The sequence below is a fragment of the Zobellella maritima genome (genome assembly GCF_003075035.1).
GTDB classification, from domain to species: domain Bacteria; phylum Pseudomonadota; class Gammaproteobacteria; order Enterobacterales; family Aeromonadaceae; genus Oceanimonas; species Oceanimonas maritima.
Map to the genome: position 1 here is coordinate 2,031,849 of NZ_QCZE01000001.1, position 461,373 is coordinate 2,493,221.

The window sequence follows — 461,373 nt, forward strand, 5'->3', positions numbered from 1 at the left end:
ACCATGAAGCTGGATGAGATCCGTACCCAAATCAGCCGCCTGGACCAGGAGTTGTTAACCCTGCTGGCAAAGCGCAAGGCATTGAGCTTAGATGTCGCACGCTCCAAACTGGAAAATCCCAAGCCGATCCGCGATCAGGAGCGGGAACAGACACTGTTGGTGGCCTTGATCAACCAGGGGCGGCAACTGGGCCTTGATGCCCATTATGTCACCCAGATCTACCACACCATTATCGAGGACTCGGTGCTTTCCCAGCAGGCTCTGTTGCAGAGCCTGCTCAATCCACGGGACAGTACACCGGCAGTCAGCGTGGCGTTTCTGGGCCTGAGGGGCTCCTATTCCAACCTGGCGGCCCGTAAATATCTGTCCCGCTTCCAGGCCAACCTGATCGAACATAACTGCGAAACCTTCCAGCAGATCATCGATACCGTCGAATCCGGCCAGGCCCAGTACGGGGTCTTGCCCATCGAGAACACCAGCTCCGGCGCCATCAATGATGTTTTTGATTTGATGCAGCATACCAGCCTGTCGATTGTCGGCGAGCTGACCCAACCGATTGAACATTGCCTGCTGGTTGCGGTAGACACGGACGTGTCGCAACTGAAAACCCTCTATACCCATCCCCAGGTATATCAGCAGTGTTCCCAGTACTTAAAGACCCTGCCCGAGGTCAAGGTCGAGTTCTGTGCTGCGTCTTCCAATGCCATGGAGCTGGTCGCCGGCCTGCAGCGGCCGGACGTCGGCGCCATGGGCAGTGCCGATGGCGGCGAGCTTCACGGGCTGCGCCCCCTGGTACAGGGGCTAGCCAACCAGAAGCAAAATATGACCCGCTTTATCGTGGTGGCACGCAAGCCCATTGAAGTCGCCGAACAGATCCCCGCCAAGACCACCTTCATCATGTCCACCGGACAGCAGAGCGGTGCCCTGGTCGAGGCCCTGCTGGTACTGCGCAACCACGACATCAACATGACCAAGCTGGAGTCCAGGCCCATCATCGGCAACCCCTGGGAAGAAATGTTCTATGTTGATGTCATTGCCAACGTCAACAGTGAGACCATGCAGTCGGCCCTCAAGGAGCTTGGTCGTATCACCCGCTTTATCAAGGTATTGGGCTGCTATCCCAGCGCCGAGATCAGCCCGACCCAGATCCCGCCCAAGGCCTTGAGTCAGCGTGGACAGGACAGCAATGGCAAGGTGCCGGCAGCAGCCCGTCACAGTCGAAGCTACAAGGAGACGGCAACCCAACTACAGCTGGGACGCTTCTATCTGGGTGGCGATGAACCCATGCTGCTGGCCGAGCTGGGCCGGTGGCCGGGCAAGGAAGCATTGGTGGAGATAGCCCGCCAGGTGAAGGAAGCCGGAAGCCAGGTCCTGGCCGTATCCTGCTTTGAGAGCGGCGATATGGAGCAGAATATGGATTGCCTGCGCCAGCTTCGTCAGGTGGCGGATCAATTCGATCTGGCCATCCTGACCCGAGTCAGCCAGCCTGAAGCGCTGAACCGGGCGGCCGAGCTGGCCGACGCCCTGCTGATCTGCGCTCAGGACGCCCACAATGCCGACTTGCTGAGCGCCGCCGGGCGCTGCACCCGTCCGATACTGCTGGAACAACCGGTGGGTACCGATGTCGATGCCTGGCTGGTCAGAGCCGAGCAGATCCTGGCCCAGGGTAACCAACAAGTCGCCCTGCTCGACCGCCAGCAACTGCCCTTGCCCCAGCTGCTGACCCTGCAGCAAAGTACCCACCTGCCCCTGATCTCAGTGCTGCAGGCTGGCGAACTGCTGCCGGCCATGGCCAGCGCCCTGAAAGGTGCCGGCGTGCAGGGATTCTGCCTGCCGCTGACTGCGGATTCTGAGGAAATACAATCGGACTGGCAGCCGCTGCAGCAGCTCGCCCATCAGCTGTATCAGGAATAAAGTGAGGCAAGGGCAGAAGTAACAGGAAAAGAAATTATCACTGGCTGTGGGAGGCCCACCCTCGGTGGCGATAAATATATAGCGGCTGCAAGGCCGCTTCACCGCGGGGTCGCGCCTCCCACAAAATCCTAACGCCGATGGTCAGCCTTGTGGCTCCTCGCCATGGTGACGGCTGTCGTTGGCCTGAGCCAGTAACATGCGGCTTTCTTTAAGGAAAGTCTCGGCATTATCGCCAAAATAATCGCTTACCGTACGGAACTGTTCGACAAACGCTTCCCGCTTGCCGTTTTCCAGCTGGGCCAGCAGCTCGCCGAAACGGCGATGATAGCGGCGGATCATCTCGATGTTCTTGGGCGAAGACAGGATGATATCCGCATACAGGGCCGGGTCCTGGGCGAACAGGCGTCCCACCATGGCCAGCTCCAACCGATAGATAGGCGAACTTAACCGCAGTAGCTGGGCAATATCCGCCTGTTCTGCACACAGGTGCGCGCCATAGGCGAAACTGGTAAAGTGGCGCAAGGCCTGTACCAGGCTCATCGCCTCATCGTGTTCTTCCGCCGATACTGGCTGCAACCGGGCTCCCCAGATGCGCATCTGAGACAGCAGCCATTCATACTGTTCGGCCCCCCGGCCGGCACAATAAATAATCACCTGTTTGGCCAGGCTGGATACATCCGGCCCAAACATGGGATGCAGACCCAGCACGGGGCCGGCATGGACCTCCATCATGGCCGCCAAGGGCTCACTCTTGACACTGGTCAGATCCACCAGCAGGCAGTCATCGGCCAGTTTGGGCAGCTGTTTGATCACCGCCACCGTCTGATCGATAGGCACCGCCAGCACCACCAATCCGGCACCGGCCAACAGCGTTTCGGCCTGCTGCCAGTCGTCTTTCTCGAGTATTTCCACCCGGTAGCCGGACAGCTGCAGTTGATGGGCGAACAAGCCGCCCAGCAGCCCGGCACCGCCAACAATCACCGCCTTGCTGAGGGCTGGGTTGATACACTTGAAGCCGGTCTCTTTTTCACTGGCATAAGACTCGCGCATCAGGCGACGCAAGACATCTTCAATCAAGTCCGGTGGTACGCCGCGGGCCTCGGCTTCGGCACGGCGACGGGCCAGCATGGCGGCTTCCCGATCCGGCGCATAGATGGGCACACCGTGGCGGTGCTTGACCTCCCCCACACCGGCAACCAGTTTCAGCCGACGTGCAAACAGTTCGACCAGCTGCTGGTCTACATCATCAATCTGGTCCCTCAGGACATTCAATTCATCTACCATGGGTCTAGTTCCAATAAAAAGGCACCGGCTCGTCCCGAGCCGATGCCTATTATGCCTGCGAGCCGTTGCCGGTGACAACGTCCGCACATACGCTCGTTTCCGTTTCAGGCCGATGCCTATGTTGCCTGCGAGCCGTTGCCGGTGACAACGTCCGCACATACGCTCGTTTCCGTTTCAGGCCTATGCCTATGTTGCCCGCGAGCCGTTGCCGGTGACAACGTCCGCACATACGCTCGTTTCCGTTTCAGGCCGATGCCTATGAGGTCTGCTGTTTATTTGTTACGTCGAGCCTTGAGCGGCTCGGCCAATTGTTGCCGGCAACTGGCTAGCAGCTCATCGGTTGTTTGCCAGTCAATACAGGCATCGGTGATGGATACCCCGTACTTCATTTGTTCCTTCGGCTGTTCGCTCGACTGATTACCGGCATGCAGGTGTGACTCCAGCATGATGCCGATGATGGAATCATTGCCTTCCTGGATCTGGTGGATGACGTTTTCAGCTACCAACGGCTGCAGGCTGTAGTCCTTATTGGAGTTGCCATGGCTGCAGTCCACCACCAGGCTGGGAGCGAGCCCCGCCGATGCCATGGCCTTCGCGGCCAGGGATACGTTCACTGAGTCATAATTGGGCTGTTTGCCACCACGCAGTATCACATGGCCATCCGGGTTGCCCTGGGTGGTGAGCAGGGCAACCTGCCCTTCCTGGCTGATGCCCATAAAGGCATGAGATTCGGCGGCCGCCTTGGTGGCATTGATGGCGGTACCCAGGTTACCGTCGGTGCCGTTCTTGAAACCAACCGGCATCGACAGCCCGGAAGCCATTTCTCTGTGAGTCTGGGACTCAGTGGTACGGGCCCCGATCGCCGACCAGGAAAACAGCTCGGCCAGATATTGCGGGCTGATGGGGTCCAGGGCTTCGGTTGCCAGGGGCAGCTCCAGCTCGGCCAGCCAGCACAGCAACTCACGCGCCTTGTGCAGGCCCAGCTCGATATCAAAGGTGCCGTCCAGGTGAGGATCGTTGATAAAGCCTTTCCAACCGACGGTGGTGCGCGGCTTCTCAAAATAGACGCGCATTACGATATAAAGGCTATCACGGTAGTCATCATGCAGTTTTTTGAGGCGGGTTGCGTACTCCTTGGCTGCATCCAGATCGTGAATCGAGCAGGGACCACAGATCACCAACAGGCGGTGATCCTTGCGATGAATAATATTCGAAATGGTCTGGCGGGCCTCACCAACAAACTGCAAGGCCTTGGGTGATATCGGCAGCTTGGCTTTCAGCTCGGCCGGGGTGATCATGACCTGTTCCGATTGGATATGAATATTATTCAATGTGTCTTTCTGCATGATGACATCCTCACTTGTAAACAAAAAATTACACTTACCAAGAAAGAAAAATTGCCGTTTATTTGACATATGGCAACTTCTCTTTTACGCAACCACATTCACCTTACCAAGGCTGACCTGGGTTGCAAAGGGCTGATGTCGGGCGAAAACGATTTATTTTGGCAACTGAGTGTCAAACGACGATAAAAGAGTCAAATCAGACGATATACTGAGATGAGAGGAGGAGTGCCGATGGATCAAGAGTTTCAACAACTGGTGACCAGCTTCCGGCGTATTCTGGATCATTATGCCATCGATTATAAAACCAGCCCCATGTCCTATAACAATGACACCCTCTACGATCACCAGTGCCGCCTGATCATCGAGGAAATCGGCCGGTATTGGCTCAGCCATTATGGCCACAAACCCAGCGCAGCCACCCTGCAAAAAGCCCTGTTTGCCGCCGAGCAGAGCCGCCGTTTTTCCCCGCCCTGGTATCGCAGGCTGCTGCGCCGCTGGCGTTGAGCCGGGGTTGCGTCCCCAGCTGTCCCAGCGCCCTTCATGGGAGATGCAATCTCGCCTCCGGGCTGTCATGATGACACCTCGCCTCATTCCGGAACTCGATCGCCCGATGCAACAACTGATTCGCTTTTTCTTCCAGGGGCTGCTGATCCTGCTGCCCTTTATTCTGACCATTTACCTGGTGTACCTGATCTTCGCCGCCCTGGATGAAACCCTGTTTTCCGCCCTCGGCGCCCTGCTGCGGCTGGCGTTTCCGGCCTTGCAGGCAGGCTGGATCTCAAGCCTGGCCGCGGGCCTGGTCACCCTGGTACTAATTATCCTGACCGGTATGCTCGCCTCCAATTTCCTGGGCCGCTTTCTGCTGTCGATCTTTCACGGCGTGCTGACCAGAATCCCCCTGGTGAAAATGCTGTATAACTCCCTGAGCGATCTGTTCAATGCCCTGCTGGGAGACAACAAGCGCTTCGATAAACCGGTGCTGGTCAACCTGATGGGGGGAGAAGTGCAACTGATGGGCTTTATTACCCAGGAAGATCTGGATGGATTCAAGCTCAAAGACAAGGTGGCCGTATATCTGCCCCAGTCCTACAACTTTGCCGGCAACCTGATCATCGTCGACCGGGACAGGGTCACCCCAATGGATGCCCCCGCCGGCGCTGTGACCAGCTTTGTGGTCAGCGGCGGGGTGACCGGCAAGCCCAATGGCAAAGCCAAGGGAGGCAAGGAACGCGCACCCGACAAACAAGGCTGAGTCATCGACAAGGGCGAGTAGTGGCTGTGGGGGCGGCGGCCTCGCCGCGATAATATCCGAAGGTTATTTAATGACCTGAGCCCATTGCCCCGGGTCGGGCCTGCTGCAACTACCTCTTTATGGCCTGGCGGCCATATCGCCCCGAGGTCGGGCCTCCCACAAGGGCATCTGCAGAATGTGAGCCTGCTGTAGGAGGGGCGACCCGCCGTGATGGCATCTGCAGAGATGTGATAGCCTGCAGCCAATTGCACCGGGGGCGGGCCTCCCCCAAAGACAGGGCTTGGTTTTGGCCCTGCGACCCTTATCCCTCGCCCCTTGTTTAGCCGTCGATCTCGTCCATAAACTCGGAAAGATCCTCTTCGTCTCCGGCCGGTATTTCCTTGCCGATTTTGGCAGCCTGATATTGCAGATAGAAATCCTTGACCAGCCCGTAAGGGTCAAGCGAGTTGTCGATCACCGGCTCCTGATCGATCACCTGACTGCGGTCATACAAGCCCATGGCGACAAACTTGCCGGCACGCATGGCGAAGGTCATCAGATCGTAGGGGAAATAGAGGGTATCTACCACGTCACCCGACAGCTGACGCAGGGTAGTCGGCCCCAGCACAGGGATCATCAGGTAGGGGCCGTCGGTGATACCGATCTGCCCCATCACCTGGCTGAAGTCCTTGGGCGCAGGCATCAGCTCGATATTGTCTGCCACATCGAAGAAACCGAGCACGCCGACCGTGCTGTTCAGGGTAAATCGTGCCAGGTTGGTGCCTGCCCCCGGCAGATCACCGGTGATCAGGTGATTGACCATGCTTGCCGGTTCTTCCAGGTTGAGCATCATATTCTGCACCCCTGTCTTGGCCGGCTCGGGGACATAGTCCGCATAGGCATGTACTACAGGGCGCACCGCATAGGGCTCCAGAATATCATAGTTGAGCACCCAGGATGCCCGGTTGACCGGTTCGAAGGGATCCCGCGGATCATCCGCTACCGCCGGGCCATAATTGACCCCGGACGTTGCGGACGATTCCCCGGCCTGTTCGCCCTCCACCTCTTGTTGGGCGGCACAGCCGCTCAGCATGATGCCGGCAGTCAGCAGCAGACCTCGCCACATAGTCAGTTCCTTATTATTGTTATCGTCTCGCTCTAGTGTATTGACTCATGCCCACTCTGACCAGCCCGAACCCCGTAATGTCAGGGAACTCTCCAGCTCATGGAGCCATTCACCAGGAGCATGCCCCATCCGCTAGAGCGGCGTATCAATCATGATTTCCACCGCGCTGTCCTCTGCCGTGCTCAGCACCGGCGAGCGGCCCTCCCAGGCGTCGGTTTTGTCCATCACATTGCCGCTGGGGGCGATACGCGCTTTCAATACCACAGCGTCCCGCTGGCTCATATTATTGTCCGGTACCATGGCATCGGCATTGGACAGGGTGATGGTGAGGGGAAAGCCGGGATTCTCTATGCGCCTTGCTACCAGCGGCATCTCGCCGCCCGCCGCGTCCACCGCATAGACAAACAGCACAGCACCCGGATGGTAGGGAACCGCCGTGGCTGTGGTGACCTGCACCTGATAGCGAGGACCGGTCACCGGGGCAAGCTGTTGTGCCGACATCCGCTGCTCGACAAAGGCAATGGAACGTTCGACCATGGCATAGCGGGGGTGGTCCTCGTTCATCCGGCTCAGCATCTGCTGCCAGCGGGCCTTGGCGGTAATGAAGTCATCCTGCTGCAGGGCCATAAACGCATAGACGGACCAGGCTTCAAGGTTATCCGGATCCTGTGCCAGCAGCTGCTCGAGCATGCCTTCGGCACGCAGGGTTTCCCCCATCATCGCCAGTGCTTCCGCATAGGGGACCAGTACCATACGCTTGTCATCGGCCATGGTGAAGGCCCGTTCCAGCGCATCCCGGGCGGTTTCGCCGTCGCGCAGCTCCAGAGCCAGCCGGCCCAACAACAACCAGCCTCGATAGTCGTCCCCCTCTCTATGCAGGCGGGTGCGCAACGCCAGCACCAGCTCCCGCAGCTCCTGCTCGGTCACCGTCTGGTCCTGCTCGACCAGGACCCGCTGCGACAACTCGCCCAGCCGGCTACTGGCCTGCTGCCATGCCTGTACTTCCCGATGGGCGCCCAGCTGGAAATAGCCGCCGTAGGCCACCGCCAGGATCAACGCCACCGCCGGCAACCAGAGCCAGGAGGCCCGCCTGCTCGGGGCGGCCTGCTCTTGCACTACATCGTCCAGCAGGCTTTTCTGCAGTTCCAGGCGGGCGCTTTCCTCGTCTTCCAGCAGGCCCTGATCCTTGTCCTGGGCCAGTTCGCGCAGCCGCTGCCGGTAGAGGCGGGTGTTCAGTTCATTACGGCTCTGGCTGGACTCAGCCCGGCCGGCCAGCAAGGGGAAAACCACCACCAGTGCCAGGGCTGCGGTCAGCAGGGCACCGAGGATCCAGAATAGGGTCATATCAGCTCTCTTTGTCTTTGTTCAGCAGATCTGCCAGCCGCTGTTTTTCGGCATCGTCCAGACCCGCTTGCCCGACCTTGGTCGGGGCCTTCCGGGTGCGCAGGATAACCAAGGCCAGGCCGATCAGTATCACCAGCACGGGGCCAAGCCAGAGGATCAGGGTGGAAGCCATCAGTGGCGGCCGGTAGAGGATGAAGTTGCCGTAGCGGGCCACCATATAGTCCTTTACTTCCTGCTTGCTATGGCCCTCGCTCACCATCTGATAGGTCTTGTCACGCAGATCCCGGGCCAGTTCCGCATTGGAGTCGGCAATATCCTGGTTCTGGCACTTGGGACAGCGCAACTCCCGGGTCAGCTCGCGAAACAGGGTTTCCTGTTGCGGCGAGTCAAATTCATAGACGTCGATGGCAGCCTGTGCCGGCTGGGCCAACCAGAGGAGTGGGAGCAACAGCAATAAACGGGATAACAGCATGCCTTACTCCATCTGCTCGAATATGGGCTTGAGGGTATTGTTCCACACGGTGGCGTTGACATCCCCCACATGGCGATAGCGGATCACCCCCCGGCTGTCGATCAGGAAGGTCTCAGGCGCCCCATAGACTCCCAGATCCAGGCCCAGCATGCCCTTGGGATCGTAGAGATCGATGGCATAGGGGTTGCCCAGGTTGGTAAGCCAGTCCAGCGCCTTGTTCCGCTCGTCCTTGTAGTTCATACCGACGATATAGATCCCCTCGGTCGTCTTCAGCTCGTTGAGGTATTCATGTTCGGCGTAGCAGGTTGGGCACCAGGTGGCCCAGACATTCAACAACATGGGCCGGCCGGTGAAGATCTCCCGGCTGTGCTGCTTATCCAGTTGATGTAGATCCTGCAGTTCGAATTCGGGGATCGGCTGGTTGATCAGCACCGATTCCAACTTGGTCGGATCCGAAAACAGCCCCTTGTACAGGAACACAGAGCCACCCAGGAACAGTGCCAGAGGCAGCAACAGGATCAGGATACGACGGTTCATTCAGCCTCCTTTGACTGGCCCTTGTTGCGGCCGAAACGATAACGCCTGTCGGCCATGGAGATCAGGCCACCGATGGCCATCAACACGGCCCCGAACCAGATCCAGCGTACAAAGGGTTTGTAGTACAGACGAACCGCCCAGGCCCCGTCATTCAGTTGCTCACCCAGGGCGGCATACAGATCCCGGGTCAGGCCGGCGTCGATGGCCGCTTCGGTCATCGGCATACGCTGCACGATATAGAGGCGCTTCTCCGGCTCCAGGGTGGTCAGCGGACGGCCGTTTTTCGCCACCTGGATGATGCCCTTGTGGCCCTCGTAGTTGGCGCCATCGTGGCGCCGGCTGCCTTCGAAGGTAAAGGTGTAGCCGGCAAAGGTGACGCTGTCACCGGTCGCCATGCGCACATCCCGCTCTATGCTGTAGATCTGGGTACTGGCAACACCGATGATGGACACCGCCAGGCCGATATGGCCGAAGATCATCGCCCAGTGGCTGTTGCCAAGCTTGCGGACGCCAACCCCGAAACTGTGTCTGTGGGTCGCACGGGCCCAGGTTTCCTGCAGGCTGGTGACGACGATATAGACCCCCAGCCCAACGCCGGTCGCCGCCCAGAAATCAAAGCGTTCGGCAAACAACCAGGGCAGGCCGCCCCCCAACAGCACACTCACTGCCAAGGCAAACAGCAGCTTACCGTTGATTTCACTCATCTGCTGACGGCGCCAGCGGAACAGGGGACCGGCGCCCAGCAACAGCGCAAAGGGAATGATCAGCCAGGCATAGAGGCTGTTAAAGAAGGGCGCACCAATAGAGATGCTACCCATGCCCAGCTCCTTGTGCACCAGCGGCAGCAGGGTGCCGATAAAGACCACCAGCAGGCCGGCCATCAGGATAATGTTGTTGCCGAGCAACAGGCTTTCCCGGCTGGCCAGCTCATGCTTGCCGTGGCTTCTTACCTCTGCGCCCTTGATGGCGTAGAGCAGCAAAGACGAGCCCACCACCAGCATCAGGAACACCAGGATAAAGAGCCCGCGGGTCGGGTCCGAGGCAAAGGCATGCACCGACACCAGTATGCCCGAACGCACCAGGAAGGTCCCCAGCAGGCTGAGCGAAAAGGCCAGGATTGCCAGCAGTACCGTCCAGGCCTTGAAGGTGGCCCGTTTCTCGGTTACCGCCAGGGAGTGGATCAGGGCGGTGCCGGTCAGCCAGGGCATGAAGGAGGCGTTTTCGACCGGATCCCAGAACCACCAGCCGCCCCAGCCCAGTTCGTAGTAGGCCCACCAGGAGCCCAGGGCGATGCCCAGGGTAAGGAAAATCCAGGCGGCCATGGTCCAGGGACGGGACCAGCGGGCCCAGGCGGCATCAAGCTTGCCGGTCATCAGCGAGGCGATGGCGAAGGCGAAAGCCACCGAGAAGCCCACATAGCCCATATAGAGCATGGGCGGGTGGAAGATCAGACCCGGATCCTGCAGCAGCGGGTTCAGATCCCGGCCATCGACCGGGAAATAAGGCAGGGTGCGCTCGAAGGGATTGGAAGTCAGCAGTACAAACAACAGGAAGCCGATGGCGACAATGCCCATCACCGCCAGCACCCGGGCCACCGCGTCCAGCGGCAGGGCCCGGCTGAAACGGGCCACGGCAGCGGTCCAGCCCGCCAGGATCAACACCCACAGCAGCAGGGAGCCCTCGTGGGCGCCCCACACCGCCGAGATACGGTATTCCAGGGGCAACAGGCTGTTGGAGTTGGAGGCAACATAGAGTACGGTAAAATCGTTGTCGACAAAGGCCCAGGTCAGGCAGAGGAAGGACAACAACAGCATAAAGAACTGGGCATAGGCCAGCGGCCGGGCGGTCAGCATCATGTTGATATTGCCCCGGGCCGCCCCCAGCAACGGCAGGCAGCTCAACAACAGGGCGGCGGCCAGGGCCAGGATCAGCGTGAATTGGCCAAGCTCGGGGATCATGAACGGCTCCCCTGCAGCTGTTCCTCGGTATATTCAGGTTTGAAGTGCTCCATCCCTTTGAGCGCCTCGGCCACCTCCGGCGGCATGTATTCTTCATCATGCTTGGCCAGCACCTCAAACGCCTCTATGGTGCGGGCATCCTTCAGGTTGCCCTGGGCCACTATACCCTGCCCTTCCCGGAATAGATCCGGCAGTATGCCGTCAAACAGCACTGTGACTTTTTCACCGCCGGCATCGACCAGCTCGAAGCTGACCTTCAGGCTCTGCTGATCCCGCTGCACCGAGCCTGGCACCACCAGGCCACCGATGCGCAGCCGCTGGCCCGGCTCCGGCTTGAGCCTGTCATCTCCCTTGCCCTGCACCAGCTCGGTGGGGGTATAGAAGAGATCGATATTCTGCTGCAACGCATACAACACCAGCGCGGTCATCGCCGACAGGCCCACCACAACGGCAAACAACAGGGCCATGCGCTTCTTACGTCTTGGGTTCATAGGGTATTCTCCAACTTCTGGGCGGCCTTGCGGCGGGCTGCCCTGGCTTGTTTCTGTTGCACTTCACGCAGCAGGCGTTTCCTGGTGGTGATGCTCGACACCACCAGACCCAGCAAGGCGACCAGGGTCACGGCAAACGACAGCCAGACATAAAAGCCGTAGCCGCCCATGGCCAGGAAGGCCGACAGACTGTCAAATTTCATCCTGTTCCTCCGCCAGTTTCAGCACCCAGGGCCGGTGGGACTCTCGGCGGATCAGCTCGTTGCGTAGCCGCATCAGGGTCAGGGCCCCCAGGAAACAGATAAAGGCAAAAATCATGATCAACAGCGGCCAGAGCATATCGTTGGATATGGAAGGCTTGGCGAACTTGGTGATGGTGGCGCCCTGATGCAGGGTATTCCACCATTCGACCGAGTAGTGGATGATCGGCAGGTTGATCACCCCCACCAGCGCCAGTATGCCGGCGGCCCGACCTGCCAGTATCTTGTCGGAAATGGCATTGTAGAGAGCGATGACGCCAAGGTAGAGGAACAGCAGGATCAGCTCCGAGGTCAGGCGCGCATCCCACACCCACCAGGTGCCCCACATGGGCTTACCCCAGGCGGCGCCGGTAAACAGGGCGATAAAGGTAAACACGGCCCCCACCGGGGCTATCGCCGCCACCGCCATGTCGGCGGTCTTGATCTGCCACACCAAACCGATAAAGGCGGCCACCGCCATCGAGGAGTAGGCGCCCATCGACATGATGGCAGCTGGCACATGGATATAGATGATACGAAACGCATCCCCCTGCTGATAATCGGCAGGCGCGAAAGCCAGCCCCCATATGAGGCCGATGGTAAAGGAGATCAGGCTGAAGGCAGCGAACCAGGGCAGCCATAAACCGGCCAGCCGATAGGCCTCTTCAGACTTGGCATAGGGATGTAACCATTTCCACATCTTGCTTACTAACCTTTTTTATACTACGCATCATCCGGCAGATTAAAGATACTCCAAATCCGCCCCCCAAAAAACCTTTAGGTCAAAACAGCCGGTTAATTGACACTTACCCGCAATGCCGCCGAAATGGCAAAAGGTGCGAGGGTAACACTGCCCACCAGCAGGGCGGCCAGGATCGCCAGCTGGCCGTTATAGGCCACTCCCAGGCTTGCCGCCTCTATCGCCGAAGTGGCGAAGATCAGCACGGGAATATACAGGGGCAGGGTCAGCAGGCTCAGCAGCACCCCTCCCTTGCCGATGCCCACCGTCAGCGCCACCCCAATAGCACCGAGCAGGCTCAGCACCGGCGTTCCCAGCAACAGGGTCCAGAACACCGCCATAAAGGCGCTCATGTCCAGGCTCAACAGCACGGCGATCAGTGGCGACAGCAGCAGCAGCGGCAACCCGGTCAGCAGCCAGTGGGCAAACACCTTGGCCAGCACCAGTACCCCCAATGGACAGGGCATGAGCATCAATTGTTCCAGGGTACCGTCAATAAAATCGTCGCGGAACAGCCGCTCCAACGCCAGCAACGAAGACAGCAGGGCAGCCACCCAGACGATGCCGGGGGCGATGCGAGCCAGCAGCGCCGGCTCGGGACCGATTCCCAGCGGGAACAGGGTGACCACGATAACGAAAAACCACAGCGGGTTGAGCACATCGGCCCGGCGGCGCAGGGCCGACACCAGTTCTCGCCGGGTCACCCCGGTAAACATCCGCCACATGCTTATTCCTCCAGGCTCGGGGTCAGGGTCAGGGTGCGCACCCGATCGGCGCACAGGGACAAGTCCTGATGGGTGGTGATCAACACCATGCCACCGGCATCCGTATGGGTCAGCAACAGGTTTTCCAGCACCTTGACGCCGTGCTTGTCGATGGCGGTAAAGGGTTCATCGAGGATCCATAGCCTGGGACCGCCGAGCCAGAGACGAGCAAGGGCGACCCGACGCTTCTGGCCGGCCGACAGCTGGCCGGCATATTGGTCTTCCAACCCGGCCAGCCCTACCTGAGCCAGCACCTGCCACAAATTGGCCTGGCTCTGCTCGTGGTGCATGCGCCGGAAAAACGCCAGGTTCTCGAAGGCGGTCAGTTCGTGCTTGATACCGGCCTGATGGCCCAGATAAAACAGCTCGCCATGGTAGTCGTCACGCGCATGCTGGATGGGCTCGCCCTGCCACAACACCTCACCGGCATACGGGCGGGACAGGCCAGCCAGCAGCCGCAACAGGCTGGTTTTTCCCGCCCCGTTGGGGCCGGCAATCTGTACCAGGTCGCCGGGCTGGACCCTGAGTGACAGCTCACGGAACAGGGTGCGCTCTTCCCGGACACAGGTTAAGGCTCTGGCTTCAAGCATCATCAGTGACCAAGACCGTTAAAAAATGGGCGCCAGTCTAGCACAAGGGTCCACCGAAGGCGTAAACATAAGCCGGACAGGGGTAAAATTCTCAGCAATTCCTGTTTTAAAACAAAGAGCGGGGCGGTTTCCGAGCCCATGCTGCTTTTATGCGCACTTGCACCCATCAGGGTTCTCATCGCCAGGGGACTTATATATACTCGCGGTCATGCTCCCATAGCTCAACAGGATAGAGCAGCCGCCTCCTAAGCGGCCGATCCAGGTTCGAGTCCTGGTGGGGGCGCCATTTCTTGGCGCTCGACACTAATCCCTCTGTTTGCTCCTCTTCGATTGACCCCAGCCCCCCTGTTCGGGCTACATTAGCCACTGTTTTTTCCATCTCCAGGGTAATGCTATGGACTCTGCGGTACTGATTACCGGCTGTTCTTCGGGCATTGGCCACACGGCCGCCCATTTTCTCAAGACCAACGGCTTCCGGGTGATCGCCTCGGCCAGGAGCGCTGCCGATGTGGACTCGCTTAGGCAACAGGGGCTGGAGGCGGTACAACTGGATCTGGCCGACGAAGCCAGCATAGAAGCGGGCTTCAGCGAAACGATGGCGCTGACCGGCGGCCGGCTTTACGGCCTGTTCAATAACGGCGCCTACGGCCAGCCCGGCGCCCTCGAAGACCTGCCCACCCGCGCCCTGAGGGAGCAGTTGAATACCAACCTGTTCGGCACCCACCACCTGACCCGGCTGGCATTGCCCGCCATGCTGGCCGCCGGAACCGGGCGGATCATCCAAAACAGTTCCATACTGGGTTTCGTGGCCATGCCCTACCGGGGGGCCTATAACTGCTCAAAATTCGCCCTCGAAGGCTATACGGACACCCTGCGCCTGGAGTTGAGGGGCACGGGCGTGCATGTCAGCCTGCTGGAGCCGGGGCCGATAGAAACCCGTTTCAGGGAAAATGCCAAAGACGCCTTCCTGCGTTATATCCGGCCCGCAGACAGTCGCCATGGCCAGGCCTATCGGCAGACCCTGGCCAGGCTGGAGCGGCCGGGGCCCAGTTCGCGCTTCAGCCTGCCGCCCGAGGCATGCATGGCGCCTGTGCTCCATGCCCTGACCAGTCCCAGACCCAGGATACGCTACCCGGTCACCCGTCCCACCAGGATGATGGCCTGGTTCAAGCGGCTGCTCACCGACCGGGCACTGGACAAGATGCTAGCCAAGGCCGGCGGATAACCGGCTATGCTTCGAAATACCGCCCGATGCGTCGCGACGGCCCTTGAACCCGGATACGGTATTGAGGCTCCCTTGCTCGGGCGGAAACAAGCAACCATTTAATGAACCTCTGCATGGCGGGACCTATGAAAATTTTATTACATGGCTTGTTATGGCTCTGGTGCAGCCAGGCGCTGGCGGCCCCCGCGCTCTGGTCGGCGACCAGGGACAACCAGCAACTCTGGTTGTTTGGCTCCATACACCTGGCAGATCAGCGACTGAGTCAGTTGCCTCCCGCCCTGACCCAGGCCCTGGCTCAGAGCCAGCTACTGCTGCTGGAAGTGGATCCCGAACAGATTTCGGCCGAACAGCTGGCCCCCTTTCTGACCATGTCCGCCAACGAAAGCTGGTCCGCTCGCCTGGGGGACGGCCTGGCCAGCGAGCTGAAGCGGGCGGCCCGGGAGCAGGGTATGGGGCAACTCGGTCGCTTCCCTCCCTGGTTCGCCGCCCTGCAGCTGACCCAGGCAAAAACCCGCTCATTGGGGTTTCACGCCCAATGGGGTATCGATTTTCAGCTGCACAAAAAAGCCCGACAACAGGGCCTGCCCATCCAGGGCCTGGAATCACCCACCCTGGTGTTCGAGATGCTGTCCCGCCTGCCGACACTTGGGCTGGAGGATGAATTTGTGCGTCATAGCCTGGACGAAATGGCACAGATGCCCACTCATCTGGAAACCCTGTTGACGGCCTGGCAGCGTGGTGACGAACAGGCGCTGCAGGATTTGCTGGTGCAACAACAGAGTCCCGAACTGAGCCGATTTATCGAGCAGCAGCTGCTGGCACACCGCAACCAGCTGTGGCTTGATCAGCTGGCCAGCCAGCCCGCGCCCAAGGTACTGATCGTGGTCGGTGCCCTGCACCTCTATGGCGAGCAGGGCCTGCTGGCCGGGCTGGCCGAGCGAGGTTTCAACCTGGACAAGATCGAGGATGACACGCTTTATTGATCCGGATCATCTTCTCCCTCTCCGACCTCGCTAAGATACCTTCAAGACGAAGAATGAAGGAGAGGCACCATGGAATTCTGGCTGAAGCTGATGTTTGGTAGTGATATTGGTTTGATGTCCATGATCGTCGTGATCGCCACCTTTTTGCTGATCAGCTTTTATGCGGGCTATTTTATCTACAAGATAAAGACCGACCAACCCAACGAATAACCCGGCGTTAAACCACGGCCGGCCCTGACTTCCTCCTCCCCCAGGGCCGGCCGTTTCCCCTCTGTCTGAACTTGCTTATACTGCGGCTAACCCTGTTGATATGGAGCCGCCCCCTATGTCTTCCTCAGAATGGTCTGCCTTTGTCGGCGAGCTGAACGATCTGACGCCGCTCAATCAGGACACCCTCGCCCATCGGGCGAACACCGATCGGGACGTCGCAAGCCTGGCCGCCAAACGGGCCGCTGCCGAGGCCGACACCGAAGCGGTGTCCGAATACCTGTCCCTCGAATCCGTCGATTTGCTGCGCCCGGATGATATCGTCGCCTTCAAGAAAGACGGGGTTCAGGACGGTGTATTCAAGAAGCTACGCCTGGGTCAATATCCCTGCGAAGCCCGTCTCGACCTGCACAAACACACGGTAGAACAGGCTCGCAAGGCACTGCTGGATTTTATCCGCGATAGCCTGCGACAGGGCCACCGCAGCCTGGTGGTGGTCCATGGCAAAGGCGAGCGCAGCCAGCCCCAGGCCCTGCTCAAGAGTTATGTCTCCGGCTGGCTGAAGCAGATACCTCAAGTACTTGCCTATCACAGCACCCAGCGTCACCATGGCAGTACCGGCAGCCTGTATGTGTTGTTACGCAAGAGCGAGCAGGCCAAACAGCAAACCCGTGAACGGCATCAAAGCCGATTGGGATAATGGCTGAACACCGGGCTACCCGCCTAACCGAAAACAATAAAGGAAATACCCATGTCTTACTCCGCCCTGGTCAGTCATTTTCAGCAACTGCATCACCTGCAGCACCTCAGCGCCATCTGCGGCTGGGATCAGGCCACCATGATGCCGGCCGGTGGCAACGATGCCCGGGGCCAGGCGCTCAGCACCCTGGCGGTCCTCTGTCATCAGCAACTGCAGGATCCCCGCCTGGACGACTGGTTTGCCGCCGCCGGACAGGAGTGCCTGTCAGCGCAACAGGGGGTCAGCCTGGCAGAGATGAAACGAGCCTGGCGCGATGCCACTATCCTGCCTACCGAGCTGGTACGCCAGCTGTCCCTGGCGGGCTCCCGCTGTGAACATGCCTGGCGCAGCCTGCGTCCGGACAACGACTGGGCCGGTTTTTTACCCCTCTTTGAAGAAGTGCTTAATCTGTCCCGCCAGGCCGCCCAGGCCAGGGGAGACGCCCTGGGCCTGAGCCCCTATAACAGCATGATCGAGCAATACGAGCCCGGCATGCGCACCCATGAGCTGGACCGGCTGTTTGGCGAAATGAAGACCTGGTTGCCCGGGCTTATCCAGGACGTTCAGGAAAAACAGCGCGGCGAATCCCTGCTCGCACCGGTCGGTCCCTTTGCCACCGATAAGCAGCGGTCCCTGGGCCTGGAGGTCATGACCCTGCTGGGTTTCGACTTCAACCACGGCCGCCTGGATATCAGCGCCCATCCTTTTTGCGGCGGGGTCAGCGAAGACGTGCGCATCACCACCCGATACGATGAACAGGACGTCACCCAGGCGTTGATGGGCATCATTCATGAAACCGGCCACGCCCGTTATGAACAGGGCCTGCCTCCACAATGGCGGGGACTGCCAGTGGGCCAGGCCAGATCCATGGGCGTACACGAATCCCAGAGCCTGTTTTTCGAGATGCAGCTGGGTCGCCACCCGGCCTTTATCAAGCGCCTGGCTCCCCTGCTGGAGCGGCATTTCGGCGCCCAGGCCGCCTTCGACCCCGACAACCTGGCCCGGCTCTACACCCGGGTTGAGCCCGGGCTTATCCGGGTGGACGCGGATGAAATCACCTATCCGGCCCATATCATGCTGCGCTATGAAATCGAGCGGGACCTGATCAACGGCCGGCTTGAGGCCAGGGATCTTCCCGAGCGCTGGGACCAACTGATGCAAGGCTACCTGGGGCTGTCAACCAGGGGGGATTACCGCAATGGTTGCCTGCAGGATATCCACTGGACCGACGGCAGCTTCGGCTACTTTCCCAGCTACACCCTGGGCGCCATCTATGCCGCCCAGCAGGCGGCGGCCATCACCGAACAGCTGGGGCCCCTGGCATCGCTGATCACCCGGGATCCGGAGTCCATCTTCCACTGGCTGTCGGAGCATATCTGGCAGCAGGCCAGCCTGCTGGATACCCATAGCCTGCTTGAACAAGCCTGTGGTGCCCCACTGAGCCTGGCCCCGTTCAAGTCTCATCTGGAACAAAGGTATCTGCCTTAGTGCCACTCCCGGTCATCCATCATCGTCAGGGCGAAACAACCGTTCCCTGAGGGTCCGCCAGCACAGGAACCAAGGCGGGTTTCCTCCGCCAATCTGCTGGTCCGGTTGATCTGCACAGGTTAAATCCGTCTATGCTGATAAGATGCAGTCCAAGGAGTGGGCTGCTTGTTACCGCCTGGGAGCATATATGCAAGGCAAACAAGACCGCCATCAACTGGTGGTGTTCTACGATGGCTCCTGCGAGGGCTGCGTCAGGGACAGAAACAACTACGAGCGCTGGGCAGGAGAAGACGGCAAGGACATCTATTGGTACGACATTACCGGCAAGGAGGATGTCCTGCTCAGCATGGGAATAAGCCCCGACAAGGCGTTGCGGGAACTGCACGTACAGGACGATCAGGGCAATATCTATTCCGAACTGGATGCCTATATACTGCTGATGAAGCGCATACCCAGGCTAAAGCCCCTGGCCCTGCTGATCGGCCTGCCGGTGATCAGGCCATGTCTGTCCTGGCTGTATCGCACCTGGGTAGGCAAACGCCTCAAGCGGACGGGCCGCATTCCCTGACCCCACAATGCCCGTCGACTCATTTCGCCGGCTGGGGCATACTGATTTCACTTACCTTCATTGATAAGCAGAGTGCCTATGCGTTACGCAAAGATAACCGGCTGGGGCAAGTGCCTGCCTCCCGCAGTACTCAGCAATGACGATCTGAGCACCTTCCTGGACACCTCCGACGACTGGATTTATTCCCGCACCGGGATCAGCTGCAGACGCATTTCTCACGTCAACACCTCTATGCTGGCCTCGGTGGCTGGCCGGCACGCCCTGGCCGCCGCCGGCCTCGCAGCCGAGCAGCTGGACTGCATTATCCTGGCCACCGCCAGTCCCGATACCCTGGTGCCCAGCGCCGCTTCGGCGGTACAGCAACAGCTCGGCGCCCACCGGGCGGCGGTATTTGATATCAACGCCGCCTGCACCGGCTTTGTCTATGGGCTCAGCATCGCCAGCGCCTTGATCCGGGCCGGCACCATGCAACGGGTGCTGCTGATCGGTGCCGAACGCCTGACCCACTACCTGGACTGGACCCTGCGCGATACCGCCGTGCTGTTTGGCGACGGCGCCGGGGCCGTGGTGCTGGAGGCCAGCGATAGCCAGGTCGGCCTGTTGGCCGATAAGCTGGGCTGTGATTCGGATGCGCGGGAAATCCTGTATGTTCCCGACTCGGGCACCGCCCGCCCCCGTTTCGCCCAGGTTGACGGCCTGTTCGCCATCAATTTCGAGGGCAAGGAGATCTTCAAACGGGCGGTCAAGGGCATGGGCGACGCCGCTGCCTTTGCCCTGGATCAGGCGGGCATCGACCCGAAGCAGGTCGACCTGGTGATCCCCCATCAGGCCAATATCAGGATCATCGACACCCTGGCCAGGAAGATGGAACTCCCGCCGGAAAAAGTCATGATCAATATCGCGCAATACGGCAATACCTCGGCCGCCACCGTCCCCATCGCCCTGTGTGAAGCCCTGGAGCAGGGACGAGTCCAGCCTCATCACACCCTGTTGACCGCCGCCTTCGGCGCCGGCCTGACCTGGGGAGCCGCGGTGATCAAATGGGGTGAACGGGTGGCCCCGCTTTCCGTCAGTCAGGCCGAGTTGCCCCCCTGCGAGCAGTCGGCGCTGGAGTTGTTGGCCCCGGCCATTGCCGGCTGCCAGGCGGTTAACCGGAAAAATAAACACGACTAAGCGATTAAAGTGCAAAAAACGGGCAGCATCGTTGATTTTTGCGGCAAACGGCCCTTTCTCGGGAATTTATTCCCGTTCAGGGGTTCACAAAGCCGCAGGTTTTGGTAGTATGCGCCCCACAAAACGTGGAGGGGTTCCCGAGTGGCCAAAGGGATCAGACTGTAAATCTGACGGCTCAGCCTTCGCTGGTTCGAATCCAGCTCCCTCCACCATCTATTTTGCGCAAGAGCCACTTGCTCTTCGCCGGTAAGTCAAGAATAAAAAGTTAACTCGTGGAGGGGTTCCCGAGTGGCCAAAGGGATCAGACTGTAAATCTGACGGCTCAGCCTTCGCTGGTTCGAATCCAGCTCCCTCCACCATCCTGCTAAACCGCTGTCTATGACAGCGGTTTTTTTTGTCCGCCATAAATCCTGCGACATGCATTCCCGCACAGAGCGCGGGAACCAGGAAACAACACTGCCAGCTATCGTTTCCGGCCGGCTCATACCCATGTGAATAAAAATCTGCTCATCTTTTTAAACCTGAACTCATCGTCAACACAGCCTTGGCCCATGACACGCCATGGGCCAAGGCCATCAGCGTGTCGGAAGAGTAGGCCATTTATCCGCCCCTCACAGAGCAACCAAATAAATCGGTTATTTAATCTGTTTGATAGTATCCCTACCCCCCTCTTCTTGCTGCAGCGTCCTGGCTAACCTTTGCTGCTGATACTCGGGCGAGTGGGTATGCCGTGCCAGCAGCCGGTACATGGCCGGCACGATAAACAGCGTCAGCAGGGTCGCAAGCGATACCCCCGAGAGCACCACTATCCCCACTGCCTGACGGCTTTCGGCACCGGCGCCACTGGCCAGGATCAGGGGGATGGCACCCGCGACCGTGGTGAAGGCGGTCATCAGGATCGGCCGCAGCCGGCGTACCGCCGCTTCGACCAGCGCCTGATGAAAGCCCAGTCCCCGGTCCCTCAGCTGGTTGGCGAACTCCACTATCAGGATGCCGTTTTTGGTCACCAGACCGATCAGCATCACCAGCGCTATCTGGCTGTAGGCATTCAGCGTCATGCCGGACAGATACAGGCCGAGCAAGGCTCCCAGCAATCCAAGGGGTACCGTCAGCAGCACGATAAAGGGGTGAATAAAGCTTTCAAACTGGGCTGCCAGGATCAGAAATACCACCACCAACGCCAGTCCGAAGACAAATGCCATATCGCCCTGGTTGGATTTATATTCGAGCGATTCTCCCTTGTAATCGACCGTGGCCGCCTCCGGCAGCTGTTCACGCACCAGTTGCTCCAGGTAATCCAGTGCCTGTCCCAGGCTGTAATTGCCCACCAGGTTGGCACTCAGGGTAATGGCTTTCTTACGGTTGTAGTGATTGAGTGAGGGCGAGGCGCCCTGCTCGTTGAGCTGAACCAGGTTATCGACCGAAAGCAGCTCTCCGCCACTGCTGCGCAGGTAGATACCCGCCAGATCGCTCAGCCGGTTGAAGTCCTGCTCCCGGCCCTTGAGGAACACATCATACTCCTCCCCCTGACGGGCGTAGGTGGTGATCGCCTGGCCACCCAACATCACATTCAAGCTGTCAGCCACCTCGGTCACCGAGATGCCCAGCTTTGCCGCCCTCAGTTGATCGACCTCCACCAGCAGCTCCGGCTTGGTTTCCGCGTAATCCAGATCCAGGTCGCTCAGCCCCGGATTATCCCGGGCCAGCCGCCGCAACCGCTCGGCCCACTGGTACAGCTCGTCGTAATCACCGCCGCCCAGCACAAACTCCACCGGCGCACTGGCGCCGCTGCGGATGGAGGAAGGGAGTATGGGGATCACCAGCACATCGGCCACCTCTCGGGTCATACCCCGGATACGGCCGACCAGGGCTTCCGCCGACACTGGCCGTTCATCCCAGCTCGCCAGGCTGGCAATCAGGATACCGGTGTTGACGCCACCACCGAAGCCCGGGGTACGCACCGTCAGGCTGGTGACCAGTCCTTCTTCCCGCAAGGGCGTCAGCCGCTGCTCCACCTCATTCATCGCCAGCTTCATCCGCTCGAAGCTGGCCCCTTCGGCGCCGCGCACCACCATGAAGACAACCCCCCTGTCCTCTTTCGGGGTCAGGCTCTGGGGGATCTGGCGGAACAGCACCAGGATCAGCGCCAGGGCCACCAGCATCACCACAGGCGCCCACCACACATGACCCAGCTCTTCACCAAGCAGCTTGCGGTAGCCTAGCTCCAACCGTGTGAAGAGCGCGTCGAAATGTCGACTCAGCCAGCCGGACTGATCATGGTGCCTAAGCATTTTACTGCCCATCACCGGGGTGAGGGTCAGTGCCACCAGCGATGAAAAGGCCACGGCACAGGCCAGCAGCACCGCGAACTCGGTGAAGATACGGCCGATGATGCCGCCCATGAAGACGATGGGCAGGAACACGGAAACCAGGGTCAGGGTGGTGGCGATAACCGCGAAGCCCACCTCACGGGCGCCGTGATAGGCGGCCGACAGCGGTGAACGGCCCCGCCGCAGGTGGTGAAAGATATTCTCCAGCACCACTATGGCGTCATCGACCACCAGTCCGATGGCCATGATCAGCGCCATCAGGGTGATCAGGTTGACCGAGAAGCCCAGGCTCAGGGCGACGATAAAGGCGCTGATCAGTGACACCGGCACGGTAATGGCCGGGATCAGGGTCGCCCTGGCCTGGCCGAGGAAAATATAGATGACCAGCACCACCAGCGCCATGGTGATCATCAGGGTGCGATAGACCTCGCCGATGGCACTTTCTATAAACACCGAGCTGTCATAGGTCCAGGTCAGCTCGGTCCCCTCGGGCAGGAATGCCTGGTGATTCCGGATCGCCGCCTTGACGCCTTCGATCACCTCCAGGGTATTGGCCTGGTTCTGCTTGATGATGCCTAGCCCCACCACGTTCTGGCCATTGGAGCGGAACAGGCTGTCTTCGGGCTTTTCCCCCTCCCACACGGTCGCTACATCGCGCAGATAGACACGCTGTTCCGGGTCGATACGTCGAATAGCCAGGTTCTCGAAGTTTACCGCCTGTGCATAGCCTCGCTGGATCCGGGCGGCCAAATTCTGCTGTTCGTTCTCCAGGGTTCCCGCCGGCAACTCCACATTCTGGGTGCGCAGGGCAGCCTTGATATCGGCCACCGTCACCCCCCTCGCAGCCATGGCCGCCGGATCCAGGCGCACATTCATCACCCGTTCCTTGCGCCCGCCCACCCATACCGAACTGACCCCGTCCAGCAGGCTGAAGCGATCGGCCAGCACATTCTCGGCGTAGTCTCCCAGGGCCAGCGGCGACAGGCCGGTGGATCGCAGGGTCACCCACATAATGACGTCGTTACGGCCGGTATCCTTGGTTACGACGGGCGTGTCCGCATCGTCGGGCAGGCGTCGAGACGCTCGGGCAACGGCATCCCGCACATCACTGGCCGCAGCATCCAGGTTACGAGCGGGGTCGAATTCGATGGTGATGCGGGAATTGCCATCCGTGGTGCTGGAGCTGATAAACTTGACGCCGCTGATCCCCGAGAGTTCATCTTCCAGCCGCTTGCTAACCTGGGTCTCTATCACGCCGGCGCTGGCCCCCTCGTAATCGGTGCGGACCGTCACGATCGGCGAGGTGGTATCGGGCATTTCCCGCAGCGGTAATTCCAGGAAGGAGATCAGGCCAAATACGCACAACATCAGGCTGAGCACTGTGGCCAGTACCGGCCGGGCAATCGCCAGATCAGAGATCTTCACCGCTCACCTCCACCCGCATGCCGTCCCGCACCTTGACCACACCCTGGCTTATCACCCGTTCACCCGGCTCCAGGCCGGATACGATGGTCACCTGTTCACCCAGGTTGGTGCCTATGGTCACCGGACGCCGGGACGCCACACCCTGACTATCCACCACAAACACATAGCGCTGAGTACCGGCATAGAGCAGGCTCTGGGCCGGTACCACAGTCCGGGCACCGTTTTCCAGGGGCAGCATCACCCGCATCAGCATACCGGGCACCAGCCGTCGATCGCTGTTATCAAAGCGCAGGCGTATCCTGGCATTGAGGGTGTCGGGATCCACGCTGGGCGACACCACGGTCAGCTCACCGATAAAAGCCTGGTCTCCATAGGCCGCCGTATAGGCAGTTAACTGGCTGCCGACCACCAGCTTGTGAAAGTATTTCTCCGGCACCGCCAGATCCAACTTCAGGGTACCGATATCCAGCAATTCGGCCACCGGGCTGTTGGCTTCCAGCAGGGCACCGGGGGCCACATCGCTCAAGCCGATAACACCGGCAAAGGGCGCTCTTAGCCGCAGATAATCCGCCTGCGCCCGGGCTCCCTGCAACTTGGCCTCGGCCATGGCCACCGCCGCCTGCTGACCCTCCAGTTCGGTCTGGGTCACCGCCTTTCGTTGATACAGGCTCTGGTAATTGGCAAGGATGCGGCGGGCATCGAGCAGCGCAGCCTCTTCCTCTTTCACCTGCGCCTGGATCTCGCGATCATCCAGGCTGAGCAGCAGCATTCCCTTATCCACCTGCTGGCCGGATACAAAGTGCACCCGGGTCACCCGGGCGCTCACCTGGGGAGATATGGCCACCTGCCGGTTGGCCTTGAGGGTGCCAATCAAGGCGACTTCAGACTGTACCTGTTGCTGTTCGACCCGGACCGTCGACACCACGGGACCGGTTTGCGCCGCCGCACTGCCGCTGCCGAGCAACCAGGCAGCCAGCAGATAAAGCGGCCATATGTTATGGTTATGCATCACCCTGCCCTTTCATCCATTCCTGAATCATCACTGCCACCAGTTTACGGGGTTGCCTTCGGTAAACTATGTCTGCGACTGACAAAGATGTGACAAAGTATGTCAATCACCGGGCTTAGTTCACACAATTTCGGAAAAATTGCTTAAGCTTTGATGATTACAAGGATGTTTGATGCATGTTCCATTGCAGAGGTGGCACTATGAGCCAGGGAAAAATACTAATAACCGGCGCTGCCCGTGGCCTTGGGCTGGGCATGACCCGTTACTTTTTGCAGCACAACTACCAGGTACTGGGGCTGGACAGCGATAAGTACGCCCTCACCGAGCTGGAGGAATCCCGGCTCTCCGGGCTACAACTGTTCCACCTGGATGTGGCCGACGAACAGGCGGTGCAGACCCTAAGCCGGCTGGTCGAACGCCAGTTCGGCCGATTGACCGGCATCATCAACAACGCCGCCATCAGCCACCCCTTCCACGAACCGCTCAGGCACCTGAACCTGGCTCACTGGCACCATGCCCTGGCCGCCAACCTGACCGGCCCCCTGTTGATCTGCAAATATATGGCGAGCCTGTTGTTACCGGCTTCGGGCATTATCAACATCGGCTCGACCTGGGCCCACCAATCCGAACCCCATTGCGAAGCCTACGTCGCCGCCAAGGGAGGCCTGGTCGCCCTGACCCACGCCCTGGCCAACAGCCTGGGGCCGGATATCCGGGTCAATGCCATCAGCCCCGGCTGGGTCGACATCTCCGACTACCAGCCCGGTAAATCGGCGCCACCGACCCCCAGCCCGGCCGATCACCGGCAGCACCCGGTGGGCCGGGTGGGAGAGGTGGAAGATATCGCGGCCCTCGCCCGCTTCCTGCTATCCGCCAAGGCGGGATTCATTACCGGCCAGGAGTTTATCCTCGACGGTGGTATGAGCAAACGCATGATTAATATGGACAGTCCGGCTGCCGGTTAGGAAAGCTTTCTGCTAGCATGGGGGGAAACCGGCCAATATGACCCAAATATGAAAATCATTTCCTTTAATATCAATGGACTTCGCGCCCGTTTACCTCAATTGCAGGCGCTTATTGACAAGCATCAACCGGACGTCATCGGCCTGCAGGAAACCAAGGTACACGACGAGGTGTTTCCGCTTGAGGCCATCCATGAAATGGGCTATCAGGTCCATTTTCACGGCCAAAAAGCCCACTATGGGGTCGCCCTGCTCAGTAAACTGCCCCCGATCACCATACAAAAAGGTTTTCCCGGTGACGACGAAGACGCCCAACGCCGCATGATCATCGGTCGCTATCCCAGCAACGATGGCTCCTGCGTTACCGTACTCAACGGCTATTTTCCCCAGGGTGAAAACCGCAACCATGAAACCAAGTTTCCCGCCAAGGCCCGATTTTACCAGGATCTGCAGGACTACCTGGAGCAGCACCATCAGCCGGAAGATGCCCTGGTGGTGATCGGGGATATGAATATCTCCCACACCGATGCCGATATCGGTATCGGCGAGCCCAACCGCAAACGCTGGTTGCGAGAAGGCAAATGCTCATTTTTGCCGGAAGAGCGGGAATGGATGGAACGGCTGCTGGGCTGGGGTCTGGTCGATACCTGGCGATTGCAGAACCCGACCCGGGATGACACCTATTCCTGGTTCGATTACCGCAGCCGGGGCTTTGATGATAACCGTGGCCTGCGCATCGACCTGATACTGGCCACCCCGCCCCTCGCAGAGCGGCTGGTGGAAACCGGTATCGACTATGAGCTGCGCGGGTGGGAGAAGCCCTCTGATCATGCACCGATCTGGGCCACGTTCGAGTAAAGGAAGATCGGGGATTGGGCAGTCCAATCCCCGATCACAGCTGTTAAGCCGTTCTCGGCTTAAGATGCTTGAACCAGCGGCCTTCCAGCCGACGGAACCCCCATACCAGCAGGAAAGTCAGGCACATATAGATAAGCCCCGCCGCCAGAAACGCCTCAAACGGCGAATAGTAACGGGAATTCACGATGCGCGCCGCGCCGGTCAGATCCACTATGGTAATCACCCCCGCAACCGCCGAACCATGCAACATGAAGATCACCTCGTTGCTGTAGGCCGGCAGGGCACGACGAAACGAATTGGGCAGGATAATACGCCGCAGGGTGGTCAGCCGACTCATGCCATAGGCATAGGCCGCCTCGATCTGCCCTTTGGGCATGGTATTAATCGAGCCGCGCACAATCTCGGAGGTATAGGCCGCGGTATTGAGGGTAAAGGCGAGGATGGCACAGAACCAGGCCTGGCTGAACCACTCCCAGGCTGCCGACTCACGCAGCCAGGTCCACTGACCGGCCCCGTAATAAATCAGGAACAGCTGCACCAGCAAGGGAGTGCCACGGAAGAAGTAGATATAGGCCCATGCCGGCCCCTTGATCAGCCAATTGCGACTGTTGCGGCAGATACCCATGGGCACGGCGATCAACAGCCCCAGCAGTAACGACAGTGCCACCAGGAACACGGTAGTGTACAGCCCCTGCCAGTATACGTTCCATTCATTGATTACGATTGAAAAATCCATAACTTACCTCGTCTGAATGGCGTAATGACGTTCCGCCCACTTGAGCATGGACGTGGATACAGTGGTAAACAGCAGAAAAATCACCGCCACCGCCATATAAAAGGTAAAGGGCAGCTGGGTAGCACCGGCCGCCAGCGAGGCTTTACGGACCATGTCATCGAGACCGATAATGGATACCAGCGCCGTGGTTTTCAGCAGCACCAGCCAGTTGTTGCCCAGACCGGGCAAGGCATGACGCATCATCTGCGGAAACAGGATGCGACGGAATACCTGGCCGGGACGCATGCCGTAAGCCCGGGCGGCCTCAAGCTCGCCCTTGTCGACCGACAGCATGGCGCCACGGAAGGTTTCCGTCATATAGGCACCGAAGATAACGCCGATGGTGATGATACCGGCCATAAAGGGGCTGATTTCTACGTAATCGGGTAGATAACTGACCCATTCATGCTCCGGATTACCGGCGCTGAACCAGCCATTGATGGTTTCATTCAGGGAATAAAGGGAATTGTTCAGCAATACCTGGCCGCCAAAGAAGATCAGCATCATCAGCACCAGATCGGGGATCCCCCGGATAATGGTGGTGTAGACGGTCGCCACCCCACGGGCAACCCGCGAAGAAGACAACTTGGCCAAGGCCCCCAGCAGCCCCAGGCTCACCGCCAATGTCAGTGACAATAGGGCGACCTCCATGGTCACTATCGCCCCTTCAAGTAGGGCACCTTCGTATCCTTTCAGATCTAGCATAACGACTTCCTATCATATCGGCCCCGACAGGGGCCGATAACTACTGATTAACCGCCGTAAACATCGTATTCAAAGTACTTGCCGTTAACTTCCTGGTATTTGCCGTTTTCACGCAACTCACCGATGGCCTTGTTCAGCATATCTTTGAGATCTTTGTCCTGCTTGCGCACGGCAATACCGAATCCTTCGCCAAACCACTGCTCGTCGGTTACCGAGGGACCAACAAATTCAAAGGCGTCACCACCTTCCTTGTTGAGCAAACCTTCCTCGATGGCGGTGGCGTCGAGGAACACATAATCAAGACGCCCCGACTTCAGATCCAGATAGGCCTCATCGGCGTTTCCGTAACGCACCAGGTTGACATCACTGCCAAAATTATCGGTCAGATACTTGTCATGCGTGGTCGCTATCTGTACCCCCACCCGCTTGCCGGCCAGCCCTTCCTTGCTTAAATCCAGGGTGGTGCCTTTCCTGGCCACAAATTTGTTGGGCACCAGGGCATAGCGCTGGGTAAAGTCCACGGTGCGCTTGCGTTCTTCGGTGATCGACATCGCCGCGATAATGGCATCATATTTACGGGCCAGCAGCGCCGGAATAATGCCATCCCAGTCTTGCGCCACCAGCTGACATTTCACCTGCATCTGCTCGCACAGGGCATTGGCCATATCTACGTCGAAACCTTGCAGCTGACCGCTTTCATCTGTCCAGGAGAAGGGAGGGTAGGCGCCTTCAATACCAAAACGTACTGTCTTCCATTCTTTTGCCTGTACGGCACCGGCCGCCAGGCTGGCCATGATGGCTCCTGCAACAAACCATTTTTTCATTTGCCTTACTCCTTGTGTGGTATATCCGTTTGGCATTTATCTTTAATAAACCGAGGAAATAAACTGCTTGAACCGCTCCGAGCTGGGATGGGCAAACACCTGCTTGGGATCACCCTGCTCTTCGACCAGCCCCTGATGCAGGAACATCACCTTGTTGGACACGTCCCGGGCAAAACTCATTTCATGGGTCACCACCAGCATGGTACGCCCTTCCTCCGCCAAGCCGCGCATGACACCCAACACCTCACCCACCAACTCGGGATCCAGTGCCGAGGTTGGCTCATCAAACAGCATGACTTCGGGGTCTACCGCCAGGGCTCGGGCGATGGCTGCCCTTTGCTGCTGACCGCCGGACAGATGACCGGGATAATATTCCCGCCGTTCATACAGGCCTACCCTCTGCAACAGGGCTTCGGCCTTCTCTATGGCCTGTTTTTTCGGCACCTTGAGCACATGTACGGGGATCTCGATGACATTCTCCAATATAGTCATATGAGACCATAAGTTGAAACTCTGAAAGACCATCGCCAACCGGGAACGAATGCGTTCAACCTGTCTCATATTGGCAGGTTCACGTTCACCGCTGCGGTTGGTACGCATTTCAATCAGTTCACCGTGCAACCTGACTTCACCTGCCGAGGGGGTTTCCAGCAGGTTGATACAGCGTAAAAAGGTGGATTTACCCGAACCAGAAGAGCCGATAATGGAGATGACATCGCCTTTTTTTGCATTTAAATCAATACCTTTAAGCACTTCCAGAGAGCCGTAGTGCTTATGCAGACCCGATACTTCGAGGGCAGGTTCACTCATCCGTTAGACCTTTATTCCTGATGCCGTCACAGCGGCAATAACCACATCCATAGTTAACAACTTGTTAACCGCTATCGAAAAATTACCATCTGAGCCGCCCAAAAACAACATAATATTCTTTATAAATCCGCAATGGTCGGTTTTTTATACACGTTTACCATCATTATTCAGTATAAAATTATTCAAAAATAGCGAATAAAACATCACTGTCGACATATTTGATCGCTGAGGGTGCCCATTTTTGGCCGGCTGCGGTAAGGCAGCGGTTATCCGCCTGCCAATTTATGCACAGACTCCACTTTTGTGGCTCCCCGCGTCTCATCGAGCCACACCATCACCTGCTAATATTCGGCTTTTTTTTCCATATTGGCTCACGTATCCTGTGATAAATGGAATATTGTGGCCAAAAATCAAGCCGCATCAATATATTGGAAGATAATCTCATGTACTCCGGTTTGCTGATCGTTCTCCTGCCCCTCGCCATTGGCTACTGCATCCCCTGCCGCTCCCAGTCCATCGTCCACTTTATCAATGTGGCCGTCGCTCGCATGGTATACCTGATCCTGTTCCTGATGGGGATCGGCCTGGCCTTCGTCGATAACCTGACCGATCATCTGGGCACCATCTTCTCTGTGTCCCTGGTCTTTCTCGGCTGCATTACCCTCGCCAACCTGGCCGGGCTCTGGCTGCTGGATACCCGCCGCGGTCGGTTAAGCGGCGAACGAGGCCTGCCGCCCCTGAGCAAATGGACCCTGTTACTGGACTCGGTCAAGCTTTGTGTGGTGATCCTCGCGGGCATACTGGCAGGCCAGTTTCTGGATAAAGAGTGGTTTGCGGTGGATACCCTGAGCGAATGGGCGCTGATGTTATTGCTGTTGCTGATCGGTATTCAATTGCGCAATTCCGGCATGAAACTACGGCAGATACTGCTTAACCCATGGGGACTGGCAATCAGCCTGACTGTGATGACCAGCTCCTGGGCTGGTGGCCTGGCCGGAGCCTGGCTGTTGGATATGCCCCTTTCCCAGGGCCTCGCCTTTGCATCCGGTAATGGCTGGTACTCCCTCTCGGGCATCCTGATCAGTGACAAACTGGGCCCGGTACTGGGCAGCGCCGCCTTCCTCAACGATCTGGCCCGGGAGCTGGTCGCCATCCTGATCATCCCCACCCTGATGCGTCGCCATCCCTCCTGCGCCATCGGCTATGGCGGGGCCACCGCCATGGACTTTACCCTGCCGGTGCTGCAGCGTTCCGGTGGTGTGAGCGTGGTCCCGGTTGCCATTGTTTCCGGCTTTATCCTCAGCCTATCAGGCCCTGTGCTGATCCTGAGTTTTTTGTCTCTCTCCGCCTGACCCTCATAATGTAATTTAATTACACCTTTATTGATCGGCCTCTTGTCGAGGCCGGACACCGGCATCTATTGCGATCATCAATGTGATACAGATCACTACAACCCAAGATCAAAACATAAAAATTATCCAGAAGTGAGATGTAAGTCACATTAGAAATTAGATGGATAGGGATTTAATTGTGACTTGAATCACAATTAAATCTGTTTTATTAAGTGATGCATGTGAAAAGTAACAAAAATACCAGCTGTTAATGTGACGAATGTCACTTAAATGGTTTAAGGAAACTTCAAAAAAACAGATCTTAATCACATTAACTACCACTCCCGCTACGCTTTGTTCCAGAGATGTTAGATTTCTTACGAGTTTAAAAAACGGGCGGCATGCCGCCTACCGACAATGGAACTGACATCGCACTAGGCGGGGTTATTTATGTTATCCCAGAACAGCAAAATCAAAATTCAGAATTTTGGACGCTTCCTGTCCAATATGGTGATGCCCAATATCGGCGCCTTTATCGCCTGGGGCTTTATCACCGCCCTCTTTATTCCCACCGGTTGGCTGCCGAACGAAACCCTGGCCAACATGGTCGGCCCCATGATCACCTATCTGCTGCCGCTGCTGATTGGTTATACCGGCGGTAAGCTGGTGGGCGGCGATCGGGGTGCCGTGGTCGGCGCCATTACCACCATGGGGGTAATAGTGGGGACCGATATCCCCATGTTTATGGGCGCCATGATCGTCGGTCCTGCCGGCGGCTGGGCCATCAAGCACTTCGACAAGGCCATTCACGGCAAGGTGAAGAGCGGCTTCGAGATGCTGGTCAACAACTTCTCGGCGGGTATTATCGGCATGATCTGTGCCATTATCGCCTACTTGTTGATCGGTCCCCTGGTCAAGTTGCTGTCCATCACCCTGGCCTCGGGTGTTGGCTTCCTGGTCGACGCCGGTCTGCTGCCGCTGACCTCCATCTTTGTGGAAGTGGCCAAGATCCTGTTCCTGAACAACGCCATCAACCATGGTATCTTCACACCGCTCGGGATCCAGCAGGCCAGTGAATTCGGCCAGTCCATCTTCTTCCTGATCGAAGCCAACCCGGGTCCGGGTATGGGTGTGCTTTTGGCCTATACCCTGTTCGGTCGTGGTAATGCCAAACAGTCCGCCGCCGGTGCCTCCATCATCCACTTCTTCGGCGGTATTCACGAAATCTACTTCCCCTATGTACTGATGAACCCACGCCTGCTGCTGGCCGTTATCGCCGGTGGCATGACCGGGGTATTCACCCTGACCCTGTTCAATGCCGGTCTGCAGGCCCCCGCCTCTCCCGGCTCCATCTTCGCGGTGATGCTGATGACCCCGAAAGGGGCCCATATGGGTGTCGTGCTGGCCATCCTTGCCTCTACGGCCGTCTCTTTCGTTGTCGCTTCGCTGCTGATGAAAACCCAGCGCCAGGAAGAAGGTGGCGAGGATGAGCTGGAAGCGGCCTCCGCCCGAATGCAGGCGATGAAAGCCGAAAGCAAGGGCCAGGCCGGTGCCGCGACCATCACCAAGGATCCCGCCTCGGTACGCAAGATTATCGTTGCCTGCGATGCGGGTATGGGCTCCAGCGCCATGGCAGCCAGCATGCTCTCCAAAAAGGTGACGGCGGCAGGACTCGGTATCTCGGTCAGCAACCTGGCGATCAACAACCTGGACGACAGCGTCGATATCGTACTCACCCACAAGGATCTGACCGATCGGGCCCGTCGCCACGCGCCCCTGGCCGAGCATATCTCGCTCAACAACTTCCTCGACGGTTCCCTCTACGACAGCCTGGTCGCTCGCTTGAGCAAGGCCAGCGCCCCGGCCGCCGCTGAACCGGCACCGGCCCCCGCAGCAGCGCCCGCCCCTGCCGCTCCCGAGACGGCAGAACAGGGCAGCAATGCTCCCTTCCGGTTGCAGGCAGCCAACATCCATCTGGGGCTGAGTGCCGCAAACAAGGAAGAGGCCATCCGCTTCGCCGGTGAGCAGCTGGTAAAAGGCGGTTACGTGGAGCCGAGCTACGTGGACGCCATGCTGGCCCGGGAAAAAATCACGTCAACCTACCTGGGCGAGTCCATCGCCGTGCCTCATGGCACAGTAGAAGCCAAGGATTCGGTGAAGAAGACCGGCGTCATTGTCTGCCAGTACCCACAGGGGGTGAAGTTCGGTGACGACGACGATGATATTGCCAAGCTGGTGATCGCCATCGCCGCCCGCAATAACGAACATCTCGATGTGATCGCCGCCATTACCGGCGCTCTCGACGACGATGACGCCATTGTACGGCTGGCATCTACTCAAAGCGTGGACGAGATACTGCAGGTACTTAATCCGGCTTGAGCCTGAGCATCAATCATAAAAGAGCAAAGAGGAGCCGCTCCGCCGACCGTCATATGCCAAATATGGCATATACGAGCCAACGCGAATGTAACCACAGCGTGTGGGCGGAGCCGGGCCCCTCTACCGAGTGCACAGTATCTTGAATTCGTCAGTAACCCGGGACCCTCAGGTCCCCTTGAACAGGTGAACCCATGACAACCGCTATCCATTTTGGCGCCGGCAACATAGGCCGGGGCTTTATCGGTAAACTGCTGGCCGATTCCGGCATCGAGGTGACCTTTGCCGACGTCAACCAGCAACTTATCAGCGAACTCCAAAGCCGGCACAGCTATCCGGTGCACATCGTCGGCAGCGAAGTCCGTACCGAGATAGTCACCGGCGTGAACGCCGTTGATTCTACCCGCCCCGAGCTGATCGAGCTAATCGCCGACACCGATCTTATTACCACCGCCGTCGGCCCGACCGTGCTCACCCTGATCGCCAAGACGCTGGCTATCGGCCTGCAACTGCGCTTCGAACGGGACAACCAACGGCCACTCAATATCATCGCCTGCGAAAACCAGGTCCGCGGTACCAGCTTCCTGAAGGCCGAAGTGCTCAAACATCTGCCCGAACAATATCAGACCAAGCTGGAGCGCCATGTCGGCTTTGTCGACTCGGCGGTGGACCGCATCGTGCCTCCCTCCGCCGATGCCTCGGATCCGCTGGCGGTGACTGTCGAGTCCTTCAGCGAATGGATAGTGGATCAGACCCAGTTCAAGGGCGATGTCCCCGATATCAAGGGCATGGAGCCGACAGACAACCTGATGGCCTTTGTTGAACGCAAGCTGTTCACCCTCAACACCGGCCATATCATTACCGCCTACCTGGGCGCCCTGGCGGGCTATCGCACCATAGGTGAGGCCATCGCCGATGCGGACATCCGGGCTCAGGTCAAGGCTGCCATGCAGGAAAGCGGCGCCGTCCTGGTCAAACGTTATGGTTTTGACCAAGAGCAGCACCAGGCTTATATAGAGAAGATTCTCGGCCGCTTCGCCAACCCCCATCTGGTGGATGAAATCGACCGGGTCGGTCGCCAACCAATTCGCAAGCTGGGTGCCAATGACCGGCTGATCAAGCCGCTGCTGGGCACCCTGGAATATGGCATCGACAACACAAATCTGTTAAAAGGCATTGCGGCGGCGTTTTTCTATAAAAATGACGCCGATCCGCAAGCGGTAGAATTACAGCAGATGTTGGCCCAACAAGGGCTGCGCCCGGCTCTATCCCACTATACCGGCCTGGATCCGGACAGTGCATCTGCCGGTCGCATAGAGGAACTCTATCATCAGCTGAATCGCCATTCTGCATAATATCCCCGGTGAGGCGCCGTTCGCCTCACCTGACATGATTACTTGTGAGCATCGGGACCAGGAACGGTGATCCAGCTTGATTAATGTTTAGCAGTAAGAGCCCAAGAGCATGATAAACCATGAGCAAGAAGCCGAGATATTCGAACACCTGAACCAGGCGTCCAGTGCCAGGGGGTTTATTATCGCCATGGTGGATGTGTTCGATAACATGCTCGATCAGCTGATACAGAAGGTATTCCGCAAAGACGATTATGCTGTCAAATTCGCCGTTGAACCTCTACTCGGCAGCATGGGACCGCTGGCGGATTTGAACGTGCGCCTCAAGCTTATCTATGGCCTGGGGGTTATCGCGCAACCCCTGTATCAGGACATAGAGCAGCTGATCAAACTGCGCGACTTCCTCAACCGGCAAGGCCATGACTACCACATGATGGATCTGGAAATCACGGAAACCCTGCAGTCACTGCATATGGTCGCCAACATGGAGGTGCAACCCTTCTCCATGCCTGCACCTGCGGCAGATCTGGATCCCAATCTGCATCAGATGCAACTGGCCCGACAGGAACAGGTCATCCGCTCGGCCCTGATCCTGGCCGTGGCCGACGCCTGTAGTGAGATGATGAGAAGTAACCCCCTGTTTGCCGGCAGTTAAGACGACATCGCCTGCTCCACCCCCAGGCCGGCGCGTGCTCGGTCAAGCAATGCCGCTGCTCACCGAAGCCAATGCCCGCAACCTGGCCAACGCCTTACCGCACGATGAGCCCGATAACCGGGGGCCATGCATAAAAAATCACTCCCTTATCTTCGTTTGCCCCTTGCACCTTTGCGCTCAATCAGTATTGTGAGGTAGGAAATTTATTTACTCACTTCCAAGGGAAGGCACTTGATTATGAAAAAAGTAGGTCTGGTCGGCTGGCGCGGTATGGTTGGCTCGGTATTGATGAGCCGCATGGTAGAAGAAGGGGATTTCGCCCGTATCGATCCGGTGTTTTTCACTACATCCCAGGCTGGCCAGCCTGCCCCTGACTTCGGCAAAGACGCCGGCACCCTGCAGAACGCCTATGATATCGACGCCCTCAAGGCGCTGGATGTGGTCCTGACCTGCCAGGGCGGCGACTACACCAAGGAGGTCTATCCCAAGCTGCGTGCCGCCGGCTGGAACGGCTACTGGATCGACGCCGCCTCTGCCCTGCGCATGGACGACGAGGCACTGATCGTGCTGGATCCGGTCAACGGCAAGCAGATCCAGCAGGCGCTGGACAATGGCGTCAAGACCTTCGTCGGCGGCAACTGCACCGTCAGCCTGATGTTGATGGCCCTGGGCGGCCTGTTTGAGCAGGATCTGGTCGAGTGGGTGGCGGTGTCTACCTATCAGGCGGCCTCCGGTGGCGGAGCCCGCCATATGCGCGAACTGGTGACCCAGATGGGCATGCTGCGCGATGAAGTCGCCTCCGAACTGGCCGATCCCTCCTCCGCCATCCTTGAGCTGGAACGCAAGGTCACCGAGAAAACCCGTAGCGGCGAGCTGCCGGTCGACAACTTCGGGGTCCCCCTGGCCGGTAGCCTGATCCCCTGGATCGACTCCCAGCTGGAAAACGGCCAGAGCCGTGAAGAGTGGAAAGGCCAGGCCGAAACCAACAAGATCCTCGGCATCGAGCAGGCCATCCCGGTTGACGGCCTGTGCGTGCGCATCGGCGCCCTGCGCTGCCACAGCCAGTCGTTCACCATCAAGCTGAAGAAAGATCTGCCGATCAGTGACATCGAGCAACTGCTGGCCAGCCACAACGACTGGGTCAAGGTGATCCCCAACGATCGCCAGCTGTCGATGGAAGAGCTGACCCCGGCCGCGGTCACCGGCACCCTGAGCGTACCGGTCGGTCGTCTGCGCAAGCTGAACATGGGTCCCGAGTACCTGTCTGCCTTTACCGTGGGCGACCAGCTGCTGTGGGGTGCCGCCGAGCCCCTGCGCCGCATGCTGCACCTGCTGCCGTAAGCGCCATACCTGTTATGTTGAAAGCCCGCCACCCGGCGGGCTTTTTCGTGGCGGCTGGCCAATCCTAAACTTTGGGCCGGAAATCCAGAGACAACACTGCCACAAATTTTTGTTAACTTTGATGACAGCAAGAAATCGGACAAAGGGCACTGCTCCTCCGACACGCCGTAAACCCCTCCCTGGGGGCTCAGCCGCGCCATCCGTGGCGCGGATGGTCGGCTGAGCAGACACCCTTTGCCCTCCTCCGGGCAGCGGAGTCGCCTGATGATTCCTCCAACAGACAGCTCCGGGTCATGGAAGAGACAGCAGGGATTGCCTCAGCCGACCGTCACATGCCATGGACGGCATGTACCGAGCGTCACAGGGATGTGCTCGAAGCGTGTCGGAGGGAGGCAACCCTGCTGCCTCTTTATGCGCTATAGCCGATCAGCAGATTAGGTCTACACTGCCGATCATCCCACTTGTTCAATTTCTGTGCTCGGGTTAGGATCGCTCCCCTTTTTGCCGATCACGCCCAAGGAACGCCATGAAAACTTTTATTCCCAGCAAAGACGCCGCGCTAGAGGATTCAATTAGCTACTTCCAGCAACAACTGAGCGCCTTGGGCTTTAATATCGAAGAAGCCTCCTGGCTCAACCCGGTGCCCAATGTATGGTCTGTGCATATCCGCGACAAGGATTGCCCGCTGTGCTTCACCAACGGCAAGGGAGCCAGTAAGAAAGCCGCCCTGGCCTCGGCCCTGGGTGAATACTTCGAGCGGCTGGCCACCAACTATTTCTTCGCCGACTTCTACCTGGGTCAGGACATCGCCCGGGGCGACTTCGTGCACTATCCCAACGAAAAGTGGTTCCCGCTGACCCAGGACAACAGCCTGCCGGCCGGGCTGCTCGACGACTATACCCGCGGCTTTTACGATCCCGACGGCGAACTGACCGCCGATATGCTGATCGACCTGCAGTCGGGCAATGCCGAACGCGGCATCTGCGCCCTGCCCTTCGCGCGCCAGGACAACGGCCAGACCGTCTATATTCCCATGAACATAGTGGGCAACCTCTACGTATCCAACGGCATGAGCGCCGGCAACACCCGTACCGAGGCCCGCACCCAGGGGCTGTCGGAGGTATTCGAGCGCCATATCAAAAACCGCATCATCAGTGAGCGCATCAGCCTGCCGACCATTCCCGCCGAGGTCATGGCCCGTTATCCCCATATCCAGGAATCGATCGCGGCACTGGAAGCGGAAGGCTTCCCCATCCATGCCTTCGATGCCTCCCTGGGCGGCGAATATCCGGTGATCTGCGTGGTGTTGTTCAACCCGGCCAACGGGACCTGCTTCGCCTCGTTCGGCGCCCATCCCCGCTTTGAGGTGGCCCTGGAACGCACCGTCACCGAGCTGCTGCAGGGCCGTAGCCTGAAGGATCTGGACGTGTTCGTGCCGCCTTCTTTCGAAGACGACGAAGTGGCCGATCACCACAACCTGGAAACCCACTTCATCGACTCCTCGGGCCTGATCAGCTGGGACATGTTCAAGGAGCAGGCCGACTTTGAATTTGCCGACTGGGATTTCAGCGGCAGCTCAGAGCAGGAGTTCAGCCACCTGATGGCCATCTTCAACAAGCTGCAGCAGCCGGTGTATATCGCCGACTACGAGCACCTGGGTGTCTATGCCTGCCGCATCCTGGTGCCCGGCATGTCCGATATCTACCCGGTGGAAGACATGCTGCTGGCCAACAACAACATGGGTGCCCACCTGCGCGCCACCATCCTCAGCCTGCCCGGCTCGGATGCCGATGCCGAGCAGCTGATGGGCTTCTATGAGCAGTTGGAAGAGGAAGGCCTGGACGACTTTACCCGGGTCCGGGAGCTGATAGGCGTCGCACCCAACAAGGGCACCGCCTGGCATACCCTGCGGGTGGGCGAACTGAAAGGCATGCTGGCGCTGGCCGCCGGCGAGTTGGAAACCGCCCTGGATTATGCCGACTGGACCCTGAGCTTCAATGCCTCGGTCTTCACCGACGCCCGCCAGCGTTACTACCGCTGCCTGAAGGCTTCCCTGGAACTGCATCTGGACGACAGCCGGCAGCCGGAACAGTACAGGGCCGCCTTCGAAAGCATGTACGGCGCCGATACCGTCGCTCAGGCCTGGCAGCAGATTGCCGGTACGGCTCGTTTCCACGGCCTGACCGTCGCCGATGAAAGCCTGAAGGACTTTGCCGCCCACCAGGCGCTGCTGGCCACCTATGAAAAACTGCAAAAGGCCAAGCGCGCCGCCAAGCGCTAAAGGAAGTGCCCGGTAACCAACATGGTTGCCGGCATTGCCTCAAAGAACAGACCCCGGCCAGGCCGGGGTCTTGCTTTTTCAGTCCCTATTACCCGCCGTCAGCCGTCAGGATTTCTTATCCTGCAGCATTTGCTGCAGGCCGGCGGTATCAATGGCGCCCGGGATCAGGGTACCGTCGGCAAACACCAGAGCCGGCGTACCGTTCAACCCCAGGCCGCGAAACAGGGCCATATTCTGGTTGAGCTTGTCGGTAATGCCCTTGCTGTCGGCCCTGGCCTGCAAGGTATCCACATCCAGCCCGGCCTTGTCGGCAATGCTTTTCAGAGCCCCGGCCTGCACCCGCTGCTGGCTCATCATCACCTGATGTAATTCTTCATATTGCCTGGGAGATTCCTGAGCGGCTGCCAGTGCCAGGCGGGCAGCCTTCACCGAATCCGGCCCCAGAATACCGATATCCTTGACGATCACCTTTAGTTCCGGCTCGGTTTTCAGCACCTCCAGCAGGGTGGCATTGAGGCGCCGGCAGTAGGGACAGTTGTAGTCGGTAAAATACACCATCTCGATGCTGCCCTTGGGATTGCCCATGACACCATCCGTCTTGCTGGCAAACAGCAGCTTTGACTGCTCACGAACCTGGGCCTCGAACTGCTTTTGCTGGGCCAGTCGGTCATTTTCTTCCAGTTTTATGATGGCTTCACGCAGTATTTCGGGCTGCTCAAGCAAGGTTTCCCTGACCAGCTTCTGGAACTCTTCCCTGCTCATCTCGGCCTGGGCCGTCGGTGCAACAGACAGCATCAACAGGGGAGCAAGGGATAACAGCAGTCGTTTCTTCATAGGGTTCTCGCTTTCAGTAGAGTGTGATCTCAGTAACAGACAGGCTCAGCTGCAAAAAGTGCTCATCCGCATTACTTATTCAGATAGTCCCGATCATAAAAAGTACAGACCCACTGGGGACGGAATACAACCAGCAGGGTCAGCGCCATGCCATTGAGCAGGGCTTCGGGAAACAGCAATAGGGGTAGTATGCTCAGATAATTATCGACTACCGTATTCCAGCTATAGATACCAGCATCGGCAATATAAACGGCAAAGGCAATGCTTTTCACGGCAATTGCCAGCGCACCATTGAAAAAACCGGCAACAAAAATATACACAAACAGATGGCGGGTTAAGTAGCTGTAGCTCAACAAAAACACGAAATAGCTGGTGGAGATGGGTAATATCACCCCCAGCATCAGATTCATCCCAAAATGCGCCCAGCCCTCGAAACCGAACAGAGTCACCAGCAACAGGCTGAGCAGCGCCATAAACTGGCTCATACGCCAGCCCAGCATCAGGGCAAGCGTGGTCAATCCCAGGAAGTGAAACTCCAGCCCCTCCTTGATACCCGCCTGCAACATCCACAGCGGCACCAGGGCGATGGCACTGCCGAAGCACAGATGCTGATAAGACTTGTCGCTTAGCAACCGGGACCAGTTAGCTCCCCGGCCGGCCAATACCAGTATGCCCAGATTCAGCAACCACAGGATCAATGCGGACTCCTTTTTATCATGACTATGGCCTTCCATACTCTTGGGACGAGCGTCGGCTCGAGCGCCTTGTCATGGAAGTCCTCCATCCGCAGAATTTCTGACATCCCGGACGAACACCAGCGAGATATTCTGAAAAATCAGAACGCGCCCCTTTGAGCTGTAAAAAATACTCATGCACATCATAAGCTTAAACAAAAATAACAGCTCATTAACCCTTGGCATCAAAAGTGCATAGTTATGGATGCACTCTCATAACCAAGGAATTACACCAATGAAGGTAATCAAACAATTCTTGCTCGGCACCACCCTCGCCCTGTCGGTCACCAGCGCCCAGGCCGCAGAATTTATCAATGTACTCACCGGCGGCACCAGTGGCGTCTACTACCCGCTAGGCGTGGCTATTTCCCAGCTCTATGGTGAGCATATCCCCGATGCCAGGGTCCAGGTACAGGCTACCCGCGCTTCCGGCGAAAATCTTAACCTGTTGCAGAAAGAACGGGGCGAAATCGGTTTTGCCCTGGCCGACAGTGTCGCCGATGCCTGGAACGGCATCGAGGAAGCCGGCTTCAAGGTGCCGCTAAAAAAACTCAGGGCGGTCGGTTCCACCTACTCCAACTACATCCAGATAGTAGCCCGGGCCGACAGCGGCATTAAAACCCTGGCAGATCTGAAAGGCAAACGCATTTCGGTGGGTGCCCCCAGCTCGGGTACCGAACTCAATGCCCGCGCCATCTTCAAGGCTGCCGGCATCGGCTACGATGATTTCTCACGCACCGAATACCTGCCCTTCGGCGAGTCGGTCGAACTAATGAAGAACCGTCAGCTGGACGCCACCCTGCAATCCGCCGGCCTTGGCATGGCCGCCTTCCGCGATCTTGCCTCCCATGCGCCTGTGGTTTTTATCCCGATTCCCGCCGAGCTGGTGGCCAAAATCGGTAACGATGCCTACCGGGCCAGCCAGATCCCGGCCGGTACCTATACCGGTCAGGATGAAACTGTCCCCACCGTCGCCATCAGCAATCTGCTGATCACCCATAGCAAGGTCAGTGACGATGTCGCCTACCAGATGGCCAGACAGGTCTATGAAAACCTGCCGGCACTGCGTAATGCCCACAATGCCGCCGACGGCATCGACCCCGAGCTGGCCCTCGAGGGGCTGCCCCTGCCGCTGCACCCCGGTGCCGAACGTTACTTCAAGGAAAAAGGCCTGATCAACTAACCAGTCCGGGCCCGGCCGGGAAAATACCGGGCCCGCCCACCCAAAACGAGTTAACCGTTCAACACGGCAGTCTTCATTGATGAATGACTGAGGAGATAAAAATGAGCAGTACCGGTACCCGGCCCCATGCACTGATCTTTTACGGTGCCCTGGCCTTTTCCCTCTTCCAGATTATCACCGCCGCCTTCAGCCCGCTCTCTACCACTGTGGTGCGGGCCATTCACGTCGGCTTCCTGCTGTTTCTGGTCTACCAGCTGTACGGTGCCCGCGGTCAGTCGCTGTCCCGACCTTCCATCTGGGGTTCACTGCTCGGCGGCGTCGCCCTGCTGTTCGCCGGATATCACTGGTGGTTTGAGGCGGAGCTGATTTATCGCGCCGGCGAGATGAACCAGGCTGACTGGCTGATCGGCGGCGTCACCCTGTTGATGGTATTCGATGCTGCCCGCCGGCTGATGGGCTGGGCCCTGCCGTTGATTTGCCTGATCTTTGTCGGCTACGCCCTGGGCGGGCAGCACCTGCCCGACGCCCTGATGCACAGAGGCTATGGCCTGGATCAGCTGGTGTCCCAGCTGGCGTTCAGCACCGAAGGCATCTACGGTACCCCGACCTATGTGTCTTCCAGCTATATCTTCCTGTTTATCCTGTTCGGTGCCTTCCTTGAACAAGCGGGTATGCTCAAACTGTTCAACGATGTGGCCATCGGTTCGGTAGGACACACCCGTGGCGGCCCTGCCAAGGTATCCGTGCTGTCTTCCGGCATGATGGGCACCATCAACGGCTCTGGGGTGGCCAATGTGGTCAGCACCGGTCAATTCACTATCCCGCTGATGAAAAAATTCGGCTACAAGGCCGACTTCGCCGGGGCGGTGGAAGCCACCAGCTCTATGGGTGGCCAGATCATGCCGCCGGTGATGGGTGCCGTGGCTTTTATCATGGCCGAAACCATCAATGTCCCGTATGTGGACATCACCAAGGCCGCGCTAATCCCGGCCGTACTGTATTTCTTTACCGTGTTCCTGATGGTGCACCTGGAAGCCGGCCGTGCCGGCCTCAATGGCCTGCCCAAGGCCGAATGCCCCAACCCGCTGGCCGCCCTCAGGCAACGCTGGTACCTGCTGCTGCCGCTGGTGGCCCTGGTGGTGATGCTATTCTCCGGTTTTACCCCGCTATTCGCCGGTATGATGGGCCTGGCGCTAACCACAGTGCTGATCATGGCCAATGGCGTAGCCACTCACCTGGGTGCCAGGGGCTTGCGCTACGGCTTCTGGATTGCCCTGGGTCTGGCCTGTGCCACCTTCAACCAGTTCGGCATTACCGCCATCTTCGTGGTGGTCGCCGTACTGGCGGTGCTGTTGTTGGTCAAGCGTGAACAGGACATTCTCGGCACCGTGGTCAATGCCCTCTATCAGGGTGCCCTGCATGCCCTGCCGGTGGGGGTAGCCTGTGCCCTGGTGGGCATCATTATCGGAGTCATTTCCCTGACCGGTGCCGCTACCATTGTTGCCGGCTATATTATCCAGCTGGGTGAGCACAGCCTGCTGCTGTCGCTGGTGCTGACCATGTTTACCTGCCTGGTGCTGGGCATGGGCATTCCTACCATCCCCAACTACATCATCACCAGCTCGATCGCCGCTCCGGCCCTGCTGGAGCTGGGCGTGCCGCTGATCGTCTCCCATATGTTCGTGTTCTATTTCGGTATCATGGCCGATCTGACGCCACCGGTGGCACTGGCCGCGTTCGCCGCCTCGCCTATCGCCAAGGCCTCCGGCCTGAAAATCGGCATCCGCTCGCTGCAGATCGCCATTGCCGGTTTTATCGTGCCCTATATGGCGGTCTATAGTCCCGAACTGATGTTACAGGGTGATGCCGGCACCCTGGCCACCCTTTTCGTGGTATTCAAGGCCCTGCTGGCTGTATCCCTGTGGGGCATGGGCGCCATCGGCTTCTGGCTGAACCCGCTGGCCTGGTGGGAGCGTATGACCATGATCGCCGCCGCCGCCCTGCTGGTGTTCTCGCTGCCGATGACCGACGAAGTGGGCCTGATACTGTCCGCCCTGCTGCTGGGCCGCCACTGGCTGCACAACCGTCGTCGGCAGAAGCTGGCGGTAGCCTGATGCTGTGCCTCGGTACGGCAACGGCCAAGGTGGTGCTGGTAACCGCCGGCTTCACCCTCAGCTGGATGCATTCGGTCGAGAAGATAACATGGCAAGAGCATTACCGGTTGGACAACCAGGGGTTGCTGCTCACCGAGGCCCGGGTACAAGGGTCGGGGGCCGGCATGGAGCCGCCCCCCGAGGCGCGCCTGCAGGATGGTGCCTGGTATTGGCAGCCCAATATCCGCCTGCCGCAGGTAGTCCTTGCCGATTCTGAATTTACCGCCGATTATACCCTGTGCCTGGACTCGGGCCTGTGCCGCCCGCTCAGCCACTGGCTGCCGGCCGGGCAAGGCGTAACCCTCAGTGCCTGTACCCACACGGAGGTCAACTGAATATCAAAGTAAAAACGCGCCTGTCAGGCCTGCTGTTGCTGCTGTTTGCCCTTGTACTGGTGGGGATCTGGCGCAGCAGCTGGCAACGCCTGGCCACAGAGCAGGAGCTGCAGGCCCAGCAGCAACTGCTGCTCTACCGCACCACGCTGGAGGCGGAAATTGCCCGTTTCGAGAATATTCCCCGCGTGCTGCAATCACACCCCGTGCTACTGGCCGCCCTGGCGAAACCGGAAGATCCCGACAGGATAACCCAGGCCAACCTGCTGCTTGAACGGATAGGTCGGGAAACCGGTGCCGAAACCCTGTACCTGATGGATGCCGGTGGCTTCGCCCTGGCGACCGGCAACTGGAATACCCCGACCTCCTTTATTGGCCAGAACTACCGCTACCGCCCCTACTTCAAGGACGCATTACAAGGCAGCTTCGGTGAATTTTATGGGGTGGGAGCCACCACCGGCGTACCCGGTTATTTCTTCGGCCTGCCGCTGGGCTCCCCCAACAGTCCCAGTGGTGTGCTGGCGGTCAAGATCAGCCTGCTGGCCCTCGAGCACAGCTGGCAGCCGAGTCGGGAGCTGCTGATGGTGGTCGACTCGGACCAGGTAGTCGCCCTGGCCTCTCGCCCGGAATTGAAGTTCAAGACCCTGGCCCCTTTGACCACGGAAGCGCGCGAGCGGTTGGCCACCACCCGCCAGTATGTGCCCATGCGGCTGGAACCACTGGAGCTCGGCATCGAAGGCCGGCAACGGCAATGGCAGGGCCATCGCTACCTGGTCAGTGAATTGCCACTGGCTCGGCTGGGCTGGCGCTTGCAGCTCTGGTGGCCCAGCGCGCCCCTGTATGCCCATGCCAACCTGGTGACCGCCACCCTGGGCTTCAGCCTGGTTACCCTGCTATCGCTGCTGCTCTACTGGCGCCAACGCAGACGTTATATCCGGGTGCAGTTAAAGGCCAAGGGCGAGCTGGAACACAAGGTGATGGAGAGGACCGCCGCCCTGGCCGCCAGCAACCGTCAACTAGAGTGGCAGGTGCAGGAACGTATCCAGGCCGAGGCCAGGCTCAGATCCATGCAACATGAGCTGATCCAGAGCAACCGGCTGGCGGCCCTGGGACAGATGGCGGCCAGCGTTGCCCATGAAGTCAACCAGCCGCTGACCGCGTTAAAAAACCAGTCGGCCAATACCCTGATGCTGGCCCGGCGAGCCATGTACCCCCAGGTGGAGGAAAGCCTGCAGACCATGGGACGGCTGGTGGATCGCATGGCCCGGCTCACCTCCCAGCTGAAGCTGTTTGCCGCCACCCGTCGCACCACCGCCGGCCGGGCCCGGCCGCAGCACGCCCTGAACAATGTCCTGAGCTGGCTGCAACCCAAACTGGACGAGCAGGGTGTGGAACTGCACCACCGGCTGGATCCGGAGCTGAACCTGCCGATGGAGTTGCACGCGCTGGAGCAGGTGCTGGCCAACCTGATCGGCAACAGCCTGGATGCCCTGGCGGGCAAGGATGGGGGGCTCATCGGCCTGGAAGCCGGCCCGCAGCGACTGACATTATGGGACAATGGCCCCGGTATTGATGCCGCCCTGATCGACAAGGTGACCGAGCCCTTCTTCTCCACCAAGCAGCTGGGACAAGGGTTGGGATTGGGCCTGGCCATAGCGCGGGACCTGGTGGAAGCCAGTGACGCCCGGCTGGTCATTCGCCAGCATGAGGGTGGCGGTGTCGAATTTATCATTGGATGGACGGATGAACAGCATAGAGATTGAAGTCTGGCTGGTGGAAGACGACGACGATGTCCGCCAGACCCTGTTACAGACCCTGCAACTGTCGGATATCAAGGCCCGCGGCTTTGCCCGGGCCGAGCAGGCGCTGCAGGCCCTGGGCCAGGGGGCGCCTGTGGTCCTGTTGAGCGACGTACGCCTGCCGGGTATGGATGGCCTGGCCCTGCTGCAAAACGTGCAGCAACAGGATCCGGAACTGCCCGTGTTGCTGCTCACCGGCCACGGCGATATCCCCATGGCGGTGACCGCCATGCGCCTCGGCGCCCAGGACTTTTTTGAAAAACCCTATGAACCGGAGCAGTTGCTGCGCAGCCTGCACCGAGCCATGGACAGGCGCGCGCTGGTGCTGGAGAACCGGCTGTTGAGGCAACGGCTGGCCGAAAAGAACAACGCCGGTTTGCTGCTCGGCCATGACCCGCAAATCGAACAGCTGCGCCGCCAGATCGACAATATTGCCGACACCAGTGCCAGCGTGCTGATCCTGGGAGAAACCGGCACGGGCAAGGAGATGGTGGCCCGCAGCCTGCATCAGGGCAGCGGACGCAAGGGCCACTTTGTAGCGGTCAACTGTACTGCTCTGCCCGAATCTATTTTCGAAAGCGAGATGTTCGGCGCCGAGGCCGGCGCCTTTACCGGGGTGACCAAACGACGGCTCGGCAAAGTGGAGCATGCCGACGGCGGCACCCTGTTTCTCGATGAGATCGAGGGTATGCCCCTCAACCTGCAGGCTAAAATGCTACGGGTATTGCAGGAATCGGCGCTGGAGCGGTTGGGTGGCAACAAGCTGATCCCGGTGGATGCCCGCCTGGTGGCCGCCACCAAGGTGGACCTGAAGGCCGCCGGTGAGGCCGGCCTGTTCCGGCCCGATCTCTATTACCGCCTGAATGTGATCACCCTCACACTCCCGCCACTGCGCGAGCGCCGGGCCGATATTCCCCTGTTGTTCCTGCATTTTGTCGAGCAGGCCAAAGGACAATATAACCGGGATGTACCACCGCCCGGCGACGGCCTGTTACAAGGGCTGGTATCCCGGGACTGGCCGGGCAATGTGCGGGAGCTGCGCCATCACGCAGAACAATATGTACTGGGGGTACTGACCGAACCCGGCTCCGGTCAAAACCTTTCCCTCCCCCTGCAGCTGGCCCGGATGGAACAGCAGCTGATCAACAATGCCATGGTCCGGGCCGGAGGCAATGTGGCCCTGGCCGCCGAGCGACTGGGGATCCCCAGGAAAACCCTGTACGACAAGCTGGCTAAATATAAATAATTATTGCCATATGATTAAATAACTCTTTCCCGACAAGCACAAATCATTGTTACTGAGGGCTTGGCTGTTAAGACTTAACTTGATTGGCACTCAAGCGGCGTCATTCCTGGCGCCAACGGCCTGCTTATCGTTTATTTCCCCCTGTCCGAGCGCGGTTAAATAAAACGGGATTTGGTCATTTTCCTGGCTTAAATTCTTTTCCCCCCTCAACCATCAATCCAGCAGTCAGCTGCTATGCTTGGAGAAAATAACACCCCCAACAACTTTAAAGGCCAGGACGGCCGATATACTTCGGGTGAAGCAATGTCATCGCTTAAAAAGGTGCCCCGACTATCCTGTGATAGTTTTTCATACGGAGCTATCACACTGTTGCTGCTGACGGTTGCCCTGTTCAGCTGGTTTTCCAGCCAGTATTGGCTAAATCAGAGGATCCATCTGTTGTTGCAGGATTTGCAGCAACAAAGCCAGCTGGTGGCCATGGCCGCCTCCCGCGAATTACAAAATCATACCCGTACCGTAGAGAATATTGCGGTGGCACTGGCAGGCTTGTCCAGTACCCAGCAACTGCTACGCAATCCAAGAATGACCAGCCGATTCAATGAAGATCTACAACACTACTCCCAGGCATTTGGATTGGAGGATATCTGGCTGGTCGATGGCCATGGCAAGGTCTTTGCCTATGGCAATCGACTCCCCAGCTCTGTCAACCAGGCTCTGCCCCTGCCCCCCGGCAAGCTGACGGCGATATTAAAAGACGGTAGCGTGCACCGGTTTGCGTTGGATCCCGACACCGGCAAGCCGGCTTTTTACTATGCCTTCCCTCTGACCCGGCAAAAAAGGATAGTGGCCGCCCTGATCATCAAGACCAGCCCGAACGAAATGACCAACCTGGTGCTGCATATCAATACCCTGGTCACGGACAGCGACGGGGTTATCCTGCTGGCCGATAAACCGGAATGGATGCTTCATCCCCTCACCCCTCTCCTTCGGAAGCAACCGCAGGATACCTTGTTCCCCCTGTTGCAGGGCACCAGCCCCCTGTTACCGGATATACAGTTATTTGGACCGCAACGGCTGCCCATAGTGCAGTACCAGGCCGAACAGCCGGAAGCGGATTATCGGGTTCATGCCATCGCCGATGCCCAGCCGGTATACACCCTGGCAGAGAACAAGGATCGCCTGTCCGGCCTGGTGGCCGTGGGCGTGACCGGCTCCTTGTGGGGACTGATCCTGACGGTGCTGACCCTCAAGCGCAACAAGAAATACCGCGCAACCATGAGCCGCGCCAACGACGAGCTGGTACGCCTCAATCAACAGTTGAAATCATTGGCGACCACCGACTTCCTGACCTACTGCCCCAACCGGCGGTCCGCCGAAACCCGGCTGCAGCAGGAGCTGGCCAACGCGCGTCGTTACGGCAGCCCACTCTGTATCCTGACCCAGGATCTGGATTATTTTAAACATATCAATGACCAGTACGGCCATGATGTGGGCGATCAGGTACTGCAGCACTTTGCCAAACACATCCGTGAGGCCATCCGGGATACGGATCTGTTCGCCCGCACCGGTGGTGAAGAGTTTCTGCTTATCCTGCCGCAAACCACACTGCAGCAGGCGCTGCCGCTCACCCAGCGGCTGCTTGACAATATCTCGGCCACGCCGCTGTATCTGGTCGACAAGACCGTCTCCATCAGCTTCAGCGGCGGCCTGATCCAGGCCCATGAAGACGAAACCATGAATGAATTGCTGGCCAGGGCCGACCGGGCCCTGTACAGCGCCAAGGAGGCCGGCCGCTGCCGGATCCATACGGAGTAGCCGCTCAGCATAAAACCGCCCAAAAGCGGCATGAGGCGGCCGGGAGGAAGCCTGGTCTCAGTCCTTAACCAGGCTGTAGGTCATTTTATTGAGGGTAGCGGTTACCGCCAGCTGGCGGTTTTCTTCGTGGCTTATCTGCACCAGCAGATAGTCAAGCTCCGGCGCCACCCAGAAGCGGGTCTTGCGCTTGCTGTCACCTCGGTCTCGTTCGACAATCAGGGTATCGTAAGTACCGATCCCGGTTTTAACGGCCTCTTTCCCCACCACATTGAACCTGGTCCACTTGATTTCCTCATCCCGTACCACGGGGTAATTCAGGCTTTGCTTGCCGGCGATCAGATCGCAACGGGCTTCGAAGAAGAAGCTGACCGGATCAAGGGCGCCTTCTTTGGTCGACAATAGCTTGTTGCCGTCTTTCCCCTGGGATAACACCATATGGGTTTGCTTATCGAACACCAGCCGTTCTTCCCGGGTAACACCGACGGCCTTCGCCCTGTAATTGAAGGTATCCGGTCGGGCACTACAGTCCTGCCAGCCAAAACTGGCCTTCTGCTCAACATCCAGCAACCAGTGGGACAGGGAAAAATTCACATGATACTGGTCTTTATTGCGGTCGATGACCAGGGTGTTGACTCCGCGGGTCTGGTCGCCATTCAGGTTCACCGAAAACTCGGCATTCAATCGGTCAATATCTGCACCATGGGCGGTGCCCGCCGCCAGTCCCAACAGGATAGCCAAACTTTTTTTCAACATATTTACCTCTTAACCAGTGTGTGCCGGGCAACAGCAGCGATCCCTGGCCGACAGCATTGCATTGGAGAACACTTCGATTTCGGATTGGACAGCGGGATTTGTCAGTTGTTCGGCAACACCATCCGTTTACCGGATGGCCGCTTTCATTCACCGCATGATCACGAAATGCGCCCGTTGCGGTTCTCACCATGGGAGTTAGGCCCTATCATAGCAAGATAACGGCGAGAACCGATCATTGCCCTCCTCAAGATAAACAGCACAAGGATCAGACACCCCCATGGAGACTGGCTACAGCATTATTATTGCCGATGACCATCCGCTGTTTCGCAATGCCCTGCACCAGGCCGTGCAACTGGCCGTTGCGGGAGTCCAGCTGCACGAGGTTGACAGCATCGACAACCTGATGCGGTTGCTGACCGAAGTGACCGATGTGGATCTGTTGCTGCTGGATCTGAAAATGCCCGGCGCCAGCGGCTTCTCAGGCCTGGCGCAGTTGCGCAATCAATATCCGGGACTGCCGGTAGTGGTGGTATCCGCCAGTGAAGAACCGGCTGTTGTGCAGCAGGCTATGCGCTTCGGCGCCATGGGATTTATACCCAAATCGGCCCCCATGCCGACCCTGGTCGGGGCCCTCAACAGCATATTGGCCGGGGATCCCTGGTGGCCCGAAGGGATAAACCTGGAAGAGGATGCCGGAGATGATCTGGTGGAGCGCCTGGCCAGCCTCACTCCCCAGCAATACAAGGTGTTGACCATGCTCTCGGAAGGCAAGCTCAACAAGCAGATCGCCTACGAACTGGAGGTGTCCGAGGCGACCGTCAAGGCTCATGTCACCGCCATCTTTCGTAAGCTGGGGGTCCAAAATCGTACCCAGGCGGTGATCGCCCTGTCTCAGCTGGACAGTGGGGCTCTCTGACTGGGACAGGCCCATGTCCTGCCTCTGCTCACACCAGCAGGTGCTGCAGCAGGGCCCTCAGCTTGAGCGGTTTGACCGGTTTGCTCAGGTAGCCCAGGTCCAGCTGTTGCAGCTGGGCCAGCAACTCCGGCTGGCGATCCGCACTGATAATCGCCGCCGGTATGTCACCCAGTTCCCGACGCAGCATATTCACCGCGGCAACGCCGGTTTCCCCCTCATCCAGATGATAATCTGACAGAATAACCTGCGGCATAAAGCCCTGTCGGCAGCGCTCGCGGGCCTGCTCACCGTTGGCCGCCAGGGTCAGCTCACAACCCCAGCGTTCCAGCAGGCTGGCCATGGCCGCCAGTATGTCCGCCTCATTATCGATGCATAGCACCCTGACCCCGGCCAGCAGCCCGGCCGGGACCGGCGGTCGCACGGCCCCCGCCGCCTGCATCCGTGCCGGGGCCTCGGCCCTCGGCAGGATCACACAAAACCCCGAGCCCTTGCCTTCGACCGAATGGACATCCAGGGTATGGCCCAGGATACCCGCCAGGCCCTTGGCGATAGCCAATCCCAGGCCCAGCCCCTGCTGATGGTTCCTAGCCCCATGTTCCAGTCGCAGGAACTCGTCAAAGATCACCCCCAGCTTGTCCGCCGCAATCCCGGGACCATTGTCCCAGACCTCGATGCGCACCTGCTCTCCCTGACGGCGAGCCCCCAGCAGGATGCGTCCCCCGGGGTTATAACGCAGTGCATTGGTCAGAAAATTCTGCAGGATACGACGCAGCAACCGCGGGTCGCTGTGCACATACAGTCGGCTGCGAACGGCCTCGAATCGGCCCCCCTCCTGCTCGGCCAGCGCCCCGAACTCCGCCTGCAAGGTATCGAACAAGCCATTGAGCGCAAAGACGGTCGGCCTGGCGGTCAGCTTGCCTGACTCCAGCCGGGAGATGTCCAACAGATCGGAAATCAACTCCTCCGCCGCACTCAGGGAGCGATCAATATGGCCGGCCAGCCGCCGGCTTTCTTCATCACCCGAGGTTTCCAGCCAGGAAGAGGCAAACAACTTGGCGGCATTGAGCGGCTGCATCAGATCATGACTCACCGCCGCCAGGAAACGACTCTTTGAGGCATTGGCTCGTTCGGCCTGACGTGTCGCCGCCAGCAGTTGCTGATTTACCGTCGACAGCTCGTGGGTACGCTCGACCACCCTGGCCTCCAATACCTCGTTGGCGTCTTTCAGCAACTTTTCGGCCTGCCGGAAAGTGGTAATATCGTTGAAGGTCATGACGAAACCGCCACCGGGCATGGGATTGCCCTGCATTTCGATCACCCGGCCATCGGGCCGGGTTCGGGAAGAAACATGAGCCGTGCCGGCTCGCATATGGGCGACCCGCTTGTCCACATGCTGCTGTACCGTACCCGGACCGCAGAGGCCGCGCTCCGCATTATAGCGGATGATATCGGCAATCGGCCTGCCCGCCTGGATAAGGCCGGGAGGGTAATGAAACAGCTCAATATAGCGCTGGTTCCAGGCCACCAGCCGCAGGTCCTTGTCGACCACGGAAATACCCGGGCCGATATGCTCTATCGCCCCCTGCAACAGACCGCGATTGAAGCGAAAGACATCGCCGGCCTCATCGACGATGGCCACCAGCTCATCCAGCTCCATGGAATGTCCCTGCAGGGCCGAGGCCAGCACCAGGCGGGCGGAAGAAGCCCCGAAGACCCCGGCCAGCACCCGTTCCGCATGACGGATCAAGCCGGGAGGTGCCTGCATGCCGGCATCCAGGCTGCCTTGCTCGGCGGCGTAACGGGAAAAGGCCCGTTTTACCCGTACCTCGCCGGCAAAGCGGGAGGCCAGCTGCTCCAGCTCCCGGACCGTGACTCTGGCCCGATACAGGTCCCCCTCGTCCCGGGCCTGTCGTCCGGCAAAGGCTGCGGCCTGAAAGCGTTCGCTGACGGTGGTAAGCGACAGCCAGGAACCCAGCAGATAACCGGCCAGATTCACCAGCAGGCTGAGCAATATGCCCCAGGTGACATGGCTCATGTCGGCCAGGGCCCCCCAGGCAGGGGGTGTCAGCATGCGCAGCAGGAAGTTGCTGTCGGCATCACCGGCAAACATGCCGGTGCCCGCCATCAGGTTGAGCAGCCACATCAGCATGCCCAGGCTCAGCCCCCAGTAGGCGCCACGCCGGTTACCGCCACGCCAGAGCAGACCCAGCACCAGGGGCGGGGCAAACTGGGCGATGGCGGCAAAGCTCAGGTAGCCGATACGGGACAGGCTGTTGATCTCACCCAGCCAGAGGAACACCAGCCAACCGGTCAGCATGATCACGACGATGGCGGATCTCCGGACATTGAGCAGCAGCTCGGCGAAGTCCTTGAACTCACCGCCCTGCAACTGGCGGCGGCGCAGGATCATCGGCAGCGCCAGATCGTTGCTGACCATGATCGCCAGGGCAATGGTGGAGATAATCACCATGGCAGTAGCCGCCGAAGCGCCACCGATAAACGCCAGCACCGCCAGCAACTGACTGTCGAAGGCCAACGGCAGGCTGATCACATAGGTATCCGGAGCCGTGTCGGCAGGCAGCCACTGCTGACCGGCCAGGGCCAGGGGAAGCACGAAAATCCCCATCAGGAACAGATATATGGGAAAGATCCGTCGAGCCCAGTGCAAGTCTGCCGGATCATGGTGCTCCACCACCGTCACATGGAACTGACGGGGCAGACAGATGACGGCACTCATGGATACCAGGGTATAGACTCCCATATCCAGCAGGTTGGCGCTGCTGACCCCTGTCAGGCGGCCGATAAAGTCCTGGGCTATCATCACCCGCTGCTGGTTGGGGTAGGCCAGGATCAGCCAGCTGGCAAAGGCTCCGATGGTGATAAAGGCAACCAGCTTGACCACCGACTCCACCCCAATCGCCACTATCACTCCCCGCTGGTGTTCGGTGGCATCGATATGACGGGTACCGAACAGCAGAATAAACAGGGTCAACAGCAGGGTCACCATAAAGGCGACCTGATCCGCATCGTGGCTGCCGCCGACGATGTCGGGCGCCACCATATTCAGCCCCAGCAAGATGGCTTTGAGCTGCAGGGCGATATAGGGCAGGACGCCGATCACCGCGATCAGGGTGATGTAGGCCGCCAGCCGCTGGGACTTGCCATAACGGGCGGCAATGAAATCGGCGATGGAGGTAATGTGTTCCCGTTTGGCAACATCAATCAGCCGAGCCACAAAAGAGCCGAACAGAGTGAAAACCAGTATCGGCCCCAGATAGATGGCGAAGTAGGGCCAGGGATCCGAACTGGCCTGGCCGACGGTACCGAAAAAGCTCCAGGAGGTGCAGTAGATGGCCAGCGACAGGCTGTACAGCAAGGGCCGCAGGCGCCGGGACGAGGCACCCAGCTTGATCCTGTCCCCCAACCAGGCACAGATAAACAGCAGTGCCAGATAAGCCAGGGAAATATTGATCACGGTCCAGCCCTGCATCAGGCCTCCTGGGCGGCCGGCCCGGGCCTGGACCAGAGCAGCCAGAACACCGGCAGCACCGCCAGCCCCATCAGCCAGAAGGTCTGGCCGGCCAGCATCGGAAACAGCTGGCCACAGAGCACCAGCAGCAGGGCTAGCGATAAGCCCTGGGGAATGGCCGCGTACAGCGCCTGGGTGCCAATAATGGCCCTGTCATCCAGCTCCCGGGTAATAAAGCGCACCGCCCCCAGATGACTCAGGCAGAAGGTGCCCGCATGCAGGAGCTGAGCAAGTATCATCCACCCCAGCTCGGTAGTGGCGCCCATGATGCCCCAGCGCACCAACGCACATAACCCCCCGGCTAGCATTAGCTGGCGGGCGGAAAAACGGGTCAGCCACTTTTTATCCATCAGGAAGGCACAGATCTCCGCCAATACCCCCAGCCCCCACAGGTAGCCGATCAGGGTGGTGCTGTAGCCCTGTTGCTGCCAGTAGAGGGCGCTGAATCCATAGTAGAAGGCATGGCTGCCCTGCAACAACGAGGTGATCAGCAGGAACCGCGGCAGGCCGGGGCGCTTCAGGGTTTGCAGGATGGAATCCCCGCGCCGCCCTCGCTGGGTATCCATCGGCGCCGGCGACATCGGCAACAGGCACAGGCCGAAGATCAACACCGACGCCAGTACCATGGTATGCAATACCCACTGGGGGCCGTAGCTGCTGCTGAGCATGCCCACCAGCAGGTTGGCGCCAATAAAGGCCGCCGATCCCCACAGCCGCGCCCTGCCGTAATCCAGCCGCACCTGCACGATCAGCCGGCTGGCGGTCGCCTCGCTGACCGGGATCAGGGCAGTATAGAAAAGATTAACCAGGATCATCAGCACCAGCAGGCCCAGGCTGGATTGCCAGCCGTAGAAGGCGGCGAAGGACACCAGGCTGAGCAGCGCCAACCAGCGCAGGGCCGGCAGCAGATGGGCCGCCTCCCGGATCCGGCTCATGATGACCAGGTTGCCGGCGCAGCGCACCGCCATACCCAGTCCCAGCAAGAGGCCGATAAATCCCGCTTCGGCCCCGACACTGCTCAGCCAGAGTGACCAGAAAGGTAAAAATATGCCATAGCTGAAATAATAAGTGGCAAAGAACAGGGAAAGCCAAAAAGCTGGAACCATATGTTGTACTGGGTAATAAAATGATGCGGGATATGATAATAACTTTATATGAAAATTACTGTTACTCATGGCGCATAAAGGCGAACCCGCTCGGCGGTGCGGGCCTGCCCGATGGCGACCACCTATGGTGAAACGGCACCCTCCCCCGTCGGGCGTGTGCCCGTGATTGATAAGGACAATGGGATGATTTTATGCGGACACAGAGGCGTGGCCAGCCTGGCACCGGAAAATACCCTGGCGGGAATGCGAAAGGTCAGGGAGCTAGGCCTGGACTGGGTGGAGATCGATGTTCAACTGACCCGGGACGGCACGCCCGTAGTGATACACGATCAAACCGTCAATCGTTGCACCAACGGCCGGGGCAAAGTCAGCAACCATGAACTGGAGCAGCTGCAGCAACTGGATGCCGGCAGCTGGTTCGACAAGGCTTTCAGGAATGAGTCCGTACCGACCCTCGAGCAGTTGCTGTTGCTGTGCCAGGAGCTGGCCATCAAGGTGAACATAGAACTAAAAACGTACCATGAAAGCGAAGCCGATCAGCTCTGTCACCGGGTAAGCCAGGTGATAGACACAGGGCTGTATCCCAAAGGCAAGCTGCTGTTTTCCAGCTTCAATCAGGTCTGCCTGATGCTGATGAAGCAACTGCAGCCGGACCTCCGCCGCGGCCTGCTGGTGGAACGCATTCCCGACAACTGGCAGCAGCTAATGACAGAGCTGGACTGTTACAGCCTGCATTGTAATTTCCGCCATCTCACCCGCCCCCGGGCCCAGGCCGTTAAACAGGCCGGCTACCCGCTTTATTGCTATACCCCCAACCAGCCAGGAAAGGTCGCCCACCTGATCGACTGGGGGGTGGACATGATTATCACCGACAGGCCGCAGGATTATCTGGTGGCCGGCTGGCCACCCGGGTAACCGACGTAAATCGGGGCAAAGACCCGACACCCGGACGCTTTTTTAGGTTTTGGCCGCTTTTCTGGTATCATGGCAGCTGTTTGCTATCCAGCATTGCCTCTCAGCCGTCCAGCCAGGACCTAATTTGTTCGGAGTCTCATGTCTTTTGCTGCCCTCGGTCTGAACGACCAGCTCGTTCAAGCCATCAATGAATGTGGTTATACAGAGCCCACCCCCATCCAGTCCCAAGCCATTCCGTTGGTATTGAAAGGCGGAGATCTGCTGGCCGGTGCCCAGACCGGAACCGGCAAGACCGCCGGCTTCGGCCTGCCCATGCTGCAACGTCTGAGCGAAACCCAGGCCCGACCGCTGGCCAATGGCCGGGCGCCGGTACGCGCCCTGGTGCTGACCCCCACCCGCGAGCTGGCCGCCCAAGTAGAGGAAAACCTGCGCGCCTACGCCAAACACACCAACCTGAACACCCTGGTGATGTTCGGCGGCGTCAGCATCAACCCGCAGATGAAGGCCCTGGGCCGCAAGATAGACGTAGTGGTCGCCACCCCCGGTCGATTACTGGATCATGTATCCCAACGTTCCATCGATTTGTCCCGCATCGAAATGCTGGTGCTGGACGAAGCGGATCGGATGCTGGACATGGGCTTTATCCGCGATATTCGCCGGATCCTGGCCCTGATGCCGAAAAAGCGCCAGAACCTGCTGTTTTCAGCCACCTTCTCTAATGAGATAAAGCAACTGGCAGAAGATTTGCTGCACGAGCCGGAACATATCGAAGTCGCCTCCCGCAATGCCACCGCCGATACCATAAACCAGGCCTTTTACGGGGTGGACAAGAACCGTAAACGGGCGCTGATAAGCTACCTGATCGGCCACCATAACTGGCGCCAGGTGCTGGTGTTCACCCGTACCAAGCACGGCGCCAACCGGCTGGCGATGCAGCTGGACAAGGACGGTCTCCCGGCCATGGCAATTCATGGTGACAAGAGCCAGGGCGCACGCACCCGGGCCCTGAGCCAGTTCAAGGATGGTCAGCTACGGGTATTGGTAGCCACCGATATCGCCGCGCGCGGTATCGACATCAGCGAACTGCCCCATGTGATCAACTTCGAACTGCCCCATGTGGCGGAAGACTATGTGCACCGTATCGGCCGCACCGGCCGCGCCGGTAGCCAGGGGCATGCCATCTCCCTGGTGTGCCACGAAGAAAAGCTCCAGCTCAAGGCTATCGAACGGCTGACCAAGAACCGCTTTGAACTGCAGGTGCTGCCCGGCTTCGAGCCCGGCCCGGAAGAACCCCAGCCCGCCACCAAGCCGCCGGCCAATAACCGTGGCCGGGGCAATGGCGGAGGACGCGGTAACGGGGGGGGCCGGGGCCAGAATCAGCGAGGCGCCAACAACAAGCCGCCGCGCAGCAACAAACCCAACCAGCCCCAACGCCACGGCCGTCACGACGGTTAATGGTTGATATCAAGCCCCGGCATCCGCCGGGGTTGTTGTTTATGGCCGGCACTCCTCTTTCACCGCCGGACCAAAAGGTTCCCTCCTGCCCATCCTATAATTAAATTGTTGCCGTCGCCTTGACAGCATCACGGAGCTGACGCTTAAAAATAACGTTGTTGGGCGCCATCGGGAATGGATGGCAGCTCCTCTGGAGGAACCATGAAGACACTAACCACCTGCCTCGGTCAAACCCTGATGGCCTTGACGTTGCTGCTAGCTGCCGGAATGGCGCCGGCCGCCCATCACGAAGCCAAAAAAGACATTGTCGAGACCGCGGTAGATGCGGGCACCTTTACCACCCTGGTCGCCGCCGTACAGGCCGCAGAGCTGGTCGATACCCTCAAGGGCACGGGGCCCTTCACCCTGTTCGCCCCTACCGATGGCGCCTTTGCCAGGCTACCGGCAGGCACAGTTGATAATTTGCTCAGACCCGAGAACAAGGACCAGCTGGTCGCTATCCTGACTTACCATGTGGTCGCGGGCAATATCATGGCGGCGGATGCCATCAAGCTTGACAGTGCCACTACGGTGCAGGGCGGCACAGTCAGCATCCAGACCCAAAATGGCAATGTGAAGGTGAATGACGCCACCGTGCTGATGGCCGACCTTGAAGCCAGCAACGGGGTGATTCATATCATCGACAGGGTTCTTATGCCCTGATGACAATTACCGCCCTGAGGGGCGGTTTTTTACGAACTCCGCCGGTTCAGCATATGCACCAACATCCCCAGCACCAATCCCCAAAAGGCACTGCCGATCCCCATCAGAGTGACACCCGACGCCGTACACATAAAGGTGAGCAAGGCCGCATCCCGATTGTTTTCGTCTTTCAGGGCCACCCCCAGGCTGTTGCCTATGGTACCCAGCAAGGCCAGGCCGGCGATCGCCATGATTAATTCAACCGGCAGCGCGGAAAACAGGCCCACCACTGTGGCGCCGAACAGCCCCATCAACAGGTAGAAAACACCGCCCCAGATGGCGGCCCGATAGCGTTTAAGGGGATCCGGGTCGGCCTCCCTGCCCATGCACACAGCCGCACTGATCGCCGCCAGGTTAAAGGCAAAACCACCAAAGGGCGCCAACAAGACCCCGGTCAGGCCCGTCCAGCCGATCAGAGGGGACGCCGGGGTCTGATAACCGTGGGCCCGGAGTACGGCGATACCCGGAACGTTTTGCGAGGCCATGGTGACCACAAACAGGGGAATACCCACCCCGATCAGGGTCGAGGTGGAAAAGCTCGGCATCATCAGCACAGGGCTGGCCAGCTGCCACTGAAACCTCTCGAAATGCAGCAAGTCCAGGGTACCCGCCAGGCCCAACCCCACCAGCAGGGCGAGCGGGATCACGTAGCGTGGCCAGCGATGGCGCGCCAGCAAATAGGTGGTCAGCATGGCACCCACCAGCAGCGGATCGGTTTGGGCGGAAGCAAACAAGTCCAGGCCGAAGCGCAGCAGTACGCCGCCCAGCATGCCGGCCGCCAGGGCGGCGGGCACATATCGCATGATGGTTTCAAACCAGCCGGTCACCCCGCAAAGCAGGATAAGGGCGGAACAAAACATAAAGGCACCGATGGCTTCACTCATGGGAATACCGGCCAGGCCGGTCACCAGCAGGGCTGCGCCCGGTGTCGACCAGGCGGTCAGTACCGGGCTGCGGTAACGCAGTGACAAACCGATGCAGGTGACGCCCATGCCTATTCCCAAGGCCCACAACCAGGAGGCAATCTCGGCCTGGGTTGCCCCCGCCGCGGCGGCCGCCTGGAAGATAATGGCCGCCGAGCTGCTGTAGCCTATCAGCACGGCAATAAAGCCGGCAGCAATATGTGAAAGACCAAAGACACCACGCATATCAGGCTTCCTTAGAGAGGATCGGCTGTGCGTTATAGCGCACAAAGAAGCCATGCTAGCAAAGGTATGCTATAACGCACAACCGACAAGTGTGCACAAATCAGAGATCGCAGACCCCATGAAGGAGCTGAACCAATATCTGGCGGAAACGCTGAAACGGCTGCGCCGGCAGCAAGGCTGGAGCCTGGACAGGTGCGCCCGGGAAACCGGCGTCAGCAAGGCCATGCTGGGCCAGATAGAACGGGGAGAGTCGAGCCCGACCGTGGCGACCTTGTGGAAGATAGCTGGTGGCTTTCATACCCCGTTGTCCACCTTCCTCGAGCCGGCTCCGGCCGAAGGCACGGTTTACCGGGTTGCGGATCAACTGCGTCGCCGGCCGGCCCGGGACGGCATGCTGGTGGCACCCTTGTTCCCCTATGAGCCCCGTTTTGGCTTCGAGATGCTGGAGCTGACCCTGCTGCCCGGCTATGAACGCATATCAGAACCGCACGAGGCCGGTGTTACCGAGCACGTCATAGTGCAGGGTGGCGCCATGGAGCTGTTACTGGCGGGGCAATGGACGTCCCTGCTCCCGGGGGCGGCAGTACGTTTCGATGCCAACCGGAAACACGGTTATCGGAATACGGGCACCGAGCCGGCAGTGTTCTATAACCTGATCCATTATCCCGCTAGAAACTAGATGCAGGAAGTTACCGGCGTCAGGCTTGAGTCTTGTCCTTCAGCAATTCTGCACACAGGCGTACAAAGTCGGATGAAGCAACAATCCCCTGTAGCTGACGCTCCGCATTCACCACCGTCAGGCAACCATGCTTGTTTTGCAGGAAAAAGGACACCACCTCGGTAAGCGGGGCATCAACATCCACGCTGTTGTAATCGGTCTCCATAATTTCCACCACCTTGCATTCCCGCTCGCGCCGTTCCAGGGCACTGACCCCATAGTCGGCCAGCAGCGACATTATGCTGGAAACCATGCGTTTCTGGGTGATAATTCCCAACAGCTTGCCGGTAAGCGGATCCACCACCGGGATATGGCGTATGCTTTTTTCCCGCATCAGCTCGTGGGCATCCCTTAAGGTTGCACTCTGATCCAGGGTCAATATCTGGCGAGTCATCAGATCGCCCACCGAGTTCATTGTCATCAGCCTGCTCCTTTAACGACAGACAAGTGGGAAAGAGGGATCGGCTCCCTTAACTATACCCAGTTTTGACACAGACCCTGCCTGCTGCAAATCAAAAACCGGCATCGTGAGCGGCCATCTTGATAAAATTATTAATGCGACTATTTCTCATTGCCATTTGGATAGACATCCGCTTGATAATCCGTATGCTAGTCACTTATCGTCATCCATCGTCGTTATTGAGAGATCGGGAGTTAATGTGAACCTTCGCCGCTATGCCGTGTTCGCCCTGGGGTCCCTGGCCTTGCATGGCCTCCTGGTCCAGGCGATGACGCGGCAGGTACAGACCATTGCCTTGCCCGCAAGCGACGCGCCCGGCCCAATCAGCGTGCAGATGCTGCCTACGGTGGCCAAAGCTGAACCGGTCCCTGAACCCGAGCCCAAACCGGAACCCAAGCCCGAGCCCAAACCGGAACCCAAGCCCGTGCCCAAACCGGACCCCAAGCCCGAGCCCAAACCGGAACCCAAGCCCGTGCCCAAACCGGACCCCAAGCCCGTGCCCAAACCGGAATCCAAGCCCGTGCCCAAACCGGAATCCAAGCCCGAACCCAAACCGGAGCACAAGCCCGAACCCAAGCCGGAGCCAGTACAACAACCGGTGACCCCGCCCCCTCAGCCGGCTCCCATCACTGAATCCCTGCCCGAGCCCCAACAGGCTGCCCAGGCCAGTGCACCCAAGCAGATTCAGACCCCCAGCTTTAAGACCCGACCGGCCCCCATCCCCTACCCGAGCCAGGCCCGCCGCCGAGGGCTGGAGGGCACAGTGGTAGTGGAAGTCTGGCTGGATCAAGAGGGCAAGCAAATCAAGCGCCTGCTGGCACAATCCTCGGGCGTCAGGCTGCTAGACCAGGCGGCCCTGAAGGCCATTGTCAAATGGCGCTTTTCCGCCTATGTGGAAAATGGCCGGGCCTTGGCCCACCGCGTTCATATCCCCGTTCGTTTCAAATTGGATTAAATCATGGAACTGTTATCTCAACTGCAACAACAACTGGGCCCGATGAGCTGGCCACTGCTCCTCTGCTCCCTGGCTACCGTCGCGCTCTGGCTGGAACGTACCCTTGCCCTGATCTGGACAAGCCTGAGCGGAGAGCAGGAAAAACGCCGGCTGCGCCAGGAAAATAGCGGTTATCTGGCGCTGGAAGGGCAGAAGCACAACTCCCTGATCCTGCTGGGATGCGCCCTGCTGGTCCGGCACCGGGATTGCGATAAATCCACCCGTGAAGATCTGGCCTCGGTCTGGTTGCAACACCAAAGACGCAGGCTACATGCAGGACTGCGGGTACTGACGCTGGTCGGGGTGATCAGCCCCTTGCTGGGACTGCTGGGCACGGTACTGGGGTTGATGGAGATGTTCAGGGGCATTGGTCTAAGCCAGGAGCCGGTCACCCCGGCACTGCTCGCCGATGGCCTGGGCCTGGCCATGAGCACTACCGCCGCCGGCCTGCTGATCGCCCTGCCCGCTATTGCCGGTGCCCAGCTGTTCGGGCTGTGGGCCGATCGCCTACTCGACAAGCTCACCCATGAGCTGAACCAGTGCAACCTCTCGCTGGAAGGCGTCCAGCTGGGAGTAAAAGCATGATAGCGCGTCCCGATCCCGCCCAATCTGGCTGGCGGGCACTGACCCCAGACATCACTCCCCTGCTCGATATTATCTTTATCGTGCTGGTGTTCCTGATGCTGACTGCCAATATTCCGCTGCAGTCGCTGGAAGTGGACCTGCCCACCACCGACAACGAAGCCCTGAGCAGTGTACAGAATGACCAGGCCATGACCATCAACCTGCTGGCGGGAGAGCCGGCCTGGGCCCTGCAGAGTAAGGAGTATAGAGACTGGGACAGCTTCAAGCCGGTGCTGACGGACAACCTGGAAGCCCTGAAACAGGCCGAACTGGTGCTGGCTTCCGATAAGGAAGTCACGGTAGACAACATGCTCAAGCTACTGGCCTTCCTGCAGGAACACGAGATCAAGGCGACCCAGATCCTGATGGAGGAAGGGCAGTAGGCCTACACCTCGAAGAAGCGGTACAGGCTGTCGATCCGGGTCGGGCAATCGGCGACCAGGTGTACCTTTTCCTCCGCCGCCCGGGGGCTTTCATGGCTGACCCGACAGCCGAGGGTGTCGGTCAGCTCATACAGGTTGCCCTCGGCATCATAGAAAGTCACCAGCCAGCCCATGCTCAGGGTGTCGTGGCACACCCGGGCCTGGTGCAACTTCCCCTGTTGATATAAGTCACGCAGTTCGGCCAGTGTCATGACCTTCCCCTCATTGCCCATCCAATCCAAGTATACGCGATCGGCGGCTCAGGCCATGACGGCATAGCGGGCTTGTAATTAAAGAACTGCTCTGAGGGGTGTCCCATTACTGTGCATTCATGACGCTGAGGCTCTGCTTAGGGGCACCTGGCCGCCGCCGAGCCTGTTCGACTATTCGGAAACGTTATTTATACGGCGGGAGAAGCATAATAAAAAACCGACAAAGGCGGTGCAACCCTTGTCGGTTTTATTTATAGCCACCAACCGTTGGTGGTGGTCTCCCCTAGATTATAGAAATTAAGTAATCTATCAGAAATGCCACTCGGCATTAATGAAGGGTGCCCTGGTATCGACGCCGGGCTTGCCATGATTCCCGTATTTATTGTGCCAATACTCATAACCGACCCCGACCCACAGGGTATTTTTCTTATTAATTACCAGTTGCCCCACATCCAGCATCAATGATGTCCTTAACAGATGTTCGGGCTTGGTTTTATTATTAAAATAGTCGGTACCCTTCTTGCCGTTATAATTGGTGAAGCCCTGAAATTTCATCGGCAGGCCCGCAGTTTCGAAAGGCAATCCCCAGGCCAGGTTTACCTGGTAATAAGGTTCGAAGTCGATATCGTTATGAGTACAGAAAGAAAGGCCACAATGATTGCTTTCATTGGCGTAATAGAGGCTCAGATCAAGAAATCCGGGGACATCGAATTTCAGGGTGGGACCTATGGCCAAAAACCGTTTGCGCGGCGCAAACGCCGAATTCTTGGTATTGAGATCGAAGCCGGCGGTGAGCGCAACCTCCTTGACAGGTCCAAAACTGAGATCCTTATCAAGCACCTTGCCCAGATGCAGTTGGTGGCGATAGACCAGGTAGAATTCGGTAGCGCCATCACTGCTGCCACTGGCCGGGTCTTCACTGCCAGACTTGAGTACATCGAGGTTGAAGTAGTTCTGCCCCAGGGAATAACCGCTGGCATGAGATAACTGCACTATATTCTTGCCGACATCCTGCGCATTGCTGGGCTCGCTGAATTCCGAACCATATCGATAACCGATAAAGGTATCGGACCAGGTTGCCGCCTCAAGCGGAGCACACAGCACGGTAGTTGCTACAGCGGCAAAACTTAATTTATTCAACTTCATTCCATTTACTCCATTAAATCCCAACCTGAATAGCTGGAACACTCCTTTAAAATCAAAAAACACAAATTCGTTAACAGGCTGACCATTACCAGCTTGCTAATTCACTCTCTCAATTAACCTGTACTATTAAGAATCTGGTTGTTTTCCTATTTATGCTTTAGCCAGCCATGCCTTGGCACGGATGCATAACAAAACGGCACACACCATGGGTGTTGCATTACCTGGGTTCATTTGCGGAACAGCACGGATCATCCAGGCTCACCGGCGGCTTCGCTGCCTCCGGTGGCTGGCTTGCTAGTTACCCATCCATGGGTCTGGTACTGTTCCCTGAAAGGCTGTTAATACAGTTTCTTCTGGGGAGGCCCGGCAAAATTCAGCGGTCCCAGGCCATTCATATCGACTTCGATCAGCGAGGGGCCCTGCAACGCCATGGCCTCGGCAATGGCCACTTCGAACTCGCCCAGGCTGGCTATTTTCCAGCTGGTCATGCCCATCGCCTCGCCCACCGCCTTGAAGTCTGGGGCATGGAGCTGGTTGAAATACTGACGACCGTCGAAATACTGGTTCTGGATACCGCGCATCACACCGTATCCGCCGTCGTTCATCACCAACAGCACCATATTGGTGTTTTCCTGCACCATGGTCGCCAGCTCGCCGATGCCCAGCGCCAGGCCACCGTCGCCGACCAGGCCGACCACTTTCTTGCCCGGGTTGGCGATCGCCGAGCCGATGGCCATCGCCAGCCCCATGCCGATGGCGCCGGCCAGGGAATGGATATTGGTATTGGGCGCCTGAATGGGGAACAACCGACTGCCCCAGGTACTGCCGGACATGGTGATGTCACGCACCAGTATGCCATCGTCCGGCAAGGCGGCACGCAGCTGGTCACAGAGCTGCGCATAATTGCCCAGCTGATTGCTCAGTGCGCTGACTGCGGCCGACTTGGCTTCGGCTATTTCCCGGTCAAACGCCACATTATGCTTGTCGCAGCCCTGCAGGGAATCCGCCAGGTAGGCCAGCACCGCCTTGGCGTCACCGCACAAGAAATGATCCACCAGGTAGTTGCGCTGCTGGGCCACTGGATTGGCATCTACCTGATACAGCGGCTTGGGCAGGACAACCGAGTAGGTCCGGGTTTCATTGCTGCGCAGCCGCGAGCCCACCACCAGTCCCAGGTCACAGCTGGCCATCAGCGCCTCCACGGCAGGCGAGTTGTGGAAGGCACCCAGGCTGCGCGGGTGCGCATCCGGCAATATGCCCCGGCCATGGGTGGAGGAAATCACCGCCACACCCAGATCCGCCAGGGCTTTGACTTCCTGACTACAGTTGAGGGCGCCGCCACCGATCCACAGCAGCGGCCGCCTGGCCGCCCGCAGGGCATCGGCCAGAGCACTGAGCTGCTGCTCATCCGCCTGGGGTTGCTGCAGGGACTTGACCGGACCCAGCTCGGCGGGCAACGCGATGTCAGCGGCCTGCACATCGATCGGCAACTCTATGCTGACCGGGCCCATGGGCACTGTGGTGGCGACGCGGATGGCTTCGCGCAACACGCCGACCGCATGGTCCGGGCTGGTGATGCGGAAAGCGGCCTTGCTGCTTGCCTTGAGGAAGGTCAGCTGGTCACGGGTCTCATGGATAAAGCTGGCATCCCGGTCCAGGTATTCCCGCTCGACCTGACCGGTCAGGTGCAGCAGGGGGCTGCCGGCGTTGAGGGCTTCCAGCAGGGCGCCCACCCCATTACCGGCACCGGCTCCCGTGCTGGTGATCGCCACCCCCAGGCCCTTGAAGCGGGCGTGGGCGTCGCCCATGGTCACGGCGCCGGCTTCCCCCCGGGCGGCAACGAAATGGATTTTGTCGCGGCGGCCGATGGCATCGGCGATGGGCAGGTTATGGATGGAAATCACCCCGTAGACGCTGTCCACATCATGGGCTTCCAGTACCCGGGCGATGGCTTCGCCAACATTCACTCGTTCGGTCATTATCATCTTCCTTTAATTCAGTACATAACTGCTCAGCAGCACCAGGGGTTGGGCGTATCGCTCAGCCCCACATAGATGCTTTTCTGCTGCATATAGGCCAGCACGCCCTCGCGCCCTTTCTCCCGGCCCAGGCCACTTTCCTTGTAGCCCCCGAAGGGGGCGGATACGGAAAACTTCTTGTAGGTGTTGATCCAGACGGTGCCGCACTCGAGCTGTCGTGCCAGACGCCAGGCCCTGCGGAAGTCCTCACTCCAGATACCGGCGGCCAGGCCGAAGATACTGTCATTGGCCTGGCCGAGCAGGTCCGCCTCGTCTTCGAAGCGGATCACCACCAGCACAGGGCCGAAAATCTCTTCCTGACACACCCGCGCGCCGTTGTTCAGGCCGGTGATAATGGTGGGCGGGTAGAAACTGCCATTGGCCAGCGGCCCTTCGCTCAGCCGCTCGCCGCCGCACAGTACTTCGCCGCCTTCCTCACGGGCCAGCGCCACGTAGTCGGCCACGGACTGCAGGTGCGCCTCGCTGATAAGCGGCCCCATGTGGGTTCCATCCTGCTCGGGATGGCCGACCCTCAGTTCCCGGGTCAGGGTCAGCAGCCGGTCCATAAAGCGCTCATAAACGGCGCCGTGCACAAACAGCCGTGAGCCGGCGATGCAGGCCTGACCGGCTGAGCTGAAGATGCCGTAGACCACGCCCTTGGCCGCCAGCTCGATATCGGCGTCTTCCAGCACTATGGTCGGCGACTTGCCGCCCAGCTCCAGGGAGGTGGGGATCAACTTGTCGGCGGCGATATGGGCCAGGCTGCGGCCGGTATTGGTGCCGCCGGTAAAGGAAATCTTGCGCACCAGGGGATGACGCACCAGGGCATCGCCAACCACGGAGCCACGTCCGGGCAGTATGCTCAGCAGGCCCTTGGGCAGGCCCGCTTCCTCGAACAGCCTGGCCAGTTCCAGCGCCGCCAGCGGCGTGGCGTCGGCGGGCTTGAGCAGCACCGCATTGCCGCCGGCCAGGGCCGGTGCAATCTTTTGCATTTCGCTGGCGATGGGCGAGTTCCAGGGGGTAATGGCCGCCACCACGCCGATGGGCTCGTGTACGCTCAGGGTCATGAAGTCGGCGGACCGCTGGGAAGTGAGCTGCTCGTCCAGGGTTTCGCAGGCGGCGGCGAAGTAACGGGCGGTGCCCGCCGCGCTGGCCACCAGGCCACGGGTTTCCGCCAGGGGTTTACCGTTGTCCCGGGTCTGCAAGGCCGCCAGCTGCTCCAGCCGCGCTTCAATCAGGTTGGCCACCTTGTAGAGGATGGCGGCCCGCTGATGGGGTAGCGCCTGACGCCAGGAAGGGGCCCGCCAGGCGCGCTCGGCCGCCTGCACCGCCTCTTCCACGTCTTCCCGGCTGGCGGTACTCAGCTCGGCATTGACGCTGCCGTCCGCCGGAAAACGGCTGACACTGACCGGACCCCGCCCCTGGCGCCACTCGCCACCGATAAAAATAGGTCTAACCATGACTCAACTCCTTAAATAAGCACGGTGTCGGTGCAGTGCCGACAGGCCCGGACCACGCTTAGCGCCGCCAGGGTGGAGGTTTTCGGATTGCTGGCCAGCGGTTGTCCGCTCAGCTCAATGCTCAGCTCCCCGAACCGTCCCTGAGCCAGGATGCTGTGTTTGTTGCTGCTACTGGCGGGATCCACCGTCAGCTCGACCCGCGTGTTGTCCATGCCAAGGCCGGCCAGGGCGACGGTCGCCGCCACGTTGGCATTGGCCGGAAAACGCAGCGCCGCCTCCCGGGCCGAGCCGCGGAAAAACACAGTCGGCTCGGTCACGGCGTCCAGGTCTATCAGGGCTTCGGCCGGGCTGCCGCGCCAGCTTTGCGGGCTCTTGCGACCGCTGTAGACCACCGATTCCAGGCCCCCTTCACGGGCCGCGGCCAGGCCGTCGACCCCGGCAATGGCGCCGGCCAGGGCCAGGATACGCCCACCACCCTGCTGTGCCGCGATCCGCAGGCTCTGCAACAGCTCATCATCGGCCAACGCGCCGACTGAAATCAGTCCCAGCGTCCAGCCCTTGGTCAGCACTCTGGCGCCATGCTCGCGCACCGCCCCCTGGCCGGCGCATTCCACCACCAGATCCGGTGCCTGGTCGCACTCGTCGATATGACTCAGTACCCGGACCGAGGGACCGAGCTCGGCCTGCACCTCATCGACCCGGGCAGGGGACACCAGCAACCATTTCAGCACCAGTTCGTCCGGCAGCAGGGAGGCCACCTCCCTCCCCATGGCGCCGAACCCGATCATCATCAGTTGTTTCAAGACGCTCTCTCCTACAGGTGCTTGTTAAAACCGCCGGACACATCCAGGGTGGCGCCCGAGGTATAGGACGCCAGCGGCGAGGCTAGGAACACCAGGGCCCGGGCCGGCTCCTGCGGCTTGCCCAGACGCCCCATGGGAATGCCCCGCCGCGCGGCGATGGTTGCAGTCCACTGCTCCCAGCTGCTTTCACGATCGCTGCGCTCGGCAAAGCGCCGGCGCCACTGGTCAGACTCCACCATGCCGAGCAGGATGGAATTGACCCTTATGCCCTTGGCCGCAAACTCGTGGGCCAATGAATGGGTCAGGTTGAGCAACGCCGCCCGCGCCGCCGAGGTGGCAATCATGTGCGGCTCAGGCTGCAACGCCAACAGTGAGTTCACATTGGTAATTGACGGGCACTCAGACTGTTCCAGCAACGGCAGGAATGCTTTGACCGGGTAGATCACGCTGAAGGTCTTGAGCCGGGTCTCGTTGAGCCAGTCGTCATCCGTGGTGTCGGCAAAGCCGGATACCCGGCCCTGGCCAGCGTTGTTGATCAACAGATCGGCGCCGCCGAAGCGGGCCTTGACCTGGCCGGCGAATGCCTCGACCTGGGACTTGTCGAGCACATCACAAGCTACCGTCAGGTAATCGGCACCGGGAAAGGCCGCGGCAATCTCCTGCTCCGAGGCCGCCAGACGCTCGGGATTACGGCCGCACCAGGCGACCCTGGCGCCTTCGGCCAACAGCAGGCGCACCGTCTCCAGGCCGATACCGGAGGAGCCGCCGGTGACCACGGCCACCTTGCCTTCTAGATTAAAACTCATTATTCACCTCGCTAACGGATGACAGCAGCGTCTGATCGATCCGGATCAGGGCCTGGTTAAAACGCTCGGGTTGGTCGATATAGCTGGCATGCCCCGCCCCCGCCAATGGCACAGCCATGGCACGCCCATGGCGCGCAATCAGCTGCTCCACCCCGGTGGGCGCGGTGATCACGTCTTCTTCACCGTAGATAACCCCGAGCCGATGCCCATAGCCGGTCAGGTAGTTCCAGATATCGTCATAAGCCAGCAGATAGGAAGCGGCGAGGAAACCGTCAAAATGCAGTCCCATCATGCCCTGCGCCACCAGCTCCAACTGGGCTTCACTGGCATGCTGGGACAGCAATACCGGCCCTCGCGCCGCCGCCAGCCCCCGGTGACCGAGCTTGCGCAACATCTCGGGCCGCTGCCGATATACCCGCAGCTGGGTATCGGCGTCCGCATGGCCGTAGCCCTGGGCCGGATTGGCCAGCACCAGGCCGCGAATCCGTCCGGGATAGCGGTCGGCATAAGCCGCCACTATCATGGCGCCGAGCGAATGACCGAGCAGCAGCGGCTGCTCCAGACCCAAGCCCTCGATCAGCCCGTGCAACATTTCGGCATATTCCAGGGCGGAAGGCGCGTCGTTTGCCAACACTTCACTCTGGCCATAACCGGGGGCGTCCCAGGCCACCAGGGTGTAATCGGCCGCCAGTTGCTCCAGCTGATTGACCCAAGAGCCGGAACCGGAGCTGATACCGTGCAGCAGGACGATGGCCGGGCCTTGGCCGGCAAGCCGGTAGGCCAGTCGCCGCCCGTTTACCAGCCGAGTCTGCGGCGGGAAACGCAACAACTTGTCAGTCAAACTGGAGCCATTCATGATCAGCCCCGCTTGATCTTGGACAGTGGATGATCTTCCGGATAGGTCGGAATGGTCGGCTTGTTCGCACCCAGCATGACGCACATCAGCGCATCTTCCTGTCCCGGGTTGAACAGGCCTCGGTAGATCCCGGGAGGAATGGAGATCAGATCTCGCTCGTTCAGCCGGGTTTCGAATTTCTCCCCTTCGTGCTCGACGAACAAGTCGATGCTGCCGCGTAACATAAAGAACACTTCCTCCACGTCGTGATGCACGTGCAGCGGTCCTTCGCATTGGGCCGGCAGCACCATAGTGGAAAAGGTGAAGTGCTCTGATGGCACGGTATTGCTGTCACTCTTGACGCCGGCGGCCCCCGTGCCCATGTAACGCATCTGGGCGCGGCGATACTTGGGATCGAAGTCGGCCTGGAACTTCAGTGCCTCGAAGTCGTATCGACGGGTGGCGAAGCGGGCGATGCGGCTGTCCAGCCATTCACCCAGTGACTGCTCCTGCGGTTTATTCCAGGTTTCGAATTGTGCGTTCATCGTCTTTCCTCACTTAGTGGGTTTATACCGCCCGGGCAGGCACATCCAGGCCCGGGCAGAACAGATCCGTGGTCGGGCTATCAGTATTTTTTCACCAGGGGCAGCAGCACGAAGGAGCCGAGAACTGCTACAAACACCAGGAACAACAGGCCGAGATTGAAGTCGCCGGTCTGGGTCACGATATAGCCCATGACCACAGGGGCGGCGGCACCGGCGAAGTTGCCGAAGCCGTTGAAAATGCCCCCGGCGGTGGCGCTGACGCTCGCCGGGGTGATCCTGGCCAGCAGGGCGAACACCGAAGACACCCCGAAGCCCCAGCTCATGGCGCTGACCGACATGGCCGCGATGGCCAGCACCGCATCCTCTATCTTGAGCACCAGGTACATGCTGAGCCCGGCGATCAAGAGCCCGCCGAACACCTGGGCGGCCCGCTTGCCGGTCTTGTCAGACAGGAAGGCACCGGCGACTTCGCCCACCAGCATGGCGATAAAAGGCAGGGAAGAGAGGGTACCGAATTCCTTGAGGTTGACGCCCTTGGCTTCGATCAGATAGCTCGGCAGCCAGCCGTTCAGTCCCCACAGGTAGGTGAGCAGGGCGGTGTTGAACAGGCACACTGCCCAGAATGCCGGGGTCTTGAACAGCAACTGGCTGTTGCGAATATGCTGTTGCCAGCCAGCTTGGCATCGGCCTTGAGCTTGACGCCCTTCAGCCCCCAGAACACCACGGCCAGGGTGACCAGGGTCAGGGACGCCATCACGAAGAAGGTCATCTGCCAGCCATGGGCACCCAGCACAAAGGAGGTGATGGGGAAACCCAGGGCGGCACCGATGGGGGTACCCAGCAGGAACATGGTACTGGCCCTGGCCTGCTGGCCGCTGCTATAGCATTGCTTGACGATGCTGTAGGCCAGCGCGAACAGCGGCCCCTCGGCGATACCCAGCAACACCCGCAGGAACAGCAGCTGTTCATAGCTGGTGGCCAGCCCCATCAGCGCCATCAGCACACCCCAGGAGCCGACGCAGATCAGCAGGCAGGTCCTGGGATTGATGAGGTCACCGACAAAACTCAGGAAGATGGAGGAAAAACCGTAGGCCAGCAGGAAACTGGTCATCAGCCAGCCCAGCTTGGTTTTGTCGGTGCCTATGCCCATCACGTCCTGGAACACGGGGTCGGAGAACAGCACGGCGATGCTGATCTTGTCGAAAAATGCCAGCACGACGCAGACCATCAGCACGACGGAAATCGACCATTGCTTGATGGCGCTCGATTGCACCGGCATCTCGGAGTTCTCGATGGTTTCTTTCACTGTTTCCATACTTATATACCCTTTATTCCCTTTAAGGTTTCAATGTCATTAAATTGACCGTCGGATCGGCGAGTTGATCGGCGGGCAATACGGTGCCGGCTTTCAGCCAGCGTTTGCCGAGCTTGACCAATTTGGCGTCATTGACCGCGATCATCGACTCCAGCCGGCCATCATTATCGAGATAAATAAAAGAGAGCTGGTTATCCCCGCTCTGGCGCAACACCAGACGACTGTCGGTGGTGGCCGGCGTGCCCAGGATCTGGATATTGCGGTCATATTGATCGGACCAGATCCAGGGATCGTCCTGGTAGGGACTGTCCTGGCCCAGCATGGCCTTGGCCGCCGAAATGGCCTGGTTCTGCGCATTGGCCCAGGACTGGATGCAAAATCCCAGCTTGGGGTGAATGGCCACGTCACCGGCGGCATAGATATCCGGATCCGAGGTCTGCCCCTGTTCATCGACGATAAGCCCCTGTCCCATTGCCAGGCCTGCATCCCGACCCAACTCGGCAGCAATTTCCGCCCCGGCACCAACCACTACCGCATCCACCTCGGCCAGCACCTGCCCAGCCCGGCACAGGTTGAGGGTGCCGGAATCGGCAGCCACCAAATCGATAAGGCCACAATCCAACCGAACCTCGACCCCTTGATGCTGATGCAGCTCGCATAGAAAGTCAGATACCTCGGGGCGTACGCTGCGGGCACAGAGCCGCTCGCCCAGTTCAAACAGGCTGACCTCGACCCCTTTTTTACGGGCCGTGGCCGCCACTTCCAAACCGATCCAGCCGCCGCCCAAAATAGCCAGCCTCTTGCCCGGTTGCAGCCGGGCGCCCAGCCGCTGGGCATCGGCCAGGGTCCGCACCGTAAACACATTGGGCAGGTTCTGCCATTCCTGCACCGGGAGCCGGGCCCGGCTCCCGGTGGCGATCAGCAGCTTGTCGTAGGCCAGCACGGCGCCGCTATCGAGGGAGACGGTATGTTCCCCGGGATCGATGGCCGTGGCACGTGCCGGCTTGTGCCAGTCGATATCCATGGCGGCCACCGCTTCGTCGGAAAACAGCTGCAACGCCTTGGGGTCCATCTCGCCGGCTAACACCTGCTTGGACAGAGGCGGACGCTCGTAGAAAATGCTGTGTTCGTCGGACACCACCGACAACAACCCGGTAAAGCCCTGCTGACGCAGGGTATGGGCTGCCCAGGCTCCCGCCTGGCCGGCACCGATGATCACGATGCGGGAAACTGAGGTAGTCATAAGCTTATGCCTCTCGCTTGAGCTGACGGCGGGTATGGCCGTCCAGGCCCCCTTCCACCGCCCACTCGGTAAACAGCTCGAGCTTGTGCTCCATGGTTCTTGGCTGCCAGGCCGAGGTCAGGTAGTCGTCGTTGGTGTAGTACTCGAAGGCACCACCCAAGGGGCTGTTGACATACCAGAAATAGGCGGAAGAGATCGGATGGCGGCCCGGGCCGAGGAAGGTGGACCAGCCCTTGCGGTTCATCGCCATGCCGGCGCCGATCACTTCATGGATATCCCGCACCGTAAAGGCGACGTGGTTCAGCCCGGCCGGTTTGCCCGGCACGTGCAACAGGAAGATGTCATGATGATGGCCTTCGGCGGCACAGCGCATAAAGGCGCCCTTGCCCTCATAGCAATCGGACAGGTGGAAACCCAGCCGGTCGCGATAGAAGGCTTCGGTGGTGGCCAGATCCGGGGTGAAAAACACCACATGGCCGACGCCGATCGGCTCGCCCCGCTCATAGACGGGGCTGGCTTCATCCACCCGGCGGATATCGCCGTACTGGTTGATCGGCGCTACTTGCAGCTCAACCGGACTCAGGGAGCTGACCCGGAAGGTCAGGCTCATACCGTTGGGGTCGCGGCAGCTCAGGCTGTCGGCCGTGCGGACGAAGCCTTCGCAACCGGCCAGACGGTCGGCCAGGATATCGAGATCGGCCGCATCACTCAGACCCCAGACCACTTCGCGCAAGGTCGAGCCCGGCTCGAACGCCGACGGCAGGCGGGCGTCGTCCGCATCAAACAGATAAATGCGGCTCTGATTCAGGGTGCTGTAGAGATCGGCGCCGTCAATATCGCTCTGTATCTGGGTCAGACCGAAGTCGGCCAGGAAACCGGCTGCTTTCTGTCTGTCCTCTACCCCGAATTTCAGGGCTTCAATTCCGGTAATCTTCATGTTCACACTCTCTTTATGGTTGACTCGTCAGTACACCTGCGACCGGAATAAGGGCTCAGTTGAAAACGAAGCCGCCGTTCACCGGCAGGGTCTGTCCTGTCACGAAGGAGGATAGATCCGACAACAGGTAGAGCACGGCACCGTTGACATCTTCGGGCAACTGAGGCCGGGACAGGGCTCGGCCGTCGACATACTGGTCGTGGCGGGCCTTGGGCACGTATTCGGTGGCCTCCACCAGGGTCAGGCCCGGGCAGATGACATTGACGCAGATATTGAACTCACCCAACTCCCGAGCCATGGAGCGGGTCATGGAGATCACCGCCCCCTTGCTCGCCACATAGGCCATCAGCCTGGGCGCGCCCCATAGCGCGGTGTCGGAGGCGATATTGACAATCTTGCCCGCCGCCGAGCCTTTCAGATAAGGCACCGCCGCCCGGGAAATCAGCCAGGTGCCGCGCACATTGACGGTCATCACCCGGTCCCAGACCTCGATATCCAGCTCGGTCATGTCGACGCCGCCGATCCCGGTGGCGATGGCACCGCAGTTGACCAGGCCGTCGAGGCCACCCAGCCAGTCGGCCGCCTGCTTGACACAGGCGTCGATGGACTCGGGACTGGCGAGATCCAGGGCCAGGCCCAGGGCCCGGTAGCCTTCACCGGCCAGCTTTTCGGCCTCTTGCCGCACCTGCTCGGCAAGAATATCGGCCATCACCAACTCAGCGCCGGCCACACAGGCCGCCCGGGCGAAGTCTCGGCCCAGGCCGCGGGCCCCGCCGGTTATCAGCAGCTTCTTGCCTTGCAGTAAGTTATGCATGGTTCCCGGCCTCTTTTTCAGCCAGTTCGGCCAGCCGCGCCAGCTGCTGTTCGGCGGTTTTCTTCATCAGCCGGCGCAGCCGCGACAGGCCCACATCATGCTGATAGAGGAATTCATGCTGGCGGGCGTCGGGAGCCATCTGCTCGAGGATGATGCGATCCTGCTCCAGCACGTCCCAGTGGAGCTTTTCCAGGTGGCTGCGGTACATAAAGCGCCATGCCTGCCGCTGCCAGCCGCTTACCTTGCGCGCCCGCCAGAAAAACACCCGGGTATGGAGCTCATCTACCGGGGTAGCGATACCGACAATCCAGAATTCACCACCCGGACCGAATTGCTTGCGGTAAGGAATCGACAGGCGCAGCCAGTCTGTGCCGCTGCTGCCATATTCGACCCAGTCGAAATTGACGCCACTCTGGCCGACTTTTTCGAAGATAAAGCCGTGTTTGGTGTTACGCGCGCGCATGTCGGCGCTACGATCGCCTTCGGCCATGGAATGGGAAGTACCGTGCAGGTAGCTGCCGTGCATGGGGTCCATGACGTTATCGATGGCATAGCGGTAATTCACCGCCCAGTCGGCCTGACACAGGAAGCTGCTCCATTCCTCGCTTTCCAGTTGCTCGGGCAGTTCCAGGTCGGCCGGAGCCGCGCCCGCATCCAGGCCGAACCAGAGGAAGATGGCATCGTGTTTTTCAATCACCGGATAGGATCGCAGGCATTTGCTGCCGGTCATTGGGCAGGCGCTGACTGCGGGGACATCGGCGACCACACCATCACCCTTGACCTCTACCCCGTGATACCAGCAGGCCACCCGATCACCCAGGTTCCAGCCCAGGGACAGGCGTGCGCCCCGATGCGGGCAACGATCTTCCAGGGCATGGACCTGGCCTTCGGCATCGCGCCACAGCACGATGTTTTCACCCAGCCGGGTGATACCGACCGGACTGTTGCCCACTTCCCAGCTGGCCACCACCGGATACCAGCGATCCCGCAAGCCAAAATCCAAATGCCGCTCTACTGCTGCAAGCTCTTGATTCATAATTGTCTATTCCTATTCCGCAAGCCGGGCGCTCAGTAACCGAGACGCGCCATTTCGTCCTGAAAATTCGAGGTGGTCCACACCTCACCCGCTTCATTTCTCAGCCCCTGGCCATTGAGGGCCGACACCAGCTCGTCCAGTTCATAGGCGCCGGCGGCAAAGGCCTGTTCCAGGTGCGCAACCAGATCCAGCTCGTAACGGGTCGGTTCCCGATAGCGGTTTTGCCAAATCACGTTCTGGGTCTGACCCGGGATCTGGATGTTGTTGATACCGGCTTCTTGAGCCGGCTCGTTTTTCAGCCAGGCGGCCAGTTTGGGGTTGAAGTTTTCCATTGTGCTGTTCCTTGTCATGCCATGTTCAGCAGTACGTCGTCACCCTCGACCCGTACTTCGTAGATATGGAGGTCACGACAGCCTGGGCCACTTTGCAGCTTGCCGGTGGGGATATCGAAGATGGCTTCGTGCAGCGGGCACTCGACGGTGCGGCCCTCGATAAAGCCCTCGGTAAGCAGGGCATAGGCATGAGGACAGATGTCCTCGATGGCATGAAGGCGGTCATCCAGCTTGAACACGCCGATCTCTTTACCGTCGATTTTGACGGATAGCGGGCTCTCATCAGAGATATCGCCCAGCTTGCAGATGGAAACCCAGTTCATGGCTATGTCGCTCCTTTGTTTCATATACAAAACAATGTTTCACTAATAAAACAAGGTTAGATCTTAGATACATGGCTTGTCAACTCCATGTATTCCGATTGTTAAAATTTTTCAGTGGCTGAGAGGGCCCTGCATAGAACGGGAAATTTTTTGGAAAGGGTCGTAAAAAAACGCCATGCCCTTAGGGCATGGCGTTTTGAGGTAAGCGGAGGCTAGCTTCAGAACTGGGGGTTGTTGATACTCAGAGTGCGGGACAAAACCTGGGACGCAGTTACCACCTCATCCTTGATACGGCCTTCAAATTCCTCGCGAGGGAATGCGCTGATAGGGCAACTAACCGAGACAGACGCGATCATGGTGTGATCACTCAAACGGTAAACAGGCGAAGCACAGGCAGCCATGCCGGGATTGAAATAACCCCAGCTGATCAGGGCGGACAAACCACGCACTTCATGGATGCGGGCGATTAGCTCGTCCAGGTTGCCCGGCGTGCCTTCGGTGAAGGTTTCCCACTGATAATCCTGATACAACTCGCGGATGGCCTCATCGGTCAGATCAGACAGCAGCTGCTGGCCGGTAACGGTGGCATGGGCCGGCCAGCGAGTACCTATTCCGACGGTGCTGGTAAAGGGGCCAGTCGCCTGGCAGCGATCGACGAAGACGATATCCCGCCCCTGGCGGATAACCAGGTGACAGGCCAGACTGGTGTCGTCCCGCAAACGGGCCAGCACCGGCCGAGAGGGCTCAAGCAGGTCCAGGCTGGACAAATAGGTAAAACCCAGCTCCAGCACCTTGGAGTCCAGGGCGTAACGCCGGGAGTCTCCGGATTTATGCAGGAAACCGCAATGCTCCAGGGTATAGGCGATACGAAAGGCACTGGAGCGATTCGATCCTATGATGTCGGCCAGCTCGGAAACAGACAGTTCCTTCTTTTCGTTGCTAAACGCCTGTAATGCCGCCAGCCCTCTTACCAAACCAGGCACTATATATCGGTCGTCGGTATCCATATTCCACTCATGCCGCCATATTAATGTTGAACTACAAATACAAATTTCAGCATGGAGCTTCCCACCCGTCAAATGGTTAATGCACCACGACTTGGCTAGGATATTGGTCTATATCCTGTATTTTTTTCCCTACTTTCGCCCACCGACGAGCAAAATATTTCGCTTATCACTCCCCTGGCCACGTGATACAAATGATCGTCCTGTTAATGGAAGTGCCCAATGAAAATCAAAATAAGAAAAGGCATGCTGACCCTTTCCCTGCTGGCCGTCCTCTGGCTGCCACTGCTAGGGGTCGCCGCCACCATCGACAAGCATGCCGACAAGCCGGTCTGGATGGATTGGACTTTTTTCGGTAATACCGTGATCACGGCGACCCTGAGCCGCTGGAGCAGCCGTAACGACTGATAGACTCGCCGCATGGATGCGGTTTTCTCTCGGCATATCAATATGCCTCCCGTTCCACCGCCCTTCCCGATCTTGATCGCCGCATTATCCTCTGAATAAGTTCACGTCTGTTTTTTGTGATCCCGTTAAAAGTGTATCAACAAAACAATAAAAATAATGGATCATATTGCTAACAACAACATATAAAAAGGGTGACATGCTGAGCCGTTAAAACCCCAAAATATTAACACAAGGATGGATACACAATGAGACTGAAATCAACGCTGCTTCTTGCCACCTCCCTTGCCCTCGTGCCGCTCACCGCAGCCCATGCCGCCGACGAGCAGAAAATTGCCGTACTAATCCCGGGCAAACACAACGACAATGGCTTTATGGAAGCCGCCTACAGCGGCTATGAGAAGATCAAGGCGGAGCTGCCTATTGAAGCCAGCTATGTATCCAATATATCCGCCACATCGGATCCGGCACTACTCACTGAAGCCATGCGCAAGCTGGCCCAGGACGGCCCCGACATGATCATCGCCCATGGCGGCCAGTGCAACGGCCCGGCCGAAATCGTCAGCCAGGAATTCCCCGATATCAAGTTCGTGGTGATCCAGGGCCATGTGCAGGGCCCCAACCTGTCCAGTTACGTGGTGCGCCAGGAAGACTCGGCCTGGCTGGCCGGCGCCCTGGCAGGCCTGACCACAAAATCAAACGTGGTTGGCCATATTTCCGGCGCCTGGCCCAAGCCCGGGCTGATAGGCCGCGCCGCCTTCTATGACGGCCTGATGCACGTCAATCCCGATGCCCAATTCCTGACCTGGTTCACCGGCGATCTGGACAACACCGGCATCAACGGCCAGGCTGCCGCCGCCGAAATCGCCAACGGCGCCGATGTGATCTACACCATGCTCAATGCCGGCCGCCAGGGCGTGATCGACGAGATCAAGTCCCACGACGGCAAGGTGCGCCATATCGGCAATGTCTCCGACTGGACCCAAGTCGACCCGTCCTTCGTCGGCTCGGCGGTGGCCGATGCCAGCGTCGCCATCCTCAACGCCGCCCGCGACCTCACCTCCGGCGACTGGCAGCCCAACCAGATCCGAGAGATCGGCCTGGGCAAGGGGGACGTGGTGAAACTGGCGCTGGCCGATGATGTGTCCCCGGAAGTGAAACAGCAGCTGGACGAGCTGGCCGCCAAGATCATCAGCGGCGAAATCACCATCTCCACCCGCTACGACGGCCAGGAATTCAACCCGGCCAGCGGCGAATTCGTGGATCAGTCGTTCAAGGAAACCCAGAAGACCAAATCCTGATAAACACTCCCGCTCTCCGCGCAGGGTTTGGTAGTTTGTCTGCTGACAAAAGCCGTCAGGTACACCGTAAAACGAAGCACCAGCAAGGTTGCCTGCGCCGACAAGCTTCAAAGTAAGTCTCTCATCTGTAAAGCCTGCTGCGAACATTCACCGGATGTTCGGTCAGGTTTTGCAGCTTCGTCACGGCGATCAAGCTCGCCCCATGGCCGCTCGGCACATGCCATCCCTGGCATGTGCCGGTCGGCTACGGCAATCCCGGCTGCTGCTACATGCAACCCCGGCGTTGCCTGCTACTGGACGCCAGACGGCCTTTACCCGCAAAAACACCCTGCCCCACATTAAAGCTGCGCTTTCACCCCACTCGCCACTGGCATTCCCCGCCCAGCCAAGTACCATATACGCCATCGCTGTTCGGTTGGCTGCCGGCTGAGGGCATACCCCCCACTCAGGCCCGTCAGGCAATCAGTTAATCCTCTGAATTATCAGGACAAAGTGAAATGGCTCAATTTGTTTACAGCATGAATCGCGTGGGCAAGGTAGTTCCGCCCAAGCGTCATATTCTGAAGAATATCTCCCTGTCGTTTTTCCCCGGCGCCAAGATAGGCGTACTGGGTCTGAACGGCGCCGGTAAATCCACCCTGCTGCGCATCATGGCCGGCCTGGACACCGAAATCGAGGGTGAAGCCCGTCCCCAGCCCGGCATCAATATCGGCTACCTGCCCCAGGAGCCTAAACTGAAACCGGAACAGACAGTACGCGAAGCCGTTGAAGAAGCCGTGGCCGAAGTGGCCGGCGCGCTCAAGGAGCTGGACGACGTCTATGCCGCCTATGCGGATCCGGACGCCGACTTCGACAAGCTGGCCAAGCGCCAGGGCGAGCTGGAAGCCATCATCCAGGCCCACGACGGTCACAACCTGGACAATCAGCTGGAGCGGGCCGCCGATGCCCTGCGCCTGCCGCCCTGGGACGCGAAGATCGACAAGCTGTCCGGGGGTGAGCGCCGCCGGGTGGCGATGTGCCAGCTGCTGCTGGAAAAACCGGACATGCTGCTGCTGGACGAACCCACCAACCACCTGGACGCAGAGTCCGTGGCCTGGCTGGAGCGCTTCCTGCACGACTACGAAGGCACCGTCGTGGCCATTACCCATGACCGTTACTTCCTCGACAATGTCGCCGGCTGGATCCTGGAGCTGGACCGGGGCGAAGGCATTCCCTGGGAAGGCAACTACTCCTCCTGGCTGGAGCAGAAAGACGCCCGCCTGTCCCAGGAACAGTCGTCCGAGGCCGCCCGCCAGAAGTCGATCCAGAAAGAACTGGAATGGGTGCGCCAGAACCCCAAGGGCCGCCAGGCCAAGTCCAAGGCCCGTATGGCGCGCTTCGAAGAGTTGCAGAACCAGGATTTCCAGAAGCGCAACGAAACCAACGAGCTGTTCATCCCGCCCGGACCGCGCCTGGGTGACAAGGTGATCGACGTTGCAAACCTGACCAAGTCCTACGGCGACCGGGTACTGATCGACGACCTGTCGTTCAGCATTCCCAAGGGCGCCATTGTCGGCATCATCGGTCCCAACGGTGCCGGTAAATCGACCCTGTTCCGCATGCTTACCGATGCCGAGCAGCCGGACTCCGGCAACATCACCCTGGGCGATACGGTGCAGCTGGCCTCGGTGGAACAGTTCCGCGACAGCATGGACGACAAGAAGACGGTGTGGGAAGAAGTTTCCGGCGGCCTGGACATGATGCGAATCGGTAATCTGGAGATCCCCAGCCGCGCCTACCTGGGCCGCTTCAACTTCAAGGGTGTCGATCAGCAGAAGCGGGTCGGCGAGCTGTCCGGCGGTGAACGCGGTCGCCTGCACATGGCCAAGCTGCTGCAGACCGGCGGCAACGTGCTGCTACTCGATGAACCGACCAACGATCTGGACGTGGAAACCCTGCGCGCCCTGGAAAACGCCCTGCTGGAATTCCCCGGCTGCGCCATGGTCATCTCCCACGACCGCTGGTTCCTCGACCGTATCGCCACCCATATCCTGGACTACAAGGACGAGGGCAAGGTGGAATTCTTCGAAGGCAACTTCACCGAATACGAAGAATGGAAGAAGAAAACCTACGGCGCCGAGGCCATCCAGCCGCATCGCATCAAGTACAAGAAAATCGCCAAGTAAGGCGTTCTTCCTGACTATAAGTACCAAAGCCCGCATGACGCGGGCTTTGGTCTGCTTATTCCCAGTACTGATTCCACAGAGCCTGAACCTCGATCGGGCTCTGCCTGCCGCGCTAAAAAAGCAAACCCTGTCCCCTGGCTGCTCCTGATATATGCTTTGAGCATGCGTGTTTTGTTCATCCCATAACGGTTGGCCGTTTGCCTGGCCCCCCATATGGCGACACCGGAGCTTACAATGAAAGTCATCCATTCCGTTTTAATCCTGCTCTGCATCTCGTGCAGCAGTGGCGCTTTCGGTCAGTCCGAATTAACCCAGGCCGAACTGAACCAGGCGGCGGGCCGGCATTATGCGTCGGCCGACTTTATGCTGAACAAGGCTTACTCGCAGCTGATGGCGGCCCTGAGCGGTGAGCGTAAAGACAGGCTGAAGCAAGCCCAGCAAGCCTGGATTACCTTTCGTGACGCCCATGCCGAGCTTGTCTCCAGCGCCTACGACGGGGGCTCGATCCAGCCGCTTGTACATACCCAGGCGCTGATCAACCTGACCGAACAGAGAACGGCCGAACTGACCAGGATGCACCTCACAGAAACGAAGCCATAACCAATACATTACCTACCCGGGCCGCCGTTTCTCTCTGTCACCGGCAACCAGAGATGGACAACCGGCAAGCAGGGGCTTCATTCTGCCTCGTGTCGCTCGGCCTCGATAGCTTGTGCCGTTTTCCCTGTAGTGCCGGTTTTATCCGTTATCCTGGCGCCAGGTGTGCACAGGCGATTGTGACAGCAGCGCTTCATCTGTGGATAAAGATTGATCGGACACCAAAGTTACATCCGGCTGAATAATGGCCCCTTTACCCTATATCAAGCTATAGAATAACCTTCCATTCAGTGGCATTCTGGTTGTTTTGATAATAATAAAGAACGGGATCCCTATGGACACACATGCCGCCCTGGCCCGGCTGGAGCCGGCCGATACCTGGTTGGGTTTCAAACATCTGCTGCCACTCTCCCTGTTTGTCGCCGTATTCGGGCTGGCCTTCGGCCTGGCCGCAACCCAGGTCGGCCTGGAGGACGACGCTATTATCCTGATGAGCACCCTGGTGTTTGCCGGTGCCTCCCAGTTTGCCGCGCTGGAGCTGTGGGGCACTCAGGTACCGCTGGTGCCGCTGGTGATCACCACCTTTGCCATCAATGCCCGCCATCTGCTGATGGGCGCCACCCTTTATCCCTGGCTGCGCCATCTGCCGCCACTGAAACGCTACGGCATCATGCTGTTCGCCTCCGACGCCAACTGGGCCATGGCCATGCAGGGTTTTCACCGGGGCGAGCGGGCGCTGGGCGTACTGTTTGGCGGCGGCTTGGCCATCTGGTCATTCTGGATCCTCGGCACCTGGCTCGGGCTCCATTTCGGCAACGCCATCGAAGACCCCTTTAATCTGGGGCTGGATATGGTAATGGGCTGCTTCCTGCTGGCCATGGTGGTCGGCGGACGCAAGGATCTGCGCAACCTGGTGATCTGGTCGGTAGCCGCGCTGTCGGCAATGCTGGCTTACTGGTACCTGCCTGCCAACAGCCATGTAGTAGTCGGCGCCCTGTCGGGCGGCGTACTCGGAGCCCTGTGGATGGAGAAAGAAAGCAAATGAACCTGGAAACCGCAGGTCTCGGCACCTTGCTGATTATCGGCATTATGGCGCTGGTCACGCTGGCCACCCGCTGGGGCGGGGTGTTGGTAATGTCCTTTATCCCCATCAACCGCCGGGTACAGCAGTTAATTAGCGCCATGTCCGGCTCCGTGCTGGTAGCCATCCTCACCCCGCTGGCGGTCAACGGCGACGGCGGCGCCCGGCTGGCCCTGCTGGCCACGGCGCTGACCATGGTGGTGCTTAAAAAACCGCTGCCGGCCATCGCCGCCGGTATCCTGGCTGCGGCCCTGTTTCGACAACTGGCTTGAGCCCGCCGTTCGAGCGCATCCCGAACGCCGTTTCGGGATGCGCCTTGCCTAATGACGCCGACGCTGTAACACTTCATCCTTGTCTGTCGGCTTGGCAATGCACCTGATGATCCTCTCTACCCTGCAACACACCTTTGGTTTCTCCACCCTGCGCCACGGTCAGCAGCAGGTGATCGAACGGCTGGTCGCCGGCCAGTCGGCGGCGGCGATCTTCCCCACCGGCTCGGGCAAGTCACTGTGCTATCAGCTGCCGGCACTGCTGCTGCCCCACCTGACCCTAGTGGTCTCGCCGCTGCTGGCGCTGATGAAGGATCAGCTGGACTTCCTGCACAGCAAGGGGATAGCCGCGGCCTCGATAGACTCCTCCCAGAGTCCGGAGCAAAGCCAGCAGGTGATGCAGGCGGTGCGGGAAGGCCGGCTGAAAGTGCTGATGATCTCGGTAGAAAGGCTCAAGAACGAGCGCTTTCGCCAGTTTATCGGCCAGATCCCCATTTCCCTGCTGGTGGTGGACGAAGCCCACTGCATCTCCGAGTGGGGCCATAACTTTCGCCCCGATTACCTGAAGCTGCCCCACTACCGCCAGCGCCTCAACATTCCCCAGGTATTGCTGCTGACCGCTACCGCCACCCCGGCGGTAATCGACGACATGCAGCGCAAGTTCGTCATCCCGCCCGAGAACCTGGTAGTGACCGGCTTCTATCGTCCCAACCTGCATCTGCAGGTGCAGCCGATGACAGAATCTCGCAAGATAGCCTCATTAACCACACTTATCGCCGATGATCCACGACCAGCCACCATCGTCTATGTGACCCTGCAACAGGGCGCCGAGTGGGTGGCCGAGCAGTTGCAGGCCAAAGGCATCGAGGCGCGCGCCTACCACGCAGGTATGGATCAGGATAGCCGCCAAGGGCTCCAGCAGGACTTCATGCAGGGCCGGGTGCCCTGTATCGTGGCCACCATCGCCTTCGGCATGGGCGTGGACAAGGCCGATATCCGCCGGGTGATCCACTATGATCTGCCCAAGTCCATCGAAAACTACAGTCAGGAAATCGGTCGCGCCGGGCGGGATGGCCACCCCTCCACCTGTACCCTGCTGGCCAACAAGACCGGCCTCAACGTGCTGGAAAACTTCGTCTACGGCGACACGCCCGAGCCGGAGGCCATCGTCGGCCTGCTACGAGAATTGCAACAGGCCGGCCCCCACTGGGAGCTGATGCTGACCCGGCTGTCCAATACCCACAATATTCGTCAGCTGCCGCTCAAGACCCTGCTGGTCTACCTGGAGCTTGATGGCATTATCTCGCCCCAATACAGCTATTTTTCCGATTATCGCTTCAAATTTATCGAGCCGAGAGAAAGCATTCTCGACCGCTTCCAGGGCGAGCGGAAAGCATTTCTCACCGCCGTGTTCGACGGCTCTCCGCTCGCCAGGAGCTGGTGCCAGGTGGATTTCGAAGCCATCTGGCAACGGAGCCGGGGCGAGCGAAAGCGGGTAGTCAGTGCCATCGATTATCTGCACGAACAGGGCTGGATCCAGCTGGAAAGCAAACAGATGGTCGAGGTCTATCGGGTGGTCAACAACCGCTTTTCGCCCGAGGCCGAAAGCGAGCGGCTGCACGGACTGTTTAAACACAAAGAGCAGAACGAGATCAACAGGCTACAGCAGATGATTGGCTTCTTCGAAAGCGAACACTGCCTCAGCCACCAGCTGGCCGGTTATTTCGCCGATCACAAGGCCCCCGAACGCTGTGGCCATTGCTCGGTGTGCGCCGGTCAGGTTGCCAGACTGCCGGCGCCCGCCATGGCACCCATGCCCGAACAGACCCAGTTGCAGGGTTGGTGCCACCCCCTGCAGGAAAAGCATGGACAGCCGCTTTCCGTCCATACCCTGGCCTGTTTCCTGTGCGGCATCAGTACACCGCTGCTGACCAGGCTGAAGGCCAAAAGCCTGGCCGGCTTCGGCCGGCTGGAACAATACCGCTTCGGCGACGTGGTGCAACAACTGACCCGCACCGGCTGACACAACCCCCGAGGTCCATGCCAAGCCTCCCATCCTGCTGCTGCCCCCTTCTCCGCTACCGGCCTACCGGTAGCGAGTCTTGCCAGACGAAACCCGTACCAATTCAAACCCGGCCCAGCTGGTCCTAACAAGTATAAATAGTCGCAATACATATTGATGCATATCAAATATACATTTATGATGCGGGCCATTAAGTTGCAAATCACATGTCTATTTATAGAGGCCGCCATGTTAGATACCCGTACCATCGAGCTCGTAAAGAGCACAGTCCCCCTGCTGGAATCCGCCAACACCGCCCTGACAGAACACTTCTACAAGCGCATGTTCCGCGACAACCCCGAGCTGAAGGATGTATTCAACCTCAGCCATCAGGCCTCCGGCCGCCAGCCTGCGGCGCTGTTTTCCGCCGTGCTCGCCTATGCCAGGAATATCGACAATCCGGCGGTACTAAGCGCGGCAGTCGAGCGTATCGCCCACAAGCATACCGGCTTCGCCATTCAGCCCGCCCAGTACGACATAGTGGGCCATCACCTGCTGGAAACCATCAGGGAACTGGCACCCGATGCGGCCACCCCCGAAGTAATCGACGCCTGGGCCCAAGCCTACGGCGCCCTGGCCAATATCTTTATCGGCCGTGAAGAACAGCTGTATCGGCAAAGCGAACAGAAAGACGGCGGCTGGCGCGGCACTCGGGCCTTTGTGGTGAAGGAAAAACAGCAGCAAAGCGAGCACATCGTCAGCTTCCTGCTGGCCCCGGCCGACGGAGGCCCGGTCGCCGCCTTCAAGCCCGGCCAGTACCTGACCCTGCACCTGGACAGCCCCAACCTGGAGCACAAGGAGTACCGGCAGTACTCCCTGTGCCAGGCTCCCAACGGCCGGGAATACCGTATTGCCGTCAAGCGTGAGCCGAACGGCGTGGCCTCCAACTTTATACATGACCAGGTACAGGTCGGTGACCAGCTGCTGGTGCTACCGCCGGCCGGAGACTTTTTCCTGGAAGTATCGGCGCACACCCCTGTGGTGCTGTTGTCGGGCGGGGTCGGCCTGACCCCGATGCTCGCCATGCTGGATCAACTGCTCAAGCAGGGCCACCCCGCCGACATTCACTGGCTGCATGCCTGCGAAAACGGCGCCCAGCACGCCTTTAAACAGGATATCCAGCAACAGCGCCAGGCCAATGCCAACCTGAATAGCCATGTCTGGTACCGCTCCCCGGCCGACACCGATCTGCCGGCGGAAGACTATGATGAGCTCGGCATAATGAATCTGAACGCCATGAAAAACAGCATTTACCTGGACGACGCCCACTACTATTTCTGCGGCCCCCTGCCCTTTATGGCCATGGTCAAAGACACCCTTATCGGCTGGGGCATCGCCGAAGAACGGCTGCATTACGAGGTGTTCGGCCCGCACCAGCAGCTCTGATCCCCCTTCATACCAGTCCCTGATCCCCTCATCCCCGCGCAAGCGGGGATAACCTCACCATAACCGTAAGGTCTGCCAGCAACCTGTACCGCCAGTCCACACCTCAGTGCCATGGCGGCTTTATCATTTCATCAATTGCTCGCTCGTCATTTCATCATTTAACCAAGTCCTCTCCTCTTCTTTTTCCGCACTCACTAAAAAATCCTTATAAAACAGATCATTAAATACCACTCCACAGTGGCACAGTTGTTGATAAAAGGTTAACGGAAGTTGGAAATCAACAGCTCGGGGCCGCGTTGACAATTTCAGTTGAAACCAGCCGGCCGCCCATTCAAACAACAAGGAGAAGTGATGACACTGGCATGCACAACAAGGAATAGAACCTATATTGGCGGGCTTAAGGCCGCCACCCTGACCCTCGCCATCCTGTCCGGCCCGACCTTGGCCGCCAACGGCCACTATGTGCCCGGGGTGGAAGGCATCAAGGGCTCAGTGGTGCCGCCTGCCGGCACCTATTACCGGGGCTATCTGGTGCACTACGATTTTGATGAAATCAAGCTGCCCGATGATAACAGCCTGTCCGCCAAGGGCAATGTAACCGCCCTGGCCAACCGCTTTATCCACATTACCGAGAAAAAGTTGCTCGGCGCCAATTACGGCGTCGAAACCATTATCCCTGTGCAGCGCAACGACTTCGACTTTGCCAGCAGCAAGGAATCCGGCGTGGGTGATATCTTTGTCAGCCCCATGGTGCTGGGCTGGCACGGCCGGCAGTGGGACGCGGTGTTCGCCGCCGGCATCTGGCTGGATACCGGCGACGACAGCAGTACCGAGCCCGCCGCCATCGGCAAGGGCTTCAAGACCACCATGCTGACCCTGGGCGGCACCTACTTCCCGGACGCTGCCAAAAGCTGGTCGGTCTCGGCCCTGTCCCGCTACGAAATCAAGTCGAAGCAAGACGAAACCGATATCACCCCGGGCGACAGCTGGCTGGTGGAATGGGGGATCGGCAAGCAGCTCGATAGCGGCCTGGAACTGGGGCTGGTTGGCTACAATGCCTGGCAGCTGGAAAACAGCAAGGGAGCACTGGTCGGCAAGGCTGAGAAGCATGCCCTGGGGGTGGAAGGCAGCTACTTCTGGCCGTCACTGATGCTGGGGCTGAACGCCGCCTACCTCAACGAGTACCAGGTGCAAAACGGGCCCAGTGGCGATCTGTTCCGCCTAACCCTGACCAAGGGGTTTTAAAGCCCGGGAGCCGGCGACCGCCGGCTCTGTTATTCCTGCTCCAGCTTTTTCATACGATAGGCCAGCGCCGGCCGGGTCAGCCCCAGGATGCGGGCAGCCCGGGACACATTGCCCTCGGCCGCCTTGAGGGCATGGCGGATCAGTGTCTGCTCCAGGTTTTCCAGGCTGAAGTCCTCGGTCAGCAGTTGGGCGCACCAGTCATCCGGCTCACCGTCCACGTCGCTGGCCGCTTCCCGCAGGGAACCGTCCTGGCGCACCTTACCCACCACAGAGCCGCTGTCCTTGAAGGTAGGAAAGAAGCTGCACACCTCTATCTCGTTGTTGTTATCGGTCAGTATGATGCCGCGCTCGATCAGGTTTTCCAGCTCGCGAATATTGCCCGGCCAGTCGTATGCCAGCAGGGCTTCCCGCGCCTTGTCGGTCACCCCCAGGATGCGTTTGTTGTAGATAGCCTGGTAACGATCCAGGAAATGCTGCACCAACAACGGTATGTCTTCCTTACGCTCACGCAGCGCAGGAATATACACCGGGAAGATATTCAGCCGATAGAACAGGTCCGCCCGGAAACGCCCCTCCCGCACCGCCTGCTGCAGATCCTCGTTGCTGGCGGTGACCACCCGCACATCTATGTTACGGGTACGCACATCCCCGACCCGCTCCAGCTCACCTTCCTGCAACACCCGTAGCAGGCTGGCCTGGGCCCGGGGCGACAGCTCCACCACCTCGTCCAGGAAGATGGTGCCGCCATCGGCCCGCTCGAACTTGCCCTCCCGACTCTGGGTGGCGCCGGTATAGGCGCCCTTCTCCACCCCGAACAGCTCAGCCTCTATCAGATCCGGCGGTATGCAGGCACAATTCACCGCCACAAAGGGCTTGTCGGCCCGGTCGCTGGCAACATGCAGGCCACGGGCGAACACCTCCTTGCCGACCCCGGTTTCCCCCTGCAGCAACACCGTCACCCGGCTACTCGAGGCCTTCTGGATAAGCCGGCACACCTGCCGGAAAGCAGCCGACTGGCCGATGGAGTTAAACACCCGGTAATCGTCTTCGCTGTCGTCACCCACACTGTCGCGCAACTTGACCAGCTCGCTTCTGAGCGCGAACAGCTCTTCCGCTACCGGATCCGGCAGCATAAACCGCTCAATTTCCGCCTTGTCTTCCCATTCATTGGCCGGCTTGCCGATGATACTGCAGTGCTCATCGCCCATGGCCACACAGCCTACTTCCTTGTAGATGACGGTCTGCCCCATGAAATAGCTGGTGTAGCCACTGGCGTAACCGAGCAGGGTCCAGCAGATGGGCTCCTCGGCCTGGCCGAACTCGTGCTGGTGCACGTCCGCCTCGTAGGAGTTGAACCAGTCGAACTCGCCGAGGAAGTGGCCCGTGTCCATGTCCAGCTCCAGCCGGGTAGGCACCACCTTGACCATACCCCTGATACCGTGCATCTGGGGGCCGGCCATAAAGCATTCTTCGCGGGCAATATGGGGGCGCACCTTGCGGGCGATCTCTGCGTCCTTCATGCCGGAATGATAGCCGAAGCGCATCAGGAAACGCTTGGCCCGCTGCACGCCAAGAGTTTCGATCAGCTCCTTGCGCAACAAGCCCATTACGGCGGCATGGATCAGCAGCATACGCTGCTCGTTGAACCAGATTTTCCCCTGCTCGCCGTCAAAACGGATGCCTGCGATCAGGTCACCGGTTTCGGGGATATTCAGGTTTTCAAGATCTCGCATCGGGCCTTTCGCTCCCAGTCCATGGCCACCGTCACCTCCTTACAGAGGTAGCGCCTGCCGCTGTATCTTGCCGGTTAGTGTATGGGCCCGCCCACCCGTTATCAATTGCTTAAATGGTTAACACAAAAACAACAAAGTTAATCAAATGATCAAACCCCTCTCAGGGCTTCGGCTCTCAAGCTACGCCGACTCAAAGCACAAAACAAAAAATAAATACTTAAAAATCAAAAATATAACAATAAATACCAGCATTTCCGCCGGCCTGGCACATTCTCTGCTTTATCAGGGTGGAGGCTAACCCAAGATTACATGCCATAAACAACCTGCAGGAGCTTAAAGGATGAGTGCCACCCTATCACAGCCAGCACAGGCGCAAGACGAAGCCAACACGCTGACCAAATATATCCGGGTGCGCAGCCGACCGGATGCCCGCTTCGTCGAGTTCGACTTTGCCATCGACGATCCCGGCCTGTTTGTCGAGCTGGTGCTGCCACGGGATGCCTTCGAGACCTTCTGCGCCACCAATAGGGTGGTTGCCATGACGCCGGAGCAGACCGAGGCCATCGACGCCGAGCTGGATAAGTGGCGCTACGGCGAAGAAACCCTGATGAGCCACAACCGCGACCAGGCCCAGTAACGAATTCCCAGCAAGGAGCAAGCAAGATGACACTGGAAATCAAAACCGCATCGGTGGAGCCAATACGCCAGACCTTTGCCAATATCGGCCGCCGCTTCGGCAACAAGCCGGCCACCCGCTACCAGGAGGCCACCTACGACGTACAGGCCGAGGCCAACTTCCACTATCGGCCGCTGTGGCAACCGGAAAAGGAGCTCAACGACAAGAGCCGCACCGCCATCGAAATGGCGGACTGGTACGGCTTCCGGGATCCGCGCCAGTTCTATTACGGCGCCTATGTGCAGCAGCGGGCCCGCATGCAGGAAGGGGCCGAGAACAATTACGCCTTTTTCGAAAAACGTGCGCTGGCCGCCAACCTGGACGACGGACTGAAAGCCGTCCTTACCCGCTTCCTGCTGCCCCTGCGCCATGTAGAGCAGGCCGCCAACCTCAACCATATGTACGGCGCCGACTACGGCTACGGCACCGCCATCACCCAGGCCCAGCTATTCGCCGGCATGGACCGGCTGGGCATGGCCCAGTACCTGTCCCGCATCGGTCTGTTGCTGGACGACAACAGCGGCGATGCCCTGACCCGGGCCAAGGAGCACTGGATGAGCGACCCGGCTTGGCAGGGGGTTCGCGCCCTGTGCGAGGAAACCCTGGTCACCAGGGACTGGTTTGAGCTGTTCGTGGCCCAGGCCCTGGTACTGGACACCCTGGTCAACGAACTCTGCTACCGCCGGCTCGACGCCTGGCTGGTGGCCAACGGCGGCCGCGATATCGGCCTGCTCACCGAATTCATGCAGGACTGCCACAAGGATCTGACCCGTTGGAGCGACAGTGTGTTCAAGATCGCCGTCGGCGAAAGCGAGCATAACCGCCGGCAACTGCAGCAATGGGTCCAGGTCTGGCGGGGCAAGGCCGCCGACGCCCTGACGCCACTGGCACTGGACATGCCGGGCGAAGGCGTCCTGGATGCCGCCCTCGTCGAGCTCGACAAGCGTATCGCCAAAGCAGGCCTCAACCAGTAAAGGAAGCAAGACAATGTCAAAGGTTTATCTCGCCCTGCAGGACAACGATCAGTCCCGCTATATCGTCGAGGCCATCGAGGAAGACAACCCCGAGGCCACCATCAATCATCAGCCGGCGATGATCCGCATCGAAAACGAGGATCAACTGGTGATCCGGCGTGAAACCGTCGAGGAAAAGCTGGGTCGGGACTGGGACGTGCAGGAGCTGCACCTCAACCTGATTACCCTGGGCGGCAATGTGGATGAAGACGAAGATCAACTCACGCTGAGCTGGAACAGTTAAGGGAGGAACAACTCATGGCTGCGAAAAAACTGAACATCAAGGACAAATACCGCCTGCTGACCCGGGATCTGGACTGGGAGTTTTCCTACCAGGACCGCAAGCAAGCCTTTCCCTTCGAGGAGTTCGAGGGCATCAAGATCACCGACTGGTCCAAGTGGGAAGATCCCTTCCGCCTGACCATGGACGCCTACTGGAAGTACCAGGCCGAGAAGGAGAAGAAACTGTATGCCATCTTCGACGCCTTCGCCCAGAACAATGGCCAGCTCAACATCTCGGATCCGCGCTACGTCAACGCCATCAAGATCTTCCTGACCGGGGTCAGCCCGCTGGAATACCAGGCGTACCAGGGCTACGCCCACGTGGGACGCCAGTTCGGCGGCATCGGCGCGCGCATCGCCTGCCAGATGCAGTCCATCGACGAGCTGCGCCACGTGCAGACCCAGATCCACGCCATGAGCCACTACAACAAGTTCTTCGACGGCTTTCAGGACTGGAGCCACATGCACGACCGGGTGTGGTACCTGTCGGTGCCCAAGTCCTTCTTCGAGGACGCCCGCTCCGCCGGCCCCTTCGAGTTCCTGCTGGCGATCAGCTTCTCGTTTGAATACGTGCTGACCAACCTGCTGTTCGTGCCCTTTATGTCCGGCGCCGCCCACAACGGCGACATGGCTACCGTCACCTTCGGCTTCAGCGCCCAGTCCGATGAGGCCCGCCACATGACCCTGGGGCTGGAGATTATCAAGTTCCTGCTGGAGCAGCACGAAGACAACCTGCCCATAGTGCAGAAATGGATCGACAAGTGGTTCTGGCGCGGCACCCGGCTGCTGTCCATCGTGGCCATGATGATGGACTACATGCTGCCCAACAAGGTGATGTCCTGGAAGGAGGCCTGGGAGGTGTACTTCGAGGAGGCCGGCGGCGCCCTGTTCAAGGATCTGGCCCGTTACGGCATCCGCATGCCCAAATACAGCGAAGTAATCGAGAAAGAGAAGGAGCATATCTCCCACCAGGCCTGGTGGATCTTCTACAACTTCGGCCATGCCGCCGGTTTCCATACCTGGATCCCCACCGACGAGGAGCTGGACTGGCTGAGCGAGAAGTACCCGGACACCTTCGACAAGTACTACCGGCCGCGCTGGGAGCTGGCCAGGAAGATGGAGGCCGAGGGCAAGCGCTTCTACAGCAGCGGCCTGCCCCAACTGTGCCAGGTCTGTCAGGTACCCATGACCTTTACCGACATGGAAAACGACCCGGCCCAGATCAACTACCGCTCCGTCCTGCACGAGGGTGAGCGCTACCACATGTGCTCCGACGGCTGCCACGACATCTTCTGCGAGGAGCCGGAAAAGTACGTGCAATCCTGGCTGCCGGTGCACCAGATCCTGCAGGGCAACTGCGGCGGTCCGGGTCTGGAGGAAGTACTGAGTGAGTACTACCGCATGAACCTGGGCGCCGACAACATGGACATGAAAGGCTCGCCCGACGAGCAACGCTGGAAACAATGGAAAGGCGTGGCCTGATACGGGCCCTGCAACCGGGGGCCTGGGCCCCCCAACAAGGAGACAATCATCATGCCGGTTATCGCACTCAACAAAGACTACAAGGGCGAAGTCAGAGACGCCCGGGCCAACTTCGGCGGCAATATCCTGGTGTACATCGGTTGGGATGAACACCTGCTGTTCTGCTCGGCCAAGACCTTTCCCCTGCCTCCGGCCATGACTTTCGGCGAGCTGCTGGACAAGGTCATGCCCGACGGCTTCGGCCAGCACCCGGATTTCGCGCATATCGACTGGAGCCTGGTGCAGTGGCGGCTCAACGACGAGCCGCTGCATCCCTCCCGGGAGCAGACCCTGGAGCAGCTGGGCTTCGATCACAAGTCACTGCTGAGGTTCAGGACCCCGGGCCTCAATGGCTACAAGGGCACAGGCGTTTAAGGAGGTGTTATGAGCTACGAAGTCACCATTGAGCCCACCGGCGATGTCATCGAGGTGGAAGACGGACAAACCATACTGGATGCCGCCCTGCGTCAGGGTGTGTGGCTACCCTTCGCCTGCGGCCATGGCACCTGCGGCACCTGCAAGGTACAGATCACCGATGGCTTTGCCGATGTAGGCGAGGCGTCGCCTTTCGCCCTGATGGATGTAGAGCGGGAAGAGGGCAAGGTACTGGCCTGCTGCTGCATACCGGAGTCCGATCTGGTGATCGAGGCAGATATCGACGTCGACCCGGATTTCGCCGGTCATCCGGTACAAGACTACAACGGCACCGTCACCGAGATCACCGCCCTGTCTCCCACCATACGTGGCATCCGCATCCAGCTGGATCGGGACATGGACTTTCAGGCCGGTCAGTACATCAACCTGCAGGTACCCGGGGTGGACGGCAGCCGCGCCTTTTCCCTGGCCAACCCACCTGCCGCCAGCAGGGAAATAGAGCTGCACGTACGCAAGGTGGAAGGGGGCAAGGCCACCGGCTGGCTGCACGAGCAACTTGAGGCAGGTGATCGGCTGGAGCTGTCCGGCCCCTATGGCCAGTTCTTTGTGCGCAAGTCCGACGACCGGGGCGCCATTTTCATCGCCGGCGGCTCCGGTCTGTCCAGCCCCCAGTCGATGATCCTGGATATGCTGGCCGAGGGCGACAACCGCCCCCTCTACCTGTTCCAGGGCGCACGCAATGTCGCCGAGCTCTACAACCGGGAGTTGTTCGAGCGGCTGGCCGCCGAGCACGACAACTTCCATTACATACCGGCGCTGAATGCGCCGTTGCCGGAAGACAACTGGCCGGGTTTTACCGGCTTCGTGCACGAGGCCGTGGCGGATTACTTCAAGGAGCGCTGCGGAGGCAACAAGGCCTACCTGTGCGGACCACCGCCGATGATCGACGCCGCTATTACCACCCTGATGCACAGCCGGCTGTTCGAGCGCGACATCCACATGGAGCGGTTCTTTACCGCCGCCGACGGCGCCCAGGAACAGCCCCGCTCCGCCCTGTTCAAGCGTATATAGGGGATAAATCACCATGAAGGAATTAAAGAGCGCGCCGGGAGATTGCCTGTCGGCAACCATTCAGTCTATCGAGGCAATGCTGGTCGACATCCCGACCATACGCCCGCACCGGCTTTCGATGACCACCATGGGCGTGCAGACCATGGTGATAGTGCGGATTAAGGATTCCGAGGGTCTCGAAGGGCTGGGTGAGGCCACCACCATAGGTGGCCTGGCCTACGGCCCGGAAAGCCCGGAAAGCGTCAAGCTGACCATAGATGGCTACCTGGCCCCCCTGCTGCTCGGCCAGCCGGCAGACAACATCAATACCCTGAGGGTAAGGCTGAACCGCAGCATCAGAGGCAACCACCTGGCCAAATCTGCCATCGAGACCGCCTTGCTGGATATGCAGGGCAAGCGCCTGAACCGCCCGGTTTCCGACCTGCTCGGCGGCGCCGTGCACCGGCACATTCCCGTACTCTGGACCTTGGCCAGCGGCGATACCGCAAAGGATATCGACGAGGCCCTGAGCCTGATCACGGCCAGGCGCCACTGCGACTTCAAACTGAAGATCGGCGCCCGTCCGCTGATGGACGACGTGCGCCATGTGGCAGCCATCAAGGCCGCCGTGGGCGACAGCGCCAGCGTGCGGGTCGACGTCAACCAGGCCTGGGATGAAAGCACTGCCGCCAAAGGCATGGCCGAGCTGCAGGCCGCCGGCATCGACCTGGTCGAACAGCCGACCCCGATGCAGGATCTGCCGTCGCTGGTGCGCCTGTCCGAAAAGTTTCACCTTCCCATTCTGGCCGACGAAGCCGTGGCCGATGCCAGCGACATGTTCAGCCTGGCCTCCGCCGGCTTCGCCGGTGCCGTGGCCCTGAAGATTGCCAAGGCCGGCGGTCCCCTGCAGGCATTGAAAGTTGCCCATGTGGCCAGTGCGGCAGGAGTCGGCCTCTATGGCGGCACCCTGCTGGAAGGCACCATCGGCTCCGTTGCCGCGCTGCATGCCTGGTCCACACTCGAAAAGATTCATTGGGGGACCGAGATGTTCGGCCCGCTGCTGATGAAGGACGACATCGTCGTCAACCGATTGAACTTTCATGACAACGGCGTTGCGCTGCCCATCGGCCCCGGCCTGGGCATAGAGCTGGATGAAGACAAGCTGGCCTACTACAGCAGAAAGCAATAAATACCGCCGGTTATACACCGACGAAAACATGTTCAGACGGAGAAAGAATCATGCTGTTTAAAGTCGAGATGAAGGTGAATATCCCCCATGACATGCCGGCCGACGTGATTGCCGACATCAAGGCACGGGAAAAAGCCTACGCCCAGGAATTGCAGACTCAGGGCAAGTGGCGCCACCTGTGGCGGGTCGCCGGCAGCTACGCCAACGTCAGCATCTTCGATGTCGCCGATAACGCCGAACTGCAGGAGCTGATAAGCCGGTTGCCCCTGTTTCCTTATATGGACATCGGTGTTGCCCCCCTGTGCCGGCATCCCTCGTCCATTCACGAGGATGACCGCTAATCAACTGCCATCCCCCACTATCAAATAACTAACAAAACACGCAAGGAGCTAGAGCAATGTCAGTCAAAACCATGGAAACTCAGGAAGTCATCGAACTGTTGGAAAAAGTAGCAGGGTTCGATCGACCCGCTGGTAACGATAGAGTCAAGACCATCATCCACCGTGTAATGCACGATGTATTTCAGATCATCGAAGATCTGGATATTACCCCGGAAGAGTTCTGGAGTGCCGTTTACTACATCAACGAACTGGGCAAAAACGGCGAAGCCGCCCTGCTGGCGCCGGGTCTGGGAATGGACAAGTATCTGGACATCCGCATGGATGCCGAAGACGAACAGGCCGGCCTGGCCGGTGGCACCCCTCGCACCATCGAAGGTCCGCTGTACGTGGCCGGCGCACCGATGAGCGAAGGCTTTGCCCGCCTGGACGACGGTACCGATACCGGTGCCGAGGTGATGTTGCTCAAAGGTGTGGTCACCGACGAGAACAACCGGCCGCTGGCCAATGCCATCGTCGATGTGTGGCACGCAGACTCCAAGGGCGCCTATTCCTACTTCGATCCCTCTCAGAGCGAATACAATCTCCGCCGTCGCATCAAGACCGACGCCGAGGGGCGCTACCTGGCACAATCGATCATCCCGTCTGGCTACGGCTGCCCACCCGAGGGCTCGACCCAGGCACTGCTTACCCAGCTGGGGCGTCATGGTCAGCGCCCGGCACACATCCACTTTTTCATCTCGGCACCGGGCCACAAGCACCTGACCACCCAGATCAACCTGGCCGGTGATAAATACACCTATGATGATTTCGCCTTCGCCACCCGCGATGAACTGGTGGTAGAAGCGCGGCCGGTGACCCATTCGGCACAAGGCGAGCGCCATGGCGTGACCGGGCCGGTCACCGAGGTGGAATTCAACATTCAGCTGGTGTCTACCGACAGGCAGGACCGGCAGGCAATGCACCAGCGTCAGCGTGTGATGGCATAAGCAGACATCTTAACGCGTTCAATTAGCGAACAAGGAATCGACCGGCCCAGAGGCTGGTCGATTATTCCTGTTACCATCAACCGCCACGATGACCTCGATAAGTGGATTCGCATCTGGCAGAAACCGGCCCTGCCATCTTCCCATGAGGAATCCCGCCAGCTTTATTACTCAGATAATCCCGAATAACCGCTTGAACAAGGGATGCCGGAACAGATAGTAAGAAAACTATTACATCGGCTGATGGCACTCTCTTCTTTCATCTCCGCCACCCTCTGATAATAGATGCCCCCTTGTCGGAAGAAGAAATAGGTGCCGCTTTTACCGGTATTGGCTTTTATCATCGTCTCCACTCCGGTGGCCCATAACGCAGGGCTTTTTTGCATGGATGGCTTGCGGCTGACAGCTCAAAACGAATAGGCTGGATCCGTCACTCGCTTTGCGCAACTATTAAGTCCAAATGACGCTGACTTAGGGATGAAAGCCATGAATCTGAGCACATTGCAGACCCTGTTGTTTGTACCGGCCAACCGCCCGGATCGTTTTGCCAAGGCACAACACAGTGGCGCCGATGCGGTGATTATCGATCTGGAAGATGCGGTTTCCACAGTGGGCAAAGACAGCGCCCGGGCTACCCTGGCCGCCTGGCTGGACAGCCAGCCGCCCGCATCCGTGCTGATCCGCATCAATGGCACCGACACGCCCTGGTTTAACAACGATACTCGCCTGTGCCGCTCGCCAGCCGTCGCCGCCGTAGTGCTGCCCAAGGCGGACGATCCCCTGGCCCTGGCGGAGCTGGCCAATGCCACCGACAAGCCCCTGTTGCCCTTTATCGAGTCGGCCAGGGCCTTTGCCAACCTGGCCGAGATCGCCGCCACTCGGGGGGTCGCCCGCCTGCTGTTTGGCAAGCTGGATCTGGCGGTCGACCTGGGCATGGATTATCCGCCCCCCGCCGGCCAGGATCCCCATGAAATGGCGTTTTTGTTCGCCCGCAGCCAGCTGGTGCTGGCCTCCCGCGCCGCCGGCCTGGCCGCGCCCATCGATGCCATCTATCCCCCCATCGATGACCCTCAGGGAATCAAGTCCTATGCCCAGCGTGGCCTGCAGCTGGGTTTTGGCGGCATACTGCTGATCCATCCCAAACAAGTCCCCCCCGTGCTTCAGGCATACCAGCCCTCCACCGCCCAGATAACCTGGGCCAGACAGATCCTTGCGGCGGAAGAAGCTTCGCAGGGGGCGGTCGTGGCCGTCGGCGGCGCCATGGCCGACGCCCCCGTGATGGCCCGGGCCAGGCGTATAATCGAACTGAGCGATGCGTTCCCCCGCGCCTAAGTACAGAAATCAACGACAGCGGGATAAAACGCGCCAGTTTTCGGATACAATCCCCTTTTTCATCGCGATAGAGGGGAGCCGTCATGTTGGTAAAAGCGTTACGTAATGGGATTGGGGGCATTATGGTGGTGGGCGACCTGCTGACCCGCCCGGCCAAGCAACGGCGGACGCCCGAGGCCCAGCAGCAAATCAACGAGGCGTGCCGGCAGCTGGCCCTGTATCAGTTGCCACGGTGCCCTTTCTGCATCAAGGTACGCCGGGCCATGCACAAGCTGAACCTGCCCATCGAGCTACGCAATGTGAACCCGGGCTCTCCCCACAGGGAGGCACTGCAGGCCGGCGGCGGACGAGTCAAGTCCCCCTGCCTGCGTATCGAGGAAAACGGCGAAAGCCGCTGGATGTACGAGTCCAATGACATCATCGCTTATCTGCAGCAGCGCTTTGGCCAGCAGGCCTAAGCCACTGGCATGAAGCAGACACGCCCGGCCATCGGCGTCGGCATCATCGTCAGCCGGCCCGATGGCTTGATCCTGGTCGGCAAGCGGCAGAACAGCCATGCCCCCTACTGGTCAATCCCGGGCGGTCATATGGAGCTGGGGGAAAGCTTCGAGCAGGCAGCCATCCGGGAGCTGGCGGAAGAAACCGGCCTGCGAGTGAGCACGCTCAGCGTCGTGGGGCTCACCAACAACCTGCACACCTGGCGGCAGGAAGGTGTACATTCCATCTCGGTGATCCTGCATGCGTCCCTGCATTACCATGCCGAACCCCGCCTGCTGGAGCCGGACAAATGCACCGGTTGGCGCTGGGTTGATCCCCGACAACTCCCCGAGCCCCATTTCGAGGCCAGCAGGAAGGGCGTTGCCGCCTACCTGAAGGGACTGTTCTATCAACCGGAAGAGAACCAACCATAACAGCAGCCCACCTCAGGGATACTGTCAACCGGTTCCGGTTATCTTATTTCCGCCTTGTAGCTAAATTTATCCGCCCGGCCAATGGTACGCCGATATTCGATCATGCTGTTGTTACGGGTATAGGTATGACGAGTCAGTACAATAACGGGTGAGCTCTGAGGAATGCCCAATGTTTCTGCCGTCTCCTGGTCCGCGCTCTCGGCCGTCAGGGTTTCTTCGGCCCTGACCACCGGCACGCCATACTTTTCAACCACCAGGGCATACAGCAAATCGGGAATGCGTATGGTATCCCTTTCCAGCCCCGGCACTATGTCCGGATCCCACCAGCAGTGCTCTATCAGAATTGGCTGGACATCGCTCAACCCCAGCCGCCGGATATAGAGCAGCTCACAAGATGACGCTTTCCCCAGCAGGCGGCATATCTGCTTGCTGCCGGTTTTTAGCTGCCGCTCCTTCACCTCTTTCCTGATCCTGACTCCCTTGCCGGTTTCATCACCATAGGAAAAAAAGCGAAAGAGGCTGTTGTTGAAGTCGATCGCGGAAACATAGGTTCCCTTGCCCTGGTGACGGTATAACAATCGCTCGTTGACCAGATTATCGATGGCTTTTTTTACCGTTCCCTGGCTGACATTCAACTGCTCTGCCAACTGGGGCTCGGACGGGATAAGATCACCGGGTACCAGGCCCCCCGCTTCTATCGACTTGAGCAGGAAATTTTCAACCCGCTTGTACAGTGGAACATGCCTGTTCCCGCTGTTGTCCCGCATATCCCGGGAATCGCCCGTTAGCATGTCGAAATGCGCCATGTGATTCCACCCATTCATTAAAGCAACATGGAAAAACGCGCCCGAGGCAAAACAGGACTCAGGCCCCTGGCCTCAAGGCAAGGTTGATTCTGGTACTGGCCATCATCATAGCCATGCTATCTCGGCATAACAAGAAATTCATATATATGATTTATTGGATAGGCACTGATACCCAGTTAACAGACATTAAATGCCTGTTTCCAACAGTGCTGCAGAGTAAAACTCCGCTCACGGAAACACCTGAAAATGCTGTTTTTAAAGCACTGGAACCGGGACAATCAGCACGGTAGTGGAATATCAGGTCCCGATAAATCAGCCATCCTTGCCGGTCCTGGCCGGTAAGGATGGCATTATCGATGACTATATGGCCCCCTGTCGCTCCTTTAATATATCGACCAGTTTCAACCGCTGCACTTTTCCTGACGGCCCCTTGGGCAGATCATCCAGGAAATAAATGGCTTTGGGGGTTTTGACTCGTCCCAGTTTATCAAAACAGAATCCGAGCAATTCCTGTTCGGTAACAGTCGAGTCGGCATCAACCTTGACACAGGCAACCACCTCCTGACCATAATGCTCATCATCAATACCTACTGCTCCGGCTTCTATCACTGCCGGATGGGCGTACAGGGCATCATCGATCTCGCGGGGGGCAATATTCTCCCCTCCCTTGATAATCAGCTCTTTAAGCCTGCCGGTAATAAACACAAAGCCGTCTTCGTCCTGACGAGCCAGATCCCCGGTGTGCAGCCATCCATCCGCCGTCAGTGCTTCTTGCGTAGCCTGTGGGTTCTTGTAGTAACCACGCATGACGCACTCGCCCCTGACTAACAGTTCTCCCTCTTCCCCCGTCGGCAGAAGCTGTCCCTCGCCGTTGACGATACGGATTTCAGTGCCAAACGGGACACCCGGTGAACCATATTTGCCCTGCCTGGGCGGTAATGGATTTGACAGGATCTGCGCAGCCGTCTCGGTCAACCCCATGGTTTCAATAATAGGGATACCGAACTTTTGCTCAAAGCCGGCATGAATGGCCGGCGGCAACGCCGCCGACGCAGATCGACCGAAGCGCACCCGGGATAAACGGGCGCGGAGCTCCTGCTCGGTGCAATCGCCGGTGTGATGCATCAGATAGGAAATAATAGTGGGCACCACGCTGAACCAGGTGCATTCCTGTTGCACGACCCAGCTCCAGAACAGGGAGGTACTGAAGCCGTGGGGCATCACCAGGCTGCCGGCGCTGACCAGAGGCGCCATGACAGTCACACACTGGGCATTTATATGGCATAAAGGCAAGACGCAAAGCGCCCTGTCCTGCTCGGTCAGTTCATGCGCCCGGGCGGTATTCATGCCCCCTGCCAACAGGTTGCTATGGGAAAGAATCACCCCTTTGGGCCGTCCGGTGGTGCCGGAGGTATACATCAGTACACCTTCATCCTCTCCCGCTGGAGACGGCATACTCGCCTCTACAGGTGCAAGCGGCCAGTGCGGGCCCTTGTCGACATCGGCCGGGATGATATGGATGTCTCGCGCCAGTGTCTCTGCAGCCCTTGCTATCTGCTCCCGATAATTATCTGAAGCAAATACGGCCCTGGTATCCGAATGTTGCAGAACATATTCAATCTGCGCTGGACCGGCGGCCGGATTTAGCGGTGAGGTAATACAACCGGCATACAAGGTAGCGAGGAAAATTTCGACACTGGCCAGGCCATTGCCCATCATAAAGGAAATGGTGTCACCTTTTTTTAAACCAAGGGCACTGAAATACTGGCTATATAAGGCAAGCCTCTCCTTTAACTCGCCATAATTAAGTTGTGTTCCCGTTTCCGGAAAAACAGCAAATGGCCGCTCGGGGAAACGCCTGGCATAATCATCAATCAAGGCACGAATATTATCCGCCGGGGGCGCATAGGAAGCTTGCATCATAATTGATACCTCTTCTTGTAATCACCGAACATGTCATCAATGGAAACTTCTCGCGGGGTAATGGTTTTCACTACCCGGGTAATGTTCAGGAAATGCTTGTAATGCACGTTCTCATCGGTAATGTTTCCGCCCCAGGTACCGCACCCCATGGATAGCGAAAACGGCAGGCCATTATCAAAGCTTCCTCCGGTGGCAAAGCAGTGAGCCTGGTTGACAATAATACGGCAGACCGGCATTTCCTTGCCCAGCTCTTCCGGTCTGTACATGTCTTGGGTATGGATCCCCAGAGAATGCCCCTTGCCCTGATAATTCAGGATACGGCCGGCGATTCGCTTGGCATCGGAAAAATCTTTGGCCCGATATACCGTTAACACCAGGGACATTTTTTCCCCGGAAAAAGGCGCATCGGCACCGACTTCCGATTCTTCCACCATCAGGAAATCGCGTCGAGACAACTGCTCGCGCGCCAGGCCGGCAACTCGGCACAATTCGGCGACCGGTTTTGCCAGCACCTGCCGGTTCAGGTGACCGTCGTGCCACATGGCCGCCTGCAGACACTGCTTTTCGTCGGCGTCGAGCAAGGCACCATTGACCCGGTCAAATTCGGCCATCATGGCGTCGTAGACCTTATCGACTATCACCACACTGTTTTCGGAAGAGCAACTGGTTGCATTGTCAAAGGTTTTGGAGGCCCGGATCCGCTCGGCGGCCAGCGCCAGATCCGCGGTTTCATCGACAATCACCGCCACATTGCCGGCTCCCACGCCATAGGCGGGCGTACCGCTGGTATAGGCCGAGCGCACATTATTCTGCGAGCCGGTGGCCACCACCAGATCGGCCTGCACCAGCAGCTCCTGGCTCAATGCCTTGCTGACGGGCGCCGGTAGTTGCTGCACCAAGTCCAGAGGGGCACCTATCCGCTCAAGCTCGGCGTGGATCAGGGCCAGTAACCGGGTACAGGAGGGCTGTCCCTTAGGCGAAGGGGCCAGGATGATCGCATTGCGGCATTTGAGCGCATTAAGGGTATTGTTCATCGGCGTGGCAATTGGATTGGTCGAAGGCACTATCGCGGCCACCACGCCAACGGGCCGCGCTATCTCGGTCAGGCCCAACGCCGGATCATCCTTGATCACCCCAACGGTTTTTGCCCCCCGGAGATCCCGCAACAAACCCAGTGTCTTGCGATGATTCTTGATTATCTTGTCGTCCACCCTGCCCAGCCCGGTTTCTTCCACCGCCAGGGCGGATAAACGCGCATTGTTCTCCGGATTAACCAGCGCCCAGGCCGTTGCGGTCACTACCTCGTCGACCTGCTGCTGTGTGTACCCTTCGAACTGCTGCTGCGCCTGCCGCGCCCGCCGGATCAGCTCGGCTACCTGTTCCTGCTCATGTGTTGTCACCATCTTCCGTCTCCAATGCCTATGACAAGATACAGCCATGTCATACAACTCATATACATGACTATAATCGAAAGCAACCCCCCATCAGGAGTTGTCATCATCATTAAGATAATAATTACATCAGGTAAATCAGACCGTCGTTACCCTTTCAGCCCGGCCAGCAGCTCCTTCAAATAGGCTTCCCGTTTCTTGAACATGGCGATGACTTCATCTCGCTCCATCACCCGTACCGGAGCACCACCCGCACGCATCTTGTCGAGTGTTTCCCTATCGTTAAACATCAGTGGTACCCGTTCCGACAAATAACTGAGCACCGGCTCCGGCGTATTGTCTACGGCCATCAACCCCCGAAAGTTGACACTGGAGTCATCCACATTGAAACCACTTTCAATAAAGGTCGGCACATCGGGCAAAAACTCCTGGTTTCTCTCCATATCGGCGACGGCCAGTATCTTAACTTCGTCCCGGCTGCGATAGGCATCAGACAAATTGTTGAACCCGGCCATCACCTGCCCCCCCATCACACTCTTCATGGCCGGCGTACCACCTTGATGAGGAATATAGGTCAGCTTGGTACCGCTTTCTTTTTCCAGCTGCAATAAGGCAATATGATGCCCGACATAGAGGCCTGCGCCGGAAAAGGTGACCTTGCCGGGGTTGGTTTTTGCATACTCGACCAGATCGGAAACAGAATTAAAGGGGCTGTCCTTGTTGACGATAAGCACGGCCGGATCGGCGCCCCAGTTGGCTATCGGCTCAATATTATCAATATTATACCTGGTCTTCATCACGATAGACTGCGCAATCAGGTGAGGGATGTTATACACAGACAACTCGTAGCCATCCGGCTTGGTGCGGGTCACGAATTGATCCCAGCCGACCTTACCGCCCGCTCCCGGCTTGTTGATAACAACCACTGGCTGGGATAAATACTCTTTCTCCGATGCCCGCATGGTGGCGATACGCGCCTGAAAATCGGTTGCACCTCCGGGCTCATAGGAGACAACCATGCTGATGGGCTTTTCCGGATAGGATTGCCCATGGCTGTAACCGGCTAATACCATGCCACACAGGGCCCCGGTCAGGGCGGTCATTTTCCTTGCCTTGCTGGTAGTAAGCATAAATGCATCCTTGTTGGTTAATCACATGGTTATTGAATAAATTTCCATAGAGCAGAAAAACTTCCTTACTTTCTTATTACTATCGACCTACATCAACACAGCAGCCGGCGTATGCAGCTGTAATGCAACAGCAAACAACAGATAAATAGCCGAAATAAACACGATGGAAATAGCCAGATATTTTAAAACAAAACTTCTTTTTGGTCGGCCTGCTCCATAGATCATGACAATAGTGAAAAAGGCCAAAAATGAAGTGACATACAAACCTATACTGCCTGCAAGAAAAAGATAAAAGAAGATAATTAAAAACATGGGGGCCAGCCTGGGCAATGCCATTGCACGCTTGTTTTCACCCCCTCCTGACTTGAACAGCCAGGAATAGACATACCCCGCCCCTGTGCCCGACTTGCCTTTTTCCTTCTTCTCTGACATAAACATCACCAGGGAAAAAACCGCAATGATAACAGCCAGGAAGTTTGGAAAACGATATGCATCCTGCCCAAACTCCACATTACTCCCTGCTGCCAACAATACGCCGGAAACAGCCAGGCTACCCAAGGCAATCAGTCTACCTTCACTCATGATTAAACTCCTTCCGGGTGGGTGTGATTCTCTTTTTCCTGCTGTACTTTTTTCATGTTTTTGTTGCGCTGCCGAAACTCGCCATAAATGCTGTAACCAATAGAACCAAGACAGAGCATGACCAGGATGATATTCAGGCTGCCGCCGAGGAAATAAGACGCCAAACCACCGCTAACCGACGCAATCATCTCTCCCTGGACAAAGTTGGTCTCGGCGATAGGGCCCAATATGATGCCCAATACCAAAGGAGAAGGACTAAAACCCAGTTTGGAGGCAAAATACATTCCGATCCCCAGGGTCATCATGATAAATACATCCGAAAAGCTGTTTTGTACGCTATAGGTGCCAAACACAGCGAGCACAGTAATAGCGGCCGCCATATAGAACTCGGGAATGTTCATCACCACCCGGCTGTAACGACTGATGGTCAGCCCGAAGATGCACATCAGCAGCTGACCAATCAGCAAGGAGTCGATAAAGGTCCAGACCACAGGGGCATGCTCGGTAAACAGCGAGGGCCCTGGGAACAACCCATGGATCAATAATCCCCCCAGCAATACCGCCGCGGTGGGGCTGCCCGGCACGCTCAACGTCAGCAAAGGCACCAGGGATGGCCCCACCATGGCATTGTTTGCGGATTCGGCGGCCACCACCCCGGCCGGTTCCCCCTGGCCAAAGCGCTCTGGATGACGGCTCATTTTCTTGGTTTGATCATAAGACACCAAACCGGCAATCTGCCCGCCCGCGCCCGGTATCAGGCCGACAAAAATGCCCACCAGGCTGCCGACGATCAGGGCCTTCCAGGCCAGCAGGGTATCCCGAATTGAAGACAGGATACTCTGTGTTTCCATGGCAAACTTCTGCACCCCCTCCGGGAGCTGCTCACTGGACAACATCGACAATACCTGAGGTATGGCAAACAGCCCCACCAGTGCCGCAATAATATTGATGCCGCCGGCCAGGTGCTCGGTGAAGATAAAACGCTCAACACCCAGCACGGGATCATAACCAATCGTCGAGATCCACAGGCCAAGAAAGCCGGAAATCAGTCCCTTGATAACGGAGCCGGAGCCCAGGGTACCGATAACGGTCACCCCCAGGATAGCGACCCAGAACAGGTGAGAGGGACCGAATTCCAACGCCCATCCCGACAAGGTGGGAGTAAAAAAGATCAGTACCAGTACGCCAAGCAGGCCACCGACAAAAGAGGCGATAAAACAATAATGCAGGGCTGCTGTGGCCTTTCCCTTTTTGGCAAGTGGATGGCCGTCCATGGTGGTCGCTATATTGGCGGGAGCCCCCGGGATACTGAGCAGTATGGCACTGACCGCACCGCCGGCCACCGTTGACGTATAGGTCGCGCCAAGCAGGATCAGGCCGGTAGCCGGCTCCATATGAAAAGTAAACGGAATCAAGAGCGCCACCGCCATGGTCGGGCTCAGGCCCGGGGTAGCCCCCAACACCAGGCCACCGACGGTGCCCAGCACCAGCACCATAAAATTCCAGGGTGTAAACACCTCGGGTAGATATTGAACAAACTCCAACATGAGATTCCATCCTCTCTACTGTAAAACCTGACGGTCATGAAATATTTGAACCCTGTTAAACAGCCAACTCCCTTGTTTCATGGATCCGGGGGGACAACCCATACAACTCATATACATGACATATCTGTAACATATGGGTAACAGGTATAGTTGTGCGAATACTCCTTGTCAACACCACAACGAGTCAAAAATATCCTTGCCTGGAAGACCCCTCACACTGCTTCGGCCTGAACCATTCCTCTCGGCGGCAATGCAGCCCGCTTAGTGACAGGGAAAGCAAGCGCCTGTCCCTTGGTTGCCGGTCCGTGTTATTCTGCCGGCGTCCATGCTCCGGAAAACTACGGGTTGTTATTGGTCTAACCCGAGATTAAAATTTCAATACAAAATATCTCGTTTTAATCAGTCTGGGCGCTCTGACACTCCGCCGCCTTGGCTGCCATCACGAGATACATTTCCGTCCTATCACCATCATCACGGAGGCCACAGGATGTCGGCACTTTTCCATCTTGACAGAGACAGCCAGACGACCCTGCAGCAGCAGGTACGGGAACACCTGGTGAATGCTATTCTCGGCGGCTTCTTACCCCAGGATAAGCCCCTGCCTTCCTGTCGCAGCCTGGCCAAGAACCTGAATGTGGCCCGCAATACCATAGTGCTGGTGTATGACGAGCTGGTCTCGGATGGCTACCTCACCTCCCGTGAACGCAGCGGCTATTATGTCAACCCACAGTTTACTACCAGCGGCATCGAGTCCCCTCAGGATCTCCCGGCCACACCCACGGATAGCGGCGTCGACAAGGTGAACTGGTTGCAACGGCTGAAGGTCCATCCCGGCCATCAACCCAATGCCAGCCAGTCTTATTCCTGGCAGAGCTATAAATACCCCTTTGTCTACGGTCAGCTGGATACCAGCCTGTTTCCCATCGACAGCTGGCGTAAGTGCTGGCGGGATGCGGTCAGCGTGCAGGCGATCCGCGACTGGAGCTCCGACCGTTACGACAGCGACGATCCGTTGCTGGTCGAACAGCTGCAAAAACGCATCCTGCCCAGCCGGGGTATACAGGCGAGCAATGATGAGATCCTGGTTACGGTCGGCTCCCAGCAGGCCATCTACCTGCTGGCCCAGTTGCTGCTGGACAGCAGCTCCTGCTTTGGTATCGAGGATCCCGGCTATGTCAGTGCCGGTCATATTGCCAAGGTGTTCGGCGCCCGGGTGAAGAGCCTGCAGGTAGACAAGGACGGACTGGTGGTGGACGAGCAATTGAATGAATGCGATGCGGTCTACCTGACCCCCAGCCATCAGTGTCCGACTACGGTCACCATGCCGCTGTCACGACGGCTGGCCTTGCTGGAAGAAGCCCAGCGGCAGGATTTCATTGTCATCGAAGATGACTATGAAATGGAGATGAACTTTGATACCCACCCCACTCCGGCACTGAAAAGCCTGGATCGGGCCGAGCGGGTGTTATATATCGGCAGCCTGTCCAAGACCCTGGCGCCCGGACTGCGTATGGGCTTCCTGGTCGGCCCCAGGGCACTTATCCAGGAAGCGCGCAACCTGCGCCAGCTGATGCTGCGCCATCCACCGCTCAACAACCAGCGGGCCGTGGCCTTGTTCCTGGCCCAGGGATACCACGATGCCCTGCTGCGCAAGCTGGCCCGGGTATTTCAGGAGCGGGGGGAATGCCTGGCCCAAGCGCTGAAGCAACACCTGCCCGACTGCATCAGCTCTCCGATCAGCGGCTCTTCCTGCTGGCTGGAACTGCCCGCTGGCCTGGATGCAGGCCAATTGAAGCAACGGGCGGCAAGGGAAGGGCTGTTGTTGATCCCCGCCGCCAGCTACCATTTCGGCAGCCATCTGCCGAAGAATTTCCTCAAGATCGGCCTGTCGGCGATCCCCCTCGAACAGATAGAGCCGGGCATCAGGCTGCTGGCCAGGATCAAGGCACAATTACAGACAGAATCGGAAAGCGGGATATGAGGGGGGCATCATTCAGTTAAGCGTTAAGGGACGGCCTCATCCATGAGGCCAACGCTCTGCTCGGTGGCAAAGTATGCCCCTTTAGCGGGCGGCGTTGGGATTTAAGGGGGCCGGGAGCCCCCTACTTCTTCCTTCGCTGTGGCAGGGAAGTTACAAATCCAGCACCGCCTGCAGCTGGCTGGCAGCACGACGCAGGGTCGGCGCCCATTCCATCAGACTGGTCAACGGCTTGCGTATGGTAGGCGCATGCACCGCCACAGTGGCACGTATCTGCCCCACATCATCGTAGACGGGCACGGCAATGGCTACCATGCCGTCAATCAACTCTTCATTGTCGGTACTCAGGGTATTGTCGGCTATCTTCTCGAGTTCCTGCTCCAGCTGCTCCCGATCGGTGATGGTATGTTGGGTATGAGCACTGAGGGTCAATCCTGAAAGCAACGCCTTGCGCCTGTGGGGAGTCATTAATGCCAGAAACAGTTTGCCGCTGGCGGTGCAGTGCAGAGGCATGCGCGAGCCCGGATGCAACTGAATGCGCACCGGCCAGTTGGTTTCGACTCGCTCGAAATACACCAGCTCATGGCCATCCAGCAGGGTGATGTTGCAGGTTTCCCCCAGCTCTTCCGCCAGTTTCTGCAAGACAGCCCGCCGCGGGGCGCCGACACTGCGCTGGGCCAGTACCCCCAGTGCCATTTTTCTCAAGCGTGGGCCCGGGCTGAGATGGCGGCCATCGGGTTCCTTTTGTAACAGGCCTTCTTGCTCCAGTTGCCCGATAATACGGTGCACCGTGGGTTTGGGCACATCCAGACGCTGACACAGGTCTGCCGCCGTGGTTGCCCTGTCTTCCTTGAGCATTTCCTCTATCAAGGCAAAGGCACGAAGCAGAGTAGAGTTGGTTGCACTTGCTGATGTGCTCATAAGCCCTCCGACATGGATATTCAGGCATTTTATCATAGGGAAATCAGGTTGCTATGTCGTTTTGGCCGGCCAGCTCCCATTATGGATCATCCGTTCGCCATACAGGATAAGCTCCGCAAACTGCCGACAGAGAAGCGTATCCTCCTCCAGGGCGCGGCCACTCACCCCCACCGCCCCGACCAACCCGCCGTCGTCAAACAGGGGCTCACCGCCGGGCAGCGAGGTGAACTGTTCATCCAGAAAGTCTGACAGGGTCAACTGCTCATGCAGCAACCGTTGCCTGAACAGGACGGTTGATACCCCCATCCTGGCTGCCGTATAGGCCTTTCCCGTGGCGATACGGATCAACCGCTCGGGCGCGCCATCCATCCGGTATAGATAAATCAGGGCGCCCGAGTCATCGACCACGGCAAAACATAACGGCTGGCCACCATCCTGTTGAGACCGAGCTGCCAGTTGCCGGCAGGCCTCAGATACAATGATTGAACTGACGGGCAACGATGCCTCCTTATCTGCACAGGCCTCAAAAATAAAAGCGGAGCCCGAGAGCCCCGCTTTTTAAAATCATTTTCATAGCAAGAGCAATGAGATTTCCGGAATGTAGGTAACCATCAGCAGCACGGCGATCATCACCAGCAGATAAACCCAGACCGCTCTGGCCAGCCCACCGATGCTGACATGAGCAATACCACTGGCCACGAACAGGTTGACGCCCACCGGCGGGGTAATAAAGCCAATCGCCAGGTTCATGACCATCATTACCCCGAAATGAATCGGGTCTACCCCTACCGCTACGACCAGTGGCAACAGTATCGGCGTCAGAATCACAATGGCCGCCAGCGCTTCCATGAAAATACCTATCCAGAGCAGGAAGATATTGATCATGATAAGGATGACAAACTTGTTAGAGGTCAAAGCCAGAATGGACTCGGCGATGCTCTCGGGTATCTGCTCAATGGTCATGATATTGCCAAAAATGGTCGCCATCGCCATCAGCAATATGATGATGGAAGAAATTCCGGCCGCATCCTGCGCCGAGGACCAGAGGCTGTTAAAGGTCAGCTCCTTGTGGACGCAGAGCCCGACGAACAGTCCATACAGAGCGGCAACGGCGGCGGCTTCCGTCGGTGTCATGATGCCGCCATAAATACCACCCAGCACGATCACCGGCACCATCAGCGCCCATTTCGCCTGCCAGGCCGCGCTCATAAAGGTTTTCAGGGAGCGCTCCCGCACCTCGCCATACCAGCCGTTTTTCTTGGAGATCAGGTAGGCCACCACCATCAGGGCAACTCCCATGATCAGGCCGGGGATGATGCCGGCGATAAACAGCTTGCCAATCGACACCTGGGCCGATACCCCGTAGACCACAAAGGGGTTGCTGGGCGGAATGATCACCCCAATCGCCCCGGCACAGGCCACCACGGTCGCGGCAAAATACTTGTCATAACCCCGGGCTATCATGGCCGGTATGGTGATGGAGCCAATGGCGGCCACCGTGGCCGGACCCGAACCACTGATGGAGGCGAAGAAAATACAGGTCATGATGCTGGCCAGGGCCATGCCGCCGGGCAAGGCACCGACCAGTTCGTCCCCCAGGGCCAGCAGCCGCTTGGACAGGCCGCCCGCCCCCATAAAGACACCAGCTGCAATGAAGAAGGGAATGGCCATGATGGGGAAGGAATCTATCGATGAAAAGGCAATCTGCGCCAGATAATCCACCGGCAGAGTGCCGGCGCCCAGCACTGTGGTCAAACCGGCCAGACCCAGGGCAAAGGCAATGGGCACCCCCATCAGCAAGAACAGGATGAAATAGCCGAACAGCAGCAGGGAGGCATTCCATTCATCGGACAGCATCACGGGTGCAAACAGGACAGCCGGCGTCAGCAGGCCGATGCATACGTCCACAACACTCATGCCCCGGCACTGACGCCACAGGGACTGCAGGGTACGAATGGTCATCAGGCCGAAGCCGATAGGCAGTATCAGGTAGGGAATGTAATAGCCAATCTGCATGGCAGGTGTGGTCTGGGGCATGGCAAGCTGCATTTTCACATAATCCAGCCCCATAAAGGCAAACAGGAAAACCAGGATCAGCGTGCAGCTGTCGATCACTATCCACAGAATATTCTGATACCGCTGGGAAAGCCGATTATGAAGCACATCAACACGTATGCCGCTTCGCGAGATAATCGAGATCGAGACCGCCAGATAGGATATCCAGATAAAGATATAGCGGGCCAGCTCTTCGGTCCATACCCCCCAACCCACAATATCCTTGATGCCGGCACGCAATCCGTCAATATCCACCCATTCCCCGAACAGCTGTTCAAATTCGGGCGCACCTATCATGTTCAGCAAGGCAGAAATGGAATATCGGAAGAAGGTCTGGTAGTTGATGATGACGATCATCAACAGCAAGCCGACAAACAGGAAGGGCTTTTCAAAGTTTTTAATGATGGTTTCAAGATAAGAGGGACTTTTTTCTTTATCCAGCGCTCTATCCATCTTCAAGGTTTCCATACAACAGCTCCGGGATCAGAACCTAAAATAATATCCTCAGGCAGGAGCTCGGTGCTCCTGCCTGAGGACCAGCCAGTTCAAAACAACACCGGCTTACTGCTGGGTATCCTGAACCAACTTAACCAGCTCCGCAGGAAGCTTGGCGGCGAATTCGTCAAATACCGGCTTGGTTGCCTCGCGGTATTGGGCCATTTCTTCCTCGGTGGTTTCGTGAATGACAACGCCCGCCTCTATCATGCCCTGACGTGCTTTTTTCTGATCTTCCGGGTAGGCCACGGTGCGCTGATAGGTCACCGCTTCCTGGGACGCCTCATCGATCAACTGCTGCGCCTCTTCAGGCAGGCTATCCCACCATTTCTTGTTGGCCATCGCCACCTGCATGCCGTAGTTATGGGCCGAGGTGACCGCATACTTCAGATTTTCATGATGCTTGGCACCATACATCAGGTCGAAGGTGTTCCCTTCCGCATCTATGGTGCCCTGCTGCAGTGCGGTATAGACCTCACCCCAGGCAATGGGTGCCGGGTTGGCGCCCAGGGCCTTGGCGACGGCCACATCCACCGGTGAGTCCGTGGTGCGCATCTTCAGCCCGGAAAGAGATCCCGGGCCATTGAGCGGACGATCCTTGGAAACAAAATTCCGATAACCGTATTCCGCATACATGATGGGCTGCAGGCCGATGTCATTGGCGACCTTCTCAAGATAGCTATTCAGCGGAGCGCCTTTATCCAGTGCCCTGTAAAGATTTTCCTGGTACTTGGGACTGGTGATATAGGGCAGGTCAAACACCTGATAAAGCGGGGTAAAGCTGGCAAGGTTGGGGGTCGAACTGACGCCGATCTCCAGAGTTCCCCGCTGGGCGCCTTCGATCATCACCCTGTCACTACCCAGCACAGAGCCAGGAAACAGCTGTACCTTGATCCTGCCATCTGATTTTTCCTTCACCAGGTCGGCAAACTTTTTATAGGCCACGGTAATGTGGCTTCCGGGAGGAGCCGGATGAGCCAGCTTCATCTTGATCTTGGGGCCCGAGTAGTCGGCTACTGCTGCGGTGCTGACCGACATCGCCAGTACCACTGACGACAGAATAAACGGTTTGATCTTCATAGGTGACCTCTTCCTTGTCCTAACCATATAACTTAAAGAAACAGTTACACTAAAGCAACATTTGTAACTATAAGAATCAAAAAGCACCAATGTCAACTTAGATCCATATAATTTTGATACAAAATGAATCAAAATTATCATTTTGTAATAAAATCAATATCCTGAACCCCGGACCGTGCGCCCCACCGGCAGCCACCCCCCATGCAAGCCGGATCCTCCTACCCTTAAAACGGATAACCGCCCCAAAAAAACAACAAAAAACCAACAAAAAAAATCAAATTTCACTTGATATAAAAATCAATTTAACTATTTTGATACTATTCGTATCGTTTTTTATCGGGTGGATTATGCCTCAGTATCAAGATCAGGTTTTTGGTGAATTCGACTATATTGTTGTGGGTGCCGGCTCGGCAGGCTGTGTGCTGGCCAACCGGCTCACCGAGGATCCGGAGATCAGGGTGCTGCTGCTGGAGGCCGGCGGCCGGGACTGGAATCCCTGGATCCACATCCCCGTTGGCTACTTCAAGACCATGCATAATCCCGGCACCGACTGGTGTTATGTCACCGATCCCGATCAGGGCATCAATGGCCGGCAGCTGCAATGGCCGAGGGGCAAGGTGCTGGGCGGATCCAGCTCACTCAATGGCTTGTTGTATATCCGCGGCCAACATCAGGACTACGATGACTGGGCCGCCCTGGGCAACGAGGGCTGGAGCTACCGGGAAGTCCTGCCCTATTTCAAAAAGTCCGAATGCCAGTCCCGGGGCGCAGATGAATACCACGGAGTCGATGGCCCGCTGAAGGTCTCCGATCTGCGCCTGCGCAGGGAAATCGCCGATCGCTTTGTCGAAGCCGCGCAACAAATCGGCATCCCGGCCAACCCGGACGTCAATGGCGAAAAACAGGAAGGCGTCGGCTATTTTCAGCAAACCGCCTACAAGGGCCTGCGCTGCAGCAGCGCCAAAGCGTTCCTGCACCCGGCGCTGAAACGCCCCAACCTGACCCTGCTGACCCATGCCCATACCCGCCGCATCCTGCTGGAGGGCAAGCAGGCCACCGGCATCGAGTTTGAACACAAGGACAAGCGCCTGCTGGCCCGAGCAACCCGGGAAGTCGTGCTCAGTACCGGCGCCATCGGCTCGCCGCAAATCCTGCAGTGCTCAGGTATCGGTGAACCGGAGCACCTGACATCGGTGGGAGTAGAATGCCTGCATGCTTTGCCGGGGGTGGGAGAGAACCTTCAGGATCACCTGCAAATCCGCCTGGTGTTCAAGACCAGCTGCAAGACCCTCAACGACGAGGTCAACAACCCGGTGAAAAAGCTGGGGGTCGGCATGCAGTACGCCCTCTCCCGTACCGGGCCCTTGACCCTGGCCGCCAGCCAGGTGTGTATCTTTACCCAGTCACGGGAAGGGCTGGATCGGCCGGATATTCAATTCCATATGCAGCCACTTAGTGCCGATAAACCCGGTGAGGGCGTGCATCCCTTCTCCGCCTTTACCGCTTCCGTCTGCCAGCTGCGGCCCCATAGCCGCGGCAGCATCAAGATCCGCAGCGCCGATCCTCACGAGTATCCCTCTATCCAGGCCAATTATCTCTCTGAAGAGGAAGATCTGCGAGTGGCGGTCGATGCCATCAAAGTAGCCAGACGCATCGCCGAAGCCGATGCACTCAAGCCCGTGATCATCGATGAATATGTGCCCGGTCGCCAGTATCAGACCGACGAGCAACTACTTGATGCCGCCCGTCGCTTCAGTCAGACCATTTATCATCCGACCAGTACCTGCAAGATGGGGAATGACGACATGGCCGTGGTCGACAGCAGGCTGAGGGTACACGGCATCAAGGGGCTGCGCGTGGCCGACGCCTCCATCATGCCGCTGATCGTATCCGGAAATACCAATGCCCCCTCGATCATGATCGGTGAAAAATGCGCCGATATGATCAAGGAAGATCGCGCTCGGGGCTAAGGAGTATTGCGCATCAAGGACAAACCCGGGGCCGGGATGCCCGGCCCCGGGTAAACATGTGGATTTCTTGATCAATAACTGCGCTGTACGTCCACAGCGGCTTCTTCTATCGCTTCACCACCTTGCTGGATATCCTTACCCGCACCGGCAAAGGTGTTACAGCCGGCCAATGAACCCAGCAGGCCGAGGGCCATCAAGACGGCCAGTATTTTTCTCGTCATGGTCTTTTTCCTTCCGCAGCAATGAATCGATGTCAGTGAAAGTATAGGTTGAATTACGACACTCAAGATCCATTCGCCACCCCCTCCGACCCTTGTCGAGCTCCCATGTCATGAGATGTACACACTAAACCGCTATCATGGGGCAGGGATTATTATCAAGGGTATTCTATGCTTCAGGTTTTCTGGCAGTTCTTCAAGCTGGGCTGGATCAGTTTCGGTGGTCCGGCCGCCCATATCGGCTATTTTCAGCGACATTTTGTACAAAAACTCGGTTGGATAGAGCAAGCTCATTTTGCCTCGACCCTGACCCTGTGCCAGTTCCTGCCCGGTCCCGCCTCCAGCCAGCTGGGATTTGCCATCGGCTTCCAGCGTGCCGGGCTGCCCGGCGCCCTCGCGGCCTTTGTCGGCTTTACCCTGCCCTCTTTTGTGCTGATGCTGGCGCTGGCGCTGGCTGGACAGCATTACGCCAGTCAGCCGGCGGCACTGGCCATCGTGACCGGGCTCAAGCTGTTCGCGCTGGTGGTGGTGGCCGATGCGGTACTGACCATGGCCGGCCAATTCTGTCGTCAGCCCCTGACCCGGTGCCTGGCGGTGGTCACCGCGGCCACGCTCTGGCTGTTTCCCCAGCTGGCCGCCCAGTTTATCGCGCTGATTGCCGCCGGCCTGATCGGCGCCCGCTGGCTGGTGCCTCAGGGTTCACGCCCAAACACGGTGATAAAACCCAACTGGCCTTTCCTGCTGTTGTTCGCCGGGCTGTTGCTGCTGCCCCTGTTGGCCCTGAACGGCACCGCCGGGCTATTTGCCGATTTTTACCAGGCCGGCAGCCTGGTGTTCGGCGGCGGCCATGTGGTCCTGCCCCTGCTGCAGGGGCTGTTGGCCAACGAGCTGTCCCAGGAGGTCTTTCTCACCGGCTATGCGGCGGCCCAGGCCATGCCTGGCCCCATGTTTACCCTGGCCAGCTTTCTGGGGGCCCAGTTGGTACCGACACAACCGCTGATGGGGGCGCTGATCGCCACCTTCGGCGTATTTCTGCCCGGCTTCCTGCTGCTGCTGGCACTGCAAAACGGCTGGCAGGCGCTGGCCGGCCGACCGCGCATGGCCGGCGCCGTAACCGGAATTAACGCCGCCGTGGTGGGACTCTTGTTGGCGGCGCTGTACCAACCGGTATTTGTTAGCAGCGTCACCGCTCCCCCGGCACTGGCCGCCGCCGCACTGGGCCTGCTCGCCCTGCGGGTATTCAGGTTTCCGCTGCTGGTGCTGATCCCGGCCTTTATGCTGCTGGGGTTCTGGCTGTAGGCCTGTTCCCCTGGCCGAATACATTCGGCCCTATAACACCGCCTTGAAGGTTTTCAATCGCAGTGCGTTGCCCACCACAAACACGCTCGACATGGCCATGGCGCCGGCGGCCAGCATGGGAGACAACAGCAGACCAAAGGCGGGGTAAAGCACGCCGGCGGCCACCGGGATCAGGCACACATTGTAGGCAAAGGCCCAGAACAGGTTCTGGCGAATATTGCGCAGGGTAGCCTGGCTGATGGCCAGGGCGTTGGGCACAGCACGCAGATCACCGCTCATCAGTACCACATCCGCCGATTCGATGGCGATATCGGTGCCGGTGCCGATGGCCAGCCCGACATCGGCCTCGGCCAGCGCCGGTGCATCGTTGATACCGTCGCCGACAAAGGCCACGGCACCAAATCGCTCGCGCAACCGCTGCAATGCCTCGACCTTGGCGTCCGGCATCACCTCGGCCACCACTTCGTCGATACCCAGTCGGCGGGCGATGGCGTTGGCCGTACCACTGTTGTCGCCGGTGATCATCGCCACCTTCAGGCCCAATTCATGCAGGGCATCGATGGCCGCCGGGGTACCCTCCTTGATGGGATCGGCCACCGCCAGCACCACCGCCAGTTCGCCGTCGACGGCGGCATAGAGCGGACTCTTGCCTTCATTCGCCAGCACTTCCACCGCTTCCCTCAGGGCACCCAAGTCATGGCCCTGCTGCTGGAGATAGCGATCGGCACCGATCTCCACCCGCCGCCCCTGGACGGTGGCGCACACCCCCAGGCCGGTCAGGGTCTCAAACCCTTCGGGCTCGGCCAACGCCAGCGCCCGCTCCCTGGCCGCCCCGACAATGGCCTCGGCAATCGGATGCTCCGAGTGCTGTTCCACCGAGGCCACCAGCGTCAGTACTTCATCCTTATCGAAACCGGGCTGTACCTTGAAATCGGTCAGCTCCGGCTGCCCCCTGGTCAGGGTACCCGTCTTGTCCAGCGCGATGACCCTGGCATTACGCAGGCTCTGCAGTGCCTGGCCCTTGCGGAACAATACCCCCAGTTCGGCGGCCCGGCCGGTCCCCACCATGATCGAGGTGGGCGTCGCCAGCCCCATGGCACAGGGACAGGCAATGATCAGTACGGCAACGCCGTTGACCAGGGCGAAGGTCAGCGCCGGGTTTGGCCCCAGCCACAGCCAAATCAAAAAGGTCAGGGCCGCCACCGCCATCACCACCGGTACAAACACCGCCGTCACCTTGTCGACCAGTGCCTGGATCGGCAGCTTGGCCCCCTGGGCCTGTTCCACCATTCGGATAATCTGGGCCAGCAGGGTATCACCGCCCACCTTGGTCGCCTCGAAGCTCAGGGCGCCATTTTTATTGATGGTGCCACCGACTACCCCGTCTCCCGCTTCCTTGGCCACAGGTACCGGCTCCCCGGTGAGCATGGACTCGTCCACGTAGGAGCTGCCCTCCTGCACGGTACCGTCCACCGGTATCCGCTCGCCGGGGCGCACCAGCACCAGGTCGCCGACCTGAACCTGGGCCAACGGCAGCTCCAACGTTTCTCCTTTACGCCTGACCCGGGCGGTCTTTACCTGCAGACTCAGCAGCCGCTGGATGGCCTCGCCGGTGCGGCCCTTGGCCCTGGCCTCCAGGTAGCGGCCCAGCAGGATCAGGGTGACAATCACCGCCGCCGCCTCGAAATATACCTGCCGGGTTCCCTCCGGCAGCCAGCCGCCGGCAAAGGTCGCCACCACCGAATACCCCCAGGCTGCCAGGCTGCCCAGCGCCACCAGCGAGTTCATATCGGGGGCCGCCCGCAACAGAGAGGGCAAGCCGTGCCTCAGGAAACGCAGCCCGGGTCCGAACAACACCAGTGTGGTCAGCACAAACTGGATGCCCCAGTTCAGCGGCTGCCCCAGGGTGGCCAGGATCCATTGATGCATGCCCGGTATGAAGTGCGCGCCCATTTCCAGCACGAATACCGGCAGTGTCAGCGCGGCCGACAGCCAGAACGCCCGCTTGAGCCGCAGCCGTTCCTGCTCCCTACGTACATTGTCATCATCATGGTCGCGTCCGGCCGACAAGGGGGCGGCATCGTAGCCCGCATCACGCACCACGGCGACCAGCCGGCCGTCATCCAGGTTGCCGGCCAAGGCCTCTATCATGGCGGTTTCGGCCGCCAAATTGACGCTGGCCGAGATCACCCCGGGCTGCTGCCGCAACGCCTTTTCCACCCGTCCGACACAGGAGGCACAGCTCATGCCGATAATCGACAGCTCAAACTGCTCGGTACGGGTCTGGTAGCCGGCCCGCTCGACCGCCTCGCTCAACACACTGGCCGGGGTATCGGCGGCCAGGCTTACCTCGGCTTTTTCGGTAGCCAGATTCACCCTGGCCTCGAGTACGCCCGGCGCCTTCTGCAGTGCCTGCTCCACCCTGCTGACACAAGAGGCGCAGCTCATCCCCGAGATCGGCAGCTGCACGTCGAGGTCCGGCGCCTTTCCGGCTGCATCGGCGTTGCTAGAGGTCAATGACGTCATGGTGTTATCCCCGTGATGAATGTCTGACTATCACCTTAAGGCTTGCCATCATGGGAAGGTCAAGCGCTCCAACACTATTTTTTGGCGGACTTGCCGGGTACTGGCGAGGCCGGGGCTGACAGCTGTTCGAGAATGGCGCAGTAGGACTGTTCGTCGCCCGGACAGGCGGCAATCATCCGCTGCAGGGTGACTTGCATCGAGGCCAGCTCGCGCATCTTGTTTTCCACCTCTTGCAGGTGTTGCTGGGCGACCCGCTTGACCTCCCGGCTGGGGCGGTGAGGGTCCTGCCACAGGGTCAGCAGTTCGTCTATCTGGCGGATAGAGAAGCCGAGTAGCCGGGACTGACGGATAAACCTGAGCACTTCTATGTTCCGCTCGTCATATTGACGATAACCGGCATCGGTACGACCGGCCGGCTTCAACAACGCAATCTGTTCGTAGTGACGGATCATCTTGGCCGATACCCCGGCCTGTTTCGCGGCTTCACCTATATTCATCAATAGCTGCGCGGGAAACCCCGTCCTTTTAGGGCGGGGAGGGATAGCACGGCGGCGTCAGCCGCCCCTGTTCCCGCTCCTCCTTTAAACTGGCTATCTATACAGTGTTTTACTAAGCTAAGCGCATGACGAAACGCGCCTACAAATATCGCTTTTACCCCACCCCCGAACAATCTGAGCTATTAGCCCGGACCTTCGGTTGTGTGCGTTTTGTCTATAACTCGGTACTGCATTGGCGTACCGAAGCCTTCAATCAGCGCCAAGAAAAAATCGGTTACATTCAGGCCAACGCCCGGCTGACCGCCCTCAAGAAAAAGCCTGAACTGGCGTTTTTGTCCGAGGTGTCCTGCGTTCCCTTGCAGCAATGCCTGCGCCATCAGCAAACCGCATTCAAAAACTTCTTTGAGGGCCGTGCCAGGTACCCAGTCTTTAAAAGCAGAAAGCGCCGTCAGTCGATAGAGCTGACCCGCTCGGCGTTCAAGTACCGGGACGGCAAGCTGTTTCTCGCCAAGTCGAAAACCCCGCTGGCTATTCGCTGGAGCCGACCGCTTCCCGGCGAGCCCAGCACCATTACCGTTTCCAGGGATCCGGCAGGCCGCTACTTTGTCAGCTGCCAGTGCGAATTCGAGGCCCGGACGTTGCCCGTCACCCCCAATATGGCCGGCATTGACCTGGGTCTGAAAGACCTGTTTATCACCGACCAGGGTGAACGGATCGGCAATCCCCGCCATACCGCGAAATACGCCGCCAGGCTGGCGTTGGCACAGCGCCGGCTGAGCAAGAAAAAGCTCGGCTCGGCCAACCGCGCCAAGGCCCGGCAGAAGGTGGCGAAACTTCACGCCAACATCTCCGATTGCCGGCTGGACAACTTGCACAAGCTGTCCCGCAGATTGATTAACGAGAACCAAGTGATCTGCGTCGAATCCCTGACCGTGAAAAACATGATCCGCAACCGAAAGCTGAGCAAAGCCATTGCCGATGTTGGCTGGGGCGAATTTGTGCGCCAGTTGGTGTACAAGGCGGAATGGGCCGGGCGTTCACTGGTCGCCATTGACCAGTGGTTCCCCAGCTCAAAACGCTGCTCGGGTTGCGGACACACCCTTTCGTCGCTGCCGTTGTCGGTCAGGACATGGGACTGTCCCGAATGCGGGGCCAGCCACGACCGTGACATTAACGCCGCGACCAACATTAAAGCCGCCGGGCTGGCGGTGTTAGCCCTTGGAGAGAATGTAAGCGGCATGGGGTCAGTCTCCGTGTCCGGTTTTCGATGAATTGGGAATCCCCTTCCTTTAGGGAGGGGAGCAGTCAACTCTGCCTCCCGGAGCAAGAAAAACCCGGCACTGCGCCGGGCGCTGGACAATTATGCAGGCCGATAACCTGCTTCACTCAATGCCTCGACCAGCTCCTCCCGAGAGCAATGACTTTCCACCCTGATGGTATGGCCGGGCAGATCGAACTCCAGCTCACAGGCCGGATCCAGCTCCGTCAGTGCCTTGTTAATCACACCGACACAGTGGCCGCAGGTCATCTCGGGCAGGGTAAAACTGATCATCATGCTTTCCTCATTGGTGGTTTGGTCCCACTACTATCAACCTTACCACCATGGTAGGGTCAAGTGTTTTTTGCCTTTCCACTACTATCTTCATGATGCAAATCGGCGACTAGCTGCGGGAAGAGGTGAATGTAGCGGAATGAGTCGTGCTCCCACCCGCAATGGCCTGGATGACCCGCATCCGGCCGCAAGCACACCCTACGATTTGGTAACTCTCGATCTGATGAAGGCTTCGAGCCCAGACTGATCCGCCCCTCAGAGACATGGGCTACACCCTGGATGCCCCCGAATAAAAATAAAAAAGGCGGGCACAAGGCCCGCCAAGGATGTGATGACTCGACGTTACTCACACTGTCTGGATCAATTCCGCCAGTGACGCTTCCAGCAGATCCAGACCTTCATTGACCAACTCCAACGGAGAGGTCAAGGGCGGCAAGAAGCGAATTACGTTGCCCCGTACCCCACAGGACAACATCAATACTCCCTTCTCGATACCCTTGGCGACAAGTGCCTTGGTCAGTTCGGCATTGGGCTGATCAACATCCCCATCGTTGACCAGTTCCATCGCCACCATGGCACCCAGGTTGCGCACATGCCCAATGTGCGCGGGGTACTTGGCTTGCAGCGCAGACAAACGGCGGTTCATCAGCTCGCCGATGGCCAGTGCCTGCTGACAAAGCTGTTCTTCTTCGATCACTTTCAGCACTTCCAGCGCCGCCGCACAGGCCAGCGGGAAGGCCGCATAGGTCCCACCCAGGCCGCCCGGATTGGCCGCATCCATAATGTCGGCCTTGCCGACCACCGCCGCCAGCGGGAAACCGCCGGCAATGCCCTTGGCCATGGTCATCATATCCGGCTCGATACCGGCGTATTCGGTAGCGAACATCTTGCCGGTACGCCCGAATCCGGTCTGGATTTCGTCACAGATCATCAAGATGCCATGCTGGTCACACAGCTCGCGCAGGGCCTGCAGGAATTCGGCTGGCGCCTGGTAGAAACCACCCTCACCCTGTACCGGCTCGATGATGATGGCCGCGACCCGACCCGGCTCGATATCGCAATGGAACAGCTCATCCAACGCCTTCAGCGACTGAGCCATAGTCACACCATGGTACTCATTCGGGAATGGAAGATGATAGATCTCGCCGGGGAAAGGACCGAAACCCGCCTTGTAGGGCGCCACCTTGCCGGTCAGGCCCATGGCCATGTTGGTACGACCGTGGAAGCCGCCGTTGAAGGCGATGATACCGGAGCGCTTGGTATGGGCGCGGGCAATCTTGACCGCGTTTTCCACCGCTTCGGCCCCTGTGGTCACGAAGACGGCCTTTTTGCGGCTATCGCCGGGAGCCAGCTCGACCAGCTTTTCGGCCAATTCCACCACGTTCTCATAGGGAGTGACCATGGCACAGGTGTGGCTGAAGCGCTCCAGCTGCTCGGCCACCGCCGCCTTGATGCGCGGATGAGAGTGACCGGTATTGACCACGGCGATGCCGGCGGCGAAGTCGATAAAACGACGGCCTTCTACATCCCAGATTTCGTTATTAACGGCGCGGTCAACATACACGGCGGCCATATTGCCCATACCACGGGCAAAGACGGCATCTTTGCGCTGTTGCAGATCTTGGTTCTTGCTCATCGTCTTGTCTCCTGAATAATCCTGCTCAGCGGATGCCGCCCATGCACAGGTATTTGGTTTCCATGTAATCTTCCAGACCCTGAGAGGATCCCTCCCGACCCAAACCGGATTCCTTGACCCCGCCGAAGGGAGCGATTTCGTTGGAAAGAATGCCCTCGTTGATGCCGATCATGCCGTATTCAAGCCCCTCGGCGATTTTCCAGATGCGGCTGTGGCTCTCGGTAAAGAAGTAGGCGGCCAGTCCGTAGGGCGTGTCGTTGGCGATGGCGATGGCCTCGGCATCATCCTTGAAGCGGATCACCGGGGCCACCGGACCGAAGATCTCCTGCCGGGCGATCTCCATGTCCTGGGTTACACCGGTCAGTATAGTCGGGGCAAAGAACAGTTCACCCGCCGGATGGCGACGGCCGCCGGTCACCAGTTCGGCGCCCTGGGTCTGCGCTGTGTCGACCATGGCCGCGATCTTGTCGATCGCCGCCTTGTTGATCACCGGGCCCAGGGTGGTGGTATCAATCAGGCCATTGCCGACCACCAACTGCTCTACCGCTTCCTTGAAACGGGCTACGAAGGCATCGTGAATACCATCCTGCACCAGGATACGGTTGGCACAAACGCAGGTCTGACCGGCGTTACGGAACTTGGAGATCACGGCACCGGCCACTGCTGCATCCAGATCCGCATCGTCGAACACGATAAAGGGCGCGTTGCCGCCCAGCTCAAGGCTGAGTTTCTTCACGGTATCGGCACTCTGGCCATAGAGCAATTTGCCAACCCGGGTGGAACCGGTGAACGACAGCTTGCGGACCCGACTGTCATCGGTCATTTCCTTGCCCACCACCGCAGCCTTGGTGGAGGTAATCATGTTGATAACGCCCGCAGGAATACCGGCCTGCTCGGCCAGGGCCATCAGCGCCAGGGCGGAGAAAGGGGTTTCTTCGGAAGGCTTGACCACTATGGTACAGCCGGCGGCCAGGGCCGGGGCTATCTTGCGGGTGATCATGGCGTTGGGGAAGTTCCAGGGGGTGATCGCCGCCACCACACCGATGGGCTGCTGAACGCTCAGTGCACGCTTGTCGGCGGTGGGTGCGGCAAAGACCTTACCGTAGGCACGCTTGCTTTCTTCGGCATACCACTCGATATAGGAAGCACCGTACAGCACCTCACCCAGGGTTTCGAACAGGGGCTTGCCCTGCTCCAGGGTCATCAGCCGGGCCAGATCTTCCTTGTGCTCCAGGATCAAATCGTTCCAGCGGCGCAGCAGGCGGGCCCGCTCCTTGGGTGCCAGCTCACGCCAGCCGACCAGCGCCTGGCTGGCCGCATCGATGGCGGCGCGGGTCTCGTTGATGCCCATGTCCGGCACCTGTCCCAGGGTTTCGCCGGTGGCGGGATTGGTGACACTGATGGTGGCGCCGTTTTCGGCCGCGCACCACTGACCGTTAATGTAACCGGACTGCTTGATTAGACTGCTGTTCACTGAAGAGATGCTCATTCGGACTCCGCCCTCGGTGTTGATTCATCCTTGCCCGGGGCCACCGGGCTGGCATATCGGCCTTGACCCGGCACGAATTCACCACAGCATCCGGCATAAGTCCGGGAGGGTGCCGTTCGTTACCGACATTGGCCATACTTTGATTGCATGTTAGCCTTGTGTTTAAAGTCTTATAAATGATGACGTATCAACATTCACATTGAAGAATCTCAAACTATGAGTCAAACAAGCAGACCCGTGCTGGGACAAATCGGTGACTATGAGATCCGCCTGCTCAAACTGTTCAAGACGGTAGTGGAGTGCGGCGGGTTTTCCGCGGCGGAAACCGAGCTCAATATCAGCCGTTCCACCATCAGCGTGCATATGGCCAACCTGGAAAACCGGCTCAAGCTGAAACTGTGCCGACGCGGCCGCTCGGGTTTTGCCCTAACCGACGATGGCGTGGTGATCTACGAATCGGCCAAGCGGCTGTTCTCTCGGCTGGAAGAGTTCCGTTATACGGTCAACGAACTGCATGAACAGCTCAGCGGCGAACTGAAGATAGTGTCCAGCGATAACATTTGGCTGGAAGATGAATTCCCCATGGCAGATATCTTTGCTTCCCTGGGAGAACTAGCGCCGGATGTGAATGTCAGTGTCGACGTTGCCCACATGGGCGAAATCGAGCGCCGGGTACTCAGCGAAGATGCCGACATCGGCTTTATCCACTACCACAGGGATCTGGAAGGACTGGATTATCATCACCTGTACCAGGTGCATTGCTTCCTGTATTGCAGTGATCGCCACCCCCTATTCGAGGAAAGGGAGTCCGATGCCCTCCTCGCCAGGCTGGGTGATTACAAGTTTATTCATCCGGGTATCTATACTAACCCCGAAGCCAGCGCCCAGGTGCAGGGCTTTAACATCGCCGGTCGGGCCTACCACTACGAGCCCAGGGCCGCCTTGATTCTGTCAGGGCAATATATCGGTTTCCTGCCGGAAAGCTTCGCCCGCCGCTGGGTGGAAAGCGGTCGTTTGAAGGCCCTGCTACCCGAGCAGAAAAACCATTACCTGGGCATTTCCGCCATCACCCGCAGCCATGGTCGCCAGAGCCGGCTGAAGGGACTGTTCCTGCAATTGCTGTACGATCACCTGCAAGCCGCGCCCTGAGTCCGGATTTCGGGCCGGCTCCGCTGCGTGACTCGCCTCACAGAATAGCAAACCAATATGCTGAGTTTTTGCATAATGATAGTTTTTACTGCTGCTATCACTTAGTTTTCCGCTGTTTGTTTGACATTGGTCAAACCAAACATGAATGATTATGTATTTAACCCCTTTTGAGACTGGCGCAGACTGACATCGCCCAAAAGGGTACCCAATACAAAATACCGACTTTGAGTTCGACTCAAGGCTGATGGAATGTGATAACACAAGGGACTACAACATGACTCATATCTGGAGCTCCGCCCGTACTAAAATTGCCGCCTCTCTGATTGCCGTTGCCGGCATGGGCGCCACCATGGAAGCCATGGCTGCCGATGTGACCTGGCGCTTCACCAACCTGTACTCCCGCGGCACCGCCTTCGGCGATGTCTACCAGTCTTTTGCCGACAAGATAGAAGCCGACTCCAACGGCCGCATGAAAATCAACATGCTCTATGCCGGTGAAGGCGTCGATACCAATGGCATCATAGGTGCCACCAAGTCAGGTCTGCTCGACATGGCCGCCCCCTTCCAGCCCATGCATGCCGGCGAAATCCCCTTCGGCGTGGTTGAAGTCGGCCTGCCCGGTACCAGCGGTACCCTTGAAGAGTTGAACGCCCAGTTTTATGACAAAGGCTGGTCCGAAGTGCTGACCGAAGCCTATGATCGCCACGGTCTGGTGTGGCTGGATCCCTATTTTCAGCCTGGCGTCTATGTCATCACCAAGACCAAGATAGAATCCATTGAAGACTTCAAGGGCTTGAAAATCCGTGCTCCTGGCGCCTATGGCCGCTTCTTCCGTGAGCTGGGCGCATCTCCGGTCAACATGGCCTGGGGCGAAGTCTATACCAGCCTGGCCACCGGCGTTATCGACGGTACCATAGGTTCCAACCTGATCGATCACCGTGACGGCAACTTTGCCGAAGTGGCCAAGTTTATGTACCCGCTGCCGGTGTCCAGCGCCCAGGCCCTGCCCGTTCTGGTAAACAAGAACGCCTGGAACAAGCTGCCCGACGACTTGAAGCAGGTAGTACGTGATGCCGCCAAGTGGCACGCCAAGGAACAGGCAGAGAAGTCCGCCCTGTGGGAACAGGAAGCCGTGGCCGACATGCAAAAAATCGGCATGGTCTGGAGCCCCGAGGCCTCCGACGCAGACAAGGCCCAGTGGCAGCAGGCGGCCGAAGCCGTTTGGGCTCACTATGGTAAAACCGACAAATACAGCTCTCGTCTCGTAGAACTGATGAAGTAAACCCCTTCCAATGATATAGCCCCGCCCCGCGGCGGGGCTGCTGTTTTCATTCCATGGATGCATAATGAAAAAACTACTTTGTTTATGGTGTAAAGGGACCGCACTGCTAGTGTCGACCGTCGGTCATACCATCGCCCTGGCCCTTCCCCTGCTGGCGGCAACCCTTGCCTTTGAAGTGTTTTCCCGTTACGTACTCAACAGCCCGACCATGTGGGCCTACGACGTGTCGCTGTTTCTATTCGGTTATATCGGTGCCTTGTGCGGCGCCAGCGGCCAGCTTAAAAAGGCGCACATCAACGTCGATATCCTCTACCTGTCGGTATCACAGCGAACCAAAAATATCTTCGATCTGGTATCCAATACCCTGGGCGGCTTCTTTTTAATCATAGTGGCCAGTAAAAGCTGGGAAAAAGCGCTGGAGGCCATCGATTTTGGTTATACCCGCCAGTCCGAATGGGGTCCTTCCATCGGCCATTTCTGGGTGATGGTGACCGCCGCCGCCCTGCTGTTTCTGCTGCAGTTGTCCAGTGATATGTTGAAAGACGCCTGGCAGCTGATCACCGGTGAATCCCTGCTGTCCGAGGATGATGAATAATGAGTATCGAGTTGTTGACCGGCCTGCTGCTGCTGGGCGTACTGGTTTCCTTTGCACTGGGCGCCCAGGTAGGCCTGGCTCTGGGCGGCATAGCCATGCTGATCGGCTACGCCACCTGGGGTGAGGGTATTTTCAACATAGTGCCCACCACCATAGAGAGCACCCTGTTCAGCTTTGTACTGCTGGCGATTCCGCTCTATATCTACATGGGCCAGCTGCTGACCCGCTCCGGTATCGGCGATGCCATGTTCAAGGCCAGCCAGTTGGTGATTGGCCGCATTCGCGGCTCGCTGGCGATCAGCGTCATCGGCGTCTGCTCCATGATCGGCGCCATGGTCGGCATTATCGGTGCCGGCATTATGACCTCCGGCAGTATTGCCCTGCGCCCTATGCTGGAACGAGGTTACGATAAAAAGCTGGCACTCGGTGTCATCATGGCCGGCGGGGGGCTGGGCATACTGATCCCGCCCAGCATCCCTATGATATTGTTCAGCTCCACCACCCAGACCTCGGTCGGCAAGATGTTCGTCGCCGCCCTGGTGCCGGCACTGATCTCCATCACCGTCATGGTGCTCTATGTGGTGATCTCCTGTAAACGGAACCCCGAGCGCGCGCCCGTCGGCCATGCTCTGGACGTGCCCCAAAACGCTCGCGAGCGCTTCATTACCCTGCGCGACGGCTTCATGGCGCTGGCCCTGATCGTACTGGTGCTCGGCAGCATCATCACCGGTATTGCCACACCCACCGAGTCCGGCGCCATTGGCGTGGTCGGTGCCCTGTTGCTGGCCCTGATGTACAAACGTTTCAAACTCAAGATGATGAAGCGTTCCGGCGTAGAAACCGCTTTGCTGGTCAGCGTGGCCATCTGGATAGTGCTCGGTGCCTCTGTGTTCAGCAACTTCCACCTGCTGATGGGCGTACAGGGCATGGTGGCCGATTTTGCTGCCGGGCTGGACCTGCCCCCCATCATGATCATCCTGATGATGCAGGTCATCATGTTGCTGCTCGGCTTTATCATCGACGAGATGATCATCGTGCTGATCTGTGCGCCCCTGTTCACTCCTATCGCCATCAGCCTGGGCTACGATCCTATCTGGTTCGGTATCCTGATGATCCTGAACATAGAGATTGCAGTACAGACACCGCCTTATGGCTTTGCGTTGTTCTACCTGAAAGGCATAGCGCCTCCGGGGGTGACCATGATGGATATCTACAAGTCGGTGTTGCCGTTTGTCATGCTCAAACTGGGCGTCTTGATCCTGTGCATGCTGGTACCGGAAATAGTGACCTGGCTTCCAAACAAACTGATGGGATAACGGACCATGTTTTCACAAATATTGTTACCACTGGACTTTGAGCACCAGCAACTGTATCCCAAGGTGATGAAGGCAGCACTCAAGCTATGCCATCCCGCCGGCAAGATCAACCTGCTCTATGTCAACTCGGCGCGCATCCATCATGCGGCTGCGCCGCTGCTGTCCAATGAGCTGCTCGATAAGCTGGACGCCGCCATGAAGCAGCAACTACAGGCGTTTATGGATAAGGAAATCCCCGTGGCTCAGCAGGGTCGGTTATGGCTGAAACGCGGCGTGGTGTACGACACCATTCTGGCTCAGGCCAAGAAGCAGCAGACCGATCTGATCGTCATGCCCGCTTCCCGGCCAGGAGCGGAAACCTACCTGCTGGGCTCAAACTCATCCCGAGTGGTCAGACACGCGGACTGTGCTGTACTGGTGATCCGTTAGCACTGTTCGATAACCGTGCCTGCAGCAGGCCCTGCTTCGATAGCGGACAGCTGCAGGCGCATTTGCTCCCTTCCCCCATCCCACCGAGCAAGTCAGCGCGGCTTGCGCCACAGCTGCTCCATGGTCAATGCCAGCAGGGTGCCTGCCAGCAGGCCATTGCCCAGCAAATACTGAGCCAGCCCGGGCAGGTGCCGGTACAGCCCGGCCGGTAGAAACATGCACCCCACGCCCAGCAGCAGCGACACGCCGATGATGGTGCTGGCGCGATTGTCCAGCGGCTGCTTGTTTAATAGCGTAAACGCCAGGCTGACCAGTTTGACGAAGGTCGCCAGCAACGCCGCATTCGCCACCGGCGCCGGCAATAACGCCAACAGGCTGACCAAGGCCGGAAACAGCGAGATCAGCGCCAGCAACACACACGCCAGCATAAAGGGTCCCCGCCGCCGATCACCGGTCAGTTGGACAAAGCCGGCAGTTACCGGCAAAGGCACAACGGCGATGGTTGAACCGGCACCGGCCAGGAAATGGCTAACCCCCGACACCCAGCTGCTGCGGTTGATAACCCGAGCGGTATCGACCTGGTCCCCGCTGACCACGGTACTCATCGCCGAAATGGCGGCAATCTGATTGGAAAACAGCAACAGCGAAAACAGCCCGGCCACGATCAGCATACCGCTGTCCAGCTCGGGCACTCCCCATGCAAAGGGCATGGGAATATGCAGCCCACCCGCTACCGGGTCAGGCGCCGGTGCCATCAGTTCGAACAGATAAAATCCCCCCCAGCCAACGACGATACCGACCAGCACGGCGTAGGTTCTCAGCAGGGTGTAACGGCTGAACGAGCAGAGCAGCACCCCGAGAAACACCAGTAGAGCCAGCAGCAATACCCCACCCGACATCAGCCCGCTGCGGGGATCCGTCACCATGCCCCGCATGAAAACGCCGGCCAACTGAATGACCAGGAGCAGGATGAAACAGCCCGTTACCAGCGGGGTAAAGAGAAACAGCAGCCTGTGCACCTGCCGGACCAGACCGAGCACCAGCATGATCCCACCGGCGACCAGTACGCCCCCCTCCAGCAGCTGCAGGGTCATGGTGGCACTGTGTCCCTGGGCCGCGCCCAGCTGAGCCATGACCACGAAGACGATGGCCCAGGATCCGGCCGGACCATCGGCAATCGGATATCGGTGCCCGAGCCAGGCCTGCAGCAACGAGCTCAGGCCGACCACCAGTAGGGTGCGCTGCATCAGGCCGGCAATTTCCGCGCCGCTCATGCCGAATGCCTGCCCCAGTACAATCGGTAGTGCCAGCGCATTGGCCAGCAGAAAGATAAACCACTGGCTAACACTCAGTCCCCATCCCAAATGAGCCTTCATTGCATGTCCTTAGTTGAATATCAGCAGTGAGTCGGATCACCGAACCCGGCAGTACCGCCGTCTGCACCGGATGCCGGTTCAACCCGGAGTAGGTAGTGGGTTAAATCACCGCCGGGCCAGGCCCGGCACAGGGTGTCATACAGAAGCCGTGCCATTGGGTTCGATGGGCCGCCACGCGCCACAGGAAGAAACTGTAAAACACAGGATTCAAACCATTGGTAAAAATACTAACATAAATTGTTAGCAATATATTTATCTATCTTACGATGATTGAATGATGAAAAGTAAAACCTTGGAACAGGGCCTAGAATGCCCCCGCATTTCGGCATATTCCCTCTCGATGGAAATCGCCGAAAAGTACTCCGCCGGATACCTGCTGGGGGTCAGCTATCCGGCGGAGCCTCATATATGGGTCTGCGGTGCGGTAAGTTTGAGGCAGATCTCGCCTTTGCAGCACAGTAAAATCAGCAACTTAACGGGCGTCGTTTTCCTTGGTCAGCAACTTGCCGTCGAGGGCTTCCAGGATCGAGCAGTGCTCGGCGCTTTCCATACCGCCGCAGCAGGCATCGGATAACTGTTTCAATGAACGACGGAACTGCTCCAGTTCGGCGATTTTTTCTTCCACTTCGTGCAACTTGCCGTCGGCCACCGCCTTGACCTCCATGCAGTGCGCCTCGGACTTGCCGACCCGCAGTGACAGCAGCTCTTCTACGTCTTTCAGGGAAAAGCCCACCCGCTTGCAGCGTAAAATAAAATGCAGTCGGCGCTTGTCTTCTTCCGTGTACAGGCGATATCCGGACGGGCTCCGCAGGCCGGGGGTAAACAGACCTTCCTTTTCATAGAAACGCAGGGTATCAGCCTTAACGCCAAAGTGTTTAGCCAGCTCACCAATACGATACATAAGGGACTCCGTTAGGTATTCTTGTTTACACATTAAACTTCTTGACACCAAGACAAATAGTCAAACAAGCAGCCGTAGAATACTGTATAATGCGCCGCCTCTGTTCTGGTACTCCAGGCGGTTTGGTAAAGTCCGCAGCCTCTGCGGACTTTACCAAACCCCCCTATTGTTGACCGTTAAAGGAACGAGATCCCATGGAAACAGCTCGACCCATTCGCCGTGCTCTGCTGAGCGTGTCCGATAAACAAGGCATCCTCGAGTTCGCTCAGGCACTGCATGCCCGTGGCGTGGAACTGCTGTCCACCGGCGGCACCGCCCGGCTGCTTGCCGAGCAAGGACTGCCCGTCACCGAAGTATCCGATTATACCGGATTTCCCGAGATGATGGACGGCCGGGTCAAGACCCTGCACCCCAAGGTACACGGCGGTATCCTGGGTCGCCGTGGCAAGGACGATGCGATCATGTCCGAGCACGGTATCCAGCCCATCGACATGGTGGTGGTCAACCTGTATCCGTTCGCCAATACCGTTGCCAAACCCGACTGCACCCTCGAAGATGCCATCGAGAATATCGATATCGGCGGCCCGACCATGGTGCGCGCCGCGGCCAAAAACCACAACGATGTCGCTATTGTGGTGAACAGCGGCGATTATCCCAAGCTGCTGGCAGAGCTGGATGCCAACAACGGCAGCCTGACCCAGGCCACCCGCTTCAGCCTGGCCATCGCCGCCTTCGAGCATACCGCCCAGTATGACGGCATGATCGCCAACTATTTCGGCACCATGGTACCCGCCTATTGCGAGAGCCCTGCCGACTCCAAATTCCCGCGCACCATCAACTATCAGTTCACCAAGAAGCAGGATCTGCGCTACGGCGAAAACAGCCACCAGAGCGCCGCCTTCTACGTGGAAAACCAGATTGATGAAGCCTCGGTTGCCACCGCGCGCCAGCTGCAGGGCAAGGAGCTGTCTTACAACAATATTGCCGACACCGACGCTGCCCTGGAATGCGTGAAGGAATTCGACGCACCGGCCTGTGTGATCGTCAAACACGCCAACCCCTGCGGTGTAGCCCTCGGCGGCGATATCCTGGAAGCCTACAACCGCGCCTACCAGACCGACCCGACCTCTGCCTTCGGCGGCATCATCGCCTTTAACCGCGAGCTGGATGAAACCACCGCCCGCGCCATCATCGAGCGTCAGTTCGTGGAAGTGATCATCGCACCGAGCATCTCCGACGCCGCCAAGGCCGCCGTTGCCGACAAGAAAAACGTGCGTCTGCTGGAATGCGGCCAGTGGCAGCAAGCCACCCAGGGCCTGGATATCAAGCGGGTCAACGGCGGTATCCTGGTACAAGACAGAGACCAGGGAATGGTCGGCCTGGATGACCTGAAAGTGGTCAGCAAGCGCCAGCCGACCGAAGAAGAGCTGCAAGACCTGCTGTTCTGCTGGAAAGTGGCCAAATATGTCAAATCCAACGCCATCGTCTACGCTAAAGACGGCCAGACCATAGGCGTCGGTGCCGGACAGATGAGCCGAGTGTATTCCGCCAAGATCGCCGGCATCAAGGCCGCGGATGAAGGCCTGACCGTGGCCGGTTCGGTGATGGCATCCGATGCCTTCTTCCCGTTCCGCGACGGCATCGACGCGGCCGCGGCCGCCGGCATCAGCTGCGTGATCCAGCCCGGCGGCTCCATGCGTGACGAAGAAGTGATCCAGGCGGCCGATGAGCACGGCATGACCATGGTCTTCACCGGCATGCGTCATTTCCGTCACTAACAGGAGTCGGCCTGAAGGATAACGTAGTCGAATATCCGGCGGCCCTCGGGATGAGGTAGCCTCACGCCGACACGCCGTGAACCCATCCCTGGGGCCGCGGCGGCGCCACCCATGGCGCCAATGGTCGGCTTAGAGGCTCCCCCATCCCTCTAGCTGTATACCGTGGCCGTCTGCAGGCATTATCCGACAGTGCCGATGCTGATCGAGAGCAAAGGGAGCGACTCCGCCGACCTTCCGTTTCAGGGATGAAACGGAGAGCGTACATGGGGCGAGCATGCTCGCCGTGACGAGTTGTTTCAGCCTGACCGAACATCCAGTAAATGTTCGCAGCAGGCTGAAACGACGAGTATCATGTCCCATAGCGTGTCGGCAGAGTCATCCCTTTGGTCGACTCTCAGCCTCCTCCGTTTTTGCGTTAACAGTTTAAGGAACAGACCATGAAGGTATTGGTTATCGGCGGCGGTGGTCGCGAACATGCACTGGCCTGGAAAGCCGCCCAGTCACCCAAGGTAAGTCAGGTGTTTGTAGCACCGGGCAACGCCGGCACCGAGCTGGAACCCAGCCTCACCAATGTGGCCATTGCCGCCACCGACATCCACGATCTGCTGGCCTTTGCCAAAAAAGAACAGATCGGCCTGACCATAGTGGGCCCCGAAGCCCCGCTGGTAGCCGGTGTGGTCGATGCCTTCGAAGCCGAAGGCCTGACCATCTTCGGCCCGAGCAAGGCCGCCGCCCAGCTGGAAGGCTCCAAGGCCTTTACCAAGGACTTCCTTGCCCGGCAGCAGATCCCCACCGCCGATTATCAGAACTTTACCCAGGTCGAACCGGCGCTGGCATATCTGCGGGAAAAAGGCGCCCCCATCGTGGTCAAAGCCGATGGCCTGGCCGCCGGCAAGGGGGTCATCGTCGCCATGACCCTGGAAGAAGCGGAAGCGGCGGTACGCGACATGCTGGCCGGCAATGCCTTCGGCGACGCCGGCAGCCGGGTGGTGATCGAGGAGTTCCTCGACGGCGAGGAAGCGTCCTTTATCGTGATGGTCGACGGCGAGCATGTGCTGGCCATGGCCACCAGCCAGGATCACAAGCGGGTCGGCGACGGTGATACGGGTCCCAACACCGGCGGCATGGGCGCCTACAGCCCGGCTCCGGTGGTCACCCCCGAAGTCCATCAGCGCATCATGGAGCAGGTGATCATGCCGACCGTGCAAGGCATGGCGGAAGAAGGCCATGTGTACAAGGGCTTCCTCTATGCGGGCCTGATGGTAAGCCCCGAAGGTCAGCCCAAGGTGATCGAGTTCAACTGCCGCTTCGGCGATCCGGAAACTCAGCCGATCATGCTGCGCCTGCAGTCCGATCTGGTCGAGCTCTGCCTGGCCGGCTGCAACGGTACCCTGGACAAGATGACCGCCGACTTCGACCCGCGTGCCAGCGTGGGCGTGGTACTGGCGGCGGGCGGTTATCCCGGCCACTACCGGCAGGGCGACACCATCTCCGGCATTCCCGCCGAAACCGAAGGAGCCAAGGTGTTTCACGCTGGCAGCAAATTCAAGGACGGCGAACTGCTGACCTCCGGTGGACGGGTACTGTGCGCCACCGCCTTGGGCAACACCGTGACCGAGGCCCAGCAAAACGCCTACGCCGTAACCCAGCAGATCAACTGGGATGGGGTCTTCTATCGCAACGATATCGCCTACCGCGCCATCGAACGCGAGCAGCAGAAATAACCGCTATCAGCGGTAAGCAATCAGACACAAAGAGGGGCCAATCATGGCCCCTCTTTACTTCCAGGCTTTCGACGTCTCCTGGGCACCGGCCTTGGCATTCCCGCGCAGAGCACAGGATCAAGAAGCATCGAGCATCATGTGTTCACGGCGAGTCGGCGGAGCCGGCCTTCCGGCTGCTATTTTATAACCACTCCCTCAGCTGCAGGCAGGGGCCCTCCGAGAGCCAGCCGCTCTGTTCCGGTGTTCGTTCAACGCTGGTGGTCAGCACCAGCCGCTCGGCCTCCGCCACCGCCAGCCAGCGTGCCTTGTCCAGCGACCATTCCCGGTTGTTGCTGCCGGGCCTGCCCAGCAGCAGCCAGTTGCCGTCCCTGCCCTGGGCCCACAACGCCATCGGCTGTTCGGTCCAATGCTCCCCTTCAATCCCCAGGCGCACCACCCCTGGCTTAAGCCGGGTCACATTGACCACCCACTGGACCGACTCGACCGGCCCATTCAACGCCGCAATATAATGGGGGCCGGGCGGTAATGCCGGTGCTTGCCACAACCAGAGGCTGACCGCCAGCAACAGGCCGGCAGCCAGGGCAAACAATGAACGCCACAGCTTCATCTGGGATTGCTGGCTTGGTCCCCACAGCCGCTGCTCTATGCCCGACCAAACCGCGGCGGCTGGCTGCACCGCCGTGCCCTCGGACAGGGGGTGGAGACGCTCCTGCCAGTCCCGGATCGCCAGCGCCAGGGCGGGAACCCGCCGGCTCAATGTCCGACAACGTCGGCGGACCCTGAACGTCTGCACCCCCAGCACATAACGCTGGGCCAGGTGCCCCACGATCGACGGATGTTGATATCTTAACGGCACAGACATGTTTTTAACCTCTCCAGCCCCCGCTTCAGCCAGGATTTCACCGTGCCTAACGGCGCTCCCAGGTGACTGCTGAGCTCTTCGTGGGTCAGGCCATGGCGATAGCATAGCTCCAGAGCCTGACGGCTTTCACCGCCCAGCTGCGCCAGGCAGTGTTGCAACCTGGGATGTCGCGATGGCAGGACCATCTCGGCGTCCGGCTCCAGCTCGGCGAGCTGTTGCAGCAGTACCCGCCTGCGCCCCTGCTGGCGCAGCTGATCCAGCGCCAGATGCCGGAACAGGCTGAACAGCCAGGCCTGTGCCGAGCCCTGGCCGGGATCGAACAGTTCAGCCTTATGCCAGAGCTTGACAAAGCCTTCTTGCAGCAGGTCCTCCGCCTGGGCCCGGTCTTGTGTCAACCGCAGCAATACCCCCAGCAGATTTGGAGCCTGGGCCCGATACAACTGCGCCAGCGCGGACTTTTCCCCCCGGCCGATTGCGACCAGTAACTCGGTGATCTCTGCTCCACTCACGTTTTTATCAGCCATTTTTATATAAAACGCCCGCCCCCCGAAAAAAGATGCATCCATCTACGAGCTTCATGCGTATTTATCCTGAACCCTACACTTCAAGGAAAAGAACAGATGATGAAAAAAGCATTGCTTGGTTTAACCCTGACTTTCAGCCTGCACGCCCTGGCGGCCCCGGTACTGGTAGCCAACAGCCAGGATGGCGACATCCTCACTAACGAAGCGGGAATGAGCTTATATGTGTTCGACAAGGATGCCCAGGGGATAAGCAACTGTAATGATCAGTGCGCCGCCAACTGGCCACCTCTGGCCGCCGGTGTCGATGACCGGGCCGAAGGCAATTATGGCATTGTTGCCCGGGCCGATGGCAGCCTGCAATGGAGCTACAAGGGTCAGCCATTGTATTTGTGGGTGAAAGACCAAACGGCTGGCGATACCACGGGGGACGGCGTTAAAGATGTCTGGCATCTGGCCCGTCCATAAAAATAAAGAGCCCTGAACGGGCTCTTTTTATAGCTGCTGCCCCAACCAGTCGGCAAAGCCCGGCAGGGCCCCCAGATGGGGCAGCAAGGCAATATCCAGTTCCGGATATTGCCGTTGCTTCTCGGCGATAACCGAGGGCAGATCCGTGACCACATGTTTTCCCTCGGCCAGAAAATAGGGGAACAGGCGGATACAGCGTGCCCCCGCCGCAACCTGGTTGTCGATCGCCTGCCCCAGGTCAGGTTCGGCCAGCTCCCAAAACGCATGACCGGTCAAATCAAACTTGGGAGCAAGCCCGCTGTTCAGGGCCCGTGAAAACCGGGCAATTTCATCATTTGCTGCGGCCCGACGACTGCCATGGGCCACCAGTATAAACCCCTTCATATTACTCCTGTTTCAGATCTATCTCGGGTGGTTGAGCGCTCAGTACATCCACGCAGAAATCCCAGCTGGATATACGGTAATGCTGAATATCCTCATCAAGGTGGGCGCCATGGGTTTCCTGATGAAACCAGGTCAGAAAACGGGAAGGCGTGATTAGCTGGATCTGACTGTCGATATCCCACTCGTCGTCGTCCACCTGTTCCAGAACATCGGCACCTTCAAGCACCCGGTAACCATACAGATGTTCAAATACCAGTTGATACGATACCTGTGGCGGGCTGTCGATATCGGTCGGGATCCCCATTGAGAGCACAAGATTGCCGTTCCAGACATCCTGATGCAGTGCGGTTAACATTAGGCCGGTGGTCAGTCCGCAGGCTCCAGCCCATGGTACAGCCACTTGTCGAATTGCATTTAGTTCCATAACGACCTCCCTGATCCGGGTAAGGGTCTGAATCAGTTATAACAGTCCGGGAGTAAAGGGGGCAAGTCGGGGCAAAAAAAAACCCGGCCAGGCCGGGTTTTGGGAATGCGTTACTTAACTGCGTCTTTCAGGGCCTTACCAGCAACAAAGCTGGGTACGTTTGCCGCCGCGATCTGGATCTCTTTACCGGTTTGAGGATTGCGGCCGGTACGGGCAGCACGATGGCTCACCTTGAAAGTGCCGAAGCCAACCAGTTGTACCGGGTCACCTTCTTTCAGGCTTTGGGTGATGCCACTTAGCACTTCTTCCAATGCGGCCTTGGCTTGAGTCTTGGTCAGATCTGCTTTGGCGGCGATTGCATCGACAAGCTGAGTCTTGTTCATAGGATATCCTTTCTCACTTGGCATTAAGCTGTTGGTTGCCCACTCTATTCAAATTTAGGCCTCAAGCAAAGCCTTTGTCCCTGGGCCTTACTCAAGTGCATTAGTTTTGTTCAGAAATTGCGGAAAACATCACACTGCACACAGGAAACGCCGGATAGAGGCCGTCTGCTCTGTGCCGGGCATGCCCAGCATAGCCGACGACCCCTTGCCCTGCCAAGCCTCAAGCCCGCTTGCATCGCGAATTTTCCACCCGGTTCAGCCACCGAGCTTTTTAATCACCACCGTAGAATCACAGCGGCCATACCCTTCCTCGATCAACTCCGCATAGAGCCGGTTCACCTGCTCTATCAGCGGCAGCTTGATACCCTGACGCCCGGCCTCCTGCAGGCAGATGCTCAGATCCTTGTGCATCCACTGGGCGGCAAAACCAAAATCAAACTTGCCTTCGGCCATGGTCTGGGCCCGGTTTTCCAGCTGCCAGCTCTGGGCCGCTCCCCCGGCCAGCACATCGACCAGGGTGGCGATATCCAGCCCGGCTTTTTTCGCCAACAGCAGGCCTTCGGCAATGCCCTGCACCGCTCCCACCACGCAGATCTGGTTGACCATCTTGCAACGCTGCCCCGAGCCGACCGGTCCCAGACGGGTCACTTTCTTGCCATAGGCGGCCAGCACAGGTTGGGCCTGGGCGACATCCGCCTCGTCCCCCCCTATCATCACCGTCAGGGCGCCGTTTTCGGCTCCCGCCTGGCCACCGGAGACGGGAGCATCGATAAAGCGGACACCAGCATCGGCGCCCGCCTGATACAGCTCTTCGGCCAACTCGGCAGAGGTAGTAGTGTGATCCACCAACAGGGCGCCGGGCTCAATGCCGGCCAATATGCCCTGCTCACCGTAGACCACAGCGCGTACATCATCATCATTGCCGACACACAGCATAACGATGTCGGCCCCTTTGGCCGCCTGTGCCGGGGTATCGGCCCGCCGCCCGCCAAACCGTGCGACCCAGGCATCAGCCTTTTCGACGTTACGGTTATACACGCATAGCTGATGACCGGCCTGCTGTAAATGCCCCGCCATGGGCGCCCCCATTACCCCCAGACCTATAAAGGCTAACTTCATCAAGTACCCCCTGTGTTTTTAAATAGACAGCGATCAATAACCAGCACCGAGCATAGCCAAGCCGTCGCTCAAAGTCACACCAGCGGCCCCGCTGAGTGAAAATTCGGCAAATACGTATAGTAATGGCAGATTCTACAAAATCAGGACGCCAACACGGGGATCTTCAGCAAAAAAAAACTAAATGACTATTTATTCAAATGGCACCAAAAGGCTCCATACAGAGCCAATTAAAAGTGAAAAACTATTCACATTTATCAATTAAAACAAAACAATAAAAAGCATAATAAACCAATTCAACATACAACATAAAGACAATAGGTTGCTATTTTGCAATAATCCAGATCGTTTACATGGATTTAACCATTTTCACAGTTCAAAATATTGAAGCGTGAGACTTGCACTCCGTAATTAAGAGGGATTATGAACAGCGACACTCCAAAAATACCCTTTGCCATGGCTATCTTGCCGATCATCCTGATGGTCGGGGCCATGCTGGTAACCATTGTTATCTTTGAGGGCAGCCCTCATATACCGCTTGCGTTTGGCACCGTCGTCGCCGCCCTGGTGGCCTGGAAGCATGGCTACAAGTGGCAGCAAATAGAAGAAAGCATCTACAGCGGCATTAAACTGGCTCTGCCTGCCGTGGTGATCATCATGCTGGTCGGTGTTGCCATAGGTGCATGGATCGGCGGCGGCGTTGTCGCCAGCATGATTTACTACGGTCTGAAAATACTGTCGCCTTCTCTGTTTCTGGTCTCCATCACCCTGATCTGTGCCGTGGTCTCCATCGCCATCGGCAGCTCCTGGTCCACCATGGGCACCATCGGTATTGCCGGCATGGGTATCGGCATCAGCATGGGTATTCCCGCCCCCATGGTTGCCGGCGCCGTGATTTCCGGATCCTATTTCGGTGACAAGTTGTCGCCCCTGTCTGACACCACCAACCTGGCGGCAGGCTTGACCGGTACCGATCTTTTTGAACATATCAAGCATATGCTTTATACCACCATACCCGGGCTGCTTATTGCCCTGGCCGTATACTGGTATCTGGGTCTGAGCTTCACCGCCGGCGACACCGAGTTCGAAAAAATCAACGCCACCATGGCCATACTGCAGGAAAGCTTTGTCATTTCCCCCTGGTTGCTGTTAATCCCGGTGTTCGTTATCTTCCTGGTCACCAGGAAGGTGCCGGCTCTACCCGCCCTGTTCGTGGGGATATCACTGGGCTTCCTCAGTCAGATATTCATTCAGGGAGGCTCTGTCGCCGACGCGGTGAAGGCCCTGCAAACCGGCTTCAGCATCGAGACCGGCAATGAGATGGTCGACGGCCTGTTCAACCGGGGCGGCCTGGAGTCCATGATGTATACGGTGTCCATGACCATCGTTGCCATGACCCTGGGTGGCGTGCTGGAAAACACCGGCATGTTGAAAGCCATCGTTGAGAAAATCATCAGCAAGTCCAAGTCGGCGAAAAGCCTGATACCGACCACTATTTCTTCCTGTTTCCTGACCAATGCCACCTGCTCGGAGCAGTACATCTCAGTGGTGGTGCCCGCCAGGATGTTCGCCAACTCCTATAAGGAAAAGGGATTGCACTCCAAGAACCTGTCCCGGGCACTGGAAGATGGCGGCACCCTGACCTCGGTCTTTATTCCCTGGAATACCTGTGGGGTCTTCATTCTGGCCACCCTGGGCGTTCATGCCCTGGAGTATGCTCCTTATGCGGTACTCAACTTTGCCGTCCCCATGCTCTCCATCGTCTTCGCTCTGACCGGCTTTTCCATCGTGAAGCTGCAGGGCACCGATCAGCTGGACGAAGTCAACAATGAGGATGCTATCGAGGCCACCCGGGAGGTACACAAAGCCAATATCTGATGCTGACTGAGCAACCTGATGAAGCACAGTTAGCCATATAGCTTTTTGCCATTCCAGACGATGAGTAGGCCATTCCCAGGCCTGCTCATCGTGCTACCAAAACACCGCTAATACCGCTGTCATGACTCACTTGGCATTGCAGGAATGAAACATGAATAAACTACCAAGGGTCGTATGGGATCAAGCCAGGCTATTGCATAATGCGGCTTTCCTGGACGCGCTATGTAACAAGCATGAATATTCGATCAGCTGGACTCCCGTCACCAAGGTCGTCTGTGCGGATCCCGACATCATCCAGGCCCTGCTCAACAAGGGTTATCATGCCCTTGCCGACTCAAGAATAGAAAACCTTAAAAGTATCAAGAAGATATCACCTAACTGCCAAACAACCTTGTTGCGTTTGCCCGGCCTGCATGAAATCGCGGAGGTCATCCGATATGCGGATGTCAGCCTGGTATCAGAAATCGAGACCATTAAAAAACTGCAAGAAATGGCACAGGATGTCGGCGTCATCCACAAAATAATCCTGATGATCGAACTGGGTGATCTGCGCGAAGGCATATTGGCAGAACACCTGTCTGACATCGGTCGCTTGATACTGGCCCAGAGCAATATCGAGTGGCTCGGCATCGGCACCAACCTGACCTGCTATGGAGGGGTGATTCCCACCAGAGAAATCATGATGGAGTTACTCGCCACAAAACAGCAGGTAGAGAAAGAATTGGGACACTCCCTCTCGATCATATCCGGTGGCAACTCCAGCATACTGCCGCTGCTGATGGAACGGCAAATCCCGGAGGGCGTAAACCAGCTCCGGCTGGGTGAGGCGCTGTTCTTTGGTAAAGAGACCGCCTATGGGGGGAAAATACCCGGCATGTACGATGACATCTTCACGCTGCAGGCTGAGGTTATTGAAGTAAAAGAGAAGAACTCCATTCCCAGGGGGCCCGTGGGAATGAATGCCTTCGGCGAAAAACCTGTTTTTATCGACAAGGGAAGGCATAGAAGGGCCATCGTCGCCCTGGGTGAGCAGGATGTTCCGGCCGCGGACTTGAGCCCGCTGGATCCCTCGATAGAAATCATTGGTGGCAGCAGTGATCACCTCATCCTGGATGTGAGCGGGTCCGATACCAGGGTGGGCGATGTACTGTCATTCAGACTCAACTACAGATCACTACTCTATGCCATGACCTCTAAATATGTTGGCAAAAGCCGGGTAGCAGAAGAGCTGCAGGTAACGTCTTGAGTGATTACCCAAATAACTGATTTACATTGTACTACAGAAGTCAGTTCCGAATGCAGACACGCCGTAACCCCCCGGGGGGCCCGCCGCGCCACTGACCGCCATGAATGGTGGGAATGCCGGGATGGAAGGGAACATTGTCCGGCCCTGGCGCGAGGAGTCGACTTACCGGACCAGACCGCAGCCTGGAGTGTAGTGGTATGTGCATCCGTTATTTAGCATCCTGATAGCAAGGGCAGCGTACCGAGCGCTGCCCCGATTCTCCTCGTCAGCCGACGTTGGTGCTCTCGAAGATTTTGTCGGCAGAAGCGGCCACAAAACCGGTATACAGGCTGCCGTCCGGCTTGGCATAGCGCAGGGCAAACTCGTAGAAACAACTGGGCAACTCGGCCTTGCCGTCGCTGAATTCAACGATGGCGGTATCGGCCATGGTTGACGACTGCTCCAGCAGTACCTCGGGCGACCCCTTGATTTCACCACCCGAGGTATTCAGGCGATAACCGGCGTCTTTCAAGGTGCTGTTGACCTCTTGTAGGGTATCGAAGCCGGACAGCTCATTCACGCTTACGGTAAAGTGGTTGGCACGGTAACCGTAGGCGGCCAGCCAGGCGGCGTATTCGCTTTCTTCCAGCAGGGTCTTGTAGTCCTGGTGACTCACCTTCCAGGGGGCTCCCGAATAGAGGAAGCCGGTCTGTCCGGACAGCCGCTCGTCGACCTGATCCAGCATGCCGGCCACGATGGCCTGCAGCCCGTGCGAACACTGCTCAAGCAGCAGCTCGCTGATGAATACCTTGGGCGCCTGCCGATCTGTCTGGTGTTCATAATGCCTGGCGTACAACTTCTTGGCTTTGAAGTGGTACTCGCCTTTCTGCTCATAGCCCAGGGCCAGGAAATGAGCCGCCAGCTTGTCCAGGTTTACCTTGGGGTGGTTGAAGGTGCGAAACGCCACATGATCGTTGAGGATCGCTTCACCCTTTCCCAACAATTTGTGGATCTTCAGCGCACTGGGAGTCAGGTCCAGATAATCCCGCCACAGGGCGTCGAACAACTCAGTTACCGAGCTATGCATCATGTCTTCCTTTTCATTATTATGAGGGCACTTCCATTCATAACGTAAAAGGCCGCCCACAGGCGGCCTTTTTATTAGAACTGCAAACCGGGCGACAGGGTGTCCGGCATGGATACCTTGTCATCCTCTACCGAGGCCACCGGATAGGCACAATAGTCGGCCGCATAATAAGCGCTGGCCCTGTGGTTACCGCTGCCACCGATGCCGCCGAAAGGCGCCGCGCTGGAAGCGCCGGTGATCGGCTTGTTCCAGTTGACGATACCGGCACGGATGCGACGGAAAAAATAGTCCCAGTCGGCCTGATGGTCCGACAGCAGGCCTGCCGACAAGCCGAAACTGGTGTTGTTGGCGATTTCCAGTGCCTGTTCCAGGCTCTGATAGCGGATCACCTGCAGCAGGGGACCGAAATACTCTTCATCGGGCAGATCCGCCACCTTGGTAACATCGATGATCCCCGGAGAGACCAGGCCGGTGCCCGGCTGCAGATGCTTGAGCATCAGCAGCGAGGTCGCTCCCAGGGCCAGCAGATGCGCCTGGGCGGCCACCATGCCCTTGGCCGCGGCCACGGAGATCATGGAGCCCATGAAAGGCTGGGGCTCGGCGTCATACTGGCCGACCCGAATCGCCTTGGTCACTTCCAGCAAACGGGCCAGTACCTTGTCACCCGCTTCACCCGCTGGTAACAGCAGGCGGCGGGAGCAGGTACAGCGCTGACCCGAGGTAACGAAGGCCGACTGCACTATGGTGTGCACCGCCGCGTCCACATCGGCAACCTCGGTGACCACCAGCGGGTTGTTGCCGCCCATTTCCAGCGCCAGTATTTTGTCCGGACGGCCGGCAAACTGGTTATGCAGCAAGTGACCGGTGCGAGAGGAGCCGGTGAAGAACAGGCCATCGATGCCTGCATGGGAGGCCAGCGCCTTGCCGGTCGCTACCTCGCCTTGCACCAGGTTCAGCACACCGGCGGGCAGGCCGGCCTGCTCCCACAGCCTGACCATTTCTTCCGCCACCATGGGAGTCAGCTCGGATGGCTTAAATACAATGGTGTTACCGGCAATCAGCGCGGGAACGATATGACCGTTGGGCAGGTGACCGGGAAAATTGTAGGGACCGAACACCGCCACCACACCATGAGGCTTGTGACGAACGAAGGCCCGGGCACCGGGCATGGGATTTTCTACCGTGCCGGTACGCTCGAAATAGGCCTTTTCGGAGATGCCCACCTTGCCGATCATGGCCGCGACTTCGGTACGGGTTTCCCAGATTGGCTTACCGGTTTCCCGGGCTATCACCAGGGCCAGCTCTTCTTTATGCTTGCCCAGCGCTTCACCGTAGCGCTTGACGATGGCCAGGCGCTCTTCGATTCCCAGCTCGGCCCAGGCGACAAACGCATGGCGGGCGGCCGCGATGGCGGCATCGACCTGTGCTGCCGAGGCAGTACAGCCGGACCAGATCTCTTCGTTTTTGGCCGGGTCCATGGAGCTGAACAGCTCACCTTCACCCGCCAGCCATTGACCGTTAATGTATTGAATTGCCTGTGTCATCAACCTATCTCCACTACCCGAATGGTGTCGCCGTCTTCAACCTTGAGCAAGCAGGCCGCCTCGTGGCTGATCACTGCCTGGACTTTTTCTTCATTGATCGCCAAATCACCGATCAGCGCCCTGAAGTCGCTGAAGTGCGTGTTACTGACCAGATACTTGGACGTATGCACCGGGTGACCTATCTGTACCGTCAGCCGGCGGCTGTTGCGTACGGAACGGATATGTTTGAGTTCGCACTCCACCGAAGGACCGGCATCGAAAATGTCCACGTAACCGCGACAGGTGAAGCCTTCTTCTTCCAGCAATCTTAGTGCCGGACGGGTCTTATCATGGGTCTTGCCGATCACAGACCGCGCTTCTTTCGATAGCAGATTCACATAGATGGGATACTTGGGCATCAGATCGGCGATAAAACCTTTCTGACCGATCCCGGTCAGGTAGTCGACCGTGGGGAAATCCATGGAGAAAAAGTGCTCTTGCAACCAGCTCCAGAAGGGACTCTTGCCATTTTCGTCGGACACGCCACGCATTTCCGCAATGACCCGCTGATCGAACAGCTCGGAAAATTCGGCGAGAAACAGGAAACGGCATTTGGACAGCAGGCGGCCATTCAGTCCTTCCCGCGCCTGCTCGCGCAGAAACAGGGTGCACAGTTCGCTGACACCGGTGAAATCGTTGGTGAGGGTCAGGGTCTCGACCACATTGTAGACACCCAGCTTGGGCGAGCTGTGTACCTGCTTGCCCAGCAGGTAGGTGTAAAATGGCGATGACAGCCCGACCGCGGCATCCAGTGCCGTTGTCCCGACCACTTCTCCGGTTGCCGTATCTTCGGCCACAAAAAAGTAGAGGTTGTCTCCCTTGCCCGCCGGACGGCAGCGGAAAGCGGCTTCTGAATGATTAATCTTGTTCTGCAACAGCTCGTCATTGACCGGCAGGGAAGTAAACCCATGGCCTGATTCAATGGCTATCTGTTTGAGGGCGGGAAAATCTCTCTGCTCGATGGGGCGAATCACCAACATGCAGGACTCCTTAATGCGATAGGCGACAAGAGTGAGGCGACCCTGCCCCACTCCTAAATCGGTCGCCGTTTGTTACTTAACCGTTTACAACCCGGGCCACGGCACGTTCAAATCGGGCCAGGCCTTCCGCCACTTCTTCCTTGGTGATCACCAGGGAAGGGGCAAAACGGACCACATTGGCACCAGCAACCAATACCATCAACTGCTCGTCCATGGCGGCCATCAGGAAGTCACGGGCACGACCCTTGAATTGCTCATTGAGCACACAGCCCAGCAGCAGGCCCTTGCCACGTACTTCAGAGAAGCAATCGTATTTGGCATTGATGGCGGCCAGACCTTCCCGGTACCAGGTTTCCCGCTCGGTGACGCCGGCCAATACCTCAGGGGTATTGACGGTATCAAAAGCGGCTTCGGCCACGGCACAGGCCAGCGGGTTACCGCCATAGGTAGAGCCATGAGTACCGACCTTCAGAGAAGCGGCGATCTCGGCCGTGGTCAGCATGGCGCCGATGGGGAAGCCGCCGCCCAGCGCCTTGGCACTGGTGAGGATATCCGGGGTAACACCCATCTCCATGTAGGCAAACAGGGCACCGGTACGGCCCACACCGGTCTGCACTTCGTCGAACACCAGCAGGGCATTGTGCTGATCGCACAGCTCGCGCACAGCCTTCACAAAGTCCGCATCGGGACTGATGATACCGCCTTCACCCTGCAGCGGTTCCATGACCACGGCACAGGTACGATCGGACATAACGGCTTTCAGAGCAGCCAGATCGTTATAAGGCACATGCTCGATATCGCCCGGTTTGGGACCGAAACCATCGGAGTAGGCTTCCTGACCACCCACGGTCACGGTAAAGAAGGTACGACCATGGAAACCCTGCTTGAAGGCGATAATCTGGGTTTTTTCCGGACCGAAATGGTCGATGGCATAACGACGAGCCAGCTTGAATGCGGCCTCGTTGGCCTCACCACCGGAGTTGCAGAAGAACACCTGCTCGGCAAAAGTGGCGTCGACCATTTTCTTGGCCAGACGCAGGGCCGGCTCATTGGTCCAGACGTTGCTCAGATGCCAGAGTTTCTCACTCTGCTCTTTCAGGGCGGATACCAGCGCCGGATGGCAGTGGCCCAGGCAGTTCACCGCAATCCCGCCGGCAAAATCGATATATTCGTTGTCGGCCTGATCCCAGATACGAGCACCCTGGCCACGCACCGGAATCACCTTGCTCGGGGCGTAGTTGGGAACCATAACCTGGTCGAACAAATCACGGGTTACTGTCATATCAGACATGCTTAATCTCCTCCGGTTACCGCAGTTTGCTCTGCGATAAAGGTTAAATCCATGTAAATACGCAAGCATTATTACAAACAAATGGTGACTTGTCTTTATGATTAACAAAATAACAGGGCATTCATTCGTTAATAAAGATTAAAATAGTCATTTATATTGCATAAGCTCGCATCAAGGGGGCTCCGGCAGGCCCGGCATTCTCTTTGTCTTGCATAAATGAGCAATAAAAAAAATTTTACGTTCCGCAACCACACAGAGTTAGCCCATGCCTCCCCGGAAGTAGCCATTATTCCTGCGATAGATGGAAGTTACGAACGAAATACACTGATAGCCCCAATAAGTAAAACTAATGGAGCAAGCAAAGAAAACGAACCAAGCGATTGATTTAAAACGATATTTTACTTACACGATCGGAGTCGGTGCGAGGGGGGATGAGTGGAACATGGGCGTCGGCATATAACAATGCACCCGGCATTATCGATATTATTCCCCTCCTTGATACGCGTCGGAAAACCAGCTGCCGTTCAGGCACACCAATCATTGAACGGCAACCGGTGGTATTTTTAAAACGACCCAAAAGACAAAAGAGAAATGCAGTGAGTCCTGGTTCGGTACTCACTGCTGCCGCATTATTATCGGCTTCAGTGGATTAGGCAGCTCGAAAAATTACGGGATGGCTGCAAAGCTTTCCCCATTACAGCAGGGTCAGGAAGTTCTGCAGCAACTGGTGGCCCCCCTGGGTAAGAATGCTTTCCGGATGGAACTGCACGCTGTGCAGCGGCAGGCTGTGATGCTGCATGCCCATGATTTCATCCCGTCCCCCCTGGACGGACTCGCTCCAGGCGGTGATTTCGAAACAATCCGGCAGGCTGTCCTGCTCCACCACCAGGGAGTGGTAGCGGGTCACGGTTAGGGGATCCGGCAGCCCGCTGAATAGCCCCTGCCCGGTGTGGCGAATATCGGACGTCTTACCGTGCATGACGTGTCGGGCCCGTATCACCCGGCCACCGAAGGCCTGAGCGATGGCCTGATGGCCGAGACAGACACCCAGGATAGGGGTATGTCCGGCAAAATGCGTGATGGCAGCCAGAGAAATACCCGCTTCATTGGGAGTACAGGGGCCGGGGGAAATCACCAGCCCGGCGGGCCGCAAGGCGCCGATCTCATCCAGGGTGATGTCATCGTTACGGCGTACCACCACATCCTGCCCCAGCTCGCCAAAATACTGCACCAGATTGTAGGTAAAGGAGTCGTAGTTATCGATCATCAACAGCATGAGTACAGTACCTTTCAGATTTCCGGACGCGCCATTCTAATACCTGAGCCAAGCGCCGCAAGTATCGGCTCATCGGTGACCGCTAAATTATGCTAGAGTCGGCTCCGGACAACCCGCCTGAATTCAGTGAGCCGTACCAGAACCATGGAAAAAGTCGCTATCTTCGTCGACGTACAGAACGTCTACTACACCTGCCGTCAAACCTGCGGCGGCAACTTCGACTACAACGCCTTCTGGGCCCGAGTCACGACCGGCAGACAACTGGTCGGCGCCTATGCCTACGCCGTCGACCGGGGCGACGACAAGCAGCGCCAGTTCCAGAATATCCTCAGGGCCATCGGCTTCGAGGTCAAGCTCAAGCCCTTTATCCAGCGCGCCGACGGCTCGGCCAAGGGGGACTGGGATGTAGGCATCACCATCGACATGCTGGAGTCGGCCACCGTGGCCGATACTCTGGTGCTGGTTTCCGGTGACGGGGATTTTGCCATCCTCGCGGACAAGCTGCGCCGGGATTACGGCAAGCGGGTCGAGGTTTACGGCGCTCCGGCCCTGTCCGCCAGAGCGCTGATGGATGCCGCCAGCGAATTTATTCCCATCGAAGGCGACTTGTTGCTTTAGCAAACAGGGCTGGCGGATTGCGCCAGCCCTGCTGTCGCAGACTTACTCCTGCAACAGGCTCTGTTCGGTGTCGATATCGAACAGGTGGCAGTGACTCATATCGAAACACAGGGTCTTCTGCTCGCCATGACAGATCACCGGCTCTGGATGGTAGGGCACCCGGGCGACAAACGATTCCTCGCCCATGGCAAAGTACAGATAGCTTTCATTGCCCATGGACTCCACCGCCGTAATGGTGGTGGAAACCAGATTGGGCTGCTGGCCGGCTGCAGACGGTTCGGCCAGGGCAATGTGCTCGGGGCGCAGCCCGAACCACAGCTGCTGATCCGTTTTGTACGCCACCTGCCTGGCCTTGGCCTCGGGTAACCGCAGGCGCACACCATGGTCGAGCACCAGATAATGCTGATGCTCATCCTGTACCAGGGTGGCCTTGACCAGGTTCATGGCCGGCGAGCCGATAAAACCGGCAACAAACTTGTTGGCCGGACGCTGATACAGGTTGATGGGCGTATCAACCTGCATGATCCGCCCCTGGTTCAGTACACAGATCCGATCGCCCAGGGTCATGGCCTCTACCTGATCATGGGTGACATAGATCATGGTGGCATTCTGCCCTTCGGCCTTGAGCGTCTTGTGCAGCTGGGCGATGCTGACCCGGGTAGAAACCCGCAGCTTGGCATCCAGGTTGGACAGAGGCTCATCGAACAAAAATACATCCGGCTTGCGCACCATGGCGCGCCCCAGGGCCACTCGCTGGCGCTGGCCCCCGGACATTTCCCCCGGCTTATTGTCGAGCAAATGGCCTAGCTCCAGGGTCTCTGCCGCTTCCCGGATCCGGCGATCGATTTCGTCGCCGGCCAGCTTCTGCTGCTTCAGGCCAAAGGCCATGTTGTCATACACTGACATATGGGGATAGAGCGCATAGTTCTGGAACACCATGGCGATGCCGCGATCCTTGGGCGGCAGCTCGTTCACCCTTTTATTACCGATAAAGATATCGCCGCCGCTGACCTCCTCCAGCCCGGCAATCATGCGCAGGGTGGTCGACTTGGCACAGCCCGAGGGGCCGACGAACACCATGAACTCCCCTTCCGCAATGGCCAGATCGATGCCATGCACCGCCTTGAAGCCATTCGGGTAGGATTTCTCAACCTTGCGGAGTACGACTTCAGCCATCTGCTTGCTCGCTTATACTGGTTTGCATCAGGATTTCGGGCTCGAAATCCACCACCGACATCAACACCAGATCCGCGTGGGGCGTCAGCTCGTCGGCCGTGGCCGTACCGGTCAGCACCCCCACCCTGCGGGCCCCGGCATTATGGCCAAACTCCATATCCGACACCGTGTCCCCAAACATCACGATATGATGCGCTTCCAGTCCACAGCGTTCGCTGAACCCACGCAACAGGGCCGGATCCGGTTTGGGGGCAATGTCCCCGTCGGAGTAACCGACATAATCGAACAGCTCCAGCAGACCGGCCTGGCGCAAGCTGTAGAGGGTCGCATCACGGGTATCCGCCGTCGCCACCCCCAGCTTGAAGCCCTTTTGCTTCCAGGCAATGAGCTTGTCCCTAATCCCGGGCAGGGGCTGGATCAACAGCGGGTTTTCCTCAACCTGCCGGTTGAAACAGGCTTTCACGTCGCGGGTAAACTGTAACAGCTCGCCGTCAAGCTGCAGCAACGCATACCAGGCCACGGCGGTGTCTTCCACCGGGTTCGAGGCCAGCAGGCCATGGTTGTCCACATGGTCACCCCAGATGCCAATGGCCTCGAGCAGCTGCTGCTCGGATACCCTGGCCCCGGCGCCACTCATCGGCCGATACTGGCGCAGGATATCACTGGCCGCCCCCTGGGCGACCTTCAGCCACATCTGGTGAAACTCCAGCAGGGTACCGTCTTTATCGAACAACAAACCTTTAATTTCCATTGACTTGCACTGCCTCCATCAGCTCGCCCCAGGTCACCAGGGTCGGCACAGAAAATGCCGGTGTTTGGCCGTTATAGACGGGATTGATCATGCCTTCAAAGTCGCCATTGGCACGACGTATATCGACGCGCAGCCAGCCATGCCGGCTCATATCCACCCGAAACTGAATGTCTTGTGAACCAAGCGGGTAAACCGCGATACGCCGGCCATCGGCGATGCACTCGGCGTAGTATTCAAATGCGGTATCCCGCACCGACAGCCGGTAGTCGATCACCTGCTGACCTACATCCTGCCCGGGCAGAACCGACCCCTGGTTGATGCTGAACGCCAGGCCGCAACGGCGTTCGAGATACACATGCCCCTGACGCAGGCCGGCCAGTATGCCCTCGCCGCTCAGGCCGTGGGAAAACACAAAGGTCGAGGGATCCCCATAGATGGAGGGCTCGCTGGCGTTGGGGTTTCTTTCATGGGGCTCCAGGTGACAGTCGCTGCCGCCCACCCCATGGATGCGGTGCCCGGCGTTCCACATGCCATTCAGTACCTGCAGCGCCTGCTCGGTAGCCTCCGGCGAGGTGGACCAGGTGGGATCACAGCAGATCTCCAGGGTGTTTATCCGCGCCAGCGGCATCTCCTGATAGTGCCAGTGCCAGGGCTTCATCATGGGGTGATTGACACTGACACTGCCCTGGTCCTCGCCGGCCAGCGCCAGCCCCTGCTCGATCATCGCCTCGCTGGTATGGACGGCGTAGTTCATGTTCAGGGTTCGGCAAGGGCCATGCAAATTGAAATGGCCCAGGGCGGTGGTCACCTCAATCGCCGGCAGGAACAACACCTGGTCCATATCGGGCAACAAGGGCTGGCACATGTTGTGCTCGGTCAGAAACAGGAAGTCCAGCTGCTGTTGTGCCGCAATCTCGGCCACCGCCTCGAGCCGGTTATGTCCGTCAGACAGGCTGGTATGGGCATGCAGATCGCCACGGTACCAGGCGGTTTCCGTTTTTTTGACCGCGCTGTAGTCGAAGGTGATGCCATGATCGGTGCCCATGTTCTTCACTGTCCTAAGCGGCAGTGGTTCGGGCTCGCCCTCGAAGCTGACCTCAACCTGGTACTGCATCGGCTTGGGCGAGCGGTGCTCCCCTTCCAGATTATAAAGATGCAGCTGCCAGACACCGGGCTCAAGCGGGCCGGCTATTGCCCCCATGGACGCCGCCTCGGCGGTGATCACCAGCTGCTTTTTGGGTTTCAGCCACAGGATATTGCCCCGCAGGCGTTGCCCGGCATCATACAGATAGCTGTGCAGAAAGCCCTTTCTTACCGTGGTACCTTCAATGGTGATGGCCGTGGTCCCCTCGGGGACCCCGATCTCCAGCACCTGATGTCCAAACGTCAGTTCACCTGAAAAATTCAACATATACGCGATTTCTCTGAGTCAGGTTGGTATTGCAGATATATCCGCACCGATACGGACGCCTTATTTCGTCCGCACCGGTCATTGCAGTCAGGAGCGATTGGCGCGATCCAGGGCACGCTGGGCACGCTTCGCCGCCGCTTTCAGCGCCTTTTCGGCGGGGATATTTTCGATCTGTACCTTGTCGGCGGCGATATCCAGGGCATCCAGGATCTTGCCATTGGTGGGATCAAAGAAGTCTTTGCTGGCCATGCCCGCCTGCTTCAAGGGCACCAGCGCCTGCGGATTTTCCTGGGTGTAAGCCTGGTACTCCGCCACCTGCTCGACACTGGCGCGAACCGGGATATAACCGGTATACATGGACCAGCGCGCCGTGTTCTCGGCATTGGTATAGAACTTCATGAATTCAAATGCCCCCTGTGCCGCCTGCTCATCGGTGCCCTTGGGCATCACAAAGATCTGGGCGCCGGCCTGGGGGGCGGCCGGATGACTGCCCCAGCCCGGTTGCGTGGTGGCAGCCAGTCTGGTGAAGTCCAGATCCCCTTGATCCCCCGAGGATCCGGTATAGCCCAAGGCACGACCCTTCATCACATCATCGATGGTCTTGTACCAGTATTCCCAGCCCTGGCCACCGTGGTGAATGCGCATGGTGTTGTCTTCATGTATCCACTTGCGAAAGCTTTCCCACACCTCGATCCATTCAGGCGAGTCGAGCAGCACGGTTTTGCCATCCTCACTGATCACCCTGGCGCCGTTGGAGAAGGCCGCATCGATCATGTTGTCATGACCCCACATCGGCTCCCAGCCATAGAAGGTGGTGTTGCCATCGGCATCGCGACGGGTAACCGACTCGGCTACCTTGGCCACCCCTTGCCAGGTACTCAGATCCTGCTCGGTGAAACCGGCATCGGCCAGTACCTGCTTGTTGTAGTAAAAAATCTGGGTAGTGCCGTAGGCAGGCAGGCCATAGACGGTGCCATCCGGGTAGGTTACCTGGTCACGAAAGGCGCCGAGGAAATCATTGAAATTGAACGCGTCATCCATGTAGGGACGGAAGTCACGTACCAGATCCCGGGCCGCCATGGCCTCGGCCTGGGCCGAATTCAGCAATACAAATTCGGGTGCGGTTCTGGACGCCATCCCCGCCTGCAGCTTCTGGTAGGTCTCGGCGTAATTGCCCTGCAGGGCCGGCTTGATAACATACTCATCCTGGCTGCCGTTAAACTCCTCAATCAATTTGGTCATCATTTCCTGCGGTTTCACACCACCGGAATACCAGAAATTGATTTCGGTTTTGGCAAACACATTGCCCGATACACACAGGGCAGAGCACATTACCGCGAGTGACTTCAGCTTCATTTCCATTACTCCTTGACACCGTTGTCGGCGATACCAGACAAGATATGTTTTTGACAAACAATAAAGATGATCAGCAGGGGCACCACCGCTATGGTGCTGGCGGCCATCACCTGAGACCAGTTCAGGCCGTAATTCCCTTCTGCGATAAAGAACTGCCGAATTCCCGTGGCAATCAGGTTCAACTCCTGACTGGTGATAACCAGGCTCGGCCACATGTAGCTGTTGTAGTTGGTAATAAAGGTGATCAGAAACAGGGTGGCCAGGGCCGCCCGGCACTGGGGCAGAACAATGGCATAGAGGATTTTCAGCTCACCGGCGCCGTCAATACGCGCCGCCTCGATCAGGGAGGGGTGTATTTTCAAAAACACCTGGCGCAGATAAAACACCCCGAACACACTGGCGGCATTGGACACAATCAGTCCCGCATGGCTATCAAGCAGCCCCATCCGGGCCAGGGTGATATAAGACGGGATATAGGTCACAGCACCGGGCAGCATGTAACAGCCCATGACCACCACATACAACAGGGTGCGGGAACGGAACTTCAGCTGGGTAATGGCATAGGCAAACATGGCGGAATTGACGATCACCAGCAGTGTCGTCATCAGGGCCACGAAAAAGCTGTTGAAAATATACTGGCCAAAGGGCGCGCTCTGGAAGGTTTCTACAAAGTTGTACCAACGAAAGCTGTCCGGAATGAGATTCAGGGGATGACTGAAAATCTCATCGTTGGTTTTCATCGAGCCCGACAACATCCAGATAAACGGAAACACCATGATGATGCCGGCCAGTATCAGAAAGCCGTGCCTGGCCAGCGCCGCCAGGGCCGGTTTGGTGACCGGGAAACGCCCACTCGCCGCCCTGGTCGCTGTACTTGTAGCTGTGCTGTGTACTGTCATTCCATTACCTGCTGCCTGCATCAGTGGCTCTGCTGCCGAATGGCTGTTCATATCTATATTCCTCGGTCAATGGTCTTTACTGCTGATATCCGCTGTCGACCTCATCAGTAATACACCCAGCGTTTTCCCATCAGGGTATTGATCAGGGTCAGCACCCCGGTGATCAGCAGGATAATGACCGAGCAGGCGGCGGCCGGCCCCATCTCATATTGCTCAAAGGCCTGCTGATAGAAGAGATACAAGAGGGTCCGGGTGCTGCCACTGGGGCCGCCCTGGGTCATGATCTGAAACTGATCAAACGCCTGCACCGCTGTGATCATGTTGACGATCACCAGGAAGAAGCTGGTCGGCGAAATCAGCGGCAGGGTCAGCCTGGTAAAGCGGGTCCAGGGGCTGCAGCCATCGATCAACGAGGCTTCATAGAGGGAAGTCGGTATCTTGTTGAGGGCGCTGATATAAAACAGCATGGTCCAGCCCACCGCCTGCCACACGGTCACCACCATCACCGCAAACATGGCCCCGGCGCCGGTTTCCAGCCAGGGCACAGAGGCAAAACCCAGCTCATTCAACAACAGGTTGGCCAGTCCGGCCTTGGATTCAAATACCCAGGTCCAGACAATGGACACGGCGACCGTCGGGGTGATCCAGGGCGAAAAAATGATGGCCCTATAACCCTGGCTACCCCGGAAGTTCTTGTGCAGCAGCAGGGCAAAGGCCAGGCCCAGCACTACGGTCGGTATCACCACGCCCAGCGCAAACACAAAGGTATTTTTCAGGGCCTGCAAAAAATCCTCATCGGTCAGCATGTACTCATAGTTTTCCATGCCGACAAAGTGATAATCGGGAGAGATATAGTCCCAGTCGGTAAAGCTGATGTAGACACTGGTGCCGAAGGGCAGTAACCAGAAGGCCAGCAGTGGCAGCAACAACGGCAAGACAAACAGCAATACCTGTAATTTTTCCAGTATTTTCGGGATATGTGTCTTCATCTGAGGTGCCACTCCGTTTATCAGTCAGCGTGAGAATAAGATCGCTTCGTGACACCCGTATTAAGCAAACCAACACAATTACCCCACGCAGTCATAAGCCACGCTTATGATGGGCGCATTTAAAAGAGGGTCCTGATAGTGTTGCATCAACCCGGAGCCAAACGCAGAGATGCCGAATGCCCGGGGCCGATACTCAACAACAGAATCGATAGCGGGGCCTTCAGCAAGCAGGATAAGACAGGGTCGGTATGTCATCGGCTACCCACATTCGGGGGAAGCGCGTTTTACTTTGCAGGAGAAGGCGATCACCGCAGCGATGGCGGTATTGAGGAAAATTGGCAGGCGCCTGCGCCGGCAGCTAGTTCATTACTGTGCATTTATGACACCAGACAAGGCCCCGGGTCTGCATGTGGCCATGGTCGCTGTCGCGCCCTCAGCAACCGTTATTCAACACGCGGTTTGTCAGCCGGTTCAGAGCCTGGTCCCGGGTAGCTGTACTGCTGGTGCATCCAGTCACAAAAATAACTGACCTTGGCCGGACGATGTTGGCGGGTAATCATAAAGTGACTGGATTCGGAGGGCATGCTCCCTTCCAGGGCGGTCACCACCTTGCCTTCAGACAGCCACTCCTCAGCCACCAGAGAGCGAACCAGCATAATCCCAATGCCCTGTCTGACGGCCTCCAGCCCGTGCAGCGAATTGCTGATTTCGAGCAGCACATCGGGCAATACCGGCGAATAGCGATTGTGGCTCAGCCACTGCAGCCAGCTTTCCTGGTAACCCTTCACCTGGATAGCCGGTAACCCGGAAATATCCCCCCGGGCCAGCACTTTGCGGTATCGCTGTTTGAATGCCGGGCTACATACCATCAGCCAATGCTCCTGAAACAGACGCTCGGTACGGATGTGTTCGGTTTCGGTGACTCCGTTGGTTATTTCTATATCCGCGTCACTACAGGGATCCCGGGAGGGCCAGTCAACCAGTGTCAGATCAAGGCGAATAAAGGGAAAGCGGGTATAAAAATCCCTCAGCCTGGGGAGCAACCAGCTATGTCCGATGGAATGATTGACCTTGACCCGCAGCACATCGGACTGCTGCCCCCCAAACAGGATCTGGGTCTGCAGTTTCAGATGCTGCAACGAACCGGATACCACCGGCAAGTATTGTTGGGCCACCTGGGTCAGGGTCACACCGCGCTGGCTGCGTTCAAGCAGGGTGCATCCCAAAAATTGCTCCAGTCCCTTGAGCTGCTGGCTGACCGCCGCCTGGGACACCTGCATCTCCCGAGCCGCAGCGCCAATGGAGTGCAACCGGGCCACCGCCTCAAAGGCCACCAGGGCGCGTAATGGTGGAAGCATGACTCCGCCTTTTGCTGACAAGAACAACCAGGATGGCCCGCCAATATGGCGTTAACATGACACTATCAAGAAGGAAATATGGCAGGTATATGGTAACTGTGGCTGGTATCACGGCGATAAAAAGGGCCTGCAACGCAGGCCCTTGAGGGATTGATTTATGCCGGCGGGATCAGGCCAGGTCCTTCACCAGGTTGAGCACATCCACTTCTATGCCATCCAGCTCTTCATCCCAGTTAGGGCCGATACGCACGCCGTCTTCGGACAGGTCTTCAACCCAGATTTCGAGAAACTCCCCCAGGGCAATCTCGAAGGGCTCGTAGTCGACCCATTCATCCACGCACTGGACCTTGGCCTCCGCCTCGGTCGACCACAGCGGCATCACCTCGGTGTCTTCAAATTCGTTGGAATCGCAAACAACCCATTCATCGCCGAAGCGCAGCCCCCACATTATCCGGCTGGCTTTTACCTCATTGATAAAACGTTGGTAGTTTTCCTGGTGGCTGTTGCTCATTGTATTCACCTTTGGCTGATAACAGGGAAATCCCCCGAATGGGGCGATACTGACCCAAATCCCTCCTAGACTCAATGAAAACAGCATAATACAAACCCGCACAAGCGCCATGACAATACCACATCCGAGGAGGTGCTTTATGAAATTACCCGCCAAGCATCAGGTTGCCAGCCTGGACGTCGATGCCCAGTACACCTTTACCCCGCTGTGCCCGGATGAGCTGCCGGTCCCCGGCGGTGACGAGATCGCCGATGAACTCAACCGCCAGTCCAGCTTCGCCGCCTGGCGAGTGGGCTCAAAGGACGCCCACTCTCCCCAGGCCAAGTGGATCAGCACCGACAAGCATCCCCCTTATAGCCCCATTGAGGGCAAGAACATGGATATCCGCTGGCCGCCCCACGCGGTGCCCGGCACCAAGGGCTTCGAGCTGCTGGCCGGCCTGCCCCATCCCTCCGACTATGACTTCTTCGTGTGGAAGGGGGTCGAACCGGACATGCATCCCTACGGCGCCTGTTACCAGGATCTGCAGCAGCGGATGAGCACGGGGTTGATTGAGTTCCTCGAAAGCAAACGAGTATCCACCGTGCTGGTGGGCGGCCTGGCCACGGATTATTGCGTCAGGCATACGGTGGAACAGCTGCTGGATGCCGGTTTCAGCGTGGTGGTCAACCGGGCGGCGATCCGTGGCGTGAATGATGAGTCCAGTCGTCATGCGATCGCCGAGATGATTCAGCACGGTGCCATTTTCGTGCACGACAGCGCCGTCCTGGAGCAAACCGATGGCTGACCCCATCATCCAGTCGTTGCTGGATACCGATCTCTACAAGTTCACCATGATGCAAACCGTCTTGCACCAACACCCGGCCGCCCAGGTGGAATACCGGTTCAAGTGCCGCACCCCGGGCATCGATTTCAGCAATTGTCTCGAGGACATTCGCCGGGAAATCACCGCCCTGTGCCGGCTGCGGCTGACCGAAGACGAGCTCGCCTACCTGGCCGGGCTGGACTACATCAAGTCGGACTTTATCCATTTCCTGCGGCTGTTCCAGCTGGATCAGCGCTTTGTACACCTGGATTACCAACAGGGTGAGCTGCAGCTGCATATCAGGGGCCCCTGGCTGCACACCATACTGTTTGAAGTCCCGCTGCTGGCCATCATCAATGAGGTGTACTTTCGTCATCACAGCCCAACACCGGATTGGCAGGAGGGACGCCGCCGGCTACAGGCTAAAATCGCCCTGGTGGCCAACAGCCCCGAAAACCGGGACTTTCGCTTCACCGACTTCGGTACCCGGCGCCGTTTCGCCCGGGTCTGGCAAAAGGAAGTGGCAGAGCAACTGGCCGGCCAGCTGCCACTGCAGTTTACCGGCACCAGTAACCTGGATCTGGCCCGGCGCCTGGGGTTGCACCCCATCGGCACCATGGCCCATGAATTTTTACAGGCCTTTCAAGCCCTCGGACCCCGCCTGGTGGACAGCCAGAAGGCGGCACTGGAAGCCTGGGTGCATGAATACCGGGGCCGCCTGGGCATCGCCCTGACCGATGTGGTGGGCATGGACGCCTTTCTCGCCGATTTTGATCTCTACTTCGCCAAGCTGTTCGATGGTCTGCGACAAGACTCGGGTGATCCCATTATCTGGACCCAGAAAGCCCTGGCACACTATCGCAAGCTGAGGATAAACCCCCATACCAAGACCCTGGTATACAGCGACGGCCTGACCATAAGCAAAGCCCTGGAAATTTACCGGCGCTTCCGCCAGGACTGCACCATGGCCTTCGGCATAGGCACCCACCTGACCAATGATTTGGGCCCAACCCCCATTAACATAGTGATCAAGATGACCGCCTGTAACGGTCAGGTGGTAGCCAAATTGTCCGACAGCCCGGGCAAAACCCTGTGTCGGGACCAGGCATATCTCGCCTATCTGGCCCGGGTTTTCAAGGTATCCTGACAGACAGCCGACGCCGGCTCCGGGAGGGTGTAAACTTTTTGTTACTGGAAGATGAAACCAAAGGCTGGCCGCCAGCTTCTAAATTTTAGGCGGGCTCTCTAGAGTAGGGCCAGTCTTAAGCGAAGGGAGGCAAAATGAAGGCTACCCAGTATGTTGCACATAAACCCGGGCCCGATGGCCTGATCCATTACAGCACCGAGGAAAATGCCATCTGGCAGACCCTGGTCGAACGCCAGCGCGACCACCTTCAGGGTCGCGCCTGCCGGGAGTATATCGACGGCATGGCCCGGCTGAATCTGCCGAACACACACATTCCCCAACTGGAAGAAATTAACCAGGTACTGGTGCCGGCCACCGGTTGGCAGGTCTCTCGGGTGCCGGCCTTGATCTCTTTCGATCACTTCTTCGAGTTGCTGGCCAGCCAGCGTTTTCCGGTGGCCACCTTTATACGTACCCGTGAAGAGCTCGACTACCTACAGGAGCCGGACATCTTCCATGAAATCTTCGGCCATTGCCCCCTGCTTACTAACCCGGCCTTTGCCCGCTTTACCCATACCTATGGTCAGCTGGGCCTGAACGCCAGTCCCCAGGACCGGGTGTTCCTGGCACGCCTGTACTGGTTTACCGTGGAATTCGGCCTGCTCAACACCCCGGACGGCCGTCGTATCTACGGCGGTGGCATCCTCTCTTCGCCGGGTGAAACCCTGTATGCCTTCGAGTCGTCCAAGCCCGAGTTCCGCCGCTTCGAGTTGCTCGATGTACTGCGTACCCCCTATCGCATCGATATCATGCAACCTATCTATTATGTACTGGACTCCATCGACGAGCTGTTTCAGATCGCCGAGATGGATATCATGGGCAAAATCCAGGAAGCCAAGACCCTGGGACTGTTCGCCCCCACCTTTCCCCCCAAAGAAAAACAAGCCAGCTAAGGAGCCATTTAATGACAACGCTTGCCCAACAACAATGTGAAGCCTGCCGCGCCGATGCCCCCAGGGTATCAGACGAAGAACTGGCCACCCTGCTAAAGGAAATCCCCGACTGGGTGCCGGTGGTACGCGACGGTGTGATGCAGCTGGAACGGGAGTACAAGTTCAAGAATTTCAAACTGGCCTGGGCCTTTGCCGACAAGGTGGCAACACTGGCGGAAGAAACCTTCCATCACCCCACCATTACCCTGGAATGGGGCAAGGTCACCATCACCTGGTGGACCCATGCCATCAACGGCCTGCACCGCAACGACTTTATCATGGCCTCGAAAACCGACCAGCTATTGTGATGCCAAGGCTTGCTTAAGCAAGAATAACCGACCATGATGACCGCCGGCGTGAGGTGGTCATCCTGTTAACCCTGCCGTTATCACCATCCAAATAAACAATGGCTCCATGTCGTTTCTGTACACACCTCGCACACAGAAACTGTCCCGGCATCCCGCTGGAAAATGAAGATTTTTTATGGCTATCCTTATCCTGGAGCAACCAGCTGAGATAGAATACGCCACCCTGGCTGGGCGCGGTTATCGGCCCTTCTCCTTGGTTAATACCACCGACCATAACAATCACTCGTATTCCTCGGAGGATACATATTGATGGACATAGGCTATCGCCTGAAAGCCGTACGCAAGAAAGCCGACCTCTCCCAGCGTGAGCTGGCCAAACGCTCGGGCGTGACCAACGGTTTTATTTCCCAGGTGGAAAAAAACCAGGTCAGTCCCTCCATCGGCTCACTCAAGAAATTGCTCGACGGCATTCCCATGTCCCTCGCCGACTTCTTCGCCGATCCGGAAGAAGAGGTCCCGCAGGTCGTATACCGGGCCGATGAGCAGCCGGAAATCAGCTCGGACAGCGTAAACTACCGACTGATCGGGCACAGCCACCCGGGCAGAGCCGTCGGCATGATGCGTGAGACCATGGCGCCGGGTGCCGATACCGGCCCCGAGCCCATCAGCCATGCGGGCCAGGAATGCGGCACCATCCTCCAGGGCCGGCTGCGACTGATCGTCGGCGAACAGGAGTTCGTGCTGGAACCGGGCGACGGTTATTATTTCGACAGCCAGAAGCCACACCGTTTCATCAGCATCGGCGAGGAAGAGCTGGTGATCATTTCCGCCAATTCCCCGCCGACGTTCTGACGGCCGACGGGCTTATACCCCCAGCTTGTCCCGCAACCGGTAGTAGGCCGCGCCCATGGCGGTAAACGGCACCTGGAAGCGACGACCGCCGAAAAACGGCAGATGCGGCAGGCTGGCAAAGGCATCAAACCGTTCGGCTTGGCCCTTGAGCACTTCCGCCAGCAGCTTGCCGGCCAGATGGGTACAGGTTACCCCGTGGCCGCTGTAGCCCTGCATATAGTAGACATTCGGCTCCAACCGCCCGAACTGGGGCAGCCGTGACAGGGTCAGCAGGAAGTTGCCGCTCCAGCGATAATCGATGTTGATGTCCTTAAGCTGCGGGAAGGTTTGCAGCAGCTTGGGTCTTACCAGCCGCTCGATATCGTCCGGGTCGCGTGCGCCGTAAACCACGCCGCCGCCATACAACAGCCGGTTGTCACCGGTCAGGCGGAAATAATCCAACAGATAGTTGCAGTCTTCCACACAATGGTTGTTGGGGATCAGGCTGGCCGCCTGGGCTTCACTCAGCGGTTCGGTCACCACTATCTGGGTACCGCAGGGCATGGCCTTGGCTGCCAGCTTGGGCTCGAGATTCCCCAGGTAGGCGTTACCGGCCAGCACCATGAACTTTGCCTGTACGCGGCCATTGGCCGTGTGGGCAACCGCCGGATCCCCATACTCGATGCGGGTCACCGCCGATTGCTCGAACAGCCGGCCCCCCAGCTTGCGGATGGCCTCGGCCTCGCCCAGAGCCAGGTTCAAAGGATGGATATGCCCCCCCCAGTGGTCCAGCAGGCCGCCCTCATAGGCTCGGGTTTCCACCTCGGCGCCGATGCCTGCCTTGTCAAGCAGCTCCAGTCCGGTATGGCCATAGCGTTCCCAGTTGGCTTTCTGATGTTGCAGTTCACCCAGCTGACGCTTATTGAGGGCGGCAAAGATACCACCCGGCTTGTAGTCACAGTCGATCTGGTACTGGGCTATCCGGCTGCGGATGATGTCGCCGCCTTCAAACATCATGCTGCCGAGCATACGAGCGGTATCATGGCCATAGCGGGACTCGATGACGTCGATATCCCGGCTGTAGGAATTGACCAGCTGGCCGCCGTTGCGGCCGCTGGCGCCGAAGCCGATACGGTGGGCTTCAAGCAATACCACATCGAAGCCGGCCTCGGTCAGGAAGAGGGCGGTGGACAGCCCGGTATAACCGCCGCCCACCACACAGACATCGCAACTGATGGCTTCGGTGAGTTGGGAGTAGGGCGCGTGCCGGTTGGCCGAGGCCGCATAATAACTGTTTACGTGTTCCATGATGATGTCCTTAGTCCAGGGCCAGCCAGGTGGTCTTGAGTTCGGTAAATTTCTCCAGGGCATGCAGGGACTTGTCCCGGCCATTGCCGCTTTGCTTGACGCCGCCGAAGGGCACCGTCATATCGCCGTCGTTATAGTTGTTGATGAATACGGAGCCGGCCTTGAGGCGGCGCGCCATGCGGTGCGCCCGGTTCAGGTCCCGGGTCCAGACGCCCGCGCCAAGGCCGTATTTGCAGTCATTGGCCAGTGCCAGCGCCTCCTGCTCGGTGGTAAAGGTGGTCACCGCCAGCACCGGACCGAAGATTTCTTCCTGAGACACAGCCATATCGGGACGAACCCCGTCAAGCACGGTCGGCCCCATGAAATTACCGGCCTGCTCCCGGCCATCGAGCGCCATCAGGGCGCCTTCGTCCAGACCTTCGCTGATATAGCGGCAGACGCTGCCGTGGTGATCGTTATCGATCAGGGTGCCCATGGTGGATTCGGGATCCAGGGGATCCATCGGCCTGAAGTCGGCGGCGGCCTTTTTCAGCTCGGCCAGGAATTGCTCCTTGATGCTGTGTTCGATCAGCAGGCGGGTGCCGGCAATACAGACCTGGCCCTGGTTATAGAAAATACCGGCGGCGGAAGCACGGGCGGCCTTGGCCAGATCCGGACAGTCGGCGAAGATAATGTTGGCGCTCTTGCCACCGGCTTCCAGCCATACCCGCTTCATGTTGGAACGACCGGCATATTCCAGCAACAGACGCCCTACCCCGGTGGAACCGGTGAAGGTCAGGCAATCGACATCGCCATGCAGGGCGAGAGCCTTGCCCGCCTCGTGACCATAGCCTGACAGGATATTCAGCACACCGTCGGGCAGGCCGGCTTCCTTGGACAGCGCCCCCAGCCGGATGGCGGTCAGCGACGATTTCTCGGAAGGTTTAAGAACCACAGAATTTCCCGCCGCCAGCGCAGGGCCCAGTTTCCAGCAGGCCAGCAACAACGGAAAATTCCACGGCACTATGGCCGCCACAACCCCGATCGGCTCGCGACTGATCAATGCTAGGGCCTCGTTACCGGTGGGGGCAATTTCGCCGTAGACCTTGTCGACCGCTTCCGCATACCAACGAATGGTACGCACCGCACCGGGGATATCATCCCGCAGGCTGTGACGGATCGGCTTGCCGGTATCCAGGGTTTCCAGCAAGGCCAGCTCTTCCTTGTGCTGCTCCATCAGCTCAGCCAGGCGCAGCAGTACCTGCTTGCGGGCAGAGGGAGACGCCTGGGACCAGTCGCCCTGCTCGAAACGATGGCGAGCGGCGCGCACGGCGGCATCGACATCCACGTCCCGGGCCCGGCTGATCTGGGCCAGGATCTGTTCATTGGCGGGATTGATCACCGGGAAACGCCCTTCATCATCAGCTTCCTGGTACTGGCCATCGATAAACAGCCGGTGCTCTATCTTGAGCCCGTCGGCCTTGCTTGCCCAATAGGCTCTGTCTTGGTATTCCATCATCATCTCCCTGCTTTTCTTAAAAGTTGGCCGGAGTATGGGCGCTGATAATGCGGCATACCCGATCGGATTTATTGGTGAAGTTATGGGGCAGACCGGTATCGATCACATAGCTCTGGCCGGCCGTCACCGTATAGGTCTCGCCATCGACAGTCAGCTCTATTTCCCCCTCCAGCACGGTACCCACCTCTTCCCCCTGGTGTTTCAACAAGCCGCCGGTGCTGGTACCGGCCTCGTAGGTTTCAATCAGGAAACCCAGGCCCCGGCTATTGTCGCCGTTGTGCACCAGCTTGAACGATACGCCCCTGCTGCCGATCTCGATCAGCTGTTCCGGGTTGACCACCACCTGGGAGCGCTTGGGCTGCGCCTGCTCGGCAAAAAAGGCCGACAGGGACATGCCATAGACTTTCAGCAGCTTCTGCAGGGTGCTGACCGCCGGGCTGACCTTGTCCTGCTCTATGGTGCTGATGGCACTGTGGGTCAGGCCCGAGAGTTCGGCCACCCGTCGCTGGCTGAGGCCCATCTGCTGACGTATCTGAGCCAGTCGGCTGCCCGGCGCCAGGCCGGTATCACGGGCGGCAGTCATTTTTGCTCCCGGTATTGGCGGCAGGCACCAATAAAACCGTCAAACAGAACACGGGACAAGGGATTGTCGCGGCTCTGCCACTCCGGATGCCACTGCACGCCGAGGGCGAAGGGATGATCGACCAGCCGTACCGCCTCAACCAGACCATCGGGGCCATGGGCCTCTGCAACCAGCCGCGAGCCGAGGCGTTTCACCCCCTGCATATGAAGGGAGTTCACCCTGTGTTCGGTGGCGCCGCCGAGCCGGGCAAGCAGGCCGTCGGGCACCACAGTGACGGCATGGGCATGGCCATATTGCGCCGTCAGGGGTTGCGTCTTGTCTTCCCGGTGTTCGATAAAACCACCCGCCTCGTGCAGGCGGCGATGCAGGCTCCCGCCGGTGGCCACCACCATTTCCTGAAAGCCGCGACAGATCCCCAACAGCGGCATTGCCAGCCGTCGGGACTCATCTATAAGCCGGAAACTCAGGCGATCCCGCCCCGGATCCACATGGGGTTCATCGCCGGTCTCCCCATAGTGATGGGGTTCTATATTGCTCGGGCTGCCGGTCAGCAAGACACCATCCAGCAGCGGCAACAGCTGCTGCAGGTAATGCTCATCCTGCAGCAGGCCATGGACCAGCGGCAGCGGAACGGCGCCCGCATCAAGCAGGGCATTCAGGTATTTATCCTGCACCGTATGGGACGGGTGGCCCTTCACCGGCTGCCGGCACATGATGACACCGACCACAGGAACGTTTGATATATCAACCATCTGCTTTTTGCTCCCCTGCTCTATATTTTGAACGAAAAACGTAAATTCATGGGATAGTGTTCAATATAATGAATAAATCTAGCACCAAAAATTTTTCACCTCAATAATATTTAACACTTGCAAAACAAAATAAACAAAACTATGTTGCTAGTGGTGAATATTATCAACACTCAAAAATAGCGGTGCTATCATGCAAGCAGAACTTTTAGAACAGACTTCAACAACATCGATGCCGTTGCCCGAAACGACAGCCGAGGCCAGCAAGTTTGAGAAGGAAGTGGCTACCTATCTGGCCAGTTATCCCGAGACCCAATATGTAGATGTACTGCTTACCGATCTGAACGGCATTTTCCGCGGCAAGCGGATGCCGGTATCGGCCCTGGAGAAACTGGAAGCCGGTTGCTTCTTTCCCGGCTCGGTATTCGCCATGGATATGCGCGGCAATGTGGTGGAGGAAACCGGTATTGGTCAGGATTTGGGCGAGCCGGATCTGCCCTGCTTCCCCATCCCCGGTACTCTGGTGCCCTCGGCCAGCGACCCTGAGCTGGTGGCCCAGGTATTGCTGACCATGAGCACCGAAGACGGGCAACCCTTTCCCCTTGAGCCGCGCAACGTGCTGGCCCGGTTATGGAACATGCTCAAGGCCCGCGGGTTGCACCCGGTGGTGGCGATGGAAGTCGAGTTTTATCTGGTGGACAGGGAGCGGGACGAAGAAGGGGGACTGCAGCCACCACGCTCCCCGCTGACCCAAAAACGGGATACCCACAGTCAGGTATATTCGGTAGACAACCTCAACAATTTCGCCGATATACTGGCAGAAATCGACCACCTGGCGGAACTGCAAGGGCTGCCGGCGGATGGCGCCGTCGCCGAGGCCGCACCGGGGCAGTTTGAGATCAACCTGTTTCACACCGACGATGTGCTCGCCGCCTGCGATCAGGCCCTGGCGATAAAGCGCCTGATCCGTCTGGTAGCCGAACAGCATGAAATGGACGCCACCTTTATGGCCAAGCCCTATGAGCAGCATGCGGGCAGCGGCCTGCATGTGCATATCAGTGTGGTCGATGAAGCGGGGAATAACCTGTTTGCCGACGCCGGCGGGGAAGACTCGCCGCTGCTGCATCAGGCCCTGTCCGGCCTGCTCGGCCTGATGTCCGACTCCATGGCCCTGCTGGCACCGAATATCAACGCCTTCCGCCGTTTCCAGCCGGGCATGTATGTGCCGACCCAGGCCTCCTGGGGACACAACAACCGCACCGTCGCCCTGCGTATTCCCTGTGGTGACGACGACGCCCGCCGTATCGAATACCGGGTGGCCGGAGCCGATGCCAACCCCTACCTGGTGATGGCGACGGTGCTGGCCGGAGTGCTCCATGGCCTGGACAATCGCCTGCCCTTGCCCGCGCCCGTGGTCGGCAATGGCCTGGAGCAGGAAGGCGTGCCCTTCCCGACCCGCCAGAGTGAGGCCCTGCAGATATTTTCCGCCAGCGAGCCGATGAAACGCTATCTGGGTGAAGAGTTCGTACGGGTGTATCACACCTGTAAATATGATGAACTGATCGAGTTTGAGCGCCGGGTGACCGACATCGAGCTGGAGTGGATGCTGAAAAACGCCTGAGGCGAATCAAGATGCGACAATATACAGCGGCGTTATTCATAAGGAAGTGATGTGTCAAATCCCATCGGCAGATGGGGTGATATTGCAATAAAAGGAAGAAGCTAATGAGTCAAGATAACACCCTGGCCCTCGGCCGGAATGAGAAATGGCCATCCCTGTGGATCGGCCTGGCGGTTTGTGCGGCAGCCATGGTCGGTTTTGCCTTACTGGGGCTGAATCACCAGGAAGGCAGCGGTTACGGCTTTTTGAGTCTGCTGCCGGCAACCGCAGTGATCACCATGGCGGTGCTGACCCGCAAGACGGTGGAGTCCCTGCTGGCGGGCAGCCTGGTAGGACTGCTGCTGATCGATCCGACGGATCTGGTAAGCCCGCTGGCCGATGTCACCCTCAAGGTAATGATGGATGAAACCATCGCCTGGCTTATCCTGGTGTGCGGCATGATGGGCGGGCTCATCAACCTGCTGGCCAGGGGCGGCGGCGTCTTCAGCTTCGGCAGCGTCATGACCCGGCTGATCCGCTCTCGGCGGGGCGCCATGGTCAGTACCGTCGGTCTCGGTCTGGTAGTGTTTATCGATGATTACCTGAATTCGCTGGCGGTCTCCTCGTCGATGAAGAAGATCACCGACACCTACAAGATTTCCCGGGAGAAGCTGGCCTATATCGTCGACTCCACCGCCGCCCCCATCTGTATCCTGGTACCGGTATCCACCTGGGCGGTATTTTTTGCCTCCCTGCTGGAAGAATCGGGCGCGACCGACGCCGGCCAGGGCATGTCGCTGTATATCCAGAGCATCCCCTACATGATGTATGGCTGGGCCGCCCTGCTGGTGGTGGCGCTGGTCGCCTTCAATCGCCTGCCCGATCTGGGTGCCATGAAGCAGGCCGAAGCCCGTGCCCGCGCCGGTCAGCCGATCCCCGATGGCTGGCAGGACGAAGCAGAGCAGGCCCCCAACCGGCCGGTGGCGACCTGGTTGAGCCTGCTCAACTTCCTGCTGCCCATGCTGGTACTGGTATTCGCCAGCGTCTATTACGAGATCGATCTGCTCAAAGGGGTACTGGTGGCGCTGGGCTTTACCATGTTGCTCTATTCGGCCCAGCGGCTACTGTCCTTTACCGAGCAGGTAGAGGCGACCCTCGACGGCTTCAAGGTGATGCTCCATCCCCTGGCCACCGTCTGCGCCGGTTTTATCCTGAAGGAAGTCAACGATCAGCTGGGCATGACCAGCTATATCATCGACACCGTCACCCCGATCCTGACCCCGGCACTGCTGCCGGCGCTGATCTTCCTGGTGATGGCGGCGGTGGTATTCAGCACCGCGTCCAGCTGGGGAGTCTTTGTGATCTCCCTGCCGATAGTGGTGCCCCTGGGAATGGCCATGGATGTGCCCATGCCGCTGGTGGTGGGTGCCCTGCTGTCGGCCTCGGCCTTCGGCAGCCACGCCTGCTTCTTCAGCGATTCCACCGTGCTGTCGGCACAGGGGGCCGGCTGTAACACCATGGATCACGCCCTGACCCAGCTGCCCTACGCGCTGATCGGCGGCGCGCTGACCCTGACGGCACTGCTGATCGGCGGCTTCTGGCTGACCTGAGCCATTCTCAACACACCAATAAAAAACGCAAACCCGGGCCAAGGCCCGGGTTTTTTGCCATCGTCAGCCCCCTTTTGATTCGGAGCCAAGGGAACCGTCACTTTAAATCCACTCCCAACGGCTATTGCGATGCGGCAGGAAAGCGCACCAGCGGCTCGACAGGCTCCTCTCCGGGAGGCACATAGGCCGGCGCCGGTTCCCCGGTCGGCCCCAGGTGCTTGATCAGGCTGTAGATGGCTCGCAGATCCGAGTCCGTCATGTCTCGCAGCGCAAACCAGGGCATGGGCGGGCGCAGTTGCCGGGTCCTGGCCAGCCGCAGCCATTCGTCGACGGAGATCCCCTGCACATAAAGGCGCAGGTTGGTCGGATAGGTGGTGCCCCAGTCACCGTGCCAACCCAGCCGCTCCCCCGCCAGCCACTGCGCTTCAGGAATCATACCCCCACTCTGGGCATAACCGGCCGTATGGCAGTCGTTACAACCGGCTATTCTCACCAGGTACCTGCCGCGCTCAATCAACTCGACATCATCGCCGTCCATACCCTGGGCCAGGCTCTGCCCAGCCGCCGTTATTGCCAGCAGGGCCGTGCCCAGCATCAAAGAGGAAAACCTGCACATCATTGCTCTCCCATCGGCGAACCACCCTGCCGCGGACCACCACAGTCCCGGCCATCAGGGTGTCCCACCCGATAAGCATAGCCCGGCACTCGATGCCGGCCCTCCTGAGGGATAGGGACCACCCTTTATATCAATCAAAGGGCCTCTTGCGAGGCCCTGATGACAGCATGACTCCTTACCGGGTTTTCAGCTGAAGGCGATGGCTTTTAACCGTTCGGATCGCAGCAGGGACTTCGCCATGGCGAGGCACATCAGCACCATCACCAGCGAGAATGGCAGGGCACCGATAATCATGGCCTTCTGGATCGCCCCCAGGCCGCCGGCGAGGATCAATGAGCCGACCACCAGCGTGAGGATCCCGCCCCAGACAATCCGGTGCCTGGGCAACGGTTCATTGTTGCCACCGGCCATGATGGTATTGAGTACCAGCACTCCCGAGTCGGCCGAGGTCACCAGGTAGGTGATGATCAGGATGACGGAGACGATTTTAATCAGTCCGCCGAGCAGGCCGGAGTCCAGCAGATCTATGGTCACGAACAGCACTGAGGCAATATTCTCGTTCACGGCGGCCATGATGGCCCCCCTGGCGGCACCGCTCAGCTCGAGATCCAGCCCGGTACCACCGAGGAAGACATACCAGGCAAAACACATCAGGGTAGGCACCAGCACACAGCCGAGCACGAACTCACGGATGGTGCGACCTCGGGAAATTCGGGCCAGGAACAGGCCGACAAAGGGCGCAAAGGCAATCCACCAGGCCCAGTACAATATGGTCCAGCTGGTCTGCCAGGCCCCCAGTTGCGACTGGGTATCCCATACCGAGAAGGTCAGCGGCCCCAGGTTCATGACATAGTCGACCAGGCTGGAGCCGAACAGCCGCAGGCTGAACAGGGTCGAACCGAACAGCACAAAAAACGCCAGCAAGAAGATGGACAGGCAGATATTGATCTGGCTCAGCCATTTGACCCCGCGCTGTACCCCGCTCATGGCGGAATAGGTGGACAGGCTCATGACCACCAGCAACACCAGCACCAGTGCCAGTGCCGATGGGGCGCCGTTGCTGCCCATCAGGAAGTCAAAGCCGGTGATAAACTCGACCCCGGAAACCAGCTGGGTAACCCCCGCGCCCATGGTGGTGGCCACGCCCAGGGTAGTGGCCACCACGGCGATGATATCCACCAGATGCCCCAGGGGGCCATTGAGGCGATCGCCAAACAACGGCTGCAGGGTGGAGCGGATGGTCAGTGGCAGGCCCTTGCGGTAGGCGAAGTACGCCATCGCCAGCCCGGCCATGACATACACGGCCCAGGCATGCAGCCCCGTATGCAACAGGGTATAACGCATCGCGCTGGGCACGGCAGCCGCGTTGGCCCCCTCAGCCCCCGCCAGTATCAGGGCCGGGTTGCTCTGGAAGTGATACAGGGGCTCGCCGATGGAATAGAACATCACCCCCACGCCCATACCGGCACTGAACATCATCGCAATCCAGGAGAAAAAGGAAAACTCCGGCGTCTCGTTATCATTACCAAGCTTTATCTTGCCGAAACGGCTGATGCTGACCGCCAGGCAGAAGATCAGGAACAGGCCCACCGAATAGATATAGTAGGAATTGAATGACGCCAGCAGCAGGGTGTTGATCCTCCCCAGCAGGCCGACGGCATGGTCGGGCAGGGCCACCGTATAAATCACCAGCAGGGTAATGATGGCCTTGCTTGTCAGGGTTACCACCGGGTTCAGCCCGGTGTAGAAACCGGACTTCGACAGCCCGATGGTTAACTCGCTCGTTTTGGACATGATGCTTACCTCTATCCTTGGGTCTTTTCCATCCATGGGTCCGGGGCCACAGCCATGATAAGGGCCGGGCCATTGCGGACCTGTGATACCTGTGTTACTTCAGCAGCGCTTCCTCGAAAGGGAACCGCGACAAGATTTCTATCCCGGTTTCGGTGACCACTATCTGCTCCTCCAGCTTGACGCCTTCGCTGCCCCCCTGCTCGCCGATATAGCTTTCTACACAGAGTGTCATGCCGGGCAGGATCACCCCGTCGTAGCCGGCCTGGGGGTAATCGGCATGATGATACAGATAGGGATATTCTCCTGTCATACCGACCCCATGGGCGGAAAGGTAATACCGGTTGGCATGGTATTTTTCCGGAATATTCCAGGCTTTTTCCGAATATTCACGGAAACTCATGCCGGGTCGGATAATATCCAGGTTGTTGCGCACCTGCTCGTAGGCCACCTGATACAGGGTGCGCTGCTGTGCCGTGGGCTTGCCGGGGCCGGAATGAAAGGTGCGGGAAAAATCCGAATAATAGCCGTGGCAGCCGACCACATCGGTATCCAGGGCAATCAGCTCGTTCTCTCCGATCGTCCTGCTGGCGGTTTCCTGGAACCAGGGGTTGGTGCGCTGGCCCGAGCTCAGCAGCCGGGTTTCACAGTAATCGCCATTCTGAGCGATCACCGACTGATGCAGCACGGACCACAGCGCGTTTTCGGTAATGCCGGGGCGAATCGCCTCACGCAGCTTGCCGACCGCCACTTCGGTGGCGCGCAATGAGGCGATCACGCATTTCAGCTCCTCGTCGGACTTGATGCAACGGGCCATCTCTATCGGCTCCTGGGCATCCACCACCTCAACCCCCAGGCCGGCCATGGCGATGGCGGCCCCGGCGTTCATCCGCTCCATGCCCACCCGGGCTCCCGGGCCCACCAGCTCGGAGATGGTGGCCACCATCTCCCTTGCCCACTGCTTTTCCCGCGCCACCAGCTCAGGCCCGGCGGCAACGAAACTGGCGGTCATCGAAGGGCGCACTTCGTCGATGGTTTCAAAGCCCTGTCCCAGGTGCTCGCAGCCGGTGAACTCGAACAGGATATTCCTGTGGGCGGTCACCAGCAGGTAGCGGGATGGGGTGTTGCGGGCACAAAAAATCTGCATGTTGCGTGCCCCGCAGGTATAACGGATATTGACCGGGTCAGAAATGATCAGGGCCCCTATCTCCCGTTTCTGCATTTCGGCGCGAACCCGGCCCAGCCGGTAACGGCGAACCGCCGCGAGATCTATCCCCAGGCTTTCCGGCGCCCGGTCCAGCAAGCGGATACCCGAGAGGTCGGTGCGTTCGGCGTGCCAATCAAGAGTCGTCATCATTCATATCCCTGATGTTGTTGAAGTTGCCCCGCAGAACCGGCTTCAAGGCAGCTGGCACCATGATAACCTGCCCTCATAAGGCAATTAGCCGGTGCCAACAAAGGGTGCCACGTGTTACTTTTCGGGGTGAATCGAGTATATGAAGCGGCCACAATGCTGTATATAGGCTGTTATTTCATCACCAAGGATAACTTTTAGTTATGAAGAGTCTTCGGCATCGCCTGCCCCCGCTGAACAGCCTGATGGTGTTTGAGGCGGCGGCGCGCACCCTGAGTTTTACCCAGGCGGCAAAGGAGTTGCACGTTACCCAGGCCGCCGTCAGCAAGCAGATAAAGTTTCTGGAACAGCACCTGGACTTCGCCCTCTTTGAGCGTCACGGGCGTAAGGTCAGCCTTTCCAGCCGGGGAGAAAAGCTGTTGCAAAAGGTGAGCACCTCGCTGAACTACCTGGCCGATGCGGTGGACGAGCTGACCGAGGCCGATCCCGTGCGCACGGTCACGGTGGCGGCCAACACGGCCATGTCCCATTACTGGCTGAGCGGCGCCATCAATGACTTTTACCAGCAACACTCGGGATATCCCCTGAACATCAGGGTCATTACCTCGGATCATACCCCGGAGCTGTTCGGTGACGAGGTCAACCTGGCCGTCGTCTATGACCAGGGCAGCCGCCCGGGCTGGAGTATGCACGAGCTGTTTGCCGAAGAGCTGTTTCCGGTGGCCAGCCCCGACTACCTGCGCCGGCATCCCTCCGATGACGCCAGCCCCGAGGCCCTGTTATCCCACCAGTTACTTGAATACGAACGGATCGAGCCGAACTGGATCAATTGGCGAATCTGGTTTGAGGCCCTGGATCTCGATATCCCCAGGTTCAGGATCAGTCGCTATTTCAATAACTACATTGTGTTGATCGACGCGGCGGAACGGGGACAGGGCGTCACCCTGGGCAGCCGTTACCTGCTGGATAACAAGCTGCGAAGCGGCTCCCTGGTTCGCCTGACCGAGTTCAGCATGCACTCGGGGCGCAGTTACTTCCTGGCCGTCAATGAGGCCCGCCCACAGACAGAAGAGGTACGGCTGATACATCAATGGCTGGTCGGCTACCAGCCTTGATGACAACACATACGTTTTCCTGATGGCAAAGCGCTGGATGGGAATGGACGCCGGGAATATGTAAAAACGGCAAACCGGTAAAATACTGGCCTGCCGTTTATCCAACTGGGTTCGCAGGGGCCTGTAAACCTGGTCCCCTCCACCCTTGTGATGCTTTGCCTTACAGCATGCTCATCACCAGCTTGACCAAACCGCTAAGCCCGAACAGGGCCAGCAGGCTGATGCCGTAGAGACCGGCGAACCAGCGCCACTGCCGCTTGTTGGGTTGCATCAGTAGCCCTCCTCGAAGTCTTCCACCTTGCCGGCGAAGATGCGATAGCCCCACAGGGTATAGGCGCAGATCAGCGGCAGGAAGATAAAGATCCCCGGCAGCAGGAACAGCAGGCTGGAGTCGGGGGCGCTGGCCTGCCACAGGGTCAGCTGATGGGGGATCAGGTAGGGGAACAGGCCCACCACCAGGCCGATAAAGCCCATAATGAACAGCCCCACCGCCAGCCAGAAGGGACGGGTCTCATGGGGCTTGCCGTCCAGATCCCGGTACAGCAGCCAGCCGAGCAGGCCGCTGAGCAACGGCAGCGGCGACAGCCACAAGAAGTTGAGGCCGTCGAACCAGCGGGCCCGTACCTCGGCATTATCCACCAGGGTCCACAGACTGACGATCACCAGGATAGCCATGATCGCCACCACCAGCTTGCGGCCCAGATGGGCAGCCCGGGCCATGATGGCGCCGCGGCTCTTCAGCACCAGGTAGCAACAGGCCAGCAGGGCATAGGCCACCAGCACCGCAAAACCGGTAAACACCGAGAACGCCGACAACCAGTCCAGGGTGCCGGCCTCGCCGACGCCCCCTTCCACGCCCTGCACCACGGCGCCCAGGATCAGCCCCTGACAAAAGGCCGCCACCGTGGAACCGATGAAGAAGGACAGATCCCACCAGGGCTTGGATCGATGAGACTTGAAGCGGTATTCGAACGCCACGCCCCGGAAAATCAGCCCGATCAGCATGATGATGATGGGGGTATACATGGTCGCCAGCAGCCCGGAGTAGGCGGCGGGAAAGGCCGCGAACAGCACTACGCCGCCGAACACCAGCCAGGTTTCATTGCCGTCCCACACATGGGAGATAGAGCGCATCATATGATCCCGTTCTCCCTCCCCCTTGAACCAGGGATAGAGGATACCCAGCCCCAGGTCGAAGCCGTCCAGCACCACGTACATCAGCACGGCAAAGCCGAGCAGCAGGTAATAAAACAGCGCTAAATCCATGTTATGCCTCCGCCTTCTGGTGTTTGATGTCCTTTACCCATTCCAGGGCAAAGCCGGGGGCATTCACGCCGATCAGGTGCTGCTCCAAATGCTCCCGATCCGGCGGCCCCTTGCGGATCAGCTTGGCCATAAAATACAGATACACGCACAACAGCAGACTGTAGGTCAGCACAAACAGGGTGAGCGAGAACAGCACCCGCTCCGCCGGCAACGGCGACACCACCTCCATGGTGCGCACCAACCCCTGTACCAGCCAGGGCTGACGGCCCACCTCGACCACATACCAACCGGCCAGCGTGGCCAGCACACCGGCCGGTATCATCAGGTTGACCAGGGCCAGGAAGCCCCGATGCCGACACCAGCGTTCCTTGCGCCGCAGCAGCAGGCCGAGTAGCGCCACCCCTATCATCAACACGCCCAGGCCGACCATCACCCGGAACGAATAGAACACCAGCGGCACATTGGGACGCTGGTCGGCAGGCACCGACTTGAGCCCCTGTAGCTCGCCGTCCAGATCGTGGGTCAGAATAAGCGACGCCAGCTTGGGTATGGCAATTTCAAAACGGTTGGTCTCGGCTTCCATATCGGGCACGGCAAACAACAGCAACGGCACACCAGCTTCCTGTTCGGGCCAGATGCCCTCCATCGCCGCCAGCTTGATCGGCTGGTGCTCTTTCACGTTAAGGCCATGATAATCGCCCACCAGCGCCTGGACCGGCGCCAGTATCAGCGCCGCCCACAGGGCCATCGACAGGCCTTTTTTGGCGAAGGCCCGGTTCCGGTTGTGCCGCAGGTACCAAGCGCTGACCCCGGCCACCACAAAGGTGCCGGTGAGCAGCGCCGCCAGCAGCATATGCATCAGCCGGTACGGCATGGAGGGGTTGAACACCACCTCCAGCCAGCTGGTGACCTCGAACCGGCCATCGACGATTTCATAGCCGGCCGGGGTCTGCATCCAGGAATTGGCGGCGATGATCCAGAAGGCCGAGATCCAGGTGCCCACCGCCACCACACAGGTGGCGAAAAAGTGCAGCTTTTCGCTGACCCGCTGCCAGCCGAACAGCATGACGCCGAGGAAACCGGCCTCCAGGAAGAAGGCGGTCAGTACCTCATAGGCCATCAGCGGCCCCAGCACAGGGCCGGTGATCTCGGAAAAACGGGAAAAGTTAGTGCCGAACTCGTAGGACAGCACAATGCCGCTGACCACTCCCATACCGAAGGTGATGGCGAACGGCTTGATCCAGAACTTGGCCAGCTGGAAGTACAGCGGATTGCGGGTCTTCAGCCACAAGCCTTCCCAGATGGCGATGGCAGTGGCCAGGCCGATGGTGATCGACGGAAAAATGATATGAAAACTGACCGTAAAGGCGAACTGGATTCGCGACAGTATGGCGGCATCTAACTCCATTACTCCCCCTTAACGACGATGGTAACGGTTGATTAACGCAGGCAGGGTAGCCAGCAAAAGCACGATAAAGATGGCAGAAAACTCAATTACTAACGCAGTCATATCCATGATAAGTCATTCCTTTATCTGATGATGACCACTCAAATGCAGAAACCATGCCATAAGCACCATCACTCTGCCCTGCCTTGCCCTGGATCAAAAAAATGGCGAAAACTTGCCCCGACCGACAACAAGGTTTACAGTTCCCGGGCTGTTAAGTGTCAACAATGTTTACAGGGTGGAACCGGATCATGGCGCTGGATATTGCCTTCGAAGTGATGATGATACTGACCAGCGCCTGCGCCCTGATGGTGTCGGCCTGGCTGTTTTCGCGAGCTCGCCGCCAGCGCAGCATGAAGGCGCTGGCCGGTTTCGGCATTATGATGGCACTCTGGTGCGCCGGTCATGTCGCCGTCTTTCACGGCCTGGAGACGCTGGGCACCGCGCTCATCCTCACTAATCCACTGATGCCGACCTTTTTCCTCGACTTCGCCATCGGCTTTGTCAATCAGGGGGCGGGCAGCCGCTCCTGGCTGAACTGGCTGGCTCGCCGGCGGGGCCTGCTCTACTCGACCAGCCTGCTGGTGATCGTGCTGAGCCTGCTGCTCACCGGCGGCAAGGTGATCGAATTCGGCCACTTCCGTCATTATTTCGTATTCCAGAGCGCCGGCTGGTTCAATATTGCCTACACGGTCATCATCGGCATATTGGCCCACGCCATCCTGCTGTGGGGCTTCAGCATCCACAGGGGCAACCGCCGCCGCTCTATCGCCGCCATGTTTGTCGCCGGAGCCTGGGGCCTGCTACTGGCCACCAGCTTTATCTTTCCCTCCCTCGGGCTCTATTGGTACCCCTACCCCATGCTGCTGCTGCCTTCCTACATAGTGCTGCTGGTCTACGGGGTGGTGCGCTACCAAATGCTCGAGATCAATGCCTGGGCCAACCGGGCCCTGCTATGGACCCTGATGACACTGCTGGTGCTGGGCCTGATCGCCCTGCTCAGTTCGCTCGCCGGACAATTCGGCATGCAGGCCCTGGCCAATGTGCCCAAATGGCAGCTCTGGCTCTATTCCATGCTGATGCTGACCCTGGCGGTGGCTCTGTACCAGCCGGTTGGTAAACTGGTCGAGCGGCTGATCTATCCGGGCATTCACCTCAACGAGCAGCTGCTCGACACCTGGCTGGCCCAGTTGCGTCAGGCCAACAGCTGGCCGGAGCTGGCAACCATCGCCGAAACCCTGATCTCCCGCCAGATGGGCCAACCCATCTCGGTGCACCTTTATCAGCAGGGAGAACCGCTCACCCATAGCCCTGACACCCTCCCGTCCCCCCGCCTGAGCTGCCATCATCAGTCCCAGGGTTGGCGCTCCCAGCTGGCGGGATGGGACGACGTCACCCCCGGGCTGCGCCTGGCCGCCGAGGTATTCGCCTCCCTGCTGGCTACCCGCTGCGGCGTACTTGAACGCTCCCTGCAACTAGCGGAAGCCGAACGCAAACGGCTGGCCGAGCAGCACCTGGTCGAGCTGGGCGGCCTGTCCGCCGCCATGGCTCATGAAATGCGCAACCCGCTCAATATTATCTCCATGGCCTCGGCGGGCCTGGACGCCGATCGCAAGGCCATGATCCAGAGCCAGCTCAAGCGTGCCGACCGGCTGATCTCCGATATGTTGTCCTATTCGGGCCGTATCCAGATCCAGCGCCAGCCGGTGCGGCTGAAAGCATTGATCGACAGCCTGAGTCAGCAGTTTGACTGGCAGCTGGCCCGGCTCGAGTGCACCCTGCCCGCCGATCTGGTCGTTAACGCCGATCCCTACCGGCTGCAGCAGGTATTTACCAACCTGATCGACAATGCCCTGGCCTTTGTCCGCAACCAGGACGGCGGCATTATCCGTATCGAGACAGGAGAGCGTGTCGGCAGCATACGGGTGCATAACAATGGCCCCACGCTTGCCCCCGAGATGCGCCACAGCCTGTTCCGGCCCTTTGTCAGCAAACGCAGCGGTGGCAGCGGGCTGGGGCTGGCCATAGTGCGCCGCATCATGGATGCCCATGGCGGCCGAATCCGTTACCGTAACGATCTGGGCTGGAACGTCAGCTTTGAACTGCTTTTTCCCGAGGATGACAACACATGAACCTGCCGCGCATACTGCTGATCGACGATGAACCTGCCTTTTGCACCCTCTGCGGTCAGTGGCTGAGCGCCGCCGGCTATCAAGTGGAAACCGGCGCCGAGCTGTCTGCTCTTGAAACCCGGCTACAGACATTCGACGCCGATCTTATTCTGCTGGACCTGTCCCTGCCGCCCCACTTCGATCCCATGCACACCCTGGCGGCCCTGCCCCGCTTTGCCGACCGGCCGGTGATCATCCTCACCGGACACGGCGAGCGGGAACTGGCGCTGGAGGCCCTGCGTCAGGGCGCCTGGGATTTTCTCACCAAACCGATCGACCCGGACATGCTGGCGGTGGTGGTCAAGCGGGCGCTGACCAAGCATCAGCTGGCCCGGGAGCTGAGCACGCTCAAGCAAAACCTGGGCAAGACATCCGCCCTCAATACCCTGATCGGCGCCTCGCCGTCGATGGAAAATATTCGCGCCCTGGTACAACGCATCGCGCCCACCGATGTGCGGGTACTGGTGACCGGCCCCTCGGGCACCGGCAAGGAAGTGATCTCAAAAGCCATCCACGATCTCAGCCAACGTGCCGGCGCCCCTTTTATCTCGGTACACTGCGGGGCCATTCCCGCCGAGCTGCTGGAAAGCGAGCTGTTCGGCCATACCAAGGGGGCCTTTACCGGCGCCGACAAGGCCCGCGACGGCCTGCTCAAGCTGGCCGACGGCGGTACCTTGTTTCTGGACGAAATCGGCGAAATGCCGCTGGCCATGCAGGTGAAATTGCTACGGGTGCTGCAGGAAGGTAGCTTTTACCCGGTGGGCGGGCGCACCCTGGAAACCATAGATGTAAGGCTGGTGTCGGCCACCAATGCAGACCTGCCCGACAAGGTGGCCAAGGGCGAATTTCGTGAGGATCTGTTCTATCGCATCAAGGGGGTGACCATAGAGACCCGCCCCCTGGCCGAGCGCCCCGAGGACATCCCCCTGCTGATCAGCCATTTTCTCGAACAGCAGAACAACGCAGGCACCCCACCTGGTCTGCGCCCCGATACCCAGGCCTTTGACTGGTTTATCCACCGTGACTGGCCGGGCAATGTGCGCGAACTGAAAAGTGCCCTCGACAGCGTGGCCGCCATCGCCCAGGGCAACGTCATCAGCCTGGAGGATATAGCCCTGCTGTATCCTGATGCCCAGCCGCAAGCGACCCCGTCCCTCGCCCGCCCGGGCGACAGCCTGGATGCCCAGGTGCGGGCGCTGGAAATAACGCTTATCAGCGACGCCCTGGCCCGGTTCGATAACAACCGCACCCACGCCGCCCAGGCCCTAGGCCTGTCGCGCCAGGGACTGCTGAAGAAGATAGAGCGCTATGGGCTGTAGGCTCAGTGCTGCACCGCCGAAGAGAACAGGTTAATCACCGCCGTGCCTGCCAGGATCAGGCCAATGCCCAGGATGGCGAAACCGTCCAGCTGCTGGCCGTGCCACAGCCAGCTGATCAGGGCGACCAGCACGATACCGGCGCCGCACCAGATAGCATAGGCAATGCCGATGGGCACCGTCTTCACCGTAATCGACAGCAGCAGGAAGGCCGCACCGTAACCCAGCAAGACAAGGGCCGTGGCCAACGGCTGGGTAAACTGCTGGGTCTTCGGCAACATGGAGGTGGCAATCACCTCGCAGACAATGGCGATCACCAGCGCCGTCATCGGCGGAATTGCGGCTAACATGTGCACCATGGCTACGCTCCCATCAAACACAGACTCATCAGCCCGCCAGCTTACCCTTTCATGGTAAAGATGCCATGAATTTCATCTCGAAATGCCAAGAAAAGTACTGTCGCTGCATAGGGTAGATGGCCCTTGTACCGCCTCCCGGCTCCGGGAGAAAACGTACCTTGAGCAAGAGGACAGATTCGCTGTCCCTGTCCGTTTTACCACTTAACAATGTTAAATGATTGATGGGTCGCAACAAGCGCATTGATCCATGCCAATCGTTAGGGTAAAAAGCAGACACATCATCCTCATTAAGATATTTCAATGGCTCTGGACACCTGGCTTATCTATCTGGCCGCCATGATCGGCCTGTCCCTCACCCCTGGTCCCAACACCTTGTTGGCACTGACCCACGGCGCCCTCTATGGCCGGCGCAAGACGCTGTTTACCGTGGCCGGAGGAGCCCTCGGCTTTACCCTCGTCATTGCCTTGTCGCTGTTCGGGATAGGAGCCTTGCTGCAGGCCTCGGCAACACTGTTTACGGCCCTGAAAATCATCGGTGGCGCCTATCTTGTCTGGCTCGGTATCCAGCTCTGGCGAGCCCCCGCCCCCACCGCCGGACAGAACGACCCGGGCGGCCATCGCAGCGGCTATTCCCTGTTTCGCCAGGGCCTGTTGTCGGCGCTGACCAACCCCAAGGCGGTGCTGTTTTTCGCCGCCTTCCTGCCACAATTCATCGATCCCGAGCGCGAGCTGGTGATCCAGTTTATGGTGATGGCGGCCACCTTCGCGCTGACCGAGTTTGTCACCGAGCTACTGATTGCCAGCTTTGCCCAACGCACCCGCGCTTGGCTGGCCCGCAGCGGACGGCGCTTCAACCGCACCTGCGCCGGCTTGTTCATGCTGCTCGGCGGCTGGCTGCCGCTGGCCCGCTGAAGATGAGTTGGGCCCGCCGATATCTGGAGCAAACAGCAATTATGCCTCATTCATTAAACGAGCAGTCGATATCCCCGGCTTGGAGGGTCGGCTTATCGAGTCCAGACCTCTGTCTCGACATGGTGTGGTATGTGAATCAGTTATTTAAGATCGAGATGCCGGCCTTTGCTCCCAGGAAAAGTTGGTATTGGCCAACGAAAGTCCGTAAACCGTACCGACCAGAATCAGCACTGGCTAATATATAAGTAAAGCTGCTCATCCGATGTAACATAATTAATATCACGGCGTCAGCTGCCAGCTTATATCGCGCCCCCTCACTCACTTACAATAAACAAATCATTGACATCGAAAATAAAAAACTTAAGCACGGATTATTTCTATTGAATAGCTTTACCTCCCCCGCCTGTTTATAGTCATTCCCAGTCTGACAAATATAGCTTTAAGTATAACAGGCTGATATGTCGGGCTTTGTGCACCAATATTGACGACCCGCCAGATCCCATTAACCATACATTTACTGGACTTGTATAGCTGCTCCGAATGGTAGACCCCTAAATAACTATTCCTCATTATCAGGCTCGAACGCAGACTTGCCATAAACCCTATATGGGGGCTAGCTTGCTCGCCGTGACAAGGTGTTTCCCCCCGACCGAAGTTCCGGTGAATGTAGGCAGTGTCTTGAAACATCGAGTGTCATATCTTCACTGCGTGCCTGGGTGCGGCACCCGGTTTATTTGGCTGCATTTTACCAGAAACTTGATCTCTAACCGGGGCTCGACAAGCGGTCTCTCTCGTCCACCATGACGGCTCGCCGGCCATGACCTGTGACAATTTTTATTTTGATGATATAGGCGTATAGATAGCCGCATGTAGGACTTCGCACTTTGAAATGATCAGGTCGTAATTGAGAATGAGATTTTTAATAGACAAACAAATTTTGCTTTTTTTGATGATATCCTCAATAGATATCATCGCCCCCTCTCGATACATTCCAGTCACTCATCAATAGAGTCTTATATGTCACTTGATGATAACGATTTGTTAATGAACAATGCATTCACTGTAAAGCACAGGGAAGGCCAGCTGTTCTGCTTTAACCAACTGATACACATGCCGCACCATGTCGAGGCAAGTGTCAGGTGCCAGTAAGCAGCCCCTCCGCGGCAAGGGTGGGGTTACTGCGACCTGTATGCCGACTTGGCCTCTGTGGCATATTTGGGAACTGTTATTTAAATAAAGCGATTCACGGCAGCGCTTAAAAAGACGTGAATCATAATTGGTTCTGACATATTAAGCATCCTGCTTATCAGCCGGATAAGTATTGACTGTTTTATTTTACCTCTTGGCATAAATAGATTATTTTCGAGGAAAGAACAATGGAAAACATCGCTGAGCTGTTACGTCAATATCGCCATGGGCAGGGATTGCCGGCTGAGTTCTATACCTCAAAAGAAATATTCAAATTCGATATCGAGCAAGTATTCAAAAAGACCTGGATTTATGTCGGAGTGGTATCCGAATTCAAGAAGAAAGGCGAATTCAGGGTAGTCCAGGTGGATAACAACTCCATCATTTTGGTGCGGGATCAACAGGGCGAGATCCGCGCCTTCCATAACTCCTGCCGCCACAGAGGCGCCCAGATCTGTACCACTGAAAAAGGCAATGTGCCCAACCTGGTCTGCCCCTACCACCAGTGGACATATAACCTGAACGGCGATTTAATCTACGCCGGACGCATGGGCGAGTCCTTCTCCTGCAAGGGCAATGGCCTCAAGCCCGTCGCCATCGAGTCGATCGCCGGCCTGCTGTTTATCAACCTGTCCGAAGATCCCTCCTATACCGACATCGAGAAGATGAAGGCGGATCTGGCTCCCTATATCGGCTTCTATCAGCTCGATAAGCTCAAGGTCGCCAAGGAAATCGACATTATCGAAAAGGCTAACTGGAAGCTGGTGGTGGAAAATAACCGGGAGTGCTACCACTGCAACGCCAACCACCCCGAGCTGCTGAAAAGCTGGCCGCCGTTCGGCGCCGGTTTCGGCTGGCCGGACGATCCCCGTGAAGCCGCCGCCGTCGCCGAAAAAATCGACGAGGCCTATGCGGTCAAGCGCCCCCAGTGGGATAGTATGGGCATGACCCACGAGCCGCTGGATCTGACCGAAGATCGCTGGTATCGCGCCATGATGATGATCCTGGAACACGGCGCCCTGTCACAGACCATGAACGGCGAGCTGGCCTGCCAGAAGCTACTGCCCGGCTTCAGCAAACCGGATAACAGCGACCTGTCCATGTGGACCCATTACAACTCCTGGCACCACTTCATGTGTGATCATGTGGTCACCACCATGGCCATTCCCATTTCGGAAGACGAAACCCTGGTACGTACCCGCTGGCTGGTGCATGAAGACGCCCGGGAAGGGGTCGATTATGACCTGGATAACCTGACTCATGTGTGGGTCAAGACCAATGATCAGGACAGGTGGCTGGCGGAAATCAACCACGCCGGCATTCGTTCCGACGCCTACCAGCCGGGACAGTATTCGGAAGAAACCGAGGGCCTGGTGATGAATTTCATCGGCTGGTACATCAAGCAGTTGCAATCAGGAATTTAACGGAATCGGGTTTTCATCGTCTTAGTCGCGTATTTTTCAGGCAGGAAAAACATGTTCGAAACCAAGAATAGCTATCTCAATGATGTTGCCCGGGATCAGTCGCTCAGAAACCCGGTCACGGAAGACGTGCACAAGGCGGCCAGGGCCTATCGCCTGCGACGGGTCCGGGAGCAGCTGGTCAAAAATGACTGTGCAGCCGTGCTGCTCTATGACCCTGTCAATATCAGATATGCCACCGATGCATCCAATATGCAGATCTGGACTGCCCACAATGCTTCCCGTTACGCCATGGTCTTTGCCGATGGCCCGGTGATCATCTGGGAATTCCACAACTGCGAGCACCTTTGCGAACACCTGGAAACCGTGGATGAAGTGCGCCTGGCCATCAACTGGGCCTACTTCGGTGCCGGCCCCCGGGTATCGGAAAAGGCGAAAGTATGGGCGGCGGAGATCGCCGATCTGCTCCGCCAGCACGGGGGGGGCAACATGCGCCTGGCGGTCGACAAGATGGAGCCGGAAGGCGTGCCCTGCCTCAATGCCCTGGGTGTCCAGCTGCAGCAGGGACAGCCCCTGCTGGAACAGGCTCGCGCCGTAAAATCGGCGGAAGAGCTTGAGCTGATGAAATGGACCATCACCGTCTGCGAACACGGCATACAGCGCATGTCCGACGAACTTCGCCCGGGCATGACCGAACAGGAGCTGTGGGCCTACCTGCATTTCGAGAACATCCGCCATGGCGGCGAGTGGATCGAAACCCGTCTGCTGGCCTCCGGTCCGCGCACCAATCCCTGGATGCAGGAATGCAGCAACCGGGTCATGAACGAAGGGGAGATCATCGCTTTCGATACCGACATGATAGGTCCCTACGGCTATTGCGCCGATATCTCCCGTGCCTGGACTGTGGGGCATGTGCGCCCCACTGACGAGCAGCGGCGCCTCTACAGCGCCGCCTATCAGCAGATACACCACAACATGGATATATTGAGAGCCGGTATGAGTATCAAGGAATTTGTCGACAAGAGCTGGCCTATTCCCGACGAGTTCTACAAGAACCGTTATTGCTGCGTGGCCCATGGTATCGGCATGGCGGATGAATACCCGGCCATCGCCCATGCGGGCGCTGACTGGGAAAAGGCCGGCTATGACGGCATCCTCGAAGAAAACATGACGATCTGCATCGAAAGCTGTATCGCCGTCGAAGGCGGAAAAGAGGGCATCAAACTGGAGGAACAGGTACTGATCACCAAAAACGGATGTGTGCCGCTTTCCAGCTACCGTTGGGAAGAAGGCTGGCTCATCTAAACCATCGGGCCGTGGGTGATATGACCCACGGCCTTTGTCATTTACCACTCAACATCAGTTAAGGCAGCTATAGGTTCTACATCAATTTACCAAGGATGATTCACATTAATTGATACTAATGTGGACAAGGAGAAAAAATGCTTAAGGAAAACATAGCAAACAGTCCCGTTGAACAGGAAGTCAACATCCCCACCTCCAAACAGGGATTCTACAAGGGCCTGAACCCTACAATTACCATTATCAGCAAGGCCATCATCGTCTTGCTGGTATTGTTTGCCATCGTGATGCCGGACAAGGCGGCAACAACACTGGGGGCAATCAATACCGCACTCCTTTCGATGTTCAATTCCTATTATATTATCTCGGTCAGCCTGTTCCTTATTTTCTGTCTTTTCATGGCCCTTAGTCCACTGGGTAAAATAAAGTTGGGACAGGATCAGGAACGGCCGGAATTCTCCAACTTCTCCTGGTTTGCCATGATGTTCGGCGCCGGCATGGGCATAGGGCTGATGTTCTACTCCATCGGTGAACCCATGTATCACTTTGCCGGCAATCCGGAAGTGATCAAGGGCGCGGTCAGTGCCAAGACTGCCGAGACGGTGGAATCGTCCATGCGCTTCACTTTCCTGCACTGGGGGCTGCATGCCTGGGGCATCTATGTGTCTGTCGGCCTGGCCATGGCCTATTTCGCCTATCGCCAGAACCTGCCGCTGACCATTCGCTCCGCCCTGACCCCGTTGTTTGGCGAGCGCCTGAACGGCTCGCTGGGCCATACCATCGATATCATTGCGGTGGTGGCAACCGTGCTGGGGATTTCCACCACCGTCGGTACCGGTGTCTTGCAGCTGGTTTCCGGTTTCGAAAGCGTCTCCGGAGCAGCCTGGCTGCTGAACGACGAAGGCCAACCGACCGGCTCGGCCATGGCACTCGCCCTGCTGCTGGTGATGGGCCTGTCGACCCTGTCGGCCATGACTGGCGTCGGCAGGGGCGTCAAATGGCTGAGTAATATCAACCTGACATTGTCCTTTATCCTGCTGGCAGTGTTTATCCTGTTCGGCTCCACCGCCTTTGCTTTCTCAACCTATATCAGCAGTCTGACCGATTATCTGATCGCGCTGCCGGCAATGAGCTTTACCATATGGGATACCACATCGGAACTGGGCGCCTGGCAAACCGGCTGGACGATACTGTACTGGGCTTGGTGGATCGCCTTTGCTCCTTTCGTCGGGCTATTCCTGGCGCGTATATCCAGGGGCCGGACCATACGGGAATTCGTCATGGGCGCCATGATTATCCCGACCCTGATGTGTTTCCTGTGGTTCGCCCTGCTGGGCGGTACCGCCCTGGATCTGGAACTAAACGGTAGTGCCAACGGCAGTATAGTGGGCGCAGCCATCGAATCACAGATGTTCGTTACCCTGCAGCAACTGCTGCCGGCCGAGGCGGCCACGCTCATGTCGCTGATGGTGATCCTGCTGATCCTGACCTACCTGGTCACCTCAGCGGACTCCGGCGTGCTGGTGCTGAATACCATCATGGCGGGGGGTAACGATCAGCCGGGCGTCAGCCACCGCGTGGTGTGGGGAGCTATCCTGACCCTGGTGGTGGGCTCACTGATGTTTGCCGGGGGGCAGGGCGCCATTCAGAAGGCGATGATTATTGGCTCACTGCCCTTCTCGGTGATCATGGTGCTGATGTGTGTCGGTACCCTCAAGTCCGCCTTTGTCAGAAGAAAAGCCGCCAAAATTCAGGGCGAGGCAGCGTAATACGAGGCGGGATGAATCCCGCCCTTTCCAACCCCCAAATATGTCCCGAAACCGTGCATGATGCCGCAGCCCTCAACAGCCGGCTATCACATGCACTGACTACATGGTTCGGGACACCCCTAATCCAGCACCAACAGATCCTATCGGAGAGAGAAGTGACAACTATCCAGCGTAAGGAAAGCAGCCCGCGCATGAGCCAGGCGGTAGCGGTAAATAATTTTGTGTTCCTGTCGGGACAGGTCGCCGACAAGCTGCAGGGCGATATCCGACAGCAAACCACAGAGGTACTGGCAAAAATTGAGAGATTATTAGCCGCGTCCAATTCCGACAAATCGCGGTTAATCAGCGTCAATGTCTGGCTAAGCGACATCAGCCATTTCGATGAAATGAACGCGGTCTATGAAGCCTGGCTGGGCAATACTCACCAGCCCACCCGGGCCTGCGTTCAGGCGGCACTGGCCGACCCCGGCTACCTGATAGAGGTACAGGCCGTGGCGCTGGCAACGCCACAGGGTTGAGTCGTATTTCCCAGAAATCAGAGGGTCCGACAGGCGGGCCCTCTCATATAGGCGATGACCCTGTAACGGGCTCAGTCAAGCTGCACATCGGTATTGTTGACGATGGCATCCAGCCGGGTTGCATCGATCTGGGCATCATTCATCAGCCAGTCACGAAAGGTGCAGGCCGACGCCGACAAGGGTTTTGCCGTGCTGTAAACCAGGTAATCGGCCCTGCCGGTTTCCACATAAAAATCTCCGGCTATCTTGATAAAGCGATTTTCCAGCATGTCCTTGAGCATGAACTCCCAGCCCAGGGTGATGCCCATGCCCTGCAGGGCGGCATTGATCGCCAGAGGGACCTGGTTGAATACCAGTGCATTACAGGGAACATGGTACTGAATGCCGAAGTAACGGAACCAGTCGCCCCAATTCAGCCAGCGCCATTTCAAGGGGTCAAAATGAACAATGCGATTGTTCAGTAAGTCTTCGGGGGTACTTATCTCGGACAGCGGCATATCATGGGCACAGATGGGATATATGCGTTCGCGAAAAAGGTAATGCCCGGTCAGGTTTGTCTGCCACTGGTCATAACCATAGAGGATGCCCAGATCCGACTTGCGACAATGCTCTTCATTGATCTCGTCGGTGGCATAGATATTGACGTTGATATCCGGGTATTCCATGTTGAAGCGGGCAATACGGGGAAACAGCCAGTAATTGGCCACCGCAACCGTCGATACGATGGTGACATTCTTGCTGTAGACATGGGAACGGATCCGGTTACAGCTGTCCGCCAGCTGTCCCAGCATCATTTTCACCTCGGTAAATAACTCCTGGCCATCATCGGTCAGCATCACCTGCCGGCGCTCCCGGTAAAACACCTCTACCCCTAAGTATTCCTCCAGCAGCTTGATCTGCTTGCTGACCGCACTCTGGGTCACGCACAGCTCGTCGGCGGCACGGGTAAAACTGCCGTGTCTGGCCGCGGCCTCGAAAAAGGTCAGGGTCTGCAGCGGCGGCAACTGCTTAAACAAGGGTTTCATTATGCCGACTCCATGTCATTTAAGTCATTCCTTTTCATCATACTTGCAGGTGGCCCAGTCTCATTTAAAAAAATGCAGGAGTCAAAGACCCTTCAGTTAATTATCGCGGAATGAACACCCGCATTTTGACATTCCTTACCGGAATCAATTGGTGCTAATTCATCCATTGTAAAGTTTTCGTCAGAATTTAGTATCGGTTCCATCACCTATTCGGGAGCCAGACCATGAAAAAGATACAGCGCCTTCCTGCCATCGATGGTGAGCTGGGGTGGTATGAAACATCATTGTTAACCGGGCGCACCGGGGGAACCCGGCTGAAGGGCAAGCACCAATTCGATGTGCTTGTCATCGGTGCCGGCTTCAGCGGACTCTCTACCGCCGGCCGCCTCGCCGAACTCTGGCCCGACAGTCGCATCGCCCTGGTTGATGCCCTGCGTGTCGGCCAGGGAACGTCGGGCAGGAATGCCGGTTTTATTATCGACCTGCCCCATAACCTGGATGCCAATGCCGATCCCGAAGTGGACAAAAAGGTCTACCAACTCAACCGCTTTGCCATCAAGCGTCTGGACAATATCCGCCGGCAAAACGGCATAGATTGCGCCTGGCAGAAAGCCGGCAAATACTTTGCCGCCCATGAAGCCGACAACCTGCGCCATATCAACAGCTTTACCCGAACCCTGAATGGACTGAATACAGCCTATGAGGTGATCGAAGGCAATGCCCTGCAGCAGCGGCTGGGCACCGGGTATTACCGCAAGGCGGTGTATACGCCGGACAACATACTGATGAACCCGGCGGCCCTGGCCCAGGGGGTGGCGCTGGCGCTGCCGGACAATGTGACCCTGTTTGAAAACAGCCCGGTCACCGGCATCGAATATGGCAACCCGCACCGGGCCCGCTTCCTGGGGGGCGAGATAGAAGCCAAAACCCTGGTGCTCAGTACCAATTCATTCGGCGAGGAGTTCGGCCTGTTTCAGCAGCGGCTGGCGCCGGTGTTTACCTACGCCAGCCTGACCCGGCCCATGAGCGAGTCCCTGGCCGGACGCCTCTTCCCGGACATCGCCCCCTGGGGCCTGACCTCGGCGCATCCGGCCGGCACCACGGTACGCCTGACCCCGGACCGGCGTATCTTTATCCGCAACAGCTTCAGCTTCGAGACTTCGCTACGCACCGACCCGCAGAAGCTGGAGCGGGCCTGGCAGCAGCACAGGGCTTCATTCTCCGCCCGCTTCCCGGAACTGGCTGGGCTAGAGTTCGAATATACCTGGGGCGGCATGCTGTGCATGACCCTCAACCACCAGTCGGTATTCCAAAAAGCGGCGGACAGCCTGTATGCGCTCAGCGGCATGAACGGGGTCGGGGTCGCCAAGGGCACCTACCTGGGTTACTACCTGGCCGAGTGGATTGCCGGCCGCGACAGCGACCAACTCGATTTCATCCGCAGGAACAATCAGCCCAGCTGGGTGCCGCCCGAACCGCTGCGCTCCGTGGGTGCCCGCATCCGCCTGCATTACGAGTCCGGCAAGGCCGCCGGCGAAATATGAGGTACTCACAACAATACGGGGACATTTCCGGCGCCGGTATCGCCGGTTAAACAAGCAGGACATAACGTATAAGGGCGGCCCAAGCCGCCCTTATACGTATCTCTCGGTCGTATTTACTTCAGGTTGAAGTAGAACACGATCAGCAGGGCAATGGGCGAGAGGTAACGCACCACCGGATACCACACCCGGTGCCAGCTGCCCAGCTCGGCGGCGGAGTGGGCCGGCTTCATTTTCCAGCCCACGAACAGGGCGGTCAGCAGGGCGCCAAGCGGCATCATGATATTGGCGGTCAGGTAATCGTAAAGATCGAACAGCGTCTTGCCCTCGAAACGCTCGAACATACCAAGCGGGGTAAAACCGGCCCATTCGTTCAACGACAGCACTGTGGTAATGCCCACCAACCAGGCCACCAGGCCGCCGCCCACCGCCGCTTTCACCCGGCTGACGCCCTTTTCGTTCAGGTAGCTGACCAGGGACTCCAGCATGGAAATGGACGAACTCCAGGCCGCAAACAGCAGCAGCACGAAGAACAGGGTGGCAAAGAAACTGCTACCGGGCATCTGGCCAAAGGCCACCGGCAGGGTGACGAAAATCAGCCCCGGACCCGCGCCCGGCTCAAGGCCATTGGCAAACACGATGGGAAAGATGGCCAGCCCCGCCAGCAAGGCCACGCCGGTGTCCATGAACGCCACCACCACAGAGGTGCGGGCGATGGACACATCCTTTTTCAGATAGGCGCCGTAAGCCATCATGGCGCCACTGGCCAGGCTAAGGGTGAAGAAGGCATGGCCCAGGGCCACCAGTACCGCTTCGGCGGTCAACGCGGAAAAATCGGGACGGAACAGGAAGCCGATCGCCTCACCGAAATGGCCGGTGGTCATGGCATAGCCCACCAGGATCAGCAGCAGCACAAACAGCGCCGGCATCAACTTGGTGACGGCCCGCTCCAGGCCGTGCCGTACGCCACCGGCGGACACCAGCACCGTCAGCCCCATAAATACCGAATGCCACAGCAGCAGCTGGCCCGGTGAAGCCAGCAAGCCGCCGAACAGGGCACCGGACTCCTCCGCCGCTATGCCGCTAAACTCACCGCCGACCGCCGCCAGGATATAGGGCATGGTCCAGCCAGCGATCACGCTGTAAAACGACAGGATAATAAAGGCGGTCAGGGTGGCCATGATGCCGACCCCGGCCCAGCCCCTGGAGCGCCCCTCGCTGCCGGCTACCATCGCCATGGTGCCAATCGGGCTCTTGCCGCCGCGACGGCCCAGCATCACCTCGGCGACCATGATCGGCAGGCCGATCACGGCGATACAGGCCAGATACACCAACACAAAGGCGCCGCCGCCGTTCTCGCCCGTGATATAGGGAAACTTCCAGATATTGCCCAGACCCACCGCCGAGCCGACCGCCGCCATGATAAAGGCGAAACGGCTGGACCACTGGGCCGGATTGCCCGCCCGCTGATTATTCTCCGCCACGGAAATTGCTACTCCTGTCACTGGCCAAAAAATATCAGCCATCCCTCGCACCAGGTGTAAAGGATAGCTGACAGTATGTCCTGCTAGTTTGCCATTAATGGGTAAAATAAAAAATGGCAACCACTGGAAAAATCAGATTTATGCTGGTTGCATCACCCAATTTTATCCGGGGTCGCCCTGCTTAAGCACACCCCGGCGGATCTGATCTTCTTCAATGGACTCGAAAAGCGCCTGAAAGTTACCCTCCCCAAAGCCCTCGTTGCCCTTGCGCTGGATGATCTCGAAGAAGATGGGTCCAATCACGGTGTCGGTGAAGATCTGCAGCAACACCCCCTGGCCCTGGGTCGGCGCACCGTCCATCAGGATGCGATTTTTACGCAGCCGGGGCAGATCCTCCCCGTGGCCGGGCAGCCGGGCATCAAGCTTTTCGTAATAGGTATCCGGCGTGCTCATAAAGCTCATGCCGCCGGCCCGCAGGGTTTCCACCGTACGGTAGATATCATCGGTACCCAGGGCGATATGCTGGATACCCTCACCCCGGTATTGCTGCAGGAACTCGGCTATCTGGCTCTTTTCGTCGGCGGACTCGTTGATCGGAATACGGATCTTGCCGCAAGGGCTGGTCATGGCGCGGGATCTCAGGCCGGTGAGCTTGCCTTCGATATCGAAGTAGCGAATCTCCCGAAAATTGAAATGTTTTTCATAGAAGCCGGCCCAGAGATCCATATGCCCCATTTCCACATTATGGGTCAAGTGATCGATATAGGTCAGGCCCACCCCTTTCGGGCACGGCTCCGCACCGGGGATGGGACGAAAATCGACGTCATAGATACTCTGTTCGCCGTAACGGTCGACCAGGTAGATAAGCGAACCGCCGATGCCTTCGATGGCCGGGATCTGCAGCTCCATGGGGCCGGCACCCGAAGCCACGACCTTGGCCCCCCCGGCCGCAAGCCGCTTGATGGCATCGGCCGCATCCCTGACCCGGAACGCCATGGCGTTGGCGCAAGGACCATGCACCCGGGCAAACCGCTCGGCCTGGCTGTCAGGTTCGGCATTGAGGATAAAGTTGATATCGCCCTGGCGATACAGGGTCACCTGCTTGCTCCTGTGCCTGGCAATAGCCATAAAGCCCAGTCGTTCAAACAGTTGCGCAAGCTGTTCCGGCTGGTTGGAGGCATATTCCACGAACTCGAAGCCGTCCGTGCCCATGGGGTTTTCCCATATAGACGCTTTTGCCGGAGTATGGAGATTACTCATCATCATTATTCTCCTTCATAGCCAAAATCATCTATCTGCGTGCTGCATCACAACACAGCAGCAGCACAACGCGTAAACGAATAATTTGTTTGCAACTTGCTACACATAAGTTTAGCTTTTTGCACGTATGTTGCGTATGAGTGTGATTTATCGTGAAAAACTCGCAGGAAGTAGAACTGGATCGCCAGGATGCCCGGCTGCTGCAGGCACTGCAGGAAAATGGCCGACTCAGCAACGTGGAACTGTCCGAACTGGTGCATCTGTCGCCGTCCCAGTGTCAGCGGCGACGACAAAAGCTGGAAGAGCTGGGGGTTGTGCAGAAATATGTCGCCCACCTGGACCCGGAAAAAATCGGCCTGCATGTGACCGCGCTGATCAACATCACCCTGGATCGGCACGGCGAGCGTATTGCCGAAGAATTTCGCCATACCATAGTGCACTATCCCCAGGTGCTGGAATGCTGGAGTGTGACCGGGGATGCGGACTATGTGCTGAAGGTGGTGGCCACCGATCTGAAGAGCCTGTCGGACTTCATGATGTACCAGCTGCTGAACCTGAAGATGGTGTCCAATATCCGTTCCAATATCCTGCTGGACCAGCTTAAATGCACTACTGTGCTGCCGGTGGAGCTCTGAGCCGGCCCGGCAGCACCATGACTTCCCGATGGCTTAGTCCACCAGTTCCCGCAGGGTATCTTCAAAGGCAGTGGCGGCGATACGGGTTTGCTTGCTGCTGGTGTTATGTACCCGCTGCAGGGCGTCGCCGATGCGCCGGGAGACATCTTCAAAGATAGCCTCATCGGTAATATCGCCGTCCGTCTGCATCAGGAAGGCAAAGGCACGGGCCATGCCACAGTTGGCGATAAAGTCGGGGATCACGCTCAGCCGTTCATCCGCATTCTGATATACAGGACCGTAGAAGATTTCCTGATCCTGAAAAGGCACATTGGCGCCGCATGAAATCAGCTCGACCCCTCCTTCAATCAGGGCATCCAGATGCGCCTGGCTGACCAGGCGAGAGGCGGCGCACGGCAGGAAGATATCGGCCTGCAGCCGCCACAGGGCGTCCTGGGCCTGCTCGAAACTGACCACCTCGGACCCGACCAGCTTGTTGCCCTGTTTGTCCAGGTACAGGCGCTTGAGCTGCTCGAAGCCGAGACCCTGCTGGCAGATCACCCCGCCGGAGGCGTCGATGATACCGACCACGCTGGCACCTTCCCGGGCCAGGTAATAGGCCGCCGTCGCCCCCACATTGCCAAAGCCCTGCACTATCACCCGCTTGCCGGCCAGTTCGCCCCCATAGATACCGTAATAATGGCGTACCGACTCGGCCAGCCCCCAGCCGGTGATCAAATCGGCCACCTTGTACTTGCGCTCGGGCTCGGGTGTGTAGCGGCCGTCTTCCACTATTTTGGCCACCCCCAGGCGCAGCTGCCCCAGCTTCTGGATCTGCTCGCTCACCCCCGGATGATAATGGCCGTTGACCACCCCCTCCTGGGGATGCCAGAGGCCATAGCGCTCGGTGAGCGGTACCACATCCTTCACTTCACAGACATTGAGATCGCCGCCGGTGCCGTAATAGGCCTTGAGCAGGGGCGCCACCGCCTTGAACCAGCGATCCAGCACCCCGTCCCGGCGCGGATCCCGGGGATCGAAGTCAATACCCGACTTGGCGCCGCCGATGGCCGGACCGGATACCGCAAATTTCACTTCCATGGTCTTCGCCAGAGATTCCACTTCGTGGCGATCCAGGCCCTTGCGCATACGCGTGCCACCACCGGCTGCACCGCCGCGCAGCGAGTTGATCACCACCCAGCCTTTGGCTTCGGTTTCACTGTCGTGCCATTCAAAGACGATTTCCGGTTTTTTCTGTTCAAACTGCTTCAACAAGGTTTTCATCACGGACCTCAAAAATAGGCAAAGAAAAGGCGGGGCCGCCGAGGGACGGCCCGAAAAGTCATTAACAACAGGGGAGTGGCTCCGATGCTTGTCAGTCAGTTGTAGACGGGATGAATTGGCTTTCCACCGACCCGCCGTGAAGATATAACACTGGCTGTTTCGGCCTGCTGCGAACATTCACGGGATGTTCGGTCAGGCTGACCCCCTTTATCACGGCGAGCAGACTCGTTCCCTGGGGCTCGACTGCACCCTCAATGGGGCAGAAGATCGGTTGACCGCCAACCGGCCCCGTTAACTGAACGACACTGGAGATCAGCTCAGGTTGAAATAGAACACTATCAGTACCGCGATGGGTGAAAGATAGCGCACCACCGGGAACCAGACGGCGTGCCAGCGCCCCAGCTCGGCGGCCGAATGCGCCGGCTTCATCTTCCAGCCGACAAACAGGGCGGTCAGCAGGGCACCGAGCGGCATCATGATGTTCGCGGTCAGATAGTCATAGATATCGAACAGTGTCTTACCCTCGAACTGCGCCCACCTGTCCAGCGGGGTCACGTCCGACCACAGGTTAAGCGACAGTACGGTAGTAATGCCCACCAACCAGGCGGCAATCCCGCCGCCCACCGCAGCCTTGACCCGGTTCACGCCTTTTTCGTTCAGGTAGCTGACCAGTGACTCCAGCATGGATATCGACGAAGTCCAGGCCGCAAACAACAGCAGTACGAAGAACAGGGTGGCAAAGAAGCTGCCGCCCGGCATCTGCCCGAAGGCCACCGGCAAGGTGACGAAGATTAGCCCCGGTCCTGCCCCCGGCTCCAGGCCATGAGCGAAGACGATGGGGAAAATCGCCAGTCCCGCCAGCAGCGCCACCCCTGTATCCATAACCGCCACCGTCACCGAGGTGCGAGCGATGGAAATGTCTTTTTTCAGGTAGGCGCCGTAGGCCATCATGGCACCACTGGCCAGGCTCAGAGTGAAAAAGGCATGACCGAGTGCAACCAGGATGGATTCGGCGGTCAGGCTGGAGAAATCGGGCTTGAATAGGAAACCGACCGCCTCGCCGAAGTGACCTGTGGTCATGGCATAGCCCACCAGGATCAGCAACAGCACGAACAGCGCCGGCATCAGCCAGGTGACCGCCCGTTCCAAACCGTGACGTACGCCGCCGGCGGACACCAGCACCGTCAGCCCCATAAACACCGTATGCCACAACAGCAGCTGGCCCGGTGAGGCCAGCAGGCCGCCAAACATGGCCCCGGATTCCTCGGCGGCAATGGCTTCAAACCCACCGCTGAACGCCTCGACTATGTAGGGCATGGTCCAACCGGCAATCACACTGTAAAAAGACAGGATTAAAAATGCCGCCAGGGTCGCCATAACGCCGATACCGGCCCAGCCGCGGCTGCGGCCTTCGTAATCGGCCACCGCCGCCATGGCACCGATCGGGCTCTTGCCACCCCGCCGTCCCAGCATCACCTCGGACATCATGATCGGCAGACCAATAATGGCGATACAGGCCAGGTACACCAGTACGAAGGCGCCGCCGCCGTTCTCGCCTGTGATATAGGGAAACTTCCAGATATTGCCGAGTCCCACCGCCGACCCCACTGCCGCCATAATAAAGGCAAACCGGCCGGACCATAATGCGGGGCTGGCCCCGGCTTGTGCTTTACCCTGAACATTCGTTGCTACCACAGACACAGCTTATCCTCCTTTTCGCTGTACCAGGACAGGAGCCGCCACCCCGGATAGAAATTCCGGAGTCGGTCGATCTCCTGTCCGCTAAATAACCGTTCCTAATCGTGCTACAGAAGTCAGGACAGAACGCCAACACGCCATCCATCCATGGGGCTCCGCTGCGCCATCCCTGGCGCAGAGGGTCTGCTTATCTGCTGCTGACTTCTGCCCGACATGCGGCGGTATTAAAATCTCTTATTTAATTGGCCCCTGTTTCAAGCATGAAACAGGGGCTGTGTTCAAAATAAGAACTTATTCGGCCTTGAGCACGCCGCGGAGGATCTGATCCTCTTCGATAGACTCGAAAAGCGCCTGGAAGTTACCCTCGCCGAAACCCTCGTTACCCTTGCGCTGGATAATTTCGAAGAAGATGGGTCCGATCACCGTATCGGTGAAGATCTGCAGCAGCAGTCCCTGGCCCTGGGTCGGCGCACCGTCCATCAGGATATGGTTATGTCGCAGACGGGCTACATCCTCGCCGTGGCCGGGCAACCGGGTATCGAGCTTGTCGTAATAGGTGTCGGGGGTGGTCATAAAGCTCATGTCGCCGGCCCGCAGGGTTTCCACCGCGCGGTAGATATCCCGGGTGCCCAGGGCGATATGCTGGATACCCTCCCCCTTGTATTGCTGCAGGAATTCTTCGATCTGGCTCTTTTCATCGGCGGATTCGTTGATCGGGATACGGATCTTGCCGCAAGGGCTGGTCATGGCCCGGGATCTCAGGCCGGTGAGCTTGCCTTCGATATCGAAGTAGCGAATTTCCCGGAAGTTGAAATGTTTTTCATAGAAACCGGACCAGAGGTCCATGTTGCCCATGGCCACATTGTGGGTCAGGTGATCGATATAGGTCAGGCCCACTCCCTGGGGATGCTGATCCACGCCGGGGATAGGGCGGAAGTCCACGTCATAGATGCTCTGCTCGCCGTAGCGATCAACCAAGTAGATAAGCGAGCCGCCAATGCCCTCGATGGCCGGAATATGCAGTTCCATGGGTCCGGCGCCCGATTCCACCACCGTGGCTCCGTTAGCCGCCAGCCGCTTGATGGCACCCGCCGCATCCTTGACCCGGAACGCCATGGCATTGGCACAGGGACCATGGGCACCGGCAAACCGGTGGGCCTGGCTGTTCGGCTCGGCATTGAGGATAAAGTTGACGTCGCCCTGGCGATACAGGGTGACATCCTTGCTCCTGTGTTTGGCGATGGCCACAAAGCCCATGCGTTCAAACAATTGCGCCAACTGTTCCGGCTGGTTGGAGGCGTATTCCACGAACTCGAATCCGTCCGTTCCCAAGGGGTTATCCCATATAGCAGTTTTTGTCTGAACCGGGGTATCTGTCATCATCATTATTCTCCGTAATAGCAAAAGGCATCCATCTGTGTGCCAATTCACAAGACAGAAACAGCATAAAGCATGGAGAACAGCATTTGTTTGCAACTTGTTGCCAAAAAATGAATTGTTTTGCGCAGTTGTTGCATTGCGATGAGGTATATCGCGAGAAACACGCAGTAAACGAAGCGGCTGTATCTGACTGCCCGATTATCAGCGGTATGGGGGGAAGAGGTTATGGTCACATTCCGGAATGACCGGAGCGCTTTCAGGCCGGAGCAGGGCATTGCAGAAATAAAAGTATTGGGAGCGGCGGCGACAGCAGTCAGGACAGGACGCTGGCTTGCCATTGATTATCTGTGGGCTGCTCTGCGTCACCTGACCGCCATGAATGACGGACATGCCGGCATAGCAGGAGCATTGCCGCCCACTGACGCAGAGAAGTTGTCTGTCAGATCCTGACTGCCGCCCCATGCAGTCAGGACCAGCTGTTTAACTGATAGATAATGGGTAATGACAGGCCACCTGCTGGGTGGCGCTGATATCCACTACCGCCGGGGTCGCCTGTTTGCACTTATCGGTAGCAAGGGCACACCGGGGATGAAAGGCACAGCCGGAAGGCGGCGAGATGGGGTTGGGCACCTCGCCGGTGACCGGGGTCCGCTCCTTGTGGATGACATCCATGCTGGGAATGGCGTCCATCAGCATGCGGGTGTAGGGGTGGCGGGGCCGGTTGAATACTTCCTCTACCGTGCCCACCTCCACCAGCCGACCCAGATACATGATGCCGACCCGATCGGAGAAGTGGGACACCACCGACATATCATGGCTTATAAACAGGTAGGTCAGCCCCAGCTCGTCCTGCAGATCCTTCATCAGGTTGAGCACCTGAGCCTGTACCGAGACATCCAGCGCCGAGGTCGGCTCATCGCAGATCAGAAACTCGGGCTCGCCGGCCAGGGCCCGGGCGATGGAGATGCGCTGACGCTGGCCACCCGAAAATTCGTGGGGAAACTTGTCCATATCCGATGCCGCCAACCCCACCTGCTCCAGCAACTGGCCGACCCGCCTGCGGCCCTCTTCCCGGCTGCTGATCATGCCAAACAGCACCAGCGGCTCGGCGATGATGCGATCCACCTTCCAGCGCGGATTGAGACTGGCGAACGGATCCTGGAAGATCATCTGACAACGGCGGCGGATGTACTGGCGCTGCTCGCGGCTGGCCCCGGCCAGCATGGTGCCCTGATAGCTGATATCGCCGTCGGTGGGCTGGTACAGACCCGACAGCAACCGAGCCACCGTCGACTTGCCACAGCCGGACTCGCCCACCAGACTGAAGGTCTCGCCCCGGCGGATGCTGAAGTCGATACCACGTACCGCATGTACATAGGTTTTTTCAGCCCGGTTCAACAGCCGGTGCATCAGCGGCCTGGAGATATCGAACTTGATATGCAGGTTACGTACCTCAAGCAGGCTTCTTTCTTCGATCATCTCGCTCATTACACCAGCTCCTCTTGCATGACTTTCAGACAGGCAACCCGGGAGTTACCGACCGTTTCCAGTACCGGCTCATGTTGCCGACATTCGCCGCTGCTGTTCGGGCAACGCGGGTTAAAGGCGCACCCCTGGGGGATGGCGTTGAGCCGAGGCATGGATCCGGGGATCTGGGACAGGCGGGGCTCGCGTACCCCGATACGCGGGATCGAGCCCATCAGCCCGATCGTATAGGGATGGCTCGGCGACTTGAGTACCGCCTCGACCGGGCCTATTTCCACCAGCCGCCCCGCATACATCACCGCCACCCGATCGCAGATCTCGGCGATCACCCCCATATCATGGGTCACCAGCATCACAGAGGCATCATGCTGCTTGCACAGCCGGCGCAGCAGCTGCAATACCTGGGCCTGTACCGATACATCCAGCGCCGTGGTCGGTTCGTCGGCGATAATGACCTTGGGTTCGACACAGAGTGCCAGGGCGATCACAATGCGCTGACGCATGCCGCCGGAAAACTGATGGGGATACTGATCGATACGCTGCTCGGCCGCCGGTATGCCCACTTCCTTCATCAGCGCAAGCGCCTTCTGGCGAGCCTGCTCGTGTGACAGCGGCAAATGGGTCTGAATGGTTTCGATAAGCTGTTTGCCGACCGTCAGTACCGGGTTCAGGCTGGTCAGCGGATCCTGGAAGATGGCGCCGATCTCCTTGCCACGCAGCAGGCGGCGCTGATCTTCGTCCAGGTTGTCGATGCGTTCGCCATAGAGGCGGATCTCGCCGCTGGCAATGTGTCCCGGCGCTTCCAGCAATCCGGTGATCGCCGAGCCGGTCAACGACTTGCCGGCACCCGACTCACCCACCACGCCGAGGATCTCGCCCTTGCGCATCTCGAACGACACATGCTGTATCGCCTTCAGGTTACCCTTGCGGTGGGAGAACTCGATGCACAGATCATCGACTTCCAGTATTACCTCACCGCGGTTGTTGCTCACATTTTCCATTGTCTTGCTCCTTAACGCAGCTTGGGATTGAGGGCGTCGCGCAGCCAGTCACCGACCAGGTTGACCGACAGGGCCAGCACCACCAGCACCAGGGAGGGGAACACCACCACCCACCACTGACCGGAGAACAGGTATCGGTTGCCTTCATTGATCAGGGTACCGAGCGAAGGCTGATGCGGCGGCATGCCGACCCCGAGGAACGACAGGGTCGCCTCGGTCAGCACCGCCAACGCCAGATGCAGGGTGGCCAGCACCAGTACCGGGCTGAGCACATTGGGCAGGATATGCAGGAACATGATGCGCATATTGCTGCTGCCCATCACCTTGGCGGCCTGCACATATTCCTTGTTGCCTTCCTGCAGGGTACAGCCGCGCACGGTACGGGCATATTGCATCCAGCCGGTCAGGGTGATGGAGATAACGATGATGTAGACCGCCATCTGGTCATGCATTCCCTGGGGCAGCAGGCCACGGGCCGCGCCGCTGACCAGCAGCGCAAACATAATGGTGGGGAAGCTGAGCATGGCGTCCGCCAGGCGCATGATCAGAGCATCGACCATGCCGCCGAAATAGCCGCTGACCACACCCAGGGTCACACCCAGGGCCATGGCGCAAAGCACGCTGATGAAACCGACAATCAGCGATACCTGCAGGCCATGGAGGATCAGCGAATACACATCCCGGCCCTGGATATCGGTTCCCAGCCAGAAGCGGGCCTCGCCCCCTTCCACCCAGAAGGGCGGCAGCTCGGAATCCATCAGATCGAAGGCCGCCATGTCGAAGGGATCATAATGGGCCAGGAAAGATGCCCCTATGCCCGCAACCAGCAGCAGCATCAGCACGGCGGTGGCAAATACCGTCAGCCGGGAAGTCCGGAAGTTATAGGCGATGTCGCTGTCGTAGGCGACCAGCAGCTGTTGCCATATTTTTTGCAGCCTCCCCGGGCTGGAGCTGCTCTGGCCGGTCAGGGCCGCCTTGGTGGTATTGATAGCCATGGGTTACCTCGTCCTTGTGCTTAGCGGTCAGCGGTTTTCAAACGCGGATCAATGACCCGGTAGAGGATATCGACCAGGGTATTGATGCAGATAAAAATCAGGGAGATGAACACCAGATATGCGGAAATTACCGGTATATCCACGTAGTTCACCGCCTGGATAAACAACAGCCCCATCCCGGGCCACTGGAAGACGGTTTCGGTGACCACCGCGAAGGCGATCAGGCCGCCGATCTGCAGGCCGATGATGGTAATCACAGGTAGCAGGGAATTGCGCAGGGCATGGGTGTAGTTGATGCTGCGTTGTTTAATACCCCTGGCCTTGGCGAACTTGATGTAATCGGTGCGCAGAACCTCTTTCATCTCGCTGCGCACCAGACGCATGATCATGGTGATCATAAACAGCGCCAATGACAGTGCCGGCAGAATAATCGACGCCCAGCCCGATTGGCTGAACAGGCCGCTGCTCCACCAGCCGAACTCCACTATGTCGCCCCGGCCGTGGGAAGGCAGCCAGCCCAGCCAGACCGAAAACACGATGATCAGCACGATACCGGCAATAAAGCTGGGCAGGGACACGCCGATCAGGGAAACGGTCTGCACCAGGCTGGTCATCCACTTGTTACGTGACAAAGACACCCAGACCCCGGCGGGCAACCCCACCAGCAGCGAGATGATCACCGCCACGAACACCAGCTCCAGGGTAGCGGGCAGCCGCTCCAGGATCAGGTTGAGCACGTCCATCTTGTTGTAGTAGGAAATCCCGAAATCACCCTGGGCGATATTGCCGACAAAACGGCCGTACTGGGTGATCACGCTGTCGTTCAGGCCCAGCTTTTCACGCAGCTGATCCCGCTCCAGCTGGGTCGCACTTTCCGGCAACATGCCATCGATGGGATCACCGACAAACTGGAACATGGTAAAGGCGATCAGCGCCACCGTCAGCATCAGCCCGCAGGCCTGTATCAGCCGCTGTATGGTAAAAGCCAACATCATTTCACTCCTTTGATTTGCAATAGCGGATTAGGGGTCCGTAAGCCCTTGTTGCCTAGTTCAGGTTGGCATACCAGAGCCGCACCACATTGTCTGAGTTCTGGGTGAGCTCCAGCTTGTCGGAAGTCACCCAGGCCACAGGTTCAAAATGCAATGGAATAAATGGCAGATCCTCCTGGGCCAGGGCCAGGGCATCGCTCATCAGCTGCAGCCGGGTCGGCTTGTCCAGCTCGGTGGCGGACTGTTCGATCAGCGCATCAACGGTGTCATTCTGGTAACGGGGAATATTAAAGGCGCCGTAGATACCGTCATCCTTGGAATGGATCAGTTGCTGGTTGATGCTGTAGGCATCGATCAACGGCAGGTTAGCCCAGCCCAGTACCGCTACATCGGTACGGCCGTTATCGCGGATCTGGGAATAGACACTGCGGGTATGCATGTTCAGGTTGGTTTCTACACCTATCTTGGACCAGTACCGCTGCACCGCCTGACACCACTGCTCCGCATTCAGGTAGGCACCCTGCACGCAGTCGAAGTTCAGTTTGAAACCATCTGGATAACCAGCCTCGGCCAGCAATAGCTTCGCCTGATTGGGATCATAGCCAAGCTCAATTCTGCGTTCGGCGTCATAACCGGCGATACCGGGTGCCACATAGGTGTTGGCCACTTCGGTCATGCCGCGCATGATCTTCTTAACGATCGCCTCCCGGTCGATGGCCATATGCAGGGCCTGGCGCACACGCTGATCCTGCAGCGGGTTCCTGCCGTCCACATTGCCCGCATTCAGCTCGTCGGCCATATTCAGCGACAGGTAATCCACTCGCAGTGACGGCCGGACCTTGACCTCGATACTTTTCTCCCTTTCCAACCGGGGCAAATCCTGCAATGGCACATCATTGACCAGGTCAAACTCGCCAGACAACATGCCCGCCAGACGGGTGGCGTCAGACGACACCGGCTGGAAGATAATGCGGTCAATATTGTGCTTTGCCTGTTCTGCCCGCCACCAGTTGTCATTCCTGACCAAGACCATTTCGGCGTCGCGGCGCCGGCTTTCCAGCCTGAAGGGGCCGGTGCCGTTGGTATGGTTGGTGGCATAGCCCTCGGTACCCTTGCTCATGCTGGTGGGCAGGGTCGCCTGGTGCTCTTCCAGCCACTCCTTGTCCATCATCAAGACACCAGACAGCTCATTAAGGGCGATGGGTGACTTGCTGTTCAACCGGATATCAACCGTGTAGTCATCCACCCTGACTGCCTCCCTCAGAGAAGAGGCATTTCCGCGGATCCCCGAATCCGGGTGGGTTACCCGGGCGATGGAGGCCACCACATCATCGGCATTAAAATCATTGCCGTTATGAAACTTGATGCCCTTGTTCAGGTAGAAACGAAGAGTAGTATCATCCAGCTGCTCCCAGCGACTGGCCAGGGTAGCCTCCAGCTGCAGGTTGTCGTTCCACTGCACCAGGCCCTCATAGATATGGTTCTGAAAGCTCAGCGCATGCGTTGACGCGAAAGCATAGGGATCCAGGGTAGGAATATCGGCTTGCTGGGCCCAACGCACCACGTTTTCGGCTTGCGCCTGTTGCGCCGTCAGGCCAAGGGAAGCGGCCATCAGGCAGGTCGCCAGTGTCTTTAATTTCATTATCAATCATCCCTGTGAGAGAAGTACCGACCGGGTGATGCCGGCCTTGGAGTCATGTGGGCAGGTCTCAAACCTGCCGGTCATTTCTTATAACATGACATACTCACTCTTTTTACAAAATAGACGCCAAATTGCTAGCAATTTTAATATTTGTGATAACAAACAGAAAATCACGCCTTTCCCGCATGATCTGCATCGCCAGGCCACCCGGAACCCGGATGGCCTGGCAGAGGCTCAACTTTGCTTGATGCTGGCGTACCAGAGCCGGACTATATTGTCGGGGTTCTGGGTGATGGTCAGCTTGTCGGAGGTGGCCCAGGCCATGGGCTCGAAGTGCAGGGGCAGGAAGGGCAGCTCCTGCTGTGCTTTGGCGAGCACGTCTGCCATCTGCCGGGTTCGGGTCGGCTGATCCTGCTCCGAGGAAGACCGTTCAATCAGGGTGTCGATGGTGTCATTCCGATAGCGGGGAATGTTGAAGGCGCCGTAGATGCCGCCGTCCTTGGAATGGAGCAGCTGCTGGTTGATGCTGTAGGCATCATAAAGCGGCAGGTTGGCCCAGCCCAGTACCGCCACGTCGGTGCGGCCATTGTCTCGAATCTGGGAATAGACGCTGCGAGTATGCATATTCAGGTTGGTTTTCACTCCCACCTTGGACCAGTAGCGCTGCACCGCCTGACACCACTGCTCCGCATTCAGGTAGTAGCCCTGCTCGCAGTCGAAGGCCAGCTTGAAGCCGTCCGGATAGCCGGCTTCGGCAAGCAACTGCTTGGCCTTTTGGGGATTATAACCATGCTGGATGGCTCGCTCTGGGTCATAGCCGGCGATGGCTGGTGCCACATAGGTGTTGGCCACCTCGGTCATGCCGCGCATGATCTTCTTGACGATGGCCTCCCGGTCGATGGCCATATGCAGGGCCTGGCGCACACGCTGATCCTGCAGCGGGTTCTTGCCGTCCACATTGCCCGCATTCAGCTCGTCATTCATGTTCAGGGTAAGGAACATGACCCGCAGGGAAGGCCGGACCTTGACGTCTATGCCTTTTTCCTTTTCCAGCCGGGGCAGATCCTGCAGGGGAATGTCGCTGACCAGATCGAATTCACCGGCCAGCATGCCGGCCAGGCGGGTAGACTCGGACGCAACCGGACTAAACACGATGCGGTCGATGTTATGAGCGTTCTGCTCAGACTGCCACCAGTCCCCGTTTTTGATCAGCACCATCTCGGCGTCGCGACGCCGGCTTTCCAGTATGAAAGGACCGGTGCCGTTGGTGTGGTTGGTCGCATACCCCTCGGTGCCCTTGGTCATGCTGGTGGGCTCGGTGGCCTGGTGCTCTTCCAGCCACTCCTTGTCCATCATCAGGATACCGGTCAATTCGTTCAGGGCGATGGGCGACTTGCCACTCAGACGAATGTCAACCGTATAGTCGTCCACCTTGACGGCATCCTTGATGGAAGAGGCATTGCCGCGGATACCCGAATCAGGATGGGTGACCCGGGCGATGGAGGCCACCACATCATCGGCATTGAAACTGTTGCCGTTGTGGAAGCGAACGCCCTCCCGCAGGTAAAAGCGGATGCTGGTGTCGTCCAGCTGTTCCCAGTGGGTCGCCAGGGCCGGTGACATTTCCAGTTGCTCGTTCCATTGCACCAGGCCTTCATAGATATGGTTCTGGAACGCCAGCGCCGGCGTGGAGGCAAAGGCATAGGGGTCCAGGGTGGGAATATCTCCCTGCTGAGCCCAGCGCACCACATTCTCGGCCTGCGCCTGTTGGGCGGTCAGGCTGCAGCTGGCGGCCAGCAAGCAGGCGGCAATCGTCTTTAATTTCATCATCAATCATCCCTGTGAGTGAACATGTTGTGGCCCCTGCTGAGGTGACCGCATTACCAGCAGTGAGTTAACCTGCTCAGCCACAATCTATAACAAAGAGAGAACAAATGAGATTAATAAATACCATATATTGCTAACAATTTAATTTATTTGTGATAACAATCCCAAAACTGCCGGTCTTGGCCCGGTAAGATTCCCCCTGTGTTATCTCGCTGATACCTCGCCTATCCGGCTGTCCTACAAGCATTCATTCCATCGGCCGGACGGTGTCAGCAGCAAGACATCCGAACACAAGAGATTCGACATTTATAGGACCAACAGGGAGCAAGCATGACAACCACACTGATCAGCCAGGTCCGTCTCGCAGGACAGCAAGAGAGCCGGGATATCCTGATCGAGGAAGGCCGGATAGTCCGTATCGACGCGCAAATTCCGTTACCCACCGGCGCCAAACTGCTGGAAGGCCATCAACGCCTGGCACTGCCCGGCTTTATCGACGGTCACGCCCATATCGACAAATCCCTGTGGGGCATGGACTGGTATGAGAATCAGGTGCCCAGGGAACTGCCCGCCATCATCGAAAACGAACGCAACTTCCGTCGGCAACAGGCATTTGATCCCTGTCAGCAATCCGAGCGCATCGCCCGGCAGGCCATCGCACGGGGCACCACCCATATCCGCACCCATATCGATGTGGATACGGAAATCGGCCTTAAACATATGGAAGGGGTACTGGCCACCAAGGACAAGCTGGCCGGACAACTCTACATAGAGACGGTTTGCTTCCCCCAGAGCGGCATGCTGGGCCGCCCCGGCACACTGGCGCTGATGGAAGAAGCGATCAGGCTGGGCGCCGATTATGTGGGCGGCATAGACCCCTCCTCCTTCGAACGCAATCCTGTGGCCCATATCGATGCAGTGTTCGAGCTGGCCACCCGATACGGCAAGGGCGTCGATCTGCATCTCCACGAGGCCGGTGAGCTGGGCGCTTTCTCGGTCGAGCTGATGACAGAGCGGACCCTTGCCCTGGGCCTGCAGGGCAAGGTCACCATCAGCCACGCCTTCTGCCTGGGCGAGGTGGACACGGCCTATCAGGACAAGCTGATCGAAGGGCTGGCCCGGGCGGATATCGCCATCGCCACCACGGCGCCGGCCAATCGCAACGTCCCACCCTATGAAAAACTGCGCGCAGCCGGCGTGAAGGTGACCGCCGGCAACGACGGCATCCGCGACACCTGGAGCCCCTACGGCAATGGGGACATGCTGCAGCGGGCCATGCTGATGGGGCTCAGATACCGCTGGCGCCAGGACAGGGAACTGGCCCAGGCGCTGCATGCCATTACTTATGGCGGCGCCGAGGTGATGGGGCTGAAAGACTATGGCCTGGCGGCGGGCTGTCAAGCGGATCTGGTGTTGGTGGATGCAAAGGTGGCGGCCGAAGCCATCGTCGAGCCGCCGCTGGCCCGCACCGTGTTCAAGGCCGGCAGGCTGGTCGCCGACCGGGGCGAATGCCTGTTTTGAACAGACTCATACGCTAGCCACCATGCTATTTAATGGCGCGCAGGAGCGGATAGGGAGTCCTCACGCCGACTCGCCGTAACCCCCTCCCTGGGGGCTCGACGGCGCCATCTGACCGCCATGGATGGCGGAAATGTCGAAAATGCAGGAGCATTTTTCGACCATGGCGCCAACGGCCGGCTTGGAGGATCTCCCCATCCTCCCTCACCAGACACTGACGGAGCACAAATCAATGAAAACCACCAAGATCACCGCCAAGTACGTTATCGGTTTCAAGGACGGCGGCCACCATATCTACGAGCAGGGCGAACTGGTCTATCGCGGCAACACCGTGCTGTTTGTCGGCCACGGCTATCAGGAACCGGTCGATGAAACCCTCAACATGGGCAACGCCCTGGTCGGCCCCGGCTTTATCGATCTGGACGCGGTCGCCGATCTGGATTCCACCGTGCTCGCCTTCGACCATCAGCCCGGCTGGAAAAAAGGCCGCCTGCCCGCCAGCGACTGGCAACGGCGCGAGACCTACACCGACGCCGAGCTGGACTTCAATAAGCGCTATGCCTTCAGCCAGCTGCTGTTGAATGGCATCACCACCATAGCGCCGATCACCTCCATCCTGTACCGGGAGTGGGCCGAAACCGCCGACGAATTCCGCCGCGCCGCCGATATCGCCACCGGACTGGGGGTGCGCGCCTATTTGGGGCCGGCCTACATGTCGGGCTACGGTGTGGTCAACCCGGATGCCAGCTTCACCATGCGCTTCGACGAACAACGGGGACTCAAGGGGCTGGAAGAGGCGGTACGCTACGTAGAGCGGCTCGATCAGTACGATGACACCATAATGGGCATGCTGGCTCCGGACCGCATCGAGGGCTGTACTCCCGAACTGCTACGCCAGACCGCCAAGGCCATGCGCGCCCTGGATTGCCCCGCCCGGCTGCACAGCTGCCAGGGCGAGTTCGAACTGGAGATGGTGCACCAGTTGCATAACGGCATGTCGTCGGTAGAGCTGATGGCCGAGAATGAGCTGCTCGATCACCGCCTGCTGCTGCCCCACCTGCAGTTGCTGGGTGGCAAACATGCCACCCCCGAGAAAATCCGGCGGGAGCTGACATTACTCGGCCAAAGTGGTGCCAACGCGGTGATTTGCCCGCTGGTGGCCGGCCGCCATGGAAAATACTTCAACGGCGTCAGCCGCTTCCGGGAGGCCGGTATCAACATCAGCCTGGGTACCGATACCTTCCCGCCGGACATGATCCAGAACATGCATGTGGGCGCCATGCTCAGCCGGGTGAGCAGCGCTGATATCACCGAGGCCTCGGCGGCGGACTATTACAATATGGCTACCCTGGGCGGGGCCCGGGCCCTGGGCCGGGAGGACATAGGCCGGCTCTGCCCGGGCGCCAAGGCCGATATCATGGTGTTCGACTTCGACCGTATCCACACCGGCCAGGTATTCGATCCCATCACGGCCCTGGTGATCAACGGCAACGGACGGGATATCAAGGGGGTGATCGTCAACGGCGACAAGGTGGTATGGGACGGCCGGCTGGTAAAGCTCAATCTGGACCTGCAGCAGCTGCATCACCAGGCCCAGCAGCAGTTCGAGGGCTTTATCGCCAGCTACCCGGAACGCAGCCACCGGCATCCGCCGCTGGCGGAGATCTTCCCCCCCTCGTTTCCGACCAGCCGAGGCTGAGCCGCATGCCCCGCCGCCAGGGGCATGTTTGCAGGACACTCATAGGGTTAAAACCGGCCTTCAGCCAGTCCGCTGTTCGGCAAACAGGGCCACAAAGTCGGTGGCCTGCTCTTCCTCCTGGGTCAGATCCAGGCTGGACTCCAGGTTGTCCAGATGCTGACGCATTGACAGCACCGCGGCTTCCACATCACCGGCTGCCAGCAACTCGAGCAGATGGCTGTGTTCGTCACAATGGCATTCATGGGCCCGGCTGTCCTTCTGATACATGCTGACGATCAGCGAACATCTGGCCACCAGCCGTTCCAGCATCTCGGATAACACCTGGTTGCCCGCGATACGTGCCAGCTCGAGATGAAAACGCGCGGCCAGCTGCACGGCAGCGGGTCGTTTGCCCTCTTCCACCGCCTGCCTTTCGTCTTCGATCAGCTTTTTAAGCACGGCCAGATCGGCCTGTTTGGCCCTGCCGGCGGCAAGCGCAATCGCCTCCGCCTCCAGCAGCTGGCGCACGACAAACACATCGGCGGCTTCCTGCTGGCTGGGGCAGGCTACCATGGCCCCTTTGTTGACCACTATGCTGACCAATCCCTGATGACTGAGTTCCAGCAAGGCATCGCGCACATGGTTGCGGTTGGCGTTCAGGGCATCGGACAGCTTGAGCTCGACCAGACGGGTGCCGGGGGCAAGGCGTTGCTCGACAATGGCCTGGCCTATCGCCGCGACGATACGACGGATTTCCTTTTTCTTTGCAGTTGACAATGGTCGCTCCAACACCCAAAAAACACCGCTGTTAATGGGGAATTATGTTAACAAAACCTGACCACAGGGACCAGAGCAAGCGCTCAGCCCCAACGGCTCACACCCTGGTAGCTGCCGTCCAGCAACTCGGTCACAAAGGCGGAGGGCCGCTGTTCATCGGCCAGCAAAAATACCTGTTCACGGGCCCGGGTCAGACCCACATAAAACAGCCGCCGCTCTTCCGCATGGGCATAGGATTCAGACGCCGGCAGCAACAGTTCCAGCAATTCCTGGCCGGCCTGCTCGGCCGGAAAACCGAATCTACCCCTGGTCAGGCCCAGGATCACCACCGCATCCGCTTCCTTGCCTTTGGCGCCATGCAGGGTCTGGGCGGTCAGCTGCAGTTGCGGATAGGCCTGACGCAGGGCGGACATCCGCTGCTCATCGGGCAGCCCGAAGCGAAAGCGAGCCAAAAGATACACCCGGGCTTCCGGTGAGCGGCCGGCGATTTGTCCCAGCAGCTGCTGCAGCCGGAGCTGCTGTGCATCCGGTCGGTTGGCGCAGTGCAACACATGCACACAAGGCGCCTCGCTACGGCTGTGGGTCGTCAAGCGCTTGGTCAGCTGGGCCGGGTTGCGGGTGACGAACCGGCTGGCGACCGCTTCGATGCGGTTATTGAAGCGGAAAGTCTTGTCGAGGCAGGTGACGGCGGTGGCGCCGAAATAATCGGCAAAGCCGGTGGTCAGGCCGACATCGGCGCCGCTGAAACGGTAAATCGCCTGCCAGTCGTCGCCCACGCAGAACAGCGACAGCTCGGGAGCCGCATCGCGCAGGGCGCTCAGCAACTCGGCCCGGGGACGGGAAATATCCTGGAATTCATCGACCAGGATATGGCGCCAGGGCACGGTGAAACGGCCGCTCCGCACATAGTCGGTGGCGCGCGCTATCATATCGTCGAAGTCGATATGCCCGGCGGCCATCAGCTCCTCCCGATAACGGGCAAGCAAGGGCCGCATCAAATCCAGCTGCTCGACCAGCAACGGCGTGAGCGTGTCCGTCTGCGGTTCGCCATAGATCTTGAGTGCGGATACCAGCGGTGCCCATTCCCGGGCCAGCCGCTCCGGATCGACCGCCGACACCGATTGACCCTGCTGCCGGCTGAGCCAGTTCAGCAGTCGTTCGAGGTAGTCTTTATGCTCGCACAGCGCCGTCAGCCACCCGCTCAGGTGGGCCTGTCGGGCCGCCTCGCTCTGGGCCAGGGGGCTGAGTATCGGAGCCTGTCCTTCCACTCGGGTAACGATCATCAGCCCCAGGGCATGAAAGGTGCTGACCTTGATCTCCCGGGTCGACGCCTGGGAAGTGAGCCGTTCGGTCATTTCCGCCGCCGCTTCCGTGCCGAAGGCCAGCATCAGCAATTGTTCGGGGTCGGCCAACTTGGCTGCCAGCAGATAGGCGGCCCGCGCCACCATCACACTGGTCTTGCCACAACCGGCCCCGGCCAACACCAGGTTATGATCCTCATCGGTTACACAGGCCAGACGCTGACGTTCGGTCAGGGGGTGCGCCTCCAGGGTATCAAACAGCCAGGCAAAACGCGCCAGTGCAGCGGTGATATATTCCTGGCGACGGGCATCCCGCCAGTCATCGCCGGCCCGGGCCAGGGTGTCGATCAATTCAAAGGCCGCCCGCTGCCGGTCTTCCAGCACCCCGTCGGCCGGCGGTCGGCGCCAGCGGGCCAGCTCATCCGCCGCTTGTTGCTGGAGCCGTCGCCAGCGCGACTGACGCAGATAGCCCCGCTCCAGCTGTTCCAGGCAAGACTCGGCCAGGGGCTCGACCCGGGCCAGATGATGCCGGTACCAGCCCCGGGTGACAGCCAGCGCCAGGCGTTTCGCCTGTGCCCTGGGCAACCAGGCGAGCTCTATCCCGCCCTGGCTGCAGAACAGCCGCAACCGGCAGAACAGGGGGCCACTCAGCCGGGCCGGGGGCGCGGTCAATTCATCCCAGCTCAATCGGTGCTGTTCGCCTTTCAGGTGGATCAACAGCCCCTCCGGCCGCAGTTCGGTAGCCAGGAAGGGGTGGTTAAACAGGGGGGCGAGCCAGTGGGCCCGATAAATCTGCATGATGTCGCCTTATACCAGGGTGTTGATCAGCTCACCCAGGATCATGTGGGTTTTGACCATCCTGATATTCGGGATCTGTTCAATCTGCAGACGCACCGCATCCAGACGGGCCATGGACTCGGCCTCCACATAGACCAGCATGTCGGTATCGCCGCTGATGGTATAACAGAGTTTGACTTCGGGTATGGTGCGCAGCACGGTCGCATATTGCTCGCAACGATGAATATGGTAGTACAGCTCGAAATAAGCCCGGATACCCGCATTGGGGCTGCCGATGCGGGCATGATACCCCCTGATGATCCCCCTTTCTTCCAGGCTCCGGATCCGCTCCGACACGGCCGAGCGAGACAGGTTCACCTCGCGGGCGATGCCGGCCACCGCCATGCGGGCGTTTTCTGCCAGCAGGGACACGATCTTCTGGTCGAACTTATCCACTCCACCCCCTCTTCCCCGAAACCCGACAAATGCAGGTAAAAAGCGACGGATCGCCATGCTCAAGCGGCATTCTGCCAAGCTTAAATATTATCGTTTGGCGCTAATATAACAGAATTCTCGGACATGGAATCGAAACAAGATGGGCCGTTTGAACAAGGAACTGGGGTTGCTGCAGGGCACGGGCATGATGGCAACCTCTCTGCTGGGTACGGGTATCTTCGTGGTACCGGCGGTGGCCGCCGGCATAGCGGGAACCAGCTCATTGTGGGCCTGGCTGTTGTTGATGGTGCTGGTGCTGCCGGTCGCCTTCACCTTTGCCCGCCTGGGCCAGAGCTATCCGCATGCAGGCGGTGCGCCGCACCTGATCGGCCGGGCACTCGGCCCTTCAATGGAAAAACTGGCGGCTTTCCTGTTTCTCGCCGTGCTGCCGGTGGGGCTGCCGGCGGCGCTGACCCTGACCGCCGGTTTCTGGCATGCGCTGTTCGCGCTGTCGAACACCCAGGATCTGCTGATACAGCTTGGCACCCTCGGACTTATCCTGTTGCTCGGCAGCCGCAAGACCAGCGCCTCGGGCTTGGTGCAGTTACTGATTGCCCTGGCCATAGTACTGCTGTTGCTGGCTATCTGGTGGGCGGGCGAGCTGCTGGCCGCCAGACCCGCCTTTCCCGCCCTGACTCAGGTGCAATGGCAGCTAATGCCAGCGGCCCTGGCGGTGATGTTCTGGTGCTATGTGGGGCTGGAGGCCTTTACCCATATGGGCGAGGAATTCAGGAATCCGCAGCGGGATTTTCCCCTGGCGCTGTTGTTCGGCGTGCTGCTGGCCGGGCTGGTCTATCTGGGCTGCGCCCTGGCGGTGATCAAGTTCGGGGTATTCGGCGACGAGCTGACCAACACCACCTCCATTCCCGTGCTGATGGCCGGGCTGTTCGGCGAGCAGGCCAGGTGGGCCGCGGCCCTGGTCGGCTACCTGGCCTGCTTTGCCAGCATCAATATCTATGTTCAGGGCTTTGCCCGCCTGCTGTGGAGCCTGGCGGACGAAGGCAAACTGCCGGCCGGTCTGGCACGGCGCAACCGCCATGGCGCGCCCTTTACCGCCTTGACCTGGGTGATTGGAGCCTGTGCCTTGTGCGTGATGGCGGCCTGGCTGTTCCGGCTGCCGTTGGAGGTGCTGATCCGTTACGCCAACGGCAACTTTATCCTGGTCTACGGACTTGCGATGGTGGCCGGCGTCAGGTTGCTGCACGGTGTGTACCGGGGACTGGCGCTGATCGGCAGCCTGCTGTGCCTGGGGGTGTTCGTGTCGCTGGGGCTGGAAGCCGCCTATGCACTGACACTGGGCGCCGGCTTCATCGGCTGGCGTTATTGGCACGGACGCGGCAATATCCGCCCGCTTGGCCCCATTCATAAGGACAGCTGATCCGATCGCCTGCCGTTTCCTTGTTCTTTCTTTGACCTTTATCACAACGAATGTCCCCTAGGGGACATGGTTCGGCCCGCCGGCCGGCGCCTATGATGAATCGTCACTGGAAGACGAGGAAACCACATGGAAAAAATACTGACCCCCAAGGCAGATCGGCTGCCGATCGGCTGGCTCAAGCTGGCGATATTTGGCGGCGCCCTGTTGCTGCTCACCCTGCTGGGTGCCAACAGCGGCGCGACTGATACCGGTTTTGGCTGGTTTGCACTGCTGCCCACCCTGGTGGTGCTCGGGCTGGCGCTGCTCACCCACAGGACCCTGGAGCCCCTGCTCGCCGGTACCCTGGTCGGCTTTGTCATGGTCGCTCCCGGCCACGCCCTGCAAAACTTTGTCGCCAGCTCGCTGGAAGTGATGCAAGGGCCCATCATGGGTTGGCTGATCCTGGTATGCGGCCTGCTGGGCAGCCTGACAGCCCTGCTGCAGTTTTCCGGCTCGACCCTGGCGTTCAGCGATGCGCTCGGACGCTACATCAAGCGCCGCTCGCACGCCCTGATGGCCAGCTGGCTGCTGGGCATCGCCATCTTTATCGACGATTACCTCAATGCACTCACCGTCAGCACCGCCATGCGCAAACTGTCGGACCAGCTCAGGATCTCCCGGGAAATGCTTGCCTATGTGGTGGACTCCACCTCGGCGCCCGTGTGCCTGATCATTCCCTTCTCCACCTGGGTGATTTACCTGGCGGGATTGCTCGAAGCCAATGGGCTGGCGGCGGAAGGCACCGGTTTCAACTATTACCTCGGCCTGCTGCCCTATCTGATCTACCCCTGGGTCGCGTTGCTGCTGGTGCCCGCCGTGGCCTACGGCCTGGTGCCCACCTTTGGCGCCATGAAACAGGCGGAAAACAGGGCCGCGGCCGGAGACGGCAACCATCAATCCGAAGCTGATAACGACACCCGACAGCCGCCCCGGCTGATCAATTTTGTGCTGCCGGTCCTGACCCTGCTGCTGGCCACCTGGTATTTCGATATCGACGCGCTGATGGGGGTGGGTTGTGCCTTGGTGGTCAGCCTGGTGCTGTACCGGGTTCAGGGGCTGGCCAGCCTGCCCCGGCTGTTTGATGAAATCCTCCACGGCGTCGGCACCATGCTGCTGCCCCTGGGTATTGTTTTCGCCGCCTTTGTGCTGCAGGCGGTCAACGAACAGCTGGGCCTGGCACCTTACCTGATAGACACCATCACCCCCTATATGAATGCCCGCTGGCTGCCGGCCCTCAGCTTCCTGGTGCTGGCGGCGCTGACCTTTGCCACCGGTTCCTTCTGGGGTGTCTATGCCATTGCCTTTCCGATCATGATCCCCCTGGCCCAAGCACTGAATGCCGATATGGCGCTAACCCTGGGCGCGCTGATCTCCGCCGGCGCCTTCGGCAGCCACGCCTGCTTCTTCGGTGACTCCACCGTGATATCCGCCAAAGGCTGCGGTATCACTCCCATGCAGCATGCCCTGACCCAGCTGCCCTACACCCTGATAGCGGCAGCGATCACCACAGTCCTGCTCTGGCTGCTGGCATAACTCTATTTACCAAAGGAGACCCCATGAAACGCACCGGATTTGCCTTTCACGAAATATGCATGTGGCACGATGCCGGCCCCTGCTCCGTCTTTGACCAGCCCGGCGGCTTTGTCCAGCCCGGCGCCGCCGCCGAGCACCCGGAAACCAAACGCCGGCTGCGCAACCTGCTGGCGGTAAGCGGCCTGCTCGAACAACTGGAGCCGATCAAGGGAGGGCCGGCGGCCCGGGAAGACCTGCTGCGCTTCCACACCGAACGCTATATCAATACCCTGGAAACCATGAGCGAACAGGGCTTCGGCAATGCCGGCCAGTATGCGCCTTTCCGCCAGGATGCCTTCCCCATCGCCTGCCAGTCGGCCGGCCTGGCCATGGCCACGGTGGAGGCGGTGCTCAGGGGGGAGCTCGACAACGGTTATTGCCTGTCGCGACCGCCCGGACACCATGCCGAGGCCGATCGAGGCATGGGGTTCTGCCTGCTCGGCAATATCCCCATCGCCATCAGAGCGGCCCAGGCCAAGGGCCTGGTCCGCAAGGTGGCGGTGATCGACTGGGATGTGCACCACGGCAACGGCACCCAGCAGGCGTTTTATCGCGACGCCGAGGTGCTCACCATCTCGCTGCACCACGACAACAATTATCCAATCGACTCGGGCGGAACAGGGGAACGCGGTGAAGGCAGTGGCTGGGGCAACAACCTCAATATTCCCCTGCCTGCCGGCTCGGGTATCGGCTGCTACCTGGCGGCCATGGATCAGCTGGTGATCCCAGCACTGGATCGATTCCGACCAGAGCTGATCCTGGTTGCCTGCGGCTATGATGCCAGCGCCATGGATCCCCTGGGCTGCATGCTGCTCAACGCCGACAGCTTCGGCAGCCTTACCGCCCGGGTGATGGCTGCCGCCGAGCGTCTATGCGGCGGCCGGCTGGTGATGGTCCATGAGGGCGGGTATTCCGAAGGCTATGTGCCCTTTTGCGGCCACAGGGTTATAGAAACCCTGAGCGGCAGCGAGATACATGTGCCCGATCCGGCCGGGGCCGATATCGCCCGCTGGGGCCAGCAGCCGCTACAGGCCCATCAGTCGGCCCTGCTGGAAAGCCTGCAGCCACTGCTGCAGGATATACGACCTTAGCAGACATTCCTGGCCGGCCCCTGACGCTGGCCAGGACTTGCCCCGGATGTTACCTTTTACTTACCACCCAAACGACAATGCCTTTTATCAACACCATGCGTCCGGATATCGCCCCCGCCTCGCTGGCACCGCTGGCCCGGGTGCTGGCCGCCATTAACTCAGAACAGTTTCTGCCACAGCTGAGGGCCTGCCTGGAGGATTACTTTCCCGGTATCGATCTGGTGCTGTGCCGGCTGCATGTCCATCGGCGCCCGGATATCCTGCTGCACAACCTGAGCGATCGGCAGTGGCGCAAGACCCTGCACCCCTATTGCGCCGGCATGTACCTGCTGGATCCCTTCTATCAGCATTGGCTCAACCGAGCGACACAGGGGGTATTCACCCTTGACGAAATCGCCCCCGGGGGCTTTCGTCATTCCGAATATTTCTCCACCTACTATACCGAGCTGGGGCTGCACGATGAGCTGATGTGTTTTTTCGCCGGCGACCAGATGGGCTCCCTCGCCTTCTCGTTCGGCTTCTACCGGCGACCCGACAGCCTCGACAAGCAGACGCTGAGCACCCAGATGCGCTATCTGTTTCCCCTGCTGCAGGCCTTGTTGGAGCAGCACCAGTGGCAATGGCAGAGTCAGCAGGAAGAAAGTGCACATCAAGGTCTGGCAACCTTTGCCGCGGGACAGCTGAGCGAACGCGAGCAGGAAGTAACCCGGCTGATCCTGCAGGGCTACAGCTCAAACGCCATCGCCGAACACCTGTCCATCAGCCCGGGCACGGTCAAGAACCACCGCAAACATATCTACAGCAAGCTCGGCATCAACAGTCAGTCGATGCTGTTTCAACTGTTTCTGCAGCATCAGGGGGTGAACACCCTCTGAACACAGTAAACACCTAACGCTCAGTTAGTCGCCATAGATATCAAAATCAAAGTATTTAGCGTTAATTTCCTGGTATTTTCCGCTCTCTCGCAGCCCGGTAATGGCCTTGTTCAACATGTTTTTTAAGTCAGTATTCTGTTTTCTTACCGCAATACCGGAGCCTTCACCAAACCAACGGGAATCAGTAATGGTGGGCCCGACGAGACTGAAGTTATGCCCGCCCTCTTTTTTCAGCAACCCTTCCTGGATAGCCAATACATCAGACAACACAGCATCTACACGACCTGAACGTAAGTCCAAATAGGCTTCATCCGTGCTGCCATAGCGCACTATGTTAACGTCACTGCCGAAGTTATCGGTAATATACTTGTCGTGAGTCGTCGCCCGTTGCACACCTATTTTTTTATCTTTCAGCCCTTCGGGGGTAATGCTGAGGGGGGAATCATTGGGTACCACAAAACGGTTGGGAACCTTGGAATATTTATCGGTGAAGTCCACTGCTCGCTTGCGTTCTTCAGTAATAGCCATGGCCGCGATAATGGCGTCATACTTTCTTGCCAGCAGGGCCGGTATAATGCCATCCCAATCCTGGGCAACCAGCTCACATTTCACCTGCATTTCCTCACATAAGGCGTAAGCCAGATCGATATCAAAGCCGGCAAGGGTGCCATCTTGCTGAGTGTAAGAAAACGGAGGATAGGCACCTTCCACTCCAAAGCGAACAGTTTCCCATTTTTGCGCTAGCGCACCGGGGGCGGTAGCCAGGGCAGCGGTCAACAGCATGGCTTTCGTTATGCGTCCTTTCATAATCTACTCCATTCTAAGGATTGGTAATCGGTCACGCCAAGGCATAAAATCATTTACAATAAAATAACAAATGAACAATAACACCTGATACTATTGCTAGCAATACATGGGTGATTTAGGGAAGCGATATGTTTACGACCGGGCTGAGCGCCGCATATGTAGTGGGATTTGACGGGGCTAAACACGTACTGTGGCGCAACGGACAGGTGGTATTTAAGGGCGATACCATTATATATGTGGGACGAGATTATCAGGGTAGGGTCGATCGCTGGCACCACTACGGCCAGGCCCTCATCGGCCCAGGCTTTATTGATCTGGACGCGTTGAGCGACCTGGACTCAACAATACTGACCTATGACGGCAATGAAGGCTGGCGAATGGGCCGCCAGTGGAGCGAAGACTATCTGGTGGCGGGCCCGCACGAAAGCTACACACCCGAACAAGAACGCTTTAAATACCGCTATGCCTTTACCCAGCTCATTCGCAATGGCGTTACCACGGCAATGCCCATCACCTCCATGTATTATCGCCAATGGGCCGAGACCTATGATGAATTCCGCGGCGTAGCCGAAGAAGCTGCAGCCCTTGGTATCAGGGCCTACCTTGGTCCCTGCTATATGAGTGGCATGACCTATTTTACTCGCCAGGGCGAGCGACGGGCTCACTGGGATGAGCAGAAAGGCTTAAGCGGACTCGCTGAGGCAGAACGCTTTTTTCATAACTACCACAACAGCAACAACGGCTTGATTCAGGGGGCCTTGTTACCTGACCGCATTGAAACTTGTACACCGGCATTGCTGTCACGCACTGCTGCGCTGAGCCAAGAGCTTGATGCCCCGGTACGCTTACACTGCTGCCAGTCGGTCACCGAGTTTGAAACTGTGCTTGCGTTACGCGGCCATACCCCCTTAGGCTGGCTGGAATCACTTTCCTTACTTTCTCCCCGAGCCATCTTACCTCACGGCATCTACATTAGCGGCCACCCTATGGTTAGCGTTAACAATCAGGATGATATTATCCGCCTGCGAGATTACCAAAGCACCGTAGTGCACTGCCCTATTGTATTTGCCCGCGATGGTGAAGCCCTGAACTCCGTTGGCCGATACCTGAAACAAGGGATAAATCTTGCCATGGGGACCGACACCTTCCCGGCCGATCCCATAGATAACCTCCGACAGGGCTACAACATAGCCCGGTTGCAGGAATTTCCTGAACATCATACCCAGGTGCTGGACTTGTATAACGCAGCCACCCTTGGTGGCGCGAGGGCACTGGGCCGGGAAGACCTAGGACGGCTAGCGCCAGGGGCAAAAGCCGATATTACCGTTTTTGATCTTGGCGGTTTTCACATCGGCCCCCTATTCGATCCAATCAAGAACCTGATCTTGTCGGCCACCGGGAGAGACTGCAAGGCCAGCTTTATCAATGGCCAATGTGTAATGAACGACTTTATCGTGCAAGGAAGCGATGAGACAGCGTTGCAAAGACAAGCGTCTGAACAGTATCAGGTATTAATACAGAGTCACAGTCAGCGGGCGTTTGATAATCCGCCGTGGCGTTCCTTGATTACCCCCACCCTGCCCTATGCCGATGAACAAGGTGCACAAATGCCACTGTGTGATTGATGCGTTACCCGAGCAGGATAACAGGGCTCGTAACATGGCGGGAAACCGGTAACCTATGACACTTCACCCCCCTCTCTGGTGGCCTGATAGCGTGTCTAGATGTCGCATCTCACCCTCGCCCCTGGCCTGCGGTTAGTCCAGCCGTTTCCTGAAACGCCTGGCCGCCACCACCAGTCCCAGCAAGGTAAAGCCCGCCAGCCAGAGGGCGTCGGGCGCCAGCGCCGGCAGATCCGCATCGCGCAGCAGTATGCCCCGGGCCAGCCGCATGTAATGGGTCGCGGGCAGTCCCTCCGCCAGCCACTGGGCAACCAGCGGCATACCTTCATAGGGAAACATAAAGCCGGACAGCAGGATCGAGGGGATCAATACAAACACCGTCATCTGCATGGCCTGCAGCTGGCTCTGGGCCAGGGTGGAGATCACCAACCCCAGCACCAGGCTGGCGGCAATAAACAGCAGGGTGGCCAGCAACAACTGCAGCGGGCTGCCGTTGAACGGCACGGAGAAAATGAAATAACCCAGGCCGAGGATGATCACCAGCTGCACCAGGCCGGCGAATATATAGGGGACTATCTTGCCGATCATCAGCTCCATCGGCCGCACCGGGGTGGTGATCAGCAGCTCCAGGTTGCCCCGCTCCCGCTCGCGGACGATGGCCGAGGCGGTAAACAGCACCATGGTCATGGTCAGGATCACCCCGATCAAGCCGGGGATGATATTGACCGCCGCCCGCCGCTCCGGATTGAACAACAGAGACACCTCGAAGTTGCCCTGCGGGCGGACCTGGCGCGGATCCTCGGGCAGATTCGCCAGTTGCAGTATGGCACTGGCAATCAGGGTATCCGAGCCATCCACCAGCCACTGGCCCAGAGGCCGGTCGTCCTGCCGGCGCCGCTCGAGATCGGCCGGCAGGATCAGCGCCGCCCGCACCCGGCCGGCGACAATCGCCGTTTCGGCCTCATCCGGGTGAAGGAACCGCTCGCTGAAGGTAATCAGCTGACTGGCGCCCAACCGGGCCACCCATTCCCGACTCTGGCCGGTGCCGGCCTGATCCACCAGCGCCACCGGGATATCCCGCACCTTGGTATTGATGGCATAACCAAACAGCAACAGCTGGATAAGCGGTACCATCACCACCATGGCGAAGGTCAGCCGATCCCGTGACAGCTGGCGAAACTCCTTCATCATCACCGCCTGGATACGTCTCAGGCTGTTCATGGTCTCCCCCGCCCGCCGGTACAGCTGACAAATACATCTTCCAGGTTGGGACGTACCCGGTTGATCTCGGCCCCGGCCAGCAGCTCCGGCAGGCGCTGCCGCAGCCAACCGGCCGGGTCATCAATCTGCGCCGCCACCAGCACCCGTAGTCTCAACCCCAGCTGGGCAACGGAACGCACACCGTCCAACGCCAACAGCCGGGTTTTCAGCTCGCGCAAGCCGGGGACGGCCACTTCCAGCACGCTGACCCCCATGTCGGTCATCAGTTGCTCCGGGGAACCATCAGCGCGCTTGACACCGTTTTCCAGGATGGCCAACCCATGACAGCGCTCGGCTTCATCCATATAGTGGGTGCTCACCAGTATGCTGGTGCCGCCTTCGCACAGATCAAACAGTTTCTCCCAGAAATCCCGCCGGTTCTCCGGATCCACCGCCGAAGTCGGTTCGTCGAGTAACAGCAGGTCCGGCCGGTGCAAGGTGGCGGCGGCCAGTGCCAGTCGCTGTTTCTGGCCACCGCTCAGGGTGCCCGCATAACGACGGGACAGGGACTCCAGCTCATAGCTGCCCAGCAGTTCGCGAATACGATCGCGGGCAGCCTTGGCCCCCAGGCCGTAGACCTGGCCGACAAAGGCCAGGTTTTCCTGCACCGACAGGTCCTCATAGAGGGAAAACTTCTGGGTCATATAACCGACCCGGCGACGCAGGGCTTCGGCCTGCTCGGGGATGGCCAGCCCCAGCACGGCCATCTCGCCGGCAGTGGGCAACAACAGGCCGGTCAGCATGCGGATACAGGTCGACTTGCCGCTGCCGTTGGGACCGAGGAAGCCGTAAATGGTGCCGCCGGGAATAGTCAGATCCAGCCGGTCAACGGCGACAAGCTCGCCGAAACGACGGGTCAGCCCCCGGGTACGAATGGCCGGCTCACTCATCAGCATATACCTCCGGCAAGGCTTGGGCCGGGATCCCGGAAGGCAGCCCCGCAGCGTGAGCGGGCAGCTGTACCTTGACCAGATACATGAGCCGGCTGCGTTCACCCTCGGTCAGGGCATAATAGGGGCTGAATGCCGGCTCGGTGGCTATCCAGCTTAAACGACCATCATAAGGCGCCTCGATGCCGTCTACCCATACCCGCAGCGCATCACCAATGTGGAGTCCGGTGCGCTTATTGGCCGGCACATAGATACGGGCATAGGGTGCGCCCTCAGCCTGCAGCACCGCCACGACCGCGCCCCTGGCTACCCGATCGCCTACCTGATAGGGCAGGCTTTCCAGGATACCGGCCCGGCTGGCATGCACGGCAAGTTCATCCAGGTGATAGCGGGACAGGGCCAGTTCGGCCTGGATGGCATCCCGGGCCGCGTAGGCGGCATCGATATCTTCGATCCGGTTACCCGCCACCTGCCTGGCCAGCCGCTGCCGGGCACCCTCTATCCTGGCCTGAAGCTGATCATGGTCGGCCCGCACCCGGTCCAGTTCGGCCTGGCTCGCCAGCCGGCGGGCCGCCAGGGTGCGGATACGTCCCAGGTTACGTGCCGCCTCCGGCAACAATGCCTGAAACCGGGCCAGCTCGGCGCGGGACGCCTTGATATCCTCGGCCCGGGCGCCCGCCAACAGCCGGGCCAACTCAGCCTCGACCTGGCGCAGCCGGGCCTGCTGGCGATTCAGTTCAAGCTGCTGGCGGGCGTCATCAAGACGCACCAGCAACTCCCCGGCAGCAACCCTTGCTCCCTCCGCCACCGGTAGCTCAAGCACCAGCTCGTCGGCGGTGGCGGTCAGCTCGATACGATCCCGCTCCAGGGTACCGAGCCAGCGCTCATCCGGAACAGGCCCACAGGCAGCGAGCAAGAAACTGAAAATCCACAGGACCAGGCAAAGCGAATACGGCATATCAGTGTCCAATGAAGCTTATGGGTTGAGCTTAGCCGAAGTGTGCGAGGGATTGATTGCGATGGATCAGGATTGGCTGCAATGAGCCGGCTGCGCAGCACAGCGTTATGCCTGAAGAGGCCCGGTTGTTGACAATGGGCTCACATCAAGGGGGTAAAGGCGATCATACCAAGGAATGTTCCCACGCTGAGCGTGGGAACCAGTGCCAGGGGTGTTAGTGGTTGGCCAGGTGCTCTGCGTGAAAGCGCAGGTGATCCTCGATAAAGCTGGCAATAAAGTAATAGCTGTGATCGTAACCGGGCTGCATACGCAGGGTGAGGGCCGCGCCCGCCTGCTCGGCGGCCTGGGCCAGCGCCTGGGGCTTGAGTTGCTCGGCCAGAAAATTGTCTGCTTCACCCTGATCCACCAGGATCGGCAATGTGCAGCCATGCTCTTTCAGCAACAGGCTGGCGTCATACCGGGCCCAGGCCTGCCTGTCGTCCCCCAGATAGGCACCCAGCGCCTTGTGGCCCCAGGGGCAGTCGCTCGGGTTGGAGATGGGTGCGAAAGCCGAGACCGACACAAACCGCTCGGGATTGCGCAGCGCCAGCACCAGGGCACCGTGCCCCCCCATGGAATGACCGCTGATGGCGCGGCGACCATCCAGCGGCAGCTCGGCCTCCACCAGCGCCGGCAATTCGCTCAGCACATAGTCATACATATGGTAGTGGCGACTCCAGGGAGCCTGAGTGGCATTGACATAGAAGCCGGCACCCAGACCCAGATCATAGGCACCGTTTTCATCATCGGCCACGCCTTCGCCACGGGGGCTGGTATCGGGGATGATCAACGCCACTCCCAACTCGGCCGCCACCCGCTGGGCGCCTGCCTTGCTGGAAAAGTTTTCATCGCTGCAGGTCAGGCCCGACAGCCAGTAAACGGCGGGCACCTTGCCCTGCTCCGCCTGGGGCGGCAGAAACACCGAAAACTGCATGGAGCAGTTAAGGGCGGCGGAGTCGTGCTGGTAGCGGATTTGGCGACCGCCAAAGCTTTTTTGCTCTTGTATCAGTTGCATTATTTCCCCTTCGGGGAGCTGTAAGCTTCAAGCCATCAGCTGTAAGGCGCCCTGTACGGCTTGCAGGCAAACGCCGTGCCTGCAAGCCACCATGTTTGTCTTACAGCTTAAAACTGACGGCTTACAGCTGCCTTTAAGTTTATTTATCGTACAGGATCACCGAACGGATCGACTTGCCTTCGTGCATCAGGTCGAAGGCATGGTTGATATCTTCAAGACCCATGGTGTGGGTGATGAAGGTATCCAGTTCGAATTCGCCGTTCAGGTACTGCTCGACGATACCCGGCAGCTGGGAACGCCCCTTGACACCACCGAAGGCGGAGCCTTTCCATACCCGGCCGGTCACCAGTTGGAACGGACGGGTGGAAATTTCCTGACCGGCGCCGGCGACACCGATGATCACCGATTCACCCCAGCCCTTGTGGCAGCATTCCAGGGCGGAACGCATCACCTTGACGTTACCGATACACTCGAAGGAATAGTCCACGCCGCCATCGGTCAGCTCGACAATCACATCCTGGATCGGCTTGTCGTAGTCGTTGGGGTTGATGCACTCGGTCGCGCCCAGCTTCTTGGCGATATCGAACTTGTCTTCATTGATGTCGATGGCGATGATGCGGCTGGCCTTGGCCATGGCCGCACCGATGATCACCGCCAGGCCGATGCCGCCCAGGCCGAATACCGCCACGGTATCGCCTTCCTGCACATTGGCGGTGTTCTTGACCGCGCCCATGCCGGTGGTTACGCCACAGCCCAGCAGGCAGACTTTCTCCAGCGGGGCCGCCTTGTTGATCTTGGCCAGGGAGATCTCGGGCACCACGGTACGCTCGGCGAAGGTGGAACAGCCCATGTAGTGGAAAATCGGCTTGCCATCCTTGAAGAAACGGGTGGTGCCATCGGGCATCAGCCCCTTGCCCTGAGTGGCACGTACCGCCTGACACAGGTTGGTCTTGCCGGACTTGCAGAATTTGCATACGCCGCATTCGGCGGTATACAGGGGGATCACGTGATCACCCACTTCCAGACTGGTCACGCCCTCGCCGACCGCCTCGACGATGCCGCCGCCTTCGTGGCCGAGGATCGCCGGGAATATCCCTTCGGGATCATCACCAGACAGGGTAAAGGCATCGGTATGACAAACGCCGGTGGCGACGATGCGTACCAGCACTTCACCCTTCTGGGGCGGCATCAGATCCACTTCTTCGATGGAGAGCGGCTTGCCGGCTTCCCAGGCGACGGCGGCGCGGGTCTTGATCATGTCCATTACTTAACTCCCGTTATTTGCAGTGCAATAAATATAGTGGCCGGTGGCCGACGGGCAAGGAAGCATGCCTGATCCCGTGCCGAGCCACGACCGATAGCGCCATTGTATTACGTCGACGACTGATGATAATGGGGGGATACGAAAATGATTTTTACATCTGGGTAATAATGATGAAGTGGGAAGGACTCAACGAATTTGTCTATGTGGTGGAAACCGAGAGTTTTACCGCCGCCGCCAGGCGGCTGGAAGTCTCGGTAGCCCATGTCAGCCGGCGCATCAACCAGCTGGAGGACAGGCTCGGTGCCAAACTGCTGTACCGTACCACCCGCAAGCTCCGGCTGACCGAAGTCGGTCAGGTTTATTACCACCATGCCCGTAAAGTCCTGGATGATCTGGCCGAAGCCGAGCGGGCGGTGATGGCGATGGAAGGCAAACCCACCGGCACACTGCGTATCACTGCGCCCGTCTATTACGGTGAGCGCTTCCTCGCGCCCCTGGTCAACGATTTCCTGCTGCTCTATCCGCAACTGGAGCTGGAACTGATGCTCACCAACCAGGCGGTCGATCTGGTGGAAAAAGGCTTTGATCTGGCGATCCGCCTGGGTACCCTCGACTCCTCCAGCATGATGTGCCGCAAGCTTGCCCGGCGGACCCAGTATCTGTGCGCCTCCCCCGGCTACCTCGCCCGCCATGGCACCCCTCACACCCTGACCGAACTGGCACATCATCAGTGCCTGGCGGGCAGCCTGGATCACTGGCGCCTGGTGGAAGACGGCAAGCCCAAAAACCTGCGCCTGGGATCCGGCTGGCACTGCAACTCGGGATTGGCACTGAAAGACGCGGCATTAAAGGGCATCGGCATAGTGCAACTGCCCGATTACTACGTGCAGGAGGAACTGCGACAGGGCACCCTGGTCAGCCTGCTGGAGGAATACCGGCTTCCCGATGACGGCGTCTGGGTACTCTATCCCCATAATCGCCATCTGTCGCCCAAGGTACGGCTGCTGGTGGATTACCTGGTCGCCCGCCTGGGCAAGAAATAGCCGGCCCTATTCGCCGTCCAGCAGCCGGGCCCGCAGCCGGCTGACCGCCTGACTGTGCAGCTGGCATACCCGGGACTCGCTCACCCCGAGCACGGCACCGATTTCCTTGAGGTTAAGTTCTTCCTGATAATACAGGGCCATCAACAGCTTTTCCCGTTCCGGCAGGGCCTCAATCGCTGCCATCAGCCGCTGCCTTTGCTCTCCCTCGAGCAGGGCCGCAACCGGCGATGCCTGACCCTGCCCATCATCGCTGAACGGCTCCTCACCCAGCTCCTCATAGGGCAGCAGCTGACCATTGTTGGTGTCGTTGAGCAACTGCTGATAATCCCGCAGGCTGATCCCGAGCTCGGCGGCGATTTCCCGTTCTTCCGGTGGTCGTCCCAGACGTTGCTCCAGCCGGTGCACGCAGGCATCCACAGCGCGGCCACCACGCCGTACGCTGCGCGGCAACCAGTCACGGGTGCGCAGCTCATCGATCATGGCGCCGCGGACCCGTTGACTGGCAAAGGTGGTAAAGCTGGCACCGGCGCCGGCATCGAAGCGTCCGAAGGCGTCGAGCAGTCCCACCATACCGGCCTGGATCAGGTCATCCAGCTCTATGCTGGCCGGCAGCCGGACCTGCAGCGCCAGCGCCTGCCGTCTGACCATGGGATAATACTGCTCCAGCAGTATCCCCTGACTCATTTTGCCCTGTGCCGTGTACATGCTGTTACCTCTAGACGGCCCCCATGCCGGGAGGCCTGGCTGTCATGATATTCTTATCTGTTACTCGTCCCATTATCGGCAGCCATGCCGATTTATAATTTCCAAACAGACCCCATTATTGGTGGTTATTCCCGCCGTCAGCGCTCAGCGGTAGTTGAGGATCAGCTGCAGGCCCTGTACCGTCACCGCCTGGCGTTCACCCGGCGGCAATGCAAACCGAAACCGCAGAGGTACTTCCAGGCGCAGTCCGCTCGTGTCCGGAGCGCCCTCGGCGGCAGACAAGGCGATGCAGCGCTCGTCCTGACACAGCCAGGCCTGCAGCTGACGCCCGGTCGGAAGCTGATAACGCCAGCTCAGGCTCACCAGCCGCCGTCCGGCAAGCGACGCCGGCTCGGGTACCACCAGCGCCGCCGACACATATTGCCGCCCGGGCACCGCCACCCGCACCGCCGGGGCCTGCAATACCCAGCTGCCGGCGGCGGCCACGGCTCCGGTCGCCGTCAACAGTGTCGTCAGGAACAACAGGGGCAGCCATAGTCTCGGCCAGGATGCCGGTTTCAGGGCATGGTGCAGGCTCATTGACGCCCTCCTATCAAGCTGGTCACCCTCAGGGTACGATCATCGGGAATTTCGGCCTGGGACATCACCACCAGATAACTCAGGCGGCGGCGCAGGAAGCGGGCCAACAAGGCGCGCAGATTGTGCTGAACCACCAGCACCGGCGGCTCGCCGGCCGCCTCCTGACGGTCCAGTGCCGCCTGGGCCTGCTCCATCAGGGTATCGGCCAATCCCGGCTCCAGGGCTCCGCCCCCATTCAGGGCCTGCATCAACACCTGCTCCAGGCCGGCGTCCAGGCCGATCACATGCAGCTCGTTTTGTCCCTGGAACCACTGCTGGGTAATGCCCCGGCCAAGGCCGATGCGTACCAGCGCGGTCAGCTCGTGTACATCCGTCTGCCCCACCGCATATTCGGCCAGAGTATCGAGTATGGTTCCCATATCCCGGATCGAAACGTCTTCTTCCAGCAGGTTCTGCAGTATCCGCTGGAGCAGGGTCAGGGACACCAGCTTGGGCACCACCTCCTCCACCAGCGCCTTGTTCTCTTCTCCCAGCTTGTCGAGCAAATACTGGACCTCCTGGCGGCCGAGCATCTCGGCTGAATGACGTTGCAGCAGGTGATTGAGGTGGGTAGCCGCCACCGTGCTGGCGTCCACCACCGTATATCCATAGATCTGGGCATGTTCCCGCTGGCTGACGTCACTCCACACCGCCGGCAGACCAAAGGCCGGATCCCGGGTCGGGGAGCCCTCCAGCTTGCCGGTCACCTGCCCAGGATCGATGGCCAGCCACTGGCCGGGAAACAGCTCTGAGCGACCGATTTCCGCGCCCTTAAGGGTGATCACATAGCTATTGGGAGGCAACTCGAGGTTATCGCGGATATGCACCACGGGGGGCAGGAAGCCCACTTCCTGGGCAAATTTCTTGCGTACACTCTTGATGCGGCCGAGCAATTCGCCCTGCTGTCGCTGATCGACCAGCGGGATCAGCCGGTGTCCCACCTCCATACCCAGGGTATCTACCAGCTGCACATCGTCCCAGCTGGCTTCCGGCGACTCCGGCATCGGCGCGGGGGCATTGACTACCTCATCGACAATCTGCTGTTCCCGATTGCGTTTCATCCACCAGGCCAGGCCGCCCAACAGGGCGGTAAACAACAAAAACACCAGGTTGGGCATACCCGGCACCAGGCCCAGCAGGCCCAGCACACAGGCGGCGAGGATCAGCACCTGCGGGTTGACAAACAGCTGGCTGATCATCTGCTGGCCCACATCCTGCTCGGTATTGACCCGGGATACGGTCACACCGGCGGCGGTGGATATCACCAACGCCGGGATCTGCGCCACCAGGCCGTCACCGATGGCCAGCAACACATAGGTCTCGGCCGCTTCGCCAAAACCGAGATCATGCTGTAGCACCCCTATCATCAGGCCGCCCATGATATTGACCACCATGATCACCAGACCGGCCACCGCATCACCGCGAACAAACTTGCTGGCGCCGTCCATGGAGCCGTAAAAATCGGCCTCCTGGGAAACCTCGGCCCGCCGTCGGCGCGCTTCCTCCTCGGCAATCAGGCCGGCATTCAGATCCGCGTCTATGGCCATCTGCTTGCCGGGCATAGCATCCAGGGTAAAACGGGCTCCCACCTCGGCAATGCGGCCGGCGCCCTTGGTGATCACCATGAAGTTGATGATCACCAGGATCAAGAACACCACCAGACCCACCGCAAAGTTGCCGCCCACCAGGAACTGACCAAAAGCCTCGATCACCTTGCCGGCCGAATCACCTCCCTGGTGCCCTTCCATCAGCACCACCCGGGTTGATGCCACATTCAGCGACAACCGCAGCAGGGTGGTAAACAGCAGCACCGCCGGAAAGGCGGCAAAATCCAACGGCTTCTGGGTAAACATGCTGACCAGCAGCACCATGATCGCCAGCGCGATATTGAAGGTGAACAACAGATCCAGGGCAAAGGGCGGCAATGGCAATATCATCATCGACAGTATCATGATGATCAGCACGGGGCCGGCCAGCAGTTTCAGCTGCTCATGGCCCATCCCTTCAAATTGCGCCAGATAGCGGCTCAACACCTTCATTCAACCTCCTTCCGGGCCCGGGGATCGGCCAGTTCGGCGGGCACCGGCAAATCCCGCGGTGTCGCGGGCGGCTCCCCCCCCTCCGTTTGTACCCGTTTGAGCTGGAAGGCCCAGGCCATGACCTCTGCCACCGCGGTATACAGGGTCATGGGGATTTCCCGATCCAGGTCCACATGATGATACAGGGCCCGGGCCAGGGGCGGCGCCTCCAGCAAGGGCACCCTGTGTTCACGGCCCAGCTCGCGGATCCTGGCCGCTACCGCCTCGACGCCCTTGGCCACCACCCTCGGCGCCGCCATCTTGCCGTCGTCGTAACGCAGGGCCACCGCAAAGTGGGTCGGATTGGTGATGATCACATCGGCCTCCGGCACCTTGCTCATCATACGGTTGCGAGCCATCGCCTGCTGCTGGGCACGGATCCGCGCCTTGAGATAGGGGTCACCGTCCGACTCCTTGTGTTCACGCTTGATCTCCTCCTTGCTCATGCGCAGCTTTTTGGCATGACTCCACAACTGATAGGGCACATCGATCAGCACCACCAGTACCAGGGTCAGCACCATCAGGCCGCAGGCCTGCGCCGCCATGATCAGGGCATTGGCCGCCGCCTGCTGCATGGATTGCTCCATCAGCGCCATCAGCTCACCTCGCTTGGCGAGTAAAAACATGACGCCCACGCTGCCCACCAGCAACGACTTGGCCAACGCCTTGGCCAGCTCCGCCAGGGCCTGGGTGGAAAAGATGCGTTTCAGCCCCTTGATCGGATTCAGCTTGGAGAATTGCGGCGTCAGGGATTTGGCGGAAAACAGCCAGCCGCCCAGCAGCACAGGAGCCGCCAGCGCCAGCACCGTCAACAGCAGAAACAGTGGCAACAGGGCCAGCAGGGTGCGTCGGCCCAGTTCGAAGGCATGGCTGAGCATGACCATGGCATCGAACGCCTGACGGCGATCAAACAGGAAGGAACGTTCCATCACCAGACCCAGCTGGTCGTAGAGGACGCCGCCCATGCCCCACAGGCCCATGACCCCTCCCAGCAGCAACAGGAAGGTAGCCAGCTCCCGGGAACGGGCAATCTGGCCATCTTCCCGGGCTTTCTCGATTCGTCGGGGGGTCGCGGCTTCGGTTTTTTCCTGATCGCTGGTCTCGTCGGCCATGGTGTCCGGATTGGCTGTGCTAAACGGCGGCCATTGTCAACAACCCGGGGCTGCTTCGATATGCCGAACAGGACCCGGAATCATGGCTTATTCCCGGTTTAATAATATTGGAGGCAAACGGGATTACGATAGGGTAGGAGCCGGAGCCCATGGTCGCTCAGAAACCCAGATCATCCAGCAAGGCATCCACCTGATCCTGACTGCTCACCACATCTTCCCCGTCCGCATTCAGCTGGGGGCCATTCAACAGGGTCTGTCCCCCGGCTCCGTTCGACTGCGCAGGAAGGCCGGTCACCTCTTCTCCCTGCAGATCCGGCATATTATCGAGCAGAGCCTGCACCAGTTGATGTTCTATTTCCCGGATCAACCCCATCATCTTATTGATCACCTGACCGGTCAGATCCTGGAAATCCTGGGCCATCAGGATTTCCAGCAGCTGGTCGTTGGTGGCCCGGGTCTTCTCGGGGATGTCCTTCAGGTAGGCCCGGGTGTCCACCACCAGCTCCCTGGCCTCGGCCAGTTCAAGAGGAGACTCGAACCAGCGCTGCCAGCGCCGCTCCAGTACCTCGGCACCTTCTTCGATTTCATTTTGCAGGGGTCTGGCCCGGTCGATGGCATTCAGCGCCCGCTCGGCGGCCTGCTCTGTCATCGTCGCCACATAGGCGAGCCGATCCCGGGCATCGGGGATGGCCGTGGCCGCCCTGGCGATGTCCTTGTCCAACCCCAGTTCCTGCATACTGTCATGCAGCAGGCGCGTCAACCGGCCGATACGCCTGATCAGATCTTCGGTACCGGCACCAACGGCAGGCGTTACCGGCCGAGATTCTTCACCCATCATCACTCTTCCTTAGCAGGGCTTGGCCCCTTGCAGCATGGCCGGCCTGTTATTTACCCAGCTTGTCGAAGATCTTGTTCAGCTTCTCTTCCAGGATGGCGGCGGTAAAGGGCTTGACCACATAGCCACTGGCCCCGGCCTGGGCGGCGGCAATGATGTTCTCTTTCTTGGCTTCGGCGGTCACCATCAGCACCGGCAGATGTTTGAGAGACTCATCGGCCCGGATCTTCTTGAGCAGCTCCAGCCCGTCCATATTGGGCATATTCCAGTCGGATATCACAAATGCGAAGTCACCACCGCTCAGCTTGGCCAGCGCATTCTCTCCATCCCTGGCCTCCTCGACATGGTTAAAACCCAGCTCTTTCAGCAAGCTGCGCAGGATACGGCGCATGGTAGGAAAGTCATCCACCACCAGAATGCCCATACTCTTGTCGACCATTTCACGTCCTTAAATCTGTTATTACCATCATGACCGGCTGTCAGAGCCGGTCGACTATTCAGAATGCTTCCCAGTCACCGGCAAGCGCCGCCCTGTGCCCGACCGGAGCCAGCGCCCGCTGCTCAGGCTCGGCATGAGGCTCGGCGTCCTGCGGCCGGGCGCCTGCCGGCAGGCGAAACACGGCCACCGCCTGCGCAAGCCGGCTGGCCTGGCTCTCCAGCGAAATAGCGGCGGCGGCGGCCTGCTGTACCAGGGCGGCATTCTGCTGGGTCACCTCGTCCATCTGGCCGACCGCCAGGCTGACCTGCTCGATCCCCTGGCTCTGTTCCTGGGAGGCGGCGGAAATCTCGTCCATGATATCGGTGACCCTTTTCACCGCCGCCACTATCTCTGTCATGGTTTCACCGGCCTGCGCCACCAGCCTGGATCCGTCTTCCACCTGGGTAACCGAGTTTTCTATCAACCCCTTGATTTCACGCGCCGCGTCCGCACTGCGCCCGGCCAGGTTGCGCACCTCGCCCGCGACCACCGCAAAGCCCCGTCCCTGCTCACCGGCCCGGGCCGCCTCGACCGAGGCATTCAGCGCCAGTATGTTGGTCTGGAAGGCAATGGAGTCGATCAACCCGGTAATATCGGCGATTTTTTGGGAGCTGTCGGAGATCCTGCCCATGGTACTGACGACCTGTTCCACCACCTCGCCGCCATGGCTGGCGGTATTGGAGGCGGCCTGGGCCAGGGTGCTGGCCTGGCGGGCATTATCGGCATTTTGTCTGACTGTGGTGGTCAGCTGCTCCATGCTGGCGGCGGTTTCTTCCAGGGATGCCGCCTGCTGCTCGGTACGAGACGACAAATCCCCATTGCCACCGGCTATGTCACTGGCCCCCCGATGAATGGCAACACTGCTGTCACGTACCGTGCCCACCGTCTGCAGCAGGCCATGCTGCATATCGCGCATGGCGGCAAACAGCTTCCCTATCTCGTTCCGGCTCAACACTCGGATGTCCTGGGACAGATCAGAGCGGGCGATATGTTCGAGGTTGTCGACCGCGATCTGCAGCGGCGCTATGAGCACCCTGCGCAGCCCCCTGTGTACCAGCACCAGCACCAGCACCGTCACCAGCAGCATCAGCAGCCCGACCCAGGAATAACGCACGATCCGAGACTCGTAGTCGGCCATCAGGGCAGCCCCCTGCCCGTCCGCATAGCTGACGAAGGCGGACATGCTGCCATCCAGCGCCTCCCTGCTCGCATAGGCCTGTTCCCGCAGGCCATTGGCCGCATCGATATCGAAGGCGGCCAATGCCTGTTGCTGTTGCTGCATCAGCGTCATCATCGCCTGAAAATCGGCCGTCAGGGCCTCGGCCAATGCCTGCCCCCGGGCGGTTTGCACGCTGTCAAGGAACCGCGCCAGCCCCTCGGCGGCCTGGTTGAGCTGGGCGCCGGCATTGTCATTGAATGCCTTGCCGTTGCCGATCCGCCCTTCACCGATATGATGACGTGCCACTTCCAGGTTAAACCTGGCCTGATTCAGCGCCGCCTCCGCCCGGCTAATGCCATTGAGCTGTTCGACATTGATCTGGCTGAGGGTACGGATGGCGTTGTCGGCCATGCGGCTGGCGCCCCAACCCAGGGCCGCAATCACGCCGACAGACAGGATAAACAGCAAGATCACGCTGTTGATGGCCTTGCCGATATTCATATTACGCAACACGTTCGTCATAAGAAGTACCTGGTTTCATTCGGATATAATTCAACATGTCTCGCCCGGCAAGGGTTATACCCGTTGCGCCCGACCCGAAACGGACATCTGTGCCAGCAGCCGCGCGGCCATCTGTTCCAGCGGGACCACCTCGTCGGCGGCGCCGAGGGCAATGGCCTCCCTGGGCATGCCGAACACCACACAACTCGCTTCATCCTGGGCCAGGGTTCGGGCGCCGGCCCGGCGCATCTCCAGCAGGCCCGCCGCCCCGTCCTTGCCCATACCGGTAAGGATGACCCCGAGCGCGTTGCGCCCGGCCTGCTTCGCCGCCGACCGGAACAGCACATCCACCGAGGGCCGATGGCGATTGACCGGCTCTCCCCAGTCCAGGCTCACCATATAATTGGCCCCGCAGCGGGCCAACCGGAGGTGCGCGTCGCCCGGCGCTATATAGGCGTGTCCGGGCAGGATACGCTCGCCGTCCTCGGCCTCCTTGACGGTAATGCGGCACAGCCTGTCGAGCCGCTCGGCAAAAGAACGGGTGAAGCCGCCGGGCATATGCTGGGCAATCAGTATGCCCGGGCTGTTGGCCGGCAGGGGCTCCAGCAGGTTACGGATGGCCTCGGTCCCCCCGGTGGAGGCCCCGATGATCAGCAGCTTTTCACTGGAGATCAGCGGTGCCTGCAGCGCGCTTGGGGCCGGATGAGCCCGGCGGGGCCGGGAGCGGGCCGCGATGCGGATCTTGTCGGCGATCAGCTCCGCATATTCGAGCATGCCGCTGCGGATCCCCAGCAAGGGCTTGGGGACAAAGTCCACCGCACCCAGTTCCAGGGCACGCAGCGTGGCGTCGGAGCCGTCCCGGGTCAGGGACGACACCATCAGTACCGGCATGGGTCGCAGACGCATCAATCGCTCGAGAAAGTCCAAGCCGTCCATACGCGGCATTTCCACATCCAGGGTCAGTACGTCGGGCTGGTGACGCTTGATCAGATCACGGGCGACCAGCGGATCCGGGGCCACGGCGACCACCTCCATATCCCTCTGGCCATTGATGATTTCCCGCAGCAGATCACGAATCAACGCCGAGTCATCGACACACAGCACCTTGATCTTGGCTGCACGCAAGGCAGTTCTCCTATAATGGTATGTCCGGGTTCTGTCCCGCTAACTATCGACCGCTCAGCCACGAACTTTACCCTCGTCGGCCAACTCGTAGACGGTCTGGCCCCGCAGGCGGAATGCCTGGCTGATGTAAGTTAAATTCTCCGAATGGCCGGTGAACAACAGGCCGTCGGGTTTAAGCAGGGGGACAAAACGGGCAAGGATCCGGGCCTGGGTTGCCTTGTCGAAATAGATCATCACATTGCGGCAGAAAATCGCATCGAAGGGTCCGCTGAGCGGCCATTGGGAAGAAAGCAGGTTCAGGCGGGCAAACTCCACCAGGGCCGCCGTCTCCGGCCGTATCCTCGCCAGCCCCGCCTTGTCCCCCCGCCCCCGCAGGAAGAAACGCCTGATCCTGTCGGCATCGAGCTTCTGCACCTGTTCCAGGGTATAGACTCCGCCTCTGGCCTGCTCCAGGGCGTCCGTGTCGATGTCGGTGGCCAACACCCGGGCCACGGCGGCCCTGGCTCCCAGCGCCTCCTGCAGGGTCATGGCGATCGAATAGGGCTCCTCGCCGGTGGACGCAGCGGCACACCAGACTCGCACCGGCTCACCGCGCCCGGCCACATGGCTGGCCAGCAGCGGAAAATGATGCCGTTCGCGAAAGAAGGCGGTGAGGTTGGTGGTCAGGGCATTGGTGAATGCCTGCCATTCGGGTCCCTGGCCCTGCTGCTCCAGCAGGCTCAGGTACTGACCGAAATGACTCAGCCCATGATGCCGCAGCCGCCTGGCGAGGCGACCGTACACCATGTTGCGTTTGTTGGCAGACAGCACTATGCCCGCATGCCGGTGGATAAAGGCACAGATCCGGCCGAAGTCTGCGTCTGTCATCACCAGCTCCCGCTCGAACAGCGGCTCACAGGAGACTGGGCTTGTCGGCACTTCCCTGCTCAAAAGGCTTCCCACTCTTCCAGATCGGCAGCCGGTCGCCGAGGGACCAGCGCCCGGCCCGGGACCTGTTCCGGTAAGGCATCAGGCTGCCGATGCGAGGAGGGCTCGACAGGGGCCCCGTCGACAGTCTCCGCTTGCTGCAGCCGGAAGGCGGCAATCGAATGACCCAGGTGGCTAATCTGCTGCTGCAGTGCCGTCGCCGCTCGGGCGGAAGACTGTACCCGCGCCGCGTTCTGCTGGGTGACCTCATCCATTTGCGAGATCGCCTGATTGATCTGGCCTATGCCTCCGCTCTGTTCTTCCGAGGCGGCAGAGATTTCCCCCATGATGTCATTGACCCGGGTCACCGACTCCACCACCTTGTCAATCGACTGCTCGGCACGGCGGACCAGTTCGGCACCGTTGCCAATCTCGCCGGACGAGCTGTCAATCAACTGGCGGATTTCCTTGGCCGCCTCGGCAGAACGCCCCGCCAGGTTACGCACCTCGCCCGCGACCACCGCAAAACCGCGGCCCTGTTCACCGGCCCGGGCCGCTTCCACCGACGCGTTCAGGGCCAGTATGTTGGTCTGGAAGGCAATGGAGTCGATCACCCCTATGATTTCGGTCATCCGGCGCGAGCTGGTGGTGATCCGCCCCATGGTCTCGACCACCTGACCCATCACCTGGCCGCTGTCGCTCACCATCTGTGCCGCTTCCCCGGACAGGTGACTGGCCTGGCGCGCGTTCTCGGCATTCTGCTGCACCGTGGTAGTCATCTGCTCCATGCTGGCGGCGGTTTCCTGCAGGGACGCCGCCTGTTGCTCGGTCCGGGAGGACAGATCCTCGTTGCCACTGGCGATATCCCGGGCTGCCGGGGTGACCACCCGGATCCCGCTGTTGATATCGACGGCCATGCTGACCAGGCTCATGCGCATGATATCCAGGGTCTGCAGCAGACGCCCGATCTCGTCATGATTGTGCCTGGGGATCTCGGCCGACAGGTTGCCTGCGGCAATCTGCAGGGTAAAGTCCATGGCACTTTTCAATGGCCGAGTCAGGGCGCGGATGGTAAGTCCCCCCAGCAGGCCAAGCAGCAACAGGCCCAGGGTCAGTATCCCGCCCTGATAGATCAGCATCTGCCGCAGCTCCTGCCGGGCCTGTACCGCCATCACCGCAGCCGTTTGCTGTTTGTCGCCGATCAAGCCGTTGATCCGCTCGGACAGCACCCGCCCCTCGTCATTCAATTTCGCCGAGATCTCCTTGAGCCCGACATAGATTTCATAAGGATCATCCCCCGCCAGCTGTTCGGCTATCCGTAACAGGTTGTCATTCAGGTAGCTGTCCAGCAGGGCACCGAATTCGTCCGCCGGCCCGGTACGGTTGACGTCCCTTGCCATATACTCGGCCCACAGGGTCTCGAGTTCGGCCGCCATCTGCCTTATCTCGGCCAGCAGCTCCTCCCTGTTTTCTCCCAGCAGCTCTATGCTGGGCCGGGAAAATTGCTGGCGTCCCTGTACCGTCAGTTGATCCAGACGCTGCAAGCGGGCCACATCCTGCAGCCCGTCACGGGTCAGTGCATCGAAACGCTGCCCCGACGTCTGCAGCCCGTACAGGCCCATGCCGCCGGCAAGCAGCAACAACAGGGCCGATACCCCAACCATGGCCCCGAGCCGGGCCCGCATCGAGGTCAGGTTAAGCCGCCGTACCCAGCCAGTCAGACCGCGCCGTTGCAAGCGTCCCCGGTCCAGCCGAAAGGCGCTGCCCTTCCCGGAGCGCAGCCCGGTATAGGCCTGCTCCGCCTGGGCGATCTTTTCCCGAGCGGCCTTGATACGGACAGAGGCATAGCCCCTGATCTCGCCGTTTTCGACGATCGGTGACACAGAGGCATCGACCCAGTAATAATCCCCGTTCTTGCGCCGATTCTTGACCAGGCCATGCCAGGTTTCCCCGGCCCTGATGGTCGACCACAGGTTGGCAAACGCCGCCGCCGGCATATCCGGATGGCGCACTATGTTGTGATGTTGCCCGAGCAATTCTTCCCGGGCAAAACCGCTGACCTTGATAAAGGCCGGGTTGGCGTAAACGATATCGCCGTTGAGGTCGGTACGGGATACCAGAAAATCCTCGTCCTGGAGTTCATATTCCCGGTTGTTTACCGGCTGATTATTGCGCATGTCTGATTCCTTGATGCTCTCGGCGGCCCTCAGCCGGCTGTCTGTTCAACCTGGATAAGCTCTTCGCTGCTCAGCAGCTTTTCAATATCCACCAATACCAGCATGCGCTCACCCACGCTGCCCAGACCATTGAGGTAGCCGGACGACAGGGTGACGCCAAACTCCGGTGCCGGCTTGATCTGCTCGGCGGTCAGGGTCATCACGTCCGATACCCCGTCGACCACCATGCCGATCACCCGCTCCCCCACATTGACCACGATCACCACGGTGCGCAGCCCATATTCGATCCGTTCCAGGCGGAACTTGATGCGCAGATCGACGATCGGCACTATCACCCCGCGCAGGTTGGTCACCCCCTTGATGAACGCCGGCACATTGGCCATGCGGGTCACATTTTCATAACTGCGGATTTCCTGGACCTTGAGAATATCGATGGCGTATTCCTCTTCACCAAGGGAAAACACCAGGAACTCGCGGGGAGCGACGGCGAGCGCCGCGTTGGTATGGTTCATTCGAATACATCTCCTGCAGGGGCGGCGGACGGTCCGGTTTGGCCGGACAGCATTCCTGCCTTCATATGACTCAAACGGTGTATGTCGGCGATATCCAGGATCAGGGCCACGCTGCCGTCACCCAATATGGTGGCGGCGGAAATCCCCGGCACCTTGCCGTAGTTGGTTTCCAGGTTCTTGACTACCAGCTGCCGCTGGCCGAGCAGTTCATCCACCTGCAGGGCATAACGGCGTCCTTCCCCTTGGACGATAACGGCAATACCCTCTGTGGGCCGGGTTCGGCTCCCGGCGACATCCAGCACCTGATATGCGGCGATCAACGGCAGGTATTCCCCCCTGATCCTGAGCAGGGTAGCGCCATGGCCCATGGCATGGAGCTGCTCGCCGGTCGGCTGCAGCGACTCGATGACCGCACTCAAAGGCAGAATAAAGACTTCCTCACCGACCCGGACCAGCATGCCGTCGAGGATGGCCAGGGTCAGGGGCAGCAGTATGCGGGTGCGGGTGCCCTGACCGGGCCGGGACATCAGCTCCACCTGTCCTCCCATGGCCTGGATGTTGCGCTTGACCACATCCATGCCGACCCCTCGCCCGGACACATCACTGACCTGCTCCGCGGTGGAAAAGCCGGGGGCAAAGATCAGCTGCCAGACCTCTTCATCGCTGATGGTGTCGGACACCTTCACGCCGCTGTCACGGGCCTTGGCCAGCAGCCGGGCCCGGTCCAGGCCGGCGCCGTCATCATCCACCTCTATGAGTATGTTGCCCCCCTGGTGCCGGGCCGACAGCGTCAGCCGCCCGACCCGCGGCTTGCCCGCCGCCTCCCGGTGCTCGGGGGCTTCGATGCCGTGATCCAGGCTGTTGCGCACCAGGTGGGTCAGGGGGTCTATGATGCGTTCGGTCAGGCTCTTGTCCAGCTCGGTGGACTCCCCCCGGGTGACCAGCTCCACTTCCTTGCCGAGCCGGGCGGCCAGATCCCGCACCAGTCGCGGGAAACGGCTGAACACATAATCCATCGGCACCATGCGGATGGTCATCACCGCCTCCTGCAGATCCCGGGCATTACGCTCCAGCAGCTTGATGCTGTTGGAAAGGGCACCGTGGACACGGCTGTCCAGCCCGCTAACCGTCTGCACCAGCATCGACTGGGTAATGATCAGCTCCCCGACCAGGTTGATGATCTGGTCTATCTTGGCCACCGGCACCCGTAACGAAGAGGCTTCCCCCGCCCCCTGCCTGCCCGGCTCCCGATGAAGCGGCAAGGCGGTGTCTGAATCGCGTAAAACAGCCGGATCCCCCCCCCGGCCTACTTCGTCGGGTGCCGGAACCGGGCACGCTGCCGGCTCCGGCGCCTCGGCTGCAACCGCCTGGTTGCCCAGAGAGGGATCCGCCTCGCCCAGTACCTGAACCTCCAGCTGCTCCGGCTCGACGATAAAGCACATCACCGCCGCTATGTCTTCGGCACTGACCGAGCCGAGCAACTCTATGTCGAGCCGCCCTGGTTGTTCCCGGGTCGCGACTATCTCGCCGAACAGGGCCAGCTCGTCCAGCAGCAGTTGCCGATCCCTGTCTCCCACACCGAGCAGGGTAACCTGCAGCCGGACCGGAACGATGGGGTCCGGTGCCGGCGGTTCAACGACCGGCGCCGGCTGCGCCGGTTGAGGGCTGCCCCCGGCTTCCGGCTCTCCGGGTACCCTCTCTTCCAGCGCCAGCTGCTGCAATACCCGGCAGATACGCTGGTAGGCGTCCGGGTCCGGCTCGCCCCCCTGACGATAGGCATCCAGTTGATCCTGCAGCATATCCTTGGTCTCCAGAAAGGTGTCGACAATATCGCGACGCAGTGTCAGCTCCCCGCGGCGGCCGGCATCGAGCAGATTTTCCAGCAGGTGGGTACTCGCCTGCAGGGCATCGAAACCGAAGGTGCCGGCGCCGCCCTTGATCGAATGGGCGGCCCGGAAAATGGCATTGAGCTGCTCCCCGCCCGGAGCCTCGACATCCAGCGCCAGCAGGTGCCGCTCCATCTCCTCGAGCAGCTCTCCCGCCTCTTCGAAAAAGGTGTCGTAGAAGTCGCTAAGATCCATATTCCTTTCCACAGGGGCAATAAGGGCGGCGGCACTTGAGGCTGTGCCGCAACAACGTCATGGTCAGCCTGGGCCCGGGTTAGGGTTGGCAGGGGCCATAGGCTCATCCGGAACGGGCAGGCCCTGGTTGCGGATACTGTCGACGGTTTCTTCGTTAAGCACGATCAGGCTGATCCGGCGATTGGCCGGATCGTCCGGATCCTTGTCATTGAGCGGTACCCGGTCTGACATGCCGGCGACGCGCAGCAGCTTGTCCGGACTCAGCCCCCCCGCCACCAGCTCGCGGCGCGAGGCATTGGCCCTGTCGCTGGACAGCTCCCAGTTGCTGTAGCCCCGGTTGCCGCCGATATAGCTCAGGCTGTCAGTATGACCACTGATGCTCAGCGGGTTGGGCAACTCGTTCAGCAAGGGCGCCAGGGTACGCAACAGTTCGCGCATATAGGGCGCCACCTGTTCGCTGCCCAGTTCGAACATGGGTCGGCGCTCGGTATCCACCAGTTGGATGCGCAACCCTTCACGGGTGATATCCATGCGCATCTGACTGCTCAGCTCGCGCAGCCGCACATCCGCGGCAATCACCGACTCGATCCGCTGCTTCAACCGATTCAGACGGTTTTGCCCCTCATCGGAGCGGCCCTGGCTGCGCAGATCGATACGCATTTGCTCACCCTCTGCATACACGGGATCCGGCCCGCCGCCCGGAATCGCACTGGTGCTGGCGCTGCTCTTGTCCCCCCCGGCCATGGCCACCACCAGCGGGGTGCTGAAATAGTTCGCCACGCTCGCCCGCTGGGCGTCACTGGAGGTAGACAAGATCCACAACACCAGAAACAGCGCCATCAGGGCAGTCATAAAATCGGCGAAGGCTATCTTCCAGCTGCCGCCATGGTGGTGCTTGACCACCTTCTTGCGGCGAATGACGATGGGGCGGTGGCCGTCACTCATGCGCCCCCCGCATCCCTGGCACTACGAACATGTTCCTCCAGTTCAATGAAGGTCGGTCGTTCGGCGGTATGCAGTGTCTTGCGACCGAACTCCACCGCCAGCTGCGGGGCATAGCCGTTGAGGTTGGCCAGCAGGGTCACCCTCATGCATTGCAGCATCTTGACCGCCTCGGCTATCTGCCGCTCCATCCTGCCGGCAAACGGCGCCACAAACCCGTATCCCAGCAATATGCCGAGGAAGGTGCCCACCAGGGCGGCGGCGATCATGTGTCCCATCGCATCCGGAGAGGCATCGGCGGCACTCAGCGCCTTGACCACCCCCATCACCGCCGCCACTATGCCAAAGGCCGGCAGGCCATCGGCCACCTTGGTCAGGGCATCCACCGGAATATGGGCTTCATGCTCGAATACCTCTATCTCGTGGAGCATCAGTTCATCGAGCTCATGGGCATTCATGCTGCCGCTGGCCATCAACCGCAGATAATCGGTCAGGAATCCGATAATCATGGGATCCTGAAGGATCTGTGGATGTTCGGCAAACAGGGCGCTTTCCTCGGGGTTATCGATATCCTCCTCGACTCCCTTCATGCCTTCCCGACGGATCTTGGTCAGCAGCTTGAATTGCAGCGCCATCAGATCCATGTACAACGCCTTGTTGTACTTTTTGGTGCGCTTAAGCCTGGAAACACTGCGCAGGGTGGCCTTGATCGCCTTGCCGTTATTGGCGGCCACGAAGGCGCCCAGGGCGGCGCCGCCGATCATCAACAGCTCCAATGGCTGATACAGGGGGCCAAGGTGTCCGCCGGCCAGCATATAACCGCCAAATACAGAGAGCGTAACGATGATAAATCCCAAGGGTATCAGCACAAACAAGCATCCTTAACAGTGGTACAGCACAGACAGTCTCGGCGCTATTATCGGCTGCCGGCATCAAGACTTGAGGGTGAGCAGAAAAAAAATCGGCACTATGGGACAGGCGGACGAGCCTGATTCAGACATCCACCATTGTTGCCTGCTTCCGGGGCATCCGCTTGCGGGTCTTGCCCGCCCGTGATGGCGGCTGACAGATGCCGCAGACAAAGTCCTGGCGGGGGGCATGGGCATGGGCCACAAAGTTTAGCTCGCACTGGGTACAGGCCGACAGCTGAAACATGTCGCTTTCAAAGAAGCGAATCAGGGTCCAGGCCCGGGTCAGGCCCAGCACCTGCTCTCCGCCCTCCAGCTCGAGCTGCTCCAGGTAAAGCCGGAATGCCCTGACAAAGCCTTCCATCCGCTCGCAGCCATGCTGCTCCGTCATCTGCAGATAGATGTTGTAGAACAGGGAAGCATGGATATTGGGCAACCAGGTCATAAACCAGTCGGTGGAAAAGGGCAGCAGCCCCTTGGGCGGCGATATGCCCCGCACTTCCTTGTATAAACGGATCAGGCGGCCGCGGCTCAATGAGATTTCGGTTTCAAGCACCTGCAGGCGGGCCCCCAGTTCGATAAGCTCAATGGCGGTCTGTACCTGCAGCATTTCATCTAGCAGACTCTTGTCTTGCATGTTATCCGGCTCCTTTCGCCGGATTGGCCGACGCCATCAGCATGGCCAGGTGGGTTGGCATCAGGCCCTGGTCGCGGGGGTTGCGCAGCAGCTTTTCCAGCTGTTCAGCCTGCTCGAAGTTCGGTCGGCAGATCAGCTGGTTAAGGCGGGCGAGCCGGCTTAGTTCCTTGGCCGACAGTGACAACAGCAGATCCGCCATGGGTTCATCAATCTTCAACCGGTACATGGCCATCGGCTTGTCTTCATTAAGCAGGCGTCTGACCAGCAGCAGGTAGGAAAGATTCAACTCCTGAATTTCGTCCAGAATACTGTTTTGTTCCATCTTGTTCCTTACTCGGCGTTGCCGGATATTCATCACCTGGCCCACTCTTGGCGGACAGATTGGCTATCCGGGGCTCGGTATCCGCCAGAGAATGTCGCAGCACAAGGCAGCGTACACTACCACCGTGTCAAAAATATTGCTGCACGAGTCGGTATATCTGGCCAGGAGAGAATTCTAGAATGGCACAAAATACATGAACTTAACCGCAGTAAGCAAATACCGGGGCCAAATGGAAAGGAAATGCACCGACAGGAATGCCCTGTTTTGTCTATTGAACAGGCAATCTTTTTTTGCCTGGCGCATCGGCAAACTGATTCAAGGCGCGTCCTGTTCCAGCTCCCGGACCCAGACCAGCAATTCGGCTACCACCGCATAGAGGGCCGGGGGTATCTGTTGATCGAGATCCAGCTTCATCAGCAGGCCGACCAGCTCGGGCGCATCGTGCACAAAGATCTGCTGCCGCCTGGCCTCGGCAATGATCCGCTCGGCCAGTTCGCCGTACCCGCTGGCCACTACCCGTGGAGCCTGGTCCCCTTCGCCGTAGGCCAGGGCCACCGCACGCCGCCTGCTCTCCCGCTCACTCATCAAACTGCCACTCCCTGTCATCCGTGTCGATATCCAGCTTCACCGAGCTGAAACCGCAGGCGGTCAGTCGCGCAGACAACCGATCCAGTTCGGTCCGCAATTGTGCCGCCATCCCGTCTGTTTCCGGGGTCAGGGTCATGGCCAGCTGTTCTCCGTGCAGCCATATGCTGACCCTTATGTCGCCCAGGTCGCCGTGGGACAGGGTCAGCTCGCTGCGCCAGCCCTGCTCGTCGGCCCCATCCTGTGGCGCCGCACCGGTATCTTCCTGATGGCGGGCCTCGGGCGGCCGGATCAGCAGTGTCATCAACAAGCCGGCCCAGGGCTCCCCCTCCCAGCGCAGGGCAGGGGTAACCAGCAGTTCCAGCTGATGCCGTACCAGCCCTCGCAAAGCCTCATCCATGGCGGGCTCGGCTGCTGCTTGCTGCATCTGGGGCTCTTGTGCCAGTTGCTCGAGGGGCAGCTCGCCATGAAACCAGCGGGCCAGATGCGATTCATAAAACAGTCCGCTGTCACGGATACTGCCTGCCAGCCGTGGCGCAATATCCTCGGCCAGCAGGGGCCCGGTCGTCGCTATCAGCGGTTGTTGGGGGCGGATCACGGCAAGCGGGGCCGGCGCAACACCCAGCAGGTCGGCGATAAGCCGGGCCGCCGGACTGAGCTGGATGCCGATGGGGGCAGGCCTCCCACCTGGTGACACAGGCAGCGGTTGCCCGGCCATAAGGGCACCGCCTGCGCCGGGCAGGATAGCCCGGGGATCGAGCCGCGAGTCACTGTGCAGCATCCGGGGTGCCTCAACCGGTGGGAGCGGCCTGACCGCCCCGTTGGGCTCGGAGGCCACCGGACGAGGCTCCCGTCGACCCATCTCTTGGTGCAGCAGGGTGTCGATCAGCGAGTTGATACCACTCACAATTCGCCCCGTCGCCGCGTTATAACGACGTGTTGGATGATGAGTAAGCCCGGTTCAGCTTGCGCTGGCGCTGAGACTCCCCAATCAGCCTGCCGAGCTCTTCCTTGCGCTGCATCAGGCGCGCGCGGATCTCCCGGTCCTGGGACAGGATAAGCCCCAGCAGCTCGGCCTTGCGAGCCATCTGCGCCGGCGCCAATACCTGAACCGCCTCCAGCCGGGCCAGTCGCTCCACCTGACTGACATAACGGGATTCCTCATCAATCAACGACGTCCAGTCTTCATCCCGCGCCTGGTACAGCATCCTGGCCGAGCAGTCCAGCAGAGACTGATAACAGGCAATAATATCTTCCTGGATGGACGCGTCTGCATTCTGCTCAGTGGCCATGTCAGCCTCCCTTCGCCTGGTCACCGATTTCCCGCCAAGCCGAGCCGATGTTGTCCAGCAGGGCAGATGCTTCATCCAGCCGCTGCTCGTCGTTATGCAGGTTGGCCTGCACCAGCAGCCGGGCGATATACTCGTACAAGGACCCCAGCCGCTCGGCCAGCTCTCCGCCCTTTTCGAGATCCAGCGCCGCCTGCAGGCCGTTGTTGACGATATCCAGCACCCTGGAAATCGCCTTGCCCTTCTCGGCGACATTGCCGTTCTGCATATGCAGCCGGGCAGTACGCAAGCCTGACTGGGCACCATCGAACAGCATCATGATCAACTGATGCGGGCTGGCAGACAGCACATTGCTTTCGATCCCCACCCGGGCGTAGGCGCCGGCTCCCCTGCCATAAGCGGCCGCACCGCGCATTGAATTCATCCTGTTAACCTCTCTTTTTATTGCTGTCTGGCATATAGATGCAGCCATGCCTGCTGCCTTATTGCTTCAACTGGGCGTTCATCATCTCGAACTGCTGGGTCAGGTAGCTGCTGGTCGAGTTCATATTGGCCACCAGGCTATCCATCTTGGCAAACTGGTCTCGATAGCGCGCTATGGTGGCCTCGATACTCGACTCCAGGCGTTGATAACGCAGATCCACCCGTTCGATACCGTCTTTCAGGCCACTGGTGGCCGTGTCCAGGGTGCCGTCTTCCGCCAGCAATTGCCCCAGGGTCTGGCTCAGCCGCCCGGCCAGCCCGGTGTCGTCACTGCCGCCGGCAAAGAAGTCAGCCAGCCCCGTCATATTCTCGCTCAGCAGGGTATCCAGCTTGCCTTCATCCAGCTTCAGCTTGCCGTCCAGCTGCAGGCTGATGCCAATATCACTGAGCATCTGGAACTGCCCCTCGGCCACCCCATCTGTCATGGTCGCGCGCAGCTTGCTCTGTACACTGCGCAGTGTGCTGTCGCCCAGCAACAGACCGGCCGAGCCGGTGGCGGCGTCAAAACTGCTCAGATCCGCCATGCTGCCCTGCAGGCTGTTATAGGCACTGACAAAGCCCTTGATAGCCTCCTTGATCGACGGCTGATCCCGGCTGACGGCCAGGCTGGCGGCACCGGTTTCGGCCAGATCCAGGGTCACCCCCTGAATGGCACCCTCGACCCGGTTGCCCTGGCTGGTAATGGCAATGTTGTTCACCTTGAGCTGGGCATTCTGGGCGATTACTTCAGTCCCGGTATCCAGCGACAGGCCGGTCACGTTACCAAAATCGACCGAGGCGATGGCCGCATCCGTGCCCGTTTCGGTGGAGGCCAGCACCAGCCGGTAAGGGCTGCCGCTGCCATCATTGACTATAGACGCGCTCACCCCGGCGTTTTTGGCATTGATGGCATCTCGGATCCCCTCCAGGGAGCTTTGTGCCTGGGTAATGTCAACACTTAAGCTATCGCCACTGCCGAAGTTGAAGGTCAACGTGCCCGCCCCAAGCTCGGTGGCCTTGTCGGCAATGCCGTTGGTGGCCACGCTGTAGGCCCGCGCCAGGGTGGTCACCTCCAGCTGGTAGTTACCCACGGTGGCATCGGCACCGGCCGCCGCCGTCACCGCCGATCCGGTGACCTCACTCTTTACGCCCGTAAAGAGTTTGGCATCATTGAGCTTGTCCACCGCTACCTGAAACTGGGACAGGCTGCCTTCCAGCTTGCCGAAGGCGGATATCTTTGCCTGGTAGCTGCCTTTTTGCCCGGTGAGCGGCTGCAGCCGTTGGCGCTCGGCCGACGCCAGCTGATCGAGCAGCCCGCCCAGATCCAGGCCCGAGCCGATGCCCAGTGATGAAATACTCGCCATAATGCGGCCCCCTGCTTGTAACGCCCTATTCTGACGCCCGACCTCCGAGATCAGCGGCCAGAAAAGCGCATCATTTATCGTTATTTCACATTATCGGCACCGGTTCGGCCGACTTTAACCGGCAACCGGCATCACGATTTCCATTATCGGGCCCAGACGGGCCAGCTCTCCCTGCCGCAACACCCGACCCGCGTCTGCTCCGGGTGAAACGGGTGCAGAGGCCAGTTGCACCTGGTTCGGCCGCTTGTTGCCATCAAGCCGCTGCACCCAGGCCAACTCGCCACCGCCATAGCGAACCAGCGACCCAACAGGCCAGCGGCCAAAATGCCGCATATAACGTCTTACCCAGCGTTCATCATATTGCTGCGGATGGCCGAGCAGATGCCGGTAAATAGCATTAATATCATGGGCGGGCCGATCCGGCCGGGGCCGGCCCATGGCATCCACGGTATCGACTACCGCCGTCAGCCGGGTCAGCTCATGCAGCATGTCTCCCGCCATGCCTGCGGGGTAGCCACTGCCGTCCAGCCGCTCGTTGGCGCCGCCGACCACGGCACTCAGCACCGCCGGCGGCAGCCACTCACAGGCAGACAGGCGCGCCTGCAACAGGGCCACATGAGACTTAACATCTTGGTACTGGTCATCATTCAGCCTGGGCGCTGCCAGCAGTTCTGGCGGCAGCAGTGACTTGCCCAGATCATGCACCAGGGCGCTGGCTGCCAGGGCCTTGCGCAGCTCACCGGGGAAACCACGCCCCCCGACCATATCCACCAGCCGCACCGCCACGCTCAGGCAATGGCGGATCAGCGGCGACTCTTGCTCCAGGCAGACGGTGGCGAACAGCAATGCCTCGCGGTCTTCGTCCAGCAGGGTCAGCAACAGCTCCGCATGGCGCGACAGGGATGGCGAGTCTATGCAGCCTTCCTGCCGCAGTGCCAGCTGTTGCAATTCCAGGTAGGCGGCCAGGCAGCTCAAGCGGCGGACCATGGGTGTGGCTTGCTCCCGACCATGACGCCGGCCCAGTGCGCCGCCATCGGCCTGAAACAACGGGGAAGCCATCCGCGCGCCCTGCTCGGCCTGCGCACAGCGGGCCGCTTCCCGTTCGATTTCACGCACCAGATACCAGAGCCGCTGCTCCCGCTCCGGCGTACCCGGGATAAATGCAATGCCGAAGGCGACAAGCCTGCGCTCATCATCGACCCGTCGGTTGCGTATCACCCCCTCGACGGCAAACTGCTGCCCATCGGGAAAGCGCAGCGTCAGGGGCAAGGGATTGTCATCCAGGCTGTCGGTTACCCCGGCGATCGGCCGGCATTCGACCCGGCAACCGGTCAGCGACAGATCCCTGAGCCGGCCCTGCAGGGTGGCATCAGAGCCCAGGGCCTGCAGGCTCACCTCGACCGTCATACCGAGCCGCAGGCGGGCCCGAAAGTTGTCTCGCCGCTGCATCAGCTCCAGCCCGGCGGGATAATCGCACCGGCCCTGCAGCCGGCCCTCCCGCTCCTGACCGTCGCGCAGGGTCAGCGGCGGGGTGCGCAATAGCCCCTGCTGATGCTGGCCCAGCAGGCGAAACGGCATCCCATTAATCAGCTCGGCGGCCAGCTCGTGGCCGGCGGCAAGTTCCAGCAACAGAGACGGCCCCGGCTGCGGCTCGACCACCACCGGCAGCGGCTGGCCGTCCGACGATTCCGGCAGCAGCGAGGCAGCGCCCGGCCGGCACAGGGCATCGAGCAGCGATTGCAGATGGGTTGGGTTGACCACAGGGCTGAAGTCGTGATCGGCGTGAGCCATGAGGGTAACCGAAGCGGTGAGCACATAGCTGACTTATCGGCCGCCCCTGCCATGACTTTAGAAAGAAAAACTCCGCAGATCGATACCGACTCAGGTATCAGCCTGTTACCGACAACGGCACTGGCTCGCTGGCAGCCTGGATGGCTGCGAGAAAAGACGGGGCAATACGGTGGGCATCGACAATATCCACCCGATAGGGCAGTGCCGATAATTCAAATGCTTCTTCGAGCGTAAACAACAATCCGCGAGACAACTTGCCTGGCCCCGTTAGCAGCAAGTCCAGATCGGAATAAGGCCGGCTCTGTCCGGGCCGGGTCCGGGAGCCAAACGCATGGACCCGTACACCGGTCGGCAGATGGCGACGCAAGATATCCACCACCAGCTGCTGCTGCGCCTGAGTCCATTCAATCATTGCGGGATGCCAGCACCGAGAGCAGCCCTTCTGCCTGCCGATAAAAAAGCACCGCGCCTTCGCACACCTCGTTTGCCGTGTCCTGATCATAGGTATGAGAGGTAAGATTGCGCAGCTTGTGAAAAAAGACCCATTGCTCCACATCATCTATCAGCCGGTGTTCCGCCGCAATCCGGAACAGTTCCCGCCGAGAAACACCATCCACATACACGGCACCCAGGTTGGCCTCGAGCCAGCGCTTGATAAACTTCCAGCTCAGCTCGTAGGTAAACTCAAAGCTCTGCACCAGCCCGGCCCGCAGGGTATGATACTGGGCCGGGGTCATCAGCCGCTTAAGTTCCGGCGAAGCGGTGGCTTCAATCGCCTCGCCCAGTGCCGCCAGTGCTTTTTCAAAAGAAGATAAATCCAGCATTTCTTGCTCCTGTTGCTGCCCTCAGCATGGCTCTACGCCTGTGAGTATACCCTCCATCCGGCTCCCGTGCTCCACCAGCAACTGGCTTCTACCCGGACATGAGCTCAAACAACAACAAAAAATTTGCGCCTAGCCCTAAAGGTTCGCCGGCCGCGCCCGATAGTAACCATAACCGCCTGACAGACCGGAACGAGTACGGCCAGGCAAACGAGCGTTACTCCCGGAGCCGCCGGCTCTGCAGCAAGAAAGGACACTATTATGTCAGTGATCAATACCAACATCACCTCGCTGATCAGTCAGCAAAACCTGAGCAAGTCGCAGAATGCCCTGTCTACCGCCATGGAGCGGCTATCTTCCGGCATGCGCATCAACAGCGCCAAGGACGACTCCGCCGGCCAGGCCATCGCCAACCGCATGAGCGCCCAGATCACAGGCCTGGCTCAGGCCCAGCGCAACGCCAACGATGGTATCTCCCTGGCCCAGACCGCCGAAGGCGCCCTCAACCAGATCAATGACAACCTGCAGCGGGTGCGGGAGTTGACCGTACAGGCCCAGAACGGCACCAACTCCCAGGATGCACTCGACTCCATCCAGAATGAAATCACTCAGCGCCTGGATGAAATAGACCGTATTTCAGAGCAAACCGAGTTCAATGGGACCAAGGTACTGGCCAGCGACCAGACACTGAAAATCCAGGTGGGCGCCAATGATGGCCAGTCTATCGGCGTAGGGCTGAAAAAAATCGACAGAGGTGCCATGAAGCTGGACGGTTTTAATATCAACAAAGCCGACGTCGCCAACACCGCAGCTAACGCCAGCGATTTGACCGACGATGGCTTTGCCTCCGTAAACGGTGACAACGGCACCAAAGTTTGGAGCAAAGACAGTACTGAAACCCACTCGGCCGCCACCGCAACCAATGCACTGGACAGCCTGGTTGATACCAACTCGATCAGCAGTACAGCAACCACCACCGGCCTGGGTGTGGCTGCCACTGGCAATAACTACACCTACAATGCCACTTCCGACTCCTTTACTTTTGATGCTACAGGTGCAGCTGACTCAGCTGCGGCCACTTACATCAAAGCCGCAGCAGCCGCTGCCGGTGGCAGCACCACCATTACCGCCACCATCGGCGGCGCAAATACCGACGCGAATGTTGACGGTGCCACTGGTAACCTGACCACCAAAGACGGTCAGGCCTTGTATCTTGATGGCAGTGGTAACCTCACCACCAACAACGCTGGCGGCCTCGGTCAAGCCACAATTGATGATCTGACTACCGCTATCGCAACTGATACAGATGGCGTCGACAAAATCACCATGGGTGGTACTACCTTTACTAGTAACACAGCTACCCTAGACGTTACCGGCGCAACCATCAGTAGTACCGCATTTGATGCCCTGAATGAGGCTTTCACTACCAGCACGGGTTACACCGTTGCGGCTGGTGCTGATGGTGTCGGTACGGTAAAACTGACGTCCAATTCTGCTAATGTTAATTTCCGTGCCTCTGACAGCACTTTGACTACCGATGCTAGCACGACCACCACCACCACCTATTACGAGCAGGCCAATGGCATTATTACCGATGGCCAGGGCGCTCAGCTTTATAAGGATGCGGGCGGCACCCTGACCTTTGATGCCACCACCGCCGGTGACAATACAGAAGACCCGCTCAAGGTACTGGACGCCGCCCTGAATCAGGTGGACTCGCTGCGTTCCAATATGGGTGCCATTCAAAACCGCTTTGACTCCGCCATTACCAATATGCAGACCAACCAGAATAACCTGTCTTCCGCCCGCTCCCGTATCGAGGATGCGGACTATGCGGTGGAAGTGGCCAATATGACCCGGGCCCAGATACTGCAGCAGGCGGGTACTTCTGTGCTGGCCCAGGCCAACCAGATGCCCCAAAGCGTGCTGTCGCTGCTGGGCTAAGCCGGGAGCTGGCATTCCCACGCGGAGCGTGGGAACGAGAATCGGGTGGGGCCTTGGCTCCACCTTTTTCTTGCCTGGCTCCCACGCTCTGCGTGGGAGCCCAATCCACACGGAGAGCCGCTTTACCAGCGGGTGGTCACCTCGAGCAGCCCCGGCTGGCCTGCGTAATGGCGGGCACTGGAGTAGCGCCAGTGCTCTGGCTCGCTGACATAGCCTCTTTTCACCGGATTCTGGTGAATGTACTCGATTTTCTGGCGCATCATCTCGTCACTAAAGACCAGCTCAGGATGACTCCCTTCCTGCCAAAACTGGTAGCGCCTGTCTGCCTTGTGGGCTTTCTTGTAATAGGCCAGCTGCTCCAGCAGCATGGTCACCCTGTGTTGCCGCAGGTAATCGAGCAGGCTGCGGGCGGTATAGGATTTGAAGCGGGCCAGATCCCGGCCCAGATCATCGCTCTGGGCCACCAGGTGCAGATCATTTTCCAGTATCACCCAGGCGTAAATGCATAGCCCCTGTTGCTGCAGATACCGCAGGCTGCCCAGCACTATGTCCACCGTTGCCGGACGGGTAAAAACAGGGATCCAGTGGAGCACGGTGCAGGTCAAAAAGTGGGGCGCACCCGCCTCGGTGATCCGGTAGCGGCTTCTGCCCATGAGGAGCCTTGCTGTTGGTGGAGATTGTCAGAGTGTAGACGATCCGGCTGGCAAGCGTTTCAAACCAGCCTAGGTTTCCGTGCCGCAGGCATTCCCACGCTAAGCGACTGCATTCCCACGCGGAGCGTGGGAACGAGGCTGGACAGAGCGTGGGAACGAGGCGGATGAAGGCCACTCACACCGGCATATTCATCACATCCTTGTAGGCGCTGACCAGGCGGTTTCTGACCTGCACCCCCATCTGGAAAGCGACGCTGGCCTTTTGCATATCGACCATCACCTCGTGCAGGGCCACATCGGGGGCGCCGGCCTGAAACGCCGTCGCCTTTTCGCCGGCAGCCTGCTGCAGTTCATTGATACGCTCGACCGCGGCCTTCAGTTCGCCGCCGAAGCTGCCCGGTCCGGTTCCCTTGAGCTGGGATGCGTCTTCGGCCGGCCGGCCGGCAGCCCCGGTGGCCAGGCTTGCCATCTGCTGCAGGGTCGATTCAATCGCTGGCACACTCATAAGGATTGCCTTGTTAACATTCAGGGGGTCAAGACTAACAGCCCCGGCCGCTGGCCATATCACCAATTGACGGCTAAAATGCCGTCTTTTCAATCCATTGGACCCTGTGCCACTGCGCATAATGACACTCTCACCCAGATCGGCCCACACGGGCGGTCGTAACTGACGGATGTAACCATGCCTCCGGCTTTCATGCCTGCATATACTCCGGTTGGGTACGCCTTCCTGCTACGGGGGGGGGCATGAACCAAACCGCCACTACCGACCCCTCACGCCAGAGCACAACCCCACAAGCGACTGGCGTCGGCCGGCTGATGGCCCGTGCGCGCAATAATCCCCTGGTGCCCCTGCTGATGGCCGGCGCTGCTGTTGTGGCCATTATCATTGCCCTGCTGTTGTGGGCCAGCAGCCCGGAATACCGGGTACTGTTCAACAACCTGAGCGAAGCCGACGGCGGGCGCATCATCAGCGAGCTGGACAAAAGAGCCATTCCCTATCGCTTCAGCGAAGGCGGGCACAGCCTGCTGGTGCCCGGCGATCAGGTGCACAGCCTGCGCCTGCAGCTTGCCGAGCAGGGCCTGCCCCAGAGCAGTAATTCCGGTTTTTCGCTGCTGGATGAACAGGCCTTCGGTATCAGCCAGTTTGCCGAGCAGATCAACTTTCAGCGGGCACTGGAAGGGGAGCTGGCCAGCTCAATCGAATCTCTTGGCCCGGTAGCCCGCGCCCGGGTTCACCTGGCCATGGCCAAGTCATCGGTCTTTATCCGCGATCAGGAGCCGGCCAAGGCGTCCGTGGTGCTGAACCTGCATCCGGGGCGCTTCCTCGATGAGGGTCAGATCAGCGCCATTGTGCATATGGTCTCGGGCAGCGTACCCGAGTTGGCGGCGGCCGACGTCACCCTGGTCGACCAGCGTGGCAAGCTGTTGTCCCGGAGCAGCAAAACCATGGGCGATCTGGACGGCACCCAGCTCGGCTATATCGAAGAAGTGGAACGCTCCTACCAGCAGCGTATCGAAAATATTCTGGCCCCCATCATGGGTGCCCAAAATGTGCGGGCCCAGGTCGCCGCCGAGATCGACTTTTCCCGGCGGGAAGAAACCTCCGAACGCTTCTCCCCCAACCAGGGGGCCAACCCGGCTGCCGTGCGCAGCGCCCAGCACAGTGCCAACTACCAGGGAATGGATGAACTGGCCCGGGGGATCCCCGGGGCGCTCAGCAATGTGCCGCCGGGCAGCAGCCCATCACCCATCGAGCAGCCGGCCGACGCAGCTCAACCGTCGGCAGCGGACGCCGCCTACGACCAGCGCCAGTCGAACAAGGTGATCAACTACGAAGTGGATCGCAATATCTCCCATATCAAGTACCGCCGGGGCCATATCAAGCGGCTGTCGGTGGCGGTAGTGGTCAACTACCGGGCCCTGCCCGGCGAGGGCGGCGAATACATTCAGACCCCGCTCAGCGACACCGAGCTTGACCATATCACCCGTCTGGCCCGCCAGGCCATGGGCTTTTCCGAGGTCCGCGGCGATCAGCTGGAAGTGGTCAACAGCCTGTTCATAGAGCAGGAAACGGAGCTGGCGCCCCTGGAATGGTGGGAATCGCCGTCGCTGCAGTGGCTGACGCTGACCTTCGGCCGTTATCTGCTGGTCGGCCTGGCCGCACTGCTGCTTTACCTGCTACTGCTGCGGCCCTTGCTGCGCCGCTATGCGCCGCCTCAGGAGCCGACCGGCATTCAGGTGACCGTGGGGGATGAACCGAATGACGAAGCGGAACCCGAGCCGGTGCCCGAAATCACCTATGAGCAGGTGCTGCAGAAACGCAAGACCCAGACCCACGAGCAGCAACTCGCCCTGCTCCGCAAACTGGCCCAGGATGACCCTCGTCTGGTCGCCATGATCATTCGCAGTTGGATAAACAAATATGAGTGACAATCTCCCCCTTGATATCAATGGTGCCCGCCGGGGTGCCGTGCTGCTGATGGCGCTGAACGAAGACAGCGCGGTCGAGGTATTCAAGAATTTCTCGGCCAGCGAGGTCACCCAGCTGACCAAGGAAATGAACAACCTGAGCAAGCTCACCCAGGATTCAATACGCCAGATATTGCGGGAATTCACCCAGGAAGTGGAAGGCTTCTCCGATATCAACCTGCATCCCAATGAGCATTTCCAAAATGTACTGAGCAAGGCGCTGGGCGACAAGCGGGCCAACAGCCTGTTCGAGGATGCAAACGAACAGCAACATAAAAATACCGGTATCGACGCCCTCAACCTGATGGAAGCTTCGGTGGTTGCCGAACTGATCCGCGATGAACACCCGCAGATCATCACCACCATCATGGTCCACCTGGAAGCAGCCCAGGCCTCGGATATACTCGAGCAATTCAATGAGCGGCTGCGCAATGAGGTGATGGTGCGTATTGCCACCTTCACCGGCGTGCAACCCGCCGCCCTCCAGGAACTCAATGAGATGCTGGGCGGCATACTGAGCGGCCAGAGCCTGAAGCGCGGCAAGATGGGCGGCGTCAAGACGGCGGCCGATATTCTGGGCCGGATGAGCAGCAGCCACGAAGAGGCCGTGATCGACAACATCCGCACCCACAGCGAAGACCTGGCCCAGAAGATCCTCGACGAAATGCTGCTGTTCGAAAACCTGCAGGATCTGGACGATAGCAGCATACAGGTCCTGCTCCAGGAAGTTGATCCGGAAAGCCTGATGATCGCGCTCAAGGGCGCCAACGAAGAGCTGATGATCAAGTTCATGAGCAACATGTCCCAGCGCGCCGCCAAGTTGATGTGCGAAGAAATGGATGCCAAGGGTCCCCTGCGGCGCTCTGTGGTAGAGAGCGAACAGAAGGCCCTGTTGCAGGTGGTCAAGCGCCTGGTGGACAGCGGCAGGATAGTGCTGGATGGAGGCGACGAGGGGTATGTCTAAAACGCCCGAATCCGATGCTCGCCCGGATGCCACTGCAGCACAACACGGAGCCTGGCAGCCTTGGCAAATGGGGCAGCTGAACCGCCCCAGCCCGGCGCGACCGTCATCCCCGGTGCCGGACCAGCAGGCCCCCACCCCCCGGCAGAAACCCGACCTGCACAAAGAGCTTGAAATGCTGCGGGAACAGGCCCGCCGGCAGGCTCATGAGCAGGGCTACCGGGAAGGCCTGGAAGCCGGACACAAGGAAGGCTATGCCCAGGGACTGGCACAGGGGCTGGCCGATGGCGCCGAACAAGGCCGTGAACAGGCCCGGCAGGCGCTGGCTCCCCTGCTGCCGCTGGCACAGAACTTCAGCGCGGCCCTGGTCAGCCTGGATGATGATATCGCCCAGGCCCTGGTCGAGCTGGCCCTGAAAACCGGCCGGCAACTGGCGGCAGACGCCCTCACCGCCCGACCGGAACAGGTGCTGGTGCTGGTACATGAGTTGTTGCAGCTGGAGCCGGCCCTGTCCGGCACCCCTCGGTTATGGCTGCACCCGGCAGATCTGGCGCTGGTGCAGACTCACCTGTGCGGTGAACTGGATGCCGCCGGCTGGCAGCTGCAACCCGATGAACAACTGGATCGCGGCGGCTGTCGCGTCACCAGCGTCAGCGGCGAGCTGGACGCCAGCCAGGAAAGCCGCTGGCAGGCCATTACCAACCAGCTGCGGCCCCCTCGTAACACCGAGTCCCAGTCGGAAAACAACCCGCCTTTATGACCCAAGCCACCGTCGCCAACCCTCATCTACGCCGCTGGCAGCACATACTGGCCCGGGTCGGCAACCACATCGAGACCCTGCCCGGCTATCGGGCCAGCGGTCGCATTGTCCGTGCCACCGGCATGGTGCTGGAGGCAACCGGACTCAGGATCCCTCTGGGCAGCGCCTGTCGCATCGAGCTGTCATGCCCGGATGGCTCCCCCCAGGGTCGCGTCGCCGAAGCCGAGGTAGTGGGCTTTGCCGGGGAGCGATTGTTCCTGATGCCCCTGGCAGAGCTCAACGGCCTGGCGCCGGGAGCCCGGGTGTTTCCGCTGGGGGAAGGTACTGCCTCCGGTGCCCGCCGCTTTCCCCTGGGTGAATCCCTGCTGGGCCGGGTGCTGGACGGCAATGGCCGTCCCCTGGATGGCAAGGGGCCGGTGGATAACGCCCCCCGGGCACCGCTGGCCACGAAGCCCCTCAACCCGCTGATGAGGGCGCCTATCGACACCCAGATAGATGTAGGCATCCGGGCCATCAATGGCCTGCTTGCCGTCGGTCGGGGTCAGCGCATGGGGCTGTTTGCCGGCTCCGGTGTCGGTAAATCGGTGTTGCTGGGCATGATGGCCCGCTATACCCGGGCAGATGTCATCGTGGTCGGCCTGATCGGTGAGCGGGGTCGAGAAGTACAGGACTTTATCGATAATATCCTGGGTGAAGAAGGCCGCCGCCGCGCCGTGGTGGTCGCCGCTCCGGCAGACACTTCACCACTGCAACGGCTACAGGGCGCCGCCTATGCCACCCGCCTGGCAGAGGACTTTCGCGATCAGGGCCTTGATGTGCTGCTGATCATGGACTCCCTGACTCGCTACGCCATGGCCCAGCGGGAAATTGCCCTGGCCATCGGCGAACCCCCGGCCACCAAGGGCTACCCGCCCTCGGTGTTCGCCAAGCTGCCGGGCCTGGTAGAGCGCACCGGCAATGGTCCCCCCGGCGGTGGATCCATTACCGCCTTCTATACGGTGCTGACCGAAGGGGACGATCAGCAGGATCCCATTGCCGACTCGGCGCGGGCCATCCTCGATGGCCATATCGTGCTGTCTCGATCGCTGGCCGAGGCCGGACACTATCCGGCCATCGATATCGAGGCCTCCATCAGCCGGGTGATGAGCGCCATCATATCGCCTGCCCGGCTGCAACAGGCTCAGCAGTTCAAACAGCTGTACTCCCGCTACCAGCGCAACCGGGATCTAATCAGCGTCGGCGCCTACAGCCCGGGCAAGGATGCCCTGCTCGACCAAGCGGTGCAGCTCTATCCCCGGCTGGAAGGCTTCCTGCAACAAGCTATTCACGATCACGCCGATCTCGACATCACCCATCAGGCCATGGCCGCCTTGTTTGGAGCCCAGTCATGACATCCGCCAGCCCCCTGCATACCCTGATAGAGCTGGCCCGGGAGGCCAGAGACAAGGCCGGTCAGCTACTGGCCGCCGAGCGGCACAACGAAACCCAGCTGCGCACCCAGCTGCAGACCCTCAATCACTACCGGCAGGAGTATGCCGGGCGCCTGCAGCAGTTACTGTGCACCGGTATAGATCCGGCCACCCTGCACAATTACCAGCAGTTTCTCGGCTCGCTGGATGCCTCCATCACCCGGGCCCAACAATCTATCAACCAGCAACAACAAAGGGTCACGGCCGGTCAGCAACACTGGCAGCAGCAACAGCAACGCCTGTCTTCCTATACCACCCTGATCCAGCGCCGATCGGTCGAATTTCAACGACAGGCCCTGCGCCATGAGCTGCGCCAGAGTGATGAGCTGACCACCAACGCCCTGGCTCGCCAGGGTGCGCGCGGGTTAAACGAGACGGAAGCAAAGGACTACTGATGGTAGAGATCAGCGCCTTGAACAACACAGGCCCGGCCACCACGCCCGCACCGGCAGCATCACGCCAGGTGGCGCCCGAAGAGACGTTTGCCCAGCGGCTGGCCCGGCACGAAAAAACCGCCGACCAGAAGGCGGAGGCCAATAGGCCTAGTCTGAAAAAAGCGGAGGCCGAGCAGCCGGATTCCGTCCCGGAACAGGCCCCAGCCGCCATCCAGATCCCGCCCCAGGATAACGGGCTGCTATTGGCCATGGCGTTTTCCGGTGGAGCCACCCCCTCGTCTGTACCTGTATCGACAGAAGCAACGACAGAGCCAGAACCAGATACCGGCGGCCTGCCCCCGGCACTGGAAAATATCCGCCAGCGACTGTCATTGATGGAACAGGTCGGCAGGCAGCAAACGGCGCCTGCCAAGCCCATGGCACCGGCCGGGGGAGATGCGCATTCCCCCCTGACCATCAGCCCCCTGACCGCAACGGCCCTCAATAGGTCTGCTCAGGCCGATCCACTGACACCAGAAACAGTCATGGTCGAGGGTGCGGAGCCTGCCCCGCTGAGCGTCGGCTCCCTGACCCCGGAGGCGGTGATGGGGGATGAGCGGGGAGGCCTGCCGACCATGAGCTCTGCCCCCCCATCGGCGGGCAGCACTCAGCACCATGCCCCCGCGGGCATGGTCACCCTGCCCGCGCCGATTGCCAGCCCGGCCTGGCTACAACAGCTTGGCCGGCAGCTGGTCAGCCTGGCACTGCATTCGGATCAAAGCATAGAGCTGCACCTTAATCCGGCCGAGCTGGGGCCCCTGCGGGTCAGCCTGAAACTGACCGAGCAAGACGCCCAGGTACAGTTTTTATCCGCCCATGGTCCTGTGCGCCAGGCGGTGGAACAGGCCATCCCCCAACTGCGCGAGGCGCTGGCCGAGCAGGGCATCAGCCTGGGTGAAGCCTCGGTGGGGGAACAGGGCCAGTCGTTTGCCCGTGAACAGGCCGCTCCGGCCCCGTTGACCAGGGCCCCCCAGCCGGAGGAAGAAACGGAGCAAGCCGCTCGGCATGCGGTGACGGTACAGCCGCTGCTACCGAATGGCCGCGTGGATCTGTATGCCTGAACATCCAATCGAGGAAGATAAGCCGGCCTGGCCACGCTTTTCCGGTCAACGGACAGGCGCCTTTTCCGGTATACTGCCGGACCGCATGAACACCATAACTTACAGACAGCAAGACAAAGGGTAATAAAATGGCAGATGCCAAAGGCAAGGGAAAAACGAAATGGCTTATCGCCCTGATGGTGCTGATCATGGTTGCGGTAACCGGGGTAAATGCCTACTTTCTGCTGCAAAACCTGAACAACGCCCAAACCGGGACCGACACGGCCGAAAACAAGGCTGCCAAACGTGCTGCCGAGCCCATTTTTGTCAAGATAGCCCCTTTCACGGTAAACCTGCAGCCCGATCGCTATGGTCCGCGTCTGCTCTACACCGGCCTGACCCTGCTGGTGGGCAACAGCGACACCGAAGCGCAGCTCGCCAGCCATATGCCCCAGGTGCGCAATCGCCTGTTGCTCCTGCTCTCGGGGCAACAGGCAGACACACTAACCTCCGCCAGCGGCAAGCAGCAGCTGGCTCAGAGCATCCTCGAACAGCTACGCCGGCCCATGACCGATGCCCAGCCGGAGTTGCTGATCGATGACGTGCTCTTTACCGAATTTATCGTTCAGTAGCCGGCCAGTGTCATTACGTCATGTCTAAAGACGAACAGCTGTCACAGCAAGAAATCGATGCCCTGCTCAATGGTGTCTTTGATGAAGAAGATGGCGGCAACGGCAAGGCCCCGAAAGTGCGCCTGTTTGATCCCGCCAGCCAACACAGGGTTGTCCGTGAGCGGCTGCATGCGCTGGATGTCATTAACGAACGCTTCGCCAGACAGTTCCGTGTCGGGTTATTCAACCTGATACGACGCAATGCCGACATCACGGTAGAGTCCATGCGTCACCAAAGCTATAGCGACTTCGCGCGCAATGTACCTGTGCCGGCCAATATCAACCTGATCGCCATGAAACCCCTGCGGGGCTCCGCACTGGTGGTCTTTCCCCCCAGCCTGATCTTCATGGTGGTGGAAAATCTGTTTGGCGGAGACGGTCGCTTTCTCATCCAGTCCGAAGGGCGTGAGTTCACCAACACAGAGCAACGCATCATCAAGCGTATCCTGAACCTGACCATCGAAGCCTATCAGGACGCCTGGAAGTCCATCTTCCCCTTGGAAATCAGCTACCTGCGTTCAGAAATGCAGACCCGCTTCGCCAATATCACCAACACGCCCGCCGACATAGTAGTCAGCACCCGCTTCCATATGGAAATCGGTAACCTGTCCAGTGATTTTCAGATCTGTATGCCCTATGCCATGCTGGAACCCTTGCGTGACAAGCTGAATAAACTGCAGACCGACACCATAGGGAACAGCGATGACGGCATATGGACCCAACGCATGGCCGGTGAAATAAAACATACCGAGGTGGAGCTGGTTGCCGATTTTGTTACCCTGCCCTCTCGCCTTTCCCAGGTTATGGCGCTCAAGGTCGGCGACGTGCTGCCCATGGAACTGCCCGATACCGTGTTCGCCCGTGTCGACGATGTGCCCGTGCTGGAATGCGAGTTCGGCAGCCAGAAAGAACAACGGGCCCTGCGTATCACCCGCATCATAGATCATGCCGCCAACGGTGCCGATAACGCCGGTCATTTTGTCAAAAGCCTGTTACCGCAAGCCACAGTTAAGGAGCCCCGTCATGACTGATCACAGCCCTTCCGATCAGAGTAACACCACAGATGAATGGGCCATGGCCGGGCAGCAGGGCCTGGCGCTGGCCGAACAGGAGGATCCCTGGGCCGAGGCACTGGCAGAGCAGGCCGCCCTGACCGAAGAGCAGCCGGCCGATACCGCCGCAAAACCCGCCGGCACCAGTGTGTTCAAGCCCCTGGAAAGCAAGACCCAAAGCGATCCACCCCGGGATCTGGATATGATCCTGGATATTCCGGTCAAGCTGACCGTCGAACTGGGCCGCACCCGGCTCACCATCAAGCAGTTGCTGGAGCTGGCTCAGGGCTCGGTGCTCGAACTCGACGGGCTGGCCGGTGAACCCATGGATATCCTGATCAACGGCTACCTGATCGCCCAGGGCGAAGTGGTGGTGATGGATGACAAGTACGGTATCCGCATTACCGAAATCGTCACCCCTGCAGAGCGGGTAAAGAAGTTGAATCGATGAGCGCCACCGCTATTTCCCTTGCCGGCGCCGATGGCGGCTCCCTGCCTGGCCTGGCCGTTTTAGGTAAAACGGCCGCTGTGCTGGCATTGATCATTGCCCTGATCCTGCTTTGCGCCTATCTATTCAGGCGGCTGGGCAACATGGGCTCGGGCAGCGGACTCAATCTGAGGGTCATTGCCAGCACCGCCCTCGGTAATCGGGAGCGGGTGGTGGTGGTTGAGCTGGAAGACACCTGGCTGGTGCTGGGTGTCGGCAACGGCCAGGTAACCAAGCTCCATGAGCTGCCGGCCCGACAGCCGGCATCCTTAGTGCATGACCGACCCGACGTTGAACCCGGCTTTGCCGGCCGCTTCGCCCGGGCCCTAAAGCAGCAAGCCGGTGAACGCTTGGCCAAAGGCCGCGCCGCGCCGCGAAACGGAGCCTGAAGATGAAGCGCTCTTCCTGTCTCGGAGCCTTGCTGCTGGCCGGGTTATGCTGCTGGCCAACACTCGTCGCCGCCCAGACACTACCGGGCATTATCAGCCAGCCCACCGCCGAGGGCGGTCAACAGTGGTCCATCCAGCTGCAGACCCTACTGCTGCTCAGCAGCCTGGCCTTCCTGCCCGCCATCTTGCTGCTGATGACCAGCTTTACCCGTATCATCATTATCTTCAGCCTGCTGCGCACCGCCCTGGGAACCCCATCAACACCACCCAACCAGGTGCTGCTGGGGCTGGCGCTGTTTCTGACCTTTTTTATCATGTCGCCGGTTATCAGCCAGATCCATGAAACCGCCTGGCAGCCCCTGGCCCGAGACGAGATCGGCATGGAATCATTTTTCTCGCTGGCCGCCCAGCCCCTGCGCGACTTTATGCTGGCCCAGACCCGGGATGCCGACCTGGCGCTGTTTGTCCGCCTGGCCGATGTCGGCCCCCTACAGGGCCCGGAAGACCTGCCCATGCGGGTACTGATGCCGGCCTTTGTCACCAGCGAGCTGAAAACCGCCTTTCAGATCGGCTTTACCATCTTTATTCCGTTTCTGATCATCGACCTGGTGATAGCCAGCGTACTGATGGCGCTGGGCATGATGATGGTGCCGCCGGCGACCATTTCCCTGCCGTTCAAGCTGATGCTGTTCGTGCTGGTCGATGGCTGGCAGTTGCTGATCGGTTCTCTGGCCCAGAGTTTTCATGTCTAGCGCGGCTCGCCCAGGGAGACAGCCATGACCCCGGAAGTGGTAATGAACCTGGCCTATCAGGGCATGCGAGTGACCCTGCTGCTGTCAGCCCCGCTGTTGCTGACCGCCCTGCTGGTCGGCCTGCTGATCAGCCTGTTTCAGGCCGCCACCCAGATAAACGAGATGACGCTGTCGTTTATTCCCAAGATACTGGCGGTATTTGCCGTGCTGGTAGTCAGCGGCCCCTACCTGTTGAAGCTGATCGTCGACTTTACCCGAGAGCTGTTTACCAATATTCCGTTGATGGTGATGTAGGAGCATGCTCGAGGTCACCTTTACCCAGCTGCAGGGCTGGCTGGTCGCCTTTTTCTGGCCCTTCATCCGTCTCGGCGCCTTCCTGGTAGCCGCGCCCCTGCTCGGCCATACCAGTATCCCCAATCGGGTCAAGATAGGGCTGGCCGCCCTGCTGACCCTGGTTGTTGCCCCTGGCCTGCCGGCCCCGCCGGATATCCCCATGATGTCCTGGGCCGGGCTGGGGATTGTGGTCGAGCAGATGCTGATCGGTCTGGCCATGGGCCTGACCATGCATATTCTGTTCGCCGTGGTAACGGCAGCGGGGGAATATATCGGCCTGCAGATGGGTCTCGGCTTCGCCACCTTCTTCGCCCCTGATACCGGCGCCAATACCATGGTGCTGTCACGGTTGTTGCACATGATAAGCCTGCTGCTGTTCCTGGCCTTTGACGGCCACCTGATGGTGATCGAGATCCTGGCCGGCACCTTTGTCATTCTGCCTGTCGGTATCAGCGGCCTGAATACCAATGCCTTCGAACTGTTGGCCCGCTTTGCCAGCACCATCTTTGTCTCCGGCCTGCTGCTGGCCTTGCCACTGGTGTCCGCCCTGCTGATCATCAACCTGTCACTGGGCATCCTTAACCGGGCATCGCCGCAACTGACGGTGTTTTCGATTGGCTTTCCGCTGACCATGCTGGTCGGCCTGGTGCTGTTGATGGTCATGATGACGGATCTGGGGCGTTTCATGCAGCGACTGTTCGGCCAGGGGATGGCCTTCCTGCAGCAGCTGGTGCAAACCATGGTGCCGCTATAATGGTAACCTCGGTGAACACGGCATGACAGGCCAGGTACATTACCGGACGAGCAGGGCCCCTCGCAGAGCATGGGAGCCAGGCTCAGGCGGGAGTCGCCTCATTCCCACGCTTCGCGTGGGAATGCAGTCGGCCCCGGTGATTATTTCAGGAAGTTGAACAGCGACAGGCCCTGAATATCCACAAAGGACTTCTGAGCGGCCTGCAGGCCCACCATACGCAGGCTGTAATTGGATGCGGCTTCCACATAATCCAGATCCACCAGATTCGACAGCGTCTGCTCGTAGTTGAGCATGCGGTGGTCAGCCACCGTATCGGCCATATCCAGCTCGTTCAACCGAGCGCCGACCGAGGCGCGCACCGTCAACACATTTTCCAGGCTGTTATCCAGCTTGCGCATCACAGTGCTCAGGGTATTGCCGAGCGCCGCCTGCTGCTGCTCTGTCTCTGCCGGTGCCGACAAAACGGCGATGGCCTGCTCAAGGGTGGTAAACAGATCCGGCGTCATGTCTTTCGCCTGTCCCACCTTGATGCTGTCGCCCGAGACCGGAGTGCCTTCCAGGCTTAGGGATAGACCACCGAACTGGATCGCCCGACCGGCGGTGTAAGCCTGGGGCTCGCCACCATTGATACGGTAGCTGATGCTGTCGGCGCCGCCTTCGAAGGTCAGCGTAAAACCGGCCCCATTATCCGGATGGGTTGTATCCAGCATCACAGGGCCGGTGAAGGTAACATTGCCGGCATTGGCGGCATTGGCCTCGGCCACATAACCGGCACCGGCCGGGACGCTCTGAAAGAGGGTACTCCCATTGTCACCGACCGGCATCAGCCGGGAGGCGTCAATACGCTGCTCACGCACCTGGTCATCCCCCACATAGCTCACCTTACCGTCCTTCCCTTTGACAAAGGGGGCGCTGTCGCTCTGAAAGCCGCCAAACAGGAAGCCACCATTGCCATCGGCGGCGTTGGCCTGTGCCAGTATCGACTCGTATACCCCCCGAATCTCACTGACATTCGCACCATGAACCTGGGTGCCGTTGGCCGCCTGTATCATTAGCGTCTTGGCTCGGGTAATGGCGTCGCCCAGGCTGTTAAGCACGCTCTCTTCCTGCGCCAGCACGTTGCGCGCCGTGACCCTGGCATGGGTATATTGCTCGGTGACCGCCATCGACTGCTTGACCCCCACAGCGCGGGAGGCCGCCATGGGATCGTCCGAGGGGTTAACCACCCGGCGCCCGGTGGCCATCTGCTGGCCCACCTTGAGAAACTCTCCCTGCTGGCGGTTCATCGACGAGATATTCCGTTCAAACATGGTCAGGGTACTGATACGCATAAGAGATCTCCGGTAGCTATCAGGCACGCAGGCCCAGCAGGGTGTCGAACAGGGTGGCACCCATCTCGATAACTTTGGCATTGGCCTGATAATACTGCTGATATTGCACCAGCCTGGCAGCCTCCTCGTCGAGGTTGACCCCCGACTCGGACTGCTGCCGGGTGCGCAGCTGCTCAGTCAGGGCCGTTTGTGCAGTCAGCCTCACCTGCACCTCCTGGGTACGGTTGCCTATTTCACTGACCAGGGCGCCATAGGCCTGGCTCAGGGTCGCCTTGCCGGTCACCAACGGCTTGCTCTGTAATTCCTGCAACGCCAGGGCATTGCGGTTATCACCGCTGCCCCACGCCTCTCCGGCGGCGATATCGGCAATATCCTCGATATCAAGCCTGAGCGTACCGGCCGCCTGGCTCAGCGGCTCCTCCACCCGGAAAAAGTCCTTACCGGCAAGCCCATTCAGATCCACCCCCTGCCTGTGCTGCCCATTGACGCCCTCGGCCAGGGACACCGCCAGCTGACCCAGCTGCTGCTGGGTGGCATCCAGGGTTTGCGAACGGAAGTCGAGCAGACCGCCCAGAGAGCCGCCCTGGATGGCACCGTCATCCAGCTCAAGCAGCTTGCCTGTTGAGTCCCGGTATCCCACCGCCGTGCGTGACGGATCAACCGATGAACTCACCGCCTCGAGTGAGTAAAACTGACTCCCCATCACCAGTGGCCGGCCATTGCCCATGGTCAGGTTGTATCTGCCACCATCCTGAATCGTCACGCTGACCCCAAGGCGTTCACCCAGCTCCGCCACCAGCTGTTCCCGCTGGTTGAGCAGGGTATTGGGTACGCTGCCGGTTTTGACATTGGCCAGACCTATCTCCCGGTTGAGCCCGGCGAGCTGCTCGGCCCTGCTGTTGATTTGGGCGATTTCATCACCGATCTGGCCATTGATGCCCTGTTGCATGCTGTCCAGGTACTCATCAACAGCGCGAAACTGGCTGGCCAGGGCACGGGCACTCCCCAGCACCCCCTGCCGCGCGGCCGGATCGGCCGGGCCGCCGGCCAGCGCTTCGAAGGAAGCAAAAAACTGATTCATCAAGGGCGCCAGCCCCCCATCCTGGTCGGCCAGCAGGGTATCTATCTGCCCAATCTGAAACTCATAGGTTTCCAGCGCACTCAGGGCGCTGCTTGAGGTATTCAGCTGTGCGTTCACGAACCGGTCGAACTGACGTTCAATGGCACTGATCTGAACCCCACCGCCGTAGCGACTCTCTCCCAGCTGCACCACTTCGCGGTTGTAACCCGGCGTATAAACATTGCTGATATTATTGCTCGTGGTATACAGGGCCTGCTGTGCGGCATGCAGGCCACTGATACCGATGGAAAAAATACTCATATTCCCATTCCCCTAGGGTCTGTCATGGTTATCGGCAGCCAGCCCTGCTACTTGAGGCAAACACGGCCAGGATCAAAATATCTGGCCCAGCTCAAACTCCCCGGGTAAGGAGCGGCCTTTCGCCAGCATCCCTTGTTTATCGAGCGAGCCCAGGGTATCCATCACCGCCACCAGCTTGTCGGCATAGCCGGGATCGGTGGCGTAACCGCTCTCCTGCAGCGCCCGCGCCGCCTGCCGCGCATCAGGCGCCGAGACCACGCCCGCATAACGCGGATTATCACTGATCAAGCGGGCATAATCGGTAAACGCCTGCTCAAAGGAGTCGTAGACCCGAAAATGATCGGTAAGCGCCACCCGCTCCCCTCGTACATATTCATGAGTGCCAACTTCGGTCGTCTTGCCCTGCCAACCGGCGCCAGCCTTGATACCGAACAGGTTGTGGCTGTTGGCGCCATCCGCAGTGGCAATTTCATAACGGCCCCAGCCGGTTTCCAGCGCCGCCTGGGCCAGGATCAATTCGGCCGGCACCCCGGTGGCTCGGCTGGCGCCCAGGGCCGGGGCCTCGAGTCGCTCGATAAAGGCCTGTACATGGGGCTGTGCCTGTCGCCTGTTTTCCGTTGACAAAACATGCCGTGCTTCGCTGACCGCCACCTCGCTGGCCTGAACCGGTTCCTTGTGTGGCTGGCCTTGCTCCATGGGTCGTGCCGCAGCCAGGCTGCCGGTCAGAACTCGGGGGTGACCTCTGGGAATACCGGCAATCAGGGCCTCGCTCTGGCCAGCTATGTCTGCGGCCGGCCCCGACCGGCGAGTACCCAGTTGTTGTAACAACTGCTCGGCCAGGCCAATACCACGACCGGCCACCTCCTGGGACAACTGTTGATCAAGCAGGGAGGTATAGAACTGTCGCTGATCACCCTTGGTCAGCCCGGCGTCGGGAACCGTCTCGCGCATGCTTTTCATCATCATCTGCACAAACAGCGCCTCGAATTGCCGGACCGATGCTTCCAGCCCCTGCTCGGGATCTCGCCCGGCAGTCTGCTTGAGCCGCTGCAGCCCCTGCATATCAAGGGAAAAGCGGCTGCCGATATCGTGCCTGTCCATCAGATTATCTCCAGTTCGGCGCGCAGCGAGCCCGCCGCCTTGAGTGCTTCGAGGATCGACATCAGATCCGCCGGGGTGGCGCCCAGGGCGTTGAGGGCGCTGACCACCGACATCAGATCAGCCCCTTCCACCACCTGGAGGGCGCCGTCCTGCTGGTTGATGGAAATATCGCTGTCGGGCACGACTGTGGTTTCCCCCTGACTGAATGGTGCCGGTTGGCTGACCCTGAACTCGGTATCGATAACGATGGACAGGTTGCCGTGGGCCACCGCAGCCCGATGCAGGGTTACCGCGCCATTAAGCACCACAGAGCCGGTACGGGAGTTGATCACTACCCGGGCCGGTGCCGCCATGGGTTCAACCCGCAGGCTTTCGATCCTGGCCATAAAGCGGACCCGCTCGTTGGCGCTCAGGGGGCCACGCAGGCGGATCACCCGACTGTCGAGGGCACTGGCCACCTGGCTGCCGAAGCTCTGATTGATGGCAGTCACCACCCGCTCGGCGGTACCGAAATCCGCTTCCTTGAGCTGCAGCTCCAGCTCGCCGGTCTCGCCACCCAGTTGCAGGGGCACCTCCCGCTCCACGATGGCACCGCCACTGATGCGTCCGCCGGCCTGCTGGTTGATCTGCACGCTGCTGCCACCGGCCTCGGCACCGGCGCCCCCCACCAGCAGGTTGCCTTGGGCCATGGCATAGATATCACCGTCGGCCCCCTTGAGCGGGGTCATTAGCAGGGTACCGCCGCGCAGGCTGCGAGCATTACCGATGGACGATACCACCACGTCGAGCCGCTGCCCCGGCCGGGAGAAGGGCGGCAGGTTGGCGGTCACCATCACCCCCGCCACATTGCGCAGCTGCATGTTGGTGCCCGGTGGCACGGTAATACCCAGCTGGGACAGCATGTTAGTCAGGCTCTGGCCGGTAAAGGGCGCCTGCATGGTCTGGTCGCCCGAACCGTCGAGCCCCACCACCAGCCCATAGCCTACCAAGGCGTTGTCGCGCACCCCGGCAAAGGTGGCCAGTTCACGCAACTGCTCGGCCCGCACTGGCAGGGCTGGCGTCAGCCAGAGCAGGCCAAGCAGGCTGACACCAATCACCTGCCGGCATGCCTTCCATCGCCGCTCCCCTTTGCCCTGAGAAAAGAGGGAGCTCACCGCCCGGCGTAATATTGAAAACAGCATAATGACCACAACTCAGAAAGGAGAGACATTGAGGAAGAAGCGCTGTAACCAGCCCATATGCTGGGCCTCGTTGATATAGCCCTCGCCTACATATTCGATACGTGCATCGGCCACCTGGGTGGAAGCCACCGTATTCTGACCGGTAATGGTACGGGGGTTGACCACCCCGGAGAAACGGATGAACTCGACCCCCTGGTTGATGGCGATCTGCTTTTCTCCGCGCACCCGCAGGTTACCGTTGTTCATCACCTCCAGCACGGATACCGTGATGGTGCCGGTGAAGGAGTTGTTCGCCTGGGCGCCTCCGCCCCCGGAAAATTCGCTGTTACCGGACAGATCGAAGCCATACTCCGCCAGTGTTTCCAAAGCATCCGGCAACTCACTGAGTCCCAGGCTGGCCGAGCCCCCCCGGTTGGCATTGGCGGCCGAGGTCTTGCTGGCGCTGACCTGTTCATCGAGCACTATGGTGAGGATCTCTCCCACCATGCGTGGGCGCCGGTCTTCAAACAGCGGCTGATAGCCGCGCTGTGCCTGGAAGATGGCGCCATTGGCCTTGGGCTGTGGCGGCTCGGGGAGGGTCATCTGTTCCTGCTCCCCCACCACCGAAGAACGCGGTAACTGGGCACAACCGTTGAGCAGCACAACCAGCCCTGTCAGCAGGACCTTGCCCGTCAGCCTTTCCTGCCATCTCATGCGTCTTGTTCCTGTTACAGCTGGGTCAGCCGGGCCAGCATTTCATCGCTGGTTTTGACCGCCTTGCTGTTGATTTCATAAGCCCGCTGGGTCTGGATCATATTGACCATCTCTTCCACCACATTGACGTTGGAGGTTTCCACATGTCCCTGGTAGAGGCGGCCGGTGCCATTCATTCCCGGCAGGCTGTCATTGGCCGGCCCCGAGGCGGTGGTTTCCAGGTAGAGGTTGCCGCCGATGCTTTCCAGCCCGGTCGGGTTGACGAAGGTAGCCAGACTGATTTGCCCGACCTGCAGGCTGTGACTGGTGCCAGGCTGGGTCACGGAGACGGTGCCATCTTCTCCTATGGTCACCGACAGGGCATTGTCGGGCAGGATCACCGCCGGGTCCAGTGGGTAGCCGTTGGCATTGACCATCTGACCGTTCTGATCGAGCTGAAAACTGCCATCCCGGGTATAGGCAAGATTGCCATCGGGCATGATGACCTTGAACATGCCCGCACCATTGATCGCCAGATCCCGGGAGTTTTCGGTACTGACCAGGCCGCCCTGATTATGTAACCGCTCGGTCGCCACAGGCCGTACCCCCGTCCCCACCTGCATGCCAGAAGGCAGTGTATTCTGTTCGTTGCTCATGGCACCCGGCTGTCGCATATTCTGGTACAGCAGATCTTCGAACACCGCCCGGGAGCGCTTGAAACCATTGGTATTGACGTTGGCCAGGTTATTGGCGATCACGTCCATCTGCACCTGCTGGGATTCCAGACCGGTTTTCGCCGTCCACAATGCTTTAATCATGAGTCATTCCTCTTTGTTCCAGGAACGACAGCAGGCTGCTGGCCGTCCAAAATGCTTTAATCATGGGTGATACCTCGTTATCCCTGGAGCGACAGCAGGCTGTTGGCCCGCTGGGCGTTGTCATCGGCACTGGTGATCATTTTCATCTGCATGTCATAGCGCCTGGCATTGTCGATCATCGCCACCATCGACTCGATGGCGCTGACATTGCTGCCTTCCAGTGAGCCCGAGACCAGCCGCTGGTCTTCGTCCTGTGCCAGCACAGGCACATTGCCATTGGCATCGGGCGCCGGACGAAACAGGCCGTCAACACCGCGCAGCAGCTGTCCCGGCTCGGGGGTAACCAGCTTGAGTCGCCCCACCTGCGCCAGGGCATCCGGACCTTCGCCGGCAGTGATGGCACTCAGGGTACCATCTGAGCCTATCGACAGCCGGGCGCCGAGCGGCACTATAATGGGACCGCCAGTCCCCATCACGGGGGAACCCCCACTGAGCAACAGGCCGTTACCATCCAGTTGCAGATCGCCGCGCCGGGTATAGGCTTCATTGCCATCGGCCCCCTGCACCGCCAGCCAGCCGTTACCTTCGAGGGCGATGTCCAGTTCGCGTCCCGTGGTGGTGACGGGGCCGGGGCTGAAGTCTGCACCCGGGGTAGAGGCCACCACAGAGACCTGGGTCGGCGACCGGCCATCCCCCAGCACCGGCACCGCCCGCATGGCCGACAGTTCGGCACGAAATCCGGTCGTCGAAACATTGGCCAGGTTGTTGCTGATCACCGCCTGAGAGTCGAGCGTCTGCTTGGCGCCGCTCATGGCGGTATATAAAATGCCGTCCACGATTCAGCCTCCGTTAACGCAGGTTGATCGAGGCCTGCAGTACCTCGTCCTGGGTCTTGATGGTCTGGGAATTGGCCTGATAATTGCGCTGGGCGATAATCAGCTTGACCAGCTCGCTGGTCAGATCGACGTTGGAGGTTTCTACCGCACCGGCCTCTATGCTGCCGAACAGGCCGGCACCGGCCAGCCCCATCAGTGCGGCACCGGAGGCATTGGTTTCGGCCCAGGCATTGTCACCAACCGGGGTAAGTCCTTCCGGGTTATTGAAGCTCGCCAGTACTATGGTGCCCAGCACCTTGGATTGCTCATTGGAATAGTTGCCGACAACATTACCTTTGTTGTCGATAACGACCCCCACCAGGCTGCCTGAACTGAAGCCGTCCTGGGTCAGTGAGTTGAGCTCGAAGTCATTGCCGAACTGGGTACTGCCGGCAAAGCCGAGATCAAGTTTCAACTCTGCTGCCCCGCCGCCGGGGCTGAAGGTAAAGTCTTCCATGCCGGTGGCCGAAGCCAGGGTACCATCCTTGTTAAACTCCAGGGTTCCCGTTTGTGTGGCCACTTCGCTACCACGGGCCTGTCTCACTTCCCACTGGCTGTCCCCTGTTCTGGTGAAATACAGGGTGACATTATGAGTGTGGCCCAGGGAGTCGTATACGATGCCGCTGTTGGCGTAGGAATAGCTGCTGCTGTCGGCCATATCGAAAGGCACTGTGTTACGGTCGATAACCGCCGAGCCCGCGTCCAGATTCAGACTCGCCTGGATGCTGGTGCTGGCATTGGCCTGCAATGCGCCCGCAGGTACCTTGAGTCGTTGTGGGTTGCCTCCGGCACCGACATCCGCCGGGTAACCGGTCAACTGCCCACCCTGGGCATTGACCAGGTAGCCGTCATTACTCACGGTCAACTGACCATTGCGGGAATAGACTACCTGTTCATTCTGCTCGAATCGGAAGAAACCATTGCCGCTGATCGCCAGGTCCATATTACGGTTGGTGGTTTCCAGGGTACCGTCACTGAAATCCTGCAGCACCGCCGACACCTTGGTGCCCAAACCAAACTGGGCCCCGGCATACACATCGGAAAACTGAACACTGGCTCCCTTAAAGCCAACCGTCTGCGAGTTGGCAATATTGTTGCCTATCACGTCAAGGTTGGTCGCTGCGGCCGAAAGACCGCTGAGCGCCTGAGAAAAACCCATTATACCGCTCCTTCAAGCATATCTATTAACCGGTTACGTATCGCAACCTCAGAGTATCTGACGAACATCATCCAGGCGGATCTGCTCGGAAACACCGCCCAGATCCAGCCGTGGACCATCCTCGGCACCGGTACTGATACCCAGCACCCGGGCATAATTAAGGCTGGTATGACTCAATGGCCGCCCACCAGACAGCGCTGTTACCGACAGCTGATAGGCGCCGGCCGGCGCCTGACTACCGTCATTCAGGGTACCGTCCCAGACAAAGGACTCGACGCCCGCCGCGATACGGCCCAGCTCAAAGTCGCGCACCGGCTGGCCACTGCCATCGAGGATGCTGATGGTGACCCGCTCGGCAGGGCTGGCGAGTTCGATACCGAAGGGAGTGCTGGCTCCGTCTTCGCCCAGCAGCAGTCGCTCACCGGGCACCAGCACATCCTTGCCGATCAGCGCCGTGGCCTGCAGGGTCTGACCGGCATCTATCTGTCCGGTAATGATCTGCATGGTTTCATTAAGAGACGCTATGCCGCTGACGGTATTGATCTGGGCCAGCTGAGAGGTCATCTCCGAGTTGTCCATCGGATTGAGCGGATCCTGGTTCTTCAGCTGAGTTACCAGCAGGCTCATAAAGCTACCCTGCAAATCTTCACTGACACGGGTGCCGGCCGTCTGGGGCTTAGCTATATTCAGGCTGTTGATAAAATTGCTATTTATGGTACCAGCCATGGTTATCCTTCACCCAGGGTCAGGGTCTTGAGCATCAGCTGCTTGCTGGTATTCATCACCTCGACGTTAGCTTGATAGGAGCGTGATGCACTGATCATGTTGACCATTTCATGCACCGGCTCCACATTGGGCAGGGTGATATAGCCCTGCTCGTCTGCCAGGGGATGCTCGGGGCTGAATTCCCGGCGCATGGGGCTGGGATCATCGATGACCCGGCTGACTCGTACCCCACCGTTATTCCCATCCCCGGGCCCGCTTTGTGCCTCGAACAGTACCTGCCGGGCCCGGTAAGGCTGATTGTCGGGGCCTGCCACGCTGTCGGCATTGGCCAGGTTGCTGGCGGTCACACTCATACGCTGAGACTGAGCGCTCATGGCCGAGCCGGAGATATCAAAGATGGAAAACATCGACATGGTCTACTCCTGTCAATCGGTCGGGCTGTGATTATTCCGGCTGCATTGCCGATTTAAGGCTTTGAATCCGGCTGTTCAGCAACACCAGGCTGGTCTGATAGCGCACGGCATTATCGGTAAACTGGGCGCGTTCCGTGTCCATATCGACGGTATTGCCGTCCAGGCTGGGCTGGGTGGGAACCCGATAGAGCAGTTCGCTGACACCCGCACTGCCAAAAGCCGGTTTGCTGATATGCTGTGCAGACGTGGTCGCTACGGTCAGCTCCGAACGGGCGGGTTGTTGCTCCATGGCCCGGGACAGCTCCTTGCCGAAGTCAAAATCCCGCGCCTTGTAATTCGGCGTGTCGGCGTTGGCGATATTGCTGGCCAGTACCTTCTGGCGCTGGTGACGGAGGTTCAGGGCCTCTTGATGGAAACCCAGAGCCCCATCCAGTTTATCGATCATGTGTCGACCCTATTGGCGGCTGAAAATAAGTCAGGCTGGAGCATAACCGTGCCCCCGTCGCCATAAAGGGATAAACAAGCCGATATTTCACCGTCAATTCTGTTCTTGGAGACAGGGCCATCCCCTTATAATGCGAACCATTACCGCGCCGCCAAGGACTCATACCATGCCAGCCTCCGAGCCCCGGCCCCCCCCATTTCCCCGCATCCTGCCATATCTGACGGTCTTGCTGTGGCTGATGGCCCCGAGCACCCCCGCATCAATAGAGCCGCCTGGACTGATGGAAGCGGTACATGCCTTCCTCTACCAGCAAAGCGGTGAACTGGGAGACGAGGTGAGTATCGAGGTGTTCCCCCCCTCCGCCCGGTTGCCCGAGTGCCGCTTTCCACAACCTTTTTTTCCCGGCAATGGGCAACCGCAATGGGGCCGCATCGCGGTCGGCGTGCGCTGTGGCGAACAGGGTGAACAGGTGCGCTACATGCAGGCACAAATCAAGGTTATCGGCCGCTATCTGGTAGCCGCCCGCGCCCTTGACGCCGGTACCCGAATCACTGCCGACATGCTGGAATTCCGGCAGGGGGATCTCAGCCGGCTGCCCCGGCAGGCCATCCTTGATCCCGGTGAGGTAATAGGCCAGCAGGCCAGGCGGCCACTGGCGGCGGGAACCACCATACAGCGTCATCAGCTGCGCGAACCGCCGCTGATCGAAAGGGGGCAGCAGGTAGTGCTCGAAGCGGCCGGCCCCGGCTATCGTATCACCCGGGAGGGAAAAGCCATGGCGCCCGGGGCAATGGGAGACCGGATCCGGGTCAGGGTCTCCAGACATACCATTCTCAGCGGGGTGGTGGTCGGTCAGGCGCGGGTCGCCGTGGCTGCACCCTGAGCCTTGGACAAAATACCCCCTGAACGGCTATGCTGCCTGCAGCATTAAAGTTATGGCATACGCTGCCGATATCCCGGATAAGTCCAGCATGAGGAACTTCCCTTGAAAATCGATCATCATCAGCTGCTGTCCCGCACCACCCAGCCGGAACAGGGCAGACCCAACGGCAGGGTGACATCCGATACGGCTGGCGGCACCGGCAAGGCTGGTCCGGCGGTCGTCACCCACCTGAGCCCGGCGATTCAGGACACCAGCCGGGATATCGATATGACCAGGGTCAACGAACTGCGCCAGGCCATCAGCGAAGGGCGGCTCGAGATCCGCGCCGATAAAATTGCCGACGGCCTTCTGAACAGCGTACGCGATTTGCTGGAGCAACAGGGCCGATGAGCCTGGATCAGCACCTGTCCTTGCAGGTAGAGCGACTGGCGCAGCTGACCGAATTGCTGCTCGAGGAGCGGCACGCTCTCGGCCAGGGAGAAATAGACGGCGAGCGGCTGTCGCGACTTGCCGCCGACAAACAGGCCCTGCTCATCCAGCTGGAAAAGTTCGAGACCCAGAGATATCAGACTCAGCTCAAACTGGGGTATGGCCAGGACATGGCCGGCGCCGAACGTGCAGCACAGGAAGCCGGTTGCCTGCAGCTATGGCATGCCCTGCTGGAGGCCACCCGACGCACCGCCCGCTTGAACAGCCTCAACGGCACCCTGATCAGCCAGCGCCTGCAGCACAACCAACGCATGCTCAACTTCCTGCACGAAGCCACCGGTCAACCCCTGTACGGCCCCGACGGCCAGCCGCGTAAAAGCGGCGGCAAACTGAGTTCCAGCGCCTAAGCCTCAGATGAAGCTTGCCCGATGGTGGCCTATCGCGCCTCGGCACACCTGCCATCAGCCGTTCCTTTCGAAGTACTCCCTCAGCTGGCTTTCGGTTGGTTGCTCACGAAACGCCAGCTGGCCATCGACCAGGATACAAGGGGAGTGCTGTATGCCGTGGGCCGCCACCAGTTCGGGATGATCCTCTATATAGAGCAGCTCATAGGGCACTCCCAGTTCCCTGAACTCCTGGTCCAGGTTGGCGGTGGAAAAGTCGGTCCGGGTGACCAGTAGTTGTACCTGCATGTGTCCTCCTCTCAGGGCCCGAGCCGGGCCTGCCCCAGGGTGTTGGCATCGGTGCCAAACCAGATGCTGTTGCTCCGGGAGTGGTAATACATATGACGTACCGCCCCCGCCCCGCTGGGGATGGGGGTAATACCAAAGAAACGGAGTTCGACAGGATCAAAGCCCATCAAGCGGTTGGGCCGGGAGCCCACATCGACCAGCCAGATCCGGTTCTGTTTATCCAGGGCCGAACCATAGGGCTGGCTCCGATGCCGGCCCGGAAGCGGCCATTCGCTGAAGAAGCGCGGGCCCGGTTGATAGCGCCCGAGCCGGCCACCGGCAAAATCCAGATACCAGATATCACCCTTGTCGGCGATTTCCAGCCGGCCGATATGGGCGTTACGGTTACCCGCATACCAGACCCGGCCGGCGAGATCCACCTGCGGATCCCGCGGCCGGGAAGCGTCCCAGGGCACGTCCCACTCCTGGATATCGAGCCTCTCGTCCATCGTCTCGGCCCCGGCCCAGAGCGTCAGCAGCAATCCCAGGGCAAGCAAGAGGATTCTCATCCGCTTCTCCCATCTTCTGCCAATGATTCTTTTAGTGTAGCCTCGGGGAGATCCCGGGAATGGGATCTGATCATAGGTAGCCCCACTGGCGATATGTTAAACTACCACCTTGTTGTCTCCGTCTGTTCATCCGCCTGGCAGCCCTATGAGTTATGTATTAAATCCCTTTGAAATCATGGCATTACCTGATGAAATGGCACATCATCGGCATGATTACAATCAGATAGTCATCGGCCTGAACGGCCAGACGGAATTTGATATCGAAGGAAACGGTAACCTGGTGGGGCCGGGCCAGGGCTGCCTGGTGTCGTCCGCCCTCAACCATGCCTTCGGGGGACTGGGCAGCAATACCATACTGGTGGTCAACCTGGCTCCGGAACCGGATGGCGCACTGACGGAGCAAAAACAGCGGTTGTATGAGCTGTTTCAACACCCGCGCTATTTTCAGCTGAGCCCCCAGGCCCGTCAGTTGGTCACTGTGCTGAGTGCAGAAATGCGCAGCTGTCCGGACGACACCCTACTCGGCCAGGCCTGTGCCAATACCCTGGTGTGCGCCCTGCAGCGACACATGGATCTCCCCCAGAGCCGCTCCCGCACCCATCGCCTGAATATAGAGGTAATAGACGCCTATATAGCACAGCACCTGGGTCGGAAAATCACGGTGGCCCAACTCGCCGGCTGCGTCTTCCTCGGCGAAAGCCAGTTTCACCTGCTGTTCAAGGAGCAGACCGGCCTGTCCCCCTACCAGTACGTGCTGGAAAAGCGCCTGGCCGAAGCCCGGAGCATGCTCACCTCCAGCCATCACAGCCTGGCCTATATCGCCCAACATTGCGGTTTTTCCAGCCAGAGCCTGTTCACCCAGATATTTTCCAGCCGTTTCGATATCTCTCCCGCCCGTTACCGCAAATTGCACCGCTAACCGGAGTATTTCATAAAAAAAACGGAGTAATGCAAAAGACCGGCATGGCCACTTTCTCCTACTATATTTAGTTAAGTAACAAAAGTTTAACCGCTGCTTAAAAGCGAGGTCCGAAATAATCATCCAAGCCAGCGGCGGCATGACCCAGCCCCCTTGGCGTGACATTATTTTGGCTCCGACAGGAAATCCCCAAGAGGAATAGGGCATGATTGAATCCAACTCCGCCATTACCGGCACCTTTATTGTGTATCTGATCGCCATGATGGCCATCGGTTACTACGCCTATAAACGCACCGCCAACTCGGCCGACTATTTCCTCGGGGGCCGCTCTCTGGGCCCCTGGCCCGCGGCCATTTCCGCCGGCGCCTCCGATATGAGCGGCTGGCTGTTGCTGGGCCTGCCCGGTTATGCCTATGCCGCCGGGGTCGAGTCCTTCTGGCTGGCCGGCGGCCTGCTGCTGGGCACCTGGGCCAACTGGATGTTCTGCGCCAAACGGCTGCGTACCTACACCCTTGAGGTGGACAACGCCATCACCATCCCCGAGTATCTGTCCCGCCGCTTCGAAGACAAGTCCAAGCTGCTGCAGATTATCTCCGCCCTGGTCATTTTGCTGTTCTTCCTGTTCTACACCAGCTCGGGACTGGTGGCCGGCGGCAAGCTGTTCCAGACAGTATTCGGCATGGATTACCAGATAGCCGTAATAATCGGTACCCTCTGCATCGTATCCTATACCCTGTTCGGCGGTTTCCTGGCCGTATCGTGGACCGATCTGGTACAGGGCCTGCTGATGGCCGCCGCCCTGATGATAGTGCCGATCGCCGCGATGGAAGGTGGCTTCGGCCAGCTGAGCTCTGATCTGCATGCCCAGAACCCCGAGCTGCTGACTCTGTGGAGCGACATCAAGGGCGAGCCCCTGTCCGCCATCGCCATTATCTCGCTGGCCGCCTGGGGCCTGGGCTACTTTGGCCAGCCCCATATCCTGGCCCGCTTCAATGCCACCCGCAGCAACAAAGACATCACCACCGCCCGCCGTATCGCCGTGACCTGGAGCATGCTGTCCATGGCCGGTGCCCTGATGGTCGGCATGGTGGGTCTGCTGTATGTCCAGAACAATATGAGCGGCGGGCTGGCCGATGCCGAAACCATCTTTATGGTGCTGGTCAATGCCGTGTTCCACCCGGTGATCGCCGGTATCCTGCTGGCAGCCATCCTCGCCGCCATCATGAGCACCGCCGACTCCCAGCTGCTGGTCTCCTCTTCCGCCCTGGCCGAGGATTTCTACAAGCAGCTGGTCCCCAGCGCCACCCCGGAAAGCCTGGTCAACATTGGTCGTTTCGCGGTAATTGCCCTGGCGGTAGTGGCCCTGCTGCTGGCGATGAACCCCGACAGCACAGTGCTGGGCCTGGTGTCCTACGCTTGGGCCGGTTTCGGTGCCGCCTTCGGCCCCGCCCTGTTGTTCAGCCTGTACTGGCGTAACATGAATCGCAACGGCGCCCTGGCCGGGGTACTGGTCGGCGGCATTACCGTGGTGGCCTGGAAACAGATCTCCGGCGGCATCTTCGATATCTATGAAATCGTCCCCGGCTTTATCTTTGCTTCCATCGCCATTGTGCTGGTCAGCAAGCTGACCGGTGCGCCCAAGGCATCGGTCACCAAGACCTTCGACAGCTACGAAAACAGTCTGGAAACCCTGGACTAATAAACACAAAGAGGCCCGGCTTGACCGGGCCTTTATTTATCTTTCCCTTCCGGCTTATCCCTACCGATGAGCCGTCATCCACATCATGAGCATCCTTCCGGGTACGTCACCCGACCGTTCACCCGCTCCGGCTACTCAACCCGGATCAGCTGTTCACCTTCCAGGCCGGCAGGGATTTCTCCCGCCTCGAGGTATTTAAAACCGGTATTGACGCCGAATTCGGAGATACCCAGGGCCTTGACCAACTCGAAATGCCGCTCATAGGCAAAAATATAGCCCTCATCGGTGGCCGGTTTGCGCAGGATGGCTTCGATCGTCTCAACCTCTCCACTACCGAACGTCTCCACTAGGCGCTGGGCATTCCCTCCCTGCGGGCCGATGGGCTCGGCATCCTGATCCGGTTCAAACAGCTCCGGTGACGAATTATATTGATCCACTACCCAACCCTGCTCACAGAGGGCGTACATCAGGATATCGTCATCATGATTGAGCACCGCCAGCACGGGGGCCTGCAGCTCCGACGACAGCCGGGCACCCAATGCGAGCACCACTTCCGGCTCCTGTCGCTCGGAGGCTTCATCAAACACCACCACCGAGCCCTTGTGGGCCGGGGTCACAAAGGCATTTCGTCCCGCAAGCACCGCGGCCACCGCCTGGGCATCGGTACAGAGCACCGTATGGCTGACATAAAAGCTTTCCATCTGCATCCACCCCGGGCACAAGCCCTCTTCTGTTGTGAGATCCCATGACATTACCCTTTCAACATAGACCGAAATCGATCTCGAGGCTGACTGAGTCAAAACTGATAGAGTCGGCCGCCCTCAGACGGTAGCTGCTCGGGTGACACTTGAGCGATCAAAATGCCCCGCAAGCGGGGCATGTAGAAAAGACAGGAAACAGGGCTCGGACGTTAGCCGCGCTTTTTTATCCAGATAGGGTTGGAATAGGCCCGATTGCCGTTACGGTCTTCCACCACCCACTGCAGCCAGGTGTAGTTGGGCGGCACCGGTACTCCGGTACGGAACACCTTGGCGCCGTTGATCCGCCAACCGGCGACCTGCTCGCCATCCAGCCAGACTTCGGCCTTGCTCAGGCCAGCCTCGGAACGCAGCTCTACCCTGGACTCGCTGAAGGGGGAGATTTCTTCACCGAACAGGGTGCCTGCCGCATAGACCTGGGGGCCAAAACTGACAAAACTGTGGCCTCTGCCGACGGCGCTGGCAAAGTCGGCGCTAAACTTGCCGTTGGGCGTATACGCATACAGCCGACCGCTGTTTTGCCGCGGGCCCCGCAGCAGGTGGTTGGCGCTGAGATAGACCCGCTCGCCCCGGTTCCAGCGTTGACGCAGCTTGGCCATCTGGGCTTCAAAGTTGCTGCTGTCATCATATTCATAGAGGCTGATTACGGTATTGGGGCTTGCCCCCGTCACCAGCTCGTCGGCCAATACCTTGCCCAGGGAGCCGGCGCTTAACCAGGCGTCGAAGCTGTGCTGTTGGCTCGGCTGGTAGCTGCGTCTTAAATCATCCGTTTCAGACAAGGCACCCAGCCCTTGCTGCAACTGGCCCTGGGACCAGTGACCGACCACTGCCTGGGTAAGCACCTTGTGTGCGCCCTCGGCAGCTTCCGGAGCCGCGTTTTGCACCAGGCGATAACCGGCAAACAGGGTCTTGCCGACCGGATTCTCCAGCTGACTGCTCAGCTTGATGCCGGGATAAGCCTTCTCGACCTCATACCGGCTCAGCAGGCGGTGTCCATTCCAGCTGCGGTCCACCTCGATCACCACCCGCTCCGGTGTCTGCTGCGTAATATCGATGGCGTTCAGGGTCATGGCCTCCTCTCCGGGCACAAAGTCCAGAGAGACGATACGATCGGCGCCGAACACGCCGTTTTCCACCAGCGCCATATCCACTATGCTGCCGGCCTTGCCTGCCTTATCACCCCCGGCGATGGCGAAGGCAAAATAAGGAGTTACTATGGTGATGTCCTCGCTGCCATTGGCATCCCCCCCCTGGATCCAGGTAGGGCCTTTCAGCACCTGAATGTCGGCAGGTGGAACATTTTTCTGGGGTGCGCTTTGACAAGCAGCCAGCATAGTCGCTACCAGCAGGGGTAGCCCCAATCTATAAAAACGCATAAGGTGTAATCCCGGGATCTGGAAAGAACAATAACTGGCGAGGATTCTGACAGCTCCTACATAGAAGACAAGAGCCCGCATCGGGATAAAAGCCGATATAAGCAGCCACCAGCCAGAACTCCCTCTCGTGCGCCAGTAACTGGCATATTCAGTCGATAATAACGTCAAGATCCGGCTTGGTGCACACTGTCACCTTCCAGCCAGGCTCGCGCTTCGTTCGTCTTTTCAAAATATTTCAGCTCTCCCTCGATAAACCACTGGGCTATCTTTGCCATCAGCCTTTCCCTGAGATCGACTCCCACTATGGCCACCCGGGTAAATGCCTTGGCATACTTGCGGGTAAACACAATATCTTCCCACAGGGCCATGGTTTCCCAGTGATTAAAGTCGATCATATTGATCAACGCCTTGATTTTCGGCGTATCCATCTCCTCCAGCGCCTGCTCTACCCGGGTTTCCATCTCCATAAAGTCATCGTAGGCAATGTCCCCGTAAATTTTGATGGTGAGCAGCAGGGTATCGCCTTGCCTATCCAGTTCAACCGCCATGCCATGTGCTTCCAACATTCCTTTACCCTCCACGGTGCCCGTATACACCCGCTAAGTATGGTTCTAATTGTGGGCCCTGTTTGGATAACGAGATACAAAATAGCGCAAAAAACACGCAAAAACGGCCACAAAAGACAACGACGTGCATCTTGATCCCGCCGCCATTTGGATGCAGCCTTACGGCCTGTTATCGCTATGCTGGAACTCGAGATGTTAAAGATGAAATACCTGATGGCCTTGCTGATGATAGCCGCTCTCGGCTATCTGGCCGCCATGCCCTATATCACCGTCAACCAGATCCGGGAGGCCGCCGATCGGCATGACAGTCAGGCACTGGCCGAACATGTGGAGTTTGACAGCGTACGCCAGAGCCTGAAAGATCAGCTAAATACCCGTCTGCTGCAGGAGCTTGGCGGGAAAATCAAGACAAATCCCTTTGCCGCCCTGGGGGCCGCCTTTACCAATATGATGGTGGATGGCCTGGTTGATACCTATATGACACCAGCCGGCATAGAGCAGCTGATGCGTGGCGAAACGCCGGCCCCCGGCATCCCCAACCGCTCGTCGGTATCGCACCAGCCCCAGGGCGACGCTCAATCCGCCCCCTACCCACCCAACAAGCCCTTTGCCGATGCGCGCATGGGCTACGCCTCGCTCAATACCTTTGTGGTGACCATGAAGGATGAAAACGAGGAAGAAGCCAAGTTTATCCTACGGCGCCGTGGCCTGGAGTGGAAGCTGACCGAAATACTGCTGCCGCTGGATTGAACTCGGCCTTGGCGGCGGGCCCCTGAACCCGGACTCGACATGTAGCGGTATTGGTATCAGTGAATTAGCTTGTTACCTATGCCCCGAACCAAGCCGAGCGAAAACCGAGTTTTGACACCGGTCAATATTTCATCGGTTTTGATCATACTCCGCGCCTGAATTCGGTAAGGTAGTATACAGGGCAGGGTAGCAGGATCATGATATGAGTTTTGAACAGATCTTTGATGAGAGTTACGAGCGCGTACTGAGTGCCCGCAGGGATGGAAACGACTTCTTCGAAGCCTTTTATCAGCGCTTTCTGAATGATGATAGGCGAATCGCCCAACGTTTTGCATATACCGACATGGCAACTCAGCAAAGCATGCTGAAAAAGTCTTTCTACAGCCTGTTTGCTTTCTATGCCAGCGGCCAGGCTGACGATTCCATTCGCCGCATCGCCGAAAGACACAACCGTGACCACCTGGATATTAACCCGGAGCTTTATGATCGCTGGCTGGAATGTTTAATCCGCACAGTAACGCAATTTGATGATGAAATTTCCGAAGATGTGGAACTGGCCTGGCGCCTGGTGATGGCGCCCGGCATTACCTATATGAAGTTCAAATACGACAAGTAACGCCCAGGGCTATCCGGGAACAGTCCCCTTCCGAATACTATGCCAGCTTGACGGTAGTCCCGGCTTTAACGTCATTTCCTCCAAATACGGAATACCTTCTCGGTCGAGCTGATTCACCAAAGAGGAAACAGGGACTCCGAACGGCCCCCCGACGCTTCACCCGCCCATTTATAGTTTCAAATGTAATCTCATTGATATTACCCACCTCCCCTGCACCAAAAGCGGTTCCGGCTCGGTCTTGAGCCTGCAGGCAAAACCGGCCTGACACCGTAAACCGAATCACAATAAATTAACAAAAAACACTTGCCATATACATGACAAACCACCATATTAGTTACCAATGCAACTAAGTGATTGGCAACATCTGAGACCCGTAAAGAATAGATGATGAGCAAGCCCTTGACAGCAGGTCGGAAGAGCACACGGCATGAATAAGCTAAAACCGCCGCCACGCGGTCCGGCTCCGGAGCATGGCTACAGGCATTTACCCGAACTGAACCAGATCGACGACAAGGCGCGCAGTCTGCAGATCAATGCCAGACTTAACTTATTACCGGCCAATCATATTGACGAGACCCAGGCACTCGAGCCGGCTTTTGATAGAGCCGGCTCTATGGAAATGCAAGGAGAGAAGGTTTATGCGTAAATGGTTCCAGTTCCCCATTCGTGAAGGGAACACATCTCACCAGGCCCATTGTGATATGCCGGAGGGCACCTTCGAGCGGGAAATCGGCAAGGAAGGCTTTTTCGGCCCGGCCACCCATATGTATCACACTCATGCCCCCACCGGCTGGAGCGCCTGGGAGGGCCCCCTGCGGCCGCGCGCCTTCGACACCAATAAACTGGACCAGCCGGGTCAATCGCCCTGGGATGCCACTCCCCTGTTACATAACGCCAATGTTCGAGTACGTATCTGGAAAAGCAGCCAGTCGATGGACCATTTGGTGCGTAACGGCGACGGCGACGAGTGCCTGTTTATCCACCAGGGCAGCGGTCACCTTTACTGCGACTATGGCCATCTGCGCTTCCGGGATGGCGACTATATTATCCTGCCCCGCTCCACCAGCTGGCGCCTGGAGCTGGATGAGCCGGTCACCATGTTGATGATTGAAGCCACCGACGGCTCCTATATGACCGCCGAACGCGGCCTGGTCGGCCAGCATGCGGTGTTTGATCCGGCCATACTCGAATATCCGCGCATCGATGATGCCTTCAAGGCTCAGCAGGCCAAGGCAGGGGACTGGCGGGTACTGCTCAAGGCCCGAGAGCAGATGAACTGCATTACCTTTCCGTTCAACCCGCTGGATGCCCAGGGCTGGAAGGGTGAGCTGACGGTGTTCAAGCTCAACTGGCGCGATATTCGCCCGCTGATGAGCCACCGCTTTCATCTGCCGCCGTCCGCCCACACCACCTTCGTGGCCAACGGCTTCGTGATCTGTACCTTTGTGCCCCGGCCGATCGAATCGGATCCCGGTGCCCTCAAGGTGCCCTTCTACCATAACAACGACGATTACGACGAAGTCATCTTCTACCACAAGGGCAACTTCTTCAGCCGAGACAATATTGATGCCGGCATGATCACCCTGCACCCCTGCGGCTTTACCCATGGGCCCCATCCCAAGGCCTTCGCCGCCGGCGCCAAGCATACCCGCACCGAGACCGATGAGGTGGCGGTGATGATCGACACCCGGCTGCCCCTTAACGTCGCCGAGCTGCCGGAGGGGGTGGAGAACATCGAGTATGTGAATTCCTGGCAGGTAAAAGCATAAAGAAATGTACATCTGCATCTACACCTCGTGTCCCGAATAAAAGGAACCTGCCCCTGGTGCCTCAGCCGACCATCCCCACCACGGATGGTGCGGCTGCCCCCAGGGACGGGTTTACGGCGAGTCGGCAGAGCAGACACCTTTGGCCGATGCGCCGTTTCTGGCCAACATTAAAGGGACAGCCAATCCCGTTTGAAGAAACCTTGGTAACGATAGATTTTTTAAGGAGAAAACCGTGAAACTAGCCTCTCTGAAACAGGGCCGCGACGGCCAGCTTATCGTGGTATCCCGGGATCTGAGCCGGGCGGTCAGGGCCACCGAAGTTGCGGCGACCCTGCAGGCCGCCCTGGACAACTGGGTTGAGGCCGAGCCTCAATTACAGGCCCTGTACCAACGGCTGAACGACGGCGCCTGCGCCGACAGCTTCGCCTTCGACCAGGCCGCCTGTGCCTCGCCCCTGCCCCGCGCCTACCAGTGGGCCGACGGCAGCGCCTACGTCAACCACGTTGAGTTGGTGCGCAAAGCCCGTGGTGCCGAGATGCCCGCCAGCTTCTGGACCGATCCGCTGATGTATCAGGGCGTGTCCGACGGCTTTATCGGCCCGCGCGAAGACATTCGCCTGGCCGACGAAGCCTGGGGCATCGATTTCGAGGGAGAAGTAGCGGTGATCACCGACGATGTGCCCATGGGCACCACTGCAGAGCAGGCCGGTTCCCATATCAAGCTGTTGATGCTGGTCAACGATGTATCCCTGCGCAACCTGATCCCGGGCGAGCTGGGTAAGGGCTTCGGTTTCTTCCAGTCCAAGCCGGCTTCTTCCTTCTCGCCGGTGGCGGTGACCCCGGACGAACTGGGCGATGCCTGGCAAGACAGCAAGGTGCACCACCGTCTGCGGGTCCACCTGAACGGTGAGCTGTTCGGCGAGCCCGATGCGGGCACCGACATGACCTTCAACTTTGCCCGGCTGGTGGCCCATGTCAGCTTCAACCGGGCGTTATGCGCCGGCGCCATTGTCGGCTCGGGCACCGTCTCGAACGTGGATCGTAGCACCGGCTCCTGCTGTCTGGCGGAACGGCGCATGCTGGAAATCATCGACCAGGGCACGGCCAAGACGCCCTTTATGCAGTTCGGCGACCGGGTGCGTATCGAGATGCTGGATGCCCGGGGCCAGTCCATCTTCGGCGCCATCGATCAGCAGGTGGTGAAATATGAAACTCTATGATTATATACGCTCCAGTGCAGCCTATCGGGTACGCATAGCGCTGCATCTGAAAGGGCTGGCCTACCAGGCCAGCCCCGTTTCACTGCTGGACGGCGTCCAGCTGGGAGATGCCTACCGAGCGCTGAATCCGACCGGACTGGTACCCAGTCTGGACACCGGCGAAGGGATCATCAGCCAGTCGCTGGCCATTATCGAATATCTGGACGAATGCTATCCCGAGCCCGCCCTGCTGCCGGGCACCCCGCTGGCCCGGGCCAGAGTCCGGGCACTGGCGCTGCAGATTGCCTGCGATATCCACCCGCTCAACAACCTGCGGGTACTCAAGTACCTGACCGGTGAACTGGGCATCAGCGAAGCGCAGAAAACCAGCTGGTATCACCATTGGTTGCGGCAGGGGCTGGCGCCGCTGGAACAACAGCTGAGCGACAGCGACAGTTCCTTCTGCTGGGGTGAGTCACCGACCCTGGCCGATATCTGCCTGGTGCCCCAGCTGTATAATGCGCGCCGCTTCAAACTGGACCTGACTCCCTATCCCAAACTCACGGCCATCGAGCAGGCCTGTAACCGGCTGGATGCGTTCAACCAGGCCCACCCGGACCGACAATAAACCTGGGGCCAAACGGCCCCATCACCCGTACTCGAACATCACCCACCTCAGTAAACGGGAGCTGTCCAGGCGCTCCTCCCAAACCGTCATGCTATTGTTAAGCTTGAATGATCACGGCATCGACAAGGACATGGCTATGCAACCGCAAGACGCCCTGTTATGGCAACCCTCCCCCGCCCGGATACAAGACAGCCTGTTACACGATTTTATGCAGCAGGTAAACCAGCACCTGAACCCTCCCCTGACCGATTACGCCGGCCTGCACGCCTGGTCGGTACAGGACAGTCCCGCATTCTGGAGCCAGCTGTGGGACTTTGCCGGGGTGATCGGCGACAAGGGCGAGCCATTGGTGGAAAACCCCGATAATGCCGAGCATGCGCTCTGGTTCCCCAACGCAAAACTCAATTTTGCCGAAAATATGCTGGCTTATGCCCAGGACTTTGCCGGGCAGGATGCCCTGCTGTTCCAGGCCGAGGGCCAGGGGCACAGGGCCCTTAGCTGGCAGCAACTCAGCAAGCAGGTCGCCACCATCAGCCGGTTTCTGCGGGACCAGGGCATAGTCCCGGGTGATGTGATAGCCGGCTACCTGCCCAATCTGCCGGAAACCCTGGTGGCCATGTTGGCCACCACCTCCCTGGGGGCGGTGTGGACCTCCACCTCGCCGGACTTCGGGGTAGACAGCGTGGTCGAACGCTTCGGCCAGACCCGGCCCAGGGTATTGTTCAGTGCCGACGGCTACCGCTATAACGGCAAACTGCACGATACCAGCCGTAAAGCCCGCGACATCGTCGCCGCCATCGACAGCATCGATCACTGGGTACAGATCCCCTATATCGGCCAGCATCAGCTGAGCGAACGGGAGCAGCCCCGGCACTGGCCCGAGCTGCTAAACCATTACCGGGACGCCCGGCTCACATTCACGCCCATGCCCTTCAACGCCCCGCTCTATATCCTTTATTCCTCGGGCACCACCGGCCAACCCAAGTGCATAGTACATTCGGCAGGCGGCATCCTGCTCAACCACCTGAAAGAACACCGGCTGCATTGCGATATTCGCCCCGGCGACAGGGTATTTTATTTCACTACCTGCGGCTGGATGATGTGGAACTGGCTGGCCTCGGCGCTGGCCAGTGGCGCCACCCTGCTGCTCTATGAAGGTTCGCCCTTTGTCCCCGGAGGAGAGGTGCTGTGGGACTGGGCCCTTGAGACAGGTATGACCCTGTTTGGCACCTCGGCCAAGTATCTGGAAGCACTCGAAAAACAGCATATCAGGCCGGCAGACAGCCATAATCTGGGCACTCTACGCACGCTCTGCTCCACCGGCTCGACGCTGACGCCGGAACAGTTCGATTATGTCTATCAGGGCATCAAGGCCGATCTGCAACTGTCCTCTATCGCCGGCGGTACCGACATCTGCGGCTGCTTCGTACTGGGCAATCCCATCAGCCCCGTCTATCGCGGCGAGTGCCAGTGCATCGGCCTGGGACTGGACGTGCGGGTATTCGACGAGCAGGGCCGGTCAGTGCAGGAAAAGCGCGGCGAGCTGGTTTGCGTCAACAGCTTTCCCAATCGTCCTGTCGGTTTCTGGAACGATGCCGACGGCCGCCGCTATCACGAAGCCTACTGGGCCACTTACCCGAATGTCTGGCACCATGGAGATTTTGTCGAGCTGAGCGCTCACGGCGGCATGCAGTTTTACGGCCGCTCAGATACGGTACTGAACCCCGGCGGGGTGCGCATTGGCACTGCCGAGATCTATCGCCAGGTCAACCAGTTCGAAGAAATACAGGATTCGGTGGTGATCGGCCAGCAGTGGCAACAGGATGTACGGGTGGTACTGTTCGTCAAACTTGCGGAAGGGGCATGCCTGACCCCCGAGCTGGAGGCCGCGATCCGCCAGCGTATTCGCAGCCGGTGCACGCCACGTCATGTGCCGACCAAAATTCTGACGGTGCATGATGTACCCAGAACCAAGTCGGGAAAGATTGTCGAGCTGGCGGTTCGCAACGTGGTCCATGGTGAGCCGGTGAAGAACATCGGCGCCCTGGCCAACCCCAAAGCGCTGGAAAACTTCAGGGACAGACCCGAGCTGGCCTGCTGAGCGTGTTCATTGCGTCTGCAAAGGTAAGCTCAAACCCAGGGAGAAATCACTCTCCAGCCAGATCCCCCTTACTGACATGGTCCGAGGGCATGCCCGCCATCCCCTATCAAGCCGTGCCGGCAGGCCTTGAGCGCATTTGGGTATGCCACAACCTTTGCGCTTGTTATCTGAATCAAGGTATCACCATTATCCAGCGCATAGTTCAAAGCAGGCCTATCCAGCCACTGGCAAAACAAAAACCCAAAAACAGGAAGGGGGCATAGGGTATGCCATCATTTCCCCCTGGAGCCATATATTGCATGAAAGTTTTCATATTAACTGGAATAAAAGACCAAACACGAGCTGATAACAGAGCCCATATTCCCACTCCAACTCCGGCAATCACAATACAAATCAAAACATGCAATGCATCACTGGCCAGTGCCAGCCCCAACATCATTTTAATATCCCCGGCGCCCGTCCGGCCAAGCATATAGCCCGGTAATAGCAGCAAAAATACCACAGAGATAGCGGTAATCGCCTGGCTAGGTGAAGCACCGGTCAAGGTTTCTCCTCTTATCAACAAATATCCCAGTGCCACCGCCATGCAAGGAAAAGTAAGACTATTGGCAATACGTTTCTGACTGGCATCCTGTAAAGCGCATATTCCGGCCCAAACAACCAACGCTGGATATAACATATCTCTCTCCAATCATTATTTGTAATGATCCCGCCACCGCAGCCTGTTTTTTAACCACCCACTCGTATCAAGATCCTGATTATCGCTGTGTTGTAAACCAATATCATTGCAAGTGTTCACCAACCTGTAAATATTTATTCACATCTCGTTTAACTCTGGATCTGCCACATGGTTCGACCTATCATAAATTCGAGTTGGAATAACCCCCATCAATAAGTCACATGAGTTCTATTTCACATTGAAAAAACAAGATCAATAACCCTTGATTTATCCAAATGAACATAAAAAGCCTGAAGTCAACACCATTTTTCCGCACGAAAACACTACATAGATCCTCTTTGGTCAGAGCAAATAACTGGTAACGCCAATCAGTGATCAGCCATCGCCAGCGGATAAAGCACTCCTCCGACCTTGGTTGGTGATGAATATATGTATAGCCATGAGGTCAACATGTTAACAAAGTGGTTTAGGCGCATCAGAAAAGAACCGAAGCAACCTGTAGCAAAGCGCGCTGCATATCCTTCATTCCCCCAGGACACCTTGTTTATCGAGCTGGACGACAGTGGTTTCGTCATTCGATGCGAGGGGCCACTGAGTGCGGAGTTGCCCCATCCTCAGCCGGCGACTCCGAGTATGCTGGCCGACTACCTGTATTCACCTGCCCCTCTGCTCATGGATGCCCTTGCTGTCTGGAACAATCAATCCATAGATCTCTGCTTTAAAAGCAAAAATAGTCATCCCCTGTACACCCGCGGCTGGTTGACCCAATCCGACAACAGCTGGCAACTGTTACTGACAGACGTAACGGATATGGTCGACAGGGTAAATCTGTATGAACGCAAGGCCCAGTTGCTCGCCTACACCATGAGCATTCCCGGCAGTTTGCGAAGCTGTCATCACTTATCGGAGCAAACCCTCGAATTACTCGAAGGCCTGGCCCTGCGGCTGCGCATCCCCTGTATCGCCATCGCCCTGGAAAATGAGGGTACCTGGTACCTTTACCAGCAATATTGCCGTCCCGGAGATAATGTTCACTGGTGGGAGGAGTATCAGATCGACACCCGTCTGAGCAAGCTGGACTACCCGGAGCCGCTCTCGTTTCCCCTTGATACGGTAAATAGCCACCCCGCTCTCGTCTGGGCCACTCCCTATCAGAGCGACAACAAGGTCTGCGCCTGGCTGCTGTGCGCCTACTATACCGCCGAGCAACAGGCCCCCTATCTGAGCCCGGACGACTGGACGCAAATTGCCGCCCAGTTGATCACTCCGCTCTTGCAGAGACTGCAGGAACAGCAACACCACAGGGAGCTTGCCCGCTACAACACCTTGCAACGGTTACAAAATGTGGGTTGGTGGGAGTATGATCCCGAGGTGGGCCTGTGTCATATAGCACCACATTTGCTGCATACCTTTGGCCTGCCGGGGAAGCAGGCCATATCATTAGCCCGATGGCTGGACTTGCTACTTCCGACTGACAGGGAAGAATTTCGGATTCGTCTTGCAGAAGCCTGCACAAAAAAAACCGCTTTCAGCCAGAATCTGCGCCTGCAGATAGACGATCAGTCTCGCTGGTACCGGATTGATATACAACCACACAATCCGGAGCTGGGATCCTGCCTGATCGGGACCCTGCTCGACATACAGGAGATGAAGCAACAGGAAATTGAGGTTCAAACGGCCAACAACAGGCTGGAGTCCCTGGTCGCCAGCGCTCCGGCCATCATCTACGTGCAACATTACGAAAATGGGGTGTTGCAGCCGGCATTTTTCAGTGCCAGCCTGCACTCGGTGCTGGGCTGGCAACCCGAGCAGATACAACAAGAATCCCTGGCAGCCTTTGTTCATCCGGATGATCACGAAACCTTTTTCGAGCGGCTCCCTACCCTGCTCTCAGAGGGAGCCATCAGCAGCTACTATCGGATACGGGATACCCAGCATCACTATCACTGGGTACTGGATGAAGCCAAACTACTGCGGGATCACCGGGGGCAACCCCAGGAAGTGGTCGGCCTGTGTATCGATATTACCGACGCCACCATCGCCACCGAACGGTTGCGCGAAAGTGAAGAACGGTACCGGATGCTGGTAGAAGACTCACCGGCAATCATCTGCCGCTATCGTCCCGACCTGACACTGACCTTTGCCAATGCCCTTTTCAGCCGTTACCTCGGCCAGGAATCAGGCCCCCTGAAACAGATGGATCTGACGTTTTACCTGTCGGCCGAGCAGTTGAGTGCATTCCGGCAACGACTGGATTCCCTTTCTCCGGAGAATCCCATTGCCAATGCCGAAATCTGCCTGCATCTCCCGAACCAGGAGCCGCTCTGGGTGGTCTGGGTCGAACGGGGAATCTTCAACGACAGGGGAGAGCTATGTGAAATCCAGGCGGTCGGCCGGGATAACAACGAAGTCCACAAAACGAGGCTGCAGCTCTACCAAAGCACCAAAATGGCCATCATAGGTGAAATGGCCACCACCCTGGCCCACGAAATGAACCAGCCATTGAACGTGATGCGCATTGCCCTGGTCAATTTGCTGAGACGTATGGAAAGCGAGGCCTGTTCGCCCGAATACATCAAGAACAAGCTGGAACGTATCGAAAGTCAGGTAGTCCGGGCATCTCGTATCATCGAACATATGCGTATCTTCGGGCGACGCTCTGCCCTGGAAAAATATCCCTTTGATCCTCAGAAGGCCATAGAGGGTGCCCTGTCCCTGACCCGGGACGCCCTGGACAAGAAGGGCATTGAAGTGAAGCTCAGGGTCGCTCCCCTACCCCAGGTTTACGGCCATCTCGATCAGCTGGAACAGGTGCTTATCAACCTGCTGGTCAATGCTAAGGATGCGCTGCTCCAACACAAGCGTCAGCACCCCGAACTGAAACCCTGGATCATTATCAGAGCCCTTGAACAGGACAGCCACGTTCTGCTGCAGGTGGAAGACAATGGCGGAGGTATCCCCTCCCATCAACTACCGGAGGTTTTTGAGCCCTTTTTCACCACCAAGCCTGTGGGCCAGGGAACCGGTCTCGGATTACCGGTCAGCCACGGCATCATACAACAGATGCAGGGCAAGTTGAGCGTCGATAACGCCGAACATGGCGCCCTGTTTACCATCAAGGTGCCGGTCGCTCCCGAGTAGGCCTTGAGGGGAATAAATAGCGGTTGCTAATTGCACGACAGAGTGCAGATTCGTCGGCCTTGGGACGGAGAGTCTGCCGATTATCCCCTGACTTCTGCCTGGAAATAGTGCGGTATTTGTATCAGTTATTTACTCGCGGGTATGAATAAGAACACGCAAGCATTGATTAATAATAAGCTTTTAATGCACTCTACCCAAATATGACCGTCACCCAGAAAGAGTAAAGAAGATGAACAGCCTGAACCCTCAAAAACTGCTGATCGTCGATAATGAACCACTGATCACGGAAGAGTTGGGAGAGTTTTTCACCGATCACGGCTTTTCGTGTTTCTGCTGCCATTCAGCGGACGAAGCCGTCCAGGTTTTTTCTACTACTGCCGATATCAACTTAGTGCTGAGTGATCTGCATATGCCCGGTCAAAATGGCCTGCAGCTGCTCCAGAAATTAATCTTTATTGCCCGACAGGAAAGCCGGCCTGTTGAAGCCATTCTTTTTACCGGACAATCGGAAAAAGACGATATCATCACGGCCTTGAAAACAGGAATCGCAGACTATTTCCAGAAGCCTCTCGATATGGCCGAACTGCTTGCCGGGGTACGTAGACTGGCGGCTCGCCTGGCACAAAACCAGCAAGCCCTATCCATCAGCAGCCTGAATCAACGCATGTACCAATTAACCGAGTCGCTGCAGGAACTCTATCAGGACATCAATCATTTACACCAGACACCGGAATGGCAGCCGAATCAGATGCCGGCTCCCGAAGACGGTCTCATAGACCAGGATCCGACAAGGCTCCCCTCACTGCTTGAAAAACTTTCCCCCAGGCAACAGGAAGTGGCCTTACTGATTGGTAAGGGGATGACCAATTATCAGATCGCCCATGAACTGGGAATCACGGAGAATACCGTAAAGCTCTATGCGTCCCAGATTTTGCGGCTAACCAATATGACCAATCGAACTCAGTTGGCGCTGGCACTGACGGAACCTCTGCAGCTATAGCCCCTTTGCTCAAGATAAAATTCGAGCAGGACTGATATCAGGGAGTAACAAAGCCACCGGCATCCTGCTCAAAAAATTTGGGAAGTGGGTGTTCATAGCTCTCCAACCAGCGCTTCATTATCCGTTCCTGCTCGGCCGGTGTCACCACCTGAACGTGCTCGGAACCCACAGTGCCTTCGCGCTGTAGTTGCAACCAGACCTCGGTCTGTCGCATCGGTTGCTGCCCACTCTTCGGATATGCCTGCGAGAAGCTATCGGCACCGGCATCCCAGGAAGCTCCCAGCAATAAAGCCAGGCTGATACATCGCTTTTTGTTCATCTGCACCCCTACCTTTGGATATAAATAACTGTTCCTAATTGTGCTACAGAAATCAGGCTCGAACGCAGACTCACCATAAACCCATCCTTAGGGGCTCCGCCGCGCCACTGACCGCCATGGATGGCGGGAATGCCGGAACGGCAGGAGCCCTTTTCCTCCCTGGCGCAGCGTGTCCGCTTGCTCATCCCCGCTCGCTGTCTCGAGTGGCTTATATTCGCAACTGCTAATTAGTTGCCTTGTAGCTACGTATCAACCGCTTTGGGTCTGCCAGCTTCAGCCTCTACATCTGCGGCTTCCCTGGCACTATCCTGCCTCCGTAGTCTTTGGGCCCTGACAACGGCAGTCTGATATTGCCTGGCAGACAGCTTGTAGCGGGACACCAGCTTGCTGGCCTGAGCGAGCTTGTCCTGGTAAATCAGGAGTGTCAGCAGGTTACCGGCCGCCCGCTTGTCACTCTCATTAAGCTCAATTGCGGTGAGAAACTCAAAGCGCGCCTCCTCCAGCTGGCGCAGATTCAGATAGACAACACCGAGATCATTACGCATGGCATCATTGGTGGGCGACAAAGCGATGGCTTTTTGCAGGTGAGCTAGCGCCTGCTGATCGCGTTTGGCAGTGACTGCCAACTGGGCCAATCCATGGTGTCCCTGGGCGACCAGGCAAGTTTCCAGCAGACTCTGGTACAGCCCTTTGGCTTCATGCCGATTGAGTAACCGCAGGATCTTTGCCTTGCCCAGACGGGCCTCAGGGAGCGAATTGGGCAATAGCTCGATATTGGCCAGGGCCGCATGCAAACGCCCGCTTTCAACCATTTTTTGTGACAGATTCAAGGCCAGTTCTTGCTCCTTGCTCAGCGACGCGCACGCCTCCGGCTGTGGCCCCCCTCTCTGAATCAACCAGGGAGACGGGTTATTCGCTATATTCGCGCCGGTGATAGCCGAGCAGCCGCTCAACATCCCTATTATCAGTAATGCCCCTGTTATTCTTTTCATCCCATGTCTCCAATAGCCCGAACAATGGCGATAAATCCCGGGCCTGCCAATACAATCAATAACGCGGGAAAAAGAAAGGAGACCATGACAATCGACATTTTGGCAGACATCTTGGATACTTTTCCCTGCAAATGAGTCATCCGTCGTTCATCAAGCAGTTTCTTCATCGACAACAACGACGTCATGGCTCCACTCCCCTGTTGGAGCATTTGTTCAAGCACAACAAAGCAGTCGGTCAGTTCATCCACATCCATCAAATTGGCGGTACGCCGTAATTCACTTTTTAGCTCCAGACCGGCGTCGACCCGCTGCAGCAACTGATGCAATTCATCTGATAACACCGGCAATATATGCCGCCCTTCCGTTGCCAACACCCTGAGGGCCTGCTCTACTATCATGCCGACTTCAAACAGGGTACGTAACAGAGGCAAGGCAGAGGCGACATCTTCGGCCAGCTGAGTCTGCCGCTTTTTAACGGCCCTCGCCAGGATGCGTTTGGGAATTATATAACCGACTCCCAGGGCAAAAAACGCCATTACCCAGGGATGTGTCACCGGTTCGCTGCTGAACAGGGTGAACAGCCTCAGCAGCAGCAGCAGCAGGGGCAAACCCAGCTGGATCACCAGAAACAACGACTTTTGACGGCTTTTCCGCCAGCCAAGCCTGTCCAGCAGCAGCCGCGTCTCGCCATCGATGCTCAGGCCTCGCTGCACCAGCCGGCTGCTGCCGATTTCACGCAACAGCCGGTCTTTTTCATGGCCCGCGCCCTTGCCCAGACGACGTGCCACCTCGCGCCTTGCCTTCTGCTCGTGCAGTATTAACAGCAATAACAAGAGTGAGGACCCAACCAGCAAAGATGCACAGATGAACATCCAGTTCATGTCAGATACTCCTCAACATACGCCACAGGAAGAGACTACCGACCACCTGGAATAACAAGGCCCCCAGCAATATCAGCTTGCCTGCCGGATCCAGCCATAGTCCCATCAAAAACCCCGGGTTGGAGATAAAAATATAGGCTGCCATCGCCAGCGGCATCCCCCCCAGTACCAGCGCGCTGATCCGTGTTTCTCCCGTCATCGCCCGCAACTGGCTGGAAGCTTTTTCCCGCTCGCGGATCAGGATGATCAGGTTTTGCAGTAATTCGGTCGCGCTGCCGCCGTAACGCTGGTTGACCCTGACCCCCAGCGCCAATAGCCTGAATTCCTGCTGCTCGTAAAGTTCGGCAAAACTATCCATCGCATCACCCAGCCTTCCGCCACGCTCGATAAAGCGACGACTACGGCCCATCCCCTGACGCAAGGGGTGAGGTGCCACATCCATCGCCAGCAGGAGGGCATCTCCCAGGGTCCGGCCGGACTGAGTGCTGCGGATCATATGTTCCAGCATCTGGGGCAGCTGACTGACCATTTTCTTGACTCGCCAGCGATAGCGAAATGACAGATATAAGCGCGCCGTCAGGAGTGAACCGAAAGATACCGCCAACAACAACCTGAATCCGCCCAGTTCAAATACGACAAACAGCAGGCATAGCCAGCCAAACAACAATACCGCCGCCAACCAGAAAGGAAGGGAAATGCCCGCTCTCAGTTTTTCCTTTTCAATCCTGCCCAGTTTTCCTTGATCCACCTCTTCCTGATCTTTGACCAGGCGAAGTGCCACCGCCTCGGCCCTGGCCTGGAACCGGCTGCGCCACAACAGCATCAGCCCGGCCAGCAGCAAGACCAGGGAAATCAGGCCAAACAGCATTGGCAGCTCCATGGCTCCTCCTCGATATTCATAAACCGGTCAATCATTCAAACCGGCCGTCAGAAGATCCGCTTCAGCTTTTCTCCCGCCGGATTTGCCGACTCACGGACAAACACGCCGTTACCCTGACGATCGAGGCGGAACAGCGTATTGGTAACAAACTGATCATCCCTGAGCATCACTACTTCTTGGATCTCGCTCACACAGCGCCGACCGTCGGCCAGCCGGATCAGCTGCACCACCACATCTATGGCGGAGCAGATCGTCTGGCGTAACGTACGCTCGGCCACCTGCACCCCCGCCATGCCTACCAGGCTTTCCAGGCGCAGCAAGGCATCCTGAGCATTATTGGCGTGCAGCGTAGTCATAGAACCATCGTGGCCGGTATTCATCGCCATCAGGACATCCAGCACTTCCGTCCCCCTGATCTCACCCAAGATGATACGATCAGGCCGCATCCGCAGGGCATTACGCACCAAATCACGAGCCACCACTTCCCCGTGGCCATCCGCGTTCGGCGGCCGGGTTTCCAGCCTGACCACATGGTCATGTTTCAGCTGTAACTCGGCAGTATCTTCGATGGTCACAAGCCGCTCCCTGGGTGATATCAACTGACTAAGCATATTCAGCATGGTCGTTTTGCCCGTGCCGGTCCCGCCGCTTATCAGGATGTTGCAACGCTGCCTCACCGCCAGTTCCAGAAACTCCAGCATGTCTCTATTGAGGGAGCGGCTGGCCAGCAGGTCGGCACTCCTCAGCATGTCTTGCCGGAACTTGCGCACCGACAGAGCCGCCCCGTCAATGGCCACCGGCGGGATCACCGCGTTGATCCGGCTTCCGTCGGGCATACGGGCATCCACCATGGGAGAAGATTCATCCAGCCGACGGCCGATGGGTGCCAGGATCCGCTGTATCACCTGCAACAGGTGAGCCTCGTCGATAAAACGCAGATCTATCTGTTGCAATACCCCACTGCGCTCGATAAACACCCGGTAGGGGCCATTAACCAGAATTTCGGTGACCGTGGGATCCCGTAACAGACTTTCCAGGGGGCCAAAACCGATCAGCTCATCAACGAGCTCCTCAGCCAGCTGATCCTGCTCGTAGCGGGAGTACGCCAGATGACGGGCTTGGATGTAATCACTCAGCTGATTGGTCACAAACTGCAACAGCATAAAACGACTGCCGTCCAGCAGATTATCGTCTTCCTCTTCCAACGCATCGATCAGGTGGCGATGCAGGGCTCCCTTGAGCGCGCTGGGCTGGGGCAATCTGCCCGGGTAGGTGTCGCGGTTCATCCAGCTACCCTTTTCAAACGTTGCATCCAACCACTCCTCCAGTTTTTATCGACAGTCTGAGTATTGGCATCGGTCAAACGCTGAAGTGCACGGCCAAGCGGATTGCGAGGTGTCCCCTGAAACAGGGAACGCCCCTGATTCTTGACCTGGAGCCTGAGCGCCGGGCAGGAAGGCAGGGTCGAGGCCAAAGGCATATGAAAAGAGCTGGCCAGGGTGCTGGCATCCGGCGCCACGCTCGCTATATAGCGATCGATCAACAGCTTGCTGTGCTCCAGCTTTATGCCCCTCTGACGCCATTCGCTCAGTACCTCCAGGCTGCGTTTGCAGCAGGACACGCTCTGATCGATGTACCAGTACAGACACTGGCTGTTACTGATAAAGGTACGCAGAGACTCGCTGTCGGGCTGACCACAGAGGTTGACAATGACCCGCCCGAAATTCTGACGCAGGGTGCCAAGCAGCAAATACAACTCGGTCGAGTGGACAGCCGACAGCGGTCCATCCTGCCCGTCATGGGCCAGCACCTTGAGTCCACTGTCATGCTGGCAGAAAGCACTGTCTATCAGGCTAGCATCCAGCCGGCGCAAGTTGCGCAGCGCATCGCCAAAATAAAAGGACGTATTCAGCCCCAAGCCCTCGAGGCTTTCACCGAAGGGAATGCCCAGATCCAGCAACAACACCGACTCTCCCTGTTGCTGCGCCCCCAGGGCCAGATGCAAGGCGATGAGGGCGGCATCGGCGTCGGGCTGTGCCCCGTAAATCAGCATCAATTCACCCTGTTTTTTCTGTACCGGCATCTGGGGCAGGCGCTGAGACAGGCGCCGCACCAGGCCCTGAACCTCGCTGCTGCGCATACCATAGATAATAAAGTCGCGGGCACCGGCTCGCATGGCACTGATCACCAGCTGATTATCCAGTCCGTCCCCCAGTCCGACCACGGTCACAAAGGGCCGAGCTTCCAGCAAGCCTTCGATGATGCCGCACTGGGCCACCATGTTGTCTGCCCCCAGCCCCACAAACACCAGGCTGGCCCCGGTGATGTCGACCAGGCCGAGCAGATCGTCCAGCTGCTCATTTACCGACAGTACCTGCTGCGGAGCCAGGGCCGATCGCAGCCATTCCACATCGCTCTTGTTGTGCGAATAGACCAGAAACGTCTGTTCCATACCCAAAGCCCCCTACAATGAAAGTCCGCTGCCTTGATCAAAATCGCCGTTTTCCAGAAACAGCAGCTCAAACGCATTGGGATCGTACTGGCGCAGGGACTCACCCGGCAGCTCAGGCAACCGAGCCTCCGCCGACAACGGCTGAACCAGATGCGGCGTCACTATCATCAACAGCTCTTTTTCTTCCCGCTCGATGCGGGAAGAACGGAAAAATCCACCGAGAACGGGAATATCACCAAGGCCGGGCAACTGATCTACTGTCGAAAAATTGTGGGCGCTTATCAGGCCACTGATCACAAAACTTTCGCCATCGGCCAGCGACACGCTGGTGTCGGTACGCCGTACATTCAGTGACGGCACAGTGGTGCCCAGAATGGAAACACCGGTGCTGAAGTCCAGCTCGCTGACTTCGGGCGATACCTTCAGCAGGATACGATTCTGGTCGACAACGGTCGGTGAAAGCGTTAACCGTACCCCGAACTCCTTGTATTCAATCGATACCGTATCACTGCCGCTACTAGGCACGGGCACAGGAAACTCGCCACCGGCGAGAAAGCTGGCGCTCTGGCCGCTGAGCGCCACCAGGCTGGGGTTGGCCAGGGTATAGGCAAAGTTGCTGTTTTCCAGAGCATTGAGCACCCCCAGAAAATGCTGGCTGCCGTTGCCCCAGAGAATATTGAAACCCTGGTCGGACAAAGGCACCGTATTGTTGGAGGGTATGCCCCCCAGGGGCACGCTGGCAGGTGAATTGCCCGGTGACGCAAACAGGAAACTACTCCGCTGCCCGAACAGGGAAATGCCCACATCCTTCAGCTTGCTGCGGTTCACCTCGACAAAACGGATATCGGTCTGTACCTGGCTTATCAGCGCCGCCCTGTCGGCCCTGGGGGGAGCTGACATGGCCTGACTGGCCGGCCCTTTCACGAACACCATGGTTTGTCGCGGCGCAGCGGCGCAGCGCGTCCAGATACTGATATTGGTTGCTCCCGCGCCGATGCCGGTGAGCAACAGCGAGCGCTTGCCGGTCAGGCGCATATCAGCCACCTGAGGATCCCCCACCGCCAGCTGGGTAATGGGCACGGGCAGCCTCAACTCCTCATGCATGCCCTGGCTAATTTCCAGCATCTCCGGGACCGGCTCCAGCAGGTTGCAGGAATGGGCCTGAGCTCCGGCTGACAATAGGGAAAACAAGGTCACCACTGCGACGAGTAACAAATATGGTCGACAAGAAAAAATGCGCTTTATCATGGGCTCTTCCTGTTCAAGGAGTCTGTCTGGATACGTCCGGACCACGGTAAATCTGGATGCCTGCCGGCCTGCTCGAAACCAGCCCCTGTTGTGGCCGCCGGAACTGACGTAGGGCCAGCTTCTCAAACTGGAACAACTGACGTTCCGTCTCTTTCAACTGTGAATCAGACAACCCCTTAGCGTAATAGTCCGCCAGCAACTGCTCATCGGCACTGCGCACCGCCAGTCGCAGGGTACCTACCTGAGTCGCCAGCATGAAGCGTGTCAGCAAGGTTTGTGGCACCGCCAGTACCACAGTACTGGCCGGTACCACACGCCGCCGTCCCTGTTCCTGCTCCTGGGCAGTGCTGGCGTAGACGACAGGTTCTCCGTCGGCGGTGGTGCCCAGCGCCTTGCCGTAGCTCAGTACCCTCAATCCGGGCACCACAACCTGGGCGGTCTGATCACGGTTACGGTCACTTTCACGCAGATAAAGCAGTACATCGACATAATCACCGGGGCTGATAAACCCCCCGCCGGCGACCACCTCATCGACGGCAATGGCCAGCGCTCGCTCATTGGGCCCAATCATACGGGCCAACGGCCCCCCGGCCTCGAAGCTGGCCTCCTTGAGCACCAGCCCGGCCGGCAGCCGTTGCCATGCCTGCCGGCCAATCAGCTCGTCAGGCGAGCTGAAGCTGCCGGGCGGCGCTATGCGCAACTGCTCGACCATCAGATCGTCGACCGAGATCGGCACCAGGGGCGCCAGCTCCCGGGCCAGCACGACCACGGGGCTGCGCTGTTCCTGGTCGACCCTGGCCTCTACCTGCTCGACCTGTGCCTGGCCGGCCACGGTGACAGGCGCTGCCGGCAGGGTATCGGCAACAGATGACCGAGATGCATTACTAAACTTCAGGCCCTGATAACCGGCAACAACGGCTCCGGCCAGCATCACACCGGCCAACCCCAGGGTCAGTCGACTGTTCATACCCCGCTCTCCTTGTATTGCTCTGTGAATAAAAAATATTGGGCCCACAAAAACAACGACCGATAGTATGTGCAAAAAAATATGGCGCCACACATCGGAAGCTCAGAATAACCCTTGCGGGAAAACACCTATCATTAATATTTTATTCACGCCAGCATTTATGTGAGCGTACACCAACATGCACTCATATGAAAACCTGACAAACAACGTTCAAAATAAACCAACAGCATAGTAAACACCATATGCTTCAACAACTTTTATCTGCTTTATGATACCTTGCTGCCAACAAGGAAGAAAACATCGCGCAACCACAACCAAATATATAATACTTTTTATATATTTGGTTGTGGTTAAAAACGCGCTAGCATGCTAGAGAAAAAATAATAAATCGTCACCCGCCCTCTCACCCACGAAAGGATATATCATGAAACATTTCCTGTTACAGAACTACATCAGGTTTCAGCAATTCCTAGCCAGGGAAGACGGTGCCTCCGCCATTGAATATGCGGTTATTGCTGGATTGATTAGCCTTGCCGTAGTTGTATCCGCAACTACTTTAGGTGATGATGTAAGTGCCTTGTTTGGTCGAATCAGTACCGAAATAAAGGCAGCTGTAAAGTAACATAACCCGAGACATAGAAAATATAATTTAACAAAACCCCCACTTTCAGGGGGCTTTTTATTTTATATCCATATAACGGTTTAAAAGTTATAACTCGGGCTAAAATCCGGGTGCGGCTCACGGTTGTTGTTGACACTCGCCTTATCGCCAATCGAGCGTGACCGCTCCAGGGCCAGGTTGTCATGCCGCCGGTCTCTGAAGCGCATGCCCAGAGCATAGGGCGCAACTGAGAGTCAAAACTATCGCCATTAAACCAAGTCTGGGTCGTATCCGCCGCCGCATAGGGCTGGATTAGCCGCAGCCAGGGTTGCCTCGGGTGAAAGCTGTATCCGTGCTCGCAGCTCGAGACCCCAGCCCTTGTCGCCACAGGTCTGCCGGCGGGATAGTCCCGGCCAAAATTGCGATAACCGAACAGCACCTGTTCACTGGTCGAGAGGGTATCTTCGGGCCCATACACATCAACAGACAGCACACTCTGCCAGATTTCCGCGAATACATCGGTATGCATGCCGCTCAGCCGGGTTTGCTCTGCCTTTCCAGTGCCCGAACCTTGCTGTTAATCTCACTGACATTCTGGATAACGGGCAAGGCACCAGGCGGGTAAAGTCCTTTTTGTCGTTAATCGCATAGTTGCGAGTACCGCCGCTCAGGTTCTCGCCGGGGCTGGCTTTAAAGAGATGAGCGATGCCAACCGACGGTCGATCGCATAAAGTCTCAGTTCGGTTTTGGCCGCGCCAGCCAGTTTACTCACCCTGGATTAACAAGATAGAGCAGCCTTGGCAAAAGATGCACGAGCAGCTGCCCCCTAACCACCACTGCCACAGCATGGTGTCGTTGCAGAAACGGATCAGACACTTTATGAAGATCGCCTCCCCATTTCCAGGAAATGGTTATGGAACAGCCATGATGTAACACCATTAGAGTCATTATTTAAAGTGGCTTAATCTTCAAATTATGCCCGAAAAAACACTAAAAAACACAGAACCGAAACTCAATAACAAACCACCGGTGTAGCTATATTATATATTTAGTTATAATCCCAAATTAATGCCTTCCAGCACTGAATTTCTGCTGTCAACACCATATAAGCCATGTACAATAACATAACCTCAGACTCCATGCCTTCACAGGCAACCATCCTGAATACTGTTTGGGTTGTAATTCAGTATATTTTCAGTGGTGGGTGCCCGGACAAGACGAGCAGAAACATGAGCCACCCCGATAGCAATAAAAGAAAATTGAATCGGCGTATGTGCAAACAACGAGGCGCAGCCAGCATTGAGTTTGCGTTTATGTTCGTGATTATGTTTCTGCTTTTTTACGGACTGGTCGGTTATACGGTCCCCCTGTTACTGGGGGCGGCCTATCAACAGCTTTCCGCCGAAGCCCTGCACGAGGCAGTGCGACGTCCGGATATCTATATGGTTACCGCCGAGAACAGCGCCAGCGCGGCGAACCATACCGGTGTCAGCCGGGTGATAGAGGAGTCCTGGCTACCGGAAAAGTGGGCTAAAAAATGCGCCGGATACACAGATAGTTACCTGAAGGTCAGCGGCAATGAGTGGAGTGTGTGTATTCGCAACGATGACCCGGCCGCAATTTTGCCGACTTTTTCTGTTTTCGGCTGGCAGGTGCCGCAACTGCCCGATGAAATCAAAGGCGAAGCCAGGCTGCGTATTCGCTAATGCCAACACTCAGGAACCGTAACATGCTCAGGTCTCGCTTATCCCGCCAATCCGGCGCTTTCAGTATCCTTGCCGCCGGGACCCTGCTGCTGGCATTAAGCTGCCTGGTGCTGGTACTGGATTCCGGCCGCCTCTATCTGGAGCAGCGCAAGCTGCAAAAACTGGCCGACATCGCGGCCCTGGAAAGCATTGCCCGACTAGAGCAGGGCCGCTGTTTTAGCGCCCCAGAGCTGGCGCAAAGCTATGCAGAGGAAAACGCGCAACTGAATGGTTTTTCAACCAGCAACCTGCAATCTCTCACTACAGGCTGTGTCAATCTTACTACCCCGACTGGTGTAAAAATCCCCGAAATTTCCCCTGCCGGTAATGCCGTACAGGCAACCGCACAGGAAACCGTGCCTGCCAGCCTGCTGTTGCGAGCCGGCAGCCTGTTTGGTTTAAATGTCGATGACACTGTGACCCTGCAGGCACAAGCCGTGGCCGAACGGGAAGAGCCCATGGCTGCCTTCAGCATAGGGGCGCAACTATTGAATGTGAATAGCGATGGTTTGCTGGGTCGGGTAGCCAGCGGGGTCGGCCTGAATATTAACAACTTGATCGTACTTGATAGTGATGGCCTGGTAAATATCAGTATTACCCCCGCCGGCCTGCTGAAGGCATTAGGAGTTAATTTATCCATCCATGAATTAAAAGTCCTGACACCGAAAGCATTGCTGGAGCAACTCCATACTGAGGTCGGAATAATAACCGCTGGCAACATTCTGACGGCCTCGGCACAACTGGTTTCCGATTCGGCACTTGCAAGTGATTTGAAGATATTAGGCAATGACGTCTTCAAGAGCGACATCGGCGATATCGCCATCAACCTGTTCGGTACAGAAGATAATCCCGGGCTGTTTCGAATGTCTACCCAAGATTCTGCCGGCGCCGCGCTGACGACAGCGGTCAACCTGGGGGAGTTACTCAAGACCACGATACTCATCGGAGCCCAGGGCCGAGGGTTGGTGGTCCCCGACCTGGAAATATTGGGTTTGGCCAGGGTCGAGCTGGGCGTCGTCGAGCCGCCATCGATCGCTGTCGGCCCTGTGGGCACAACCGCCTATAATGCTCAGGTGAGGGCCTATATTGATATCGACTCGGAAAGCTCGCTTCTTGGTGGCCTATTACCCGGAGAATTGGTCAATATACAGCTCCCCCTGTGGATCGATGTGACAACAGCGGAGGCCTCATTCGATCAGGCAATTTGTAAGAAAGCCCCCCCCGAGGCCGATATGTTTGTCACCTCAACAATCGTCAATGTTTGTCTTGGCAATATACCCGAGGAAAACAAGTGGTCACAAACCCAGGGCTGCGAGGCAGGACTTGAAGAGGTAGATATTGTCACCATGCTGGGCAGCAGCATCCCGGGCAGCGATCATATCGAAGGCTTGTCTTATTCGGAAACGCTGGAAGGTGTTCTGGCCGGCCAGAGCCGCTATTCCGGACCGAACAACCTGGCGGTAGGCTCCACGGTTGATAATATCGTCCAGGGGTTGAAAGAGGACGTTATCGATATCATCAACTCTGACAGCAGCCAGGAACTGCTTGGCGGTCTACTCGGAGGATTGTTGGGCACCGTCAGTACCGTATTAGATGGTCTCGTCGATTTAATCACTCCCATCCTGGATACCGTTGGAGCAAACATACTGACCCCCTTATTGAGTGACTTGTTGGGCAGCGATGCCGGTATGGGAAAATCCTATCTTGAGCTGTACGAGTTGAACTGCGGTCCACCCCGCCTGGTCCATTAAGGAATAATAGTGCCGAAAATAACCTTGTATCACCGTCAGCGCGGGGCCGTCGCCATCGAGTTTGCGGCACTATTTCTGGTTTTTTTTATGGTGCTGTACGGCATTATCGCCTACAGCATACCGCTGCTGCTGGAACTGAGCTTTCAGCAGGTGAGTGCGGATGCCGGCCGGATCGCCTACCGGGTCGATCCAGCCCGGTCCCAGGCCGACTACATCAAGGTGGTCGGAGGGGAGGTCAACAAGGTGGTCGAAAACAGTTGGCTGCCCGAGTCCTGGCGGCAGGGTGACTGCCCGGTGCCGGCGGCTGCCAGCGAATACAACTGGCAGTCTTTGCCAGCAACAGCAAGTGGAGACAGTTATGGCCATATCGCATTGGACAATAGCGACATGCTGGACCCCCGCTACCTCCTCCACACCTGTATTCAGCGAGGCTACAATCAAAACGGCGATGCAGAGGATAGGGCCATTATTCCCATTATCAGCCTGGCCGGCGCACGTATACCCAGCCTGCCGCAAGACGAGCAGGGAAAAACCATCATCAAAGGCGAAACCATCACCCGTTTATAATCATCGCGGTCGCCGGCCATCACGGGCAAAAGCCGGTAAAGCGCCGGCCTGTAACCGGGCCGGAAGAAAACCGGCCAGGTCATTGATAACAACCTCGCTCTTACCACCTGTGTCCCGGAGGGGGAGACACCACTTCATAACCCCGATGATAGGGACGGTAATAGTTACCACTGTGGTAATAGTAGGGGTCGCCACCGAGGTTGAAGCTAACATACCCGCCGGGCAAGCCGTGTACTATGGTACCCAACGGCAGGATCACGGAGATACTGGCCCTCGGCGATCTGTGCTCCCGGTAATAATGACGGGGCGCTTCCCGGTAATAATAGTGTTCAACCACCCGCACCCTGCGCGGAGCATGGCGATAATGGCTATGGTATCTGTGGTGTTTATGATGTTTGTAATGCTTATGATGTTTGTAATGCTTGTGATGTCTGAAGTGCCTGTCGTGGCCCCGGTCATAACTCCGTTCATAACCCCGCCCGTGGCCGCGATCCCTGTCTGCCATCGCCTGGGGTACCATCAGAGCAAACGTCAACGCACCCAGCAGGGGTAACAACCAGCGGCAACGTCTGAATACTTGATGTATCATTAGGTACCTCCTCTCCCAGCCAGCCCAAAACGACTCATCGGCCTGACAACCGATACGCTAGAGATACCTTAATAATGGGTCAAAGCCTGCGATAAGGACAGCCGTGCCTATCGTCAAGCGTCAGCATATGACGGGGGTTCCCGGGAAGTAACTGCTTACCTCGCCCCGGAAAAGTAAAGGCCAGGGGACTATTGATCGAGGAAACGACCCTGCATCATTTCCCGTTCGCGCTGACATTCGGCCAGATAGATGGCGGCCACCACGGCAGAGTGACGGTGATAATCATCAACGGCTTTCGAGACCATCAACTCCAGGGTTTTGTCGTTTTTGGCCATACGAAACTTGCGCAGCCAGTAAAACTTGTCGGTCAACTCCCGATCAAGGATTTTCTCTTCTATCATAGGTGGGAAGGAATCCAATGAAACATTCGAAAAAGGAGCCTTGACGGCTCCCTTAAGTATTAACGGCTTTTGGGTACAAAGCCAATCACATCATATACCTTTTCCAGGGTCTGTACAGCCTTGGCGCGCGCCTTGTCGGCGCCCAGATTTAGAATTTGCTTCAACTCGGTTTCGTCTTCCCGGAACTCGTGGAAGCGGCGCTGTATCGGCTCCAGCATGGTCAACACCGCTTCGGCGGCCTCGGTTTTCAGATGGCCATACATCTTGCCTTCAAAATGCTGCTCCAGCTCGGAGACAGGCCGGCCGCTGGCGCCGGACATCAGGGTCAGCAGGTTGGATACCCCCGGCTTGTTGGCCACATCGAAGCGAACGGTTGGCGGATCTTCCGAATCGGTCACGGCCCGCTTGAGCTTCTTCGCAATCACCTTGGGATCTTCCAGCAAACCAATGAAGTTATTGGTGTTGTCGTCGGACTTGGACATCTTCTTGGTCGGATCCTGCAGGCTCATGATGCGCGCGCCGTCTTCGGGAATAAAGGGTTCCGGCACAGCAAACACATCGCCATGGAGCTGATTGAAACGATAAGCGATATCCCGGGACAGCTCCAGGTGCTGTTTCTGATCGTTGCCCACCGGCACCTTGTTGGCCTGATACAGCAGGATATCTGCCGCCATCAGCACCGGGTAGGTAAACAGGCCGGCGTTGATATTTTCCGCATAGCGACTGGATTTGTCCTTGAACTGGGTCATGCGGGACAATTCACCGAACTGGGTGTAGCAGTTCAGGATCCAGCTCAGCTCCGCATGCTCGGGCACATGGGACTGGAGGAAGACGGTGCTTTGGGCCGGATCCAGGCCGATGGCCAGATACAGGGCGGCCGCATCGAGACAGGCCGCACGCAGCGCCTGGGGATCCTGGCGCACGGTAATAGCGTGCATGTCGACAATGCAATACAGGCAGTCATAGTCCTGCTGCATCTTAACCCACTGGCGAAGTGCCCCCATATAGTTGCCTATGGTCAGCTGACCGGAGGGCTGGGCGCCGCTGAATACGATAGGTTTAGCCATACTTATCCTTTATCTTTCATTTTTAAGCCAGCAGTAGATCCGCCAGCTGAGAAAAATCATCCATTACCCAATCAGGATCACTCTCGGCGATGGGACGGCCATAGTTATAGCCATAGCTCAGCCCCGCCACCGGCATGCCCGCCGCCTTGGCCGCCAGCACGTCGTTTTCCGAGTCGCCGACCATCAGGCACTGGCCTGGATCCATGTCGAAATGCGTGCACACATGCAGCAAGGGGGCCGGGCTGGGCTTTTTCTCGGGCAGACAGTCTCCCCCCAATACCAGTGAAAACAGCTCGCTCATCCCGGCCGCAGCCAGGATGGCGGGCACAAACCGGCTGGGCTTGTTGGTCACTATCGCCAGGATAAAACCGGCCCTGTGCAGTCGCCAGAGCACCTCTTGTACTCCGGGATAAAAGACCAGCTGACGATCCGCTACCCGTTCATAGGCGCTGTCGAAGGCCGCCCTGGCCTGTGCCTGCTCAATATCAGTCGGCTCATAACCGGTTTTTTCACCGGCCAGCAAGGCCCGCCGAACCAAGATATCGGCACCGTTGCCGACCCAGCCGCGGACCGCCTCGACATTGGCGGGGGCTCGGCCCAATTCAGCCAGCATGGCATTGACCGCCAGATGCAGCTGGGGCACGCTGTCGATCAGGGTACCGTCCAGGTCAAACTGGATTAATTTAACAGCCGCCTTAACCATGGGCCCGCGCCAGCTCGTTGCGCATCTGCTCGATCACCGCCTTGTAATCGGGCTTGCCAAAAATAGCGGAGCCGGCCACAAACATATCGGCACCGGCTTCGGCTATCTCGCGAATATTATCGACCTTGACGCCGCCGTCGATTTCCAGACGGATATCGCGACCGCTGTCATTGATACGGCGACGAACCTCCCGCAGCTTGTCCAGGGTGGAAGGGATGAAGGACTGGCCGCCAAAGCCGGGATTGACCGACATCAGCAGGATCACGTCCAGCTTGTCCATTACATAATCCAGGTAGCGCAGGGAGGTGGCCGGGTTCAGCACCAGACCCGCCTGACAACCGTGCTCCTTGATCAGACTCAGGGTCCGGTCGATATGGTCCGAGGCTTCGGGATGAAAGGTAATGATGGAAGCACCGGCCTTGGCGAATTCAGGTATCAGGCTGTCCACCGGCTTGACCATCAGATGCACGTCTATGGGTGCCGTCACCCCATAGTCCCGCAACGCCTTGCATACCATGGGGCCTATGGTCAGGTTGGGCACATAGTGATTATCCATCACATCAAAGTGCACCACATCGGCACCGGCGTCCAGTACCCGGTCCACTTCTTCACCCAGACGGGCGAAGTCGGCAGACAGGATGGATGGTGCAATCAGATAGTCTTTCATCAGGGATCCCTTAAGCGCAAAAAACGCACCAATTCTACCTCAGCGCACGGTTATTCTCTAGCAAGGCAGCTATGCTGACGCTAACAAGCTGGACAGCGAGGTCATATGAGCTGGAAACAGATACTGCAGGCGGTGGCCGCCGCCCTGTTCGGGGTACAGTCGGAGCAGAACCGGCGATTACAGTTCCAGGGCAGTCCCTGGCCCTATATCTGTATCGGAACGGCCGCCATCGTGCTGCTGGTTATGGCGCTGCTGGCACTGGTAAACTGGGTACTGCCAGGCTAGCCGATGGCGACTCCGTCACCTTGTCATGAAACAGCGCCAGCAGCTCATCCACCTTCTTGCGGTTATGGCCATGGCGGCTGATGGTGCGCTTAACCGCCACCACATCCAGCGTCGCGTCCCGGTACAGTTCCCGGGTCAGGGGGATATCGTGGTTACTGATCAGCACAGGCACCCCCCTGGCCGCGGTTTCTCGTGCCAGACGAGCCAGAATCGCCTGATCGTCCAGGGTAAAGCCATTGGCCGCGTAGGTGGTAAAACTGGCGGTGGAAGACAGCGGTGCATAGGGCGGATCACAGTAAAACACCTGATCACTCCGGGCCTGGGCAAACAGCTGATCATACCCCTGGCAGACAAAGGTCGCCTTCTGGGCCTTTTCGGCAAAAAACCACAACTCTTTCTCGGGAAAGTAGGGCCGCTTGTAGGCGCCGAAAGGCACGTTGAAACCACCTTTTTTGTTATAACGACATAGGCCGTTATAACCATGACGGTTCAGGTATAAAAACAGCAATGCCCGCCGATGGGGATCCCGCTCCTGATTGAAGGCGGTGCGATAGCCGTAATAAACGCCTTTTTCATTGTTGGCATCAATAAACAACGCCGCCGCATCCCTGATGAAGGCGTCGGGGCTCTGCTTCAGCAGCTGATACAGGTTGATCAGATCGGCATTGATATCGGCCAGCAGGTAGGCGTCATAGTCGGAATTCAAAAATACCGAGCCGGCCCCCACGAAGGGTTCGACCAGCACCCGCCCCTCGGGCAGGCGCCGATTGATATGTTCAATCAGGCCGTACTTGCCGCCGGCCCATTTCAGAAATGCCCGCGTTTTAATCATATCAAGGCCGTGCCACTAAACTGGGTGCGAAAGGGCACGCATTGTAACCGCAACACAATGGGCATGACTATGGTTTGGCTTCTTTTTGTACCTGGCCAAAGGTTTTGGGCCAGGGCTTGGCGCTTTGCAGCTCGAAAGGCAGCACGGCCACCGCCCGGCGCGCCTGTTCGGCGCTATCAAAATTACCGAATACCAGCACAAACCAGGGCTTGTCGTCGACGGCTTTGGGATAGATCCAGGCCGGCGTCAGGGTGTGCTTCAGCACCAGCTGATCCAATGCGGCCAGGTTGCGGCCCGCCCTTAATTGCAGGGTGTAACGCTCGGGAGACATATCGCTCAGCAGGCTCATGGCACTGGTATGCATCGCGGCTTGTTCAGCCGGCTTGACGGAGGACGGAGCCGGTACCAGGACGCGCCCCGTGGTTGGATCCTGCCCCCTTTCCAGCAGGCGCCTGACCACCTTATCTTCGATTACCACCCGCTCCTTGTCGCTGTCATCCGGCGTTTCCGCCACCAGGGTATCGATCTCGGGAGAGGCAGGTAAGGTCTGCTCGGGCCAGGCCTGCGTCTCGCCGGCTTGATCTTGCTGCCCGGTCAGGGAGCGCTGTTCGGGTTGGCGGTTATCGACAGGCTGCTCCCCGCTGGACGCAACCTGCCGGGGTTCGGGGCTGTCCTTGCGACCCTGCAGCCCCAGGATCAGGGCAACCAACAGCAGGACAACCACCCCGGTCAGCACCACCTTTACCCACCATCGCTCCAATAGCCGCGTATAACCGCCTTTACCCATGTGCCGTTCCGCCATAGCAATAAGATCCCGTCGAATAAAGAGGGCTCAACAGCTCCCCTGTTGATGACTTACACCATGCTATCAGCAAAACGGACATGTTTTCACCCGGAAAGAGGCACTACAATCGACTATGGGGCAGGAATAAGACAGCCGCCGTCGGCGGCTGTCGGGAGGGAAGGTACCGATCGGTTAGCCTTGGGGGGCAATCACCCGAGATAAGAGCTGTTCGGATACATCGTCGACCATGTGCGCACTGCCGATGCCCTTGGGCAGCACCAGGCGCAAACGGCCGCCCAATACTTTCTTGTCTCGTAGCATATGAGGCAGATACTGAGACAGCGACATGGTTCCTGGTCCCTGGGTTGGCAGATGAGCCTTGATCAGCAAGGCTTCAACCCGGGCCAGCTCCTGGGCAGTCATCTCCCCCCGCAGGAGCGCGGTGTGGCAGGCCTGCATCATGCCGGCAGCGACCGCTTCACCGTGCAACCAGTTGCCGTAGCCCATCTCCGCTTCTATCGCGTGGCCAAAGGTATGGCCCAGGTTGAGCAAGGCCCGCACCCCCTGTTCCCGCTCGTCACAGGCCACCACCTCGGCCTTGATTTCACAACAACGACGGATGGCATAGGCCAGGGCGTCCGCGTCCAGCCGCTGCAGACGCTGGATATTGTTTTCCAGCCAACAGAAGAACACCTGATCCCAGATGATGCCGTATTTGATCACCTCGGCCATGCCGGCGGCAAATTCCCGTTCGGGCAGGGTCTGCAGACACAGGGTATCGATCAACACCAGCTCGGGTTGATAGAAAGCCCCTATCATGTTTTTGCCAAGGGGATGGTTAACGGCGGTCTTGCCACCCACAGAGGAATCGACCTGGGCCAGCAAGCTGGTGGGAACCTGTATAAATGGTACCCCCCGCTGATAACAGGCGGCGGCAAAACCGGTCAGATCACCGATAACTCCGCCCCCCAGGGCTACCAGGGTGGTGTCCCGACCATGATTGCCGGCCAGCAGATGCCCCATTACCTGGTTGAAGGTCTCCAGGGTCTTGAATTGCTCGCCATCGGGCAGCACCAGGGTATCCACAGGCAGAGGGGCCAGAGCGGCTACCAGGGTATCGAGGTAGAGGGGCGCCAGCAGCTCGTTGGTCACCACCAGCACCTTGCCCCCCTTGACGGCACCACGCAGGAGCTCGCCCTGCTCAAGTAATCCTTCGGCAATAATAATGGGGTAGCTGCGCTCCCCCAGGTTGACCGTTAACCTTTCCATGGGTCTCCTGCCTGTTACAGGCCGATCAGTTCAACGATCTGGTTTGCGACCAGCTTGGCGCTCTGTTCGTCGGTGCGCACCACATAATCGGCAATTTCCAGATACAATTCATTGCGTTCTTCCGCCAGGCGTTCCAGCACCTGACGAGGCGGTTCTTCGGTTTGCAGCAAGGGGCGACGCTTGTCTTTTTGTACCCGATTCAGCTGCTTGTCGACCGTGGTCTCCAGATACACCACAATGCCTCTGGCAGACAGGCGGTTACGGCTTTCCTTGCTGATCACAGCACCGCCACCCGTGGCCAGTACTATGCCCTGCAGCTCGCTCAGCTCGTTGATGACCTTTTCTTCACGCTGGCGGAAGCCGTCTTCGCCTTCGACATCAAACACCCAGCTGATATCGGCACCGGTACGGCGCTCGATCTCATGATCGGAGTCATAAAACTCCATGTGCAGTTGCTGCGCCAGGTATTTACCGATGGTGCTCTTGCCCGCACCCATAGGCCCTACAAGGAAGATATTGCGTTTCTCAGCCATGTTATTCGAAATTCTCACAAACAAATGCACCCCACGAACACCGCAGGGTAGACGATGATGAACCCTTTACTTTCTGAAATTGGACGCCGGATTATCGCAACTGAGTCGGTCGCTGGCAAGGCCAAAGCCAATCCCCGGCCAGATTGCCGGAGATCGGTAGCGGATTCAGATGCTATCGTGGGCGATGCGCGGGGTTACAAAAATAATCAGCTCGCGCTTGGTATTGCTGTCCCGGGTCGTCTTGAACAGGTGGCCCATCACCGGGATATCGCCCAGCACCGGCACCTTGGTCACGTTACGCAAGACATTCTGCTGGAAGATCCCCCCCAGTACCAGGGTTTCACCATCGTTGACCAGCACCTGGGTGTTTATCGACTGGGTATTGATGGCGACCGCACTGCCGCCGCCGGCCTGCGGAACCACATCGCCGAGCGAGTCCTGGGTCACGGTCAGATCCAGCACAACCCGATTATCGGGGGTGATCTGCGGGGTAACCTTGAGGCTCAACAACGCATCGGCAAACTCCACCGATGTACCGCTATCCCCTACAGAGGTATAGGGAATTTGTGTGCCTTGCTCGATCAAGGCCTGTTTCTGGTTGGAGGTGGTAACCCGGGGGCTGGCGATAATCTCGGCCTTGTTTTCCCGTTCCAGCGCCGACAACTCCAGATCCAGGATGCGCCCGCCACCCAGTTTGGCAACCTGGAAGGCAATATTGCCCCCGCCCGTCACCGGCAGGTTTACATTCAGTGAGGTATCCGGATCACCATTCGCGGCGGCCTGCAATCCCTCCAGGGTACCACTGACAGATTGCTGGTTACGCCCACTGCTGCTGTCGTTGCTGTAACCCCAGCGCACGCCAAAGGCTTCTTCAAAACCGTCGTCAATGGTAACCATGCGCGCTTCGATAACCACCTGTTTGATGGGAATATCCAGCAGCTGCAGCATGCGGCGGATTTGTTGTATGCTCTCGGCAGTATCCTTGATAATCAGGGTATTGGTCCTGTCATCGACACTGACCGCTCCCCGTTCACTGAGCAGGCGGGTGCTGTCACTGGTCAACACCGCCTGGATATCGGTGGCCTTGGCATAATTCACCTGCAGGAATTCGGTGACCAGCGGCGCCAGCACCTCCTGAGCCTGGCGATTTTCCAGCTGTTGCTGTTCCTGGGCGGCCAGCTCCGCCGCCGGGGCAATCAACAGCACATTGCCTTCCAGCCGCTTATCCAGCCCGCGTACCTGCAGGACCATATCCAGCGCCTGCTCCCAGGGCACGCCGTCGAGGCGCAGGGTCAGGTTGCCCTGCACCGAATCCGTGGTCACCAGGTTGAAGTTGTTGAAGTCGGCGATCAACTGTAATACGGTCCGTACCGGAATATCCTGAAAATTCATTGAGATGGGTTTGCCCCTATATCGCCGCTCTCCCTTCGCCGGCGCATTCGACGAGACGCTGGCTGGCTGGGCGACTTCCAGCATAAACAGGCGACCGGACTGATCGTACTGGTATTTGAAAGGTCCCTTGGTTTCCAGTGTCAACAGGGTACCGTCCTTGTCCCGGGTGCTGGTTATCCTGCTGACCAGGGTGGCAAAATCATTGACATCCATCACCCGCAGCAACTCATCGGGAATATGGGTATTGTGGAAGCGGGCAAGCAGCCGGTTCCCCTGCACCTGCATATCCACGGCCGCCGTGACGTTGTCCAGATTGACCAACAACTGGCCCTGGCCGTCCCGCCCGCGCTTGAAGTCCAGGCCGGTCACCGCATTGATGGCTCCGGACGGCAGCCGTTTACCCTGGCTGGTATTGCTGGCCGTCCCCGTGATCAAGCGCAGCTGTTTACCTTCGGTCACCAACCGATAAGGCATCGATTCGCTCAAGGACACCGCCACCTCCAGATGGGAGCCGGTCCGGCGCACCGCCAGCTGTTCCACCCCCTGGCGTTCGATGGGAATCTGGTTGTCGGACAGCTGGGAGAAAGCATCGGGGATCTGTAACAAAATGCGATCCGGATCCGTCTGCTGCTGATCCTTGACCCCGATGGGGGGCGCATCAAACGCCATTTCCAGCACCAGCTGCCGGCCCAGCAAGGGATTAACCCTGATGTTTTCCAGGGTGAGCGCCTGCGCCTGGCTCACCGACAGCAAGATGCAAGCCAGCGATCCCGCCAGCCCAATTCCGAGGTTTCTCATCATAACGCACTCCCCTGTGCCGTTCTGTTTTATTGTTATCCGCCTTTGGACAAGGTCAGTTGTGTCACCCTGGGTTGCCAACACCCCTTACCATCGGGAATATATTCTGTCAGGGTCAGCTCTTCGTTGTTGATGTCCGTAACTTTTCCGTTATACAGACCCAGGTGGTGACCTACACCGACTTGGTGGGTCACGCCGTCCTGAGTACGGACCAGCCCCCATAAACTCCGGCCATCCCCCAGGGTGCCCCGCAGCGACAGGTTGTCCAGGGAGTACTGTTCCAGCAGCTCTTTTTTACGCTCGGTATCCAGGGGATCACAGGTTTGATTGCGGGCAACCTGCTCCACCATTTCCTCCGGTTGCGGTTGGGCAAAAGGACTGCGTTCACTCACCGAACGATAAGGTTCGGGCACAAACTCCGCCGTGTCCGGCAAGGGTTCGGGCGGATTGCTCGGCCGCGCCTTGACCTCGGCAACATATACTCTCAGATCGCTGTCCTCATCACTGCATGCGCTCACCAATAGCAGCAGGACGGGTAGCAACAGGTTTTTCATGGCGCCTCCTGCTTACTGTATTTGTAGGTTTTGGCCAGCATGCTCATGTTTAGCCGTTCGTTACCGGCCCGGGAGACATCAAAGCTGTCAATCACCACAATACGCGGCAAGGCGGCGATATCGGCAGCGAAACGGCCCAACTGATGATAGTCTCCGCTTACAATGATGCGCATGGGCAGCTCGGTCGTAAAATCATTGGGCTTTTCCGACTCCCAGTTGATCCGCTGCAGCTGCAGGCCATTGTCGGTGGCGATAAAACTGATGTCATCCAGCAGACCGGCAACCTCCAGGCCATTGGGCAGTTTTTTCAATTGTTCCGTCAACTGCTCCTCCAGCTCGGCCACCTGCTTCTCGTATTCCGGCAGCAGCACCGCCAGCCTGGCCTTTTCTTCAAATACTTCCTTCAGCTTGATTTCCTGGGCGCGGGCCTGCTCCAACCCCTTGAGGCTGTCGCTGATAAACAGGTAACTGAAGCCCGCCGACACCAGACCACACATGATCAGGATGGCGATGATCCTGGCGGCCCTGGGCCACTGCCCAATATTGTCGAAGTCCAGTTCCAGTTCATTGATATTCTGCCAGTTCATTCGGCTACCTCCTGCCTATTGTCCGCCATCTGAAACAACATGGAGAACTGATTCAGGATCATAGGCTGAGTATCGCTGGCAAAGATGGTGCTAATCATGGGATCAGCCAGCCAGTCGCTGTCTTCAATCTGGCGAATCATGCTGGCCACCCGGTTATAGGCTTCGGTCTTACCGACCACATCGATACGCTCTTGCTCCACCTTCAACGAACTCAGGTAGACACCGGGGGGGACCAGCTCCGGCATCTCATTGAACAATCGCACCGACAAATTGCGCCTCTGCTGTAAACCGGCAATCAGTTGCATGCGTTCCAGAATTTGTTCTCGCTGAGTCTTGATCAGGTTGATCTGTCCCAACACCACATCCAGCTTGACCGTCTCGTTCTGCAGAAATTGATTACGCGCCTGCTGTTTGTCTATCAGCTTGATGATCCACAGGTTGATCCCCACCATCAGGGTCAAGGCGCACAACGCCGATATCGCCAGAATGAGCCAGAACTGTTTTTTTTGCTGGGCGCGAACCGCATCGCGCCAGGGCAAGAGGTTTATATTGGACATGGCGTATAGCTCCTCAGGGCCAGACCCAGTGCCGTCATGTAGGCTGCGCCCGTAATGCCACCGGATTCCTTGCCATTGAACAGGGAGACAAAATCCGGTTGAATAACCGGCATACCCAGTTCCTGGCGTAGTACGTCCGTCAACCCGGGCAGCAAGCTGCCGCCCCCGCTCAAGACCAGCCCCTGGGGCGCCTTCTTACCTGAGCTGCTGCAAAAAAGCTGAATATTTCGGCGAACATGCTGCAGTATCGCGTTGATATGCTGCTGCTCTATATCGTATCTCACCACCTCGGGAAGGCCGTTATTGAGCTTGGCCTGCTCGACCTCTTCCAGCGACAACTCGCTTATCTTGGCCAGCTCCCGGGTAAAGTGGGCACCGCCAAAATTCTGCAAGCGGTTATAGATGATTTCGTCTCCATCCATCACTGCAAAAGTCAGGCACTCGCTGCCGATATCGACCAGGGCCAGGACCCGTACCCGGGGGTCTTCCATATCCAGACAGACCTTGACGGCACGCGCCAGGGCGTGCACGCCTATATCTACTACCTTGGTTTGCCAGCCGGCCTCCTCCAGGGCGGAGATGCGGGTACCTATGTTGTCGGTGCGCGCCGCGCTCAGCAATATGTCTTCCCGTTCCGGCAGGGCGCTGTCCGGCCCCAGGCTTTCATAGTCGATACTGATTTCATCAAGTGGGAAGGGAATATGCTGCTCCGCCTCGGCCAGCACCTGATTTTCCAGCTCTTCGACACTCAGGTTACGGGGCACCAGTATCACCTTGGTAATGACACTGCTGCCACTCACGGCCGTAGCCACCTTATCGTAACGGCAATCGAGCTGGCGCCTGAGCTGCTTGAGGGCAACTCCGATTTGCTCGGCGTCCTGAATCTGATGATCGACCAGGCTGCCCTTGGGGGTAGGAACGGAGCCGATGGCCTCGAGCTGATAGTGGCCGGGACGCCCCTTGAGCGCCACCGCCTTGATATGACTGGTACCAAAATCGATACCTACCAGCCACTGGGTATTCTTGTCTTTCGATAGACTCAACATAGGCATCCATGCGTTTGTTGTGACGGGTATGGGTAAGGATAGGCAGACCCAATCGGATTTGCAGTAAATTATTTAATAAAAACAAAGCGCTCGAACAAGCCCCCATCCACACGATATACTTGCACACTACCGAACAAAAATATACTTGCACACCATTGATCCACAAATAGTTTATTGGGTTAGCAACTAATGCTCAAATGGCTCTCTCGCCTGTTTTTATTATGTCTTTTCCTGGTGTTTTCCGGCACGACTGCCGTCTTTGCACTGTATCAGCAGGTCAAGGCCGATCTCCCGGATGTATCGGCCCTCAGGGAGATTCAGCTGGACGTGCCCCTGCGTATCCTCAGTCAGGATGGCGAGCTGATCTCCCAGTTTGGCGAACAAAAGCGGGACCCGGTGACCCTGGCACAACTGCCGCCGTTGCTGATAGATGCATTTCTGGCGACGGAAGATGCCCGTTTCTATGAGCACCCGGGCATAGATCCCATCGGCATTGCCCGCGCCGCCATGGTCTGGCTGACCACAGGAGAAAAGCGTCAGGGCGCCAGTACCATTACCCAGCAGGTTGCCCGCAATTTTTTCCTCAGCAGGGAAAAAACCGTCACCCGCAAGGTAAAGGAAATTTTCCTCGCCCTGCATATCGAAAGCCTGCTGACCAAGGGGGAAATTCTTGAGCTGTACCTCAATAAAATCCCCCTGGGAAATCGCGCCCATGGTGTCAGTGCTGCCGCCCAGGTCTACTACGGCAAAACAGTCGATCAACTGACCCTGGCGGAAATGGCCATGATCGCCGGCTTGCCTCAGGCTCCGTCGCTGTTGAATCCAATACGCTCGCCGGAGCGGGCAGCCGAACGCCGAGCCCTGGTCTTGGGCCGTATGCTGGAACTGGGCAAGATCAGCCGGCAGGACTATCAGCTGGCAATGGCCGCCCCGGTCGCCGCCAGCTATCATGGAACCCAAATCACCCTGAGCGCCCCCTACCTGGCCGAAATGGCGCATCAATTCGCCCTGGCCAGGTATGGGGAGAGCGCCTACGGCCTGGGCCTGAACATCTACACCACGGTCCATGCCAAAGAGCAGGAGGCCGCCAACCGGGCCCTGACCGACCGTCTGCTGGCGTATGATCTGCGCCATGGTTATCGGGGAGCCGAGACGCAACTGTGGCAAGGCCGTCCTTGGGAGGACAACCGAATTCAGCAATACCTGGATGAACAACCTGGCTATTGGCCCCTCGAACCGGCGGTGGTCACGGCCGTGCAGGCGCACAGTGCAACCATAGTGGTGAAAGAAAAGGGTAAACAACAGCTGTCCTGGGACGGCATGAAATGGGCCAGGCGCTATATCAGCGACAGCCGGCAGGGGCACCCTCCCCGCCGGGCCGGGGATATCCTCGAATCCGGCGCACAAATCTGGGTACGCCCCACGGCCGATGGCTGGCTGCTGTCCCAGATACCGGAGGTCAATGGTGCCCTGGTCTCACTCAGACCCAGCGATGGCGCCATCACCGCACTGGTGGGAGGCTTTAATTTTAGCCTGAACAAGTTCAATCGGGCCGAGCAGGCAAGGCGCCAAATGGGCTCAAATATCAAGCCTTTTATCTACTCCGCCGCGCTGGACCAGGGCTTTGGCCTGTCCAGCCTGATCGACGATGCTCCTATCGACAGCTGGGATCCGGGCAAGGGCGTGCCCTGGCGCCCGCGCAACTCCCCCAATGTGTACGATGGTCCCATTCGGATCAGGGAAGCCCTGGCCCGTTCCAAAAATGTCGTCTCTATCAGGCTGCTGCGGGAAACCGGCATCGATCATGCCTTGACCCGACTCCAGCAATTTGGCTTCGATACCTCGGATATTCCCCCGACCGAAAGCCTCGCCCTGGGCTCGCCTTCGGCAACACCGCTGGAAATGGCAGCCGGCTATGCGACCTTTGCCAACGGCGGCCTCAAGGTTGAGCCCTATGTGGTAGAGCGGATCGAAGACGCCAGAGGCAACATCATCTACCGGCACAATCCGGTCAGCCAGCGCATTATTTCCGAGGAAAATGCCTTCCTGATCACGGATGCCCTGACCTCGGCCATCCGGGGTGGCAGCACCCGGGGAAAACAGTGGAATGGGACCGGTCGCCGTGCCGGGCTGGCATTGGCGCGCCGGGATATTGCCGGTAAAACCGGAACCACCAACCGCTCAAGGGATGCCTGGTTTTCCGGCTTTACCCCGGACAGGGTCGCTACCGCCTGGGTCGGCTTCGATGATTTCAGTCGTCCCCTGGGACGGACGGCCTATAACCCCAACTTGCCATCCTCCCAGGTGTCAGGTGGAGAATTCGGCGCCAGCACCGCCCTGCCTATCTGGATTGATTACATGAAGGCCGCCCTGGCCGAGTTTCCCGTACGCTCCAGGGCCGTGCCCGCCAACCTGTACAGCGCACGGATAGATACCTATACGGGTGAAATCACCACGGATACCAGCGTCGATACCAGGGAAGAGTATTTTGAAATAGGGAAAGAACTCAGGCGCGTGACCATTATTCATCAGCCGGGCGAGGGCTTTGGTGAACGCAGTGTCACCGAGGAATTGTTCTAACCGTCAGGTTTTGCAACCGAGCCGGTGGCCGATGCGCTTGATGGCACGCTCTGAAAGCATCTCCAAAGGAATCCCTCACGGACAGGACGCATCGGTTAGGGCACCCAGTCCCGGCCTGCCGAGGAGCCCTTGGGCTACTCGGCTCACAACAATGACGACATGATCTTGCTGATCACCTTGGCCATTTCATTGAAGCAGGGCCGCCGGACCGAGTGGGTCCGGTAGAGCAGGGAAATGGTCCTGCTCGGCTCCAGATCAGTGACCGGCAGATAACGAACCCCCGCCGCTTCATGTTGTTGCCCAATCGCCAGCTTGGGGATCAGGGTCAGGCCGGAACCCGCCGCCACCATGTTGCGCAGGGTCTCAAGGCTCGTCGCCTGAAAATGGGTATCCTCGCCTACACCGGCGGCAAAACAAAAACCCATGGCCTGATCCCGCAGGCAATGCCCATCTTCCAGCATCAGTAGCTTCTCGCCCTTCAGCTCGCTCAATCCGACCTGCTGCCGCGTAGACCAGATATGCTCATCGGGCAGGGCCAGCATCATGGGCTCCTGATACAGGGGAATGGAACCAAAGTTATCCATCTCATCCAACTTGGCCAGGATCAGGCAATCCAGCTCCCCATCGGCCAACTGCTTTAACAATACCTGGGTCTGGGCTTCGTAGAGGTAAATATGCAACTCGGGAAAATGCTGCTTGAGGGCAGGAATAATATGGGGCAACAAATAGGGACCGACGGTCGGGATCAAGCCGATATGCAACTCACCAGACATGGGCTCGGTAAAGGTACGGGCGATATCCCTGAGCTCCTTGGTCGCCGCCAGCACCCGCCGGGCCTGGGTGGTTATGGCATCCCCTGCCGGGGTAAAGAGTACCTTGCGCGAGGTTCGCTCCATCAGCACCACCCCCAGCTCATCTTCCAGCTTGCGCAGTTGGCCGCTCAGGGTTGGCTGGCTGACAAAACACTTCTCTGCCGCCTTACGAAAATGCCGCTCTTCGGCCAGGGCAACCAGGTATTCCAGATCCCTTAAATTCACACTTTTTCCTATCCGTTACTACGTCTGGGTGCATTATTTACTTATTTTGCACAAAATAGAAAGGCCCAGCTCAGTCCCCCACCCCGCATTCCATGCAACGGTCGATAATTTTCGGCCCCAGGTGCAGCTTGTCATTCAGATCCCGTAACGCTGTCCTGACCCCTTCTTCGATCACCGGATGATAGAAAGGCATGTCCAGCATCTGCGCCACCGTCATTTTCTGTTGATGGGCCCAGGCCAGCAAATGCGCCAGGTGTTCCGCATCCGGGCCTATCATCTCGGCACCGAGGAACAGGCCGGTGCCCTGTTCCCCATAGACCCGCAGCAGCCCCTGATTACGCAACATCACCCGGCTGCGCCCCTGATCTTCAAAACTGACCTCGCCGGTGGTGAAACAGTCACATCCGCCGTAGCGTTTTTCCAGCTCCCGGTAGCTGACTCCCACCATGGCGATCTGCGGATCCGAAAAGACCACCGACAGCGTGCTGCGACGCAAGCCGGCGCGGATATCCGGGAAGCGGCCGGCATTATAGCCTGCGATCCGCCCCTGATCCGCCGCCTCATGCAACAGCGGCAGCTGGTTGCTGGCATCACCGGCCACAAACACATGAGGCAGGCTGGTTTGCATGGTATAGGCGTCGACGATTGGCACTCCCCTGTCATCCAGCATGATATCCAGCCGATCCAGGCCCAGCCGATCCACATTGGGGCGACGACCGGTGGTGGCAATCACATAGTCCACCTGAATCTGCTCGGTACCGCCATCGGCGTTACGAAAGTCAATGGCGACCCCGTCCCCCTGACGCTCCATCCTCGTGACCTTGGCATCCTCATCCAGGTAAAATTCCTGTCGAAAGGTCCGGGAGGCATAATCCATCACCTGTGGATCCGTGAGCGGCCCCACCTGCCCTCCCACCCCGAACATCCATACCTTGACGCCCAAGCGGTGCAGGGCCTGACCCAGTTCAAGGCCAATCACTCCGGGTCCGAATACCGCCACCGACTCGGGTAAATCATCCCAGTCAAAGACACCATCATTGACCAGCAGGCGATCGCCCAGCTCGTCCCATTGCGAGGGGTAGGTGGGACGGGAACCGGTAGCGATGATAATGGACTCGGCTTCGAGACGGGTGTGTCCATCGATCTCCAACAAATGGGCATCGACAAAGCGGGCCCGCCCCTCTAGCCGGTCTTCGGCAGGAATGGAATCGACCGACTCGAGCACAAACCCGACAAAACGATCCCGCTCCCGTTTGACCCTGTCCATCACCGCCTTGCCGTCGATACGGATCTCTCCGTCGATATGCACCCCGAAGCCGGGGGCCCGTGCAAGCTGATGCGCACTGTCGGCGGCGGCAATCAACAGCTTGGAGGGCATGCAGCCGACCCGGGCACAGGTAGTGCCATAGGGACCGGCCTCAATCATCTTTACGCTTTTGCCATGAGCCTTGGCACCCCGGTAGGCGGCAAGACCGGCGGTACCACTGCCGATTATCGCCACATCAACCTGTATCTGTTTCATCGCTTTTCCTCATCAGAAATCCGGAAAAAATATGGGGGCCCATGCCCCCATCCATTTGCCTAAGCCAGATAGTCGACCAGCTCATCGCTGCCGCCGATATGACGGCCATCGATAAATACCTGCGGTACCGTCGTCCGTCCGGACATGGCCTTGAGGGTGATACTGGTCGCATCCTGGCCCAGCACCACTTCTTCGAAGCGCATGCCTTTGTCCAGCAACAGTTGCTTGGCCCGGGCGCAGAACGGACAGCCAGGCTTGGTGAAGATGCTGACCGCAGACGGTTTCTTGGCTTCGGGGTTGAGGTATTCCAGCATGGTGTCCGCATCGGACACTTCGAAAGGATCTCCCGGCTTGTTCGGCTCGATGAACATTTTTTCAATGATGCCATCCTTCACCAGCATGGAATAACGCCAGGAGCGCTTGCCGAAGCCCAGATCCTGCTTGTCCACCAGCATGCCCATGCCGTCGGTAAACTCGCCATTGCCGTCCGGGATCACCCGGATATTGTCGGCTTCCTGATCCGCCAGCCAGGCGTTCATCACGAAGGTGTCGTTGACACTGATACAGACGATGTCGTCGACGCCGTTTTCGAACAGCACAGGTGCCAGCTCGTTATAGCGTGGCAGATGGGTAGCAGAACAGGTCGGGGTGAAGGCGCCCGGCAGCGAAAACACCACCACGGTTTTGTCCTTGAAGATATCGTCGCTGGTGACGTCCAGCCACTGATCCTGATGACGGGTACGGAAGGTTACCTGGGGTACGCTTTGGCCGGTCTTGTTGGTCAACATAAGATGTCCTCGTTTGGTTGTTCACTCACTCGATGGACTCAGTATGCCGGGTTCAGTTTGATATATTAAATCGTTTAAATAACAAAAACTGATAGCCTGTGACTATCAATATAAGAAATGAGGAATGGCTTATCCATTCCCCATTCCTTCTATAACAGGATCTTAACTCTGGCCGTTCAGCCATCCCTTGTACAACTGATCCTTGAGCTGATGACGGCGCAATTTGAGTTCTTCAAAATTAGCATCGGAAATGGGCATATTCCGGGATTCCAGTCCCTCTATCTCATGATTCAGCTTATGATATTCTCGAGCCAGCTGGGCAAAATCCGGATTGTTCTGCTTGAGCTCCTGAATTTTTTCTGCATATTCGGGAAACTCGTCGGTAAGCGCATGTCTCATTAGCCAACTCCTCATTGACAGGGGATAATTTAACTATAGACGAGCATTTCCTCCGGTACCTTGGCCAGCGCCGCCTCCACCACTTCTATACCGGCACCGGGCTTATGGGCGTTCTCGCTCAGGTGCCGACGCCAGGCACGGGCGCCGGGCAGCCCCTGAAAAATGCCCAGGGTATGGCGGGTAATATTGCCCAGGTAACAACCCTTGCCAAGTTGCTGCTCAATATAGGGTAACAGCTGACGGATCACCTCGTGCCGACTGGGCGCCACCGTTTGCGCACCGAACAGTTCCCTGTCCACCTGCGCCAACAGATAGGGGTTTTGATACACCTCCCGTCCCAGCATGACACCATCAAGATGCTGCAGGTGCTCCCTGGCCTCCGTCAGGGTTTTGATGCCGCCATTAATGGCCATGGTCAATCCGGGGTAATCCGCCTTGAGCCGGTATACCCGCTCATAGTCCAGCGGGGGGATTTCCCGGTTTTCCTTGGGACTCAGCCCCTTCAGCCAGGCCTTGCGTGCATGCACCACCAGGGCGTCGGTACCCACCGCCAGCAAAGACTCCACCAGGGTACAGAGAAACTCGTAGCTGTCCTGCTCATCGATGCCGATGCGGGTCTTGACCGTCACCGGGATCGCCACCACCGCCTTCATGGCCGCGACACAGTCGGCGACCAGTCCCGGCTCTGCCATCAGGCAGGCACCGAACATACCGTTTTGCACCCGATCGGAGGGACAGCCGACGTTCAGGTTGATTTCGTCATAACCCCGCTGCTCGGCCATCACCGCGCATTGGGCCAGCGCCTGAGGATCACTGCCGCCGAGTTGCAGCACCAACGGATGTTCCTGTTCGTTAAATGCCAGGTAATCCCCCTTGCCATAGAGAATGGCGCCGGTGGTCACCATCTCCGTATACAGCTGAGCATGTCGGCTCAGCAGGCGATGAAAATAGCGACAATGTTTATCCGTCCAATCGAGCATCGGAGCAACGGAGAAGCGGGCACTGGGGTACTGACTCATAATTGATGACTTTTTGCTCATAAAGGCGCGCATTATACCCAAGCCCACCCACAGACCCAAATCCGGATCCGTCAAAGTTATGCCGGCCTGTGCTAATATGCCGACAAACGATAACCAGGATCTCTGCCATACATATGTCTGTTCAACGACAGCTGGAACAAGCCGAACGTTTATGCCAGCAACGCAGCGTACGCTTCACCCCGACCCGGCGCCACGTATTCACCCTGCTCGCCGAGCACAAGGGGGCAGTCAGCGCCTATGAACTGCTGGACAGACTCAAGCAGCTGGAACCCAATGCCAAGCCACCAACCGTGTATCGAGCCCTGGATTTTTTGCTGTCTCAGGGTTTTGTGCATAAGGTTGAATCACTGAACGCCTTTTTATTCTGTGATCATTTCGCCAAGCATCATCCGATGCAGCTGTTGATTTGTGACAACTGCGGCCTGGTGATCGAATTGCATGATGAGGCCATCAATCAGGCCTTTAACCAACAGGCAGAGCAACATGGCTTCGCCATTACCAACCAGACCATAGAAGCTCACGGCCATTGTGGGCAATGCCGGAAAACATGAAGGAACGAACGGCCGGATTCAGCCGATAAGAGGGAGTCTTATGGGTACTCTAATCAAATGGATATTGATCCTGGGGATCCTGTTCATGGCGCTGAGCGAAGTGGATATGAACACCTCGCTGTACAAATATGAAGAAAACCAGGTAGAAATCACCTTCCCCAGCTGGCAGGCGGAGCAGCCCTGGATACATATAAAATGGAACCCGGGCAAGGATGAATGGTTATATCAGTGGCGCCCTGAAAACTGAGCCGGGTGGGATGTCGGCTCTATAGGAGATGGCCGGGCAGACAGCCCGACCCGAGCAAGCGAGTAAAGGGCCGACGCCCTGCCGCTAATTGGGGCGGGGACGTGCCCAGCCCCGAAGCGGCACTCATGCTCAGTAACGGGCTCCCCCTAAATATATTCCAGACGGGGGCGTGCGGTCATCCGGGTCACCAGCTCGTAGGCGATGGTGCCCACATGACGGGCCACTTCTTCCGCCGCCAGGCCTTCGCCCCATAAAATCACCTCGTCACCGACTTTATCGGTGGCTTCCGGTCCCAGGTCGACGGTGGCCATATCCATCGATACCCGACCGGCCAGCGGTACCTTGCGACCATTGATCAGTACGGGGGTACCGGCTGGTGCGGTCCTGGGATAACCATCCCCATAACCGACGGCAATCACCCCGATGCGGGTATCCCGCGGACTTACCCAGGAGCCCGCATAGCCGACCGGCTCGCCTGCCTTGTGCTCGCGCACCGCTATCAGACTGGAGGTAAAGGTCATGGCCGGACGCAGACCGAAATCCGTGCCCTGCTGATCGCCGAACGGCGTGATGCCATAGAGCATGATGCCCGGGCGTATGTAGTCACAATGGGCCTCGGGAAAGGCCAGCACCCCTGCGGAATTACAGAGGGCCGTGGCCTTGACCCGCCCTTGGGTAAGCTGCTTGAACTCGTCTATCTGAGCCTGGGTCACGGCATTTTGATCGGGCTCGTCGGCGCGGGCGAAATGGGTCATGGCGTTCACCGGCTGAATCACCTGCGGCAAACGGGCCAGGCGGGCGAACACACCTTCCACCTGTTCCGGGCGAAAGCCCACCCTGTGCATACCAGAATCGATCTTGACCCAGACGGTCACCGGTGCTGTCAGTGGCGTTTGTTCCAGGGTCTCCAGCTGGGCCAGATGGTGGATACAAATATGGAAATTCTGCAGCGCCGCCTGTTCCAGCTGGGCGCGATTGAAGAAGCCTTCGAGCAGCAGTATGGGGTGGCGTATACCGCCGGCACGGAGCTGTTGGGCCTCTTCAAAACGGGCCACGGCAAACATGTCCGCCTCTGGCAGGGCTGCCGCCACCGACAGGGCTCCATGTCCGTAGGCATTGGCCTTGACCACCGCAATCGCCCTGGCCTGGGGGGCCAGACGCTTAGCAACATTCAGATTATGCCTGATCGCCTCCAGGTTGATACGGGCCACCGCCCCTTTCGCATCCATGACAGCTCCTTAATAATCATCATCGAAATCCGGTCCGGCATAATTGTCAAAGCGGGAATACTGCCCCTGAAATGTCAGCCGGACCTTGCCTATAGGTCCATTACGTTGCTTGCCTATGATGATTTCGGCGATGCCCTTGTCCGGGCTGTCATCGTGATAGACCTCATCACGATAGATAAACATGATTAAATCCGCGTCCTGCTCGATAGAGCCGGATTCACGCAAATCCGAGTTGACCGGCCGTTTGTCGGCCCTCTGCTCCAGGCTCCGGTTGAGCTGGGACAAGGCCACCACGGGCACACTCAGCTCCTTGGCCAGCGCCTTGAGCGAGCGCGAGATTTCGGCTATCTCCAGGGTCCGGTTATCGGACAGGCTGGGGACCGTCATCAATTGCAGGTAATCCACCATGATCATGCTGATCCCCCCGTGTTCCCGGGCCACACGGCGGGCCCGGGAACGCACTTCGGTCGGGGTCAGGCCGGAAGAGTCGTCTATATAGAGCTGACCCTTTTCCAGCAACATGCCCATGGTCGACGACAATCGCGCCCAGTCTTCATCATCCAGTTGCCCCGTGCGTATGCGGGTTTGATCGATACGCCCGAGGGAGGCAAGCATCCGCATAATAATCTGCTCTGATGGCATTTCCAAGGAGAAAATGAGTACTGGTTTGTCGTTTGTTAGTGCAGCATGCTCGCAAAGATTCATTGCAAAAGTCGTTTTACCCATAGAGGGGCGGGCCGCCACTATAATCAAATCCGAAGACTGGAGTCCGGCAGTTTTTTTATCCAAATCCGTGTAGCCGGAGGACACCCCGGTGATGCCCTGATGGGGGTTTTTATACAGATCTTCGATACGATCTATGGTTTTCTCCAGCAGCACCCGTAACGGTTGCGGGCCTTCATTGGCACTGGTACGGCTTTCGGCTATCTTGAAGACCTTGGTTTCAGCCAGGTCCAACAAATCCGATGAGTTCCTGCCTTGGGGGTCGAAACCCGCCTCGGCAATTTCATTGGCAACGGCGATCATCTCCCTCACCACCGCCCGCTCCCGCACTATATCTGCATAGGCGCCTATGTTGGCGGCACTGGGGGTGTTCTTGGCAATCTCTACCAGATAGGAAAAACCGCCGACCGTCTCCAGGGCTTCGTGCCGTTCCAGCTCCTCCTGCACGGTGATCAGATCGACCGGATTATTCGCCTGGGCCAGCCTCTGCATGGCCTGAAAAATAAGCCGGTGGGGACGGCTGTAGAAATCGCTTTCGGAGACCTTCTCCGCCACCCGGTCCCAGGCATTGTTATCCAGTAACAGACCACCCAGTACCGACTGCTCCGCCTCGAAGGAATGGGGGGGCATCTTGAGCTGAGCCACGGCCTTGTCTGTCTTGCTGGCGGTTTTCTCTGTCATCGGCTGTCTCTGGTGCGGGGAAAAGGCTATTATCGGGATTTTTGGGGGCGGCATAAAGCCTGGCGCCAAAAAGCCCGCCGGTTAAGGGGCAAATGGACTTCACCGGCTCCATAACACCAACGCTCGTTCAATATCTGTTTCGCTGATGGGCATTGATATCCATATTCTTTGCTGGTGCCGAGTGTCGACGGAACATACTACCCGAAATACCGAAGTTGATTAAATAAAACCCATCCCTGGTTGACATAATATGTCCCTGCTTTAGGATGTTGCCTATCTGTAACACAAGGAAAATACCATGCGTAAATTTCTGGCCCTGTTTACCCTGATCTTCGCGGTCAGTATCAGCACCACCTCCTTCACCGCTGAGGCCAAAAAATTCGGCAGCAGCCGTTCGGTCGGCAAGAGCTTCAAGACCGCACCCAGCCAGCCAACCAAACAAACCACTAATACCGCCAGCAACGGTCAGACTCAGCAACCGAAAAAATCCGGCCTGATGGGGGGCCTGCTCGGTGGCTTGCTGGCCGGCGGCATGCTCGCCTGGCTGCTCGGCTCCGGCGCCTTCGAAGGCTTCCAGATAATGGATTTCCTGATGATCGCCCTGGCCGCCTTCGTGATCTTCCGCATCATCAAGGCCTTGCGCCAGAGCAAGGCACCTGCTCCCAGGGCCGCCTATAACGGCCCGCAGCAGTTTGAAGCGCCTGCCGCTGCCCCACAGGCCGCCAGCGCTGGGACGGGTTTTGCCGCCAGCGACGTGCCGTTCAACCTGCCTGCCGGTTTCGATATGCATGCCTTCCTGCAGGGAGCCCGCGACCACTACCGCACCCTGCAGCAGGCCTGGAACATCAACGATCTGGAAAAAGTCCGCGAATATGTCTCCCCCGAGCTGTTTGCCGAGCTGAGCCAGGAGCGGGCCACACTGACCGGCGAGCAGCACACCGAAGTGATGTTTGTGGATGCCGAACTGGTTCGCGCCGATCACACCTCTTATCAGGCCCAGGTCAGCGTCAAGTTCAGCGGCCGCTATCGCGACAGCCAGGAAGCGCTTGAGCAGGATATCCACGAGATCTGGCACCTGGAGCGGGATCTCACCCAGGCCAATGCCCCCTGGCTGGTCGTCGGCCTGGAAGAAAATGCCTGAGCGTTTTCCAATCCAAACTGACAAAGGCGCCTGCGGGCGCCTTTTCTTTTTCTGTATGTTTTGTCAAAAGCGACATGGAAATGAGGTTCGGAATAATACCAATCACACTAAACATATGATCATATTTGGGCCATCGTTTCAGCGGCAACACAGCCGTCTCCCACGACACGCCGTAAACCATCCCTGGGGCACGGGAATGCCGTCCATGGCATTTCACGGTCGGGGGAGACGTTCTCTGTTGCCTCTTCAGCTACACCGAGTTGCCTGCAAGCAGTTCTAACAGGCGATGCCGGAGCATTAAGGAGAACAAAGGGAGCTACTCCACCGACCATCACATAACAAGGATGTCATGTGCTGAGCGCAGAGGGGGCGAGCTTGTCTCGCCGTGACGAGGGGTTTCAGCCTGACCGAGTATCCAGTGAATATTCGCAGTAGGCTGAAACCCTGAGTGTCATTCGTCTGAGCGGGTCGGCAGAGCGGGCCTTTTGTCCGACGTTTACACAGAAATGAAATAGCTCATTTGTTTAATGGGACTGGTATGAGCAGTGGCTTTATCAGTAAGCGAAAACAGAAAAGGCGCCCGCAGGCGCCTTTTCTTCCAGCAAATATCAAACCCGGACTTAGCCCACCAGTGCCAGCAACACACCAGCCGCTACCGCCGAGCCCAACACACCGGCCACATTGGGGCCCATGGCATGCATCAGCAGGAAGTTCTGGTTGTTGGCTTCCAGACCCATCTTGTTGACCACCCGAGCCGCCATGGGTACGGCAGACACACCGGCGGCACCGATCAGCGGGTTGACCTTGCCACCGGACAGCTTGCACATCAGCTTGCCCATCAGCAGGCCGCCTGCGGTACCGATGGAGAACGCTACGGCGCCCAGACCCAGGATACCCAGGGTCTCCACATTCAGGAACTTGTCCGCCGACAGCTTGGAGCCCACCGCCAGACCCAGGAAGATGGTGACGATATTGATCAACTCGTTCTGGGCCGTCTTCGACAGGCGGTCCACCACCCCGGATTCCTTCATCAGGTTACCCAGACAGAACATACCCACCAGTGGCGCGGCCGACGGCAGGAACAGTATGGTCAGGGTCAGCACCGCCAGCGGGAACAATACCTTCTCACGCTTGCTCACATGACGCAGCTGCGCCATCTGGATGGAACGCTCCTGCTCCGTGGTCAGCAGCCGCATGATCGGTGGCTGAATGATGGGCACCAGCGCCATGTAGGAGTAGGCCGCCACCGCGATGGCACCCAGCAGATCCGGAGCCAGCTTGGATGCCAGGAAGATCGCCGTCGGGCCGTCCGCCCCGCCGATGATGGCGATGGCCGAGGCATCCGCCAGGGTGAAGTTGAAGCCAGGCAGGAAGTTCAGGGCAATGGCACCAAACAAGGTGGCAAAGATACCAAACTGCGCCGCCGCGCCCAGCAACAGGGTCTTGGGATTGGCAATCAGGGCACCGAAGTCGGTCATGGCCCCTACCCCCATGAAGATCAGCAGCGGGAATACACCCGAGCCGATACCCACTTCATAGACGTAGTACAGGATCCCACCCGGCTCGGCCATGCCCGCATTGGGAATATTGGCCAGCACGCCACCGAAACCGATGGGCAGCAACAGCAGGGGCTCGAAGCCCCTGGCAATGGCGAGATAGATTAGCAACAGGCCGACCGCGATCATCACCAGTTGCTTCCAGTGGAAGTTGGCCAGGCCGGTTTCCAGCCACAGGGTTAGCAAAGAATCCATTTTTGCTCCTTAGGCCAGGCTAACCAGGGGATCGCCAACGGATACGGCATCCCCCTCTTTCACCAGCACATTCAGCACCTGACCGGCGCGGGATGCGCGTACTTCGGTTTCCATCTTCATGGCTTCCAGGATCAACAGCACATCACCGGCCGCCACCTGGGTGCCCTGCTTGGCCACCACCTTGAAGATATTCCCGGCCAGCGGAGCCGGCACGGCCTCGCCGGAGCCGGCTGGCGCAGCAGCAGGCGCTGCAGGAGCCGCTGCGGCCGGAGCGGGGGCTGCCTGGGCACTGTGTACGGCGCTGATGCTGCCGGAAGGTCCCACTTCCACTTCATAGACCTGACCATCGATCCTGACCGCATACACTTCGGGACCACCCGCCGGCTGGCTGGCGGCGCTTGCCGCTTTGGCCTTGGGAGCCTCGGCGCTGGGAGCCGGTTCAAAGGCGCTGGCATCGTCCCGATTACGGATAAACTTCAGGCCGATCTGCGGGAACAGGGCATAGGTCAAGACGTCGTCCACCTCCGCATCGGCGACCCGCAGCCCCTCGGCCTTGGCAATGTCACCGAATTCGGCGGTCAGCTTGTCCAACTCGTCACTGAGCAGGTCCGCCGGGCGGCAGGTAATGGGCTCGGCACCGGCCAGGACCCGCTGTTGCAGTTCCTTGTTGACCGGGGCGGGTGCCGCACCGTATTCACCTTTCAGGATACCGGCGGTCTCCTTGGTGATGCTCTTGTAGCGCTCGCCGGTCAGCACGTTGATCACCGCCTGGGTACCCACAATCTGGGAAGTAGGGGTCACCAGGGGAATAAAGCCCAGATCTTCCCGCACCCGGGGGATTTCCTGCAGCACTTCGTCCATCTTGTCGGCGGCCCCCTGTTCCCTCAGCTGGCTTTCCATATTGGTCAGCATGCCACCGGGAACCTGGGCCAGCAGGATGCGAGAGTCGACCCCTTTCAGGCTGCCCTCGAACTGGGCATATTTTTTACGCACCTCGCGGAAATAGGCAGCAATCTCTTCCAGCTTGACCAGATCCAGCCCGGTATCCCGTTCCGTGCCCTCGACCATGGCCACCAGGGTTTCGGTCGGCGAATGACCATAGGTCATGCTCATGGAAGAAATGGCCGTATCCAGTATATCAATGCCGGCATCAATTGCCTTCATATGGGTCGGCAGGCTCAAGCCGGTGGTTGCATGGCAGTGCAGCGCCAGGGGCAGGTCCACCTCGGCCTTGATGCTCTTGATCAGTTTCTCGGCCTCGTAGGGCTTGAGCAGGCCGGACATATCCTTGATACAGATAGAGTGACAGCCCAGATCCTGCAGGCGCTTGGCCATGTCGACCCACATCTGCAGGGTATGCACGGGAGAGGTGGTATAGGAAATGGTGCCCTGGGCATGGCCTTCAACAGCGACGGTTGCCTTGATGGCTGTCTCCAGGTTACGTACATCGTTCATGGCGTCGAAGATGCGATAGACATCCATGCCGTTGGTGCGGGCACGTTCGACAAATTTGTAGACCAGGTCATCCGCATAATGGCGGTAGCCCAGCAGATTCTGACCCCGCAACAGCATTTGCTGCTTGGTCTTGGGCATGGCCTTCTTCAGGGCGCGCAGGCGCTCCCAGGGATCCTCGCCCAGGTAGCGAATACAGGCATCAAACGTCGCACCACCCCAGGTTTCCAGTGACCAGTAGCCGATATCATCCAGCTTCTCGGCAATGGGTAACATGTCTTCCAGCCGCAGGCGGGTGGCAAGCAGGGATTGGTGGGCGTCACGCAACACCACATCAGTGATGGCAAGTGGTTTAGTCATAGTTGACGAAGCTCCGTTAAGTTCCGTTTTCGGTTGTCCTGCCTGAAACAGGCTTAGATGTTTTTATTTTTCTTATATTGCGCGATGGCAGCACTGATGGCGGCCAGCTGCTGCGATGACAGCCCGTTCGTCGCCACCGCAGCCGGGGCGGCAGCGGCGGGCACAGGGGCTGCCTCGGCAGCAAAGCGGGATAGAACCTTGATTGCCAGGATCACCAGGGAAAGGAAGGAAAAAACAAACGCCATTCCCAGCCCCATCAGGGAGCCGGCTTCCAGTAGTTGAGATGTAGCATCGGTCATCAGCATGCTCCTTGCTGTCTAAATATCCGGCCAAGAGCATACCCAGCTTGAGGCTAGCTTGGCAATGTTACGATCCTAAAAATGTTGTAAAGATTACAAAAAAAATATAAACCAGCCAAAATTACGCATTTTTCATGCTGATATTTAAGAATAAACATGCAAAAAATGCATCAAATATGTTTTTTGTATACAAAATATCGTGAGATGAAGCTGGTGATCGACGACAGGAAGTGGGAACGGGAACTGACAGAAATAAAAAAACCGGCAATCAGCCGGTCTTTCTTGAATGGCGCATCCGGGAGGATTCGAACCTCCGACCGCTCGGTTCGTAGCCGAGTACTCTATCCAGCTGAGCTACGGATGCATTTTTTAACTGCTAAGAAAGGGTTTGACATTCAGATGGCGCATCCGGGAGGATTCGAACCTCCGACCGCTCGGTTCGTAGCCGAGTACTCTATCCAGCTGAGCTACGGATGCATTATCTAAATATATAACACTGACTTGAAATATGGCGCATCCGGGAGGATTCGAACCTCCGACCGCTCGGTTCGTAGCCGAGTACTCTATCCAGCTGAGCTACGGATGCGTAAATGGCGGTGAAGGAGGGATTCGAACCCTCGATGCGGGTATAAGCCGCATACTCCCTTAGCAGGGGAGCGCCTTCAGCCTCTCGGCCACCTCACCGTGTTTGCGGGGCGTATATTACCGTCAGGCCAAAATAAGTCAAACACTTTTCCAACCTGATTTTATCGTTCGAACAGTCTTTAAACACAATGGGTTAAAAGCCAGCAATCAGAACAAAAAACGCCCCGATATGCTTAGTAATTGCCTTCCTGGCCTGGTGCTTTCTCTGCCTGTATGCGCATGTAAATTTCTTCGCGGTGCACAGAGACTTCTTTCGGCGCGTTCACACCAATGCGTACCTGGTTACCCTTAACACCCAATACGGTTACGGTGACTTCATCACCTATCATCAGGGTTTCCCCTACTCGACGCGTCAATATCAGCATTTAGGCTGCTCCTGTTTAATCCGATTTTTCGTTATAAATGTTATTTATTATCTAATATGTGCGCTAAAAAACCTAGCATTATGCTAAGTCACAGATGGGGGCGATATATTAAAATTCAAGGGGCCTGTCGATGACAGGCCCCTTGATGATTATAACCGCTCGCTCAACCAGGGAGTGACCGAAGCCAGCGCCGAGGGCAACCGAGTCGGCTCGGTGCCGCCGGCCTGGGCCATATCGGGCCGGCCGCCGCCCTTGCCACCCACCTGCTGGGCTACCAGATTCACCAGCTCACCGGCCTTGACCTTGCCGGTCAGGTCCTTGGTAACCCCGGCAATCAGGCTGACCTTGTCGTCATTGACCGTCGCCAGCAGCACGACGCCAGACTGCAGCTTGTTCTTGAGATCATCCAGGGAGCCGCGCAAAGATTTGGCATCCACTCCGTCCAGGTTGGCCACCAGCACCTTGATGCCGTTGACTTCCGTCACCTGTTCCAGCAGAGAGGCCCCGGCATGAGCGGTCAGCTTGGCCTTGAGCTGTTCAATTTCCTTCTCCAGCTGACGGCTGCGATCCAGCACCTGCTTGACCTTGGCGGAAACGGAAAACAAGTCGCCTTTAACCAGGCCCGCCGTCTGGGCGATTTCCTGGTCCAGCTGGTGCAGATAAGCCAGGGCCGCATCTCCGGTAACCGCCTCGATACGACGGATCCCGGCAGCGATGCCACTCTCCGAGAGTATCTTGAACAGGCCGATATCTCCGGTGCGCTGCACATGGGTACCACCACACAATTCGGTTGAGGCATCGCCCATGGCCACCACCCTAACCTCATCTTCGTATTTCTCGCCAAACTGCGCCATGGCGCCGGTACTTTTGGCGTCATCCAGATCCATCAGGCGGGTGGATACCTCATGGTTGGCCCGGATTTCCCGGTTCACCATATCTTCCACTTCCCGCACTTCCTGAGCGCTCATGGCTTCCAGGTGGGAAAAGTCGAAACGCAGCCGGTCCGGCTCGACCAGGGAACCTTTCTGCACCACATGCTTGCCCAGCACTTTACGCAGGCAGGCATGCAGCAGGTGAGTTACCGAGTGGTTGAGGGCGGTAGCATTGCGGCGAGTACCGTCTACCTCGGCGGTCACCGCTTCACCGACTTCCAGGGTGCCCAGTTCCAGGTAGCCCAAATGCAGGATGGCGTTGCCCGTCTTCTGGGTATCTTTCACCACAAACAGACCATCATCCATCTTCAGCACACCGGCATCGCCTACCTGGCCGCCGGACTCGGCGTAGAACGGCGTTTTCTCCAGCACCACGGCCCCTTCCTCCCCGGCGATCAGCGCCGGTACGGCCTCACCGTCACGGAACAGCGCGATCACCTGGGAAGCGTCGGCCAGATGCTGGTAGCCGGTAAAGGCACTGCGCCCCTCGACCTTGAGCACCTTGGTGTAATCAGCCCCAAAGTTGGAGGCTTCCTTGGCCCGCTCCCGCTGCTGATTCATCAGCACTTCAAAACCGGCCTCATCTATGCTCAGCTCCCGGTCACGCAACACGTCCGCCGTCAGGTCGGCAGGGAAACCATAGGTATCGTACAACTTGAATACCACCTCTCCCGGCAGCACCTTGCTGTCGCCAAGCCCCTCGATGGCGTCTTCCAGCAGCTGCAGGCCCCGATCGAGGGTGCGGGCAAACTGCTCTTCTTCCAGACGCAGTACCTTTTCAATCAAGCCACGCTGGGTATTCAGCTCCGGGTAGGCATCGGACATCTGTTCACAGAGGGCGCCAACCAGGGTATGGAAGAAGCTGGTGGTCGCCCCCAGCTTGCGGCCATGGCGCACGGCACGCCGAATGATGCGGCGCAGCACATAGCCACGGCCTTCATTGGACGGCATCACGCCATCGGCGATCAGGAAAGAGCAGGAACGAATATGATCCGCGATCACCCGCAGGGATTTGTTATCCAGATCCCGGGTACCCACCGCTTCGGCCGCCGCCTTGATCAGTGCCTGGAACAGATCAATCTCGTAGTTGGAATGCACCCCCTGCAGTATGGTTGCAATCCGTTCCAGACCCATGCCGGTATCGACCGACGGCTTGGGGAGTGGCTCCATGGTACCATCGGCCTGGCGGTTGAACTGCATAAACACCAGGTTCCAGATTTCAATATAACGATCACCGTCTTCTTCCGGGCTGCCGGGAGGCCCCCCCCAGATCTGCTCACCATGATCGTAGAAGATTTCGGTACAGGGGCCACAGGGACCCGTATCCCCCATGGTCCAGAAGTTGTCGGAAGCAAATTTTGCCCCCTTGTTATCGCCGATCCGCACAATGCGCTCGGCAGGCACCCCGATTTCCTTGTTCCAGATGTCGAAGGCTTCGTCATCGGTTTCGTAAACGGTCACCCACAGTTTGTCCTTGGGCAGGTTGACCACACCGGTCAGGAATCCCCAGGCAAAGCGGATCGCATCCTGCTTGAAGTAATCGCCGAAGCTGAAGTTGCCCAGCATTTCAAAGAAGGTGTGGTGACGGGCGGTATAACCCACGTTTTCCAGATCATTATGTTTGCCGCCTGCCCGGACACAACGCTGGGAAGTCACTGCCCTGTTATAGGCCCGTTGTTCTATCCCCAGGAAAAGATCCTTGAACTGGTTCATGCCCGCATTGGTAAACAGCAGGGTCGGATCGTTATGGGGAACCAGCGAACTGGAAGACACGACCTGATGGCCGTGATTGCGAAAATACTCGAGAAACGCGGTGCGTAACTCAGATGTGGTCATCTGCATGGACAATCCTGTTATGTTCCGGAGATCGATAGGCGTTAACCCTGATAATTTAAAAGTTATCCGGCTTAATGTAAAACGCCCCCTGAGATTGGGGGCGAATATGGCAAAGAAATTGCCCGTCCGTATCCGGTTTGGACACATTTGAAGAGATCAGTCTCCATCCCGACTCATCGCATACTGGATATGTTCATGATTGAATCCCCTGCCCTGTAAATAACGTATCCGCCTGGCACGCTCTCTGGGCAGCAGGGTCGCTTCATGCTCAAAACGGGAAAGGTAGCAGGTCCTGGCCAGCTCAAACCAGTCGACCTCCGCCTCGGCCAGCGCCTGTTCGCCCAGGGACTGGGCAACGCCCTTGTGCATCAGCTCGGCCCTGATCCGCATGGGGCCATGCTTTTTCAATACCTGCTGACGCACCAGCAGGGCAGCGAAGCGGCTGTCCTGCAACCAGTTTTGTTGTTCCAGCCGCTCAAGCACAGCAGAAACCAGTGGCTCGGGGAATTGCCGCCGGCGCAACTTGGTCATCAACTCACGGCGGCTGTGTTCACGGCGGGACAGCAGCCGCAAGGCGCTGTCCCAGACCTGTTGGAGGTCGTCATTCATGCGGGAACATCCCTGGCAAAGGGCGGAGAATACTCCGCCTCAGCCCCCGGAACAGGACCGGATAACACGGTCTTCGAGATCAGAATTCGTGCTCGCCACCGTCGATGCCATCAAGCTCGGGAACCGCAGCCTTGCCCTCTTCATCCTTTGCTGAACCGGGGGCCAGCAACAGCATCTGCCGCAGCTGTTGCTCGATTTCGTCGGAGATGGGCTTATGCTCCAGCAGATACTTGATCGAGTTGGCCTTGCCCTGGCCAATCTTGTCGCCCTTGTAGCTGTACCAGGCACCGGCCTTCTCGATCAGCTTGTGCTTGACGCCCAGCTCGATTAATTCGCCTTCCTTGGAAATCCCCGCACCATAGAGGATCTGGAACTCGGCCTGCTTGAATGGCGGCGCCACCTTGTTTTTGACCACCTTGACCCGGGTTTCGTTACCCACTACTTCATCGCCGTCCTTGATCGAACCGATACGACGAATATCCAGGCGCACCGATGCATAGAACTTGAGGGCGTTGCCGCCGGTGGTGGTTTCCGGGCTGCCGAACATCACCCCGATCTTCATGCGGATCTGGTTGATAAAGATGCACAGGCAGTTGGCACTCTTGATATTGCCGGTCAGCTTGCGCAGCGCCTGGGACATCAGGCGGGCCTGCAGGCCCACATGAGAGTCGCCCATTTCACCTTCAATCTCGGCGCGAGGTGTCAGTGCCGCCACCGAATCGACGATGATCACATCGACGGCCCCTGAGCGCACCAGCATGTCGCAGATTTCCAGCGCCTGCTCACCGGTATCAGGCTGGGACACCAGCAGATCGTCCACATTTACGCCCAGCTTGCCGGCGTAAACCGGATCCAGGGCATGCTCGGCATCAACGAAAGCACAGACCTTGCCCTGGCGCTGGGCCTCGGCAACCACCTGCAGGGTGAGGGTCGTCTTGCCGGATGATTCAGGGCCGTAGATCTCGACGATACGACCGGTTGGCAGGCCACCGATGCCCAGGGCAATATCCAGCGACAGGGAGCCGGTAGAAATGGCCTCGACATTCAAGGCCTTGTTGTCGCCCAGGCGCATAATGGAGCCTTTGCCAAATTGTTTTTCAATCTGGCCGAGGGCGGCAGCCAAGGCTTTTTCTTTGTTCTGATCCATGCAAGTCTCCGCTGAATAAAGCGTGTAATAACCTAGTGAGTATACTGTTTATTCGTACAGTATCAAGTGTGAGTTCAACTCAACTGCTGCAGGCAGCCTTCGAGGGCTACAGCGATCGCCTGCAACCTGACCTCGCTCCGATCGCCGGCCAACGTCAGGCAACGGCTGCTGAGCTTGTCTTCCGGCTGCAGATACCAGGCCAGCCAGACGGTACCGACCGGCTTGTCGGGGGTTCCGCCACCGGGCCCGGCAATACCACTAATGGCCACGCTCAACTGCGCATCGGAATGCGCGCAGGCGCCTTTGGCCATGGCGATGGCCACAGCTTCACTGACTGCCCCCTGTTCCGCAATAAGCCCGGCGGGCACACCCAGCATCTCGGTCTTGGCCCCATTGGAGTAGGTGACAAAACTGCGATCAAACCAGACGGAACTCCCCGCTATTTCCGTCATGGCATAGGCAACACCTCCACCGGTACAGGATTCCGCCGTGGTGGCCAGAAAACCGCGGGCGGACAGGGCACGCCCCAAACGTTGGGCCAGCTGAGTAAGGTGTGTATCCCGGTGCATCATACGATCCTGAGCTGAGCCAAATATCCTGTTATTATGACGACTTGCCCCGCCGGCGCAAACCCCGATGACGGCAGGCATCCGGGAGGCAGGCACACCGGTGCCGAAAATACCTTAAAATGAAACCATAAGGCATTGATTGTAAATATGAAGCAAGACCTATCCCAGCATACCCCCATGATGCAACAGTATCTTTCCCTTAAGTCCCAGCATCCCGACATATTGCTGTTCTATCGTATGGGTGACTTTTACGAGCTGTTTTATGACGATGCCAAGAAAGCCTCCCGCCTGCTGGATATCTCCCTGACCAAGCGGGGCCAGTCCGCCGGCACCCCGATTCCCATGGCCGGCGTCCCTTATCATGCCGCCGAAAACTACCTGGCTCGCCTGGTACAGCTGGGGGAGTCGGTCGCCATCTGCGAGCAGGTCGGCGATCCCGCCACCAGCAAGGGGCCGGTCGAGCGACAGGTGGTTCGCATCGTGACCCCCGGCACCCTGTCTGATGAAGCCCTGCTCAATGAGCGTCAGGATAACTGTCTGGCGGCGGTGTACCACGATGGTCAGCAATTCGGTTACGGCATCATCGACGTCAGTACCGGTCGCTTCGTGATCAATCAGTTTCATGGAGAAGAGGCCCTGGCCGCCGAACTGCAACGCACCCAGCCGGCCGAACTGCTGTACCCGGAGGGTTTTGCCTGGTTCTCGCTTATCGAACAGCGCAAGGGCCTGCGCCGCCGGCCGGAGTGGGAGTTTGATCTGGGCACGGCTCGACACCTGTTATGCCAGCAGTTCGGCACCCGGGATCTGATTGGTTTCGGTGTGGAACAGGCCGCCACCGCGCTGTGTGCCGCGGGCTGCCTACTGCAGTATGTAAAGGATACCCAGCGCACCGCCCTGCCCCATATCAATGCCATTCGCCTGGAGCGGGCCCAGGACATGGTGATCATGGACGCAGCCACCCGCCGCAACCTGGAGTTGACCCTGAATCTGGCCGGCTCTGTGGAAAACACCCTGGCGGAGGTGCTGGATGGTACCGCTACCCCCATGGGCAGCCGTCTGCTCAAACGCTGGCTGCATCAACCCAGCCGCAACCTGCCCGAGTTACAGCGCCGCCTGGATCTGATTGCCATCCTGCAAGAACATGGCCGTCATGAAGATATCAAGCCGCTACTGCGTCAGATTGGCGATATGGAACGGGTACTGGCCCGCCTGGCCCTGCGTTCTGCCCGCCCCCGGGACTTGAGTCGGCTGCGCTCGGCCCTGCTGGTCCTGCCCGAACTGCAGGCGCTGCTTGCCGACGCCGCCCCTGGCTGTCTGGAACCCCTGGCCCGACGTATTTCCGCCTTTCCCGAACTGGCCGAGCTGCTGGAAAACGCCATCGTCGACAATCCCCCGGTCGTGATCCGCGACGGAGGGGTGATCCGCGACGGTTACCATCCCGAACTGGATGAATTCCGGGAGCTGGCAGCCGGTGCTCATCGTTACCTGGAAGAACTGGAAGAAAGAGAAAAGCTCAGTACCGGCATCCACACCCTGAAGGTTGCCTACAACCGAGTGCATGGTTTCTACATAGAGGTGGGTCGCGCCAGCGCCCACCTGGTCCCCCCCCACTATGTGCGCCGCCAGACCCTGAAAAACAACGAGCGCTACATTATTCCCGAACTGAAAGAGTACGAAGACAAGGTACTCAACGCCCAGAGCAAGGGCCTGGCCCTGGAGAAAAAACTGTACGAAGGTCTGCTCGAGCGCCTGCTGCAGGAGCTGGCGCCACTGCAGCAAAGCGCTGCGGCACTGGCCGAATGCGACGTGTTTGCCAACCTCGCGGAACGCGCCGAGACCCTCGGCTATTGCCGTCCCGAACTGACCGAAGAGGAAGTGATAGATATAGAGGAAGGGCGCCATCCGGTGGTGGAACAGGTGATGGCGGAACCCTTTATCGCCAATCCTCTGGCTCTGTCCTCTAACCGCAAGATGCTGGTGATTACGGGGCCGAATATGGGGGGCAAATCAACCTATATGCGACAAACCGCCCTGATCGTGTTGATGGCCTATATCGGTTCCTATGTGCCGGCACAAAAAGCCAGGATCGGCAGGATAGACCGTATCTTTACCCGTATCGGCGCCTCCGACGATCTGGCCTCCGGCCGCTCCACCTTTATGGTGGAAATGACGGAAACCGCCAATATTCTCAACAACGCCAGCCGCCACAGCCTGATCCTGATGGATGAAATCGGTCGCGGTACCAGCACCTATGATGGCCTGGCCCTGGCCTGGGCCTGCGCCGACGCCCTCGCCAACCGGCTGCATGCCTATACCCTGTTTGCCACTCATTATTTTGAGCTGACCCAGGTCGCCGAACTCTGGCCGGCCGTAGCCAATGTCCATCTGGATGCGGTCGAGCACCAGGATACCATCGCCTTTATGCATGCGGTGCAGGAAGGGGCAGCCAGCCGCTCCTACGGCTTGCAGGTGGCCGCCCTGGCCGGTGTCCCCAAAGCAGTGCTGGCCCTGGCCAAGCAAAAGCTGAGTGAGCTGGAAGCAGGCCAGAAACCGGCTCCCGCCGCCTCACCGCAGATGGCTCCCGCCCAGCAGTCACTGCCATTGATCACAGAAGATGGCGCCCTGCTGTTGCTGGACAAGCTGGATCCGGACGAGCTGAGTCCGAAACAAGCACTGGACATGCTATACCGATTAAAGGCGGCCCGAACAAGCGAAGAATAGGGAATAGGGATTGGTAAACGGACAATCAGGGGGCGGGGTTACCAGTCCCGTCCCCTGAATCCTCGCAACTAACAGTCGTTCAGTAGTCGCGTCGCTTAGTCGTCATGAAACAGGGTATCAATAGAGAGTCCCTGCTGAGTCAGAATATCCTTTAACCGGCGCAGGGCCTCGACCTGGATCTGCCGCACCCGCTCCCGAGTCAGGCCAATTTCCCGTCCTACATCTTCCAGGGTGGAGGCCTCATATCCCAGCAGGCCGAAACGGCGGGCCAACACTTCCCGCTGCTTGGGATTCAGCTCCTCCAGCCAATGCACCAGGCTGAGTCGCATATCATCATCCTGCGTCTCACTTTCCGGATCGGTATCTCGCTCGTCGGTGATCACATCCAGCAAGGCCTTGTCGCCATCTCCGCCAATGGGCATATCCACCGAACTAATCTTCTCGTTCAGCTTCAACATTCGGGATACGTCTTCGACCGATTTGTCGAGGGCGTCGGCAATTTCCTCTGCGGTGGGCTCATGATCGAGCCGGTGGGCAAGCTCTCGGGCCGTCCTCAGGTAGACATTGAGTTCTTTCACCACATGGATGGGTAAACGGATGGTGCGGGTCTGGTTCATGATGGCCCGCTCTATGGTCTGGCGGATCCACCAGGTCGCATAGGTGGAAAAACGGAAACCGCGCTCGGGATCAAATTTCTCTACCGCGCGGATCAGACCCAGGTTGCCCTCTTCAATCAGATCCAGCAGCGCCAGTCCCCGGTTGTTATAACGACGGGAAATTTTCACCACCAGCCGTAAGTTGGACTCTATCATCCGCTTACGGGCCGCCAAATCCCCTCGCAAGGCCCGGCGGGCATAGTGTACTTCTTCTTCTGCGGTGAGCAGCGGAGAAAATCCGATTTCCCCCAAATACATTTGGGTCACATCCAGGCTGCGCAGGCTGGGTGTATTCAGGATTTCCTCTTCAAGCACAACCTCCTGCTCATCGTTAACGGCCTCGTCATCGCTCGCATCCTGCTCGGCATCGGCCTTATAGTCCACCTTGTCATCGTGGATAATTTTTTTATCATGACTCATGGCAGTTCTCCCTAAATCCGGGTACTACCCGACTCCCGGAGTCTATCGCTTCGGCAGATAACGCATCGGATCAACCGATGTTCCCTGATAACGGATTTCAAAATGTAACCGTACATCAGTGGCGCCACTGCTTCCCATATCTGCTATGTGCTGCCCCGCCTTCACCATCTGCTTGTCCTGCACTCGCAGGACATCATTGTGAGCGTAAGCCGACAGGTAATTGTCATCATGCTTGATGATAATCAGATTACCGTATCCACGTAGCGCGCTTCCTGCGTAAACCACCCTACCTTCCGCTGCGGCCGTTACTGCCTGCCCCCGCTCTCCTCGAATATCGATTCCCTTGTTGCCGGTCTCTGCCAGCGAGAAGCCCGAGATGACAGAACCTTTGGTCGGCCATTGCCAGGTAATTACGGATTTGACAGCGGCGTTATTTTGTACTCTAGTTCCAGCGTATTCCTTTCCTGGGGAGGGTGCAAGCCCCTGGCCAGGTTTTGTATCGCTGCTCGTACCTGCCGGAATCCGTGATTTGGGTAGAGTCGAAGCGCTCCTGCTCGACACCGGCTTCGAAGTATTGGCAACCCGGCTCCCCTCCACCGATCTGCTTGTGACTCGACTTGTAGCAGGCGCTTTCGGCGCCTCGATCCGGGCGCGATTCAGTATGAGCTTCTGACCCACAAAGATGCGATAAGGCGGGACCAGACCATTGAGGGTGGCCAGGTCGGCGACTGAATTGGAATGTTGCTGGGCGATACGACTGAGGGTATCACCGCTTTTGACCCGATACACGGGACGGCTGATCCCGGGCACATCCATGCGGATCACCTGACCGGGATAAATCTGGTAGGGAGAGTGAATACCATTATGTCTGGCCAGGGTGGGCACATCTGTCCCCACCAGCCAGGCGATGGAATAGAGGGTATCGCCCTTGGCGACAATATACCGATTGGGATCCTGAAACTGACCATGGGCATGGGCCCCCAGGTTCATTACCGGCGCGGGGCGGGAAGGTGAAGAGGAAGTACAAGCCGTCAGCAGCAGGATCAACGACAGCATGATCCCACCGCCCAGACAAGACTTCCACTGGACCATCAGCGACGAAACACCAGATAGGCGACCACCGCAGCGGCAATGCATACCCAACCCAGCAGGTCGATATACTGGATGAGCTTGCGCTCCATCCTGACCCCACCCCACACCATCAGGCCCGCAACCAGGAAAAAGCGCAGGCCACGCCCCACCAGGGAGATCAGCACAAACGGCAGGAAGACCATGTGCAACAAGCCGGCGGTCACGGTGAATACCTTGTAGGGAATGGGCGTGAAGCTGGCAATAAAGATCACCCAGATACCCCAGTCATTGAACCACTGTTGAGCCAGCGCCATTTTATCCTGATAGCCCATGGTATTGATAAAGGGTTCCACCACCGGTTCCCACAGGGCATAACCGAGCAGATAGCCCAGTACCGCACCCATCACGGAAAACAGGGTCGCCAGACCGGCGTAGCGCCAGGCCCGCTCCGGCTTGGCAAGCGCCATGGGAGCCAACATCACATCGACGGGCACCGGCCAGAAGATGGATTCGGCAAAACTGGTCATAGACAAATAGACGGGGGCGTGACGATGCACGGCCCACATCATGACTTGTCGATACAAGCGGGAAAAAATCTTCACTCAAGTTCACCTTGCACCAGCGGTACAAACCTTACCGCTTCCAATTCGGTACGCAGGAACTCATCGCCCCTGCGCTCGTATAACCACAATGACTGCTGCAAGTGACCAACGGGAATCACCATGCGCCCGCCATCAACCAATTGCGCCAGCAGGGCCTGGGGCGTTTCCCGAGCGGCGGCAGTCACCAGTATGGCGTCAAACGGTGCCTTACTGGACCAACCTTCCCAACCGTCGCCGTGCCTGGCCGACACATTATGCAGATCCAGCCGCTGCAGACGACGTCGCGCCTGATAGCGCAGCCCCTTGATACGCTCTATGGTATACACATGGGACACCAACTGAGCCAGTACCGCAGTCTGAAAGCCGGAACCGGTACCCACTTCCAGCACCCGTTCCGGCCGGTTGAGCAACAACACCTCCGTCATCCGCGCCACTATATAGGGCTGGGAAATGGTCTGCCCATAACCGATGGGCAAGGCACTGTTTTCCCATGCCTTGTGGGCCATGGCTTCATCCACGAACTGCTCCCTGGGCAGATTGGCAATGGCCTGTAACACCCGCCGGTCCTCGATACCCTGCCGGGCCAGTTGGGCATAGAGTTGCTGTCCTGCTACCGTTAGCACGCGTTCACTCCACTTCGGTTAACCAATCAGCCAGTACCGTCATATGGCTGTAAGCCGTCATATCCACTGTCAGCGGGGTTATCGACACATACCCCTGCTCGACCGCGTCAAAATCCGTACCTTCTCCCGCATCCTGCTTGGCACCGGGGGGCCCTATCCAGTAGATGGGCCGTCCCCTGGGGTCATATTCCTTGATCACCGCTTCGGCCCGGTGGCGATTGCCCAACCGGGTCACCCGGATACCGCGGATCTCCTCCAGCGGCAAATCCGGCACATTGACATTGAGGATCTGATCCGAAGACAGGGGCGCGCGCAACAACCCTTGCACCAGCAGGGCCGCATAATGGGCTGCCGTTTCAAAATAACGCTCGCCGCAGAGGGAAACGGCGATAGACGGCAACCCCAGGTGACGCCCTTCGGTGGCCGCCGCGACCGTGCCGGAATAGAGCACATCGTCCCCCAGATTAGCGCCATGGTTAATACCAGCCACCACCATGTCCGGGTCCGGATCCAGCAGGCCGTTTACGGCCCAGTGCACACAGTCGGTGGGCGTTCCCTTGACCGAGTAAAAACCGGTGTCTTCTATCTTATCGACCCGTAAAGGCACCTCGAGCGTCAGGGAGTGGCTGGCACCACTGCGGTTCCGATCCGGCGCCACCGTCACCACCTCTGCGAACTCGGACAACACCCGACTCAGGGTCCTTATGCCCTGGGCATTCACCCCGTCATCATTACTTACCAGTATTTTCATGCTTGTCACTGTCCTTGCTCATTACTCAGCCGTTTCTTCATGCTGCCCGCTGTCGGTGATCAACTCCCTCATCACACTGGTGGCATAGCTGCCGGCCGGCAGCCAGAAAGTCAATTCAAGTTGATCGCCATCCTGTTGCCAGGACAGCTGCTGCGGCTGCAGCAAGAGGGCGCGCCGCTCCTGTTTCAAGCCGTTGGCCTCCAGCCCTTCGCACAGCTCGGCATGGTCGGCGACAGCCGCCAGCTCCAGCTCGGCCGCAGCGGCTGTCGCCGGCAGCCGGCCTCGGCCCCACAGGGGGGCGCTAAGCCGGATATCTCCCTCGGCAAACCGGCTCAACAAAGTATCATCGGGCTCTTCCAGGGTAAAAAACGACTGGCTGCCTTCCAGCATCACACAATCGCCGGGCAACAGCTGAAACGCTAATTGCCGGGACAGGCGATGACTGACCGCCTGGTTGAACAGGTAACTACGCGCCGCCGACAGATACAGGGATCGCTTGTTCCTGTCCTTTATGCGCTTGCCGCCGAACATGGCCCGCGCCTGCTCCAGGTTGCCACCATTGAAACCGAAGCGCTGGGTACCAAAGTAATTGGGTACGCCACTTTTGGCAATGGCCGCCAGCCGGCCGTCCAGGTCGCCGGAGCCCGCCAGCTCACGGATCCGCAGGCGAAAGAAATTGCCTTTCAGCGCACCGACCCTCAGCTTTTTATGATGGCGGCCCACCGCCAGTATCTGGATATCGTCGTTCTCAAGGGGCGAAAAATCCGGCATGGCCTTGCCCGGCAGGTGTACCCCGAACCATTGCTGGGTCACCGCATGACGGTCTTTCAAACCGGCCCAGGTGATATCCCGCTGGGCAACGCCGGCCAGTCGGGCCAGCTCCCGAGCAACCCACTGGGTATTCTGGCCACGCTTGCGGATATGCAGCAGGATATGCTCACCTTCGCCACAAGGCTCAAAGCCCAGATCCTCTTCCACCACAAAATCTTCGGGCTCGACCTTCAGCCGACCGCTGAATGCGGGCTCGCCATGCAAATACTGCCAATTATTCATCATCTTTCACCAACAGCACCACGGCTTCCGCCGCTATGCCTTCTTTACGGCCGACAAAGCCCAGGGTTTCAGTGGTGGTAGCCTTGACGTTGACCTGGGCTGCATCAGCGTCCAGATCAGCGGCGATGTTGGCCACCATGTCATCGATAAAAGGCGCCAGCTTGGGAGCCTGGGCCAGCACGCTGATATCCGCATTGCCCAGCCGATAGCCCCGTTGCTTGACCTTATTGAATACCTCCCGCAACAGCTCTCGGCTGTCGATATCCGCGTAGGCCGCATCGGTATCGGGAAAATGGCGGCCGATATCACCGCCCCCAATGGCGCCGAGCAGGGCATCGCTCAGGGCATGCAGTACTACATCCCCGTCCGAATGGGCCAGCAGCCCCTGTACATAGGGCACCGCAACGCCACCCAATATGCAGGGACCTTCACCGCCAAATTTATGCACGTCAAAGCCGTGACCAATACGCATCATGTTTCACTCTCCAGGATGTGCTGCAGGAAGAAGGCAGCCAGCGCCAGATCTTCCGGTCGGGTGATCTTGATATTGTCGGACCGCCCTTCCACCAGCCGAGGACGGAAACCCGCCCACTCCATGGCTGAGGCTTCGTCGGTAATCGCCACCCCGCTGTTCAAGGCCTGCTCCAGGGCCTGGCACAGGGGGACGGTCGGGAAGCACTGGGGCGTCAACGCATGCCAGAGCTCGTCACGGGGCACGGTGCGGTCAATGCCGCCCTGTCCATCGCCGCGCTTCATGGTATCCCGCACCCTGCAGGCCAGAATGGCACCGTCCGGCTGCCGGCCTGCCGCCAGCAAGGCGTCCAGATCCGCGCGGGCCAGGCAGGGACGGGCCGCATCATGAACCAGCACGAAGTCGCTGGTTACCTGACGCAGGGCATTGAGCACAGAGTCGGCCCGCTCGGCACCGCCTGGCACCCAGCTGATACGAGGCTCATGGGCAAGCGACAGGGTGGGAAAGTGCGTGTCCTCCGGGCCGATAGCCACTATGATACGCTCGAGCGCCTGATGAGAAAGCAATCGTTCCAGGGTATGCTCAAGTACGGTTTTTCCCGCCAGCATCAGATACTGCTTGGGCAGGGTCGCGCCCATGCGTCGCCCCACCCCGGCGGCCGGCACCACCGCGGTGATCTTGTCTTCAGATATCATGGTAGTGCTCTGTTTTGGGTAACGTCTGAAGGCAGGAAGCGGTAGAAGGTTTCCCCTTCCTTGATCATGCCGAGATCATTGCGGCCCAGCTCCTCGACCGCGGCCAGGCCTTCATTCAGATCTTCTATTTCTCTGTATAACAAGGCGTTACGCCCCCTGAGCTGCTCGTTACTGCCCATTTGCCGGGCCACACTCTCCCGGGTTTCATAGTATTCGGCCAAACCGTTTTTCCCCCACCACAGGTGGTATTGCAGTGCGCCTAACAGGGCAAGTAGTATCAGCGTCAGCAAGCGCATGAGTCCTCCTAAGTTGCGCGTTAGTTTCCCATATTCGGGCTGCGAACAAAAGAAACCCCGCACTGGGCGGGGCTTGATCTTAACGAGAGAATTAACCGTGCGGGGTCTTAGGCCTGGCCTTTAACCTCGACCAGCCCACGGTAAGGCGCCTTGCCGCCCAGCTCTTCCTCGATGCGGATCAGCTGGTTGTATTTGGCGACCCGATCAGAACGGCTCATGGAGCCGGTCTTGATCTGCCCGGCACAAGTGCCCACCGCCAGATCGGCGATGGTGGCGTCTTCGGTTTCACCGGAACGATGCGAAATCACGGCGGTATAGCCGGCATCCTTGGCCATCTTGATGGCGTTCAGGGTCTCGGTCAGCGAGCCGATCTGGTTGAACTTGATCAGGATGCTGTTGGCGATGCCCTTGTCGATTCCTTCCTTGAGGATCTTGGTGTTGGTCACGAACAGATCGTCCCCCACCAGCTGGATCTTGTCGCCCAGTACCTTGGTCTGGTAGGCGAAACCATCCCAGTCAGATTCGTCCAGGCCATCTTCGATGGAAACGATCGGATACTGCTTGGTCAGTTCTTCCAGGTAATGGGTGAACTCCTGAGAGGTGAATACCTTGCCTTCGCCTTTCAGGTTGTAGTTGCCTTTCTCCTTGTCGAAGAACTCGGAGGCGGCACAGTCCATAGCCAGGGTCACGTCCTTGCCCAGCACATAGCCGGCCTTCTCCACAGCTTCCTTGATCGCGGCCAGGGCGGCAGCATTGGACTCCAGGTCCGGTGCGAAGCCGCCTTCGTCACCGACGGCCGTGCTCAGGCCCTTGGCCTTCAACACCTTGGCCAGGTTGTGGAACACCTCGGCGCCGATACGCAGCGCTTCACGGATGTTCTTGGCACCCACCGGCTGGATCATGAACTCCTGGATGTCGACGTTGTTATCGGCATGCTCACCGCCGTTGATGATGTTCATCATCGGCAGCGGCATGGAGTACTGACCGGCGGTGCCGTTCAGCTCGGCAATCCAGGCGTACAGGGGCAGGCCCTTGGCCGCGGCGGCAGCCTTGGCGGTGGCCAGGGAGACGGCCAGGATGGCGTTGGCACCCAGGGTGGCCTTGTTGTCGGTACCGTCCAGTTCGATCATAACCCGGTCGATCTCGGCCTGAGCGGTAGCGTCCTGGCCAATCAGGGCAGCGGCGATCTTGTCGTTGATGTTGGCAACGGCATTCTGCACACCTTTACCCAGGAAACGGCTCTTGTCACCATCCCTCAGCTCCAGGGCTTCGCGAGAACCGGTAGAGGCGCCAGACGGTGCCGCGGCGCGGCCCATTACGCCACCTTCCAGGTAGACATCGGCTTCCACGGTAGGGTTACCGCGAGAATCGATAATTTCGCGACCGATCACTTTAACGATCTTAGCCATGCTATTTTCCTTCCATAGTTGAACAAACAAAAGTACTAAAAAAACGGCCGAGCCAGGGGGCTCGGCCGCAGAATTCGATTACTTGAGTTCACCCTGCTGGTGCTGAACCGCAGCCTTGACGAAGCCGGCAAAAAGGCCGTGACCATCGCGGGGGGTGGAGGTGAATTCCGGATGGAACTGGGCCGCCACAAACCAGGGATGATCCGGGTTCTCGATGATTTCCACCAGCTTCTTGTCGGCGGAACGGCCGGTCACCCTGAGGCCCGCCGCCTCAATCTTGGGCAGCAGTCGGTTGTTCACCTCATAACGATGACGGTGACGTTCGTAGATGGTATCCGAGCCGTAGAGGGCGTGTACCTTGGAGCCGGGCTCCAGGTGACACAACTGGGCGCCCAGGCGCATGGTGCCGCCCAGATCCGAGCTCTCGGTGCGCACCTCAACATTGCCTTCTTCGTCCACCCACTCGGTGATCAGGCCGACCACCGGATAGGGGCTTTGCTTGTTGAATTCAGAAGAATGAGCGCCTTCCAGGCCGGCCACGTTACGGGCGTATTCAATCAAGGCCACCTGCATCCCCAGGCAGATCCCCAGGTAAGGCACCCGGTTTTCACGGGCATAGCGGGCCGCCATAATCTTGCCTTCCACGCCACGCTCACCGAAACCGCCGGGCACCAGTATCGCATCAAGCTCTTCGAGCAGGCCGGTGCCCTTGCTTTCCAGATCCTGGGAGTCGATATACTTGATATTGACGGTCAGGCGATTTTTCAGGCCACCGTGCTTGAGTGCCTCGTTGACCGACTTGTAGGCATCGGGCAGCTCGACATACTTGCCCACCATGCCGATGGTCACTTCACCGACCGGATTGGCCTCTTCATAGATAACCTGCTCCCATTCGGACAGGTCCGACGGCGGGCAGTCCAGGGCGAAGCGCTTGACCACTAGTTCATCCAGCCCCTGGGAACGCAGCAGCGCCGGGATCTTGTAGATGGAGTCCACATCTTTCAGGGAGATAACGGCTTTTTCGGAGACGTTGCAGAACAGGGCAATCTTGCCGCGCTCGTTGGGAGGAATCGCCCGATCGCTACGGCAGATCAGGATATCGGGCTGGATACCGATCGACAGCAGCTCTTTCACCGAGTGCTGGGTCGGCTTGGTCTTCACCTCGCCGGCGGCGGCCATATAGGGCACCAGGGTCAGGTGCATAAACAGGGTATTTTCCCGGCCGACTTCTACCGCCAGCTGACGCAGGGCCTCGAGGAATGGCAGGGATTCGATATCACCTACGGTGCCGCCGACTTCCACTATCGCGACCTGATGCCCTTCGGCACCGGCAATCACCCGATCCTTGATGGCGTTGGTGATATGGGGGATCACCTGGATGGTAGCCCCCAGGTAGTCGCCCCGTCGTTCCTTGCGCAGCACATCCGCATAGATACGGCCCGTGGTAAAGTTGTTACGACGGGTCATCTTGGTGCGGATAAAACGTTCGTAGTGACCCAGATCCAGGTCGGTTTCAGCACCATCATCGGTCACGAAGACTTCACCGTGCTGGGTCGGGCTCATGGTCCCCGGATCCACGTTGATGTAGGGGTCCAGCTTCATGATGGTCACATTAAGACCACGAGCCTCGAGGATGGCCGCCAGGGAGCCGGCCGCAATGCCTTTACCCAAGGAGGAGACAACCCCACCAGTAACAAAAATATATTTAGTCGTCATGCTGAACCTGAAGAAACTAGGGAACGAATTTAAGGATTTGTGGAAATCAAGACGGGGTCATAGTATACGCAAGATGGCCTATGGCGACAACGCACAATACGACGATCTGTAATTTTATTACCATTACTCCCGGCTCTTGACCTGCTCCCAGTAGCCATCCAGCTCTCTCAGGCTGCACTCCCCATGGGCCTTGCCATCATCCTGCAAGGCCTGCTCCAGGGCCCGGAAACGCCGCTCAAACTTGTTATTTGCCTGACGCAGCACCTGTTCCGGATCCTGTTTGAGATGACGTACCAGGTTGACACAGGCAAACAGCAGATCGCCAAGTTCTTCTCCGATCCGCTGCGGATCCCGGGTCGGTTGGGTCAGTTCGGCGGTCACCTCGTCCAGCTCCTCACGCACCTTGCCGATCACGGGCTCCAGCTCATCCCAGTCGAAGCCGACGCCAGCACAGCGTTTCTGGATCTTGTTGGCCCGGCTCAGGGAGGGCAATGCCAGCGGAATATCATCCAGCACGCTGGTGGCATTCTGGTCTCTGGCAAGACGCTCGGCGGCCTTGGTGGTTTCCCAGTTGGCCTTGATTTCCTCTTCGCTGGCAAACTCGGCGCCCCCGAACACGTGGGGATGGCGCGCAACCAGCTTGTGGCTGATGGCCTGCACCACATCGCCGAAGTTGAACAACGACTGCTCTTCCCCCAGTCGTGAATAGAACACCACCTGAAACAGCAGGTCGCCCAGCTCGCCGGGCAGGCTGGCAAAATCACCACGCTCGATGGCATCGGCCACTTCGTAGGCCTCTTCCAGGGTGTGCGGCACTATACTGGCAAAATGCTGCTTAAGATCCCAGGGGCAGCCGTTTTCCGGGTCCCGCAGCGCCGCCATGATGGCCAACAGATCGCTCAGTGAATAGTTATAATTTTCCATCTGCACTCCATTACAGGCGTTTCGCTTCCAGGATATCCGGCAGCTGGCTGATCTTGGCCAGGGTCCGGCTCAGGGCTTCGATGTTGTAGACTTCCAGCTCCATATCGATAATAGCGGTCTGCTGCTTGCGGTTGGAGCGGCTGTTCACCCCCATCACATTGATCTTTTCGTTGGCCAGTATGGTGGTGATATCACGCAGCAGACCGGATCTGTCGTTGGCAACCACCCTCATGGTCAGGTTATAGCCGCCCGAGTAATTTTCCCCCCACACAGCATCCACCATCCGCTCGGGATGCTGGTTGGCCAATTCCTTGAGCTGATCGCAGTCGGCCCTGTGGATGGAGATGCCCCTGCCTTGGGTAATGAAACCGATGATTTCATCGCCGGGGATCGGCTGACAGCAACGAGCCGCGCTGGTCATCAGGTTGCCCACCCCCTGCACCACCACATGGCTCTTGGGCTCCTGCTTCTTGTGTGACTTCTGCTCCAGCTGTTTGAGCACCTGCTGGTCCTGCTCTTCGCCGGTGGGCTTCTTGTGCCGGCCTTGCAAGTAGTTGAGCAGCTGGTTGATGCGCAGATCACCGCCACCTATGCCCGCCAGCAGATCATCCTGGCTGGTCATGTTGAAGCGTTCCAACACTTTCTTGTCGATCTGGCCAAAGGTCAGCCCCAGGCGATCCAGCTCCTTGTCCAGCACCTCCCGGCCGGCAAGAATGTTCTTGTCCCTGTCCTGCTTCTTGAACCAGGTGGCCACCTTGGAACGAGCCCGGCTGGTGCGCAGGAAGCCCTGGTTGGGATTCATCCAGTCTCGGCTGGGGTTGGGCTGCTTCTGGGTGATGATCTCCACCTGATCGCCGGTTTGCAGCTGATAGGTAAAGGGCACGATGCGGCCGTCTATCTTGGCTCCAATACAGCGATGACCGACCTGGCTGTGGATGTAGTAAGCGAAGTCCAGCGGGGTGGCACCGGCGGGCATATCCACCACTTCCCCCTTGGGGGTAAACACATAGACCCTGTCTTCGAACACCTGGCTGCGCAGCTCGTCCACCAGGGAGCCACTCTCCGCCATGTCTTCCTGCCAGGCCAGCAGTTTCCTGAGCCAGGCGATTTTTTCCTCGAAGCCGCTCTGCCTGGTGGCGCCCGCGCCTTCCTTGTATTTCCAGTGGGCGGCCACCCCCAGCTCGGCATCCTGATGCATCTGATCGGTACGGATCTGGATCTCGACCGTCCTGCCCTCGGGACCGACCACCACCGTATGGATGGACTGATAGCCATTGGGCTTGGGGTTGGCTACATAGTCGTCAAATTCCCGGGGGATATGCCGCCACTGGGTATGAACGATCCCCAGGGCGGCATAACAGTCCTGCAGCCGCCGGGTCACCACCCGAACCGCGCGCACATCGAACAGCTCGTCAAAATCCAGGTGTTTTTTCTGCATTTTGCGCCAGATGCTGTAGATATGCTTGGGTCGGCCATAGACTTCCGCCTCGACCCCCGCCTCTGCCAGTGCCGCCTTCAGGCTGGCGACAAAGCTGGTGATATAGGCTTCCCGGGCCAGGCGTTTCTCGTCCAGCAAGCGGGCAATGCGTTTATAGGTCTCCGGGTGTAGATAACGGAAGGACAGATCTTCCAGCTCCCATTTCAACTGACCGATCCCCAGGCGGTTGGCCAGCGGCGCATAGATATTGGCGATCTCCTTGGCCACCAGCACCCGGGTCTCCTCGTCGGCGCTCTTCACCTCACGCAGGCAGGTGATGCGCTCGGCCAGCTTGATCACCACGGCGCGCACATCTTCCACCATCGCCAGCAGCATACGCCGTACCTTGTCGACCTGGGCCTCGGAGCCCTTGTCACTATGCACATGCTGCAGTGAGCGGATACCTTCCATGTCGGCCACCCCCTGCAACAGGCGGGCGATATTGCCACCGAAATCCCCTTCCACCCGTTCCAGGTCGAGGTAGCCCATCTCCAGGAAAGGATAGAGCAGGGCCGCCTTATGGGTATCCAGATCCATGCTCAGCGTCAGCAGTATGCCCACCATCTCGACACCCTGGGCGTGCAACCGCTGCTCTACATCACTGGGCGCTCCCAGCTGCTGGCAATATTCATACAGGGCCGTAAGTTGGCTGCGGGCCTCCACTTCCATCGGTAGGCTCGCTGCCCATTCAGACAGGCTGAAGGAGGATTTTAGATGCGTATCGCGAACTGAAACCATAAGATCCCTTTATTATCGTTCAAACAAGGCCATCACTTCCGAATGCGCGGTATGGGGAAACATGTCGATCAACCCCATGCGGGTCAGTTGGTAGCCCCCCGCCAACAGGATATCCGCGTCCCGGGCCAGGGTCGCCGGGTTGCAGGATACATAGACCAGCCGCGCGGGCGCCAGGCGAATAAGATAGGGCATCACCCGCTCGGCCCCGGCCCGGCCAGGATCCAGCAGCACGGCATCGAAGCCTTCCTGTGCCCAGGGCTCGCGGGTAAAGTCGCTCGCCAGATCGGTCCGGTAGAAGCGGACATTGTAGCAGCCATTCTCTTCGGCATTGCCCCGCGCCTGCTCCACCATTTCCTGCACGCCTTCGACACCCACTACCGACTTGACCCTGGCCGCCAACGGCAGGGAGAAGTTACCTACACCACAAAACAAATCCAGCACCCGCTGTTCAGGGGCAGGCGCCAGCCAATCGATGGCCTGGGCCACCATGGCCTCGTTGGCTACCGGGTTGATCTGAATAAAGTCGCCGGGGGTAAATGCCAGCTGAAGCTCGCTCAACTGATAATAAAGCGGGAAGGACATATGTAAAGGACGTCTGTCCTTATCATCCTGCAGAAACAGGGTCAGCCTATGCTGCTGGGCAAAACTGAGCAGGGCATCCAGATCCGGGTCGGAAAGTATTTCGGTGTGGCGCAACAGCAGAGCGATGCCTTCCGCACAGTGATACAGCTCTATATGTCCAAGCTGCCTGCTGCCCTTCAGCCGGTTGAGCAACTGGCGCAGAGGCACGATAAGGGCGGACAGCTCGGGATGTAGCACGCCGCAATGATCGATTTCGACCAGCTCATGGGACTGACTGCGACGAAAGCCCAGGGCCACCCCCTTGCCCTGACGGCGGATAGCCAAGCGGGCAACACGCCGGTAGCCCCGTTCCGGGCCGGTCAGCCAAGCACTTGGCGGCACGGGGACCGGCAGCAGCCGGGAAAACAAGCGGCCCAGGCTCAGCTCCTTGGACTGGTGCTGCAATTCAAGGGGCAAATGCTGCAGGGAGCAGCCGCCGCAACGGTCGATGTAGGAACAGAACGGCTTGGTACGCCGGGGCGAGGGCTGCAGTACCTTGAGCAGCTGCCCCTTGTGATATTTACTGTGTTGATCGGTGAGCCGTACCCGCACTTTTTCTCCGGGCAGGGTACCGGGCACGAACAGCGGCTTGCCCTGGTAACGGGCGAGGCCCACGCCATGACCGTTTAACTCGAGAATATCGATATCCAGGGCCCCCCGGGCCTTGAGGTCGGGCTTGCGCACCTTGAAGAACTGAACCATAAAACGTGGAGCCCCCGAACCGGCTATGTCATCATATGCGTATCCTAATCAAGCGCGCATTGTCCCACAGAACCCCATTATGACCAAATACGGCCTGCGGGCCCGGGTACTGGCCTTTACCATATTGCCAACCCTGATCATCGGCATCCTGCTGGCCGGCTACTTTTCGGTTAACCGCTACCAACAGCTGGAAGATGCACTGATCAAGGAGGGCATCAATGTCATCGAACCCCTGGCCCTGGCCAGCGAACTGGCGCTGAGCGGCCGCAATCGGGAAGCCCTGAACAGGCTGCTGAGCAATATTCACCGTAACAACAGCCCGCTGATCAAGTCCATCGCGCTGTTTGATCAGGAAGGCCGCCTGCTGGTGACCTCCAATTATCATCGGGACTACAACCAGATGCGCCTGCCCGACGGGGTTTCCCTGCCCCGCCTGACCCTGGTTGAGGCGAGCGAGGATGGCATTATCCTGCGCACGCCGGTGCTGACCGACAATATCCGGGTCGACGCGGACTGGAGCGAAGCCTCGTCCACTCCGCTGGGCTATGTGTCCATGCAGCTGACCACCGACTCGGCCATGCTGGTCCACTACAAGGATACCCTGGTTGCCGCCCTGATCGTGCTGCTTGGCATCTGCGCCAGTACCCTGTTCGGTTTCCGCTTGATAAAGGGGGTGTCCCAACCGATCACCGACATGGTCAGCGCCGTCTATAAAATCCGCGAGGGCCGCCTGGACACCCGGGTTCATGGTGAGTTCACCGGCGAGCTGGAAGTGCTGAAGAACGGTATCAACGCCATGGCCAAATCCCTGTCGGAGTACCATGAGGAGATGCAGCAGAACATCGATCAGGCCACTTCGGATCTACGGGAGACCCTGGAGCAAATCGAAATCCAGAATATTGAACTGGATATGGCCAAGAAACGGGCCCAGGAGGCAGCCCGGGTCAAGACCGAATTCCTGGCCAACATGTCCCACGAACTAAGGACCCCGCTCAACGGGGTGATCGGCTTCGCTCGCCAGCTGCAGAAAACCCGGCTCAGCCCGAATCAGCTTGATTACCTGAAAACCATCGAAAAGTCGGCACAGAACCTGCTAGGTATCATCAACGATATCCTTGATTTCTCCAAACTGGAAGCAGGCAAGCTGAAGATGGAGCAGATCCCCTTCTCGCTGCGGGATACCCTCCAGGAAGTGATGACGCTGCTGGCCCCCAGCGCCCACGACAAGGGGCTGGAGCTGTCATTACGGGTCGATGCCGCCGTTACCGACAGCCTGACCGGCGACCCGCTGCGGGTGCAGCAGATACTGACCAACCTGGTGGGTAACGCCATCAAGTTTACCGAGCAGGGCAACGTCGATGTGCGCGTCGATGCCCGCCCCGCCAGCCGGCCCGAGCGCACGGCCCTGTGCTTTTATGTGCAGGACACCGGCATTGGTATCTCCGACAGCCAGCGCCGCCAGCTGTTCCAGGCCTTCAACCAGGCGGACTCCAGCATTTCCCGCCGTTATGGCGGCACCGGCCTGGGGCTGGTGATCACCCAGAAGCTGGTACACCAAATGGGGGGGGATATAGAACTTTATTCGGAGCTGGGCACCGGCTCCGTGTTCAGCTTCACCCTGGAATTTGAACGGGCGGCCCTGCCCCTGGCCGAGCCCCTGCCCCTGTCCCGGCTGACCGGGCAGACAGTGCTGTACCTTGAAGAGGATAACTTCAGCCGGCGCACCACCCGGGCATTGCTGCGGGAGTGGGGCCTGCAGGTTTTGCATGAACCTGATCCCGATATGCCGATAGATACGGTGATCCTGGGTTTTGGCCCCAACCACCTGCCCAGCGAGATGGAACAGGCCATACGGCAACACAAAGCCCTCTGTGGCAAGCTGCTGGTACTGCTGAGCTCGACCGATCCTACCCTGACGGATGTCCTGCTCAAGGCCGGCGCCAACCTCTGCCTGAGCAAGCCGGTACATTATCAGAAGCTGGCCCACGCCCTGATCGACCAGGAGATGGTGCCGACCGAAGAATTGCTGCAGATCACCCTGGCCCCCCCCACCCACAAACTGGAGCTCAAGGTGCTGGCGGTGGACGACAATCCGGCCAACCTCAAGCTGATCAGTGCCATGCTGTCGGAGCAGGTGACCCAGGTCGATGCCTGCATCAACGGCAAGGAAGCACTCAATCTGGCGACGGTCAACGATTACGATATCATTTTCATGGATATCCAGATGCCACTAATGGATGGCATTCAGGCGACCCGGGAAATTCGTGCCCAGGGTCCCAACCGCAGCACACCGATAGTGGCGGTCACCGCCCATGCCATTCAGGGCGAGCGAGAGCGGTTGATGGAGCAGGGGATGGATGAGTACCTGGCCAAACCCATAGACGAGGCGATACTGGCCCGCATTATCGAGCGCTATGCCCGTGTCCACGGCAGCAGTGGACAGATAGACTGGCCCCTGGCCGTGCGTCAGGCCGGCGGGAAAGAAGAGCTGGCCCGGGAGATGCTGACCCTGTTACTGGCCAGCTTCGATGAATTCTCCCCCAGGCTCAACGCCGCCCTGGCCGGTGACCTGGATACTGCCAGCCTGTACCCGGCACTCCATAAGCTTCATGGCGGGGCCGCCTACTGCGGCGTACCCGAGTTGCTGAGTCTCGCCGGGCAGCTGGAACAGGCCATGCTGGACAAGCAGCCACTGGACAGCCTGGAGCCGGAGCTGCTGGAACTGGAGGAACGGATCCAGCAGATCAGGGAAGAAGCGGCTCGTTACTTGTAATAACGGCTGAGGGACAAGAGTCGAGGAGTCAGGGCTCAGGGCCGAGGAATGCAGACTCCGCCAGCAAGCACCTGGCTCCCACGCAGAGCATGGGAGCCAGTCTTCTATACCGTGCCAGCGGTTTGTTCGGGCGGCGGTTAGATCCCCAGGCGGGCTTCCTGCATCAGCCGTTTCATGTCCTGCACCGCTTTCTCCAGGCCATCGAAGGCGGCACGGGCGATGATCGCATGGCCGATATTCAGCTCCAACATTTCGGGAATGGCGGCGATGGGTTTGACATTGTGATAATGCAGACCATGACCGCCGTTTACCTTGAGCCCCAAATCATGGGCATAGGAAGCACCGGCCGCAATCCGCTTCAGCTCGGCCTGACGCTCGGCATCGTTGGGGGCATCGGCGTAGTGGCCGGTGTGGATCTCGATATAGGGGGCGCCCGTAGCCCGCACCGCCTCGATCTGGGCCCTGTCCGCATCGATAAACAGCGACGTCTTGATCCCTGCTTCACTCAACCGGGTCACCGCGGCCGTCACCTTGTCGAGCTGGCCGGCTACATCCAGACCGCCTTCCGTGGTCACTTCTTCCCGTTTTTCCGGCACCAGACAGACAAACTCCGGCTTGATGCGGCAGGCAATATCCAGCATTTCATCGGTCACCGCCATCTCAAGGTTCATGCGGGTCTGTATGGTCTGACTTAACAGCTCCACATCCCTGTCGATAATATGCCGCCTGTCTTCCCGCAGGTGAACGGTAATGCCATCGGCACCCGCCTGCTCGGCCACCGCCGCGGCCTGCACCGGATCCGGATATTGGGTGCCCCTTGCATTACGCAAGGTAGCAATATGATCGATATTGACCCCCAGATACAATTCACTCACTGCGATTACCTCTCGTTCCTTTGATAAACAGGGCACGGCTGCGCAAGGGCCGGCCTCCAAGATAAGGGCCCAGAGCCTGCCGGCTGAACCGCTTGGCGGCAGCCAGCACCTCGCCCCGGGTCAAGTCATGTTCGGCCAGGGCGAGCAGGTGCGCCCCGTAAAAGGCGCCCGGCTCGGCCTGCTCCAGGGTAATAAAGCCGGACTCGGGTCGATAGGCATACCAGCCCAAGGGCTCGATCCCGGCCCCGCTGACGGCATCCTGAGTAAAATCCACCCCATAACCGAGCACGTCCAGCATATAAAACTCAAACTGGCGTAGGCAAGGCTCAATACTGCCACCGGTAGCCAGTTTGCTCAGGGTTTGATGATAGGCCTCGAACACCTCGCCGAAAGGGGTCTGTGCTTCCAGTAGATAAAAGAGCAGCTCATTCAGGTAGAGGCCACTGTACAGAGCCTCCCCTTTCAGCTGAATGGCAGGGGCCGATGCCTCGGCCAGGTGCAGGTTTTTCAGTTCGCCCTTGCCGGCGAAGGTAAGCCGCAGGGGTACAAAGGGCTGCAACAGCCCTTTCAGGGGCGAGCGGGGCTGACGGCTGCCACGGGCAACCAGGCTCTGACGCCCCTGCTCCCGGGTGAATACCTCGACCAACTGGCTGGTTTCCCGGTAGGGGCGACTATGAATAACGAAGGCGGCATCCAGGGCCACTAGTATCCATCACCACAACTCGAGCAGCCCCAGGCCCATTCATTAGTCATCGCCATAGCCCAGACTGCGCAGCGCCCGTTCGTCGTCTGCCCAGCCGGACTTGACCTTGACCCACAGTTCGAGGAACACCTTCTGCTCGAGCAGACGTTCCAGTTCCAGCCGCGCCTCGGTGCCGATGATCTTGAGCTTTTCACCCTTGTTGCCGATCACCATCTTTTTCTGGCCGCTGCGCTCTACCAGGATCAGACCGTTGATATGCACTACGCCCTTGTCATTGACCTGGTAACGCTCGATTTCAACCGTCACCGAATAGGGCAGCTCATCGCCTGTGAATCGCATCAGCTTTTCACGGATGATCTCCGCCGCCATAAAGCGGGAGGAACGGTCAGTGATATAGTCCTCCGGAAAATGGTGCATCGACGGCTTGAGCCGGGAACGGGCCAGCTTGGCGATAACCTCGACATTTTCGCCGTTTTCGGCGGAAATCGGCACTATGTCGGCAAAATTCATCTGCCCGGACAGCCACTGCATATGAGGCAGCAGCGCTTCCTTGCTTTCGACGTTGTCGATCTTGTTGATGGCCAGCACAACGGGACAACGCAGGTGGCGCAGCTTGTTGAGCACCATCTCGTCATCGGCGGTCCACTTGGTGCCCTCCACCATGAACACCACCATTTCCACGTCCCCCAGGGAGCTGGATGCAGCCCGGTTCATCAGCCGGTTGATGGCACGCTTTTCTTCGATATGCAGGCCGGGGGTGTCCACGTAGATGGCCTGATAGGCGCCTTCGGTGTGGATACCCATGATCCGGTGACGGGTGGTCTGGGCCTTACGCGAGGTAATGCTGACCTTCTGCCCCAGCAGCTGGTTCAGCAGGGTCGACTTGCCCACGTTCGGGCGGCCGACGATGGCCACGAAACCACAGTAGGTCTGCTCTTGCTCTGTCATAATAATGCTTCCAGGGCATGCTCGGCAGCGGCCTGCTCGGCCTTGCGGCGGCTGGTTCCTATGCCAACCACCGGCTCGGCCAGGCCGTCCACCAGACAATGCACGGTAAATTTCTGATTGTGGGCTTCGCCGATCACGTCCACCACATTATAGGTGGGTAATGGCTTGCGTTTGGCCTGCAGCAGCTCCTGCAACCGGGTCTTAGGATCTTTCTGTTCGATGCCCGGCTGAATTTCATTTAACCGCTCGTCATACCAGGACAACAGCAGGCCGCGTATGCCTTCGATATCGGTATCGATATAGACGGCGCCAATCAAGGCCTCCACTGCATCGGCAAGGATCGACTCGCGTCGATAGCCACCGCTTTTCAGCTCCCCCGGTCCCAGGATAAGGTAATCGCCCAGTTCAAACTCCCGGGCGAGCTCGGCCAGGGTCTTTTCCCGTACCAGGGTGGCACGCATGCGTGACATATCCCCTTCGTTTACCTTGGGAAAACGGTGAAACAGGGCGTCGGCAATAACCATGCTGAGGATGGAATCCCCCAGGAACTCCAACCGTTCATTATGACGGGAGCCCGCGCTCCTGTGGGTCAAGGCTCGTACCAGCAAGGTTTCGTCGGTAAAGGTATGACCCAGTTTCTTTTGCAGAGTATTCAGTTTTTTCATTAATGGATTGCGCCCACTCGGCTAAAACGCACATCCGAGGGCACCCAGGAAGGCAGCCAGCTGTCGGCGTGACGTTCAAATTCAAAGCTTATCCAGATGGCAACGGCTTTCCCGACCAGATTCTGCTCGGGCACAAAGCCCCAGAAGCGGCTGTCGGTACTGTTGTCCCTGTTGTCACCCAGGGCAAAATAGTGGCCCTCGGGTACCACCCATTCATTGAGCGCGGTCCCCGGCTGGCGGTAATACATGGATATCCGATCCGGCAACAGGGGGTTGCGCAGGATATCATGGGGAGGCTCGATCAATGCCTCTCCATAACGCTCCAGTGGAATCCCCATCTGACTGAACTCGCCACCCTGCCTGAAAGTCAGGGGCACCGGCTGGAAGTCCGGACAGTCGTCACCCTTGCAGGCCGGTTTGATATACAGCTGTTTGTCCTGGTAGACGATGCGATCGCCGGGCAGGCCGACAATCCGCTTGATGTAATCCACCCGGGGGTTCTCCGGATACTTGAAGACCGCTACATCGCCCCGCTCGGGGGTGCCGGTGGGGATCAGTCTGGTGTTATTCACCGGCTCCTTCAGGCCGTAGGCGAATTTTTCCACCAGGATAAAATCCCCGACCAACAGGGTCGGCATCATGGAGCCGGAGGGGATCTGGAACGGCTCATAGACAAAGGAGCGCAATACCAGTACCACGGCGATCACCGGGAAAATGGACTTGGCCTGCTCGATCCAGCCCGGGGCTTGACTGGCCTTGGCCAACGCTGTCTTGTCGACTTTGTTGCCATGGGCCACCTGGGCATCGGCGATTTTCTGGGCCCTGTGCTTGGCCCAGATCCATTTGTCACAAGCCCAGATAATACCGGTGACCAGGGTCACCAATACCAGGATCAGGGCAAAGGTACTCGCCATAATTACTTATCCTTACCGACATGGAGGATGGCCAGGAAGGCATCCTGCGGTATATCGACACGCCCCAGGGATTTCATCCGCTTCTTGCCTTCCTTCTGCTTGGCCAGCAGCTTTTTCTTACGGCTGACGTCACCGCCGTAGCACTTGGCGGTCACATCCTTGCGCAGTGCCTTGACCGTGCTGCGCGCGATGATCTGGTTGCCGATGGAGGCCTGAATGGCAATATCGAACATCTGCCGGGGAATAAGCTCGCGCATCTTCTCGACCAGCTGGCGACCACGATACTGGGCATTGTCTTTATGGGTAATGATCGCCAGGGCATCAACTCGATCACCGTTGATCATGATATCCAGGCGCACCATGTCGGCTGCTTCGAAACGATTGAAGCCGTAGTCCAGGGACGCATAGCCCCGGCTGCAGGACTTGAGCCGGTCGAAGAAATCCAGTACCACCTCGGCCATTGGAATATCATAGCTAAGCGCCACCTGGTTGCCGTGGTAGACCATATTGGTCTGCACGCCGCGTTTTTCGATGCACAGGGTGATCACATTACCCAGATATTCCTGAGGCACCAGTATATTGCACTCGGAGATCGGCTCGCGAAGTTCTTCGATGTTATTGATCGCCGGCAGGTTGGACGGGCTGTCGATATACACGGTCGAGCCATCGGTCTTGACCACCTCATAGACCACGGTCGGCGCCGTGGTGATCAGATCCAGGTCGTATTCCCGCTCCAACCGCTCCTGGATGATCTCCATGTGCAGCATACCGAGGAAGCCGCAACGGAAGCCGAAGCCCAGGGCATTGGAGGTTTCCGGTTCGTAGAACAGGGAGGCGTCATTCAGTGACAGCTTGTCGAGCGCATCACGGAAGGCTTCATAGTCATCGCTGGAAATGGGGAACAGGCCCGCATACACCTGGGGCTTGACCTTCTTGAAGCCCGGCAGGGCCTTTTCGGCGCCATTTTTGGCATGGGTCAGGGTATCACCCACGGGCGCGCCGTGGATTTCCTTGATACCGCACACCACCCAACCCACCTCACCACAGTTGAGGCCGTCGGTGTCTTTCTGCTTGGGGGTGAAGATGCCGATACGATCGACGCCCCACACCTGACCTGTGCTCATTACCTTGATTTTGTCGTGTTTTTTCAGGCTGCCTTGCTTGATGCGTACCAGCGACACTACCCCCAGGTAGGGGTCGAACCAGGAGTCGATGATCAGAGCCTGCAGCGGACCTTCCGGGTTGCCAACCGGCGCCGGAATTTTCTGAACTATGGTTTCCAGTACCTCATCAACCCCCAGGCCGGTCTTGGCCGAGCAGCGCACCGCGTCCATGGCGTCGATACCAACGATATCCTCGATTTCCTGAGCGACCCGATCGGGCTCGGCCTGAGGCAGATCGATTTTGTTCAGCACCGGCACCACTTCCAGCTCCATATCGAGCGCCGTGTAGCAGTTGGCCAAAGTCTGTGCCTCAACACCCTGACCGGCATCGACCACCAGCAAGGCGCCTTCACAGGCCGCCAACGAGCGGGAAACCTCATAGGAGAAGTCCACATGGCCTGGAGTATCGATAAAATTAAGCTGGTATTGATTACCGTCTTTGGCCTGGTAGTTGAGGGTCACACTCTGGGCTTTGATGGTGATGCCACGTTCCCGTTCCAGATCCATGGAATCCAGAACCTGAGCCTGCATTTCCCGATCCGACAAGCCTCCGCATACCTGGATCAGGCGATCGGACAGGGTCGACTTGCCATGGTCTATATGAGCGATGACGGAAAAATTACGAATATGCTTCATGATGCGATAAGGAGTCCGAACTCTAATAGCGACAGTAAAGGCGAGATTCTACTGGATTCACGCTACCGTGGCCAATCCTTAGTCGATATTGCTAACCGGAATCGGTGGTCCCAGGATCACCGGGCCGGCCTGGCCAACACCTGTTCTCCGAGCCAGGCGCGATGCCAGCAGAAAACCCAGCCATCCACCGACGATGGCACTCGCTATGGTGCCGCCGTCTCCCTGTCGGAACAGCACGCTGGCCAGCAGGCTGGCGACCAGGACACACAGCAACGGCAGTAGATAAATCAACAGGGCGCTTTTAATCAGGCTCTGCTCGGGAATCCCGATACGTACCTGTTCGCCCACCCTCAGGGACAAGGGAGTGGCAATAACAAACTGATGGCTACGCCCGGACAATGCCTTGGCAATCAAGCCGGTGCCGCAGTGCTGACTCTGCCGGCACTGGCCACAGGCCGAGCGGCTGAAGCATTCCACCGCGACGCCCTCCGGTACCAGGCGCACTACCGTCGCCACTTCTTCAATCATGGTGTCTCACTCGTTTTGACCACAATGGATTCGGCAATGCGCCGGGCGGCATCCGCCGGTATATCCCCCACTACCGTCACCTCTATCCTGGCGGCATTCACCAGGCTGACCAGATGGGTGGCGCCCTGGCGGATCAGCTGCTGACGGGGATCCGAACTGGGCACGGCATTGGCTACATAAACGGACACATCGACCAGTCCATTCGAGGCCTTCAGATAATCAACCCGCTGACCGGTCAACGGCAGCTGATGTTTATCCTGGGAACGGACTTCAAACCCCCTGGGCAACCAGCCCGGCTGCCAGCGCAATGTCTGCTGGGGCGCCGGATAGGCTTCCATCAGGGAAAGAGCGGGAGGCAGACTGGCTGCTCTCAATTCGTCTAAAAACGCCGCCGGTTGCGGACTGATTTCCAGGGCAACCCCCATGACCTGTTCGACCAGGCCCGTCTCTTTATCCAGGGTATCCAGCTTCAGTAGCAGACCGCTTTCCTGATCCAGCCAAAGCACATAGCCATAATAATCCGGCTCCCGGGGCGTCAGCCGCAGGACATTGGCGATACGCCCCAATACCCGGCTACGCCCCGCCGCGACCACATCATAGTTAACCACTATCTGCTCGATGGCCATGGACTGGAAACGGATAAACAGCCCCGGTAACTCCGAAGGCTTCAGGGTATAACCATCGTGGCTGGGCTCGAAAAAGCTGACTTCGTCACCCCGCTGCACATATTCCCGGGGCTGGCCATTAAGATAACTCAGGTGGGTAAGCGTCTGGCCGTCGAGATGACCCCGGGTCAGACGCTTGGGCTCCAGCTGGCCTTGACGCAGTTCGATCAGGGTCAGCTCAAAATTCAGCTCGCGGTACGCCTGCTGCATCTGTTGCAACAAGGTGACGGCCGGGCTGACACCGGTTGCGGCGAGCACAGAGGCAGCCACCGACAACCACAGCAAGGCAACAGCCAATCCGCGTTTAATCAAGTTCCGCTTCCCTTACTGCTGGCGCAGCCGTTGCTGCAATTCATGGTCCATCAGCAAGGCGTTAATCTTTTGCTGCTGCTCGATCAGATCCTGTTGGCTGATACGTTCGTCCTGGGCGGGGCTGTAGTTCAGGCTGACGGGGGCCGCCGAACCGCTGACCGGCACCGTATTCAATACCGAGCCAGGACCGACTTCCTGCAGCTGTCCGTATTGTTGTACGCCAAATATCACCGCCGCCGACACCGACGCCGCCACCGCAAACTGGGCAAAATGGCGCGCCAGGGTCCGACCAAAAGCCGGCCTGCTAACGGTTGCCGATTGCGGCACCGCCGTTGCCGTCACATTGCCAGCAGGAGCCACAATCGTCGGCTCCTGCTCGAGGGCCGCTGCTATCTTGTCGGATAAATCCAGGTGCAAATGGGTGGGCAGCTCACTGCGTACCGCGTCGCCATACAGCTGATAACGGCCGAACGTGGCGGCCAGGGCCTTGTCCTTGCCCAACTGTTCAAGCAGCACCTTGTCCTGGAGCTCTCCGTCTACCAATGCCGAAATGTGCTCTTTGTTAGCCATAAGGTTTATCCTTATTCGTCAACCCTGGAGTAAAGGCTGGACCCGCTTGTCGATTGCCTCACGTGCCCTGAATATCCGGGAACGAACCGTCCCGACCGGACAATCCATCACGTTGGCAATATCTTCGTAGCTCATCCCTTCCAGCTCTCGCAGGGTAATTGCTGTTTTCAGATCCTCCGGAAGCGCATCAATGGTGTCAAAAACCGCCCGCTTGATCTCGTCCGACAACATGAGGTGCTCGGGTGACGACAGTTCCTTCAGGGCGTCGCCACCTTCGTAATATTCTGCATCACCTATCTCGACGTCCGACCCCGGCGGCCTGCGCCGCTGGGAGACCAGATAGTTTTTTGCCGTGTTCACGGCAATACGATACAACCAGGTAAAAAATGCACTCTCTCCCCTGAAACCGGGCAACGCCCGATAGGCCTTGATAAAGGCTTCCTGGGTCACGTCCGGTATATCTCCGTTTGACACATAACGAGAGACCAAGTTCGCCACCTTGTGCTGATATTTTATTACCAACAGGTTATATGCATTCTTGTCGCCACGCTGGACCCGTTCTACCAGCTGCTGGTCCGTTAAATGTTCGCTCATGCGAGCCGCGTAACCTCCGATCATTCCGGTACCAAGGCACCGGCCCGAGATAAGCGCACTTTAGTAGACTATGAGTGCGGAAAAAAGTTCTGAAATCATGACCGACTGACAATTACGGCTGCGCCGGTATTCGGCTTGAGATAACATAGAGTCTCAATTTATACCGGGCCAATGATACTTCATGAATGATCCTGTTGAATACCTCTGTGATGTACTCATCATTGGCAGCGGTGCCGCCGGCCTTTCTCTGGCACTGAAACTGGCTGATCACGCCAAGGTTCACGTGCTGAGCAAGGGCCCGCTTACCGAAGGAGCGACACTCTACGCCCAAGGTGGCATCGCCGCCGTTTTCGATGAAACCGACAGTATAGAATCTCACGTTGAGGACACCCTGATCGCCGGAGCCGGGCTCTGCGATGAGGCCGTGGTCGAATTTACCGCCGGCAATGCCCCCGACGCCATCCAATGGTTGATCGGTCAAGGGGTGCCTTTCGATACCGAAGAAAGCAGCCAGGGCGAGCCTTCCTACCATCTGACCCGGGAAGGCGGCCACAGTCACAGGCGTATTTTTCATGCCGCCGACGCCACCGGACGGGCGGTACAGACCACGCTCACCGAACAGGTACTCAAGCACCCCAACATCAAGGTGCTGGAACGGGTCAATGCCCTGGATCTGATCACCACCGCCAAGCTGGGCCTGCCCGGCAACCGGGTACTGGGTGCCTATATATGGAATCGCACCCGAGAACAGGTTGAAACCATCCGCGCCAAATTTGTAGCCCTGGCCACCGGTGGCGCGTCCAAGGTATACCAGTATACTTCCAACCCGGATGTCAGCTCGGGCGATGGTATCGCCATGGCGTGGCGGGCCGGCTGTCGGGTTGCCAACATGGAATTCAACCAGTTTCACCCCACCAGCCTGTTCCACCCGGCAGACAACAACTTCCTGCTGAGTGAAGCCCTGCGGGGCGAAGGCGCCCTGCTCAAACGCCCGGACGGCAGCCGCTTCATGCCCGATTTCGATGAGCGGCACGAGCTGGCGCCAAGGGATATAGTCGCCCGTGCCATCGACCACGAAATGAAGCGCCTGGGTGCCGAGTGCATGTACCTGGATATCAGTCATCAACCGGCCGATTTCATTATCAAGCACTTCCCCACCATCTATGAACGCTGCCTCAAGGTCGGCATCGACATCACCCGGGATCCGATGCCGGTGGTGCCCGCCGCCCACTATACCTGTGGCGGAGTGATGGTGGACTTACAGGGGCGTACCGATATCGAGGGCCTGTATGCCATGGGGGAAGTCAGCTATACAGGTCTGCATGGCGCCAACCGCATGGCCTCCAATTCCCTGCTGGAGTGCATCGTCTTTGCCCGCGCCGCCGGCCAGGACATGCTGGCCAAGCTGGACCAGGTCCCCGAGCCCCCTACCATGCCGGACTGGGATGAAAGCAAGGTGACCAACTCGGACGAAGAGGTCGTCATCCACCACAACTGGCACGAACTGCGGCTGTTTATGTGGGACTATGTCGGCATTGTGCGCACCAACAAGCGACTGGAACGGGCCAAAAACCGCATCGATCTGCTTAAGCGGGAGATACAGGAGTATTACGCCAACTTCCGGGTCAGCAATAACCTGCTGGAACTGCGTAACCTGGTACAGGTAGCGGAGCTTATCGTATTGTCGGCGATGGAACGAAAGGAATCCCGGGGGCTGCATTTCACCCTGGATTACCCGGAGCAGCTGGCCGAGCCCAAGCCCACCATACTGGTACCACCGAATTATGTGGACAGCAAAATACGCTGAGACAGGCGCCGATACACCTCATCGGGGACGCTGTCGCTGAACAGCCAGAAAGGTGGCCAGGGGTCGCCTTCCAGCATCAGCAATAAAAAGCCGGGACCCGCCCGGCTGTGGGCGGACAAGCGGCCGGCACGACCGTTTATCTTCAGAACCCCATCCCGGTATTCTCCCCGCAGACGATAATTCCCAGCCTGTCGCCAGCCGATGGCAGTGCACAGCAGCCAGGCTGGCAAAAACCAGAGCAGGCGCCCGTCATCCAGCCAAAGTCCGGCCGGCAACCACAGTAGAGCACCCAGCCCCGTCAGGTACCAGCGATGGAGAAGGGAAGGTTCAGCGCTGATTGCGAAGCTGGTTGCGCTCAAGGATATATTCTACCAGCGCCTGGAAAACGGGGTCAGGCGAACGCGCATGCCCCATGAACCAGGCAAACAGATCGGGATCGTCGCAGGCCAGTAGGCGCTGGAAGTCCGCCTTGCGGCTTTCACTCAAGGCATCGTACTCATGCTCGACAAAGGGCAGCAAGATCACGTCCAGTTCCAACATGCCACGACGGCATGCCCATATCAGGCGCGGTTTATCAGAGGTATTCAACATGGTCCATCCCGAAAAATAAAACAAAGCCTATGTTAAATGGTCAAATGAATACTGACAAATGTGTTGGCCATCTTTACCATGAGGGTCACACTTCCCAATCTCATAGACAACAAAGGAATTACCCGTGTTGACTATTGCCTCTACTCCAATGCTTTACCCCTTGTCCGATCGCGCCCTACTCAGCCTCAGCGGGGAAGAGCGGGTAAAATATCTGCAGGGTCAGGTTACCTGTGATGTGGCCTCCCTGGAGGCCGGCGATGCCACGCTCGGCGGCCACTGTGATGCCAAGGGCAAGCTATGGGCGCATTTCTGGCTCGCCAATCTGGGTGAACAGCTGTTGTTGCTGCTCAACCGGAGCCTGGTTGAAAAACAATTGCCCGAACTGAAAAAATTTGCCGTTTTCTCCAAGGTAGAGCTGAACGACACCAGCAACAACTGGCAGGTATTCGGCCTGGCCGGCGAAGGACTGTCCCACTGGCTCAACGCCCATGTGGGCGACGGCAACCTGTGGCAGGGGGGTATCGTCATTCCGGTGGCGGCGGAGCATGCCCTGCTGGTACTGCCGCTGGACGCCGAGCTGCCGGACCTGCCCAGGGGAGAAGAACAGGAATGGCAGGGGCTGATGATCCAGGCCGGCCTGCCCGATATGAGCGCCGTCCACCAGGGCGAATATATTCCCCAAATGCTGAACCTGCAGGCCCTCGGCGGCATCAGCTTCAGCAAGGGCTGCTACATGGGCCAGGAAACCGTGGCACGAGCCAAATACCGTGGTGCCAACAAGAAAGCCATGTTTGTGCTGGCCGGCAACAACGAGGGGCAGATTGAAGTCAACCAGGATCTGGAGCTTCAGCTGGGTGATAACTGGCGCCGAGCCGGCACCGTACTCAATGCCTGGCAGCAGGGGGAACACTGCCTGCTCACCGCCGTGCTCAACAAGGATCTGGGGCCGGATGCGGTATTGCGCCTCAAGGGACAGGAGGACAGCCGGCTGACGCTGCAGCCCCTGCCCTACGATCTGGTGGACTGACCAATCACCGCATGCTTCAACCAGGCGGCGGCCTTGCCCAGGGGCCGCTGCTTGTGCCAAACCAGCTCCAGCGCCACCGGCCAGTCCTGATCGTCGAACTCCAGTTCAGGTGATACCAGCAGTCCATTGGCCAAGGCGCCGGCCACCACATGCTCGGGCACAAAGGCCCAACCCAGATTGCGCTGCACCAGCTCGACGATCACCCAATGGCTTTCCACCCACCACACATCCGCCGCCACCCGCAGCCGCACCTTTTCCTCGCTGTCGTTACGGGTCGCCACCATCAACTGGCGATAACGTTTGAGCTCCTCCCAACCCACCTTTTGGCCGGCCAGGGCATGCTCGGGGGCGCAGACAATCTTCACCGGTACCCAACCGAGGGCATGGAAACCCAGTGAGGGAGATAAGATTTCCTGTCGCCACATAATGCCCAGATCAACCCGCTTTTCCAGCACCATACGGCTGACATCCTCCATCAGCGGAAACAGCAGCTCCAGCTCGACAGAGGGAAACTGGCGGGCAAAGTCATCCATCAGCTGAGCCAGCCAGGGAGAGGGGTACAGCTCATCCACCGCCAGCACCAGCCGACTCTCCACCCCTTCCCCCAGACTCTTGGCCACACCGCGAAAATGCTCACAGCGCTCCAGGATCACCCGGGCCTCCACCAATAGCCGCTCACCGGCCGGGGTGAGTCGGGGATAGCGCCCGCTGCGCAGAAACAGGCTGTTATCCAGATCGATTTCCAGGTTGGCGACCGCAGTGCTGACCACCGACTGGGCCTTGCCCAGGCGACGGGCGGCGGCAGAAAAAGAGCCGGTGTCCACGGTCGCCACAAAGGCCTGTAATTGTTCCAGGGAGAAGCTCATCTATCTGTTTATCCGATACTAACTAACTTTTTTACTGGATATTAGCAGATAGAATAGCCCACAGATTGCTTTCCAGGGAAATAACCATGCGTACCACTAGAGACAGGATCCGCCACGCCCTCGGCTTTGAAGTGATAGGGCTTGTCGTGTTCGCCCCGCTGGCCAGCTGGCTGTTCGGTTTCGAGCTCCATGAGATGGGGGTGCTGGCCCTGGCTGGGTCCATTATCGCCACCGTCTGGAATTACTTCTACAACCTGCTGTTCGATCACGCCATGGTGCGGATCCGTGGCAGCAGCCACAAGACCACCATGATACGGGTCTTTCATGCGCTGCTGTTCGAAGGAGGCTTGCTGTTGATTTTCCTGCCGATGATTGCCTGGCATTTAGGGATAAGTCTGATGGAGGCCTTGATGATGGATATCACCATGGCGCTGTTTTACCTGGTCTATGCCTATGTCTACAACCTGCTCTATGACAAGGTGTTTCCCATTCCCGGTATCTACCCGGGACAGGCAACCACCGAGCGGTAAACACCGGGCAATCGGAGTAATACGGTTCAGTTAAGGGGGTCTATCACCAGGGGCCGACTGTTGAGTCGGCCCCTGGTGATAGACCCCCTTTTTAGCTTAAGTGCGCGGCACCAGGCAAGCGGGGGCTTTCTTCCAGCCGCTACCACACAGACCCATGCCGAGGAGTTAGACCACCGGCGTTAACTCGTCCAGTGGCCAACGGGGTCGGGCCTTGACCGACAAAGGCTCAAAGACCCCCGCTTTTAGCCGCTGCAGGCCGGCAAAGGCAATCATGGCGCCGTTATCGGTACAGTATTCGGGGCGCGGATAGAAGACCTCCCCCCCCAGACCCGCCATCAGCTCCGCCAGCTGGGCCCGTAGTGACTGGTTGGCACTGACACCACCGGCCACCACCAGCCGGTTCAATCCGGTTTGCTGCAGGGCTCGCCGGCACTTGATGGCCAGGGTATCCACCACCGCCTGCTGAAAGGCATGGGCGATATCGGCACGGGTCTGTTCATCACTTCCCTCGGCCGCAATGGTATTGGCGGCAAAGGTCTTCAGCCCGGAAAAACTGAAATCCAGGCCTGGCCGGTCGGTCATCGGCCGCGGGAAGACAAAACGCCCCGCGCTGCCCTGCGCCGCCAGCCTGGCCAGGCGTGGCCCCCCCGGATAATCCAGCCCCATCAGCTTGGCAGTCTTGTCGAAGGCTTCGCCGGCGGCATCGTCAATGGACTCCCCGAGGATCTGATAGGCACCGATGCCATCGACCTGCACCAGCAGGGTATGGCCGCCGGACACCAGCAGTGCCATAAAAGGAAACGCCGGAATCCGCTCCTCCAGCATGGGTGCCAACAGGTGACCTTCCATATGGTGCACCGCCACCGCCGGCTTGCCCCAGGCAAAGGCCAGGCTGCGGCCAATGGTGGCGCCGACCAGCAGCGCGCCCATCAGGCCGGGACCCGCGGTATAGGCAATGCCGTCTATATCCTCCTTACTACAGCCGGCTTCCCTGAGGGCGGCATCGATAAGCGGAATGGTTTTACGCACATGGTCCCGGCTGGCCAGCTCGGGCACCACGCCGCCGTAATCGGCGTGCAGCTTGACCTGGCTGTACAGTTGATGTGCAACAATACCCTGCTCCTCGTCATAAATGGCGATGCCGGTTTCATCACAGGAGGTTTCTATACCCAATACACGCATGGCTTAATAAAGGCTGTCGGAAAAGATGGCGCTATGTTACCCTGCCCGCGATTTTTTAACCAGCCAAGGGCTGGCCGGACTTTACTTTGGGTCCGGGTTCAGAGTAGAATTTCGCACCATTTTTATTGTCATACTGGTCGGTGACAGGCCAGTGAACCGAGGTGAAAGGCACATGCCAGTAATTAAAGTACGTGAAAACGAGCCCTTCGACGTAGCCCTGCGTCGCTTCAAGCGTTCCTGCGAAAAGGCCGGTATTCTGTCTGAAGTGCGTCGTCGTGAGCACTATGAGAAGCCGACTACCGAGCGTAAGCGCGCCAAAGCAGCCGCTGTTAAGCGTCATGCCAAGAAACTGGCTCGCGAAAACGCACGTCGCACTCGTCTGTACTAAGCAGTCGCTGATCTCATGTCTTTAAAAGACCAGCTGTCAGAGCAACAAAAAAATGCCATGCGTGCCAAAGACAAGGCTCGCCTGGGCACCTTGCGTATGCTGCTGGCCGAGATCAAACAGAAAGAGATAGACAGCCGCGAATCCCTGGACGATGAAGCCATCATCGCCGTTATTACCAAGATGGTAAAACAGCGTAAAGACGCCGCCACCCAGTTTGAGCAGGCAGGCCGCCAAGAACTGGCCGATGGTGAACGCCAGGAAATCGTGGTGCTGCAGGAATTCCTGCCGCAACCTCTGACAGAAGACGAGCTGGAAGCCTTGCTGACCCGAGCCATCGCCGATACCGGCGCCACTGGCATGCAGGATATGGGCAAGGTCATGGCGGTACTCAAGCCGCTGATCCAGGGACGTGCAGATATGGGCAAGGTCAGCGCCAGCATCAAAGCCAAACTGGCTTAAACTGGTTGCTCCCTGTCGACGGGCCGTGCTTCTTTATGATGCACGGCTTTGTTTTTTCCGCTTTCCCGGTGAACTATGGCAGGTAAAATCCCCCAATCCTTTATCGACGATCTGCTGGCCAGAACCGATATCGTCGACCTGATCGATCAACGGGTGAAACTGAAAAAAGCGGGCAAGAACTACCAGGCCTGCTGCCCCTTCCATAACGAAAAATCTCCTTCTTTCACCGTCAGCCCCGATAAACAGTTCTACCATTGTTTCGGCTGTGGCGCCCATGGCACTGCCCTTGGCTTTATCATGGAATACGATGGCCTGGAGTTTCTCGACGCCATCGATGAACTGGCCAGTCTGCACGGCGTTACCGTACCCAGGGAAAGTACGGGCTCAGCGGAACACCAGGCTGCAACCAAGGCGGTACGCCAGGATCTCTATACCCGGCTAGATAACATCAATCGCTTCTATCAAAGCCAGCTCAAGCAATCGCAACAAGCTATCGACTACCTGAAAGGGCGAGGCCTGAGTGGAGAAATAGTCAAGCAGTTCGCCATCGGCTATGCCCCGGCCCAATGGGATGCCGTCAAGCGCCAGTTCGCCAGGAACTCGGACGCCGAACAGCAACTGCTTGAGGGTGGCATGCTGCTCAAGAGTGACAACGGGCGCGTCTACGACCGCTTTCGCGATCGCATCATGTTCCCCATCCGTGATCGCAAGGGACGCATCATCGGCTTCGGTGGCCGCATCCTGGAACAAGGAACTCCCAAGTATCTGAACTCCCCGGAAACCCCGGTGTTCCACAAAGGCAGGGAGCTCTACGGCCTGTATGAAACCCGCCAGGCACACCGCACCCCGGAGCGTATCCTGGTGGTGGAAGGCTATATGGATGTGGTCGCCCTGGCCCAGTTCGGCATCGATTATGCCGTAGCCACACTGGGCACCTCGACCACCCCGGATCACCTGCGGCTGCTGTTCCGCACCACCCAGGAAGTGGTCTGCTGCTACGACGGCGACCGGGCCGGGCGGGAAGCGGCCTGGCGCGCCCTGGACAATGCCCTGCCACTGATGCAGGACGGCCGCAGCCTGAAGTTCATCTTCCTGCCCGAAGGTGAAGACCCGGATACTCTGGTACGCAAGCTCGGCGCCCAGGCCTTTGAGCAGATGCTGAACCAGGCCCAGGATTTCGGGGACTTCCTGTTCGAGCGCCTGTCCCAGGACAACCAGCTCGGTGGCGAGGCCGGCCAGCATGAACTGGCCAAGCGGGCAGCGGAAGCCATCGGCCGGGTACCAGAAGGCTTTACCCGTGAGGGGCTGATCACCCGGCTCTCCCGCCAGCTGAACTGGGGCGAGAACGAGCGGCGGGTACGGGAGCTGTTTAACCGCCTACAGTCGACGGCAACGACCAACGACCAACGTCAGCCCAACCCGAAAAAGATAAAGCTCACCCCCCTTCGCCGTGCCATTGCACTTGTGCTACAATATCCGGCTGTCGCGGCCAGGCTGCCGGCCATGGTCGAATTGACCGAACTGTCTCTACCCGGCATCGAATTGTTGCTTGAGCTGTTAGACCAGGTTCGCCGCCATCCGGACATGAGCACGGCCCAGTTGCTGGAGCACTGGCGCGGGCACAGTGCTGAGCAGGCCCTTGCCAGGTTGGCGATGGCCGAAGAGCTGTTCGCCGGAGACAATATCGAACAAGAGCTGCAGGATATCTTCGTGGTACTGATCAACGGGTATCTGGCCCAGCGTATCGAGACCTTGCAGCAGAAAAGCAACAGTCCGCAGGGACTGACACCGACAGAAAAACAGGAATTGCTGCTATTGTTAACAGAGAGCAAAAGCGGCTCGGCCTGAACCTCGTTGAAAAACGGGTGCCCGGCCCCAATATCGTATGACATCCCCGAACGGGGAGACATGAAGCAGAACCGGCTGCAGCACCCACTCCCATAAACATCAAGATGGCGAGAGGTGTTGGCTAGCACGGACCGGCGTAGTCATGCTGGTCAATTTTTGTTATAATCGGCTACTTGCGCGCCATAAAAGAGTGCCTTATGCCTACATCCTCTTGCAACATCTAATCGGACGAGTTCTATGGAGCAAACCCCACAGTCACAGCTTAAGCTTCTCGTTGCCAAAGGTAAAGAACAGGGTTACCTGACTTATGCCGAGGTGAACGATCACCTCCCCCAGGAGATTGTCGACTCCGATCAGATTGAAGACATCATTCAGATGATCAACGACATGGGCATCCAGGTGGTTGAAAGCGCCCCCGATGCCGATGATCTGATGATGTCGGAAACCACTGCTGACGAAGATGCCGCCGAGGCCGCCGCTCAGGCACTGGCTTCTGTCGAGTCTGAAATCGGTCGCACCACGGATCCGGTACGCATGTACATGCGTGAAATGGGTACCGTGGAACTGCTGACCCGGGAAGGCGAAATCGACATCGCCAAACGCATCGAAGACGGGATCAACCAGGTGCAGAGTTCGGTGGCCGAATATCCCGAGGCCATTACCTCCCTGCTGGATCAGTTCGATCGTTTTGAAGCTGGTGATATCAAGCTGAGCGACATCATCTCCGGCTTTGTCGATCTGGACGAAACCGACGAAGTCGCCCCGACCGCCACCCATATCGGCTCTGAACTGAGCGAAAAAGATCTGGATGACGAAGACGACGACGAAGACGAAGATGAAGACGGGGACGACGACGATTCAGACGCCGATACCGGTCCGGATCCGGAAATCGCCCGGGAAAAGTTTGGCTTGCTGCGTACCCAGTATGAGACCACCCGCGCCACCATCCAGGCCAAGGGTCGTACATCGAGTGAGGCCGCCGAGCAGATAACAGTCCTGGCCGACGTCTTCCGTCAGTTCCGGTTGGTACCCAAGCAGTTTGATCGCCTGGTCAACAGCATGCGTGACATGATGGAGCGGGTACGCGTGCAGGAACGCATCATCATGAAGCTGTGTGTCGAGCAGTGCAAGATGCCGAAGAAGACCTTCGTGCAGGCATTTGCCCACCACGAAAGCGAACAGGCCTGGTTCGACAAGCAACTGACTGCCGGCAAAGCCTGGTCCGCCAAGATGGAAGAAGTGACCGAAGATGTGTTGCGCGCCATCGGTAAGCTGAAGCGGATAGAAGAAGAAACCGGCCTGACCATTTCCCAGATCAAGGACATCAACCGCCGCATGAGCATTGGCGAGGCCAAGGCCCGTCGTGCCAAGAAGGAAATGGTCGAAGCCAACCTGCGTCTGGTTATTTCTATCGCCAAGAAATATACCAACCGGGGTCTGCAGTTCCTGGACCTGATCCAGGAAGGCAATATCGGCCTGATGAAGGCGGTAGACAAGTTTGAATACCGTCGCGGTTACAAGTTCTCGACCTACGCCACCTGGTGGATTCGGCAGGCCATTACCCGTTCCATCGCGGATCAGGCCCGTACCATCCGTATTCCGGTGCACATGATCGAGACCATCAACAAGCTCAATCGGATTTCCCGGCAGATGCTGCAGGAAATGGGCCGCGAGCCGACCCCGGAGGAGCTGGCTCACCGTATGGCCATGCCGGAAGACAAGATCCGCAAGGTGCTGAAAATCGCCAAGGAGCCGATCTCGATGGAAACGCCCATCGGTGATGATGAAGACTCCCATCTGGGCGATTTTATCGAGGATACCACGCTGTCGCTGCCCGCCGACTCGGCCACCAGCGAAAGCCTGCGTAACGCCACCCACGATGTGCTGGCCGGGCTGACCGCCCGGGAAGCCAAGGTGCTGCGTATGCGCTTCGGCATCGATATGAACACGGATCACACCCTGGAAGAAGTCGGCAAGCAGTTCGACGTTACCCGGGAGCGTATCCGCCAGATCGAAGCCAAAGCCCTGCGCAAGCTGCGCCACCCGAGCCGCTCGGAAGTGCTGCGCAGCTTCCTCGACGAGTAAGCAAAACCGCATCAACAAGGGGCGCTCAGGCGCCCCTTGTTGTTTTCTACCCCACTCCCCCTTATCCGCTTAAAAAGCAGACACCCGGTCAGCCGGGCTCTGGACAGCCGACGGTGCATTCCTTATAATCGGCTCCACTTTTGGCCCCTTAGCTCAGTTGGTTAGAGCGCTCGACTCATAATCGATCGGTCGCTGGTTCAAGTCCAGCAGGGGCCACCAAATACCAGGGTTAGCAGCTTAACAGCCGCTAACCCTTTTTTGTGCCCTGTGTTCCATATTCCGGAGGGAACATCATCGGCACCTGCCCAAACAGGCCTCACCTATCTTTTAAATGGCTGTTCCGCCTGGTAAAGCGCGACCGGCTGCCATGGGAAAACGCGCCTGCCCTTCCGGCATTTCCGCTGTCCATGGCAGTAGGTGCCGAGGCGAAGCCTACAGCGGGCATGCCTGCGTATGATGCCTATCTTATAACAAACAGATTAAGTAACCGGTCTGTTTAGTTGCTTTGTAAAGGTCGGACGAATGGCCTACTCCGACGACCTTCCCTGATGCAACAGAGTCGCCTGTTGGCACAGTCTACAGGCGACTCAGCACTCGTGAAGAAGTGCATAAAAAATCCGTAACCATATTAATGGTTACGGATTTTGACTGGAGATAGGGCCTCTGTGACTCCTAACCGGTAGCTATTGAAGAGCTTTTTCGGCCTTTGAAGAGCTTACCGCTACATGATGCGGCCGCCACTGGTTCTGAGGATCCAGAGGCAAGCCTCCCCCTTTCAAGGCATCAGTCGATGCGATCCTCAAAGGTGCTGAGTGATCGCACCCGATCCTCGTCAACCAGGACGCCCAGCCCCGGGGCCTCGGGTAACTCTATGTGCATTTCGCTGCCGGGCATGTCGGCAACATCGGCGGATATCATGGCCGGTCCCACCATGTCATTGGCCACAATGTTACAATGGGCCATCGCCAGGTGTGCGCCCGCCAGGGTGGCCACGGAGGACTCCACCATGGAGCCTATCTGGCAGGGAATATCGGCAGCGAGACCGAGTTCGGCCATGGCGCGGGCGGCGTGCAATCCCCCGGATTTCATCAGCTTGATATTGACCATGTCCGCCGCCTCGCGCCGGACCACCTCAAGCATGTCACGTACACCGTGAATGGGCTCGTCGGCCATGATCAAGGCCTCGGTGGATTGGGTGATCCGGGCCAGCGCGTCCAGGTTCTCGATGGAGACAGGTTGTTCGAACCACTCCACCCGATACGGGGAAGCATGTCGAATAACCTGCAATGCCTGCTTGGCAGTCCAGCCCTGGTTGGCATCCACCCTCAAGGCCACACCCGGGCTCATTGCCTCCCGGACGCGAGCGATGCGTTCAATATCCTGCTCCGGGGCATCGCCGAGCTTGATCTTGATCGAGCTATAGCCTCGCTCACAGGCCTCTCGGGCCTGGCGCGCCATCTCCTCCGGCGCCAGCATGCTGATCACGCAGGGCAGTTCGAGGCGGGCATGGAAGCGTCCTCCGAGCAGGCTATAGAGGGGGACCTTGCAGTGTCTGGCCAGCAGATCGTGCAGGGCGATGTCCAGGGCAGCCTTGGCGGACGGGTTATGACGTATGCGCGCCTCGGCCATCCGGTGGAAGGCGCCGATGCTGTCGAACGTGCGCCCAATCAGCAGCGGTGACAGCTCCTTGGTGATGATTTGCCGGGCTGCCTGCCAGGTTTCCCCCGAGACATGCTGGTCAACAACCGCTTCTCCCCACCCCACTTCTCCCGACGTCGATTCGATCCTGACCAGTATGCTTTCGATATCTTCATAGGTGTCGTAGGCGATCTTAAATGGCTGTTTGAGTGGCAAGCGAATGCCATAAACGGTGATCTGTTTAATCTGCATAGGAAAACGTCCTTCAAGACCAGGAAATATAATAGGCAAGGGTGACCATGCTGGCGGCCAGCATCAGCTGGATGATAAACAATGGCAAGATCCACTTGATCCATTTGCTCCAGGAGACGCCGGCCACCGACAGTCCCGCCATAAAGTAGCCGGAGGTGGGGGTGATGATATTGGTGATCCCGTCGCCCAGCTGGAAGGCAAGCACCGCGGTCTGGCGGGTAACGCCCACAAGATCAGCCAGCGGTACCATCAGCGGCATGGTGAGGGCGGCCTGACCGCTACCGGAGGGCACCAGGCAGTTAAGGAACAGCTGCACCAGGAACATGCCGACGGCCGTGAGCACGGGAGGCATGCCGCCAATCAGCTGCTCAAGGTGATAGAGGATGGTATCGAGGATGCTGCCATTCTTGAGCACAATCAGAATACCGAAGGCAAAACCAACCACTAGGGCCCCCATGGCGATTTCCTTGAGTCCATTCACAAACTGCTCGGCGATCTCGTTGGGGCTCATGCGGGCAAAGGCTCCGACCATCATGCTCATCAGCAGGAACACACCGGACATTTCGCCGATATACCAACCATGGCGGATAACGCCGTAGGCGATCACCAGGATGGAGCCGGCGAAGGCCAACAGGATCAAGCGGTCGGAATGAGTAAGGGGGGTCTCACTGAGCGCATCCTGACTCCCCGCAGCCCCGGAAGCCGGGGCCGATTTTACCTTGGCGGCATAACGGGTCACGAAAGCAATGCTCACCCCAACGAATACCAGCCAGTAAACGACCCTCAGGCCCAGGCCAGAAAACATCGGCAGTTGGGCAATATCCTGGGCCACACCAACGGTAAAGGGGTTCATGAACGCCGCGGAGAATCCGGCTCCGGCACCAACCAGCGGGACAGCGGCGGCGACCATGGCGTTATAGCCCAGCATCTTCATCATGGGCGCCAGTATGATGATAAAGGCGATGGTTTCCTCGGCAAGGCCAAAGGTAGCGCCGCCGATGGCGAACAGCAGCATCAGCAGCGGGATCAGCACGAGATCATGGCCCGACAGGCTACGACTGATACTGGCCACCAGCTTCTGCAGCACCCCCGTCGCCTTGAGCACACCGAAGGCGCCCCCGGAGATAAAGATAAAGAAGATGATGCTGCTGCCTTCTTTCATTCCCTCAAAGACCGCCATAAAAGGCGTGAGTAGTGTTGCCTTCTGTCCATCGATAGTGGCGTAGCTGCCTGGCACCACCACCGTCTTGCCCTGTTCGGACAGCACCCGTTCATAGCTGCCAGCATCGATCAGGTAGGTCATCGCGGCCGCGACACAAATAAAGGTGAACAAGACCACGAAGATATGTGGAAAAGCGAGCTGACGGCGTGGTGTCGCCTCAAGCATAGAAGTTCTTTCCAGATGACTCATGTTACCTCCCTGGTTCACCGGTTGCTGTCGAGAAAACGGCGAGCGGCATGGGAAAGAAAGCGGCTTCCTTTCTCCAGGATGTCGTCGTTGAAGTCATAGTCGGGCTGGTGCAGCTGCGGCGCGGCGCTACCGCAGCCATTGCCAATCCAGGCATAGGTACCGGGTACCTCTTCAAGGAAGGCCCCCATGTCATCAGCTCCCATGCTGATCGGATGATCCACCAGCAAGGCCTCTCCCCACAGCTCTGCAACCACGCTGCGGGAAAGGGTGGCACAAGCCGGGTCATTGGCTACCGGGGGGGTAGAGCGGCGGTAGTCAATGGTCGGAGTACACCCCGTCGCCAGGCCGATGCCTTGCACAATATCGTGGATGCGCTTTTCGATATGCTGCCTGACCTCGGGCTTGAAACTGCGGGCGGTCCCTTTCAGCCTGGCCGAGGCCGGGATAATGTTGCTGGCATGACCGCTCTGGAGGCTGCCGACGCTGACCACGGCGATGTCCTCGGGGTTGGTATTACGGCTGACTATCTGCTGCAGGGCGGTCACGAACAGCCCGGAGGCCAAGACCGGATCCGACGCCAGATGAGGCATGGCGCCATGGCCGCCCTCGGAGTTGAACTGCACCTCGAAGTCATCACTCGATGCCATATGTGGCCTGTCGTGAACAACAAAGCATCCCGCCTCGACCCCGGGCCAATTATGCAGCCCGAATATCGCCTCGATGGGAAAGCGCTCCAGCAGACCGTCTTCGAGCATGGCGGGGGCCCCGGTGCCGAGCTCCTCGGCCGGCTGGAAGATCAACACCACCCGGCCGGAAGGGGGACGCTTCTGCACCAGGGAGAGGGCGGCCCCGACCAGCATCGCCGTGTGACCATCATGGCCGCAGGCATGCATCACCCCCTGATGGCTGGAGCAATACTCGATGCTGTTCTCTTCAACCAGCGGCAGGGCGTCCATGTCGGCCCTCAGGCCCACGCTGCGGCCGGCGGACAGACCGTTAATGACGCCGACCACGCCGTGGCCGCCGATACCCTGATGCACCTCGTCGACGCCGATCTCCCGCAGCATGCCGATGACCCGCTCGGCAGTCTGCTGTTCGCCACAGGAAAGCTCCGGAAAACGATGAAGCTCGCGCCGAAAGGCAATCATGCGCTCTATATCACGCTCATTCATTGGCTAGATCCCTCTATTGTGTCATTGCCAAAAACCGTTTTTCCTCCGCGACGGCACAGACTCTCATTGCAAGAGGTACGTCGTCAGGGGAAAGTGTCCATGAAACAGCCATTCTGTGATGTTGCACTAAAAGGCGTTTTTCATCATATTCAAGGAGTTAAGGGCGGGAAAATACTTCTTCTCGATAGAGGCATGCCTTTTTGATATGCCACATGCCGATTGGGGCGAGATAACACCATGGATATAAGAAAACTGAAGTACTTTCTGTCGGTCGTAGACGAGGGTTCCATTACTTCGGCGGCGAAAAAAATTCCCATCGCCCAGCCGGCACTGACCCGGCAGATCCGGCTGCTCGAAGAAGGGCTGGGCACCCGGCTGCTCGATAGAAATCACAAGGGGGTGGTCTTGACCGCGGCAGGCGCATTCCTGTATGACAACGCCCTGCGTCTGGTGGCCGACTTCGATAACGTCGCCAAGAAAACCAAAGCCATATCTAATGGCGAAGCCGGCAGCCTGTCCATCGGCATCACCACGATTCATCCCTATATTCCCGGCATTTCGGGGTTGATCAGCCGGTTTCGCACACAATATCCGGACATTAAGTTGTCACTCGAGTCCATGCTGTCCGGCCCCCAGACCTCTGCCATCCTTCAGGGCAGTATGGATGCAGGTATCCTGTTCATCGAGCCCGGCGATGAGCCGCTGCTCGATACCCTGCCCATCGGTACCTTTCGCATGGCGGTGATTACCCGCCGTCAACCCGGCTTACAGGGTAAAGCGCCAGGCTCACTGCGAGACTTGGATGGCGCCCCCTTCATCCGGTTCAAGCGTAACTCGACACCCGGCAGCTTTGATCGCATCGACCGGCATCTTCGTGAGGCGGGCATCAGGCCCAACATAGTGCAGGAGTGTCACGATGACATCACCATCCGAGGCCTGGTGGCAACGGGCATGGGCTACGCCATCATGCCCAGCATCCTGGCCGCAGGTGACGATAACCTCATCGCCCACGAACTCGATGACCTCCCCATTTATTCCCCGCTGATGCTGGCCTGGCGCAGGGGCTGCAAGTCGGCCGAGATTGAATCGCTGTGCGCTGTCGCCGGAGAGGTGGGCCAGTTAACCAGCAACATGACCTGATTTCGCTTATGGTCGGCGGCTACTCGGAAAGGCACACCGGCTTCTTCCCTGTCGTGTTCAGGCTGGCCAAATGCGCCAAGGTTCCTATGTATTTCTGCAATCCTCCTCAAAAAACCGCCGGTACCCAAGGGTACCGGCGGTTTGCCTGTCGACTTTTGCCTGCTCTCTTACCGGGGGGCAAAACCCGGTGATAAGGCAAGGCTATTTGGATTTTTTATTTTTCGGCGGCCGCCCCCCCTTTGTATCACCAAATCCATCACTAAAGGTCTTCAGGTAGGCCACTATCGCTTCTTCATCACAGGCGCTGAGCCCCAGATTACCGGTAACACCAACACGAAAAGATACCGCATTGGTATGTCCGGGCTCAGGCCAGCAGGCAGGAAGACCGTCATCACCCAATGCTTGCGCTTCGGTAAGGATATAATCCGGGCAGCGTACCACGTCGTGATTCGGGACAGCACCAATAATGGAATCGTCAGGAGTAACAAGAGACGTATTATAGAAATGCACCAGGCTTTCCAGGCTCTTGAACCAGCCATTGCTGGTATAGGCCTTCACAAACTCGTCATCAGGCCGCTTGTCCACATTACGCAGGCCGGGGGTTTTGACCAGCCCAACATGCGCCTCATTGATGACCCCGTTCTCATCTACGGTATGGCCGGCCAGGCCCAGGGCCGCTTCCGTGACGCCGGGTATTTCAAAGTTCACCGGCGTGCCGATATTGCGATAGCCATGGTCGGAATAGATCTGCAAGGGCTCAGTGCCGTCATCCCCTCGATTATTGGTATGGCAGGCAACACAACGCGCCCCCGGCTTAGGAGTCGAGTCTTCGGTAATGAACTCCCCCATACAGGCGTCATATGCACCGACTGGTACACTGCCGAATGCATAGAAGAGATCATGTCCCCAGTTTTCCATTTCATCTAACCCCGCCAGCGGGAACCGTCCCGGAGTTGAATCAGTCTTGTCAGTATCGCAAGGTATCTCGTCAACCCCGAACCGGGACAGGACGCTTTCAACGCTTTCCCCTGCCGGCAGCCTCTGAGCCCAGGACAATGCCTGTATCTCACCTAGCGGCATGCAGGCCAGCTCCTTCCGCAGCGCATCATCGCGCTTGGAGCTGAAGGCATTGACCTCGGGGGAATCCTGGTAGGCGGCCAGCGCCACCGCGATACGCTTGAAACTGGTCCGATAAACGTCCTCATTGCACTTAATGCGCTCTCCCCAGGCGTCCCTGAACAGGTTGGCATAGCTGGACTTTTCAACATGGTGGCAGACCGCCTTCTCGCGGATATTCTGCTCGACCGGATTGGGGAAGGGATTCAGTGCCTGATCGGCCACCGGTCCCAGGTAATGCTTGACCGCCCGCTCAAACTCACTCAATGGCGTTGTACCTTCCGTTACACCCGCCAGCACATCCGCCAGGTAGATATGTTCGGTCGCCCCGTTCGGAAACAGGGGCTCGTCACCTTCGGAGCGACCATCCCAGAAGGCACCACCGACAGGTACCTGGTTATTCCCAAATGGAGAATCAACAAACTTAAACGACGGGATTAGGGTGGCATAGGCATTGGTGGGTGGCCTCAGCCCCCCCCTGGCTTCGGGATCCTTGTGGATATTGGCCCCCGGCTGGGCCACCTCGAGCCGGTTGATGTCAGAAGAGGGTCCGGTCCAGCCGGTCGCGGGATCATGGCAGCTGGAGCAGGACTGCGCGCCCTTGGGATCGGAGATAGGATCGAAAAACACCCGCTTGCCCAGTTCGGTCAGGGCCTCGATCCGCTCGCCATCGTCCAGATTGGCGGTATCCTTATCCTTCTTGGCCTGAACCTGGCCGGATGTCAGATTCAAGCCACTCGCAAACACCATGATGGTCACGACTCTCGTGATTGCGGAGGTTCGAAAAATTGTTGTACTCATCGCTATATGCTCCTCACATTTGCGGCAATAGCTGGGGTTACAGCCAGAGAGTGTCAGACTCTCCATATCCGTCGACAGACACGGCCATTCCCATGGCGGCGTTATTAACGACAGATTATTATTCTCTTAAAAAACACATTGCTCTTATTCATTTAAAGAGCAGGAAGACGCAATCGCCCACGCCGACAATCGGCCATCCCTTCAGGCGTATTAACATCATTAAAGGCGGGAGCTAAACAGCTTCATCCCTGTCACTATTAAGCGTTGACGAAAACAGCCGGCTTTGCAAAAGAGGATAAAGAAGCGACGAGGATAGTTACACCCGATAAAATGGTGCACAGTAAAGAAACCGGACAATAAGGAAAATAAATAATCAACCGATAATCAATAAATTGAAAACTGGGCCAGTTTATTTAAATAAATCAATGTAACAAAAAAGACACAGTTAAAAAAAAGAGTTCCCATTAATATCAGACGGTTAGTTTTTTTTAATTTATTTGGTGTTCCATCACCGTTACAGTTTTTATTTTCAAGCCTTACATTGCAGCTGTGAATAGTAGAACAATCAAGGTGTCAGGCAACTACCTGCCACACCGGCATAACAGCCTTCCCTGGCGCCTGACGGGATAATAGATTCTGTAATGTACCGAGGCCCTGTTATCAAGCTGACCGGAGGCTAACCATTTAGATTACACCCAACTCTCTCAGTCGTTCCTTAAGGTAGCTGTCGGCGGTATAACGCGTTGACAACACCACCTCCGGCCTGGGATGCAGGAACAGTGGCAGGGAAATACGCGATTTGCCCATATCCAGGCCCTCGGGATTGATCACCCGGTGAGAGGTCGACGGGAAATAGCCCCCCGAGGCCTCCTGCAGCATGTCACCGATATTGACGATCAGGTTGCCGAAGTCGCAGGGCACATCAAGCCATTGCTCACCGGTTCCCTTTACCTGCAACCCCGGCTCGTTGGCTGCCGGCAATATGGTGAGCAGGTTGATGTCTTCGTGGGCGGCAGCACGAATCGCTCCCGGTTCCTCATTTCCCAGCATCGGTGGATAGTGCAATACCCGCAGCAGGGTCTGCTCGCTGTCGGCAATCATGGATGACAGCGGCTGGCTGAAGCCCGCCCGAACCTCGGCCGGTGCATGAGTCTCAACCCATGACAACAGCTCGCCGGCCAGCCTGTTGGCCGCCTGATAATAATCCACCAGTTCTTCCCGCAACGCATCCGGGCAACGACCCCAGGGGTAAAAGTGGAAGTACTCCTTGATATCCTTGACCGAGTGCCCCTTGGCCACCTCGGAGATCTCGGCCGGGAAGTAACCATCCTGGGTCTTGGGGTCGAAGCGGTATCTATGCTTGTCTTCACTATCGAAAAAGGCCTGCCAGTGCCGATAGATGGACTCGACCCGGCTTTGCTGCAGGGGGTGATGCTTCAGTACCCCGAAGCCGGTACTGCGCAGCGACTCGACAAACTGCTCGGCGGCGTTGTCGGCACGATAATCAACGGCAACTAGTTTCATCATATTCTCTTTGCCGACACCAGGTGCGGCTATCCGTGGTTGAAATGGATAAGGATCCTAGTTATTCCCCCCCATTTCGGCAAGTGCTTTGGGATCGCCAGGTCGGGGGCAGGATCAACCAAGTTGGTGCCGGTGCCAATCTTCGATGACCATTTTGGCAGCTGCAAACTGAGGACTCTCCTTTATGGTTTGCACCAGGCGGGACGTGGCCTCGTTCACCCGCTCGGCCACGAACAGGGTGGTATCGGTCCAGGGCAAGGGGGGCAGTCCTTCTTCGACCACCACCAGGCCCGGTTCAAGGGTCTTGCGCGGGATCACCCCGACCCCAATACCCGCCCGCACCGCCGCCAATATTCCCGCCCGGCTCTGGCTGGTGAAGGCAATTCGATAGGACTGGTCCGTACTTTCCAAAGCCTGACGGGCAGAATCCCGGTGATAGCAGCCCTCAACAAACACCGCCAGCGGCAAGGGTTCGCGCAGATGTGCTTCATGCATTTCTGAACGCACCCAGACCAGCTCATCGCGACCGAGACGCAGGCCCCCCTCCGACAATACCGGCATTTCCACCAGGGCGACATCCAGTTTACCTTCCTTGACCAGTGACGCCAGGTAATGAGGCCGGTGATCACAGAGCACTTCCAGCCGCGCTTCAGGGTAGTTGAGTACGAAGGTTTCCAGCAGCGGGGTCAGGTTGCGGGTGGCGTATTGATCATGGGTACCGAAGCGAACCTTGCCCGCAATATCCGCATTCTGGAAGGAGCCCAGGATCCGATCGTGCAAATTAAGCAGCTGCTGGGCATGGGACCTGAGCTGATCCCCGGCAGGGGTTAGCCTGACCCCATACTGACCACGCTCCAACAACTCGGCCATCACCAGTTCTTCGAGTCGACTCAGTTGCATGCTGATGGTAGAAGGGGCCCGGTGCAACCGGCCTGCCGCCACCGTCAGGTTGAGGGTATCTGCCACCACCACGAAGGTCCGCAGCAAGGTAATGGGTAAATCACGCATGGCAAGATTTCAATATTGTTGAACGCAGGGGTCAATATTTATCGATTTACCGAACAATAACAAGCGTTCAGGATAGGTACTGTTAATTAACCGTTCATCATCAGGGAGAGTCAATATGCGGATGGCCGCCATATTCGGGATGAATCAGATAGTTAGTCATGGTTTCGGTATGTTCCTGTTTGCCGCCCTGGTGCCCTTGATGCGGGAGTCCATCACCCTCAACCATTGGCACCTGGCCGCCATCGGCGCCCTTACCCAGCTGGCATACCTCGCCGGGGCCATGTTGCTCGGATTGATTGGTCATCGCCTGGGGACAGCCCGCCTGGCACTGACAACCGGTATCTTCAGCACCGCCCTGTTGTTTACCATGTCACAGCTGCGGGATCCGCTGCTTATCACCCTGACCCTGACCTGCCTGGCCGCCAGCGCGGCGATCAGCTGGGGCACCATAGTGGAGATCGTCAGCCGTTGCGCCAAGCCCGAACAAAGGTCCACCTACCTTTCGACCGCATCCAGCGGCACGGCCTGGGGTTATGGCCTGAACGGCCTGCTGATCCTGCTGGTGGTGCCCGTATTTGGCTGGCAAAGCGGCTGGCAAATAGCCGGCGTCATCGGCATGATAGTGGTTGGTCTGACCTGGCATCTGTTGCGCGGCTTACAGAAACGACCGGCCAACGGGGAGAATACCGCCGAATCCGTCATTCCCGCCTCGAAACTGCTTGCGACCATCTGCGGGGAACGTACCGCCCTGCTGGCCTGTTTGATCTGTTTCCTGGTCGGTTTCACCACCATGCCTTTTTCCAACTGGCTCAACACCTATCTGGATCAGCTGGGGCTGCCTGCCGCCCTGGGTGGATATACCTGGACCACCGTCGGTGTAACCGGCATGGTGGCGGGCCTGCTCACCGGCAGATTGGCCGACCGTCAAGGCCACAGCGTGGCGCTGCTGGTGATCTTCAGCTGCTTTGCCCTGGGTCTGCTGGCCTTTACCTATGATCCGGCCCACTGCGCCCTGCTTGCCGGCTTCGGTTATGGCATGATGTACTTTCCCATGTGGGGCATACTCGCCGGCTGGATTGGCCAGAGCTACTCTTCGACCGCCACCATGCAGATCAGCGGCATTTGCATGGTGACCTTCGGGTTGGGAGGTACCTTGGGTAACCTGCTGGCCGGATATATTCGCGAGGCCACAGGCTCGCTGGACAGTGTCTATCTCGTATTAACCGCAGCCGCGATATTGCTGGTCTTCCTGGCGTTGTGGATACAGCGGACAGGCCCCAGGGTTAGTCCCGTTCAGCCGCTTGCCTGACAGACATTCGCATTCCGGCAGGGGGTCATGGTTTCGCCGCCACGGATCCCCTGTCTATCTGTCATATCCGATTGGTGCCTTTTCAGATAATAAACTAGGATCACTTAAAACAGTGACTTAAGTTACTGATCGAACTAGATGACAGTGGATGTCGCCATGATAAAAAAACACAAGGCATGTGTTTTAGTATGGGTGTTGTTCGTTTGCTTTTCCTCGCCGGCCGAGACTCTGCATATCCTCAACTGGGAAGCCTATCTGTCTGACCAGGTCACCGCACGCTTTGAACAAAAGACCGGTCACCGCATCGAGCAAGTCTATTATGACAGCGAAAAAAAGCGCAACACCCTGCTGGGCAGGGCAGACAAGTATAATTTTGATCTGGTCCTGGTCGACCATATTACCGCCCGGCTGTTCGGTGCCAGGGGTATGTTCAGCCCGCTGACACTGGAACAGATTCCCAACCTGGACCACGTACCTGAATACCGGAGGGAACAATGCGGTCAGTTTGGCGCCCCCTATTTCTGGGGCACCCTGGGGATCCTGTACCGGGCTGATAAGGTGCAACCACCACCCAGCTCCTGGCGTGATCTGCTGGTTCCCGATGTCGGCCTGAAGGGCCACATCGGTATGCTCGACAACTACCACGATACTCTGGTTCCCCCCCTGGCCATGCTGCAACAGCCGCTCGGCAGCGGTGACAACCAGGCCCTCAGAGAAGCCTTCTTGCTGTTAAAGGCCCAATCATCCTGGGTGCTGACCTATGAGTATCCCCTGACCTATATCCAGCACAGCCAGCAGGCAGATCAGCTCTATATGGCCCAGGGATACAGCAGTGACCGGGCCGCCATGAACCGCCTTTCAGGTCAGGAGCACTGGCGGTTCGTGGTGCCGGATGAAGGCACCTCGGTCTGGCTGGATTGCCTGGCTATCTTTGCTCACTCTCCCCACCAGGCCCTGGCCATCGAGTTTCTCAACTTCCTTAACCTTCCGGAAATAGCCGCACTCAATGCCGAGCAGACGTTCGCCGCACCCACCAATGATGCGGCCCTGACGCTGCTCTCCGACCAGTTCAGGAAAGACAGTTCCATATTTCCATCTTCATCCATCTTGCAAAGCAGCCAGCTTGCCCCCTTGCTGGACCCGAAAAATATGGAAGTTCGCAATCGAATCACTTTGGCGGTGTTAAAGAACCATGAAACTCAGTAAACGCGCTACCCTGCTGATCCTGCCGGTGTTACTGGCCAGTTACCTGCTGGCGGGTGCCGGCGTCTATATGGTTCAGAAACAGGCCATCTATCAGCATACCCAGAGCCGGCTCGAGCTGAGCATGGCCGAGCTGTCGGCCAGTCTGGCCAGCTATATCTCATTTTCCGAAAGCTACCTGCTCAGCACCAGCTCGAGCGAGGTCATGCTCTATTTCCTGACGGAACCCGACAACCATTACCGGAGCCTGACCCTGAGTGCACAGATGGAAGACTATCTGCGCCGCTTCCAACGCCATCACTCCGATTACCTGGCCTTTGCCCTGGTGCCAGACAGCGGGCACACTGAGTATTATTTCGAAAGCAGCCAGGATCCCTTCGCCGAGCCCAGTCCCGCCCTGCTTGCCTTCGCCCGCTCGCTGCGACAGCAACAAAAGCTGATGGACTGGACCCTGACCACAGAACCGGACGGACGTACCCGCATCATCCAGGGGCTGCGCCTGGACCGGAGAACAGCCAGTGAGCCCCTGCCTACCCAGCAAGAACAGACCATTACCGCCGCCATCGTCATCGAGCCCACCGAATTCGATCGCCTGCGCCTGAAACTGGAACACAGCATGCAAGCCGGGGTCATGTTTTCCCCTCAGCCTCCCGTCCTGAGCGGGCCACTGACAGCCTCGGCCCCGGTGGGCAACAACCTGTACCTCGGCATTGACCCATCGCCAGACGTAGTGCAGGACGAACTGCGTCAGCTGCAAGAATCCTTACTGGTTGGTCTGATGTTGCTCGCTGTCTGCTCCACCCTGCTGTTGCTGTGGCTGATCCGGCACTATATCACCCAGCCGATCAGCCACCTTGAACAGGATCTGCATCAGGTGATCTCCGGCGAGCAAAGTCAGCTGTCCGATATCAGGGACGATAATGAAATCGGCCGTCTGGGCCAGACCTTTCAGTCACTCTATATACAACTCTCCCATGCCTACAAACAAACCCGCCAGCAGGCAATTATCGACCCGCTCACCGGCCTGCCCAACCGGATGGCCTTTTCAGAGCAGATTGTTCAGGCACTACAACAAGCCGGGCAACACCACCACCAGTTGTCCCTGCTATCGATGAACCTGGACAACTTCAAGTACATCAACGACAAGTACGGCCATGAATTCGGCGATCAACTGCTGCAGGCCATCGCCCTGCAGGTGGGCAAAACACTGCTACACCCCGAATCGCCCGCTTCGATGATCCATACTCCCCTGCTGGTCAGGCTGGCCGGGGACGAGTTTGCCCTGCTGCTGGAGCACAGCGCCGGCTCCGATCTGATTTATCAGCAGACCACTGTGATTCAAAACCTGTTCAAGGAGGGCTTCACCTTCGAACTGGGCTGCTACCCCATCACCATGGGGATTGGGGTCGCCACCTATCCCGAAGATGGCAATAGTGCCAGCGAGCTGGTGGCCAATGCGGAGGTGGCCATGTACCAGGCCAAGGCAATAGGAAAAAATCAGGTCGCCTTTTACTCCCGCAACCTGGCAATGAAAATACGCCGCGCCAAAGACATAGAGCAAGAGCTGAAAGTCCTGGTCGAAGATCAGGAGTTTCAGCTGGTCTATATGCCTATCGTCGATGGCAAAACGGGAGTGACCGTATGTTGTGAGGCGCTGCTGCGCTGGAACTCACCGGTACTGGGCCGGGTTCCCCCCGATGAATTCATCCCCATCGCAGAAAACTGTGGCCTGTATGACAAGATTGATCACTGGGTGGTAGAGCGAGCCTTCCGGGATTTTTCTAAACTGCAGGGCTGTTTCGGCAAACAGACCAGGATAGCCATCAACCTGTCCTCTGCCGAACTCGGCATGCCCGGGGTGGACAAATTCCTGCTTGAAATGGCCAACCGTTACCGACTGTCGACCCAATATATAGAAATAGAAATTACCGAAACCTACAAGGCGGAGTACAGCCTGGCGGCCGACGCCCTGCTCAAGCGGCTGCGCGCCGCCGGATTTACCATAGTGATCGACGACTTCGGCACCGGCTATACATCGCTACTGCAGATGCTGGAATACCCGGTAGACAAAGTGAAGCTCGACCGCTCCTTCCTCGAACGGCTGTTAAACACCCAACAGGGGGAGCTGTTGCAACCCTTGATCGCCCTCTGCCAGTTGCAGGGGATCCGGGTGGTGGCCGAAGGGGTGGAAAACCAGGCTCAGGCGGACATGCTCACCGCCGCCGGCTGCGATTACCTGCAAGGCTACTGGTTCGGCAAACCCAAATTCCTGGATGAATTATCCCAAACGACAAACGTCAAACCGATAGAGCTGGCCAAGTTCCGCCGGCGCTATCAATAGGATCGGTTATTGCTTATCGGGCCGAGCTTCATACACAGCGCTGGCTCCCTGGCTAAGTGACAGTAGCCCCACGACCAGCCGGGTCACGGGCGTAGCTACCCCCAGCCGTTCTGCTCTGCGCAACACGGCACCACTGATCGCATCCAGCTCCAGCGGACGCCCCTTTTCCTTGTCCACCAGCATGGAAGTCTTGATGGCGTCGAAATTGCGAATAAGGGTGAACATCTCCTCCACATCCTGCCGGTCCAGCTCAACCTGATCGGCCCGGGCGACCAGCGCCGTCTCGTTCATCATCTGATATACAGACTGGCCAAGACAAGGATCGTGGCTCAGGCTGCGGGTATCCAGACCAGTCAGGGCCGACAGGGGATTGACCCCATTGTTGATGATCAACTTACGCCACAGCTCCTTGCGAATATCGCTGGATATCCGGGTGGGAATTGCCGCCTGCTCAAACAGCTGCTCGAGTGCTGGCAGGAATCCGGCCAGGGGCTCCGCCTGCCGTGGCCAGGCGCCCATGACTACCTGGGCCGGGCCATCCGCATGCACTACACCGGGAGCAATGATATGACCGCCGATGCGAACCGCCAGTCCTCCCAAGGTGCGAGCATCGCCGACCCAACGGCTGATTTCCGACTCGTTATCAACCCCGTTTTGCAGGGATAGTATCGGGGTATCGGCCTGCTTTAACCAGTCTCCCAGCTGTGCCATTACTCCGGCCGTGGCCTGGGATTTGAGGGTCAGGATAATCAGATCAAAGTCGGCACAGGCCGATTGCACCAGCAGGGTGTCGATATCGACCGCCGACACGGCCCCCTGAAAACCACCCTGCTCATGCTCCAGCCGGAGCCCCTGTTGCTGCAAGGCCTGCAGATGTTCCCCGCGTGCCACCAGGCTTACCTGATGCCCGGCCTGCAACAGGCGAGCACCATAGTAGCAACCGATCCCCCCGGCCCCCACGATCAAAAAGCGCATCTTGTCTCCCTGCCTCTTATACTTTGCTGCCATGCGGATAAGGTAACTCGACAATCAGAATGCCGGAGCTTACCCGAAACTCACTTCATAACCGGTAAATTTGCGCAGGTTGATCACCCCGCTGTCCAGGATCAGGTACTGGCCCTTGATGCCCAACAGTACGCCGGATACGGTCTTGTTCTTGTCGAAATTGTGGCTGGCGATCTTGGTGGGATACTGGGTGACCGGATAACGGATCTCCACCGGAGATTCATCCAGCGGCACTATGGCCTCGGCGCCGAAACGCAGGCTCAAGTCGGCCAGCCTGGCCTGGATCTCGGGGATCAGGCGGGCAGCATCCATTTTCAGCTCCAGGGGCGACTCGTCACCTTTCAGCATGGCTCGCCAATTGGTTTTATCCGCCACCAGCTCGGCCAGGGCGACTTCCACCAGGCCCGAAATCTGCCGGGTGGCCACCCTGAAGATGGGTAGCGCCTGGGTGGCGCCCTGATCTATCCAACGGGTCGGTATCTGAGTGGCGCGGGTAATACCCACTTTGAGTCCGGAGGTGTTGGCCAGATAGACGATATGGGGCACCATACAATGGCTGTCCCCCCATTCGGGTTCCCGGCAGGTGCCTTCGAAATAATGGCAGGTTTCCGGCTTCATAATGCACATGTCGCAGCGCGCCAGCTTTTTCATGCAGGGAAAGCAATGCCCCTGGGAATAGCTTTTGCTGGTTTTGCGACCACAGGCATCACAATAGATATTGCCGGTATGGGTCAGGGTAATGGACTGGCCAATCAGCGGATTAAGCGCCACGCGCTCCTCTCCCAAAGCCAGTTGGTAGGCGACCGGTGTTTCCAGGGCCGCCGGCATCTTTACCAGGGTGCCGGTTATGCTGCTCATTGTTCACATTCTGGGTTATGGACGACAGGGGTACTTTAACAGCCAGGACACCAAGGCGCATCTGTTGCGGCTAAGCTGATAGCAGTACCCGAATAGCCATCCCAATTGCAATAAACAGGGAGACCACTTATGGCCGTAGCGCAATACCATTATCCCCGCCTGACCCATATCGCCCTGCATGTGGCCGATATCGACGCCTGTATCCGCTTTTATGGTGAGTTTTGCGGCATGATTGAGACGCACCGACGGGAGCTACCCCAGCAAACCATCGTCTGGCTTGCGGAGCCGGGCCGGGAAAGCGAGTTTATCTTCGTATTGATGAACGGCGGCCAGGATCTGCAACTGGCAGACAACGACTATCGCCACTTCGGCTTCGCCCTGCCCAGCAGGAAAGCGGTGGACATCATCGCCGAACGGGCAAAACGGGCCGGCTGCCTGATCTGGCCGCCGCGGGATGAACCTTTCCCGGTCGGCTATTACTGCGGCGTTAAGGATCCCAACGGCAATTATGTGGAGTTCAGCTACGGCCAGCCGCTGGGCGAGCCCCCCGTTTAAGCATCTCCGCGTGTCAGGGGCATATCCGCTACCTCCGTCTTCGGATGCTCGACGGCAAAATCCACCTGCGCATCGGTCGTGATCTGCTGCACCAGCACCGGCTCCCCCGCCTCGTTGAAGCGCACATAACCGATGCCGGCCTTGTTGAGCAAGCGCGCCCCTCGTGCGGCACCGGCCGGTGGATGGGGGGTAATCTCCATCCGGCGACGGCGGGTAAACCAGTTCAATGGCGAACGGGGGGCATAGAGCCAGCGGTTGAGCCTGTCCAGCACGTCCAACAGGCGCCCGGGAAACTCGTTCTTCAGACCACTGCTGGTTATCTGCCAGATATGGGGGTCATGCTCACGAAACCGGATGCGGATGTCGTACATGAACGAATAATGGACATCACCGGAGAGGATCACGAAATTGCCCGGGGTACGGGTATGGCGAAATATATTGAGGATCACATTGGCGGTCCCCGGATGAGCCATCCAGTTTTCCGCATCCACCAGCAGCGGTTTGCCCAGCCAGGTGAAGATCTTCTGGATCACCTCGATAAGCTTGACCCCGAATACCGGTGTGGGCGAGATCAGCACTACCGCATCATGGTGCAGCAATTCCCCCTGCAGCTCGGTCAGGGCTTCCCAGTCCATCAGCCCGGAGGGACTGCCCAGGTTGCGCTCGACCCGCCAGCGCCGGGTGCGGGTATCCAGCACCAGCAGCTTGGGGGTGGTCGGCAGGCTATAGTGCCATTGCTGAAAGCTCAGCAGGTGATCGATCAGCGCATCCTGATGTCGGCTGTCTGGCTTTTTCACCCAGTCCTGCATCAACTGCATGGGCTTGCCGGCGAAGGCATCCGGATTATTGCCCCACCCCTGACAGAGAAAATAACCAACCAGGGCGTTGCCGATGATCCGCCGGGAAAAAGGATTCCCATAGGCGCTTTCCTCCCAGGCGGCGCTCAGGTTCCAGTCATCGGTGACATCATGATCGTCGAAGATCATCAGGGTCGGTAGGTGGGCCAGCAGTCGTCGAACCCGGGGCAGGCCCGCCACAAAACGGCTCAGGTGCCGCCGCTCTTGTTGATAACGTGCCCGCTGTTCGTCCGACAACGGCGGTTGCCACTCGGACAGCCCCAGCCAGGGCACCGGCGACCACACCAGTAAATACATGGCCATCACTTCTGCCAGGGTGATCAGGTGGTTGTCGGCACTGCTGGTGGTAAAAATCGGCTTGCGCGCTCCGCCGAAGAAGCGTTTCTGCAGGGGCACATTCGCCTTGGTATGAGGCAACAGCTCATCGCGCCCGTAATAGTTCTGCGAACTGGCAAACAGCTCGTCGCTGTCGGCCACCAGGGCCCCATGCAGGGTTTCCGGATACAGCCCCAGTTCGGCGATCAGCTGGTGAATGGCCGTTATGGTGGGCCCCGCCACATCGTCCGCATAAATCTGATCACCGCTCAGCATCAGCACCGCAGGCCAGGACAGAGGCTCGGCATAGTGCTGCTGCAACCAGTGATCGGCGGCGACCAGGCCATCCTCTGCCGGATAATGCGGCTTGCGGCAGGATCCGTGCAAGATGCCGTCCAACCGGCTGCGAATAACAAAATGGGGCAGGCTTTCACCCTCGTAGCAGAGTTCGGGCGCCCATTCGCCGATTCCGCACCAGTCATTGCCTTGCTGTCGCCATTGCAGATCATAACCAATGGGCACATCACAGGGCAGCGGTGTCGCCAGGGCAATATCGAGCAGCTGCAGATAACAATGCTCGCCGACGGGCAGCTGTTGTTGCTCCGCACTCAATACCAGGGTAACGGGCTCGGCGTCGGCGGCCGTCAGCAGTAAACGAAACTCAAGCGGGCAGCGGCTGGCCAGCCACAGCACCAATCGCTCCTGGCTCAGCCTTCGCAGTATCGGACCGGCCAGGATCCGGCTGCCGATGTCGGGGTCTGATGTCTTGTTCATCGTGAGATAGTAACCACTGGACCTGCCAATTGGAATCAGAGCTGATTTCGGCTGCGCCGACATTCGACACCAACTGGAAACGTCGGGCCATTAGCTTATCGGTGGCGCCGGCAAGTTCATTTCTCTACTATGAGCACATCATTCCGCCGGAAGCTTTTTCTCATGCGCGACAAGCTGGAACAACGCTCTTTTCTGTTTATGCTGATGCTGGTCACCCTGCTGTTCGGCATCGTGTTGGAACCCTTCTGGGGCGCGATATTCTGGTCCTGTGCCATCAGCATCATTTTCTATCCGTTGCAGCTGCGATTGTTAGCGAAGCTGGGCAACAGGCCCAATACGGTTTCCCTGCTGACCCTGCTGGCCAGCGTGGTGATAGTAGTGCTGCCGGTACTGCTGATCGCCGGCTCCTTTGTCCAGGAAGGCGTCGCCTTCTATCAACGCATCGATCGGGGCGAGATCAGTCCGGCCCGCTTCCTGGAAGAAATACGCATCGCCTTCCCCCTGTTGCCCGAGTTACTGGAGCGATTCGGCATTGATCTGGAAAATATCCGCCAGAAACTGGCCGAGGCGGCGGTTGCGGCCAGCCGGCTGCTGGCGCAGAAAACCTTCACCGCCGGCCAGAGTACACTGAGCTTCATCGTCAATGTGGTGCTGATGCTCTATCTCACCTTCTTCCTGCTGCGGGACGGGCACCAACTGACCGAGCTGCTGGTCAAGGCCCTGCCCCTGGGGGACGAGCGGGAACGCATGCTGTTCAAGAAGTTTTCCGAGGTCATCCGCGCCACCGTCAAGGGCAATATACTGGTAGCCATGGCACAGGGGGCCCTGGGCGGTTTTATCTTCTGGTTGCTGGATATTCCCAGCCCCCTGCTGTGGGGCGTGGTGATGGCATTTCTATCACTGATCCCGGCGGTAGGGGCCGGGCTGGTCTGGCTGCCGGTGGCCATCTATCTGTATGCCAAGGGCGACTGGATAGCCGCCACTATCCTGATGGCTTACGGTGCCCTGGTGATAGGACTGGCGGATAATGTGCTGCGCCCTCTGCTGGTTGGCCGGGATACCAAGCTGCCGGACTATGTGGTGCTGTTTTCCACCCTGGGCGGAATCAGCCTGATGGGCATCAACGGCTTTGTTATCGGGCCGCTGATCGCCGCCCTGTTTATGGTGTTCTGGGGGATCTTCATGCGTGAATTCAACGTCACCCCCTAGAAGCTCTGGAGCAGGCTCATCATCTCCGGTGCCCGGCGGGTTTCCAACCCCGCTCGGTCCGGGCTTGCTAACCACCGGCACCCAGACCATCCAACTGCTCTGGACCTGCCAGTAAATCCCCCATGGTACGGGAAGAGCGCCATAGATAGGCCGGCCCCAGTTCAATAGCATACTCCCTCGCCTGCAGATTCGGCTCCTGGCGGTGTGCGCCGATGACCTGCTGCCGGAAACCATGACACACCTGAAACAGCCACTAACGTCCCCGATTATCAGGGGATGTAATGGATAGCATTGCTACCCGGGGGTATCGACAAAAAGGGGGCATATTTTCATGCCCCCTTTACTATCGATTCCCTGACCTTCGCAGGGCCGCTACTGTTAATCCAGTTTCAGTTCCAGATGAACGCTGTCGTCGAAATAATACTCGTCACAGTTGTTGCCGGGCCCGGCTCTGTCGACGACCAGGAATTCATCATTGTCGGTCAGCGCCAATACCGGGTGGTGCCACACTCCCCTATGGTAGTTGACGCCCTGACGGCCGCTGGCACGGAAGACGCGCACCGCGGCAGGATCAACCTGATAGGGGCCAGCCGGTGCGACAACCAACAGGTACTCGTTGCCGAACAGGGGGATAAACGCCTGGGAACCAAAGGGATGACGTTCCAGCATGCCGATCCGCAGGGGATATTCGAGGGGGGTTGCACGGAAGATACTGATGATTCCCTCTCCCTGCTGGTCGGTCTGTACCTCGGCCAGACGATGATAACGACGGGTTGAACCCTTGTTGATCATAAAGTAGTCACGCCCCTCCGATTCGATAACATCACCGAACGGCGCAAACGCTTCCTTGGTCAGCGGCTCTATGGCCAGCGTCTTGTTATACATGCTTTTCTCCGACTCAAAGGGCTTGAATTAAGGGTTCAGCCGCTTCTCAGTTTACAGCCAACGCCAAGGCCCGGTCATGCCGGGCCTCTGTTTTTCATGATGTGCCTGACTGTATTACAGATCGAGCAGGCGGAACAGCGCTATCTTGTTGATTTCGTTAAGAGCACGCTCAAACTCGGTATCGTAGTCATGATGGATACGTTCTTCGAAGGCCGCCAGGATCTGATGCCGGTTTGACCCTTTCACCGCCATGATAAAGGGGAACTGGAACTTGGCCTTATAGGCGTCGTTCAATTCGGTAAAACGGACAAACTCCTCGGCGGTGCACTGGTCGATACCCGCCCCGGCCTGCTCATTGGTAGAGGCCTTGGTAAGCTTGCCTTCGACCGCCGCCTTGCCGGCCAGGTCCGGGTGGGCGTTGATCAGGTCCAGCTGGGCCTGCTTGCTGGCACCGGCCAGGATACGCATCATGGCGGCATGCAACTGTTCTATCTCGTCATGCTCGGTATTCAGCCCCTGATCGAAAGCCTGCTCGGCCACCCAGGCAGAATGCTCGTAAATATCGCCGAACACGGCGACAAAATCGGCCCGGCCCATGGTACTGGGAGTACAGGTCTTGAACTGACTCATTATTTTGCTCCCTGATAAGGATGATACTCATGCCAGTGCCTGGCGATATCGATCCTGCGGGTAAACCACACCCGATCGTGGCTGCGGGCATACTTGATAAAGCGCTCCAGGGCGGCCATCCGGGCGGGACGGCCCAGCAGGCGACAATGCATGCCGATGGACAGCATCTTGGGTGACTCGGCCCCTTCTTCATAGAGCACATCGAAGGCATCTTTCAGATACTGGTAGAACTGCTCACCGCTGTTGAACCCCTGGGGGGTGGCAAAGCGCATATCGTTGGTATCCAGGGTATAGGGGATCACCAGGTGGCCCTTGCCGTTATTGTCGACCCAATAGGGCAGGTCATCGGCGTAGGAGTCGGAGTCATACATAAAGCCCCCCTCTTCCATTACCAGCTTACGAGTGTTGGGGCTGTCGCGCCCGGTATACCAGCCCAGGGGACGCTGTCCGCAGACCCGCTCGATAATGTCGACCGCTTCTCGCAGTTGCTGGCGCTCCTGCTCTTCATCCATCCACTGATAAGTGATCCATTTGAGGGCATGGGAACAGATTTCATGGCCTTCCTGTACGAAGGCCTTGGCCACTTCAGGATAGCGTTCTATGGCGGTGGCCACGGCAAAGATGGTGAGCGGAATGTCGTATTTCTTGAACAACCGCAACAGACGCCAGACGCCGGCACGGCTGCCATATTCATAGACAGACTCCATACTCATATGGCGGACGTCCTCGAAGGGCACGGCACCTGGCAGCTCGGACAAAAAGGCCTCGGACTCACCGTCACCATGCAACACGTTGCGCTCACCACCCTCTTCATAATTCAATACAAAAGAGATAGCGACACGCGCATTACCCGGCCATTGTGGGTGGGGAGGGTTAGCTCCATACCCGATGAGATCACGGGGATATTCGGCATTTTTACTCATCGGAGAACTCCTTGAAACTTGAGGCTAAATTAGCAGTTGCAACCAAAACAGCGAGAGCTCATTGGCTATCTTACTTCACTAAATTGTACACAATAAAATTAACCAATGTAAATAAACAGTTTTGTTTTTGTATCGAAGCACTCCTCTATATCCTTGCTTTAGCATGTCAAAGCAAAGACAATCCATTTCGATCAAGATACCAATAGCTTTTAACACAGCTTCATAGCTGTGTTGTACACATTTTCGTTAATTTAATGTAGACGAGCTATTTTATTTTGATATAAAGTTAATTTGTCGCCGCCACGCGGTGGTGATGTCACCTTAAGCATGAAAATGCGCTAACACACAAGGTAACGAATCATGGGAAGACTAACCACACACGTACTGGATACCGCCAAAGGATTGCCCGGCTCCGACATCAAGGTCGAGTTGTACCGGGTTGAAGGTGAACAGACCCAGCTGCTGAACACGGTTTATACCAACAGCGATGGCCGTACCGATGCTCCCATCCTGGCCGACGAGGACTATGTCACCGGCAAGTATCAGCTGGTATTCCACACCGCCAGTTACTTCCATAAGCAAGGCATCCGGCTGCTGGAGCCCGCCTTTCTGGACGATGTCGTGATCCGTTTTGGCCTGGTCGCCGAAGAAGATCATTATCACGTCCCGCTGCTTATTTCCCCCTACAGCTACTCGACTTATCGGGGCAGCTAACGATCATATCCGGCTAAATCCAAGCGATGCCGCCGCCGCAGGACAGCTGCCGCGGCATCGTAGGCCGGTGCCATATCGAAAATATTTGAGGACTTTAAGGTCATGGAAAACGTCAATAACGAGTCAACCAATCAGGAAGCGCTGCCGCAAGGCGAGAGCGGAGGCCTGCTCGACAAATGGTTCAAGCTGGGTGCCCACGGTACCACGGTAAAGACTGAACTGGTGGCGGGATTAACCACCTTCATCACCATGGCCTACATTATTTTCGTTAACCCCAATATCATGGCCGCCTCGGGCATGGATGCCGGCGCCGTATTTGTCGCCACCTGCATCGGCGCCGCCGTCGCCACCCTGTTTATGGGCCTGTACGCCAACTGGCCGGTCGGCCTGGCCCCGGGTATGGGTCTGAACGCCTTCTTTGCCTTTACCGTGGTCGGTGAAATGGGCTACAGCTGGGAAGTCGCCCTGGGAGCCGTGTTCTGGTCCGGCGTCATCTTCACCGCCATGAGTTTCTGGAAAATCCGTGAATGGGTACTGGATTCCATTCCCGAATCCCTGCGTTATGCCATGACCGCCGGTGTCGGCCTGTTCCTGGGGCTGATCGGCCTGAAGACCGCCGGCATAGTGGTAGACAACCCGGCCACCCTGGTGACCCTGGGCGACTTCACCAAGCCCAGCGCACTGCTGGCCGCCGTCTGTTTCCTGACCATCTCGATACTGGTACACCGCAAGGTATTCGGTGCCGTACTGATCGGGGTAATGAGCGTGACCCTGATCGGCCTGTTTATGGGCATAGTGGAATACAACGGCATCTTCGCCATGCCACCGAGCATTGAGCCCACCTTCCTGAAGCTGGATATCATGGCCGCCCTGGATATCGGCATGATCACCGTGATCCTGGCTTTCCTGTTCGTCAATATGTTCGACACCGCCGGCACCCTGATGGGCGTGGCCGAGCGTGCCAACCTGCGCCGGCCCGATGGCTCGATCGAAGGGTTGAAAAAATCCCTGAAGGCAGACAGCGCCTCCTCCGTGATCGGCACCTTTGTCGGTTGTCCGCCGGTAACCAGCTATGTGGAAAGCGCCGCCGGCGTGGCCGCCGGAGGCCGTACCGGCCTTACTGCGGTTACCGTGGCCCTGCTGTTCCTGCTGTCCATGTTCCTGGCCCCGCTGGCCGGCATGATACCGCCCTACGCCACTGCAGGAGCCCTGATATTCGTGGCCTTCGCCATGATGGGCAGCCTGGCCAGGATAGAGTGGGACGACTTTACCGAGATGGCCCCAGCAGCGGTCACCGCCCTGATGATGCCGCTGACCTTCTCCATTGCCAACGGCATCGCCATGGGCTTTGTCACCTATACGGTGCTGAAAATGGCCACCGGCCACCCGCGGGATGTATCGCTCAGCGTCTATGCCCTGAGCGCCATCTTTATCGCCAAGTTCGTGTTTATGTGAATCATCCTCTCAACAACCTAAAAACGATCCGCCTGCTGACGCTGTAACAAAGCCCGCAGGCGGATCGGTTTAAGTGGCTTGTGGACCACAGGGTAACCTAATGACTGAATGTGACGCAGCTGCTCCGGCTCGGTATCCCCCGTCACAATTACAGCGGGGATCTCGCATTTGAAGTGCCGGCTTAAGCACGCGATGACGTCGGTTCCCTGTGTCCCTGCCTGCAGATGATAGTCGGCCAAAATAAAGTCCGGGCAATGAGGCAAACGACTGGCCTGCTCCAAAGAGGCGGCCAGATCGACCCTGTATCCCCATCCCTCCAGCAAGGTGGCAGTGGCATGCAGGTTGTCCGGTTCATCATCGATCACCAGTACCCGCAGATCAAATGCATTGTGCTCAACGGGGGGGACCGGAATGCAGGGAACCGATTCTGCCTGTGAGGAGCCATGCAGCGGCACCAGTACCCGGAACAAGGAGCCGCGCCCAACCACGGAGCGTACCTCAATCTTATGCTCCAGCATCTGGCTGAGCCGGTTGGCAATCGACAGCCCAAGCCCCAGTCCCTGTCGCCGTACCTGCCCGACCTCCAGCTGGCGAAATTCACCAAACATCACTTCCAGCTGCTCTTCGGGAAAGCCGATGCCGGTATCCCACACTTCCAGTGCCAGCTGGCGGCCCTGTATACGAGCCGCCACCAGCACGCCGCCATGATCGGTATATTTAATGGCATTGCCAATCAGATTACGCAGGACCCGTCCCAGCATGGCCGGATCGCTCCAGGTACAGTAAGGACTGTGTCTGACCCTGAAGCTCAGGCTTTGACGATGCGCCTGGGGAGCAAACTCGCGCTCCATCGCCTTCAGGAAGGTATCCAGCTCCAGCCTTTGTGGTTGTGGCCGAAGCACGCCCGCATCCAGGCGGGACACGTCCAACAGGGAGTCAAACAAGCTCTGCATGGTCTGCAGGCAGGAGTCGATATCCTGCAGCAACTCACGCTCGGAAGGATGCCGCAGGCGCCCTTCCAGGGCCCCGAGCAGGATCCCCATGGCATGTAGCGGCTGACGCAGATCATGACTGGCCGCGGCCAGAAAGCGGGACTTGGCCTGGTTGGCCTGTTCCGCAGCCAGGGCGGCCGCATGCTCACGCCGCTCCGCTTCCTTGATCTCTGTGATGTCGGTGTAGATCCCCACGGTGCCACCATCACGGGTACGACGCTCCCGCGCCTGTAACCAGCGGCCGTCATGGTTCTTGACCTCGAATGACCCTTTCCCCTGCCGGTGCATCTCCATACGCCGTTTCCGATAAGCGGCGGGGGACTCGGGCACGTTCTCGATTTCGTTGAAGCTGATCACCCGGCCGGTACGGATATTCTGCTCCACCAACTCGGAAAACCTGACCCCGGGGCGGACCTTGTCCGGCTCCATGAATTGCAGCGGATACTTGCGGTTGCACAATACCAGTCGATCATCCGCATCCCAGTACACGAAGGCTTCCGCTATGTTTTCTATCGCATCCAGTAACCCGCCGGCCTGGCTGCTAAGCAGCTCCCACACCTCGGGGCTCGCGAGCTCCTGCAGAAAAGAGGTCAGTGAAGCCTGTTCCGAGTTATGGTCTGCATCTATCTTGTTCATGGGCCTGGTTCCTTGTTAACCGAGTGTCATGGCCAGCAATCGTGCTATATCGGCGGCATCCGCGTCGCGAGCATGACCAACCTGAAAAAAAGGAATGCCCAGGCTTTCAGCCCCGGCACCGTCTGTGACCGGGTTGTCGCCAATCATCAAGCTGAATTCCGCTCTGGCACCGGCTCGGACCAGGGCCGCTTCAAACAATGCCGGCTGTGGTTTGCCCAGTACCTGATGGTCCAGCTGTGGCACCGCGGCCCGGAACATGGCCAGCAGGCTGCCGGTTTCCGGCACCGGTTCGCCCTGCCAATCCGGATGGGTCAAATCCGGGTTGGCCACCAGCAGGGGGACACCGCGACTGAGGTGCTTTATCGCCTGCGCCAGGCGGGCATAGGTCAGGTCCAGATCACGGGTCAGCACCACACAGGCGGGATTCTCATCATCCAGCGTTGTACCCAGTGTAGCGGCGTAATGTTGCAGTTCAGTGCGCGCCAGCAACATCAGGGGCTGATGTGGAAAATGTTGCCGGGCGGTATGCAGGGCCAACTCTCCGGCGAGAACCATCCGCTCGGCCGGAATCGACAGCCCGAGCATCGCCAGCCAGGCGGCGAGCTCCCCGGCACTGTGACTGGAGTTATTGGACACCAGATAGAGGCGCTCCCCGGCCATCTCGATCAGGCGCTCGGCCCCCGGCAGTGCCCGACCACTGGCGATCAGACAGCCGTCCATATCCACCAGGACGGCCTCCGCCGAGGCGACCCGTTCGGCAACGGTAACGATGTCAGGTGCCAGTTTCATATTCATTATCCCTCCATTTCAATGACATGTCAGTCATGGGCACATTCGGTCCAGCCAGTTCAACCACTTACTGCTGATCGCATTCGGGCTCGTCACCCGGCATAAAACGTGCTGACATGTCCATGAACTCATGGTCGTGGATCACCACCTGGTCCCGGTCTAGCAGGGCCACCGCATAAGCCGGCGGCTCATGATTGAAGGCCAGCCGATCCGGCGTAGTCAGATCCAGCACCACCTGATGATTCATACTGCGCAGGGTGGAAAAGCCGATGCCCGCCCAGGTACCGTGGATGGGCCTGTGATAATGCCCGAAGAATAAATGTCTGACCCGGCCGTGCGCCTTCAGCAGCGCTTTGAGCGCCGCCGCATCTTCGCAATCGAGCCCGATCTGATCCATGGCCTTGATGCCGGTGGCAAAGGGGGCATGATGCATAAACAGATAGACGTCCCCCGGAGCCTGCTCCAGCTGCAGGGCCAGCCAGTCACGCCGCTTTGCACAGTAGGCACCGGCATGGGTACCATTCTTGACACTGTCCATAAAGATCAGAGTTCCGGCTTCGGTGTGCGTTACCGACTGAACGAAACCATGCTCATCCCTACCCAGCTCGGGAAATTGCCGACAAAGCCGTTCACGGTGATCGTGATTACCGATCACCAGCTGACAGGGTATCCGCAGCTGTCCAATAAGCGTTTGCAACAGTTCAAATGCAGCCGGATCTCCTCTGTGGGTCAGATCACCGGTAATCACACAGAGGGCAGCATCGCCGTGTTCTTCATTAATGGAATCGATACAGGCCTGCAGCCTCTCTTCCGGGCTCTGCCCATAGAGTGACTCGCCGGGCAAACACAAATGAGTATCGGTAAAGTGGATCAGTTTCATGCTGTTCTCGGTCGTTGATAGGCCCCACGAGGGGCATTGTTAATAATCAGCCCGGGAAAAGGTTCCATACCTACCCGAGCCAACTGACTTATTAAGGAGCTGTCCAATCAGCGGGGCAGTAACTGCTGAACATCACTGGCCATCTCCGCCAGAACCGCCGTCGGCTCTCCGGCACGATTGCCACTGGCGATGGACTGCATATGGTCATGGATTACTTGGGTGATCTTCAGGCCATTCTTGCCCGGGAAGGCATACCAGTCAGCCATCAGCGGCAGCTGCTTGACCGCCGTGTAATGATTCGGGTGGGTGGCATAGAAATCCTGAAGATATTGCTCGTTGGCTTTCTTGTTCGGGGGCATGTAGCCGGTGGTCTCTGCGACAATGGCAGCCCCCTTGCCGGAAGTGGCGAACTTGATAAACTGCCAGGCAGCCTGCTGCTTCTCCTTGTCCTTGGTCAACATGACCACCGCATTGCCCCCTGCCGGTAAGGCGCCGCCTTCGGTCACCCCTGGAAAAGCATGGGTTTTCATCTCGAAGCGATCCCCGATCATGGACTCGGCATTGGTGACATTCGAGGTCGAGTAGAACCACATGCCTGCCTTGCCGGAATAGAACGCCTGCTGCCCGTCCGCCTGAGAATAGTTGCGCATGCCCCCCTCATTGACGAAGCGGGCAAAGGTATTCATCGCCCACTGTCCCTCTTTTCCGTTAAAAGCGACCTCCTTTTCGTCCGCGGACAACATGGCCCCTCCCCTGGAGAAGACCGGCGCCTGCCACAGCCAGTTGCCGGTAATCTGCCAGCCATACACCATGCCGGTGATGTCTTCACCCAGGGCATCAATCTGACGCGACAGCTCGATAACCTGATCCCAGTTCTGGGGCAGCCTGCTTTCATCCCAGCCGGCCTGGCGCACCAGGTCCATGTTGTAGTAGGCGATCGGCAGGGAAACGGCAAACGGCAAGCCGTATACCTGCTGTTCATGGGTACCTATGTCCAGCATTGCCTGGTGGTAACCATCCCGGGCGAAGTCGGCTTCTTCGGCGATAAAGGGCTCGAGGGAAACGGCGATATCCCGCTCCACCAGGATGCGCAGTCGGTTCAGCCCCTGAAAGGACACATCGGGCAGACGCTGGGTAATGGCTTCACGCAGTACTTTTTGGGTACCATCCTCGTAGTTTTCGTAAGGGGCGCGGAATGTCAGCTTGATGTCCGGATGCTGGGCTTCAAACTCCTGCTGGATCTGCTCAAAGGTTTGTTTGAACGAACCACCGTAGGGGTATTGCACCACCAGCTCGGTGGCCGCCAGGGCCGAACCCGACAGGGACAGGGCGCCAGCGGCAAGCAGTGGTTGCAGGCATTTCAGTTTCATGGTGTTGCTCCGTATCAATGGAAATAATGGTTTTTAAAAGCTATTTCATGCCCGACAGCGTGATGCCTTCGATAAAGCGTTTCTGAGCCAGCAGGAAGGCCAGCACCAAAGGCGCAATAACCAGAGTGGCCGCCGCCATCAGGGGACCGTAGTCATTGCCGGTGTCATCGTTACGAAAGCTCACCAGGCCCAGCGGTGGGGTGTAGTAATCAGGCGAGTTGAGTACGATCAGTGGCCAGAAATAGTCATTCCAGTGGGCCACAATTGAGAAGATGCCAAACGAGATCAGCGCGGGAATGGCGGTGGGCAGCATCACCCGCCAGACAATGGCAAACTCGCTGAAACCGTCCATGCGGGCGGCATGGATCAAATCATCCGGCACCGTCATAAAAAACTGCCGCATCAGGAAGATGCCAAACACCGAAATGGAGAATGGCGCGATCAGGGCGGTGTAGCTGTCCAGCCAGCCGAACTGGTACATCAGCAAGTACCAGGGAATGGAAACCGCATGAGGCGGGATCAACAGACACAGCATAACAGCCCCAAACAGCACCTTTCGTCCCCGAAACTGCAGCTTGGCCAGGGCATAAGCCGCCGGTACCGCCACGCTGACCTGACAGAGGAAAATCGCTACGGTCACAATCAGGCCATTGAGCATAAACTGCAGCAAGGGCACACGGCTCAGGGCCTCGCGGTAGTTTTCCAGCAGATACCACTGCTCCGGTAACCAGCGCAGCTCAGCGCTGAAGATCTCCGTCGGTGGCTTGAAGGACGTCAGCAACATCCAGATAAAGGGAAGCAGCATGACAAGGGCACCACAGAGCAGCAGCAGATGGCGCAGCAGGCGGAATATCAGGGAAGCTTGCCGGTTCATGAGTAATGTACCTTGCGTTCGATAAAGCGGGTTTTAATCAGGGTCAGCAGCAGCACAAAGAACAGGAACACCACTGTCACCGCTGCCGCATAACTGGTGCGAAAATATTCGAAGGCCTCGGTGTACATGGTGTAGAGCAGCACCTCGGATGCCTTGTTCGGGCCGCCACGGGTCAGCACCTGAACCGTATCGAATACCTGGAAGGCCTTAATGGAGGTGATCACCACCACAAACAGGGTAATGGGCCCCAGCATGGGCCATGTCACCAGGCTGAAGCGCTGCCATACCGAACTGGCACCGTCCATTTCCGCCGCCTCGTAAAGGTGGCGAGGTACCGCCATCAGCCCAGAGAGAAACAGCACCATATTAAAGCCCACCTGCTGCCAGATGCCGATGCCGCACAGCACATACAGCACCAGGTCCGGATCCTGCAGCCAGTTGGGCCCCTTGATACCGACTTCCTTCAGCAAGAGGTTGAGCAGACCAAAATCAGGGTGCAGGATCACCTGCCAGACGATGGACATGGCGATCAGGGTGGCCATCACCGGCAGGAAATAGACCGCCCGGTAGAAGCCCTTGCCATATTCTCCCGCCTCGATCAGCATGGCAGTCCCCAGGCCAAGAAAGATGGAGCCCGGCACCACGATGGCCACATAGATGATGGTGTTCTTCAGGGAGCGCCAGAAGGTGTCATCACCGAACATCTCCTGATAATTGGCCAATCCCACCCACGCCAGGCTGTCCATCCCCAGCTGCCAGTCGGTAAACGACAGCAGCAGCACCGCCAGCAAGGGGCCAAGCAGAAACAACACCATAAGGGCGGCGGCAGGAGTCGACAGCAGCCAGCCGACCCGGCGCTGATGCGCGTCGGCACCACCGCCGCGACAGACAGTATGCTCAGGCGATGCGGCGCTGATACTGTTCATCGGCAGCCTCCCTGTTGATCCTGGTGGCGTCAATGCGTTGGCCAGCGGAATCGAATACCAGGGCCTGATCCAGCTTGAGCCGTATGCCCACCGACATCTCCAGGGCCAGTCCCTGTCCCTGTTCCACGCCACACCGCACCACCAGCGGCGCCGCGAGTTCCGCCACTGATACATGGACAAAATACTCGCCGCCCATGTTCTCCAGATAGGTCAGTCTGCCGCTCAGCTCACCCCCTTCAGTCGCACAGATGACAGCGCTTTCCGGCCTGATCCCCAGGGTCACAGACTCACCGACGCCGACATCGGTACTGACGGGTAGCAGATGACCGGCCAGTGCTACTCGACCACAAAGAGATACGGTGGCCGGTAACAGGTTGATCTTGGGGCTGCCGATAAACTCGGCCACCCGCACATCGACCGGATTGCGGTAGATTTCATCCGGGGTATCCACCTGCAGCAGCTCACCATCCATCATCAATGCGACCCGGTCGGACATGGTCATGGCCTCCGCCTGATCATGGGTCACATAGATAAAGGTGCTACCCAGCTGGCGGTGCAATTGGGCAATTTCGGAACGCATATGTACCCGGAGCTTGGCATCCAGGTTGGACAGCGGCTCATCCATCAGGAAAGCCGCCGGGCTGCGGACCATGGCCCGGCCCAGGGCAACGCGCTGCCGCTGGCCCCCCGACAACTCGCCCGGCTTGCGCTGCAGAAGGTGTTCAATCTGCAACAGGGAAGACACCTCGGCGACCTTTTCTTCGATCTCTTCTGCCAGCGCAGCGCTACCCGGCAGCCTGCGTCCAATCAGCGGCAGGCGCTGGAACCAGCTGCCGTTGCGCATCCGCAACGGGGTAGCAATGTTGTCGAAAACCGTGAGGTGCGGATAAAGCGCGTAGGACTGAAACACCATCGCCAGGTTACGCTCCTTGGGTCTCAGCTCGTCCACCACCTGTTCGCCTATTTGTATATGGCCGCCGGTCTGGGATTCCAGCCCGGCAATGATGCGCAGTAAGGTCGATTTGCCACAGCCGGATGGACCGATCAGAGTCATGAACTCGCCATCGCGAATGGTCAGCTCAATCTCTTTAAGGACCGAGGTCTGGCCAAATGCCTTGCGCAGGCGGTTGATGCTAATTTGTGCCAAAGCATGCTCCTCAAACGTCTTGTGTTGTTACGGTTGAGGTTCACGATAAGCCGGGAAAATGACAGTTTTATTATAAAAATAACTTTAAAATCATATACTTATGCACACGACAAAGAGTACATAAGTACTTTTTCACTTGCCTGGGTACTGATAACAAGCCCGATAAAACGGCAGCTAATGCACAGCACCTTGCTCTAACCCGTTGCTCTATTTGTGAATTGTATTCCGCTCACTTGCAATAAAAGTGTCTTGCAGAAAGGGTACTTTGGTACCTGTAGCGAGGAGACAAATACCACCATGAAAGTACTTTTGGCCGATGATCATGAGCTGATCCGCAAGGGGTTACGCCAACTTATCGAATACCATCTTGCGGAGTTGAATGTGCAGGAGTCTGCTTCCTTGCCCGCGACCATGGCGCGGTTGAGCGATGATGCCGATATCAGCCTGGTATTGTTGGATTTGCACCTGCCGGGGGCCATCGGCCTTGAAGGGATGAAGCAGTTACTGTCTCACTTCCCTGGAGTCGCCATCGTCCTGGTCTCTTCCGATGACACCCCCGAGACTATTATCACTGCCATCCGTCAGGGGGCTTCCGGTTATATCCCCAAATCCACCTGCAATCAGGTACTGATCAAGGCACTGGAGCTGGTGATTGCCGGTGGCGTCTATCTCCCGCCACACATATTGCAGTCCGGCAATACAGGCTCACCACCGACAACATATGCTGACAGCCTCGCCCCGGATCGGCCGGAATTAACAGGACTGACCCGGACGCAACACAGGATCCTCGGGCTACTTGCCCAGGGGCTGGGTAACAGGGAGATAGCAGATCAAAGTGGTCTCGCATTACAGACGGTAAAGAACCAAGTCAGCCGCATATTGCATGTCTTGCAACTGGAGAGCCGCGCGGCGGTAGCGGCTTATATGAACAGACAACAACGGCCATGCTCTTAATTAAGTTTGGTCAGAGCAGGGGGACAGGGACCTTTTTCCTGCCGACATCAACATATCCACAAAACGTCGCAACACGGGGCTGATGTCCTCTTTCAGCCAGGCCGCCTCGGTCACCACTGTCGCACTGGTACCGGTCAGCGGCAACATCACCACCCCGGTACGCATATAGTTGCTGGCGCATTCCAGATGAATGGTAATGCCGATATTGGCACTGATCAGGCCGAACATCCCTTCGCTGTTATAGGCTTCCTGCACTATGAGCGGCTGAAAACCGGCCTGCAGACAAAGCGCATCCAGATGCCGGCGGAAATGTTGCCAGCGGGACATCACTCCCACCACAAATGGCTCATCGGCCAGTTCGTGAATATCCACTGACGCTTGCCCGGCCAGCGGATGCCGCTCGGGCAGTACCGCCACAAAACGATCCACTTGTACCGGCTGATGCTCGATGGCCTCGCTGTGCAACGGGCTGGTTAAAAAGGCGATGTCGATTTTACGGCAGGCCAGCGCCTCCAGCTGATCCTGGGTCGAACCATAGATCAGTTCGATGGCGATATCCGGATAATGCCGACGAAAGGTATCGAGCAAACCGGGCAACACGCCGGTAATGGCGAAATCCGTATAACCAATGGCGAGACGTCCCAGATCACCTTTGGCCGCCTTCTGGGTCTGGCGTACCGTTTCCTCCAGATCTGCCAGCAACAGGCTACAACCGTCAAGAAACACGGCCCCGGCCGCGGTCAGTTCGACACGCCGGTTGTTCCGGTCGAAAAGACTGACTCCCAGTTGATGCTCCAGCAGCTGAATGCCGCGGCTCAGCGCCGGCTGGGCAATAGCCATATTGTCAGCGGCCTGACGAAAGTTCAGGGTCTCGGCTACTGCCATAAACTGGCGGATTTGCCGCAGTTCCACACGCATGGTGATACCTAAATGTTATCAATTGGTAAGGCAACAGTATTATACAAGTTAACACTGCTTCTCTAGTTTAGGAACTGCGCCTGATCGCCAGGATCAGGCATTGGTCGGCCGCTATACCCGGCCGGCATGGATGATAACCGGAGCCTGGTGCTTCGGTAAGATACGGAGTTCGCTATGGAAAGCTCGTTTCACGGTGTAATCGCATTTGCCCTGCTGGCCGGCATGCTGGTGATCGGCAGCCTGCTGAGAAAATATATTCCCTTGTTAAGACATTCACTGGTCCCCGCCAGTATTATCGGCGGCCTGCTGGGTTTCAGCTTGCTATCTTTCGACCTGCTCCCCGGCTTCGGTGCCGGTGATTTTACCACCCTCACCTTTCATTTCTTTACCCTCAGCTTTATGTCCCTGTGCCTGACCGGCAGCAGCAAGAACAAGTCCCTATCCGGCGGCAGCATCCTCCGCGGGGGTCTCTGGTTGACCCTGATCTGGACCATCAGTCTGGGAATTCAGGGGGTGCTGGGTTATGGGGTTATCCTCGCCTATGATCAACTGACCGGCTCGGATATCAGCGCCTTACTGGGGGCCATCATTACCCACGGCTTCACCCAGGGACCTGGTCAAGCGCTGACCTTCGGTACCATCTGGGAAAAAGAATACGGCATCAGTAATGCCGCCCAGGTGGGCATGATCTACGCCTCGCTCGGCTTTTTGGTGGCCTTCCTGGTCGGCGTGCCCTGGGCCAAACGGGTGATCCGCAAGGGCCAGAACCTGAACCGGGAATCCAGCATAGACGGGTATTTCCTGTCCGGCTTTTATTCGCCCGAAGACAAGCCGGAGACCGGTCGCATGGTAACCCACAGTGCCAACATGGACTCAGTCGCCTGGCACCTGGGCCTGCTGGCCATCGCCTATGTGCTTACCCATATATGGCTGTTGTCGGTACGTGATCTGGTTACCGGTTTCAGCCCCTGGGGCCTGAATCTGGGCGTGCTGTTCAGCCATAACATGTTCTTCATCCACGGCCTGGGCGTGTGCGTGCTGATGCGTCTATTCATCGACAAGGCCGGCCTGAACCGCTATGTGGATGACGATACCCTGAAGCGCATCACCGGCAGCTCGGTCGACTTCATGGTGGTCGGTACCCTGATGAGCATACAGTTTGCCGTGCTTTATTCCCTGCTGACCCCGATCCTGCTGGTGACCCTGACCGTCACCCTGGCTACCCTCGCCGGCTGCTGGTGGCTGGGCCGCCTTAGCGGCAAACTGGGCCATGAACGGGCGCTGACCTCCTTTGGCTGCTGCTGCGGCTCCACCGGTACCGGCCTGCTGCTGCTGCGCATGCTGGATGCCGACTTCAGCACCTCGGTCGCCAAGGAACTGGCCTTCTTCAACCTGGCCATCGTACTGGTCAACATGCATCTGCTGTTTATCTTTGCCCCCATAGCCCCTTCCCTGAGCACCGGAGCCTATCTGCTGGCCTTCGGCGGCACGGCTCTGGTTGCCCTGGTGCTGGTGCCCCTGCTGATGGGAAAGCTGAAAACGGGTGCACCGCTCAATAATGTCAAGGAGGCAGTTAAATGAGCATTACCCTGTTTTGCGCCCGGCGCATCATCACCATGGATCCCTCGCTGCCCGAGGCTACCCATATCGCCGTGCAGGACGGCAAGGTACTGGCCGTCGGCCCGCTCGAGGAACTTCAGGACCTGGGCGAGTATCAACTGGACGATCGCTTCGCCGACAAGGTGATCCTGCCCGGTTTCGTCGAAGGCCATAGCCATGCCCTGGAAGGGGCCATGTGGCAGTATCTTTACCTGGGCTATTTCCCCCGTCAGGATCCCCATGGCAACACCTGGAGCGGGGTAACCAGCCTGGCGGAAATGCAGCAACGGTTACGACAGCAGGCCGACCGCCTGCCTGCCGGTGAGCCCCTGATTGCCTGGGGTTTCGATCCCGTCTATTTCGAAGGCATGCGCCTGGACCGACAGGTACTGGATCAGGCGGTAGACAACCGACCCTTGGTGATCTTTCACGCCAGCCTGCATGTGATGACGGTTAACAGCTACATGCTGGAAATGGCGCAACTGACACAACACGCCGGCATAGAGGGCATCATGCTGGATGCGGACGGCCGCCCCAACGGTGAGCTACAGGAAATGGCCGCCATGCATGCGGTGTTCGAGGCCTTGGGCTGCAACCTGTTTGAAGAGGTGTCTTCCCTGTCCGCCCTACGGGCCTATGGCCAGGTGGCCAGGCGCGCCGGCGTCACCACCATCACGGATCTGTACAATCCGCTGACCGAGGCAGGCATTGCCGCGCTGCGGGAAATCACCGCTGCACCCGACTACCCGGTGCGCCTGGTACCGGCGATGAGCGCCCTGTCCTGGACTGCGGAGCAAGGCATAGCGCGGCTGCAGGACTGCCAGCAGCAGGGCAACGACAAGCTGCATTTCGGCCTGGTCAAGCTGATGACTGACGGTTCCATTCAAGGCTATACCGCCCGTATGCAATGGCCGGGCTACCATGACGGCCATTCCAACGGTATCTGGAATGCGCCCCCGGAAACCCTGCATCAGCTGGTGCAGGACTACCACCAGGCCGGGCTGCAATTACATATCCATACCAATGGCGACCAGGCGGTGGAGCTGATGCTCAACGCCATCGAGGATGCCCAGACCCTGTGGCCCAGGCCGGATCACCGCCATACCCTGCAACACTGCCAGTTTATCAGCCAAGCCCAACTGCGCCGGGCGGCCCGTCTTGGCGTCTGCCTGAATATGTTTGCCAACCATATCTATTACTGGGGCGATATCCACCGCCGCAAGACCCTGGGCTTCGCCCGCTCCCGCCGGCTTGAACCCCTGGCCTCGGCATTGCGGCTGAATATCCCCACCGCCATGCACTCGGACGCCCCGGTGACGCCGCTTGGCCCTCTGTTTACCGCCTGGTGCGCGGCACAAAGGCAAACCGCCAGCGGCGCAAGTCTGGGGCTGGAAGAGCGCCTCAATGTCACCGATGCCCTGCAGATGATCACCCTGGGTGCCGCCTACACCCTGCGCCTGGATCACCTGGTGGGCAGCCTGGAGGTAGGCAAGTTCGCGGACATGGTGGTGCTGGACGAGGATCCTCTGCAGATCCCCGCCGAACGGCTGCGCGATATCAGGGTCCATGCCACTGTGCTGGGAGGACAAGTCCATGAAAATGACTAAGGCCATTCCGGTGACCCTGCTCACCGGCTTTCTCGGGGCCGGCAAGACCAGCTACCTGAACAGGCTGTTGAGTCAGGGGCTCCCCCCGGACAGCCTGATCCTGGTCAACGACTTTGGCAGCATCAATATCGATGCCGAGCTGATCGAATACAGCGATGAACACATCATGCGTCTGAGCAACGGCTGCATCTGCTGTACCCTGGGTGGCAGCCTGGCGGAACGGCTGGCCGAGTTACTGCGTATGTCACCGCTGCCTGCCGCCATCTATATCGAAGCCAGCGGCATCGCCAACCCGACACGCATCGCCGATATGGTCAGGGTTTCCCCCCGGCTGAATCTGACCGAGGTAGTGTGTCTGGTCGATGCCGGCCAGGCGGAACGTTACAGCCAGGATCCGCTGGTGAGCGAAGTCTGGCATCAGCAGATACGGGCTGCCAGCCGGCTGATCATCAACAGACTGCCTCCTTCCCTGAGCCTGCCCACGGTGCTGAATCAGCTGGTGAACCATTCCCGGGCACGGGTGGAACGCTTGCCCGGAGCAGCAGAGATGGCTGCCATTGCCGACTCCAGGCCGGCACCGAGAACAACAGGTAATGGCCGCTGGCATTCCTTCAGCCAGACGTTTGATCACGCCATCGATGGTCAGCGACTGGCGGACTTGTTGCACGATTATGGGGATGTGCTGCTTCGGGCCAAAGGCATGCTGCAGCGCCGGGGGGGCGACAAAGCCGAGGTGCTGCAACTCAGTGGCGGCAGGCTGAACTGGTCACCGGTCGTGAAGAGCCCGGCCAAGGGGCAACTGGTGTGTATCGGCGCAAATGGAGAACGACTGAACCAGCTGGCCCGGGAAATAGCCGCGCTGAATACCCAATATTGATGTTTAAGAGGGGGCTTCTTTACGAGGGCACACGGACATAACTCCTGCCGGTGTTATGTCCGTGCATTGACGGAGGGTTACACCGCTTTCTTGTAGTAGACGTCCTTGTCCAGCTCACCTTCGCTATGGGCGATCAACACGGATACCGCCGCATCTCCGGTGACATTAATGGTGGTGCGCGCCATGTCCAGGATCCGGTCGATACCGGCCACCAGGGCAACGCCTTCGAGCGGCAGGCCCACCGAGCTCAGCACCAGAGACAGGACAATCAGGCCGCCGCCGGGTACTGATGCGGTGCCGATAGAGGCCAGGATGGCGGTCAGCAGTATCATGCTGCCAAACCTGCAACCGCTTCCACCAGTTGACATTGTTTAATTGTGTTTGGACCGTTGCCGTATTCATAGTTGAATTCCTTTTCAATCATACCTTCGGGTTAAATAAAAATAAAAAAGCGACAAATCAATAAAGGTTAACAAGTCAAATGAATCGCTTTTATTACTTAAATACTTTTAAAAACCCTGAATCATTAATAGTTAAATCAATACGATTTTATAATCCCCCCTTCACCCTGAAAACAATCTCTTCGGCCAACAGCTGGGAGGCATCATAGATTGGCAAGTCAATGGTCAGCTTGTCGGAAATCACCGAGAGTTCAGTACAGGCCAGTATTATGCATTCGGCTCCCATTGCTTTCATATCTTCCGCCGCCTCGTTATACCTGGCCAGGATCTCGGCATCATGGGTCTTTGCCTTTACCCGCTTGATCAGGCTCATCACATTGGCTTGGTGATCCGGGGACGGAAACAGAGTCTCGATGCCCTCGTCATCAAACTTGTCATGATATAAACGGATATTTTCGACCGCCGTGGAAGCCAGCATACCCACCTTTCGAATACCCGGCTGGCAGCGTTTAACCTGCTGCACCGTCACATCCAGAATATTCACTACTGGAATGTCCACCGCAGCCACGACATCCGGGTAATACATGTGCGCGGTATTGCACGGTATCACCAGAAAGTCCACGCCGGCCCGCTCCAGGCCCCGGGCCATATCAGCCATAAAGGGACCCGGGCTCTCGCCGGTGCCCTCGATCAACGCCTTGATCCGGGAAGGCACCTTGGGATTATTGTCGACCAGCATATGGATATGATCAGCATCATCTTTCGCCGGGGTGGCGGCAATCACACGGCGCATCAAATCCACCGTCGCTTCCGGCCCCATGCCCCCTATTACACCAACCGTCTTTTCACTCATTTATCTTCATCCAATCTAAAGTGTTATCACCGTATCTCATTCAGTACTACCGAATTAATATCCAAACAACTCAGGCAGCCAGAGCACCAGCTCGGGGAAGAAAGCCAGCAGCACTACCACCAGGATCTCCACCGCCACAAAGGGAATTGCCTTGGCCGAAATTTCCTCTATGGATACCTTGGCGATGCTGGAGCCGATAAACATGTTCTCTCCCAACGGCGGGGTGGAGAAACCGATTTCACAGCAACATACCAGCACGATGCCAAAATGAATGGGATCCACACCCAGACTGACCATCACCGGCAACAGCACCGGGGTCACTATCATGATGGTGGCCAGGGTTTCCAGGAACATGCCCACAAAGATCAGGAAGGCGATGACGATGATCCAGATCAGCGCCAGGCTGTCGGTCATATTGAGCAGCGACTGGGCAATCATTCCCGGAATATCGTTTTCAACCAGGATCCGGCCAAAGGCGGTGGCGGTAAACATGATGATCAGTACGCGACCGGTCAGCCAGGTGGTGGAGTTCAGGGATTCCTTGAAGCCGTCCAGGGATAGCTCTTTATGAATAAAGACACCGACAAAGAGGGTGTAGAACACCGACACCACGGCGGCTTCGGTGGGGGTAAACAGACCGCTATAGATACCCCCGAGGATCACCACAGGCGCCAGAATTGCCCAGATACCGTCCTTGCAGGCCTTGCGCAGGGCCCCCGGCGGATGAATATTGCCGGACACATAGCCCTTTTTCTTGCTGATTACATAGTTGGCGATCATCAGGCCGCCGGCCAGCATGATCCCCGGCAGAATGCCGGCCATAAACAGCTTGGTAATAGACTCACTGGCGGTCACCCCATAGATCACCATGGGAATGCTGGGCGGTATCACAACACCCAGGCCACCGGAAGACGCCGTCAGTGCCGCCGAGTAGCTGCGGCCGTAGCCACGATCGACCATGGCGGGGATCATCAGCATGCCCACGGCTGCCGTGGTCGCCGGTCCCGAGCCCGAGATAGCGCCGAAAAACATGCTGGCGAGGATGGCGGAAAAGCCCAGGCCCCCGGCCATGGGGCCGGCCATCACCTCGGCAATGTGCACCAGCCGGCGTGAAATGCCCGCGCTCTGCATCAGGGCCCCGGACAGGATAAAGGCAGGCAGCGCCATAATGGGGAAAGAATCAACCGCATTCCAGGCGGTCTGTACTAGTGACACAAAGTCATCGCCCGCCGCCAGGTAGACGGTTAGAGCCGAGGCCCCCAGTGCCACCACTATGGGGGCACCGATCACCAGCAGAAAGAAAAACATACCAAACAAAATAAAGGGAGCTGTCATTATCTGATCCTCTTACCCCATAAAATCCATGTTTCAAGCCAAGGGGCGACTGCCAGCTTGCTCACGCTTTGACGCCGGTGTGCTCATTACATCTTCTTCCAGGTTGGGCTCGTCCACATCATCAAACTTCACCCCACACACCAGTTTCATATAGTTGACCTGGATAATACGCAGGCTGGTCAGGGTGAATGAAATAGGGAAAATCATATAGAGGTAAGCCATCGACCAGTCCAGGGCGGGAGAATAGAAGGTAAACTCCATCATGGATTCAATGACCTCGATACTCTTGAAGGTCATCAGGGTATTGAAGGCAATCCAGAAAACATCACCCAGCAGCTCGACAATATTTCTCAACTTTGTCGGCATCATTCTCAGGTGAAAGGTCACCCGATTATGGGCCGACAGCCTGGCTGCATAGGAAGCGCCAAGAAAAACAAACCAGACAAAGGCGAACCGTGATAGTTCCTCACTCCATGGAATACCGTAGTTAAATACAACCCTCAATACGACCTGCGTAAATAGCAGGACCACAAACAAACACAGCAACAGCTGGCAGACATAGTTTTCCAACTTGTCTATCTGCTTTAACAGTTTAAACATGGTAACACTCCGATAAAGGGAGCGGAGCAAGGACTCCACTCCCTTATTCAACTTTCAACCTACTTTGTCAAAACCGGTTAACAGCATTCAACATCAGGGTTACTTCAACTGCTCCAGCACGGACTCGAAGTTTTCCTTGCCACCGATGGTGTCATAGAACTGGGGCCAGACTTTTTCCTTGGCCAACGCGATCCATTTATCCTCGTCTTCCAGGGTAAAGACCTCGACGCCGTTATCGATCATGTTCTGCTTGGCCTTGTCGGCTTCGGAAATCTGGAACATCAACGCATGCTGCTGGGCTTCCAGGCCGGCACGGGTCAGGATATTGCGCTCTTCATCGCTCATCTTGTCGAAGGTGCGCTTACCTATCAGCAGCGGCTGCAGCGAGTACTGATGATGGATCTCGGTCACGTAATCCTGGATCTCATAGAACTTCATGGTGTTGTTGACGATATAGGGGTTGTCCTGGCCATCCACTACCTGCTGCTGCAGCGCGGTAAAGGTCTCGGTCCAGGCCATGGCGATGGGGTTGGCGCCCCAGGCTTCCCAGGAAGCCAGCATGATCGGGTTCTGCGGCACCCGAACCTTCAGCCCTTTGACATCTTCCAGGTTTTTGACCGGGCGCTTGGAGTTAGTGAGGTGGCGAAAGTTGGAATAAGTCCACCCCAGGATATTGACGCCAACCTGCTTCTGGGCCAACTGATTCCAGTGATCCCCCAGCTGGCCTGTGGTGATCTTCACCGCATCGGATGAGTTCTTGATCACATAGGGCATGGTCAACACACCCAACTCCTTGGAAAAAGGCGTGACATTGCCGATCCCGACCAGGGCCATATCCAGGGAACCCAGACGCGCATTCTGCACCATCTCGGTTTCCGAGCCGATGGCGCCATTGGGATACAGGGTCACCTTGATATCACCGGCAGAATAATATTCCACCAAATCCTTGAAACGGCTGGCATAGGCCCCCTGATCCGAGTCCAGGGGATCGCCCATACCCAGCTTCATGGTTTTGGCGTCCACCAGCGCCGGCAAGGCCACAGATGCGCAGGCAAGAGAAACCGTCAGGCATTTTGCTAATTTTTTCATAGAGAACATATTCATAACCTCAATGTATTTCCGTGTTTTTACATCCATGAAACTGGAATCTGATCAATCCGGGTATAACTGTCGGGCAACCATGCCCGAGGGCTAGCAGACCTCTTCAAATACCTCGGCAATGATGCGGGTGATCAACCGGCAATCCGCCTCGTCGAAGGTCAACGGCAGGCGCATGTCGCACATGGTCGCCAACACCCTCTGGGTCTTGGGCAGTTCCGGCATATGCCCCAGGTACTGCCAGCTGTCATAACGACTGGTATAGCCCTTGGGATCCGCGTCACCGAACCATTTGAGCGGTACCCCCTGCTCCTCGCAGCGCGCAATAAAACGGGCGATGGTGGCAGCGTTCTGATCCGGCAGGGAGAATTGGATGGAGCTGCCAACAAAATATTCCGCATCGGGGCGAACAGGCAGGCGGATCCCCGCTACCTGGCTCAGACCTTCGGCGGTCACGTTATAGAGCTGGTTCCAGCGCCGGCACTGCTCGTCCAGATTCTTGAGCTGAGGACGCAGTATCGCCGCCCGCAGGTTATCCATACGGCCACTGTAGTTGGGCGTTTCGAAACGGATACGGGCAAAGGCTTCCTTGGGCGGCGCCGCCAGGTGACGCTCAAACAGCATGTAGGAACCGGAGTAGATGATGGCCCTGGCCATCACTTCATCGTCGTCGGTGGTAAGGAAGCCGCCTTCGCCGGAATTGATATGCTTGTAGGTCTGGGCACTGAAGCAGGCTACCCGGCCAAAGGTGCCACTCTTGCGGCCATTCCAACTGGCCCCCATGGTGTGGGCACAGTCTTCGATAACGGTAATCCGATGCCGTTCACAGATGCTCATCAGCCGATCCATATCGGCAAGGTGGCCACGCATATGGGAAAGCAACAGGTAATGCACATCGTCGGCCGCCGCCTTCAGCTCGAGATCATCGAGATCGATGGTGAAATCGTCGGTGGTTTCCACCAGCACCGGAACGGCACCGGCATTGTTGATGGCACCGGGTACCGGCGCCAGGGTGAAGGCGTTGCACAACACCTTGTCACCAGGCTGAACGCCGACAGTACGCATGGCGATATGCAGCGCATAACCGCCCGAGGCGCAGGCCAGGCTGTAGCGACAGCCCAAGTAGGCGGCGAACTCCTGCTCCAGCAACTCGGTTTCCGTCGGCTCCCCGGCCAGCGAGTTGTACCGATGCAGGCGGCCGCTGCGCATCACAGCAATGGCCTGCTCGATACCCTGTTCGGGGATGGGCTCCTGCTGGGTGAAAGACTTGTTGAATTTGATCATGACATCTCTCCGGGCAGGTGCCGGGCACCTGCCTGTCTTACTCAGCAATAACGCTTCTGATCGTAAACGTGGAAATCCCACTCGGTCTCGGGGAAGTACTTGCGCAGGCGCCAGTCACAGGCCCGGGCGTGGCCTTCCATACCTTCGGTACGGGAGATCCGGGAGCCGGCCGCGCTGAACACCAGGTTGGCTTCTTCACTCAGTTCCTGATAGGTCAGTACCTTCATGAACTTCTGCACATTCAGGCCACCGCTGTAGCGGGCCGCCTTCTTGGTGGGCAGGATATGGTTGGTGCCGGAGCACTTGTCACCATGAGACACTGTGCTTCCCTCGCCCAGGAACAGGGAGCCGTAGTTGTTCAGGTTGGCCTTCCACCATTCCAGGTCATCGGCCAGTACCTGCAGATGCTCACAGGCCCACTCGTCACTGACCCTGGCCACCTCCTCGCGGCTGTCCCCCAGGATCACCACACCATGATCACGCCAGGCCGCTTCACAGACATCGGCGTTGGGCATGTCGGCGATTACCTTGGGCATGATCTCCAGCACCTTTTCGCCCAGCTCACGGCTGTCGGTAAACAGCCAGACCGGGGAATTGGGGCCATGTTCCGCCTGGGACACCAGGTCGACGGCAATGGTCATGGGATCGGCGTTCTTGTCGGCGATAATGGCCGACTCGGTCGGGCCGGCAAACACATCGATACCCACCTCGCCGAACAGCATGCGCTTGGCTTCGGCCACATAGGCATTGCCCGGGCCCACCAGGATATCGGCAGGCTTGTTGGTAAACAGGCCGTAGGCCATGGTCGCGATGGCATGCACGCCACCCATTTCCAGGATCACATCGGCACCCGCCACATGCATGGCATAGGCCACAGCCGGGTTGATGCTGTCACCCCGGGGCGGGGAGCAGGCCACGATAAAGGGCACGCCGGCGGCCTTGGCGGTTGCCACGCTCATCAGCGCGGAGGCAGCGTGGGCATAACGTCCGCCGGGTACATAACAACCGGCACAGTCGACCGGCAGTACCTGCTGCCCCAGGCGTACGCCTTCTTCCGTTTCAATCTCGAAGGACGTCAGGCTGTCGCGCTGGGCCTCGGCAAAGCGCTTGATCTGGCGATGGGCAAAATCAATATCGTCTTTTACCCGCTGAGGAACCTGCTCGATCAGGGCCTGTTTCTTCTCTTCAGACAAGATGAAGTCGCCCTGCCAGTTATCGAACTGCTTGGCATATTCACGTACCGCCGGCTCGCCCTGCAGCTTGATATTGGCCAGCATATCCTTGACCACCGCCTGGATACGTTCATCTTCCTGCGCTACGCCGTCTTCCGCAGCCGCTCTTTTAAGATATTCCATGGTATGACACCTGTTAAAAAGGAAGCTAAAGCTAAGTTACACACTATTCCGATCGGTTAACTTTGGACGCGGGCCATCCTGCTGGAGAAGGACCCGCCAGCCGCTAAATTAGCAATACTTCGGAAAATCAAAGGCTTCACGATAGCCGAACAGCGCCTGGGCACCGCCGGTGTGCAGGAAGACGACATTTTCGCCTTTCTTGAAGTGGCCCTTGCGTATCAGATCGATCAGACCGGCGCCACCCTTGCCCGAATAAACCGGATCCAGCAGTATGCCTTCGTGGCGGGCGAACAGCTCGATGGCTTCCAGGGTACTGGCCGCAGGAATACCGTAGCCTTCGCCGACATAGTCACAGTTGGCAACCACGTCTTCACGCTTCACGGAGCCGGCGATGCCCAGCTTCTCGGCAGTACGCTCGGCCAGGCGGAACACATTGGCTTCCTGCTGTTCGCGAGGCACCCGAACACCGATACCCAGTACCGGGATCAGGCTGTTGCTGCCCGCCAGGCCGGTGACCAGGCCGGCCTGGGTACCGGCAGAACCGGTGGCATGAACCACATGATCGATACGCAGGCTGCGGTCATTGGCCTGACCGAGCAGCTCCAGCGCACAGTTGACATAGCCCAGGGCGCCGATTTCATTGGAACCGCCGCCGGGGATGATATAGGGCTTCTTGCCTTCGGCTTTCAGCTCGGCGGCCAGCTCTTCCATCGCCGCATTCATGTCGGTTCCACCCGGGAACTTGCGCAGCTGGCCACCAAACAGCTGATCCAGCATCACATTGCCGTTGTAGATGTAATCGGCATCTTCGGAGCCGGTGCGATCTTCCAGCAGGATATGGCAAGGCAGGCCGAGCTTGGTGGCGATGGCCACGGTCTGGCGGGCATGGTTGGACTGGGTAGCGCCCTGGGTGATAATAGTGTCGGCGCCTTTCTCCAGGGCATCGGCCATCAGGAATTCCAGCTTGCGAGTCTTGTTGCCGCCGCCAGCCAGGCCGGTACAGTCATCACGCTTGATCCACAGGTTGGGGCCATCGAGCAACTTGGTCAGCTGGTGCATCGGCTCCAGCGGGGTGGCAAGGTGGGCGAAGTGCAGACGGGGGTAGCGAGCCAAAAGCATGGTAATACTCCTTTTCTATTTTAGATACATGGCCAATACAAGCTGGCAACATCTCCATACTGGAAGAAGACGGCCGGGGCGGCCAATGCTATATTGGCTCCGCAAGCGATTACTTTTCGGTATAGGCCGCCGATAGCGCGGCTCAGGAGCGAGGATAGATGGAATTAAAGTGGTTGAAAGACTTTGTAGCACTGAGCGAACACGGCAGTTTTTCCAAAGCCGCCGACGCCAGGTTTGTCACCCAACCCGCCTTCAGCCGTCGCATTCGCTCGCTGGAAAACTGGCTGGGCATCGCCCTGGTCGATCGAGACAAATATCCCACCACCCTGACCAAGACCGGCCTGGCTTTTGTTGAAGAAGCCAGACGCATGATCCTCGATACCTATCGGGTACGCGAACGGCTGCAGGGCCAGGAATCACGCCAGAGCCTGATCTTCTTTGCCCAGCACTCGCCGGCGGTGTCGTTTTTTCCTAGCTGGATCCGCACCCTGGGGCCGCTGGTGGACGATACCCTGGTCAGGCTGAATACGGGTGACCTGCACGATGTGATGGAATCCTTTATGGCGGGGATGGGGGATTTCCTGCTCAGCTTTTCCTCTACCGATAATATCAGTCAGCTGTCCCGTAACGACACCAGCTGCATCCAGGTGGGCACCGACAAGCTGGTTCCGGTTTCGGCGCTCGCCGCCAACGGCACGCCGCTGCATGCGCCGGGCATGGGCCGCCCGCTCAAGCTGCTCGCCTATCCCGACAATTCATTCCTGGGGGGTCTGGTCAAGGAACAGTGCCTGGCCGGCTCCCAATCCGACCTCGAGTACGTAATCGTCTGTGAGAACGCGCTGGCCGAAGGGCTCAAGGCGATGGCCCTGCAGGGATATGGGGCGGCCTGGCTGCCTTCCAGCCTGATCCAGAACGAGTTGCTCAATAACCAGCTGGTGGTGTTGGAGCCGCCGCTGGCTTCGGTGGATCTCAAGATACTGCTCCACCGGTTCCGGCATACGGTCAAGCCGGAAGTGGACACCTTCTGGAAGTATCTGATCGAGCTCTATAAACAGGGGTTGTGATACCCGGAAACATGACCGGGACTCAGAATCCCGGACAGGACCACTGGCAACGGCCTTCGACAGAAAGGGTATTGGGGATGCCGTCAGGCAGATATCCGTTCCAGGCGCTGGCGGATCTCCGCCATCTTGGCATTCATGACCAGTTCGAACTGATCCAGGTTACGGATGATCGCCGCCTTGGGATCCTCTGCAGACGGGTTCTCGCCCAACAGACGGTTCAGCTCGCTCACCGCCTTGTCGATCGCTGCCCCGCCGTCATGGTGCGAGAAACGGAACTTGAGGCTGGTCGGTTGGCAGGAGTCGGCGTCGTGCCTGAAGTAAACCTTGAGCTCGTCATGGGCAGACTCGTGACGCACGATAAAGCGCTCAATCTCATGGACGTCCTGGATGCCCATGGCGGTTAAGGTTGGAAACTCGGACATATGGCTACCCCGTCTGCTGTTGGCTCTGGACACTGCGACCCAGTTTACATGATGTTAACAAGACATCAAACTAACCGTCATAACCCCGGTGCCCTAGGGCCAGTCTGCAAGCATCAATAAGACCAGTCGGCTGGCCCCAAGAAGTCTGGGCCGCTGGCCCTAACCCTGCTCGCCTGGGCACTCTAGATTGCCTGTTAACGCTTAGCCGAGGATCTACAGGAGTTCCCATGTCAGAGAAGACAGAGCTGACCATCTCATTGAATGCCGATACCGCGCGTCTGTTTGCCGACTACGAGGCATTTACCCGGGTCACTCCGGAGATTTATGTACAGCAGTTGATCGAGAAGACGCTGCCGACCCTGGAAGCCATGGTCGGGGCATTGCGTGACGCCAACGGCGATGAAGAGGCGGTGATGGAATTGTTTGGCAAGAAAATGGCGGAATCGCTGTTAAAGCAAAAACAGGCGCAGACCAACTGAGCTGACCCCGCTGGACTATCAACAAGGGCGGCTAGGCCGCCCTTGTCGCATTATTTCAGCGCTTCTATCTGCTGGCGCAACTCTTCCAGCTTGGCCTTCATCACCCGTTCCATATGCTCCAGATCGGCCAGCAACTGCTGCTTGGTATCCCGAGTGCCGGTATCGGCGGTGGCCACCGGCTTGAGCAGTTGCTGTAACTCCACCAGCGCCTGGCGCAACACCGGGCTGGTGTCTTCCAGCTTGTGCCACTCTTCGGTTTTCTGAAACTCCACCGGCACATTGGCCTTGGCGCGGGCAAAGGTGAACTTCTTGCTGCGAGACAACAGCGATCCTGCCGATCTGTGGTAATACACCTTGAGCACATCAGCCCTGGCTTCACGGCGCAGGCTGTAGCGGCTGATACTGTCAAACGAGGTGATCCCCATTTGTGAAAGGGTGGGATATGCTGAAGTCATCTATTTTCGCCCAAGATATTGATACTGCAAAAAAAATACGTCCCCCCGCATAAAAAAACCGGCATCGGCGGTTTTTAAGTAAGCGGATGGGTTAGCTGCTGAGCTAGAAGGAGTCGAATCCGTGACGGAGGGTGCCCGCAATGCGGAGCGGTTGCCATTCCTGGCAGGCCAGACAAGCTTTGGTGCGGATTATAGACGTACAGTACAAATATACAACAGGGCCAGATTTAACAAGATGCTGGAACCAGGAAGCCCCCGGCTGGGGCGAGGGGGAACAAGTGGCTCCCTAACTGCCCGCAGTTTAGCTTAAACCGACAGCACCAGCGACTTCATATAGCAGAACTCCTTGATATTGAAGCGGCCTTCCGGGGCCGGACCAAACGTCTGGGTATGCCCCCTTCCCTTGTAAGGCTCCGCATTGACAAAACAGGCGCTGACGCTCAGGCTGCGCGCCAGCCGCTCGCCCTGAGTCAGGTCCCGGGTCCAGATGCTGGCCGTACCGCCCTGGCCCAGGCTGTTGCACAGTCCGGTGATCTGTTCAACGCCCGGTACCCTCACCACGCAGGCCAGCGGACCACTCAGCTGCTGCCGGAATATCGCCATCTCGGGCCCAACATGATCGAGCAGGGAGGCCGGATAATACCAGCCTTGTCCTGCGGGCAACTCGCAACCCAGCACGGCGCGGGCACCGGCCGCCAACGCTGCCGTCACCTGCCGGTGCAGATCCTGGCGCAACTGTGCCGTGGCCAACGGCCCCAGGCTGGACTCCAGATCTTCTGGGTCTCCGGGTCGGATCTCGGCCAAGCGTGCCGCCATCCGGCCCACAAAGTCATCGGCGATGGCGGGCGTGACGATAAAGCCCCTGGATGCATGACCCAACTGGCCGGCATTGCGAAAACGGGAACGCAGGGCCGCGTCGACCGCCTGATCCAGATCCGCATCATCAAGGATGATCTGCAGCTCTATTTCATCCAGCTCAAGCACCACTTTCTTAAGACACTGGCCAGCCATGGCGGCCACCTGGCTGGCATCTTTCTTGTTGCCGCTGAAAGCCAGCGCCTTGACCCGAGGATCGGCAATCAAGGTGGCTACGGTGGGCTTGGAGATCAACAGGCTGGAAACCAACCCGCCGGGCGCCCCTGCCTCCTGCAGCAGCTGTTCAATCTGCTGCGCACACTGGGGCAGGTTTTCGGCCAGTTTCAGCAATACGCTGTTACCGGCCATCAGGGTCGGCGCCAGCATGCGAAACACCTGCCACAGGGGAAAACGCCAGGAAGTCAGTAACAACACAGTACCCATGGGTTCAAAGGTGGTCAGGCTGCGAGCCAGCGGCAGCATGGCCTGACCATGGGCGGCGAAATAGGCACATTCCAGGGCGCAACGATCCACTTCCACCAGGGCCTCGCTGTGCAGCTTGCCCATTTCCCGCGACATACACAGCGCCAGCTGATGTCGTTTGGACGACAGCAAGGAGGCCAGCTGATTCAAAAGCGCGGAACGATCAGCAAAAGAAGACTGCCGCCACTGTTCCGCCGCCTGCCGGCTGGCGTCGATGCGGGTCTCCAGCTCGTTATCAGACAGGCTGGCAAAGGTGCCGGTCTGCTGGCCGGTTGCCGGGTTGTATGAAGTGAAATTCATCATCGCTGCACCTTATGCTTAATACGGGCACCGTCGGGCCCGGACTTCCCCGTCCCTTAGCCGGTGATGTGGTGGATTGACAGCCAGCCCAGGTGTCAGGCTGGACACCGTAATCAAGCAGACGTTACATAGTTGCAACCCAGGTAACAAATGCCAGTTTCCGGGACGCCATGGAGCCAGTCCCGCCAGAATAGGGTTAACTTTGTATACTTCGTGAAGCCGCTGAGACTGGTTAAAGACAGCACCAGACAATAGGATTATAGCTTGGGCAGTTATCCTGGAGGATGAATGGCAAACAACAGAGCTCTGAAGCCGCAGTCGTGGGCCCGCCTGCTTCCTTTTCTGCAATGGGCACCCTCCCTCAACGGCAGGGTATTGAGGGCAGACCTGCTGGCCGGCCTGACCAACGCCATTATCGTTCTGCCCCAGGGGGTGGCCTATGCCCTGATCGCCGGCCTGCCCCCCGAGTATGGCCTCTACGCCGCCATCATACCGGCCATTATCGCCGCCCTGTTCGGCTCCTCCTGGCACCTGATTTCCGGTCCGACTGCCGCCATGTCGATCGTGGTGTTCACCTCGGTCAGCCCGCTGGCCGAGCCGGGCACCCCCGAGTTTATCAAGCTGGCCCTGACCCTGACCCTGATGAAGGGGCTGTTTCAGCTGGCGCTGGCCATGGCCCGCCTGGGGGTGCTGGTCAATTTTGTGTCTCATTCAGTGGTCATCGGCTTTACCGCCGGGGCGGCGGTGGTGATCGCCTCCAGCCAGCTGCAGAACCTGCTCGGTCTCTCGCTGACCACAGACGGCACCTTTATCGACAACTGGCTGCAGGTGGCATTGCATCTCGCTGACACCAACCTCTACAGCCTGACCATCGCCCTGTTCACCCTGACCCTGTGCGTGGTCATCAGGAAACTCCGGCCCCGCTGGCCCAACATGCTGCTGGCATTGATCCTGGCCAGTATGCTTGCCTGGCTGCTGGATCCCGGGCAGCAGCACATCGCCCTGGTTGGCGCCATTTCTGCCAGCCTGCCGCCCCTGAGCATGCCGGATCTCAGCCTGAACAATATCAGCAGCCTCGGTTCCGCCGCCCTGGCCATCAGCCTGCTGGGTCTGGTCGAGGCCACCGCCATCTCCCGTGCCATCGCCACCCGCACCCACCAGCGGCTGGACGATAACCAGGAGTTCGTGGGCCAGGGGCTGTCCAATGTGGTCGGGGCCTTTTTCTCCTGCTATGCCTCCTCAGGCTCCTTTACCCGTACCGGGGTTAACTATACCAGCGGCGCCCGCACTCCCCTGGCGGCGGTGTTTGCCTCGCTGTTCCTGCTGGTGATCCTGCTGCTGTTTTCCGACCTTATCCCTCACCTGCCGATCCCGGCCATGGCGGGATTGCTGCTGGTAGTAGCCTGGAACCTGATCGATTTCCATCATATCCGGTTGATTATCCGGGTCGGCAAGTCCGAGGCCACAGTGCTGCTGGCCACCTTCTTCGCCACCCTGTTTGTGGCCCTGGAATTCGCCATCTATACCGGGGTGTTCCTGTCGCTGGTGTTCTACCTTAAACGCACCTCTTCTCCCCGAATCGTGACCATCTTGCCCGACCCGGACAGCAAGCATCCCTTCTTTATCAGCGCCGAACACAAGCGCCTGCCCTATTGCCCCCAGCTGCGCATCATCCGTATAGAGGGCTCGCTGTTCTTCGGCGCGGTCAATCATGTGCAGGAATACCTGCAACAGATCAAGGAGCCCAGGCTGCTGATCGTGGGCAACGGCATGAATTTCGTGGACATGGTCGGGGCCGAAATGCTGGTACAGGAGGCAAAACGGCGCAGGGCCGCGGGGGGAGATCTCTATCTGTGCAACCTGAAAGAAGGGGTCAGCCGCTTCCTCAAACGCAATAACCTGATCGAGGAACTAGGCGAGGATCATATCTTTATCAACAAGGGCAAAGCCATCCACCGGATCTACGACCAGCTGGATCCCGCCATCTGCCAGACCTGCACCGCCAAGATCTTTCAGGAGTGCCATATAGCACCGCCCGCTGGCACAAGATGAGGAGTTGCGATGCTCGCCAGCCGAGGCTGGCCATATGCGGCCTTGATAACTGGCCCCTGCCCCCTGGCTGCGGGCCGGTTACACTGGTTAACACCTTAGTTACAGCATGATGCTAATCCGAAGAGGCCGATATCATGACCGACCTGATCCACGAGCGCCCCAGCCGGCTTGTTTCCGTCCGCGAGCTGTTTGATATTGACTCCGACTTCAAGGTGCCCGTCTTTACCCACAAGGATGAACACGTACCCGAAATCGACCCCAGCTATTGCTTCAATCCGGATGTCACCATGGCCATCCTGGCCGGATTTACCCGCAACCGCCGGGTAATGATCCAGGGCCTGCACGGCACCGGCAAATCCACCCACATCGAACAGGTGGCGGCCCGCCTGAACTGGCCCTGCGTGCGGGTCAACCTCGACGGCCATATCAGCCGCCTGGATCTGGTGGGTAAAGACACCATAGTGCTGAAGGAAGGCAAGCAGATCACCGAGTTTCAGGAAGGCATAGTGCCCTGGGCCCTGCGCCGGCCGGTGGCCCTGATCTTCGACGAGTTCGATGCGGGGCGTCCGGATGTGATGTTCGTGATCCAGCGGATCCTGGAGCAGGACGGCAAGTTCACCCTGCTGGACCAGAATCAGGTGATCAACCCCCACGCCTATTTCCGGCTGTTTGCCACCGCCAATACCGTGGGCCTGGGCAATGTCACCGGACTGTATCACGGCACTCAGAACGTCAACCAGGCACAGATGGATCGCTGGAACATAGTGGCCAGCCTCAACTACCTGCCCAGGGCCGACGAGATCCGTATCGTACAGGGCAAGGTGCCCCGCTATGCCGACGACAACGGCTACAAACTGATCGATGCCATGGTGGCGGTGGCCGAGCTGACCCGGGAAGGCTTTGCCGCCGGCGACCTGTCCACCCTGATGTCGCCCCGCACCCTGATCTCCTGGGCGGAAAACACCGAGATCTTCAACGATCCGGCACTGGCCTTCCGACTGTCGTTCCTCAACAAGTGTGATGAGGCCGAACGCCCCCTGGTGGCCGAGTACTACCAGCGCTGTTTCGATCAGGAACTGGAAGAGTCCCGGTCGGTCAAACTGACATTGCTGTAACTCGGCCTGTCAGGCTACTTACCAAGGTGGCGCGGATAGACTGAAACAGGAGTCTCTGCGCCAGGGATGGCGCAGCGAAGTCCCCAGGGATGGATTTACGGCGGCTCCGGTTTCAGTCTATCTGCTCCACCGAGCACGATCAGGATTGAGACAAGGAAGCACCAAGATGACCACGCCCCCGACCACTCCGGGCCCGGACCTGGCCCAGGAAGAACGCAGGCAGCAACGCCTGGAAGAACTGAGCGCGGCCATGATGCGCGCCCTTTCGGCCCAGAAAGACATTCGCTACCGGGGTCACCGGCTGGAATGGAACGGGCAACCCTATCCCTTGCGCCCCCCTCACCTGCATCCCGAGCAGGGCAAGGACGATCTGGGTTCGTTCCGCGGCACCGCAGACGCCATCGCCCTGCGCCTTCGCCATAACAACCCCGATATCCACCGCCAATGGCTGCCGGCCCAACCGGTGGCCCGGCTGGTGTTCGAACTGCTGGAGCAGCTCAGGGTCGAATCCCTGGTTGAACCCTATCATCCGGGCAGCAAACATAACCTGCATCACAGGTTCACCGCCTGGAGCAATCAGTTCCAGGCGTCGGGCCAGACCGAAAACCATATCGGCCTGCTGCTGTTCACCCTGGCCCAGATGAGCTGGGTGCAGCTCGGCGGCGGTCCCTTGGATGAAGCAACCGAGATGCAAATTGAGTCGACCCGCATGTTCCTGCTGCGGGAAATCGGCCCTCCCTTTGGCCTGTTGCGCCGCAATTGCCAGGATCAGGCCGCCTTCGCCGAGCAGGCCCAGCGTATCGCCCTCTGTCTTCATGGCATGATCGACGAACTCAGTGCCGAGATGCTGAAAAATGACGAGCGCAAGGCCGATGAGCTGGCCGACAACACCAAGAAGGCCTTCGGCCTGCTGCTGGAGCCGGAAGGGGACGGCGAAGACGGCCTGGCCCAAAGCCAATCTCAGCTGGAGCTGCGCCTGCGCCAGGCCGCCGAACGGTTAGAGTACCGCATCTACAGTGAACAGTTTGACAAGCAGTGGCCGGCCGAGAAACGAGTTCGTCCGGAGCTGTTGCGCAGCCTGCGCGAGAGCCTGGACAAGCGCATCCGGGAACAGGGACTCAACCTTAACCTGCTCACCAAGAAGCTGCGCCATCTGCTGGCCAGACCCCGCCTCAGCGGCTGGCGCTTCGGTGAGGAAGACGGCCGGCTCGACGGACGTCGTCTGCCCACCCTGGTCACCTCGACCGCTGACAGGAGGGTGTTCAAACAGGAACAGATAGAGCCCCACGGTGATGCAGTGGTGACCTTCCTGATCGACAACTCTGGCTCCATGCGAGCCCACATTGAAAGCATCGCCATGCTGGTGGATACCCTGGCCCGTGCCCTGGAACGGGTCGGTGCCAAGGTAGAGATACTGGGTTTTACCACCGGCCACTGGAATGGCGGCAAGCCCTTGCGTCAATGGCAGCGTAGTGGCCGGCCCGCCAACCCGGGGCGGCTCAATGAACGCTGCCATGTGGTCTATAAGACTGCAGATACCTCCTGGCGTCGGGCCAGGCCGGCCATCGCCGCCCTGCTCAAGGGAGACCTGTTTCGCGAAGGGTTGGATGGCGAGGCCTTGCAATGGGCTGAGCAGCGGCTGCTGGAGCGTAACGAGCAGGACCGCCTGCTGGTGGTGATCTCCGACGGCTGTCCCATGGATACCGCCACCCACCAGACCAATGAAGAAGACATTCTCGATCTGCACCTGCGTCAAGTGGCGAACCGCCTGGAGCGCAGCGGCCAGCTCGCCCTCTGTGCCCTGGGTGTAGGGCTGGATTTAAGCAGCTACTATCGCCATAGCCAGCTGCTAGACTTGAACAAATCCCTTGACAACCGGGTATTCGATGAAGTGCTGACGCTGATGAGCAAGGCACTGGGAGGAAGACAAACAAAAAAATAACATTAACTTTACAATGAGTGGTTATCAAGTTATTGAATATAAAGTATTTTAGCTCTGGACCCAGTGTGTTCAGGCATGTGGTCCTAACTATTTGCGGGGTCAAATTCGAATATTATCAACGGGTCATTCGTTTCTGCCCGCTCGATAACAAAGGTCATTCAGGTGACTCCGGACGGGCAGGGACAGCACGAGTTGAGCCAGTTGTAGGCAGCAATGGGATATATGACACCCCGCTGCCTGGTATCACGGAAGGTCATTGTCCTGCCAGCAGGCGGGATATCAGAAACTGGAGCAAGAAGTCATGATATTCAAACAACGCTTTGTAAAGTCTTTGTCCGCCGCCCTGTGTTTAACCGCGGTGGCCGTCAGTAGTTCCATGGCCCAGGCCGCCACCTTCAGGGTCGCCGTCGGGGACGGCGCCGGCAGTGCGCAACATGAGCTGGGGCTGAAGTTCTCTGAAGTATTCAAGGAAAAGACCGGCGGCAAGCACGACACCAAACTGTTCCTTAACGGTCAGTTGGGTGATGAACAGGCCACCGTCAACGATGCCTCCATGGGGCTGCTGGATTTCTCCATCCTGGCCATCAACAACGTTACCCCCTTTTCTCCCTCCGTTGGCGTCCTGACCCTGCCTTACATGATGCAGAGCGTGGATGATGCGGTTGCCCTGACCCAGGGTGAGGTCGGGCAGAAGCTGGTGGAAAATACCATTCGCGACGCGGGGGTACGCATCGTCGGTTGGACCTATACCGGCTTCCGGGTGCTGACCAACTCCAAGCACCCGGTGAATAGCCTGGAAGATCTCCAGGATTTGAAGATCCGGGTGCCCCAGAATGAAATCATGATCGACACCTATCGCGCCTGGGGTATCAACCCCACTCCCATGGCCTGGTCCGAGACCTTTACCGGCCTGCAACTGGGTGTGGTCGATGGCCAGGATAACCCCTACCTCACCGTTTATTCGATGAAATTTGATGAAGTACAGAAATACATCACCGATATCCGTTACCTGTTCTCCATCGAACCGCTGATCGTTTCCGAGTCTGTATTCCAGTCCCAACCTGACGATGTACAGCAGGCCATCCTGGAAGCGGGCAAGGCCGCTACCGAGCACAGTGCCAAATGGCTGGTGGAGCAGGAAGACAAGATCAAGGCCGAACTGGTCAGCAGAGGCATGGAAATCACCCAGCCTGCCAACGGCGAAAAAGAGTGGATGGAGAAAGCCATCAGCCAGGTATGGCCCAAGTACTATGACCAGCTGGGTGGCAAGGACGAGCTGAACAAGATCCTCAAATCCCTGGGCCGCGACGAAATCTAAGCAGCATGCTCAGCCAGAATGCACTCAGACCAGCTTTCTGGCTGAGTGCATTTTTATCAGGGAGAAAACAACAATGACCATCGGAAAGCTGATTTACAGCTTGATAGATAATATAGAAAGCTTTATTTGTCGGAGCCTGTTGGCAACGTTTGTTGTCATCCTGTTCATACAAATCATTTCGCGGCAGGTATTCAACCACTCCATCGCCTGGAGTGAAGAGTTATCCACCTATATGTTTGTCTGGTTCGTCTATTTCGGTGCCAGCTATGCAACCAAACTGGCAGCACACAACAGGGTCACCTTTCAATTTAAATTGTTCCCACCCAAATTCGCCGTCGTATCCGAAGCCCTGGCGGATTTAATCTGGGTCGGCTTCAACTGCTATTTTGTCTTCTTAAGCTATGACTTTGTATTTAACAAAATGAACCTATTCTGGAAATCCCAGACTTTGGGGGTTCCGATGAAATACATATATATGATCTTGCCTATCGCATTTACGCTGATGACCATCCGCATTATACAGGTCAATTATTACAAGCTAATCAAAGGCATTGACATCAGGGATCCTGAGTCCCTGGAAGTTGAAAAGCTTATTGAGTCATCTGATAAAGAAACCCAGTCAAACTAGTTCAGGAGTTGTCCCATGGTGGAAACATCGGTCGTCATGATTTTATTCGGGAGCTTCCTGCTGTTGCTGCTGATGGGCGCGCCCATCAGCGTATCACTGGGGGTATCGGCTCTCGCCTCCTTTTTGTATCTGGGTGAAAATCCCATCAAGTTTGTACAGATTGCCTTTACCTCGGTGGGCTCATTCCCCTTGATGGCACTGCCTTCCTTTATCCTGGCCGGCGCCCTGATGGAAGCGGCAGGCATCTCCAAACGGTTGGTTGATCTGGCGGAAAGCTTCGCCGGCCCCTTTACCGGCGGCATGTCAGCCGCCACCGTTATGGCCTGCATGTTCTTCGGCGCCATTTCCGGCTCGGGCCCGGCCACCACGGCCGCGGTCGGCATGCTGATGATCCCGGCCATGGTACAGCGGGGCTACAGCAAGGGCTATGCCTCGGCCATCACCGCCTCCTCCGGCGGCCTGGGGGTGGTGATACCGCCTTCCATTCCGATGGTGATCTTCGGTATTTCCGCCATGGGCCTGATGCCACCTCCCTCGGCCATTGCCGAGCACGGCCAGTTCCAGTCCGTTTCCATACCCAAGCTGTTTATCGCCGGCTTTTTCCCCGGCCTGGTGCTGTCCGTCGGCCTGCTGATTATGAACTACTGCCTGTGCAGGAAGCATGGTTACAAAGGCTCTACCGAGGGTTGGTCCGTCGCCACCACCATGACCGCGTTCCGCAAGGGTATCTGGTCGGTGCTGGCCCCGATCGTGATCCTGGGTGGCATCTACAGCGGCCTGTTTACCCCAACCGAGTCGGCCATCGTCGCCATCTTCTACACCCTGTTTATCGGTTTCTTTGTTCATAAGGAGCTGAAATTCAAGGATGTGATGCACTCGCTTGAGACCACCACCTGGCTTACCGGCCGCGTCTTGTTGATCCTGTTTACCGCCACCGTGTTCGGTCGCCTGCTGGTCGAGAACCAGATCCCGGCCATCGTCGCCGCCGCCATGCTGGACATGACCACCAACCTGTATCTGATATGGGCACTGATCATCTTCTTCCTGCTGTTTGTCGGCATGTTTATGGAAACCCTGGCAGCCATCATGATCCTGACACCGGTGTTATTGCCGGTGGCCTATAACCTGGGCATTGATCCCATCCACTTTGGCATCGTCGTGGTCTGCTGCCTGTCGATAGGCTTCCAGACACCGCCACTGGGTGAAAACCTGTTTATTGCCTCCGGGGTCTCGGGTTCGTCAATTGAGGAAATATCGATCAAGGCATTACCCTTTGCATTTATGTCGGTACTTTCCGTCTTCATCATTGCCTATATACCGGAAATAACCCTGTTCCTACCCAGCCTATTGGGGTATTAGTGAAAATATAAACACAGAGCCAGCTTCGTGCTGGCTCTTGGTTAATAACAGCATGAGGGACACAAGATGCTGCCCGATATAAAAACGATTCTGTACTGTACCGACCTGTCAAAAAATGCCTCCTTTGCCTTTAAGCATGCGGTCTATCTGGCAAAAAAAACCGGGGCCAACATACATATCCTGAAAGTAGTTGAAGAGCTGTCCAATGAGGAAAAGTTCACCCTGCAAACCTATATAATAAACCAGGTGAGCAGGGAGGAGTTTTTAAAGCAACGCCTGAAGAATGCCAATGATCAGCTGCAGGAAAGACAGGAGTACTTCTGGAAGAAAATCGCGCCGGAAGAAAGCGCCATGCGCAAAAAAATTGTCTCTTGTGAAATTATCGAAGGCTATCCGACTCAGACTATTCTTCGTCGCTCAAGAGAACTTGATTGTGATCTGATTGTAATGGGGGCCCATGAAAAGGGCTGGCTGCATACCCTGTTGGGCAGCGTGGCCAAAAACGTGCTGCGGGAATCCCGCATTCCCACCCTTATCGTCCCCCGCCCAGAGAAAAAAGTACACAAGGAAAAAAGCGCATAACCCTGACTGCCACCCGACGCGGGTGGCAGTGACTATTACAGCTCGGAGAAAATCGCCTTCAGATCAAGCGCCTCTTCCTTGGGTGGCTCTAGCTGCAGCTGGGCTTCGATTTCATTCAGGTGCTCAGCCATTAAATCTACCGCCTTCTGTACGTCCCGTGCGGCTATCGCCTCCAGCAAACCGGTATGCTCACTGCAGGGGCTGTAGATCCGTTGCTTGCCCTTACGGGGACTCGCCCCCTGATACAAGGCCACTATCAGGGAAGACCGGGAAATAATCTCATGCAGAAAAGACGTCAGTACCGGCTTGTTAGCCAACTGCCCTATCAACAGGTGAAACTCCCCGGACAGGCGGATGCGCAGGCTCAGCTGCCCACCTTCAAATGCCTCGTGCTCCCTGGCCACATGCTGCTCCAGCAGACGCTTGTCCTGCTCGGTACACTTGCCGGCCAGCTCCCGCACCAGCTCAGCCTCGATCAGCCGCCGGGCCTGGAAAATTTCGCGCGCTTCTGCCGGCGAGGGCTCGGCAACAAAGGCACCGCTGTTAGGCACCAGGTTAACCAGCTTATGATGGGATAGCTGCAGCAACACCTTGCGTACAAAGCCACGGCTGATGCCGAAGGTTTCGCATAGTTCTTCTTCTTTCAGACGCGTGCCCGGCAGCAGTTTATGGGCGACGATCGCCTCCCATATCCGCTGATATACCGTATCGACATCTGATGTTTTCGGACTTGGCATGACCCTACCTTAGTTCGTTGCAGGGCAAGTGGTGCTGTGTTTTCTCCGGCCCCGCGTAACGCCGTTGCAATAATAAAGTGACATTATTCGCTACAGACTACGGATGACGCCTTGTATCACAACAAGAGAAGTGGGTTCTCTGGTCGAATGATAAGCGATCACCGCATCCCCTGTGGCTGCACCACCGGACCATTTTACTGTGTTGGCTTTTCGACAGATTAACACAGGGTATTATCGTCAACAATAAATGCGGTAGTTTGTAAAAAACAGATCCCTGGTAACACTAAAAAACAAAGACGAGACCCGGATCTCGTCTTTGCTAACGGTCGTGCCCCTTTGGTGATAGCTCAGTTGCCGGCCGAGCTGTGCACAAGCCCGGCCCGCGGCATCAGCAGATAATAGAAGAGCCCGCCCAGCCCGGCCCCGAGCAGCCAGCCGTAGCCGTTGAGATTGCTCAGCGCCGGCACCAGCACGGTTGAGATGGAAAAGACCGCCGCCAGGCCAAAGGCCAGCAGAGCCTTGCCGTTCCAACCCTTGTTGTAGTAATAGGCTCCTTTAGGATCAGACGAAAACAGCTGCTCCATGTTCAATTGCTGGCGCTTTATCAGGTAATAGTCGACCACGATAATACCGTAAAAAGGGGCAACGACCGAACCCAGGGCGTTAACGAAGCCGGGAATACCGATCTGGCTGATCACCGATACCCACAAGGCGCCGACAAAAAAGGCCACGGTGGCGGTGATCAGGCCCCCTATACGGAAACTGATCAGCCTGGGGAAGAGGTTGGCCAGATCATAGGCGGGGGGAATGAAGTTCGCGACCAGGTTGATACCCACGGTGGCAGCGAAGAAGGTCAGGGCAGCAATAATGGTCAGCGGCAATGAACCTACCCGCTCGACGATATCGGCCGGGTTGGTAAGGGCGTCGCCAAACAGTACCAGGGTTCCGGCGGTAATAATCAGTGCGATAAAAGAGAAGAAAGCGACATTGAGCGGCAACCCCACCAGGTTGCCCAGCTTCATTTCCCGCTCGCTGCGCACAAAACGGGTAAAGTCGCCGAAATTGATTACGACGGCGGCAAAGTAGGCGATCATGGTGCCGACGATGGCGGTAAAGGCGGCAATGTCTCCCCCTTGGTAGCTGCCGCCACCGCTAAAGATGGTGCCGACCGCCGGGATCAGCTCGCCGCCGGCTTCAAACCAGACGATGGCCATCAACACCAGCATCACCACATAGACAAGGGGACCGGCCCAGTTGAGGAACACCTTGATCTTGTCGATCCCCTGCCAGAACAGGGCAATCTGGAACACCCATACAATTACAAAAGCCAGCCAGGCAGTGCCGGACAGGCCGAGATAGGTCTCGCCGCTGCCCGCCCCCCACAAGGCGGTCAGCATCAGGGTAACGGCGGTCGAGGCGAAATAGGTCTGCACCCCATACCAGAAGATACCTATGATGGCCCGCAACAGGGCCGGGAAGTTGGCGCCACGCACCCCCATGCTGGCCCGGACCATCACCGGAAAGGGAATACCATACTTGACACTGGGTTTACCGGTCAGGTTGACCAGCACCATCACCACGCAGCCGGCCAGAATAATGGCCGCCATCACGGCCCAGCCGTTCAAACCATAAGACAGGAACAACGAGGCGGCCAGGGTATAGCCGAACAGGCTCTGAATATCGTTGGACCAGACATTAAAGATTTCGAACCAGCCCCAGGATCTGTCACTGTGTTTGATGGGGGCAAGATCCTCGTTATATAACGAGCTGTCTCTATGCTTAATTTCAAGGTTGGCGTCATCCATAAGAGGCTCTCCCTCAGATAGGTAGTCGGCCCGCCATCAGCAGAAAGGCGGGCCGGTATGGCTACAACTCAGTATAAACGCTCAGACATGGCGCATCAGTTGCGGAAGCGTTGGCAGGGCTGCCAGTATTGCATCAGCAGGTAATAGGTCAGGCCGGCTGGCACCAGGCTGGCATACCAGGAGACCGAAGAGAAGGTCAGTGCCACCACAGCGCCGGCCAGAGCCGCCACCACGGCCGCATAGTTCACGCCTTTATAGGGGCCGTTTTCATCATAGAGCTTGTCCAGATCCAGCTTGCGACGACGGACGATGAAATAGTCCACCACCAGGATAGCAAAGATAGGACCGAGGAAGGCGGAATAGGTTTGCACGAACAGCTGCAGACCCGCGGCCGACTCATCCTTGACCAGCTCCCAGGGAAAGGTACAGAAGGCCAGCAGACCCACTATGATGGTGGAGGTACGGAACTTCAGCTTGAACACATCCATCAGGATATAGGTCGGCGGCACCACATTATTGAGTACATTGGTGGTCACCTGGGCAAAGGCGATAAACAGCAGGGTGATCACCAGCAGCGGCGTGTTGTCCACGGCACTGGAGAATACCTGGATGGGATCGGACACCCCGGTGGCACCGGACACCATCAGGCCGATCAGCCCCATAAACAGGGTGCAGGGCAGGATAGACATGGAGTACAGGGTTGCCAGCAGGCCGGGACCACTGCCTTCCTTAAGCTCCCGGGAATAATCACTGACGTTGAGCATCATGGTGCTGTAGATACCCAGGAACAGCATGGTCGCGCCCCAGAACGGCAGGCCCCAGGTGCCCTCGACATTCACCAGGTTGGTGGTTATCTCGTCACCGTAGCGGTTGATCACGCTGTAGAACATATAGACCAGGGCTACCAGGATAAAACCGCTGCCGATGTTTTCCAGCCACTTGATGCCCTGGAAGCCGAAAATAGACAGGCCTATCTGCAGGAACTGGAACAGCACGAAGAACAGCACCAGGTTATCGAAACCGAACAGGGTAGCCGATACCGCATTGATGGCGCCGGCGCCGATCCAGCTCTGGAAGCCGTACCAGACGATGGCCGGCACCGCCCGCACCAACCCCGGGAAACGGGTGCCGGCAAAACCGAAGGCGCTGCGAGCCTGGACCATGAAGGGGATGCCGTATTTGTAGCCGGCGGCACCGTTCAGCGCCAAGGCAATACCGATCACGAAGCAACCGATGGCAATCGCCAGACAGGCCTGCAACAGGTTGAGGGTCCCCACTATGCTGGAGCCCATGGTAAAGGTGCCGATGGAGACACAGCCACCAAACCAGGCCAGCAGGTAGGAAACCCGGCCCATGATGCGTGTCTTCTGGGGAGCCAGGGATTCATCCCCGCCCTTCTTTTCTTGCTGCTGACCGGCAGCGGCTGAGTTGTGCTGGGTCACGGCCTGAGCCGCGGCGAGCTGGCCATTTGCTTGTTCAATTGCCATTAGGTTGTCCTCGGTAATCCATCACGTCGGCCGGTTTGACTTGCTGGCACCGTCCGGCCGGTTTCCACTATTGACTGCTCCGCAGTCATACTTGCTTTGGCAGGTTTCACTCCCGTTAGTGCCATCTGAAGGCACCTGCCCCTGGGTTGTTATCCGGTTCAGGCAATCGACTTGATATCTGCCTGCACCCCCTTGGCCATTCCCGGTTTTGGCCAGTTAAAGGTCAGCACCTTGCTGGTGCCCAGCTGCATATCCACCAGGGCCTCACAGAGTTTGACCGCGGCGACGGTACCATCGATCACCGGAATGCCGATTTCCGCCTCGATCCGGGTCCGGTACTGGGACATACCAGCACAGCCCAGCACGATGGCCTCGGCCTTGTCTTCATCCCTGGCCCTGAGGCACTCGGCGATCACCTTGGCGATGGCGGTATCCGGCGAATTGGCCAGATCCAGTACCTGGATAGGCGTGGTCCTGATCTTCTTGCACTGTTCATCAAAGCCATAACGGCTGACCAGGTGCTCGGTCATGAAGCGTACCCTCGGCGAGGTGGTCACCACGCTAAAACAGGCACTGACCATGGCCGCCATATGGAAGGCCGCTTCGGCAATGCCCAGCACCGGCTTGTCGGTCAGCTCACGGGCCGCGTACAGCCCGGGATCGCCGAAACAGGCCAACACATAGGCATCCACCTCCTGCTCCTGGTCTCCCTTGCGAATCTCCTCCAGTACGCCGGGTACGGCCAGGGCTTCATCGTAGAAGCTTTCTATGGCACTGGGCCCCGACGCCGGACTGACCGCCAGTATTTCGGCATCCGGACGTGCCACCCCATCGGCCAGTCGCTGCAACGCATCGGTGAAGGCCTGGGTGGTGTTGGGATTGATGATCTTGATCTTCATAGCGGCTCCATGTTTACGATTAAATATTAACTTTGTTAACGATTTAATCTTAATACCACCCTTAACAAAATGTAAACATATTTATCAAAAAATGTTCACCTACTATCACTGAGCCGAGCCAGGAGCAATACGCAACTTATGGGGAGGAGATCAGGCGGGAGCGCCATGGCTGTACTATGCCGCCATGGACAGCAGCGGAACAGACACGCCCCTAAAAAACCGGAGGATACAGTACCAGTTTAAATTAATCACAATAAAAACAATTAGATATAAAACCCCCTGGCGCCTTATTACGTCTGTCGACACCGACCGGGAGCACGTCAGCCAGATAGGTAGCGGCCCTGCCAGCCGTGTCAGCGTTCAAGGATCCAGCGTCAAGATCATCCTATTAACACGCAAAAATCGTTAACGATGAAAGCAATACCATGTTCACCGTTATGGATAACCTCTCGGATCCGTGTCCGTCTATTTCCTGGAGCACATCAGCGCTTGAGCGACCCAAGGGCACATATTGATTAAACGGGAGGCAACTGGCTGGAGAAAAGGGGTTGAGATGGGTCGCACTGGCCACATCCCTGGAAGGTCTGTTGCCATCAGCGGAGCCGAGGGTAGAAATGGAAGGAAGAAAGGGCCCCAGGCCGACGCCCTGGGGCTGTGAGGGTCCTATTACCGCCTGCAGCAGACTGCCACAGACGGTATCGATACCCCGGGAAAACTCAGGGCCAGTCGACCCTGTTCCGGTCCTGCTCCCGGTATTGCACCCGACCGAGCGGCACATGGTCATTGATTGCCTCGCGGATCTGCGCTTCTTCTTCGGCGCTGAAGCCCCCGCATAACTCGATCGCCTCAATGCGCCGGGTCAGCATCTCCTGGGCGGCCATGATCGCCTCGTCCACCGACTGCACGCCGGACACGGCGATATCGAACAGTTCACTCTTGATCCGGCCATGGTGCTTGAACATCTCCAGATCGGTCGCTTTGATGATAAAACCATAACGGCTAAGCGGCATATCTTACTCCTTAATCAATCCGACTACTTATGGTGCAAAACGGCTAAGCCATAGTGTAAAGCCAGTGCGCTGATAAAAAACAGGGTTAATCGACCCCTTCTGCCGAGTTGCCGGCACATCCTGTCTTAAGCCAGCGCCGGCTCCTGACTGGCGCAGTAGGCACTGTACAGGGACGCCAGGGCACAGGATGCCAGCCGGGCCTCGGGCGGATCGGCTCGGGATGTCAGGATGATCGGCACCCGGGCGCCCAGTACCAGGCCGGCGGCGGTGGCGCTCATAAAATACACCATCTGCTTGAACAGGAAGTTTCCCGACTCCAGGTTGGGAACCAGCAGGATATCGGCCTGCCCGGGAACCTGTCCTTTGATGCCCTTGATACTGGCAGCCTCAAGTGACACCGCATTATCGAAGGCCAGCGGCCCTTCCACTATGGCGCCAGGCAGGGTGCCCATCTGTGCCAGCTTCACCAGTTCGGCCGCATCCACACTGGAAGGCATGCTCTTGTTGACTTCCTCGGTGCCCGACAGCACAGCAACTTTAGGCTGGGCGTTACCCAGGGCATGGGCCAAGCTGACGGCGTTACGGGCGATATGCAGCTTATCGATTACCGTTGGCTGCACATTGATCACCGCATCGGTAATACACAATGCCTTGTCGCTGCCCGGTATCGTCATATGAAACACATGGCTGAGGCGGCTGTCGGTTCTCAGCCCGGCGGATCGGCTGAGCACGGCACGCAGCAGGATATCCGTATGTACATGGCCCTTCATGATGGAGGCCGCCTCCCCCTGGCTTACCAGGGCAACCCCCTGCTGGGCAGCCTGGGTTTCGTCGGCCGCATCCACCAGCCTGACGCCGCTGAGATCCCAACCCAGTAACTCGGCCTCATGGCGCATTGTGTCAATGGCGCCGACCAGGATCGGCTCGATAAGGCCATGATCGCTGGCCAGCCGGGCGCTGGAAAGGGAAACCGCATTCACCGGATTGATCACTACCGTGGTCACCCGGGGCAATTGACGGGCCTGCTCCAACAGATAAGCGGGGCACTCCTTGGGGATTGAACTCAGCATGATACCTACCCTGGTAATGAAGAAAATAAACAGAGGTCACTGGGACAATAAGCTCTGGTTATCGCCTAAAATTCGGGCAGGAGGTTATCACCCCCTGCCCGTGGTTAACTGCTGCGTTGCTTAGCAGTAGTCTTTGTACTTATCCAGATGACGGACCGGCTTGGACAGGGCGTCACGACGGAAGGGGTCGCCCAGTTCACGGGTACACATAATTTCGATAACCGTGGTCTTGCCTTCCTTCTGGGCAACACAGGCGGCCTTCAGGGCTGGACCTACATCTTCCAGACGATCCACGGTTACCCCTTCGGCCCCCATGGAACGGGCAATGGCGGCAAAGCTCGGGTTCTCCAGGTCGCCGGCGACGAAGCGACGATTGTAGAAATCGACCTGGTTCTTCTTCTCGGCGCCCCACTGACGGTTGTGGAATACGATGGACGTGACCGGGATGTTTTCCCGCACACAGGTCATGATTTCCATCATGGACATACCCCAGGCACCGTCACCGGCGTAGGAGATGGCGGTCCGCTCGGGCGCGGCCACCTTGGCACCGATAATGGTGGGCAGGGCGTAACCACAGTTACCGAAGCTCATGGCGGCAAAGAAAGAACGGGGCTTTTCAAAGCGCAGGTAGCTGTTGGCAACCGAGTTGATGTTACCGATATCGGTGGACACCATGGCGTCTTCCGGCATGGCCTTTTCCAGCTCGCGCAGTACCTGACGCGGGTGCAGGAAGCTGCCTTCTTCTTCAGACTGCTCGGCGATCATGTCCAGAGAGTATTCGTCCTTCTCGTGGATCCACTCGTCCAGTTCTTTTTCCCAGGCCTCTTTTTCGGCCGCGATTTCGCTGGCACGGGCGCCCTTGTTTTCCAGGCAGGCCACATCCAGGTTCTGCAGACGGTCCAGCATGGATACGGCAGCCGCCTTGGCGTCACCACAGATACCGACGGAAATCTTCTTCACCAGGCCCAGCATCTTGGCATCGCAGTCAACCTGGATGATCTTTGCTTCTTTCGGCCAGTAGTCCAGGCCGTGCTGCGGCAGGGTACCGAACGGACCGAGGCGGGTACCCAACGCCAACACCACGTCGGCACGGGAGATAAGTTTCATACCGGCCTTGGAGCCCTGGTAACCCAGGGGACCGCACCACAGCGGGTGGCTGGCAGGGAAGGAATCGTTATGCAGATAGCTGTTCACCACGGGGGCACCCAGGAACTCAGCCAGCGCCTTGCATTCCTCGACGGCACCGGACATCACCACACCGCCACCGGAGATGATCACCGGGTTCTTGGCCTTGGCCAGCAGCTCTGCAGCTTCCTGCAGGCTCTGCTCACCGCCGGCACCACGCTCGATGCGGATCGGCTGGGGGATTTCGACATTGATATCGCCGTAGAAGAAGTCACGGGGGATGTTCAGCTGGGTCGGACCGTTTTCCAGCATGGCGCGGTCGAAGCAGCGGGCAGTCAGCTCGGCCATACGGGCCGGGTTGGCCACATGGCCCTGATATTTGGTGATGGTTTCAAAGAAAGGCAGCTGCTGTGCTTCCTGGAAACCACCCAGTCCCTGGCTCATGGAACCGGTTTCGGGAGTAATACATACTACCGGGCTGTGGGCCCAGTAGGCGGCCGCGATAGCGGTAACAAAGTTGGTGATACCGGGACCATTCTGGGCGATACAAACGCCGTGACGGCCACTGACGCGGGAATAGCCGTCAGCCATATGGCCCGCGCCCTGCTCATGAACCACAGGGATCAGACGGATACCGGCCGGAGCAAAAATATCCATGGCATCCATAAAGGCCGAGCCCATGATACCAAAAGCATCGGTTACACCATTGGCAGCCAGAGTTTCAACCAGGGCTTCACTAGGAGTCATACGTGGCATAGCTGTCTTCCTTTTAAATTTTCCTGTCAGTGGCGACGGCGGACCATCGCCTCCTTGTTTTCACTTGATTGCTCTATATCGAAGCAGGTTTCAGTTCGTTTCTTATTCGTTTTAGGTTTATCGCGAATCGCTCTCTTGCTGCGCCTGCTTCTGCCGGCCCCATTTTTCCGGGCTTCCCCTCCCGGAGAATAGCCGGCAGGTAAAACAGGCAATTCGCAAGTGGGCTGTTGTGCGACTCACTGTGGTTAAGAGTAGGAATTGGCTCGGTTACTGAGTAGGACCAGTTCCGTAACAACCGTTACGCCAGCCCCTGAATAGGATTCATCCGCTTGAATTTAAAATATTTTTTTATGAATCAGAGGACACTGAAAGGACTCAGTGATTAACAGAAATGTAACCAAAAAGGGATAAAGCAGGCCAAAAAGCCACGCCAGCTCATGAGTTAATCGAACCAGAATGTCTCATTACCCCTGTATCTACGACAGACACAGGGGCGATTGCGGGCTATACCATATCGTTGATCAGCTCGACCAGGGCCTTGATCCCGGGCCGGATTTTATTGGCGGGAATCGAGGAATAGCCCAGCCGAAAATAGTTCAGCGGCACCTGCTCACCATGAAAATGGATATCTCCCGGCTCTATCAGTATGCCCCTGTCGGCGGCCTCCTTGCGCAACAGCCGGCTATCAAGTCCTTCCGGCCCCCTGACCCAGTAGCAGGAACCACCGAAGGTCGGCTGCCGGGACGACGATGGCAGATACTCATTCAGGGCCTCGGCCATCTCCTGCCAGCGCTCTTCATAGGCCCTGGCGATATTCATGATCAACGCATCGTGATAGCCCCGCTCCAGAAACAGGGCCACCGATCGCTGATTGTTGGCGGCGGGATGACGCAGGATCAGGCGGCGCAGGGCCCTGGCTTCACGGATCAGCTCGACCGGTCCCACCAGATAGCCCAGACGCAGGCCCGGTGCCAGAGTCTTGGACAGGCTGCCGACGTAAATCACCCGATCGTTCTTGTCCAGGCTTTTCAGCGCCGGGATCGGGTTGGTCTTGAAGTTACTTTCACTCTCATAGTCGTCTTCGATCAGCAGGATATTATGCTGATTGGCCTTTTCCAACAGCTGATAACGCCGCTCCAGGGGCATGGTCACCGTAGTCGGACACTGGTGGCTGGGTGTGGTATAGATGGCGTCGCATTCATTGAGCCGATCATCGACGATCAGTCCCTGCTCATCCAGCGGCAACGGCCGCACCTGGGCCGGATTCATGGCGGCAATATTGCAGATATCCACATAGCCGGGATCCTCGATGCCGATGATGCTGTCTTTGTCCAGCAGCAGCCGCGCCAGCATATAGAGCGCCTGCTGGGCACCGACCGTGACCAGTATCTGATCCGCCGAGGCCCAGACTCCCCGGCGGGGCAGCAGCCGGGTGCGGATCTGCTCGATCAGCAGGGGATCGTCGTTATCGAAGCGATCCGATGCCCAGTCACGGATCGCCGGCACACTGACCGCATCGCGGCAGCATTCCCGCCAGTTATTGCTGGGAAACAGGCCGGGATCGAATTGGCCGTAAATAAAGGGATAGGGGTACTTTTGCCAGTCTTTGGGCTTGGTAATGTTGTGCTGGTTAGAAGGGTGGATCTTGAAGATCTGCTGCCACTCCGGCATATGGCCGGTCGGCTCACTCGGCTCGGTCAAGGGCAATTCCACCTTGCGCGACAGGATCTCCGGATTGACAAAATAACCGCTGCGCTCCCTGGCAATCAGGTAGCCGTCATCCAGCAAGTGTTCATAGGCCAGCACCACAGTGTTGCGTGCGATACTCAGCTGTTTGGCCAGCTTGCGGCTGGAAGGCAGCGGACTGTCCAGGGGAATATTGCCATTGAGGATGGCGGCGGCGATCTGCTCGCGTAGCTGTTGCTGCAAGCTGGTCGTTTTTTCGGTCGAAAGATGAAACAGTGGAAGCATGGTGTGTCGACGTCAAACAGGAAAAGGGAAAAACGTGGCGGTGTGTATGTCACCACCACTCCAAGACCATAACATCGGGCACCGTATTTTGTTACTTATTTGTCGACGAGACATTGAAAATTAAAACAATTATCAAGAATCACCGTCATCAAAAGGCCAGCGAGGACAGGGAATTGCTCCCTGCCCTCTCTGCTACCGGCTCCCCACTGCTTACAGGTGCTCGTCGCGCAGGTGATACCAGTGATACAGCATACGCTGGCCCAGGCGCCGGAAAGGTGCAAACAGATGGCCCGGCAGCGCCGAGTTGTAAATCGGCAGCTCGAAGCCTTCCTTGATGCCCGCGATGCGCTGGGCCATGCGACGGCCGGCATGGGCCGAGAACATGACCCCGTTGCCGCCATAACCCAGGGCATAGAATACCTGCTCCTTGTCATCGGGCTGGGCGATCCTCGGCATCATGTCGTGACTCACATCCACCCAACCCCACCAGGAATAATCCACCTTGATACCGTTTAGGGCGGGGAACTTGCGATGCATACCGTCGATCAGCAACTGCAGATGTTTGGGATTGGGGGCATCGCTGCCGGTAATCGAACTGCGGCTGCCGATCTGCAGACGGTTATCCGGCAGCTTGCGATAGTAATGACGCAGGGTGCGGGTATCGGTGATCACCTCGTTGGTCTTGAAGTTACACTCGGCCATTTCCTGCTCCGTCATCGGACGGGTCACCAGTGAATTGGACAAAATCGGCATGATTTTGTTACGCAGCTGGCTGTGCAATCCCTGAGAGGTATAGCCACCGGTGGCGACCCCCACAGCCCGGGCACGAACCACCCCCCCCGGGGTCTTCAGGTAATGAATGCCATTCTTGGTTTCCCAGCCGATCACCGGGCTGGAAGGGTGGATAGTGGCACCCAACTCCCGTGCCATGCGGTGGTAACCATGGGCCAGCTTGAGCGGGTGCACGCCGATACCATCCGGCTCATGCATGGCACCCACTGCCTCGGCCTCGTTGACATAGTCACGGCTCAGAGTCGCCTTGTCCAGCAGCTCGGTATGGTAACCGAACTTGTCGGACAGCACCTTGGCCTCGGCCTCCAGCTTGCGCATCGCGCTTTCCCGGTGGGCGATATACAGATGGCCACCGTCCTGCGGGTTGCAGTCGATGTTGCCTTCCTTGATCAGCCCCTTGAAGGTATCAAAACCTTCACGCACCTCTTCATGCATTCGACGGGCGGTATCCAGGCCCCAGCGCTGGATCCACTGGGAGCGGCTCAGGCGACCGGAGGCATTCTGGGCCTGACCACCATTACGGCTGGTACAGCCCCAGCTGACCTGGTTGGCTTCCAGTACAGTGGCCTTGATGCCGTGTTCCTTGGCCAGAAATACGGCGCAAGACAAACCGGTAAAACCGCTGCCGATAATGGCCACATCGACATCTACATCCTGGGTGATGGGACCGTCATCTTCCGGTGGCGCACCGGCCGTCGCTACCCAGTAGGTAGGCGCATACTGCTGCCCACGTCCCGGATTGGCCGCGACCAGGGGATCATAGGTGGGGTCATAGCGGTCAAGTACCTTGCGGCTTTGCAGGTCTTGCCCGAGATCCGTTTTAGCTTTGTTGACGATATCCATATTTGTCTTCCCAGGATGAAAAGGTTAAGGCCGTGAAGGCGAAGTTACTTGGGGTCCAGCATGGGACGGTCTTTACGGAAAGCCTGCTTCAGTGCCAGCTTGCCGTCCTTCAGGGTGAACAAATCGACCCCATCGGCTTCGATACGACGACCATCCTGCGCAGTGGCACAGAAGGTCCACTGGGATACGCCACGATCGCCGGCGGCAAAATGCCTGGTGTTCTGCCAGCTGACGTCCGGAAAGGTGGTCCACACCTTGACAAAGGCGGCGGCCACCGCTTCACGACCTTCGAAACGCACACCATAGGCCTCGGGGCCGGCGGCGCCTTCAAACACGCAGTCATCGGTCATACAGGCCATGACGCCTTCCACATCGTGACGGTTAAAGGCGGCGAACAGATCTTCAAGCAATTTTACGGTTACAGAATTTTCGGCGGACATGCCTCTCTCCTCAATGTAACAGGGATCACCTGTTAGAAAATGACGCTCTTCAACAACAAACACACTGTTGTTTACATATCGCCAACATTAGGAGTCTGAGGCCGATCCCGGTAGCGCCAGTTAGGGGCCTTGACTTGGACCACCCGGATTCGGGGAGCTATAACAAGGGGAAAACGGGCTTGCGAGGGAACTTGAGAATGGAAAAAACAGGGGGAGAAGGCGCTGATATCAATCTGTCTAATGTCGATTAGACGTGGGTTCTGATTGCAGCTGGCAACGACATCGACTCTTCAGTCGCAGACTATGAACATGCACAGGGAAGCTGCTTCCCTGTGCTGTAGGGCACTATTTTGAACCGGAGCGACGTCCTGCCGGCTGTTTTTTAACGACGCCGGAGAAGACCACATGCAGATCGGTGGAGGCGGACTCACCGTCCAGATTGAGTTTGGCCTCGATATGATCCAGGTGCTCTTTCATCATGGTGACCGCGGTTTGCTTGTTGCCACTTTCCAGGGCTTTCAGCAGTTCTTCATGCTCGTTAAAAGAGCAATGCGCCTGATGGCCAACCTCGTACTGGGCAATGATCAACGAGGTTTGCGATACCACACTGCGCTGAAAGTTAAGCAGGGGAATATTCCTGGCCATGTGAGCCAGCTCAAGGTGAAACTCGCCGGACAGACGAATGCCCTTGCCGCGATCGCCCTGGGAAAAGGCATCCTGCTCTTCCTTGACCATTTCACGAATCCTGGCCAGTCCGGCCGGGGTGGCGTTTTCCACCGCCAGTTCGGTAACCGCCAGCTCAACCACCCGACGGGCGGCGAATATCTGCCTGGCTTCTTCCACGCTCGGGGCCGCTACCACGGCGCCGCGATTGGGCCTGATGCTGACCACCTGCTCATGGGACAGACGCAACAGGGCGCGCCGGATAATGGTGCGGCTGACACCGAATATTTCGCCCAGAGCTTCTTCGCTTAACTTGGTACCCGGGGCCAGTCGTTGTTCAAGAATGGCATCAAAAATATGCTCGTAGACGATATCGTCCTGGGTGTTTGAGCTCGACTTGACAGAACCTGGCTCCAATTGACTGAGTGAACTCATGCTTTCCGTTTCCAGTTACGGCATGACAGCGAGTGTCCAAGACACCGTGGCCCATACCTGATGATAAATTTGTGACTAGGGTCGTATACAATTTTACCCACTTTTCAGGCAGAACCACACCGTCTATCACCAACTATGTGACTGGACACCACAAAATACCCGGCCGGTAGCGGTGTCCGTTGTCACCCCCGCCGGTATTGACGCTGTCCATAGATATAGGTTTCCGCTATCGCCCTGTCGTCCCCCAGCATCATCAATACGAACAGCTGCTCGAACAGGGTGCTGGTGTTATCGATACGCGCCTTGATAAGCGGTGTCGCCTGCAGATCCAGCACGATGAAATCCGCTTCCTTGCCCACCTGCAGGTTACCGATGTTATGGTCGAGGCGCAGTGCCCGGGCGCCCCCCAGGGTCGCCAGATACAGGGCCTTGAGCGGGTGCAGCCTGTGCTGCTGAAGTTGCAGGATCTTGTAGGCCTCGCTGATGGTCTGCAACATGGAAAAGCTGGTGCCGGCCCCCACATCCGTGCCCAGACCAACATCTATCTCATAATCCTCAAACCTGGGCAGCTTGAACAGACCCGAGCCCAGGAAAAGGTTAGAGGTCGGACAAAAGGCGGCAACCGAGTTGCTGCCCCCCATGCGATCAAACTCCGGCTCTTCCAAGTGGATAGCATGGGCGAATACCGAGCGCTCCCCTAGCAGGCCAAAATGATCGTACACATCGAGATAACCCTTTTGTTCCGGGAACAGGGATTTGACCCAGGCTATTTCCTGCTTGTTTTCGGACAGGTGGGTCTGCATATAGAGGCCGTCATATTCGGTCAGCAGCCTCCCCGCCAGACTCAGCTGCTCGGGGGTGCTGGTCGGTGCAAAGCGGGGGGTCACCGCATAGAGCTGACGACCCTTGTTGTGCCAGCGTTCGATCAGCTCCCTGCTGTCCGCGTAACCGGACTCGGAGGTATCGAGCAGGTCATCCGGGGCATGCCGGTCCATCATCACCTTGCCGGCGATCATGCGCATATTGCGCCGATCCGAGGCCTCAAAAAAGGCATCAACCGAAGCCTTGTGCACGGTACCGAATACCATGGCAGTGGTGGTACCGTTACGCAGCAGTTCATTCAGGAAGAACTCGGCCACCCGGGCCGAATGGCTCGGATCGGCAAACTTGCGTTCTTCCGGGAAGGTATAGTTGTTGAGCCAGTCGAGTAGCTGCTCGCCATAGGAGGCGATCATCTCGGACTGGGGAAAATGGACATGGGTATCGATAAAACCCGAGGTGATCAGTTTATTGTTAAACTCGACCAGCTCCAGCCCGGCAGGTTGCCGGGCCAGTACATCGGCGGCGGCACCTATATCCCGTACACGGCCATCGGCCACCACCAGGACGCCGTCTGGATAATAGGCATAGGACGCCTCCAACCCGACTTTGGCGGGATCGTCCAGGCTGTGCAAAATGGCGGCACGATACGCCACGGCATGAGTCATTTGCGTGCTTCTCCTTAAGAATGAGGGGCCGACACCGGGTCGGCATGTTTGGCTGCTGAAAGGGGGCTGAGGCCCGGCTTTGCATCACCTTGATAACAGGCGATCAACTGGCCGGCGACCGACACGGCGATCTCGGCCGGGTGTTTGCCGCCGACCTCGGCCAGGCCGATGGGGCACACCATCCGGTCCACCGTCTGCTGGTCAAAATCCCGCTCCCGCAGCCGGTATTCGAAACGCTTGCGCTTGGTGTGAGAACCGATCATGCCGAAATAACGGGCATCACCGCGCTTGAGGATACGGGCCGCCAGTTCGAAATCGAGCTGATGATTATGGGTCATCACCAGGTAGAAGCTGTTCGCCGGCTGGTCGTCGACTTCCCCCACGGGATCATCGCTGACCACCCGGGTTACCCCTTCCGGCAGCCGGGCGGGGAACTGGTCTTCCCGCTCATCTATCCAGGTGATGCGAAACGGCAGGCCGGCCAGCACCGACACCAGGGCCTTGGCCACATGACCGGCGCCAAACAACACCAGATGATGCTTGTCCTGGACCACAGGCTCCAGCATCAGGGTCGCCATGCCACCGCAACACTGGCCCAGGCTCGCGCCCAGGTTGAAGCGCTCAATACGCAGTTGGCGCTCGCCCTTGACAAGCATCTCCCGGGCCAGCTCCATGGCCTTGTATTCCAGGTGACCGCCGCCAATGGTGGCATAGCAGCCGGTACGGGTGACCAGCATCTTGGTGCCGCTGTCCCGCGGGGTTGAGCCCTTGTGCTCGATCACGGTCACCAGGACACAGGCTTCGCCTTTCTGCTCCAGTTCGACCAGCGTCTGTATCCAGTTGTCCTTGAACATAACTTCACCTCTATTACCAAACGCGAGTGCTGGCTTTACTCCACAAAGGGCATCGACCAAAGGGCCAGCTCCGCCGACTCACCGTAAACCCCGCCATGGGGGCTCAGCCGCGCCATCCCTGGCATGTGTGAGCGCTACACGGATGTACTTGTAGCGGGTCGAAAGAGGCAACTCTGTTGCCTCTTTCGCGCAAAAACCGGCTATTTTACCAGCACATCCTCGGCCAGGGCTTCATCCTGCTCCATCAGCTCCTGCATCTGCTGTACACCCCACAGCACCCGCTCCGGGGTTGCCGGGGCATCGATATGGGGATACTTGCGGTAGCCGGATACACTGGCAACCGCATCTTTCAGCGCACACCAGACGGACATGCCCAGCATGAAGGGCGGCTCACCCACTGCCTTGGAATGGAATACGGTGTCTTCCGGATTCTTGCGGTTCTCCACCAGCCTGACCCGGAAGTCGAGGGGCATATCGGCCACCGCCGGGATCTTGTAGCCGGCCGGCCCGTTGGTCATCAACCGGCCCTGGTCGTTCCACACCAGCTCTTCAGTGGTCAGCCAGCCCACCCCCTGGATGAAGCCACCTTCCACCTGGCCGATGTCGACGGCCGGGTTGAGGGAATCCCCCACGTCATGCAGTATGTCGGCACGCAATATCTTGTATTCACCGGTCAGGGTATCGATCACCACCTCGGAACAGGCCGCCCCGTAGGCAAAGTAGTAGAAGGGGCGGCCCCGGCCGGTGGCGTGGTCATAGTAGATCTTGGGCGTCCGGTAAAAGCCGGTGCTGGACAGGGAGATCTGGTTGAAATAGGCCAGCTGCACAAATTCCTGGAATGACAATATCTGCTCGCGGATCTGCACAAAGTTGTTCTTGAACACCACTTCTTCCGGACTTACCTGGAAGTGACCCGCAGCCCAGTCAATCAGCCGCTGCTTGATGGTCTGGGCCGCATTCTGCGCCGCCTTGCCGTTCAAGTCTGCGCCGCTGGAGGCGGCGGTCGGCGAGGTATTGGGCACCTTGTCGGTATTGGTGGCGGTGATCTGTATCTTGTCGATATCCACCTGGAATTCTTCCGCCACTATCTGGGCCACCTTGATGTTCAGCCCCTGCCCCATCTCGGTGCCGCCATGGTTGAGATGGATACTGCCGTCGGTGTAGATATGCACCAGGGCCCCGGCCTGATTGAGGAAGGTGGCGGTAAAGGAGATACCAAACTTCACCGGGGTGATGGCGATGCCTTTCTTCAGAATCGGGCTGTTGGCATTGAAGGCCTTGAGCTCTGCCCGGCGGCGGGCATAGTCGGAAGACTGCTCCAGATCCGCCACCAGCTCGTGGATGATGTTGTGTTCCACCTGTTGATGGTAGTGAGTCACATTGCGCTCATCCTTGCCATAGAAGTTGATCTTGCGGATCTCCAGCGGATCCTTGCCAAGCACGGAGGCGATCTCGTCCATCACATGCTCTATGGTCATCATCCCCTGGGGGCCGCCGAAACCGCGATAGGCGGTATTGGAGGCAGTATTGGTCTTGCAGCGATGGCCGATCACGGTGGCCTCGCCCAGGTAATAGGCATTATCCGAATGGAACATGGCCCGATCGACAATGGATGAAGACAGGTCCGGTGAGTAACCGCAGTTGCCGGCCACGGTAATCTCCGCGGCCTCGATACGGCCGTTATCATCGAAGCCTATCTTGTACTGGTTGAAAAACGGATGACGCTTGCCGGTCATCATCATGTCTTCCATCCGCGGCAGACGCATCTTGGTCGGGCGACCGGTCAGCCTGGCCACCACGGCCGCCATACAGGCCGGACCGGCGGCCTGGGTTTCCTTGCCACCGAAACCACCGCCCATGCGGCGCATATCGATCACCACCTTGTGCATGGGGACATCCAGCACACTGGCCACCAGCTTCTGAACCTCGGTCGGATTCTGGCTGGAGGTAAACACCAGCATGCCGCCGTCTTCGGCGGGCACCGCCGTGCTTACCTGGGTTTCCAGATAGAAATGCTCCTGACCACCGATGTGCAGGCTGCCTTCAATCACATGCTTGGCGCGCTTGAGGCCAGCGGCGGAATCGCCACGCTGCTGCTTGTGGCTTTCGGTGACAAACAGCTCTTTCTCCAGGGCCTCCTCTACCGACAGCACGGCCGGCAGATCTTGGTATTCCACTATCGCCGCCATCGCCGCCCTGCGGGCAGTATCCAGGTCGTTGGCGGCCACCGCCAGCACCGGCTGACCCACATATTCCACCAGGCCATCAGCCAGCAGTGGATCGCCGCTCAGCACGGGGCCGATATCCAGCTCACCGGGCACGTCCTCGGCGGTGATGGCGATCGCCACCCCCTCAAACTGGTAGCAGGGGCTGACATCGATGCGGGTGACCCTGGCATGGGCGCGCTCGGACAGCCGGGCATAGACATGCAGCTGGTTGGGAAACTCGAGCCGATCGTCGATATAAACCGCCTCGCCGGACACCTGCTTGGCGGCGCTGTCGTGGGGAACGGGTTTGCCCACACCGGTTTGCAGATCCTGTTTGACTCGCTCCATCATCTGTTCGATGGTGAGCATGTTCTTGTGCTGCTTAGACATAAGACGTCACCCTGGTTTCCAATTTCAGACTCTGTTGCTCGATATAAAACTTATAGAGCAGGTTGGCTGCGGTTTTGCTGCGATATTCCTTGCTGGCACGGAAGTCGGACAGGGGCTGGAAGTCCCCTTCCAGGGCCGTCATCGCCGCCTTGATGGTGTCACGGTTCCAATCCTGACCGATCAACGCCTGTTCACAACTACTGGCCCGTTTGGGTACAGCCGCCATGCCGCCGAACGCGATACGGGCAGCCGTCACCTTGCCCTGTTCGATGGTCAGGTTGAAGGCACCGCACACCGCCGAAATATCGTCGTCTATTCGTTTGGACAACTTGTATACCTTGAAGTGCTGATTGGCCCTGGGCTTGGGCACTATCACCCTTTCAATAAACTCGGACTCCTGTTGGGCGGTCACCTTGTAGCTCAGGAAATAATCCTCGACCGCCAGCTCCCGGATCTGCTCGCCCCGGCGCAGCTGCAGGCGGGCATCGAGGGCCATCAGCACGGGAGGCATATCACCGATGGGTGAGGCATTGCCGATATTGCCGCCCAGGGTACCCTGATTGCGGATCTGCAGGGAGGCGAAGCGGTGCAGCAACTCTCCCAGATCCGGGTAGAGAGCACTCAAGGCAGCATAGCTGTCGCTTAACGATCGGGTGGCGCCGATGCTCAGGCTGTCGTCTGTTTCTTCAAGCTGCTTCATCTCGGCCACATTGCCCAGATAAATCATCTTCGGCAGCTCGCGATGAAACTGGGTCACTTCCAGGGCCAGATCGGTGCCGCCGGCCAGCAGCCGGGCATCCGGATTTTTCAGCAGCAGTTCGGCCAGCTCGGTCACGGATGTGGGTGAAAAGCACAGCTTGTCATCCCCTTGCAGGGTCACCAGGGAATCCGTTTCGATCTGGGCCAGCTTGGCCACCACGTCCGCCTCGTAACGGGAAAAGTCGTCGGCCAGCCGGGGCTGCTCGGCGATCGCCTTGGCGGCGTCGACGATGGGACGGTAGCCGGTACAGCGGCACAGGTTGCCAGCCAGCGCCTCGAGAATATCGTGCTGGTCCGCCGCCGGCTTGTTCTTGCTGAGGGCAAACATCGACATGATAAAGCCCGGGGTACAGAAGCCGCATTGTGAACCATGAAAGTCCACCATGGCCTGTTGCACCGGGTGCAGGCTGCCATCCCGAGACCTGAGATCCTCGACCGTGATCAGCTGCTTGCCATGCAGGGCAGACACAAAGGTCAGACAGGAATTCACGGAGCTATAGCGGATACGATCACCGTCCCGCTCACCCAGTACCACAGTGCAGGCGCCACAGTCGCCGGATGCACACCCTTCCTTGGTTCCACTCTTACCGACACGGCTGCGCAGGTAATTGAGTACCGTCATATTTGGCGAAAGGTCCTTCTCCTCCCGCAACTCCTGGTTAAGTAAGAACTTAATCAAGCCTTGCCTCCTTCAGCTAAGTGCCGCGATTGCCGAACAACATATTATCTTCAGGTCTAATTAAAGTTAAAAACTGACCCATTAGTCAAGAAATTTTATTGTCACCAAACGAGACCTTTTCGTACTTGATGATAAAATCCCTCGATAGAACAAGCCATTAACATGAAAATTGTGTACGTTAGTGGCAGCATTTTTCTCTCCCCTTGTATTTAAAGTGTAGTTTCACAGGAGCAGCGATGGGTCAGCCGACAGACAATCTCAGCCCTGAGCGGGTTATCCGGGTGTTTATGGGCGTGGCGCTGGCCATCATGCTGGGGGCCCTTGAGATCACCCTGTTGATGCCCGCCCTCTCCCGGCTCGGCACCCTGTTTGACGCCCCGCATATAGCGCCCCTGCTGGTCAGCAGCTACCTGTTTGCCATGACCCTGAGCATGCCTGTCTACGGTCAGCTCAGCGATCGCCTGGGCCGACGCACCTGTCAGTCCGTCGCCATCAGCCTGTTCACCCTGGGATCCCTGGCCAGCGGCCTGGTCGAGACGCTGCCGGCATTGATTGTCACCCGCCTGTTGACCGGCCTCGGGGGCGGCGGCCTGATTGCCTTGTCCTTCGCGGTTATCGCCGATGTGATACCGCCCCGCTATGTGGGCCGTTATCAGGGCTATATCTCGGCCATCTTCGCCATTTCCAGTGTTTCCGGCCCCCTGCTCGGCGCCCTGCTTATCGCCTGGTTCGACTGGCAGTGGCTGTTTTTATTCAAGGTCCCCCTCGGCCTGCTGGCACTGGCGCTTAATCATTGGGCGCTACGCGGGCTGGGCCATGGTGGCGTCAGGGGAGCCATCGATATCACGGGAATGACGCTCTTGCTTGTGGCGGCCCTGGGCTGGGCCATGGCCACCGACGCCCGGCTGCTCCTTCCGTCACTGGATGCTTACCGGTGGCCATTGCTGCTGCTGTCCACTGCCGTCAGCCTGCTGCTGATCTGGCATCAGTGGCGGCACCCTCATCCGGTGCTGCCTCTGCATTTCATAAGAGAGTCACTATTTCGTACTGCCATTCTGCTGTTGGCATTATCGGAAGCCATGCGCCTGGCATTGCTGGTGTATGTGCCTCTGGCTCTGGAAAGCACCCGGGGCATGAACCCCGATCAAACCAGCTGGATCCTGCTCTGGTTTATCCTGAGCGTGACCCTGGGCACTTTTATCAGCGGGAAACGCATCGCCAAACAGGGCTATTGTCAGCCTTTCCCCCGACTGGGCGGCGTGATACTGGCCCTGGGCGGGATAGGGGTGCTACTGAACTTCAGCCTGCTCTGGGCCGGCTACTGGCTGCTGCCCATCCTGATTATCGGCGGGATTGGCATAGGATTTCTGATTGTGTCCTGCTCTATTGCGGTGCAAAACGCCCTGCCCCCGGGGCAAATGGGCTCGGGACTGGCGTTGATGAATTTTATCCGCTCTCTGGGGGGAACCCTGG

425 protein-coding genes, 8 tRNA genes and 5 pseudogenes (1 of these 438 cut by a window edge) are annotated in these 461,373 nt (G+C 58.5%); 167 read left to right on the plus strand and 271 right to left on the minus strand.

Going from position 1 to position 461,373, the window contains the following annotated elements; translation table 11 throughout:
• Positions 1-3: 3 nt before the first annotated feature.
• Both DCS96_RS18825 and DCS96_RS18830 read left to right on the plus strand, forming a co-directional pair.
• Positions 4-1,155: pseudogene (locus DCS96_RS18825) on the plus strand (chorismate mutase); the annotation flags it as partial.
• A gap of 279 nt (positions 1,156-1,434) precedes the next feature.
• Positions 1,435-1,914: pseudogene (locus tag DCS96_RS18830) on the plus strand (chorismate mutase); the annotation flags it as partial.
• Between the two features lie 141 nt (positions 1,915-2,055).
• Here DCS96_RS18830 and tyrA read toward each other — a convergent pair.
• Together tyrA and DCS96_RS09360 are read right to left on the minus strand one after the other, a co-directional pair.
• On the minus strand, positions 2,056-3,198 hold the full coding sequence (tyrA, locus tag DCS96_RS09355; RefSeq protein ID WP_116474012.1) for a bifunctional chorismate mutase/prephenate dehydrogenase: 1,143 nt from the start codon (positions 3,196-3,198) through the stop codon (positions 2,056-2,058).
• Positions 3,199-3,470: 272 nt separating this feature from the next.
• A complete protein-coding gene (locus tag DCS96_RS09360) occupies positions 3,471-4,544 on the minus strand; it encodes a 3-deoxy-7-phosphoheptulonate synthase (RefSeq protein ID WP_116474013.1) in 1,074 nt (357 codons plus the stop codon).
• A gap of 231 nt (positions 4,545-4,775) precedes the next feature.
• On the opposite strand from DCS96_RS09360, the gene DCS96_RS09365 reads away from it, so the two are divergent.
• Positions 4,776-5,048, plus strand: a complete 273-nt coding sequence (locus DCS96_RS09365; protein WP_116474014.1) for a hypothetical protein — start codon at positions 4,776-4,778, stop codon at positions 5,046-5,048.
• Positions 5,049-5,154: 106 nt separating this feature from the next.
• A complete protein-coding gene (locus tag DCS96_RS09370; protein WP_116474015.1) occupies positions 5,155-5,796 on the plus strand; it encodes a DUF502 domain-containing protein in 642 nt (213 codons plus the stop codon).
• Positions 5,797-6,115: 319 nt separating this feature from the next.
• Here the strand turns inward: DCS96_RS09370 and DCS96_RS09375 are convergent, their stop codons facing one another.
• From DCS96_RS09375 to ccmA, 10 genes are all read right to left on the minus strand, one after another.
• Complete coding sequence (locus DCS96_RS09375; RefSeq protein ID WP_116474016.1) at positions 6,116-6,901, minus strand: MlaA family lipoprotein; 786 nt, start codon at positions 6,899-6,901, stop codon at positions 6,116-6,118.
• 132 nt (positions 6,902-7,033) lie between these two features.
• Positions 7,034-8,245 (minus strand): c-type cytochrome biogenesis protein CcmI, encoded by a 1,212-nt coding sequence (gene ccmI / locus DCS96_RS09380; protein ID WP_116474017.1) that lies wholly within the window; start codon positions 8,243-8,245, stop codon positions 7,034-7,036.
• Between the two features lies 1 nt (position 8,246).
• The gene (locus DCS96_RS09385) at positions 8,247-8,717 is read right to left on the minus strand and encodes a cytochrome c-type biogenesis protein (RefSeq protein ID WP_116474018.1); all 471 of its coding nucleotides are present in this window, start codon (positions 8,715-8,717) and stop codon (positions 8,247-8,249) included.
• A 3-nt stretch (positions 8,718-8,720) separates the two neighbouring features.
• The gene (locus tag DCS96_RS09390; protein WP_116474019.1) at positions 8,721-9,254 is read right to left on the minus strand and encodes a DsbE family thiol:disulfide interchange protein; all 534 of its coding nucleotides are present in this window, start codon (positions 9,252-9,254) and stop codon (positions 8,721-8,723) included.
• Positions 9,251-11,212, minus strand: coding sequence for a heme lyase CcmF/NrfE family subunit (locus tag DCS96_RS09395; RefSeq protein ID WP_116474020.1), 1,962 nt, complete (start codon positions 11,210-11,212; stop codon positions 9,251-9,253). The genes DCS96_RS09390 and DCS96_RS09395 overlap by 4 nt, the downstream gene beginning before the upstream one ends.
• Positions 11,209-11,703 (minus strand): cytochrome c maturation protein CcmE, encoded by a 495-nt coding sequence (gene ccmE / locus DCS96_RS09400; RefSeq protein ID WP_116474021.1) that lies wholly within the window; start codon positions 11,701-11,703, stop codon positions 11,209-11,211. Before ccmE ends, DCS96_RS09395 begins: the two co-directional genes overlap by 4 nt.
• Positions 11,700-11,906 carry a heme exporter protein CcmD gene (ccmD, locus tag DCS96_RS09405; protein ID WP_116474022.1) on the minus strand — a complete coding sequence of 69 codons (207 nt, stop codon included), beginning with the start codon at positions 11,904-11,906 and terminating at the stop codon, positions 11,700-11,702. Before ccmD ends, ccmE begins: the two co-directional genes overlap by 4 nt.
• Positions 11,896-12,642, minus strand: coding sequence for a heme ABC transporter permease (locus DCS96_RS09410; RefSeq protein WP_116474023.1), 747 nt, complete (start codon positions 12,640-12,642; stop codon positions 11,896-11,898). The genes ccmD and DCS96_RS09410 overlap by 11 nt, the downstream gene beginning before the upstream one ends.
• Positions 12,643-12,737: 95 nt before the next feature.
• Positions 12,738-13,406, minus strand: a complete 669-nt coding sequence (ccmB, locus tag DCS96_RS09415) for a heme exporter protein CcmB (protein ID WP_116474024.1) — start codon at positions 13,404-13,406, stop codon at positions 12,738-12,740.
• Between the two features lie 2 nt (positions 13,407-13,408).
• Positions 13,409-14,038, minus strand: coding sequence for a cytochrome c biogenesis heme-transporting ATPase CcmA (gene ccmA / locus DCS96_RS09420; protein ID WP_198649978.1), 630 nt, complete (start codon positions 14,036-14,038; stop codon positions 13,409-13,411).
• A gap of 207 nt (positions 14,039-14,245) precedes the next feature.
• Here ccmA and DCS96_RS09425 point away from each other — a divergent pair.
• The 10 genes from DCS96_RS09425 to DCS96_RS09470 all read left to right on the plus strand — a co-directional run bounded on the left by DCS96_RS09425 (position 14,246) and on the right by DCS96_RS09470 (position 20,777).
• A tRNA-Arg gene (locus DCS96_RS09425) sits at positions 14,246-14,321 on the plus strand.
• Between the two features lie 108 nt (positions 14,322-14,429).
• The gene (locus DCS96_RS09430) at positions 14,430-15,260 is read left to right on the plus strand and encodes an SDR family NAD(P)-dependent oxidoreductase (protein WP_116474025.1); all 831 of its coding nucleotides are present in this window, start codon (positions 14,430-14,432) and stop codon (positions 15,258-15,260) included.
• A 125-nt stretch (positions 15,261-15,385) separates the two neighbouring features.
• A complete protein-coding gene (locus DCS96_RS09435; RefSeq protein ID WP_116474026.1) occupies positions 15,386-16,243 on the plus strand; it encodes a TraB/GumN family protein in 858 nt (285 codons plus the stop codon).
• Between the two features lie 69 nt (positions 16,244-16,312).
• On the plus strand, positions 16,313-16,453 hold the full coding sequence (locus DCS96_RS09440) for a DUF3149 domain-containing protein (RefSeq protein WP_116474027.1): 141 nt from the start codon (positions 16,313-16,315) through the stop codon (positions 16,451-16,453).
• A 115-nt stretch (positions 16,454-16,568) separates the two neighbouring features.
• A complete protein-coding gene (gene smrA / locus DCS96_RS09445; RefSeq protein ID WP_116474028.1) occupies positions 16,569-17,150 on the plus strand; it encodes a DNA endonuclease SmrA in 582 nt (193 codons plus the stop codon).
• Between the two features lie 51 nt (positions 17,151-17,201).
• Positions 17,202-18,677, plus strand: coding sequence for a carboxypeptidase M32 (locus DCS96_RS09450; RefSeq protein WP_116474029.1), 1,476 nt, complete (start codon positions 17,202-17,204; stop codon positions 18,675-18,677).
• 187 nt (positions 18,678-18,864) lie between these two features.
• Positions 18,865-19,245 carry a thiol-disulfide oxidoreductase DCC family protein gene (locus DCS96_RS09455; RefSeq protein ID WP_116474030.1) on the plus strand — a complete coding sequence of 127 codons (381 nt, stop codon included), beginning with the start codon at positions 18,865-18,867 and terminating at the stop codon, positions 19,243-19,245.
• 78 nt (positions 19,246-19,323) lie between these two features.
• Positions 19,324-20,418 (plus strand): ketoacyl-ACP synthase III, encoded by a 1,095-nt coding sequence (locus DCS96_RS09460; RefSeq protein ID WP_116474031.1) that lies wholly within the window; start codon positions 19,324-19,326, stop codon positions 20,416-20,418.
• 127 nt (positions 20,419-20,545) lie between these two features.
• A tRNA-Tyr gene (locus tag DCS96_RS09465) sits at positions 20,546-20,630 on the plus strand.
• 62 nt (positions 20,631-20,692) lie between these two features.
• Positions 20,693-20,777 (plus strand) — tRNA-Tyr (locus DCS96_RS09470).
• 276 nt (positions 20,778-21,053) lie between these two features.
• On the opposite strand, the gene DCS96_RS09475 is transcribed toward DCS96_RS09470, so the two are convergent.
• Together DCS96_RS09475 and DCS96_RS09480 are read right to left on the minus strand one after the other, a co-directional pair.
• The gene (locus tag DCS96_RS09475; RefSeq protein ID WP_116474032.1) at positions 21,054-24,173 is read right to left on the minus strand and encodes an efflux RND transporter permease subunit; all 3,120 of its coding nucleotides are present in this window, start codon (positions 24,171-24,173) and stop codon (positions 21,054-21,056) included.
• Positions 24,160-25,182, minus strand: coding sequence for an efflux RND transporter periplasmic adaptor subunit (locus tag DCS96_RS09480; RefSeq protein WP_116474033.1), 1,023 nt, complete (start codon positions 25,180-25,182; stop codon positions 24,160-24,162). The genes DCS96_RS09475 and DCS96_RS09480 overlap by 14 nt, the downstream gene beginning before the upstream one ends.
• Positions 25,183-25,382: 200 nt before the next feature.
• Between DCS96_RS09480 and DCS96_RS09485 the strand changes: the two genes are divergently transcribed.
• Complete coding sequence (locus DCS96_RS09485) at positions 25,383-26,147, plus strand: SDR family oxidoreductase (RefSeq protein WP_116474034.1); 765 nt, start codon at positions 25,383-25,385, stop codon at positions 26,145-26,147.
• A gap of 48 nt (positions 26,148-26,195) precedes the next feature.
• Entirely contained in the window at positions 26,196-27,002 is an 807-nt protein-coding gene (xthA, locus tag DCS96_RS09490) for an exodeoxyribonuclease III (RefSeq protein WP_116474035.1), read from the plus strand.
• A gap of 43 nt (positions 27,003-27,045) precedes the next feature.
• Here xthA and DCS96_RS09495 read toward each other — a convergent pair whose 3' ends face one another.
• From DCS96_RS09495 to DCS96_RS09510, 4 genes are read right to left on the minus strand one after another with little or no spacing between them, the layout of a single operon-like run.
• Positions 27,046-27,738: an ABC transporter permease gene (locus DCS96_RS09495; protein WP_116474036.1), complete on the minus strand. Its 693-nt coding sequence runs from the start codon at positions 27,736-27,738 to the stop codon at positions 27,046-27,048.
• Positions 27,739-27,741: 3 nt separating this feature from the next.
• Positions 27,742-28,482: an ABC transporter permease gene (locus DCS96_RS09500; protein ID WP_116474037.1), complete on the minus strand. Its 741-nt coding sequence runs from the start codon at positions 28,480-28,482 to the stop codon at positions 27,742-27,744.
• A gap of 47 nt (positions 28,483-28,529) precedes the next feature.
• Positions 28,530-29,306 carry an ABC transporter substrate-binding protein gene (locus DCS96_RS09505; protein ID WP_116474038.1) on the minus strand — a complete coding sequence of 259 codons (777 nt, stop codon included), beginning with the start codon at positions 29,304-29,306 and terminating at the stop codon, positions 28,530-28,532.
• Positions 29,307-29,348: 42 nt separating this feature from the next.
• Positions 29,349-30,116: an ABC transporter ATP-binding protein gene (locus DCS96_RS09510; RefSeq protein ID WP_116474039.1), complete on the minus strand. Its 768-nt coding sequence runs from the start codon at positions 30,114-30,116 to the stop codon at positions 29,349-29,351.
• Positions 30,117-30,559: 443 nt separating this feature from the next.
• Here DCS96_RS09510 and DCS96_RS09515 point away from each other — a divergent pair, with 443 nt between their 5' ends.
• The 6 genes from DCS96_RS09515 to ycaO all read left to right on the plus strand — a co-directional run bounded on the left by DCS96_RS09515 (position 30,560) and on the right by ycaO (position 39,452).
• Positions 30,560-31,468 carry a lysine exporter LysO family protein gene (locus DCS96_RS09515; protein WP_116474040.1) on the plus strand — a complete coding sequence of 303 codons (909 nt, stop codon included), beginning with the start codon at positions 30,560-30,562 and terminating at the stop codon, positions 31,466-31,468.
• A gap of 429 nt (positions 31,469-31,897) precedes the next feature.
• On the plus strand, positions 31,898-33,826 hold the full coding sequence (locus tag DCS96_RS09520; protein ID WP_116474041.1) for a PTS mannitol transporter subunit IICBA: 1,929 nt from the start codon (positions 31,898-31,900) through the stop codon (positions 33,824-33,826).
• Between the two features lie 191 nt (positions 33,827-34,017).
• Positions 34,018-35,178 (plus strand): mannitol-1-phosphate 5-dehydrogenase, encoded by a 1,161-nt coding sequence (locus tag DCS96_RS09525; protein WP_116474042.1) that lies wholly within the window; start codon positions 34,018-34,020, stop codon positions 35,176-35,178.
• 109 nt (positions 35,179-35,287) lie between these two features.
• On the plus strand, positions 35,288-35,830 hold the full coding sequence (locus tag DCS96_RS09530; RefSeq protein WP_116474043.1) for an MltR family transcriptional regulator: 543 nt from the start codon (positions 35,288-35,290) through the stop codon (positions 35,828-35,830).
• 237 nt (positions 35,831-36,067) lie between these two features.
• Positions 36,068-37,171 carry an aspartate-semialdehyde dehydrogenase gene (asd, locus tag DCS96_RS09535; RefSeq protein WP_116474044.1) on the plus strand — a complete coding sequence of 368 codons (1,104 nt, stop codon included), beginning with the start codon at positions 36,068-36,070 and terminating at the stop codon, positions 37,169-37,171.
• Positions 37,172-37,697: 526 nt separating this feature from the next.
• On the plus strand, positions 37,698-39,452 hold the full coding sequence (ycaO, locus tag DCS96_RS09540) for a 30S ribosomal protein S12 methylthiotransferase accessory factor YcaO (protein WP_116474045.1): 1,755 nt from the start codon (positions 37,698-37,700) through the stop codon (positions 39,450-39,452).
• A gap of 105 nt (positions 39,453-39,557) precedes the next feature.
• Here the strand turns inward: ycaO and DCS96_RS09545 are convergent, their stop codons facing one another.
• Both DCS96_RS09545 and DCS96_RS09550 read right to left on the minus strand, forming a co-directional pair.
• The gene (locus DCS96_RS09545) at positions 39,558-40,286 is read right to left on the minus strand and encodes a DsbA family protein (protein ID WP_116474046.1); all 729 of its coding nucleotides are present in this window, start codon (positions 40,284-40,286) and stop codon (positions 39,558-39,560) included.
• Between the two features lie 71 nt (positions 40,287-40,357).
• Positions 40,358-41,020 carry an energy-coupling factor ABC transporter permease gene (locus DCS96_RS09550; RefSeq protein WP_198649979.1) on the minus strand — a complete coding sequence of 221 codons (663 nt, stop codon included), beginning with the start codon at positions 41,018-41,020 and terminating at the stop codon, positions 40,358-40,360.
• Positions 41,021-41,255: 235 nt separating this feature from the next.
• Here DCS96_RS09550 and DCS96_RS09555 point away from each other — a divergent pair, with 235 nt between their 5' ends.
• The 6 genes from DCS96_RS09555 to DCS96_RS09580 all read left to right on the plus strand — a co-directional run bounded on the left by DCS96_RS09555 (position 41,256) and on the right by DCS96_RS09580 (position 49,548).
• A complete protein-coding gene (locus DCS96_RS09555) occupies positions 41,256-42,203 on the plus strand; it encodes a TAXI family TRAP transporter solute-binding subunit (protein ID WP_116474048.1) in 948 nt (315 codons plus the stop codon).
• A gap of 101 nt (positions 42,204-42,304) precedes the next feature.
• On the plus strand, positions 42,305-44,317 hold the full coding sequence (locus tag DCS96_RS09560; protein WP_198649980.1) for a TRAP transporter permease: 2,013 nt from the start codon (positions 42,305-42,307) through the stop codon (positions 44,315-44,317).
• Positions 44,317-44,691: a DUF1850 domain-containing protein gene (locus DCS96_RS09565; protein ID WP_116474590.1), complete on the plus strand. Its 375-nt coding sequence runs from the start codon at positions 44,317-44,319 to the stop codon at positions 44,689-44,691. The genes DCS96_RS09560 and DCS96_RS09565 overlap by 1 nt, the downstream gene beginning before the upstream one ends.
• Before the next feature lie 35 nt (positions 44,692-44,726).
• Positions 44,727-46,451: a sensor histidine kinase gene (locus DCS96_RS09570; protein WP_232818217.1), complete on the plus strand. Its 1,725-nt coding sequence runs from the start codon at positions 44,727-44,729 to the stop codon at positions 46,449-46,451.
• On the plus strand, positions 46,432-47,733 hold the full coding sequence (locus DCS96_RS09575; protein WP_116474050.1) for a sigma-54-dependent transcriptional regulator: 1,302 nt from the start codon (positions 46,432-46,434) through the stop codon (positions 47,731-47,733). The genes DCS96_RS09570 and DCS96_RS09575 overlap by 20 nt, the downstream gene beginning before the upstream one ends.
• Before the next feature lie 369 nt (positions 47,734-48,102).
• On the plus strand, positions 48,103-49,548 hold the full coding sequence (locus DCS96_RS09580) for a sensor domain-containing diguanylate cyclase (RefSeq protein ID WP_157953613.1): 1,446 nt from the start codon (positions 48,103-48,105) through the stop codon (positions 49,546-49,548).
• A 57-nt stretch (positions 49,549-49,605) separates the two neighbouring features.
• Here the strand turns inward: DCS96_RS09580 and DCS96_RS09585 are convergent, their stop codons facing one another.
• Complete coding sequence (locus tag DCS96_RS09585; protein ID WP_116474052.1) at positions 49,606-50,301, minus strand: DUF3108 domain-containing protein; 696 nt, start codon at positions 50,299-50,301, stop codon at positions 49,606-49,608.
• A 277-nt stretch (positions 50,302-50,578) separates the two neighbouring features.
• On the opposite strand from DCS96_RS09585, the gene DCS96_RS09590 reads away from it, so the two are divergent.
• The gene (locus DCS96_RS09590; protein ID WP_116474053.1) at positions 50,579-51,217 is read left to right on the plus strand and encodes a response regulator transcription factor; all 639 of its coding nucleotides are present in this window, start codon (positions 50,579-50,581) and stop codon (positions 51,215-51,217) included.
• A gap of 28 nt (positions 51,218-51,245) precedes the next feature.
• Here DCS96_RS09590 and DCS96_RS09595 read toward each other — a convergent pair whose 3' ends face one another.
• Together DCS96_RS09595 and DCS96_RS09600 are read right to left on the minus strand one after the other, a co-directional pair.
• Positions 51,246-54,710 carry a hybrid sensor histidine kinase/response regulator gene (locus tag DCS96_RS09595; RefSeq protein WP_116474054.1) on the minus strand — a complete coding sequence of 1,155 codons (3,465 nt, stop codon included), beginning with the start codon at positions 54,708-54,710 and terminating at the stop codon, positions 51,246-51,248.
• Positions 54,707-55,852, minus strand: coding sequence for a 3-phenylpropionate MFS transporter (locus tag DCS96_RS09600; RefSeq protein ID WP_116474055.1), 1,146 nt, complete (start codon positions 55,850-55,852; stop codon positions 54,707-54,709). Before DCS96_RS09600 ends, DCS96_RS09595 begins: the two co-directional genes overlap by 4 nt.
• A gap of 183 nt (positions 55,853-56,035) precedes the next feature.
• Between DCS96_RS09600 and DCS96_RS09605 the strand changes: the two genes are divergently transcribed.
• The 3 genes from DCS96_RS09605 to DCS96_RS09615 all read left to right on the plus strand — a co-directional run bounded on the left by DCS96_RS09605 (position 56,036) and on the right by DCS96_RS09615 (position 58,924).
• Complete coding sequence (locus DCS96_RS09605; RefSeq protein WP_116474056.1) at positions 56,036-56,767, plus strand: glycerophosphoryl diester phosphodiesterase; 732 nt, start codon at positions 56,036-56,038, stop codon at positions 56,765-56,767.
• Positions 56,768-56,905: 138 nt separating this feature from the next.
• Positions 56,906-58,222, plus strand: coding sequence for a DEAD/DEAH box helicase (locus DCS96_RS09610; RefSeq protein WP_116474057.1), 1,317 nt, complete (start codon positions 56,906-56,908; stop codon positions 58,220-58,222).
• 201 nt (positions 58,223-58,423) lie between these two features.
• Complete coding sequence (locus DCS96_RS09615; RefSeq protein WP_198649981.1) at positions 58,424-58,924, plus strand: fasciclin domain-containing protein; 501 nt, start codon at positions 58,424-58,426, stop codon at positions 58,922-58,924.
• A gap of 29 nt (positions 58,925-58,953) precedes the next feature.
• Here the strand turns inward: DCS96_RS09615 and DCS96_RS09620 are convergent, their stop codons facing one another.
• Complete coding sequence (locus tag DCS96_RS09620) at positions 58,954-60,111, minus strand: benzoate/H(+) symporter BenE family transporter (protein WP_116474058.1); 1,158 nt, start codon at positions 60,109-60,111, stop codon at positions 58,954-58,956.
• Between the two features lie 118 nt (positions 60,112-60,229).
• On the opposite strand from DCS96_RS09620, the gene DCS96_RS09625 reads away from it, so the two are divergent.
• The gene (locus DCS96_RS09625; protein ID WP_116474059.1) at positions 60,230-60,790 is read left to right on the plus strand and encodes a helix-turn-helix domain-containing protein; all 561 of its coding nucleotides are present in this window, start codon (positions 60,230-60,232) and stop codon (positions 60,788-60,790) included.
• 19 nt (positions 60,791-60,809) lie between these two features.
• Here the strand turns inward: DCS96_RS09625 and DCS96_RS09630 are convergent, their stop codons facing one another.
• Positions 60,810-61,250 (minus strand): CBS domain-containing protein, encoded by a 441-nt coding sequence (locus tag DCS96_RS09630; RefSeq protein ID WP_116474060.1) that lies wholly within the window; start codon positions 61,248-61,250, stop codon positions 60,810-60,812.
• A 238-nt stretch (positions 61,251-61,488) separates the two neighbouring features.
• Here DCS96_RS09630 and DCS96_RS09635 point away from each other — a divergent pair, with 238 nt between their 5' ends.
• From DCS96_RS09635 to DCS96_RS09645, 3 genes are read left to right on the plus strand one after another with little or no spacing between them, the layout of a single operon-like run.
• Positions 61,489-62,244 (plus strand): energy transducer TonB, encoded by a 756-nt coding sequence (locus tag DCS96_RS09635; protein ID WP_116474061.1) that lies wholly within the window; start codon positions 61,489-61,491, stop codon positions 62,242-62,244.
• A 3-nt stretch (positions 62,245-62,247) separates the two neighbouring features.
• A complete protein-coding gene (locus DCS96_RS09640) occupies positions 62,248-62,868 on the plus strand; it encodes a MotA/TolQ/ExbB proton channel family protein (protein ID WP_116474062.1) in 621 nt (206 codons plus the stop codon).
• On the plus strand, positions 62,865-63,290 hold the full coding sequence (locus DCS96_RS09645; protein WP_116474063.1) for an ExbD/TolR family protein: 426 nt from the start codon (positions 62,865-62,867) through the stop codon (positions 63,288-63,290). Before DCS96_RS09640 ends, DCS96_RS09645 begins: the two co-directional genes overlap by 4 nt.
• A 2-nt stretch (positions 63,291-63,292) precedes the next feature.
• On the opposite strand, the gene DCS96_RS09650 is transcribed toward DCS96_RS09645, so the two are convergent.
• The 17 genes from DCS96_RS09650 to DCS96_RS09725 all read right to left on the minus strand — a co-directional run bounded on the left by DCS96_RS09650 (position 63,293) and on the right by DCS96_RS09725 (position 78,161).
• The gene (locus DCS96_RS09650) at positions 63,293-63,541 is read right to left on the minus strand and encodes a hypothetical protein (protein WP_116474593.1); all 249 of its coding nucleotides are present in this window, start codon (positions 63,539-63,541) and stop codon (positions 63,293-63,295) included.
• A gap of 309 nt (positions 63,542-63,850) precedes the next feature.
• The gene (locus DCS96_RS09655; protein WP_116474064.1) at positions 63,851-64,687 is read right to left on the minus strand and encodes an outer membrane protein OmpK; all 837 of its coding nucleotides are present in this window, start codon (positions 64,685-64,687) and stop codon (positions 63,851-63,853) included.
• A gap of 338 nt (positions 64,688-65,025) precedes the next feature.
• The gene (locus DCS96_RS09660) at positions 65,026-66,666 is read right to left on the minus strand and encodes a thiamine pyrophosphate-binding protein (protein ID WP_116474065.1); all 1,641 of its coding nucleotides are present in this window, start codon (positions 66,664-66,666) and stop codon (positions 65,026-65,028) included.
• 32 nt (positions 66,667-66,698) lie between these two features.
• Positions 66,699-68,165, minus strand: coding sequence for an aldehyde dehydrogenase (locus tag DCS96_RS09665; protein ID WP_116474066.1), 1,467 nt, complete (start codon positions 68,163-68,165; stop codon positions 66,699-66,701).
• An 11-nt stretch (positions 68,166-68,176) separates the two neighbouring features.
• Entirely contained in the window at positions 68,177-68,968 is a 792-nt protein-coding gene (locus DCS96_RS09670; protein ID WP_116474067.1) for an aspartate dehydrogenase, read from the minus strand.
• 11 nt (positions 68,969-68,979) lie between these two features.
• Complete coding sequence (locus DCS96_RS09675; RefSeq protein WP_116474068.1) at positions 68,980-69,774, minus strand: SDR family oxidoreductase; 795 nt, start codon at positions 69,772-69,774, stop codon at positions 68,980-68,982.
• Complete coding sequence (locus tag DCS96_RS09680; protein WP_116474069.1) at positions 69,764-70,630, minus strand: alpha/beta fold hydrolase; 867 nt, start codon at positions 70,628-70,630, stop codon at positions 69,764-69,766. The genes DCS96_RS09675 and DCS96_RS09680 overlap by 11 nt, the downstream gene beginning before the upstream one ends.
• Positions 70,631-70,632: 2 nt before the next feature.
• On the minus strand, positions 70,633-71,154 hold the full coding sequence (locus DCS96_RS09685) for a cupin domain-containing protein (protein WP_116474070.1): 522 nt from the start codon (positions 71,152-71,154) through the stop codon (positions 70,633-70,635).
• A gap of 80 nt (positions 71,155-71,234) precedes the next feature.
• The gene (locus tag DCS96_RS18945; RefSeq protein ID WP_269801894.1) at positions 71,235-71,768 is read right to left on the minus strand and encodes an MFS transporter; all 534 of its coding nucleotides are present in this window, start codon (positions 71,766-71,768) and stop codon (positions 71,235-71,237) included.
• Entirely contained in the window at positions 71,723-72,469 is a 747-nt protein-coding gene (locus tag DCS96_RS18950) for an MFS transporter (RefSeq protein ID WP_198649983.1), read from the minus strand. The genes DCS96_RS18945 and DCS96_RS18950 overlap by 46 nt, the downstream gene beginning before the upstream one ends.
• A 22-nt stretch (positions 72,470-72,491) precedes the next feature.
• On the minus strand, positions 72,492-73,712 hold the full coding sequence (locus DCS96_RS09695) for an NAD(P)/FAD-dependent oxidoreductase (RefSeq protein ID WP_116474071.1): 1,221 nt from the start codon (positions 73,710-73,712) through the stop codon (positions 72,492-72,494).
• Between the two features lie 4 nt (positions 73,713-73,716).
• A complete protein-coding gene (locus tag DCS96_RS09700; protein WP_116474072.1) occupies positions 73,717-74,649 on the minus strand; it encodes a VOC family protein in 933 nt (310 codons plus the stop codon).
• A gap of 55 nt (positions 74,650-74,704) precedes the next feature.
• Positions 74,705-75,463 (minus strand): SDR family oxidoreductase, encoded by a 759-nt coding sequence (locus tag DCS96_RS09705; protein WP_116474073.1) that lies wholly within the window; start codon positions 75,461-75,463, stop codon positions 74,705-74,707.
• A complete protein-coding gene (locus tag DCS96_RS09710; RefSeq protein WP_116474074.1) occupies positions 75,456-76,499 on the minus strand; it encodes an aromatic ring-hydroxylating oxygenase subunit alpha in 1,044 nt (347 codons plus the stop codon). Before DCS96_RS09710 ends, DCS96_RS09705 begins: the two co-directional genes overlap by 8 nt.
• Before the next feature lie 32 nt (positions 76,500-76,531).
• Positions 76,532-76,831: a recombinase-like helix-turn-helix domain-containing protein gene (locus DCS96_RS09715; protein WP_116474075.1), complete on the minus strand. Its 300-nt coding sequence runs from the start codon at positions 76,829-76,831 to the stop codon at positions 76,532-76,534.
• 14 nt (positions 76,832-76,845) lie between these two features.
• Positions 76,846-77,154 (minus strand): non-heme iron oxygenase ferredoxin subunit, encoded by a 309-nt coding sequence (locus tag DCS96_RS09720; protein ID WP_116474076.1) that lies wholly within the window; start codon positions 77,152-77,154, stop codon positions 76,846-76,848.
• Positions 77,155-77,372: 218 nt separating this feature from the next.
• Positions 77,373-78,161 (minus strand): IclR family transcriptional regulator, encoded by a 789-nt coding sequence (locus DCS96_RS09725; protein ID WP_116474077.1) that lies wholly within the window; start codon positions 78,159-78,161, stop codon positions 77,373-77,375.
• 219 nt (positions 78,162-78,380) lie between these two features.
• Between DCS96_RS09725 and DCS96_RS09730 the strand changes: the two genes are divergently transcribed.
• From DCS96_RS09730 to DCS96_RS09770, 9 genes are all read left to right on the plus strand, one after another.
• Entirely contained in the window at positions 78,381-78,566 is a 186-nt protein-coding gene (locus DCS96_RS09730; RefSeq protein ID WP_116474078.1) for a hypothetical protein, read from the plus strand.
• 245 nt (positions 78,567-78,811) lie between these two features.
• Positions 78,812-79,864, plus strand: a complete 1,053-nt coding sequence (locus DCS96_RS09735) for a BMP family protein (protein WP_198649984.1) — start codon at positions 78,812-78,814, stop codon at positions 79,862-79,864.
• 497 nt (positions 79,865-80,361) lie between these two features.
• Positions 80,362-82,029 (plus strand): energy-dependent translational throttle protein EttA, encoded by a 1,668-nt coding sequence (ettA, locus tag DCS96_RS09740; RefSeq protein WP_116474079.1) that lies wholly within the window; start codon positions 80,362-80,364, stop codon positions 82,027-82,029.
• A 234-nt stretch (positions 82,030-82,263) separates the two neighbouring features.
• Positions 82,264-82,629 carry a lysozyme inhibitor LprI family protein gene (locus tag DCS96_RS09745; protein ID WP_157953614.1) on the plus strand — a complete coding sequence of 122 codons (366 nt, stop codon included), beginning with the start codon at positions 82,264-82,266 and terminating at the stop codon, positions 82,627-82,629.
• A gap of 331 nt (positions 82,630-82,960) precedes the next feature.
• Positions 82,961-83,671 (plus strand): AzlC family ABC transporter permease, encoded by a 711-nt coding sequence (locus DCS96_RS09750; RefSeq protein WP_116474081.1) that lies wholly within the window; start codon positions 82,961-82,963, stop codon positions 83,669-83,671.
• Positions 83,668-83,979, plus strand: a complete 312-nt coding sequence (locus tag DCS96_RS09755) for an AzlD family protein (protein ID WP_116474082.1) — start codon at positions 83,668-83,670, stop codon at positions 83,977-83,979. Before DCS96_RS09750 ends, DCS96_RS09755 begins: the two co-directional genes overlap by 4 nt.
• A 106-nt stretch (positions 83,980-84,085) precedes the next feature.
• Positions 84,086-85,999 carry a RecQ family ATP-dependent DNA helicase gene (locus DCS96_RS09760; RefSeq protein WP_116474595.1) on the plus strand — a complete coding sequence of 638 codons (1,914 nt, stop codon included), beginning with the start codon at positions 84,086-84,088 and terminating at the stop codon, positions 85,997-85,999.
• Positions 86,000-86,227: 228 nt separating this feature from the next.
• Positions 86,228-87,424, plus strand: a complete 1,197-nt coding sequence (hmpA, locus tag DCS96_RS09765) for an NO-inducible flavohemoprotein (protein WP_116474596.1) — start codon at positions 86,228-86,230, stop codon at positions 87,422-87,424.
• Positions 87,425-87,775: 351 nt separating this feature from the next.
• Entirely contained in the window at positions 87,776-88,669 is an 894-nt protein-coding gene (locus DCS96_RS09770; protein ID WP_116474083.1) for a SphA family protein, read from the plus strand.
• Between the two features lie 29 nt (positions 88,670-88,698).
• On the opposite strand, the gene DCS96_RS09775 is transcribed toward DCS96_RS09770, so the two are convergent.
• On the minus strand, positions 88,699-90,402 hold the full coding sequence (locus DCS96_RS09775; RefSeq protein WP_116474084.1) for a sigma-54-dependent Fis family transcriptional regulator: 1,704 nt from the start codon (positions 90,400-90,402) through the stop codon (positions 88,699-88,701).
• Positions 90,403-90,742: 340 nt separating this feature from the next.
• Between DCS96_RS09775 and DCS96_RS09780 the strand changes: the two genes are divergently transcribed.
• The 12 genes from DCS96_RS09780 to DCS96_RS09835 all read left to right on the plus strand — a co-directional run bounded on the left by DCS96_RS09780 (position 90,743) and on the right by DCS96_RS09835 (position 100,075).
• Positions 90,743-91,039: a phenol hydroxylase subunit gene (locus DCS96_RS09780; protein ID WP_116474085.1), complete on the plus strand. Its 297-nt coding sequence runs from the start codon at positions 90,743-90,745 to the stop codon at positions 91,037-91,039.
• 26 nt (positions 91,040-91,065) lie between these two features.
• Positions 91,066-92,052 carry an aromatic/alkene monooxygenase hydroxylase subunit beta gene (locus DCS96_RS09785; RefSeq protein ID WP_116474086.1) on the plus strand — a complete coding sequence of 329 codons (987 nt, stop codon included), beginning with the start codon at positions 91,066-91,068 and terminating at the stop codon, positions 92,050-92,052.
• A 13-nt stretch (positions 92,053-92,065) separates the two neighbouring features.
• Entirely contained in the window at positions 92,066-92,335 is a 270-nt protein-coding gene (locus DCS96_RS09790; protein ID WP_116474087.1) for an MmoB/DmpM family protein, read from the plus strand.
• A gap of 14 nt (positions 92,336-92,349) precedes the next feature.
• Entirely contained in the window at positions 92,350-93,855 is a 1,506-nt protein-coding gene (locus tag DCS96_RS09795) for an aromatic/alkene/methane monooxygenase hydroxylase/oxygenase subunit alpha (RefSeq protein WP_116474088.1), read from the plus strand.
• Between the two features lie 51 nt (positions 93,856-93,906).
• Positions 93,907-94,269: a phenol hydroxylase subunit P4 gene (locus tag DCS96_RS09800; protein WP_116474089.1), complete on the plus strand. Its 363-nt coding sequence runs from the start codon at positions 93,907-93,909 to the stop codon at positions 94,267-94,269.
• A gap of 9 nt (positions 94,270-94,278) precedes the next feature.
• Positions 94,279-95,340 carry an NADH:ubiquinone reductase (Na(+)-transporting) subunit F gene (locus DCS96_RS09805; RefSeq protein ID WP_116474090.1) on the plus strand — a complete coding sequence of 354 codons (1,062 nt, stop codon included), beginning with the start codon at positions 94,279-94,281 and terminating at the stop codon, positions 95,338-95,340.
• Between the two features lie 13 nt (positions 95,341-95,353).
• Positions 95,354-96,508 carry a muconate/chloromuconate family cycloisomerase gene (locus tag DCS96_RS09810; RefSeq protein ID WP_198649985.1) on the plus strand — a complete coding sequence of 385 codons (1,155 nt, stop codon included), beginning with the start codon at positions 95,354-95,356 and terminating at the stop codon, positions 96,506-96,508.
• 50 nt (positions 96,509-96,558) lie between these two features.
• Positions 96,559-96,849 (plus strand): muconolactone Delta-isomerase, encoded by a 291-nt coding sequence (catC, locus tag DCS96_RS09815; protein ID WP_116474091.1) that lies wholly within the window; start codon positions 96,559-96,561, stop codon positions 96,847-96,849.
• 56 nt (positions 96,850-96,905) lie between these two features.
• Complete coding sequence (gene catA / locus DCS96_RS09820; RefSeq protein WP_116474092.1) at positions 96,906-97,835, plus strand: catechol 1,2-dioxygenase; 930 nt, start codon at positions 96,906-96,908, stop codon at positions 97,833-97,835.
• 483 nt (positions 97,836-98,318) lie between these two features.
• The gene (locus DCS96_RS09825; RefSeq protein WP_116474093.1) at positions 98,319-99,164 is read left to right on the plus strand and encodes an HpcH/HpaI aldolase/citrate lyase family protein; all 846 of its coding nucleotides are present in this window, start codon (positions 98,319-98,321) and stop codon (positions 99,162-99,164) included.
• An 83-nt stretch (positions 99,165-99,247) separates the two neighbouring features.
• Entirely contained in the window at positions 99,248-99,622 is a 375-nt protein-coding gene (locus DCS96_RS09830; protein ID WP_116474094.1) for a glutathione S-transferase N-terminal domain-containing protein, read from the plus strand.
• A gap of 9 nt (positions 99,623-99,631) precedes the next feature.
• Positions 99,632-100,075, plus strand: a complete 444-nt coding sequence (locus DCS96_RS09835) for a nucleotide triphosphate diphosphatase NUDT15 (protein ID WP_116474095.1) — start codon at positions 99,632-99,634, stop codon at positions 100,073-100,075.
• 38 nt (positions 100,076-100,113) lie between these two features.
• On the opposite strand, the gene DCS96_RS09840 is transcribed toward DCS96_RS09835, so the two are convergent.
• From DCS96_RS09840 to DCS96_RS09865, 6 genes are all read right to left on the minus strand, one after another.
• Positions 100,114-100,881: a GntR family transcriptional regulator gene (locus tag DCS96_RS09840; protein WP_198649986.1), complete on the minus strand. Its 768-nt coding sequence runs from the start codon at positions 100,879-100,881 to the stop codon at positions 100,114-100,116.
• A 360-nt stretch (positions 100,882-101,241) separates the two neighbouring features.
• Positions 101,242-102,804 carry an AMP-binding protein gene (locus tag DCS96_RS09845; protein WP_198649987.1) on the minus strand — a complete coding sequence of 521 codons (1,563 nt, stop codon included), beginning with the start codon at positions 102,802-102,804 and terminating at the stop codon, positions 101,242-101,244.
• A complete protein-coding gene (gene sauS / locus DCS96_RS09850; protein ID WP_116474097.1) occupies positions 102,801-104,207 on the minus strand; it encodes an acylating sulfoacetaldehyde dehydrogenase in 1,407 nt (468 codons plus the stop codon). The genes DCS96_RS09845 and sauS overlap by 4 nt, the downstream gene beginning before the upstream one ends.
• A 137-nt stretch (positions 104,208-104,344) precedes the next feature.
• Entirely contained in the window at positions 104,345-105,325 is a 981-nt protein-coding gene (locus DCS96_RS09855) for a tripartite tricarboxylate transporter substrate binding protein (RefSeq protein ID WP_198649988.1), read from the minus strand.
• An 87-nt stretch (positions 105,326-105,412) separates the two neighbouring features.
• On the minus strand, positions 105,413-105,907 hold the full coding sequence (locus DCS96_RS09860) for a tripartite tricarboxylate transporter TctB family protein (protein ID WP_116474099.1): 495 nt from the start codon (positions 105,905-105,907) through the stop codon (positions 105,413-105,415).
• A 2-nt stretch (positions 105,908-105,909) separates the two neighbouring features.
• Positions 105,910-107,454 (minus strand): tripartite tricarboxylate transporter permease, encoded by a 1,545-nt coding sequence (locus DCS96_RS09865; RefSeq protein ID WP_198649989.1) that lies wholly within the window; start codon positions 107,452-107,454, stop codon positions 105,910-105,912.
• Positions 107,455-107,941: 487 nt separating this feature from the next.
• Between DCS96_RS09865 and pdxR (DCS96_RS09870) the strand changes: the two genes are divergently transcribed.
• On the plus strand, positions 107,942-109,435 hold the full coding sequence (pdxR, locus tag DCS96_RS09870; RefSeq protein ID WP_116474100.1) for a MocR-like pyridoxine biosynthesis transcription factor PdxR: 1,494 nt from the start codon (positions 107,942-107,944) through the stop codon (positions 109,433-109,435).
• A 150-nt stretch (positions 109,436-109,585) separates the two neighbouring features.
• Here the strand turns inward: pdxR (DCS96_RS09870) and DCS96_RS09875 are convergent, their stop codons facing one another.
• The 4 genes from DCS96_RS09875 to DCS96_RS09890 form a co-directional block, all read right to left on the minus strand.
• Positions 109,586-110,353 (minus strand): IclR family transcriptional regulator, encoded by a 768-nt coding sequence (locus DCS96_RS09875; RefSeq protein ID WP_116474101.1) that lies wholly within the window; start codon positions 110,351-110,353, stop codon positions 109,586-109,588.
• Positions 110,354-110,404: 51 nt separating this feature from the next.
• A complete protein-coding gene (locus DCS96_RS09880; RefSeq protein ID WP_157953615.1) occupies positions 110,405-110,851 on the minus strand; it encodes a GlcG/HbpS family heme-binding protein in 447 nt (148 codons plus the stop codon).
• Positions 110,852-110,923: 72 nt separating this feature from the next.
• Positions 110,924-112,876, minus strand: coding sequence for a TRAP transporter large permease (locus DCS96_RS09885; RefSeq protein ID WP_198649990.1), 1,953 nt, complete (start codon positions 112,874-112,876; stop codon positions 110,924-110,926).
• A gap of 93 nt (positions 112,877-112,969) precedes the next feature.
• The gene (locus DCS96_RS09890; protein ID WP_116474103.1) at positions 112,970-113,983 is read right to left on the minus strand and encodes a TRAP transporter substrate-binding protein; all 1,014 of its coding nucleotides are present in this window, start codon (positions 113,981-113,983) and stop codon (positions 112,970-112,972) included.
• 347 nt (positions 113,984-114,330) lie between these two features.
• Between DCS96_RS09890 and DCS96_RS09895 the strand changes: the two genes are divergently transcribed.
• On the plus strand, positions 114,331-115,953 hold the full coding sequence (locus DCS96_RS09895) for a GMC family oxidoreductase (RefSeq protein WP_116474104.1): 1,623 nt from the start codon (positions 114,331-114,333) through the stop codon (positions 115,951-115,953).
• Between the two features lie 71 nt (positions 115,954-116,024).
• On the opposite strand, the gene DCS96_RS09900 is transcribed toward DCS96_RS09895, so the two are convergent.
• Positions 116,025-116,174, minus strand: coding sequence for an entericidin A/B family lipoprotein (locus tag DCS96_RS09900; protein ID WP_116474105.1), 150 nt, complete (start codon positions 116,172-116,174; stop codon positions 116,025-116,027).
• A gap of 168 nt (positions 116,175-116,342) precedes the next feature.
• Between DCS96_RS09900 and chrA the strand changes: the two genes are divergently transcribed.
• Positions 116,343-117,470, plus strand: a complete 1,128-nt coding sequence (chrA, locus tag DCS96_RS09905; RefSeq protein WP_116474106.1) for a chromate efflux transporter — start codon at positions 116,343-116,345, stop codon at positions 117,468-117,470.
• A gap of 30 nt (positions 117,471-117,500) precedes the next feature.
• Here chrA and DCS96_RS09910 read toward each other — a convergent pair whose 3' ends face one another.
• Entirely contained in the window at positions 117,501-119,996 is a 2,496-nt protein-coding gene (locus tag DCS96_RS09910) for a heavy metal translocating P-type ATPase (protein ID WP_116474107.1), read from the minus strand.
• 74 nt (positions 119,997-120,070) lie between these two features.
• A complete protein-coding gene (cueR, locus tag DCS96_RS09915; protein ID WP_116474108.1) occupies positions 120,071-120,493 on the minus strand; it encodes a Cu(I)-responsive transcriptional regulator in 423 nt (140 codons plus the stop codon).
• A gap of 125 nt (positions 120,494-120,618) precedes the next feature.
• Here cueR and DCS96_RS09920 point away from each other — a divergent pair, with 125 nt between their 5' ends.
• The gene (locus DCS96_RS09920; RefSeq protein ID WP_116474109.1) at positions 120,619-121,764 is read left to right on the plus strand and encodes an RNA-guided endonuclease InsQ/TnpB family protein; all 1,146 of its coding nucleotides are present in this window, start codon (positions 120,619-120,621) and stop codon (positions 121,762-121,764) included.
• An 89-nt stretch (positions 121,765-121,853) separates the two neighbouring features.
• On the opposite strand, the gene DCS96_RS09925 is transcribed toward DCS96_RS09920, so the two are convergent.
• The 3 genes from DCS96_RS09925 to DCS96_RS09935 all read right to left on the minus strand — a co-directional run bounded on the left by DCS96_RS09925 (position 121,854) and on the right by DCS96_RS09935 (position 125,170).
• The gene (locus tag DCS96_RS09925; RefSeq protein WP_232818218.1) at positions 121,854-122,048 is read right to left on the minus strand and encodes a heavy-metal-associated domain-containing protein; all 195 of its coding nucleotides are present in this window, start codon (positions 122,046-122,048) and stop codon (positions 121,854-121,856) included.
• A gap of 343 nt (positions 122,049-122,391) precedes the next feature.
• Positions 122,392-123,681, minus strand: coding sequence for a 4-aminobutyrate--2-oxoglutarate transaminase (gene gabT, locus DCS96_RS09930; RefSeq protein ID WP_116474110.1), 1,290 nt, complete (start codon positions 123,679-123,681; stop codon positions 122,392-122,394).
• 25 nt (positions 123,682-123,706) lie between these two features.
• Positions 123,707-125,170, minus strand: coding sequence for an NAD-dependent succinate-semialdehyde dehydrogenase (locus tag DCS96_RS09935; RefSeq protein ID WP_116474111.1), 1,464 nt, complete (start codon positions 125,168-125,170; stop codon positions 123,707-123,709).
• Positions 125,171-125,386: 216 nt separating this feature from the next.
• Here DCS96_RS09935 and DCS96_RS09940 point away from each other — a divergent pair, with 216 nt between their 5' ends.
• From DCS96_RS09940 to DCS96_RS09960, 5 genes are all read left to right on the plus strand, one after another.
• On the plus strand, positions 125,387-126,319 hold the full coding sequence (locus DCS96_RS09940; RefSeq protein WP_116474112.1) for a LysR family transcriptional regulator: 933 nt from the start codon (positions 125,387-125,389) through the stop codon (positions 126,317-126,319).
• Positions 126,320-126,593: 274 nt separating this feature from the next.
• Positions 126,594-127,601 (plus strand): TRAP transporter substrate-binding protein DctP, encoded by a 1,008-nt coding sequence (gene dctP / locus DCS96_RS09945; protein WP_116474113.1) that lies wholly within the window; start codon positions 126,594-126,596, stop codon positions 127,599-127,601.
• Positions 127,602-127,665: 64 nt separating this feature from the next.
• Positions 127,666-128,196, plus strand: coding sequence for a TRAP transporter small permease subunit (locus DCS96_RS09950; RefSeq protein ID WP_116474114.1), 531 nt, complete (start codon positions 127,666-127,668; stop codon positions 128,194-128,196).
• Positions 128,196-129,512, plus strand: coding sequence for a TRAP transporter large permease (locus DCS96_RS09955; RefSeq protein ID WP_116474115.1), 1,317 nt, complete (start codon positions 128,196-128,198; stop codon positions 129,510-129,512). Before DCS96_RS09950 ends, DCS96_RS09955 begins: the two co-directional genes overlap by 1 nt.
• A gap of 6 nt (positions 129,513-129,518) precedes the next feature.
• Positions 129,519-129,941: a universal stress protein gene (locus tag DCS96_RS09960; RefSeq protein WP_116474116.1), complete on the plus strand. Its 423-nt coding sequence runs from the start codon at positions 129,519-129,521 to the stop codon at positions 129,939-129,941.
• Between the two features lie 92 nt (positions 129,942-130,033).
• Here DCS96_RS09960 and DCS96_RS09965 read toward each other — a convergent pair whose 3' ends face one another.
• Together DCS96_RS09965 and zntR are read right to left on the minus strand one after the other, a co-directional pair.
• The gene (locus tag DCS96_RS09965; protein ID WP_116474117.1) at positions 130,034-131,317 is read right to left on the minus strand and encodes a purine/pyrimidine permease; all 1,284 of its coding nucleotides are present in this window, start codon (positions 131,315-131,317) and stop codon (positions 130,034-130,036) included.
• A 472-nt stretch (positions 131,318-131,789) separates the two neighbouring features.
• Positions 131,790-132,218 (minus strand): Zn(2+)-responsive transcriptional regulator, encoded by a 429-nt coding sequence (gene zntR, locus DCS96_RS09970; RefSeq protein WP_116474118.1) that lies wholly within the window; start codon positions 132,216-132,218, stop codon positions 131,790-131,792.
• A 194-nt stretch (positions 132,219-132,412) separates the two neighbouring features.
• Here zntR and purH point away from each other — a divergent pair, with 194 nt between their 5' ends.
• Together purH and purD are read left to right on the plus strand one after the other, a co-directional pair.
• A complete protein-coding gene (purH, locus tag DCS96_RS09975) occupies positions 132,413-133,996 on the plus strand; it encodes a bifunctional phosphoribosylaminoimidazolecarboxamide formyltransferase/IMP cyclohydrolase (protein ID WP_116474119.1) in 1,584 nt (527 codons plus the stop codon).
• Between the two features lie 437 nt (positions 133,997-134,433).
• Positions 134,434-135,720, plus strand: coding sequence for a phosphoribosylamine--glycine ligase (purD, locus tag DCS96_RS09980; protein WP_116474120.1), 1,287 nt, complete (start codon positions 134,434-134,436; stop codon positions 135,718-135,720).
• A 181-nt stretch (positions 135,721-135,901) separates the two neighbouring features.
• Here the strand turns inward: purD and DCS96_RS09985 are convergent, their stop codons facing one another.
• Positions 135,902-136,582: a hypothetical protein gene (locus DCS96_RS09985; protein WP_157953616.1), complete on the minus strand. Its 681-nt coding sequence runs from the start codon at positions 136,580-136,582 to the stop codon at positions 135,902-135,904.
• On the minus strand, positions 136,567-137,106 hold the full coding sequence (locus DCS96_RS09990) for an RNA polymerase sigma factor (protein WP_157953617.1): 540 nt from the start codon (positions 137,104-137,106) through the stop codon (positions 136,567-136,569). Before DCS96_RS09990 ends, DCS96_RS09985 begins: the two co-directional genes overlap by 16 nt.
• A 96-nt stretch (positions 137,107-137,202) precedes the next feature.
• On the opposite strand from DCS96_RS09990, the gene DCS96_RS09995 reads away from it, so the two are divergent.
• Positions 137,203-137,571 carry a COG4315 family predicted lipoprotein gene (locus DCS96_RS09995; RefSeq protein ID WP_116474123.1) on the plus strand — a complete coding sequence of 123 codons (369 nt, stop codon included), beginning with the start codon at positions 137,203-137,205 and terminating at the stop codon, positions 137,569-137,571.
• 27 nt (positions 137,572-137,598) lie between these two features.
• Here the strand turns inward: DCS96_RS09995 and DCS96_RS10000 are convergent, their stop codons facing one another.
• The 4 genes from DCS96_RS10000 to DCS96_RS10015 all read right to left on the minus strand — a co-directional run bounded on the left by DCS96_RS10000 (position 137,599) and on the right by DCS96_RS10015 (position 139,881).
• Complete coding sequence (locus tag DCS96_RS10000) at positions 137,599-137,955, minus strand: sirohydrochlorin chelatase (RefSeq protein WP_116474124.1); 357 nt, start codon at positions 137,953-137,955, stop codon at positions 137,599-137,601.
• A gap of 1 nt (position 137,956) precedes the next feature.
• Complete coding sequence (locus DCS96_RS10005; RefSeq protein WP_116474125.1) at positions 137,957-138,379, minus strand: hypothetical protein; 423 nt, start codon at positions 138,377-138,379, stop codon at positions 137,957-137,959.
• Positions 138,380-138,489: 110 nt separating this feature from the next.
• On the minus strand, positions 138,490-138,762 hold the full coding sequence (hupA, locus tag DCS96_RS10010) for a nucleoid-associated protein HU-alpha (protein ID WP_116474126.1): 273 nt from the start codon (positions 138,760-138,762) through the stop codon (positions 138,490-138,492).
• A gap of 255 nt (positions 138,763-139,017) precedes the next feature.
• Positions 139,018-139,881: an NAD(P)-dependent oxidoreductase gene (locus DCS96_RS10015; RefSeq protein ID WP_116474127.1), complete on the minus strand. Its 864-nt coding sequence runs from the start codon at positions 139,879-139,881 to the stop codon at positions 139,018-139,020.
• Between the two features lie 420 nt (positions 139,882-140,301).
• On the opposite strand from DCS96_RS10015, the gene nhaC reads away from it, so the two are divergent.
• Positions 140,302-141,756, plus strand: a complete 1,455-nt coding sequence (gene nhaC, locus DCS96_RS10020; RefSeq protein WP_116474128.1) for a Na+/H+ antiporter NhaC — start codon at positions 140,302-140,304, stop codon at positions 141,754-141,756.
• Positions 141,757-141,907: 151 nt separating this feature from the next.
• Complete coding sequence (locus DCS96_RS10025) at positions 141,908-143,002, plus strand: alanine/ornithine racemase family PLP-dependent enzyme (RefSeq protein WP_116474129.1); 1,095 nt, start codon at positions 141,908-141,910, stop codon at positions 143,000-143,002.
• A gap of 265 nt (positions 143,003-143,267) precedes the next feature.
• Here DCS96_RS10025 and DCS96_RS10030 read toward each other — a convergent pair whose 3' ends face one another.
• The 5 genes from DCS96_RS10030 to DCS96_RS10050 all read right to left on the minus strand — a co-directional run bounded on the left by DCS96_RS10030 (position 143,268) and on the right by DCS96_RS10050 (position 149,198).
• Positions 143,268-144,068, minus strand: a complete 801-nt coding sequence (locus DCS96_RS10030) for a DUF1338 domain-containing protein (protein WP_116474130.1) — start codon at positions 144,066-144,068, stop codon at positions 143,268-143,270.
• Positions 144,069-144,142: 74 nt separating this feature from the next.
• The gene (gene astD / locus DCS96_RS10035; protein ID WP_116474131.1) at positions 144,143-145,612 is read right to left on the minus strand and encodes a succinylglutamate-semialdehyde dehydrogenase; all 1,470 of its coding nucleotides are present in this window, start codon (positions 145,610-145,612) and stop codon (positions 144,143-144,145) included.
• Positions 145,612-146,631: an arginine N-succinyltransferase gene (astA, locus tag DCS96_RS10040; protein WP_116474132.1), complete on the minus strand. Its 1,020-nt coding sequence runs from the start codon at positions 146,629-146,631 to the stop codon at positions 145,612-145,614. The genes astD and astA overlap by 1 nt, the downstream gene beginning before the upstream one ends.
• 76 nt (positions 146,632-146,707) lie before the next feature.
• Entirely contained in the window at positions 146,708-147,922 is a 1,215-nt protein-coding gene (locus DCS96_RS10045) for an aspartate aminotransferase family protein (RefSeq protein ID WP_116474133.1), read from the minus strand.
• A gap of 694 nt (positions 147,923-148,616) precedes the next feature.
• Positions 148,617-149,198 carry an anthranilate synthase component II gene (locus DCS96_RS10050; RefSeq protein WP_116474134.1) on the minus strand — a complete coding sequence of 194 codons (582 nt, stop codon included), beginning with the start codon at positions 149,196-149,198 and terminating at the stop codon, positions 148,617-148,619.
• Between the two features lie 126 nt (positions 149,199-149,324).
• Between DCS96_RS10050 and DCS96_RS10055 the strand changes: the two genes are divergently transcribed.
• A complete protein-coding gene (locus DCS96_RS10055) occupies positions 149,325-149,816 on the plus strand; it encodes a LabA-like NYN domain-containing protein (protein ID WP_232818219.1) in 492 nt (163 codons plus the stop codon).
• Between the two features lie 42 nt (positions 149,817-149,858).
• Here the strand turns inward: DCS96_RS10055 and DCS96_RS10060 are convergent, their stop codons facing one another.
• The 8 genes from DCS96_RS10060 to DCS96_RS10095 form a co-directional block, all read right to left on the minus strand.
• Positions 149,859-150,992, minus strand: a complete 1,134-nt coding sequence (locus DCS96_RS10060) for an ABC transporter ATP-binding protein (RefSeq protein ID WP_116474136.1) — start codon at positions 150,990-150,992, stop codon at positions 149,859-149,861.
• Positions 150,985-151,743 carry an HAD family hydrolase gene (locus DCS96_RS10065; protein ID WP_116474137.1) on the minus strand — a complete coding sequence of 253 codons (759 nt, stop codon included), beginning with the start codon at positions 151,741-151,743 and terminating at the stop codon, positions 150,985-150,987. The genes DCS96_RS10060 and DCS96_RS10065 overlap by 8 nt, the downstream gene beginning before the upstream one ends.
• Positions 151,733-153,154: a CehA/McbA family metallohydrolase gene (locus DCS96_RS10070; RefSeq protein ID WP_116474138.1), complete on the minus strand. Its 1,422-nt coding sequence runs from the start codon at positions 153,152-153,154 to the stop codon at positions 151,733-151,735. The genes DCS96_RS10065 and DCS96_RS10070 overlap by 11 nt, the downstream gene beginning before the upstream one ends.
• An 87-nt stretch (positions 153,155-153,241) precedes the next feature.
• Positions 153,242-154,510, minus strand: coding sequence for an extracellular solute-binding protein (locus DCS96_RS10075; protein ID WP_116474602.1), 1,269 nt, complete (start codon positions 154,508-154,510; stop codon positions 153,242-153,244).
• Positions 154,511-154,515: 5 nt separating this feature from the next.
• Positions 154,516-155,460, minus strand: coding sequence for a carbohydrate ABC transporter permease (locus DCS96_RS10080; protein WP_116474139.1), 945 nt, complete (start codon positions 155,458-155,460; stop codon positions 154,516-154,518).
• Between the two features lie 53 nt (positions 155,461-155,513).
• Positions 155,514-156,398, minus strand: a complete 885-nt coding sequence (locus DCS96_RS10085; RefSeq protein ID WP_116474140.1) for a carbohydrate ABC transporter permease — start codon at positions 156,396-156,398, stop codon at positions 155,514-155,516.
• Positions 156,399-156,841: 443 nt separating this feature from the next.
• The gene (locus DCS96_RS10090; protein WP_116474141.1) at positions 156,842-157,756 is read right to left on the minus strand and encodes a LysR substrate-binding domain-containing protein; all 915 of its coding nucleotides are present in this window, start codon (positions 157,754-157,756) and stop codon (positions 156,842-156,844) included.
• 169 nt (positions 157,757-157,925) lie between these two features.
• On the minus strand, positions 157,926-158,267 hold the full coding sequence (locus tag DCS96_RS10095; protein ID WP_116474142.1) for a DUF2750 domain-containing protein: 342 nt from the start codon (positions 158,265-158,267) through the stop codon (positions 157,926-157,928).
• Positions 158,268-158,406: 139 nt separating this feature from the next.
• On the opposite strand from DCS96_RS10095, the gene DCS96_RS10100 reads away from it, so the two are divergent.
• The 5 genes from DCS96_RS10100 (at position 158,407) to DCS96_RS10120 (ending at position 162,350) form a co-directional block, all read left to right on the plus strand.
• Positions 158,407-159,054, plus strand: a complete 648-nt coding sequence (locus tag DCS96_RS10100; protein WP_116474143.1) for an isochorismatase family protein — start codon at positions 158,407-158,409, stop codon at positions 159,052-159,054.
• The gene (pncB, locus tag DCS96_RS10105) at positions 159,047-160,219 is read left to right on the plus strand and encodes a nicotinate phosphoribosyltransferase (protein WP_116474144.1); all 1,173 of its coding nucleotides are present in this window, start codon (positions 159,047-159,049) and stop codon (positions 160,217-160,219) included. The genes DCS96_RS10100 and pncB overlap by 8 nt, the downstream gene beginning before the upstream one ends.
• Positions 160,220-160,353: 134 nt before the next feature.
• Positions 160,354-161,151 carry a phenylalanine 4-monooxygenase gene (gene phhA / locus DCS96_RS10110; protein WP_116474145.1) on the plus strand — a complete coding sequence of 266 codons (798 nt, stop codon included), beginning with the start codon at positions 160,354-160,356 and terminating at the stop codon, positions 161,149-161,151.
• 11 nt (positions 161,152-161,162) lie between these two features.
• Positions 161,163-161,498, plus strand: a complete 336-nt coding sequence (locus tag DCS96_RS10115; RefSeq protein ID WP_116474146.1) for a 4a-hydroxytetrahydrobiopterin dehydratase — start codon at positions 161,163-161,165, stop codon at positions 161,496-161,498.
• A gap of 309 nt (positions 161,499-161,807) precedes the next feature.
• A complete protein-coding gene (locus DCS96_RS10120) occupies positions 161,808-162,350 on the plus strand; it encodes a cupin domain-containing protein (RefSeq protein WP_116474147.1) in 543 nt (180 codons plus the stop codon).
• Positions 162,351-162,362: 12 nt separating this feature from the next.
• Here DCS96_RS10120 and DCS96_RS10125 read toward each other — a convergent pair whose 3' ends face one another.
• The 4 genes from DCS96_RS10125 to puuD are packed head-to-tail and all read right to left on the minus strand — an operon-like array spanning position 162,363 to position 166,470.
• On the minus strand, positions 162,363-163,640 hold the full coding sequence (locus tag DCS96_RS10125; RefSeq protein WP_116474603.1) for an NAD(P)/FAD-dependent oxidoreductase: 1,278 nt from the start codon (positions 163,638-163,640) through the stop codon (positions 162,363-162,365).
• A 7-nt stretch (positions 163,641-163,647) separates the two neighbouring features.
• Positions 163,648-165,132 carry an aldehyde dehydrogenase PuuC gene (gene puuC, locus DCS96_RS10130; RefSeq protein WP_116474148.1) on the minus strand — a complete coding sequence of 495 codons (1,485 nt, stop codon included), beginning with the start codon at positions 165,130-165,132 and terminating at the stop codon, positions 163,648-163,650.
• A 19-nt stretch (positions 165,133-165,151) separates the two neighbouring features.
• Positions 165,152-165,718 carry an HTH-type transcriptional regulator PuuR gene (gene puuR, locus DCS96_RS10135; protein WP_116474149.1) on the minus strand — a complete coding sequence of 189 codons (567 nt, stop codon included), beginning with the start codon at positions 165,716-165,718 and terminating at the stop codon, positions 165,152-165,154.
• Positions 165,715-166,470, minus strand: coding sequence for a gamma-glutamyl-gamma-aminobutyrate hydrolase (puuD, locus tag DCS96_RS10140; RefSeq protein WP_116474150.1), 756 nt, complete (start codon positions 166,468-166,470; stop codon positions 165,715-165,717). Before puuD ends, puuR begins: the two co-directional genes overlap by 4 nt.
• A gap of 190 nt (positions 166,471-166,660) precedes the next feature.
• Between puuD and DCS96_RS10145 the strand changes: the two genes are divergently transcribed.
• Together DCS96_RS10145 and DCS96_RS10150 are read left to right on the plus strand one after the other, a co-directional pair.
• Complete coding sequence (locus DCS96_RS10145; protein ID WP_269801896.1) at positions 166,661-168,088, plus strand: glutamine synthetase family protein; 1,428 nt, start codon at positions 166,661-166,663, stop codon at positions 168,086-168,088.
• A 104-nt stretch (positions 168,089-168,192) separates the two neighbouring features.
• On the plus strand, positions 168,193-169,677 hold the full coding sequence (locus tag DCS96_RS10150; protein ID WP_116474152.1) for a Na+/H+ antiporter NhaC family protein: 1,485 nt from the start codon (positions 168,193-168,195) through the stop codon (positions 169,675-169,677).
• Positions 169,678-169,798: 121 nt separating this feature from the next.
• On the opposite strand, the gene DCS96_RS10155 is transcribed toward DCS96_RS10150, so the two are convergent.
• The 3 genes from DCS96_RS10155 to DCS96_RS10165 form a co-directional block, all read right to left on the minus strand.
• Complete coding sequence (locus tag DCS96_RS10155; RefSeq protein WP_198649991.1) at positions 169,799-170,296, minus strand: hypothetical protein; 498 nt, start codon at positions 170,294-170,296, stop codon at positions 169,799-169,801.
• A gap of 183 nt (positions 170,297-170,479) precedes the next feature.
• Complete coding sequence (locus DCS96_RS10160) at positions 170,480-172,087, minus strand: BCCT family transporter (protein WP_116474153.1); 1,608 nt, start codon at positions 172,085-172,087, stop codon at positions 170,480-170,482.
• A 94-nt stretch (positions 172,088-172,181) separates the two neighbouring features.
• Positions 172,182-173,438, minus strand: coding sequence for a M24 family metallopeptidase (locus DCS96_RS10165; protein WP_116474605.1), 1,257 nt, complete (start codon positions 173,436-173,438; stop codon positions 172,182-172,184).
• Between the two features lie 203 nt (positions 173,439-173,641).
• Between DCS96_RS10165 and DCS96_RS10170 the strand changes: the two genes are divergently transcribed.
• Positions 173,642-174,553, plus strand: a complete 912-nt coding sequence (locus tag DCS96_RS10170) for a LysR substrate-binding domain-containing protein (protein WP_116474154.1) — start codon at positions 173,642-173,644, stop codon at positions 174,551-174,553.
• Positions 174,554-174,823: 270 nt separating this feature from the next.
• On the opposite strand, the gene DCS96_RS10175 is transcribed toward DCS96_RS10170, so the two are convergent.
• Together DCS96_RS10175 and DCS96_RS10180 are read right to left on the minus strand one after the other, a co-directional pair.
• Positions 174,824-175,819: a cytochrome d ubiquinol oxidase subunit II gene (locus tag DCS96_RS10175; RefSeq protein ID WP_116474155.1), complete on the minus strand. Its 996-nt coding sequence runs from the start codon at positions 175,817-175,819 to the stop codon at positions 174,824-174,826.
• A gap of 1 nt (position 175,820) precedes the next feature.
• Positions 175,821-177,227: a cytochrome ubiquinol oxidase subunit I gene (locus DCS96_RS10180; RefSeq protein ID WP_116474156.1), complete on the minus strand. Its 1,407-nt coding sequence runs from the start codon at positions 177,225-177,227 to the stop codon at positions 175,821-175,823.
• A gap of 290 nt (positions 177,228-177,517) precedes the next feature.
• Between DCS96_RS10180 and DCS96_RS10185 the strand changes: the two genes are divergently transcribed.
• Both DCS96_RS10185 and DCS96_RS10190 read left to right on the plus strand, forming a co-directional pair.
• The gene (locus DCS96_RS10185) at positions 177,518-179,398 is read left to right on the plus strand and encodes a sensor histidine kinase (protein ID WP_116474157.1); all 1,881 of its coding nucleotides are present in this window, start codon (positions 177,518-177,520) and stop codon (positions 179,396-179,398) included.
• The gene (locus DCS96_RS10190; RefSeq protein WP_116474158.1) at positions 179,395-180,756 is read left to right on the plus strand and encodes a sigma-54-dependent transcriptional regulator; all 1,362 of its coding nucleotides are present in this window, start codon (positions 179,395-179,397) and stop codon (positions 180,754-180,756) included. The genes DCS96_RS10185 and DCS96_RS10190 overlap by 4 nt, the downstream gene beginning before the upstream one ends.
• 2 nt (positions 180,757-180,758) lie before the next feature.
• Here DCS96_RS10190 and DCS96_RS10195 read toward each other — a convergent pair whose 3' ends face one another.
• Positions 180,759-181,112: a DMT family transporter gene (locus tag DCS96_RS10195; protein WP_116474159.1), complete on the minus strand. Its 354-nt coding sequence runs from the start codon at positions 181,110-181,112 to the stop codon at positions 180,759-180,761.
• A 300-nt stretch (positions 181,113-181,412) separates the two neighbouring features.
• On the opposite strand from DCS96_RS10195, the gene DCS96_RS10200 reads away from it, so the two are divergent.
• The 5 genes from DCS96_RS10200 to DCS96_RS10220 all read left to right on the plus strand — a co-directional run bounded on the left by DCS96_RS10200 (position 181,413) and on the right by DCS96_RS10220 (position 188,222).
• On the plus strand, positions 181,413-182,024 hold the full coding sequence (locus tag DCS96_RS10200; RefSeq protein WP_116474160.1) for a LysE family translocator: 612 nt from the start codon (positions 181,413-181,415) through the stop codon (positions 182,022-182,024).
• 1,376 nt (positions 182,025-183,400) lie between these two features.
• On the plus strand, positions 183,401-184,636 hold the full coding sequence (locus DCS96_RS10205) for an aromatic ring-hydroxylating oxygenase subunit alpha (protein WP_116474161.1): 1,236 nt from the start codon (positions 183,401-183,403) through the stop codon (positions 184,634-184,636).
• A gap of 51 nt (positions 184,637-184,687) precedes the next feature.
• The gene (locus DCS96_RS10210; RefSeq protein ID WP_116474162.1) at positions 184,688-185,938 is read left to right on the plus strand and encodes a M24 family metallopeptidase; all 1,251 of its coding nucleotides are present in this window, start codon (positions 184,688-184,690) and stop codon (positions 185,936-185,938) included.
• Positions 185,939-186,075: 137 nt separating this feature from the next.
• Positions 186,076-187,704, plus strand: a complete 1,629-nt coding sequence (locus DCS96_RS10215; protein WP_116474163.1) for a BCCT family transporter — start codon at positions 186,076-186,078, stop codon at positions 187,702-187,704.
• A gap of 155 nt (positions 187,705-187,859) precedes the next feature.
• On the plus strand, positions 187,860-188,222 hold the full coding sequence (locus tag DCS96_RS10220) for a RidA family protein (RefSeq protein WP_198649993.1): 363 nt from the start codon (positions 187,860-187,862) through the stop codon (positions 188,220-188,222).
• Between the two features lie 71 nt (positions 188,223-188,293).
• Here the strand turns inward: DCS96_RS10220 and DCS96_RS10225 are convergent, their stop codons facing one another.
• Positions 188,294-189,247 (minus strand): LysR substrate-binding domain-containing protein, encoded by a 954-nt coding sequence (locus tag DCS96_RS10225; RefSeq protein ID WP_116474165.1) that lies wholly within the window; start codon positions 189,245-189,247, stop codon positions 188,294-188,296.
• A 224-nt stretch (positions 189,248-189,471) separates the two neighbouring features.
• Here DCS96_RS10225 and DCS96_RS10230 point away from each other — a divergent pair, with 224 nt between their 5' ends.
• On the plus strand, positions 189,472-190,791 hold the full coding sequence (locus DCS96_RS10230) for an NAD(P)/FAD-dependent oxidoreductase (protein ID WP_116474166.1): 1,320 nt from the start codon (positions 189,472-189,474) through the stop codon (positions 190,789-190,791).
• Positions 190,792-190,904: 113 nt separating this feature from the next.
• Here DCS96_RS10230 and DCS96_RS10235 read toward each other — a convergent pair whose 3' ends face one another.
• The gene (locus DCS96_RS10235) at positions 190,905-192,209 is read right to left on the minus strand and encodes a sodium-dependent transporter (RefSeq protein ID WP_456300736.1); all 1,305 of its coding nucleotides are present in this window, start codon (positions 192,207-192,209) and stop codon (positions 190,905-190,907) included.
• 225 nt (positions 192,210-192,434) lie between these two features.
• On the minus strand, positions 192,435-193,535 hold the full coding sequence (gene hppD, locus DCS96_RS10240; RefSeq protein WP_232818220.1) for a 4-hydroxyphenylpyruvate dioxygenase: 1,101 nt from the start codon (positions 193,533-193,535) through the stop codon (positions 192,435-192,437).
• Between the two features lie 149 nt (positions 193,536-193,684).
• Between hppD (DCS96_RS10240) and DCS96_RS10245 the strand changes: the two genes are divergently transcribed.
• A complete protein-coding gene (locus DCS96_RS10245) occupies positions 193,685-194,167 on the plus strand; it encodes an Lrp/AsnC family transcriptional regulator (RefSeq protein WP_116474168.1) in 483 nt (160 codons plus the stop codon).
• Positions 194,168-194,200: 33 nt separating this feature from the next.
• On the opposite strand, the gene DCS96_RS10250 is transcribed toward DCS96_RS10245, so the two are convergent.
• The 10 genes from DCS96_RS10250 to DCS96_RS10295 all read right to left on the minus strand — a co-directional run bounded on the left by DCS96_RS10250 (position 194,201) and on the right by DCS96_RS10295 (position 206,453).
• On the minus strand, positions 194,201-195,430 hold the full coding sequence (locus DCS96_RS10250) for a Glu/Leu/Phe/Val dehydrogenase dimerization domain-containing protein (RefSeq protein ID WP_116474169.1): 1,230 nt from the start codon (positions 195,428-195,430) through the stop codon (positions 194,201-194,203).
• 312 nt (positions 195,431-195,742) lie between these two features.
• Complete coding sequence (locus DCS96_RS10255; RefSeq protein WP_116474170.1) at positions 195,743-197,131, minus strand: sodium-dependent transporter; 1,389 nt, start codon at positions 197,129-197,131, stop codon at positions 195,743-195,745.
• A 288-nt stretch (positions 197,132-197,419) separates the two neighbouring features.
• Positions 197,420-198,511, minus strand: coding sequence for a 4-hydroxyphenylpyruvate dioxygenase (hppD, locus tag DCS96_RS10260; RefSeq protein WP_198649994.1), 1,092 nt, complete (start codon positions 198,509-198,511; stop codon positions 197,420-197,422).
• 44 nt (positions 198,512-198,555) lie between these two features.
• Positions 198,556-198,846, minus strand: coding sequence for a hypothetical protein (locus DCS96_RS18585; RefSeq protein WP_157953618.1), 291 nt, complete (start codon positions 198,844-198,846; stop codon positions 198,556-198,558).
• Positions 198,847-198,988: 142 nt separating this feature from the next.
• Positions 198,989-199,996, minus strand: coding sequence for an ABC transporter ATP-binding protein (locus DCS96_RS10270; RefSeq protein ID WP_116474173.1), 1,008 nt, complete (start codon positions 199,994-199,996; stop codon positions 198,989-198,991).
• Positions 199,996-200,994 carry an ABC transporter ATP-binding protein gene (locus DCS96_RS10275; protein WP_116474174.1) on the minus strand — a complete coding sequence of 333 codons (999 nt, stop codon included), beginning with the start codon at positions 200,992-200,994 and terminating at the stop codon, positions 199,996-199,998. Before DCS96_RS10275 ends, DCS96_RS10270 begins: the two co-directional genes overlap by 1 nt.
• 11 nt (positions 200,995-201,005) lie before the next feature.
• The gene (locus DCS96_RS10280; RefSeq protein ID WP_116474175.1) at positions 201,006-201,989 is read right to left on the minus strand and encodes an ABC transporter permease; all 984 of its coding nucleotides are present in this window, start codon (positions 201,987-201,989) and stop codon (positions 201,006-201,008) included.
• Positions 201,990-202,009: 20 nt separating this feature from the next.
• Positions 202,010-202,984 carry an ABC transporter permease gene (locus tag DCS96_RS10285; protein WP_198649995.1) on the minus strand — a complete coding sequence of 325 codons (975 nt, stop codon included), beginning with the start codon at positions 202,982-202,984 and terminating at the stop codon, positions 202,010-202,012.
• A 52-nt stretch (positions 202,985-203,036) separates the two neighbouring features.
• Positions 203,037-204,623 (minus strand): ABC transporter substrate-binding protein, encoded by a 1,587-nt coding sequence (locus tag DCS96_RS10290; RefSeq protein WP_116474177.1) that lies wholly within the window; start codon positions 204,621-204,623, stop codon positions 203,037-203,039.
• A gap of 234 nt (positions 204,624-204,857) precedes the next feature.
• Complete coding sequence (locus tag DCS96_RS10295; protein ID WP_198649996.1) at positions 204,858-206,453, minus strand: ABC transporter substrate-binding protein; 1,596 nt, start codon at positions 206,451-206,453, stop codon at positions 204,858-204,860.
• A 327-nt stretch (positions 206,454-206,780) separates the two neighbouring features.
• On the opposite strand from DCS96_RS10295, the gene DCS96_RS10300 reads away from it, so the two are divergent.
• Both DCS96_RS10300 and DCS96_RS10305 read left to right on the plus strand, forming a co-directional pair.
• A complete protein-coding gene (locus DCS96_RS10300; RefSeq protein WP_116474178.1) occupies positions 206,781-207,971 on the plus strand; it encodes an amidohydrolase family protein in 1,191 nt (396 codons plus the stop codon).
• A 229-nt stretch (positions 207,972-208,200) separates the two neighbouring features.
• Positions 208,201-209,667: a chlorohydrolase family protein gene (locus tag DCS96_RS10305; protein ID WP_116474179.1), complete on the plus strand. Its 1,467-nt coding sequence runs from the start codon at positions 208,201-208,203 to the stop codon at positions 209,665-209,667.
• Between the two features lie 60 nt (positions 209,668-209,727).
• On the opposite strand, the gene DCS96_RS10310 is transcribed toward DCS96_RS10305, so the two are convergent.
• The 3 genes from DCS96_RS10310 to DCS96_RS10320 all read right to left on the minus strand — a co-directional run bounded on the left by DCS96_RS10310 (position 209,728) and on the right by DCS96_RS10320 (position 212,957).
• Positions 209,728-210,423: a GntR family transcriptional regulator gene (locus DCS96_RS10310; RefSeq protein WP_157953619.1), complete on the minus strand. Its 696-nt coding sequence runs from the start codon at positions 210,421-210,423 to the stop codon at positions 209,728-209,730.
• Between the two features lie 83 nt (positions 210,424-210,506).
• The gene (locus tag DCS96_RS10315; protein ID WP_116474181.1) at positions 210,507-212,522 is read right to left on the minus strand and encodes a UvrD-helicase domain-containing protein; all 2,016 of its coding nucleotides are present in this window, start codon (positions 212,520-212,522) and stop codon (positions 210,507-210,509) included.
• 9 nt (positions 212,523-212,531) lie between these two features.
• Positions 212,532-212,957: an Lrp/AsnC family transcriptional regulator gene (locus DCS96_RS10320; RefSeq protein ID WP_116474182.1), complete on the minus strand. Its 426-nt coding sequence runs from the start codon at positions 212,955-212,957 to the stop codon at positions 212,532-212,534.
• Positions 212,958-213,096: 139 nt separating this feature from the next.
• Between DCS96_RS10320 and yjeH the strand changes: the two genes are divergently transcribed.
• The 4 genes from yjeH to DCS96_RS10340 all read left to right on the plus strand — a co-directional run bounded on the left by yjeH (position 213,097) and on the right by DCS96_RS10340 (position 217,951).
• Positions 213,097-214,374 (plus strand): L-methionine/branched-chain amino acid transporter, encoded by a 1,278-nt coding sequence (yjeH, locus tag DCS96_RS10325; protein ID WP_116474183.1) that lies wholly within the window; start codon positions 213,097-213,099, stop codon positions 214,372-214,374.
• Between the two features lie 126 nt (positions 214,375-214,500).
• Entirely contained in the window at positions 214,501-215,946 is a 1,446-nt protein-coding gene (locus tag DCS96_RS10330) for a Na+/H+ antiporter NhaC family protein (RefSeq protein ID WP_116474184.1), read from the plus strand.
• A 23-nt stretch (positions 215,947-215,969) separates the two neighbouring features.
• Positions 215,970-217,076, plus strand: coding sequence for a class II histone deacetylase (locus tag DCS96_RS10335; protein WP_116474185.1), 1,107 nt, complete (start codon positions 215,970-215,972; stop codon positions 217,074-217,076).
• A gap of 77 nt (positions 217,077-217,153) precedes the next feature.
• Positions 217,154-217,951 (plus strand): response regulator transcription factor, encoded by a 798-nt coding sequence (locus tag DCS96_RS10340; RefSeq protein ID WP_232818221.1) that lies wholly within the window; start codon positions 217,154-217,156, stop codon positions 217,949-217,951.
• 24 nt (positions 217,952-217,975) lie between these two features.
• Here the strand turns inward: DCS96_RS10340 and DCS96_RS10345 are convergent, their stop codons facing one another.
• On the minus strand, positions 217,976-218,746 hold the full coding sequence (locus DCS96_RS10345; RefSeq protein WP_198650049.1) for an ABC transporter substrate-binding protein: 771 nt from the start codon (positions 218,744-218,746) through the stop codon (positions 217,976-217,978).
• Between the two features lie 140 nt (positions 218,747-218,886).
• Between DCS96_RS10345 and DCS96_RS10350 the strand changes: the two genes are divergently transcribed.
• The gene (locus tag DCS96_RS10350; protein WP_116474187.1) at positions 218,887-220,383 is read left to right on the plus strand and encodes an amidohydrolase family protein; all 1,497 of its coding nucleotides are present in this window, start codon (positions 218,887-218,889) and stop codon (positions 220,381-220,383) included.
• A gap of 132 nt (positions 220,384-220,515) precedes the next feature.
• Here the strand turns inward: DCS96_RS10350 and DCS96_RS10355 are convergent, their stop codons facing one another.
• From DCS96_RS10355 to DCS96_RS10375, 5 genes are all read right to left on the minus strand, one after another.
• Positions 220,516-221,601, minus strand: a complete 1,086-nt coding sequence (locus DCS96_RS10355; RefSeq protein ID WP_116474188.1) for an ABC transporter permease — start codon at positions 221,599-221,601, stop codon at positions 220,516-220,518.
• Positions 221,598-222,530, minus strand: a complete 933-nt coding sequence (locus tag DCS96_RS10360) for an ABC transporter ATP-binding protein (RefSeq protein WP_116474609.1) — start codon at positions 222,528-222,530, stop codon at positions 221,598-221,600. Before DCS96_RS10360 ends, DCS96_RS10355 begins: the two co-directional genes overlap by 4 nt.
• Positions 222,523-223,488, minus strand: coding sequence for an HlyD family secretion protein (locus DCS96_RS10365; RefSeq protein ID WP_116474189.1), 966 nt, complete (start codon positions 223,486-223,488; stop codon positions 222,523-222,525). The genes DCS96_RS10360 and DCS96_RS10365 overlap by 8 nt, the downstream gene beginning before the upstream one ends.
• A 214-nt stretch (positions 223,489-223,702) precedes the next feature.
• Positions 223,703-224,542 carry an S-formylglutathione hydrolase gene (fghA, locus tag DCS96_RS10370; protein ID WP_116474190.1) on the minus strand — a complete coding sequence of 280 codons (840 nt, stop codon included), beginning with the start codon at positions 224,540-224,542 and terminating at the stop codon, positions 223,703-223,705.
• 139 nt (positions 224,543-224,681) lie between these two features.
• A complete protein-coding gene (locus DCS96_RS10375) occupies positions 224,682-225,806 on the minus strand; it encodes an S-(hydroxymethyl)glutathione dehydrogenase/class III alcohol dehydrogenase (protein ID WP_116474191.1) in 1,125 nt (374 codons plus the stop codon).
• A 167-nt stretch (positions 225,807-225,973) separates the two neighbouring features.
• On the opposite strand from DCS96_RS10375, the gene DCS96_RS10380 reads away from it, so the two are divergent.
• Positions 225,974-226,849 carry a LysR family transcriptional regulator gene (locus DCS96_RS10380; protein ID WP_116474610.1) on the plus strand — a complete coding sequence of 292 codons (876 nt, stop codon included), beginning with the start codon at positions 225,974-225,976 and terminating at the stop codon, positions 226,847-226,849.
• A 6-nt stretch (positions 226,850-226,855) separates the two neighbouring features.
• Here the strand turns inward: DCS96_RS10380 and DCS96_RS10385 are convergent, their stop codons facing one another.
• The 24 genes from DCS96_RS10385 to DCS96_RS10500 form a co-directional block, all read right to left on the minus strand.
• Positions 226,856-227,554, minus strand: a complete 699-nt coding sequence (locus DCS96_RS10385) for an RNA polymerase sigma factor FliA (RefSeq protein ID WP_116474192.1) — start codon at positions 227,552-227,554, stop codon at positions 226,856-226,858.
• Positions 227,555-227,698: 144 nt separating this feature from the next.
• Positions 227,699-228,133, minus strand: a complete 435-nt coding sequence (locus DCS96_RS10390) for a flagellar protein FlhE (protein ID WP_116474193.1) — start codon at positions 228,131-228,133, stop codon at positions 227,699-227,701.
• On the minus strand, positions 228,130-230,211 hold the full coding sequence (gene flhA / locus DCS96_RS10395) for a flagellar biosynthesis protein FlhA (protein WP_116474194.1): 2,082 nt from the start codon (positions 230,209-230,211) through the stop codon (positions 228,130-228,132). Before flhA ends, DCS96_RS10390 begins: the two co-directional genes overlap by 4 nt.
• Positions 230,208-231,362 (minus strand): flagellar biosynthesis protein FlhB, encoded by a 1,155-nt coding sequence (flhB, locus tag DCS96_RS10400; protein ID WP_116474195.1) that lies wholly within the window; start codon positions 231,360-231,362, stop codon positions 230,208-230,210. The genes flhA and flhB overlap by 4 nt, the downstream gene beginning before the upstream one ends.
• 157 nt (positions 231,363-231,519) lie before the next feature.
• Complete coding sequence (gene cheZ / locus DCS96_RS10405; RefSeq protein ID WP_198649997.1) at positions 231,520-232,197, minus strand: protein phosphatase CheZ; 678 nt, start codon at positions 232,195-232,197, stop codon at positions 231,520-231,522.
• A 49-nt stretch (positions 232,198-232,246) separates the two neighbouring features.
• Entirely contained in the window at positions 232,247-232,636 is a 390-nt protein-coding gene (gene cheY / locus DCS96_RS10410) for a chemotaxis response regulator CheY (RefSeq protein ID WP_116474197.1), read from the minus strand.
• A 58-nt stretch (positions 232,637-232,694) separates the two neighbouring features.
• Entirely contained in the window at positions 232,695-234,356 is a 1,662-nt protein-coding gene (locus DCS96_RS18955) for a methyl-accepting chemotaxis protein (protein WP_269801897.1), read from the minus strand.
• Between the two features lie 54 nt (positions 234,357-234,410).
• Positions 234,411-235,460 carry a protein-glutamate methylesterase/protein-glutamine glutaminase gene (locus DCS96_RS10420; protein ID WP_116474198.1) on the minus strand — a complete coding sequence of 350 codons (1,050 nt, stop codon included), beginning with the start codon at positions 235,458-235,460 and terminating at the stop codon, positions 234,411-234,413.
• A gap of 54 nt (positions 235,461-235,514) precedes the next feature.
• Positions 235,515-236,327, minus strand: coding sequence for a CheR family methyltransferase (locus DCS96_RS10425; protein WP_116474199.1), 813 nt, complete (start codon positions 236,325-236,327; stop codon positions 235,515-235,517).
• A gap of 59 nt (positions 236,328-236,386) precedes the next feature.
• Positions 236,387-238,543 carry a methyl-accepting chemotaxis protein gene (locus DCS96_RS18960; protein ID WP_116474200.1) on the minus strand — a complete coding sequence of 719 codons (2,157 nt, stop codon included), beginning with the start codon at positions 238,541-238,543 and terminating at the stop codon, positions 236,387-236,389.
• Positions 238,544-238,572: 29 nt separating this feature from the next.
• Positions 238,573-239,055, minus strand: a complete 483-nt coding sequence (locus tag DCS96_RS10435; protein WP_116474201.1) for a chemotaxis protein CheW — start codon at positions 239,053-239,055, stop codon at positions 238,573-238,575.
• Positions 239,052-241,136, minus strand: coding sequence for a chemotaxis protein CheA (cheA, locus tag DCS96_RS10440; RefSeq protein ID WP_116474202.1), 2,085 nt, complete (start codon positions 241,134-241,136; stop codon positions 239,052-239,054). The genes DCS96_RS10435 and cheA overlap by 4 nt, the downstream gene beginning before the upstream one ends.
• 63 nt (positions 241,137-241,199) lie before the next feature.
• On the minus strand, positions 241,200-242,081 hold the full coding sequence (gene motB, locus DCS96_RS10445) for a flagellar motor protein MotB (protein WP_116474203.1): 882 nt from the start codon (positions 242,079-242,081) through the stop codon (positions 241,200-241,202).
• On the minus strand, positions 242,078-242,947 hold the full coding sequence (gene motA, locus DCS96_RS10450) for a flagellar motor stator protein MotA (protein ID WP_116474204.1): 870 nt from the start codon (positions 242,945-242,947) through the stop codon (positions 242,078-242,080). Before motA ends, motB begins: the two co-directional genes overlap by 4 nt.
• Before the next feature lie 124 nt (positions 242,948-243,071).
• Positions 243,072-243,623, minus strand: coding sequence for a flagellar transcriptional regulator FlhC (gene flhC, locus DCS96_RS10455; RefSeq protein ID WP_116474205.1), 552 nt, complete (start codon positions 243,621-243,623; stop codon positions 243,072-243,074).
• A 1-nt stretch (position 243,624) separates the two neighbouring features.
• The gene (gene flhD / locus DCS96_RS10460) at positions 243,625-243,945 is read right to left on the minus strand and encodes a flagellar transcriptional regulator FlhD (protein ID WP_116474206.1); all 321 of its coding nucleotides are present in this window, start codon (positions 243,943-243,945) and stop codon (positions 243,625-243,627) included.
• A 315-nt stretch (positions 243,946-244,260) separates the two neighbouring features.
• Positions 244,261-244,530 carry an EscU/YscU/HrcU family type III secretion system export apparatus switch protein gene (locus tag DCS96_RS10465; protein WP_116474207.1) on the minus strand — a complete coding sequence of 90 codons (270 nt, stop codon included), beginning with the start codon at positions 244,528-244,530 and terminating at the stop codon, positions 244,261-244,263.
• The gene (fliK, locus tag DCS96_RS10470) at positions 244,523-245,437 is read right to left on the minus strand and encodes a flagellar hook-length control protein FliK (protein WP_116474208.1); all 915 of its coding nucleotides are present in this window, start codon (positions 245,435-245,437) and stop codon (positions 244,523-244,525) included. The genes DCS96_RS10465 and fliK overlap by 8 nt, the downstream gene beginning before the upstream one ends.
• A 19-nt stretch (positions 245,438-245,456) precedes the next feature.
• Positions 245,457-245,822: a flagellar protein FliT gene (locus DCS96_RS10475; RefSeq protein WP_157953620.1), complete on the minus strand. Its 366-nt coding sequence runs from the start codon at positions 245,820-245,822 to the stop codon at positions 245,457-245,459.
• Between the two features lies 1 nt (position 245,823).
• Positions 245,824-246,234: a flagellar export chaperone FliS gene (fliS, locus tag DCS96_RS10480; protein ID WP_198649998.1), complete on the minus strand. Its 411-nt coding sequence runs from the start codon at positions 246,232-246,234 to the stop codon at positions 245,824-245,826.
• Positions 246,235-246,301: 67 nt separating this feature from the next.
• Positions 246,302-247,645 (minus strand): flagellar filament capping protein FliD, encoded by a 1,344-nt coding sequence (gene fliD / locus DCS96_RS10485; RefSeq protein WP_116474211.1) that lies wholly within the window; start codon positions 247,643-247,645, stop codon positions 246,302-246,304.
• 114 nt (positions 247,646-247,759) lie between these two features.
• Positions 247,760-249,436, minus strand: coding sequence for an HD domain-containing phosphohydrolase (locus DCS96_RS10490; RefSeq protein ID WP_116474212.1), 1,677 nt, complete (start codon positions 249,434-249,436; stop codon positions 247,760-247,762).
• Positions 249,437-249,533: 97 nt separating this feature from the next.
• Positions 249,534-249,848: a nucleotidyltransferase domain-containing protein gene (locus DCS96_RS10495; RefSeq protein ID WP_157953621.1), complete on the minus strand. Its 315-nt coding sequence runs from the start codon at positions 249,846-249,848 to the stop codon at positions 249,534-249,536.
• Positions 249,841-250,260: a nucleotidyltransferase substrate binding protein gene (locus DCS96_RS10500; RefSeq protein WP_116474214.1), complete on the minus strand. Its 420-nt coding sequence runs from the start codon at positions 250,258-250,260 to the stop codon at positions 249,841-249,843. Before DCS96_RS10500 ends, DCS96_RS10495 begins: the two co-directional genes overlap by 8 nt.
• Before the next feature lie 258 nt (positions 250,261-250,518).
• Between DCS96_RS10500 and DCS96_RS10505 the strand changes: the two genes are divergently transcribed.
• Complete coding sequence (locus tag DCS96_RS10505; protein ID WP_116474215.1) at positions 250,519-252,201, plus strand: flagellin N-terminal helical domain-containing protein; 1,683 nt, start codon at positions 250,519-250,521, stop codon at positions 252,199-252,201.
• Positions 252,202-252,323: 122 nt separating this feature from the next.
• Here DCS96_RS10505 and DCS96_RS10510 read toward each other — a convergent pair whose 3' ends face one another.
• Entirely contained in the window at positions 252,324-252,854 is a 531-nt protein-coding gene (locus DCS96_RS10510; protein WP_116474216.1) for an REP-associated tyrosine transposase, read from the minus strand.
• Positions 252,855-253,029: 175 nt separating this feature from the next.
• Positions 253,030-253,359, minus strand: a complete 330-nt coding sequence (gene fliE, locus DCS96_RS10515; RefSeq protein ID WP_116474217.1) for a flagellar hook-basal body complex protein FliE — start codon at positions 253,357-253,359, stop codon at positions 253,030-253,032.
• A gap of 242 nt (positions 253,360-253,601) precedes the next feature.
• On the opposite strand from fliE, the gene fliF reads away from it, so the two are divergent.
• From fliF to fliR, 13 genes are all read left to right on the plus strand, one after another.
• Positions 253,602-255,287 (plus strand): flagellar basal-body MS-ring/collar protein FliF, encoded by a 1,686-nt coding sequence (fliF, locus tag DCS96_RS10520; protein ID WP_116474218.1) that lies wholly within the window; start codon positions 253,602-253,604, stop codon positions 255,285-255,287.
• Positions 255,280-256,290, plus strand: a complete 1,011-nt coding sequence (fliG, locus tag DCS96_RS10525; protein ID WP_116474219.1) for a flagellar motor switch protein FliG — start codon at positions 255,280-255,282, stop codon at positions 256,288-256,290. The genes fliF and fliG overlap by 8 nt, the downstream gene beginning before the upstream one ends.
• Positions 256,283-257,047 carry a flagellar assembly protein FliH gene (gene fliH, locus DCS96_RS10530; protein WP_116474220.1) on the plus strand — a complete coding sequence of 255 codons (765 nt, stop codon included), beginning with the start codon at positions 256,283-256,285 and terminating at the stop codon, positions 257,045-257,047. The genes fliG and fliH overlap by 8 nt, the downstream gene beginning before the upstream one ends.
• Positions 257,044-258,438, plus strand: coding sequence for a flagellar protein export ATPase FliI (fliI, locus tag DCS96_RS10535; RefSeq protein WP_116474221.1), 1,395 nt, complete (start codon positions 257,044-257,046; stop codon positions 258,436-258,438). Before fliH ends, fliI begins: the two co-directional genes overlap by 4 nt.
• Complete coding sequence (fliJ, locus tag DCS96_RS10540) at positions 258,435-258,911, plus strand: flagellar export protein FliJ (RefSeq protein WP_116474222.1); 477 nt, start codon at positions 258,435-258,437, stop codon at positions 258,909-258,911. The genes fliI and fliJ overlap by 4 nt, the downstream gene beginning before the upstream one ends.
• Entirely contained in the window at positions 258,911-260,011 is a 1,101-nt protein-coding gene (locus DCS96_RS10545; RefSeq protein ID WP_116474223.1) for a flagellar hook-length control protein FliK, read from the plus strand. Before fliJ ends, DCS96_RS10545 begins: the two co-directional genes overlap by 1 nt.
• Positions 260,012-260,139: 128 nt before the next feature.
• A complete protein-coding gene (gene fliL / locus DCS96_RS10550) occupies positions 260,140-260,622 on the plus strand; it encodes a flagellar basal body-associated protein FliL (protein ID WP_116474224.1) in 483 nt (160 codons plus the stop codon).
• 20 nt (positions 260,623-260,642) lie between these two features.
• Positions 260,643-261,692: a flagellar motor switch protein FliM gene (fliM, locus tag DCS96_RS10555; RefSeq protein WP_116474225.1), complete on the plus strand. Its 1,050-nt coding sequence runs from the start codon at positions 260,643-260,645 to the stop codon at positions 261,690-261,692.
• Positions 261,693-261,753: 61 nt separating this feature from the next.
• Positions 261,754-262,164 carry a flagellar motor switch protein FliN gene (fliN, locus tag DCS96_RS10560; RefSeq protein ID WP_232818258.1) on the plus strand — a complete coding sequence of 137 codons (411 nt, stop codon included), beginning with the start codon at positions 261,754-261,756 and terminating at the stop codon, positions 262,162-262,164.
• Positions 262,161-262,589: a flagellar biosynthetic protein FliO gene (gene fliO, locus DCS96_RS10565; protein WP_116474227.1), complete on the plus strand. Its 429-nt coding sequence runs from the start codon at positions 262,161-262,163 to the stop codon at positions 262,587-262,589. Before fliN ends, fliO begins: the two co-directional genes overlap by 4 nt.
• Positions 262,590-262,591: 2 nt before the next feature.
• Complete coding sequence (gene fliP / locus DCS96_RS10570; RefSeq protein WP_116474228.1) at positions 262,592-263,341, plus strand: flagellar type III secretion system pore protein FliP; 750 nt, start codon at positions 262,592-262,594, stop codon at positions 263,339-263,341.
• Between the two features lie 24 nt (positions 263,342-263,365).
• Complete coding sequence (gene fliQ, locus DCS96_RS10575; protein ID WP_116474229.1) at positions 263,366-263,635, plus strand: flagellar biosynthesis protein FliQ; 270 nt, start codon at positions 263,366-263,368, stop codon at positions 263,633-263,635.
• A gap of 4 nt (positions 263,636-263,639) precedes the next feature.
• Positions 263,640-264,428: a flagellar biosynthetic protein FliR gene (fliR, locus tag DCS96_RS10580; protein WP_116474230.1), complete on the plus strand. Its 789-nt coding sequence runs from the start codon at positions 263,640-263,642 to the stop codon at positions 264,426-264,428.
• 140 nt (positions 264,429-264,568) lie between these two features.
• Here the strand turns inward: fliR and flgL are convergent, their stop codons facing one another.
• The 11 genes from flgL to flgB all read right to left on the minus strand — a co-directional run bounded on the left by flgL (position 264,569) and on the right by flgB (position 274,530).
• Positions 264,569-265,759 carry a flagellar hook-associated protein FlgL gene (gene flgL, locus DCS96_RS10585; protein ID WP_116474231.1) on the minus strand — a complete coding sequence of 397 codons (1,191 nt, stop codon included), beginning with the start codon at positions 265,757-265,759 and terminating at the stop codon, positions 264,569-264,571.
• Between the two features lie 19 nt (positions 265,760-265,778).
• Positions 265,779-267,140, minus strand: coding sequence for a flagellar hook-associated protein FlgK (gene flgK, locus DCS96_RS10590; RefSeq protein ID WP_116474232.1), 1,362 nt, complete (start codon positions 267,138-267,140; stop codon positions 265,779-265,781).
• Positions 267,141-267,212: 72 nt separating this feature from the next.
• Positions 267,213-268,241 (minus strand): flagellar assembly peptidoglycan hydrolase FlgJ, encoded by a 1,029-nt coding sequence (gene flgJ, locus DCS96_RS10595; RefSeq protein WP_116474233.1) that lies wholly within the window; start codon positions 268,239-268,241, stop codon positions 267,213-267,215.
• Positions 268,241-269,422: a flagellar basal body P-ring protein FlgI gene (locus DCS96_RS10600; protein ID WP_116474234.1), complete on the minus strand. Its 1,182-nt coding sequence runs from the start codon at positions 269,420-269,422 to the stop codon at positions 268,241-268,243. Before DCS96_RS10600 ends, flgJ begins: the two co-directional genes overlap by 1 nt.
• Before the next feature lie 12 nt (positions 269,423-269,434).
• On the minus strand, positions 269,435-270,115 hold the full coding sequence (locus tag DCS96_RS10605; RefSeq protein ID WP_116474235.1) for a flagellar basal body L-ring protein FlgH: 681 nt from the start codon (positions 270,113-270,115) through the stop codon (positions 269,435-269,437).
• Positions 270,116-270,129: 14 nt separating this feature from the next.
• Positions 270,130-270,912 carry a flagellar basal-body rod protein FlgG gene (flgG, locus tag DCS96_RS10610; protein ID WP_116474236.1) on the minus strand — a complete coding sequence of 261 codons (783 nt, stop codon included), beginning with the start codon at positions 270,910-270,912 and terminating at the stop codon, positions 270,130-270,132.
• A 77-nt stretch (positions 270,913-270,989) separates the two neighbouring features.
• On the minus strand, positions 270,990-271,748 hold the full coding sequence (locus tag DCS96_RS10615) for a flagellar basal body rod protein FlgF (protein ID WP_116474237.1): 759 nt from the start codon (positions 271,746-271,748) through the stop codon (positions 270,990-270,992).
• 13 nt (positions 271,749-271,761) lie between these two features.
• On the minus strand, positions 271,762-272,946 hold the full coding sequence (gene flgE / locus DCS96_RS10620) for a flagellar hook protein FlgE (protein WP_116474238.1): 1,185 nt from the start codon (positions 272,944-272,946) through the stop codon (positions 271,762-271,764).
• A gap of 48 nt (positions 272,947-272,994) precedes the next feature.
• Positions 272,995-273,672 (minus strand): flagellar hook assembly protein FlgD, encoded by a 678-nt coding sequence (locus DCS96_RS10625; RefSeq protein ID WP_116474239.1) that lies wholly within the window; start codon positions 273,670-273,672, stop codon positions 272,995-272,997.
• A gap of 2 nt (positions 273,673-273,674) precedes the next feature.
• Entirely contained in the window at positions 273,675-274,085 is a 411-nt protein-coding gene (gene flgC / locus DCS96_RS10630) for a flagellar basal body rod protein FlgC (RefSeq protein WP_116474240.1), read from the minus strand.
• Between the two features lie 31 nt (positions 274,086-274,116).
• On the minus strand, positions 274,117-274,530 hold the full coding sequence (flgB, locus tag DCS96_RS10635) for a flagellar basal body rod protein FlgB (RefSeq protein ID WP_116474241.1): 414 nt from the start codon (positions 274,528-274,530) through the stop codon (positions 274,117-274,119).
• Positions 274,531-274,810: 280 nt separating this feature from the next.
• On the opposite strand from flgB, the gene flgA reads away from it, so the two are divergent.
• From flgA to DCS96_RS10650, 3 genes are all read left to right on the plus strand, one after another.
• On the plus strand, positions 274,811-275,413 hold the full coding sequence (gene flgA, locus DCS96_RS10640) for a flagellar basal body P-ring formation chaperone FlgA (RefSeq protein WP_232818223.1): 603 nt from the start codon (positions 274,811-274,813) through the stop codon (positions 275,411-275,413).
• 102 nt (positions 275,414-275,515) lie between these two features.
• A complete protein-coding gene (gene flgM, locus DCS96_RS10645; protein WP_116474243.1) occupies positions 275,516-275,803 on the plus strand; it encodes a flagellar biosynthesis anti-sigma factor FlgM in 288 nt (95 codons plus the stop codon).
• Entirely contained in the window at positions 275,800-276,249 is a 450-nt protein-coding gene (locus DCS96_RS10650) for a flagella synthesis protein FlgN (RefSeq protein WP_116474244.1), read from the plus strand. The genes flgM and DCS96_RS10650 overlap by 4 nt, the downstream gene beginning before the upstream one ends.
• A gap of 54 nt (positions 276,250-276,303) precedes the next feature.
• On the opposite strand, the gene DCS96_RS10655 is transcribed toward DCS96_RS10650, so the two are convergent.
• Complete coding sequence (locus DCS96_RS10655) at positions 276,304-276,534, minus strand: thioredoxin domain-containing protein (protein WP_116474245.1); 231 nt, start codon at positions 276,532-276,534, stop codon at positions 276,304-276,306.
• Between the two features lie 11 nt (positions 276,535-276,545).
• Positions 276,546-277,082, minus strand: a complete 537-nt coding sequence (locus tag DCS96_RS10660; RefSeq protein ID WP_116474246.1) for a Vgb family protein — start codon at positions 277,080-277,082, stop codon at positions 276,546-276,548.
• Between the two features lie 145 nt (positions 277,083-277,227).
• Between DCS96_RS10660 and DCS96_RS10665 the strand changes: the two genes are divergently transcribed.
• On the plus strand, positions 277,228-278,001 hold the full coding sequence (locus tag DCS96_RS10665; protein WP_116474247.1) for a helix-turn-helix domain-containing protein: 774 nt from the start codon (positions 277,228-277,230) through the stop codon (positions 277,999-278,001).
• A gap of 208 nt (positions 278,002-278,209) precedes the next feature.
• The gene (putP, locus tag DCS96_RS10670) at positions 278,210-279,700 is read left to right on the plus strand and encodes a sodium/proline symporter PutP (protein WP_408646009.1); all 1,491 of its coding nucleotides are present in this window, start codon (positions 278,210-278,212) and stop codon (positions 279,698-279,700) included.
• A gap of 131 nt (positions 279,701-279,831) precedes the next feature.
• Here putP and DCS96_RS10675 read toward each other — a convergent pair whose 3' ends face one another.
• From DCS96_RS10675 to DCS96_RS10685, 3 genes are all read right to left on the minus strand, one after another.
• Complete coding sequence (locus DCS96_RS10675; RefSeq protein ID WP_157953623.1) at positions 279,832-280,401, minus strand: hypothetical protein; 570 nt, start codon at positions 280,399-280,401, stop codon at positions 279,832-279,834.
• Positions 280,402-280,610: 209 nt separating this feature from the next.
• Positions 280,611-281,834 (minus strand): CehA/McbA family metallohydrolase domain-containing protein, encoded by a 1,224-nt coding sequence (locus DCS96_RS10680; protein ID WP_116474250.1) that lies wholly within the window; start codon positions 281,832-281,834, stop codon positions 280,611-280,613.
• Positions 281,835-281,998: 164 nt separating this feature from the next.
• Complete coding sequence (locus DCS96_RS10685; protein WP_116474251.1) at positions 281,999-282,400, minus strand: SpoIIAA family protein; 402 nt, start codon at positions 282,398-282,400, stop codon at positions 281,999-282,001.
• Positions 282,401-282,592: 192 nt separating this feature from the next.
• Here DCS96_RS10685 and DCS96_RS10690 point away from each other — a divergent pair, with 192 nt between their 5' ends.
• From DCS96_RS10690 to DCS96_RS10720, 7 genes are all read left to right on the plus strand, one after another.
• Complete coding sequence (locus tag DCS96_RS10690) at positions 282,593-283,150, plus strand: DUF2939 domain-containing protein (protein WP_116474252.1); 558 nt, start codon at positions 282,593-282,595, stop codon at positions 283,148-283,150.
• Between the two features lie 202 nt (positions 283,151-283,352).
• Positions 283,353-283,766, plus strand: coding sequence for a globin (locus tag DCS96_RS10695; protein ID WP_116474253.1), 414 nt, complete (start codon positions 283,353-283,355; stop codon positions 283,764-283,766).
• A gap of 427 nt (positions 283,767-284,193) precedes the next feature.
• Positions 284,194-284,412 carry a DUF2783 domain-containing protein gene (locus DCS96_RS10700; RefSeq protein WP_116474254.1) on the plus strand — a complete coding sequence of 73 codons (219 nt, stop codon included), beginning with the start codon at positions 284,194-284,196 and terminating at the stop codon, positions 284,410-284,412.
• Entirely contained in the window at positions 284,405-285,535 is a 1,131-nt protein-coding gene (locus DCS96_RS10705; RefSeq protein WP_116474255.1) for a homogentisate 1,2-dioxygenase, read from the plus strand. Before DCS96_RS10700 ends, DCS96_RS10705 begins: the two co-directional genes overlap by 8 nt.
• Positions 285,536-285,767: 232 nt before the next feature.
• Positions 285,768-286,754, plus strand: a complete 987-nt coding sequence (locus DCS96_RS10710) for a fumarylacetoacetate hydrolase family protein (RefSeq protein ID WP_116474256.1) — start codon at positions 285,768-285,770, stop codon at positions 286,752-286,754.
• The gene (gene maiA, locus DCS96_RS10715; RefSeq protein ID WP_116474257.1) at positions 286,741-287,361 is read left to right on the plus strand and encodes a maleylacetoacetate isomerase; all 621 of its coding nucleotides are present in this window, start codon (positions 286,741-286,743) and stop codon (positions 287,359-287,361) included. Before DCS96_RS10710 ends, maiA begins: the two co-directional genes overlap by 14 nt.
• 136 nt (positions 287,362-287,497) lie before the next feature.
• Complete coding sequence (locus tag DCS96_RS10720) at positions 287,498-289,462, plus strand: acetoacetate--CoA ligase (protein WP_198649999.1); 1,965 nt, start codon at positions 287,498-287,500, stop codon at positions 289,460-289,462.
• 202 nt (positions 289,463-289,664) lie between these two features.
• On the opposite strand, the gene DCS96_RS10725 is transcribed toward DCS96_RS10720, so the two are convergent.
• Positions 289,665-290,141: a prepilin peptidase gene (locus DCS96_RS10725; protein ID WP_116474258.1), complete on the minus strand. Its 477-nt coding sequence runs from the start codon at positions 290,139-290,141 to the stop codon at positions 289,665-289,667.
• Positions 290,142-290,681: 540 nt separating this feature from the next.
• Here DCS96_RS10725 and DCS96_RS10730 point away from each other — a divergent pair.
• Together DCS96_RS10730 and DCS96_RS10735 are read left to right on the plus strand one after the other, a co-directional pair.
• Positions 290,682-293,282, plus strand: a complete 2,601-nt coding sequence (locus DCS96_RS10730; protein ID WP_198650000.1) for a PAS domain-containing sensor histidine kinase — start codon at positions 290,682-290,684, stop codon at positions 293,280-293,282.
• Between the two features lie 229 nt (positions 293,283-293,511).
• Entirely contained in the window at positions 293,512-294,282 is a 771-nt protein-coding gene (locus DCS96_RS10735) for a response regulator transcription factor (RefSeq protein ID WP_116474260.1), read from the plus strand.
• Positions 294,283-294,319: 37 nt separating this feature from the next.
• Here the strand turns inward: DCS96_RS10735 and DCS96_RS10740 are convergent, their stop codons facing one another.
• The 8 genes from DCS96_RS10740 to cpaB form a co-directional block, all read right to left on the minus strand.
• Entirely contained in the window at positions 294,320-294,601 is a 282-nt protein-coding gene (locus DCS96_RS10740) for a DUF3613 domain-containing protein (RefSeq protein WP_116474261.1), read from the minus strand.
• Positions 294,602-294,843: 242 nt separating this feature from the next.
• Positions 294,844-295,431 carry a tetratricopeptide repeat protein gene (locus tag DCS96_RS10745; protein WP_198650001.1) on the minus strand — a complete coding sequence of 196 codons (588 nt, stop codon included), beginning with the start codon at positions 295,429-295,431 and terminating at the stop codon, positions 294,844-294,846.
• Between the two features lie 158 nt (positions 295,432-295,589).
• Positions 295,590-296,474 (minus strand): type II secretion system F family protein, encoded by an 885-nt coding sequence (locus DCS96_RS10750; RefSeq protein WP_116474263.1) that lies wholly within the window; start codon positions 296,472-296,474, stop codon positions 295,590-295,592.
• 1 nt (position 296,475) lies between these two features.
• The gene (locus DCS96_RS10755; protein ID WP_116474264.1) at positions 296,476-297,354 is read right to left on the minus strand and encodes a type II secretion system F family protein; all 879 of its coding nucleotides are present in this window, start codon (positions 297,352-297,354) and stop codon (positions 296,476-296,478) included.
• 47 nt (positions 297,355-297,401) lie between these two features.
• A complete protein-coding gene (locus tag DCS96_RS10760) occupies positions 297,402-298,640 on the minus strand; it encodes a CpaF family protein (RefSeq protein WP_116474265.1) in 1,239 nt (412 codons plus the stop codon).
• Positions 298,637-299,806 carry a pilus assembly protein gene (locus DCS96_RS10765; RefSeq protein ID WP_116474266.1) on the minus strand — a complete coding sequence of 390 codons (1,170 nt, stop codon included), beginning with the start codon at positions 299,804-299,806 and terminating at the stop codon, positions 298,637-298,639. The genes DCS96_RS10760 and DCS96_RS10765 overlap by 4 nt, the downstream gene beginning before the upstream one ends.
• Before the next feature lie 12 nt (positions 299,807-299,818).
• Positions 299,819-301,054, minus strand: coding sequence for a type II and III secretion system protein family protein (locus DCS96_RS10770; protein ID WP_116474267.1), 1,236 nt, complete (start codon positions 301,052-301,054; stop codon positions 299,819-299,821).
• A gap of 13 nt (positions 301,055-301,067) precedes the next feature.
• Positions 301,068-302,021 (minus strand): Flp pilus assembly protein CpaB, encoded by a 954-nt coding sequence (gene cpaB / locus DCS96_RS10775; protein WP_116474268.1) that lies wholly within the window; start codon positions 302,019-302,021, stop codon positions 301,068-301,070.
• A gap of 424 nt (positions 302,022-302,445) precedes the next feature.
• On the opposite strand from cpaB, the gene DCS96_RS10780 reads away from it, so the two are divergent.
• From DCS96_RS10780 to DCS96_RS10800, 5 genes and pseudogenes are all read left to right on the plus strand, one after another.
• Entirely contained in the window at positions 302,446-302,643 is a 198-nt protein-coding gene (locus tag DCS96_RS10780; protein WP_116474269.1) for a Flp family type IVb pilin, read from the plus strand.
• Between the two features lie 735 nt (positions 302,644-303,378).
• A pseudogene (locus tag DCS96_RS19060) lies at positions 303,379-303,555 on the plus strand (IS630 family transposase); the annotation flags it as partial.
• 296 nt (positions 303,556-303,851) lie between these two features.
• On the plus strand, positions 303,852-304,328 hold the full coding sequence (locus tag DCS96_RS10790; protein WP_198650002.1) for a TadE/TadG family type IV pilus assembly protein: 477 nt from the start codon (positions 303,852-303,854) through the stop codon (positions 304,326-304,328).
• A 23-nt stretch (positions 304,329-304,351) separates the two neighbouring features.
• Positions 304,352-306,118, plus strand: coding sequence for a pilus assembly protein TadG-related protein (locus DCS96_RS10795; RefSeq protein WP_198650003.1), 1,767 nt, complete (start codon positions 304,352-304,354; stop codon positions 306,116-306,118).
• 9 nt (positions 306,119-306,127) lie between these two features.
• Complete coding sequence (locus tag DCS96_RS10800) at positions 306,128-306,685, plus strand: TadE/TadG family type IV pilus assembly protein (protein WP_232818225.1); 558 nt, start codon at positions 306,128-306,130, stop codon at positions 306,683-306,685.
• Positions 306,686-306,785: 100 nt separating this feature from the next.
• Here DCS96_RS10800 and DCS96_RS18590 read toward each other — a convergent pair whose 3' ends face one another.
• The 5 genes from DCS96_RS18590 to rpe all read right to left on the minus strand — a co-directional run bounded on the left by DCS96_RS18590 (position 306,786) and on the right by rpe (position 310,112).
• Positions 306,786-307,274 carry a DUF6515 family protein gene (locus DCS96_RS18590; protein WP_157953624.1) on the minus strand — a complete coding sequence of 163 codons (489 nt, stop codon included), beginning with the start codon at positions 307,272-307,274 and terminating at the stop codon, positions 306,786-306,788.
• Positions 307,275-307,462: 188 nt separating this feature from the next.
• Positions 307,463-307,675, minus strand: a complete 213-nt coding sequence (locus DCS96_RS10810) for a hypothetical protein (RefSeq protein ID WP_116474273.1) — start codon at positions 307,673-307,675, stop codon at positions 307,463-307,465.
• A 59-nt stretch (positions 307,676-307,734) separates the two neighbouring features.
• Positions 307,735-308,742, minus strand: coding sequence for a tryptophan--tRNA ligase (gene trpS, locus DCS96_RS10815; RefSeq protein WP_116474274.1), 1,008 nt, complete (start codon positions 308,740-308,742; stop codon positions 307,735-307,737).
• A 22-nt stretch (positions 308,743-308,764) separates the two neighbouring features.
• Positions 308,765-309,445, minus strand: coding sequence for a phosphoglycolate phosphatase (locus DCS96_RS10820; RefSeq protein WP_116474275.1), 681 nt, complete (start codon positions 309,443-309,445; stop codon positions 308,765-308,767).
• The gene (gene rpe, locus DCS96_RS10825; protein ID WP_116474276.1) at positions 309,438-310,112 is read right to left on the minus strand and encodes a ribulose-phosphate 3-epimerase; all 675 of its coding nucleotides are present in this window, start codon (positions 310,110-310,112) and stop codon (positions 309,438-309,440) included. Before rpe ends, DCS96_RS10820 begins: the two co-directional genes overlap by 8 nt.
• Positions 310,113-310,217: 105 nt before the next feature.
• On the opposite strand from rpe, the gene DCS96_RS10830 reads away from it, so the two are divergent.
• The gene (locus DCS96_RS10830; protein WP_116474277.1) at positions 310,218-310,397 is read left to right on the plus strand and encodes a DUF2970 domain-containing protein; all 180 of its coding nucleotides are present in this window, start codon (positions 310,218-310,220) and stop codon (positions 310,395-310,397) included.
• Here the strand turns inward: DCS96_RS10830 and DCS96_RS10835 are convergent.
• The 9 genes from DCS96_RS10835 to pilM all read right to left on the minus strand — a co-directional run bounded on the left by DCS96_RS10835 (position 310,354) and on the right by pilM (position 318,749).
• Positions 310,354-311,229 carry a Dam family site-specific DNA-(adenine-N6)-methyltransferase gene (locus tag DCS96_RS10835; RefSeq protein WP_116474278.1) on the minus strand — a complete coding sequence of 292 codons (876 nt, stop codon included), beginning with the start codon at positions 311,227-311,229 and terminating at the stop codon, positions 310,354-310,356. The two genes, DCS96_RS10830 and DCS96_RS10835, sit on opposite strands and share 44 nt — an antisense overlap.
• A gap of 67 nt (positions 311,230-311,296) precedes the next feature.
• Positions 311,297-312,031 carry an SPOR domain-containing protein gene (locus tag DCS96_RS10840; RefSeq protein ID WP_116474279.1) on the minus strand — a complete coding sequence of 245 codons (735 nt, stop codon included), beginning with the start codon at positions 312,029-312,031 and terminating at the stop codon, positions 311,297-311,299.
• Positions 312,032-312,205: 174 nt separating this feature from the next.
• Entirely contained in the window at positions 312,206-313,282 is a 1,077-nt protein-coding gene (aroB, locus tag DCS96_RS10845; RefSeq protein ID WP_116474280.1) for a 3-dehydroquinate synthase, read from the minus strand.
• Between the two features lie 14 nt (positions 313,283-313,296).
• The gene (gene aroK, locus DCS96_RS10850; protein ID WP_116474281.1) at positions 313,297-313,815 is read right to left on the minus strand and encodes a shikimate kinase AroK; all 519 of its coding nucleotides are present in this window, start codon (positions 313,813-313,815) and stop codon (positions 313,297-313,299) included.
• A gap of 165 nt (positions 313,816-313,980) precedes the next feature.
• Positions 313,981-316,005: a type IV pilus secretin PilQ gene (locus DCS96_RS10855; protein ID WP_116474614.1), complete on the minus strand. Its 2,025-nt coding sequence runs from the start codon at positions 316,003-316,005 to the stop codon at positions 313,981-313,983.
• Between the two features lie 35 nt (positions 316,006-316,040).
• Positions 316,041-316,559 (minus strand): pilus assembly protein PilP, encoded by a 519-nt coding sequence (locus tag DCS96_RS10860; protein WP_116474282.1) that lies wholly within the window; start codon positions 316,557-316,559, stop codon positions 316,041-316,043.
• A complete protein-coding gene (locus tag DCS96_RS10865; protein ID WP_116474283.1) occupies positions 316,556-317,146 on the minus strand; it encodes a type IV pilus inner membrane component PilO in 591 nt (196 codons plus the stop codon). Before DCS96_RS10865 ends, DCS96_RS10860 begins: the two co-directional genes overlap by 4 nt.
• Complete coding sequence (locus DCS96_RS10870; protein ID WP_116474284.1) at positions 317,143-317,703, minus strand: PilN domain-containing protein; 561 nt, start codon at positions 317,701-317,703, stop codon at positions 317,143-317,145. The genes DCS96_RS10865 and DCS96_RS10870 overlap by 4 nt, the downstream gene beginning before the upstream one ends.
• Positions 317,691-318,749 carry a type IV pilus assembly protein PilM gene (pilM, locus tag DCS96_RS10875; protein ID WP_116474285.1) on the minus strand — a complete coding sequence of 353 codons (1,059 nt, stop codon included), beginning with the start codon at positions 318,747-318,749 and terminating at the stop codon, positions 317,691-317,693. Before pilM ends, DCS96_RS10870 begins: the two co-directional genes overlap by 13 nt.
• Positions 318,750-318,938: 189 nt before the next feature.
• Here pilM and DCS96_RS10880 point away from each other — a divergent pair, with 189 nt between their 5' ends.
• Entirely contained in the window at positions 318,939-321,329 is a 2,391-nt protein-coding gene (locus DCS96_RS10880) for a penicillin-binding protein 1A (protein ID WP_116474286.1), read from the plus strand.
• Positions 321,330-321,472: 143 nt separating this feature from the next.
• Here DCS96_RS10880 and oxyR read toward each other — a convergent pair whose 3' ends face one another.
• The 5 genes from oxyR to dusA form a co-directional block, all read right to left on the minus strand.
• On the minus strand, positions 321,473-322,366 hold the full coding sequence (oxyR, locus tag DCS96_RS10885) for a DNA-binding transcriptional regulator OxyR (protein ID WP_116474287.1): 894 nt from the start codon (positions 322,364-322,366) through the stop codon (positions 321,473-321,475).
• Positions 322,367-322,436: 70 nt separating this feature from the next.
• Positions 322,437-323,888 (minus strand): dihydrolipoyl dehydrogenase, encoded by a 1,452-nt coding sequence (locus DCS96_RS10890; RefSeq protein WP_116474288.1) that lies wholly within the window; start codon positions 323,886-323,888, stop codon positions 322,437-322,439.
• A gap of 59 nt (positions 323,889-323,947) precedes the next feature.
• On the minus strand, positions 323,948-324,676 hold the full coding sequence (locus DCS96_RS19065) for a glutathione peroxidase (protein WP_116474289.1): 729 nt from the start codon (positions 324,674-324,676) through the stop codon (positions 323,948-323,950).
• A gap of 162 nt (positions 324,677-324,838) precedes the next feature.
• Entirely contained in the window at positions 324,839-325,075 is a 237-nt protein-coding gene (locus DCS96_RS10900; protein ID WP_198650004.1) for a YdcH family protein, read from the minus strand.
• 29 nt (positions 325,076-325,104) lie between these two features.
• On the minus strand, positions 325,105-326,094 hold the full coding sequence (gene dusA / locus DCS96_RS10905) for a tRNA dihydrouridine(20/20a) synthase DusA (RefSeq protein WP_116474615.1): 990 nt from the start codon (positions 326,092-326,094) through the stop codon (positions 325,105-325,107).
• Positions 326,095-326,228: 134 nt separating this feature from the next.
• Here dusA and zur point away from each other — a divergent pair, with 134 nt between their 5' ends.
• A complete protein-coding gene (gene zur, locus DCS96_RS10910; protein WP_116474291.1) occupies positions 326,229-326,666 on the plus strand; it encodes a zinc uptake transcriptional repressor Zur in 438 nt (145 codons plus the stop codon).
• 40 nt (positions 326,667-326,706) lie between these two features.
• Positions 326,707-326,913 (plus strand): hypothetical protein, encoded by a 207-nt coding sequence (locus DCS96_RS10915; RefSeq protein ID WP_116474292.1) that lies wholly within the window; start codon positions 326,707-326,709, stop codon positions 326,911-326,913.
• A gap of 146 nt (positions 326,914-327,059) precedes the next feature.
• Here DCS96_RS10915 and alr read toward each other — a convergent pair whose 3' ends face one another.
• Positions 327,060-328,142, minus strand: coding sequence for an alanine racemase (gene alr / locus DCS96_RS10920; RefSeq protein ID WP_116474293.1), 1,083 nt, complete (start codon positions 328,140-328,142; stop codon positions 327,060-327,062).
• A 9-nt stretch (positions 328,143-328,151) separates the two neighbouring features.
• The gene (gene dnaB / locus DCS96_RS10925; protein ID WP_116474294.1) at positions 328,152-329,546 is read right to left on the minus strand and encodes a replicative DNA helicase; all 1,395 of its coding nucleotides are present in this window, start codon (positions 329,544-329,546) and stop codon (positions 328,152-328,154) included.
• A 298-nt stretch (positions 329,547-329,844) separates the two neighbouring features.
• Between dnaB and DCS96_RS10930 the strand changes: the two genes are divergently transcribed.
• On the plus strand, positions 329,845-330,687 hold the full coding sequence (locus tag DCS96_RS10930; protein ID WP_116474295.1) for a Tim44 domain-containing protein: 843 nt from the start codon (positions 329,845-329,847) through the stop codon (positions 330,685-330,687).
• Between the two features lie 620 nt (positions 330,688-331,307).
• On the opposite strand, the gene DCS96_RS10935 is transcribed toward DCS96_RS10930, so the two are convergent.
• From DCS96_RS10935 to DCS96_RS10990, 12 genes are all read right to left on the minus strand, one after another.
• On the minus strand, positions 331,308-332,438 hold the full coding sequence (locus DCS96_RS10935; protein WP_116474296.1) for a sodium ion-translocating decarboxylase subunit beta: 1,131 nt from the start codon (positions 332,436-332,438) through the stop codon (positions 331,308-331,310).
• 9 nt (positions 332,439-332,447) lie between these two features.
• The gene (oadA, locus tag DCS96_RS10940; protein WP_116474297.1) at positions 332,448-334,250 is read right to left on the minus strand and encodes a sodium-extruding oxaloacetate decarboxylase subunit alpha; all 1,803 of its coding nucleotides are present in this window, start codon (positions 334,248-334,250) and stop codon (positions 332,448-332,450) included.
• Positions 334,251-334,303: 53 nt separating this feature from the next.
• Positions 334,304-334,555, minus strand: coding sequence for an OadG family protein (locus DCS96_RS10945; protein WP_116474298.1), 252 nt, complete (start codon positions 334,553-334,555; stop codon positions 334,304-334,306).
• A 281-nt stretch (positions 334,556-334,836) separates the two neighbouring features.
• Positions 334,837-334,913: transfer RNA gene (locus DCS96_RS10950), tRNA-Arg, on the minus strand.
• A 36-nt stretch (positions 334,914-334,949) separates the two neighbouring features.
• Positions 334,950-335,026 (minus strand) — tRNA-Arg (locus DCS96_RS10955).
• 32 nt (positions 335,027-335,058) lie between these two features.
• Positions 335,059-335,135, minus strand: a tRNA-Arg gene (locus DCS96_RS10960).
• A gap of 5 nt (positions 335,136-335,140) precedes the next feature.
• Positions 335,141-335,233: transfer RNA gene (locus DCS96_RS10965), tRNA-Ser, on the minus strand.
• A 134-nt stretch (positions 335,234-335,367) separates the two neighbouring features.
• Positions 335,368-335,559, minus strand: a complete 192-nt coding sequence (gene csrA / locus DCS96_RS10970; RefSeq protein WP_116474299.1) for a carbon storage regulator CsrA — start codon at positions 335,557-335,559, stop codon at positions 335,368-335,370.
• 149 nt (positions 335,560-335,708) lie between these two features.
• Positions 335,709-338,333 (minus strand): alanine--tRNA ligase, encoded by a 2,625-nt coding sequence (gene alaS, locus DCS96_RS10975; RefSeq protein ID WP_116474300.1) that lies wholly within the window; start codon positions 338,331-338,333, stop codon positions 335,709-335,711.
• A 150-nt stretch (positions 338,334-338,483) separates the two neighbouring features.
• Positions 338,484-338,936 carry a regulatory protein RecX gene (locus tag DCS96_RS10980; RefSeq protein ID WP_116474301.1) on the minus strand — a complete coding sequence of 151 codons (453 nt, stop codon included), beginning with the start codon at positions 338,934-338,936 and terminating at the stop codon, positions 338,484-338,486.
• Between the two features lie 79 nt (positions 338,937-339,015).
• A complete protein-coding gene (recA, locus tag DCS96_RS10985; RefSeq protein ID WP_116474302.1) occupies positions 339,016-340,083 on the minus strand; it encodes a recombinase RecA in 1,068 nt (355 codons plus the stop codon).
• 74 nt (positions 340,084-340,157) lie between these two features.
• Complete coding sequence (locus DCS96_RS10990) at positions 340,158-340,652, minus strand: CinA family protein (RefSeq protein ID WP_116474303.1); 495 nt, start codon at positions 340,650-340,652, stop codon at positions 340,158-340,160.
• A gap of 147 nt (positions 340,653-340,799) precedes the next feature.
• Here DCS96_RS10990 and mutS point away from each other — a divergent pair, with 147 nt between their 5' ends.
• Positions 340,800-343,373: a DNA mismatch repair protein MutS gene (gene mutS / locus DCS96_RS10995; protein WP_408646000.1), complete on the plus strand. Its 2,574-nt coding sequence runs from the start codon at positions 340,800-340,802 to the stop codon at positions 343,371-343,373.
• Positions 343,374-343,468: 95 nt separating this feature from the next.
• On the opposite strand, the gene rpoS is transcribed toward mutS, so the two are convergent.
• The 14 genes from rpoS to rlmD all read right to left on the minus strand — a co-directional run bounded on the left by rpoS (position 343,469) and on the right by rlmD (position 357,599).
• The gene (gene rpoS / locus DCS96_RS11000) at positions 343,469-344,449 is read right to left on the minus strand and encodes an RNA polymerase sigma factor RpoS (RefSeq protein WP_116474304.1); all 981 of its coding nucleotides are present in this window, start codon (positions 344,447-344,449) and stop codon (positions 343,469-343,471) included.
• A gap of 42 nt (positions 344,450-344,491) precedes the next feature.
• Positions 344,492-345,505 carry a peptidoglycan DD-metalloendopeptidase family protein gene (locus DCS96_RS11005; RefSeq protein ID WP_232818227.1) on the minus strand — a complete coding sequence of 338 codons (1,014 nt, stop codon included), beginning with the start codon at positions 345,503-345,505 and terminating at the stop codon, positions 344,492-344,494.
• Between the two features lie 35 nt (positions 345,506-345,540).
• Complete coding sequence (locus DCS96_RS11010) at positions 345,541-346,122, minus strand: YqaA family protein (protein ID WP_116474306.1); 582 nt, start codon at positions 346,120-346,122, stop codon at positions 345,541-345,543.
• On the minus strand, positions 346,119-346,745 hold the full coding sequence (locus tag DCS96_RS11015; RefSeq protein WP_116474307.1) for a protein-L-isoaspartate(D-aspartate) O-methyltransferase: 627 nt from the start codon (positions 346,743-346,745) through the stop codon (positions 346,119-346,121). Before DCS96_RS11015 ends, DCS96_RS11010 begins: the two co-directional genes overlap by 4 nt.
• Before the next feature lie 4 nt (positions 346,746-346,749).
• Complete coding sequence (gene surE, locus DCS96_RS11020) at positions 346,750-347,496, minus strand: 5'/3'-nucleotidase SurE (protein WP_116474308.1); 747 nt, start codon at positions 347,494-347,496, stop codon at positions 346,750-346,752.
• Positions 347,497-347,517: 21 nt separating this feature from the next.
• Positions 347,518-348,552, minus strand: coding sequence for a tRNA pseudouridine(13) synthase TruD (gene truD, locus DCS96_RS11025; protein ID WP_116474309.1), 1,035 nt, complete (start codon positions 348,550-348,552; stop codon positions 347,518-347,520).
• A complete protein-coding gene (gene ispF / locus DCS96_RS11030) occupies positions 348,542-349,024 on the minus strand; it encodes a 2-C-methyl-D-erythritol 2,4-cyclodiphosphate synthase (RefSeq protein ID WP_116474310.1) in 483 nt (160 codons plus the stop codon). The genes truD and ispF overlap by 11 nt, the downstream gene beginning before the upstream one ends.
• Positions 349,021-349,716: a 2-C-methyl-D-erythritol 4-phosphate cytidylyltransferase gene (ispD, locus tag DCS96_RS11035; RefSeq protein WP_116474311.1), complete on the minus strand. Its 696-nt coding sequence runs from the start codon at positions 349,714-349,716 to the stop codon at positions 349,021-349,023. The genes ispF and ispD overlap by 4 nt, the downstream gene beginning before the upstream one ends.
• Positions 349,713-350,012 (minus strand): cell division protein FtsB, encoded by a 300-nt coding sequence (gene ftsB, locus DCS96_RS11040; protein ID WP_116474312.1) that lies wholly within the window; start codon positions 350,010-350,012, stop codon positions 349,713-349,715. The genes ispD and ftsB overlap by 4 nt, the downstream gene beginning before the upstream one ends.
• 107 nt (positions 350,013-350,119) lie before the next feature.
• A complete protein-coding gene (gene eno, locus DCS96_RS11045) occupies positions 350,120-351,421 on the minus strand; it encodes a phosphopyruvate hydratase (RefSeq protein WP_116474313.1) in 1,302 nt (433 codons plus the stop codon).
• 78 nt (positions 351,422-351,499) lie between these two features.
• Entirely contained in the window at positions 351,500-353,137 is a 1,638-nt protein-coding gene (pyrG, locus tag DCS96_RS11050) for a glutamine hydrolyzing CTP synthase (RefSeq protein WP_116474314.1), read from the minus strand.
• Positions 353,138-353,260: 123 nt separating this feature from the next.
• Positions 353,261-354,061 carry a nucleoside triphosphate pyrophosphohydrolase gene (gene mazG, locus DCS96_RS11055; protein WP_116474315.1) on the minus strand — a complete coding sequence of 267 codons (801 nt, stop codon included), beginning with the start codon at positions 354,059-354,061 and terminating at the stop codon, positions 353,261-353,263.
• 10 nt (positions 354,062-354,071) lie between these two features.
• Positions 354,072-356,276, minus strand: coding sequence for a GTP diphosphokinase (relA, locus tag DCS96_RS11060; RefSeq protein ID WP_116474316.1), 2,205 nt, complete (start codon positions 356,274-356,276; stop codon positions 354,072-354,074).
• Between the two features lie 12 nt (positions 356,277-356,288).
• Positions 356,289-357,599, minus strand: a complete 1,311-nt coding sequence (rlmD, locus tag DCS96_RS11065; protein WP_116474317.1) for a 23S rRNA (uracil(1939)-C(5))-methyltransferase RlmD — start codon at positions 357,597-357,599, stop codon at positions 356,289-356,291.
• A gap of 79 nt (positions 357,600-357,678) precedes the next feature.
• Here rlmD and barA point away from each other — a divergent pair, with 79 nt between their 5' ends.
• On the plus strand, positions 357,679-360,372 hold the full coding sequence (barA, locus tag DCS96_RS11070; protein WP_116474318.1) for a two-component sensor histidine kinase BarA: 2,694 nt from the start codon (positions 357,679-357,681) through the stop codon (positions 360,370-360,372).
• A gap of 137 nt (positions 360,373-360,509) precedes the next feature.
• On the opposite strand, the gene pdxJ is transcribed toward barA, so the two are convergent.
• The 10 genes from pdxJ to rpoE all read right to left on the minus strand — a co-directional run bounded on the left by pdxJ (position 360,510) and on the right by rpoE (position 368,945).
• Entirely contained in the window at positions 360,510-361,247 is a 738-nt protein-coding gene (gene pdxJ / locus DCS96_RS11075) for a pyridoxine 5'-phosphate synthase (protein WP_116474319.1), read from the minus strand.
• Positions 361,240-361,950 (minus strand): DNA repair protein RecO, encoded by a 711-nt coding sequence (gene recO, locus DCS96_RS11080; protein WP_232818228.1) that lies wholly within the window; start codon positions 361,948-361,950, stop codon positions 361,240-361,242. Before recO ends, pdxJ begins: the two co-directional genes overlap by 8 nt.
• A 42-nt stretch (positions 361,951-361,992) precedes the next feature.
• Positions 361,993-362,898: a GTPase Era gene (gene era, locus DCS96_RS11085; protein ID WP_116474320.1), complete on the minus strand. Its 906-nt coding sequence runs from the start codon at positions 362,896-362,898 to the stop codon at positions 361,993-361,995.
• Positions 362,895-363,563, minus strand: a complete 669-nt coding sequence (gene rnc / locus DCS96_RS11090) for a ribonuclease III (protein WP_116474321.1) — start codon at positions 363,561-363,563, stop codon at positions 362,895-362,897. Before rnc ends, era begins: the two co-directional genes overlap by 4 nt.
• On the minus strand, positions 363,563-364,477 hold the full coding sequence (lepB, locus tag DCS96_RS11095; RefSeq protein WP_116474322.1) for a signal peptidase I: 915 nt from the start codon (positions 364,475-364,477) through the stop codon (positions 363,563-363,565). The genes rnc and lepB overlap by 1 nt, the downstream gene beginning before the upstream one ends.
• 2 nt (positions 364,478-364,479) lie before the next feature.
• Positions 364,480-366,276: a translation elongation factor 4 gene (lepA, locus tag DCS96_RS11100; protein ID WP_116474323.1), complete on the minus strand. Its 1,797-nt coding sequence runs from the start codon at positions 366,274-366,276 to the stop codon at positions 364,480-364,482.
• Between the two features lie 78 nt (positions 366,277-366,354).
• On the minus strand, positions 366,355-366,804 hold the full coding sequence (locus tag DCS96_RS11105) for a SoxR reducing system RseC family protein (RefSeq protein ID WP_116474324.1): 450 nt from the start codon (positions 366,802-366,804) through the stop codon (positions 366,355-366,357).
• On the minus strand, positions 366,801-367,781 hold the full coding sequence (locus tag DCS96_RS11110; RefSeq protein ID WP_232818229.1) for a MucB/RseB C-terminal domain-containing protein: 981 nt from the start codon (positions 367,779-367,781) through the stop codon (positions 366,801-366,803). The genes DCS96_RS11105 and DCS96_RS11110 overlap by 4 nt, the downstream gene beginning before the upstream one ends.
• A gap of 12 nt (positions 367,782-367,793) precedes the next feature.
• Complete coding sequence (locus tag DCS96_RS11115) at positions 367,794-368,351, minus strand: sigma-E factor negative regulatory protein (RefSeq protein WP_116474325.1); 558 nt, start codon at positions 368,349-368,351, stop codon at positions 367,794-367,796.
• Between the two features lie 18 nt (positions 368,352-368,369).
• A complete protein-coding gene (gene rpoE, locus DCS96_RS11120; protein ID WP_116474326.1) occupies positions 368,370-368,945 on the minus strand; it encodes an RNA polymerase sigma factor RpoE in 576 nt (191 codons plus the stop codon).
• Positions 368,946-369,126: 181 nt separating this feature from the next.
• Here rpoE and nadB point away from each other — a divergent pair, with 181 nt between their 5' ends.
• Positions 369,127-370,752 carry an L-aspartate oxidase gene (gene nadB, locus DCS96_RS11125; RefSeq protein ID WP_116474327.1) on the plus strand — a complete coding sequence of 542 codons (1,626 nt, stop codon included), beginning with the start codon at positions 369,127-369,129 and terminating at the stop codon, positions 370,750-370,752.
• Here the strand turns inward: nadB and DCS96_RS11130 are convergent.
• Complete coding sequence (locus DCS96_RS11130) at positions 370,728-371,027, minus strand: protein YgfX (RefSeq protein WP_232818230.1); 300 nt, start codon at positions 371,025-371,027, stop codon at positions 370,728-370,730. The genes nadB and DCS96_RS11130 overlap by 25 nt on opposite strands.
• A 52-nt stretch (positions 371,028-371,079) precedes the next feature.
• Positions 371,080-371,343 (minus strand): FAD assembly factor SdhE, encoded by a 264-nt coding sequence (locus DCS96_RS11135; RefSeq protein WP_116474329.1) that lies wholly within the window; start codon positions 371,341-371,343, stop codon positions 371,080-371,082.
• Positions 371,344-371,491: 148 nt separating this feature from the next.
• On the opposite strand from DCS96_RS11135, the gene ygfZ reads away from it, so the two are divergent.
• Positions 371,492-372,370: a CAF17-like 4Fe-4S cluster assembly/insertion protein YgfZ gene (gene ygfZ / locus DCS96_RS11140; RefSeq protein ID WP_198650055.1), complete on the plus strand. Its 879-nt coding sequence runs from the start codon at positions 371,492-371,494 to the stop codon at positions 372,368-372,370.
• Here the strand turns inward: ygfZ and DCS96_RS11145 are convergent.
• Positions 372,352-373,236: a LysR family transcriptional regulator gene (locus DCS96_RS11145; RefSeq protein ID WP_116474331.1), complete on the minus strand. Its 885-nt coding sequence runs from the start codon at positions 373,234-373,236 to the stop codon at positions 372,352-372,354. The two genes, ygfZ and DCS96_RS11145, sit on opposite strands and share 19 nt — an antisense overlap.
• Before the next feature lie 86 nt (positions 373,237-373,322).
• On the opposite strand from DCS96_RS11145, the gene DCS96_RS11150 reads away from it, so the two are divergent.
• Positions 373,323-373,766 (plus strand): PACE efflux transporter, encoded by a 444-nt coding sequence (locus tag DCS96_RS11150; protein WP_116474332.1) that lies wholly within the window; start codon positions 373,323-373,325, stop codon positions 373,764-373,766.
• Between the two features lie 165 nt (positions 373,767-373,931).
• On the opposite strand, the gene tsaD is transcribed toward DCS96_RS11150, so the two are convergent.
• Entirely contained in the window at positions 373,932-374,948 is a 1,017-nt protein-coding gene (gene tsaD, locus DCS96_RS11155) for a tRNA (adenosine(37)-N6)-threonylcarbamoyltransferase complex transferase subunit TsaD (protein ID WP_116474333.1), read from the minus strand.
• Between the two features lie 172 nt (positions 374,949-375,120).
• Here tsaD and rpsU point away from each other — a divergent pair, with 172 nt between their 5' ends.
• The 5 genes and pseudogenes from rpsU to DCS96_RS11180 all read left to right on the plus strand — a co-directional run bounded on the left by rpsU (position 375,121) and on the right by DCS96_RS11180 (position 379,947).
• Positions 375,121-375,336 (plus strand): 30S ribosomal protein S21, encoded by a 216-nt coding sequence (rpsU, locus tag DCS96_RS11160; protein WP_014293599.1) that lies wholly within the window; start codon positions 375,121-375,123, stop codon positions 375,334-375,336.
• A 15-nt stretch (positions 375,337-375,351) separates the two neighbouring features.
• On the plus strand, positions 375,352-375,795 hold the full coding sequence (locus DCS96_RS11165) for a GatB/YqeY domain-containing protein (protein ID WP_116474334.1): 444 nt from the start codon (positions 375,352-375,354) through the stop codon (positions 375,793-375,795).
• A gap of 75 nt (positions 375,796-375,870) precedes the next feature.
• Positions 375,871-377,643 carry a DNA primase gene (gene dnaG, locus DCS96_RS11170; RefSeq protein ID WP_116474335.1) on the plus strand — a complete coding sequence of 591 codons (1,773 nt, stop codon included), beginning with the start codon at positions 375,871-375,873 and terminating at the stop codon, positions 377,641-377,643.
• A 231-nt stretch (positions 377,644-377,874) separates the two neighbouring features.
• Positions 377,875-379,728 (plus strand): annotated as a pseudogene (gene rpoD, locus DCS96_RS11175) (RNA polymerase sigma factor RpoD); the annotation flags it as partial.
• Positions 379,729-379,870: 142 nt separating this feature from the next.
• A tRNA-Ile gene (locus DCS96_RS11180) sits at positions 379,871-379,947 on the plus strand.
• A gap of 564 nt (positions 379,948-380,511) precedes the next feature.
• Here DCS96_RS11180 and DCS96_RS11185 read toward each other — a convergent pair.
• The 3 genes from DCS96_RS11185 to DCS96_RS11195 are packed head-to-tail and all read right to left on the minus strand — an operon-like array spanning position 380,512 to position 384,201.
• Positions 380,512-381,618 (minus strand): mandelate racemase/muconate lactonizing enzyme family protein, encoded by a 1,107-nt coding sequence (locus DCS96_RS11185; protein ID WP_116474337.1) that lies wholly within the window; start codon positions 381,616-381,618, stop codon positions 380,512-380,514.
• A gap of 13 nt (positions 381,619-381,631) precedes the next feature.
• A complete protein-coding gene (locus DCS96_RS11190) occupies positions 381,632-383,029 on the minus strand; it encodes a YfcC family protein (protein ID WP_116474338.1) in 1,398 nt (465 codons plus the stop codon).
• 14 nt (positions 383,030-383,043) lie between these two features.
• A complete protein-coding gene (locus tag DCS96_RS11195; protein ID WP_116474339.1) occupies positions 383,044-384,201 on the minus strand; it encodes a M20 metallopeptidase family protein in 1,158 nt (385 codons plus the stop codon).
• 237 nt (positions 384,202-384,438) lie between these two features.
• Here DCS96_RS11195 and DCS96_RS11200 point away from each other — a divergent pair, with 237 nt between their 5' ends.
• Positions 384,439-385,341: a LysR family transcriptional regulator gene (locus DCS96_RS11200; RefSeq protein ID WP_116474340.1), complete on the plus strand. Its 903-nt coding sequence runs from the start codon at positions 384,439-384,441 to the stop codon at positions 385,339-385,341.
• Positions 385,342-385,542: 201 nt separating this feature from the next.
• Here the strand turns inward: DCS96_RS11200 and DCS96_RS11205 are convergent, their stop codons facing one another.
• From DCS96_RS11205 to DCS96_RS11215, 3 genes are all read right to left on the minus strand, one after another.
• Positions 385,543-387,258: a cytochrome c peroxidase gene (locus tag DCS96_RS11205; RefSeq protein ID WP_198650006.1), complete on the minus strand. Its 1,716-nt coding sequence runs from the start codon at positions 387,256-387,258 to the stop codon at positions 385,543-385,545.
• A gap of 684 nt (positions 387,259-387,942) precedes the next feature.
• Complete coding sequence (locus tag DCS96_RS11210) at positions 387,943-388,782, minus strand: 2OG-Fe(II) oxygenase family protein (RefSeq protein ID WP_116474342.1); 840 nt, start codon at positions 388,780-388,782, stop codon at positions 387,943-387,945.
• A gap of 114 nt (positions 388,783-388,896) precedes the next feature.
• Positions 388,897-389,790, minus strand: coding sequence for a LysR family transcriptional regulator (locus tag DCS96_RS11215; protein WP_116474343.1), 894 nt, complete (start codon positions 389,788-389,790; stop codon positions 388,897-388,899).
• A gap of 121 nt (positions 389,791-389,911) precedes the next feature.
• Between DCS96_RS11215 and DCS96_RS11220 the strand changes: the two genes are divergently transcribed.
• From DCS96_RS11220 to DCS96_RS11230, 3 genes are all read left to right on the plus strand, one after another.
• The gene (locus DCS96_RS11220) at positions 389,912-391,099 is read left to right on the plus strand and encodes an MFS transporter (RefSeq protein WP_232818231.1); all 1,188 of its coding nucleotides are present in this window, start codon (positions 389,912-389,914) and stop codon (positions 391,097-391,099) included.
• Positions 391,100-391,255: 156 nt separating this feature from the next.
• Positions 391,256-392,305, plus strand: a complete 1,050-nt coding sequence (locus DCS96_RS11225) for a polyamine ABC transporter substrate-binding protein (protein ID WP_157953626.1) — start codon at positions 391,256-391,258, stop codon at positions 392,303-392,305.
• Complete coding sequence (locus tag DCS96_RS11230) at positions 392,292-394,643, plus strand: putative bifunctional diguanylate cyclase/phosphodiesterase (RefSeq protein WP_116474346.1); 2,352 nt, start codon at positions 392,292-392,294, stop codon at positions 394,641-394,643. The genes DCS96_RS11225 and DCS96_RS11230 overlap by 14 nt, the downstream gene beginning before the upstream one ends.
• A gap of 6 nt (positions 394,644-394,649) precedes the next feature.
• Here the strand turns inward: DCS96_RS11230 and DCS96_RS11235 are convergent, their stop codons facing one another.
• Together DCS96_RS11235 and DCS96_RS11240 are read right to left on the minus strand one after the other, a co-directional pair.
• A complete protein-coding gene (locus DCS96_RS11235) occupies positions 394,650-395,618 on the minus strand; it encodes a ketopantoate reductase family protein (protein ID WP_116474347.1) in 969 nt (322 codons plus the stop codon).
• A gap of 69 nt (positions 395,619-395,687) precedes the next feature.
• Positions 395,688-396,506, minus strand: coding sequence for a DUF2797 domain-containing protein (locus DCS96_RS11240; protein ID WP_116474348.1), 819 nt, complete (start codon positions 396,504-396,506; stop codon positions 395,688-395,690).
• Positions 396,507-396,635: 129 nt separating this feature from the next.
• On the opposite strand from DCS96_RS11240, the gene DCS96_RS11245 reads away from it, so the two are divergent.
• Entirely contained in the window at positions 396,636-397,061 is a 426-nt protein-coding gene (locus tag DCS96_RS11245; RefSeq protein ID WP_116474349.1) for a VOC family protein, read from the plus strand.
• Here the strand turns inward: DCS96_RS11245 and DCS96_RS11250 are convergent.
• Entirely contained in the window at positions 397,058-399,007 is a 1,950-nt protein-coding gene (locus DCS96_RS11250; RefSeq protein ID WP_116474350.1) for an alkaline phosphatase D family protein, read from the minus strand. The two genes, DCS96_RS11245 and DCS96_RS11250, sit on opposite strands and share 4 nt — an antisense overlap.
• 162 nt (positions 399,008-399,169) lie before the next feature.
• Between DCS96_RS11250 and DCS96_RS11255 the strand changes: the two genes are divergently transcribed.
• Positions 399,170-400,216: an AI-2E family transporter gene (locus tag DCS96_RS11255; protein ID WP_116474351.1), complete on the plus strand. Its 1,047-nt coding sequence runs from the start codon at positions 399,170-399,172 to the stop codon at positions 400,214-400,216.
• A gap of 67 nt (positions 400,217-400,283) precedes the next feature.
• Here the strand turns inward: DCS96_RS11255 and DCS96_RS18595 are convergent, their stop codons facing one another.
• The 4 genes from DCS96_RS18595 to puuE all read right to left on the minus strand — a co-directional run bounded on the left by DCS96_RS18595 (position 400,284) and on the right by puuE (position 402,654).
• Positions 400,284-400,457: a hypothetical protein gene (locus DCS96_RS18595; RefSeq protein ID WP_157953627.1), complete on the minus strand. Its 174-nt coding sequence runs from the start codon at positions 400,455-400,457 to the stop codon at positions 400,284-400,286.
• Between the two features lie 137 nt (positions 400,458-400,594).
• The gene (locus tag DCS96_RS11260; RefSeq protein ID WP_116474352.1) at positions 400,595-401,101 is read right to left on the minus strand and encodes an ureidoglycolate lyase; all 507 of its coding nucleotides are present in this window, start codon (positions 401,099-401,101) and stop codon (positions 400,595-400,597) included.
• 114 nt (positions 401,102-401,215) lie between these two features.
• On the minus strand, positions 401,216-401,731 hold the full coding sequence (gene uraD / locus DCS96_RS11265) for a 2-oxo-4-hydroxy-4-carboxy-5-ureidoimidazoline decarboxylase (RefSeq protein WP_116474353.1): 516 nt from the start codon (positions 401,729-401,731) through the stop codon (positions 401,216-401,218).
• Positions 401,731-402,654 (minus strand): allantoinase PuuE, encoded by a 924-nt coding sequence (gene puuE / locus DCS96_RS11270; RefSeq protein ID WP_116474354.1) that lies wholly within the window; start codon positions 402,652-402,654, stop codon positions 401,731-401,733. The genes uraD and puuE overlap by 1 nt, the downstream gene beginning before the upstream one ends.
• Before the next feature lie 360 nt (positions 402,655-403,014).
• On the opposite strand from puuE, the gene uraH reads away from it, so the two are divergent.
• Both uraH and DCS96_RS11280 read left to right on the plus strand, forming a co-directional pair.
• The gene (gene uraH, locus DCS96_RS11275; RefSeq protein WP_116474355.1) at positions 403,015-403,368 is read left to right on the plus strand and encodes a hydroxyisourate hydrolase; all 354 of its coding nucleotides are present in this window, start codon (positions 403,015-403,017) and stop codon (positions 403,366-403,368) included.
• A gap of 102 nt (positions 403,369-403,470) precedes the next feature.
• Positions 403,471-404,823, plus strand: a complete 1,353-nt coding sequence (locus tag DCS96_RS11280) for an NCS2 family permease (protein WP_116474356.1) — start codon at positions 403,471-403,473, stop codon at positions 404,821-404,823.
• Positions 404,824-404,840: 17 nt separating this feature from the next.
• Here the strand turns inward: DCS96_RS11280 and DCS96_RS11285 are convergent, their stop codons facing one another.
• The 7 genes from DCS96_RS11285 to DCS96_RS11315 form a co-directional block, all read right to left on the minus strand.
• The gene (locus DCS96_RS11285) at positions 404,841-406,451 is read right to left on the minus strand and encodes a hybrid sensor histidine kinase/response regulator (protein ID WP_116474357.1); all 1,611 of its coding nucleotides are present in this window, start codon (positions 406,449-406,451) and stop codon (positions 404,841-404,843) included.
• 15 nt (positions 406,452-406,466) lie between these two features.
• Entirely contained in the window at positions 406,467-407,240 is a 774-nt protein-coding gene (locus DCS96_RS11290) for an HAD-IIA family hydrolase (RefSeq protein ID WP_198650007.1), read from the minus strand.
• 67 nt (positions 407,241-407,307) lie between these two features.
• Positions 407,308-408,120 (minus strand): phosphodiesterase, encoded by an 813-nt coding sequence (locus DCS96_RS11295; protein ID WP_116474359.1) that lies wholly within the window; start codon positions 408,118-408,120, stop codon positions 407,308-407,310.
• Positions 408,121-408,227: 107 nt separating this feature from the next.
• Positions 408,228-409,490: an ABC transporter substrate-binding protein gene (locus DCS96_RS11300; RefSeq protein WP_116474360.1), complete on the minus strand. Its 1,263-nt coding sequence runs from the start codon at positions 409,488-409,490 to the stop codon at positions 408,228-408,230.
• A 40-nt stretch (positions 409,491-409,530) separates the two neighbouring features.
• Positions 409,531-410,364 (minus strand): carbohydrate ABC transporter permease, encoded by an 834-nt coding sequence (locus DCS96_RS11305; RefSeq protein WP_116474361.1) that lies wholly within the window; start codon positions 410,362-410,364, stop codon positions 409,531-409,533.
• Positions 410,361-411,290, minus strand: coding sequence for a carbohydrate ABC transporter permease (locus DCS96_RS11310; protein ID WP_116474362.1), 930 nt, complete (start codon positions 411,288-411,290; stop codon positions 410,361-410,363). The genes DCS96_RS11305 and DCS96_RS11310 overlap by 4 nt, the downstream gene beginning before the upstream one ends.
• Complete coding sequence (locus DCS96_RS11315) at positions 411,262-412,437, minus strand: ABC transporter ATP-binding protein (protein ID WP_116474363.1); 1,176 nt, start codon at positions 412,435-412,437, stop codon at positions 411,262-411,264. The genes DCS96_RS11310 and DCS96_RS11315 overlap by 29 nt, the downstream gene beginning before the upstream one ends.
• Before the next feature lie 297 nt (positions 412,438-412,734).
• Here DCS96_RS11315 and DCS96_RS11320 point away from each other — a divergent pair, with 297 nt between their 5' ends.
• Complete coding sequence (locus DCS96_RS11320; protein ID WP_116474364.1) at positions 412,735-413,391, plus strand: response regulator; 657 nt, start codon at positions 412,735-412,737, stop codon at positions 413,389-413,391.
• On the opposite strand, the gene DCS96_RS11325 is transcribed toward DCS96_RS11320, so the two are convergent.
• Positions 413,392-414,309: a LysR family transcriptional regulator gene (locus DCS96_RS11325; protein WP_116474365.1), complete on the minus strand. Its 918-nt coding sequence runs from the start codon at positions 414,307-414,309 to the stop codon at positions 413,392-413,394.
• A 174-nt stretch (positions 414,310-414,483) separates the two neighbouring features.
• Here DCS96_RS11325 and DCS96_RS11330 point away from each other — a divergent pair, with 174 nt between their 5' ends.
• From DCS96_RS11330 to DCS96_RS18600, 3 genes are read left to right on the plus strand one after another with little or no spacing between them, the layout of a single operon-like run.
• Positions 414,484-415,890 carry a sodium/glutamate symporter gene (locus DCS96_RS11330; protein ID WP_116474366.1) on the plus strand — a complete coding sequence of 469 codons (1,407 nt, stop codon included), beginning with the start codon at positions 414,484-414,486 and terminating at the stop codon, positions 415,888-415,890.
• Positions 415,887-417,515, plus strand: a complete 1,629-nt coding sequence (locus DCS96_RS11335; RefSeq protein WP_116474367.1) for an amidohydrolase — start codon at positions 415,887-415,889, stop codon at positions 417,513-417,515. The genes DCS96_RS11330 and DCS96_RS11335 overlap by 4 nt, the downstream gene beginning before the upstream one ends.
• Positions 417,502-418,392 carry a CobW family GTP-binding protein gene (locus DCS96_RS18600; RefSeq protein ID WP_198650008.1) on the plus strand — a complete coding sequence of 297 codons (891 nt, stop codon included), beginning with the start codon at positions 417,502-417,504 and terminating at the stop codon, positions 418,390-418,392. The genes DCS96_RS11335 and DCS96_RS18600 overlap by 14 nt, the downstream gene beginning before the upstream one ends.
• Before the next feature lie 77 nt (positions 418,393-418,469).
• Here DCS96_RS18600 and DCS96_RS11350 read toward each other — a convergent pair.
• From DCS96_RS11350 to cuyA, 8 genes and pseudogenes are all read right to left on the minus strand, one after another.
• Positions 418,470-418,721, minus strand: a pseudogene (locus DCS96_RS11350) (dicarboxylate/amino acid:cation symporter); the annotation flags it as partial.
• A gap of 220 nt (positions 418,722-418,941) precedes the next feature.
• On the minus strand, positions 418,942-419,646 hold the full coding sequence (cuyB, locus tag DCS96_RS11355) for a cysteate racemase (RefSeq protein WP_116474369.1): 705 nt from the start codon (positions 419,644-419,646) through the stop codon (positions 418,942-418,944).
• 54 nt (positions 419,647-419,700) lie between these two features.
• Complete coding sequence (locus DCS96_RS11360; RefSeq protein ID WP_116474370.1) at positions 419,701-420,981, minus strand: TRAP transporter large permease; 1,281 nt, start codon at positions 420,979-420,981, stop codon at positions 419,701-419,703.
• A 33-nt stretch (positions 420,982-421,014) separates the two neighbouring features.
• Positions 421,015-421,581, minus strand: coding sequence for a TRAP transporter small permease (locus DCS96_RS11365; protein WP_116474371.1), 567 nt, complete (start codon positions 421,579-421,581; stop codon positions 421,015-421,017).
• 99 nt (positions 421,582-421,680) lie between these two features.
• Positions 421,681-422,670, minus strand: coding sequence for a TRAP transporter substrate-binding protein (locus DCS96_RS11370; protein ID WP_198650009.1), 990 nt, complete (start codon positions 422,668-422,670; stop codon positions 421,681-421,683).
• Between the two features lie 102 nt (positions 422,671-422,772).
• Positions 422,773-423,963, minus strand: a complete 1,191-nt coding sequence (locus tag DCS96_RS11375) for a DegT/DnrJ/EryC1/StrS family aminotransferase (RefSeq protein ID WP_116474372.1) — start codon at positions 423,961-423,963, stop codon at positions 422,773-422,775.
• Between the two features lie 41 nt (positions 423,964-424,004).
• Positions 424,005-425,318, minus strand: a complete 1,314-nt coding sequence (gene hisD, locus DCS96_RS11380; protein WP_116474373.1) for a histidinol dehydrogenase — start codon at positions 425,316-425,318, stop codon at positions 424,005-424,007.
• Positions 425,319-425,426: 108 nt separating this feature from the next.
• Positions 425,427-426,437 (minus strand): D-cysteate sulfo-lyase, encoded by a 1,011-nt coding sequence (gene cuyA, locus DCS96_RS11385; RefSeq protein WP_116474374.1) that lies wholly within the window; start codon positions 426,435-426,437, stop codon positions 425,427-425,429.
• 158 nt (positions 426,438-426,595) lie between these two features.
• On the opposite strand from cuyA, the gene DCS96_RS11390 reads away from it, so the two are divergent.
• The gene (locus DCS96_RS11390; protein ID WP_116474375.1) at positions 426,596-427,501 is read left to right on the plus strand and encodes a LysR family transcriptional regulator; all 906 of its coding nucleotides are present in this window, start codon (positions 426,596-426,598) and stop codon (positions 427,499-427,501) included.
• 83 nt (positions 427,502-427,584) lie between these two features.
• Here DCS96_RS11390 and DCS96_RS11395 read toward each other — a convergent pair whose 3' ends face one another.
• Complete coding sequence (locus DCS96_RS11395; protein WP_116474376.1) at positions 427,585-427,923, minus strand: DUF3461 family protein; 339 nt, start codon at positions 427,921-427,923, stop codon at positions 427,585-427,587.
• 227 nt (positions 427,924-428,150) lie between these two features.
• Between DCS96_RS11395 and DCS96_RS11400 the strand changes: the two genes are divergently transcribed.
• The gene (locus DCS96_RS11400; RefSeq protein WP_116474377.1) at positions 428,151-428,402 is read left to right on the plus strand and encodes a hypothetical protein; all 252 of its coding nucleotides are present in this window, start codon (positions 428,151-428,153) and stop codon (positions 428,400-428,402) included.
• 50 nt (positions 428,403-428,452) lie between these two features.
• On the opposite strand, the gene DCS96_RS11405 is transcribed toward DCS96_RS11400, so the two are convergent.
• Complete coding sequence (locus tag DCS96_RS11405; RefSeq protein ID WP_116474378.1) at positions 428,453-428,857, minus strand: DUF3461 family protein; 405 nt, start codon at positions 428,855-428,857, stop codon at positions 428,453-428,455.
• A 306-nt stretch (positions 428,858-429,163) separates the two neighbouring features.
• Positions 429,164-430,495 (minus strand): aldehyde dehydrogenase family protein, encoded by a 1,332-nt coding sequence (locus DCS96_RS11410; RefSeq protein ID WP_157953629.1) that lies wholly within the window; start codon positions 430,493-430,495, stop codon positions 429,164-429,166.
• A gap of 288 nt (positions 430,496-430,783) precedes the next feature.
• Between DCS96_RS11410 and DCS96_RS11415 the strand changes: the two genes are divergently transcribed.
• From DCS96_RS11415 to DCS96_RS11445, 7 genes are all read left to right on the plus strand, one after another.
• On the plus strand, positions 430,784-432,547 hold the full coding sequence (locus tag DCS96_RS11415; protein WP_116474380.1) for a SulP family inorganic anion transporter: 1,764 nt from the start codon (positions 430,784-430,786) through the stop codon (positions 432,545-432,547).
• Positions 432,548-432,681: 134 nt separating this feature from the next.
• Positions 432,682-433,662 carry an AAA family ATPase gene (locus DCS96_RS11420; RefSeq protein WP_116474381.1) on the plus strand — a complete coding sequence of 327 codons (981 nt, stop codon included), beginning with the start codon at positions 432,682-432,684 and terminating at the stop codon, positions 433,660-433,662.
• A gap of 166 nt (positions 433,663-433,828) precedes the next feature.
• Positions 433,829-435,604: a cobaltochelatase CobT-related protein gene (locus DCS96_RS11425; protein ID WP_116474382.1), complete on the plus strand. Its 1,776-nt coding sequence runs from the start codon at positions 433,829-433,831 to the stop codon at positions 435,602-435,604.
• 301 nt (positions 435,605-435,905) lie between these two features.
• Positions 435,906-436,922, plus strand: a complete 1,017-nt coding sequence (locus tag DCS96_RS11430; protein ID WP_116474621.1) for a TRAP transporter substrate-binding protein — start codon at positions 435,906-435,908, stop codon at positions 436,920-436,922.
• A gap of 73 nt (positions 436,923-436,995) precedes the next feature.
• Complete coding sequence (locus tag DCS96_RS11435) at positions 436,996-437,550, plus strand: TRAP transporter small permease (protein WP_116474383.1); 555 nt, start codon at positions 436,996-436,998, stop codon at positions 437,548-437,550.
• Between the two features lie 15 nt (positions 437,551-437,565).
• The gene (locus DCS96_RS11440) at positions 437,566-438,909 is read left to right on the plus strand and encodes a TRAP transporter large permease (RefSeq protein ID WP_198650010.1); all 1,344 of its coding nucleotides are present in this window, start codon (positions 437,566-437,568) and stop codon (positions 438,907-438,909) included.
• A 66-nt stretch (positions 438,910-438,975) separates the two neighbouring features.
• On the plus strand, positions 438,976-439,491 hold the full coding sequence (locus DCS96_RS11445; protein WP_116474384.1) for a universal stress protein: 516 nt from the start codon (positions 438,976-438,978) through the stop codon (positions 439,489-439,491).
• 35 nt (positions 439,492-439,526) lie between these two features.
• On the opposite strand, the gene DCS96_RS11450 is transcribed toward DCS96_RS11445, so the two are convergent.
• From DCS96_RS11450 to xdhA, 15 genes are all read right to left on the minus strand, one after another.
• On the minus strand, positions 439,527-440,228 hold the full coding sequence (locus tag DCS96_RS11450; RefSeq protein ID WP_116474385.1) for a GntR family transcriptional regulator: 702 nt from the start codon (positions 440,226-440,228) through the stop codon (positions 439,527-439,529).
• A 347-nt stretch (positions 440,229-440,575) separates the two neighbouring features.
• Entirely contained in the window at positions 440,576-442,033 is a 1,458-nt protein-coding gene (locus DCS96_RS11455; RefSeq protein ID WP_116474386.1) for an NCS1 family nucleobase:cation symporter-1, read from the minus strand.
• 95 nt (positions 442,034-442,128) lie between these two features.
• Positions 442,129-443,520: an NCS1 family transporter gene (locus tag DCS96_RS11460; RefSeq protein WP_116474387.1), complete on the minus strand. Its 1,392-nt coding sequence runs from the start codon at positions 443,518-443,520 to the stop codon at positions 442,129-442,131.
• A gap of 158 nt (positions 443,521-443,678) precedes the next feature.
• A complete protein-coding gene (locus tag DCS96_RS11465) occupies positions 443,679-444,419 on the minus strand; it encodes an aspartate/glutamate racemase family protein (RefSeq protein ID WP_116474388.1) in 741 nt (246 codons plus the stop codon).
• 716 nt (positions 444,420-445,135) lie between these two features.
• A complete protein-coding gene (locus DCS96_RS11470; protein WP_116474389.1) occupies positions 445,136-445,429 on the minus strand; it encodes a DUF6506 family protein in 294 nt (97 codons plus the stop codon).
• 125 nt (positions 445,430-445,554) lie between these two features.
• Positions 445,555-446,499 carry a bifunctional enoyl-CoA hydratase/phosphate acetyltransferase gene (locus DCS96_RS11475; RefSeq protein ID WP_116474390.1) on the minus strand — a complete coding sequence of 315 codons (945 nt, stop codon included), beginning with the start codon at positions 446,497-446,499 and terminating at the stop codon, positions 445,555-445,557.
• Positions 446,500-446,619: 120 nt separating this feature from the next.
• Entirely contained in the window at positions 446,620-448,380 is a 1,761-nt protein-coding gene (xsc, locus tag DCS96_RS11480) for a sulfoacetaldehyde acetyltransferase (protein ID WP_116474391.1), read from the minus strand.
• Positions 448,381-448,884: 504 nt separating this feature from the next.
• Complete coding sequence (gene pdxR / locus DCS96_RS11485; protein WP_116474392.1) at positions 448,885-450,351, minus strand: MocR-like pyridoxine biosynthesis transcription factor PdxR; 1,467 nt, start codon at positions 450,349-450,351, stop codon at positions 448,885-448,887.
• Positions 450,352-450,561: 210 nt separating this feature from the next.
• Positions 450,562-451,986: an NAD(P)/FAD-dependent oxidoreductase gene (locus DCS96_RS11490; RefSeq protein WP_116474393.1), complete on the minus strand. Its 1,425-nt coding sequence runs from the start codon at positions 451,984-451,986 to the stop codon at positions 450,562-450,564.
• A gap of 44 nt (positions 451,987-452,030) precedes the next feature.
• The gene (locus DCS96_RS11495; protein ID WP_116474394.1) at positions 452,031-452,426 is read right to left on the minus strand and encodes a nuclear transport factor 2 family protein; all 396 of its coding nucleotides are present in this window, start codon (positions 452,424-452,426) and stop codon (positions 452,031-452,033) included.
• 345 nt (positions 452,427-452,771) lie between these two features.
• The gene (locus DCS96_RS11500; RefSeq protein WP_116474395.1) at positions 452,772-453,524 is read right to left on the minus strand and encodes a GntR family transcriptional regulator; all 753 of its coding nucleotides are present in this window, start codon (positions 453,522-453,524) and stop codon (positions 452,772-452,774) included.
• Positions 453,525-453,706: 182 nt separating this feature from the next.
• Positions 453,707-455,011, minus strand: a complete 1,305-nt coding sequence (gene guaD / locus DCS96_RS11505) for a guanine deaminase (RefSeq protein ID WP_116474396.1) — start codon at positions 455,009-455,011, stop codon at positions 453,707-453,709.
• Between the two features lie 14 nt (positions 455,012-455,025).
• On the minus strand, positions 455,026-455,865 hold the full coding sequence (gene xdhC, locus DCS96_RS11510) for a xanthine dehydrogenase accessory protein XdhC (protein ID WP_116474397.1): 840 nt from the start codon (positions 455,863-455,865) through the stop codon (positions 455,026-455,028).
• 200 nt (positions 455,866-456,065) lie between these two features.
• Positions 456,066-458,462, minus strand: coding sequence for a xanthine dehydrogenase molybdopterin binding subunit (gene xdhB, locus DCS96_RS11515; RefSeq protein ID WP_116474398.1), 2,397 nt, complete (start codon positions 458,460-458,462; stop codon positions 456,066-456,068).
• Positions 458,455-459,900, minus strand: a complete 1,446-nt coding sequence (gene xdhA / locus DCS96_RS11520) for a xanthine dehydrogenase small subunit (protein WP_116474399.1) — start codon at positions 459,898-459,900, stop codon at positions 458,455-458,457. Before xdhA ends, xdhB begins: the two co-directional genes overlap by 8 nt.
• Before the next feature lie 236 nt (positions 459,901-460,136).
• Between xdhA and DCS96_RS11525 the strand changes: the two genes are divergently transcribed.
• A protein-coding gene (locus DCS96_RS11525) for an MFS transporter (protein WP_116474400.1) crosses the window boundary here: on the plus strand, positions 460,137-461,373 show its 5' portion. The gene runs 173 nt beyond the window's last position; the window shows 1,237 of its 1,410 coding nt (coding positions 1-1,237); its start codon is at positions 460,137-460,139; its stop codon lies beyond the right edge, outside the window.

Excerpts from the sequence above, each read along its gene's own strand:
- DCS96_RS10790 (WP_198650002.1), top strand. The coding sequence starts at position 303,852 with ATGAGCCACCCCGATAGCAATAAAAGAAAATTGAATCGGCGTATGTGC.
- dnaB (WP_116474294.1), bottom strand. The coding sequence starts at position 329,546 with ATGACAGAGAAAACCGCCAGCAAGACAGACAAGGCCGTGGCTCAGCTC.
- xdhB (WP_116474398.1), bottom strand. The coding sequence starts at position 458,462 with ATGTCTAAGCAGCACAAGAACATGCTCACCATCGAACAGATGATGGAG.
- DCS96_RS09960 (WP_116474116.1), top strand. The coding sequence starts at position 129,519 with ATGTTTTCACAAATATTGTTACCACTGGACTTTGAGCACCAGCAACTG.
- DCS96_RS11225 (WP_157953626.1), top strand. The coding sequence starts at position 391,256 with ATGATAAAAAAACACAAGGCATGTGTTTTAGTATGGGTGTTGTTCGTT.
- DCS96_RS11495 (WP_116474394.1), bottom strand. The coding sequence starts at position 452,426 with ATGTCCGCCGAAAATTCTGTAACCGTAAAATTGCTTGAAGATCTGTTC.
- DCS96_RS09555 (WP_116474048.1), top strand. The coding sequence starts at position 41,256 with ATGAAGGTAATCAAACAATTCTTGCTCGGCACCACCCTCGCCCTGTCG.
- DCS96_RS10625 (WP_116474239.1), bottom strand. The coding sequence starts at position 273,672 with ATGGCTGGTACCATAAATAGCAATTTTATCAACAGCCTGAATATAGCT.
- ccmD (WP_116474022.1), bottom strand. The coding sequence starts at position 11,906 with ATGAAATTTGACAGTCTGTCGGCCTTCCTGGCCATGGGCGGCTACGGC.
- mutS (WP_408646000.1), top strand. The coding sequence starts at position 340,800 with ATGAAGCAAGACCTATCCCAGCATACCCCCATGATGCAACAGTATCTT.
- fliM (WP_116474225.1), top strand. The coding sequence starts at position 260,643 with ATGTCTAAAGACGAACAGCTGTCACAGCAAGAAATCGATGCCCTGCTC.
- DCS96_RS10145 (WP_269801896.1), top strand. The coding sequence starts at position 166,661 with ATGCAAGCAGAACTTTTAGAACAGACTTCAACAACATCGATGCCGTTG.
- DCS96_RS09895 (WP_116474104.1), top strand. The coding sequence starts at position 114,331 with ATGCCTCAGTATCAAGATCAGGTTTTTGGTGAATTCGACTATATTGTT.
- cheY (WP_116474197.1), bottom strand. The coding sequence starts at position 232,636 with ATGGTCGACAAGAGTATGGGCATTCTGGTGGTGGATGACTTTCCTACC.
- DCS96_RS09865 (WP_198649989.1), bottom strand. The coding sequence starts at position 107,454 with ATGTTGGAGTTTGTTCAATATCTACCCGAGGTGTTTACACCCTGGAAT.
- DCS96_RS09680 (WP_116474069.1), bottom strand. The coding sequence starts at position 70,630 with ATGAATGGCTCCAGTTTGACTGACAAGTTGTTGCGTTTCCCGCCGCAG.
- DCS96_RS11285 (WP_116474357.1), bottom strand. The coding sequence starts at position 406,451 with ATGAACAAGATAGATGCAGACCATAACTCGGAACAGGCTTCACTGACC.
- DCS96_RS10890 (WP_116474288.1), bottom strand. The coding sequence starts at position 323,888 with ATGAAACAGATACAGGTTGATGTGGCGATAATCGGCAGTGGTACCGCC.
- csrA (WP_116474299.1), bottom strand. The coding sequence starts at position 335,559 with ATGCTGATATTGACGCGTCGAGTAGGGGAAACCCTGATGATAGGTGAT.
- DCS96_RS10705 (WP_116474255.1), top strand. The coding sequence starts at position 284,405 with ATGCGTAAATGGTTCCAGTTCCCCATTCGTGAAGGGAACACATCTCAC.
- DCS96_RS10945 (WP_116474298.1), bottom strand. The coding sequence starts at position 334,555 with ATGCTGATGACCGATGCTACATCTCAACTACTGGAAGCCGGCTCCCTG.
- fliH (WP_116474220.1), top strand. The coding sequence starts at position 256,283 with ATGTCTAAAACGCCCGAATCCGATGCTCGCCCGGATGCCACTGCAGCA.
- DCS96_RS10680 (WP_116474250.1), bottom strand. The coding sequence starts at position 281,834 with ATGCGTTTTTATAGATTGGGGCTACCCCTGCTGGTAGCGACTATGCTG.
- DCS96_RS09665 (WP_116474066.1), bottom strand. The coding sequence starts at position 68,165 with ATGGTTAGACCTATTTTTATCGGTGGCGAGTGGCGCCAGGGGCGGGGT.
- pdxR (WP_116474100.1), top strand. The coding sequence starts at position 107,942 with ATGTCGGCACTTTTCCATCTTGACAGAGACAGCCAGACGACCCTGCAG.
- DCS96_RS10725 (WP_116474258.1), bottom strand. The coding sequence starts at position 290,141 with ATGTTATATCCAGCGTTGGTTGTTTGGGCCGGAATATGCGCTTTACAG.
- DCS96_RS10015 (WP_116474127.1), bottom strand. The coding sequence starts at position 139,881 with ATGAAGTTAGCCTTTATAGGTCTGGGGGTAATGGGGGCGCCCATGGCG.
- DCS96_RS11200 (WP_116474340.1), top strand. The coding sequence starts at position 384,439 with ATGGATATAAGAAAACTGAAGTACTTTCTGTCGGTCGTAGACGAGGGT.
- DCS96_RS10195 (WP_116474159.1), bottom strand. The coding sequence starts at position 181,112 with ATGGTGCACATGTTAGCCGCAATTCCGCCGATGACGGCGCTGGTGATC.
- dnaG (WP_116474335.1), top strand. The coding sequence starts at position 375,871 with ATGGCAGGTAAAATCCCCCAATCCTTTATCGACGATCTGCTGGCCAGA.
- DCS96_RS10605 (WP_116474235.1), bottom strand. The coding sequence starts at position 270,115 with ATGAGATGGCAGGAAAGGCTGACGGGCAAGGTCCTGCTGACAGGGCTG.
- DCS96_RS09890 (WP_116474103.1), bottom strand. The coding sequence starts at position 113,983 with ATGAAGATCAAACCGTTTATTCTGTCGTCAGTGGTACTGGCGATGTCG.
- fliD (WP_116474211.1), bottom strand. The coding sequence starts at position 247,645 with ATGGCGAGTATTTCATCACTGGGCATCGGCTCGGGCCTGGATCTGGGC.
- DCS96_RS10270 (WP_116474173.1), bottom strand. The coding sequence starts at position 199,996 with ATGAGCGAGATGATCGAAGAAAGAAGCCTGCTTGAGGTACGTAACCTG.
- flhB (WP_116474195.1), bottom strand. The coding sequence starts at position 231,362 with ATGGCCGACGAGACCAGCGATCAGGAAAAAACCGAAGCCGCGACCCCC.
- fliO (WP_116474227.1), top strand. The coding sequence starts at position 262,161 with ATGAGCGCCACCGCTATTTCCCTTGCCGGCGCCGATGGCGGCTCCCTG.
- ispD (WP_116474311.1), bottom strand. The coding sequence starts at position 349,716 with ATGATATCTGAAGACAAGATCACCGCGGTGGTGCCGGCCGCCGGGGTG.
- DCS96_RS10305 (WP_116474179.1), top strand. The coding sequence starts at position 208,201 with ATGAAAACCACCAAGATCACCGCCAAGTACGTTATCGGTTTCAAGGAC.
- DCS96_RS10915 (WP_116474292.1), top strand. The coding sequence starts at position 326,707 with ATGGGTACTCTAATCAAATGGATATTGATCCTGGGGATCCTGTTCATG.
- DCS96_RS10810 (WP_116474273.1), bottom strand. The coding sequence starts at position 307,675 with ATGATAGAAGAGAAAATCCTTGATCGGGAGTTGACCGACAAGTTTTAC.
- DCS96_RS09660 (WP_116474065.1), bottom strand. The coding sequence starts at position 66,666 with ATGACCGAACGAGTGAATGTTGGCGAAGCCATCGCCCGGGTACTGGAA.
- DCS96_RS11305 (WP_116474361.1), bottom strand. The coding sequence starts at position 410,364 with ATGAACCGGCAAGCTTCCCTGATATTCCGCCTGCTGCGCCATCTGCTG.
- DCS96_RS09775 (WP_116474084.1), bottom strand. The coding sequence starts at position 90,402 with ATGCGAGATCTTGAAAACCTGAATATCCCCGAAACCGGTGACCTGATC.
- DCS96_RS10380 (WP_116474610.1), top strand. The coding sequence starts at position 225,974 with ATGATGAAGTGGGAAGGACTCAACGAATTTGTCTATGTGGTGGAAACC.
- DCS96_RS11245 (WP_116474349.1), top strand. The coding sequence starts at position 396,636 with ATGGCCGTAGCGCAATACCATTATCCCCGCCTGACCCATATCGCCCTG.
- DCS96_RS11420 (WP_116474381.1), top strand. The coding sequence starts at position 432,682 with ATGACCGACCTGATCCACGAGCGCCCCAGCCGGCTTGTTTCCGTCCGC.
- DCS96_RS10100 (WP_116474143.1), top strand. The coding sequence starts at position 158,407 with ATGAAATTACCCGCCAAGCATCAGGTTGCCAGCCTGGACGTCGATGCC.
- nhaC (WP_116474128.1), top strand. The coding sequence starts at position 140,302 with ATGAACAGCGACACTCCAAAAATACCCTTTGCCATGGCTATCTTGCCG.
- DCS96_RS11005 (WP_232818227.1), bottom strand. The coding sequence starts at position 345,505 with ATGCTGTCGTTGATCCTGCTGCTGACGGCTTGTACTTCCTCTTCACCT.
- DCS96_RS11310 (WP_116474362.1), bottom strand. The coding sequence starts at position 411,290 with ATGAACAGTATCAGCGCCGCATCGCCTGAGCATACTGTCTGTCGCGGC.
- DCS96_RS11415 (WP_116474380.1), top strand. The coding sequence starts at position 430,784 with ATGGCAAACAACAGAGCTCTGAAGCCGCAGTCGTGGGCCCGCCTGCTT.
- DCS96_RS09835 (WP_116474095.1), top strand. The coding sequence starts at position 99,632 with ATGAAGCAGACACGCCCGGCCATCGGCGTCGGCATCATCGTCAGCCGG.
- DCS96_RS09615 (WP_198649981.1), top strand. The coding sequence starts at position 58,424 with ATGAAGACACTAACCACCTGCCTCGGTCAAACCCTGATGGCCTTGACG.
- xthA (WP_116474035.1), top strand. The coding sequence starts at position 26,196 with ATGAAAATCATTTCCTTTAATATCAATGGACTTCGCGCCCGTTTACCT.
- maiA (WP_116474257.1), top strand. The coding sequence starts at position 286,741 with ATGAAACTCTATGATTATATACGCTCCAGTGCAGCCTATCGGGTACGC.
- DCS96_RS10700 (WP_116474254.1), top strand. The coding sequence starts at position 284,194 with ATGAATAAGCTAAAACCGCCGCCACGCGGTCCGGCTCCGGAGCATGGC.
- DCS96_RS10005 (WP_116474125.1), bottom strand. The coding sequence starts at position 138,379 with ATGGAACTAAATGCAATTCGACAAGTGGCTGTACCATGGGCTGGAGCC.
- lepA (WP_116474323.1), bottom strand. The coding sequence starts at position 366,276 with ATGAAGCATATTCGTAATTTTTCCGTCATCGCTCATATAGACCATGGC.
- ygfZ (WP_198650055.1), top strand. The coding sequence starts at position 371,492 with ATGCTTTACCCCTTGTCCGATCGCGCCCTACTCAGCCTCAGCGGGGAA.
- DCS96_RS09900 (WP_116474105.1), bottom strand. The coding sequence starts at position 116,174 with ATGACGAGAAAAATACTGGCCGTCTTGATGGCCCTCGGCCTGCTGGGT.
- DCS96_RS10820 (WP_116474275.1), bottom strand. The coding sequence starts at position 309,445 with ATGGTTAAGGCGGCTGTTAAATTAATCCAGTTTGACCTGGACGGTACC.
- DCS96_RS11490 (WP_116474393.1), bottom strand. The coding sequence starts at position 451,986 with ATGGATATCGTCAACAAAGCTAAAACGGATCTCGGGCAAGACCTGCAA.
- fliG (WP_116474219.1), top strand. The coding sequence starts at position 255,280 with ATGAGTGACAATCTCCCCCTTGATATCAATGGTGCCCGCCGGGGTGCC.
- DCS96_RS11115 (WP_116474325.1), bottom strand. The coding sequence starts at position 368,351 with ATGGCTAACAAAGAGCACATTTCGGCATTGGTAGACGGAGAGCTCCAG.
- DCS96_RS10090 (WP_116474141.1), bottom strand. The coding sequence starts at position 157,756 with ATGCTTCCACCATTACGCGCCCTGGTGGCCTTTGAGGCGGTGGCCCGG.
- fliL (WP_116474224.1), top strand. The coding sequence starts at position 260,140 with ATGGCAGATGCCAAAGGCAAGGGAAAAACGAAATGGCTTATCGCCCTG.
- DCS96_RS09650 (WP_116474593.1), bottom strand. The coding sequence starts at position 63,541 with ATGACACTGGCCGAACTGCGTGACTTATATCAACAGGGGAAGTTGCAC.
- DCS96_RS11250 (WP_116474350.1), bottom strand. The coding sequence starts at position 399,007 with ATGAACAAGACATCAGACCCCGACATCGGCAGCCGGATCCTGGCCGGT.
- DCS96_RS09430 (WP_116474025.1), top strand. The coding sequence starts at position 14,430 with ATGGACTCTGCGGTACTGATTACCGGCTGTTCTTCGGGCATTGGCCAC.
- DCS96_RS10865 (WP_116474283.1), bottom strand. The coding sequence starts at position 317,146 with ATGAACTGGCAGAATATCAATGAACTGGAACTGGACTTCGACAATATT.
- DCS96_RS09965 (WP_116474117.1), bottom strand. The coding sequence starts at position 131,317 with ATGAAGGCTCATTTGGGATGGGGACTGAGTGTTAGCCAGTGGTTTATC.
- catC (WP_116474091.1), top strand. The coding sequence starts at position 96,559 with ATGCTGTTTAAAGTCGAGATGAAGGTGAATATCCCCCATGACATGCCG.
- DCS96_RS18955 (WP_269801897.1), bottom strand. The coding sequence starts at position 234,356 with ATGACGAACGTGTTGCGTAATATGAATATCGGCAAGGCCATCAACAGC.
- cuyA (WP_116474374.1), bottom strand. The coding sequence starts at position 426,437 with ATGCTTTTGGCTCGCTACCCCCGTCTGCACTTCGCCCACCTTGCCACC.
- tyrA (WP_116474012.1), bottom strand. The coding sequence starts at position 3,198 with ATGGTAGATGAATTGAATGTCCTGAGGGACCAGATTGATGATGTAGAC.
- DCS96_RS09950 (WP_116474114.1), top strand. The coding sequence starts at position 127,666 with ATGAAAAAACTACTTTGTTTATGGTGTAAAGGGACCGCACTGCTAGTG.
- DCS96_RS10335 (WP_116474185.1), top strand. The coding sequence starts at position 215,970 with ATGAAACGCACCGGATTTGCCTTTCACGAAATATGCATGTGGCACGAT.
- DCS96_RS09985 (WP_157953616.1), bottom strand. The coding sequence starts at position 136,582 with ATGTCTGTGCCGTTAAGATATCAACATCCGTCGATCGTGGGGCACCTG.
- DCS96_RS11475 (WP_116474390.1), bottom strand. The coding sequence starts at position 446,499 with ATGCTGAGTTCAATCCCCAAGGAGTGCCCCGCTTATCTGTTGGAGCAG.
- DCS96_RS10765 (WP_116474266.1), bottom strand. The coding sequence starts at position 299,806 with ATGGAACAGACGTTTCTGGTCTATTCGCACAACAAGAGCGATGTGGAA.
- DCS96_RS11105 (WP_116474324.1), bottom strand. The coding sequence starts at position 366,804 with ATGATTGAAGAAGTGGCGACGGTAGTGCGCCTGGTACCGGAGGGCGTC.
- DCS96_RS09655 (WP_116474064.1), bottom strand. The coding sequence starts at position 64,687 with ATGAAGTTGAATAAATTAAGTTTTGCCGCTGTAGCAACTACCGTGCTG.
- DCS96_RS09710 (WP_116474074.1), bottom strand. The coding sequence starts at position 76,499 with ATGAATCAAGAGCTTGCAGCAGTAGAGCGGCATTTGGATTTTGGCTTG.
- DCS96_RS11400 (WP_116474377.1), top strand. The coding sequence starts at position 428,151 with ATGTCAGAGAAGACAGAGCTGACCATCTCATTGAATGCCGATACCGCG.
- flhC (WP_116474205.1), bottom strand. The coding sequence starts at position 243,623 with ATGCAAGACAAGAGTCTGCTAGATGAAATGCTGCAGGTACAGACCGCC.
- DCS96_RS09385 (WP_116474018.1), bottom strand. The coding sequence starts at position 8,717 with ATGCTGTTATCCCGTTTATTGCTGTTGCTCCCACTCCTCTGGTTGGCC.
- DCS96_RS10085 (WP_116474140.1), bottom strand. The coding sequence starts at position 156,398 with ATGAAGACACATATCCCGAAAATACTGGAAAAATTACAGGTATTGCTG.
- DCS96_RS09725 (WP_116474077.1), bottom strand. The coding sequence starts at position 78,161 with ATGGATACCGACGACCGATATATAGTGCCTGGTTTGGTAAGAGGGCTG.
- uraD (WP_116474353.1), bottom strand. The coding sequence starts at position 401,731 with ATGAGTCAGTTCAAGACCTGTACTCCCAGTACCATGGGCCGGGCCGAT.
- DCS96_RS09940 (WP_116474112.1), top strand. The coding sequence starts at position 125,387 with ATGAGTCAAACAAGCAGACCCGTGCTGGGACAAATCGGTGACTATGAG.
- DCS96_RS10780 (WP_116474269.1), top strand. The coding sequence starts at position 302,446 with ATGAAACATTTCCTGTTACAGAACTACATCAGGTTTCAGCAATTCCTA.
- DCS96_RS09875 (WP_116474101.1), bottom strand. The coding sequence starts at position 110,353 with ATGAGCACATCAGCAAGTGCAACCAACTCTACTCTGCTTCGTGCCTTT.
- DCS96_RS10795 (WP_198650003.1), top strand. The coding sequence starts at position 304,352 with ATGCTCAGGTCTCGCTTATCCCGCCAATCCGGCGCTTTCAGTATCCTT.
- DCS96_RS10545 (WP_116474223.1), top strand. The coding sequence starts at position 258,911 with ATGGTAGAGATCAGCGCCTTGAACAACACAGGCCCGGCCACCACGCCC.
- DCS96_RS09745 (WP_157953614.1), top strand. The coding sequence starts at position 82,264 with ATGAAAGTCATCCATTCCGTTTTAATCCTGCTCTGCATCTCGTGCAGC.
- DCS96_RS09885 (WP_198649990.1), bottom strand. The coding sequence starts at position 112,876 with ATGGAAACCTTGAAGATGGATAGAGCGCTGGATAAAGAAAAAAGTCCC.
- DCS96_RS09500 (WP_116474037.1), bottom strand. The coding sequence starts at position 28,482 with ATGCTAGATCTGAAAGGATACGAAGGTGCCCTACTTGAAGGGGCGATA.
- DCS96_RS09495 (WP_116474036.1), bottom strand. The coding sequence starts at position 27,738 with ATGGATTTTTCAATCGTAATCAATGAATGGAACGTATACTGGCAGGGG.
- DCS96_RS10315 (WP_116474181.1), bottom strand. The coding sequence starts at position 212,522 with ATGCAGATTTATCGGGCCCACTGGCTCGCCCCCCTGTTTAACCACCCC.
- cheA (WP_116474202.1), bottom strand. The coding sequence starts at position 241,136 with ATGGATCTTAGCGACTTCTACGACACCTTTTTCGAAGAGGCGGGAGAG.
- DCS96_RS09990 (WP_157953617.1), bottom strand. The coding sequence starts at position 137,106 with ATGGCTGATAAAAACGTGAGTGGAGCAGAGATCACCGAGTTACTGGTC.
- DCS96_RS11220 (WP_232818231.1), top strand. The coding sequence starts at position 389,912 with ATGGCCGCCATATTCGGGATGAATCAGATAGTTAGTCATGGTTTCGGT.
- DCS96_RS10275 (WP_116474174.1), bottom strand. The coding sequence starts at position 200,994 with ATGGAAAATGTGAGCAACAACCGCGGTGAGGTAATACTGGAAGTCGAT.
- DCS96_RS11295 (WP_116474359.1), bottom strand. The coding sequence starts at position 408,120 with ATGAAACTGATCCACTTTACCGATACTCATTTGTGTTTGCCCGGCGAG.
- DCS96_RS10075 (WP_116474602.1), bottom strand. The coding sequence starts at position 154,510 with ATGAAGCTGAAGTCACTCGCGGTAATGTGCTCTGCCCTGTGTGTATCG.
- DCS96_RS09545 (WP_116474046.1), bottom strand. The coding sequence starts at position 40,286 with ATGAAGAAACGACTGCTGTTATCCCTTGCTCCCCTGTTGATGCTGTCT.
- puuE (WP_116474354.1), bottom strand. The coding sequence starts at position 402,654 with ATGAGTAAAAATGCCGAATATCCCCGTGATCTCATCGGGTATGGAGCT.
- flgA (WP_232818223.1), top strand. The coding sequence starts at position 274,811 with ATGGAAGCGGTACATGCCTTCCTCTACCAGCAAAGCGGTGAACTGGGA.
- recA (WP_116474302.1), bottom strand. The coding sequence starts at position 340,083 with ATGGATCAGAACAAAGAAAAAGCCTTGGCTGCCGCCCTCGGCCAGATT.
- flhA (WP_116474194.1), bottom strand. The coding sequence starts at position 230,211 with ATGAAGGTGTTGAGCCGCTATCTGGCGCAATTTGAAGGGATGGGCCAT.
- DCS96_RS09510 (WP_116474039.1), bottom strand. The coding sequence starts at position 30,116 with ATGAGTGAACCTGCCCTCGAAGTATCGGGTCTGCATAAGCACTACGGC.
- dusA (WP_116474615.1), bottom strand. The coding sequence starts at position 326,094 with ATGAGTCAGTACCCCAGTGCCCGCTTCTCCGTTGCTCCGATGCTCGAT.
- DCS96_RS10235 (WP_456300736.1), bottom strand. The coding sequence starts at position 192,209 with ATGGCGGCGGTCGGCTCGGCGGTGGGTCTGGGCAATATCTGGAAGTTT.
- DCS96_RS10025 (WP_116474129.1), top strand. The coding sequence starts at position 141,908 with ATGAATAAACTACCAAGGGTCGTATGGGATCAAGCCAGGCTATTGCAT.
- zntR (WP_116474118.1), bottom strand. The coding sequence starts at position 132,218 with ATGTATCGTATTGGTGAGCTGGCTAAACACTTTGGCGTTAAGGCTGAT.
- DCS96_RS11255 (WP_116474351.1), top strand. The coding sequence starts at position 399,170 with ATGCGCGACAAGCTGGAACAACGCTCTTTTCTGTTTATGCTGATGCTG.
- DCS96_RS10210 (WP_116474162.1), top strand. The coding sequence starts at position 184,688 with ATGTTCGAAACCAAGAATAGCTATCTCAATGATGTTGCCCGGGATCAG.
- alr (WP_116474293.1), bottom strand. The coding sequence starts at position 328,142 with ATGGATGCGAAAGGGGCGGTGGCCCGTATCAACCTGGAGGCGATCAGG.
- DCS96_RS09515 (WP_116474040.1), top strand. The coding sequence starts at position 30,560 with ATGTACTCCGGTTTGCTGATCGTTCTCCTGCCCCTCGCCATTGGCTAC.
- phhA (WP_116474145.1), top strand. The coding sequence starts at position 160,354 with ATGAAGGCTACCCAGTATGTTGCACATAAACCCGGGCCCGATGGCCTG.
- fliR (WP_116474230.1), top strand. The coding sequence starts at position 263,640 with ATGCTCGAGGTCACCTTTACCCAGCTGCAGGGCTGGCTGGTCGCCTTT.
- DCS96_RS18585 (WP_157953618.1), bottom strand. The coding sequence starts at position 198,846 with ATGGCAAGCCAGCGTCCTGTCCTGACTGCTGTCGCCGCCGCTCCCAAT.
- DCS96_RS09525 (WP_116474042.1), top strand. The coding sequence starts at position 34,018 with ATGACAACCGCTATCCATTTTGGCGCCGGCAACATAGGCCGGGGCTTT.
- flgK (WP_116474232.1), bottom strand. The coding sequence starts at position 267,140 with ATGAGTATTTTTTCCATCGGTATCAGTGGCCTGCATGCCGCACAGCAG.
- mazG (WP_116474315.1), bottom strand. The coding sequence starts at position 354,061 with ATGGAAAATTATAACTATTCACTGAGCGATCTGTTGGCCATCATGGCG.
- cpaB (WP_116474268.1), bottom strand. The coding sequence starts at position 302,021 with ATGAACAGTCGACTGACCCTGGGGTTGGCCGGTGTGATGCTGGCCGGA.
- DCS96_RS09810 (WP_198649985.1), top strand. The coding sequence starts at position 95,354 with ATGAAGGAATTAAAGAGCGCGCCGGGAGATTGCCTGTCGGCAACCATT.
- DCS96_RS11215 (WP_116474343.1), bottom strand. The coding sequence starts at position 389,790 with ATGCGTGATTTACCCATTACCTTGCTGCGGACCTTCGTGGTGGTGGCA.
- DCS96_RS10150 (WP_116474152.1), top strand. The coding sequence starts at position 168,193 with ATGAGTCAAGATAACACCCTGGCCCTCGGCCGGAATGAGAAATGGCCA.
- flgC (WP_116474240.1), bottom strand. The coding sequence starts at position 274,085 with ATGTCGATGTTTTCCATCTTTGATATCTCCGGCTCGGCCATGAGCGCT.
- aroK (WP_116474281.1), bottom strand. The coding sequence starts at position 313,815 with ATGGCTGAGAAACGCAATATCTTCCTTGTAGGGCCTATGGGTGCGGGC.
- DCS96_RS09925 (WP_232818218.1), bottom strand. The coding sequence starts at position 122,048 with ATGATGATCAGTTTTACCCTGCCCGAGATGACCTGCGGCCACTGTGTC.
- DCS96_RS10365 (WP_116474189.1), bottom strand. The coding sequence starts at position 223,488 with ATGCCGTATTCGCTTTGCCTGGTCCTGTGGATTTTCAGTTTCTTGCTC.
- DCS96_RS09365 (WP_116474014.1), top strand. The coding sequence starts at position 4,776 with ATGGATCAAGAGTTTCAACAACTGGTGACCAGCTTCCGGCGTATTCTG.
- DCS96_RS11425 (WP_116474382.1), top strand. The coding sequence starts at position 433,829 with ATGACCACGCCCCCGACCACTCCGGGCCCGGACCTGGCCCAGGAAGAA.
- DCS96_RS10740 (WP_116474261.1), bottom strand. The coding sequence starts at position 294,601 with ATGAACAAAAAGCGATGTATCAGCCTGGCTTTATTGCTGGGAGCTTCC.
- DCS96_RS09935 (WP_116474111.1), bottom strand. The coding sequence starts at position 125,170 with ATGAGCATCTCTTCAGTGAACAGCAGTCTAATCAAGCAGTCCGGTTAC.
- DCS96_RS11500 (WP_116474395.1), bottom strand. The coding sequence starts at position 453,524 with ATGAGTTCACTCAGTCAATTGGAGCCAGGTTCTGTCAAGTCGAGCTCA.
- DCS96_RS09800 (WP_116474089.1), top strand. The coding sequence starts at position 93,907 with ATGCCGGTTATCGCACTCAACAAAGACTACAAGGGCGAAGTCAGAGAC.
- truD (WP_116474309.1), bottom strand. The coding sequence starts at position 348,552 with ATGATGAATAATTGGCAGTATTTGCATGGCGAGCCCGCATTCAGCGGT.
- DCS96_RS10900 (WP_198650004.1), bottom strand. The coding sequence starts at position 325,075 with ATGAGACATGCGCTTACCGACGAGTTTCCCGAATATGCAGAAAAAATT.
- DCS96_RS09435 (WP_116474026.1), top strand. The coding sequence starts at position 15,386 with ATGAAAATTTTATTACATGGCTTGTTATGGCTCTGGTGCAGCCAGGCG.
- surE (WP_116474308.1), bottom strand. The coding sequence starts at position 347,496 with ATGAAAATACTGGTAAGTAATGATGACGGGGTGAATGCCCAGGGCATA.
- gabT (WP_116474110.1), bottom strand. The coding sequence starts at position 123,681 with ATGAGCAAGAACCAAGATCTGCAACAGCGCAAAGATGCCGTCTTTGCC.
- DCS96_RS10755 (WP_116474264.1), bottom strand. The coding sequence starts at position 297,354 with ATGGAGCTGCCAATGCTGTTTGGCCTGATTTCCCTGGTCTTGCTGCTG.
- astA (WP_116474132.1), bottom strand. The coding sequence starts at position 146,631 with ATGTTGGTGATTCGCCCCATCGAGCAGAGAGATTTTCCCGCCCTCAAA.
- DCS96_RS09360 (WP_116474013.1), bottom strand. The coding sequence starts at position 4,544 with ATGCAGAAAGACACATTGAATAATATTCATATCCAATCGGAACAGGTC.
- DCS96_RS09610 (WP_116474057.1), top strand. The coding sequence starts at position 56,906 with ATGTCTTTTGCTGCCCTCGGTCTGAACGACCAGCTCGTTCAAGCCATC.
- DCS96_RS09695 (WP_116474071.1), bottom strand. The coding sequence starts at position 73,712 with ATGACTACCTCAGTTTCCCGCATCGTGATCATCGGTGCCGGCCAGGCG.
- DCS96_RS10880 (WP_116474286.1), top strand. The coding sequence starts at position 318,939 with ATGCTCAAATGGCTCTCTCGCCTGTTTTTATTATGTCTTTTCCTGGTG.
- DCS96_RS10205 (WP_116474161.1), top strand. The coding sequence starts at position 183,401 with ATGGAAAACATCGCTGAGCTGTTACGTCAATATCGCCATGGGCAGGGA.
- trpS (WP_116474274.1), bottom strand. The coding sequence starts at position 308,742 with ATGGCTAAACCTATCGTATTCAGCGGCGCCCAGCCCTCCGGTCAGCTG.
- DCS96_RS10185 (WP_116474157.1), top strand. The coding sequence starts at position 177,518 with ATGGCGCTGGATATTGCCTTCGAAGTGATGATGATACTGACCAGCGCC.
- era (WP_116474320.1), bottom strand. The coding sequence starts at position 362,898 with ATGACAGAGCAAGAGCAGACCTACTGTGGTTTCGTGGCCATCGTCGGC.
- DCS96_RS10695 (WP_116474253.1), top strand. The coding sequence starts at position 283,353 with ATGAGTTTTGAACAGATCTTTGATGAGAGTTACGAGCGCGTACTGAGT.
- rpoE (WP_116474326.1), bottom strand. The coding sequence starts at position 368,945 with ATGAGCGAACATTTAACGGACCAGCAGCTGGTAGAACGGGTCCAGCGT.
- DCS96_RS09375 (WP_116474016.1), bottom strand. The coding sequence starts at position 6,901 with ATGTGGCGAGGTCTGCTGCTGACTGCCGGCATCATGCTGAGCGGCTGT.
- DCS96_RS10750 (WP_116474263.1), bottom strand. The coding sequence starts at position 296,474 with ATGAACTGGATGTTCATCTGTGCATCTTTGCTGGTTGGGTCCTCACTC.
- flgL (WP_116474231.1), bottom strand. The coding sequence starts at position 265,759 with ATGCGTATCAGTACCCTGACCATGTTTGAACGGAATATCTCGTCGATG.
- dctP (WP_116474113.1), top strand. The coding sequence starts at position 126,594 with ATGACTCATATCTGGAGCTCCGCCCGTACTAAAATTGCCGCCTCTCTG.
- DCS96_RS09760 (WP_116474595.1), top strand. The coding sequence starts at position 84,086 with ATGATCCTCTCTACCCTGCAACACACCTTTGGTTTCTCCACCCTGCGC.
- DCS96_RS10870 (WP_116474284.1), bottom strand. The coding sequence starts at position 317,703 with ATGTCCAATATAAACCTCTTGCCCTGGCGCGATGCGGTTCGCGCCCAG.
- DCS96_RS10330 (WP_116474184.1), top strand. The coding sequence starts at position 214,501 with ATGGAAAAAATACTGACCCCCAAGGCAGATCGGCTGCCGATCGGCTGG.
- DCS96_RS09450 (WP_116474029.1), top strand. The coding sequence starts at position 17,202 with ATGTCTTACTCCGCCCTGGTCAGTCATTTTCAGCAACTGCATCACCTG.
- ccmB (WP_116474024.1), bottom strand. The coding sequence starts at position 13,406 with ATGTGGCGGATGTTTACCGGGGTGACCCGGCGAGAACTGGTGTCGGCC.
- ispF (WP_116474310.1), bottom strand. The coding sequence starts at position 349,024 with ATGATGCGTATTGGTCACGGCTTTGACGTGCATAAATTTGGCGGTGAA.
- DCS96_RS10045 (WP_116474133.1), bottom strand. The coding sequence starts at position 147,922 with ATGTCTGATATGACAGTAACCCGTGATTTGTTCGACCAGGTTATGGTT.
- DCS96_RS09480 (WP_116474033.1), bottom strand. The coding sequence starts at position 25,182 with ATGCATAACCATAACATATGGCCGCTTTATCTGCTGGCTGCCTGGTTG.
- DCS96_RS11440 (WP_198650010.1), top strand. The coding sequence starts at position 437,566 with ATGGTGGAAACATCGGTCGTCATGATTTTATTCGGGAGCTTCCTGCTG.
- DCS96_RS09795 (WP_116474088.1), top strand. The coding sequence starts at position 92,350 with ATGGCTGCGAAAAAACTGAACATCAAGGACAAATACCGCCTGCTGACC.
- DCS96_RS10070 (WP_116474138.1), bottom strand. The coding sequence starts at position 153,154 with ATGTTGAATTTTTCAGGTGAACTGACGTTTGGACATCAGGTGCTGGAG.
- DCS96_RS09620 (WP_116474058.1), bottom strand. The coding sequence starts at position 60,111 with ATGCGTGGTGTCTTTGGTCTTTCACATATTGCTGCCGGCTTTATTGCC.
- DCS96_RS09750 (WP_116474081.1), top strand. The coding sequence starts at position 82,961 with ATGGACACACATGCCGCCCTGGCCCGGCTGGAGCCGGCCGATACCTGG.
- DCS96_RS11205 (WP_198650006.1), bottom strand. The coding sequence starts at position 387,258 with ATGAGTACAACAATTTTTCGAACCTCCGCAATCACGAGAGTCGTGACC.
- DCS96_RS09700 (WP_116474072.1), bottom strand. The coding sequence starts at position 74,649 with ATGAAGATTACCGGAATTGAAGCCCTGAAATTCGGGGTAGAGGACAGA.
- DCS96_RS09995 (WP_116474123.1), top strand. The coding sequence starts at position 137,203 with ATGATGAAAAAAGCATTGCTTGGTTTAACCCTGACTTTCAGCCTGCAC.
- DCS96_RS09830 (WP_116474094.1), top strand. The coding sequence starts at position 99,248 with ATGTTGGTAAAAGCGTTACGTAATGGGATTGGGGGCATTATGGTGGTG.
- DCS96_RS10685 (WP_116474251.1), bottom strand. The coding sequence starts at position 282,400 with ATGTTGGAAGCACATGGCATGGCGGTTGAACTGGATAGGCAAGGCGAT.
- asd (WP_116474044.1), top strand. The coding sequence starts at position 36,068 with ATGAAAAAAGTAGGTCTGGTCGGCTGGCGCGGTATGGTTGGCTCGGTA.
- DCS96_RS10160 (WP_116474153.1), bottom strand. The coding sequence starts at position 172,087 with ATGTCCAAAACGAGCGAGTTAACCATCGGGCTGTCGAAGTCCGGTTTC.
- DCS96_RS11360 (WP_116474370.1), bottom strand. The coding sequence starts at position 420,981 with ATGACAGCTCCCTTTATTTTGTTTGGTATGTTTTTCTTTCTGCTGGTG.
- DCS96_RS10215 (WP_116474163.1), top strand. The coding sequence starts at position 186,076 with ATGCTTAAGGAAAACATAGCAAACAGTCCCGTTGAACAGGAAGTCAAC.
- DCS96_RS09390 (WP_116474019.1), bottom strand. The coding sequence starts at position 9,254 with ATGAACCGTCGTATCCTGATCCTGTTGCTGCCTCTGGCACTGTTCCTG.
- DCS96_RS11375 (WP_116474372.1), bottom strand. The coding sequence starts at position 423,963 with ATGATCAAATTCAACAAGTCTTTCACCCAGCAGGAGCCCATCCCCGAA.
- DCS96_RS10300 (WP_116474178.1), top strand. The coding sequence starts at position 206,781 with ATGACAACCACACTGATCAGCCAGGTCCGTCTCGCAGGACAGCAAGAG.
- DCS96_RS09955 (WP_116474115.1), top strand. The coding sequence starts at position 128,196 with ATGAGTATCGAGTTGTTGACCGGCCTGCTGCTGCTGGGCGTACTGGTT.
- uraH (WP_116474355.1), top strand. The coding sequence starts at position 403,015 with ATGGGAAGACTAACCACACACGTACTGGATACCGCCAAAGGATTGCCC.
- puuC (WP_116474148.1), bottom strand. The coding sequence starts at position 165,132 with ATGGAATACCAAGACAGAGCCTATTGGGCAAGCAAGGCCGACGGGCTC.
- rpe (WP_116474276.1), bottom strand. The coding sequence starts at position 310,112 with ATGAAAGACTATCTGATTGCACCATCCATCCTGTCTGCCGACTTCGCC.
- DCS96_RS09645 (WP_116474063.1), top strand. The coding sequence starts at position 62,865 with ATGATAGCGCGTCCCGATCCCGCCCAATCTGGCTGGCGGGCACTGACC.
- DCS96_RS11370 (WP_198650009.1), bottom strand. The coding sequence starts at position 422,670 with ATGAAAAAATTAGCAAAATGCCTGACGGTTTCTCTTGCCTGCGCATCT.
- DCS96_RS09575 (WP_116474050.1), top strand. The coding sequence starts at position 46,432 with ATGAACAGCATAGAGATTGAAGTCTGGCTGGTGGAAGACGACGACGAT.
- DCS96_RS10495 (WP_157953621.1), bottom strand. The coding sequence starts at position 249,848 with ATGATTGAATGGACTCAGGCGCAGCAGCAGCTGGTGGTGGATATCTTG.
- DCS96_RS11405 (WP_116474378.1), bottom strand. The coding sequence starts at position 428,857 with ATGACTTCAGCATATCCCACCCTTTCACAAATGGGGATCACCTCGTTT.
- DCS96_RS10425 (WP_116474199.1), bottom strand. The coding sequence starts at position 236,327 with ATGACAGACGCAGACTTCGGCCGGATCTGTGCCTTTATCCACCGGCAT.
- DCS96_RS10465 (WP_116474207.1), bottom strand. The coding sequence starts at position 244,530 with ATGAGTGAGCGGGAGAGCAGGCGGCGTGCGGTGGCCCTGGCCTACGGC.
- DCS96_RS10720 (WP_198649999.1), top strand. The coding sequence starts at position 287,498 with ATGCAACCGCAAGACGCCCTGTTATGGCAACCCTCCCCCGCCCGGATA.
- DCS96_RS10165 (WP_116474605.1), bottom strand. The coding sequence starts at position 173,438 with ATGACGACTCTTGATTGGCACGCCGAACGCACCGACCTCTCGGGTATC.
- pyrG (WP_116474314.1), bottom strand. The coding sequence starts at position 353,137 with ATGACGACTAAATATATTTTTGTTACTGGTGGGGTTGTCTCCTCCTTG.
- DCS96_RS10285 (WP_198649995.1), bottom strand. The coding sequence starts at position 202,984 with ATGATGTTGGCTTTTACCATACAGCGGCTGATACAGGCCTGCGGGCTG.
- DCS96_RS09785 (WP_116474086.1), top strand. The coding sequence starts at position 91,066 with ATGACACTGGAAATCAAAACCGCATCGGTGGAGCCAATACGCCAGACC.
- DCS96_RS09530 (WP_116474043.1), top strand. The coding sequence starts at position 35,288 with ATGATAAACCATGAGCAAGAAGCCGAGATATTCGAACACCTGAACCAG.
- DCS96_RS10180 (WP_116474156.1), bottom strand. The coding sequence starts at position 177,227 with ATGGAGTTAGATGCCGCCATACTGTCGCGAATCCAGTTCGCCTTTACG.
- DCS96_RS10675 (WP_157953623.1), bottom strand. The coding sequence starts at position 280,401 with ATGGAAAGCTTTTATGTCAGCCATACGGTGCTCTGTACCGATGCCCAG.
- DCS96_RS09505 (WP_116474038.1), bottom strand. The coding sequence starts at position 29,306 with ATGAAAAAATGGTTTGTTGCAGGAGCCATCATGGCCAGCCTGGCGGCC.
- DCS96_RS10385 (WP_116474192.1), bottom strand. The coding sequence starts at position 227,554 with ATGTACACGGCACAGGGCAAAATGAGTCAGGGGATACTGCTGGAGCAG.
- cuyB (WP_116474369.1), bottom strand. The coding sequence starts at position 419,646 with ATGAGTGAAAAGACGGTTGGTGTAATAGGGGGCATGGGGCCGGAAGCG.
- DCS96_RS10760 (WP_116474265.1), bottom strand. The coding sequence starts at position 298,640 with ATGAACCGCGACACCTACCCGGGCAGATTGCCCCAGCCCAGCGCGCTC.
- puuD (WP_116474150.1), bottom strand. The coding sequence starts at position 166,470 with ATGGTTGATATATCAAACGTTCCTGTGGTCGGTGTCATCATGTGCCGG.
- DCS96_RS10360 (WP_116474609.1), bottom strand. The coding sequence starts at position 222,530 with ATGAGTGAGCCGGCCATTCGTACCCGGGGGCTGACCCGTCGTTTCGGC.
- DCS96_RS09755 (WP_116474082.1), top strand. The coding sequence starts at position 83,668 with ATGAACCTGGAAACCGCAGGTCTCGGCACCTTGCTGATTATCGGCATT.
- DCS96_RS11240 (WP_116474348.1), bottom strand. The coding sequence starts at position 396,506 with ATGAGCAGCATAACCGGCACCCTGGTAAAGATGCCGGCGGCCCTGGAA.
- DCS96_RS11335 (WP_116474367.1), top strand. The coding sequence starts at position 415,887 with ATGAGCATTACCCTGTTTTGCGCCCGGCGCATCATCACCATGGATCCC.
- rpsU (WP_014293599.1), top strand. The coding sequence starts at position 375,121 with ATGCCAGTAATTAAAGTACGTGAAAACGAGCCCTTCGACGTAGCCCTG.
- flhD (WP_116474206.1), bottom strand. The coding sequence starts at position 243,945 with ATGGAACAAAACAGTATTCTGGACGAAATTCAGGAGTTGAATCTTTCC.
- DCS96_RS10935 (WP_116474296.1), bottom strand. The coding sequence starts at position 332,438 with ATGGATTCTTTGCTAACCCTGTGGCTGGAAACCGGCCTGGCCAACTTC.
- smrA (WP_116474028.1), top strand. The coding sequence starts at position 16,569 with ATGTCTTCCTCAGAATGGTCTGCCTTTGTCGGCGAGCTGAACGATCTG.
- flgE (WP_116474238.1), bottom strand. The coding sequence starts at position 272,946 with ATGGGTTTTTCTCAGGCGCTCAGCGGTCTTTCGGCCGCAGCGACCAAC.
- DCS96_RS10095 (WP_116474142.1), bottom strand. The coding sequence starts at position 158,267 with ATGAGCAACAGCCACCAGGAAAACTACCAACGTTTTATCAATGAGGTA.
- puuR (WP_116474149.1), bottom strand. The coding sequence starts at position 165,718 with ATGACTGCCGCCCGTGATACCGGCCTGGCGCCGGGCAGCCGACTGGCT.
- DCS96_RS10690 (WP_116474252.1), top strand. The coding sequence starts at position 282,593 with ATGTTAAAGATGAAATACCTGATGGCCTTGCTGATGATAGCCGCTCTC.
- DCS96_RS10980 (WP_116474301.1), bottom strand. The coding sequence starts at position 338,936 with ATGAATGACGACCTCCAACAGGTCTGGGACAGCGCCTTGCGGCTGCTG.
- alaS (WP_116474300.1), bottom strand. The coding sequence starts at position 338,333 with ATGCAGATGACCACATCTGAGTTACGCACCGCGTTTCTCGAGTATTTT.
- DCS96_RS09600 (WP_116474055.1), bottom strand. The coding sequence starts at position 55,852 with ATGGTTCCAGCTTTTTGGCTTTCCCTGTTCTTTGCCACTTATTATTTC.
- DCS96_RS11210 (WP_116474342.1), bottom strand. The coding sequence starts at position 388,782 with ATGAAACTAGTTGCCGTTGATTATCGTGCCGACAACGCCGCCGAGCAG.
- DCS96_RS09910 (WP_116474107.1), bottom strand. The coding sequence starts at position 119,996 with ATGACGTCATTGACCTCTAGCAACGCCGATGCAGCCGGAAAGGCGCCG.
- hmpA (WP_116474596.1), top strand. The coding sequence starts at position 86,228 with ATGTTAGATACCCGTACCATCGAGCTCGTAAAGAGCACAGTCCCCCTG.
- DCS96_RS11330 (WP_116474366.1), top strand. The coding sequence starts at position 414,484 with ATGGAAAGCTCGTTTCACGGTGTAATCGCATTTGCCCTGCTGGCCGGC.
- DCS96_RS10650 (WP_116474244.1), top strand. The coding sequence starts at position 275,800 with ATGAGCCTGGATCAGCACCTGTCCTTGCAGGTAGAGCGACTGGCGCAG.
- DCS96_RS09640 (WP_116474062.1), top strand. The coding sequence starts at position 62,248 with ATGGAACTGTTATCTCAACTGCAACAACAACTGGGCCCGATGAGCTGG.
- DCS96_RS11290 (WP_198650007.1), bottom strand. The coding sequence starts at position 407,240 with ATGAAACTGGCACCTGACATCGTTACCGTTGCCGAACGGGTCGCCTCG.
- DCS96_RS11135 (WP_116474329.1), bottom strand. The coding sequence starts at position 371,343 with ATGTTGAATACCTCTGATAAACCGCGCCTGATATGGGCATGCCGTCGT.
- DCS96_RS10655 (WP_116474245.1), bottom strand. The coding sequence starts at position 276,534 with ATGCAGGTACAACTACTGGTCACCCGGACCGACTTTTCCACCGCCAAC.
- DCS96_RS18960 (WP_116474200.1), bottom strand. The coding sequence starts at position 238,543 with ATGCGCAATAATCAGCCGGTAAACAACCGGGAATATGAACTCCAGGAC.
- DCS96_RS09715 (WP_116474075.1), bottom strand. The coding sequence starts at position 76,831 with ATGGAAAACTTCAACCCCAAACTGGCCGCCTGGCTGAAAAACGAGCCG.
- pdxR (WP_116474392.1), bottom strand. The coding sequence starts at position 450,351 with ATGCTTCCACTGTTTCATCTTTCGACCGAAAAAACGACCAGCTTGCAG.
- DCS96_RS10350 (WP_116474187.1), top strand. The coding sequence starts at position 218,887 with ATGTTTACGACCGGGCTGAGCGCCGCATATGTAGTGGGATTTGACGGG.
- DCS96_RS10510 (WP_116474216.1), bottom strand. The coding sequence starts at position 252,854 with ATGGGCAGAAGCCGCTACCGGATCACCGAGGCGGGTGCGCCCCACTTT.
- DCS96_RS09805 (WP_116474090.1), top strand. The coding sequence starts at position 94,279 with ATGAGCTACGAAGTCACCATTGAGCCCACCGGCGATGTCATCGAGGTG.
- DCS96_RS18950 (WP_198649983.1), bottom strand. The coding sequence starts at position 72,469 with ATGGAAACAGTGAAAGAAACCATCGAGAACTCCGAGATGCCGGTGCAA.
- DCS96_RS10295 (WP_198649996.1), bottom strand. The coding sequence starts at position 206,453 with ATGATGAAATTAAAGACGATTGCCGCCTGCTTGCTGGCCGCCAGCTGC.
- yjeH (WP_116474183.1), top strand. The coding sequence starts at position 213,097 with ATGGGCCGTTTGAACAAGGAACTGGGGTTGCTGCAGGGCACGGGCATG.
- DCS96_RS09485 (WP_116474034.1), top strand. The coding sequence starts at position 25,383 with ATGAGCCAGGGAAAAATACTAATAACCGGCGCTGCCCGTGGCCTTGGG.
- DCS96_RS11280 (WP_116474356.1), top strand. The coding sequence starts at position 403,471 with ATGGAAAACGTCAATAACGAGTCAACCAATCAGGAAGCGCTGCCGCAA.
- DCS96_RS09770 (WP_116474083.1), top strand. The coding sequence starts at position 87,776 with ATGACACTGGCATGCACAACAAGGAATAGAACCTATATTGGCGGGCTT.
- DCS96_RS09440 (WP_116474027.1), top strand. The coding sequence starts at position 16,313 with ATGGAATTCTGGCTGAAGCTGATGTTTGGTAGTGATATTGGTTTGATG.
- DCS96_RS10660 (WP_116474246.1), bottom strand. The coding sequence starts at position 277,082 with ATGAGAATCCTCTTGCTTGCCCTGGGATTGCTGCTGACGCTCTGGGCC.
- xdhC (WP_116474397.1), bottom strand. The coding sequence starts at position 455,865 with ATGTTCAAGGACAACTGGATACAGACGCTGGTCGAACTGGAGCAGAAA.
- fliI (WP_116474221.1), top strand. The coding sequence starts at position 257,044 with ATGACCCAAGCCACCGTCGCCAACCCTCATCTACGCCGCTGGCAGCAC.
- DCS96_RS18590 (WP_157953624.1), bottom strand. The coding sequence starts at position 307,274 with ATGATACATCAAGTATTCAGACGTTGCCGCTGGTTGTTACCCCTGCTG.
- DCS96_RS11145 (WP_116474331.1), bottom strand. The coding sequence starts at position 373,236 with ATGAGCTTCTCCCTGGAACAATTACAGGCCTTTGTGGCGACCGTGGAC.
- DCS96_RS10770 (WP_116474267.1), bottom strand. The coding sequence starts at position 301,054 with ATGATAAAGCGCATTTTTTCTTGTCGACCATATTTGTTACTCGTCGCA.
- rnc (WP_116474321.1), bottom strand. The coding sequence starts at position 363,563 with ATGAAAAAACTGAATACTCTGCAAAAGAAACTGGGTCATACCTTTACC.
- DCS96_RS09855 (WP_198649988.1), bottom strand. The coding sequence starts at position 105,325 with ATGCTTACTACCAGCAAGGCAAGGAAAATGACCGCCCTGACCGGGGCC.
- barA (WP_116474318.1), top strand. The coding sequence starts at position 357,679 with ATGACCAAATACGGCCTGCGGGCCCGGGTACTGGCCTTTACCATATTG.
- fliJ (WP_116474222.1), top strand. The coding sequence starts at position 258,435 with ATGACATCCGCCAGCCCCCTGCATACCCTGATAGAGCTGGCCCGGGAG.
- DCS96_RS10050 (WP_116474134.1), bottom strand. The coding sequence starts at position 149,198 with ATGCTGTTGATGATCGATAACTACGACTCCTTTACCTACAATCTGGTG.
- DCS96_RS11300 (WP_116474360.1), bottom strand. The coding sequence starts at position 409,490 with ATGAAACTGAAATGCCTGCAACCACTGCTTGCCGCTGGCGCCCTGTCC.
- DCS96_RS09560 (WP_198649980.1), top strand. The coding sequence starts at position 42,305 with ATGAGCAGTACCGGTACCCGGCCCCATGCACTGATCTTTTACGGTGCC.
- cueR (WP_116474108.1), bottom strand. The coding sequence starts at position 120,493 with ATGAATATAGGTGAAGCCGCGAAACAGGCCGGGGTATCGGCCAAGATG.
- DCS96_RS11430 (WP_116474621.1), top strand. The coding sequence starts at position 435,906 with ATGATATTCAAACAACGCTTTGTAAAGTCTTTGTCCGCCGCCCTGTGT.
- DCS96_RS10990 (WP_116474303.1), bottom strand. The coding sequence starts at position 340,652 with ATGCACCGGGATACACACCTTACTCAGCTGGCCCAACGTTTGGGGCGT.
- DCS96_RS09455 (WP_116474030.1), top strand. The coding sequence starts at position 18,865 with ATGCAAGGCAAACAAGACCGCCATCAACTGGTGGTGTTCTACGATGGC.
- DCS96_RS11230 (WP_116474346.1), top strand. The coding sequence starts at position 392,292 with ATGAAACTCAGTAAACGCGCTACCCTGCTGATCCTGCCGGTGTTACTG.
- DCS96_RS09590 (WP_116474053.1), top strand. The coding sequence starts at position 50,579 with ATGGAGACTGGCTACAGCATTATTATTGCCGATGACCATCCGCTGTTT.
- DCS96_RS11445 (WP_116474384.1), top strand. The coding sequence starts at position 438,976 with ATGCTGCCCGATATAAAAACGATTCTGTACTGTACCGACCTGTCAAAA.
- rpoS (WP_116474304.1), bottom strand. The coding sequence starts at position 344,449 with ATGAGTCATGATAAAAAAATTATCCACGATGACAAGGTGGACTATAAG.
- purD (WP_116474120.1), top strand. The coding sequence starts at position 134,434 with ATGAAGGTATTGGTTATCGGCGGCGGTGGTCGCGAACATGCACTGGCC.
- DCS96_RS10355 (WP_116474188.1), bottom strand. The coding sequence starts at position 221,601 with ATGAACAGCCTGAGACGTATCCAGGCGGTGATGATGAAGGAGTTTCGC.
- DCS96_RS10190 (WP_116474158.1), top strand. The coding sequence starts at position 179,395 with ATGAACCTGCCGCGCATACTGCTGATCGACGATGAACCTGCCTTTTGC.
- DCS96_RS10500 (WP_116474214.1), bottom strand. The coding sequence starts at position 250,260 with ATGCTGGATTTATCTTCTTTTGAAAAAGCACTGGCGGCACTGGGCGAG.
- DCS96_RS10475 (WP_157953620.1), bottom strand. The coding sequence starts at position 245,822 with ATGGCCACTGAGCAGAATGCAGACGCGTCCATCCAGGAAGATATTATT.
- DCS96_RS09705 (WP_116474073.1), bottom strand. The coding sequence starts at position 75,463 with ATGCATAACTTACTGCAAGGCAAGAAGCTGCTGATAACCGGCGGGGCC.
- DCS96_RS09735 (WP_198649984.1), top strand. The coding sequence starts at position 78,812 with ATGAGACTGAAATCAACGCTGCTTCTTGCCACCTCCCTTGCCCTCGTG.
- DCS96_RS09630 (WP_116474060.1), bottom strand. The coding sequence starts at position 61,250 with ATGACAATGAACTCGGTGGGCGATCTGATGACTCGCCAGATATTGACC.
- DCS96_RS11470 (WP_116474389.1), bottom strand. The coding sequence starts at position 445,429 with ATGCCGCTTAGCCGTTATGGTTTTATCATCAAAGCGACCGATCTGGAG.
- DCS96_RS09370 (WP_116474015.1), top strand. The coding sequence starts at position 5,155 with ATGCAACAACTGATTCGCTTTTTCTTCCAGGGGCTGCTGATCCTGCTG.
- DCS96_RS09845 (WP_198649987.1), bottom strand. The coding sequence starts at position 102,804 with ATGATGCAAGCTTCCTATGCGCCCCCGGCGGATAATATTCGTGCCTTG.
- DCS96_RS09685 (WP_116474070.1), bottom strand. The coding sequence starts at position 71,154 with ATGAACGCACAATTCGAAACCTGGAATAAACCGCAGGAGCAGTCACTG.
- DCS96_RS11325 (WP_116474365.1), bottom strand. The coding sequence starts at position 414,309 with ATGCGTGTGGAACTGCGGCAAATCCGCCAGTTTATGGCAGTAGCCGAG.
- DCS96_RS10080 (WP_116474139.1), bottom strand. The coding sequence starts at position 155,460 with ATGAACAGCCATTCGGCAGCAGAGCCACTGATGCAGGCAGCAGGTAAT.
- DCS96_RS11235 (WP_116474347.1), bottom strand. The coding sequence starts at position 395,618 with ATGCGCTTTTTGATCGTGGGGGCCGGGGGGATCGGTTGCTACTATGGT.
- ccmI (WP_116474017.1), bottom strand. The coding sequence starts at position 8,245 with ATGACCCTATTCTGGATCCTCGGTGCCCTGCTGACCGCAGCCCTGGCA.
- hppD (WP_232818220.1), bottom strand. The coding sequence starts at position 193,535 with ATGATGAGTAATCTCCATACTCCGGCAAAAGCGTCTATATGGGAAAAC.
- astD (WP_116474131.1), bottom strand. The coding sequence starts at position 145,612 with ATGACACAGGCAATTCAATACATTAACGGTCAATGGCTGGCGGGTGAA.
- guaD (WP_116474396.1), bottom strand. The coding sequence starts at position 455,011 with ATGACTCATGCCGTGGCGTATCGTGCCGCCATTTTGCACAGCCTGGAC.
- DCS96_RS10390 (WP_116474193.1), bottom strand. The coding sequence starts at position 228,133 with ATGAGCCTGCACCATGCCCTGAAACCGGCATCCTGGCCGAGACTATGG.
- DCS96_RS10860 (WP_116474282.1), bottom strand. The coding sequence starts at position 316,559 with ATGAAAAACCTGTTGCTACCCGTCCTGCTGCTATTGGTGAGCGCATGC.
- DCS96_RS10000 (WP_116474124.1), bottom strand. The coding sequence starts at position 137,955 with ATGAAGGGGTTTATACTGGTGGCCCATGGCAGTCGTCGGGCCGCAGCA.
- motB (WP_116474203.1), bottom strand. The coding sequence starts at position 242,081 with ATGAGTGACGGCCACCGCCCCATCGTCATTCGCCGCAAGAAGGTGGTC.
- DCS96_RS10250 (WP_116474169.1), bottom strand. The coding sequence starts at position 195,430 with ATGAAAACCTTGTTGAAGCAGTTTGAACAGAAAAAACCGGAAATCGTC.
- fliQ (WP_116474229.1), top strand. The coding sequence starts at position 263,366 with ATGACCCCGGAAGTGGTAATGAACCTGGCCTATCAGGGCATGCGAGTG.
- DCS96_RS10115 (WP_116474146.1), top strand. The coding sequence starts at position 161,163 with ATGACAACGCTTGCCCAACAACAATGTGAAGCCTGCCGCGCCGATGCC.
- DCS96_RS09840 (WP_198649986.1), bottom strand. The coding sequence starts at position 100,881 with ATGGCGCATTTCGACATGCTAACGGGCGATTCCCGGGATATGCGGGAC.
- fliS (WP_198649998.1), bottom strand. The coding sequence starts at position 246,234 with ATGCGCGGTGCGGCCGCTTATGGCAGGGGAGCCGGCGCCTACGCCCGG.
- DCS96_RS09520 (WP_116474041.1), top strand. The coding sequence starts at position 31,898 with ATGTTATCCCAGAACAGCAAAATCAAAATTCAGAATTTTGGACGCTTC.
- DCS96_RS11165 (WP_116474334.1), top strand. The coding sequence starts at position 375,352 with ATGTCTTTAAAAGACCAGCTGTCAGAGCAACAAAAAAATGCCATGCGT.
- DCS96_RS09395 (WP_116474020.1), bottom strand. The coding sequence starts at position 11,212 with ATGATCCCCGAGCTTGGCCAATTCACGCTGATCCTGGCCCTGGCCGCC.
- DCS96_RS10600 (WP_116474234.1), bottom strand. The coding sequence starts at position 269,422 with ATGCTGTTTTCAATATTACGCCGGGCGGTGAGCTCCCTCTTTTCTCAG.
- DCS96_RS10930 (WP_116474295.1), top strand. The coding sequence starts at position 329,845 with ATGCGTAAATTTCTGGCCCTGTTTACCCTGATCTTCGCGGTCAGTATC.
- flgJ (WP_116474233.1), bottom strand. The coding sequence starts at position 268,241 with ATGGACAGGCACGATATCGGCAGCCGCTTTTCCCTTGATATGCAGGGG.
- DCS96_RS10840 (WP_116474279.1), bottom strand. The coding sequence starts at position 312,031 with ATGGCGGAACGGCACATGGGTAAAGGCGGTTATACGCGGCTATTGGAG.
- fliE (WP_116474217.1), bottom strand. The coding sequence starts at position 253,359 with ATGAGTGTGCCAGCGATTGAATCGACCCTGCAGCAGATGGCAAGCCTG.
- DCS96_RS09825 (WP_116474093.1), top strand. The coding sequence starts at position 98,319 with ATGAATCTGAGCACATTGCAGACCCTGTTGTTTGTACCGGCCAACCGC.
- DCS96_RS10225 (WP_116474165.1), bottom strand. The coding sequence starts at position 189,247 with ATGAAACCCTTGTTTAAGCAGTTGCCGCCGCTGCAGACCCTGACCTTT.
- DCS96_RS09410 (WP_116474023.1), bottom strand. The coding sequence starts at position 12,642 with ATGTGGAAATGGTTACATCCCTATGCCAAGTCTGAAGAGGCCTATCGG.
- DCS96_RS11395 (WP_116474376.1), bottom strand. The coding sequence starts at position 427,923 with ATGTCCGAGTTTCCAACCTTAACCGCCATGGGCATCCAGGACGTCCAT.
- pncB (WP_116474144.1), top strand. The coding sequence starts at position 159,047 with ATGGCTGACCCCATCATCCAGTCGTTGCTGGATACCGATCTCTACAAG.
- rlmD (WP_116474317.1), bottom strand. The coding sequence starts at position 357,599 with ATGGTTCAGTTCTTCAAGGTGCGCAAGCCCGACCTCAAGGCCCGGGGG.
- DCS96_RS10855 (WP_116474614.1), bottom strand. The coding sequence starts at position 316,005 with ATGAGAAACCTCGGAATTGGGCTGGCGGGATCGCTGGCTTGCATCTTG.
- DCS96_RS09605 (WP_116474056.1), top strand. The coding sequence starts at position 56,036 with ATGATTTTATGCGGACACAGAGGCGTGGCCAGCCTGGCACCGGAAAAT.
- DCS96_RS10120 (WP_116474147.1), top strand. The coding sequence starts at position 161,808 with ATGGACATAGGCTATCGCCTGAAAGCCGTACGCAAGAAAGCCGACCTC.
- aroB (WP_116474280.1), bottom strand. The coding sequence starts at position 313,282 with ATGGAAAGGTTAACGGTCAACCTGGGGGAGCGCAGCTACCCCATTATT.
- DCS96_RS11320 (WP_116474364.1), top strand. The coding sequence starts at position 412,735 with ATGAAAGTACTTTTGGCCGATGATCATGAGCTGATCCGCAAGGGGTTA.
- DCS96_RS10830 (WP_116474277.1), top strand. The coding sequence starts at position 310,218 with ATGAGCTGGAAACAGATACTGCAGGCGGTGGCCGCCGCCCTGTTCGGG.
- DCS96_RS11190 (WP_116474338.1), bottom strand. The coding sequence starts at position 383,029 with ATGAGTCATCTGGAAAGAACTTCTATGCTTGAGGCGACACCACGCCGT.
- DCS96_RS09675 (WP_116474068.1), bottom strand. The coding sequence starts at position 69,774 with ATGAGTTTTAATCTAGAAGGCAAGGTGGCCGTGGTCACCGGCGGCTCC.
- ccmA (WP_198649978.1), bottom strand. The coding sequence starts at position 14,038 with ATGATGCTTGAAGCCAGAGCCTTAACCTGTGTCCGGGAAGAGCGCACC.
- DCS96_RS10375 (WP_116474191.1), bottom strand. The coding sequence starts at position 225,806 with ATGGACATGATCAAGACCCGCGCCGCCGTCGCCTGGGAAGCCGGCAAG.
- fliP (WP_116474228.1), top strand. The coding sequence starts at position 262,592 with ATGAAGCGCTCTTCCTGTCTCGGAGCCTTGCTGCTGGCCGGGTTATGC.
- DCS96_RS10435 (WP_116474201.1), bottom strand. The coding sequence starts at position 239,055 with ATGAACCATACCAACGCGGCGCTCGCCGTCGCTCCCCGCGAGTTCCTG.
- DCS96_RS11185 (WP_116474337.1), bottom strand. The coding sequence starts at position 381,618 with ATGCAGATTAAACAGATCACCGTTTATGGCATTCGCTTGCCACTCAAA.
- flgB (WP_116474241.1), bottom strand. The coding sequence starts at position 274,530 with ATGATCGATAAACTGGATGGGGCTCTGGGTTTCCATCAAGAGGCCCTG.
- ycaO (WP_116474045.1), top strand. The coding sequence starts at position 37,698 with ATGAAAACTTTTATTCCCAGCAAAGACGCCGCGCTAGAGGATTCAATT.
- DCS96_RS10835 (WP_116474278.1), bottom strand. The coding sequence starts at position 311,229 with ATGATTAAAACGCGGGCATTTCTGAAATGGGCCGGCGGCAAGTACGGC.
- ftsB (WP_116474312.1), bottom strand. The coding sequence starts at position 350,012 with ATGCGCTTGCTGACGCTGATACTACTTGCCCTGTTAGGCGCACTGCAA.
- purH (WP_116474119.1), top strand. The coding sequence starts at position 132,413 with ATGGAAACAGCTCGACCCATTCGCCGTGCTCTGCTGAGCGTGTCCGAT.
- DCS96_RS11150 (WP_116474332.1), top strand. The coding sequence starts at position 373,323 with ATGCGTACCACTAGAGACAGGATCCGCCACGCCCTCGGCTTTGAAGTG.
- nadB (WP_116474327.1), top strand. The coding sequence starts at position 369,127 with ATGAATGATCCTGTTGAATACCTCTGTGATGTACTCATCATTGGCAGC.
- DCS96_RS10060 (WP_116474136.1), bottom strand. The coding sequence starts at position 150,992 with ATGGCTGAAGTCGTACTCCGCAAGGTTGAGAAATCCTACCCGAATGGC.
- lepB (WP_116474322.1), bottom strand. The coding sequence starts at position 364,477 with ATGGCGAGTACCTTTGCCCTGATCCTGGTATTGGTGACCCTGGTCACC.
- DCS96_RS09920 (WP_116474109.1), top strand. The coding sequence starts at position 120,619 with ATGACGAAACGCGCCTACAAATATCGCTTTTACCCCACCCCCGAACAA.
- DCS96_RS10735 (WP_116474260.1), top strand. The coding sequence starts at position 293,512 with ATGAACAGCCTGAACCCTCAAAAACTGCTGATCGTCGATAATGAACCA.
- DCS96_RS10175 (WP_116474155.1), bottom strand. The coding sequence starts at position 175,819 with ATGGATTTAGCGCTGTTTTATTACCTGCTGCTCGGCTTTGCCGTGCTG.
- fghA (WP_116474190.1), bottom strand. The coding sequence starts at position 224,542 with ATGCAACTGATACAAGAGCAAAAAAGCTTTGGCGGTCGCCAAATCCGC.
- DCS96_RS11390 (WP_116474375.1), top strand. The coding sequence starts at position 426,596 with ATGGAATTAAAGTGGTTGAAAGACTTTGTAGCACTGAGCGAACACGGC.
- DCS96_RS09780 (WP_116474085.1), top strand. The coding sequence starts at position 90,743 with ATGAGTGCCACCCTATCACAGCCAGCACAGGCGCAAGACGAAGCCAAC.
- DCS96_RS11465 (WP_116474388.1), bottom strand. The coding sequence starts at position 444,419 with ATGAAGATCAAGATCATCAATCCCAACACCACCCAGGCCTTCACCGAT.
- DCS96_RS10490 (WP_116474212.1), bottom strand. The coding sequence starts at position 249,436 with ATGGCTCACGCCGATCACGACTTCAGCCCTGTGGTCAACCCAACCCAT.
- DCS96_RS10280 (WP_116474175.1), bottom strand. The coding sequence starts at position 201,989 with ATGGCTATCAATACCACCAAGGCGGCCCTGACCGGCCAGAGCAGCTCC.
- DCS96_RS11195 (WP_116474339.1), bottom strand. The coding sequence starts at position 384,201 with ATGAATGAGCGTGATATAGAGCGCATGATTGCCTTTCGGCGCGAGCTT.
- DCS96_RS11365 (WP_116474371.1), bottom strand. The coding sequence starts at position 421,581 with ATGTTTAAACTGTTAAAGCAGATAGACAAGTTGGAAAACTATGTCTGC.
- cheZ (WP_198649997.1), bottom strand. The coding sequence starts at position 232,197 with ATGGGTGAAGAATCTCGGCCGGTAACGCCTGCCGTTGGTGCCGGTACC.
- DCS96_RS18600 (WP_198650008.1), top strand. The coding sequence starts at position 417,502 with ATGAAAATGACTAAGGCCATTCCGGTGACCCTGCTCACCGGCTTTCTC.
- zur (WP_116474291.1), top strand. The coding sequence starts at position 326,229 with ATGTCTGTTCAACGACAGCTGGAACAAGCCGAACGTTTATGCCAGCAA.
- DCS96_RS10665 (WP_116474247.1), top strand. The coding sequence starts at position 277,228 with ATGAGTTATGTATTAAATCCCTTTGAAATCATGGCATTACCTGATGAA.
- chrA (WP_116474106.1), top strand. The coding sequence starts at position 116,343 with ATGCTTCAGGTTTTCTGGCAGTTCTTCAAGCTGGGCTGGATCAGTTTC.
- xsc (WP_116474391.1), bottom strand. The coding sequence starts at position 448,380 with ATGCCACGTATGACTCCTAGTGAAGCCCTGGTTGAAACTCTGGCTGCC.
- DCS96_RS10065 (WP_116474137.1), bottom strand. The coding sequence starts at position 151,743 with ATGGAAATTAAAGGTTTGTTGTTCGATAAAGACGGTACCCTGCTGGAG.
- DCS96_RS09730 (WP_116474078.1), top strand. The coding sequence starts at position 78,381 with ATGAAAATCAAAATAAGAAAAGGCATGCTGACCCTTTCCCTGCTGGCC.
- DCS96_RS09860 (WP_116474099.1), bottom strand. The coding sequence starts at position 105,907 with ATGAGTGAAGGTAGACTGATTGCCTTGGGTAGCCTGGCTGTTTCCGGC.
- DCS96_RS11450 (WP_116474385.1), bottom strand. The coding sequence starts at position 440,228 with ATGCCAAGTCCGAAAACATCAGATGTCGATACGGTATATCAGCGGATA.
- DCS96_RS10200 (WP_116474160.1), top strand. The coding sequence starts at position 181,413 with ATGGCTCTGGACACCTGGCTTATCTATCTGGCCGCCATGATCGGCCTG.
- eno (WP_116474313.1), bottom strand. The coding sequence starts at position 351,421 with ATGGCTAAGATCGTTAAAGTGATCGGTCGCGAAATTATCGATTCTCGC.
- DCS96_RS09625 (WP_116474059.1), top strand. The coding sequence starts at position 60,230 with ATGAAGGAGCTGAACCAATATCTGGCGGAAACGCTGAAACGGCTGCGC.
- DCS96_RS09460 (WP_116474031.1), top strand. The coding sequence starts at position 19,324 with ATGCGTTACGCAAAGATAACCGGCTGGGGCAAGTGCCTGCCTCCCGCA.
- DCS96_RS10290 (WP_116474177.1), bottom strand. The coding sequence starts at position 204,623 with ATGAAATTAAAGACACTGGCGACCTGCCTGATGGCCGCTTCCCTTGGC.
- flgG (WP_116474236.1), bottom strand. The coding sequence starts at position 270,912 with ATGATTAAAGCATTGTGGACGGCGAAAACCGGTCTGGAATCCCAGCAG.
- hupA (WP_116474126.1), bottom strand. The coding sequence starts at position 138,762 with ATGAACAAGACTCAGCTTGTCGATGCAATCGCCGCCAAAGCAGATCTG.
- DCS96_RS11260 (WP_116474352.1), bottom strand. The coding sequence starts at position 401,101 with ATGTATAACAAGACGCTGGCCATAGAGCCGCTGACCAAGGAAGCGTTT.
- DCS96_RS11435 (WP_116474383.1), top strand. The coding sequence starts at position 436,996 with ATGACCATCGGAAAGCTGATTTACAGCTTGATAGATAATATAGAAAGC.
- ccmE (WP_116474021.1), bottom strand. The coding sequence starts at position 11,703 with ATGAACCCAAGACGTAAGAAGCGCATGGCCCTGTTGTTTGCCGTTGTG.
- DCS96_RS09565 (WP_116474590.1), top strand. The coding sequence starts at position 44,317 with ATGCTGTGCCTCGGTACGGCAACGGCCAAGGTGGTGCTGGTAACCGCC.
- hisD (WP_116474373.1), bottom strand. The coding sequence starts at position 425,318 with ATGGAATATCTTAAAAGAGCGGCTGCGGAAGACGGCGTAGCGCAGGAA.
- DCS96_RS10030 (WP_116474130.1), bottom strand. The coding sequence starts at position 144,068 with ATGCATAGCTCGGTAACTGAGTTGTTCGACGCCCTGTGGCGGGATTAT.
- DCS96_RS09720 (WP_116474076.1), bottom strand. The coding sequence starts at position 77,154 with ATGAACTGGGTTTCCATCTGCAAGCTGGGCGATATCTCTGATGAGAGC.
- DCS96_RS11410 (WP_157953629.1), bottom strand. The coding sequence starts at position 430,495 with ATGAATTTCACTTCATACAACCCGGCAACCGGCCAGCAGACCGGCACC.
- DCS96_RS10170 (WP_116474154.1), top strand. The coding sequence starts at position 173,642 with ATGAAGAGTCTTCGGCATCGCCTGCCCCCGCTGAACAGCCTGATGGTG.
- catA (WP_116474092.1), top strand. The coding sequence starts at position 96,906 with ATGTCAGTCAAAACCATGGAAACTCAGGAAGTCATCGAACTGTTGGAA.
- DCS96_RS11460 (WP_116474387.1), bottom strand. The coding sequence starts at position 443,520 with ATGGCAATTGAACAAGCAAATGGCCAGCTCGCCGCGGCTCAGGCCGTG.
- pilM (WP_116474285.1), bottom strand. The coding sequence starts at position 318,749 with ATGTTGAGTCTATCGAAAGACAAGAATACCCAGTGGCTGGTAGGTATC.
- hppD (WP_198649994.1), bottom strand. The coding sequence starts at position 198,511 with ATGATGACAGATACCCCGGTTCAGACAAAAACTGCTATATGGGATAAC.
- relA (WP_116474316.1), bottom strand. The coding sequence starts at position 356,276 with ATGGTTTCAGTTCGCGATACGCATCTAAAATCCTCCTTCAGCCTGTCT.
- DCS96_RS09790 (WP_116474087.1), top strand. The coding sequence starts at position 92,066 with ATGTCAAAGGTTTATCTCGCCCTGCAGGACAACGATCAGTCCCGCTAT.
- ettA (WP_116474079.1), top strand. The coding sequence starts at position 80,362 with ATGGCTCAATTTGTTTACAGCATGAATCGCGTGGGCAAGGTAGTTCCG.
- sauS (WP_116474097.1), bottom strand. The coding sequence starts at position 104,207 with ATGGTGACAACACATGAGCAGGAACAGGTAGCCGAGCTGATCCGGCGG.
- DCS96_RS10340 (WP_232818221.1), top strand. The coding sequence starts at position 217,154 with ATGCCTTTTATCAACACCATGCGTCCGGATATCGCCCCCGCCTCGCTG.
- DCS96_RS11455 (WP_116474386.1), bottom strand. The coding sequence starts at position 442,033 with ATGGATGACGCCAACCTTGAAATTAAGCATAGAGACAGCTCGTTATAT.
- tsaD (WP_116474333.1), bottom strand. The coding sequence starts at position 374,948 with ATGCGTGTATTGGGTATAGAAACCTCCTGTGATGAAACCGGCATCGCC.
- DCS96_RS10155 (WP_198649991.1), bottom strand. The coding sequence starts at position 170,296 with ATGATGTGCAGGTTTTCCTCTTTGATGCTGGGCACGGCCCTGCTGGCA.
- DCS96_RS19065 (WP_116474289.1), bottom strand. The coding sequence starts at position 324,676 with ATGTTGACCAACAAGACCGGCCAAAGCGTACCCCAGGTAACCTTCCGT.
- DCS96_RS09550 (WP_198649979.1), bottom strand. The coding sequence starts at position 41,020 with ATGGAAGGCCATAGTCATGATAAAAAGGAGTCCGCATTGATCCTGTGG.
- DCS96_RS10230 (WP_116474166.1), top strand. The coding sequence starts at position 189,472 with ATGAAAAAGATACAGCGCCTTCCTGCCATCGATGGTGAGCTGGGGTGG.
- DCS96_RS09585 (WP_116474052.1), bottom strand. The coding sequence starts at position 50,301 with ATGTTGAAAAAAAGTTTGGCTATCCTGTTGGGACTGGCGGCGGGCACC.
- DCS96_RS10505 (WP_116474215.1), top strand. The coding sequence starts at position 250,519 with ATGTCAGTGATCAATACCAACATCACCTCGCTGATCAGTCAGCAAAAC.
- oadA (WP_116474297.1), bottom strand. The coding sequence starts at position 334,250 with ATGACTAAACCACTTGCCATCACTGATGTGGTGTTGCGTGACGCCCAC.
- fliF (WP_116474218.1), top strand. The coding sequence starts at position 253,602 with ATGAACCAAACCGCCACTACCGACCCCTCACGCCAGAGCACAACCCCA.